This is a genomic window from Comamonas sp. DB36 (assembly GCF_057914905.1).
In genome coordinates, this window is the sequence record NZ_CP196631.1 from 1,547,275 (window position 1) to 2,004,884 (window position 457,610).

Here is a 457,610-nt window from a genome sequence, read left to right on the forward strand (position 1 = left end):
TGCCCGCGCTGTGCGACAGCACCAGGTTGCGCTGCAGCGCGGCCAGATGCTCGTGCGCAATGCGCGTGCTGGCCAGCTTGCCGAAGCCGGTGTTGATGCCGTAGACCATCCGGTCTTCGCCGACGATGCGCTGCACCGTGGCCTGGGCGGCCTGCATCGCGGCGCGCGCCGCAGGGTCCAGCCGCAGGCGCAGGCCGCCCGTATGCACGGCGCCCGCATGCACGGCGCCCGTATGCACGGCGCCCGCATGCACGCGCCGCAGCGTTGCCAGGTCGACCTGGCCGGGGCGCAGCAACCGTTCGCAAGAGGCTGCCGAAGCAGAGGGCGTCATCGCGATGCTCCTTTGATTCGCAGCACGATAACGCCCGCCAACCGGGGGCGGCTGTCAGAGAAAACCGGGCTTACAGGGGCGGCGCGCGCCGGCTGCGCAAGCCGGGATCGATCCGCAATGCCCCTGGCCGGTGGCGCTCAGCGTTGGTACTTGAGCAGCCGGCCCTTGTAGGCGGGCAACTGTTCGCTGGCGGCGCGGTCCAGGCGCATTTCCTCGACGCCAAAGCCCAGCTCGGCCATCTGCCGGCTGAACGCCGAGCGGTTGCCGCGGTCCGGGTCCACAACCCAGATCTGGGCCGCGGGCGTGCAGTGCGATTCGATGTAGTTGGGCAGGGTGGCGCGCGCGTCGCGCTCGTAAAGCAGATCGCTGCCGACGATCAGGTCGAAGCGGCCGTCGACGGCCCAGACTTCGCTTTGCTCGTTGGTCGCCGACTGGTAGTCGAGCGGCAGGGTGCGCACGCCGTTGGCCAGGTCGTCATGGTCGCGGTCGGCAATGTCCATGCGCTCGTAGGCGGTCTGGTCGGTATGCGTCGCACCCCAATGGCCTATGCGGAACTTCATCGGCGGCAGCTGGTTGAGCCGCAGGTTCTCGCGCATGAACGCGCCGGCCAGGGGATGGCAGTCGCTGGCCGTGATGTCTTCGCCGCGGCGGTGGCACATCAGGCTTGTCAGGCCCAGGCCGCAGCCCAGCTCCAGAATGCGTTCGCCGGCAACGCGCGGGCGCGCGGCCATGCAGGCCGCGAGCTGTTCGCCCGAAGGCCACAGCAGCCCGAACAAGGGCCAGAATGCGTCGGAGATGCCCAGTTGCTCGGCCTCGCCCTGGGGGTCGTGGAACTGCTGTTTGTCGAGCAGCGAGCGTATGGTGAGCTGTTCCACGCCGCTGATGGCAATGGATTCCTGCTTGGTGAGATAGCCGGACATGGCTGGGAGACGCGCTTGCGCCGTTGCGGCGAGGCGGTATCGGTGGAGAAGCCGGCAGTATGGGGCTTTTGCCTACAAGCAGCGGGCCGCCGGGGTATAGCGCGCCCGCCTTTGCCGGGCACAATGGCTGCGCGCCAATTGGCGATTCACCAAGGAACCCTTTATGGCCGCAACCGGCTTGCTGATGCTGATCGACGACATCACCACCTTGCTCGACGATATCGCGCTGATGGCCAAGACCGCGGCGCGCCAGTCGACGGGCATGGCCGACGACGTCGTGACCATGACCAAGGTGGCCACGCAGAAGACGGCCGGCGTGCTGGGCGACGACCTCGCGCTCAACGCCGAGCAGGTGTCGGGCGTGCATTCGGACCGCGAGCTGTCCGTGGTCTGGGCCGTGGCCAAGGGCTCGCTGATCAACAAGGTGATCCTGGTGCCCGCGGCGCTGCTGATCAGCGTTTTCCTGCCGGCCGCAATCACGCCGCTGCTGATGGCGGGCGGCGCCTTCCTCTGCTACGAGGGCGTCGAGAAGATCGTGCATTCCTGGCAGAAGATGCAGGCCAGGCGCGCGGGCAAGGTCGCCGAAAAAGCGCTTGCGGCCGCGCCCGCGCCCAGCGCGCAAAGCCTGCAGGCGCTGGAGAAATCCAAGGTCAGCGGCGCGGTGCGCACCGATTTCATCCTGTCGGCGGAAATCATCGCGATTGCGCTGGGCACGGTCTCCTCGGAGCCGCTGATCGAGCAGGCCGCGGTGCTGTCGCTGGTGGCCTTGCTGGTCACGGTCGCGGTCTACGGCCTCGTTGCCTTGATCGTGCGGCTCGACGATGTGGGCATCGCGCTGATGGCGCGCGCCAGCGCCGCGGCCAAGGCGCTGGGCCGCGGCATCCTGCAGGCCACGCCCTGGCTGATGCGCGCGCTGTCCATTGTCGGCACGGCGGCCATGTTCCTGGTCGGCGGCAGCCTGCTGGTGCACGGCATGCCCTTCATCGAGCATGGCCTGGAAACCGCGCTCGCGGCCGTGGCCGGCTGGCCCGCGGCCGGACTGTGGCGCTTCCTGCTGCCGCAGCTGGTGCATGTGCTGGTGGGCGCGCTGGTGGGTTGCGTGGTGCTGGCCGTGGTCGGGCTGGTGGGGCGCATGCGCGGTGGCTCGGCGCAGGCAGCGCCGCACTGAGCGCCTGTCTGGCGATTCCTTGAGCTAAGGCAAAACGCCGCTGCGGGGCGCGGTGTCCAATGGTTTTCACGGGGGTTGTCCCCGGTAGAAGATTGCCACACCATGAAGAAAATCCTCCTCGCCGCCGCCGCTGTCTGTGCCTTGACTTCGGGTGCCGCCATGGCCCAGACCGAAGGCCCCTGGCTGGTGCGCGCGCGCGCCGTGCACCTCGACAGCGCCAACAAGGACAGCACCGGCCTGGGCCTGTCGATCAACAACAAGACCATTCCCGAGCTCGACATCACCTACTTCTTCAGCCCGAATTTCGCGGCCGAACTGGTGCTGACCGTGCCGCAGAAGCAGGATGTGCATTCGAGCGTTGCCGGCTACCTGGGAACGCTCAAGCACCTGCCACCCAGCCTGCTGGCCCAATACCATTTCACGCAGTTCGGCAGCTTCAAGCCGTATGTGGGCGCCGGTATCAACTACACGCGTTTCTCCAGCGTCAAGCTGCTGGGCGGCGCGGCCGATGTGAAGCGCAGCAGCTGGGGCGGCGCGCTGCAGGTCGGCGTCGACGTTCCGCTGAACAAGCAGTGGTCGCTGAACTTCGATGTGAAGAAGGTCTACATCAACACCGATGTGACGCTCAACGGCGCCAATGCCGGCAATTTCAAGATCAATCCCGTGCTGGTGGGCGTGGGCCTGGGCTACCGCTTCTAAGCGCGGGCAGGCAAGTGGGTTGGGGAAAGGCTTACCTCCACCCACCTCCCAGCGCCTTGTACAGCTGCACCCGGTTGTCGAGTTCGGCCTGGTGCAGGCGCACCACTTCAAGCTGCGCCGCATAGAGATTGCGCTGGGCGTCGAGTTCCTCGATATAGCTCGCATAGCCGGCCTGGTAGCGGTCGTGCGCAAACGTGAGGCTTTGCTGCAGCACGTCGCGCCGCTCGATTGCAAACTGCGTCTGGCGCGCGAGGCGGGCGCTGCCGGTGAGCGCGTTCTCGGTGTCGGCGAAGGCCGCGAGCACCGCGCCGCGGTAGGCCAGCGCGGCCTGGTCGCGCTGGGCGCCGACGACATCGGCCTGGGCGCGCAGCCGGCCGGCGTCGAACAGCGGCGCCAGCAGGCTGCCGCCCAGGCTCCACACGGTCAGCGGGTTGTAGTTCAGCGCATTGACCATCAGGCTGCCCACGCTGGCGCTCAGGCTCACCTGGGGCAGGAAGGCCGCGCGCTGGGCCTGCAGCTGGTGGTCGCTGGCGGCCAGCAGCGCCGCGGCGCGCGCGATGTCGGGCCGGCGTTCAAGCAGCTGTGACGGCAGGCTCGCGGGCACGGGCGGCAGCGCCAGTTCCTGCAAAGTAATGCGCGGCGCGTCCAGCGCCACGTCGGCGCCGCCTGCCTGGCCCAGCAGCAGATCAAGCGTGCTGCGCTGCTTGTCGATCTGCCAGTTCAACTGCTCCACCTGCTGCTGCACGGCCGCGAGTTCGGCCTGGGCCTGGGTCTGCTGCAGCTGCGAGATGTAGCCCACGCGCACCTGGTCGCGCGCCAGCTGCAGCGCCTCATCGCGCGCCGCCACGGTGGCTTGGCTGATAGCCTGCTGGGCCTGCAGCGCGCGCAGGCCCACATAGGCCTGCACGGTGGTCGCGGCGACGTTCAGCGCCACCGCGTCGCGGTCGGCTTCGCTGGCCTGCAGACGCGCGCCCGCGGCCTGTTCGAGCTGCGACAGCCGGCCCCAGACATCGAGCTCCCAACTGGCCTGCAGCCCGGGCTGCAGCGAGCGCGTATGCGTCGGGCCGAAGGCCCCCAGGCTGCGCCCTGACTGCGCGCCCAAGGTGGCGTTGAGCTGCGGCGACTGCGCGGCGTCGGCGCTGGCCAGCTGGGCCTGGGCTTCGCGCACCCGGGCCATGGCGGTCTGCAGATCGTTGTTCTGTGCCAGCGCCTGGGCGACCAGGCGCTCGAGCTGGGGGTCACCCAGCTGGCTCCACCAGTCGGCGGCAATGGCGGCCGGTGCGCCGGCGGGCGCGGCCACGCTCCACTGCGCGGGCAGCGCCACGGTGGCCAGCATGTCGGGGGCGTTGGGCTGCGGCGCCGCGCAGCCCGCAAGCAGGGCGACAAGCAAGGGGGATAAAAGGGCCAGGCGCTTCATGGCTGGGCTTTCTGTTCGCGCGTGTCGACATGGGTGACGACGGACATGCCGGGGCGCAGGCGCGCGGCCAGCGGCTGGTCGGCGTCGATCGCGATCTTCACCGGCAGGCGCTGCACGACCTTGGTGAAATTGCCGGTCGCGTTGTCGGCCTTGAGCACGCTGAATTCCGAGCCCGTGGCCGGGGCGATCTCCAGCACCTTGCCGGTCAGCGTGGCGCCGTTGAGCCCATCGACGGTGAAGCGCGCGGGCTGGCCTATGCGCACCTGGGCGGTCTGGGTTTCCTTGAAGTTGGCGATCACCCAGAGCTGGGGCGGCACCACATACAGCAGCTGGCTGCCCGCGGCGACATACTGGCCCTGGCGCACCGAGACTTCGCTGGCCTGGCCGTCGCTGGGCGCGCGCACCGTGGTGTTGTCGAGATTGATCTGGGCCTGGCGCACCTGGGCCTGGGCCATCTGCACCGCGGCTTCGAGGGCATCGCGGTTGACGGTCGTCGCCTTGATGCTCTGCTGGCCGATGGCGATGTCGCCCTGGGCCTTGGCGACATTGGCCGCGGCCAGGCGCGCCGTGGCGCGCACCTTGTCGCGCTCGTTGAGCGAGACCGAGCCGCGCGCGGCCAGCTCCTCGACGCGCTGCAGCTCGGCGCGCGCGCGTTCGGCCTCGGCCTGGGCCGCGGCCAGCGTCGCCTGGCGCACCTGCAGGCCGGCCTGGTTCTGCGACTGGGTCTGGGCCGAGTTGGCGAGCTGCGCGCGTGCATTCGCGAGCTGGGCCTGGGCCTGGGCCAGCGCGGCTTCATAGCTGCGCGTGTCGATATGCACCAGGGGCTGGCCCACGCTCACATGTTCGTAGTCGTGCACCAGCACTTCGGTCACATAGCCGTTGACCTGGGGCGCAAGCACGGTCACCTGGCCGCGCACATAGGCGTTGTCGGTGGAGATGTCGCTGGTCTCGAACGGGCCTACGTTCCAGGCGCGCAGCACCAGCACGATGCCCACGGCGGCCAGCGCGGCCATCAGCAGCGCGCTGCGCAGGCTGGGGCGCTCTTTCTTGGGCGTGGGCGAAGGGCCGGCGGCGGCCGGGGCGGCAGGGGTAGCGGGGGTGGTGGTAGCGCTCATGGGTATTCGGTTGTTGTGGTGGAGCGAAAGGAGGCGGGGCGTCAGGCGGCGGCGGGCGCGGCCCTGGGCCCGGCGCGGGCATTGGCGGGCATGGAGTCGGGCGCATCGTCGTCTTCGGAGTCGGGCGCGACAGCGGCATCGGTGCCCACTTCCGGCGTGGTCTCCGCGGTATGCCGCGCGTTGCGCACGGCTTCGAGGCGGCTGGCGCGGCGCGCGCGCCCGGCCTCGAACAGCGACCAGGCCAGATACGCCAGCGCGACCAGCGCGACGACGCGAAACACATCGTTGAAGGCGCGCACCTGGGCTTCGCGCCGCACGACCTGGCCCAGCTGGGCCGTGGCCTGGGCGGCGCGCAGCGCGGGGTCGGTGATCTGGCTGGCCAGCGCCTGCTGCTGCAGCTGCAGGCGCTGGGCGACCTGGGGCTCGGCCGGGTTGATCTGCTGCGACAGCGCGACCGAATAGGCCTGGGCGCGGTGGATCTGGTAGGTGCCCAGCAGCGCCGAGCCCGCGAGCCCGCCCAGCGACTGGGTGATGGAAATCGTCAGGATGGCGGTGAGCATGTGGTTGGGGCCGTTCTTGAGGCCTTGCACCATGCCCAGCAGCATCAGCGGGCCCATGAAAATGCCCGAGCCCATGGCCAGCAGGAACTGGCTCACGAAGAAGTCCGCGGGCCGGTCCAGGCTGGTGCGGCCGAAGTCCATCCAGGTCGCGGCGCCCAGCAGCACCAGCGCCGCCAGCAACTGCGGGCCCACGCGTTCCAGGCCGAAAGTCAGCGCCGACAGCAGCATGCCCAGCACGGTGCCCACCAGGATCACGCCGAACAGCGGCTGCATCTGGTCGGGCGCCATGCCCAGCGTGCGCAGCATGCCGACCACGCCGTAGCTTTGCTCGGTGGTCAGAAAGCGCAGCACGATGGCGCCGATCACGAAGCGTATCGTCGCGCCCTGGGTGAACCAGCGCGTGTGCAGCAGCGGGTTGCGCCGGTGGTGCTCGAGGTACAGGCCGGTGAGCAGCAGCAGCATCGAGGCAATCAGCATCCACGCCAGTTCAGGCGCGTCGAACCACCAGCGCGTCGTGCCCTGCACCAGCACCGCGACCAGCAGGCCCACGCCGGGCACCAGCAGCGCGATGCTCAGGAAGTCGCGTTTCTCGAACGCCTGGAACTGCACGCCCGCGGGCAGCTTGAGCAGCACCACGGCGGCAAACGACATCAGCGCCAGGCCGGCTTCGAACCAGTAGAGGTTGTGCCACTGGCCGTGGTCCAGCAGGCTGGGCGACAGCAGCCAGGCCAGCGGCGTGGCGAGCTGGCTGATGCCCACGCCCAGCACCAGCATCTTGAGCACATGCACGCGCGGCATGGCCTGCAGCATGTAGAGCGTGGCCAGCGAGGTGCAGGCCGCGGCGGCCAGGCCGCTGGCGCCGCGCAGCCACAGCAGGCTTTGCGCGCTGCCCAGCACCAGGTGCAGCACGCACAGCAGCGCATACAGGCCCAGGCTGATCTCGGTGAAAAGTCGCATGCCGTACTGCTGGCGGAACTTGTAGACCAGCAGGTTGGCGGTGACGCTGAACGTGACATAGGCGCCCGTGAGCCAGGCGGCTTCGCTGGGCGTCATGCCCATCTGGCCCTGGATGGTGGGCAGGTTGACGCTGAACAGCGCATTGCCCAGGCCGCCGGTCAGGCCGACCAGGATGGCGACCAGCGCATAGCACACGCGCTCCCAGGGAGCGTGCGACAGCATGGCCGGTGAGCCGGGCAGGGCCGGCTTCTCGTGCTCCTCCCAATCGGGCGGGCGACGCAGGTAGACGGTTTCGGTCATGCGGCGGCGTCGGGCTGCAGACCGCGGCGGATGATTCCCATGGCCTGGCGTGCCAGGCGCCGGCGCTCGGCGTCGCTGCTGCCGCGCAGCGCTGCGCCCAGCATGCCGATCAGCAGCGACAGGTCGCGCGCCTGCACGTCGGCGCGCACCAGGCCCTGCGCCTGGGCGCGTTCGAGCGCCGGCGCAAACGCATCCCAGGCGCGCTGGCGCACGGCCTTGAAGCGCGGGTCGTTGAGGCTGGCGCTGCGCCAGTAATCTGACAGCGTGGGCGAGCTCACTATGCGTTCGGACAGGTAGGCCATCAGTTCGAAGAACGCATCGGCACTGTCTTCAAGCTTGAGCGCCTGGTCGTGCAGGCGCTGGGTCGAGCGCTCGAGCAGGCCCAGCAGGATGGCATCGCGGTCGGGAAACTGCCGGTACAGCGTGGCGCGGCCCACGCCCGCGTGCTCGACCACGAGTTCCAGCGGTGCATTGACGCCGTGCACGGTGAACACGGCATCGGCCGCGTCAAGCAGCTGCGCACGGCGCAGCGCCGCGTCGGGGCGTTTGGCAATCGGGGAGTTCATGGTTGCAATTATCGGACAATTTTGTCCGTTATTTGGGCGGCGCGATGAATGGCCCTGTGCGGCTGCGGCATTTGCGCCCGGCGCGCACGGCCGGCGGGTTTCAGTTGCGCTGGTCGCGCTCGCGCTGCATGCCGCGGCCTATGGTCGCGGCCAGCATGCCCATTTCCTGGGCCAGGACTTCGAGGATGTCGTCCAGCGCCACCAGGCCGATCAGCACCTGCTGCGCCGTGACCACGGGAATGCGGCGCACGCCGTGGGCGCGCATGCTGCGCAGCACATCGATCAGCGAGGCGTCCTCGGCTGCGGTCACGGGCTTGGCGCTCATGACTTCGCCCACCGTGAGGCTGTCGGGGGCCAGCTCGGGCGCCACCACGGAAATCACGATGTCGCGGTCGGTGAGCACGCCGGCAACGGTGCGCAGGCCCTGGGTGTCATCGACCACGACCAGCGCGCCCACATGGTGTTCGCGCATCAGCCGGGCCGCGGTGACGAGATCGGTATGGCGATAGGCAATGGCGACTTCGCGCGTGCAGATTTCGCCGGCGGTCAAACGTTCGCTCATGGCAGTCTCCCGTAAGGAAAGCGATGTGGGCGCCCGCTGCCGGGCGCCTATGCCTGCTGAAGATGATGGCTCCAACAGCGCGGCGGGTCAATGCGCGCCGGGCGCGCGCGCCCTGCATGCGCTCCTGTCCTACCCAAAGCGCGCGCCTGCATGGCTAGGCTGGAGCCTGGGTCGGTTCCCGGCAGGCAAGCCGCCGCCGGGAGCGACGTTCTTGCTGCTTTTCCGGGAAGGTCCGCGCACATGTTGCTTTCCGTTGCTCCCGCCCATGCCGAGGCACCCCCATCCATGTCCACGCTGCCCGATGTTCCGGCGCCGGAGCCCGAGCGCCAGGCGCTGGAACGCGGCCTGCTGCACACGCCGGCGCACATTTCCGCCAAGTATTTCTACGACCAGCGCGGCTGCGAGCTTTTCGAGGACATCACGCGCCTGCCCGAGTACTACCCGACACGCACCGAAAAAGCGCTGCTGCAGGCGCGCGGCGGCGACATTGCGCGCAGCGTAGGGCCCTGCACCAGCCTGATCGAGCTGGGCGCGGGCAATTGCGAGAAAGTGCGGCTGCTGCTGGCGGCACTCCAGCCGCGGTGCTTTGTCGGCGTCGACATCGCGGGGCCGTTCGTGCAGGCTGCGGTCGATGGCGTAGCGCGCGAATTTCCCGGCCTGGAGGTCTGCGCGGTAGAAGCGGACATCACCGCGCCCGTGACGCTGCCGGCGCGCATTGGCGCGCAGGGCAGGCTGGTGTTCTACCCGGGCTCATCGATAGGCAATTTCGATCCCGACCAGTCAATGACGCTGCTGCGCCAGATGCGCGCGCTGGCAGGCGAGGGCGGCGGCCTGCTGATAGGCATAGACCTGCCCAAGGATCTGCAGGTGCTTGAAGCCGCGTACAACGACGCGGCCGGCGTCACCGCCGAATTCAACCGCAACGCGCTGGCGCATGTGAACCAATGCCTGGGCAGCGACTTCGATGCCGCGCAATGGGAACATGTGGCGTTCTTCAATGCCGCGCATTCGCGCATTGAAATGCACCTGCAGGCGCGCGCCGACCAGCAGGTGCGCTGGCCCGGCGGCGCGCGCGCGTTTGCGCAAGGCGAGCGCATCCATACCGAGAACAGCTACAAGTACCCGCTGCCGCTGTTCCTGCAGATGCTGACCCAGGCCGGCTTCAAGGCCTGCAAGGCCTGGACCGATTCACGCGACTGGTTTGCCGTCATCCATGCAAAGACTTGACCCTCCCCTGAGGCGCTTGCGCGCCTTCCCCCCAGGGGGGCGGCACCTTCGCTGCGGGGCAGCCCTGGCTCGGTGCCCCTGGCCCCGGACATGCCAAGTCTTGCGCAGCGTAATCAATGACCGGGAGGTGCATGATGTCGGCCCCGCGCAATGATTTGGCGGCTGCCTATGCCCGCCAGCGCCAGGCCAGCCTGGCACTGGCCGCGCCGCTGTCGGCCGAAGACTGCTGCGTGCAGTCCATGCCCGATGCCAGCCCGGTCAAATGGCATCTGGCCCATACCACCTGGTTTTTCGAGACCTTTGTGCTTGAGCCGCATGAGCCGGGCTTTGCACCGTTCCACCCGGCGTTTCGCGTGCTGTTCAACTCCTACTACCAGGGCGTGGGCGCGCGCCATCCGCGCGCCCAGCGCGGGCTGATCACGCGCCCCGGGCTGCAGCAGGTGCTGGACTACCGCGCCCAGGTCGATGCGCGCATGCAGGCGCTGCTGGCCGGTGAACGCGACGCGTCGCTGGCGGCGCTGATCGCGCTGGGACTGCAGCATGAGCAGCAGCACCAGGAACTGCTGCTGACCGACATCAAGCACCTGCTGTCGTGCAATCCGCTGGCGCCCGCGTATGCGGACGCTGAAAACCCGCGGGTGTCGGTGGGGCCGGCTGCGCTGCGCTGGCTGCCGCAGGACGCCGGCCTGTACCAGATCGGCCATGCGGGCCAGGGCTTTGCGTTTGACAACGAGGCGCCGCGCCACAGCGTCTATCTGAACGCGTTTGCGCTGGCCTCGCGCCCGGTCAGCAATGCCGAATACCAGGCGTTTGTCGACGGCGGCGGCTATGCCGAGCCCGGCCATTGGCTGTCGGAGGGCTGGGACTGGCTGCAGGCCCAGCGGCGCACGGCTCCTGTGTACTGGCAGCGCCAGGACGCAGGCGGCTGGGCCGAATTCACGCTGCATGGCCTGCGGCCGCTCGAGCCGGCACAGCCCGTTGTGCATCTGAGCTATTACGAGGCCGACGCCTATGCGCGCTGGGCGGGCGCGCGCCTGCCGACCGAAGCCGAATGGGAAGTCGCGGCGCCGCAGCTGGCCAAGCCGGCATCGACAGCGCAGCGCCTGCACCCCGCGGCGCAGGCCGCGCCCGGCGAAGTCTGGGAATGGACCCAGTCGAGCTATGCGCCTTACCCGGGGTTTCGCCCCGCCGCAGGCGCGGTCGGCGAGTACAACGGCAAGTTCATGGTCAACCAGTACGTGCTGCGCGGCGGCTCCTGCGCCTCGCCGCCCGGCCATGTGCGGCCCACCTACCGCAACTTCTTTCCGGCCGGCGCCTGCTGGCAGTTCACCGGGCTGCGCCTGGCGCGCGACCTCTGAAACGCGCTACACCGCCAGCTGCGCAAACACCGTTTCCTCGGGTGCATGCCGCTGCGCCAGCGGTGATTGCGCCATGATTCTTTGCCCGTCCGGCAGTTGCAGGCTGTAGATCAGGTGGCTGCCGCGGAACTTGCATTCCAGCACCGTCGCGGCAATTCCGCTGGCCCCCAGCCGCAGGTGCTCGGGGCGCAGCAGCACCTGCACTTCATTGCCCAGCGCATAGTTCGGCTGCGCGGCGGGCAGGCGGCCCAGCACGGTGTTCCAGCCGCCGGCGGAATCGGCAAATCGCGCGGCCAGCGCCAGCAGCATCGCGGCCAGACTGCCCTTGAGAATGCCCAGCGACTCGATGCCAATACTTCCAGGGCGGGGCATCGATTGCCGGCACCACGCCGCCGGGCCGCACGCTGTGGCTCACGGCCAATGTGAAATTCTGAGCGCGCGCGCCACCATGCCAAGCCAGCCGGGTGCGCACCGGCTGGCTTTTTTATTCGCTATACCATCAACTGGGCATGTGTTTATCCACAGTTTTGGGCATTTATTTTGTGCCTTCTTATCCCCGGGGCGTGTGGACGGAGCTGTGGAAAACTCTCCTGTGAACCCGGCAAAGCCGCGCCAGCATTGGCTTGTGACGCAGTGCTTAAAAAAAAGGCAGCTCGGAAAAAGGCGGCTCGCGGCCGGCCTGGCCGGGCTGCATTACGATCGGGCTACAGCCGCGTTTCGCGGTCAGGTAACCTGAGAAAGTTCATGGAATTGCTGATGGATGACGAGGCCGGCATGCGCGCCGCGCTGGCCCAGGCGCAGGCCGCGGCCCAGGCCGGCGAAGTGCCCGTGGGCGCGGTCGTGGTCAAGAACGGCGTGGTCGTGGGCCTGGGCCGCAACGCGCCCGTGGCTTCGAACGACCCGACGGCCCATGCCGAAATCCAGGCGCTGCGCGACGCCGCGCAGCAGCTGGGCAACTACCGCCTCGACGGCTGCACGCTGTACGTGACGCTCGAGCCCTGCGCGATGTGCAGCGGCGCGGCCCTGCATGCGCGCGTGGCGCGCGTGGTCTATGGCGCGGCCGAACCCAAGACCGGCGCCGCGGGCTCGGTGCTCGACCTTTTCGCCGAGCCGCGCCTGAACCACCACACGCAGATCGTGCGCGGCGTGCTGGCCCAGGAATGCAGCGCGCTGCTGTCGCAGTTCTTCCAGCAGCGCCGCCGCCAGAACCAGTCCGCGGCGCGTGCGGCCCACCCGCTGCGCGACGACGCACTGCGCACGCCCGATGCGGCGTTTGCGCACCTGCCCGACTACCCCTGGGCGCCGCGCCACGCGAGCGACTGGCCCAGCCTGCAGGGGCTGCGCCTGCATTACCTCGATGAAGGCCCGCGTGACGCGCCGCTGACCTGGCTGTGCCTGCACGGCGCGCCCGACTGGAGTTATCTGTACCGCCACATGGCGCCGGTGTTCCTCGCCGCGGGTCACCGCGTGGTCGCGCCCGACCTGATCGGTTTCGGCAAGAGCGACAAGCCCAAGAAGCCCGGCTTTCACACGCTGGACGCGCATCTGCGCATCCTGCAGGATTTGCTGGAGCAGGCCGATCTGCAGCGCTGCGTGCTGGTGGTGCAGCGCAGCGCCGCCGCGCTGGCCGCGCCGCTGGCAATGGCCGCGCGCGAACGTTTCGCGGGCCTGCTGCTGCTCGATAGCGCGCTGGGCGCCGACCCCGCGGACAGCGCGGCGCTGAACGCGCCCTTTGCCGATCGCGGCCATCGCGCGGCGCTGCAGGCGTTCGCGGCCATGGGTTGCGCGCAGGATCAGGCGCCAGCCGAAGAAATGCTGCTGCGCGGCCTGCGCAGCAACCGGGGCACCGCACACAGCGCCGACATGGCCTTGCAGGCTGTGGAATACTTCAGCCCATCTTAGAGCGGCTTCATTCGAAGCCGCCCCAGGGGGCGTCCCCTGGCCCCTGTCTTAACGGAGCAGGCTGCAGCGGCAGCCTGAATGCCTTGTCTTCGAAGTCCACCGAACATCACCATTCTCATTCCCACGACCACCACGAGCATGACGCCGATGGCGCCTGCTGCGGTCATGTCTCCGGCCCGCGCCGCATCTACGTCTATTCGCCGTCGAGCGCAGTCAACGACAAGCCCGCGTTCAAGCGCGGCATCGCGCGCCTGCGCGCGCTGGGCCATGACGTCGAAGTCGATGCCGACGCGCTGTCGCGCTCCACGCGCTTCGCGGGCGACGACGCCACGCGGCTGGCCGCCATCCACCGCGCGGCTGCCAGCGGCGCCGACGTGGCGCTGATTTCGCGCGGCGGCTACGGCCTGGGCCGGCTGCTGCCGCAGATCGACTACCCGGCCGTGGCCAGGGCCGTCGAGGGCGGCACCAAGTTTGTCGGCCTGAGCGACTTCACGGCATTCCAGAGCGCGCTGCTGGCGCGCGTCGGCGCCGTGAGCTGGGCCGGGCCTTCGTTGGGCGCAGATTTCGGCGCGGCCGAAGAGCCCGACGACATCATGCTCGACTGCTTCGACGACCTGCTTGCCGGGCGCGGCGAGGGCAGCGGCTGGCGCATGAACAAGGAAGCGCCGCGCGCCGATGGTTCGCCGGCCGTGCCCGATATCTACCTGCAGGATGCAACCCTGTGGGGCGGCAATCTGGCAATGCTGGCCTCGCTGGTCGGCACGCCTTTTCTGGCCGATGTCCCCGGCGGCATCCTGTTCCTCGAAGACGTGAGCGAGCATCCCTACCGTGTCGAACGCATGCTGAGCCAATTGCTCTACGCGGGCGTGCTGGCCAAGCAGCGCGCCGTGGTGCTGGGCCAGTTCACGGGCTACAAGCTGGCCGCGCATGACAAGGGCTACAAGCTGCAAAGCGTGGTCGACTGGCTGCGCGCGCAGATCAATGCGCCGGTGCTGACCAACCTGCCTTTCGGCCATGTCGAGACCAAGGTGCTGCTGCCCGTGGGCGCCAAGGTTTCGCTCTCCGTCGAAGGGCGTGACGCGTTGATCTACTGGGGTCATACCCACTGAAAGCGGCTGGCAGTCAGGCATCCGGCTGTCCCACGCGCCACGTAGTTTTTGTCCGTCAGACCGGCCGCGGTGCAGACTCTATCTTCATGCCTTCCTACCACTTTCAGGAGAGCAAGATGGACGACAAGGAAAAGACAGCTACCGGCGCGGGCGCCGTGCTCGGCGGCGTGGCCGGTGGTGTCGCAGGTGGTGCAGCCGCAGGCGCTGCCATTGGTGGAATGACAGGCCCCGTCGGCGCTGCCGTCGGTGCGCTGGCCGGTGCCGCTGTCGGTGCGCTGGCCGGCAAGGGGGTGGCGAATGCCGACCCGGTGGAAGAAGACACCTACTGGCGCGACAACTATGCGTCCCGTCCCTATGTCAGCGGTGCCAGCTATGACGAGTTCGGCCCGGCCTACCGCTATGGGGTGGATTCCTATTCCAAGTACCAGGGCCGTTCATTTGACGAAGTCGACGCCGACCTGAGCCGGGACTGGGGCAGCACCCGCGGCAAGTCCTCGCTGGACTGGGAGCGTGCGCGCCCCGCCGCGCGCGATGCCTGGCAACGCCTGAGCGACCGCGTGGAACGCGCCGTTCCCGGCGACTCGGACCGCGACGGCCTCTGAGCCGCGGCGCTTCCTGCCCACAGGGCCGCTACTCGAGGTAGCGGCCCTGTTCCTTTTTGCGCGCGCGCATGCCCTTGCGCAGGAACAGGTGGCTGCCGCCTTGCACCGCCAGCGGCTGGCGCGTGTCGCCCGCAAGATGCGCGTCCACGCGCGCCTCGAGGTTGTCCAGCAGCGACTGCAGCGCCGCACGCTCGGATTCGGGCAGTCCGGGGTGCTGCTGCAAAAAGCCTTGCAGAAAGCTGCGCGCATCATCGAGCAGCACGGCGCGCGTGGGCGCCAGAGAGTGGTAGCTGGCGTCATGCAGGCCCGGCGTTTCCGTGCCCAGCAAATAGCAGCCGATGTAGTCGCCGCGGGTTTCACCGACCTCGGGGTCGCGGCTGAGTTTTTTGAACAGATCGAAGGGCCACATACAGCGTGCGAAGTAGAAACAGGGGCCGCGCCGGTGCGCGGAAAACCTCTGATTGTGGCAGGCTGGGGTAAGCCCGCGCTGCGGCTTGCGCGTACAGCAGTTACAAGAGCGGGGGCAGGGCACACAACAACCGGAGAAAACAATGGAGCGAGGCCGCAGGGCAGCAGGCGTGGTGAAGTGGGGCGCGGTGGCGCTGGTCGGGCTGGCGCTGCTGGGCGGCATGGCGCTCGCGGTCTATGCGCTGCGCACCCAGGCACCGCTGGACGGAAGGCTGGCCGTCGCCGGGCTGGCGCAGCCGGTGCAGGTGCGCCGCGACGCGGCCGATGTCACGCACATCGCGGCCGAGTCACCGCAGGACCTGTGGCGCGCGCTAGGCCTTGTGCATGCGCAGGAGCGCAGCTGGCAGCTTGAATTCAATCGCCGCGTGATGCATGGCACGCTGTCCGAAGTGCTGGGCCCGGCGACGCTGGAAACCGACAAGCTGATGCGCGCGCTCGACATCCGCGGCGCCGCGCAGCGCCAGTACGCGGGCCTGCCGCTGGCTGCGCGTGAAGCCTTGCAGGCCTACAGCGAAGGCATTGCCGCCTTCCATGCGGGCCGTACCCAGGCGCTGACGCCCGAATTCCTGCTGCTGGGCGTGACGCCGGGACGCGAGGGCGGGCGCGACGGCGCGCCCTGGTCGCCCGAAGACAGCGTGGGCTGGGCGCTGATGCTGGCGCTGGACCTGGGCGGCAACTGGGGCAACGAGTTCGCGCGCCTGTCGCTGCTGCGCGGCCTGGACACCGAACGCCTGTGGCAGCTGATGCCGCCGTATCCCGGGGAGGCACCGGCTACGGCCGTGGACCTGGCGGCGCTGTACCGCGGACTGGGCGTGTACGCCACGCAGCAGGCGCCGCCAGCGCCCGTGACCGCCGGTCTGAACGGACTGGCCGGCGCCATCGATCAGGCGCGCGCCGACTGGGCCCGGGCGCTGGTGCAGGAGGCCGGCAGCAACGACGGCAAAGGCAGCAACAACTGGGTGCTGGCGGGCACGCGCAGCACCAGCGGCAAGCCGCTGCTGGCCAACGACCCGCACCTGGGCCTGAGCGCACCCGCCATCTGGTACTACGCCCACCTGCAGGCCCCGGCCGGGCAATCGAGCGATGGCGCGGCCATCGGGGCGATCGACACCATAGGCGCGACGCTGCCGGGCCTGCCGTTCGTGGTGCTGGGCCGCACGGCGCGCGTCGCCTGGGGCTTCACCAATACCAGCCCCGATGTGCAGGACCTGTACCTCGAACAGATAGATGCACAGGATGCGACGCGCTACCGCACGCCCGCCGGCTGGGAGCCGTTCAGCGTGCGCGAGGAAGTCATCCGCATCAAGGGCCAGGCCGATCTGCAGCTGCAGCTGCGCGCCACGCGCCATGGCCCGGTGCTCAGCGATGTGCAGGCCAGCCACGGCCAGCTGCTGGACCTGTCGAAGTATGTGCTGGCGCTGCGCTGGAGCGCGCTGGACGCCGACAACCACACGGTGCTCGCAGGCCTACAGGCCAACCAGGCGCAGTCGGTGGCCGAACTGCAGCAGGCGTTTGCCCACTACCACTCGCCGATGCAAAGCATCGTCATGGCCGATGTCGACGGCGCGATCGCCTTCAAGGCCGCGGGCAAGGTGCCGGTGCGTGGCGCCGACAACGACTTGCGCGGTGTCGCGCCCGCGCCCGGCTGGTTGGCGCGCTACGACTGGCAGGGCTGGCTGAGCGACGCGCAGACGCCGCAGGACGACGGCGCGCAGCGCGGCTGGATAGCGACCGCCAACCAGCGCATCACCGGCCCGGACTACGCGCATTTCCTGACCCAGGACTGGCACCTGCCGTACCGCTACGACCGCATCGCGCAGCTGCTGGAAGCACGCGCGCTGCACGATCTCGACAGCATGGCTGCAATACAGACCGACGTGACTTCGCTGGCCACGCAGCGGCTGCTGCCCGCGCTGCGCACCGCAGCGGCCCAGGCCTATCATCCCCTGGCCGCGCAAACCGCCGAGCTGCTGCGGACATTCGACGGCCGCATGGATGCGCAGCACAGCGCGCCGCTGGTGTTCGCGGCCTGGGCCGACGAAATCGCGCGCGGCCTGATCGTGCCGCGCATAGGCAACGCGCGCTTTGCCGCAACCTATGGCAAGCGCGATTTCCGCGCGGCGCTCGAAGGGATTCTGGCGCGCGACGACGGCTGGTGGTGCGCGCCGCGCAGTTGCGCCGAGCAGTCGGCGCAGGCGCTCGAGCGCGCGCTGGAGCGGCTGCGGTCAGCTTACGGCTCGCGGCCCGCGCAATGGCGCTGGGGGCGCGCCCATCCCGCCGTGAGCAGCCACCGGCCGCTGGGCAGCGTCGCCGCGCTGGCGCGCTTCTTCAACGTGCAGACGCCGTCGTCGGGCGATGGCTACACGGTCAATGTCGGCCAGTACAACGCGGGCGATGTCGCGGGCGGAGCTTTCGCCAACCGGCATGCGGCGTCGCTGCGCGGGCTCTACGATCTCGCCGACCTGGAGCAGTCGCGCTTCATCTTCCAGACGGGGCAAAGCGGCAATGTGTTCTCGCCGCGCTATGCCGACATGCGCGGCGCCTGGGCCGCGGGACAGTACCGGCCGCTGCAGCGCACGCCCGCGCGCTGGACGCACCAGCTGGTGCTGGCGCCGCGCGCCAGCGACTGAGCCTCAGGGCGACAGCCAGGCATTGGCCTGCTCTATGTTCTGCCGCCTGTCCTGTCCCGCGAGGCTTTGCAGCCGCAACTGGGCCAGCAGATACCGGTAGCGTCCCTGGGCCAGGTCGCGCAAGGCGGTGGTGTGCTGCTGCTCGGCCTGGAGCAGGTCCAGCGTGGTGCGGCTGCCCGCCTGCAGCGATTTCTGGTTCGACAGCAGCGCCTGCTGCGCCGAGCGCTCGGCCTGCTCCAGCGCGCGCACGCGCAGCACGCCTTCGGTCATGGCTCGCAACTCCTGGTGCACGCGCACGCCCAGTTCGCGCCTGGCGCTTTCCAGCGCTTCGCGCGCGCGCTGCTCGCCGGCCAGCGCCTGGCGCACCTGCGAGTCGACCGCGCCGCCCGAATACAGCGGAATGCTCAGCTGCAGGCCCACCGACTTCTGGACATGGCGCGCGTTGACGTTGGACACGCTGTCGCTCTGGCTGCGCGACCACTGGGCCACGGCGTCCAGCGTGGGCCGGTGGCCGGCCTGGGCCTTTTGCACTTCCAGGCGCGCGGCTTCGCCCTGGGCGCGCAGCGCCTGCAGTTCGGGGCTCGCGGCTTCGGCGCGCGCGATCCAGTCGTCCAGGCCCAGGGGCTGGGGTGCCCGTGGCACGAAGCGCGGCACATCGAGACCGGCCAGCGTTTCGGCGTTCTGTCCGGTCAGCACTTCGAGGCGGCGCTGGGTGAATTCAACGTTCTGCGCGACTTCGAGCTCCTGGGCCAGCGTCAGGTCCAGCCTGGCCTGGACATCATCGATGTCTGTGCGCGATCCCGTGCCGGCGGCAAAGCTCTTGCGCGCCGCGTCGAGCTGCAAGGCATTGCTGGCCTTCTGCACCTGCAGCAGCGCGACCTGATCGCGCGCCAGCAGCGCGTCGAAGTAGGCTTCGCCGACGCGCACCACCAGCGCCTGTTCGTCGCGCTCCAGCGAAGCGTCGGCTTCATCGACCTGGGCGCGCGCCTGCCCGACCTGGGCGCCAAGGTAAGGGCGGTACAGCGGCTGGCGCAGGCTCAGCGTCTGGTTGCCGCTGTAGTAGTCGTTGCTCGCGCGCCGCGGCTGGCCGAACACATCGAAGCTCTTGCTTTCCAGGTCGTTGTAGTTGCGCGTGGCGTTGAGCGCGACCTGCGGGCGGCGCTGGGCCAGGGCCTGGGGCAGGCGTTCGCGCGCCGCGTCGGTGCCGGCGCGCGCCGCGCGTATCGTCGCGTCATGGGCGAACGCGGCGTCGTAGGCCTGGCGCAGATCCAGCGCCTGGGCGGGCATGGCCAGGCTGCTGGCCAGCAGCGCGCAGAACTGCAGGCGCCGCAGTGTCACAGTGGAAAAAACCATGGCGTCACTCTTCGGTCAGCGAGGCTGCGATGCGCTTGGTCAACGGGTGCAGCAGATAGGTCAACAGGCTGCGTTCGCCGGTCTTGAACACCACTTCCACCGGCATGCCCGGCTGCAGCTGGCGCTTGCCCAGACGCTGCAGGCCTTCGGCCGTGACTTCGATGCGCGCCAGGTAGTAGCTGATCATGGTCTGTGGGTCGGTCAGCAGGTCGGACGAAACCGACTGCACCTTGCCCGGCACCACCAGCTGCGGCGAGTGGGCGAACGACGAGAAACGCACATCGACCGGCAGCTCCGCCCGCACGCGATCGATCAGATGGGGTGCGACCTGGGTTTCGAGCAGCAGCGGGGCGTCGCCCGGAACGATGTCCATGAGCTTCTGGCCGGGCTGGATCACGCCGCCCACGGTCTGCGGCGCCAGGCCCACGACCTGGCCATCGGCCGGCGACCTGATTTCCAGGCGCGCGAGTTCATCGCTCAGGGCCTTGAACTTCTCCTGCTCGGCGAGCACTTCGCGGTCCACTTCGGCAAGCTGGGTCTGGACTTCCTTGCGCTGCTCCTGCTGGCGCGAGAACGCGCGCTGGCGCAGCTCGGCCATGCTGCGCTGGGCGCGCACCGTGTTGCCCTGCAGGTCCGCGATGGCGCTGCCCGAATCGGCCACCATGCGCTCGAGCTCGAGCTGGCGGTTGCGCGGCGCATAGCCTTCGCTGACCAGGCCGCGCAGGTTGCGCAGTTCCTCGCCCAGCGATTCCTGCTGGGCCTGGCGGTTGCCCAGCATGCGCGTGTAGGCCTGCTGCATGCCGCGCTGGCCTTCGATGCTTTCCTCTATCGACTGCAGATCCGAGCGCAGCAGATGCTTGCGCGTGGCGAACAGCTGCTCCTGCGTCTGCATGTGCTGGCGGATCAACGGATCGGCTGCGGCCGCATGCAGGTCTGCGTGAAACACCAGCTGTGCAGCGTCCGCATGTTCGGCCGTGAGCCGCGCCTGCATAGCGCGCAGGCCCAGGTAGCGCTGGCGCGCCGACTCGTGGTTGGCGCGGGCCGTGGCAGTGTCCAGCCGCATCAGCAGCTGGCCTTCGCGCACCTTGTCGCCTTCACGCACCAGCACCTGATTGACGATGCCGCCCGACAGGTGCTGCACGGTCTTGCGCTTGGTGTCTATCGCCACCATGCCGGCGCTGGGAACGCCTTCATCGAGCGGCGCGACCGCGGCCCAGAGCAGGAAGCCTCCGAAACCCAGCGCCAGGGTCCAGAGACCTATGCGCCCTATGCGGCGCGCGTCCTTGGCATTGGGGTCGACGGTGGCGAGGCCGGCATCATCGGCAGCGATGGCCGAGGCGCCAAGGGGAGTGGAAAGAGAGGGGGTCATGGAAAGACTCGTTGAATTTGGAATGGAGGGGCGGGCGCGTCAGAGCGCCAGCAGTCGCGGTGAGGGGGCGCTGGCCGCGGGCGCGGCGCGCATCGAGGCAAGCACCGCATCGCGTGCGCCATCGCGCTCGATCCGGCCCTGGCGCAGCAGCACCACGCGATCGGCGGCCGCGAGAATGCCCTGGCGGTGGGTGACGATCACCACGGTGCAGTCCTGGGTGCGCAGCTCCTGCAGCACATGCACCAGCGCGGCTTCGCCGGCGTCATCGAGGTTGGCGTTGGGCTCGTCTAGCACCACCAGCCGCGGCTTGCCATAGATGGCGCGCGCCAGCGCGATGCGCTGGCGCTGCCCGCCTGAAAGCAGTCCGCCGGCTTCACCGATGGGCGTGTCGTAGCCCTTGGGAAAGCGCAGGACCATCTCGTGCAGTCCGGCGCTGCGCGTGGCGGCAATCACCTTGTCGGGAACGATCTCGCCGAAGCGCGCGATGTTCTCGGCTATCGTTCCTTCGAACAGCTCGATGTCCTGCGGCAGGTAGCCCAGATGGGGGCCGAGCTCGCAGCGGTCCCAGCCGGCCAGTGGCCGGTCGTCGAGCAGCACTTCGCCGTGCAATTGGGGCCATACGCCGATGATGCAGCGCGCCAGCGTCGACTTGCCCGAGCCCGAAGGGCCGAGGATGGCCGTGACCGAACCCGGCTGCAGCGACAGGCTCACGCCTTGCAGGATGGGCGTTTCGCGCCCCTGCGCATGGGCCACGACATCGCGCAGCACCAGCGCGCCGCCGGGCGTGGCGCGCTGCAGGCGCGGGTCGCGCGCGGGATTGTCCTGCAGCAGGCTTTCAAGGCGGGCAAAGGCGGCGCGCGCGCTGATGAAGACACGCCAGGTGCCGACCAGCTGGTCTATGGGCGCAAGGGTGCGCGTCATCAGCACGTTGGCGGCGATCATTTCGCCCGGCGACAGCTGGTTGTTGATGACCAGCAGCGCGCCCGCGCCCAGGCCCAGCGACTGCTGGGCGTAGCGTATGAACTTGCTCCAGGCGGTGATGCGGTGGGTCAGCGACTGGGCCTTGCCCTGCAATTGCAGCGCGTGGCGGTAGCGCTGCGCCCAATGCGGCAGCAGGTGGTGGACCATGCCCATGGGTTCGAGCACTTCGACATTGCGCAGCTTGCCCTGCAGGTAGCTGCGGGCCTCGGCGGAAGCCTCGCTGGCCGCCTGCGCGGGTGCCACCGACTTGCGGTGACCGAACCAGACCAGCGCTGCCTGGGCCAGCGCAAAGCACAGCGCGATGCCTGCCAGCGCAGGATGGAGCAGGAACAGCACGCCCAGATAGATCGGGGTCCAGGGTGCATCGAACAGCGCGAAGATGCCGTTGCCGGTGAGGAACTGGCGCACCTGCAGCAAGTCGCTGAATGCGCGCTTGGCGGCCTCGCCCTGGCGGCTGAGCCGGGCCTCGAAACTGGCTTCGAAGATGCGCGCGCCCAGCAGGTTGTCGAGCCGCATGCCGCTGCGCACCAGCACCTTGGAGCGCATCCATTCGGAAAACGCCATCACGATGAACAGAAACAGCGTGATCAGCGACATCATCAGCAGCGTCAGTTCGTTCTGGCTCGCCATGACGCGGTCGAAGACCTGCAGCATATACATCGTCGGCGACAGCAGCAGCAGGTTGGCGAGCATGCTGAACAGGCCGACCATCGCGAATTCGCGGCGAAACGACCACAGTGCCTGCGTCAGTTCGCTGCGCTGGAAGAAAGCGGGGGATTTCATGAGGGAAATTCCTGGAGATGGGAGGGAGCGCCGCGGCATCAGGCGGGTGTGGCCTGCACGCCTGCGGACGCAGGCTGGGCGGGCACCGGGCGTGCGGCCTGGGCCAGCGCGGCCAGCACTTCGGCGCGCGGGCCGAACGCCTGCTGGCGGCCATCGCGCAGCACCAGCAGCTTGTTGGCGAGCTGCAGTGCGCTGCCCAGATGGGTGATGACCACGAAGGTCGTGCCCTGGGTGCTCGCCTGCCGGATGGCCTGGGCCAGCGCGGCCGTGCCTTCTTCGTCCAGGCTGGAGTTGGGCTCGTCGAGCACCACCAGCACCGGCTGGCCGTAGAGGGCGCGCGCCAGTCCCAGGCGCTGGCGCTGCCCGCCCGAAAGCCGCGCGCCGCCATCGCCGATGGGGCTGTCGTAGCCGTGCGGCAGACCCAGGATGAACTCGTGCATTCCCACGGCGCGCGCCGCCGCCTCGACCTGGGCCGGCTGCACCGGGCCGAAGCGTGCGATGTTCTCGGCCACCGTGCCTTCGAACAGTTCCACCCCCTGGGGCAGGTAGCCCAGATGAGGGCCGAGTTCCTGCTTGTCCCAGCTGTGGATGTCGGCGTCGTCGAGCCGCACCTTGCCGCTTTGCGCCGGCCACAGTCCCACGAGCATGCGCGCCAGCGTGGTCTTGCCGCTGGCCGATGGACCGATCACGGCCAGCACGTCGCCCGGGTTCAGCGCGAAGGCAATGGCGCGCAGGATAGGCGGCTGGCCGCCACCGGGCGCGCCCGCCACCAGCTGCTCGACCTGCAGCCGCCCACGCGGCGCGGGCAGAGGCATGCCCTGGGTGCGCTGGGGCACGGCATGCAGCAACTGCTGCAGCCGGCTCCAGGCGTCACGCACGTTGACCACGGTCTGCCACTGCGCCACGGCCTGCACCAGCGGGGCAAGCATGCGCCCGCCGAGGATGGACGCGATCATCATCATGCCGCCACCGCCGTTGAGCTGGTTGTGCAGCAACAGCCAGCAGCCCAGGCCCAGCAGCAGCGAGCCCAGCGTGTTCTGCAGCAGCTTGCCCAGCGCCTGGAAGCCGCCGGCGCTTTCGGAGGCCTGGGCCTGCAGTGCGAGAAAACGGCGCTGCTTTTCCTGCCAGCGGCGCTGCAGGTTGCGCAGCATGCCCATGGCCTCGATGACTTCGACGTTGCGCAGGCTGGAGTCGGCGTACTGCTGCGCCGCGATCGAGGTACGGTTGGCTTCCATCAGCGGCGGCTTGGTGCGCCGTTCGTTGCACCACGCGACCGTGACCTGCAGCAGCGCAAACACCACGGCCGACCAGCCCAGCACCGGACTGATCATGAACAGCAGCACCATCATCAGCAGCGCTATCGGAGCTTCCATCAAGGCCAGCAGCGCGGGCGAGAATAGAAAATCGCAGACCAGGCGCAGGTCGTTGAGTGGCTGCATGCTGCCGGAGCCGCGTTGCAGCCGGGCGCTGAAGATCGCGTTGAAGATGCGCTCGCGCAACTGGCTATCGAGCGCGACGCTGGCGCTGCGCATGATTTCGCTGCGCGCCCACTCGAGCACTTCCATCAGCACATAGGCGCCGAGCACGGCGATGGTCAGCATCAGCAGCGTGAAGTGGCTGCGGCTGTTCACCACCCGGTCGTAGACCTCGAGCATGTATGCCGATGGAGCGAGCACCAGCAGCGCGGCCAGCAGGCTGAAGCCTGCGGCGCGCACGAAGTAGGGTCTGAGCGCGGCTAGGGCCGTGCGCAGTTCATCGGGTGAAGCAGTGGTTTTCATGGTCTTGTAGTCAGGTTTGCGGGCCCGGCACCGGGCCGGGCGGTGTCGTGCACCGGATTTGCCATTGCGCAACCCGCGCCCTGGGGCCGGAGAAGGGATGGCAAACAGAATGTCGACAGCATTCGCATACTATAGTTTTTGGCTATTAAATAAAGTAGGACAATAGTCAATATGATGTTGTGAACGAAAAATATCGTCTGCGCCGCCGCCTGACGCCGACCACTGAGCGCGGGCCTGACATGAGTGGTCACGGCCCTTGGGAAGTTCCTTGTGCTGGCAGGAGAAGGGGGCGCGGCTGGTGGCGCCCGGGCTGCGGCGCGCGCCGGTGCGGCTCAGGCCTGCGGCGCGAAACGCGTCGTCAGCGGCGCGTATTCGGGAGGATGGGCAAACCAGGGCTCGCTGTCGCGACCAATGCGCTCGGCCAGCTCGCGCAGTACGGGAAGGTATTTGTCCTCTATCGCCTGGGGGGCGACGGAGGCGTTGGGATAGACCATGTTGATGGCCGCTATCAACTGGCCCGCGCTCTTGACCGCCAGACCGATGGCGGAAAAATCCGGTTGGTCGCTCCACTCTCCGCGATTGATCGAGTAGCCGGCCTGGCGCGTCTCGCGCAGCATGCGGTCGATCTCCTTGCGCTGCCTGGCCCGCGCGCCGATTTCGTCCTGGCGCAGGCTCAGCAGCTGCAGTATGTTTTCCAGCTGCTCCTCGCTGCACGCGGCCAGATAGGCGCGGCCGACCGCGGTATCGAGCACCGGCAGCCGGGTGCCGATCATGGAATGGTGCTGCGAGAGCATGCTGAAGCGGTGGGTGCTTTCGCGTATCACCATGAATTCCGACTCCAGCGTGGCCAGGTCGCAAGGCCACATCAGTGGCTTGACATAGGCGCGCAGCAGCGGCGCCGCGACGCGCGCAATCCATTCCTCCTCGATGAAGCCTTCGCTGAGGCTGCGCACTTCAAATGTCAGGCAGTACTGGCCGTCCCTGTCCGTCGGGCGGACCAGACCGCACAGCCTCAGGGTCTCCAATATCCGCTTGACGGAAGGTCGGGGAATGCGCGTGATTCGACTGAGCTCACTGGTCGTACAGATTCCCCCATGCGCCTGGTTCATGCAGCGCAGCAATTCAATGCCGCGCTGAAGGCTGCGAATTTCCTTGTAGGCCGCATTGGGAGGTTCTATGGGGTGGGGCATGGCTGCAGCTCTAGGCGTTTTCCCGGACGATTTTGTTCACCTGATGGACGCAATTTACGTCATATCCCTTTTTTCTGACAATCAGTCATCACCGATTTGAAATGTCGGTGAATCGGTCGATTACGGTGACGAAATCGAACCGCAAGCGGATAGGACGCAATGGGATTTGCACCCGGTGCATATCGCCTCACGGCGCGATCTGCATCCAGCAGTCGATAAATCCTCAAAGATTTGCATGTTATTTGGCCAGTACGCTGGTCGGGGCTGCAGAGATTGGGGGCATCAAGGAGACGCAATTTGTGAAGAGATCATGAAATTTGATTCTCCCGGGTCTGGTGGGGGAAGTAGTGAGTGCTATGTGTTGATGGTTTCGATCCATGTCGGGGCCATTTCTTGTGAAAGGTCATGTTGAGTAATTTTGTTTGCGATATTTCCGGTCAATCGTATGGCAACGAATGACAGTACTGAACAGTGAATTTTTATACTTAAAGGCAAGTAATGAACGTTAACAAGGTCTACACTTCGGCATCTTTGAATTCTGTGAACAGTGTTCTGAACAACTCGAATCGTGGTGGCGATGCAGGTCGCAATTACAAGGCATCCTACGATGTGGATGCCGCCGGAAAACAGATAACGCGCGATAACAAGTCGTGGAATGGTCCAGGCGTGCTCGGCAAGGATGCCGACTTGACCTATTCATTTCCCGAATGGCAATACAACCAATACAACGTGGGGCGCAATACCAAGCTCAGCGCGTTCACGCTCAAGCAGCAGGAACAGGCCGAGCTGTCGCTGCAGTCGTGGGCCGATCTCGCGAACATCACTTTCACCAAGGTCGCCCCGACGGAAAAGGCCAACATCACGTTCGGCAACTACGTGGGCCAGGGCCAGGCCTACGCGATGATGCCGTTCTCTTATGCACCCAGGGACTACCGCGGCCACAGCGCCGACGGGCAAAGCTGGTTCAACATCAACTACTCGCAGGCCAGCCAGCGCGATGGCCTGTACTCGAACCTGCACCCCGAACTGGGCAACTATGGACGCATGACCATCACGCACGAGATCGGTCATACGCTGGGCCTGAACCACCCGGGGAACTACAACGCCGGCCAGGGCAATCCATCGTATCGAAATGCCTCGTATGCGGAAGACACACGCCAATACAGCAGCATGAGCTACTGGAACGAGGCCAATACCGGCGGGGACAACAAGGGCCACTTTGCTTCCGCGCCGCTGATGGATGATATCGCCGCCATTCAGCGACTATATGGCGCCAACATGCAGACACGCACGGGAGATACAGTCTATGGCTTCAACTCGAATTCCGAAAGAGACTTCCTGACGATCAAGAGTGCGGAGCAAAAGGCGGTATTCTCTGTATGGGATGCTGGTGGAATCGATACCTTTGATTTTTCCGGCTATAGAGAAAATCAGAACATCAACCTGAACGAAGCATCGTTTTCCGATGTGGGAGGCTTGAAGAAGAATGTTTCCATCGCCAAGGGCGTGACCATAGAGAATGCAATAGGCGGGTCTGGCAACGATGTCATCGTTGGCAACAGTGCCGGTAATTTCATCGATGGCGGCGACGGGAACGATGTGATTTATGGCGGAGCGGGTCAGGACATGTTGAAGGGTGGCAAGGGAATGGACATATTTGTCTATACAAAGACCTCCGATTCAACGCCTGAATTCTTCGACAAGTTAATTGATTTCGAGACGGGAGTCGATAAAATAAATCTTTCATTCTTCAATCAGGCAGCCGGCAAGCCAGGTTTCCTTCACTTTGTGGATCAATTGACCGGAGTGGCGGGGCAAGTGGTATTGTCCTACGATGCGCAGAACAATACCAGTGATATCCTTGTCAATGTCAATAATGACACCGTGCCCGATATGAAGATTCAGTTGGTCGGGCAGGTTGACGCAGCAACTGATTTCATCTTGTAAATGAATGGACGAAAAGCCATGGAAGTGCTGGCTTTTCGTCCTTCATGTGTCAGCGCTCGCTTCAGGGGTGCTTGGATAAATCGGTTTGGTCAAATTCGGGAAGTCCAATGCCATGAAGTTCATTTCAAAATTCTTGTTTTCAATTATGGTCACAACTACCGCCATGGGCAGTTCGCTGCCCTTGCCCCAGCCCGAAGATCTGGTGGGAGACTGGGTTTTGTCCTATGCCCGGCAATTTTGCGCAATCCATCTCTGGATAGACGAAATGCCGCAGGCCAATGGGTACCGGCTAACCATCGATGCGCGCGCCGGCGCATGCAGTTTCCCCATGGATGCGGTCGCATGGCGTCCTGCGCCGGACGGAATCTCCCTTCTTGACCATGAGGGGACCACGCTGGTCTTCTTTTCGCAGGAAGCAGGCGGCTATCGCAGCAACATCGCCAGCGAAGAGGGCATGCGCCTGCAAAGGAAAAAAACCGGCGAATGAACGGCTGGCGGCACTCGCGGCCTGATGCGCCTTACGGTGCACGCAGAAAATCCTCGATCAGCCTTGCGACGACCTCGGGCTGGTCGTGGTGCAGCATATGGCCGGCATTATCGACGCGCGCCGTGCGGCAGTCGCGCACATGCTGCAGACGCGCGTGGTATTCATCGAGCGTATAGCGCCCCTTGTTCCATTGCGCGAGACTGTCGTCGCTGGCTTCGATGGCCAGCGTGGGCGCGGTGATCGCGCCATACAGCGCGAGCACTTCGTCCACATGGAACAGATGCGGGTTCACGACCTTGTGCGCAGCGTCGCCCAGGATATGCCAGCGGCCATCGGCGTCGGGCGCGGCCCAGTGCTGTGCCAGCCACAGCGCCTTGTCCTGGTCGATGCGGCGGTTGGTCTTGCGCAGCCGCTGGGCCACGCTTTCGAGGCTGTCGTAGCTCTTGAGGTCGAGTTCGCCGCGCGCCAGCGCGCGCGTTTCATCGAGCCATTGCGCATAGCGTGCGGGCGCTTGGCCGGGAGTGGTGGCCGCGAGGCCGAAGCCTTCCAGATTGACCAGACGGCGAATGCGCGCCGGCCGTGCACCGGCATAGAGCATCGAGACATTGCCGCCCATGCTGTGGCCCACGAGGTCGACCGCCTGTCCCGGTGCGTAATGGTCGAGCAGCAGGTCCAGGTCGGCGAGATAGTCGACGAACTGGTAGTGGTCGACGCGCAGGCCTGGCTTGGTCAGGCCGAACCCGCGCCAATCCGGCGCGATGATCGTGCGGCCGGCAAGGAAATCGGCGCTGAACGCATCGACGACAAATTGATACGACGCGGCCACGTCCATCCAGCCATGGGCCAGGAACAGCGGCGCCAGGGCGCCGTCGGCATTTTCCGGCTCCCATAGCCGCACGTGGTATTCGATGCCGCGCAGAGGGAGGTATTCGGAGCGGCTGGGGCGTTGGACGGTGTACATCGCGCAATTATTTCCTGCGGCCGCAGCATCCGCAGTCGTTGCAGGGACAGCCGCGGTTTCTTTGCCGCGCAGGCCCAGGGATTCCGTAAACTGGCGGGTCTCATTCCAAGCCTCCCGGAGATTGCATGCACAAGGTTCAGTTAGGAAAAAGCGACCTGCAGGTCACGCCCATTTGCCTGGGAACGATGACGTTTGGCGAACAGGTGGGCGAGGCCGCGGCCCATGCCATCCTCGACCGCGCGCTCGAGCTGGGCGTCAATTTCCTCGACACGGCCGAAATGTATGCCGTGCCGGCGCGCGCCGCGACCTTTGGCGCGACCGAGACGATTCTGGGCAACTGGTTTGCCAGCCGCCCCGGCGCGCGCGACAAGGTGGTGCTGGCCAGCAAGGTGGCCGGTCCGTCGCGCGGCATGCCCTGGATACGCGAAGGCGCGGGCATGACCGCCGCCGACATCGTCGCCTCGTGCGACGCGAGCCTGCGCCGGCTGCAGACCGATGTCATCGATCTCTACCAGATCCACTGGCCCGAGCGCCATGTGCCGGCCTTCGGCGCACTCTACTACGACCCGGCCAAGGAAACCACGCAGACGCCTATCCACGAGCAGCTCGAAGCGCTGGCCGGCCTGGTGCGTGCCGGCAAGATCCGCCACGTGGGCCTGTCGAACGAAACGCCTTACGGCGTGCATGAGTTCGTGCGCCTGGCCCAAGCCCATGGCCTGCCGCGCGTGGCGAGCATACAGAACCCGTACTGCCTGCTCAACCGCAGCTACGACAACGCGCTCGACGAAACCTGCGACCGCCTCGATGTGTCGCTGCTGGCCTATTCGCCGCTGGGCGTGGGCCTGCTCACGGGCAAGTACGACGCCAGCGGCATAGAAGGTCCCGATGCGCCCCGGGGCACGCGGCTGTCGTATGAATCGGTGCGCAAGCAGCGCTGGGGCCGGCCCGATGCGCTGGTCGCCGCGCGCCGCTACAACCAGCTCGCGCGCGACCATGGCCTGAGCCCCGCGCAGATGGCGCTGGCGTTCTGCTATACCCAGCGCTGCGTGGCCAGCACCATCATCGGCGTGACTTCGCAGGCCCAGCTCGAGGAAGACTGCGCGATCTGGGGAACGCAGCTGCCCGCGACGCTGCTCGCTGAAATCAACCAGGTGCGCTGGGAAATGCGCGACCCCGCGGTATGAGCAAGAAGTCCGCGCATGTGAGCGAGACTCCGGCCACGCAGCTGCTGCGCGCGCACCGGGTCGAATTCACCGAACACCCCTACGAGTACCAGGAGCATGGCGGCACGGCGCACAGCGCGGCCAGCCTGGGCTTCGAGGAGCACAGCGTGGTCAAGACGCTGATCATGCAGGACCAGGATGCGAAGCCGCTGATCGTGCTGATGCATGGCGACCGCAAGGTGTCGACCAAGAATCTTGCGCGCCAGATCGGCGCCAAGTCGGTAGAGCCCTGCAAGCCCGACGTCGCCAACCGGCACAGCGGCTATCTGATAGGCGGCACCTCGCCGTTCGGCACGCGCCGCGCGATGCCGGTGTACATCGAGCAAAGCATACTCGAGCTGCCGCGCATAGCGATCAACGGCGGGCGGCGCGGCTTTCTGGTGCAGATCGATCCCCGGGTATGTCTGGATCTGTTGAAAGCCCAGCCGGTGCAGTGCGCGCTGGCAGAATAGCAGTCCCGCGCGACGGGCATCCGGCGGCGGCGCCGAATGGTTGCCTGCGCGACAGATTTTTTGCCATACCGGCCCGATGCGGGCCAAGGACTTGAATTGAACGCGTTTTATCCTTTCCTCGCGACCCTGGCCGCGTATCTCATAGGCTCGCTGTCGTTTGCGGTGATCGTCAGCCGCGTGATGGGTCTGCACGATCCGCGCACCTACGGCAGCGGCAACCCTGGCGCGACCAATGTGCTGCGCTCGGGCAGCAAGCCCGCGGCGATCGCCACGCTGCTGCTTGACGCGCTCAAAGGTTTCGTTCCGGTGGTGCTGGTGCAGTGGTTCGGCAAGCCCTACGGCCTGGGCGACGGCACGCTGGCCGCGGTCGCGCTCGCGGCCTTTCTCGGCCATCTCTACCCGGTGTTCTTCCGCTTCCAGGGCGGCAAGGGCGTGGCCACGGCGCTGGGCGTGCTGCTGGGCATCAGCGGCTGGCTGGGGCTGGCGACCGCGCTGACCTGGCTGATCATTGCCGTCTTCTTTCGCTATTCGTCGCTGGCTTCGCTGGTGGCGGCGGTGTTCGCCCCGGTCTATTACGTGCTGTTTGGCGGCGTGCTCTGGTACACCGAAGGCCCGGTCACGGCGGCCATCGTCGCCATGGGCCTGCTGCTGATCTGGCGCCACCGCGAGAACATCCAGCGCCTGGTCGCGGGCAAGGAATCGCGCCTGGGCAAGAAGGCCGACGCGGCCAAGGGCGCGCCCAAGTCCAAGCGCTGAGCGCAGCGGCCGCGGAATTCAGCGGCGCTTTTCGAGCACCATCTGATCGCCCTGGCGGGTCATGTGGAAATCGGCCAGGAAGCTGTTGCCCAGCAGCACGAAAGGCATGGCCTGGGGCGTGACCACGGCGTCCACGCCGCGCGCTTCCAGCCCGCCGATGCGCACCGAGTCCAGCCGCAGCCGCCAGCCGCGCACCGCGCCATTGGCCGTTCCCATCTGCACGCTCTGGCCCTGCAGATAGGGCAGGCCCAGCCGGTCGGCTTCGGCCCGGCCTATGGCCACCGTGCTGGCGCCGGTATCGACCAGATAGCGCATGGGCTGGCCGTTGATCTGGCCCTGATCGATGAAATGCCCCTGGCCGTCGGCGTACAGCACCAGCCGCGCGGGCCCGCCCGCCGCGGCGCGCGCGCCCAGCTGCACGGGCGCTTCACCCAGGCGCAGCCGCTGCTGGCGGCCCGCGATGTCGATCAAGGCTTCGTCGGGCCCGACCTTGAGCACGCGCACCGCGCCCAGGCTTTCGCCCGCGGCGAGACTGCGCGGCGCGCCGCCGTCAATCACCAGCAGTGCCTTGCTGCCCAGAATGCCGGTCAGCGCCACCGATTGCGCGCTGGCCAGCGCTGGCAGCAGCGCCAGGATCAGGCTTGCCGACATTGCACGCCGCTGCCGCCAGCCTAGGGCGAGGACCCAGCGAGGGGCACCGAGCAAGGGCCGCCCCGCAGCGACGGTGCCGTCCCCCTCCACCGAAGGATGAGAGGGGGAAGCGACGAAGTCGCTCAGGGGGTGCTTCATTAATCTCGGAAGTTGTTGAACGAGAGCGGCACGTCGTCGATTTCCTTGCGGATCAGTGCCATCGCGGCCTGCAGGTCGTCGCGCTTGGCGCCCGTGATGCGCACTTTCTCGTCCTGGATCGCGGCCTGCACCTTGAGCTTGCTTTCCTTCATCAGCTTTTGCAGCTTCTTGGCGAGCTCGGACTCGATGCCGTTGCGCACCTTGACGACCTGCTTGAGCTTGTCGCCGCCGATCTTCTGCGCTTTCTGGATGTCGAGGAAGCGCACGTCGACGCTGCGCTTGGTCAGCTTGTTGCGCAGCAGGTCTTCGACCTGGGTCAGCTGGAAGTCCGCATCACCGTACATGGTGATTTCCTTGTCCTTGAGCTCGACGGCGGCCGAAGAGCCCTTGAAGTCGAAACGCGTGGCGATTTCCTTGGCGGCGTTCTCGACCGCGTTCTTGACTTCGACGAAATCGGCTTCGCAAACGGTGTCAAAAGATGGCATGGGTATTTCTCTTTCCTGAAAGGGTCTGGGGAGTGCACTGCAGGCCGTTCGCCCTGAGCCTGTCGAAGGGCGTTCTCCGACGCACAGCGTGCCTCTGGTCGCGGTGCGACAATCCAGCCAATGTTAGTCGAGAAAAATGTTCCCTTGCAGCACAGCAATACCTTTGGCATCGCGGCCCGCGCCCATGCCCTGGTGCGCGTGCGTTCCGAAGATGATGTGCGCGCGGTGCTGGCCGACCCGTTCTGGGGCCGGCGACCGCTGCTGGTGCTCGGCGGGGGCAGCAACATCGTTCTGACCGGCGATGTCGAACCCGTGGTGCTGAAGATGGAAATCCAGGGCATGCGCGTGGTCGAGCAAACCCCCACGGCCTGGATTGTCGAAGCCGGCGCGGGCGAGCGTTGGCACGACCTCGTGGCCTGGACGCTGGACCAGGGCCTGCCCGGGCTCGAGAACCTGGCGCTGATTCCCGGCACCGTGGGCGCCTCGCCGGTGCAGAACATCGGCGCCTACGGTGTCGAGCTGCAGGACCGCTTCGCGTCGCTCGATGCGATCGATCTGGTCACGGGCCAGGGCTTCACGCTCGACGCCGCGCAATGCGCGTTCAGCTACCGGGATTCGGTGTTCAAGCATCTGCCGGCCGAACCCGCGGGCCCGCGCGCAGCCAGTCCGCGCGGCATGGGCCTGGCGGGTCGCGCGGTGATCACGCGCGTGCGCTTTGCGCTGCCCAAGGCCTGGAAGCCCGAGATCGGCTACCTGGACATAGAGCGCAAACGCGCCGAAGCCGGCGTGGAGCAGCCCACGGCGCGCCAGATCTTCGACTGGGTCTGCGAGATCCGCCGCGCCAAGCTGCCCGACCCCGAAGTGCTGGGCAATGCGGGCAGTTTCTTCAAGAACCCCACGGTCAGTGCCGAGCAGTGTGCCGACATCATTGCGCGCGAGCCGCGCATCGTGCACTACCCGCTGGCCGACGGCACGATCAAGCTGGCCGCGGGCTGGCTGATAGACGCCTGCGGCTGGAAAGGCAAGACCATGGGCAAGGCCGGTGTCTATGAACGCCAGGCGCTGGTGCTGGTCAACCGCGGCGACCGCCACTCCGATGACGCCAGCGTCACGGGCGGCGAAGTCATGACGCTGGCCCGGGCCATACAGACCAGCGTCTATGAACGCTTCGGCATACGCCTGGAGCCCGAGCCGGTCGTGGTCTGAAGCTGCTGTACGCGCAGCGGCGGGGGCGTTACGATACATGCGAAAATAGGCCGTCTCGGCACGGCGGGATGTCCGGGCTGCATGGTGCCCCCGGACAGCGCTTGAAAATTGCCTTCATAACGACACGTCATAAACAGCGGTTTTCCCCCGACGAGTGCCCCAGCGAGATTCGATCATGTCAAGTTACAACCCACCTTTTGAAATCCACGTCCACGGCCAAGTGGTGCTGACGGCCCAGACCAGCTTCGAGCAGCTGCAGGAGGCGCTCAAGCCGCTGTGGAGCTATGCGGGCGCGCGCTCGCTCGCCGATGGCGCGACCAGCGTCTACGAGGAGGAGCCGGGCATACAGTTCGACGCGCGCGAGCACCGCCTGCAGATCTGCTGGACGGTGCGCGGCGACGAAGACTTCCGCCAGACGCTGGACGAAATGTGCATGAGCCTCAACGAGCTGTCGGAGCAGGGCGCGGCAATCGAAGTCACGTTCTACGACACGGAATTCGACGACGAAGACGAAGAGACCGACGAGGCCGAGTCGCGCGACGACTTCCTGATGCTGTTCGTGGGCCCCACGCCCGCGGCCATCATGCAGGTGCAGCGCGATCTGCTGGTGCAGGACGTGATCAACATGATGGAGCGCCACTTCGACGGCGCCGAACTCGGCGGCGTGGTCGCTGAAATCGACAAGCTGTTCTCGCTGCGCTTCGATGCGCTGGTGAACTCGCTGGAAATCGGCAAGCCGCCGCGCGGCCCCGGCGGTTCGGGCGGCGGCTCTGGCCACGGCAGCGGCGGCAACCGCCGTCCGCGCCACCTGCACTGATGCCAGCGGGCGCGGCGCGATCGCCGCATCTGGGCGGCTCGGCCATGGACCTGCCTTATCTGCGTTCCTATCCTGCACACCTGCAGGAACAGGTGCGCGCGCTGCTGGCCAATGACGGCACGGCGGCGCTGCTGCGCCGCAAGTACCCCCAGGCGCATGCGCTGCGCACCGACAAGGCGCTGTACGACTACACCGCCGAGCTCAAGTCGCGCCACCTGCGCAACGGCGGCACCATCCACAAGGTGATGTACGACAGCAAGATCCATGTGGTGCGCAATGCGCTGGGCCTGCACACCAGCCGCGCGCTGGTGCAGGGCGGTAAGCTGTCGGCGCGCCACGAGATCCGCGTGGCGTCGATGTTCAAGAACACGCCCGAGGAGTTCCTGCGCATGATCGTGGTGCACGAACTCGCCCATCTGCGCGAGAAGGACCATGACAAGGCGTTCTACCAGCTGTGCGCGCACATGGAGCCGTCATACCACCAGTATGAGTTCGATGTACGGCTCTATCTGACGCATCTCGATGCGGGCGGCGGGCGGCTGTGGGGTGAGGCGCCTGCGGTGGCCTGAGGCTGGAATGCCGGCCCTTCGACAGGCTCAGGACGAACGGTTTTTGTCGTTCCTGCCTTGGTCCTTCGACAGGCCCAGGGCTGGGCGTCAACGGTTTTCCGTTCGCCCTGCGTTTATCGAAGGGTGAACGACCCCGCCGCGGATTGCGTCACGCAATCTCTATATGTGCACAATGCGCCGCGGGCAGATCCAGCCAGCGCTGGGCCGCGGCCTGCAGGCTGCTGAGGCCGCCCGTGGCAAACAGCTCGATGGGCGGCGCTGACCGGGATTCGGGCGCGAGCATGCCGGCCTGGGCCAGCAGGCGGCGCACCTGGCGCGCGACGGGCGCGCCGGTGTCTATCAGCTGCACGTCGGGTCCGAGCAGCGCGCGCAGTTCGTCCTTGACGAAAAGATAGTGGGTGCAGCCCAGCACCAGCGTGTCGATCTCGCCGGTCTTCCGGCCGAAGCTGCCCAGGGCCTGCGTATGCCGGGCGCAGCGTTCCCACAGGTCGCTGCCCTGCATGTCGGCGGCCGGCGGCTGCTCGGTGGCCAGCTCGATGGCGCGCGCCAGGCCGTCGCAGGCCTGGACCGCGAAAGTCGTTTTCTGTGAGTGCTCGCTCAGCAGGCGTGCAAAGCGCGCGCTGTTCACGGTGCCGCGCGTGGCCATCACGCCCACATGGTGGGTCTGGCTGCTGAGCGAGGCCGGCTTGAGCGCGGGCTCCACGCCGATCAGCGTGAGATCGGGCATCTCGCGGCGCAGCTGTTCGACGGCTGCGGCCGTGGCCGTGTTGCAGGCAATCACCAGCGCCTTGATGTCGTATTGCGCGCGCAGGTGGCGGGCAATGGCGCTGGTGCGCTGCTGCACGAACGCTTCGTCGCGCTCGCCGTAGGGCGCATGGCCGCTGTCGGCGACATAGACCAGAGGTTCGTGCGGCAGTTCATGGCGCAGCGCCTGCAGGACGCTGAGGCCGCCTATGCCGCTGTCGAAGATGCCGATGGGAGAGGCTGCGTGAGGCATGGAAAAGGACGGGAATGCGGGCCGTAAAAATGCGGGCCGAAACGGCCCGCATCCAAGTATGCCTTGTCCAGGGCCGGCCTGCAGGATGCCGCCCCCGCAAGGGGTGCGGCCCCGGGCTCAGACCGCGCCGACGGAAATTCCCTTGAATTCACCGGTCGCGATGCGTTCCTTCCAGATCGCCGGGCCGGTGATGTGGGCGCTGGTGCCGCCGGCATCGACGGCCACGGTCACCGGCATGTCGACCACGTCGAATTCGTAGATGGCTTCCATGCCCAGATCGGCAAAGCCCACGACCTTGGCGTTCTTGATGGCCTTGGAGACCAGATAGGCGGCGCCGCCCACGGCCATCAGGTAGGCGCTCTTGTGCTGCTTGATCGCCTCGATGGCCACCGGGCCGCGCTCGGCCTTGCCGATCATGGCGATCAGGCCGGTCTGCTCCAGCATCATGTTGGTGAACGAGTCCATGCGCGTGGCCGTGGTCGGGCCGGCCGGGCCCACGGCTTCGTCGCCGACCGGGTCCACGGGGCCTACGTAATAGATCACGCGGTTGGTGAAGTCCACCGGCAGCTTTTCGCCCTTGGACAGCATGTCCTGGATGCGCTTGTGCGCGGCGTCGCGGCCGGTCAGCATCTTGCCGTTGAGCAGCAGCGTGTCGCCGGGCTTCCAGCTCGCGACTTCCTGCTTGGTCAGGTTGTTCAGGTCGACGCGCTTGCTCTTTTGCGTGTCGGGCGCCCATTCGACCTTGGGCCACAGATCCAGCGAAGGCGCGTCGAGGTAGACCGGGCCCGAGCCGTCCATCACGAAGTGGGCGTGGCGCGTGGCCGCGCAGTTGGGGATCATGGCCACGGGCTTGGAAGCCGCATGCGTGGGGTACATCTTGATCTTGACGTCGAGCACGGTCGACAGGCCGCCCAGGCCCTGGGCGCCTATGCCCAGTGCGTTGACCTTCTCGTACAACTCAAGGCGCATTTCCTCGACCTGGTCGAGCTTCTCGCCGCGCTGCGACTTGGCCTGGAGCTCATACATGTCCAGGTCTTCCATCAGGCTTTCCTTGGCCAGCAGCACGGCCTTCTCGGCGGTGCCGCCAATGCCGATGCCGATCATGCCGGGCGGGCACCAGCCCGCACCCATGGTGGGAATGGTCTTGAGCACCCAGTCGACAATGCTGTCGCCAGGGTTCATCATGATCATCTTGGACTTGTTTTCCGAGCCGCCGCCCTTGGCAGCGACGGTGATGTCGACCTTGTCGCCGGGCACGATCTGCGTGAAGATCACGGCCGGGGTGTTGTCCTTGGTGTTCTTGCGAGCGAAGTGGGGGTCTGCCACCACGGAAGCGCGCAGCGTGTTGTCGGGGTGGTTGTAGCCTTGGCGCACGCCTTCGTTGATCGCGTCCTCGATGCCGCCGGTGAAGCCTTCCCAGCGCACGTCCATGCCGATCTTGAGGAACACGTTGACGATGCCGGTGTCCTGGCAGATGGGGCGATGACCGATGGCCGACATCTTGGAGTTCGTCAGGATCTGGGCCATCGCGTCCTTGGCCGCCGGGCTCTGTTCGCGCTCGTAGGCGCGTGCCAGGTGGGCGATGTAGTCGGCGGGGTGGTAGTAGCTGATGTACTGCAGGGCGCCTGCGATCGAATCGATCAGGTCCTGCTGGCGGATCGTGGTGGTCATCGTGGGTTTCTTTGGAAAGGGAGAACAACGAACTGCGAAAGCAACCCGGGATTATCCCGCGCTTCACTGCAAACCGTGGCCATGGCCCAGCAGTCTTCTATAACACTTGCGGCCTGAATTGCGGCTCGTTCGCGTCTATGACGCATTTGTCAGAGTGGATGCAAAACAGAATGTTGAGAATAGGTATCATTCATTGATGGATTTTTTCCATTCAACCCTTATGGAGACTTGTGGATGACGCAACCGGCTACGCGACAGGAACGTGACACTTTCGGCCCCATCGAGGTCCAGGCCGACAGGCTCTGGGGGGCGCAGACCCAGCGTTCGCTGCAGAATTTCGACATATCGGGCGAGCGCCAGCCGCTGGAGCTGATCCGCGCGCTGGCCCTGGTCAAGCGCGCTTCGGCCGTGGTCAACCAGCAGTTGGGCCTGCTGGATGCGAAGAAGGCCCAGGCCATCGTTGCCGCGGCCGATGAAGTGGTCGCGGGCCAGCATGACGAGCAGTTTCCGCTGGTCGTATGGCAGACCGGCTCGGGCACGCAGAGCAACATGAACGTCAACGAGGTGCTGGCCAACCGCGCCAGCGAGCTGCTGGGCGGCGAGCGCGGCGAAGACCGGCTGGTGCATCCCAACGACGACGTCAACAAGAGCCAGTCGAGCAACGACGTGTTTCCCACGGCCATGCATGTGGCCGCGGTGCAGGCGCTGGTCGAGCGCCTGCTGCCCTCGGCGGCAAAGCTGCAGGCCACGCTGGCCGAGAAGTCCGAGGCCTTTGCCGAGATCATCAAGATCGGCCGCACGCACCTGCAGGACGCCACGCCGCTGACGCTGGGCCAGGAGTTTTCCGGCTATGTCGCGCAGCTGCGCCATGGCCAGGCCCATGTGCAGGCCGCGTTGCCGCACCTGTGCGAACTCGCGCTCGGCGGCACGGCCGTGGGCACGGGCCTGAACGCTCCCGCGGGCTATGCGGTCGCGGTCGCGGCCGAACTCGCGCGCCTCACGGGCCTGCCGTTTGTCACCGCACCCAACAAGTTCGAGGCCCTGGCCAGCGTCGATGCCCTGGTGCATGCGCATGGCGCGCTCAAGACCCTGGCCGCAAGCCTGACGAAGATCGCCAACGACGTGCGCTGGCTGGCCAGCGGTCCGCGCAGCGGCATTGGCGAGTTGAGCATCCCCGAGAACGAGCCGGGCTCGTCCATCATGCCGGGCAAGGTCAACCCGACGCAAAGCGAAGCGCTGACCATGCTTGCCGCCCAGGTCATGGGCAACGACGTGGCGATCAACATCGGCGGCGCCTCGGGCAACTTCGAGCTCAATGTGTTCCGCCCCATGGTGGCGCACAACTTCCTGCAGAGCGTGCGCCTGCTGGCCGACGGCATGCGCAGCTTCAACGACCACTGCGCCGTGGGCATCACGCCCAACGAAGACCGCATTGCCGAGCTGGTGCAGCGTTCGCTGATGCTGGTGACCGCGCTGAACCCGCATATCGGCTACGACAAGGCAGCCTATATCGCCAAGAAGGCCCACCGCGAAGGCTCGAGCCTGCGCGAAGCCGCCGTGGCCAGCGGGCATCTCACGGGCGAGCAGTTCGATGCCTGGGTCGTGCCGGCGCAGATGGTCGGCAACCTTTGAGGGCCATCCGCGCCTGAGCCTTGCCGCACGCGGGCGCGGGTGGCGACGTCTGCTAAGGTGCAGCCCTTGTTCCCGCTCCCGAGCGAAAGACTTTTTGATGGATTCTCTGTCCTTGCGCACCGCCACCGTTGTGGCGGCTGTGGCGCTGCTGGCCGGCTGCTCCGGCCTGCGCATGCCTTCTATGCCCTCACTGCCGGGCTGGATGTCCGCAGCCAAGCCTGCGGTGGTCGCGGCATCTCCCGCGGCGCCCGCCGCGGCATCAATCCTCCAGCCCACGGACCGCACCGAGACCTGGCGCGGCGTCTACCGCCAGCAGGCCGACAGCGGACGCTTCACCGAGTGCCGCGCGGGTGTCGAGATGCCCGTGGCCGCAGCGGGCGACAGCGCTCTGCTGGAGTCGGCCTATGCTTCCAGCCGGTCTGCGCCGGGGGCGCCGGTGTTTGTCGAGGTCCAGGGGCGCTGGGTGCAACGCGCGCGCGCCGACATGCCGCCTTCGGCGAACGCCACGGAACTGGCGCTGCTGGTCGAGCGCTTTGTCTCGGTATCGAGCCGAACGTCCTGTGCCGGCTGGTGAGGTGGTCAGCGCCGGCGCGCGCTGCGCTCCAGCCCCGGCAGGCCCATGTCGAAGCGCTGGTTGAGATAGTGGATCGATGACTTGTAGGCGGCATCGGCCCAGCCCGAGCGCTGCGGGTTGTAGCCGTCGCTGACCAGCGCGATGTCTTCGCCCGGCAGCGGCTGCACGGCCCAGCGGTAGATGTCGTGGTTGGTGAACTGGTTGCCCGCGCGCAGGTAATACCAGGCATCGGGCCATTCGCGGAACACGGTCTTGCTTGGCGGGCCTATGGTCACGGGGCGGGTCACGCCGTTGTTCGCGAACAGGTGGTTCAGGCCGATCGCCACTTCCTTTTCGAGCGCTTCGATCGGGCCCTGGGCCAGCCGCGCCCACAGGTTTGCGCAGTCGGACTGGTCGTTGTAGACCACGCGGATCGCGTTCTGCGCCGCCGCATAGGCTTCGAGCGGAATCTCCACCGAATTGATGCAGTGGCCCGTGGTCCAGGCGCGCCATACATGGCGGCCATTGGGCGTGACGATGCCGCGCCACCAAGGCTCGGCATACCACTGGGTGATGGTGGTCACGCGCACGCCGACCAGTGCCTGGAACTCGGGCTGGGCGCAGATTTTCTCTATCACGTCGCCGCGCAGCTGCTGCAGCGCCACCGGCGGCAAGGCCAGCACCAGCGTGCGCGCGGTCAGCGCGCGCCGCGCGGTCTTGATCAGATAGCCGGTCGGCGACTTGTCGACCGACAGCACGGGCTCGGACAGATGGATCTGCACGCCCTGGTCGCGCGCGCGCTGCTCCATGCCGCGCGTATAGGCCGACATGCCGCCCACGGGATACAGGCTCTGGCAATGGCCGCTGGGGCAGATCGCGCCGGCGTCGTTCTCTTCGTCGAGGTAGTCGAGATAGGCCTTGGCGTTGAGGTCGTACTCGTGGTCGGCGCGAAAGCGATAGGTGTCGTGCAGGAAGGCGCAGCCTTCGACGCCAATGACTTTCTCGGCATAGGCGCGCAGGTTGGGGTAGCGGTCCACATGGGCGCGTTCCGGGCCCTTGAGCAGCCGGTCGTAGAGCTGGACTTCATAGCCGCCGCGATCGCGGTCGACATCGAGGCCGGGAAACACGCGGATGAAGTCGTCGTTGTGGGTCGCATACATGCCGCGCGTGTATCCGAGCTCCTCGAGCATTTCGGGTTTCTGCAGAGCGATGCCCAGTTCCTGGGCCAACTCCACCAGCACGCTCTGGCCTTCCATGATGCGGCGCGCGCCCAGCTGTATGAACGGGCCGTCGCTGTGCTCGTCGGACGCGGGAATGTCGGACACGCGCCCGCCCAGGCGTTCGTCCTGCTCGAACAGGCAGATGCGCGGGCCGTGGCGCGCAGCCAGGCGCAGGGCCGTGTGCAGGCCCGCGACGCCGCCGCCGACAATGGCGATATCGCAATGGGCCGTGGTGTCGTCCGCGGCCAGCACAGGCTGCGTCTGGGGGGAATCCTGCGCGCTGGGGAGCGCGGTTTCGGGGCTGGCGACTTCGCCGCCCAACAAAAGATTGCTCATGCCGGACATCCTTTCCCGGGACTGCCTGCGCGCGCGGGCGCAGGGCAATCGTTCGGCTCAGTGTAGGGTGCCGACTGGCGCGGCGCCCGGCATGGCTATGTGCTGCGCGTGGTTATCGCGCAGCGGCGCGCGCCTGGTCCAGCCAGCCGTCGAAAGTCTTCTGGTGGGCCTCTATCCAGCCCGCGACATGGCGTTCGATATCGGCCGGCTTGTTCTCGCCGAGGAACATGCGGTTGTTTTCGGCGTTGATGTCGTTGATCGGCAACTGCATGATCTCGAACAGCTTGCCCGCGGCCGGGTTCTGCAGCGCCCATTGCTTGTTGGCCAGGATGTGCTGGGTGTTGGGCACGAAGCCGTAGTTCCTGCCATTGGGCAGTTGGGTGTCCTCGCTGCCCTGCGCGCCGGGTGTCGCGCTGAACGGCACTTCGAGCCACATCACGTCGGTGCCTGGCTTGAGCTGGGCGCTGACCCAGAACGGCGTCCAGGTGTAGTACAGCACGGGCTTGCCGGCCTGGTAGCGCGAGATGGTGTCGGCGATCAGCGCCGAGTAGGTCCCCTGCTGGTGCGTGACCGTGGCGCGCAGGCCGAAGGCATCGAGCTGGTGCTCGATTGCGGCTTCGCAGCCCCAGCCCGGCGTGCAGCCCGTGAGGTCGGCCTTGCCGTCGCCGTTGGCGTCGAACAGCGCGGCGAGCTTGGGATCCTTGAGCTGGCTGATCCGGGTGATGCCGTACTGGTCGGCGGTCTTCTTGTCTATCAGGTAACCCTGGATCGCGCCTTCGGCAAACGTTCCCTGGCGCGTGAGCTTGCCGTCGCCGCCGGCATTCTTGTAGAAGTCTTCATGCAACGGCACCCAGTGGTTGGCCATGAACGTGGCATCGCCGTTGGCGATCGCCAGATGGGCCGTGGGGTACTCGACTTCCTGTACAGGCTGCACGTCGTAGCCCAGCTTCTGCAGGGCCTTGACCACGACCTGGGTCTGGAAGTTTTCCTCGGCGATCGAGCTCTTGAGCGGAAAGACCTTCACGCCCTTGCCGGGCATTGGGTTGCCCGCGGTGTTCTGGGCGCTGGCCATCAGACCTAGGCTTGCCAGGCCGACCGCAAGCAGTGCGCGGCGCAGGTGGGAGAAAGAATGGGACATATGGGATTTCCTGTGTTCTGGGGAAGGCGCGCGCCGCGCGCCGCTTGCCGCGCGCGTCGGTCTTCAGGCGTTGGCGGTGGTGCCGACGGGAGCGGCTGCAGGCGCAGCGGCCTCGGTCGTGGCCGCAGGCGCGGGTGCGCGGCGGCTGCGCAGCAGCCAGCCCAGCGGGCCGCGCTGCGACCAGCGCACGCCACCGCGCTGGGGCTTGCCCATGGCCTGGGTGATGCGGTCCAGCGCAATCGCCAGCAGCACGATGCCCAGGCCGCCGACCGTTGCCAGGCCCATGTCGAGGCGGCCGATGCCGCGCAGCACCATCTGACCCAGGCCGCCTACCGCGATCATCGAGGCGATGACCACCATCGACAGCGACAGCATCAGCGCCTGGTTGATGCCGGCCATGATGGACGGCATAGCCAGCGGCAGCTGCACCTTGAACAGCATCTGCATGGGCGAGGCGCCATAGGCGCGACTGGCTTCGATCAGGTCGGGACGCACCTGGCGTATGCCGAGGTTGGTCAGGCGGATCAGCGGCGGCAGTGCGAACACGATGGTGACGATCACGCCGGGCACGTTGCCGATGCCGAACAGCATCACCACGGGAACCAGGTAGACGAAGGCCGGCGTGGTCTGCATGGCATCGAGGAAAGGACGGGTCCAGCGCTGGGCGCGGTCGCTGGCGGCCAGCGCAATGCCCACGGGCAGGCCGATCAATATGCAGAATGCCAGCGATGTCAGCACCAGCGACAGCGTGACCATGGCCTCGGGCCAGATGCCCAGCAGCGCGACCACGGCCAGCGAGACCAGCGTGCCGATGGCAATCGCCCGGCCCGCGAACTGCCAGGCCAGCAGCACCATGACGGCGATCATGACCATCGATGGCACGCTGGTCAGCAGGCTCTCAACGCCGGTGAGCGTGGCATCGATGGGCGCGCGCACCTTCTGGAAGAAAGGCCGGAAATGCGTGACCACCCATTCGAGGCCGTGGTTGATGCTGTCCTGCACCTGGGCCGAATCGGCCATCCAGTGCTGCACGTCAAGCAGCTGCGACAGCGTCGCGGGCGTATCGGCCGGCACGCTGGCGAGCGCGTCGTTGGCCAGTCGCGGTCCGTCGAGCCAGTCGGTATTGCCTGCGTCCAGCCCGCCGCTGTTGCCCAGCGTCCAGGGGTCCATGGCCAGCGCGGGATCGGCGAGCTGGGCGGCGCTGTCGACCGGGATGTCGCTCAACGGCTGGGGCATGGCCGACATGTCCATCGTGGTCGAATCGAGCGCGTCGGTGCTGACCTGGGCCAATTGCACGCTGGCGGTGGAGTGCGTTGCGCTGCTGTTCATGCGGCGCTCCCGGCTGTGGCCTGGGGCGGCGCAGGGGGGCTGGGCGGCACGGGCGGCGTGTCGCGGTCCAGGAACTTGAGCAGCATGGTCTTGCTGATCACGCCCGCGAAGCGGCCGTCGCTCTGCACCACAGGCAGCGCGCAGGGCGCGGATGCGACCTGGCCGAACAGGTTGGCGACGGGGGCATCGACCGCGATCGACGACACGTTGTCGAGGTAGGCATGCTGCAGGCCCAGCGTGCCCACATGGCCATGCAGCGCCGCGCGCAGCGAGTCGGCCGACACCGTTCCAAGATAGCGCTGGCGCGGGCTCAGCACATAGGCGAAGTCGCGGTCCGATTCCTCGATGGCGCGCAGCGCCGGGCGGCAGCCGCGGTCGCTGTGTTCATTGACGATGGTCAGCGCGCGGCGCGCGATGTCGCCGGCCTTGAACACCGCCGCCGCATCGACGCCGCGGATGAAGTGGCGCACATAGTCGTTGGCGGGATTGCGCAGGATGTCGTCGGGTGTGCCGACCTGTATCACCTGGCCGTCCTTCATGATCGCGATGCGGTCGCCGATGCGCATGGCTTCGTCGAGGTCGTGCGAAATGAAGATGATGGTGCGGCGCTTGACTTCCTGCAGGCGCAGCAGCTCGGACTGCATCTCCGTGCGGATGATGGGGTCGAGCGCGGAAAAGGCTTCGTCCATCAGTAGGATGGACGGGTCGGAGGCCAGCGCCCGGGCCAGGCCCACGCGCTGCTGCATGCCGCCCGACAGTTCGTCGGGGTAGCTCGCGCCCCAGCCTGCGAGGCCCACCTGCTCCAGCGCGGCCTGGGCCAGCGCCTGGCGCTCGGCGCGGTCCACGCCCGCGAGCTCCAGCCCGAAGGCCGTGTTGTCGAGCACATTCACATGGGGCAGCAGCGCGAACGACTGGAACACCATGGAGATGTCCTTGCGGCGCAGCGCGCGCAAGTCCTTGGGGCTCAATGCGCCGATGTCGGCGCCGTCGACCAGGATGCGGCCGGACGTGGGCTCGATCAGGCGGTTGAGCATGCGCACCAGCGTGGACTTGCCCGAGCCCGACAGGCCCATGATGACGAAGATTTCGCCGGCTTCGATCTGGAAATCGGCGTCGAACACGCCTATCGATTGGCCGGTACGCGCCAGGATGTCCGATTTGCTCAGACCCTGCTGGACCAGCGCCAGCGCTTCCTGCGGCGCATCGCCGAAGACCTTGAAAACATGCTCGATGGTGATCTGTTTGGCCACTGTTTCGCTCTCCCTTTTATTGGATTGAATACAGTCCAGCGCTTGTGAAAGGCTGGCGTGCAAGGCCGAAGGCAGAACCTGATGCAAGGGTCGCCGGGATCCCGCGACGGGACCGGCGGCGACCGGAAATGCGTATGGACAACGCAGGCTCGAATGGTGCCGCGAGGGGCACGCAAGAGCCAGGCAAGACGCCAGCGCGCGACATGGTGGAAAACCTGTCTGCCGGCTGGCGATCCAGGGCGCGGCGAAAGCCGCGCAACTGGGCATCAGGACCGCGATCGGCCCGATGACGGGGCTGCCGAGGCAACGCCGCCTGAAGTGGATCGAAGCGTGAAAACGCTTGGATTACCTGCATGGCAGGTTGTAAATAAGCGTTCAATTCTATTAATTGAGTGCTTTTGTGTCAACAAATGGTTATTTTTGACTGTGTTATCACGCGCGCGTTTTTTGCGCGCCAGGCGAAAAAAAACCCGCGCCGCGGATTGCGGGGCGGGTTCTGCGGGCGCGTGGCGCGCGGCTTTCAGTGGCTGCGTGCGGGGCTGCGCAGCAGGCGGTCGGTGTAGGCGATGGCCAATGCGCTCAGCAGGAAGGCGATATGGATCGCGGTCTGCGCAATCAGCACCTTGGAGTCGTAGTTGGCGGCGTTGATGAAGGTCTTGAGCAGATGGATGGAGCTGATGCCGATGATGGACAGGCCCAGCTTGACCTTGAGCACGGTCGCGTCCACGTGGCTCAGCCATTCGGGCTGATCGGGATGGCCTTCGATGTTGAGCCGGCTGACGAAGGTCTCGTAGCCGCCGATGATCACCATGATCAGCAGGTTGGAGATCATCACCACGTCGATCAGCGCCAGCACGACCAGCATGATGATCGTTTCGTTGAGGCTGGTCAGCGGGGCGTCGGGCTTGTAGCCGATGCTGGTGACCAGCGCCTGCAGCGCGGTCTGGCTGCCGAATGCGGCCTCCACAAGGTGCAACAGCTCGAGCAGGAAATGCCAGACATAGACGCCTTGCGCGAGGATCAAGCCGAGGTACAGCGGAACCTGCAGCCAGCGGCTGGCGAAGATGAAGGTGGCCAGCGGGTTCATTTTGGCAGCCGCTGGCTTGCCGGAGGGTGTGGGGGTGTCCATGGGGTGTGGGGGCGAGAAATAGGGTGCGCGATTGTATCGGTGCGCGATGACGGCGGCATTACTGAGGGGTTGAACGCCATGCTTGACCACGGCGCACGGTTTTGCGCCGACCAGTCAGTGACGTGTAAGACCCGCGGGCGACAGTCGCGGCACAATGCAAAAGTTAGCCAAGGAGACAGAAATATCATGAGTGCGTCGTCATCTGCGATCGAATCCGTGCTGGTTGAAAACCGCGTCTTTCCCCCGCCTGCGGCCTTTGCCCAGTCGGCCCGCATTTCGGGCATGCCCGCCTACGAGGCGCTGTGCGCCGAAGCCGAAGCGGACTACGAAGGCTTCTGGTCGCGGCTGGCGCGCGAGCATCTTGATTGGAGCCGGCCGTTCAGCCAGACGCTCGATACCTCCAATGCGCCGTTCTACCGCTGGTTTGCCGACGGCGAACTCAATGCCAGCGCCAACTGCCTGGACCGCCACATGGGCACGGCCGTCGAGCACAAGACGGCGATCATCTTCGAAGCCGACGACGGCGCTGTGACGCGCGTCAGCTACCGCGAGCTGCTCGAGCGCGTGAGCCAGTTCGCCAATGCGCTCAAGGCCCAGGGCGTGCAAAAGGGCGATCGCGTGCTGATCTACATGCCGATGACCATCGAAGGCGTGGTCGCGATGCAGGCCTGCGCGCGCATAGGCGCGACGCACAGCGTGGTGTTTGGCGGCTTCTCTGCCAAGGCCGTGCAGGAGCGCATCATCGATGCCGGCGCCGTGGTGGTGATCACCGCCAACTACCAGTTGCGCGGCGGCAAGGAGCTGCCGCTCAAGGCCATCGTCGACGACGCACTGGCCTCGGGCGAATGCACCAGCGTGCGCCAGGTGCTGGTCTACGAACGCACGGCCACGCCCTGCGCCATGCAGCCCGGCCGCGACAAGACGTTTGCCGAAGCACTGGCCGGCCAGTCCAAGGAATGCGCTGCCGTGGCAGTCGGCGCCGAACATCCGCTGTTCATCCTCTACACCAGCGGCTCCACGGGCAAGCCCAAGGGCGTGCAGCACAGCACCGGCGGCTATGCGCTGTGGGCCAAGCTGACCATGGACTGGACTTTCGACCTGCGCCCCGACGACGTGTTCTGGTGCACGGCCGACATCGGCTGGATCACGGGTCACACCTATGTCGCCTACGGCCCGCTGGCGGCCGGCGCGACGCAGATCGTGTTCGAAGGCGTGCCCACCTTCCCCGACGCGGGCCGCTTCTGGCAGATGATAGAGCGCCACCGCTGCTCCATCTTCTACACCGCGCCCACGGCCATACGCTCGCTGATCAAGGCCGCCGAAGCCGATGCCGCGGTGCACCCGGATCGCAGCGATCTGTCGAGCCTGCGCCTGCTGGGCAGCGTGGGCGAGCCCATCAACCCCGAAGCCTGGATGTGGTACCACCGCCATGTGGGCGGCGAGCGCTGCCCCATTGTCGACACCTTCTGGCAGACCGAGACCGGCGGCCATGTGATCACGCCGCTGCCGGGCGCCACGCCGCTGGTGCCGGGCTCGTGCACCCTGCCGCTGCCGGGCATCACTGCGGCCATCGTCGACGAACTGGGCAACGACATTCCCGACGGCACGGGCGGCATCCTGGTCATCAAGCGCCCCTGGCCCAGCATGATCCGCAACATCTGGAACGACCCCGAGCGTTTCAAGAAAAGCTATTTCCCCGAGGAGCTCAAGGGCTACTACCTCGCGGGCGACGGCGCGGTGCGCAGCAGCGACCGCGGCTATTTCCGCATCACGGGCCGCATCGACGACGTGCTCAATGTCTCGGGCCACCGCATGGGCACGATGGAAATCGAATCGGCCCTGGTCTCCAAGACCGATCTCGTGGCCGAAGCGGCCGTTGTCGGGCGCCCCGACGATGTGACCGGCGAAGCGATCTGCGCCTTTGTCGTGCTCAAGCGCGGCCGGCCCACGGGCGAGGAGGCCAAGCAGATCGCCAAGGAACTGCGCGACTGGGTGGCGAAGGAAATCGGCCCGATCGCCAAGCCCAAGGAAATCCGCTTCGGCGACAACCTGCCCAAGACGCGCAGCGGCAAGATCATGCGCCGCCTGCTGCGCGCCCTGGCCAAGGGCGAGGCGATCACGCAGGACACCAGCACGCTGGAGAACCCCGCAATCCTCGAGCAGCTGTCCAAGCCCAACTGACGGCGTGTCAGCCGGGCGCGCGCCGAGTGCGCCCGGCTTGGCCGCTCTGGTGTAGGACAGTTTCGTTCTTGTCACGGCGGCTGCGCATGCCGGCTGCGCATGGGGTAAAAACGCGGGGTGCCAGCTGCCCTGTCCTTGGCGGCGCGCTGATCAAGGAGAACAACAACCCATGCATTTCCGAACGCTTTTACTGGCCATCATCGTGCTGGCCATCGCCGCGCTGGCGGCGCTCAACTGGCCCGCGCTGTCGGCCATCTCCACCGTCGAGCTCGGCGTGACCACAGTGCAGGCGCCGCTGGGCGTGATCATGCTGGGGCTCACGGTGCTGCTGGCGATCTTCTTCATCGCCTATGTGCTGTCGCTGCAGACTTCGGTGCTGCTGGAAACGCGCCGCCACACCAAGGAGCTGCAGGCCCAGCGCGAACTCGCCGACAAGGCCGAGGCTTCGCGCTTCACGGAACTGCGTGCCGTGCTTGAAACCCAGCATCTGCAGGGCCAGACCGCGGTGCTCGAGCGCCTGGAAACGCTGGATGCCCGCGCCGAGGCCCGCTCGCGTGAGCTGGAAAACAGCACGGCCGCCTATCTGGGCCAGCTTGAGCAGCAGTTGCGCGACCGCCCGCCGATAGACCGCGGCTTCGTGCCCGCGGCGCGCGAATTTCCATAAGCGCCCGAAGCGCTTGCGCCGCAAAAAAGCCGCCTGCGAGGGCGGCTTTTTGCATGGTTGGCGCAGGTGTCTTACTTCTGCTGCAGTACCCAGGCTGCCAGCGCCTTGGATTCGGCATCGTTGACCGCAGGGTTGGCGGGCATGGGCAGCGGGCCCCAGACGCCGCCGCCGCCCTTGAGGATCTTGGCCGCGAGCTTGTCGGTCGCGTCCTTCTGGCTCGCGTATTTGGCCGCCACATCCTTGAACGAAGGACCGACCAGCTTCTTGTCGACGGCGTGGCAGGCCATGCAGTTCTTCGACTTGGCCAGGGCCAGGTCGGCCATGGCCGGGGCAGCGGCGCTCAGGGCCAGGGCGAGAGTGATCAGTGTGCGCTTCATCGTAAACTTTCGGCTGGTGTTTTGTTCTGCAGGAAATTGTAGTGGTGCGTGCCGGTGCACGCGGACCGCGGGTTTCTTCGGCCTGGAGTCTTCTATGTGGATGCTGTTGATTGCGCTGTTGCTGACCTTGCTCAAATACCTCGAGGTCGGGCCGCTGGCCGAGCTGTCCTGGTGGTGGCTGCTGGTGCCCTATGGTCTCACGGCGGCCTGGTGGAGCTATGCCGATGCGTCCGGCCTGACCAAGCGCCGCGCGGTCGATCAGGAGGAGGCGCGGCGCCTCAAGCGCATAGACAGGCAAAAGCAGGCGCTGGGCACGCGCCGACCGCCGCGCTGAGCTGACCCTGCGGGCAGCAGCATGGGGTCAGGTGCGACATAATTGCCACCATCCCACGAGCTTTCCCGCAACCCTTTCTCATACTCACCATGCCCGCATACCGTTCCAAGACTTCCACTGCCGGCCGCAACATGGCTGGTGCGCGCTCCCTGTGGCGTGCCACCGGCATGAAGGACGAAGATTTCAGCAAGCCCATCATCGCCATTGCCAATTCCTTCACCCAGTTCGTGCCCGGCCACGTGCATCTGAAGGACCTGGGCCAGCTGGTGGCGCGCGAGATCGAGCGGGCGGGCGGCGTCGCCAAGGAATTCAACACCATCGCAGTCGATGACGGCATTGCCATGGGCCACGACGGCATGCTGTATTCGCTGCCCAGCCGCGACATCATTGCCGACTCGGTCGAATACATGGTCAATGCCCACTGCGCCGACGCGCTGGTGTGCATCTCCAACTGCGACAAGATCACCCCCGGCATGCTGATGGCCGCGATGCGGCTGAACATTCCCGTGATCTTCGTGTCGGGCGGTCCGATGGAAGCCGGCAAGGTCAAGCTGGCCAACCCCACGACGCACAAGATCGAATTCAAGAAGCTCGACCTGGTCGACGCCATGGTGATGGCCGCCGACGACCAGTACACCGACGAACAGGTCGCCGAAGTCGAACGCTCGGCCTGTCCCACCTGCGGTTCGTGCTCGGGCATGTTCACCGCCAATTCGATGAACTGCCTGACCGAAGCCCTGGGCCTGTCGCTGCCGGGCAACGGCACGGTGCTGGCCACGCATTCGGACCGCGAACAGCTGTTCCTGCGCGCCGGCCGGACCATCGTGGAACTCGCCAAGCGCTATTACGAAGGCGACGACGAATCGGCGCTGCCGCGCTCGGTGGGCAAGAAGGCCTTCGAGAACGCGATCACGCTGGACATCGCCATGGGCGGCTCGACCAACACCATCCTGCACCTGCTGGCAATTGCCCAGGAAGCCGAGATCGACTTCGGCATGGCCGACATCGACCGCATGTCGCGCACCGTGCCCCAGCTGTGCAAGGTCGCGCCCAACACCAACAAGTACCACATCGAAGACGTGCACCGTGCGGGCGGCATCATGGCCATCCTGGGTGAACTCGACCGCGCGGGCCGGCTGCACACCGATGTGCCCACGGTCTACGGCGGCACGCTCAAGGATGCGCTCGACGAGTGGGACATCGCACGCGCGCCCAGCGAAGCCGTGCAGACGTTCTACAAGGCCGGCCCTGCGGGCATTCCCACGCAGACGGCGTTCAGCCAGAGCACGCGCTGGCCCAGCCTGGACACCGATCGCGCCGAAGGCTGCATCCGTTCGGTGGAACACGCGTTCTCGCTTGAAGGCGGCCTGGCCGTGCTCACGGGCAACATTGCCGTCGACGGCTGCGTGGTCAAGACCGCGGGCGTCGATGACACGCTGCTGGTGTTCGAAGGCCGCGCCCATGTGACCGAGTCGCAGGACGAAGCCGTGGAAAACATCCTGGCCGACAAGGTCCAGGCCGGCGACATCGTGATCGTGCGCTACGAAGGCCCCAAGGGCGGCCCGGGCATGCAGGAAATGCTCTACCCCACGAGCTACATCAAGTCCAAGGGCCTGGGCAAGGCCTGCGCGCTGCTGACCGACGGGCGCTTTTCGGGCGGCACTTCGGGTCTGTCCATAGGCCACTGCTCGCCCGAAGCCGCGGCCGGTGGCGCGATCGGCCTGGTGCAGGACGGCGACCGCATCCTGATCGACATCCCCAACCGCACGATCAACGTGCTGGTCAGCGATGCAGAGCTGGCGCTGCGCCGCGAGGCCCAGAACGCCAAGGGCTGGAAGCCCGCCAAGCCGCGTCCGCGCAAGGTCTCGGCCGCGCTCAAGGCCTATGCCAAGCTGGTGATGTCGGCCGACAAGGGCGCGGTGCGGGATCTGTCCTTGCTGGATTGAACTGTGCAAGACCGTTTGTCCTGAGTCGTCAGGATGAACGGTCTGAGCCTGGATCATGAGGGCTGGGCGTTCGTGGCTCACCACGAACGGCGCTCGCGGGTCTTGGCACTTCGTTCGTCCTGAGCCCGCCTCGTCGGCCGCGTCGAAGGATGAACGGCCTGTGCTCATGGCAACTGGCATGGCGGTGCCATTTGGCGCAAGCCCTGTCACCCCACTTTCACAGCCACCGCCCCGGTCTGCGGCACAATCAGTGAATGCTGATCTACCCCCAAATCGACCCCATCGCGCTGCAGCTCGGCCCGATTGCCGTGCACTGGTACGGCCTTACCTATCTGGCCGCTTTCGGCCTGTTCATGTTGCTGGGCATCAAGCGCCTGCGCCATCCGCCGTTCGCGCGGCTCACGGGCGAGCAGGCCTGGACGCGCAAGGACGTGGAGGACATCCTGTTCCTGGGCGTGGTCGGGGTGGTGATCGGCGGGCGCCTGGGTTACTGCCTGTTCTACAAGCCTTCTTATTACCTGTCGCACCCGCTCGAAGTGTTTGCGGTCTGGCAGGGCGGAATGGCGTTTCACGGCGGCCTGCTGGGCGTGATCGGCGCCATGCTGTGGTTTGCGCATTCGCGTCGCCGCCCCTGGCTGCAGGTCGCCGACTTTGTCGCGCCCTGCGTGCCCACGGGCCTGGCGGCCGGGCGCATAGGCAACTTCATCAACGGCGAGCTCTGGGGCCGGTTCTCCAGCCCTGATCTGCCCTGGGGCATGGTCTTTGCGCAAAGCGGCTCCATGCAGCCGCGCCACCCCTCGCAGATCTACCAGTTCCTGCTGGAAGGCCTGCTGCTGTTCGTGCTGCTGTGGCTTTATGCGCGCAAGGAGCATCGCCAGGGCCAGGTGGCCGCGGCCTTCCTGTTCGGCTACGGCCTGCTGCGTTTCATTGCGGAATATTTCCGCGAGCCCGACGACTACCTGGGCCTGCTGTCCATGGGCTTGAGCATGGGCCAGTGGCTGTGTCTGCCGATGATGGCCGCAGGCGTGGGCCTGTGGCTCTGGGCCCAGCGCCAGCCGCAGCGCAGCGTCGCCTGATTGGGTGTCGCCGATGCGACATGTAAAAACTCTGCGCGGCTGAAGTCACCAGGGCAGGGCAACCCATAATGGTGACAAGGGCATGAGCATGGCATCCTGCCCTGGTTGTCATAAGGACCTGCTGCATGAATCTGGCATCGGAATGGATTACGCGCGGCGTGTCTAAGCTGCGTACGTCGGAGTCGGCCGAAAAGGCGCAAGCGCCGGCCGAAGAAAGCAAGCCCGCGGCCAAGGCGCCGTCGGTGCGCACCACCCATGAGCGCCTCAAGGCGACATTGCGCCGCGGCGCGGAAGCGCTGGCGCCGCGCGTGCTGCGCCGGCTCATGGAAGACCTGCAGGCGGCTTCTGCCGAGCAGGTCAGCGAAGTCGAAGGCGGGCGCCGCGCCAAGGATGTGATCGACTGGTATGCGGCGGCCGCGCCCGCCGAGCGCCAGGATCTGTGGTTGCTGGTCTGCGAGCAGTTCGGCCCCGACGCCGAACGCCTGCAGCGCGCGCGCCAGCACTATGACGAGGCCGATTCCGAAATCGAGCGCGGTCAGGCCGAGATCGCGCTGCGGCGCGCGCTGTCGTCGGCGCGCACGCGGCTGCTGCAGCGCTTTGCCGTGCCCGCGGGCGGAATGCGCTTTCTGCTCGACCTGCGCTCGGAGCTGCTGGCGCTGCCCAAATCCGACAAGCGTTTCGCGGCGCTGGACGCCGAACTCGAGCACCTGTTCTCGACCTGGTTCGATGTGGCGTTTCTCGAACTGCAGCGGCTCAGCTGGGACTCGCCCGCGTCGCTGCTCGAGAAGCTGATCCAGTACGAGGCGGTGCACGACATCCGCAGCTGGACCGATCTGAAGAACCGGCTCGACAGCGACCGCCGCTGCTATGGCTTCTTCCATCCCCGCCTGCCGGGCGAGCCGCTGATCTTCGTCGAGGTCGCGCTGGTCGACGACATCTCGGACAGCATCACGCCGCTGCTCGACGAAAGCGCGGCCACGGCCGACATCAGCCGCGCCAGCACGGCGATCTTCTATTCGATCAGCAACACCCAGACCGGCCTGCGCGGCGTGAGCTTCGGCGACTCGCTGATCAAGCATGTGGCGCAGACGCTGAGCGCCGAATTTCCGCGGCTGCGCACCTTTGCCACGCTGTCGCCGATTCCGGGCTTTCGCAGCTGGCTGGCGAAGAACGGCACGCCGCTGCTGGCGCGCATGAGCGACAAGCCGCGCGGCGAACTCGCGCGCGCGCTGGGCCTGGCGCCCAAGGCCGAGCTCGATGCCGCGCTGCTGCTCGAAGCCGCCGAAAAGGCCGCACAGCTGCCGCAGAACTCGCCCGTGCGGCGCGCGCTGCTGTGGTGCGCCGCGCACTACCTGGGCAAGGAAAGCAACAACGGCAAGCCGCTCGATCCGGTGGCGCGTTTTCACCTGGGCAACGGCGCGCGCGTGGAGCGCCTGAACTGGGGGGGAGACCCTTCTGCCAAGGGAGCCAAGCAGTCGTTCGGGCTCATGGTCAATTACCTCTACGACCTCAAGAAGATCGACAAACATCGAGGCCTGCTGGCGCAGGGCCGGATGCCGGTGTCTCGCGACATCGAAAGCCTGATCAAGGGCTGAGCAGGGGCGGCGCGCAGCGCCACCCCTGCGGGCTGCGGGCAGCAGCGCGCTGAAAACACAAGAAACACAGGAGACAAGCGATGCCGGATATCTCTTTGCAACGCCGCGACGCACTGCGCGCGGCGGCCGCGGCCATGGTCGCGCTCACGGGCAGCAGCTGGGCGCAGAGCCCGGGCTGGCCGACCAAGCCCGTCAACCTGGTCGTGCCCTTTCCCGCGGGCGGCGGCACCGATGCGTTTGCGCGCCCGTTTGCCGCGCAGTTCTCCAAGAGCACGGGCAAGACGCTGATCATCGACAACCGCGGCGGCGCGGGCGGCACGCTGGGCGCAAGCTTCGCGGCCAAGGCGCCGGCCGACGGCTACAACTACTTCATGGGCGGCACCCACCATGTGATTGCGCCTTCGGTCTATGCGCGGCTGGATTACGACCTGGAGCGCGACTTCGTTCCGCTGGCGCTGCTGGCCAGCGTGCCGCAGGTGGTGGTGGTCAATCCGCGCACCGTCACCGCCAAGACGATCCAGGAACTGATTGCCGATCTGCGCCGCAAGCCCGGCAGCTTCAACTACGCTTCGGCCGGCCCGGGCACTTCGCACCATCTGGCGGGCGAACTGTTCAAGCTGCAGACCAATACCTTCGTCACGCACATTCCCTACCGCGGCGCAGGCCCGGCGCTGCAGGATCTGATGGGCGGCAATGTCGACATGATGTTCGACGGCCTGGGCTCCTCGGCGGCGCATATCAAGGGCGGGCGCATCAAGGCGCTGATGGTCTCGGGCAGCAAGCGCAATCCTTCGCTGCCCGACGTACCCTGCGCGGCCGAAGTGGGTCTGCCCGACTACACCGTGACCACCTGGTACGGCCTGTGGGCGCCGAAGAACACGCCGCTGGAGCAGCAGAACCACATGCTCGAGGAAGTTCGCCGTCTGGGCCAGACGCCTGAAATCAAGGCCATCTGGGCGCAAAATGGCGCCGAATACGGCAGTCTGAGCAAGGAGCAGTTCGCGGCCATGGTCTCGGGTGAAGTCAAGCGCTGGGCCCAGGTGGTCAAGGCCTCGGGTGCAAAGGTGGAGTGAACGAATGTCGGGTGAAGTGAAAGTCCTGCCGCAGGATGCGGCCGGCATCGTGCGCGTGCAGCTGTTGCATGCGGGCAAGCGCAATGCGATGTCGGTGGCGATGTGGCGCGCCTTGCGCGCGGCCTTTGTGGCCTTCCAGGCCGATGCCACCGTGCGCTGCGTGCTCATCGAAGGCAGCAGCGACGCCGGCGAGACCGCGTTCTGCGCGGGAGGGGATATCTCCGAGTACCCGGATTTCCGTTTCGATGCCGCGCGCCTGCGCGACTTCCATGAGGGCGCCGTCTGGGGCGGCCTGTCGGCGATGCTGGCCTGCGATGTACCCATCGTGGCTGCGATCTCGGGTGCCTGCATGGGCGCGGGCGTGGAGATCGCGGCCTGCGCTGATCTGCGGCTGGCAGCGGCCTCGGCGCGCTTTGGCGCGCCGATTGCGCGCCTGGGCTTTCCCATGGCGCCGCGCGAGGCCGCGCTCGTGGCTTCGGCCGTGGGCGCGCTGACCGCGCGCCAGATGCTGCTCGAAGCCGCGACCTTCAGCGCCGCGGAAATGGCGGCGCGCGGCTTTGTCGGCAGCGTCGTTGACGATGATCAACTGCAGGCTGCGGCGCTGGCCAGCGCGCAGCGCGTCGCAGCGCTCGCGCCCCAGGCCGCGCGCCACAATAAGCAGATATTGCGCGCGCTGCTGGCCGCGCCGCTGGCTGCCGCGCAGGCGCTCGCAGGGCAGGGCGTGCAGGGCCGGCCCGGCGATGATGTGTATGCCTATGCCGATGGGGCGGAGCATCGGGAGGGCATAGCCGCCTTCCTGGAAAAGCGGGCCCCGGCGTTTTGAATGTCCACGAACTTTTTCGAGATTTCCATGCTTTCTGACGACAACCTGTTTGGCGCGCTGCGCGCGGCCTTTCCTTCGGACCTCGATGCCACGGCCGTCGAGGCCATAGGCGCCGACGGCCACAGCCTGTTCTATACCTGGCGCGACCTCGATCAGGCCAGCGCGCGCATCGCCAATCTGCTCGCTTCGCTGCAACTTCCGGCGCGCAGCCGGATTGCGGTGCAGGTCGAGAAATCGGTCGAGGCACTGATCCTGTACCTGGCCACGCTGCGCGCCGGCCATGTGTTCCTGCCGCTCAACACCGCCTACCAGAGCGCCGAGATCGAATACTTCATCGCCAACGCCGAGCCCGCGGTCGTGGTCTGTTCGCCGGGCAATTTCGGCTGGGTGTCCAAGATCGCGTTCCAGGCCGGCACCCAGTCGGTGTTCACGCTGGGCGACGACCGCAGCGGCAGCCTGCTCGAGCGCGCGGCCCACCACAGCGATCACCATGTGCCCGTGGCCAGCGGCGCCGACGACCTCGCGGCCATCCTCTACACCAGCGGCACCACGGGCCGCAGCAAGGGCGCGATGCTCACGCATGGCAACATGCTGTCCAATGCGCGCGTGCTCAAGGAATACTGGGGCTGGCAGCCCGATGATGTGCTGATCCATGCGCTGCCCATCTTCCACGTGCATGGCCTGTTCGTCGCCATCCACGGCGCCTTGCTCAACGGCAGCAAGATGATCTGGTTCGCGAAGTTCGACCCGGCGGCGGTGATCGCGCGCATGCGCGACGCCACGGTTTTCATGGGCGTGCCCACGCTCTATGTGCGCATGCTCGCCGACGCGCGCCTGACGCCCGCGGCCACGGCCCACATGCGGTTGTTCGTCTCGGGCTCGGCACCCATGCTGACCGAAACCCATGCGGCCTGGCAGCAGCGCACCGGCCACACCATTCTCGAGCGCTACGGCATGAGCGAGACCATCATGCTGACGTCCAACCCCTGGGGCCCTGATGCCGCGCAGGGCGGGCAGTCCGAGCGCCGCCCCGGCACCGTGGGCTTTGCGCTGCCCGGCGTGGGCGTGCGGGTCGTCAACGATGCGGGCGAAGCCGCGGCTGTCGACGAGATCGGCAATATCCAGGTGCGCGGACCCAACGTGTTTCCGGGCTACTGGCGCATGCCGGAAAAGACCGCCGAGGAGTTCACGGCAGATGGCTGGTTCAAGACCGGCGACGTGGGCCGCATCGATGCCCGCGGCTACGTGAGCATCGTCGGGCGCAGCAAGGACCTGATCATTTCGGGCGGCTACAACGTCTATCCCGCGGAAGTCGAAAGCTTCATCAACGACCTGCCGGGCGTGGCCGAAAGCGCGCTCGTGGGCGTGCCGCATCCTGACTTCGGCGAAGTCGGCGTGGCCGTGGTCGTGGCCAAGGCGGGCGCGCAGCTGCAGGCCCAGCCGCTGGTCGACGCATTGAAGGGGCAGCTCGCGAATTTCAAGATTCCCAAGCGCTGCTTCGTGGTCGACGAGCTGCCGCGCAACACCATGGGCAAGGTGCAGAAGAATCTGCTGCGTGCCCAGTATCAGCAGCTGTTCGCGGCCTGAGCGGCGAACGCCGCCCAGGCGGCGTTCAACGCAGCACCAGTACAGGCACGGTCGAATGCGTCAGCACATGCTGGGTTTCGCTGCCCAGCAGCAGGCGCTTGATGCCCTTGCGGCCATGCGAAGCCATGATGATCAGGTCGGCGCCATGCTCCTTGGCGACGTCGATCAGCGTTTCGGCGACCAAGTCCGACTTCATTACGCAGGTTTTCACGGCGACGCCGCGCGCTTCTCCGGTGGCGACGATGCCGTTGAGCAGTTGCTGCGCGCTGTGCACCCACTGGTCCTCGATGCGCTTGACATCATCGATGCTGGTGTAGTCGCCGCCCTCGAGGTAGCTGCGCGAATAGAGCGGAACGACTTTGACGACCACGACGCTGGCCTTGCACAGCGCTGCGAGTGATAGCCCACTTTCGACAGCCTGGTCGGACAGCGGGGAGCCATCGGTGGCGATGAGAATGCGTTGGTACATACGGCCTCCTGAGTTAAACGTGGATGGATCCGATACTCAAGCTTATCTGGCTTTTCGCAATTGATGAAGATCAATACGCGTATGATTCGCCCCAGTTACGCTTGCGCCATGTCCTACAAGATTCCCGAACCGTCCGCAGCGACGGAGACGGTAGCGCTCGATTTCGGCCCCCTGTCCACCGAGGCAAGCGCTTCGCTGCTGGACGACCCACAGGAGTGGAGTGCATTTGGGAGGCCCGTCGGGCCGACTGCCACCCACGAAACCGAACCCCCACCAGATGCTTCCCTCACATGGGATTCCCATGTGGTTTTGCACGGCATGCATTGTGCCGCCTGCGCGCTGACGATCGAGGACGCGCTGCGCAGCGTGCCTGGCGTCGAGCGCGCCGAAGTCAGCGCCGCGACGCAGCGTGCACGCGTGGTCTGGAAGCCTTCCCAGGTGCTGCCCTCCGAATGGATTGCCGCCGTCGAGCGCGCGGGCTACCGGGCGTTTCCGGCGCGCGATGCGTTTGCGCGCGAGATCCGCAAGCGCGAAAGCCGGCGTGCGCTGTGGCGCTGGCTGGTCGCCGGGCTGTGCATGATGCAGGTCATGATGTACGCCTGGCCCGCGTATTCGTCCAAGCCCGGCGATCTCACGCAGGAGATGGAAACGCTGCTGCGCTGGGCCTCGTGGGTGCTGTCGCTGCCTGTTGTGCTGTTTGCCTGCGGGCCGTTCTTCTCGAATGCGTTGCGCGACATCCGCGCGCGCCGCGTGAGCATGGACCTGCCGGTCGCGCTGGGCATGCTGATCACTTTCGTCGTGAGCACCATGGGCACGTTCGACCCTTCAGGCCCGTTCGGCCGCGAAGTGTTCTTCGACTCGCTGACGATGTTCGTCTTTTTCCTGCTCTCGGGCCGGCTGCTTGAGATGCGGCTGCGCGACCGCACCGCGGGTGCGCTCGAAGCCGTGATGAACCGCCTGCCCGACAGCGTCGAGCGGCGCCTGGCCGACGGCAGCTGGGAGCGCGTCGCAACGCGCCGCCTGCAGTCCGGCGACACGGTGCGCGTGCTGCCAGGCGAAGCCTTTCCCGCCGACGGCGAAATCGTCGCCGGCAGTACCCATGCCGACGAAGCGCTGCTCACGGGCGAGTCGACGCCCGTGCTGCGCCATGTGGGCGATGCGGTCGCGGCCGGCAGCTACAACCTTGACGCCGTGGTGCAGGTGCGCGTGCGCGCCGTGGGCGAGGGCACGCAGTTCGCGCAGATCGTCGCGCTGATGGAAAGCGCGTCGCTGCAAAAGCCCCGGCTGGCGCAGCTCGCCGACCGCATCGCGCGCCCGTTCCTGATCGCCGTGCTGCTGGCCGCCGGCCTGGCCGCGGCCTGGTGGTGGCCCACCGACCCCAGCCACGCGATGATGGTCGCGGTGGCGGTGCTGATCGTGACCTGCCCCTGTGCGCTGTCGCTGGCCACGCCCGTGGCCATGCTGACTGCGGCGGGCACGCTGGCGCGCAGTGGCGTGCTGGTGCGCAATCTGCAGGGCCTGGAAGCCCTGGCCGCGGTCGATACGCTGGTGTTCGACAAGACCGGCACGCTCACGCGCGACGGCATGGCCGTGCGCAACCTGCAGGCAGGCGTGGGTGTCGATGCCGACGAGGCCTTGGCGCTGGCGGGCCTGCTCGCGCGCCAGTCTGTGCATCCGGCCTCGCGCGCCGTGGCGCGCGCGGCCGACAATGATGCCGCGGCGCAGGCGCAGGCCGCGCGCTGGCAGATCGTGCAGGTGCAGGAACGTGCGGGTTTCGGCCTGATCGCCGTGGTGCGCGACAGCCTGCAGCCCGAACGGCTGCGCCAGTTCCGCCTGGGCTCGGTGCGCCATACGGGTGCGCTGGAGCAGGGCGCGTCGGCGCTGCAGCAGGTGGTGCTCACCGAAGAAGACGGCCAGGGCCAGCCGCGCGAGCTCATGCGCTTCGGTCTGAGCGAGGACTTGCGCGCCGAGGCGCCGGCCGTCGTGGCGCAGCTGCGCGCCGCGGGCATCCGCGTGCTGCTGCTGTCGGGCGACCGCGATGCGGCCGTGCAGCGCATTGCCGCGCAGACCGGCATCGATGTCGCGGTGGGCGATTGCACGCCCCAGGACAAGCTCTCACGCCTGCAGTCCGAGCAGGCCGCCGGCCGCCATGTGGCCATGTGCGGCGACGGCCTCAACGACGGCCCGGTGCTTGCCGGCGCCCATGTCTCCTTTGCGTTTGGCCGCGCGGTGCCGCTGGCGCAGTCGCGCTCCGATTTCGTGGTGCTGGGCGACCATCTCGAGCTGGTCGCCCAGACGCTGCTGCTGGCGCGGCGCACCTTGCGCATCGTGCGCCAGAACCTGTGCTGGGCCGCTGCCTACAACGCGGTCTCGGTGCCGCTGGCGGTCGTCGGCTGGATGCCGGCCTGGCTGGCCGGCCTGGGAATGGCGCTGAGTTCGCTGCTGGTGGTGCTCAATGCGGCGCGCCTGGCGCGCGCCATGCCGCTGACGATGGTCGATGCGCCGGCTTGTCCTGCCGTGCAGCCGGCCGTGGGCCTGACAGGAGCGATCTGATGGAAATTCTCTATTTGCTGATCCCGTTATCGGTAATCCTGGTACTGGTCATCGTGGCCGCCCTTTGGTGGGCAGTCTACCGAGGCCAGTTCGAGAGTGTGGAGCAAGAGGGGGAGCGGATTCTGAGAAACGATTGACATGTATCAATACACCAGAAGCCCGGTGGATAAACACTTTGCAAGCAATACAAGAGGTGCGCGATGGACGTTCTAAAAAACAGTGCTGTGCATTACGACGATAAGGTCGTAAGACAGTTTTCGATAATGGCCGTGGTCTGGGGGGTGATAGGCATGGCGGTCGGCGTGCTTATCGCCGCCCAGCTCGCCTGGCCAGAACTCAACTTCGGTGTGCCATGGCTGAGCTTTGGCCGCCTGCGGCCGCTGCATACCAATGCGGTGATCTTTGCGTTTGGCGGCAGCGCGCTGTTCGCCACCAGCTACTACGTGGTGCAGCGCACCTGCCAGACCGGGCTGTTCATGCCCAAGCTCGCTAGCCTCACCTTCTGGTGCTGGCAGCTGGTGATCGTCGGCGCCGTGATCAGCCTGCCCCTGGGTTATACCCAGAGCAAGGAATACGCCGAACTCGAATGGCCCATCGATCTGTTGATCCTGGTCACCTGGGTCAGCTACGCGATCGTGTTCTTCGGCACCATAGGCATCCGCAAGGTCAAGCACATCTATGTGGCCAACTGGTTCTTCGGTGCCTACATCATTGCGATCGCGCTGCTGCACATCTTCAACAACATCGCCATTCCCGCGAGCTGGATGAAGAGCTACTCGGCCTATGCGGGCGTGCAGGACGCGATGATCCAGTGGTGGTACGGCCACAACGCCGTGGGCTTCCTGCTCACCGCCGGCTTCCTGGGCATGATGTACTACTTCATCCCCAAGCAGGCCGGTCGTCCGGTCTACAGCTACCGCCTGTCCATCGTCCACTTCTGGGCGCTGATCTTCACCTACATGTGGGCCGGCCCGCATCACCTGCACTACACGGCGCTGCCCGACTGGACGCAATCCGTGGGCATGGTGTTCTCCATCATCCTGCTGGCACCGAGCTGGGGCGGCATGATCAACGGCGTGATGACGCTGTCGGGCGCCTGGCACAAGCTGCGCGATGACCCCATCCTGCGCTTCCTTATCGTGGCGCTGTCGTTCTACGGCATGTCGACCTTCGAAGGCCCGATGATGGCGATCAAGACCGTGAATGCGCTGTCGCATTACACCGACTGGACCATTGGCCACGTGCACTCGGGTGCGCTTGGCTGGGTCGGTCTGATCACCATGGGTTCGCTCTACTACCTGATCCCGCGCCTGTTCGGCAAGGACAAGATGTATTCCGTGCCCGCGATCGAGCTGCACTTCTGGATGGCGACCATTGGCATCGTGCTGTACATCGCCGCGATGTGGATTGCCGGCGTGATGCAGGGCCTGATGTGGCGTGCGGTCAACCCTGACGGTACGCTGACCTACACCTTCGTCGAGAGCGTGAAGGCGACCTATCCGTTCTACGTGATCCGCGTGGTCGGTGGTCTGCTGTACCTGGGCGGCATGCTGGTCATGGCCTGGAACACCTGGAAGACGGTCATCAACGGTCGTTCGGTCAAGGTCGCCATTCCCGCAGTGAACCAGGCCCACGCCTGAGTTCTAGGAGCCTCACATGTCTGATCAAAACAAAAAATCGAGCGGATTCACCCACGAGAAGGTGGAAACCAGCAACTTCTGGATGATCGTGCTGACCTTGCTGGTCGTGGCCGTCGGCGGTCTGGCCGAAATCGTGCCGCTGTTCTACCAGAAGTCGACCACCGAAGCCGTGCAGGGCGTCAAGCCCTACACCGCGGTGCAACTGGTGGGCCGCGACATCTACCAGCGCGAAGGCTGCTACAACTGCCACTCGCAGATGATCCGCCCCTTCTATGCCGAAACGCTGCGCTATGGCCACTACTCGGTCGCCGGCGAGTTCGTCTATGACCACCCATTCCAATGGGGTTCCAAGCGCACCGGTCCCGACCTGCACCGCGTGGGCGGCAAGTACAGCGATGAATGGCATCGCATCCACTTGACCAATCCCCGCGACGTGGTGCCCGAGTCGAACATGCCCGCCTACGCCTGGCTGGCCAAGACACCTGCGGACCATGAGTCGATAGCCACGCACATGACGGCGCTGCGCCGCGTGGGCGTGCCCTACACGGACGACGAGATCAAGGCCGCGACCGACGAGGTCAAGGGCAAGACGGAAATGGAAGCCGTCATCGCCTACCTGCAGGTTCTTGGCACGGCACTGAAGTAAGAGGAAAGCACCATGGACATCATCACCACCATGCGCATCGTGGTCACGCTGGCGTCTTTTGCCTTCTTCGTGGGCATCTGGTGGTGGGCTTACGCCCGCCGCAACCAGGCCCGCTTCGACGAGGCTGCGCAGTTGCCCTTTGAACAGGACTGAAGAGTCCTGTCCGCATAACGAGAACAACCCATGAGCGATTTCGTAAACAATTTCTGGTCGATCTTCGTGATCGTGCTGACACTGGGCGGCATACTTTTTTGCGCGCTGCTGCTGCTTTTCACGGCGCGCAAGAAAGTCATGTCCACCGGGGACAACACCACGGGCCACGTCTGGGACGGCGACCTGCGCGAACTGAACAACCCCTTGCCACGCTGGTGGGTGTGGCTGTTCGTCATCACCGTGATCTTCGGCATCGTCTATCTCGTGGCCTATCCGGGCCTGGGATCGATGTCGGGCAAGCTGGGCTGGTCGCAGGTCGGCGCCTACGAGGCCGAAATGGCCAAGGCCAAGGCGCAGATCGAGCCGCTTTATGCGCGCTTCGCGACGATGACGCACGAGGAGCGTGCCGAAGACCCGCAGGCCATGGCCATAGGCGAGCGCCTGTTCATGAACAACTGCTCGCAATGCCACGGCTCGGACGCGGCGGGCGGCAAGAGCTTTCCCAACCTGACCGACGGCGACTGGCTGTATGGCGGCGATCCCGAAACCATCAAGACCACCATCACCGAAGGCCGTTTCGGCATCATGCCGCCGATGGCCGCGGCCGTGGGCACGCCCGAAGACGTGCGCAATCTGGCGCACTACGTGCTGAGCCTGTCGGGCAGCCCCAACGATTCGCTGCGCGCTTCGCTGGGCAAGTCCAAGTTCGCGGCCTGCGCCGCGTGCCACGGCATGGACGGCAAGGGCAACCACGCTTTGGGCGCGCCCAACCTGACCGACGATATCTGGTTGCATGGCTGGGGTGAAGCCGCGATCATCGACATCATCACCAACGGCAAGCAAAACCAGATGCCGGCGCAAAAGGCCAAGCTGACCGAAGGACAGATCGATGTGCTGACCTCCTACGTCTGGAGCCTCTCGCGCAAGCCTGCCACCGCGCGCTGATAGCGCCGACTCGGGGCGGCGCTGCCGCCCTTTTTTTTCGTCCGCACGCCGTGCAGCGCCGGCGCCCGGACCGCAACCTTGAAAGCCGCACCATGTCGCAAAATCCTGCCAACGCTCCCGCACACGATCCCCGGCCCTGGTGGAAATTCGGTTTTGTCTGGATGGTGATCGGCGGCCCGGCCGTGGTCGTGGTCGCCGGCCTGGTCACGTTCTGGATCGCTGCTGCCCATCCCGATCCGGTGATCGATCCCGACTACTACCGCCACGGCGTGGAGATCAACCAGACGCTGTCCGAGAAACCCGACCTGCGCCTTGCGCCCGCGCTGACCGGCCGCAACCACGCGGCGACGCCGGCCGAACACGTGCCCACCGACCGCTGACGCCGGTACGCGGGTTTTCCGCAGCGCCCGCAGGCGGCTTTGGCTGCAGAATGAATTTCCTGCTGCGAAAGGAGTTCCTGATGTGGGCAAAACGCTTGATGTGGATTCTCTGGCCTGCTTTCCTGGCGGCCTGTGCGATGGAAATGCTGGTGTTCGGCTTCGTCGATCCCAGTGACATCCAGTGGCAGGGCGCGGCGCTCACCTGGAGCCGCCAGACGTTCTATACGCTGTCGTTCTTTGCGTTCTGGCTGGTCATCAGCGGCGCGAGCGCCTTGACCTGTCTGCTGGGCATGGGGCCGGCCGAAGTCAACGGCTGGGAAAAAGACGCGCCACGCCTGCGCGATCCCGCACCGGCGCTGGACTGAAACGCCCGGCGCTCGCAGCCGCCGTTATTCGCAGCCGTGCTGGTTGTTGACGATGCGCTTGAGCGCATCGGTATCGAGAATGCGGATATGGCGTTGCTTGACTTCGACGATGCCTTCGTCGACGAACTTCGAGAACGTGCGGCTCACGGTTTCGAGCTTGAGGCCCAGGTAGCTGCCGATTTCCTCGCGCGTCATGCGCAGCACCAGCTCCGACGCCGAAAAACCGCGCGTGTGCAGCCGCTGCACCAGGTTCAGCACAAACGCCGCCAGGCGTTCCTCGGCGCGCATGCTGCCCAGCAGCAGCATCACGCCATGCTCGCGCACGATCTCCCGGCTCATCACCTTGTGCACGTGGTTCTGCAGCACCGTGACTTCGCGCGACAGCTGCTCGAGCTTGTCGAACGGCATCACGCAGACTTCGGCATCCTCGAGCGCGACCGCATCGCAGGTGTGGTGGTCGTTGACGATGCCGTCCAGCCCGATGATCTCCCCCGCCATCTGGAAGCCCGTGACCTGGTCGCGTCCGTCTTCGGTCGCCACGCTGGTCTTGAAGAAGCCGGTGCGTATCGCGTAGAGCGAAGAGAACGCTTCGCCGTTGTGGAACAGCAGGGCACCCCGCTTGACCTTGCGACGCACCGCGACGATGGTGTCGATGCGTTCCATCTGCTCCTCGTTCAAGCCTATGGGCAGGCACAGTTCGCGCAGATTGCAGGTGGAACAGGAGGCTTTGATCGCTTGTAGATTCATGGGAATGGGACCTCGGGGTTGGCGATGCGAGTCTGACGGGCGGCGCGGCCCCCTTTATCGCATGGAACGCCGCAGCGCGCAGCACATGGCGTCACGGCTGCTGCTGATATGCGTCAAATTGTCGCAGGCCCTGGCTGCGCAAGACTTGATCGACATCAAGGTCGCGGAGATTGGGATGCGGCAAAGTACGCCAAAGCAAGGAAAGATCCCCCATGACCGCAATCACCCCCGAGCTGTTGCAGCGTTTCGACGTGCCGGGCCCGCGCTACACCTCGTTCCCGACGGCCGACCGTTTCGTCGAAGCCTTCGGCCAGGACGACTACACCCTCGCGCTGGCGCAGCGCCGCCAGGGTGCGCCCGGTCAGGCGCGGCCGCTGTCACTGTATGTGCACATCCCGTTTTGCGCCGCGCTGTGCTACTACTGCGCCTGCAACAAGATCATCACCCGCCACCCCGAGCGTGCCCAGACCTACCTCGAGTATCTGGCGCGCGAAGTCGCGCTGCATACCGCGCACTGCGGCACGGGCCAGCCCGTGAGCCAGCTGCATCTGGGCGGGGGCACGCCGACCTTCCTCACCGACGCAGGCCTGACCGAGCTGATGGCGCTGCTGCGCCGCCACTTCGCGTTCCAGCCCGGCGGCGAGTATTCGATCGAAGTCGACCCGCGCACCGTGACGCCCGAACGCCTGGCTTTTCTTGCGCAGTTGGGCTTCAATCGGCTGAGCTTCGGTGTACAGGATTTCGACCCCCAGGTGCAGAAGGCCGTGCACCGCGAACAGCCTGCGAGCCAAGTGTTTTCGCTCGTGCAGGCGGCGCGCGAACTGGGTTTCGAATCGATCAATGTCGACTTGATCTACGGCCTGCCGTGCCAGACCCCCGAATCGTTCGAGCGCACGCTGGCCCAGGTGGGCGAACTGCGGCCCGACCGCATCGCGCTCTATGCCTACGCCCATCTGCCCGAGCGCTTCAAGCCGCAGCGGCGCATCGACAGCGCGGCGCTGCCCGGCGCGGGCGCCAAGCTGGCCATGCTCGCGCGCTCGCTCGAAAGCTTCCAGGAGGCCGGCTATGTGTACGTGGGCATGGACCATTTCGCGCTGCCCACCGACGCGCTGGCCGTCGCCAAGCGCCAGGGCCGGCTGCACCGCAATTTCCAGGGCTACAGCACCCAGCCCGACTGCGACCTGATCGCGCTGGGCGTCTCGGCCATTGGCCGGGTCGGCGCGACCTACAGCCAGAACGCGAAGACGCTCGATGAGTATTACGACCTGCTCAACCAGGGCCGGCTGCCCGTGGTGCGCGGCCTGGCGCTCAGCCGCGATGATTTGATTCGGCGCGCGGTCATCATGGCGCTGATGTGCCAGGGCGAGGTGCTCTTCGAATCGCTGGACCAGGCCTGGCTGATCGATTCGCGGCGCTACTTCGCGGCCGAGCTGGAGATGCTCGAAGACCTGCAGCAGCAGGGCATGGTGGAAATCGACGACGAAAGCCTGCGCGTCACGGCCCTGGGCTGGTATTTCGTGCGCGCAGTAGCCATGACGTTTGACCGCTATTTGCAGGCCGACAGGAACCGCGCGCGGTTTTCACGGATCATCTAGGCTTGTCTGCGGCCAGGCCCGGGCGTTCGCGTCCGACCTCGTTCCCGTTCGCGCCCAGCCTGTCGAAGCGCAACACTCCGTTCGCGCTGAGCCTTTCAAAGCGCGGCACTCCGTTCGCGCTGAGCCTGTCGAAGCGCGCTCTCCACACTTTCTTGCCTGCGTGACCAGGCGCCGGGCTTATGTTGCTTTCGCTGGTTGGGACTGCTGCCGTGATGGGCCTGATGGGCGGCCCGCATTGCCTGGCCATGTGCGCCGCGCCTTGCGCGCTGGTGACTGCGGCGCCGGCCGGCGCAGCATCCGCGAGCGTGGTCCAGGTCCATGGCCGGCGCAGCCGCCTGTGGCAGCGCAGCGCTCTTTTTCATGCGGGACGCATCGCGGGCTATGCGAGCCTGGGCGCGCTGGCCGCGGTCGCTGTCCAAGGCCTGGCCTGGCTCAACATGCGTACCACGGCCATGGGGCCGGTCTGGACTTTCATGCACCTGGCGATCATGGTCTGGGGCATTCTGATGATGGTCCAGGCGCGCCAGCCGGCCTGGATAGAGGAAGCGGGCCGCGCGCTGTGGCGGCGCGTGCAGCCCGTGGTGACGGCGCCCGGCGGCAGCCTGGCGACCGGCTATGTCTGGGCCTTGATGCCTTGCGGCCTGCTGTATTCGGCGCTGCTGGTCGCGGGCCTGAGCGGCGGGGCACTGGCCGGGGCATTGTCCATGGCCGCGTTCGCCGTCGGCAGCGGGCTGTGGCTGGTGGCCGCGCCCTGGCTCTGGGGGCAGCTGCGCGGCCGGCTCAATGGCTGGCGCGTCGATTGGGGCAGCCGCGCCGCCGGGCTGATGCTGTTTGGCGTCGCGGCCTGGGCGCTGTGGATGGACCTGGTCTACAAACCTTCGCTGTGGTGCAGGTAGCGTTGCCAGGGGCCTGAGCGGGCCTTATCCAATTTCAGTGGAGTGGGTTTTGTCCCATGTTAAAAGCGCCTGCCGAGTGGCAAGCTGTTATCGCTACCAAGGCCTGCAAAAAAGCCCAGCGGACCTGGAGAACGCATGCATGGCCTCAAGAAGTGGCGATAATGGCCGAAACAATTGGACAGTTGTGCAACCTTTTGTACTGTATCGCTTTCACCAGTGAATTCCTCTGTCCTGATCAATCCGAATGCCTTGCGTGTAGGCATGTACATCCAGCTGGAAGTCGGCTGGATGCGCCATCCCTTTCCCGTCAACAGCTTTCGCATTGTTTCCGATAGCCAGCTCCAGACCGTCAAGGCGCTGGGGCTTGAGGTTATCCGCTATTTTCCTGCGCGCAGCGAGATCGCTTCCTTCGATACAGAGACGGCGGACGATGACGACGCGGCGTCGGCCCGGGGAGAGCGGTTGGCACTGGGGAGCGAAGGCGCCGAGTCGCAGGACGCGGCGCTTGCGCAGTCGCCGCCCGCCGAGCCGGAGCTGCCCCTGCATGGGCTGCCGCCACTGTGGCAGCGTTGCGATGAGCGCTTTCGCGCCGCGGCACGCGAATACATGCAGGTGTTCAACTGCGCGGCCGCGCAGCCCGAGCAGGCTCTCGCCAAGAGCCACGGCATGGTCCAGGGCTATCTCCAGGACGTGTTGCCCACCGGTGATCTGGTGATACGCCTGCTGTCCGAAAGCTCGGGCCACCGCCAGTCCGAACACCCGGTCAACGTGACGGTGCTGTGCCTCTTGCTGGGCCGCGCGCTGGACATGAACGCGGCGGATCTGTACGAACTGGGCCTTGCGGCGCTGCTGCATGACATAGGCAAGGATTCCAAGCCGGGCGCGGCGCCGCCGCCGCGTGCGCAGTATGAGAATCATGTCGGCGATTCGGTGGCGCTGGCGATGGGCATGGGCGTGTCGAGCGACGTGCTCACGGCCATGGCCCAGCACCATGAGTTTGTCGACGGCAGCGGCTTTCCGCTGCATCTGATAGGCGAAGACCTGAGCGCTGCGGGCAAGGTGCTGTGCCTGGTCAATTCCTACGACCGCCTTTGCAACCCCGAACACGCGCAGGAAGGGCAGACGCCCCATGAAGCCCTGTCCGTGCTCTATGCCCAGCAACGCGAGCGCTTCGATCCGACCATTCTGAAAGCTTTCATCCGCATGATGGGCGTGTACCCGCCGGGCTCGGTGGTGCAGCTCGCGGACGGACGCTTCGCAATGGTCGTTTCGGTCAACAGCTCGCGTCCGCTCAAGCCGCAGGTGCTGGTCTATGACGCGCAGGTGCCGCTGGCGCAGGCGCTGCCGCTGGACCTCGAGATGTTCGAGGAAATCGGCATACGGCGCAGCCTGCGACCGGACCAACTGCCGCGCGAGGCACTGAGCTATCTTTCGCCCAGACAACGCATCTGCTACTTTTTCGAACGCGCCGTGGAGCCTTGCAGCCCGAAGGCAGCGACACCATGAGCCAGTCGTTCGAAGCCCTCTGGCATCAGACGCTCGATGCGCTGTTGGAGGCGGTCTGGCTGATCGACGAAGAAACGCTCAGCATACGTTTCGCCAATCGTGCGGCCGAGAAGCTCACGGCCTATGACCGCGAGACCATGCAGGGCATGCCCGTGCAGGCGCTTGCGGCCACGCCCCAGGATCTGTGTCTTTGGGAAGACGCGAACCAATGGCGTACCGGTTCGCAGACGCTGACCCAGGTGCTGTGCCGCGATGGCGTGCTGCGTCCGGTCGAGCAGCGCGTCGAGCGCATCGCTTTCCCCTCGGGCGGCGCGGCGGGGTGGCTGATGCTCAGCATGCTCGACCGCAGCGAGCAGGCACGCAACGAGAACGAACTCGAAGCGCTGCTGTCCGATCTGCGTGCGACGCTAGATTCGACGGCTGACGGAATGCTGGTCTGCAGCCAGGACGGCGGCATACGCGCTTTCAATCACCGGCTGGCGACCATCTGGGGGTTGCCCCGTGACATGCTGGTGGAGCGCAACGACGCGAGCATTCTCGACTACATGGCCGGCAAGGTGATTGACCGCGAAGGCTATGCGTTGCGTCTGCAGGAGCTGCACCGCCAGCCCCTGCTCGAAAGCACCGATGTGCTGGCGCTCGATGGCGGGCAGATCATCGAGCGGCGCTCCGTGCCCCAGCTCAAGCGGGGCGCGCCGATAGGACGTATCCATACCTTTCGCGACATCACGCGCGAAGTGGAAGTGCAGGCCGGGCTGGAGCTCGCGGCGCGGGTGTTCGACTGCAGCCTGGACGCGATTTTCATTGCCGACGCTGAACACCGCCTGGTGCGCGCCAACCCCGCCTGCCGGCGGCTGATGGGCGAGCGCAATTGCGCGGGGCGCAACGTGCGCGATCTTTTCGGCAGCAGCACGCCCCCCAACTGGTATGCGGCCGCGCAACAGGAGTGGAGCACCGGGGGCTTCTGGCAGGGCAACCTCTGGCTGGAGCAGGGCGCGGGCCAGCGCTGCCCCGTGCGCCTGTCATGGGTGGCACTGCGCGATGCGAGCAACGTGGTCTTCCAGACGATAGGCTTCATGCGCGATCTGACGCAGCAGCAGCAGGCCCAGCAACGCATCGAGGAGCTGGCCTTCAGCGACGCGCTCACCGGCCTGCCCAACCGTCTGAGCCTGGCAGCGCATGTGGGCGAGGCCATAGAGCGCGCCGCGGATACACACGAAGTGTTCGCCATCCTGTTCATCGATCTGGACCATTTCAAGATCATCAATGATTCGCTGGGCCATCAGTTCGGCGACCGCGTGCTCAAGCTGGTCGCCGAGCGTCTGCAGGCCTGCCTGCGCTCGGCCGACATGCTCAGCCGTCTGGGCGGTGACGAGTTCGTGCTCTATCTGCAAGGCTGCGACGAGGCCTTGGCGGCCAGCGTCTCGCAGCGCATCCTGGGTGAAATGCTGCATCCTTTCCTGCTTGATGGACTGGGGTTCTCGGTGCAGTGCAGCATCGGCGTGGCCCAGTACCCCAGCCACGGCCACACGCTGGACGAGTTGATCATGCAGGCGGATACCGCGATGTACCGCGTCAAGGAGCGCGGCCGCGGCCATTACAGCTTCTACCAGCCGCAGATGAACTCGGGCCTGCTGTCGCGCATGAAGCTCGAACACGCGATGCGCCAGGCGCTCGAGCACAACCGTATGGCCGTCTATTTCCAGCCGCAGGTGCATATCGGCAGCAACCGCATCATGGGAGCCGAGGCGCTGCTGCGCTGGACCGACCCCGAATTCGGCGTGGTTTCGCCCGCGGTGTTCATTCCCATGGCCGAAGAGTCGGGCTACATCGTGACGCTAGGCGCCTGGGTGCTCGAGCAGTCGATCCGCGAAGCCGTGCACTGGAGCGACCAGGGTCTGCCGCTCAAGGTGTCGGTCAATGTCTCGGCGCTGGAGTTCCGCCAGACCGATTTCGTCGAGCGGCTGCAGCAGTTGCTGCTGCGCCATGGCTTGCCGTCGCACCTGCTCGAACTCGAGCTCACGGAAAGCATCCTGCTGCAGGATGCGCAGGAAATGGCGGCGCGTGTGCGCGCCATCGCCGACCTGGGCGTGGGCCTGGTGATCGACGATTTCGGCACGGGTTACTCGAGCCTGGGCTATCTTAAGAAGCTGCCTATCGCCAAGATCAAGATCGATCAGTCGTTTGTGCGCGGCCTGCCGCACGATCAAGGCGATCGCGCCATCGTCAGCGCCATCATCAGTCTGGGCAAGGCGCTGGGCACGGAAGTGGTTGCCGAAGGCGTGGAGACCAGCGAGCAGCGCGACTGCCTGCGCGATCTGCATTGCCATTTCTTCCAGGGCTTTCTGTGCTCTCCCGGACTGCCGGCCGAAGCCTTCGGCGCGCGCATGCGCGAGCAGGGCGTGCTGGGCGAGGATGACTGGCATGCGGGCGCGGTCCCGGGCCAGGGGCTGGGCCTGCAAAGCGGAAGTTCGGGCCGCCAGTAGGAGCGGCCGGAAGGAATTTGCTGCGTCGTTGTGCCAGGCGCAGGCAATGCGCCTCGCCGGCCGCGCCTTGCCGGCCGCGCCTCGCCGGCCGCGCCTGACCTCGACCACAAGTCTTGCGGGGGTTGGCCACTCCAGAAGCCGTGCACGGTGCGCCTTGCACCGTCGCCTGCCGCATGGTCCAGCGGGCGCAGGTTGGGGCACAGGCGACCACGCTTTTGCAGCCCGTTCGCAGTGGCGCTGCGGCCTGCTGGCCGGCTTTTCTTGCTGAATTGGTTTCAGAATGAAAATGCGCGCAAGTTAATGATGTGTATCGATACACTTTCTTGCGACGATATTAATTTCGCGTGTACATAAAACGTTGAATTAATAAATGCTATCGCTTTTTATTTTTGATTGCCATGCTTGTTTCGTGTAGGCCTAAGCCGACTGGCATAAAACTTCCTATCCCACAAGTCAGCTCGAGAAGGCGATATACATTAAATACACATTTCGCTTTCTGGTGAATGTGTTTGAAAATCAGCAGGCAGCAATTGCGGCCTGCTTAGATAAAAAAAGGATTTTTTATGAACGAAGATCGAATTGCAGGAAATTGGAAACAATTCAAGGGCAAGATCCGCGAGCAGTGGGGCAAGCTCACTGATGATGATCTTGACGTCATTGCCGGCAAGCGAGATCAGTTCATCGGCAAGATCCAGGAGCGACAAGGCATTCTGAAGGATGAAGCCGAAACGCAACTGAAGGAATGGGAAAAGCGCAATCCCGACTTCCGTTTCGATAAATAACGGTTCTCGCCGTCCACGAGCTTGTCCAATGCAGTCGCGCATGGTTTTCAAGAGTTGATTCCATTGCCCATGACTGCGCGTTAAAAATACAGGGAGATAATCATGAACTTCAAACAAAAACTGACCGCCGTTTGCGCCGTTGCCTGCATGTCGTCGGTGTTCGCCATGACGCCCGCTGAGCACAAGGCGGCCAAGGATCAGATCAGCGCTGATTACAAGGCAGCGAAAGCACAATGCAAATCCCTGATGGGAAATGCCAAGGATGTCTGCGAGAAAGAAGCCAAGGGCCGTGAAAAGGTCGCCGAAGCTGAACTCGACTACCGCGGCGATGCCAGCGAGCGCCATCGCCACAACCTGGCCAAGGCCAAGGCGGATGCCGCCTATGACGTCGCCAAGGAAAAATGCGATGACCTGAAGGGCAACCCCAAGGATGTCTGCGTCAAGGATGCCAAGGCTGAGCATGTGAAGGCGCTGGAAGCCGCCAAGGTTGCGGATGCGCGCGCCGAGACCAACGTAGCCCCCGCCAAGAAGGCTGCCGACGTGTCGGAAGCGCGCAAGGATGCGAACCAGAACGTGCGTGAAGCCGAATACAAGGCAGCGCGTGAGCGTTGCGATGCTCTGAGCGGCGATGCCAAGGACAAGTGCGTGGCCGACGCCAAGCGCGTCCACGGCCAATAACAGGCTCCAGCAGCTCTGCGGGCCCGTATTGCGGGCCCCGGGCTGATGCACGCAAGCCGCAGTTCTCTCACGGGAACTGCGGTTTTTTTGCGCCTGAAATCAATCGCTGGCTTTCAAGAAGTCCGCGAGCCGCATGCTCGAGCGCCTGGCGTCGCGCAGGAAAGGCGGCACGGAGAGTGCGAGCAGCAGTGCCGCCAGCGGAACGACACAGAAGAAGCCGATGTGCTTGAACCCGAGTGCGCCGGCGAGGCTGCCGAGCACGAACATGCCTATGAGCCCGGCGCAGGTGCGCATGCGCGTCCAGTCGTGCCTTACCGCTTGGGCGTCGGCCAGCGCTGTGCCGGCGTGGCGTCGCCAGAAAAGCATCTTGCCCAGTTCCATGCCCAGATCGGTGAAGTTGCCCGTCATATGGGTGGTGCGCGTGCTTCCGCCCGACGTCTTGGAGCCCACGGCATTTTGCAGGCCCATCATGAAGGACAGCAGCAGCACGGTGAGCGGAACGGCAAACGGCGTGTTCCAGGCAAGCGTCGCCGCGCCCATGATGCCGAAAGGCAGCAGCATCAGCGCCTCGAGCATCAAGGGCAGGGCATAGACGCTATAGTGTTGGCGCTGGCGTCCCCAGTTGACCAGCACCGCGCACACGGCGGCGCCTGTCATGAAAGACAAGATGGCGCCCAGCGCATTGAGCAGCAGCTTGCCGTTTTCCAGCACCAGGCCGTCTGCCAATTGCGAGGCAAAACCCGTCATGTGCGAGGTGTACATGTGCAGCACCAGAAATCCGCCTGCATTGACCGCCCCCGCATTGAACGCCAGCAGCCACCCCAGGGCCAGATTGGTGGAACGTGCACGGTGGCGATTGGTGAGATGGCGAAGTCTGCGCATAGGAAGCTCCACGGACCTGTTTTTGCGAAATGCGCCCTGCGCTTGCAGCTGACCGCTTGGCGGGCCTCGACCAGCGGGCCAGCCCGCTGCCGCAACGGGGGCGAAAATGAAAAAGCCCGCATCAGCGGGCAAATTCAATTCAAAACAGCTGTGCAAGTCACTGGCGGCGGCGATGAACGCTCGCAACTTGCACAAGAAATAAGGTGTCTGCGAAACACCGGACCGGCATCCTGAACCGGGGTTCAGGGGGGCAAGGGCAGCTTGACGTTGGGTTCATCTAACGCGAGACGATCACGCTCATCAAGCGATGTACCAAGCCCGGGCTCAATGAGCATTGGTTCAAGGAAATATAAAGCCCGGCAGATTCGCAGACGCTTTCATTGTAGTGCGGATGCGCGGAGCTGGGCGCGGCCGGGCCGATTTTTTACAGTAATTGTGCGTCGGCCTCGAGCGCCTGGTCGAGGCGTTCGAGCAGGGCCACGATGCGCTGCGCGTCGGCCTGCTGCTGGATCATGGCCTGGGCCCAGGCGTCGGCGGCCGCCGGATCTTCTTCGACCTCAGCGGGCTGCTCGACAGGCTCGGGCGCGGGGGCGCGCTCGGCGGTCACGATGTCGAACGCCATGTTGAGCGCTGCCAGCACCGCCACACGCTCGCGCGAGCGCACCTTGCCCGCATCGCGGATGCGGGCCATGGTGTCGTTGACGCGGGACACGGCTTCGAGCAAGCGCTCCTCGTGGCCTTCGGGGCAGGTCAGCAGATAGCTTTGGTGCAGGATCTGGACATCAAGTTGCTTCATATGCCGGCTCCCTCGTTGCTGGGCAGGCGTTCGATCAGCGCATCGACGCGCGCACGCGCGGCGCTCAGGCGCGAGCGCAGCGAATCGCGCTCCTGGGTCAGTGCAGCGACCTGCTCGGCCAGCAGGGCATTGGTGCGCTGAAGCTCCTCGTGGCGCAACAGAAGTCGCTCCACGCGGTCGGAAATAAGGTCGAGGGGTGACTGGGCAGACATAGACTCGCTGATTGTAGAACTTGTAGCCCGGGATATGCGTAAGAAACAGTAGCGAAGGCGCTGGATGGCGCCGCAAATTCTCCGTCGTCCTACAAAACGGCAGGGCCGGCCCATGGAAAGCGGGCGCGGATACAATCACCGCCGTTGGTGCTCGTGCGCTTGGCTCCCGGGCGCGCAGTTCAACGGGAAGCAGGGAGGAGTCGCCGCGATGCGGATGTTCCGTGCCTGCGCTGCCCCCGCAACGGTCAGCGGATGAGTGTTTTTGCGATGCTCGGCTCTTCTTTACTTGCCACTGGCGCTGCGCTGGGAAGGCTTGCAAGAGTGTGCTCCGCCCAGCCCGGATACCGGCCAACGAGGTGTGGTCCGCCGTCGCCCGCGACACGGATTGCTTTGACCCATAGCTGACGGGAAGGTCGGCGCCGGGTGCCTTCACGTTGATACTCATGTTTTACCCTTCTTCCGGCGCTGCCGCGCCCTTGTGCGTGCGCCCCTGCGTTCTGGCCCTGGCCTTGTCGGCTGTTTTCCCCGGCGTGCAGGCCCAGCCGCTGGCCGAAACCCAGAGCACGACGACCGTGGTCACGGCCGCGCGCGCACCCCAGTCCGCGCAGCAGCTGCTGGCCGACATGTCCGTCATCGACCGCGCGACCATAGAGGCCAGCGGCGCGACCGGTCTGGCCGATGTGCTCGCGCGCCTGCCGGGCATCCAGATGGTGCGCAACGGCGGCCTGGGCAATACCACCAGCGTCATGCTGCGCGGCGCCGATACCGCCTATACGGCGGTCTATATCGACGGAATCCGCTTTTCCTCGCAAAGCGGCAGCGGCGGCCCGACCTGGGAAAGCATTCCGCTGGCCATGATCGATCGCATCGAAGTGCTGCGCGGCCCGGCCGCGGCCATCTACGGTTCCGACGCGATCGGCGGCGTGGTGCAGATCTTCACGCGCCGTGCCGAGCAGGCGTTCACGCCGTCGGTGTCGGTGGGCCTGGGCTCGAACGGCACGCGGCGCGCCCAGGCCGGCGTCAGCGGCGTGGGCGGCGAAGACAAGGCCTGGGACTATGCGCTGGACATCGCCGGCGAACGCAGCGACGGCTTCGATGTGCGCCCCAGCCGCAATGCCGACCGCGATGGCTACAAGAGCCTGTCGGGCGCGGCGCGGCTGGGCTGGCGCATCAATGACCAGCACCAACTGCGCGCTTCGCTGCTGGCCAGCGACATCGACGCGGGTTACGACAACAGCACCCGGCCGGGCGTCGATGACCGCAGCCTGCACCGCATGCATGCCGCGGGCATGGAGTGGAGCGCGCAGTGGAGCGAGCGCTGGAGCAGCGTGCTCGCGCTCAATGCGTCCGAGGATCGCTACGAGACCACGCCCACGGCCTATCTGAGCACCACGCAGCTGCGCGGCATGTCCTGGCAGAACCAGTGGCGCCTGGGCGCGCAGACCTTCTCGGCGACGCTGGAGCGCCGCGAAGACGCGCTGCAGAATGCGCCTGTGGATCGCGAGCGCGCGCAGAACGCGCTGGCGCTGGGCTACCAGTGGCATGCGGGCAAGCAGCATCTGCAGGCGCAGCTGCGCCACGACAGCGACAGCGAGTTCGGTGGCAAGCAAACCGGCAGCCTGGCCTACGGCTACGACCTCACGCCGCAATGGCGCGCTACGGCCGCAGCGGCCACGGCGTTTCGCGCGCCCACGCTTTACCAGCGCTTCAGCAATTACGGCACGGCCAGCCTGACGCCCGAAAACGGCCGCAACCTCGAGCTGGGTCTGCGCTACCGCGCGCAGCAAAATGAATTCTCGGCCACGGCCTATCGCAACCGCGTGAGCGACCAGGTGTCGTATCAGGCCGGCGCGCGCGGCTGCGCGAGCGCGCAGGGCTGCTACGTGAGCGTCGCCCAGGCCGAATACCAGGGCCTGACGCTGGCCGCCGCGACCCAGGCGCTGGGCGTGCGCTGGCATGGCGCGCTCGACTTCAATTCGGCCAAGGACGGCGCCACCGGCCTGTACCTCACGCGCCGCGCCAGACAGTTCGGCACGCTGGGCGCAAGCCGCCGGATCGCGGGCTGGCAATGGGGTGCCGATGTGCAGTGGAGCGCGCGCCGCTTCGACGACGCGGCCAACACCAAGGTGCTGGGCGGCTATGCGCTGTGGAATCTCTCGGCGAGCAAGACGCTCGCGCGCGACTGGAAGCTGCTCGCGCGCCTGGACAATGCGTTCGACAAACACTATGAGACCGCCGCCACCTACGCCACCGAAGGCCGGCGCTTCTTCGTGAGCCTGCAATGGACTCCCACACCTTGAATTCCGTGCGCTGCCCCGCGCTGCTGATCACCGCGCCCGCGTCGGGCCAGGGCAAGACCACGCTCACCGCCGCGCTGGCGCGGCTGCACACGCGCCAGGGCCGGCGCGTGCAGGTCTTCAAATGCGGCCCGGACTATCTCGATCCGCACTGGCACCAGCTCGCCAGCGGCGCGCCGGTCCATTCTCTGGACCTGTGGATGACGGGCGAGGCCGATGCGCGCGCGCGCCTGCACGCGGCCGCGTGCAGCGCCGACCTGATCCTGATCGAAGGCGTGATGGGCCTGTTCGACGGCAGCCCCAGCGCGGCCGATCTCGCGCGGCTGCTGGACATTCCCGTGCTCGCGGTGATAGACGCTTCGGGCATGTCGGCCACGCTGGGCGCGCTGGCCCATGGGCTGCAGCATTTCGAGCCGGGGCTGCGCTGGGCTGGCGTGCTCGCCAACCGCGTGGCGAGTGCGCGCCATGCGCAGCTGCTGCAGGCCGGCGTGCGCGCGGACAGCCTGTGGCAGGGCGCGGTGCAGCGCATCAGCGCCGATGCCAAGGCCCAGCCCGCGTCGGGCGCCGCGGCGCTGCTGCCCCAGCGCCATCTGGGCCTGGTCGCGGCGCACGAACTCACTGACGGCATGCAGCGGCTGGACGCCGCGGCCGATGCGCTGGCCGCCACGCCGCTGGGCCAGCGCAGCTGGCAGGACTGGCAGCAATGGGCGGTGGAGTTTGCGCCGCCCGCGCTGCCCGCCGCCGATCAGCCCGAAGCCCTGGGCCCGTGGCTCGCGGGCCGTGTGATTGCGGTGGCGCACGATGCGGCGTTCAGCTTTGTCTACCCCGCGAATCTTGAATGCCTGCGCGCGCTGGGCGCCGAGCTGCGCATGTTCTCGCCGCTGGCCGGTGAGCGCCTGCCCGCATGCGACGCGCTGTGGTTGCCCGGCGGCTACCCCGAGCTGCATGCCGCGCGCCTGGTCGCGAACAGCGCCCTGCAGGCCGACATCCTGGCCCATTGGCGCGCGGGCAAGGCGATCTGGGCCGAGTGCGGCGGCATGCTCGCGCTCAGCGAAGGCATTACCACCGCCGATGGCAGCTGGGCGCCGCTGTGGGGGCTGATGCCGGGCAGGGCGCAGATGCAAAAGCGCCTGGCCGGCCTGGGAATGCAGCAACTGACCACGCCCTGGGGCACGCTGCGCGGCCACACTTTCCACTACGCGCGGCTGGACAGCGCGGCGACGCCGCTGGGCCGCAGCCACCGGCCCGATGAAGCGCCGGGAGCGGACAATGGCGAGTGGCTGTACCGCCATGGCAGCCTGCACGCGAGTTTTTTCCATGCCTGGTTCGCCTCGCACCCGCGCGCCATCGCTGCGCTGCTGGGCGCGCGGGCCGACGGGCAAGACGGGGAGGTGGACGCATGACGACAGCGCGCAGCGAATTGATCCTGGGCGGGCAGAAAAGCGGCAAGTCGCGCCGCGCCGAAAACCTGGCCCAGGAATGGATTGCGCAGTCGCCCGCGCACAGTGCCTGGCTGCTGGCCACGGGCCAGGCCTATGACGCTGAAATGGCGGCGCGCATCGCGCGCCACCAGCACGACCGCGCCGCGCGCGTTCCGGGCCTGGGCACCATCGAAGTGCCGCTGGACCTGGCGTCGGCGCTGCGCGAACGCAGCCGGCCCGACTGCCTGCTGGTCATCGACTGTCTCACCATGTGGCTCACCAACTGGATGATGCCCATGAATGCCCATTTGCCTGGGGCGCAGACCTGGGCCGAGCAGGCCGATGCGTTCGTTGATGCGCTCGCGCACGCTTCCGGGCCCGTGGTGATCGTGGGCAACGAGATCGGCCTGGGCGTGATTCCTTTGGGCCGCGAAGTGCGCGCGTTTGTCGACGCGCTGGGCGTGCTCAACCAGCGCGTGGCCGCGGCCTGCAGCCACGCGACGCTCATGTGCGCCGGACTGCCGCTGGTGCTCAAGGGCGAAAAATGACAGCTCAAACTAGCTTACATGCAGTGAAGAAGATCGCGGCATCGTTCAAATCTGCAATATTGGCTGCCATGCTGCTGAGCGCCTCGCTGCCCGGCATGGCAGCGAATGCCCAGGTGTCGTCTGCGCCCGCCGCAGCGGCGATCACGCTCACCGACGCGCGCGGCAGGGCGGTGCAGCTGGCCGCGCCGCCGCAGCGCATCGTGAGCCTGCTGCCCTCGCTGGCCGAATCGGTCTGCGCGCTGGGCGCGTGCACGCGCATCGTGGGCGTGGACCGCTACACCACCTGGCCGCCCGCGCTGGCCCATCTGCCGCGCCTGGGCGGCAATCTCGAGCCGAACATCGAAGCCGTGCTGGCGCTGCGCCCGGACGTGGTGCTGATTTCGGTTGCTTCGCGCGCCATTGGGCGTCTGGAGGCGCTGGGCCTCAAGGTGATCGCGCTGGAGCCGCGCACCCATGCCGAAGTGCATGGCGTTCTGCGCACGCTCGCGACGATGCTTGCGCTGCCCCAGGGCGCCGAGCCGGTCTGGGCGCGCATGGAGCAGGGCCTGGCCGAAGCCGCGCGCGCCATGCCCGCGCAGGCGCGCGGCCAGCGCGTGTACTTCGAAGCCAGCCGCGGGCCGTTTGCCGCGGGCGAGAATTCCTTCATCGGCGAGACGCTGGCCCGGCTGGGGCTGGTCAACATCGTGCCCGCGGCCTTGGGGCCGTTTCCGCGCCTCAATCCCGAATACGTGGTGCGCGCCGACCCCGATCTGCTGATGGGCGGGGTGCGCAGTCTGGGCGAAAGCCGCGAGCCCTATCCCGGCTGGTCGGCGCTGCGCGCGATGCAGTCGGGTCGCATCTGCCGTTTCGCCGGCGCCGAAGCCGACCTCGTGATACGCCCCGGCCCGCGCATTGCCGAGGCAGCGATGGCCATGGCGCGCTGCGTGCAGAAGGTCTATCCATGAGCGCCAACCCGCTGCGCCCGGCCTGGCTCGCGCTGGCGCTGCTGCTGGCCAGCCTGTTGCTGCTGCTGCTGGGCGCTGGCGTGGGCAGCACCGGCTGGGAAAGCGTCTGGCGCCTGGCTGCGCCCGACGCCGACCCGCTGGCCTGGCAGATCGTGCGCGATATCCGCCTGCCGCGCACCGTGGGCGCCTGGCTCGCGGGCGCCTTGCTGGGCCTTGCGGGCGCGGTCGCCCAGGGCGTGTTCCGCAATCCTCTTGCCGACCCCTATCTTCTGGGCAGCGCTTCGGGCGCCTCGTTGGGCGTGGCGCTGGCCATGGCCGCGCTGGGCGTCTCGCCGTTCGCGTTGCAAGGCCTGCTGCGCCTGGGCATCACCGGCGCGGCGTTCGCCGGCGCCGTGGGCGCGGTGCTGCTGACGCTGCTGCTTGCCAAGGGCGCGCACAACACCATGCGCCTGCTGCTCGCGGGTGTGGTCGTGGGCGTGGTGCTGGGCGCGGCCTCGTCGATGGTGCTGATGTTGTCACCCGAAATCATGCAGGCCATGCAGTCCTTCATGCTGGGCAGCACTTCGTTTGTCGGCTGGGGCGCGTGCGCTCTCATGGCTGCAGTGCTGGCGCTGGTGGTACTGCTCGCCTGGTCGCTGAGCCGTGTGCTCGACGGCCTGGCGCTGGGCGAATCAACGGCGCTGAGCCTGGGGCTGCCGCTGGCGCCGCTGCGCTTGCTGCTGATCGTGGTGATGGCGCTGGCCACGGGCACGGCCGTCGCGCAGACCGGGCTGATTGCTTTCGTCGGCCTGGCCGCGCCGCATCTGGTGCGCTCGCTGGTGCGCGCCATGCACGGCTGGCTGCTGCTGCTGAGCGCGGGCATGGGCGCGGTGCTGCTGCTGGGCGCCGATCTGCTGGCGCGCTGGCTGATCGCGCCGCAGGAGCTGCCCGTGGGCGTGCTCACGGCCGTGCTCGGCGGCACCTATCTGCTGTGGCTGATGCACAGACGCAATGTGCGGGAGCTTTCATGACACAAGCCTGGGCGCTCGAAACCGAAAGCCTCTGCGTGGCGCTGGGCGGCCAGCAGGTGCTGCATGAGCTGGCGCTGCGCCTGCCCGCGGGGCGCTGGACCAGCATCGTCGGGCCCAACGGCGCGGGCAAATCGACGCTGTTGCGCGCGCTCGCGGGCATGGGCCATGAGAAGGGCAGGGTGCTGCTGCAGGGCCGAGAACTGCACGCTTGGAACGGCCGTGCGCGCGCGCGCACCATGGCCTGGCTGGGGCAGAACCAGGCCGCGGCGGGCGATATGTCGGTCTATGACGTCGCGATGCTGGGCCGGCTGCCGCACCAGTCCTGGCTGGGTGCGCCGTCGGCACTCGACCATGCGGCCGTGGAGCAGGCGCTGCGCCGCACGCAGAGCTGGGACTGGCGCGCGCGCAGCCTGGGCCAGCTTTCGGGCGGGGAGCGCCAGCGCGTGCTGCTGGCGCGCGCGCTTGCCGTGCAGGCCCAGGTGCTGCTGATGGACGAGCCCCTGGCCAACCTCGACCCGCCGCACCAGACCGACTGGCTGCAATGCGTGCAGGAACTCGTCGCCCAGGGCACGACGGTGGTCAGCGTGCTGCATGAAGTCTCCATGGCGCTGCAGGCCCAGGAACTGGTGGTGATCGCGCAAGGCCGCGTGCTGCACCAGGGCGGCTGCGCCGACGCCGCGACCCACCGTGCGCTCGAACAGGTGTTCGACGACCGCATACAGGTGCGCGCCATCGACGGCCAATGGGTGGCGCTGCCGCGCCTGCCCGCGCCGCGCTGATGGAATTTTTCTCCCGGGGCCGCGTCCCCGGCCATCCCACTTCGTTGAAAGTATCTTCCATGGAAATCGAACAAGCCCCGACCGAAAAGCCCTATACCAAGCCCGAAGGCGAACGCCGCGGCCTGGTGCTGGTCAATACCGGCAATGGCAAGGGCAAGAGCACGGCGGCGTTCGGCCTGGCGCTGCGCGCCCACGGCCGCGGCAAGTCCGTCAAGATCTTCCAGTTCATGAAAGTGCCCACGGCGCGCTTTGGCGAGCACCGCATGTTCGAGCAGCTGGGCATGCCCATCGAAGGTCTGGGCGACGGCTTCAGCTGGAAAAGCCAGGACCAGGAGCATTCGGCCCAGCTCGCGCGCGAAGGCTGGGAGCGTGCGCGCGCCGCCATCCTGTCGGGCGCGCATTTCATGGTGGTGCTCGACGAGATCACCTACCCGCTGATCTACGGCTGGCTGCCGCTCGAGCCCGTGCTGCAGACGCTGCGCGAGCGGCCGCGCGAAGTGCATGTGGTGCTCACGGGCCGGCGCTGCCCGCCCGAGATCATAGAGATTGCCGACACGGTGACCGAAATGACGCTGGTCAAGCATGCGTTCCAGGCGGGTGTTCCCGCGCAACGCGGCATTGAAGACTGATGGCGCCGAGCGGACAATGGTCTGACCGATTGGCTTGAAGAAACGGCCCCACCATGACCCCCATTCCAGGCCCGGCCAACGCCGCAGATCTGCCCGGCGCCACGCTGGCCGCTGTGCCTTTTGATGCACCCGACCGCGCCGCGGTCTATCGCGCCATCCACGAACGCCGCGACATGCGCCATTTCAGCGGCGGCACGGTGGCCGAGGATGTGCTGCTGCGCCTGCTGCGCGCCGCCCACCATGCGCCCAGCGTCGGTTTCATGCAGCCCTGGCGCTTCATCCGCGTGCGCGAGCGCGCTATGCGCGAGCGCATCCATGCGCTGGTCGAAGCCGAGCGCCAGTGCACGGCCCAGGCGCTGGGCGAACGCGAAAGCGACTTCATGCGGCTCAAGGTCCAGGGCGTGCTCGATGCGGCTGAGGTGCTGGTGCTGGCCATGCCGCCGGGCCGCGAGCAGCATGTGTTCGGCCGGCGCACGCTGCCCGAGATGGACGTCGCCTCGGCGGCCTGCGCGATCCAGAACCTGTGGCTCGCGGCACGCGCCGAAGGCCTGGGAATGGGCTGGGTGTCGCTGTTCGATCCGGTCGCGCTGGCCGCGCTGCTGAATATGCCCGAAGGCAGCCGCCCGCTGGCCGTGCTGTGCCTGGGCCCGGTGCCGGCGTTCTATGCCGAGCCCATGCTGCAGCAGGAAAAATGGGCGCAGCGTGCGGCGCTGGCCGACATGCTGTTCGATGAGACCTGGGGCCGGACGGCTCCGGGCGATCCGTGCTGATGGATGCGGGGCCGTGGTGGCTCATGGTCACGGCGGCGGCGCTGCTGGCGCTGGCCGTAGACCGTGTCCTGGGCGAGCCGCCCGCGCGACTGCACCCGGTGGTGGCCATGGGCCATTTCCTCGCCTGGAGCGGGCGTTGGGTAGCCGCCGACAAGGCCATCGCGCCTGGCGACTGGCACCAGGGCCGCGGCGCCTTTGCGCGCGGAGCGCTGGCCTGGACGCTGGGTGCGCTGCTGGTGAGCGCGCTGTATGCGGCGCTGCAGTCGCTGCTGCTGGCGCTGTCGCCGTGGCTGGCGCTTGCGCTGCTCGCGCTGCTGCTCAAGCCGCTGTTTGCCTGGCGCATGCTGCAGACCGAGGTGCAGGCCGTCGAGACGGCGCTGCAGCAGTCGCTCGCGGCCGGGCGCGAGCGGCTGTCGTGGCTGGTGAGCCGCGATGTCGCGCAGCTGAGCGAAGCGCAAGTGCGTGAAAGCGCGCTCGAGACACTGGCCGAAAACCTCAATGATTCGGTGATTGCGCCGCTGTTCTGGTTTGCCTTGCTGGGCCTGCCCGGCGCGGCGCTGTACCGCTTTGCCAATACCGCCGATGCGATGTGGGGCTACCCCGGATGGCGTGGCGGTCGGCACTGGCAATGGGGCGGAAAATGGGCCGCGCGCGCCGACGATCTGCTGTCGTGGATTCCGGCGCGCATCACCGCGGCGCTGATTGCACTGGCCGCGGGCGGGCTGTCGCCCGTGCGGCTGTGGCGCGAAAGCGGGCGCACGCCTTCGCCCAACGGCGGCTGGCCCATGGCCGCGCTGGCGCTGGCGCTTGATGTACGCCTGGGCAAGCCCGGCTCCTACGTGCTGCATGCCGCGGGCCCGGCGCCCGAAGCGCGACATACGGCCCAGGCCTTGCGGCTCACGCGCCGCGCAGTGCATCTGCTGGGCGGGCTGGCCGTGCTGGCCGCGATCCATGGGTATGCAAATGCTTGAAAACTGCCATGGCGGTACCGATGCGCTGGGCGTGCCGGCGCACGATTTTTCGACAAATCGCAATGCCTGCGGTCCCTGTCCGCAGGCATTGGATGCCTTGCAGTCCGCGCATTCCCAGCAGTATCCCGATCCCGCCTATGGCGCGCTGCGCCAGCGGCTGGGCGATTTCCATGGCGTGACCGCGCAACGTGTCGTGCTCGCGGGCAGCGCCAGCGAGTTCATTTTCCGCATCAGCGCCCATGCGGCGCGCCTGGGACTGCAGCGCGCGGTGCTGCCCGCGCACAGCTATGGCGACTATGCGCAGGCGGCGCGCGTCTGGGGGCTGGCGTGCGAACGCGACAGCGGCGCAATGCAAGCGCGCGCGCTGCACTGGGCCTGCGAACCTTCGAGCCCGCTGGGCCAGGCCGATCCCGCGCTGGCGCGCTGGCAGGCGGATAACGGCACAGGCGCCGATCTGCGCGTGCTCGACTGCGCCTACCAGCCGCTGCGCCTGGACGGGCAGCCAAGCGCCGCAGCCGCCGGTGTCTGGCAGGTCTGGACGCCCAACAAGGTGCTGGGCATGACGGGGGTGCGCGCCGCCTATGCGCTCGCGCCCGAAGGCGCCGAAGCGCACATCGCCGCACTGCAGGCGCTCGCGCCATCGTGGGTCGTGGGCGCGCATGGCGTGGCCCTGCTCGAAGCCTGGACCACGCCCGCCGTGCAGCAGTGGATAGCGCGCAGCCGCATCCAGCTCGCGCAGTGGAAGGCCGCGCAGATCGATCTGTGTGCGGCGCTGGGCTGGCATGTGGAGCCAGGCAGCCTGGCGAATTATTTTGTCGCGCGCTGGCCGCGCGCCGAGCATGCGGGCATGGCCGCGCGCCTGGCCTGGCTGCGCAGCGAACACGGCATCAAACTGCGCGACGCGGCGAGCTTCGGCCTGCGCGCAGCGGTACGGCTGGGGGTGCTGCCTCCGGCGTCGCAGCAGGCGCTGGCCCAGGCCTGGCGCGCTGCGCAATCCATCAGGAACACACCATGAACTCCTCGACAAGCACTTCGCTTCCCCTGCCCACGCCGGGCCAACGTCCCGCGCTGTGCGTGATGGTGCTGGGCACCAGCAGCGGTGCGGGCAAGAGCTGGGTCACCACGGCGCTGTGCCGCTGGTACCGCAACCAGGGCTTCAAGGTCGCGCCGTTCAAGGCGCAGAACATGAGCAATCATGCGCGCGTGGTGCCGGCCGCAGGCGACGCCTGGGGCGAGATGGGCACGGCGCAGTACCTGCAGGCGCTGGCCGCGGGCTGTGCGCCCGACGTGCGCATGAACCCGCTGCTGCTCAAGCCCGAAGCCGACATGCGCAGCCAGGTGGTGATGCTGGGCCAGGTCGACAGCGCGCTCACGCAGCTGCCCTGGCGCGAGCGCAGCGCCCATGTCTGGCCGCGCATCGCCCAGGCGCTGGACGCGCTGCGCAGCGAGAACGATGTGGTGATCATCGAAGGCGCGGGCTCGCCCGCCGAAATCAATCTGCACAGCAGCGATGTGGTCAACATGCGCGTCGCGCGCCATGCGCAGGCGCATTGCCTGCTGGTCAGCGACATCGATCGCGGCGGCGCGTTCGCGCATCTGTACGGCACCTGGGCGCTGTTGCCCGCCGAGGAGCAGGCGCTGATACGCGGCTTCGTGCTCAACAAGTTCCGCGGCGACGCGCGCCTGCTCGCTCCCGGCCCGCAGATGCTGCAGGATCTGACCGGCGTGCCCGTCGTGGCGACCATTCCCAGGCTCGCACGCCATGGCTTGCCCGAGGAAGATGGGGTGTATGACGCGGGCGCCGACGACCTCGACGCCGGCGCCGTGGTGCACACCACGGTGGCCGTGGTCGCCTATCCGCGCGCGAGCAATCTCGACGAGTTCCAGCCCTTGATCAACGTGCCCGGCGTGCGCCTGGTGTGGGCGCGCAGCCCGGCCCAGCTGCAGGGCGCCGACTGGGTGATTCTTCCGGGCTCCAAGGCCACGGCCAGCGACCTGCGCTGGCTGCGCCGCCAGGGGCTGGACGCGGCGCTCACGGCCCATGTCGCGCAGGGCGGGCGGCTCTGGGGCATCTGCGGCGGCCTGCAGATGCTGGGCGAAGCCTTGATCGATCTGCACGGCGTCGACGGCAATGAGGCCGGTCTGGGGCTGCTGCCGCTGGTCACGGTGTTCGACCTCGACAAGCGGCTGCTGCGCGCTGCAGTGCGCATGCCGGCGCTCGATGCGCCCTGGCAGGCGCTGTCGGGCGTGGAAATGCAGGTCTATGAAATCCACCATGGCCGCACGCGCGTGCGCGACGACATGGTGGCCGCTGGCCAGGGCGTGCATGAACTCGTGCCCGGCCTGGTCTGGCAAGGCGCCGAAGGCCGCATTCTGGGCAGCTACTGGCATGGCATGTTTGAAAACGCCGCTGTCGTGCAAGCCCTGCTTGGCGCGAGCGCTCCTACGCTGGACAGCGTGTTCGAGCGGCTCGCTGCCGGCGTGGACCAGTGGTTTTCGCCGCAGCCGGCCTGAAAGCAATCCTGCAGGCTGTAGGTCGGGGCCTGCGCTCGCAGGCGGGATGGACTGATAGGGTTGCAAAATGTACGGCCCCAAGCTGAGGCACGCGTCCAAGAGGTTGCCATTCCGCTTCGGAAACCCTCTCGATCGTGTCCTTTCACTTTGGAGAAAAACACCATGAAATCCACCACCTTGTCCCGCTCGCTGCAAATGACTCTGTGTGCTGCTGCCCTGTGTTCCTTTGGCGCCGCCAACGCCCAGACTCCGCCCCCCGCCGGCGCCAGCGGAATGTCGCAGTCGCAGTCGGAAGTGAGCAAGCCCGCGCAGGCGCCCGCAGTGCAGCCGGGCGCGCGCGACGGCATGCAGCATTCATCGCCCACGCATCGAATGACGCAGTCGGAATCCGAAGCCAAGAAGCCCGCCCAGGCGCCGGCGCCGCGCGCCGGCTCGCGCGACGGCAAGGCACAGTCGTCGCCGGCACCGGCCAGCGGCAAGGGCATGTCCCAGTCGGAGTCTGAAGTGAGCAAGCCCGCTCAGGCGCCTGTCGGTGCCGGCGGCAAGTAACGGCCAGCCCGCGTGGCGGCAACCCGCAAAGGCCCCTTAGGGGGCCTTTTTTTGTCTCCGGTCACTGCCGCGCAGCGCCTGGTTTGCGGGCTTCGCGCCGCGGCCCAGGGCCGCCGTTGTAGGTTCGCGCCTGCAGACGCAGGCGGGCTGGGCTTATAAGCCCGGCGCGCAAACTGCCCCAAGCTGTGAAACGTAGCGAGGAGGCAAGCGCTTAGTTCCTCCTCTTCGATCGATTCACTTTGGAGAAAACCACCATGAAGTCCACCTGGTCCCGCTCCTTGCAAATGACGCTGTGCGCCGCCGCCGTGTGCGCGCTGGGCGTCGTCAATGCCCAGACCCCTGCGCCCATGGCGCCAGGGGCCGCCACGCCGCCCGCCGGCGCCCAGGCACCCGTGCCGCCGCCGCCACCGCTGGGCGCGGCGCAGCATGACGGCAAGAAGCCGCACCACATGAAGCGTGACCACCGCGGTCACAAGGACGAGCGCCATCATGGTCAGCGCGGCAAGTATTCCAACCCGCACGAGCACGAAGCCGCAGCAGTGCGTGCCGAAGAGCGCGCCGGCCGCATGCCGCGCGGCCAGGACATGGACCAGTACCAGCGCAATGCGCTGGCACGCTGCGAAGTGTTCCGCGAAGCCGAAGACCGCCGCTCGTGCGCCGACCGTGTGCGTTCCGCCGAAGTCAGCGGCAGCGTGAAGGACGGCGGCGTGCTGCGCGAGTACACCGAGCAGGTGCCGGTGCGGCCGTAATCGCAACGCACTGCGCATAGAAGGCCCCTCGGGGCCTTTTTTCATGTCCGGGCAAGACCCTGACGGTGGCGCGCGGATGCGCAGTCCCGGCCCATGCCGCGCCCAGGCCGGCGATACTGGCGGTCTTTGGACTTTATGCTGGCCGGTGCGCGATGACTCGTTTTTTGCCTGAAATACCTTCCATCCATGACCCTGTATGGAATGCGCGCGTGCAGACGCTGATCGACCACAAGACCAAACCACTGGGTTCGCTGGGCCTGCTCGAGCGCACCGCGCATAGACTGGCCGGCATCCTGCACTCCGAGGCGCCGCGACTCGAGCAGCCGCAGATGGTGGTGTTTGCCGCCGACCATGGACTTGCGGCGCGCGGCGTCTCGGCCTATCCGGTCGATGTCACCTGGCAGATGGTGGAGAACTTTCTCGCCGGCGGCGCGGCGGTGAGTGTGCTGGCGCAGCAAAACGGCCTGGCGCTGCATGTGATGGATTGCGGCGTGGCGCGTGATTTCGCCGAACGCCCCGTGGTGGCCGGCCGGCCGCGGCTGTGGCATTGCAAGGTGGCGCATGGCACGCAGGACTGCTCGGCAACCGATGCGATGACCGCCGCGCAGTGCGACACCGCGATGCGCCATGGCGCGGCGCTGGTGCAGGCGCTGCCCGGCAATGCCTTGCTGCTGGGCGAAATGGGCATAGGCAATACATCGTGCGCTTCGTTGCTGCTGGCGCGTCTGTGCGCGGTCGACGTCGCCAAGGTCACGGGCGCGGGCACGGGCCTCAATGCCGCGGGCGTGGCGCGCAAGGTGCAGGTGCTGCGCGAAGTGCTCGCCTGGCATGACGGGGTCGAGGAGCCGCTCGACGTGCTAGCCGCCATGGGCGGCTTCGAGATCGCAGCCATGGTCGGCGCGGTGCTGCAGGCCGCGCATGAGCGCCGCGTGATCGTGGTCGACGGCTTCATTACCACCGCCGCGGTGCTGGTTGCGAGCCGCCTGCGCCCCGCCGTGATTGAACGCTGCGTGTTTGCCCACCGTTCGGGCGAGCCTGGCCACACCATCGTGCTGCAGGCACTGGGCGCCGAGCCGCTGCTCGACTGGGGGTTGCGCCTGGGCGAAGGCTCGGGTGCGGCACTGGCCTGGCCGCTGCTCGAATCGGCCTGCGCGATGCTGCGCGACATGGCGAGCTTCGCTTCGGCCGGGGTCGCGGGCCAGCAGACCGAAGCCGTCAGCGCCTGAGTTCGGGCTTCAGGGCGCGGGCGTTTTCGGCTGGTAGTCGCAGTAGGTCGAAACAATGCACTCCCAGCAGCGCGGCTTGCGCGCCTGGCAGACATAGCGCCCCAGCAGTATCAGCCAGTGGTGGGAGTCGACCGCATAGGCGGGCGGAACACGCTTGAGCAGCTGCTTCTCCACGGCCAGCACGTTGGCGCCCGGCGCCAGCCCCGTGCGGTTGCTGACGCGAAAGATATGCGTGTCCACGGCCATGGTCGGCTCGCCGAACGCGACGTTGAGCACCACGTTGGCGGTCTTGCGGCCCACGCCCGGCAGGTCTTCGAGCGCTTCGCGCGTGCGCGGCACCTGGCCGCCATGGCGCTCGACCAGCCGGCGGCAGGTTTCCAGCAGGTGTTTGGCCTTGCTGTGGTACAGCCCTATGGTCTTGATGTACGACTCGAGGCCGTCGAGGCCCAGGTCCAGAATCGCCTGGGGTGTGTTGGCCACGGGAAACAGCTTGCGCGTGGCCTTGTTGACGCCCACATCCGTGGCCTGGGCCGACAGCAGCACGGCCGCGAGCAGCTCGAACACCGTGGTGTATTCGAGCTCGGTGTTGGGCATGGGATTGGCCGCCTTGAGCGTGGCGAAAAAGGGAACGATCTGCGCGGTCTGCATGGGGGTAACCCGGGGCAAAAGGCGATTGTCGGGCAAAGTGTGGACGCGCGCTGGGGCCAGTTCAAAGGTGGCGTCGCGCATTGCGCACGCGCGGCGCAAATTTGATGAAAAATGGGGGGTTGGCGGCCGCGCGCGACCGTCCCCGAATTTTGTTGCTGAAACGGACCCTATCTATGCAATTCGCCGAGCGTCTGAACAATGTGGAGACTTCCGCAATCCGTGAACTTTTCAAGCTGCTGGGCAAGCCCGGCATCATCAGTTTTGCCGGCGGTTTCCCCGACAGCGCGCTGTTTGATGTCGCCGGCATACGCGCGGCCACCGAAGCGGCGCTGACCGAGGAGCCAGGCGCGGCGCTGCAGTACGGCGCCACGGAAGGCTACCAGCCGCTGCGCGAGCAGATCGCGGCCTTCATGGCTGGCAAGGGCGTGAGCGCTGTCGCACCCACCGATTTCGTGGTCACTACCGGCAGCCAGCAGGCGCTCGATCTGCTGGGCAAGACCATGATCAGCCCCGGAGACAAGGTGATCGTCGAAGGCCCGACCTTCCTGGCCACCATCCAGTGCTTTCGCCTCTACGGCGCCGAAGTCATCAGCGCGCCCATCGATGCCCAGGGCGTGGACACCGATGCGCTCGAGAAACTGATCGCCGAGCACCAGCCCAAGATGGTCTATCTGATCCCTACCTTCGGCAACCCCAGCGGTGCGACGCTGAGTCTCGAGCGCCGCAAGAAGGTGCTCGAACTCGCGGTCAAATACCAGACGCTGGTCGTCGAAGACGATCCGTACGGCGATCTGTACTTCGACGCCGCGCCGCCGCCCAGCCTGCTGGCGCTGTCGTCCGAAGTTCCCGGCAGCCGCGACTGGCTGGCCCACTGCGGCAGCCTCAGCAAGGTGCTCAGCCCCGGCCTGCGCATTGGCTGGCTGGTCGCGCCCGACGCGCTGCGCGAGCGCGCGGTGATGTGCAAGCAGTTCAGCGATGCCAATACCAGCACCTTCGCGCAGGCGACGGCGGCGCAATACCTCAAGGCAGGCCACATGCCCGCAACGCTGGCCAAGGTGCGCGCGGTCTATGCCGAACGCGCCCAGGCCATGGGTGCTGCGCTGCGCAAGGAGCTCGGCGATGCGGTGACTTTTGTCGCGCCACAGGGCGGGTTGTTCCTCTGGGTCAAGCTCACGGGAGCGCGCGGCCAGTTGCAGGACGCCAACGTGCTTGCCAAGCGTGCGATCGACAAGGGCGTGGCTTTCGTGCCCGGTGCGCCTTTCTTTGCGCAGAATCCCGATATGTCGAGCTTCCGGCTGTCGTTCGCGACCGCCGATGTGGCCAAGATCCAGGACGGCATGGCCCGGCTGGGTCAGGCGTTGCAGGGTTGAGCATGGCCGATGAACAGGCGCAGCGCGCGCAGGACCGCATCACCGAACTCGAGATCAAGGCCAGCTACGTCGAGGACACGCTGGATCAGCTGAACATGACCATCTACCGTCAGCAGCAGCAGATCGACGCGCTGATCGCCGAAGTGCGCAACCTGCGCCAGCAGGTGCCGGCCGAAGGCGGCGGGGGCGGGCGCAATCTGCGCGACGAATTGCCACCTCACTATTGAGAGGGATTCATCAACGCAAAGGCTTCCGAGGAAGCCTTTTTTGCTGCCTGCCGAAGCGTGCCAGTCTATTCAGGCGCCTTGTTCGCGATGTTCTTCATCTTGCCCAGGAACAGGCGCAGGAAGAAGATGCCCATGCCAATGATCAGCAGAATGGATATCAGGCTCATCAGGCCATAGTCGGTAGAAAACAGGTCGATCCACAATTTCATGCATAGCTCCATTCGGGCCCGGGGTGCTGTTCCAGTGCCATGGCTGGACTATCGCCGCGAACCCGGTGGCACCGCTTGCGCCAGATCAAGCGCCGCGATGAAACGCGCGCGCACGCGTCACTGGTGAATTGCGTCTGGGCCCGCAAGTGGGTCGTCGTTTGGCCTACAAGCGCCGGCGCTTTGTGCAGGCAAGCTCAAGGGGTTGCGGGCGGACAGCGAAAGCGGCCGACCCGCCGCAGCAGGCGCAGCGGCCGCACAGCCGCTCGCCGATGGCCCTTTGTTTTGAGCAGGAGCACATATGACCACACCCGAACAACGCAAGAACCTCAATCTCGACCCGATCACGGACGAGCCCGGAGCCCACCCGGTGGGCACGGGCCTGGGCGCGGGCGGCGGTGCGCTGGCTGGCGCCGCAGCGGGTGCCATGGGCGGTCCGGTGGGCGCTGCCGTGGGTGCCGTGGTCGGCGCTGTGGCCGGCGGGCTCGCAGGCCACAGCGTGGCCGAAGCCATCAACCCCACGGCCGAGGACGCGTATTGGCGCAGCACCTACGACAAGGAAGCGTATTACCGCTCGGATTACACGTATGACGATTACGCGCCAGCCTACCGCGCGGGCTGGGAAGGCCGCGCGGCCGGACGCGACCGTTGGGACGAAGTACGTGACGACTGGTCGCGCCGCTGGCACGGCGAGCCCCATGGCTCGCGCCTGCGCTGGGACGAAGCCGAACCCGCGGCCAAGGCCGCCTGGGAGCGTGCCAACGAACATTACGTGTTCAACAAGCAGGAATGAACACCCTGGTTTCAGCCGCCTGATTTTTTCGGTGCCGCAGCCCCTGACTCTGGGCCATCCGTTGGCAGGGGCTGCAGCCAACCGGCAGCAGCCGTGATCACGCAATGCGTCAATCGCTCCAGCCCGGCCTGTGCATTGCGCGCATGGGCCCAGTAAAGCGGCACATCGACACCCGTATCGGGCAGCACTTCCACCAGCGTGCCTGCGTCGAGGTGGCGCTGGATCAACAGCAGCGGCTGCATTCCCCAGCCCACGCCTGCCTCGCCGGCACGCACGAAAGCATAGGCCGATGGCAGCCAATGCTTGGGCGGTCCGTGGCGCGTGGCCAGTCCCTGGGCGTGCAGCCACTTGTCCTGCAGCGCATCCTTGCGGTCGTAGCTGAGCATGGGCGCGCGCGCAATCGACTCGGGCGTCACGCCGGCGGCGAAATGCTGTGCCATGAATGCCGGGCTCGCCGCCGCGACATAGCGCATCGAGCCCAGCGGCCAGGTATTGCAGCCCGTGATGCTGGTCGATGTCGCGGTCACCGCGGCCATCACTTCGCCTTCCTTGATCCGCTTGGCCGTATGGTCCTGGTCGTCGATGCTGATGTCGAGCAACTCGTTGCCTTCGCGCGTGAACGCCGCCATCGCATCCATGAACCATGAGGACAGCGAGTCGGCATTGACCGCGAGCTTGAGCGTAGGCGGCATGAACTGGCCTTCGGACACCAAGGCAGGATTGGTGCGGCGCAGTTCGTTCTCGAGCAGCGCGACCTGCTCCACATGCAGGCACAGCCGCCGTCCGGCTTCGGTTCCCGTGCAGGGCTGGCCGCGCAGCACCAGCACCTGGCCCACGCGTTCCTCCAGCAGCTTGATGCGCTGCGATACCGCGGAAGGGGTGATATGCAGCTTGCGCGCGGCGCGCTCGAAGCTGCCTTCGCGCACCACCGCGGCCAAGGCTTCCAATCCGGCGTAGTCGAGCATCAGTTCTTCTTAATAGGTTGAAACTAATTTAATTTTACTTAATATCCGGATGAATCGACAATTTCCCTTATGTGGACAACGTTGATTTCTTCTTCCTGGATTGCGGGCTTTACGGTCTGCCTGTCTTTGATCATCTCGATAGGCGCGCAAAACCTCTATGTGCTGCGCCAGGCCGTGCAGGGCCGGCATGTGCGCGCCTGCGTGGCGTGGTGCGTGTTCAGCGACGTGCTGCTGATCGGCATAGGCGTGGCGGGCATGTCGCAGCTGCTCGGGCGTGCGCCCGATCTGGCTTATTACCTCTCGCTGGGCGGCGCGCTGTTCCTGCTGGGGTACGGCCTGTACGCACTGTGGCGGGTGTTCTATGCGGCCGATGTGGCGCTGCAGGGAGCGCAGGCGACGCAGCGCGGACTGCTGAGCGTGGTCGGCACGCTGGCCGTGATCACGCTGCTCAACCCCCATGTCTATCTGGACACGGTGCTGCTGGTGGGCAGCATAGGCGCGCGCCAGGATGGGGCGCTCAAGGCGGTGTTTGTCGCGGGCGCGGCCTGCGCGAGCCTGCTGTGGTTCATGTTGCTGGCCAGCGCGGGTCGGCGCCTGCAGCATTGGTTTGCCCACCCCATGCCCTGGCGCGTGCTGGACGCGCTCACGGGCGTGATGATGCTGGCGCTGTCGTGGTGGGTCTGGAGCGGCATGGCCGCGCCGGCCTGAGCTGGGCGCTCAGCCCAGCTTGGCGAGGACTTCCAGCAGGTTCCACTGATTGCACTGGATCTGGTAGTGGCCTGTCGTGCCATTCTTGTGGCTCTGGGCCTCGACGACGATCACATTGCCCAGCGCGCGCGCGGCCGACAGCGGGCGAATTTTGTCGTACTGATGGGCTTCGGCGATGTCGCCGCGAAACAGCAGCAGCGGCGAGGCGGCATCGGGCTGGCCGTACTTGCGCGCATACAGTTCCAGCGTCTTGGCGCGCGTGACTTCGTTCAGGCCGACAAGCACTGCCTGATCCATGGAAAGGGTGGGGGACAGCGTATCTTCGGACATGGCGGAAATTGGGTGGGTGGATAGTGAGGTGCCGACCGTGCGAAAGCAGCGGCCGGCGTCATGGGCCGGATTTCACCATAACCCGCCCAAATTATGTTGCAGTTTTTACATCTTTATGACGCCCGCATGACCTTGGCGAGTGAAATTCGCGCCGCCGGCTGCAGCCGCAACCCTCCGCCGCTGGCGCTCAGAACGCGGGAACGACCGCGCCCTGGTACTTGTCCTGCAGGAACTTCTTGACGTCTTCGCTGCGCAGCGCCTGGATCAGCTTGGTGATTTCGGGGCTGTTGGCGCGGTCCTTGCGCGCGGCGACGATGTTGGCGTAGGGTGAATCCTTGCCTTCGATGAACAGCGCGTCCTTGGTCGGGTTGAGCTTGGCTTCGATCGCGTAGTTGGTGTTGATCAGCGCCAGGTCGACATCACCGAGCGCGCGCGGCAGCAAAGGCGCTTCGAGTTCCTTGAACTTGAGCTTCTTGGGATTGTTCACCACATCGAGCGGCGTGGGCGTGAGGCTCTTGGGGTCCTTGAGCGTGACCAGGCCCTGCTTGGCCAGCAGCAGCAGCGCGCGGCCGCCGTTGGACGGATCGTTCGGGATGGCCACGGTGGCGCCGTCCTTGAGATCCTTGATGTTCTTGAGCTTCTTCGAATAGGCGCCGAACGGCTCGACATGGATGGTGCCGTTGGGCACGGCGACCAGCGAGCTCTTGCGGTCCTTGTTGTAGCTGTCCAGGTAGGGCTGGTGCTGGAAGAAGTTGGCATCGAGCTGCTTGTCTTCGACGGCCGCATTGGGCTGCACGTAGTCGCTGAATTCGCGCACCTGCAGATCGATGCCCTGTTTCTTCAGCGCGGGCTTGATGTGGTTGAGAATTTCGGCGTGGGGCACGGCCGTGGCTGCAACCTTGAGCACCGCGTCCGCGGCATGGGCGGTCAATGCGAGGGTGGCAAGGGCGATGGCGGACAGGGTTTTCTTCAGCATGACGAACGCTTTCCTGGATGAATTTGTTGAATGAGCGCCAGCGCCGAAACCGGTGGAACTGGGGCGCAGCAGGCCTTAGTTTAGTGCGCTGTGGACGCGATGTGCAGCGAAAAAACGATTTTGGTTATAAGAATGTGGTTTTTTATGCAAATCTATCGTTTTCCAATGCGCCGCGCCTATGCGCACTGATCGTTCCGATGAATCCTCTGGGCGGCGTATTCCATTGATAATGGCGCCCAGGCGGGAATCGGCTGATCCGATCCCGCACAGATGCGAAGGTGCCCCATTCAGGGGTTCAACGACAAGCAGGTGCGCCGCGCTCCAGAGCCCGGCAATTCCTGCGCTGCCCCCGCAACGGTAGGCGAAATCTCAGGTTCTCACGCGGGTCCAACGATGACCCGCAGTCACTGCGCCCGTACAGGGCGTGGGAAGGCGAGGACTGAGCCGGCACACGCCGGCGTTTCGCAAGCCCGGATACCGGCCTTTGCCATCGCTTCGGACGCCGCGGGAGTGCGCATGTCAGGGCAGATGAGGTGGCGGGGCGCGCGCGTTCGGCGGCCTCTTTGCCTGTGCGTGCCCTGCGGTGGGTATTGATCCATGGGCTTCGCGGGTGAGCGAAGCACAGATTTGAAATCATCGCATGCATTCCTCAGGTAGTTCGCGGCCTGCGCCTGGCCGCGCCGTTTTGTCTTCTTCCCCGGTTTCTTGCGGCTTGCGCCTGCAACGCAGGGCCGCGCTGTGCCTGCTGGCCTGGTCAGCCGGTGCGGGCATGGTCCATGCTTCGGCGGAACCCGCGCTCGGCGATGTGTTCGTCACCGCGACGGCGCGTCCCGAAGACCGCGCGCGCATTGCCGCGACCACGCAGACCATTGACCGCGCCGAGATCGAGCGCTCGTCGGCGCGTTCGGTCACCGATCTGCTGGCCGAGCATGCGGTCGGCTTCCTCAGCGAATGGACCGCGGCGCAGACCTCGCTGAACCTGCGCGGCGCGGCCACCGACGGCCAGGGGCGCGACTACCGCGGCCAGGTCGCGGTGCTGCTCAACGGCAGGCGCGCGGGCACGGCCAATCTGTCGAAGCTGAGCCTGTCGGATGTGGAGCGCATAGAAATCGTGCGCGGCCCGGCCTCGGTGGTCTACGGCAGCCAGAACATGGGCGGCGTGATCAACATCATCCTGCGCACGGGCGCCAGCGGCGGCGTCAACCGCGCCTCGGTGGTCGGCGGCAGCGCCGGCCTGTGGCGCGCCGATACGCAGATCAGCGGCGCGAGCGCGCAGTGGGACTGGTACATAGGCGCCAACGCCGGCGGACGCGACGACTACAGCGCGGGCAGCGGCGGCGGCGAACAGCAGAACACCAGCTACAAGCGCCGCGGCGCGAGCGGCGCGCTGGGCTGGCAGATTGCCGACCTGCACCGCATCGAAATGCAGCTGCGCACCGACGGCATCTACAACGCGGGCTTCCGCGGATCGGGCGCAAACATCCACAGCCGCGACAACCGCTACAACCAGTCGGCCGATCTGCGCTACGAAGGCGCCTTGCCCGGCGGCCGCGTGAGCTGGCTGGCCCATCTCTACACCTTCGAGGACGTGGACGAATTCAACTGGGCCTCGCCGGTCATCAAGTCGGGCGTCAATGCCGTGCCGGGAACGGCGCGCGACTACAACATCCGCAAACTGGACGCCAGCGGCCTGCGGCTGCAGCCGCGGCTGCGCCTGTCGGATTCCAACGACCTGCTGCTGGGCTTCGACTACGAGAAGAACCGCCTGCGCTCCGAGCGCGAGCGCAATGCCATGCCCGGCGGCCCCGCGGGCCAGGTCGCGCCCTATGACAACAACCAGACCGAGCACACGCATGCGCTGTATCTGGAAGATGCGCAGAACTTCTTCGGCGATCGCCTGACGCTGCGCGCCGGCGTGCGCAAGACCTGGGGCGAGACGCGCTTCGACCAGACGCCCAACGTGGCGGCCGCACTGACCACGGCGCGCGACTACGACCAGACCACCTGGTCGACCGGCGCGACCTGGAAGGTCGACGACGCCTGGTCGCTGCGCGCGGGCGCGTCCACGGGCTTTCGCGCGCCCACGGCCAGCGAGCTGTCGGCCGATTTCACCGCGGTCGGCGGCGGGCGCAGCTTCGGCAACCCCAATCTGAAGCCCGAAGCCAGCCGCCAGATCGAAGTTGGCAGCACCTGGCGCCGCAGCGCCTGGAAAGTCGATGCCGCGCTGTTCCAGAACACGATCTCGGACCGCATCATCACGGTGTCGCGCGGCCCGACGACCAATACGTCCGACTACGCGAACAACGCCGCCGACATCGTCGCGCGCGGGCTGGAGCTCAGCGCCAACGCCGATCTGAACCAGCTGCTGGGCGTGTCGCTGGGCGGTCCGGTGCTCAGCGTGTTCGGCAATGGCTACTATCACTTCGAGATGAAGGACAAGGGCGCGGCCGCGTCGGCCAACACCGACCGCGTGCAGCGCATGTACCGGTACGAGGCCGCGGGCGGACTGCGGCTGGCGCGCGGCATGGACCGCAATCCCGGCGACTGGAGCGCGCAGCTGACGGCGCTGCTGCGCGGTCCGATGTGGTACGACACCGAAGAGAATCTGCTGATCCCCCAGGGCGAGCCCAGCAGCACTTTCATTCACCGCAAGGGCGCGTTCACGGTCTGGAACCTGCGCGGCGAATACCGCGTGAGCCGCGGCATGAAGCTGTTTGCGGGCATCAACAATATCTTCGACCTGAACCGCCATCCGATCTTCATCGCGCGCGATCAGCGGCCCTGCCTGGCCAATCCCATCTTCCAGAACGGCGGCTGCGGCACCTCGATGCCGGGCCGCGAATGGATGGTCGGCCTGCAGGCGGATTTCTGAGCGTGACGCTGCGCCGGCGGGCTCTCGGTGGGCTGGGGCTGGCCGCGCTGCTGCCTGGCGCAGCGGCGCGCGCTGGCGCTCCCATCCGCCTGCGCGATGCGCTGCGCCGCGACGTGCTGCTGCCCGGCCCGGCGCAGCGCATCGTGACCATCTTCTCTTCGAACACCGAACTCGTCGCGGCCCTGGGCCTGATGCAGCGCATCGTTGGCGTGGAGGAATACACGCGCTTTCCGCCCGAAGTGGCGGGCCTGCCCAAGGTCGGTGGGCGCCTGGGGTTCTCCGTCGATGCCGTGGTCGCGCAGCGTCCCGATCTGGTGATCGTCACGCCCGCGCGCCAGGCCGCGAACCAGCTGGTCGATCCCATGGAGCGCATAGGCGTGCCGGTGATGGTGCTGCTCAGCCGCAGCCTGGACGAAGTGCTGGGCAATGTGCGCCTGGTCGCGCAGGCCGCGGGCGTGGGCGCGCGCGGCGCGGCGCTGGTGCAGTCGCTGCAGCAGCGCTTGCGTGCCGTGGACGAACAGGTGAATGCGCGGGTGGGGGGCCAGCCCGCGCCGCGCGCGCTGATGATCACCGGCCGCCTGGGCAATGGCATGCTGCTGGTCGCGCGGCCCGGCACCTATACCAATGAAGCGATGCTGCGCGCCGGCGCGCGCCATGCGATTCCCGGCGTAGGCGCGCTGGCCCAGGTCTCGCCCGAGGCCGCGCTGGCAGCCGACCCCGATGTGCTGCTGTTCGCGGGCGCGCAGTCCGGACTCGATGATCTTGCGCGCCGCCCCGGCTGGCGCGACATGCGCGCGCTGCGCGCGCAGCGCGCGATCACGGTGGCGCGCGCCGAATTCCTGATTCCCGGTCCGCGCACTTTCGACGGCATTGAAACGCTGGCGCGCTGGATCACGCAGACGCAGCAGAAAGGATGGGGATGAATCCCTCCGGAAAAATGTGGTGCCTGGCCCTTGGGGCGCTGGCGCTGGCCGTGGTGCTGGGCATCTGCGCGGGCCATCAATGGGCCGCACCCGCCGAAATCTGGCAGGCGATCACCGAGCGCGACACGCTGCGCAGCCGCCTGCTGTGGGAGTGGCGCATGCCGCGCGTGCTGGCCGCGGCCTGCGTGGGCGCGCTGCTGGGGCTTTCGGGTGCGGTGTTCCAGGGCGTGTTCCGCAACCCGCTGGCCGAGCCTTATCTGCTGGGCGCTTCGGGCGGCGCGGCGCTGGGCGCGACCATTGCCTTGCTGGTGCCGCTGGGCCTGCCGCAGTCCTGGCTGCTGCCCCTGCTGGCCTTTGCCGGCGCCTGGGGCGCGACGATTCTGGTGCTGGGCGTGGCGCGCGTGGCCGGTGCCCTGGATGCCTCGGGCATGCTGCTGGCGGGCGTGGCGATGGCCGCGATGCTCGGCGCGATCCGTTCGTTCCTGATGCTGGCGCTGTCCGACGAGACCGTGAGCCTGCAGGTGGTGATGAGCTGGGTGCTGGGCGGCATTCAGACGCCGACCTGGAGCGGACTGGGCTGGCTCGCGCTGATCACGCTGGCCTGTCTTCTTGCCACGCAGACGCTGGCGCGCGGACTCGATCTGCTGGGCCTGGGCGACGCCACGGCGCAGTCGTTCGGCCTCGATGTCGCGCGCTTCGTGCCGCGCGCCGTGCTGCTGGGCTCGCTGGTCGTTGCCGCGGCCGTGGCCTATGGCGGGCTGGTGGCCTTTGTCGGCCTGGCCGCGCCGCATATCGCGCGCTGGTGGGTGGGGCCGCGCCACCGCTGGGTGCTGCCCGCGAGCGCGCTCGCCGGCGCGCTGGTCGTGACCGTGGCCGATGCGATTGCGCGCAGCGTGCTGCCGCCGGCCGAAGTGCCGCTGGGCCTGATCACCGCCGTGGCGGGCGGGCCGTTCTTCATCGTGCTGCTGGCTCGCCGGCTGCGCGCCTATGGAGGGCGCGCATGAACGACGCCGCAATGCTGTGCGCCGCCCATCTGCATCTGTCCCGGCAGGGCCGGGCGCTGCTTGACGATGTGTGCCTGGACCTGCCGCAGCGCGGCGCCGTGGCCCTGGTCGGGCCCAATGGCGCGGGCAAGTCCACGCTGCTGCAGGTGCTGGCCGGGCAGCTCGCGCCCGATAGCGGCGGCGTCACTTTGCAGGGCCGGCCGCTCAAGGCCCTCGATGTGCGCGCGCGCGCCCAGCGCCTGGGCTATATGCCGCAGCGCTTCGAGCCGCATTGGGATGTGACGCTGCTGGACCTGGTGCAGATGCGCCTGGCCGATCCCGCGCGGGCCGCGCAGGTGTTGGCCGAGGCCGATCTGCAAGCGCTGGGCGAGCGCCGCTGGAGCACGCTGTCGGGCGGCGAGCGCGCGCGCGGCATGCTGGCCGCAGTGCTGGCCACCGATCCGCCGGTGCTGCTGGCCGACGAGCCCGGCGCGGCGCTCGATGTGCAGCACCGGCTGGCGCTGGTGCAGGCGCTGGCGCGGCGCGGGCGCGAGCGGCTGGTGGTGGTCGTGATGCACGACCTCGATCTGGCTTTCGAGTGCTTCGATCGCGTGGTCGTGCTGCATGCGGGCCGCGTGGCCATGGACGGCGCGCCGGCGCAGTTGCTGCACGCGCCGCAACTTGACGCGGTGTTTGGCGTGCATTTCGAGCGCATCGCGGTGGCGCCAAATACCTTGCTGCGCGCGCGCAGCCTCACTTGGAAGGACAAGCCATGATGCGCATTGATATTGCAGGATGGACACGCGAGGCCATGGCAGGCGACCACCAGGCATTCCGCGCGATTTTCGAAAGCGCCGATCGCTGGGGCTATGACGGCGCCTGGTTCAGCGAATTCCGCGTGCCGCAAAGCGACTGGCAATACCCGTCGCCGCTGCTGCTGGCTGCGGCCCTGCTGGCGCGCACCGAGCGCCTGCGCGTGGGCACGGCGGTGCTGGTGCTGCCCTTGCACCACCCGATGATGCTGGCCGAGGAAATCGCCCAGCTTGACTTCCAGAGCGGCGGGCGCATCGACGTGGGAATCGGCCGCGGCACCGAGCCGGCGTCGCTGGCCGCGCTGGAAATCGACGCCGAGAGTACGCGCCAACGCTTTGAATGCGGCGCGCGCATTCTGCGCAATGCCTTGCGCGGCGACACCGTGGCCGCGGACGGCGGCCCCTGGAATTTCGCGCCGCGCAAATTGGCGCCGCTGCCGCTGCAGCGTCCGCACCCGCCGATCTACGTCGCTGGATCGACCGAGGAAACGCTGGGCTTTGCGCTGGCCGAGGACCTGCCTTTGCTGCTGAGCCTGGAGCCGCCCGAGACCACGCAGCTCGAGCGCCTGGCGCATTGCGCGCAGCGCCAGGTGCGCGACGCCAGGCCGCTGCTGGCGCGTTCGTCGCTGGCGCGCTATGTCTGCATTGGCGCCAATGCCGCCCAGGTACAGCAACAGCTCGAAGGCCTCTGGGAAAAGCTCTACGCGCGCCGCGTCTACTTTGCCGCCAGGCGCGGCGTGGCCGCGGCCGATGTGCCGCCCGTAGACCAGGCCAAGGTGCTGCGCGAGCAGTTCATCCATGGCACGCCAGAGCAATGCCATGCGCAGATCCTGGCGCTGCGCGAACGCTTGGGGCTGCGCAGCCTGCGCTGCATCTTCAATGCCAACGGCCTGTGGAGCAACGACGCGGCGCTGGCCGCGATGCAGTTGTTTGCGCAGGAAGTGCTGCCCGCATTGCATCGGTCGGAGCCCGTGGATGCCTGACAATCCCGGCATGGACTCCGAACAACTCCAGCGCCTTGTGACCGTGCAGATGCCCTATGGCAAATACCAGGGCCGCTGCATTGCCGATCTGCCCGGCAACTACCTGATGTGGATGGCGCGCGAAGGCTTTCCGCGCGGCGATCTGGGGCGCTTGCTGGCGCTGATGTACGAACTCGATCACAACGGCCTGTCGCACCTGCTCGATCCCTTGCGGGGCGCGCGTTCGTCTTGACATGAGGGCAGGCCGTTCATGGTTCGACAGGCTCACCACGAACGGTTTGCATGCATGCGTCCTGAGCCCTGATCTTGTCGCAGCAGCGGCTGGCCCCGCTAGCCCCGCCGCCTGCGCAGGCGCCGCCAGCCGATCACCATCCCGCTGCCACTGAGCAGCAGCCCGCCCAGGCTCAGCGTCAGCAGCGTGATGTCCCACAGCGGCCGGCGCTCGAGCAGCGGCAGCCAGTCCCAGCTGTGCAGCATGGCGAACAGCCAGCGGCTGGCGCGTTTGTGGCTGTCGAGCCGGCCCAGCACATTGCCGGTGTGCGGGTCCAGATGCACCCAGCTGGCATGCGTATCGTCAAAGACAATCCGCCAGATGGGCAGCGGGCGTTCGCTGGCGCCCATCATGCTGTGCGGCGCGCGCGCGTAGTAGTAGAGGTCGTAGTCGGTCAGCGTATCGATGCGCGCCACGGGGGCTGCAATCAACTGCGCGGCCGCGGTCTTCAATGCCGCGGGATCAAGGGCCAGCGGCCGGGCTGTGCCGGCATCGAACAGTTGCGCCGCGCCGCTGGCCGCCTGGGCAAATGCCGTGGGCCGGCCCAGCACCATCTGCCAGCGCAGTTCGCGCACCGGACCGCCGGCCGCGCCAATCAGCGCCTGGGGCGTTGCGTGTTGCGCCGTCAAGACCAGCGGCCCGCCTTGCAGTGCCGTGGTCTGCAGCGGCGCGGCTCCGCTGTCGAAGATGCGCCAGGGGTTCATCGACATCAGGCCGCTGAAGATCCAGGTGATGGTGATCAGTGCGAACAGCAGTCCCAAGACATGGTGCCAGCGCATCATGCGCCCGGGGTAGGGCGAGCGCGCGCCGCTGCGGTAGGGCCGGGTGAAACGCCAGCGCATGATGCCGACCGCGGTGCCCGCCAGCGCCACGCCAATGCCGGCAACCGACAGCCAGTTGACGATGTCGCTCCAGTAGGCATTGAACGCATTGCCGCGAAACGCGTAGAGCCAGTGGATCCACGCACCCGCGTAGTTCCACAGGCGTTCGGTGCGCGTCGCGTCGCGCACCACTTCGCCGGTCTGGCCGGAAACATAAAGCCAGCTATGGTCGGCGTCCGCGAGCTGCACGCGGTGCAGCGGGCGGTGCGCGTCCAGACCGCGCGAATGCGTGAACGCGTCCTCGTCGACGCTGCCCAGATACGCCAGGCCCTGGCTGCTGCCCGCATAGGCGGCCGCGCTGGCCAGCGCCCAGGATGCGTCCACGGGCGGCAGATGTTCGCCGTGCAGCGCGTCTATGACCATGACCTCGCCGCCGCGCGCGCCCGCGGGCGTGGCGAAGTAGACCGGCCGCCCGCCGCTGGCCGCGGCCAGGCGCAGGTCCTTGAGCGCGCTGCCGACGCCGGCGCGCTCCAGTGCCTGCGCGGGTGACAGCAGCGGCGCCGCCGCATCCAGCGCCGGCAGGTGCGCCAGCCGCTCGGCGGGTGTGAGCTTGGGGTAGCCCACATACATCATCACCATGCCCGAGACAAACCACATCGCGAAGAACGCGCACAGTGCAATGCCCAGCCAGCGGTGGGTCAGATAAAGCCAGCGTTTGGGGTGCAGTCGCATGGCCGGCGCTTTCAGTAGCTCACGCGCAGCGTGAGATCGGCGCTGCGCGCCGCGCCCAGGTAGGCCATGGTGCTGCTGACATTGGCCGCGTAGACACGGTCGGTGGCATTGCGCAGGCGCAGCTCCAGTGACATGTTGCGCTGGAGCTGGTAGCTCAGCCCCAGGTCCAGCAGCGTGTAGCCGGCCCAGCTTTGCGTGTTGGCGGCGTTGGCGTAGACCTTGCCCACATGGCGCAGCCCGGCGCTGGCCCGCAGCGCGGGCGTGAACGTATACGAAGTCCAGAGATTGGCGACGACTTCGGGGGTATTGGTCGGCGTGGTGCCGGCCAGCGATACGCCGCCCTGCTGGAAGTTCTCATAGCGCGCGCGCACCAGTCCCACATTGCCCTGGAGGAACCAGGCGCGGCTGGGCTGCAGGCCCAGCGCCAGCTCCAGGCCCTTGGCCGACTGCTCGCCGACCAGCACCGTGAGCGCGCTGTTGTTCGGATCCTGCGAAGCGATGTTCTTGCGCGTGAGGTGATAGGCGGCCAGCGTCGCGCTGCCCTTGCCGTTCCAGAAATCAAGCTTGCTGCCGACTTCCAGCTGGCGGCCCGTGGTCAGCGCGCTGTTGTTGCGCACATCGGCAAAAGAAGCCGTCGACAGCACGCCCGATGGTGGATCGGCGGCCGTGGCGTACTGCGCGTAGAGGTTGGCGCCGGGCGCGACATCCCAGACCACGCCGATGCGACCCGTGGTCGGCTGGTAGCTGCGCGCGAACGACGCGGGGTTGGCGGCCGTGACTTCGCGCCGGTTGGTCAACTCCAGCGCAATGCGTTCGTGGCGCAGCGCCGTGACCAGGTGCAGTGCGGGCGTGAGCGCGGTGCGGTTTTCGGCGTAGAGCGCCGTGGTTTCAATGCGGTTGTCGCGATCGGGCCTGAAACCCGGCGCCATGCCGGGAATGTCGAAGAAGCGCTCGGTGTCAAACGCATAGGGATTCACCGTGCTCACGGTCGCCGACAGGCTGTTGGGAAAGCGCGTCTGGCGGTTGAGGCTCAGTTCCAGGCCGAACGCCCAGTCGCTGCGCCGGCCCGCGATCTGGCCGTTGTAAGTGGCTTCGCTGCGGTTGCCGACCATGCGCTGGTCGTGGCGCTGCAGCAGCGCGGCCGAGCGGATCACGGCGCTGTTGTCGGCGTTGAAACGATAACTTTCGACATTGCGGTAATCGCGCAAGGCGTCATACGCATAGAACGTGTTCTTGAACTGCAGGGCGTCGTTGACGCGCCAGTCGGTGATGGAGCGCAGCCACTGCACGCGCTGGGCATAGAGGCCGTCGGCGCTGTTGTAGTTCTTGAAGCGCGTGCCTTCGTCGATGCGCAAGCTGCCCGTTGCGGGGTTGCGCAGCGGCGTGCCCCAGTAAGGCCGGTCCACGGTTTCGGTCTGGTACTCGTAGGCCAGCGTGTGGCGCAGGCCGCGGCCCAGGTCCGATAGCAGCGAGGTCGCAAGCTGGGTCGCACGGCTGTGCGTGCTGTCGGTCCAGCTGCCGCCGTCCTTGTGGTTCAGGTCCAGGCGCAGGAACTGCCCGTCGGCCAGGCGGCGGTTCAGGCCCAGCGAGGCTTCCTTGAGATCGTCGCTGCCCAGGCGCAGCTGGGCTTCGGAGAAGTCGTGGCGCTCGGGCAGCTTGGTGAGGTAGTTGATCGTGCCGCCTACACCGCCGGCACCATACAGAAAGCTCGACGCTCCGCCAACGGCCTCGACGCGGTCGTAGATCCAGCTGTCGACCGGGCGCGCCGCAATGCTGTACTGCACATGGATGCCGTTGAACAGCTGGCTCAGCGAACTGCCGCCAAAGCCGCGGTAGCTCACGCCAATGTTGCCGGGCGCGTCGTGCGCGGTGATGCCGGCAATGGCCTGCAGGATCTCCTGCGTGTTGCGCGCGCCGCGCGCTTCTATCGTCGAGCGCTCGACCACCGTGACGGCGGCCGGCGTCTCGCGCGGCGTGAGGCCCAGACGGCTGGCGGTTTCGGTGGGCGTATCGAGCGACAGCCGGCCGTTGGCCTGGGGCTGGGCGCTTCGGACTTCCACTGCGGACAGCGAAGGCGTCGCCTCCTGGGCCTGGGCCGTGAACGCGGTGGCGGCGAACAATGCCGCGGCCAGGGGCCGGCGGCGATGGGGCACATGAATATGGGTCATGGAAATCTGGTCTTGACGAACGAGAGCCGTGGCCTGGCGCAGCGACAGGAATCCCTGCGGCCATGGGTCGGTTTTGGAGATGAGGGGATGGCGCTGCGGCGCAGCGTGGGGCGCGCGTGCGAACGCGCCCGGGCCGGGTGTGGCCTCAGTGGGGAGGGCGGCGGCCCGTGCAGGCGCGCCGGTGCGGCATGGCCGCGCAGAGGCTAGAGGGTCAGGCCGGCGGGCCGCGCGGCGGCAAGGGCGCGCCCGCGATCGCGGCAATGCGCGCCGAAACCACGGGCTGCAGCGCCCGGCCCAGCGGCTGGGGCTGGGCAATGAACTGCGCGGCCTGCGGCGGCGGCGGGGCGGTGACGTTCAGGCACAGCGGGCAGTCGAGCCCGTGCTGGCCGTTGGCCGTGACCTGCTGACCGTTGTCGTCGACGACGATCACTTTCATGCTGCCGTTGGCCGAGCACAGCATCTGCAGCGACTGCGGATTCACGATGGGGGAAGCCACGGCACATCCCAGCGTCAGGACGAACCAGACCATGACCAGTCGGGCCAGTGGTATGGAGTTGCGCAGGATTTGCATGACGGCACATTATGGCGTGGTCGCCGGCGGCTTGTGCGAATCCGCCTACAAACAACAACGGAGCCCTGGGGCTCCGTTGTGTGGTGACAAGGGCCGGGACCAGCCCGGACCGCATGCCGATTTACTTGACCGCGGCGCGCGCGGCTTCGGCCTTGGCCTTGGCGGCATCGGCCTTGGCCTGCAGGTCGGCGGCTTCGGCTTCGGCCGCCTTGGCTTCAGCGGCCTTGGCGTCCGCTGCCTTGTCGCCCGAAGGGCCGGCCATGGCGTTGCCGACCACACTGCCGGCGACGGCGCCGACAGCGGCCGCGCCCATCATGCCCATCATGCCGGGGCCGCGTGCGGGGGCTGCAGCAGCGGCGGGAGCCGCAGCGGCGGCAGGCGCTGCTGCAGCGGGCGCTGCCGCTGCTGGCGCTGCTGCGGGCGCTGCCGCAGCGGGCGCTGCGGCGGGCGCTGCCGCAGCGGGCGCTGCGGCGGCGGGAGTCGCCGGGCGCGCGGCCGTGGGGGCTGCCACGGGCGCAGGTGCGGGAGCGGTCTTGCCAATGCTGGCCGGGCGAACGGACTTGGAGCCGCCCATGCGTTTGGCGTGGGCCAGGCTAGGCGCGAGCAGCGCGGCGCAGGTCATGGCAAGCACGGAAACAGTGGCGCGGTAAGAAATGTTCACGGAGATTCCTAAATGAAAAGTCAACAGACAGATGACCCATGCGGAGACCGGCGCCGGCTGCATGCGCAACCAGGCTCTCGGACTCACGGAAAGTACATGGGGGGACTGCGCCGGAATGCAAGCGTTGCCGCGGGAAAGCCGGGTAACGATTGGTCAGCGCAGTGCGCGCGCTTGGAAGAAGTCGTTTTATGCGCGCAGCCGTTGATTCTAGGGCGCTGGCGCCGCGCCGCCGCAAAAATGACGGGGCGCGGCGCGGGCCATTGCCCGGCGCACCCGTTCAGCGGCTCAGCGCAGGATTTCGAGCAGGCGGTCCAGGCCGCCCTGGTTGATCGCGATCTGGGCTTCGGCGCGCACCCGCGGCTTGGCGTGGAAAGCCACCGACAGGCCCGCGGCGGCCATCATCGGCAGGTCGTTGGAGCCATCGCCCACGGCAATGCATTGCTTGGGATCGATGCCCAGCAGCGAGGCCACCTCAAGCAGCGTGCGGCGTTTTTCCGCGCCGTCGCAGATGTCGCCCCAGGGCTGCTCGATCAGCCCGCCGGTCAGCACGCCGTTGTCGCTTTCGAGCATGTTGGCGCGCACGAAGTCGATGTTCAGCAGGCCGCGCACATGTTCGGCGAAAAAGGTGAAGCCGCCCGAGACCAGCAGCACCTTGAGGCCGGCCTTCTGGCAGGCCTGGACCAGCGTCTGCGCGCCCGGCGAGAGCTGCAGGCGCTGGTCGCGCACGCCGGCCATGTCGGCTTCGGTCACGCCCTTGAGCAGGGCCACGCGCTGGCGCAGGCTTTCCTTGAAGTCGGTGATCTCACCGCGCATCGTGGCTTCGGTGATCGCCGCGACTTCGGCTTTCTTGCCCGTGGCATCGGCGATCTCGTCGATGCACTCGATGGTGATCAGCGTCGAGTCCATGTCGAAGGCGATGAGCTTGTAGTCGCTCAGACGCAGGGGCGCAGGGGTGCGCTGGACCATCAGGCCGGGGGCAAATTCGGTAGCGGCGCTCATTGTGGGGCGGTGGAATGCAATAGGTGAAAAAAGTGCCGGCGCGCAAGCACCGGCAGGGGTTGCGTATTATCGCCTCGAGCGCCGGACAAGACCCCGTCCTGGGGCTTACTGGGGCGTGAGTCCCGCGGCCTTGACCAGCTCCGCGTGCAGCTTGATTTCCTCGGCAATCGTCTGCTGCAGCTGCTGCGGCGTGGTGGGCGCGACTTCCATGCCGTTCTCGCCGAGCTTGGTCCGGATGTCGCCGGCCAGAATGCCGTGCACCGCGCGGTTGAGCTTGTCGATCACCGCGGGCGGTGTCTTTGCGGGCGCGAGCAGGCCGACCCAGGCCGACAGATTCAGATCGGCAAAGCCGCTTTCCGCCATGGTGGGCGTGTCCTTGAGCACGGGCGAACGCTGCGGGCTCAGCAGGCCCAGCGCGTGCAGCTTGCCCGACTGGATATGCGGCAAGGCCTCGGGCAGCACCGCAAACAGCATGTCGACATTGCCGGCCAGCGTGTCGTTGACGGCCGGCGCGCCGCCCTTGTAGGGCACATGCAGCATGCTGGCCTTGGTGCGGGTCTCGAACATCAGCGCCGCCAGATGCTGGGGGCTGCCATCGCCCGATGATGCATAGGTCAGTTTGCCCGGCGCGGCCTTGGCGGCCGCCAGCAGCGCCGCGACGCTGGGAAACTTCTGCCTGTCCTTGACGACCAGCACCATGGGCTGGTTGACCAGCTTGGTGATAGGCACGAAGTCGGCCTGCGGGTCGTAGGGCAGGGACTTGAAGATGCTCTTGTTGGTCGTGAGAAACGAGGCCGGCGAGACAGTCAGCGTATAGCCGTCGGCCGGCGCGCGCGCCACGGCGGGCAGGCCGATCTGGCCCGAGGCGCCGGCGCGGTTCTCGACGACGAAAGGCTGGCCCAGTTCGGCCGCGAGCTTCTGGCTCACGACGCGCGCAATCATGTCGGCGCTGCCGCCCGCGGGCAGGGCCACCAGCACCTTGACAGGGCGTTCGGGGTAGCTGCCCTGGGCCAGCGCTGGCAAAGCCAGGCCCCCCGTGGCGAGTGCGCAGGCGAGGGCGGAAATCAGGCGTCGAAGATGCATGGCAAGGCTTTCGCAAAAGAACTGAAAGCAGGCGGTCTGCCTGCAGGAGAGCTTTTGCAAATCTTGTGCCAGCCCGCTTGGTTCGTGGGCTTTTTTTCTTCTAAGCTGTGGTTTGCGCCACAGGCCAAGGAAACACCCGAGGCGCAATGCCTGCGCCTTCGGGTATTACGCCGCCACTGCCTCGCCGGCCTTGAGCGGCTGGCCCAGGCTCCTGAGCACATCGCGCACCAGCTGGGCGCGCGCCATGGGGTCGGGCAGCGCGCGTTCTATGCGCAGCTTCTCGTTGCCCGCGAGCTTGATGTGCTTGTTCTTCTGGATCAGGCCGATGATGTTCATCGGGTCAATCGGCGGCTGGGGCTTGAACGTGATGGTGATCACCCCCGGCGCAGCATCGACCTTGACCACGCCATAGGGCTGGCTCAGCACGCGCAGCCGGTGCACGTCGATCAGCGTCTGCGCCTGCGGCGGCAGCTTGCCGAAGCGGTCGACGATTTCTTCCAGCAGGTTGTCGATCTGTTCGCTGGTCCTGGCTGTCGCCAGCTTCTTGTAGAACGACAGCCGCAGGTGCACATCGCCGCAATAGCTGTCGGGCAGCAGAGCGGGGGCGTGCAGGTTGATGTCCGTGGACACCGACAGCGGCGCCAGCAGATCGGGCTCCTTGCCTTCCTTGAGCGAGCGCACGGCCTCGGACAGCATTTCGTTGTAGAGCTGAAAGCCGACTTCCATCATGTTGCCGCTCTGGTTCTCGCCCAGCACTTCGCCCGCGCCGCGGATCTCGAGGTCGTGCATGGCCAGATAGAAGCCGCTGCCCAGCTCTTCCATCTGCTGGATGGCGTCCAGCCGCTGCTGGGCCTGCTTGGTCAGGCTGTCGATGTCGGGCACCATCAGATAGGCATAGGCCTGGTGGTGGCTGCGGCCCACGCGCCCGCGCAGCTGGTGCAGCTGGGCCAGGCCGAACTTGTCGGCGCGGCTGATCAGAATGGTGTTGGCGCTGGGCACGTCGATGCCGGTCTCGATGATGGTCGAGCACAGCAGGATGTTGTAGCGCTGGGCGACGAAGTCGCGCATCACGCGTTCGAGTTCGCGCTCGGGCATCTGGCCGTGGGCCACGGCAATCCGCGCCTCGGGCAGTATCTCTTCGAGCTTTTGGCGCCGGTTCTCTATGGTCTCGACTTCGTTGTGCAGGAAGTAGCACTGGCCGCCGCGCTTGAGTTCGCGCAGCACGGCCTCGCGGATCACGCCCGTGCCTTCGCTGCGCACGAAGGTCTTGATCGCCAGGCGGCGCTGCGGCGCGGTGGCAATCACGCTCAGGTCGCGCAGGCCTTCGAGCGCCATGCCCATGGTGCGCGGAATGGGCGTGGCGGTGAGCGTGAGCACGTCGACTTCGGCGCGCAGCGCCTTCATCTGCTCCTTGTGGCGCACGCCGAAACGGTGTTCCTCGTCGATGATCAGCAGGCCCAGGTCATGGAACTGCGTGGACTCCGACAGCAGCTTGTGCGTGCCGACGACGATGTCCACCGTGCCGTCGGCAATGCCTTTGACGGCTGCGGTGATCTCCTTGCCCGAGCGAAAGCGCGAGACTTCGGCCACGCGTATCGGCCAGCGCGCGAAGCGGTCGACCAGCGTGCGGTAGTGCTGCTCGGCGAGCAGCGTGGTGGGCGCGAGAAACGCGACCTGCTTGCCGCCGGTGACGGCGACAAACGCCGCGCGCAGCGCGACTTCGGTCTTGCCGAAGCCCACATCGCCGCAGACCAGACGGTCCATGGGCTGGGGGCTGATCATGTCGTGCACCACGGCGTGGATCGCGGCCTTCTGGTCGGCGGTTTCCTCGAAGCCGAAGTCGTTGGCAAAGGTCTCGTAGTCCTGCGGGCTGTAGCGGAACGCATGGCCCTGGCGCGCGGCGCGGCGCGCGTAGATGTTGAGCAGCTCGGCGGCGGAGTCGCGCACCTGCTCGGCGGCCTTGCGCTTGGCTTTTTCCCACTGGTTGCCGCCGAGCTTGTGCAGCGGCGCGTCCTCGGGCGACATGCCGGTGTAGCGGCTGATGAGCTGCAGCTGGCTCACGGGCACGTACAGCACGGCGTCGCCCGCATAGGCCAGGTGCAGGAATTCCTGCTGCGCGGGGCTGCCGTCGGGGTTTTGCTGGCCCACATCCATGTTGACCAGACCCTGGTAGCGGCCAATGCCATGCTGGCTGTGCACCACCGGGTCGCCGATCTGCAGTTCGGACAGGTCCTTGATCAGCGCCTCGACATCGCTGACCTGCTCCTGCTTCTTGCGCCTGCGCGTGGTCGGGCCGGCGGCAAACAGCTCGGTTTCGGTGACGAAATCAATGCCCGCGCTGTCCCAGTGAAAGCCCGTGGCCAGCGGCGCCGTGGCAATGCCTATCTTCTCGCTGCCATCGGCCTCGAACTGCGCCAGCGAATCGAATGCCGGCGGGTTGAGCTGCGAGGCGCGGAAGAAGTCCAGCAGGCTTTCGCGCCGGCCGTCGCTTTCGGCCAGCAGCAGCACGCGCTGCGGGGTCTGCGCGAGGTGAGCGTGCAGGCGCGCGAGCGGGTCGTCGGCGCCGCGCACCACCGACAGGTCGGGCAGGGGCTGGAATTCGCTGCTGGCCAGCTGGTCGGCGGAAACTTCCGCCGCGGGCCCGCCCGCCGCACGCACCGCCAGCTGCGCATAGCTCTTGGCACGCAGATAGAACTGCTCGGCGCTCAGGAACAGCGATTCGGGCGGCAGCGCGGGGCGCTCGGGGTCGCCCTGCACCAGGCGGTAGCGGTCCTTGGTGTCCTGCCAGAAACGCTGGAAAGCGGGCTCGAGATCGCCGTGCAACACCACCGCTGCCTCTTCGCCGAGGTAGTCGAACACCGTGGCCGATTCCTCGAAGAACAGCGGCAGGTAGTACTCGATGCCGGCCGTGGCCACGCCGTTGCCCATGTCCTTGTAGACGCGGCTGCGCGTGGGATCGCCTTCGAGCAGTTCGCGCCAGCGGCTGCGAAACAGCGCGCGCGCGTCGTCGTCCATGGGGAATTCGCGCCCGGGCAGCAGCCGCACTTCGGGCACGGGGTAGAGGCTGCGCTGGGTGTCGGGATCGAAAGTGCGTATCGAGTCGATCTCGTCGTCGAACAGGTCGACGCGGTAGGGCACGGCCGAGCCCATGGGGAACAGGTCGATCAGGCCGCCGCGCACCGCGTACTCGCCATGGCTCACGACCTGCGAGACATGCGAGTAGCCGGCCAGCGTCAGCTGGGCCTTGAGCTTGGCTTCGTCGAGCTTTTGCCGCACCTTGAAATGAAAGGTGTAGCCGGCGAGAAAGCTTGGCGGCGCCAGCCGGTACAGCGCCGTGGTGGCCGGCACCAGCACCACGTCGGCGCCGGTCGCATGGTCGTGCTGGCTGATGCGCCACAGCGTTGCCAGGCGCTCGCTGATCAGGTCCTGGTGCGGCGAGAACGTGTCGTAGGGCAGGGTTTCCCAGTCGGGAAACAGCGCGCAGCGCAGCTCGGGCGCGAAGAACGCCAGCTCCTCCATGAGGCGCTGGGCATCGCTGGCGTCGGCCGTGACGATGGCCGTGACACGGCCCGCGGCCTTTTCGCGGGCTCCCACCTGCGCCAGCAGCAGCGCGTCGGCGCTGCCCACGGGGCGGGGGAGAGTGAATCGTTTGCCGGGAGTGAGTTTGGGCAGTTCCATGCGGTAGGTCGTTGGCGACTGAGGATCGGCCGGGTGGCGGTCGGAAAGCAAGGGTCGATTCTAGAATGGCGCCCATGAACGATTCCCTGCCGCCTTCAATTGACCCATACGACGAAGCTGCTAACCGCAGTCCGGCCCGGCTCTGGGCCTTCGTGCCCTGCGCGGGCGTGGGTGCGCGCGCCATTGCCCCGGGCCAGCGCGCCGATCTGCCCAAGCAATACCAGCCGGTCGCAGGCCGGCCGCTGGTGCTGCACACGCTGGCGGCACTGGCCGGCGTCGCGCGGCTGTCCGGCACGCTGGTGGGGGTCAGCGCGGGCGACGGCTTCTTCGAGACGCTGACCACCGACGCTGCGCCCACCTGGCGCGTGGCGGCCTGCGGCGGCGCGACGCGCGCCGACACCGTGCTGGGCGGCCTGGCCGAGCTCGCGGCGCAGGGCGCGACCGATGCGGACTGGGTGCTGGTGCATGACGCGGCGCGCTGCCTGCTCACGCCGGCCATGGTGGACCGGCTGATCGACGCCTGCCTGGGCGACCCCGTGGGCGGGCTGCTGGCCCATCAGCTGCCCGATACGCTCAAGGAGGCGCGGGTCGAAGGCGGGGTGGCGCGCGTGGCGGCGACGCTGCCGCGCGCCGGAAAATGGCTGGCGCAGACACCGCAGATGTTCCGCCTCGGGCCCTTGCGCGCCGCGCTGCAGGCCATGGGCGCGGCCGCGACCGACGAAGCCAGCGCCATCGAGGCCCAGGGCCTGCGGCCGCTGCTGGTGGCCGGCAGCGCGCAGAATTTCAAGGTCACCTACCCCGAGGACTTTGCGCTGGCCGTGGCCGTGATCGAGTCGCGCGAGCGCGCACGCATCGGATAATCGGCTTTCCAAGAGCTTTGCGAAAGTCGCGTCAACAATGTCTATTCAATTTCGTATCGGTGAAGGCTGGGATGTGCATGCGCTGGTGCCTGGCCGCAAGCTGATCATTGGCGGAATCGAGATTCCCCACAGCATGGGGCTGCTGGGCCATTCCGATGCCGATGTGCTGCTGCATGCAATCACCGATGCGCTGCTGGGCGGCGCGGCGCTGGGCGATATCGGCCGGCATTTTCCCGATACCGACCCTGAATTCAAGGGCGCGGACTCGCTCAAGCTGCTGGTCGAGGCCGCGCGCCGCGTGCGCGCCACGGGCCTGGAAATCGGCAACATCGACAGCACGGTGATTGCCCAGGCGCCCAAGCTCGCTCCCCATATCGGCGCGATGTGCGCCTGCATCGCGCAGGCGCTGGGCCTGGCGCTCGATCAGGTCAATGTCAAGGCCAAGACGGCCGAGAAACTGGGCCCGGTCGGGCAGCTGCAGGCCATGGAGGCGCGCGCCGCCGTGCTGCTGTTCAGGCCTGCTTAGCGCGCGGCGGCAACTGGCGCTTGACCTGGGGCCGTTGCAGGCGCTGCTCGGGGTCCTTGCCGTCGGGCAGGCTGGTGGCGCGCTGCAGCTGGATATGGGCCGCAAGGCCGCCTGAAGCGGTATTCGACAGCGCGAACACCCCGCCCATGCGCTGCACGGTCTTGTCGACGATCGACAGCCCCAGACCCGCGCCCGCGGCGGCGGTGCGCGCGGAGTCGCCGCGGAAGAACGGCTGGGTCAGACGCGCGAGCTGCTCGGGCGGCACGCCCTGGCCGCGGTCGCGAATGCGCATCACGACCCAGTTTTCGCGCGCCTTGGCCGTGACTTCCACCTGGGCGGTGTCGGTGTCCGGGCTCTTGCCGTAGCGGCGCGCATTCTCCAGCAGATTGGAGACCACGCGCGCGAGCTCGACTTCGTCGGCGCGCACATAAAGCCCTTCGGGCACGTCCATGCTGATCTGCAGTTCGCGGTGATCCTGCACCGCATAGACGCAGGACGACACCACGGCGTGCAGGTTCACCGTGGTCAGCGTGACATGGTCGGGGCGCGCGTAATCGAGGAACTTGTCTATGGTCGCGTCGAGCTGCACGATGTCGGCGACCATATGGTCGCGCGCCACGTCATCGGCCACGCTCATCTCGGTTTCCAGCCGCAGCCGCGCCAGCGGCGTGCGCAGGTCGTGCGAGATGCCGGCCAGCATGACGGCGCGGTCCTGCTCGAGTTTGGAGAGCTTCTGCGCCATGCGGTTGAAGCCGATGTTGACTTCGCGGATCTCACTGGTGACCGCCTGCTCGTCGAGCTGGCTGGCTTCGAAATTGCCGTCGCGCACGCGGTTGGCGGCCTCGCTGAGCTGTTTGAGCGGCCGGTTGATGAGGCGTGCGATGACGGCTGCACCGGCCAGCGAAAGAACGCCCGCGGTGATCAGCCACACCAGCCAGGTGCGCCCGCCGGCCGGGCTGAAGCGCGAGCGGTCCATCAGCAGCCAGTTGGGGTCGCCGTTGATGGTGAATCCCACCCAGATGCCGGCTTCGCCATTCACGCTGCGCGCCACGATGGTGCCCGGACCCAGGCGCGCCGTCAGTTCGTCGTGCAGGCGGCTGCCGAGCGCGCTCTGGTCCAGCAGTTCGAACTTGTCGTTGGGTTCGCGCGGAAGAATGCGCACGCCTTCCTGGTCGGCCATGGTCTTGATCAGCGACACGCGGGCGATCGCGTCCGCATGCACCAGGGCCGCGCGGCTCAGATTCACCAGCGACGCCACCTGCTGCGCGGTGTGCAGTGTGCGCGGCTCGAACTCGAAGGCGCGCAGCGTCTGCAGCCAGGCCAGGATGCTGCCGACCAGCAGCAGCGCCAGCAGGCAGAACGTGCGCCAGAACAGGTTCAGATTCAGCCGCGAGCGCGAACGCGCGCCGCCGCGCCCATTGGTGTAGTCCAACGGAACGGGGCTGGTGGCGTCAGGAGCGGGAGCGGTGGATACGGTCATCGGTGGAACACCGCTGGTGGGCGGTAGCCCGGGCGGCAGGGTGGATCTCAGTTATTGCCATCGGGAACGAACACATAGCCCACGCCCCAGACGGTCTGGATATAGCGCGGCGCGGCCGGGTCTTCCTCGATCAGCTTGCGCAGACGCGATACCTGCACGTCGAGGCTGCGGTCGAACGGCTCGAACTCGCGCCCGCGTGCCAGCAGGGCCAGCTTTTCGCGCGACAGCGGCTGGCGCGGGTGGCGCACCAAAGCCTTGAGCATGGCGAATTCGCCCGTGGTCAACGGCAGCTCCTCGCCATTTTTCTGCAGCACGCGCGTGCCCAGATCGAACGCGAACGGGCCGAAATTGACGATCTCGTTGTCGCCCGAAGGCGCGCCGGGCGCCTCTTGCGGAGGGCGGCGGCGCAGCACGGCGTGGATGCGCGCCAGCAGCTCGCGCGGGTTGAAAGGCTTGCCCAGGTAATCGTCGGCGCCGACTTCGAGGCCCACGATTCGGTCCACGTCTTCGCCCTTGGCGGTCAGCATGATGATGGGCGTACGGTCGTTGGCTGCGCGCAGACGGCGGCAGATAGACAGGCCGTCTTCGCCGGGCATCATGAGATCGAGCACGATCAGATCCACGGTTTCGCGCAGAAGAATGCGGTTCAAGGCCTTGCCGTCTTCGGCAATCATGATCTCGAAGCCTTCTTGTGTCAGGTAGCGGCGCAGCAGATCGCGGATGCGCGCGTCGTCATCGACAACCAAAATCTTGTCGGTGCGGTTGGTCTGTGTGCCCATGTTTGCGTCCTCGGTCCAATATGTAACAGAGCCCATTCTGACCAGCTTGTGCGCGGAAATCCGCTTTTTCGGGCAAACCCTGACCAACTGTTACAAGTTTTGCGCGGGTCGCCCAAACGTGTCGCAATGACTTACATGGGTTTGGGCGCTGCGCTGCCAGGGGATGGCGGTGTTTGCCGCTATGCTGGGGCCGCCTTAATCATTCCCAGGAGCATGCATGAAGAAATTGGCCCAATGGATTGCGGTGGGTGCATTGAGCGCGGCCGCCGGCATGGCCTGCGCGCAGACCATGCCCGAACCGTCGAATGTGCTGCAGCTGTCGAGTTCGGGCACCGTGGAAGTCACCCAGGATCTGCTGGTCATGACGCTGGCCGCGACGCGCGAAGGCAGCGATGCCGCCGCCGTGCAGACGCAGTTGCAGCAGGTGCTCGACGCGGCGCTGACCGCTGCCAAGCGCCAGGCCCAGCCCGGACAGCTCGATGTGCGCACCGGCAGCTTTGGCATCTACCCGCGCAACAACAAGGACGGCAAGGTCACGGGTTGGCAGGGGAGGGCGGAGCTGGTTCTGCAGGGCCGCGACTTCGATCGCATCACGCGCACCGCCGCGCAGATCAACGGCATGCCCGTGAGCCAGACCGGTTTTGCGCTGTCGCGCGAAGCGCGCGCCAAGGTCGAGGGCCAGGCACAGTCCGAAGCCATTGCCAATTTCCAGGCCAAGGCCCAGTCGCTGGCCCAGGCGTTCGGCTTCCAGCGCTATACCGTGCGTGAAGTATCGGTCAACAGCAACGACATGGGCTACCCCGCGCCGCGCATGGCCATGATGGCCAAGGCAGGCATGGCCGAGGACGCGCAGATTCCCGTCGAAGCCGGCAAGAGCCAGGTGGTGGTGAATGTGTCGGGTTCGGTGCAGATGGTGAAATAAGGCCCCTACGCTTGCTCGCTTCGCGTAGCCGCTGCCCCCCAAGGGGGCCGTCCGCCGCCTTGGGGCGGCCCGGCGGCGGCGGATACGCGCCTCATTGATCGAATTGCCTCACTGGCACTTCCTCTTTAAGCAGGGCTGGCCGTTCATGGGTGGATGTGCCTGCCAGGGGACTCAGCACGAGCGAATAATTACCGTCGCTTCACTATGCCCGTTCGTCCTGAGGTTCTATGGTTTTCGTCAAGCGTTTACCGCCATCCGTGAACCATCGAAGCAGCTTTTCTGCTTGAACAGCGCGAACGCTACACGCAGCAGTTTTCGAGCAAGCACGATCAGCGCAGCTGTCGTGCTCAATCCCTTTTTGCGCTGAGCCTCATACAACCCGCTCCAAGTCTTGGTTCGCGCAGCTGACATCGCGGCTGCAAACAGCAGGCGCCGGATCTCCGGCCAACCCCGCTTGGACAGCCGCCTTTGGCCCATCTTCTTGCCCGAATCATTCGGGCGTGGGTCCAGTCCGGTGAATGCAACCACTGCATCCGAACTACGTTCTTGCATACGCCCGAACAGCATCACAAGCAGCGATCCGCAGACCAGACCCAGTCCTGGTACAGAGGTAATGTGTTCGAATGCCTGTTGGCTGGGTGGGTCCATCTTGATGGCCGCAGCAAGTTTCGCATCGACGCGCTCGATGGCTTGCTTCAACGCCTGAAGCACCGGGGCATCCAAGCTCTTGAGCATCTTGCTGTGGCTGCCCGCTTGCGTCAGCGCGCTGCGCTGACGCACCAAGGTTGCGCGGTGGCCAATGAGTTCACGCACTTCTTCTTGGGTCTGTGTGGGCGGCTGCCATTGGCGCAGTTGCTCATGCTCACGGCAAACGTAGCGCGCCAGCATAAGGGCATCAATGCGGTCGGTCTTGCCGCGCTGGCCCACAGACTGCGCATAGCGGCGCGCGTCCAGCGGGTTGAGCACATAAACGCTCAGGCCTGCTGCATGTGCAGCCTGTGCCAGCGCCTGGTGATAGCGGCCTGTCGATTCAAGCCCTATCGCGCATCCACAAGGCAGTGCGCGCAGCAACTGGGCTATACCTTTGGCGGTGTTGTCGAATCGCTGCACACGAGTCTGTCCCTGAATGGCGACGTCCAAATGCGCGCTTGCCACATCCACACCAACAAAATTAGTAGCTTGTTGGATCTTCATCGCTCAAAATACGAGTGCCGGGGTGGACCCTGCTGTCGGCGTGAGCTTGCAAGAATTGGCGATCGAGACTGCAAATGCAGGTGACGTCGCCAGGTTCCTTATCGACGCTCGGCGCAGGGATGGGGTAATGACTCAAGAAGTCGGTCCGTTGGGTCTAAAGCAACGGCCGATGCCTGTCGATGTCCCTCCATCCCGGCTCCTCGCCCTTTCTTGAAGTTTGGTTGATGGAGACCAAACCATACAAGCCTGTCGAAGGATGAACGTCCTGTGCACCCAACATGAGGGCAGGCCGTTCATGGTTAGACGCGGCCGGCGGGCTCACCACGAACGGATGAGGGCGCGAACTGCGCCCTTCAGATCACTGCGCCGCCCAGCCCCCGTCCATGTTCCAGGCCACGCCGCGCACATTCGCGCCGGCGGGCGAGCAGAAGAACACGGCCAGCGCGCCCAGCTCCTCGGGCGTGGTGAACTGCAGCGAAGGCTCCTTTTCGGACAGCAGCTGTTTTGTCGCTTCCTCGATGCTGATGCCCTGGTCGGCGGCCTTGGCGTCGACCTGCTTTTGCACCAGCGGCGTCAGCACCCAGCCGGGGCAGATCGCATTGCAGGTGATGCCCGTGGTCGCGTTCTCGAGCGCGCAGACCTTGGTCAGGCCGATCAGGCCGTGCTTGGCCGCGACATAGGCCGACTTGTTGGCCGAGCCCACCAGGCCGTGCACCGAAGCGACGTTGATGATGCGCCCCCAGCCCTTGCCGTTGGCCGCGGCCTGCATGGACGGCAGCACCAGGCGCGTGGCGTGGAAGGCGCTCGACAGATTGATGGCAATGACCGCGTCCCAGCGTTCGGGCGCGAAATCCTCGATGGGCGAGACATGCTGGATGCCGGCGTTGTTCACGAGAATGTCGACCTGGCCGAAATTGCGCACGCTGTAGTCGATCATGTCCTCGATGTCGGCCACGCGCGTCATGTCGGCGCCATGGTAGGCCACCTTGGCGCCGGCCGCGTGTCCCGCGGCCTGCACTTGCGCGCGCGGGCCGTCGACGTCGCCGAAGCCGTTGAGCACGATGTTCGCGCCCTGTTGTGCCAGGGCCGTGGCGATGCCCAGGCCTATGCCGCTGGTGGATCCAGTGACGAGTGCAGTTTTGCCTTTCAGCATGGAAGGTCTCCGAATGAATTACGATGCATTATCGAACCGTGCTGCTGGATTGTGCCCCCATGAATGAACCTACGCTGAACTACGTACTGTGCCCCGGAGCTGCCGCCGTGCCGCAGGGCGTGGGGACCGATGCCGATGTACACCGCATGGCCTACTGGGAATGGAATGCCACCGGCGACCCCCATCACCCGCATGTGGTGGTCTGCGTGCATGGCCTGTCGCGCCAGTCGCGCGATTTCGATGTGCTGGCGCGCGCGCTCAGCCGTCATGTGCGCGTGATCTGCCCCGATGTCGCGGGCCGCGGCCACAGCGACTGGCTCGCCGATCCCATGGACTACGGCCTGCAGCGCTACGCGAGCGACATGCAGGCGCTGATTGCCCAGCTGCAGGCACGCAGCCCGCTGCACACGCTCGACTGGGTCGGCACCAGCATGGGCGGCCTGATAGGCATGCTGCTGGCCAGCGAGTCTCCCTTTGCCTCGCCGGTGCCGATACGGCGCCTGGTGCTCAACGATGTCGGTCCGCGCGTGCAATGGCAGGCGCTGCTGCGCATTGGCGAATACCTGGGCCAGCCGCTGGTCTTCACTTCGCTGGCCCAGGCGGCCGAGGCGCTGCGCCTGATTTCCGCGGGCTTCGGACCACATACCGAACAGCAGTGGCTGGATCTGACCGCGCCCATGCTCAAGCCGCGCCTCGAAGGCGGGCTGCAGCTGCACTACGACCCCGACATCGCCATGCCTTTCCAGGCGATGAACCCCGACATGGCGCTGGCTGGCGAGGCCTTGCTGTGGGCGGCGTATGACAGCATCCGCGCGCAGACGCTGCTGATCCGCGGCGAGCAGTCCGATCTGCTGTCGGTCGAGACCGCGCAGGCCATGGTCGAGCGCGGTCCGCGCGCGCGCTGCGTGACGCTGCCCGGCTTCGGCCATGCACCCACGCTGGTCGCCGCTCCCCAGGTCGCGCTGGTGGCGCAGTTCCTGCTGCCCGGGTGGACAGCAGATCAAGAGGATATGGCGGCCGAACCGGCGCTGGAAAGCGGAGCACGCCCATGAAAAGTGCGTTGACGATTGCACCCGCCGCCGAGAACGCTGCGGCGCACGGCATTCCCGAAGCCGTGCCGCAGCTAATCATGGCGACGGCGACCACCTTGCCCGAGCAGGTCGACGCGCTGGCGCGCGCGCGCGCTTTTGCCGAGCCGCTGCTGGCCAACGAATGCATGGCCTCGGGCGAGAACACGCTGGCCCATGCCGATGCGGTCGCCGCCATCCTGAAAGGTATCGGCGGCTCGGAGACCATGCAGGCCGCCTGCTATCTGGTGCATGCGAGCTTTCACCTGAACAAGCCGCAGGAAGTGATTTCCAAGGCGTTCGGCGAGAACTTCGCGACGCTGGCGGTGGAAACCACCAAGCTGATGCGCGTGCAGCAGCAGGCGCGTGACGCCGAGAACTCGTCCCAGCTGGTCGACGGCGTGGCCGCGCAGACCGAGACCGTGCGCAAGATGCTGCTGGGCTTTTCGCGCGACCTGCGTGTGGTGCTGCTGCGCCTGGCATCGCGCCTGCAGACGCTGCGCTATTACGCGGCCAGCAAGCACCCGGTGTCGCCGGGCATCGCGCGCGAAGCGCTGCATGTTTTCGCGCCGCTGGCCAACCGGCTGGGCATCTGGCAGATCAAGTGGGAGCTCGAAGACCTGTCTTTCCGCTTTCTCGAGCCCGACACCTATCGCGAGATCGCGCGCCTGCTCGACGAGAAGCGCACCGAGCGCGAAGTCTTCATGGAGCAGTTGCGCGGCCGCCTCGAGAGCGATCTGCGCGCCTACAGCATCAGCGCCACCGTGCAGGGCCGACCCAAGCATATCTACAGCATCGTCAAGAAGATGCGCGGCAAGTCGCTGGATTTCGACCAGGTGTTCGACATCCGCGCGCTGCGCGTGGTCGTGCCCACCATCAAGGACTGCTACACCGCACTGTCCTGGGTGCACGAGCGCTTCACGCCCATAGAAGCCGAGTTCGACGACTACATCGCGCGCCCCAAGGCCAACGGCTACCAGTCGCTGCACACCGTGGTGCGCGACGAGAACGGGCGCGCGATTGAAATCCAGATCCGCACCCAGGCGATGCACGACCATGCCGAGAACGGCGTGGCCGCGCACTGGGCGTACAAGGAGGCCGGCTCCAAGGGCTATGCAGGCGTCACGGCGAGCAGCGAGTACGACGCCAAGATCGCGGTGCTGCGCCAGCTGCTGGCCTGGGGCAGCGACCTGGCCGGCACGCCTTCGCACCGCGGACTGTTCGAGGACCGCATCTATGTGCTCACACCGGACGCGGCCGTGATCGAATTGCCCCAGGGTGCGACGCCCGTGGACTTCGCCTATTCGGTGCACACCAGCCTGGGCCACCGCTGCCGCGGTGCGCGTGTCGACGGCGCGATGGTTCCGCTGAACACGCCGCTGCAAAACGGCCAGACCGTGGAGATCACCACGGTCAAGGAAGGCCGGCCGTCACGCGACTGGCTCAATGCCGAACTCGGGTATCTGACCAGCCACCGCGCGCGCGCCAAGGTGCGCGCCTGGTTCAATGCCCAGGCCACGCATGAAACCGTGGCACGTGGCCGCGAAGCCGTCGAAAAGCTGATGCAGCGCGAAGGCAAGACGGCCATGAAGCTCGACGACCTCGCGGTGCAGCTGGGCTTCAAGTCTGCCGACGCCTTGTTCGAAGTCGTCGGCAAGGACGAGTACTCGCTGCGCAACATCGAAGCCGTGCTGCGCCCGCCCGAGCCCGAAGAGGAGGAGGAGGCGTTCTCTCCGGTGCGCAAGGCGCGCGGCAGCGACACCGTGCCCAAGGGCGGGGTGCTGGTGGTCGGCATCGATTCGCTGATGACCCAGCTGGCCAAATGCTGCAAGCCCGCGCCGCCCGACGACATCCGCGGCTTCGTCACGCGCGGCAAGGGCGTGAGCGTGCACCGCCATGACTGCTCGAACTTCCGCGAGATGGCGGCGCGCAACGCCGAGCGCGTGATCGACGTGGCCTGGGGCACGCCCAAGGCGGCTGTCGGCGCGGCGGTCTATCCGGTCGACGTCTCGGTCGAAGCCACCGACCGCCAGGGCCTGCTGCGCGACATCTCCGATGTGTTTGCGCGCGAGAAGACCAATGTGATCGGCGTGCAGACCCAGTCCGTCAAGGGCACGGCCTGGATGACCTTCACCGTCGAGGTCGCCGATTCTGGCCGGCTCAACAAGGTGCTGGGCATCGTGGCCGGGGTGTCGGGCGTGCGTTCGGCGCGCCGGCGCTGAAGAAAATCGGCGCTTTTTGCAAAAAAGTCATGAAGTTGGGAAAAACGCGTTTTTCCCGATGCTATACTTTATGAATCGAACAACAGGCGCGTAGCTCAGCTGGTTAGAGCACCACCTTGACATGGTGGGGGTCGTTGGTTCGAGTCCAATCGCGCCTACCAACTAACCATTGGTACAAAGCCTTCCAGATCATCGGTCTGGAAGGCTTTTTCTTTTGTTGCTTCATTGCGCACCTTAGCTTTCCAGAAATCGTTGCACAGCCTGCGCCGCAGCGGGAAACTCCAAACCCCGGGTGCGGCTGATCACATCGTGCAATCTGGTTTGGTCGGCACTCGATATGCGCGGCAAAAGCTCCTCGACAAGATCCACGGCGCGCAGGTTGCCCGCGAGCAGCAGCATTTTTATCTCGCTCAGATGCGCGACCAGCTGTTCGGGGCTCACGGTTTCTGCTGCAGGCGTTGCGGCTTGCTGCGAAGCGGACTCCGACGCCCACAAGGCGGCGCGCAGCGCTGCATCGCTGGCCGTCAGAAGCTGCTCAAGTCGGGCCAACGTATCCGGGGGGAACACCGACGAGACTTCCGCATGCCTGTTTTTTCGGACTTGCTGCTCCAGGTCCGACGCCACTGCGGCGAGTTTGCGTGCCCCCACCGTGGCGGCCAGCCCCTTCAAGGCATGCATGGTGGCGCCGGCCGCCGCCAACTCTGCGGAGTTCACCTGCGAGGCCAGCTCGTCCAACAAGCGGTCTCCTTCCGGCTTGTAGCCGTTCAAAGCCTTGCGGTAGATCTCCGTCTTCTGTCCGAATCGCTGCATCAAAACGGGCAATGCGTCCACGTCATCCTCGCTGGGTGCCGATGGCGAATCTGCCGGTGCCGGCGAGACCCCTACCGGGCGCCGCCCAGCCAAGGACAAGAGGCGTGGAACCACTTCGTCCATGTCTATCGGTTTGCCCACATGGTCGTTCATTCCTGCGGCCAGACAGTCCATGCGGTCCGACACGGAAGCATTGGCCGTCATGGCCAGAATCGGCAACAGCTGCCCGCGCACATGCGCCCGGATGCGGCGAGCGGCCTCCAGGCCGTCGATGTCGGGCATCTGCACATCCATGATGATCACATCGAAGTCGGCATCTTCCTCCAGCGCCATGGCCACGCCCTGCAGGCCGCCTTCGGCGAGCGCCAACTCGGCGCCTTCTTCCCGCAACAGTTCGAACGCGATCTGCCGGTTCAGCGCGTTGTCCTCGACAAGCAGCAGCCGCAAGCCCGCCAGGCGCCGGGCCGACACATGCTCGAACGCAGCCGGCTTGGTCTGCCCGTTCTTGACGGCCAAGGCCGCGCGAACCGAATCGACCAGTTGCTGCGGGGTCACGGGCTTGCTCAAAAAATCCACGAACGGCGGCTCGCCCTGCTGGGCGACATCGAACAAAGTCTCGCGCCCGAACGCGGTCACCATGATGATCAGCGGACGATCATCCCCTGTCATTTCCTGTGTGATCAACGATGCCGCGCCCAGGCCGTCCAAGCCAGGCATGCGCCAGTCCATCAGAATCACATCGTAGGGCCGACCTTGCTCGAAAGCCCGGCGTGCACGGTCGACGCCCGCTTGGCCGCTCGATTCGCAGTCCACTTCCCAATCGTTGAGTTCCAGCGTTTTGACAAAGATCTCCCCCACCAGGGGATTGTCATCCACCACCAAAATGCGCAGTCCCTGGGGAAGATCGCTTGCGCCGTGGACCATAGGTACAGGGGCGGCGACGGGCAAGGTGAGATCAAAAGAGAAGCTGCTGCCTTTGCCGAAATCGCTGTGCACCGTCAGTTCGCCGCCCATCAAGGTGACCAGGCGTTTGCAGATCACCAGTCCCAGCCCGGTTCCACCAAAGCGGCGCGTCGTCGAGGCCTCGGCTTGCGTGAATCCCTCGAAAATCCGCGCCAACTGTTCCGGGTGGATACCAATGCCCGTGTCGGTCACGGCCACGCGCAAGGTCACTTGCCCCTGTGAGGCCGCTCGCTGAACCAGGCTGATCACCACCTGGCCGTGCTCCGTGAACTTCTGGGCGTTGCCCGCAAGGTTGATCAGTATCTGCTGCAGTCGCATGCGGTCGCCGACCACGGCGGCGGGCAACTGGGGGTCCATTTCAAACACCACCTCTACGTCGCTGTCGTTGCGGCTGCCGCTGAGCATCACCGCCAGATCGCGCATCAGGCCTTCCAGATCGAAGGGGTGGGGGTCCAGCTGCAGCTTGCCGGCCTCCATCTTGGAGAAGTCCAGAATGTCGTTGAGCAGACCCAGCAGCAACTTGGCCGCGCCTTGTGCCTTGTTGACGTAGTCTCTTTGGCGGCTGTTCAACTGCGTCATTCCGGTCAACTGGAGCATTCCCAGCACCGCGTTCAGCGGGGTGCGAATTTCGTGGCTCATATTGGCCAGGAACTGGCCCTTGGCTTGACTGGCTTGTTCGGCATGCCGCTTTGCCTCGATGAGGCTTGCCTCGAACTGCTTGCGTTCCGTAATGTCGGTCGCCATGCCCAGATAACCGACAATGGTTCCCACGTCGTTTCTGATGGTGGTCATGGCCAGCGTGACAGGCAGGTGCCGGCCGTCCTTGCGCACATACGTCCACTCGCGTTTTTCTGCGCCTTCAACTTCCGAAACATGTACCAATGCGCGCGTGCCCTCGATGCGTTCTGCGTGGAGTGCGCTGAGTTGCGCGGCGCGCGCATTCACTTCGTCGCGCAAATGAAACCGCGCCGCAGGGGTGGCCAGTACTTCGTCTTCTGCATAGCCCAGCAGACGTTCGGCGCCGGCGTTGAACAGCGTGATCCTGCCGTCCACGCCGGTGGCGATGATGGCGACCTCCGAGGCGGCTCTGAGCACGCTGCGCAGCAACACATTCAGCCGGTCCACTTCGGCATTCGCAGCCTTTCGACTGGTAATGTCTATGCGCAGTGCAATGAAACGATCCGGCATGCCTTCACCGGTTGCCAGGGGCGCAAAGACGGAGTCGAACCACAACAGGCCGCCATCCTTGGCGCGGTTGCAGACTTCGCCGTGCCATGCATGGCCACCGGTCAGTCGCTCCCATACGGTTTGCCAGAACGCGGGCGAGTGCACTCCTGACGCAAGCAAATCGTGCCTTCGCCCGACCAGTTCGTGCCGGCTGTAGCCATGCACTTCGCAGAAACGGTCATTCACCTCGGTCATGCGCCCATCTCGGTCCGTGACCGAAAACAGCATTTGCTGATTGATGGTGCTGAGCAAGACTTCGTTCTCATGCAAGGCCGCAGTCAACTTCAGGCGGCTTTCCACAAGGTCGGTGACGTTGTGCACCACCACGTAGAAACCTTGGACCTCGCCATCGACAATGTCTGGCAGATAGTGCACCAATGAATGCCGACTGCCTCGGGAAGAGGAAGGAGCGGTGCGTTCGAAAGACTGGGGCTCACCGCGCAAGGCTGCCTCGACATGGACCCGGTTGTGCTCGAACAGCTTGTCTCCCAGCAACTGCCGCATGGATGTGCCGGGCAGGCAGCCGGGCGCGACGCCGAACCCGCTGTGGTAGGCATGGTTGGCAACCCGGTTGATCAGGTTCTTGTCCCAATAACCAATCATCGAGGGCACCGCGTCCAGCACCGTGCGCAAGGCGCGCTGGGCCGACTCCAGCTCGAAAGTTCGCTGGGTGACTTGTTCTTCCAGGTGCTCGTTGAGTTGACGCACCTGGCACTCGGCTTCCTTCTGTCTCGAGATGTCCCGCACGGTCTTGGAGGCCCCCACAATCTTTCCGGCGTCGTTGTAGATGGGGGAAACCGTGACGGACACGTCGATCAAGCTGCCATCCCTGCGTTGGCGCTGTGTTTCAAAATGCTGAACGTGTTCGCCGTTCGAAATGCGTCTGAGGATTTCGGCTTCCTCCGATTTGCGCGTCGCTGGCACAACCAACTCGACCAGCGGCCGTCCAATGGCCTCTTTCGCGTCAAAGCCAAAAATGCGCGTGGCCCCTGCATTCCAACTGGTGACGACGCCGTCAAGTTGCTTGCCGATGATGCCGTCGTCCGAGCTTTCCACAATGGCGCCCAGTTTCGCCTGGGCCCGCAGCAGCTGTTGCTTGCGTTGGCGTACCGTGCCCCAGGCCCACGCCAAGGCCGCCCCCGTCAAAGTGGCAATGCCGCCTATCAACGCCACAGTGCTGGGGGGCGTCAGATTCAATGCGGTGGTGAACGCCGGATAGGCTTGCACAGTCCACTCCCAGCTGCGACCCAAGACCTCCTGTCGGGCGGTGTACACATAGGTGGGAGCCGATTCCCTGGCTTGTTTGGATGACTGATAGAACACGAGCGGCTCGCCCGGCGACGTCACATCGCGCAGCTCTGCGTGCAGTGCGTGCGCGGGAAGGTTCATGTTTCCCAGAACGTCCGCCATGGACAATGCCGCATAGCTCCAGCCGTAGCCGGCAGCGACCCGCTCGGCCTCGGTGGGCGGAGTGACTTCCGTGCGGTATATGGGCAGCAACAAAAGAAAGGACTGGTTGATGGCGCCATCGGCCTGCACAAGAGTGATCGGTGCCGACAACTGGGCTACGCCGGCACGCATCGCGGCGTCTGCGGCTTGGCGCCGCCGGCTTTCGGAAGCGATATCCAGGCCTATCGCCTGCTCGTTGGTTTGTTCCGGCTCGAAATACTGGATCACGTAGCGTTCACCTTCGTGCGGCCGAAAGGCATGCACCACGAAGTTGGGTGCGCCATCGAGCCGCGCTGCCTTCTCGAAGGCGGCCACCTGCGCGGGTGGAACGCGGCGCACAAACCCCATGCCGCGTGCGCCGGGGAATTCCACCGCCAGGTCGCGGCTCAGGCTGTAGCGTTGAAAAGCCCGGCGACTGAGTCCGAATTCACCCGCAGTAATCACGGCTCCACGGATGCCGCGCAGACCATATTGGTAGCGTTGCACACGGTCTTGGAGCTCCGCCGCCGACTTCTCGCCGACCTCAGCCAATGCTTCGCGCGCCGTTCGCTCGTTATCAGCGGCAAGCTCCGAGACCAGAAAGGCGGTGGAGGAAAAGCCGATCAGCAGCACGGCAAGGGGCCAGGCAATGGTGCGCGCCCATGACGCCGGCTTCAGGAGCATGGTTGACCGCGCCGCAGAAACGCGCGCATGTCGGCTTCGGGCATGGGCCTGGCGAACAGAAAGCCCTGCATGACCTCGCAGCCCAACGCCCGCAATGCCTGGTTGTGTCCCTCGGTTTCCACGCCTTCGGCGACCAGCTTCAACTCCATTGCCTGGGCCATCTTGATGATGGCGGAAACAATAGCCAGGCTGCTGTCGTCCAGCAGCAGGCCGCGCACAAAGCTCTGGTCAATCTTCAGCACGTCGATCGGAAATTGCTTCAGATAGGCCAGGCTGGAGTAGCCAGTGCCGAAATCATCTACCGCGATCGACAGGCCCAGTGACTTGAGTTCCGTGATGGTTTTCAGCGTATCTTCGACATTCCTGGCCAACACGCTTTCGGTGATCTCGAGCTCCAGCAGGTGGGCAGGCATGTCGGTCGAACGCAGTATTTCCCGCACCAGCGGGACAAAAGCGCTCTTTTCCAGCTGAACAGCGGACACATTCACCGCCACGCAAATGGAAAAGCCGGCCTCGTGCCATGCCCGTGCATCCAGGCAGGCCTGTCGAAGAACAAGCGCGCCAATAGCGACAATCATGCCCGTTTCTTCGGCCAGGGGAATGAATTCCAAAGGTGGCACCAACTTGTCATCTGGTTTGCGCCAGCGCACAAGTGCCTCGGCACCGGTCGTACGGTTGCTGGCGGCGTCGATCTTGGGTTGATAGTGCACTTCGAATTCGTGGCGTTCCAGCGCCAGGCGCAGGGCCTGTTCCATGTCGAAGCGGGCGCGTGCTCTTTCCTCGATGTCGGCAGAGAAGAAGCAGTATCGGCCGCGGCCCTGTTGCTTGGCACGGTACATCGCGGCATCCGCATGGCGGAACAGCGTCTCGCTGTCGTCGCTTTCGTCGGGAAACACCGCGATACCCACGCTGAGCGACAGGTCGAAGCGCACGCCATCCAGCAGATAGGGTTGCGAGGCCGTTGTGAGCAGCCGATTCGCGAGAACACCCACGTAGTCCACCGACTCCAGTTCTGGCAGCAGCACGATGAATTCGTCCCCACCTTGTCGGCTGAGGGTATCGCTTTCACGCAATATGCCTTGAAGCCTAAGGGCCACCTGCTGCAAAAGCCTGTCCCCCACGGAATGCCCCACCGAATCGTTGATGTGTTTGAAGTGATCCAAATCCAGCACCATCAACGCCACCCCCTTGCCACTGCGGCGTGCCGTTTGAACGGCCTGCGCGGTGCGGTCCAGCAGGCGCATGCGATTGGGTAAGTTGGTCAGTGGATCATGGTTGGCCAGATGCGTCATCTTCACGGCCAGTGCCAGTGTTTCGCTCGCATCGTGGAACACGATGATTGCCCCGGTCATATTGCCGGCCTGGTCAAGAATGGGCGCTGCGGCATCCTCCACCGTGGAGAGTTGACCGTCGCGGCGCTGCAAGATGGTGTTCAACGCCATGCTCACCGTGCGGCGTTCGCGCAATGCCAGGCGAATCGGATTGGGGATGGTGCAGCCATTGCTATCGCGCAGTGGCATGACTTGCTCGACCGCTTCGCCCATGGCTTCGTGGCCGATCCAGCCGGTCATGGTCTCGGCGATGGGGTTCATGAAAGTCACTGAACCATGGAGGTCCGTGGCGATGACTGCGTCGCCTATGGAGTTGAGCGTGATCCGAAAACGCTCTTTTTCGTCACACTCGGCCTGTTCCGCCAGCTTGCGCCGGGTCACGTCGGTGATCAGCATGAGAAAGCCTGCGTTCAGATCCAGATGGGTCCGACTGACCAACGAAACCTGCGCGTAGGCAACGCAACCATCCGGACGTAGAAAGCGCAGTTCGAACGAGACATCGTGCCCCGCCAGCACGTCGCTCAACCCGGGCTGGAGCAGGTCGAAGGTCGATTCGCCAACGATATCGCGAACATGCATCCCGGGCATGTCTGATGCGGCCATGCCAAACCAATGGCCCGACACATCGTTGGCCCAGATGTTGGTGAGCTCACTCGTCCAGTTGGCAATGAAGGCTGGCACGTGATGCACCACCTCCGACAGGTTGCGTTGCGCAATCGACAATTGCCTCGATTTCAGCCGCAACATCAGATGGGTACGCGCGCGCGCCCGGGCCACAGAAATGTTGAATGGCTTGTGCAGAAAGTCCACACCGCCCAGATTCAGCGCCTGCAATTCGTGAACGCTGTCGTCATGGGACGTCACGAAGATGATGGGAATGTCCGACAGCCTTGGATCGGCCTTCATCCGCCGGCAGACTTCGTAACCGTCCATGCCGGGCATTTCGATGTCCAGCAGAACCAGGTCGGGCACATTGTTTTGGGTGAACTCCAGCGCTTCTTGGCCACTCACGGCAAAGTGTATCTCCCCGAGATCACGAAGGGCCTCGCGCAGCAACAGAATGTTGCTTGGCCGGTCATCGACGATGAGGATCGAAACCGATCCTGAGTCGAAGTGCATATCAACTGACACGGGACCACCTTTCAGTTTTGCAGGGACCATTGCAATTGAAGTGTATGCATCACCGTGAAAGCAAGCAACATGGATTGCCCCTTTATTCCGATAAACCACTCCGCCGCCGCATTCACGTTTTGTCGCTCGGTCCGGTGAATGCATGCGTTTTTCCGAATACCGTTTCGCCCCAATCTATGCAGCTGCGCGGCGCGGTAACTGCTGGTAACTCAGCCTGGCGCGCTATTTTCCATAGCCATTGAAGCACTCTGCGCAGCCAGCGTCGCAGCTTGACGGGCATGGCGCGCGAAAAGGAGACGCGCGCACCCAAAGCGGGAGCGTCGATTGCCTAAATATTTTTATCGAAATATCAATGAAATTGGTATTAATGATTAAAGATCAAGAATTGATGAAAACCAAAGAAAATTCGCCAGCGGGCGAAACCCCTCATCCAACCGGCAATCCTTGCCTTTACCCACAGATTCTCCCTGCAAGGGGGAAACTCCACGCGATTCCGGCCAGGCGGCCCAGGGCTTGCCGCAAGACCCTATTTTCCGGCGAAGGACAGCGCGCGCGGGTCAGATAAACGGGTTGGGGCGGAGGACCAGCGGCAAGCCAGCTCATCGAGTCGGCCTACTGGGCGCCGGTATGGATCACGCGGGCGCCGACCTGGAGTCCGGCGACGGGAGTCCGCCAATCGAGGCCTGTGCGCGCGCAATTCCGGCACGCCAACGGTGTCGCTGTCCGTGTTGCGCTGCGCCGACTGGATATGGTGACGTCGCCGCGCAGCGAGAGGGTCTGGCGCTCGTCCCTGGCTTCCATCTCGCCATCGCCATCTCCAAAGACGCCGTTGAAGCGCCGGCCCATGTCGGCATGCTCCTGGAATGCTGCTCGAAGGCGAGGTGGACTTGTCGCATGGCGCGCGCTCGCGATTGCCCAGCAGATCGTGCGGCTGCCGATGCTGGCATCCTTGATGCACAACCGGTCTTTCGAGCGCCGTACGCTGCAGCTGGTGGCGCCAGCCCATGCCGCGCTGCCAGGAATGCAGTCCAGCCTGCCGGGCCGCGCAGAGGGCGCTGCTGCGGGTCTGCGGCTGCACGAGCACCTGCGGCGCTTGGGCATCGCAGCCCAGCTCGCGTGCCTGGCGGGCGTCGGACACCATAGACCCGCGGGTGTCGGCGGTACCGCTATCTGCATATCCGATGGCGCCCGCTGTCGAAGTGGAAGTGGTCGGCATGTGCCTGGTTGTATTCGGGGCCCAGCACGCCGTCGAAGAAGCGGCAGGCGCCCTGGTGCACTTCGCGCAGAAACATGCTGGCGGGCGCGTCGCCACCCCATTGGCGCAGCACGCTGATGCGCCGGCCGTCGGTCAGTACAAAGCCAGCGATGTCTAGCGCGTCGGCGCTTGCGTGCTGGCTGCGGCTGCCGGACTCGCGGCCATAGACGTTGCGGCAGGCATAGCTGCCCAGGTGTTCGAGCCGGCGTACGTCTGCGCCCAGCGTCGCCTGGGCTGCGGGCTGCAGCACATGCCGCTCCCACAGCGCCAGCGATGCGGCGGCCGGGCAGCTCAAGGTGAAGGAAGACCCCACGGCTACCGAAGTCTGCCGCACCGCAATGGCATTGCGCAATCCGCAACCCGGACCGGTTTCTCGGTCGGGCAAGGCCTCGAAACGCCAGGGCGTGCTGGCCATGAAGGCCTGGCAGGCAGCCGGCTCGGACTGGAAGCGAGCGGCCTTGAAGCGCGTGAGCCAGTCGGGCGCGGCCTCGTAGGTCAGCGGCGCCCAGGGATTGAGGTGATCGGCAAGCGTCCAATAGCGTCCATGCGACCAGAAGCCGATCCCCAAAAGTAACACCAGAACAGCAATTAATCTCATTCATCCATCATCTGCGATGCCGCGCACGTTATAGGCAGCATGCGCCCTGGTCCTACAGCTGGCCGCTTGTTCCTTATCAGACCGGCAGTGCCGTTTGCGAAACAAATGTCTCGGTGTATTTACCAGCTTGAAGTAAATGCTTGTAACAGTTGTGCGAAATGAATGAGAATCCATTGCATGTTGGGTCTTTCTTCCAAGAAAAATGCAAAAGCCCGTTGGATCATTCTTTCAAGCATTGGTACGAAACGTTGCCAAACTCGTGCTGGTAGTGAGCCTTGCCTCGCTGGCGTGCACTGCTTGGCTGGCGATCTCCAACACCCAGGAAGATGCGCAGCACGATCTGCTGCAATCGCTGGACCGCTCGGTGGAGCGGCTGCGCATGCTGATCAACGCGACGGAGATGACGGCGGCTTCGGTCGAGCGCATTGCGCGCACCTCCGAGGCTTCCACCGAAGCCGCGGCGCTGCGGCCGGCGCTGGAAAAATCGCTGGCGGCGTTCGAGCAGCGGCCCGAGTTGAGCTACCTGGGACTGGTGCTGGCCCAGTATGGCGAATACGGCAACCTTGAACGCACGGCGGACGGCCGCATCCTGCTGTGGCTGCACCCCGGCTCGCGCCCCGGCAATGCACTCACGCAGAACTTTCTGCTGACAGACAAGGGCTTCGTGCCGAACGCGAAACAGCCCACGGGCGGATATGACGCCAGACGCAGGCCGTTCTACCAGGCGGCGCTCGAAGGGGGCGCAGACGGCACCTGGCTGCCGTCCTATCGGTGGATAGTGCACAACTCCGACAGCGCGCCTCTTTGGGGGCTCAGCTATGTCAAGGCCTTGCATGACCCGCAGGGACGGCTGCTGGGCGTGCTGGATGTGGACTTCGACCTGCCGGCGCTCAACCGGTTCCTGGCCTCTCTTGCCGCCGAATATGGCGTGCAGCTGCAGATTGTCGAGCGCGGCGAAAGCCCTAAGCTGATCGGCGGCGGCGACGTGGGCGCACAGCCGCTGGACGTTCCCGGGGCGTTTGCCGCAGCGTTGAACCAGCAGGGGAGCGCCGAAGTCCGCAAGCTCAATTGGTCCGAGTCGGACCATTGGATGGCAAGCAGGACGATGGAACTCAAGGGCGGACGGCAATGGACCGTGGTGGCGAGCCGGCCGGCCCATCTGATCAACGCGCCGCTGCGTCACCAGCTCTATCAGATGGCCGGCATGGCCGTGGCCATGGCATTGGGCCTGATGCTGGTCGCGGCGCGCATGGCGCGCCAGATCGGCAGCCCCCTGGCCGAGCTCGAACAAAGCGTGGAGCACGCGGGTGCCTCGGGGACGGCGGATGCGCTGGTGCTCGCGCCTTCCGCGGGCCGGTACCGCGAAACCCTGCGCCTGGGCGAGGCGCTGGTACGAATGGCGAACGCGATACGGCTGCGCGAGGCGCAACTGGCGACGCAGACGGTGGAGCTGCTCGAGACCAAGGAACAGCAGGTCGCGGCGCTGGCGCTCAAGGGCGCATTTTTCGAAGCCACCGACACCGCGATCTTCAGCCTCGACGCCGCCCGCCGCGTCATCGAATGGAATGGCGGCGCCGAGCGCCTGTTCGGTTGCCTGCGCCCGCAGGCGCTGCGCCGGCCCATCGAAGAGGTGATAGCCACGCCCGCAGGACAGCCTGCCTGGCACGACATTCTCGGCTCCAAGGAGGACATGTGCCTGCACCCGCTGGAAGGCGCCGGTGGCACGTTCGAGGCCGAGATGCGCAGCGTCATGACCCATCAGCAGGGACGATTGATCCATACCCTGATCGTCAACGATGTCTCGGCGCGCCAGCAGGCCAAGCGCCGCCTGCTGCAGGAGCGCGACTACGGCGATGCGGTGCTCAACAGCCTGCCGGGTGTTTTCTATCATTGCGACGAGAATGCGCGCCTGCAGCGCTGGAACCGCAATTTCGAGCGTATGACGGGCTTGAACGCCCGGCAATTGGCGGGCATCGAACTGACGCGGCTGATGCCTGCGGACGAACAAGCGCGCGCGGCGGCAAAAATTGCCGAGGTCTTGACCAGCGGCATGGCCCATTTCGAAGCCAGCTACGCCATGCCCAATGGCCGGCGCGTGCCCTGTCTGTTCACCGGTGTGCGGTTTGTGCACGAGGGCGTGCGCGGCTTCGTGGGACTGGGCAGCGACATCTCCGAGCGCAAGCGGGCCGAGCGGCTGCTGCGTCATCTGGCAACGCACGATGCGCTCACGGACCTGCCCAACCGCCACCTGCTGCAGGAAAGGCTCAAGCGCCTGATCGCCCAGTCGAAGATTTCCGGCCGGACGATTGCAGTGCTTTTGCTCGATCTGGACCGGTTCAAAGTGGTCAACGATGCCTACGGCCATCCGTTTGGAGACGAAGTCATCAAGGCGGTCAGCGCGCGCCTGTTGGCAACCCTGTCCGGCGGCCATACCGTTGCGCGCCACGGCGGCGATGAGTTCATGGTGCTGCTCGACGATCTGGATGATGTCGGGCAAGCGCATGCGATCGCGGAGGACATCATTGCCTGCATCCGTCCGCCGCTGCTGCTGCAGGGACGCGAGATCCATCTGTCGGTCAGTGTCGGCGTGAGTTCGTTTCCCGAGGATGGCCGGGACTCGGAGACGCTGATCAAGCATGCCGACCAGGCCATGTACCGGGCCAAGCACAGCGGCCGCAACACCTATGCCCACTTCGATCCTGAAATGGACGAGAAGATGCAGGAGCGGGTGAACCTCGAGACGCTGTTGCGCCTGGCGCCGGCGGCGGGACAGCTGCGTCTGGTCTACCAGCCCAAGGTGAACCTGCTCAGCGGCGAGATCATCGGCTGCGAGGCGCTGGTGCGCTGGCACCATCCCCAGCTGGGGATCATTTCTCCGGCCAAGTTCATTCCGGTGGCGGAGGAGTCGGGCTTGATTGCGCCCATCAGCGACTGGGTGCTGCGCACTGCCTGCACGCAGGCCAAATCCTGGTCGGATGCCGGCTTTCCGCGCATTCCCGTCGCGGTGAACATTTCCGCGGGCCAGCTGCTGCAGCAGGACCTGTCGGTCTGGGCGCTCGACATGCTCGAGGAAACCGGGCTGGCTGCCGACCTGCTCGAACTGGAGCTGACGGAAAGCCTGATTGCGCAGGATGTGGAGCGCATGACCGCGAACTTCGACCGGCTCAAGGCCGCGGGCGTGAAGCTCTCCATCGATGATTTCGGCACCGGCTACTCCAACCTCAGCTATCTGAAGAACTTTCGCGTCGACACCTTGAAGATCGATCAGTCCTTCGTGCAGAACATGCTTGACAGGGCGGACGATGAAACCATAGTGCGCGCCGTCATCACGCTGGCGCACAACCTGCGGCTCAAGGTGATCGCGGAAGGCGTGGAAACCGAGGCGCATTGCCGCATGCTGCGCGCGCACCACTGCGACGAGATCCAGGGCTATTACTTCAGCAAGCCGGTGTCCGCGCAGGCGTTCGAGGAGATCATCCGGCAGGGGCGCAGGCTTGGGATTGCGGGCGTAGAGCACGACGGTCCCGAAGTGGCCGATATGGTGGTTTTGTAGGGGCAGTGCGGGCGCGATCCGTCGCTGGTTGTTGCCGCTGCAGGCCGCCGCGGCGCCCGGGTTTTCGCGGCACCATTCATAATGAGAGTTATTTTCATTTGAAGAATACGCAGCCGCCATGCCTTCGGCCGACAGCAGCGCCTCGAGCGACATCCTTCGTCTATATACGGACCACTATGCCTGGCTGGTCGCTTGGCTGCGCCGTCGGCTCGATCGCGGCTGGCTGGCGGCCGATCTTGCGCAGGACACCTTCGTCAGCATCCTGAGCGCCGCAGACGCGCCGCCGGTGCGCGCACCGCGGCCTTTTCTGGCGACCATTGCCCGTCGGCTCGTGGCCAACCATTACCGGCGCCAGGCGCTGGAGCAGGACTATCTTGCAGCCCTGGCGCACCTGCCCGAGCCCTTGCAGCCTTCGCCCGAAGAGCAGTTGCAGGCCGTGCAGGCATTGCAGGCGCTGGACCGCGGACTCGCCGGGCTTTCGGCGCGCGCGCGTGAGGCATTTTTGCTCGCGCATCTCGACGGGCTGGATTACGCCAGCATTGCGCTGCGGCTGGGCGTGACGGTGCACGCGGTCAAGAAGTACATCGTGCGCGCCAACCAGGCGTGCTTCTTTGGCGCGCAACCATGAACACCATTGCGATTCCAGAGCGCACGGCGCGCGAAGCCGCCGAATGGCTGGCCACGCTGATGTCCGGCACGGCCGGCGAAGACGATAGGCTGCGCTGGCGCCTGTGGCGCGAGGCCGACCCGATCAACGAGCAGGCCTGGCGGCGGATAGAAAATCTGTCGGCAGGCCTGCGCCAGCTCCATTCCGGCGCCGCGCGCCAGGCCCTGGGGCCTGCGCCGGTGCACGCGGGGCGGCGGCGCGCGCTGGGCACGCTGCTGTGGGCCGGCGCCGCGGGCACCGTGGGCTGGACCAGCCTGCGCTCGCCCGTGGGCCGCGAATTGCTGGCCGACGAACGCACGGCAACCGGCGAGCGGCGTGAAGTGATGCTGGCCGACGGCACGCGCGTGCTGCTCGATACCGCCAGCGCGCTCGATGTGCGCTACGACAGCGCGCAGCGCCTGCTGCTGCTGCGCGCGGGCCAGATCCTGGTCACCTCCGGCCACCCGCATGGCGAATCGCGGCCGCTGATCGTGCAGACCGCGCAAGGGCGGGCGCGCGCGCTGGGCACGCGTTTCAGCGTGCGCCAGGAAGAGGGCGCGACCACGGTCGCCGTGACCGAAGGCGCTGTGGAGTTCGCGGGCCGGGGCGGCGCCTCGCGGGTACTGGCCGCGGGCGAGTGGGCCAGGCTGGGATCTGCGGGCTTCGATGCCCCGCCGCGCGCGCTCGACGAGGATACCGCGCAGGCCTGGACGCGCGGCCAGATACTGGCCGACGGCATGCGGCTGGACGCCTTTCTTGCCGAACTCGGGCGCTACCGTCCGGGCCTGCTGCAATGCGACCCGGCGGTCGCCGCGCTGCGCATCTCGGGCGTTTTTCCCGTGGCCGACACCGATACCGTGCTTGCCACCTTGCCGCTGTCGCTGCCCGTGCAGGTGCGCACGCGCACGCGCTGGTGGCTGCGCGTGGAGCCGGCCGGCGCGTCGCTGTAACCCGCGCCTGGCACCGGGCAGAAAAATAATTTCACAAAAAGCGTACCCGTTTGCGTTTCTCGCGTGACCTCCCTGTAGAGCCATTTGTCTCCACAGCATCCACCCTTGCACGCCAGGAACATCGCATGCCATCGCTTTGCACTTTTCGCCCGCAGTCGCGGCGCCATCCTCTTGCCCACGCGGCCTTGCTGGCCTGCGCGCTGAGCGCCGCCATGCCAGCGGCCCGGGCGCAGACTTCCACGGCCCAGGCCGCCGAAGCCTCGTCGGCGCGCCACGACTACGACATTCCCGCAGGCCCGCTTGCGCCCGCGCTGCGCCGCGCCGCAAGCCAGGCGGGCGTGGTGCTGGGCTTCACGCCCGCCCAGACCGAAGGCAAGACCACAGCCGGCCTGCGCGGCAGCCATACGGTGGGCCAGGCGCTTTCGGCGCTGCTGGCCGGCAGCGGGCTGGCGCTGGTGCGCACCGACAGCGGCAGCTATGTGCTGCAGGCCGCGCCAGTTATGGCGGCCCCCGCGCAGGCAGGCACGTTGCATGAAGTGACCGTGAAGGCCCAGGCCGATCGCAATGGCCGCACCGAAGGCTCGGGAAGCTATGCGCAGACCGGCGCCAGCACCATGGCCACGGGCCTGGGCTTGACGCTGCGCGAGACGCCGCAGTCGATCAGCGTCGTGACGCGCGAGAAGATGGACGATTACGCGCTGACCAGCCTCAGCGAGGTGCTCGAGCAGATGCCCGGCGTGCACGTGTCTTCGCTGGATTCGGAGCGCACCACCTATTCGGCGCGCGGATTCGGCATCGACAGCTTCCAGTACGACGGTGTCTCGACCACGATCAATACGGCCTTTTCTGCTGGCAATTCTCTGGGCAACACCGCCATCTACGATCGCGTAGAAGTGCTCAAGGGCGCGGCCGGTCTGCTGACCGGCGCGGGCGACCCGGGCGCGGTCATCAATCTCGTGCGCAAGAAGCCCACGGCCGTGCCGCAAAAGCAGATCACGGTCGGTGCGGGCTCCTGGAGCAACTACCGCAGCGAAGTCGATCTCAGCGGACCGCTGAGCGAGGACGGCCGCATCCGCGGCCGTGCGGTCGCGGCCTACCAGGACCAGCATTCGTTTCTCGATGGCCACCAGCGCAGTACCGCGGTGCTCTACGGCATCCTGGAAGCCGACCTGACGCCCGATACGCTGCTCAGCGTCGGACTCGACTACCAGGACACCGACCCGCGGCGCTCGAGCTGGAGCGGAACGCGCCCCATCTACGACCGCTACGGCGGGCGCATTTCGCTGCCGCGCTCGTTCAACAGCGGCGCCGACTGGAGCGGCTGGCAGCAGACCTCGGGGTCGGCGTTTGCATCGCTCACCCAGCGGCTGTCCGACAAGTGGAAGCTGAAAACGGCGTTCAACCGCCAGTACAACGGCTATGACGCCAAGCTCGGTTCCATCCAGAGCGGCCCTTATGTGGACGGCAGCTCCACCATCTTTGCCAACAAGTATGTGGGACGCACCAAGACCGACACTTTTGATTTCGTCGCCGATGGCTCGTTCAGCTGGCTGGGGCGCGAGCACGAACTGGTGCTGGGCGGGCAGTTTTCGCGCGCGCAATGGACTGGCGAAACCTATGCCAACGTCACCTATCCGCAGCGCACGGTGCGTGATTTCTACGGCTGGAACGGCGATATTCCCGAGCCTTTGTGGGGCGCGCGGTCCTCGGCGCAAGACGAGACCACGCGCCAGGAAGCGCTCTATGCGGCCGTGCGCCTGGCCGCCTCGGACAACCTGAAGATCCTGTTGGGCAGCCGGGTGTCCAACTATCGATATGCCGCGCCCCACTCGTCAATCGATCTGAAGAAATCGGGCAACTTCGTGCCGTATGCGGGCCTGGTATACGACCTCGGCAACAACCTGTCCTATTACGCCAGCTACACCTCCATCTTCAAGCCGCAGAATTACCGTGACATCGGCGGCAAGCTGCTTGATCCGCTGGTGGGCAAGAGCTACGAAACCGGCGTGAAGGGCGAGTTCTTCGACGGCCGGCTGAACGCCAGCGCCGCCTATTTCCAGATCAAGCAGGACAACTATCCCGAACAGATCGCCGACGCTTTCGCGCCCGATGGCACGCCGGCCTATCGCGGCATTCAGGGCGTGACCGCCAAGGGCGTGGAGTTCGAAGTTTCCGGCGAGCTCACGCGCACGGTTCAAGTGCAAGGCAGCTTCACCCATGTGAAGGCCAAACGCGCGGGCAGCCTGGTCTCGACGACCGCGCCTGCCAATCAAGTCAAGCTCTACACGAGCTACCGGGCCGATGCGCTGCTGCCGGGACTGAAGCTCGGCGGCGGCATGCGCTGGCAAAGCCGCACCTACCAGACCATCATGAACTATGGACTGGAGCGTGAGGAGGAATACAGCCAGTCGGCCTACGCGGTGTTCGATCTGATGGCGCGCTACGAGATTTCCAAGCAGCTGACGGCCGGCGTGAAGATCAACAATCTGTTCGACAAGTCCTACCGCACGAACATCGGTTTCTACCGCACCACTTCCTATGGTGAACCGCGAAGCGTGAGCGTGAACATGACCTACAGGTTCTGATCGCCTGAGCCTTCCCGTCCAATGGACTGGAAGGCTTTTTTTGCCTGCGGTGATGACGGTATTGCCATTGGCATACGATCGGCGAAAAATCCATGCCTTCCCATCCACAGGAATCTGTTTTCATGAGCATATCGCTACCGTCCCGCATAGCGGAGATCCTCGACGAACGCGTCTTCACCTTCGCCCAGGGCGCGCAGCGGCATTTCAAGACCAATGATCTGGTGGTGTTGCTGGACTTCCGGGAAGCGAAGCCGGCGCTGGAGGCCGTGGACCGCAAGCGCCTGGCCGAAGCCGAGGAGCTGCCGCTCGATGTGCGGCTGCAGCTGTCGCAACCGGCCTCGGCGCTGCAGGAGGAGCTGGGCAGCGCCGCGCAGTCGTTCTGGTTTCTGGTGATCTTCGAGGACGGCGACTTCGAGTACGGCGCGGTCAATGCCGCGATGCTGGACGCGGGCTAGCGATCTGGCGCTGCGGCCGCGGCGCAATCGCCTGCATTCTGTCGGGATTTGGCGGCTTGCCGGTGGAGGCAGGATTGCCTGGCGCTGCCAGCGGTTGCGCCGACGGTGCTGCCTGGCTGCTCTCGAAAGATACCCTGTTTTGGGGAGCCGCTCGCCCGGGCGCGCGAACTCCAGAGTGGCTGCAGTAAATGTGAATTGATATTTTCAATCAACAAAATAGTTTTAATTGCTTTTGTCGTGATGGCTGGTGGTTGATGCGAATCGTCACGCCCATCACTCCCGAAAAGCCTGCAATTGCGGCGCCACAACCACCGTATAGCACCGTAAGAACTGCGCCCTGCAATCCCGGGAAGCTGCGATGTTCGTTAGCGAATGTTAATGAATGTTATGGGCTGTTGTCTCTATGACATGGGCTAGCTTTTGGAAGCAAATATTAACAATGTGTGTGCTACGCTTGCAGATGAAACCATCCGGATGGGGTGGTGTGCGAAGTGGCAACACCATCAGCACGGCGACTTCATGTGCAAGGTTATGCGTAAAGAACACCGGTCGGAAGCCGGCGGCTCCGCCTTGCTCACGTGGAAAGGACATCTCCATATGCGCTGTTTTGTCTAGTCAAAGTCTGTGTCACAGCTGGCCTGTGTCACTGCAGATCAATTTCTGGCGGCTGCCTGTACGGTTGGCTCGCTCGCTGCGTCACCCGACCAGCATCGCCGATGGCAGGGGCGCGCGCAGCGCCGCTGCTGTCGGAATCGCAGGATCTTCCCGTGGATCTTCTGTTTCGACTGGATGCACAGGCTGCGTCCGTCGTGTGTAAAAACGGTTTCCAGCCGGAAGCGCAGCCGCGCGTTCCCGCATGCTCATCGGATCTTTGCGTAGTCACGCAAGCTCTGGCATTGCCCGGTCGGAACCAACCATCAAGGGTATGAAAATGAAGTTCAAGCAGATTGCACAGGCCGTCGCATCTTTGGGTATGGCATCGTGGGCTGTGTCCGGCATGGCGCAGACGGCGCTGACGGCGCAGCAGGTGAATGGGCAGGGCGCAGCGCTGCAGTCGGTCGTGGAAAAGGTGCTGATGACGCATCCCGAGATCCAGGTTCGATTCCAGGATCTGACCTCCACCCTGGAAGGCCAGAATGTGGCGCGTGGCGCGCTGCGTCCGCAGGTCACGGCCCAGGGCTGGGTAGGCCGCGAATGGCGCAGCAACTCCGAAGGCGGCTCCGACACCGACTGGAATCGCCCGGGCTGGAACGTGCAGTTGCGCCAGATGATTTTCGACGGCTTCACCACCAGCAGCGGCGTGCGCCAGCTGGGCTTCGAGAAGCTCTCCAAGTTCTACGACCTGCGTGCGACCACGGAAACCCTGGCCAACGAGGCCGTGGGCGCCTATCTCGATGTGCAGCGCTACCGCGAAATGGAACGCCTGGCACGCGACAATTTCGCCACGCACCAAGTGACCCTGGGCCAGCTGCGCGAGCGCCAGCAATCGGGTGTGGGCCGCGGCGTGGATCTGGAGCAGTCGAGCGGCCGCGTGTCGCTGGCCCAGTCCAACCTGATGACCGAGACCAACAATCTCAATGACGTGATGCAACGCTATCGCCGCGTGGTGGGCGAGTACCCGCCGGCGGAAATGGCACCCGTGCCCGACGTCACCGACCGTCTGATCGTGCCTGCGGTGTCGCGCGATTTTGGCGACGCGCTGCGCGCCAATCCCCAGTTGCTGTCCAAGCAGGCCTTGCTGCAGGCCGCCGAAGCCGGACAGAAGGCCGCCAAGGGCGCGCATCTGCCCAAGGTCGAGTTCGTGGCTTCCACGGGCCGCGATCGCGAGCAGTCGACGCCCGCATTCTGGAATCAGCAGACTTCGCGCGTTCAGGTCATGATGACCTACAACCTGTCGCGCGGCGGCGCCGATGAAGCCCGTCTGCGCCAGACCATTGCCCAAGGCTACGCCGCCCACGATCTGCGCGACTACACCTGCCGCAATCTGCTGCAGGAGATGTCCATCACCTGGAACAACATCGCGCGACTGCGCCAGCAGACGCCGTTCCTGCAGGAGCATGTGCTGTCCACCTCTAAGGTGCGCGTGGCCTACCAGCAGCAGTTCAAGATCGGCCAGCGTTCGCTGCTCGATCTGCTCAACACCGAAAACGAGCTGTTCGATGCCGAGCGCGCGCTGGTGAATGCACAGTACGATCTGAAGAAGGCCGAATACCAGTGGCTTATGCTGTCCAGCGAGATCCTGCCCGTGCTGGGCCTGGCCCAGCCGCATTCGACCAGCCGTCCCGAAGAGCAGCAGGTGCTGGTGCTGCCTGACGACATGCTGCGCAGCTGCAATGCGGCCGTGCCTGATACTTCCAACCTGAGGCCGGTGTCCCAGCAGGTCTCGTTGAATGAGGCACCGGTGCAGACGGCGCAGGCCCAGGCGCAGACACCGGTTTCCCTGCGCATGACGCGCCGCGTCGCAGTTCCTTAGCCTGAAAGAGCGCCGTATGGACAAAAGCAATCTGCCCCCCGTAGATGATTCCTCCAAGAAGGAGTTGTCCGCGCTCGACGCGGACTTCATCCGCGTTCTCGAGGATCTGATCGAGGCCTTGCTGGCCAACGGCACGTTGCGGCTGACCGATCTGCCCCCGCACGCGCTGGAGAAGTTGAGCCAGCGCAAGCGGGTGCGCCAACGCGTGCGCAACTCGCTGGATTTGATCGATGATGATGAAGAGCTTTTGTAGCTGGATGGGCGACGATGTCTAAATCGGAATACGAAACACCGCAGTATCCATTGGGCGCAGCCGCCAGGGCGCAGGCGCTGTTGAATGAGGCGGACGCGGATGCTGCGGCCTCCGGGGCCGGAGATCGCGGCCCGGCCGCGCCCCGGACGGCGGGTGTTCCGCCAGCGCACGAGACGCATTCCGATCCGCTGCTCGACTGCCTCGTGCAGCTGACCCATCTGCACGGCAAGCCCTATACCGCGCAGGCGCTGAGCAACGGCCTGCCGCTGGTCGACCAGCGCCTCACGCCTTCGCTGCTGGCGCGCGCCGCGGCGCGCGCGCATTTCACGACGCGCATCGTGCAACGCGGGCTTGAAGACCTTCCCGATGGCCTGCTGCCCGCGATACTGATCCTCAACGGCAACCGTGCCTGCCTGCTGCTGCGCACGCTGCCCGAAGGCCGCTTTCTGCTGCAGTACCCCGAGAGCAACAGTCCGGTCGAAGTCGACCGCCAGACCTTGCACCGCGACTACGCGGGACTGATGTGCTTCGTGCGCCCGCAGTTCCAGTTCGAGCAGCGTTCGGTGCAGGAGGGCCTGAAGCCGCGCAGCGGCCACTGGTTCTGGGCCGTGGTGCTGGACAACCGGCGCCTGTACCGCGACGCGCTGCTGGCCGCGGTGCTGATCAACATCTTCGCGCTGGCCATGCCCTTGTTCAGCATGAACGTCTATGACCGCGTGGTGCCCAACAACGCGGTGGAGACGCTGTGGGTGCTGGCCATAGGCATCTCGCTGGTGCTGATCTTCAACTTCGTGCTGACCACGGCGCGTGCCTATGTCGTCGATTCGGCGAGCAAGCGCGTCGATGTGCAGCTGTCGGCGCAGATCATGGAGCGCGTGCTGGACCTGCGCATGGAAAGCCGGCCAGCGTCGGTGGGCTCGTTCGCGGCCAACCTGCGCTCGTTCGAGTCGGTGCGCGACTTCATTGCCTCGGCCAGCCTGACCACTCTGGTGGACCTGCCGTTCGTGCTGCTGTTCCTGCTGGCGCTGGTCTGGATTTCGCCCTGGATGCTGCTGCCACCGCTGGTGGCGATCGCCGCGATCCTGCTGGTGTCGTTCTGGGCGCAGGCGCGCATGGAAAGCCTCACGCTCAAGACCTTCCAGGCGGCGTCGCAGCGCAATGCCTTGCTGGTCGAATCGCTGACCAATCTCGAAGCCCTCAAGACGCTCAACGCCCAAAGCGGCGTGCAGCGCCTGTGGGAAGGCTCCACCCAATACCTTGCCTACATGGGCGGCAAGATCAAGTTCATTTCGTCGGGAACGGTGAACTTCGTGCAGACCATGCAGCAGCTGGTGAGCGTCGCCGTGGTGATCATAGGCGTGTACCAGGTGCAGGACTCCGCGCTGTCGATGGGCGGCATCATCGCGGCGTCGATGATTGCGGGGCGCTGCCTGGCACCGTTCGGCCAGGTGGCCGGGCTGATGATGCAGTTCCACAATGCGCGCACGTCGCTGCATTCGATAGACAACTATATGAAGATGCCTGTCGAGCATGCTCCCGACGCCGAGTTCGTCGCGCGGCCCGACCTGCGCGGCGCCATCGAGTTCCGCAATGTCAGCTTCAACTATCCGGGCAGCGCGCAGGCCAGCCTCTCGGGCGTGAGCTTTTCCGTCAAGGCCGGCGAGCGCGTGGGCATCATAGGCCGCATAGGCTCGGGCAAGACCACGTTGGAAAAACTGGTGCTGGGCCTGTACCAGCCCACCGACGGTGCGGTGCTGATCGACGGCGTCGACGCGCGCCAGATCGACCCCGTGGATCTGCGCCGCGCGATCGGCCATGTGCCGCAGGACCCGATGCTGTTCTATGGCAGCTTGAAATACAACCTGCTAGTGGGTGCGCCGCATGCGGGCGAGCGCGAGATGCTGCATGCCGCGCGCATTGCAGGCGTCGACGAGTTTGCCGCCCAGCATCCCAACGGCTACGCGATGAACATCGGCGAGCGCGGCGAGTCGCTTTCGGGCGGCCAGCGCCAGTCGATTGCGGTGGCGCGGGCGCTGATCAACGATCCGCCCATGCTGCTGCTCGACGAGCCCAGCAGCAATCTGGACAACCAGAGCGAAGCCCAGCTCAAGCGCCGCCTGCAGGAAGCCTCCGCAGGCAAGACCATGCTGCTGGTGACGCACCGCACGGCGCTGCTGACGCTGGTGGACCGGCTGATCGTGATTGACGGCGGGCGCATCGTTGCCGACGGCCCCAAGGACCAGGTGATCGAAGCCTTGAAACAGGGCCGCATCGGCGGCACGGGAGGCCGGTCATGAGCGAGAACAAGCCAATGCCAGAGGCAAAACCGCCAAGGAAGCCGGGACCGGTCAAGTCCGCGCTGCAGGCGCGCTGGAGCAAGCTCGAGCGCTGGATGCTCGACGGCAGCGAAGCCGTGGGAACGCACCAGAGCGATGATCTCAAGGCCGATGCGCAGTGGGCTGCGGGCCAGCAGCAGGCGCGCGGTTCGCGGCTGCTGATCTGGGCCGCGCTGCTGTCGGTGCTGGCGCTGCTGGTCTGGGCGACTTTCGGGCGCATAGACGAAGTGGTGCGCGGCCAGGGCAAGGTGGTGCCTTCGCGCCAGGTGCAGGTGGTGCAAAGCCTCGACGGCGGCATCGTGCAGGAGCTGCTGGTGCGCCCGGGCGAGCGCGTCGAAAAGGACCAGGTGCTGCTGCGCATCGATCCGACGCGCTACAGCTCGTCGCTGGGCGAAAACCGCTCCGAACTGCTGTCGCTGCAGGCCAAGGCCGCGCGCCTGCAGGCGCTGGCCTCGGGTGAGACTTTCAAGGTCGCGGCCGAGCTGCAGACCGCGGTGCCGCAGGTCGTGGAGCAGGAGCGCAGGCTGTGGGAGACTCGCACGCAGGAGCTCAACGCCACCGTCAACATCGCGCGCGACCAGTTGCGCCAACGCCAGCAGGAACTGCGCGAGAACCAGGCCAACCGCGACCAGTCGGCGTCGAGCTGCAGCCTGACATCCGAAGAGCTGAACGTGACGCGGCCGCTGCTCAAGAGCGGCGCGGTCTCCGAAGTCGATCTGCTGCGCCTGCAGCGCGATGTCGCGCGCTTTTGCGGCGAGGCGCGTGCCGCGACGGCGCAGATGGGCCGCATCCAGGCCGCGATCCAGGAAGCCGAGCGCAAAATCCAGGAGACCGAACTGACGGCGCGCAACCTGGCGCGCGCCGAATTGTCGGAGACACGCGCCAAGCTCGGCACGCTCGAGCAGGGCCAGGTGGCGCTGGAAAACCGCGTGCGCCTGGCGGAAGTGCGCTCGCCCGTGCGCGGCACCGTCAACACGCTGATGGCCAACACCGTCGGCGGCGTGGTGCAGCCGGGCAAGGACATCCTGGATATCGTGCCGCTGGACGATACGCTGCTCATGGAAGTGCAGGTCAATCCGCGCGACATCGGTTTCCTGCACCCGGGCCAGCAGGCCGAGGTGAAGTTCTCTGCCTATGACTTCGCGATCTATGGCGGCCTGCAGGGCAAGGTCGAGCAGATCGGCGCCAACACCATCACCGACGAGAAGGGCAATTCCTTCTATGTGGTGAAGGTGCGCACCGACCGAGCGGATGTGGGCGACAACTCGCGCCCCATCATTCCCGGAATGCAGGCCGAAGTGCACATTCTCACCGGCAAGCGCACGCTGATGCAGTATCTGCTCAAGCCTATCTTGCGTACCAAATCCAATGCGTTGACCGAGCGGTAGTTCATGTCCAGTTCCTCACCTGAAACCATCCCAATGAATGCACAGCCCGTGCTGATGCTGACCCAGGATGCCACGCTGTGGCAGGGTTGGCGGCAGATCGCGGGGCCCGAATGGATGCCTGCGCGCGGCCAGAGCCTGGCCGATCTGCAGCGCTGGAAACAGCAGGGCCGCCGCCTGGTCGTGCTCGACGCCGCGTTGCCCCAGCTGCCTGCAAGCAACGACGCCGACTGGGGCCGCCTGCTGCAGGGCGTGCAGGTGCTGGTGCTCAGCAACCGGCCCGGCGACGAGGAGGGGCGCCAGTTGCTGGCCAAGGGTGCCTGCGGCTATGCGCATGCGCAGTCCAGTGCCCAATCGCTGTCGCAGATATTGCAAAGCCTGTCGGCCGGCAACATCTGGCTGGGCCGCTCGCTGCTGCAGCGTCTGCTGCGCGACGTGGACGCGCGCCTGCCCGAGCCCGAAAACCATTGGGCCGACGCGCTGTCGCCGCGCGAGCAGGAAGTGGCGCGCTATGCATCGCTGGGTGAAAGCAATGCGGCGATCGCCGAGCGCATGTCGATAGGCGAGCGCACCGTGCGCGCGCATCTGTCGGCCATCTTTGAAAAGCTGCAGGTCGAAGACCGGCTGATGCTGGCCCTCAAAGTCCACGGAATAGGACGCAAGCAGTTGGCTTGAGCGCTGATCTGTCGCCTGTCAAACCCAGATTCCACTGCGGCGGGACCTGGGTTTTTTTATGTCCGGCGCAGCGCGGAACATCGCCCGATTGGCCGCGACGCCAATAGATGTTTTGCCCGCCGGCTCCTACCATCTCTGTAGAAATATCGGAGGAAGACCGTCGGGCGCTTCCTCTCCACCGACTGGAGTCTCAGATCATCATGGCAGCGCAAACCGTTCTCGTTACCCAACTCACCGGCCAGGCTTGGATTCGTAACACCGATGGCACTCTGACCGCCATCCATGAAGGCATGCGCATCGCCGCGGATGCCGTGATCGTGACTTCGTCGGGCGGTTCGGTGCAGTTGCAGGCCGACGGCCAGCCACCGTTGATCGTGGGCGAGAACCAGGAAGTGCTGCTCACGGCCGATCTGGTGGCGCCGCCCCAGCCCCAGGAGGCCGCGATCGCCGCGCCGCCGGCGACCGAAATCGACCAGATCATCGCCGCCATCAACGCCGGTCAGGATCCGTTCGACACCCTGGACCCCACGGCCGCGACGCTCAGCGGCGGCAGTGAAGGCGGCAGCACTTTCGTGCGCCTGGCCAGTGTCGTGGAAGCCACGGCACCGCTGAATCTCGCTTTTGACCGTACCGGTGCGGGTCCGGCCGACACGCTGTTCGCAGCGGATGGCGCGGCTGCGCCGGCCACTCCCGATACCAATCCGGATATCGGCTCGGTGCTTGAAGATGCCTTGCCGCTGACCGGCAATCTGCTGACCAATGACACGCTCGGCGATGGCTCTCTGGCCCAGCACAGCGTGCTGCTCAGAGGCGGCAGCCAGGGCCAGTTCGGTCAGATCACCTTGAATTCGGACGGCAGCTACAGCTACCAGCTCGACAACGCCCTGCCAGCGGTGCAGGCGCTGGCCGCGGGCGAGACGCGCACGGAGACCTTCACCTATGAACTGGTCGATCGCAATGGCGCGAGCTCGATCAACACGCTGACGATCACCATCATCGGCACCAATGACGCGCCCACGCTTTCGGGCGAAGCGACCGTGGCTGTCCAGGAAGACCAGACCACCGCGGTGAGCGGACAACTGGTTGCCGCGGATGTCGATGTCGGCGACACGCAGACCTGGAGCGTGAACAACGGCGGCCAGGGCCAGTACGGCAGCTTCACCGTGGACCAGACCGGCAAGTGGACCTATGTTCCCGGCGCGGGCAATGCACAGGTGCAGGGACTCAAGACAGGCGAGCAGCTCACCGACACCATCACCGTCACCGTCAGCGACGGCAAGGGCGGCAGCGCGACCCAGACCGTCACCGTGGTCATCGAAGGTGCGGACGACGCCGCGATCATCACGCCGGCGGCGCCCGGTTCCGACCTGGGACGGGTGCAGGAAGATGTGACGCTGACCACCAGCGGCAAGCTCGATGTGACCGACCCGGATGCGGGTCAGGCGGTGTTCGTTGCCCAAGTCGCTGCGGCCGGCCAATACGGCAGCTTCAGCGTCGATGCCAGCGGCAACTGGAGCTTTGCGCTGGACAATGGCGGCGAAACGGTACAGGCCCTGGGCGCAGGCGAAACGGTGACCGAGACTTTCACGGTCACTACCGCCGACGGAACCAAGGGCAGCGTGGTCATCACCATTGTTGGCACAAACGACCAACCCGAATTGTCGGGTGCGCTCACGGGCACAGTGACCGAGAACGGTATCCAGACGGCCATAGGCCAGATGATCACCACCGATGTGGATGCCAAAGATACGCACAGCTACAGCGTCATCGGCAACGCCACAGGCACCTATGGCAGTTTCAGCGTGGACGCCAATGGCCAGTGGACGTATCAACTCGACAACGACGCGGCCCAGCCGCTGCGCGCGGGTGAAACCCGCACTGAGACCTATCAGGTCCAGGTCAGCGATGGCCAGGGAGGCGTGGATACCCAGACGGTAACCATCACCATCAATGGCGCTGACGTGAGCGCGATCATTACGCCGGCTGTTCCTGGCGCGGACAGGGGCGCAGTGACCGAAGATGGGCAGTTGAGCGCGGTTGGAAAACTCAATGTGGTCGATCCCGACGAGGGGCAGGCCGTGTTCGTTGCGGTGACGGCAAGTGCCGGCCAGTACGGCAGTTTCAGCATCGATGTCGATGGCAACTGGAACTATGCGCTGAACAACAACAGCCCCCTGGTGCAGTCACTTGGCACGGGCGAGACGCGCACCGAGTCCTTCACGGTCACGACCGCCGACGGGACCACGGGCAGCGTGGTCATCACCATCAATGGAACGAATGACCAGCCAGTGTTGTCGGGTGCCTTGACGGGCACCGTGACCGAGGACGGCACTCAGACCGCGATAGGCCAACTGGCCACCACCGATGTGGATACCCGGGATACACATAGCTATAGCGTGGTGGGCAGTGCCACAGGAACCTACGGCAGCTTCAGCGTCAATGCCAGCGGCCAATGGGCCTACCAGCTCAACAACGCCGCAGCCCAGCCCCTGAACGCGGGCGAAACGCGCACCGAGACCTATCAGGTCCAGGTCAGCGATGGCAAGGGTGGCGTGGATATCAAGGACATCACGATCACCATCAACGGCACCGACGAAGGCGTCGTGGTGGTTCCCGGCATTCCGGGCAACGATGCGGGTGCCGTACAGGAGGACGTCACGCTGCAAGCCGGCGGCAAGCTCGAAGCAACGGATCCGGATGCGCCTGCCGTGGTGTTTGTGCCGCAGACCAATGTGGCAGGCCAGTACGGCAGCTTCAGCGTGGACGCGAGTGGCAACTGGACGTTTGCGCTGAACAACAGTGATGCCAAGGTGCAAGCCCTGGCGGCCAATGAAACGCGCAGCGAGACTTTCACGGTCACTACCGCTGACGGCGCCGCAAGCAGCGTGGTCATCACCATCACCGGCAGCAACGACGCGCCGACGATCACCGGCACGGCGGCGGCCACCATCAGCGACAGCACGGCCAGCATCTCCGGCGATCTGAACCCTTCCGATGTGGATGCGGGCGACACGCACACCTGGAGCGTGGGCACGCCCCAAGGCCAGTACGGCAGCCTGACGGTCGATGCCGACGGCAAGTGGACCTATGAGCTGGACAGCGCCAAGGTCAAGGATCTGCCCGACGGCCAGAAGGTCACCGACACCATCACCGTGACGGTGACGGACAGCCACGGCGCGACGGGCACGAAGGACGTGGTCATCACCATCAATGGCAGCGGCAACAATACGCCGACCATTGGCGGTGCCGCCACGGGCGAAGTCACCGAAGACATCAAGCTGTCGGTGCAAGGCGCGCTGACCATCAGCGACCCGGACGCAGGCCAGTCGACGTTCGTGGCGCAAAGCGCTGTCACCACGACCTATGGCAAGTTCAGCATCGATGCCAGCGGCAACTGGAACTACGAGCTGAACAACACCCTGGCCGCAGTCCAGGCACTGGGCCTGGGCCAGACCTTGACGGAAACCCGTGAAGTGTTCACCGCCGACGGCACCAAGACCAGCGTGGTGATCACCATCACCGGCAGCAACGACGCGCCGACGATCACCGGCACGGCGGCGGCCACCATCAGCGACAGCACGGCCAGCATCTCCGGCGATCTGAACCCTTCCGATGTGGATGCGGGCGACACGCACACCTGGAGCGTGGGCACGCCCCAAGGCCAGTACGGCAGCCTGACGGTCGATGCCGACGGCAAGTGGACCTATGAGCTGGACAGCGCCAAGGTCAAGGATCTGCCCGACGGCCAGAAGGTCACCGACACCATCACCGTGACGGTGACGGACAGCCACGGCGCGACGGGCACGAAGGACGTGGTCATCACCATCAATGGCAGCGGCAACAATACGCCGACCATTGGCGGTGCCGACACGGGCGAAGTCATCGAAGACGACAAGCTGTCGGTGCAAGGCGCGCTGACCATCAGCGACCCGGATGCAGGCCAGTCGACGTTCGTGGCGCAAAGCGCTGTGACCACGACCTATGGCAAGTTCAGCATCGATGCCAGCGGCAACTGGAACTACGAGCTGAACAACACCCTGGCCGCAGTCCAGGCACTGGGCCTGGGCCAGACCTTGACGGAAACCCGTGAAGTGTTCACCGCCGACGGCACCAAGACCAGCGTGGTGATCACCATCACCGGCAGCAACGACGCGCCGACGATCACCGGCACGGCGGCGGCCACCATCAGCGACAGCACGGCCAGCATCTCCGGCGATCTGAACCCTTCCGATGTGGATGCGGGCGACACGCACACCTGGAGCGTGGGCACGCCCCAAGGCCAGTACGGCAGCCTGACGGTCGATGCCGACGGCAAGTGGACCTATGAGCTGGACAGCGCCAAGGTCAAGGATCTGCCCGACGGCCAGAAGGTCACCGACACCATCACCGTGACGGTGACGGACAGCCATGGCGCGACGGGCACGAAGGACGTGGTCATCACCATCAATGGCAGCGGCAACAATACGCCGACCATTGGCGGTGCCGCCACGGGCGAAGTCATCGAAGACGACAAGCTGACCACGGGCGGCAAGCTGGACATCACCGATCCCGACGCGGGCGAAGCGGTGTTCCAGCCGCAGACCGGCACCGCCGGCGATTACGGCAGCTTCAAGGTCGATGCCAACGGCAACTGGACCTACACGCTGACCAACACCAACCCGGCGGTGCAAGCCCTGGGCGTGAACGAGACGCTGAGCGAAGCCTTCACTGTCAAGAGCGCCGATGGCACGACGCATACCGTCAACATCGTGATCAACGGCACGAACGATGTGCCTGAAGTGACGGGCCCGGTGATCGGCGCGGTCACCGAAGACGGCACGACCACGGCCAGCGGCCAGCTCGAAGCCACCGATGTGGACAAGAACGACACCCTGACCTGGGAAGTGACGGGCTCGGCCACGGGCAACTACGGCACGATCGCCATCGACCAGAGCGGCAAGTGGACCTACACCCTGGACGACGACAAGGCTGCGGCCCTGACGTCCAAGGACAAGCCTGTGGAGTCGTTCACGGTCACCGTGAGCGATGGCCATGGCGGCACGGTCACCAAGACCATTGACATCACCGTCAATGGCGCGGACAACGGCGCTACCATCACGCCGCATGTTCCTGGCGACGACCAGGGCACGGTCACCGAAGACACCAAGCTCTCCACGGGCGGCAAGCTGGACATCACTGATCCCGATGCGGGCGAAGCCGTGTTCCAGCCGCAGACCGATGCTGGCGGCACCTACGGCAAGTTCTCCATCGATGCCAACGGCAACTGGACCTATACGCTGACCAACACCAACCCGGCGGTGCAAGCCCTGGGCGTGAACGAGACGCTGGGCGAAGCCTTCACGGTCAAGAGCGCCGATGGCACGACGCATACCGTCAACATCGTGATCAACGGCACGAACGACGTGCCTGAAGTGACGGGCCCGGTGATCGGCGCGGTCACCGAAGACGGCACGACCACGGCCAGCGGCCAGCTCGAAGCCACCGATGTGGACAAGAACGACACCCTGACCTGGGAAGTGACGGGTTCGGCCACGGGCAACTACGGCACGATCGCCATCGACCAGAGCGGCAAGTGGACCTACACCCTGGACGACGACAAGGCTGCGGCCCTGACGTCCAAGGACCATCCCGTTGAAACCTTTACCGTCACCGTCAGCGACGGCCATGGCGGCACGGTCACCAAGACCATTGACATCACCGTCAATGGCGCGGACAACGGCGCGACCATCACGCCGCATCTGCCGGGCGACGACCAGGGCACGGTCACCGAAGACACCAAGCTCTCCACGGGTGGCAAGCTGGACATCACCGATCCCGACGCGGGCGAAGCGGTGTTCCAGCCGCAGACCGATGCCGGCGGCGATTACGGCAGCTTCAAGGTCGATGCCAACGGCAACTGGACCTATACGCTGACCAACACCAACCCGGCGGTGCAAGCCCTGGGCGTGAACGAGACGCTGAGCGAAGCCTTCACGGTCAAGAGCGCCGATGGCACGACGCATACCGTGAACATCGTGATCAACGGCACGAACGATGTGCCTGAAGTGACGGGCCCGGTGATCGGTGCGGTCACCGAAGACGGCACGACCACGGCCAGCGGCCAGCTCGAAGCCACCGATGTGGACAAGAACGACACCCTGACCTGGGAAGTGACGGGTTCGGCCACGGGCAACTACGGCACGATCGCCATCGACCAGAGCGGCAAGTGGACCTACACCCTGGACGACGACAAGGCGCAAGCCCTGACGTCCAAGGACCATCCCGTTGAAACCTTTACCGTCACCGTGAGCGACGGCCATGGCGGCACGGTCACCAAGACCATTGACATCACCGTCAATGGCGCGGACAACGGCGCGACCATCACGCCGCATGTTCCTGGCGACGACCAGGGCACGGTCATCGAAGACACCAAGCTCTCCACGGGCGGCAAGCTCGATGTGACCGATCCCGATGCAGGCCAGGCGGTGTTCGTGGCGCAGAACGATGTCGCCACCACCTACGGCAAGTTCAGCATCGACGCCAACGGCACCTGGACCTACAACCTGACCAACACCAACGCGGCAGTCCAGGCACTGGGCGCCGGTCAGACCCTGACCGAAACCCGTGAAGTGGTGACGGCCGACGGCACCAAGACCAATGTCGTGATCACCATCAACGGCACGAACGATGTTCCCACCTTGGGCGCGGGCGTGAGCGCGGTGACCGAAGATGTGGCGGTGACGAACGGCAAGCTGTCGACTTCGGGCACGGTCTCGATCTCTGACATCGACACCGGCGAAAGCAGCTTCAAGGAAGGTGCAGTGTTCAACGGCAGCGGCACGGCGCTGGGCACGCTGGTGTTCAACACCAACGGCAGCTACAGCTACTCGGTCGACAACAGCAAGGTCCAGTACCTCAAGACCGGTGAGTCGGTGGTGGAGACGTATACCGTCACCAGCAAGGACGGCTCGGCGACCAGCACCATCAAGATCACCATCAATGGTGCGGACAACGGCGCGACCATCACGCCGCATGTTCCTGGCGACGACCAGGGCACGGTCACCGAAGACACCAAGCTCTCCACGGGCGGCAAGCTGGACATCACCGATCCCGACGCGGGCGAAGCGGTGTTCCAGCCGCAGACCGATGCCGGCGGCACCTACGGCAAGTTCTCCATCGATGCCAACGGCAACTGGACCTATACGCTGACCAACACCAACCCGGCGGTGCAAGCCCTGGGCGTGAACGAGACGCTGGGCGAAGCCTTCACGGTCAAGAGCGCCGATGGCACGACGCATACCGTGAACATCGTGATCAACGGCACGAACGATGTGCCTGAAGTGACGGGCCCGGTGATCGGTGCGGTCACCGAAGACGGCACGACCACGGCCAGCGGCCAGCTCGAAGCCACCGATGTGGACAAGAACGACACCCTGACCTGGGAAGTGACGGGTTCGGCCACGGGCAACTACGGCACGATCGCCATCGACCAGAGCGGCAAGTGGACCTACACCCTGGACGACGACAAGGCGCAAGCCCTGACGTCCAAGGACAAGCCTGTGGAGTCGTTCACGGTCACCGTGAGCGACGGCCATGGCGGCACGGTCACCAAGACCATTGACATCACGGTCAATGGCGCGGACAACGGCGCGACCATCACGCCGCATGTTCCTGGCGACGACCAGGGCACGGTCACCGAGGACACCAAGCTCTCCACGGGCGGCAAGCTCGACATCACCGATCCCGATGCGGGCGAAGCCGTGTTCCAGCCGCAGACCGGCACCGCCGGCGATTACGGCAGCTTCAAGGTCGATGCGAACGGCAACTGGACCTACACGCTGGCCAACACCAACCCCGCGGTGCAAGCCCTGGGCGTGAACGAGACGCTGGGCGAAGCCTTCACGGTCAAGAGCGCCGATGGCACGACGCATACCGTCAACATCGTGATCAACGGCACGAACGACGTGCCTGAAGTGACGGGCCCGGTGATCGGCGCGGTCACCGAAGACGGCACGACCACGGCCAGCGGCCAGCTCGAAGCCACCGATGTGGACAAGAACGACACCCTGACCTGGGAAGTGACGGGCTCGGCCACGGGCAACTACGGCACGATCGCCATCGACCAGAGCGGCAAGTGGACCTACACCCTGGACGACGACAAGGCGCAAGCCCTGACGTCCAAGGACAAGCCTGTTGAAACCTTTACCGTCACCGTGAGCGACGGCCATGGCGGCACGGTCACCAAGACCATTGACATCACGGTCAATGGCGCGGACAACGGCGCAACCATCACGCCGCATCTGCCGGGCGACGACCAGGGCACGGTCACCGAAGACACCAAGCTCTCCACGGGCGGCAAGCTGGACATCACCGATCCCGACGCGGGCGAAGCCGTGTTCCAGCCGCAGACCGGCACCGCCGGCGATTACGGCAGCTTCAAGGTCGATGCGAACGGCAACTGGACCTACACGCTGACCAACACCAACCCCGCGGTGCAAGCTCTGGGCGTGAACGAGACGCTGGGCGAAGCCTTCACGGTCAAGAGCGCCGATGGCACGACGCATACCGTGAACATCGTGATCAACGGCACGAACGACGTGCCTGAAGTGACGGGCCCGGTGATCGGCGCGGTCACCGAAGACGGCACGACCACGGCCAGCGGCCAGCTCGAAGCCACCGATGTGGACAAGAACGACACCCTGACCTGGGAAGTGACGGGCTCGGCCACGGGCAACTACGGCACGATCGCCATCGACCAGAGCGGCAAGTGGACCTACACCCTGGACGACGACAAGGCTGCGGCCCTGACGTCCAAGGACAAGCCTGTGGAGTCGTTCACGGTCACCGTGAGCGATGGCCATGGCGGCACGGTCACCAAGACCATTGACATCACGGTCAATGGCGCGGACAACGGCGCGACCATCACGCCGAATGTTCCCGGCGCGGACCAGGGCACGGTCACCGAAGACACCAAGCTCTCCACGGGCGGCAAGCTGGACGTGACCGATCCCGATGCAGGCCAGGCGGTGTTCGTGGCGCAGAACGATGTCGCCACCACCTACGGCAAGTTCAGCATCGACGCCAACGGCACCTGGACCTACACCCTGACCAACACCAATGCGGCAGTCCAGGCACTGGGCGCCGGTCAGACCCTGACCGAAACCCGTGAAGTGGTGACGGCCGACGGCACCAAGACCAATGTCGTGATCACCATCAACGGCACGAACGACGTTCCCACCTTGGGCGCGGGCGTGAGCGCGGTGACCGAAGATGTGGCGGTGACGAACGGCAAGCTGTCGACTTCGGGCACGGTCTCGATCTCTGACATCGACACCGGCGAAAGCAGCTTCAAGGAAGGTGCGGTGTTCAACGGCAGCGGCACGGCTCTGGGCACGCTGGTGTTCAACACCAACGGCAGCTACAGCTACACGGTCGACAACAGCAAGGTCCAGTACCTCAAGACCGGCGAGTCGGTGGTGGAAACCTATACCGTCACCAGCAAGGACGGCTCGGCGACCAGCACCATCAAGATCACCATCAACGGTGCGGACGATGGCGCCGTGATCACGCCGAATGTTCCCGGCGACGACCAGGGCACGGTCACCGAAGACACCAAGCTCTCCACGGGCGGCAAGCTGGACATCACTGATCCCGACGCGGGCGAAGCCGTGTTCCAGCCGCAGACCGGCACCGCCGGCGATTACGGCAGCTTCAAGGTCGATGCCAACGGCAACTGGACCTATACGCTGACCAACACCAACCCGGCGGTGCAAGCCCTGGGCGTGAACGAGACGCTGAGCGAAGCCTTCACGGTCAAGAGCGCCGATGGCACGACGCATACCGTCAACATCGTGATCAACGGCACGAACGACGTGCCTGAAGTGACGGGCCCGGTGATCGGCGCGGTCACCGAAGACGGCACGACCACGGCCAGCGGCCAGCTCGAAGCCACCGATGTGGACAAGAACGACACCCTGACCTGGGAAGTGACGGGTTCGGCCACGGGCAACTATGGCACGATCGCCATCGACCAGAGCGGCAAGTGGACCTACACCCTGGACGACGACAAGGCGCAAGCCCTGACGTCCAAGGACAAGCCTGTGGAGTCGTTCACGGTCACCGTGAGTGACGGCCATGGCGGCACGGTCACCAAGACCATTGACATCACCGTCAATGGCGCGGACAACGGCGCGACCATCACGCCGCATCTGCCGGGCGACGACCAGGGCACGGTCACCGAAGACACCAAGCTCTCCACGGGTGGCAAGCTGGACATCACCGATCCCGACGCGGGCGAAGCGGTGTTCCAGCCGCAGACCGATGCCGGCGGCACCTACGGCAAGTTCTCCATCGATGCCAACGGCAACTGGACCTATACGCTGACCAACACCAACCCGGCGGTGCAAGCCCTGGGCGTGAACGAGACGCTGAGCGAAGCCTTCACGGTCAAGAGCGCCGATGGCACGACGCATACCGTCAACATCGTGATCAACGGCACGAACGATGTGCCTGAAGTGACGGGCCCGGTGATCGGCGCGGTCACCGAAGACGGCACGACCACGGCCAGCGGCCAGCTCGAAGCCACCGATGTGGACAAGAACGACACCCTGACCTGGGAAGTGACGGGCTCGGCCACGGGCAACTACGGCACGATCGCCATCGACCAGAGCGGCAAGTGGACCTACACCCTGGACGACGACAAGGCGCAAGCCCTGACGTCCAAGGACAAGCCTGTGGAGTCGTTCACGGTCACCGTGAGCGACGGCCATGGCGGCACGGTCACCAAGACCATTGACATCACCGTCAATGGCGCGGACAACGGCGCGACCATCACGCCGCATGTTCCTGGCGACGACCAGGGCACGGTCACCGAAGATACCAAGCTCTCCACGGGTGGCAAGCTGGACATCACCGATCCCGACGCGGGCGAAGCCGTGTTCCAGCCGCAGACCGGCACCGCCGGCGATTACGGCAGCTTCAAGGTCGATGCCAACGGCAACTGGACCTACACGCTGACCAACACCAACCCGGCGGTGCAAGCCCTGGGCGTGAACGAGACGCTGGGCGAAGCCTTCACGGTCAAGAGCGCCGATGGCACGACGCATACCGTCAACATCGTGATCAACGGCACGAACGACGTGCCTGAAGTGACGGGCCCGGTGATCGGCGCGGTCACCGAAGACGGCACGACCACGGCCAGCGGCCAGCTCGAAGCCACCGATGTGGACAAGAACGACACCCTGACCTGGGAAGTGACGGGCTCGGCCACGGGCAACTACGGCACGATCGCCATCGACCAGAGCGGCAAGTGGACCTACACCCTGGACGACGACAAGGCTGCGGCCCTGACGTCCAAGGACAAGCCTGTGGAGTCGTTCACGGTCACCGTCAGCGACGGCCATGGCGGCACGGTCACCAAGACCATTGACATCACGGTCAATGGCGCGGACAACGGCGCGACCATCACGCCGCATCTGCCGGGCGACGACCAGGGCACGGTCACCGAAGACACCAAGCTCTCCACGGGTGGCAAGCTGGACATCACCGATCCCGACGCGGGCGAAGCGGTGTTCCAGCCGCAGACCGATGCCGGCGGCGATTACGGCAGCTTCAAGGTCGATGCCAACGGCAACTGGACCTATACGCTGACCAACACCAACCCGGCGGTGCAAGCCCTGGGCGTGAACGAGACGCTGAGCGAAGCCTTCACGGTCAAGAGCGCCGATGGCACGACGCATACCGTGAACATCGTGATCAACGGCACGAACGATGTGCCTGAAGTGACGGGCCCGGTGATCGGTGCGGTCACCGAAGACGGCACGACCACGGCCAGCGGCCAGCTCGAAGCCACCGATGTGGACAAGAACGACACGCTGACCTGGGAAGTGACGGGTTCGGCCACGGGCAACTACGGCACGATCGCCATCGACCAGAGCGGCAAGTGGACCTACACCCTGGACGACGACAAGGCGCAAGCCCTGACGTCCAAGGACCATCCCGTTGAAACCTTTACCGTCACCGTGAGCGACGGCCATGGCGGCACGGTCACCAAGACCATTGACATCACGGTCAATGGCGCGGACAACGGCGCGACCATCACGCCGCATGTTCCTGGCGACGACCAGGGCACGGTCACCGAAGATACCAAGCTCTCCACGGGCGGCAAGCTCGACGTGACCGACCCCGACGCGGGCGAAGCGGTGTTCCAGCCGCAGACCGGCACCGCCGGCGATTACGGCAGCTTCAAGGTCGATGCCAATGGCAACTGGACCTACACGCTGACCAACACCAACCCGGCGGTGCAAGCCCTGGGCGTGAACGAGACGCTGGGCGAAGCCTTCACGGTCAAGAGCGCCGATGGCACGACGCATACCGTCAACATCGTGATCAACGGCACGAACGATGTGCCTGAAGTGACGGGCCCGGTGATCGGCGCGGTCACCGAAGACGGCACGACCACGGCCAGCGGCCAGCTCGAAGCCACCGATGTGGACAAGAACGACACCCTGACCTGGGAAGTGACGGGCTCGGCCACGGGCAACTACGGCACGATCGCCATCGACCAGAGCGGCAAGTGGACCTACACCCTGGACGACGACAAGGCTGCGGCCCTGACGTCCAAGGACCATCCCGTTGAAACCTTTACCGTCACCGTCAGCGACGGCCATGGCGGCACGGTCACCAAGACCATTGACATCACGGTCAATGGCGCGGACAACGGCGCGACCATCACGCCGCATGTTCCTGGCGACGACCAGGGCACGGTCATCGAAGACACCAAGCTCTCCACGGGCGGCAAGCTCGATGTGACCGATCCCGATGCAGGCCAGGCGGTGTTCGTGGCGCAGAACGATGTCGCCACCACCTATGGCAAGTTCAGCATCGGCGCCAACGGCACCTGGACCTACAACCTGACCAACACCAACGCGGCAGTCCAGGCACTGGGCGCCGGTCAGACCCTGACCGAAACCCGTGAAGTGGTGACGGCCGACGGCACCAAGACCAATGTCGTGATCACCATCAACGGCACGAACGACGTTCCCACCCTGGGCGCGGGCGTGAGCGCGGTGACCGAAGATGTGGCGGTGACGAACGGCAAGCTGTCGACTTCGGGCACGGTCTCGATCTCTGACATCGATACCGGCGAAAGCAGCTTCAAGGAAGGTGCGGTGTTCAACGGCAGTGGCACGGCGCTGGGCACGCTGGTGTTCAACACCAACGGCAGCTACAGCTACACGGTCGACAACAGCAAGGTCCAGTACCTCAAGGCCGGTGAGTCGGTGGTGGAAACCTATACCGTCACCAGCAAGGACGGCTCGGCGACCAGCACCATCAAGATCACCATCAATGGTGCGGACGATGGCGCCGTGATCACGCCGAATGTTCCCGGCGCGGACCAGGGCACGGTCATCGAAGACACCAAGCTCTCCACGGGCGGCAAGCTCGATGTGACCGATCCCGATGCAGGCCAGGCGGTGTTCGTGGCGCAGAACGATGTCGCCACCACCTATGGCAAGTTCAGCATCGATGCCAACGGTACCTGGACCTACAACCTGACCAACACCAACGCGGCAGTCCAGGCACTGGGCGCCGGTCAGACCCTGACCGAAACCCGTGAAGTGGTGACGGCCGACGGCACCAAGACCAATGTCGTGATCACCATCAACGGCACGAACGACGTTCCCACCTTGGGCGCGGGCGTGAGCGCGGTGACCGAAGATGTGGCGGTGACGAACGGCAAGCTGTCGACTTCGGGCACGGTCTCGATCAACGATATCGACACCGGCGAAAGCAGCTTCAAGGAAGGTGCAGTGTTCAACGGCAGCGGCACGGCGCTGGGCACGCTGGTGTTCAACACCAACGGCAGCTACAGCTACGCGGTCGACAACAGCAAGGTCCAGTACCTCAAGACCGGTGAGTCGGTGGTGGAGACGTATACCGTCACCAGCAAGGACGGCTCGGCGACCAGCACCATCAAGATCACCATCAACGGTGCGGACGATGGCGCCGTGATCACGCCGAATGTTCCAGGCGCGGACCAGGGCACGGTCATCGAAGACACCAAGCTCTCCACGGGCGGCAAGCTGGACGTGACCGACCCCGATGCAGGCCAGGCGGTGTTCGTGGCGCAGAACGATGTCGCCACCACCTATGGCAAGTTCAGCATCGATGCCAACGGCACCTGGACCTACACGCTGACCAACACCAACGCGGCAGTCCAGGCGCTGGGCGCCGGTCAGACCCTGACCGAGACCCGTGAAGTGGTGACGGCCGACGGCACCAAGACCAATGTCGTGATCACCATCAACGGCACGAACGATGTTCCCACCTTGGGCGCGGGCGTGAGCGCGGTGACCGAAGATGTGGCGGTGACGAACGGCAAGCTGTCGACTTCGGGCACGGTCTCGATCTCTGACATCGACACCGGCGAAAGCAGCTTCAAGGACGGCGCGGTGTTCAACGGCAGCGGCACGGCGCTGGGCACGCTGGTGTTCAACACCAACGGCAGCTACAGCTACACGGTCGACAACAGCAAGGTCCAGTACCTCAAGGCCGGCGAGTCGGTGGTGGAAACCTATACCGTCACCAGCAAGGACGGCTCGGCGACCAGCACCATCAAGATCACCATCAATGGTGCGGACGATGGCGCCGTGATCACGCCGAATGTTCCCGGCGCGGACCAGGGCACGGTCATCGAAGACACCAAGCTCTCCACGGGCGGCAAGCTCGACGTGACCGATCCCGATGCAGGCCAGGCGGTGTTCGTGGCGCAGAACGATGTCGCCACCACCTATGGCAAGTTCAGCATCGATGCCAACGGCACCTGGACCTACACGCTGACCAACACCAACGCGGCAGTCCAGGCACTGGGCGCCGGTCAGACCCTGACCGAAACCCGTGAAGTGGTGACGGCCGACGGCACCAAGACCAATGTCGTGATCACCATCAACGGCACGAACGATGTTCCCACCTTGGGCGCGGGCGTGAGCGCGGTGACCGAAGATGTGGCGGTGACGAACGGCAAGCTGTCGACTTCGGGCACGGTCTCGATCTCTGACATCGACACCGGCGAAAGCAGCTTCAAGGAAGGTGCGGTGTTCAACGGCAGCGGCACGGCGCTGGGCACGCTGGTGTTCAACACCAACGGCAGCTACAGCTACACGGTCGACAACAGCAAGGTCCAGTACCTCAAGGCCGGCGAGTCGGTGGTGGAAACCTATACCGTCACCAGCAAGGACGGCTCGGCGACCAGCACCATCAAGATCACCATCAACGGTGCGGACGATGGCGCCGTGATCACGCCGAATGTTCCCGGCGCGGACCAGGGCGCGGTCACCGAAGATACCAAGCTCTCCACGGGCGGCAAGCTCGACGTGACCGATCCCGATGCAGGCCAGGCGGTGTTCGTGGCGCAGAACGATGTCGCCACCACCTATGGCAAGTTCAGCATCGACGCCAACGGCACCTGGACCTACAACCTGACCAACACCAACGCGGCAGTCCAGGCACTGGGCGCCGGTCAGACCCTGACCGAAACCCGTGAAGTGGTGACGGCCGACGGCACCAAGACCAATGTCGTGATCACCATCAACGGCACGAACGACGTTCCCACCTTGGGCGCGGGCGTGAGCGCGGTGACCGAAGATGTGGCGGTGACGAACGGCAAGCTGTCGACTTCGGGCACGGTCTCGATCAACGATATCGACACCGGCGAAAGCAGCTTCAAGGAAGGTGCAGTGTTCAACGGCAGCGGCACGGCGCTGGGCACGCTGGTGTTCAACACCAACGGCAGCTACAGCTACACGGTCGACAACAGCAAGGTCCAGTACCTCAAGACCGGTGAGTCGGTGGTGGAAACCTATACCGTCACCAGCAAGGACGGCTCGGCGACCAGCACCATCAAGATCACCATCAATGGTGCGGACGATGGTGCCGTGATCACGCCGAATGTTCCCGGCGCGGACAAGGGCACGGTCACCGAAGACACCAAGCTCTCCACGGGCGGCAAGCTCGACGTGACCGATCCCGATGCAGGCCAGACCGTGTTTGTGGCGCAGAACGATGTCGCCACCACCTATGGCAAGTTCAGCATCGACGCCAACGGCACCTGGACCTACAACCTGACCAACACCAACGCGGCAGTCCAGGCACTGGGCGCCGGTCAGACCCTGACCGAAACCCGTGAAGTGGTGACGGCCGACGGCACCAAGACCAATGTCGTGATCACCATCAACGGCACGAACGATGTTCCCACCCTGGGCACGGGCGTGAGCGCGGTGACCGAAGATGTGGCGGTGACGAACGGCAAGCTGTCGACTTCGGGCACGGTCTCGATCAACGATATCGATACCGGCGAAAGCAGCTTCAAGGACGGCGCGGTGTTCAACGGCAGCGGCACGGCGCTGGGCACGCTGGTGTTCAACACCAACGGCAGCTACAGCTACACGGTCGACAACAGCAAGGTGCAGTACCTCAAGGCCGGCGAGTCGGTGGTGGAAACCTATACCGTCACCAGCAAGGACGGCTCGGCCAGCACGACCATCAAGATCACCATCAACGGTGCGGACGATGGCGCCGTGATCACGCCGAATGTGCCTGGCGCGGACAAGGGCACGGTCATCGAAGACACCAAGCTCTCCACGGGCGGCAAGCTCGACGTGACCGATCCCGATGCAGGCCAGGCGGTGTTCGTGGCGCAGAACGATGTCGCCACCACCTACGGCAAGTTCAGCATCGACGCCAACGGCACCTGGACCTACAACCTGACCAACACCAACGCGGCAGTCCAGGCACTGGGCGCCGGTCAGACCCTGACCGAAACCCGTGAAGTGGTGACGGCCGACGGCACCAAGACCAATGTCGTGATCACCATCAACGGCACGAACGACGTTCCCACCTTGGGCACGGGCGTGAGCGCGGTGACCGAAGATGTGGCGGTGACGAACGGCAAGCTGTCGACTTCGGGCACGGTCTCGATCAACGATATCGATACCGGCGAAAGCAGCTTCAAGGAAGGTGCGGTGTTCAACGGCAGCGGCACGGCGCTGGGCACGCTGGTGTTCAACACCAACGGCAGCTACAGCTACACGGTCGACAACAGCAAGGTCCAGTACCTCAAGGCCGGTGAGTCGGTGGTGGAAACCTATACCGTCACCAGCAAGGACGGCTCGGCCAGCACGACCATCAAGATCACCATCAACGGCACCAACGATGTGCCGACGCTGGGCTCGGGCACGGGTTCCGTGACGGAAGATCTGAATGTGGTGGACGGCAAGCTGGTCGCCTCCGGCACTGTGTCGATCTCGGATGCCGACACCGGCGAAAGCAGCTTCAAGGAAGGTGCAGTGTTCAACGGCAGCGGCACGGCGCTGGGCACGCTGGTGTTCAACACCAACGGCAGCTACAGCTACTCGGTCGACAACAGCAAGGTCCAGTATCTCAAGGCCGGAGAATCGCTGGTGGAGACGTATACCGTCACCAGCAAGGACGGCTCGGCCAGCACGACCATCAAGATCACCATCAATGGAACCAACGAAGCTCCGGTGGTGCAAGCCGTTTCAGGCACAGCGCCCGAAGACAACATCGTGACTGTCGTGCTGCGCGGCACGGACGCCGATGGCACGGTGGCGAGCTTCCAGCTTGCCAGCCTGGCGGCCAACGGCACGTTCTACAAGGATGCTGCCGGCACGGATGTGCTGAAGCTGACGGATGTGTTGACCGCGGCCGGCGACGGTACGGCGAAGATCTACTTCAAGCCCGCGGCGGACTGGAGCGGAACGACCACTTTCGACTACAACGCCAAGGACAATCTGGGCCAGGTCTCGACCAGCCCGGCGACGGGCACCGTCACGGTGACTCCGGTGGCTGACACGCCTGTGGTCAATGTCCAGGTGGGCAGCGGCTCGGCACCGGTGACGACATCGATTACCGCCAGCACCGTGGGCACGGCCAGTGCGGGCCATACCGTGACGGCGAAAAATGCCGATGGCGGCAATGCCTCCGTCAGTATCGTCACCGGGACGAACCACGATGGTTTCGGCGTTTCGGGGGCGATCACCACCAACACGGCGGCTGCTTCGGAGGAACTTGCGGGCAACGGCAGCAAGTCCGAATCGCTGACCATCGCCTTCAACGTGCCGGTCACGAAGATCACCGTGCAGTTCGCCTGGCTGGCCAGCGGCGAGCAGGCGCGCTATGTGATGTATGACGAAGCCGGAAATGTGATCAAGACGGCGACGGTGCAAGGCGTGACCGACACCGTCGACGAGCAGTTCTCGCTGACTGCGCCAGTGGGCACGACGATAGGCAAGATCGTGTTCGACGCGCCGCGCAACGGCGACGACTATCTGATCCACAAGGTCACCTACACCACAGCCACCACCTATCCGCTGACCATCACCGCCGATCCGCGCGATGTAGACCATTCGGAGACCATCTCCAAGGTGGTCGTCGAAGTGCCAGCGGGTGTGACGCTGTCTGTGGGCACACAGATCGATGCCACGCACTGGTCCTTGCCATTGACCAGCAATGGCAGCTACGCGGTAAGCGTCGATGCAGCCACCAAGGCGATCACGATCACGGGACTGAAGATGACGGTTCCCGAGAATGTCAGCGTGGGTGAAGTGAAGGTGGTGGCCACGGCCTCGGACGGCTCCAGCACGGCCGAAGGGTCCTATACCTATCACGGTGTGCCGGTGGCGAATGACGATACGGCGACGGCGACGTTGACCTCGAGGAGCGTGACGGCGGCGTCGACGCAGACGACGCTGGCGAATTTTTCGACGGGTGAGACCAATGCATGGAAATATGCCAGCGACACACGGGTGGATAAGGACACCGCCGATTTCTCGACCAATGCGATCCTGAAGTCCGACACGACCAAATGGCTGTCCAGCTCCCTCAACAACTCGACGTTGGACGCCCAGATCAGCTCCAATGCGCTGGTTCTGATGGACAACAACGGCCGTGCCTTGGGCGATGCGCAACTGGCGACTCCGGTCTACACCTCCACGGTGGCTGGAACCACGCTGCAGTTCAAGGTGACGGCGCTTGCCAACATGACGAATTCCAGCGATTGGGCGAGCTGGTCGCTCTACAAGAGCACAGACGGCGGAGTCAACTGGGCCGCGCAGCCGGTGCAAAGCGCGCTGATCACGGGGGCCGCCACCATCACCACGAGCGCGCTCGATGCGAACGCCACCTATCGCATTGTCTTGACCGTGCATGAAGGCAGTAGCAATAACAACGACGCCGCTGTGACGTTCGATGATTTCGTAGCCATCGTCCCCGGCGCGACATCCATCCAATGGACCAGCTCGCCCATCAACGGCTCGGTCACGGCCAATGACACCCTCGGCACGCTGGGCGAAACCTCGACGCTGTCGGTGTTCAATGGTTCGAGCTGGGTCAGTGCCTCGGCTGGCGGCACCACGGTGAACGGCAGCTACGGCACGCTGGTGCTCAAGAGCGATGGTTCCTATACCTACACACCGACGGCCAGCGCCGCGGGTGCGGGCAAGGTCGATCACTTCGAGTACAAGCTGACCCAGGCCGATGGCGACAGCGCGACCGCGAATCTCGACATCAACATCGAGGCAACGGGTCCGGGCGCGCCGAGCACCTTGTCCGCACGCATGGCGCTGACCAGCACCGAGACCAGCGAGCATGAAGTGCACAGCACCTCGTCCAGCGACACGCTGCTGGGTACGGCCGACGACGACCTGTTTGTCTGGCACCAGGGTGATGCCGGCACGGTTGCCAGCCCGGTCACGGATGTGGTCAAGAACTTCGGCGCCGCGGGCAACGACAAGCTGGATCTGGCCGATCTGCTGCAAGGCGAAGAGGCCGCGAACGATCTGAGCAAGTACCTGCATCTCGAGACCCGCACCGAAGCCGATGGCAAGACCATCGATACGGTGATCAATGTCTCGACGGCCGGCACGCTGGATGCGGCAGGCAACGGCTTCAACCAGCAGATTCTGATCGAGGGCGTGAACCTCACCGGTACCAGCCATGATCAGAACACCATGATCAAGGAGCTGATCGAGCAGGGCAAGCTGAAGATCGACCACAGCGGCAGCTGATGACAAGCGCCATGGGACCGACGGCCCCATGGCGCCGCGCGGGCGAGGGCCTTGCGCCCAAGTGTCGATGCGATTGGTTACAGTAGTGCGCTATCCACGCCGCTGTTTGAGCATTCCCGCAGGCGCCCGGGCCACACAACGGCGGGTGCAGGCTTCTGATCATGCCTTTCCATTGAGCCTTTTGCCTTGCCCTTCGCCGCCGCGCCCTTTGCGTCTATCGCGCAGGGCCTGGCTTGGCTATGGCGCCGCGGCCTGTGGCCTCGGTCTGCTGCGCGGCGGCCGGGATGCGATCGCGTTTGATTTCGACGCGGGCCGGCTGCAAACCGGCATGCAGTCGCGCTATGGTGCCAAGGGAGCGCAGGCGCTGCGGCAGTGGTTTGACATGCTGCAGCAGCAGACCGGCAAGCCGCTGCAGCAGCAACTGCCCGCGGTCAACCAGTTCTGGAACCGCGCCGTGGTGCAGACCGAAGACAGCGTGCTCTGGTCGCAGCCCGACTACTGGGCGACGCCCGTGGAAACGCTGGGCCGCGGGGCCGGCGATTGCGAGGACTATGTGATCGGCAAGTATTTCTCGCTGCTGCGCCTGGGCGTGGCCGAGGAGAACCTGCGCCTGATCTATGTGCGCGCGCGCATGGGCGGAGTGGGCAGCACGCAGAGCATTGCGCACATGGTGCTGGGCCACTACGCGACGCCGACGGCCGAGCCCCTGGTGCTCGACAGCATGCTGGACCCCATCCTGCCATCCAGTCAGCGCCGCGATCTGACGCCTGTCTTCAGCTTCAATGCGCAGGGCGTGTATGTGGGCGCAGCGCAGCCGTCACCGGTGGAGCGCATCACGCGCTGGAGCGATCTGCTGGCTCGCATGCGCCAGGAAGGATTTTTGCCATGAATCACATGGTGCAGGTACAGGCCAATGCGTGGCCAGGCACAGAGAGGGCCGCAAGATGTCTTTGTTGAAACAACTTTTGATCAGCGTGACCGTGGCCATCGTGGCCATTCTGATCGGCACGCTGGCCTTCAGCATCGGTGCCGCGCGCGAGTATCTCGACGGGCAACTGCAGTCCGAAGGCGAGAACGCTGCGGCGTCGCTGGCCTTGTCGCTGTCGCAGCCCGCGAACCAGGACCCGGTCACGCGCGAATTGCTGATGATGGCCTTGTTCGACAGCGGGCAGTTCCGGCTGATTCGCCTCACGTCGCCGCAGGGACAGACGCTGTTCGAGCGCAGGCGTGGCCCAGGCGATGGCGCGAAAGCGCAACGCCAGCACGCGCCCCAATGGTTTGCCGCGGCCTTGCCGCTGCACCGCGCCACGGCCGAGCGCGCGATCAGCGACGGCTGGACCCAGGTGGGCCAGCTGACGCTCGAAGTCGACGACAGCTATGCGCGTGCGGCGCTGTGGGGCAGCAGCGTGCGCATGGCAACACTGGTCGTAGGTGCGGGCCTGGCCTGGGCGCTGTTCGTCGTGCTGTTGCTGCAATGGTTTCGCAAGATGCTGCAGCGCGAGATCGCCACGCAGGTGCAGGCGATCGATGCGGGCAGCGCCGCCCAGACCGCGCCCATGGAGCGGTCCATCGTGGCCGAGCTGATGCCCGTGGTGCGCGCCATTGCCGATACGCGCGAGCGCGTGCAGGCGACTTCCATGGAGCAGATCGCGCGCATCGAATCGCTGGAGCTCGAAGTCAACTGCGATCCGGGAACGCAATTGCCCAACCGCAAGTACTTCGTCAACGAACTGCGCCGCGCGCTCAGCGGCGACGCGGGCCGTGAGGCCAATGGCTATGTGATGCTGTTTCGCCAATGGGACCTGTTGGCGCTCAACGCCCAGATGTCGCGCGCCAGCGCCGACGCCTGGCTCGCGTCGGTGCTCGAGCATGTGGGCCAGGTGCTCAAGCAGCAGGCCGATGGCGGCCTCCTGCTGGCGCGGCTCAATGGTTCCGACTTCGTCGTGCTCATGCCCGGCCTGGCCGGGCCGCAGGCGATGTCGCTGGTGCAGCAGATCCGCCAGGTGCTGCTGTCGATGCGCGCACGGCTCGCGGGCGGCCAGTGGTGCCGCTGGAGTTTCGCGCTGACCGATTATTCGCCCTCGAGTTCGGTCACCGGCGTGCTCTCGCGCCTGGACTATGGGTTGATGCGCGCCGAAAGCTCGGGCCAGGCGGAAGTCGAATACGTGGCCTATGGCGACGACGAAGTCGTCTCGAACATGGCCGGCGAAACGCTGTGGCGCCAGATGCTGATCGAGGCGCTCGAAGCGCAGGCAATGCTGTCGCTGGCCGTGCAGCCTTTGGTGCTGAGCGGCGCGGAACGCACGCTGATGCGCAGCGAAGCGTCGCTGACCTTGAACGCCGCGACCGGCGAGGCCATGATGGGTTCGCTCTTCCTGCCGGTTGCGGTGCGGCTGGGCCTGTCGGCCGATTTCGATTTGCGCGCCGTGGCATTGGGCCTGGCCTGGCTGGAGCAGCGCAGCGATGCCGAACTGGTGGTGCGCATCTCCCTGCCTTCGCTGGCCCAGCCCGATTTTCTCGCGCGTCTGCGCGAAGTGCTGCAGACCGCGCCGCGCCTGCAGCGCCTGTGTCTGGAGCTCGATGCGCATGGCCTCGTCGCCTATCCGCAGGAGGTGACCGAGTTCTGCGGCGCGATGGCCGTGGCCGGCGTGGGCGTGGGCCTGCGCCGCCTGGACCAGCAGCCCATGGCGCTGCCGCATCTGCATTCCCTGGCGCTGCGCTATGTGAAGCTCGGTGGCGACTTCGCCGAACAGTCCTGGCAAAGCCCGGGCGCACTGCACCTGCTGCAGGCCATGCTGCAGACCGCAGCCACACTGGGCGTCCAGGTGGTGGTCACCGACTCGGTGAACGCCCAGACATTGCGCATGCTGCTCGCGAATGATGTGCTGACGCCCGCAATTTGAGCTGGCGGGCAAAAAAGTGCGGAGTTTCCTTGGAGCCCTGTTTTATGCTGCTATACTTGCGGCTTCAACGACAGGCGCGTAGCTCAGCTGGTTAGAGCACCACCTTGACATGGTGGGGGTCGTTGGTTCGAGTCCAATCGCGCCTACCAAATAACCATTGGTAAAAAAGCCTTTCAGATCCACGGTCTGAGAGGCTTTTTTCTTTTCGGGCATGTTGTCCGTCAGCCGCGCGGCGGCGTATCGAGATGGCGTGAAAAGCTGTTGATGCTGCCGTCGTAGTGGAGCTTCACGCCGTCCAGGAAGAAGCTGGGCGTTCCCTTGACGCCGAAATCGTTGTAAGCCTGATCGCTCAAGCGCTGCAGCGCCCGCAGCGCATCCGCATTCTTCATCGCACGGTCGCAGGCTGCACTGTCCATGCCCGATTGCGCCGCGATTTCGCGCAGCACTTTTTCCCTGTCCTGGGCCGCCATGATGTCAGCGCGTTTTGCGCGAAAGCGCGCCAGCGTTGCATCCCTGCGCATCAGGCCGCTGGCGTCGGCGATCAACAGGATGGCGCCATCGACGGCATTGTTCACCGTGGGGCGCAGCGCGATCCTGAGCCGGCCGCTGTCGACGTATCTGGACTTGAGCTGCGGCAGCACCTGCTCCTCGAACCGTATGCAGGGTGGGCAGGTCGGCGAGCTGTAGACGATCAGCGTGGAAGGCGCGTTGCCGGCGCCGATGAATCGATCCGCCACGCCGTCAGGCTGCATGAGCGCGGCACCGGCGGCGGCGGGCGTCGCGGCGGAGGCCGTCGCCGTGCCCGCGAGGCCCAGGCACAAGGCCGTGAAAAGAAAAACTCTGGTCTTCATGGGTTCTGGAAAAGCCCGGCTTGCCGCCAACGCCGATGGGCAAATGGCAGCTCGCAAGACTGGGTTGAGTGGGATGGAATAAGCCGACCGCCTGGCTTGAAATCGCTGCTGCATCGGCCGTGGCGCATGCTAGGACGGTCTTGCCGGTGCAGCCATCGGGGGCAACCCTGGGCAGCGGCGCTCCATCATCGGGGCCGATGGGCGCTCTGTTCTCCCGCGCCGTCGCCTGCTGAAAGCAGCAGCGCACCGACGATCAATGCCTGCATGCCGCGCGTGAATTCCACTTCCATCTCGGCTTCTTCCGCGGCCCGGTCCGCGTCGACCACGGGCTCCTGCGCAGCGACCGAGTACACCGTGTCGGCGGCCGCAAAGCAGTGAAATGCCACCGTTGCCAGCAGCCATTGCGCGCGCTCCTGCGCAATGCCGTAGGCCTGGGCGATGTGGCGCTGGTGCGATTGGATCTTCTCGATGACAGCATCGGAGGCCGCCATGCGGCGCAGCATATAGGGCGTGACCCCCGGATGCGCCTTGACGAACGCCTGTATCGAGGCGCTGAACAGCGTGAGGTAGACGTGCAGCCCTTCGGGGTCGTTGCCCAGGGCCTGGGGAATCCGCCAGCGGCGGATGATTTCATCGGCCACCAGCTGCTTGAGTGCTTCCAGGCTGGCCACATGCTTGTACAGGGCCATGTGGCTCACGCCCAGCGCCGCAGCCACGCCGACAAACGTGATGTTGCGCAGCCCCAGCGCGATGCCGGCGTCGGCAATGCGCGCATGGGTGATGGAGGGTGGGCGGCCGCGTCCGCGCGCGGGGGGCAGGGATGTTGTTTCCATGTTCATTTCAGTGGGGCAGAACTACAGCATCTTAATTAGTTTAGTATCATGCAACTAATTCTGATTCTCAATTACGTACCGTGTCTTCGTTGTTTCTTTATTGGCGGCCATTCTGCGCGCTAACGGGTTGCGCCGACCCTTGCATGTTTGTGTCGGTGCCATGAGTACCCGCGCGACCCAGGAACCCGGGCCGATTTCCCGGGTGCTGCGGCCGATCCGCGGCGCGCTGATTGCCGCGGCGTCGCTGTCGGCACTGGGCGCCGTGCTCACGCTGGTGCCGCTGGCCGCCATGGCGCATATCGCGGCCCTGGCGCTGGGCGCGGCCGGCGCGCTGCCCGATACGCTCTGGTCCATTGTCGGCATCAGCGTGGTCTGTGTGCTGGCGGGCATGGCGGCGATCTCGGCCGGCGAACTGGTGGCGCATCTGGCCGACAACCATCTGACGCACGCCTTGCGCCAGAGCGCGGTGCAGCGCCTGGCGCAGCTGCCGCTGGGCTGGTTCACCGACCGGGCGTCGGGCGAAGTCAAGCAGGCCATGCAGGACGACATAGGCACGCTGCACGAACTGACCGCGCATTTCTTCACCACGGCCGGACGCGCCGCGGGCGCGGTGCTGGCCTGCGCGCTCTATCTGCTGGCCATGGACTGGCGCCTGGCCATCGTCGCGCTGCTGCCGTTTCCCGCATTTTTCGCGTTCTTCGGCCGCGCGGTGAAACGCAGCGCGGCCAACATGGGCGAGTTCGCGACGGCCATGGGGCGCATCAACAACGCCGTGGTCGAGTTCACGGGCGGCATGCCGGTGCTCAAGGCCTTTGGCGCGGCCGGCAAGTCCCACGGCGCCTACCGCGAGGCGGTCGATTCCTTTGCGCGCGTGTTCACCGATTTCACGCGCCCGCTGGTGGGCGCGATGGCCCATGCCAACGCAATGATCGCGCCCGTGGCGGTGCTGGGCGTGGTGCTGGTTGCGGGCACCTTGTTCGTTGCCCAGGGCTGGATGGCGCCGGCCGACCTGCTGCCGTTTGTGCTGGTCGCGCCTGGCATGTCGGCGCCACTGTTGCTGCTGCACTATCTGACGCATGACCTCAACGCCGCCGCCGGCGCGGCGCAGCGCGTGCATGCGCTGCTGCAGACGCCTGTACTGGCGCAGCCAGCGCCCGCGCAGCGCGCGATTCCGGCCGGCGCCGAGGTGCGCTTCGAGCAGGTCGGCTACGCCTATGAGGGGCAGGAAAATGTGCTGTCCGATATCAGTTTCACGCTGCGGCCCGGCACGGTGACCGCCGTGGTTGGCGCCTCGGGTTCGGGCAAGTCGACGCTGGCGCGGCTGCTGCTGCGCTTCTTCGATCCCACGCAGGGACGCATCACGCTGGGCGGCGCCGACCTGCGCCAGATGGAAAGCGCCGAACTGTATCGCCGCGTGGGCTTTGTGCTGCAGGAAGTGCGGCTGATCCATGCAAGCGTGGCGGAAAACATCGCGCTGGGCCGGCCCTCGGCCAGCGCCCAGGAGATCGAGCAGGCAGCGCGCGTCGCCAATATCCATGAACGCATACTGCGCCTGCCGCGCGGCTATGACTCGGTGGTGGGCGAGGACGCCGAACTGTCGGGCGGCGAGCGCCAGCGCGTGAGCATTGCGCGCGCGGTGCTGCTCGATGCCCCCGTGCTGGTGCTGGACGAAGCCACGGCCGCGGCCGACGCCGAAAGCGAACTGGCGATCCAGGAAGCGCTGTCGCGCATGGCCCAGGGGCGCAGCCTGCTGGTCATTGCCCATAGGCTAGACACCATTGCCCAGGCGGACCACATCATCGTGCTCGAAGACGGGCGCATCGCCGAGCAGGGCCGCCATGCCAATCTGCTGGCAGCCGGCGGCCGCTATGCGCGGCTGTGGGCGCTGGGCGGCTACGCGCCGTCGCAAGAAGAAGCGGGTGGCGCATGCTGAAGACTTTCATCGCACTGCTGGGCGACGATGCGCGCGTGCTGCGCCGCTATGCCGCGCTGGCTGTCTCCTATGGCCTGGTCAGCGGGCTGACCATCGTCACGCTGGTGCCCATTCTTTCGCGCCTGCTCGCGGGAGATGCGCGCGCCGCGGCGCCCTGGCTGCTGCCGCTTGCCGCCGGCATGGCGGTCTGCTGGGCCTGGCGCCGCCAGGTGGAAAAAGCCGGCGTGGCCGTGGGCGTGGCCATCTTGCGGAGCGCGCGCCAGCGCGTCGGCGACCATGTCGCGCGCCTGCCCGTGGGCTGGTTCACGCCGGGCAACACGGCGCGGCTGTCCCATGTGCTGACCCAGGGAATGATGGCCCTGGCGCAGCTGCCCGCGCATGTGCTCACGCCCGTGATCAGCGGTGCGGTGACGCCGCTGGTGATTGTCGTTGCGCTGTTCATGCTGCATGCGCCGCTTGGGCTGATCGCGCTGCTGGCCCTGCCTCTTCTTGCGGGCATGTCGCTGGCCGCGGCGCGGCTGGGGCGGCGCGCCGAGCAGGCCTATCACCGGCATTTCGCCCAGACCAGCCAGCGCATGGTCGAGTTTGCCCAGGCGCAGTCGGTGTTGCGCGCGTTCAACGGCGATGGCGGCGGCACGCGGCTGCTGGAGCAGGCGATGGCGCGGCAATGCCGGGCGGGCGCGCGGCTGATCTACCTGTCCACGGCATCGGCCGTGCTCAACGCCTGGACGGTGCAGGCGATCTTTGCCGCGCTGCTGGCCGCTGCCATGCTGTGGCTGCAGGCCGCGCCCGACAGCGCGACGCTGGTTGCCGCCGTCGTCGCGCTGCTGCTGGTCAACCGTTTCATCGATCCGCTGCTCGATGTGGCGAGCTATGGCGAAGTGCTGCGCGCAGTGCGCGGCCAGCTGGACGCGGTGGGCGAGATTCTCGCCGCCGAGCCGCTGCCCGCGCCGGTGCAGCCGCAGGCGCCGCGCGATGCGTCGGTGGAACTGCGCGATGTGGCGTTTTGCTATGCGGCCGGCCAGCCGGCGGTGCTGCAGGACGTGACGCTGCGCATTGCGCCGTGGAGCATGACGGCGCTGATCGGCGCCTCGGGCTCGGGCAAGACCACGCTGGCGCGGCTGATCGCGCGCTTCTTCGACGTGCAGCAGGGCAGCGTGCGCGTGGGCGGCGTCGATGTGCGTGACATGACGAGCGAACAACTGGCCGCGCAGATCAGCCAGATCTTCCAGGACAGCGCGCTGTTTGCGGGCAGCATTGCCGACAACATCCGCATGGGCCGGCCCGGCGCCAGCGACTCCGAAGTGCTGCAGGCCGCGCACCAGGCGGGCGTGGCCGAGATCATCGCGCGCCTGCCGCAGGGCATGGATACGCCGGTGGGCGAGGGCGGCGCGCGGCTGTCGGGCGGCGAGCGCCAGCGCGTGGCAATTGCACGCGCGCTGATCAAGCGCGCGCCCATCCTGCTGGTCGACGAAGCCACGGCCGCGCTCGACGCCGAGAACCAGGCGGTGATTGCCCAGGCGCTGGCGCGGCTGCGCGGCCAGTGCACGCTGATCGTCATCGCCCATCAGCTGTCGACCGTGGCCATGGCCGACCATATCGTGGTGCTGGATGGCGGCCGGGTCTGCGAGCAGGGCAGCCCCGAGGAACTCGCGGCCGCAGGCGGGCGCTATGCGCAGTTCCTGGCCCAGCGCCGCGCGGCCAAGGGCTGGCGCATCGCGCCGGCGCGCCGCTGATCCGACGGACTCGCACATGCCCTTGCTGCGTTCCGGCCTGCTGCCGCTGTTTGCCCTGCTGTGCCTGGCTTCACTGCTGACAGGCGCGCGCCAGGTCGCCTGGGTCGACATCCTGTCGCTGTCCGACGACGCCTGGCTCACGCTCACCGCGAGCCGCCTGCCGCGCCTGGCGGCGCTGGTGCTCACGGGCGTGGGCCTGGCTGTCTGCGGCGTGGTGCTGCAGCAGATACTGCGCAACAAGTTCGTCGAGCCGGCCACCACCGGCGGGCTCGATGCCGCCAAGCTGGGCATCCTGGTTGCGCTGACGGCCGCGCCCGGCGCGGGCAGCGGCGTGCGCATGCTGTTCGCGCTGGCCTTCTGCCTGGCCGCCAGCCTGCTGTTCGTCGCCATCATCCGCCGCGTGCGCGCGCGCAGCACGGTGCTGGTGCCGGTCATAGGCCTGATGTACGGCGGGGTGCTCAGCGCCATTGCCGAGTTCTACGCCTACCGCCACAACATCCTGCAAAGCATGCAGGGCTGGCTGCTCGGCGACTTCTCGCGCATCGTGCAGGGCAACTACGAAATTCTCTGGCTGGTGCTGCCCATCGTCGCGCTGACCTATGCCTATGCCCATCGCTTCACGGTGCTCGGCATGGGCGAGGGCCTGGCCACCAGCCTGGGGCTCAACTACCGCGCCACGGTGCTGCTGGGCCTGCTGCTGGTCGCGGTCACGGTGTCGGCCACGGTGATCACGGCCGGAGCGATTCCTTTTGTCGGGCTGGTGATTCCCAATCTGGTGGCGCTGCGCCATGGCGATCACCTGGGCCGCACGCTGCCCGCGGTGGCGCTGGGCGGCGCCTCGCTGCTGCTGTTCTGCGACATTCTCGGGCGGCTCGTGGCCTATCCGTACGAGGTGCCCATAGGGCTGACCGCGGGCGGCGTGGGCGGACTGCTGTTCCTGGGGCTCATTGTCTGGAGGCGGCGATGACGCGCAGGACCCTGTGGGCGGGCGCGGGATTGGCGGCGCTGGCGCTGACCTATGTGTTCCTGTTCTCTGGACTGGACTTCGGCTATGTCATCCCCAAGCGGCTGGTGCGCCTGGGCGCAATGCTGATAGGCGGCGTCTGCATTGGCTGGTCGGCCATCACCTTCCAGACGCTCACCAACAACCGCATTCTCACGCCGGCCGTCATGGGTTATGAAGCCGTCTATCTGCTGGCGCAGTCGCTGCTGGTGCTGCTGCTGGGAACGCAAAGCCTGGTGCTGCTGAGCGCGGGCGGCAACTTCGCGCTGTCGGTGGCGCTGATGCTGGCCTATTCGTGGCTGCTGCACCGCTGGCTGTTCCAGGACGGCCACAGCAATGTGTATGCGCTGCTGCTCGTGGGCCTGGTGCTGACGCTGGTGATGGGCACGTTCACGCAGTTCGTGCAGTTTCGCACCAGCCCGGGCGAGTTTTCCATGCTACTGGGCTTCACCCAGGCGTCCTTCAACCGCGCCCAGCCCGAGCAGCTGCTGTATGCGGGCGCGATCGTGGCCCTGGTCTGCGCGCTGGGACTGCGCACTCTGCCCACGCTCGATGTGCTGGCGCTGGGGCGCGAGACCGCCATCTCGCTGGGCGTGGACTACCGCCGCGCGGTGCGCCTGCAGCTGGTGCTGATTTCGACGCTGGTCGCGGTCTCGACCAGCCTGATCGGGCCGACGGCCTTCATGGGCATCTTCGTGGCCAACACGGCCTATGCGCTGGCGCGCGGCATGCGCCACCGCGTGACGCTGCCCCTGGGCTGCGCCATTGCCGTGGCCATCTTCATTGCGGCGCAGCTGGCGGTGGAGCATCTCTTCAACTACCGCACCACGGTGGGCATCCTGGTCAATCTGGTGTGCGGCGCGTACTTCCTCGCGCTGGTCGTGCGCCACCGGGGCGCGCAATGACATTTTTCATTCAGCCACTTCCCATCTTCAGGAGAAAAACCATGAGTTTCACCTTCCGCGGCGCCGCCTTGCTGCTGGCCGGCATGACCGCGCTGAGCGCCTGCGCCCAGAGCGCCGCTGTGGCTTCCCAGCCGTTCACGCCGATGACGGTGCAGCACCAGCTGGGCAAGACCGTGGTCAGCAAGCAGCCCCAGCGCGTTGCGGCGCTCGACATGAACGAAGTCGACTTTCTCGACCAGCTGGGCGTGCCCGTGATCGGCATGCCCAAGGACTTCATTCCGCATTTCCTCGCCAAATACCAGAATGCGCCGCGCGTGCAGGACCTGGGCTCCATCGTGCAGCCCAACGTGGAACGCGTGCATGCGGCCCGCCCCGATCTGATACTGATCACCTCGCTGCAGGCCGGCCAGTACAAGGAGCTGTCGCAGATTGCGCCCACCATTCAGTTCGATGTCGACTACCGCAACAGCGCCACGCGCCACATCGAGGTCATCAAGGACCATCTGCTGACGCTGGGCCAGTTGTTCGGCCGGCAGGACACGGCGCGCGCCAAGGCCGCGGAACTCGACGCCAAGGTGCAGCAGGCGCGCCAGGCCACCAAGGACAGGCCCGAGAAGGCGCTGATCGTGCTGCACAACAACGGCGCCTTCAGTTCGTTCGGCCCGCAGTCGCGCTACGGTTTTGTCTTCAGCGCGCTGGGCGTCAAGCCCGCGGGCCCGGCCGCCGACACCGGTCTGCACGGCCAGCCGGTCTCCAGCGAATTCATCCAGCAGGCCGATCCCGACATCATCTATGTGGTCGACCGCACGGCGGTGATGGAGCGCCGCGCCGCGCTCGACGCCGAAAGCCTGGGCAATCCGCTGCTGCGCCAGACCAAGGCCTGGAAGAACGGCCGCGTGGTGTTTGTCGACGCCCAGGCCTGGTATGTGACCGCGGCCAGTCCGACTTCCGTGCGCATCGTGATCGATGACGTCCTCAAGGCCTACCGCCCCTGACCCGCATTCCGGCCCCGACCAGGGCCTGATCCCCTGACGTATTCCTGTGCCAGCGACGGCGAACTGCCGCCTGGAAACAGGAGTGCGTCTCATTTCAATCCACCTCAACTTCTAAGCGAGCATCCGATGTCCCGCATCCGCCGCACTTCACACTCCACACCCACCGGCGCGTTCCTGCTGCGCCAGACCGCTGGCGCCGCGCTGGCGTTGATCGCCATCAGCGCGCAGGCCCAGTCGACCGAGACCGCGGCCACGCTGCCCACCGTCACTGTCTCGGGACAGTCCGGCGGCGCCACCGCGCCCTATGCGGGCGGCCAGGTCTCCTCGGGCGGGCGCGTGGGCTTTCTGGGCGACAAGGACTTCATGGAGACGCCGTTCTCCACCATCAGCTACACCGAGAAGTACGTTGCCGATCGCCAGGCCAAGGACATCACGGAAGTGATTTCCGCCACCGACCCGGCGGTGTTCAGCAACGGCGTTTCCGGCGCCTGGAGCGAGAACTATTCGATACGCGGTTTTGCCTCGAGCACCAACGACATGACGTTCGGCGGGCTGGCCGGCATGGCGCCGTACTACCGCACTTCGCCTGAAATGTTCGAGCGCGTCGAAGTGCTCAAGGGTCCGTCGGCGCTGCTCAATGGAATGCCGCCCGGCGGCTCGGTGGGCGGGGCGATCAACCTCGTGCCCAAGCGCGCGGGCGACACGCCGCTCACGCGCTTCACGGCCACCTACCTATCGGACTCACAGTTCGGCGGCCATGTCGATATCGGCCGGCGCTTTGGCGCGCAAAAGGAATTCGGCCTGCGCTTCAACGGCGTCTACCGCGATGGCGCGGGCCCGGTCGACAACCAGGACAAGAAGCTGCAGATGGGCGCGCTGGGCCTCGACTGGCGCCTGCAGCGCGCGCGCCTGTCGGCCGACTTCTACAGCGCCGACGACCACATCAACGGCCAGACGCGCGGCATCAGCCTGGCGCCCAACGTGGCGATTCCGCGCCCGCCCAGCGGCAGTACGCTGATCAACCCCGACTGGGCCTATGTCGACAGCAAGGACAAGGGCGCGATCCTGCGCGGCGAGATCGACATCGGCGACCAGATCACGGCGTATGGCGCGTTCGGCACGGCCAGGACCAACTACCAGTACAACGGCGCGATCTCGGCCCAGGTGCTCAACGCCGCGGGCGACTACCGCACGACCATGGGCCAGCTGGCCTTCGATGTCGACAAGAAGTCGGCCGAAGTGGGCCTCAAGGGCCGGCTGCAGACCGCGGGCATCAAGCATCAGTGGGCTTTGAACGCCACGCGCTACGAGCATGACCAGCACGACTACGGCCGCCGCTCGGTGCCCGGCGCCGACTGGACCACCAACCTCTACCACCCGGTCTGGGGCGCGGCGCCGGCATTCATCGCGCCGCCGGTCTCGCATACCGCGCTGGCGCTGACCAGCATTGGCCTGGTTGACACCATTTCGTTTGCCCAGGACCGCGTGCAACTCACGCTGGGCCTGCGCCGCCAGCAGGTCAAGAGCGACACCTACAGCACCGTGACCGGGCGGCTCGCCACGCGCTACGACCAGGGCGAGACCACGCCCGCGGCCGCGCTGCTGGTCAAGGCCAGCGAGCGCGTGGCGCTCTACGCCAACTACATCGAAGGCCTGAGCCAGGGGCAGAGCGCGCCCCTCACCGCGGCAAATGCCGGCGATGTCTTCCCGCCCTACAAGACCAAGCAAAAGGAAGTGGGCGTCAAGGTCGACATGGGCGAGTTTGCGCATACTTTCGCGCTCTACCAGATCGAGAAGCCCAGCAGCTACACCGACCCGGTGACCAACATCTTCTCGTTTGGCGGCGAGCAGCGCAACCGCGGCCTGGAGTGGAGCTTCTTTGGCGCGGCGACGCGCGGCCTGCGGCTGATGGGCGGCGTGGCCTATGTCGACCCCAAGGTCACGCGCACCACGGTCGCCAGTGCCCAGGGCAAGATGGCCACGGGCGTGGCCAGGCTGCAGGGCAAGCTGGGCGTGGAATGGGATGTGCCCGGCGCCGCGGGACTGACGCTCACGGGCAATGCGACCGCGGTCTCCAAGCAGTACATCAGCGCCGACAACGGCCTGTGGGTAGGCGGGCGCACCACCTACGACCTGGGCGCGCGCTACGCGACCAAGGTCGCGAACCGTCCCGTGACCTTGCGCGCCGGCATCACCAATCTGACCAACAAGGCGTATTGGGGCATGCCGCTGCTGTCCAGCCTGGCGCTGGGCGCGCCGCGCACCTTCCAGCTGTCGGCCAGCATCGATCTTTGATGGGGCAGCGCGAACGGCGTTGGGCCGTTCGCGCTGTGCCTGTCGAACGTAAACGCCGTTCGCTCCGCGCTTGCCGAACTTCACACTCCGTTCGCAGCGAGCTTGTCGATCTAAAAACTCCGCTCGCACTGAGCTTGTCGACGTAAAAACTCCGTGCACTGGGCTTGTCGACCTAAAAACTCCGTTCGCACTGAGCTTGTCGAAGTGCCGATGAACAACTCGGCACTTCCAACTGCGCTTCAGAAGTCGTAGCGCATGCCGACATTCACGCTGCGCGGCGCGCCCCAGGTGTACTGCACCCGACCGAAATCACGCATGCCGGCAAAGTAGCTCTTGTCGAATGCGTTGCGCACGTTGAGGCTCAGGCTCAGATGGGCGTTGAGGCGATAGTGCGCCATCAGATCGACGACCCAGAACGACGGCTGCGTGAGCGGGCCGGCCGTGGTCTTGCTTTGCCAGCGCGTCGCCGCGCCCACGGTCAGGCCGCTCAGCGCCCCGCCCAGCTGGTAGGTGCTGCCCAGCTTGAACTGGTTTTTCGGCAGATAGGTGTAGTTGTTCAGATTGCTGCTGTTTTGCACATAGCTGCCCTGGGCCTGCCAGCCGCGCGCGATTTCGCCGGACAGTTCGAGCTCGTAGCCGCGCTTGGTGACGCCCGACACCGAGCGGTAGAGGCTGATGCCGTCGGGAGTGACTTCACCCGTGGCTTCGGCCACGTTGTCGGTCTTCATCCAGAAATAGGCCAGACTGGCGTTGAGGCGCTTGTCGAAGAACTCGCCCTTGGCGCCGATCTCGCGCGTCTGGCCCTCTTCGGGGTCCAGCGTGCGGCCCTGCGCATCCACCGCACTTTGCGGCTTGAAGATGCTCGCATAGCTGCCATAGAGCGAGACGTTCTCATGCACATCGACCACCAAACCGGCGTACGGGGTGATGACATCGCTTTTCGCGAAGTCGTAGTTCGAATAGTCGTATGGCGTGAGATCGTACTGCTGGTAATTGGTGATGCGCGCGCCCGCGATCAGCTTGACCGGGTCGGCCAGATTGAAGCGGCCCGCGGCATAGACCGAATGGCGGCGCGAGCTGAAATAGCTGTGATTGTTCAGCGGGAGGCTGTCCAGATCAGCGGGACGCACAATGGCGGCGCCGCCGCCCGCGTAGTCGAAAGCGACGTTGCTGTAGCGCCTGTTGCCCGAATAGGTATTGGAGCTGGTGCGCGCGGCATCGACCCCGAACAGCAACTCATGGGTGCGGCCGAACAGCTGCACCGGACCCTGCAGGTCCAGCGCCAGACTGCGGTTCTTGTTGACGTGATCGCGTGCCCAATTGGTATCCACCACGGCCGGAATGCCCGTGAACCAGATGCCGCCTTCGCCGTCGGGCATCTCGGTTCTTTCATCGCTGACACGCAGCTTGGCGGTCCAGCCATTGCCGAAACGATGCTCCAGGTTGGCAAACAGCGTGCGCGAATCTTGCGCAAAGCCAGACCAGGGTGCGCCCACATTGAACGCGCGCGGCTGCAGGCCCATGTACTGGCCGTTGGCCGCATAGGCCTGGATCATGCTGGTGCTGCCCGCGCCGTAGTACTCGCGCTGGCGCTGGGTGAAGCCGACATTGAGCAGCGTGCGCTCGCCCAGATCGATGTCCAGCGTGCCGAACAGCGTCTGGTTGCTGCGCTTGGCATGATCGCGGAATTCCTTGCCGTCGGCGGCCGCGGCCACCAGACGGCCACGGATGCTGCCGCTGTCGTTGAGCGCCCCACCCAGGTCCACATCGGCGCGGTAGTTGTCCCAGCTGCCTGCGCCAGCGCCGACGCTGGCCTTGAACTCGTGCGTGGGCCGCTTGCGAATCATGTTGACCGTGGCGCCGTAATAGCCGTCACCGTTCATCAGGCCCGACGAGCCCTTGAGCACTTCGATGCGGTCCATCTCCACCATGTCGTCCATGGTGTAGAGCATCTGCGTGTTCGCATACCAGCCGCTGGCCATCTGGCGCAGGCCATCGACCTGCAGGTTGACGGCGTTGCCGCGCACCATGATGTTGTTGCCGTCGCCCTGGCGATCGATGGTCACGCCCGGCGTCTGCTCCATCACATCGGTCAGCGTCTCGAGCTTGAAATCATCCATGCGCTGGCGCGTCATCACGCTGACCGACTGCGGCGTTTCGCGCAGCGTCAGGGCCAGGCCGGTGGCGCTGCGCGTCGGGCCGGTCTGCGTGTAGCTGCCCGTGCCTTCTGTCGTGCCGCTGTGGTCTGCGCGCGCCGTGACCGTCACCGTGTCCAGCTGCACGGCGCGAATCAGATAGGTCCCCGGTATCGACTGCACGAACTCCAGGCCGCTGCCGCGCAGCAGCTGGCGCAGACCGTCCGAGACTTCGAGCTGGCCGCGCACCGCAGGCGCCTGCCTGCCCGCGAGCAGCGCGCCATCGGCGGCAATCGTCACACCCGCGCTGCGGGCCAGCGACTTGAGTGCGTCAGCCAGCGGCTGGGCCGGCAGATCGATGGCCAGCGGCGCGGCCCAGGCAACGGACGCGGCCCAGGCGGATGCGCACAGCAGGGAAAGGGTGGCGTGGCGCAGGGGACGGCCGGCGCGGGAAAACTTCGACATGAAAGAGGGCTCCTGAGAGGTCATTGCTCGTCCCACGGACAAGCCTGCATGTATGACGCAGATGCCCGCGCAATCCCTGAGCTCGAAGGCGAAATAAATTTCCTCAGCGTGCCGACAGCACGATTTCGCTGCTGGCGCGCTGCACGCGCACCGCGGCCAGGTGCGGCAGCGCGCGCAGGAAATCATCGAGCTGGCGCAGCTGCACCGCGGCCGTGATGCGCGGCGCGCGCTGGCCCGTGGCGGGCAGGGCGCGTATGGCCAGCGGGTGGTAGCGCGACAGCGTGGCGGCGATTTCCTCCAGCGTCGCGAGTTCGAAGACGATCAGCCCGCGCTCGATGGCAAACGCGTCATCGGCGTTGATGCCTGCAAGGCGCTGCGGCGTGCTGCCGGGCACGGCCGCGTCGTACCAGGCGCCGACCTGGCCGGCGCGCAGCTCCAGCGGGGCCTGCAGCTTGTCGCGCGCAGCCAGGCGCACCACGCCTTCCTGCACGCTCACGCGCACGCTGCCCGGCAGTCGATCGACCGAGAACACGGTACCCACCACGGTGATGCGCGCGCCCGCGCAGTCGACGACAAACGGGCGCGCGGGATCGGGCGCCACATGGAACAGCGCCTGGCCATGGGCCAGCCGCACGGCGCGCTGCGCACGATCGAAGGCGACTTCAATGGAGGTCGATCCGCCCAGCCGCACCTGGCTGCCATCGGGCAGGGACACGGGATCGAACTGACCGATTGCCGTCTCACGCGCCAGCGCGAAGCGCGCGGCGTCATCGGCCGCGCGCCAATGCGCATGCAGCAGCCAGCCCAGGCTGGCAAAACCCGCAAGCCCCAGCAGCCCGCGCGTCACATGGCGGCGCTGGCGGCGCCGCTGGGCCGTGGCCAGTGCCTGGGCGCGGTCGGTGGCGCCGAAGTCCTGCCACAGCAGGTCAAAGCCTGCGTATTCGCGCGCGTGGTCGGGGTGGGCCTTGAGCCAGGCATCGAAGGCGCTGCGCTGCGCCTGCGGCACCGGGGTCTCGCGCATGCGCAGAAACCAGCGCGCCGCATCTTCGCGCGCCGTCGTTTGGGTTGCCATCTTCAGCCGCCGATCTGCTCGCGCAGCGCGCGCAGATCGACCAGGGCGCGGATCAGGTGGCGCTCCACCGCGTTGAGCGTGATGCCCAGCTGGCGCGCGATCTCGGGCTGGGTCAGGCCCTCGATGCGGCACAGCCAGAACACTTCGCGGCAGCGCGGCGGCAGTCCGCTGATCGTGGTCTGCACCGCCTGCAGGCGCTGCTGCAGGTCAAGCAGGAATTCCGCCGAAGGCGCGGTCAGCAGCATCGCGTCCGCGCCTTCGTTCTGCAGCTGCAGCGCATCGTCGGGCAGGGCGCACCAGCGCCTGGCCTCGTTCGCATGGTCGGCCAGCACCGAATGCACCACGCGCCGCAGATAGGCATGGGGACTCGCAAGGCTTGTGTGCCGGCCGCTGAGCGCGTAGCGCAAAAAGGCATCGTGCAGCACGTCCTGGGCCCGGTGCACGCAGCGCGTGCTGCGCCAGATGGTGGGCAGCAGGGCGTGGTAGGCCCAGCCCAGATCCAGGCCCAGCCAAACGGGGGAGGCGGTTTGATTCACGGAAGAAATGGTCAATCGTAATGAGATGAGTTCTCAATACGGATTATCCATCGAATCCTGTGCCCGCCGCTCAGGCATGCGCCAGCGCCTAGAACTTTGGCGTGTACTTCAAGGTGAACATCACATTGCGCGGATCGCCAAAGTCGTTGTTGCCGTTCTGCTCGGCAAAGCCCGGAATCCAGTAGCGCTTGTCAAACACATTGTTGACGTTGAGCGCCAGGCTGACTTCGGGAGTGACCTGGTAGGCCAGGCGCATGTTCCAGACGCTGAAGCCCGGCACCTTGAACGAACGGTCATAGCCCAGCGTATGGCTTTGGGCGTTGAAGCCCGCGCCCACGGTCAGCGCGTTCCAGTCGTTGGGCAGGCGATAGGACGCCCAGACGCGCACCAGGTTGCGCGGCGTCCAGGTGCTGAACACCTTGCCCTGGTTGGTCGGGTCGCTGAGGAACTTGGTGGTGTTGTAGGTATAGCCGGCCATCACCTGCAGATTGCGCAGCACTTCGCCGCTGACCTCGGCTTCCAGGCCCTGGCTGCGCACCTTGCCCGAGGGTGTGGAGCAGTACCAGCCGCTGCAGGCCATGCCCGAGGCGACATCGTTGACGGCGCGGTTCTTGTGGTCGTAGCGGAACAGGGCCAGCGAACTGTTGAGCCGCCCGTCGAACAGCTCGCCCTTGACGCCCAGCTCGTAGTTCGAGCCGATGACAGGGTCCAGCACCTGGCCACCCACGTTGCGCGCCGACTGGGGCTCGAACACGCTGGTGTAGCTGCCATAGGCCGACCATTGGGGCGTCAGCGCATAGACCAGGCCGGCATAGGGCGTGATCTCGCCCGAGGCGGTGTTCACCGTCTGCGTGTTGTACAGCGACTCGTTGTAGATGTAGTCATACCAGCTGCTGCGCGCGCCAAGAATGGCCGTCAGGGGCTCGCTGAGCTTGGCGCGCCAGCTCGAGTAGATGCCTTTTTGCTGCACGTCGTACGTTGCGCGCGTGCGTTGTCCGCCGGCGGCCATGATGGTGGCCTCGTCCTGCCAGGGGCGGTTGTGGTCTATGGCAAAGATGTTGCCGCCGGGCGTGAACGTGCGGGCATACATGTCGTTGGAGGTGTACTTCGAGTAGTTCGCGCCCAGCGTCACTTCGTTGCGCAGGCCCAGCAGTTCGAAGCTGCCGTTGACATAGGCGTCCAGGCCCAGCTTGGTGGAATCGAAGTCCGTGACCCAGTTGGCATAGGTCAGCCCGCTGCCGTCGGCAGCGACATTGCCGTGCATGCGCTGGTGGGTGGAGGTGTTCTTCTCGCTCAGGCGCAGGGCCGAGATCTTGAGCTTCCAATCGGCGTTGAAGCGGTGGTCCAGATCGGCAAACAGCATGGTCTGGTCTATGCTCGCGCGGTTCCACCACGCGCCTACAAACGTCGAGCGGTCCAGCCCCAGGTCGCTGCCGTCCGCAAACCGCGGCAAGCCGCGGATCATGGGGCGGCCGTTGCTGTCCGAATTGCTGATGCCCACGCCCAGCGTCGTGTCCGGGCTGATGTCGTAGTCGAGCGCCGCATACAGCGAACGTGTGCGATCGTTGACGTAGTCGACAAAGGAGTGGCCGCGCGCTTCATCGACGACCACGCGGCCACGCAAGGAGCCTTCGGCATTGAGGGGCCCGCCCGCATCGAGCTGTACGCCGTAGCGGTCCCAGGAGCCGACGCGCGTGGTCAGCGTGACGGTCTTCTCGGCCTGGCCGCGCTTGCGCACCAGATTGACCGCACCGCCCGGGCTGCCCGTGCCCTGCAGCAGGCCCGAGGCACCGCGCAGCACTTCGAGGCGGTCGTAGAACACCATGCCTTCCGTGCCCCAGTTGCCCAGCGCATAGTTGTTGCGCGGAATGGGCACGCCGTCGTATTGCCAGGCGTCGATCTGGAAACCGCGCGCCGACAGCACCATGCCCTGGCCCACGCCCTTGACGCCGACCGCGCCCGTGATGTTGTTGGCCGCGACGCGCAGGTCGGTGATTCCCTGCTCGTCGAGCTGCTTGCGCGTCATCACGCTGATCGACTGGGGAATGTCCTTGAGCGCCTGATTGCCCTTGTTGATGCTCACGGCGCGCGCGGCCAGCGAGTCCGAACCCTCGGTGGTGGGACTGCGCTCGGCCCGGGCCGTGACGGTCACGGCGCCCATCGCCGCCTCGCGTGCGCTGGCCTTGCCCGTCTTTGCCGCCGCCGCGTTCCTGCGCACCACATAGCCTCCGCCTGCGCCCGGCGCGGTCTCCAGCCCATGGTCCGCAAGAACCTCCTTCAAGGCCTGCGGCACGCTGTAGCTGCCCGCCAGCCCCGGGCTGGTCTTGCCGGCCGTGAGCGCGCCGTCGAACGACAGCCAGATGCCGGCGCTGGTCGCGAGCCGGTTGAGCACCTGGTCCAGCGTGCCGGCCGGAATGTCATAGCGCACGCTGGCTTCGGCGCGCGTGGGCGCGGCGCCATCCTGTGCCCAGGCGGGTGCGAAGGCGATGCTGAGGCAGGCGAGCAGCGCCGCGTGGTGCAGCGGTTTCATGCGCAGTGAATGGCCTGCAGCCGAGCGCTTGTCATTTCCCATGGTCATCCGACTTTCCCTCTCATTGTTGAAGCGGTGGACGCGCGCAGAACGCGGTCCTTACCTGTTTCCCGAACGAGATGGAAAAAGTGCTACGGCCAATGCAAAAAAAGCGTCAGCCTGCGGGCCTGACCGTGACCCACCAGCGGGTGGTGGTCGTTATCTGCAGCGGCAGGGCCTGGGCCAGAATGCGCAGCGCGTGGTCGGTGTCGTCGAGCGGATAGACGCCCGAGACGATGAGATCGCGCACGGCCGGATCGCTACGCAGCACGCCGCTGCGGTAGCGGCCCAGCTCCGCGAGAAAGTCTTCCAGCCGCATGCGCTCGGCGACCAGCACGCCCCGGCTCCAGGCCGTGGCATTTGCCGCCAGCGGCCCGATGGCTTGCACGCCGGCCTGGCTGAATCGCGCCTGCTGGCCCGCATCGACGCGCTGCCTTGCGGCCATGCCGCTGGTCGCCGGGCTGATCTCCACCGCGCCTTGCTCCACGCCCACCTCAATCCAGTCGTCGGTCTGGCGCACGCCAAAGCGCGTGCCCAGCGCGCGCACCGTGCCTTGCGCGGTCTGCACGATGAACGGCCGTGCCATCGGATCCGCCGACGTGGTGATGAAAATTTCTCCCTCCAGCAGGCGCACCTGGCGTTCGCTGGCGCCGTAACGCACATCGATGGCGCTGGCGCTGCCCAGCACGATGCGCGTGCCGTCGGGCAGAACGATCTCGCGGCGCTCGCCGCGTGCGCTGCTGTGGTCGGCGAGCATGCGCTGCCATGGCGAGGTTTCGCGCCCGGCATACGCGGCCAGGCCGCCGCCGGCGAGCAGGCCCGCGATGCCCAGCAGCGCGCGGCGGCGCTGCGGCGTGGCGCGGGCGCGCAAGGCCTGCGCTGCGGCCGGGCGGGCGAGAGACTGCAGCTGTGCGTCGGTGCGCTGCACCTGCGCCCAGGCCTGGGCATGCGCGGGCGCTGCGTCAAGCCATTGCGCAAAGCCGTCGCGCTCCTGCTGCGTGACTTCGCCCGACCAGAATGTGACCTGCCATTCCAGCGCCTGATGCAGGGCCGCGGCGCTGCTCATGCGGCCTTCGGGCTCAGCGCCGCATGGCAGGCAAGCGCGGCGCGCAGCATGTATTTGCGCACCGCGCCCACCGAGATATCCAACTGGGCAGCGATGGCCGAGTAGGTCAGTCCATCGAGCTGCGACAGCATGAATGTCTCGCGCACCTTGGCCGGCAGACCGCCCAGCACCGCATCGAGCAGCAGCAGGGCCTCGAGTGCGAGGGCCCGCTCCTCGGGCGAGGGCGCCAGCGTTTCCGGCAGATGGGCCAGTGCTTCGAGATACGCGGCCTCGAGCACGCGGCGGCGGTGCAGATCGATCACCAGGCCCTTGGCGATCTGCGTCAGATGCGCGCGCGATTGCGCGGCGTCGGGCATGCGCCCCGACACGAGAATCCGCACAAATGTGTCCTGGGCCAGATCGGCGGCGTCGAAAGCATTGCCCAGCCGGCGGCGCAGCCAGCCCTGCAGCCAGCCATGGTTGTTGCCGTAAAGGGTCTGAAGGTCTTGGGATGTGTCGCCTGCCGACATGGAAAAAGCCGTCTGTCGCAGACGATTGTTAATGAGAACTGTTCTCATGTTAACAAAACTTGTGCGTCGCCGGTTCCAAGCCGTTGGCGTTTTCATGGATACGGATGCGGCTACGATCGGTTCTCCGTATTTCCTCTCCATGAAAGAACCCCATGCAATTTGCCCTTGTTGCACAAGACTTCAAAGATGACGGCGCACTGGAGCGGCGCCTGGCCTGCCGTGAAGCCCACCTTGAACGCGTCCGCATGCTGGCTGCCCAGGGTGGCTTCATCAGCGGCGGCGGCGTGCTCGACGCCAGCGGCAAGATGGTGGGCTCGAACGCGCATTTTTCCTTTGCCGACCGCGCGGCCTTCGACGCCTGGCTCGAGACTGAACCCTACATCCTGCAGCGCGTGTGGGAGAAGATAGAGATCAGCGAAGTGCGCCTGTTCAATCCCGCGGCGTGATTCCCGCGACGGCTTGATCACATGAGATCAATTCTCATTTCGATCCTATAATCCGCCGAATCCCGTGACACGCCATGGATACGCCGCGGCGACACGGGTCCATTCGTTGGCGGGCTTTGTTCGATTCGTGTTTGAGCGCTATTACCGGGAACTGCTGAATTTTCTTGCCCGCTCCGTGCGCGACCGTGATACCGCGGCGGACCTGGTGCAGGAGAGCTACGCCCGCGTTCTGGCCGCGCAGCAGTCTGGGCAGATGGTGCAGGACCCGCGCGCGCTGCTGTATCGCACGGCGCGCAATCTCGTCATCGACCAGCATCGCCGCGCGGAGATTCGCGCCGAAATCAGCGAAGCCGCCTTGGGGGATGACAAAGACGGCGCTTTTGATGGGCTGGCCGGCCCGCGCTCGCTGGAGCCCGACACCATCCTGGCTTCGCGTGAAGGCCTGGCGGCCGTAGTGGCCGCCATCGACAAGCTGCCCCCGCGCTGCCGCGAGGCCTTTATTCTCTACAAGTTCGACGGCCTGTCATATGCCGAGATCGCCGCGCGGATGGGAATTTCCACGCGCACGGTGGAAATGCAGTTGCGCATCGCCATGGAAGCCTGCTGGCGCTGCCAGGACGAACTCGAGGGTGCTGCGCCGCGCAGCGCCGGCAAGAAGCGCGTTTCCCCATGAGCCGCACAATGAACGATGTCCGATACCGGGTTGCGGCCGGTCCGTGCGTCTACACAGGAACACAGTGAGTTTTTTTCCATGATGCCTGCGCCTCCTTCACCAGCAGACATGTCCGGCTTGCGCCGCGACGTGCTCGACTGGTATGTCCGTCGCCATGGCGATGGCTGGGGCGCGGGCGACGAAACGGCGTTTCAGGCCTGGCTGGCCGCGGACGCGCGCCACGCCCAGGCCTATGCGCAGTGGGCCGCGCATTCGCAGGCGATAGCCGACCTGCCCGCCGATGCGCTGGCGCAGCTGCGCCGCAATCTGCAACGCGACAAGGCGGCGGCCGCGCCGACGCCGCGCCGGCGTTTTCTGCGGCCCGCGTTGGGCATCGCCGCAGGGCTGGCCATCGCCTGCGGCTCGGGTCTGCTCGCGTGGAATCACCACCAGGCGCAGCCCGTGTTCGCCCAGGCGTTCAGCACGCCGCGCGGCCAGCAGACCGAAATCTCTTTGCCCGATGGCAGTCGCCTGCGCCTCGATACGGCCACCCGGCTTGAAGTCACCTATTACCGCGCGCGCCGCGAAGTGCAGTTGCTCGACGGGCAGGCCGTGTTCAGCGTGCAGGCCGATGCGGCCCGGCCGTTCCATGTGCTCGCGGGCCCGGTGGGCGTGACCGTGGTCGGCACGCGCTTCGCGGTGCGGCATACGCCCGGGTTGCCAGGCAACGACGGCGTACGGTTGTCGGTGGAAGAAGGCAAGGTGCGCGTGGTGCGCCGTGAAGGCGCGCCGGGCGAGGCCCTGAGCGACCTTCCCGGCGCAGTCTATCTGCGGGCGGGCGAACAGGTCGCAGCGAATGCACAAGGCCGGTTGACGCCGGTGGCTGCCGTGCCCGGCGAAGGCATTGCACTGTGGCGCGACAGCCGCATCAGTTTCGTCGATACACCGCTGGCGCAGGCGCTGGCCGAACTGGAGCGCTATGGCAGCACGGGCCTTGCGGTGCCCGACCCCGCCGTGGCCGCGCTGCGCCTGAGCGGGACGTTCGACCCGCGCGATGTCCAGACCTTCCGTCTCGCGCTGCCCAGTGCGCTGCCCGTGCAGTTCAAGCAAGTGGGTGCAACGACGCAAGTGGTTTCCGCGCGTTGATGCCGTGTGGGGCGCGCTGAAAAAAGCTCTGCGGGCGTTACCGTATTTTTGCAAGTTCGTGCGTCTTCCTCAATAGCTAAGCATTCGCATTGACTATTCAGAGGACGTTCATGACCCGCCAGTACCTTCGCCCCGCACCCCTTGCCCTGGCCATCGCCCTGGCGTTCGGCGGCGCCGCCGCTCACGCCCAGGACGCGTCAGCCCCCATGGCCTTCGCCATCAAGTCCCAGCCGCTGGCCGAGGCGCTCAATGACTGGGCGCGGCATACGCGCATTCAATTGATCGCCCAGCAGACGCTGGTCGCGGGCAAGTCCGCGCCGGGCGTCTCGGGCACGCTGACCGCGGACCAGGCGCTCGATCAACTGCTCGCGGGCAGCGGCCTGATGGCCACGCGCGCCGGCAAGGTCATCGTCATCAAGCCCATTCCCGCCGCTGGCAATGCCGCGAGCCTGGCCGAAGTCAAGGTCACGGCGGCCGCGGAACGCAGCGCGACCAGTGACGGCACGGGCTCGTACGCCGCGCGCGGCGCGACGCTGTTCAAGGGCGTGCAGTCGCAGCGCGAGATTCCGCAGTCGATCAGCGTGCTCACGCGCCAGCAGATGGACGACCAGAACATCACCTCCGTCGACGCCGCGCTGGAGCAGATGGCCGGGGTGAGCATCACCGGTCTTGCCGGCGAACCCGTGTTCTGGAGCCGCGGTTACCTCATGAGCGCGCAGATCGACGGCATGCAGGGCACGGCCAACGAAGGCCGCTATGCGAACTCGCTGCCCGCGCTCGCCATGTACGACCGCATCGAAGTGCTGCGCGGCGTGGGCGGGCTGCTGCGCGGCAACGGCGAGCCCGGTGGCGTGATCAACTTCGTCAAGAAGCGGCCCGGCCATGAACCTGCCACGTCGGTGCGCCTGCAGGCCGGTTCGTGGAACAGCTACTACACCGAACTGGACGTTTCGCGCCCGCTCAATGCCCAAGGCACGCTGCGCGGCCGCGCCGTGCTGGCCTATCAGAACGAAGACAAGTTCTACGATGTGGCCACCGACGAGGCCAAGCTGGCCTATGGCGTGCTGGAATATGACTTGACGCCGGCCACCACGCTGGGCCTGTCGGCTTCATACAGCCGGCGCAACAACACGCCGTTCTGGGGTCTGCCGTACAACAGCGATGGCAGCCTGCCGGCGCGCTCGGCCTTCGTCGGCTACGACCAGGACATGCACACCGAACAGATCGATGTAGGCCTGTCGCTGGAACACCGTTTCGACAACGACTGGCGCCTCAAGGCGGGCTACAACCAGGTGCATCTGGACCGGGCCTACGTCATTGCCTACGGCACCACGCCCCTTGCCGCCAACGGCCTGGGTGGCTACCAGTCCGGCAACGACCGCTACGATTCGGTCGATCGATCGCTGGACGTCAGTGTGTCGGGCCCGGTGCAGCTGGGCGGGCGCACGCACAAATTGACCGTTGGCTATGACCGCCAGGCGCAGAACTACACCATGGGCGCGCGCTGGGGGGCCGGCACCGGCTGGGACATGCTGAACAACCACGATTTCAGCGCCGTGATTCCGGCCGATGGAAACCTGACGCAGTACCGCACCACGCGTTCTGGCCTGTATGCCAATGCGCACCTCAAGCCGGCCGACGACTGGACCGTGGTGCTGGGCGGCCGCTGGTCCGATTACGCCACCCGCAACCGCGGCATCACCGTGCCCAGCGACTGGCGCGTGAGCAATGCCAAGGCCGACAACAAGTTCACGCCATTCGGCGGCTTGCTCTGGGATGTGAGCCAGCAGGTCACGCTGTACGGCAGCTATGCCGAGATATTCTCGCCGCAGAGCGATACCGACCACGCAGGCCAGGTGCTGAAGCCGCGCATGGGCTGGCAGGCCGAGCTGGGAGCGAAGGGCGCTTTCTTCGATGGGCGGCTCAACGCGTCGTTGGCACTGTTCCGTATCCGCGACGAGAACCGCGCCATCACCGATGTCCGGCACACCCAGTGCGGGGCCTCGGGCACGGGCGCCTGCGTGACGGCGGCCGGACTGTGGCAAAGCCAGGGCTGGGAGGCTGAAGTCTCGGGCAGCCCGGCGCGCGGCTGGGATATGTCGGCAAGCTATACGCAAAGCAAGACCGCAGTGCTGCGCGCCGCCGATGCCGCGGCCGAAGGGGCGGTGGCCAACATCAAGACGCCCGAACACCTGCTCAAGCTCTGGACCCAGTACCGCCCCGGCGCGTCATGGGGCGGCGCGCTGCAGGCCTGGACCTTTGGCGGCGGCATCTACGGAACGAGCCGCTATGGTTTCGCCACGAATGCGCCCTTCCAGGGCGGCTATGCGACGGTGTCGGCCAAGGCCGCCTACCGCATCAACCCCGAATGGGATGTGGCGCTGCTGGTCGGCAACCTTTTCGATCGCAAGTATCTGGAGCGGGTCGGCAACCTGAGCTACGCCAACATCTACGGCAAGCCGCGCAACTTCACGCTGACGCTCAACGGCCGCTTCTGACGGCCAGGGGCCGGCATGCCGGCCCCCGTTTCACAGCTTGGGCGTGTACTTCAGCGTGAGCATCACATTGCGCGGATCGCCATAGGTGGCGCCGGTGTAGCCGACGTAGCCCGGCAGAATGTAGCGCTTGTCGAACACATTGTTGACGTTCACGGCCAGGTTGAGTTCGCGCGTGGCCTGGTACGACAGGCGCAGATTGCCCACGGTGAAGCCCGCGAGCTTGAACGAGCGGTCATAGCCCAGCGTATGGCTTTGCACGTTGAAGCCGCCGGCCACCGTCAGCTGATTCCATTCGCCGGGCAGGCGGTACGACGCCCAGGCGCGCAGCATGTGCTTGGGGGTGATGGTGCTGAACACCTTGCCCTGCTCCTCGGGGTCGCTGAGGAAGCGGGTGGTGTTGAACGTGTAGCCGGCCATCAGCTGCAGATTGCGCAGCACTTCGCCGCTGACTTCGGCTTCGAAGCCCTGGCTGCGCACCTTGCCCGAGTTGCGCGAGCAGTACCAGCCGTCGCAGGCAAAGCCGGCGTCGAGGTCGTTGACGGCGCGCTTGTTGTGGTCGTAGCGGAACACGGCCAGCGAAGTGTTGACGCGGCCGTCCATCAGCTCGCCCTTGACACCCAGTTCATAGTTCTTGCCGATGATGGGCTCGAGCACGGCGCCGGCCGCGGTGCGCTCCGACTGCGGCACGAACACGCCGGTGTAGCTGCCGTAGGCCGACCATTGCGGTGTGAGCGCATACACCAGACCCGCATAGGGCGTGATCTCGCGCGAGGCCGTGGTGAGCGTGCTGGTGCCCGCCTGCTTGTCGTTGTAGATCGAGTCGTACCAGCTCGCGCGTGCGCCGACGATGGCCGTCAGCGGCTCGGTGAGCCGGGTGCGCAGGCTGGCGTAGATGCCTTTTTGCTGCACGTCGTAGCCCGCGCGCGAAGGCTTGACGCCCGCAGCGACCATGCTGGCCAGGGTAGGCTCGGGGCGGTTGTGGTCGATGGCAAACAGGTTGCCGCCCGGAGTGAACGTGCGCGCAAACAGGTCGTCCGAGGTGTACTTCGAGTAGTTGGCGCCCACGGTGGTTTCATGGCGCAGGCCCAGGGCTTCGAAGCGGCCGGTCACATAGGCGTCCAGCCCGACCTTGCTGGAGTCGAAGTCGGTGATCCAGTTGGCATAGGTCATGCCGCTGCCGTCGGCGGCCACGTCGCCGTGCATGCGCTGGTGCTTGGACGTGTTCTTTTCGCTCAGATGGATGGCTGCGACCTTGAGCTTCCAGTCGGCGTTGAAACGGTGGTCCAGATCGGCGTAGAGCATGGTCTGCTCGATGTCGCCGCGGTTCCATGCGGCGCCGGTGTAGGTGGAGCGCGGCAGGCCCACATCGCTGCCGTCGGCGCGCAGCGGCACGCCGTAGATCATGGGCCGCGACTTGCTGTCCGAATGGCTCAGGCCCACGCCCACCGTCGTGTCGGGGCTGATGTCGTAGTCAAGCGCCGCATACAGCGAGCGCGTGCGGTCGTTGACGTGATCGATGAACGAATGGCCACGGGCCTCGTCGACCACCAGGCGGCCGCGCAGCGTGCCTGCGTCGTTGAGCGGGCCGCCGGCGTCGAGCTGCAGGCCATAGCGGTCCCAGGAGCCGGCGCGCGCCGTGACCGAGACGGTCTTCTCCGACTGGCCGCGCTTGCGCACCAGGTTGACCGCGCCGCCCGGGCTGCCCGTGCCCTGCAGCAGTCCCGAGGCGCCGCGCAGCACTTCGAGGCGGTCATAGAACACCATGCCTTCGGTGCCCCAGTTGCCCAGCGCGTAGTTGTTGCGCGGAATGGCCACGCCGTCGTACTGCCAGTCATTGATCTCGAAGCCGCGCGCGAACAACACCATGCCCTGGCCCACGCCTTGCGCACCCACCATGCCGGTGACGTTGTTGATCGCCACGCGCAGATCGGTGATGGCCTGCTCGTCGAGCTGCTTGCGCGTGACCACGCTGACCGACTGGGGAATGTCCTTGAGCGACTGCGTGCCCTTGTTGATGGTCACGGCACGCACCGCCAGCGAGTCCGAACCTTCGGTCGTGGCGCTGCGCTCGGCGCGCGCCGAGACCGTCACCGCGGCCATGGTCACCGCATTGCCTGCGGGAACGGCGGCCGCCGAAGCCGCGGCCTTGCGCAGGACAAACAGGCCGTCGCCGCGCTGTTGCGCCTCCAGGCCGCTGCCCTGCAGCACGCGGCGCAGCGCCTCCTCGTTGCCGTAGCTGCCGCGCAGTCCGGGGCTGCGCAGGCCGTCGACCAGCGAAGGCTCGAACGACAGTCCCATGCCCGCGGCCGTGGACAGGCGCAGCAAGGCTTCATCGAGCGGGCCGGGTTCTATCGCATAGGCGCGCAGCACCGGTGCGGCGCCAGGGCTGGTCTGGGCAAACGCGCCGGGCAGGGCGCTGGTGGCCAGCAGCACGGCAATGGCCAGCGCGGAAGGCTGGAAACGAAGCGAGGGCTTGGAAGACATTTTGTCCTTTCGTCATGTACTGATGAACACGACGAACGAAACGCAAAAAGGTATCACGCCGGCATCAGGTGTCGGCGCGAATCGGCTCCACGGTCACCCAGTACGCGCTGCGCTCGCGCACCTGCACGGGCAAGGACTCGGCCAGCAGCTGCAGACTGCGCGCGCGCGCCAGCGCGGGAAAAGTGCCCGAGATGCGCAGCTCGGCGACATCGGGGTGGCAGCGCAGAAAGCCCGGGTGGTAGCGGTCGAGCTCGGCCACCAGGTCGGCCAGGCGCATGCGGCGCGCCACCACCATGCCCTGGGTCCAGGCTTCATCGGTCAGGCCCGCATGGACCTGGGGCTGGCCCATGCCGCCGGCGCCGAAATCCAGCCGCTGGCCAGCTTTGACGCGATCCTGGCGGCCGCGCGCGTCGACTTCTACCGCGCCTTCGAACACCACCACGCGGCTGTCAGCATCGCCGCTCGCGCGGCGCACCGAAAAACGCGTGCCTATGGGGCGCACGCTGCCGTCCTGTGTCAGCACGCGCAGCGGCCGCGGCAGGGGCGCGGGGTCGGGCGCGCTGGTCACGAGAATCTCGCCGCCCAGCAGATGAATCGTGCGCGCCTGGGCGGTGAAATCCACGGCAATTTCCGTGGCCGTATTGAGCAGCAGCCGCGTGCCGTCGGCCAGCGTCAGCGGCAGCTGCTCGCCGGTCGCGCTGCGCCAGCGTTCCCCGTCGATCCGCATCTGTTGCCAGCCCAGCCAGCCTGCGGTGGGCAGCAGCGGCAGCCACAGCAGGCGCAGCAGATGGCGCCGCCGCGCCGCGGGCTTTTCCAGCGTGGCGCGCAGCGGCCCGCCGGGCAGTCCGCGCAGATCGCCCATCAGGGCTTCGGCGCGCGTCCAGGCCCTGCCATGCGCGGGGCTGGAGGCGCGCCAGCATTCAAGCGCTTCCCATTCCTTGGGACCGGCCTCGCCGCCGTGCAGCTGGGTCAGCCAGTCGGCGGCCTCGCGCAGGATGGCCGGGTCTATGGGGGTGTCGGCGCCTGCCGTGTGCGCGCTGCTCATGCCGCGCTCAGGCAGGCAAGAAAAGCCTGGCTCATATGGCGTTTGACGGTGGGCAGCGACACGTCCATCTGCTCGGCGATGTCGGCATAGACCAGGCCGTCGAGCTGCGAGCTCAGGAAGATGCGGCGCGTGAGCGCGGGCAGGGCGGCGAGGCAGGCGTCTATGCGCAGCAGGGTTTCGACGATCAGCAAATGCGCTTCGGGCGAAGGTGCGAGCGGTTCGGGCTGGGCGGCCAGCGCTTCGAGGTAGGCTCGCTCGAGCTCCTGGCGCCGCCAGTGGTCGGCGACCAGATTGCGCGCGATGGTCGTGAGATAGGCGCGCGGCTCGCGCCAGGCGGTGGTGTCCGCCGCTTGCCGGCTGCTCAGCACGCGCACGAAGGTGTCCTGCGCCAGATCGGCGGCGCGCTCGCCGCAGCCCAGGCGGCGGCGCAGCCAAGCCCGCAACCAACCGTGGTGGTCGCTGTACAGGGTTTGAACATGTTGCTGCAAGGCCGCTGCGGCGTCGGACATGGTGTGATTGCAAATGAGAAGGGTTCTCATTCTATCGGCGCGCAGGAATCGGCGGCAAATTAGATACAGGAACGTTGGTTGCGTCCAACGTTCATTGCGCCGTGCCGGGGAGGTGACCGCTGCCTGCTGGTTGTAGGCCAATTCTTACCAAACCGTCATGTGGAGTTCATCCCATGCGCGTGGACCGCTTCCTATCATCGCCTCAAATCACCCTGGTGCGCATGCCTGCACTGTTTTGAGAAAGCCGAGATATGGTTCCCTCCTCCTTCCCCGCGCTGCCCACCGCCTGGCTGTTGCGCCCCAGCGTTGCCGCGTTGCTCGCCAGTGCGCTGTTCGCGGCACCGGCGTTCAGTCAACAGGTCGCAGCCGTCAAGGTGGCGGCCGTCAAGCTTGCACCCGCGGCCTTGCGCCTGCTGGAGATTGCGCCCGTGCAAGCGCCGCAATCGAACCAGTGGCTGTGGTCGCCCGCACGCCTTGAATATCCTTCGGGCCAGCTCGACAGCGTGGCCTCGCCCGCCGCGGCGCGCATCACCGCCATCCATGTGCAGCCCGGTCAGGCCGTCAAGGCCGGCGCGCCGCTGGCCACTCTGGTGAGCGCCGATGCGCTGCGCATGCGCCATGAAGTCAGCGCGGCCCAGCTGGCCGCCGACACCAGCCGCGCTGAATTGCAGCGCCATCAGGACATGGTCGCGCGCGGTGTGGGCACGGAGACCGAGCTGCGCGTGGCCCAGGCCCGCAGCAAGGAGACCGCCCAGGAACTGGCGCGCGCGCGCGGCACTGCGGCCCTGCTGGGCCCGGACGGCGGCGATCGCATCGTTCTGCGCGCGCCGCACGCGGGCGTCGTCGCCCAGCACCAGGCGACCATGGGCCAGCAGGCCGAAGCCGGCGCCGTGCTGTTTGCCATCGGCAACCCGCAATCGCTGGGCGTCGTGGCCGAAGTGTTCGAAGCCGATCTGCCGCAGATCAAGGCCGGCGTGGCCGCCCAGGTCGAGCTGTCGACGCAGTCGGCACCGGTCGCGGCACGCGTGCAGCAGGTGGGTGCGGTGGTCAACGCCGAATCGCGCCGCGCGCCGGTGCAGCTGGCGCTCACCGACAAGGAACTGCCCCTGGGCCTGCGCGCCGGCATGCAGGCGCGCGTGGGCATCGCCATGGAGCGCTCGCCCGAAATGCGCGTGCCCATAGGCGCGGTGCTGATCCAGGGCGAGAACCGCAGCGTGGTGTTCGTGCAGACCACCGCGCAGACGTTCGAGCCGCGTGTCGTGAAGCTGGGCCAGCCGGTACGCGGCTGGGTGCCGGTGATCTCGGGCCTGCAGAGCGGCGAGCGCATCGTGGTGCGCGGCGCGCTGCTGCTCGATGGCGCCGCAAGCCAGATGCTCTGAGGAACGGACCAGAGCATGTTGCGCGCATTGATTGATTTCGCCGTCCATCGGCGGCTGGTGGTGCTGTGCGCCACCATTTTCATCGCCATCTACGGCGTCTATTCATACCTGAATACGGCGATTGAAGCCTACCCCGACGTGACCAACGTCCAGGTGGGCGTCATTGCCCAGGCCCCGGGTCTCGCGCCCGAGGAAGTCGAACGCCAGATCACGCAGCCGCTCGAGCGCCAGCTCAACGGCACGCCGGGGCTGGTGTCGCTGCGTTCGGAAAGCTACTTCGGTCTGGCCATGGTCAACATGGTCTTCGACGACCATGCGAACAGCTTCACCGCGCGCGCCGAAGTCGCTCAGCGCCTGCCCCAGGCCGACCTGCCCGCGGGCGTGACGCCCGAAATGGCGCCCGACTACACGCCGCTGGGCAAGATCTATTACTACCGCCTCAAGAGCGACCGCCACACGCTGGACCAGCTGCGCACCGAGCAGGAATGGAACATCGTGCGCACGCTCAAGCAGGTGCAGGGCGTGGCCGATGTGGTGAGCATAGGCGGCTTCGTCAAGGAGTACCACATCGAGGTGGACCCGGACAAGCTCTACCGCCTGGGGCTGTCGCTGGCCGACGTGACCGAAGCCATAGAGAAGTCCAACCGCAACGTCGGCGGCGGCCTGCTGCGCCGGGGTGAACAGTCGTTCATCATCCGCGGCATAGGCCTGCTGCGCTCGCCGCAGGAGATCAAGGAAGTGGTGGTGCAGCTGCGCGGCGGCGCGCCCATTACCATCGGCGATGTCGCCAGCGTGATCCAGTCGCACACGCCGCGCCAGGGCTCGGTGGGCATGGACGACGAGAACGACGTGGTGCAGGGCGTGGTGCTGCTCAAGCGCGGCGAGAACCCTTCGCTGGTGCTCGACGGCCTGCATGAGAAGGTCAAGCTGCTCAACGGCGGCCTGCTGCCCGAAGGCATGCAGATGGAAGTCACCTACGACCGCTCCGACCTAGTGGGCCATACGCTGGCCACGGTGCAGCACAACCTGCTGTTCGGCGCCAGCCTGATCGTCGGCGTGCTGTGGCTGGTGCTGCGCAGCCTGCGCGGCTCGCTGATCGTCGCCACGGTGATTCCGCTGTCGCTGCTGGTGGCCTTCATCGGTCTGCACTGGCTGGGCATGCCGGCCAACCTGATCTCCATGGGCGCGATCGACTTCGGCATCATGGTCGACGGGGCGGTGGTGCTCGCGGAGAACATCATCCGCAACGCCCGGCTGCGCAAGCCCGAAAACCAGCGCGAGATGCGCGCCATCATCATCGAATCGACGATTGCCGTCGCCAAGCCCACGCTGTTCGCGATGGCGATCGTGATCGCGGCGCTGATTCCCGTGTTCTCGCTGCAGAGCATCGAAGGCCGGATCTTCCGTCCGCTGGCCATGACCTACAGCTTCGCGCTGCTCGGCGCGCTGGTGTTTGCCCTGGGCCTGGTGCCTGCGCTGTGCGCGCTGCTGCTCAAGCCCAAGCATGTGATGCAGCCCGAGCCTGAAGTGTTCGAGCGCATGGATCACGGCTACCAGCACTGGATAGCGCGCACGCTGGACCGCATCGCGCGCCAGCGCGCCGTGGTGGTGGGCGCGGTGGTGATCCTGGTGGTGGCCGGCCTCTCGGCGACCAAGCTGGGCACCGAGTTCCTGCCGCAGCTCGATGAAGGCGACGCCTACGTGCTGGTGCAGATGCCGCCTTCGATCTCGCTCGAGAAGGGCCAGGAAGTGCTGGCCGAAGTGCGCCACATCCTGCGCAAGTTCCCCGAAGTGACTTCGGTCAGCACCGAGCAGGGCCGTCCCGAGTCGGGCACCGACAACGAAACGCTCAACATGGCCAAGGCGCTGATCCGCCTCAAGCCGCTCAAGGAATGGCGCAAGGACCTGACCAAGCCGGAGCTGATAGAGCAGATGCGCGGCGAGCTGGGCGTGATTCCCGGCGTGGCGTTCAACTTCTCGCAGCCGATACGCGACAGCGTCGAGGAATCGACTTCGGGCGCGCGCGGCCAGGTGGTGCTCAAGGTCTTCGGCCCCGAGATCGATCAGCTGCGCGCCATTCTGACGCAGACCATGGACCAGGTGCGACCCATCGAAGGCGTGGTGGATCTGGACCTGTACCGCGATGCGCCCGCACCGCAGCTGCACGTCGAGTTCGACCGCAACGCGCTGGCGCGCCAGGGCATTGCGATGGAAACCGCGCAGAAGACGCTGGAGATGGCGCTGGCCGGTGAACTCGCGACCACGCTGTGGGAAGGCGAGCACCCGGTGCCGGTGCGCGTGCGCCTGCCGTATGTGAACCGCATGGACGAAGCCACGATGCGCGACATTGCGATTCCCACGCCCCAGGGCGGCTCGGTGCCGCTGCATTCGGTCGGCAGGATCAGCGTGAAGATCGGCAATGCGTCGATCTTCCGCGAGAACAACAGCCGCTACATGGCGCTGAAGTTCAACGTCGAAGGCCGCGATATCGGCTCCGTGGTCAAGGACACGCTGGCCGCGTTCAAGGCCAACGTCCAGGTGCCTGCGGGCTACCAGGCGGTCTGGGGCGGCGAGTGGGAAAACCAGCAGCGCGCCTCGCAGCGTCTGCAGGTGGTCGTGCCGCTGTCGCTGCTGATCGTGTTCGGCCTGCTGTTCGGCGCGCTGGGCCAGGCGCGCAGCTCGGCGGTGATCCTGCTGTGCGCTCCGTTCGCGATGGTCGGCGGCATTGCCGCGCTGCACCTCACGGGCATAGAGCTGTCGATCAGCGCCGCCATCGGCTTCATCGCCTTGCTGGGCCAGGTCGCGCTGGTCGGTCTGCTGGTGGTGTCCGCGGTCGAAACGCTGCGCCGCGAAGGCATGCCGCTCAAGCAGGCCCTGGTGCAGGGCACGGCCGAGCGCATGCGCTCGGTGCTGCTGGTCGCCACGCTGGCGCTGCTGGGCCTGCTGCCCATGGCCATGTCTACCGGCGTGGGCAGCGAAACCCAGCGTCCCTTTGCCTCGGTGATCGTCGGCGGCATGCTGGTGCTGCCCGTCGTCGCGCTCGTACTGCTGCCCGTGCTCTATGCCTGGCTCGGCCCCAAGACCTTGAAGAAACCGGATGAGTTGGATGAAAGCCATTAAATCTATCGCCGCCGCCGCGGCCCTGGTGTGCGCCGGCGCCTGCCTGGCCGCGTCGCCGGCGCAGACCTCCGCATCCGTTGCCGCCGCGCCCAGCGCGGCCGGCGCTTCCCAGCTGCCGGCGTCGCTGGGCCTGGTCGAGTACCTGGCGCTAGTGCGCAGCCTGCACCCCACGCTGCGCGCCATGCCTTTGCGCCAGCGCATGGAGCAGGCCGACGTGCAGACCGCGGGCACCTGGGCCAATCCGACGGCGCACTATGGTCGCAAGCCCGAAGAGAAGGAGTGGGGCGTGGAGCAGTCGCTGCCCATCTTCGGCCAGATCGGCATGCGCACCGAAGCCGCGAAGCTCGCGGCTGCGACCGGCGAAGCCGAGCGCGCCGCGCAGGTGCAGGACATCATGGGCCAGGCGGCGCAGCGCTTTGCGCAGCTGCTGCTGGACCAGGAAAAGCTGGTCGCCAAGCAGCAGGCCATGGCGCAACTGGACCAGGCCGTGAAGATCGTGCAAGGCCAGATCCAGCTGGGCGCGCGCAGCCGCTATGACGGCGCGCGCGTCGAACTGCAGCGCGCCCAGATGCAGGTGCAGCTCGAGCAGCAGCAAGCCCAGACAGTGGCCGCGCGCGCCGCGCTGGCCGAACTGCTGGCGCTGCCGAACTGGACGCCCGAGGCCGTGGGCAGCCTGCTGCCGGCGAAGCTCGCGGCGCCGGAGCCGACATTCGACGCGATGTGGCAGCAGGCGCGCCAGCGGCTCGCGCCGCTGCAGGCCGCGCATGCCAAGGTGGTGCAGGCCGAGCAGTACACGCGCCAGCAGGCGCGTGAAGCCCTGCCCACGCCCACGGTGGGCGTGACGCGGGTGCGCGGGCGGCAGGAGTCGTATGGCTACAATCAGGTCGGCATCTCCATCGAGCTGCCGCTGTTCGATCGCAAGCAGGGCCCGATAGAGCGCGCCCGGCTCGAGCACGCGCAGGCGCTGCTCGAGGAAGACGCCGCGCAGCAGCAGGCACGCCAGCAGCTGCAGCAGGCCTTGCGCCAGCGCGATCTGCTGCGCAAGTCGCTCACCAACTTCGAGTCGCGCGGCCTGACCCAGCTCGCACCGCTGCGCCAGATGGCGCAGGATTCCTACCGCCTGGGCCAGAGCTCCATTCTGGAATGGCTGGACGCGATGGATTCGGTCTCGACCCACCAGCAGGAATATCTGGATCTGACGCTGCAGGTCTGGCAGGCCGAATGGCAGCTCAACGCCGCGCGCGGCCAGTTGCCACTCGCGGATGGGGTTGTGGGCGGCGGCTGCGTGGCCCCAGGCTGTTTATAGTCGGAGGTTTGTTGCTCGAACTTTCCATGCCGCGCTTTCTCATCATCGAAGACGATAGCCAGAATGCCCGCTTTCTTGCCGAAGGCATGCGCGAACTTCAGGCCGAAGTCTGCGTCTGCCCCGACGGGGTGCAGGGGCTGACCCAGGCCGTGACCGGCCACTGGGATGCCATCGTTCTCGACCGCATGCTGCCCGACGGCTTCGACGGCATCAAGATACTGCAGGCGCTGCGCGGCATGGGCAACACCACGCCGGTGCTGGTGCTCAGCGCGCTGTCGGCCACCGACGAGCGCGTGCGCTGCCTCAAGGCCGGCTGTGATGACTACCTGACCAAGCCGTTCGCGTTCTCCGAACTCCAGGCCCGGCTGGAAGCCCTGCTGCGCCGCGTGCAATCGACCGCGCCCGCGCCCGTGCTCGAAGTCGGCGACCTGCGGCTGGACCTGCTCAGCCGCCATGCCGAACGCGGCGGGCGCACGCTGATGCTGCAGCCGCGCGAGTTCCGCCTGCTGGCGTTTCTGGCGCGCCATGTGGACCAGACCGTGACGCGCACCATGCTGCTGGAATCGGTCTGGGATTACCGCTTCGATCCGCAGACCAATGTGATCGACGTGCACATCAGCCGGCTGCGCAACAAGGTCGACAAGGGCTTCGAGCAGCCGCTGATCCACACCGTGCGCGGCGTGGGCTACTGCCTTTCCACCCAGATTCCCGGGCTGTGAGCTTCATGCACGCGGCCAGGCGTCCCTGGAGCTCGATTGCCTTTCGCCTGGCCTTGAGCTACGGCGGCCTGCTGCTGCTGACCATGGTGGTGGTGCTGACCATCTTCTATGTGCAGATGGTCAGCGTGTTCAGCCACCGCATGGACCGCGAAGCCAACATGGATCTGCAGCGCCTGCAGCAGCATGCGCTGAACTATGGCGAAGACGCGCTGCGCAAGGAAATCGAGCGCCTGCTGAGCGACGGCGTCGACAGCCAGACGGAAATCGCCATTCTCACGGACCGCGATGGCGAATTCCTCACCGGCAACGCGCGCGTGCTGCGCCAGCGCCGCATCAACACCTTCGGCCTGCGCGAGCTGCCGCTGGAGCGCAACGGCCTGACAATGACCGGCCGCGTGGCCGTGACCGAGCTGCCCAGCGGCAATCTGCTGATCGTGGGCCGCGACATGGAGGCGCTGCACGACATCGAGCATCGCTTCATGAACGCCAGCCTCACGGCGGCGGTGATCGTCGTGGTGCTGGCCATCTGGGGCAGCGTGGGGTTCGGGCGCCTGGTCGATGCGCGCGCGGCCAGCATACGCCACACCATGCTGCAGGTCGCGAACGGCGATCTGCGCCAGCGCATTCCGCTGTCCGACGACGAAGACGAATTCACGCGGCTGGGGCGCGACATCAACAAGATGCTCGACCAGATCGAGCTGCTGATGGACGGCGTGCGCCATGTCTCCAACACCATCGCCCACAACCTGCGCACGCCGCTCACGCGCGTGCTGCTGCAGCTGCGCAGCGCGCGCCATCTGGGCGGCAACGAGCAGCAGCGCCTGCTCGAACACCTGGAGCAGGAAGTGCAAGCGCTGGGCACGGTGTTCGACAAGCTGCTGCAGATCGCCGAACTCGAGTCGGGCATGCGCCGCCAGGAGTTCGGCGTGGTCGACATGCAGGGCCTGCTGGCCGATATCGCCGACCTGTATGCTCCGGTCGCGGAAGAGACCGGCTCCTATCTCGAAGTCGTGGTCCAGGGCCATCCCTGCGCGCTGGGCGACGCCGATCTGCTGGCCAATGCGCTGGCCAATCTGGTCGAGAACGCGCTCAAGTACGCCTGCCAGCAGGCCGGCGGCCATCTGCGCATCATGGCCGAGCAGCGGGGCGACATGATAGATCTGCGGCTGCAGGACAACGGCCCGGGCGTTCCGCCCGATCTGCTGCCGCACATTACCGACCGCTTCTATCGCGCCCATGAGCGCCAGCCCGGCCATGGTCTGGGACTGTCGAGCGTGCAGGCCATCGTGCAGCTGCACAGCGGCAGCCTGCATTTCGCCAACCTCACACCGGGCTTTGAAGTGCAGCTGCAGTTGCCCGCGGCACCCGGCGTGGAGCGGGCCTAGGCCCGCAGCGCACGCCAGCTGCCCAGCCAGGCAGCGGCGCGCGCGCGCCAGTCGCTGGCCGGCGCGGGGGCGGGCACCACGTCGGCTGCGGGACTGCAGCGCCACCGGGCCTGGCTTTCTAGCGCCGTGATCTGCAGGCGCAGCGCCGCGGGCGCACGCCAGCTCTGGCCCGCCTGCAGCCGCAGTTGCAGCCCGGGCAGGGCCTCGATGCCGGCCAGCGCCGAGGTGTTCAGCTGCAGCGTGCCGCTGGCACAGAACAGTTCATCGCCCGCGGCAAACGCGCGGGTCAGGGTCTGGCCGCGGGCCAGTGGCGCAAGGGCAGGAGCGGGGGCGGGGTGTTGCATACGAGGACTCGCAAGTCGGGCTGTTTCGGTGCTGTAAGCGTAGGTCCGTTGCTGTTTGCATAACAGGCACAGCAGCCGGCCTTGTGCACCGCAGCAGCGCAGCTTGCAGGCATCTGTTCTGGTCCGGCAGCGCTGAATCTGTATCTGTTGCAGAACAGCCGGAACAGGCATGATGCAAGGCCTGAGCACCTTTATTCCACGCCCCATGCTGCTGCCTCTCGCCGAGACCCGATCCGACGCATCACTGCCGCTGTATCAGCGCATCGCGGCCGATTACGCGCATGCGATGGCCATGGGCGCATTGCAGGTCGGCGAACGCATGCCTTCGGTGCGCGAAGTGATGCGCCGCCACACCGTGAGCCTGTCGACCGCGCTGCAGATGCTGCGCCATCTCGAAGCCGCAGGGCATCTGGAGGCGCGCGAGCGCGTGGGCTACTTCGTGCGCAGCGCCCAGGGCGGGGCGCTTGCGCCGAGCAGCGAGCCCGATCTGAGCCAGCCCGTGGTAGGCGTGGATCAGGCGCACTTCATAGGCATCAACGCGCATATTTCGCTGCTGCTGGAGCAGGGGCGCCAGGCGCAGGTGCATACCGATATCGGCGGCTGCACGCCGCCGCCGGGACTGTTCGATCACCACTATCTGAACCGCATCGTCGCCCGGCTGCTGCGCGACGACCCGACGCTGCTGGTGCAGGGCCGCTCGCTGCTTGCCAACCAGGGCAACCACCCCGATTTCCAGCAGGCAATGGCGCGGCGCGCGCTGGCCTCGGGCATACGCGTGGCGCCGGCCGATGTGCTGGCCACCACCGGCAACTCGGAAGCCGTGAGCCTGGCCCTGGCCGCGGTCTGCGCGCCCGGCGACATGGTGGCCGTGGAGTCGCCGACCTATTACGGCCTGCTGCAGGTGGTCGAGTCGCTGCAGCTGCAGACGCTGGAAATTCCCTGCAGCCCGCGCACCGGCATGTCGATAGAGGCGCTGGAACTCGCGTTCCAGACCCAGCCGCGGCTCAAGGCCGTGGTGGTCGTGCCCGAGCTGCAGATGCCGCTGGGCGCGCGCATGCCCGACGCGCACAAGGCGCGCATGGTGGCGTTGTGCGCGGCCCATGGCGCGGCCTTGATAGAAGACGATTCCTATGGTCTGTTCGTCGAAAGCGATCAGGTCGTCAAGCCGCTCAAGGCCTGGGACAACAATTCGGGCCATGTGATCTATTGCCAGGCGTTCAACAAGAGCCTCGCGCCCGGCCTGCGCCAGGGCTGGATGAACGGCGGGCGCTGGCATGGCCGCGTGCAGATGCTCAAGTTCGCCCAGAGCCGCAACACGCAGACGCTGGCCCAGCTGATCGTCGCCGAAGTGCTGGGCTCGCCCACGCACCAGCGCAGCCTGGTCAAGCTCAAGCAGCAGCTGCGCAGCCAGCGCGAAGCCATGGCGCGGCTGGTGGCGCGCCATTTTCCGCTGGGCACGCGGCTGAGCCTGCCGCCCGGCGGGCTGTGCCTGTGGCTGGAAATGCCCGACGGGTTTTCCAGTTCCGCGCTGTTCACCGAAGCGCTTTCCCAGGGCATACGCATTGCACCGGGCAGCATGTTCTCGAACTCGGGGCGCTACGAACACTGTCTGCGCCTGGCATGCACCCACCCGGTGACGCCCGCGATGGAGCAGGTATGCCGCACGCTGGGGGCCATGGCCTGCGCGCAGCTGGGGCAGGGCGCGCGGGGCAGTCCCCCCTGAGCTTGCCTTGCCGGCCGTGTCTGAGGGCAGGCTTGTTCGACGCAGGGCTTCGACAGGCTCAGCCCGAACGCTTGAAAACGTTCGTGGTGAGCTTGTCGAACCATGAACGGCCGCCGCGATAACAGTAGGTGATGGCGCTGGATCGAATACTGGCGCCAGAAAAACCGGTTCCCGATTCCCTCCGGGCAGGCCAGAGCTCTGCGTTGACCTCAACCCCGATTCTTGAGCAACGCCGAGCCGCTGCTGGTCATCGCCAGCTCCTGCGTGGTCTGCAGCAGCGCCGGCCCCAGCGCCTCCATGCGCGCTTCTGTCAGGCGCATCAGCGGGCCGGCAATCGTCACCACGCCTATCACCGGGCCGTTGCCGCGGCGGATCGGCGCGGCCATGGCGCTCATGCCGGGAGCAAACACTTCGACGATGCGGCTGAAGCCATGCAGGCGCGTGGTTTCTAGATGCGCCAGCAAGGCTTTGACCGTGGTCGGGGCGTTCGGGCCGAAGTCCTGCGGCTGGCCAAAGCCCTGGCGCGACACCAGGGCCAGCGCCTGCTCGTCGCTCATGGTCGCAAGCCAGGCGTGGCCCGCGGCGCTGCACGACAGATTGACTGACAGCCCCATGTCGGGGTCATAGCGCAGGCCGCGCAGCGCGCCCTGGGCCTTGGCGACAAAGGTCAGTTCGTCGCCATCGACCACGCCCAGGCGCACCAGCTCGCCCGATTCGCCGGCCAGGCGGTCAAGCAGCGGCTGGGCGATGTCGACGATGCCGCTGGCGCTCAGAAATCCCAAGCCCAGCGAGACCAGCTTGATGGTCAGCATGTAGTTGCCCTGGCTGTGCTCCTGGCGCACATAGCCGCAGCGGCTGAGCTCGGCGAGCAGCCGGTGCGTGGCGCTCAGCGGCATGTCGAGTTCGGTGGACAGGCTCGAGATGGCCTTGCCTTCGGGGTGAACGGCCAGGTGTTCCAGCACTTTGAAACTGCGTTCCAGGATGTTGCTCATGCGATGCGACTTTCAAGCGGGGGGCGGACGGGTGCCATCTGCTGATTTGTACGAGAAATATTGAGCAAATGATAAAGGGTTTCTACTGTGGAATGAGTTTCCACTTTTTAATTACCATCGGTATCAATCGCTGGGCCTGACGGTCCAGTCCGTTGTTTCTTCCCTGGAGGTGTTCCATGCGCATTCCTGCCCGCATCGCCCTGGCCGCTGGCCTGTCCCTGCTTTTTGCCTTGCCTGCGAGCGCGCAGCAAGAGCGCGTGATCCGCTTCGGTCACTTGAACAATGCCGATCATCCGGTGAGCTTCGGCGTCAAGCGCTTCGGCGAAATCCTCGCCACCAAGAGCGGCGGCAAGATGAAGGTCATGGAGTTCCCGGCCTCGCAGCTGGGCAACGAGATGCAGCAGCAATCGGCGCTGCAGGGCGGCGTGCAGCAGATGTCGGCGCCAGCGACCACCTCGCTGGCCGGCATCGTCAAGGAGTTCGGCCTGGTCGACTTCCCTTTCTCGGTCGCCAACTATGCCCAGGCCGACGCGCTGCTCGACGGCCCGCTGGGCCAGGCGCTGATCGCCAAGCTGCCCGAAAAAGGCCTGGTCGCGCTGGGCTACTGGGATCTGGGCTTTCGCAACGTCACCAACAGCAAGCGTGCAATCACCAAGCCCGAGGACTTCGACGGCCTCAAGCTGCGCGTGATTCCCAACCCGGTGTTCCTGGACACGTTCAAGGCGTTCAAGGCCAATCCCGTGCCCATGCCGTTCGCGGAACTGTATGGCGCGCTGGAAGCCAAGGCCGTCGATGGCCAGGAAAACCCGTTTGCCGTGATCCTGTCGAACAAGTTCTACGAAGTGCAGAAGTACGTCAGCGCCACCAACCATGTCTATGCGGCCAACATCGTGCTGGTCAGCAAGAAGTTCTGGGACCAGCTGACGCCGGCCGAGCAGAAGATGATGAACGAGGCCGCGAACGAGTCGCGCGGCTACCAGCGCCAGGTCAGCCGTGCGGCAGCGCAGAAGGCCGTGGGCGAACTGCAGGCCAAGGGACTGCAGTACAACGAAGTGTCGCCCGCCGAGCAGACGCGCATGCAGCAGATCGCCAAGCCCGTGATCGACCGTTTCGCCGCCACCTACGACCCCGCCATCGTCAAGCTCTACAACGACGAACTGGCCCGCATCCGCAAGTGATTCCAGGCAGCGCAACATGAAAATTCTTGTTCTCAACGGTCCCAACCTGAACCTGTTCGGGCGGCGCGAACCGCATATCTACGGCACGACCACGCTGGTGCAGATCAACGAGCGGCTGGAAAAGCTGGCCCAGGAGCTGGGCGTGACGCTGGACATCATGCAGTCCAACCACGAAGGCGCGCTGATCGACTTCCTGCACGCCAACATCGACAGCGCGCAGGGCGCGCTGGTGAACCCCGCCGGGCTCACGCAGCACGGCGTGCCGCTGCACGATGCGATCAAGGCCATGCCGTTCCCGGTGATCGAAGTGCACATGTCGAACATCGCCGCGCGTGAAGCCTGGCGCGTGCATTCGATCATCTCGCCCGCGGTCAAGGCCACGGTGCAGGGGTTCGGCCCGCATTCCTACTTCGCCGGCCTGCGCGCGCTGGTCGAAAGCCTGCGCGAAGCCAAGGCCTGACGCCGCGGCCCCGCAGCGCCCAGACGCGCTGCGGGGCCGTTGCCCAATCAAGCAAGGGGAATGACATGAATCGTTGGATAGACCGCGCCTGCCGCGGCCTCGAAGGGGTGATTGCCGCCATGCTCGCCGCGATGGTGGTGCTGGTGTTCGGCAACGTGGTGTTGCGCTATCTGTTCAATTCCGGCATCACGGTCTCCGAGGAAGTATCGCGCTGGCTCTTCATCTGGATGACGTTTCTCGGCGCCATCGTGGCCTTGCGCGAGCACGGCCACCTGGGCGTCGACATGGTGGTGCAGCGCCTGCCGGCCTGGGCCAAGAAGATCTGCCTGGGCCTGGGCCATCTGCTGATGCTCTACATCCTGTGGCTGCTGCTGCAGGGCAGCATCGCCCAGGCGCGCATCAACTGGGACGTCACTGCGCCCACGACCGGCGCGTCCATGGCCATCGTCTATCTCTCCTGCGTGGTGTTCGCGGTCTGCGCGGGCTTTCTGATGCTGCTCGATTTGCTGCGCCTGGTCACCGGAAAGATCAGCGAGGCGGAACTGGTGATGGTGCAGGAATCGGAGGAAGCGGTGCAGTTGCAGCAGATTTTGGCGGCCCAGGAGGGCGATGCGCCCGCGGCCCGGAAAGGCGAGAAATGACGATCTTCGTATTTGTGGGCGCGCTGCTGCTGGCCATGGCCATGGGCATTCCGATCGCGTTCTCGCTGCTGGCCAGCGGCGTGGCGCTGATGTGGCATCTCGATCTGTTCGATCCGCAGATCCTCGCGCAGAACCTGATCGGCGGCGCCGACAGCTTTCCGCTGCTGGCCGTGCCGTTCTTCATGCTGGCCGGCGAGATCATGAACGTCGGCGGGCTGTCGCGGCGCATCGTCGACTTCGCGCTGGCCCTGGTCGGCCACGTCAAGGGCGGCCTGGGCTATGTGACCATCATGGCCGGCTGCCTGCTGTCGGCGCTGTCGGGCTCGGCCGTGGCCGATGCCGCGGCGCTCACGGCGCTGCTGCTGCCCATGATGACCAAGGCCGGCCACGACAAGGCGCGCGCCGGCGGCCTGATCGCCGCGACCGGCGTGATCGGCCCGGTGATTCCGCCGAGCATAGGCCTGGTGATCTTCGGCGTCGCGGCCAACGTGTCGATTTCCAAGCTGTTCCTCGCGGCCATCGTTCCGGGCCTGCTGATAGGCGGCGCGCTGTGGGTCACCTGGGCCTACCTGGTGCGCAAGGAAAAGCTCGTGCCGCCGCCGCGCAAGTCGGGCGCCGAGATCCTGCTCGCCGCACGCAAGGCGTTCTGGGCGCTGCTGCTGCCGGTGATCATTCTCGTGGGCCTGCGCATGGGCGTGTTCACGCCCACCGAGGCGGCGGTCGTGGCTGCGGTCTATGCACTGTTCGTGGCATCGGTCGTCTACCGCGAGATCACCTGGGCCAAGCTCTACGCGATCTTTGTCGCCGCGGCCAAGACCAGCGCCATCGTGATGTTCCTGATCGCGGCGGCCATGGTCAGCGCCTGGCTGATCACCGTCGCCGACCTGCCGTCCAAGGTCGTGGCGCTGCTGCAGCCGTTCATGGACAGCAAGATCCTGCTGATGATGGCCATCATGGTGCTGGTGATGCTGGTGGGCACGGCGATGGACATGACGCCGACCATCCTGATCCTGACCCCGGTGCTGATGCCGGTGGTGAACGCCGCCGGCATAGACCCGGTGTACTTCGGCGTGATGTTCATCATCAACAACTCGATAGGGCTGGTGACACCGCCCGTGGGCACGGTGCTCAACGTGGTCGCGGGCGTGGGCAAGATGTCGATGGACGATGTCACGCGCGGCGTCATTCCGTTCATGCTCGCGCAGTTCGCGATGATGTTCGCCATGGTGTTGTTTCCCTGGCTTGTCACCGGCCCGGCGAAGTTCTTTTACCGCTGAGTCCAGGCTGGGCCGGCCGCGGCGCCGGCCCAGCTTGTGGGTCAAGATCGGGAACCTCTGTCGACCAAACAGCAGCTTGCAGCGTTATGCACTAAATGGTCTATTCAAAGCGCCTTCCAGGTGCTACAACAGCACCATACGGCAAGCGAATGCCTTGCAACTTAGCGGCACTTTTCGTCTTTGGGTGTTGCCACGGGAGGTCGTATGGATGTCATCAGCAATTCGGCTGCGCGGCACATGAGGCTGCGCGAAGAGGAGATGTCGGTCGACGAATACTTGGCGCTGTGCCTGCGCGATCCGACCGCGTATGAAAGCGCCGCCCAGCGCATGTTGCTGGCCATGGGGGAACCGGTCATGGTCGACACGCGCAACGACCCGCGGCTGTCGCGCCTTTTCGCCAACAAACTGATACGCCGCTACCCCGCGTTTGCCGAGTTCTACGGCATGGAGGACTCCATAGAGCAGGTGGTGAGCTTCTTCCGCCATGCAGGCCAGGGGCTTGAAGAACGCAAGCAGATCCTCTACCTGCTGGGCCCGGTGGGCGGGGGCAAGAGCTCCATTGCCGAGCGCCTCAAGTACCTGATGCAGAAAGTGCCGTTCTACGCGCTCAAGGGCTCGCCCGTCAACGAGTCGCCGCTGGGCCTGTTCGACCCCATCGAGGACGGACCCGTGCTGGAAGAGCAGTTCGGCATTCCGCGGCGCGCGCTGCAGCATGTGCTGTCTCCCTGGGCGGTCAAGCGTCTGGAGGAGCTCGGCGGCGACATCCGCCAGTTCCGTGTGGTCAAGCGCTTCCCCAGCATCCTCAAGCAGGTGGCGATTGCCAAGACCGAGCCCGGCGACGAGAACAACCAGGATATTTCCAGCCTCGTGGGCAAGGTCGACATCCGCAAGCTCGAGAACTTCGCCCAGGACGACACCGATGCCTACAGCTATTCGGGCGGGCTGTGCTTGGCCAACCAGGGCCTGCTCGAATTCGTCGAAATGTTCAAGGCGCCCATCAAGGTGCTGCACCCGCTGCTCACCGCGACACAGGAAGGCAACTACAAGGGCACCGAAGGCTTCGGCGCGATTCCTTTCGACGGCATGGTGCTGGCGCACAGCAATGAAAGCGAGTGGAAGGCGTTCCGCAACAACCGCAACAACGAGGCGTTTCTGGACCGCATCTACATCGTCAAGGTGCCTTACTGCCTGCGCGTGTCCGAGGAAGTGAAGATCTACGAGAAGCTGATCCGCGAGTCTTCGCTGGCCAATGCCGTATGCGCTCCGGGCACGCTCAAGATGATGGCGCAGTTCGCGGTGCTCACGCGCCTGGTCGAGCCCGAGAACTCGAGCATCTTCAGCAAGATGCAGGTCTACGACGGCGAAAGCCTCAAGGACACCGATCCGCGCGCCAAGAGCTACCAGGAATACCGCGACTTCGCGGGCGTGGACGAAGGCATGTCGGGCATCTCCACGCGCTTTGCCTTCAAGATCCTGTCGCGGGTGTTCAACTACGACAGCACCGAAGTCGCGGCCAACCCCGTGCACCTGATGTATGTGCTCGAGCAGCAGATAGAGCGCGAGCAGTTTCCCGCCGAACTCGAGACCAAGTACACCGGCTACATCAAGGAATTCCTGTCGCCGCACTACGCCGAGTTCATAGGCAAGGAGATACAGACCGCGTACCTCGAAAGCTACAGCGAGTACGGCCAGAACATCTTCGACCGCTATGTCACCTACGCCGATTACTGGATACAGGACAACGAGTACCGCGACAACGACACCGGCGAAGCCTTCGACCGCGCCGCGCTCAATGCCGAACTCGAGAAGATAGAGAAGCCCGCGGGCGTGGCCAACCCCAAGGACTTCCGCAACGAGATCGTCAACTTCGTGCTGCGCGCGCGCGCCAACAACCAGGGCAAGAACCCGGCCTGGACCAGCTACGAGAAGCTGCGCCTGGTGATAGAGAAGAAGATGTTCTCCAACACCGAGGAGCTGCTGCCCGTGATCAGCTTCAACGCCAAGGCCAACGCCGAGGACGCGCGCAAGCACGAGGATTTCGTGATGCGCATGGAAGCCAAGGGCTACACGCCCAAGCAGGTGCGCCTGCTGTGCGAGTGGTACCTGCGCGTGCGCAAGAGCAGCTGAGCGCGGCGCGCGCTGCGCGCGCGTCCGACCATGGAGGGGGGCAAAGATGGCATTGCATATCATTGACCGCAGGCTTTCCGGCAAGAACAAGTCGGTGGGCAACCGTGAGCGCTTCGTGCGCCGCTACAAGCAGCAGATTGCCGAGGCGGTGCAGCGCGCCGTGGGCAAACGCGACATCCGCCATATCGAGCAGGCCGAGAGCATCACCATCCCGCGCAAGGACATACGCGAGCCCCTGTTCCGCCACGGCCAGGGCGGCATCTCGGACACCGTGCACCCGGGCAACAGCGACCATGTGCGCGGCGACCGCATTGCGCGCCCCCAGGGCGGCGCGGGCAGCGGCTCGGGCTCGCAGGCCAGCGACAGCGGCGAGGGTGAGGACGACTTCACTTTCACGCTGTCCAAGGAAGAGTTCATGGAACTGTTCTTTGAAGACCTGGCGCTGCCGCGGCTGCTGCGCACCCATATCGCCAGCACCCAGCAGTACCGGCTGCGGCGCGCGGGCTACAGCCACGACGGCACGCCGCAGAACCTCGCATTGCTGCGCACCATGGGCGGGGCGCTGGGCCGGCGCATCGCGCTGACCAAGGCGCCGCAGCGCGAGCTCAAGGCCCTGCAGGCCCAGCTCGAGGCGCTGCTGGCGCAGGACGATGGCACCAGCGAGGTGCTGGCCGAGCTGCAGCAGCGCATCGACGCGCTCAAGGCGCGCATCGGCAAGGTCGCGTTTCTCGATCCCATAGACCTGCGCTTTCGCAGCCGCACGCGCGTTCCCGAGCCCAGCACCCAGGCCGTGATGTTCTGCCTGATGGATGTCTCCGGCTCCATGGACCAGGCGCGCAAGGAGCTAGCCAAGCGTTTCTTCATCCTGCTGTACCTGTTCCTCACGCGCCACTACGAGAAGATAGAGATTGTCTTCATACGCCACCACACCCAGGCCACCGAAGTCAGCGAGGACGAATTCTTCCATTCGCAGGAAACCGGCGGCACGATAGTGAGCAGCGCGCTGGTGCTGCTCGACCAGATCATGCGCGCGCGCTACCCCGCGGCCGACTGGAACATCTACGTGGCCCAGGCCAGCGACGGCGACAACTTCAACGACGACACCGGCAACTGCCGCAGCCTGCTGGTCGAGAAGATCCTGCCGCTGGTGCGCTACTACGCTTATGTGCAGGTGGTGCAGGAAGAGCAGAGCCTGTGGCAGGAATACAGCCAGATTGCGCGCCAGTTCTCGCATTTCGCGCTGCGCAAGGTGTCGGTGCCCGGCGATATCTACCCGGTGTTTCGCGATCTGTTCAAGAAAGAGGGGGTCGCTGTATGAACCTTTCTCAATACCCGGTGCTGGCGCCGCGCGCCGGCCCGCAAGTCTGGCGTCCCACGGCCGCGGCCGAACGCACACAGCGCGGCGTGCCCACGACGCCGCTGCCCGCGGCCCAGCGCCCGGCTCAGCCGTTGCCCGACCCCAGCGACTGGACGTTCGAGCTGATCGAGCGCTACCACGCGGCGATTGCCGATACCGCGCGACGCTTTGGCCTGGACACCTATCCAAACCAGCTCGAAGTGATCTCGGCCGAGCAGATGATGGACGCATATTCCAGCGCCGGCATGCCCGTGGGCTACCGCCACTGGAGCTATGGCAAGGATTTCCTCGCGACCGAGCGCCGCTACCGCCGCGGCCACATGGGCCTGGCCTACGAGATCGTGATCAATTCCAACCCCTGCATCAGCTATCTGATGGAGGAGAACACCACCGCCATGCAGGCGCTGGTGATCGCCCACGCGGCCTACGGGCACAACAGCTTCTTCAAGAACAACTACCTGTTCGGCATGTGGACCGATGCGGGCGGCATCATCGACTATCTGGTCTATGCGCGCGATTTTGTCGCCCAGTGCGAGGAGCGCCATGGCATAGAGACCGTGGAGCAATGGCTCGATTCCTGCCATGCGCTGTCCAATCTGGGCGTGGACCGCTACCGTCGTCCGAGCAAGAAGAGCCTGGCGCGCGAGCGCGCCGAGCGCGAGCAGCGCGAAGCCTATGCCCAGCAGCAGGTGAATGTGCTGTGGCGCACGCTGCCCACGCGCCCGGGGCGGGAAAATGCGGCGCAGGAAAACGAGCGCTTTCCCAAGGAGCCCGAGGAGAACCTGCTGTACTTCGTCGAGAAGAACGCGCCGCTGATGGAGCCCTGGCAGCGCGAAATCGTGCGCATCGTGCGCAAGATCGCCCAATACTTCTACCCGCAGCGCCAGACCCAGGTGATGAACGAAGGCTGGGCCACGTTCTGGCACTACACGCTGCTCAACACCATGTACGACGAAGGCTGGCTCACCGACGGCGTGATGATCGAGTGGTTGGCGTCGCACACCAATGTGATCTACCAGCCGCCGGCCGGCCACCGCGCCTACAGCGGAATCAACCCCTATGCGCTGGGCTTTGCGATGTACCGCGACATACGACGCATCTGCCAGGAGCCGACCGAGGAAGACCGGCGCTGGTTCCCCGACATCGCGGGCACGCCCTGGCTGCCCGCGCTGCACCACGCGATGCAGAACTTCAAGGACGAGAGCTTCGTGGGCCAGTACCTGAGCCCGCAGTTGATGCGCGACATGCGGCTGTTCTCCATCCACGATGATTCGAGTCAGCGCGAGCTGCTGGTCAGCGCCATCCACAACGACGAGGGCTACCGTTCGCTGCGCCAGACGCTGTCGCAGCAATACGACCTGGGTGCGCGCGAGCCCAATATCCAGGTCTGGAACGTGAATCTGCGCGGCGACCGCGGCCTCACGCTGCGCCACACGCGCCACCAGGGCCGGCCGCTGAACGACGATGTGCAGGAGGTGCTCAAGCACGCGGCGCGGCTGTGGGGTTTTGGCGTGCAGCTCGAAAGCGTCAATGCCGACGGCGAGTCGCCCGTGCTGGTGCACTCGGTGCCGCCGCCGCCAGGCTAGCCAAGCGGCCGATCACGGCAGCGCGGCCATGGGCTGCGTCGGGTTTTGCGGGCTTTTGAGCGCTCAGGGTAAGTTCTGCGCAAGCTTCGCATGGCGTATGTCTAAAATCCCTGCTGCAGTGCAAGCCGGGGCGCCATGCCCCAGAGGAGTCAGCCGTGCAAGAGAACCAGACATCGAACGCCCAAGCCAAGCCCCGGCCGCGCGTCATCAAGAAATACCCGAATCGCCGGCTGTACGACACAGACACCTCCACTTACATCACGCTGTCCGAAGTCAAGGCGCTGGTCATGGCCAACGAACAGCTCGTGGTGCGCGACGCGAAGACCGGCGACGACCTCACGCGCAGCATCCTGCTGCAGATCATTCTCGAGGAAGAAGCCGGTGGCGCGCCGATGTTCACCGAAGCCGTGCTGGCCAACATCATCCGTTTCTACGGCCATGCGATGCAGGGCAGCATGGGCGCCAGCCTCGAGAAGAACGTGCAGATGTTCAGCGACTTCCAGGCGCGCATGGTGGAGCAGGGCGCGACGCCTGAAATGTGGAACCAGTTCGTGCGCATGCAGCCGGCGCTGATGCAGGGCATGGTCGGCAATTACCTGGGCCAGTCGCAGAACATGCTCACGCAGATGCAGGAGCAGATGCAAAAGCAGACCGAGCAGATGCTCGAAGCCATGGGCTTGAAGCGCTAGTTCGCGGGCAGCAAGCCCCCCACCGCCGCGCGCAGCGCCTCGCGCAGGCATTGGCCCGGCCCTTCGAGCGGTCTGTCCCTGGGGCTCACCAGCGACAGCGCCGAGTCCTCCATGGTCAGCAGATGCCTGGCGACCAGCCCCATGCGCTGCGCATAGCGCGCGCCCAATGATTCCACCACGGCCACGCCCAGCTGTTCGCCCGCGAGTTCGCAGGCCGTGAACGATTGCGCGACCTCCATCAGCGGGCGGTAGTCTAGGCCGTTGTGTTCGAACGCCTGCTGCGTCGCCCGCCCCGCGGGCAGCGCGGGCGACAGCGCGATCAGGCCCAGCGCCGCGACTTCGGCCAGCGTCAGCACTTCGGCACCGGCCTGCGGGTGCTGCGGGTGCAGGATGGCGAACAGGCTCACCGCGGCCAGCGGCTCCTTGCGCACGCGCTCGTTGGGCGCCGCGGATCCGATCACGATGCCCAGGTCGATGCGGTGGTCCACGGCCATTTCAATGATTTCCAGGCCCGAGCCCGCGCGCACGGTGAACGTGATGCCCGGGTAGGCGCGGCGCACCGTGAGCAGCGCTTGCGGCAGCAGCATCGACGAGGCCACGGCGACCGCGCCCACGCTGAGCCGGTCGGACGCGCCGCGGCGGATATCGCTGGCCAGCCGGTCCACGGACTCCATGCCCGACAGCGCGTTGAGCACTTCGGGAATCAGCGCGCGGCCCTGGCTCGTCAGGTGCAGCCGCCGGTTCTCGCGGCTGAACAGCGCAAAGCCCAGACGGGTCTCCATGTCCTTGAGCAGCGCGCTGGCAGCGGGCTGGGTCATATGGATGGAGTGGGCCGCGGCGGTGACCGTGCCCTGTTGATACATCGCGCGCAGCAGCAGCAGTTCTCGGCGACTCAGCATATGTATTTCATATGAAAACAGTGGTTTTAGCTATTTGACCATAGGCCGCAGCGCGCCAAGAATAGATGGTCTGTCTTCACCGGTTCTGTTCATGCGCGCCAACGCCATTGCCTCGATCACCTGCATTCCCATGCGCCTGCCTTTTCACCATTGGAGCGAGCCGCCGCTGTTCGCGGGCCGGCCGCGCGACAAGCTCGACAGCGCGCTGGTGCGCGTCGAGACCGACGACGGCACGGTGGCCTGGGGCGAGTCGTATTGCGTGGAGCCGCGCGCGCTGCAGGCCATCTTCGAGACCCTGATCGCGCCGCTGGCCTGCGGCAGGCAGGCCGATGACGCAACCCTGCTGCCTTCCATGCAGCGCATGCTGCACAACCTGGGCCGCTCGGGCCCCGTGGTGCATGCGCTCGCCGGGCTGGATATCGCGCTGTGGGATCTGCGCGCCAAGAGGGCCGGGGTGCCGCTGTACGAACTGCTGGGCGGCAAGCGCCGTGACCGCGTGCGCGTCTATGCCTCGCTGCTGCAGTACTACGCCGACGCTGCCTTGCTCGAGCAGGTGAGCCAGCGCGCGCTGGCCGAAGGCTATACCGAGATCAAGCTGCACGAGCGCACCGCGCCCGCGCTGGCCGCGGTGCGCCGCGCCGTGGGCCCCGATGTGCCGGTGATGGTCGACACCAACTGCGCCTGGCTGCCGCACGAGGCCGAAGCCGCGATCGCCGAAATGCTGCCCTATAAGCCGTTCTGGATCGAGGAGCCGATCTGGACGCCCGAAAACGACCAGGCCCTGGCCGCGCTGCGCGAACGCGTTGCCGTGCCGCTGGCCGTGGGCGAGAACGCCAGCTGCGCGCTGGCGCTGCAGCGCATGGTGGAGAACGCCACGGTGCAATACGTTCAGCCCAGCGTCATCAAGCTGGGCCTGACGGCAGCCTGGGAGATCTCGCGTGCCTGCGAAGGCAGCGGCGTGACCTGCGCTCCCCAGGTCGCATTCTTCGGGCCGGGCTTTCTGGCCAGCCTGCACCTGATCGCGGCGCAGACGACCGAAGTGTCGCTGGAGCGCCTGTATGTGGAGCTGGCCCATGTGCCTTATGGCCGCACGCTGCCGATAGAGCAGGGCTGGCTGCAGGTGCCTGATGGCCCCGGCCTGGGCGCCGACCCCGAGCCCGACCTGGCCCAGGGCCGCTACGCGCACTGAGAGCGCAAGAATTCAAAACAGGAGACAAGACATGCAGAACAACCGCCGCAGTTTCATCCACCACTGCACCGGTCTGGCGCTGGCCGGCGCCACGCCCTGGGCCCTGGCCAGCAGCGGCGCCTATCCCGACAAGACCGTGCGCATCATCGTTCCCTATCCCGCGGGCGGCGCGACCGACAACCTGGGCCGGCTCGCGGGCCAGGCGCTGCAGCAGGCGCTGGGCCAGTCGTTCATCGTCGACAACAAGGGCGGCGGCGGCACGACCATAGGCACGCGCGCGCTCGCGCAGTCGGAGCCCGACGGCTATACGCTGGGCATGATGGACAGCACGTTCACCATCAACCCCGGTCTGCTGGGCGCGCGCCTGGCCTACGACACGCAAAAGGACTTCACGCCTATCTGCCAGATCGCCAGCGCGCAGTTCGTGCTGGTCACGCATCCGTCGGTGCCGGTCAAGGACCTCGCGGGCTTTCTGGCCAAGGCCAGGGCCGAGCCCGGCACGCTGGCCTACGGTTCGGCAGGGGTGGGCAGCGGCCCGCACCTCGCGGGCGAGCAGCTCGCCCAGCAGGCCGGGCTCAAGGTCATCCACATTCCCTACAAGGGTGGCGGCACGGTGATTTCCGACCTGCTCGGCGGCCAGGTGCAGTTCGCGTTCGCCACCGTGCCCACGCTGGCCGAACATATCAAGGCCGGCAAGCTGCGCGCGCTGGCCGTCACCGGGCCGCAGCGCGCGCCGCAGCTGCCCGACGTGCCCACGTTCACCGAAGCCAAGCTGCCGGGCGTGGACATCATGCCGCTGTTCGGCCTGATCGCGCCCAAAGGCATTCCCGCGGCCGCGCTCGACAAGATCAGCCGCGCCTTGCGCGCTTCCATTCGCCAGGGCGAGATGCAGGCGCGGCTCAGGTCCATGGGTTTCGAGCCCGTGGGCAGCACGCCCGCGGAGTTTGCGCAGCGCATCCAGGAAGAAGTCGCGAAATGGAGCGAGGTGATACGCAAGGGCGGCATTCGGCCCGAATGAGCGGCTGTGCCTAGGTGCTGTCTCTGACCACGATATGGAAGCCCACGTCGACCACCGGATTCTCTATGGGGCGGCCTTCGGCGCGCGCCATCATGAATTCGGCCGCGATCTCGCCTATGCGCGTGCCGTCAAGCCGCACCGTCGTCAGCGCGGGCTGGGCATCCTGGGCAAAGCTCTGGTCGCCCATGCCGACGATGGCCAGCTGCTGCGGCACGTGCAGCCCCTGGTGCTGGGCTTCGATGGCCGCGCCCAGCGCCAGGCTGTCCGAACTGCAAAACACCGCGGAAATCTCCGGCGTGGCCTGTAGCAGCGATGCCAGGCCTTTGCGTCCGGCGCCCATGGTGCTCGGTGCACGCGTGAAGAAGCACTGCGCGGACTGCGCGCCCAGCGCCCGGGAGCGGTCGATGAACGCCTGGGCGCGCGTGCGCGCGCGCGCGTCGTCGCCGGTGATGATCGCGACATGCCGGTGTCCGCGCGCATGCAGGAATTGCGCCACCGTCTCGCCGATGGCGACATGCGAGAAGCCGACCAGCATGTCGATGGGGTTGTCGCTGAAGTCCCAGGTCTCGACCACCGGAATGCGCGAGGCGAGCAGGGCACGGCGCCCGCCCGCCGATGACGCCGCGCCGACCAGCACGATGCCGTCGGGCCGGCGCTGGATGATGGTCTTGATCAGCGCTTCTTCCTGCGCCGCGTCATAGCCGGCCTGTCCGATCATCAGCTGGTAACCACGGCGCTTGAGCGACTCCGCCAGCGACTCGACCAGCTCCTCGAACACCGGGCCGACCAGCGTGGGCAGCAGCGCCGCGACCATGCGCGCGCGTGCGGTGCGCAGTCCGCTGGCCATCGCGTTGGGCACATAGCCCAGCGCATCGACTGCGTGCCGCACCCGGGCCAACGTGTCGGCCGTGACCTTGTCGGGCGCATTCAGCGCGCGCGAGACCGTCATCGCCGAGACCCCCGCGAGGGTGGCGACATCTTGGACGGTAGCGGGCTTGTTGGACAAATCGATTCCTGTTGACTGCACGGCACGCGCAACGGCTGCATGGGCGGCCGCGCGGTGGCGGCAGGCCGATTGTATGCAGTTAGCAGGGGCGCGCCCTGCGGGCGCAGCCTGCGGAATCTCGAGCCTTCAGGGTAAACACTGATTCGTCCGCGAATGTTCACGTTAACAATCTGTTCTTGCGTAAATGTTAACGTTATCTGGCTATTAATTCATCATCGGGCGAAGGCGCGTGCCCGCCCCGCATATATCGGAGACAACAGATGAGAGCATTGAAATCCGCCACCACCGCCGTTTGCATAGGCCTGGCCGCCATGGGCGCCGCGACCTCGGCATTCGCCTGGCCCGACAAGACCGTCAACGTGATCGTTCCCTTCCCCGCGGGCGGCGCGACCGACACCATCGCGCGCGCGGTCAGCAACCACCTGGGCACGCAGTTCAAGCAGACCTTCGTGGTTGACAACAAGGCCGGCGCGACCGGCAGCATAGGTGCGACCCAGGTCGCACGCGCGCCCGGTGACGGTTATACGCTGCTGGTGGCGTCGCTCGCACCTTTCGTCGTCGCTCCGCACCTGATGAAGAACCTGCCCTACGATCCGCTCAAGGACTTCAGCTACCTCACCGTGGCCGTGCAGACGCCCAACGTGCTGGTCGTGAACCCCACGCTCGCGCCCAAGGTCAACAACATCCAGGACGTGATCGCGCTGCTCAAGGCCAGGCCCGGCGCGGTGAGCTTCGCGACCTCGGGCGCGGGCTCTTCCGACCATCTGACGGCCGAACTGTTCTGGCAGAAGACCGGCACCAATGGCCTGCATGTTCCCTACAAGGGCGGCGCTCCCGCCATCACCGATCTGCTCGGCGGCCAGGTCGACATGTCGTTCCAGAACGTCAACGCCGTCATCCAGCACATCAAGTCGGGCAAGCTCAAGGCCATCGCCGTGACGGGCGACAAGCGCTCGCCCGTGCTGCCCGATGTTCCGACCACGGCCGAAGCCGGCGTTCAGGGCGTAGAAGTCTATGCATGGCAAGGCATTGCCGCGCCCAAGGGCCTGCCCGCGGACGTCAAGGCCAAGCTGCATGCCGGCATTCTCAAGGCGCTCAAGGACCCGGCATTGACCAAGCAGTTCACCGACGCTGGTCTCGAAGTCGTGGGCAACAGCCCCGAGGAGTTCACCCAGTTCCAGGCCAGGGAGTTCGCGCGCTGGAAGCAGGTGATAGACACCGGCGGCATCACCGCCAACTGATTTTTTCCACCTACCATTCCATGGCCTGACCTACGCGCAGGCCGATTCCATTTCTCCCTGCACCTGGTTCCACTATGGCTTCTTCCTCCACTCCTGTCGTCACCCAATTGCGTGTCATTCCGGTCGCCGGCCATGACAGCATGCTTCTCAACCTCAGCGGCGCGCACGCGCCGTTCTTCACGCGCAATCTGCTGGTGCTGACCGACAGCGCGGGCAACACCGGCGTGGGCGAAGTGCCGGGCGGCGAAAAGATCCGCCAGACGCTGGAAGACGCGGCGCAGCTGATCGTGGGCCAGCCCGTGGGCAACTACAACGCCGTGCTCAATGCGATGCGCGCCGCGTTCGAGGGCCGCGACAGCGGCGGGCGCGGACTGCAGACGTTCGACCTGCGCATCGCCATCCATGCGGTCACCGCCGCCGAATCCGCGCTGCTCGATCTGCTGGGCCAGCACCTGGGCGTGCCCGTGGCCGCACTGCTGGGCGAAGGCGTGCAGCGCACTTCGGTGCAGATGCTCGGCTATCTGTTCTATGTCGGCGACCGCACGCTCACCGACCTGCCTTACCAGACCGATCCCGGTGCGGCCAACGACTGGCAGCGCCTGCGCCATGAGAAGGCCATGACGCCCGAAGCCATCGTGCGCCTGGCCGAAGCCGCGCATGAGCGCTATGGCTTCGAGGACTTCAAGCTCAAGGGCGGCGTGCTGCGCGGCGAGGAAGAAGTCGAAGCCATCCGTGCGCTGCACGAGCGCTTTCCCCAGGCCCGCGTCACGCTCGATCCCAACGGCGGCTGGCTGCTCAAGGACGCGATCCGCATCACGCGCGATCTGCATGGCGTGCTCGCCTATGCCGAAGACCCCTGCGGCGCCGAAGGCGGTTTCTCGGGCCGCGAAGTGATGGCCGAATTCCGCCGCGCCACGGGCCTGCCCACGGCCACCAACATGGTCGCCACCGACTGGCGCCAGATGGCGCATTCGATCTCGCTGCAGTCGGTGGACATTCCGCTGGCCGATCCGCATTTCTGGACCATGGCCGGCTCGGTGCGCGTGGCCCAGTTGTGCCAGGCCTTCGGCCTGACCTGGGGCTCGCACTCCAACAACCACTTCGACGTGTCGCTGGCGATGTTCACGCATGTGGGCGCGGCCGCGCCGGGCCGGGTGACGGCGATCGACACCCACTGGATCTGGCAGGACGGCCAGTACCTGACCAAGAACCCGCTGCAGATCAAGAACGGCTACATCGAGCTGCCCCAGCGCGGCGGCCTGGGCATAGAGCTGGACATGGAGGCCGTCGAGCGCGCCCACCAGCTGTACCTGCAGCATGGCCTGGGAGCGCGCGACGACGCCATGGCCATGCAGTTCCTGGTGCCCAACTGGAGCTTTGATAACAAGCGTCCCTGCATGGTGCGATAAAGCGGCTCCAGCCCCCTCGCCGTGGAGACGGCGGGGGGCTCAGTGCACATGAACATGGCCCGGCGCTTTGCCCGGGCCTTTTTCTTGGTCGTCGTGCTCATGGTCTTCGTGCGGCGCAACGCCTTCGCGCGACTTGAGCAGCCATTGTTTTGCCAGCGCGGGATTCGCGCCCACGCCCTGGCCGCGCTGATAGGCCAGGCCCAGCGCCCTTTGTGCCTGCGGGTTGCCCGCGTTGGCTGAGCGCCTGAGCCATTCGATTGCCGTGCGCATGTCCTTCTTCACCCCCAGCCCGGCGGCGTAGCTGGCATACAGCTCATATTGGGATTTCGAGGCGCAGCGCGCGTTGCCGTCGGCGGTCTTGCGGTACCAGCGCAGCGCGGCCGCAGGGTCCTGCGGCGCCCCGCCCAGACCGTCGCGGTAGAAGTCGCCAAGCATGCATTGCGCCAGCTCCATATCGTTTCCTGCCGCGGCATTGAACCACTTGAAGGCCTGGGCGAGGTCCTTGGGCGTGCCCGTGCCGTTGAGGTAGATGAAGCCCAGCTCCACTTGCGCCGGCCCATGGCCGCGCTGCGCCGCATGCAGCAGATGCGCGCGGCTGCGCGCCATGTCGATGGTGTTGCCGGAGCTGCCGTTGAACAGCTTGCTTTGCTGGTATTCGCGCTCGGCGGACGCGAGGTCCGCGGCAAGCGCGGGGGCGGCGGCCCAGCAGAGCGTGGCCGCAAGGCCCAGGCCTTGCACCCATGGATGGAAGTTGAATCGGCGTGGGGTCATCATGGCATGCGAAATGGGAGACGTTCGGGGACTGCAATGCGCACGCGGCCGAGTGCGAGCGGCCGCGTGCGCGCATCAGCGCTTTACTGGAAGGTCTGCGCGACGTTGGCGGGCACCACAATCTCGCTGGCCGGTGTCAGCGACAGCGTCACCGTGCGACCCTTGCTGATCGACTGCAGCACGGTCTGCGCTTCGGCCAGCGAGTTCAGGCGCTGGGTGCGCAGCACTTCCGGCGGATGGAACGTGCCCTTGGCCGCATGCACCGACTCGACGGGACCGCCCTTGTAGGTGATGCTGGCGTTCATTCCGGGGCTGAACTGCGTATAGCCTTCGGGGATATATCCCTTGTAGCCCGCGTCCTGCACGTCGACCGAGACCTGGACGTAGAAGCCCGTGGGGTCGTTGGTGTACTGGTCGGTGGCCGTCACGATGCCGTTGGCCAGCAGCGGAATGTTCGGGTTCTTGTTCTGCGGTCCGACAAATCCCTGAATGATGCGCCCTTCGTCGAGCACCACTGCGCGCACCGCGTTCAGGCCGTTTTCACGTCCCGGCTTGAACGGCCCCGAAGTCTCTATGCTCTTGTAGCTCGCGTTGGCCGCATCGCTGGCGCGGTACGAGGCCACCGAACGGCGCTTTTCCAGCTGGTTGGAGAACTCGCTGGTCACCTTGCTGCCGTTGACGCTGGGCGAGTCGAACACCTTCGACGACATCGCGTCCAGCATGGTCAGCTGCTTGCCCGCGTTGGCCGGGTCGCGGTTGTAGGCCTTGAGCGCCTGGAAGACTTCGACAATCGGGAACTGGTTGGTGTGCTGGGGCGAGACGAAGTCCACGTCCACGGTGTTCTGCAGGTAGCTGAAGCCATGCTGGAAAGACAGGCGCAGCCAGCCGTTGTTCGCTGTGGGCGTGTTCAAGCCGTTGAAGCCATAGCCGCCGTGGTAGCCGAAGGTGTAGAACTTGCCGTCCGTGGGGTTCTTCACGCGAAACAGCATGTTGGTGGTGCCTGGCGTGTGGCCGGGCGACCAGATCACCATGATCTTCACGTTGCCGTAGTCATACCACTTGTCATACTCGTAGAAGTTCGTGGTGCGTTCGCGGATCACGGTTTCCGACGCGGGCAGGGCGCCGGCGATGTTCCAGGTGTTGCCCTGCATGTCCGAGGTCACCGCGACCGCGTCTTCCCTGGAGGCCCACAGCGCGATCTTCTTGCCGGCGTTGTCCATCATCTTCAGCTGCTCGACCACGGTGCCGTAGTGATCGCTGTGCCCGTGGGTCAACCAGATGTCGGTCACGGAACGCGGGTCCACGCCCATCAATTCCATGTTCTTCCAGTACTGGTAGCCGCTGTTGGGCCAGCCCGCGTCGACCTTGATCACCTTGTCGTCCGAGGGATCGTTGGGCGTGCCCATGTCCGCCTTGAGCAGATAGGAAGCGACTTCGTTGTCGCCCACGTAGTACATGGTGTTCTTGACCATCTCGAACGGTTCGGTGCTGCGCGAGTAGGGCGCCGAGGTCGGGCTGGTCGCGTTGATGCTCATGTAGGGCTGACCGGAGACGGGATCATTGCCCTTGTCGGCGAGCATGGGGCTTTGCGACGGCACTTCCCACACGGGCTTGCCATCGGTCTTGGACTGCGGCGTGAAATACCAGATCGCGACGACCTTGGCCGATTCGGCATGCTGGTAGTTCTTGTCGAACAGCACATAGGCGGCCTGGCGCGCGGTGGTGCCGTAGTCGTAGTTGGCGGTCACCGGAATCGAGGCGAAGTCGGCTGCGGCGCTCTTGGCGTAGTCGTCGGTGTTGACGTTGAACACCACGGCGTTCGGCGCGACGGAATAGGTTTCCTGGTAGCGGCGAATCGGCTGCGCGAACGCGCGCCCGGCCTGGTCGGCGGTCACCGTGCTGCCATCGCCGATGGTGATCGACCCCGCGCTCTTCTGGTAGACCCAGCCGGCCGCGATCATGGGGCCGGGCGCATTGTCGTGGCGCGATACCCCGGCACCGTACTTCTGCAGATTGAACTGGGCGGCCGACGACTTGCCCTTGGCCAGGATCACGTTGAATGTCTGCGCCGGGTCGGCGGGCACGCTGGCCTTGTCGGCGCCGTTGGGAATCCAGTCGACCAGATTGCCCGGCACCAGCGCTGCCTTGAGCGCATTGACGCTGGCCGCGGCCAGCGCGTCCGTGGTCACGGTGCGCATGCCGCTTTGCGAAAGAATGGCCACGCTCAGGGTCTGATTGCCTGCGGCATCCGACGCCAGTGTGGGCTCCGCGTAGACCATGCCGGCCGAACGCACGGCAGTGGCGCCGGGCAGTGAGGGCGTGGCGCCGCCATCGCTGCCGCCGCAGCCCAGCAGCGTGGCGGATGAGATGAGCAGACTCAGCGCACGCCAGTCTGTGAATACTGTCTTCATGGTGTCTCCTGTGAATGTATTTCCTGCCATCAACGGCGCCCTGGGCCATGGGCCGATTCCCTGCCTCTTGTGGAGGCGCTGGCGGCAGCCTGGACGCGCGGGTCGCGCTGCCAACGCTGCTGGCGGTGATGCCGCCCATATGGGGCGTGCTTGCAGGGGATGTCCCTGTCGTGCTCCTGGATGTCTTCGCGCGGGGGTAAGGCATAGCCGGTACGGGCAAATATTTGCTTGTTCACGTTAACATCGCGAGCAGGCAGATTGTTATCGTTAACAACTCTGCGGCAATCAGGAATTACCCTGGCAGCGATCTGCCGCGCAGCGCGCCGCCGGGCACAGACTCGCGCCTGTGCCCGCGCGAGCATCAGCGGCCGCTGGAGCCGCTTCTCAAGTGGAAGTTGCGGTTGCGACCAGCGCGCGCAGATCGAGCTGGCCCGCGTGCATCGGCGGGCACCAGAGGTAGGCGCCCGTGACCGGCTGCGAGAAACGGAACATCGCATCGACGATGCCGTCTTCCTGGCCCAGCATGCGGCGCATCTGCGCTTCGAACGCATAGAACGAGCTGCCGAACGCCGCGAACATCAGGCCGGCCTTGTCGCCGCTGGGCGTGTGCAGCGCCCAGGGCATGGAGCGGCGCAGCACGAAAGCTTCGGGCGTGAAGCTTTCCTGGGCCGTGCGCTTGACATGGGCCGATTCGGGGGCGTCGTCGAGTTCCTCGTTGTCGCTGCGCCTGCGGCCCACGCTGTGGTCCTGCTCCAGCTCCGACATGGCGTCGAAAGCGTCGAAGTCGTGCAGCCATTGTTGCAGCGCGAGATAGCTCGAGCCGTCGAGCCCTGCGCCCAGGCCGCTGGCAAAAGCCGCACTCTCGGCGGCCACTTCCTGCGGATTTTCCGTGCCGTCTTCATAGCCGGTCAGGTCCAGGCCATGGCCGGACACGCCCTTGCCGTGGCGGAAGGCTTCGACCACGCGCAGGGCCTTGAGCGCGGGTGCCAGCGCCTTTTCGAGCCGGCGCGTGAGCGCCAGCAGCTCGCCCAGGTCCTGGCCGCGCAGCCACAGGCACAACGCCACGGGCGTGGCCGGCGCCTTCACGCCCGGGCCGCTGAGTTCGGGAAACGCGCGCAGTCCCGGCACTTGTGCGCCCAGCGCCTGCACCAGTTCGTGGCCCAGGGCCGCGACCACGCGCTCGCCATCGACCAGCGCAGCCAGCCGCTGCAGGCCATTGCGCAGCAATGCGGGCTCGTTCAGCGCCGTCGGGGTAATGGAAAAGAAGACATAGCGTCCGATAGCAGGGATGGCCTGCAGAATGCCGGCTTGGAAAGTGGTCATGGGGAGATTCAAGGAGTTCTGTCCGCTATTGTGGCGGGCAAAGCGCGGTGGTTGCGCCGGTCGGGCATGGCGCGCGGCTGCGCAAAACGAAGACAATAGCGGGGCGCTGTGCGGGCCTGTGCACCTGCCCCGCGGGGAAATGCGCGCGGGCGCTGTAGCCGGTTGCAATTTGAGGCATAGTTTAGGGTTAACACCGACTTGGCGCGAGATGCCGGGCGCGGTTGCATTTTTGATCGCGCGCCCGCCACAGATACGGGCGCGTTTCCTTTTCATTTAACGAGCGCAGGCAGGCCGTGGGCCCGCACTGCGCCAAAGCACATTCCATGATCGACATTCGGGGGCTTTCCCAGATATACAAGGGCGCGACGGGCCCGGTCGAGGCCTTGCGCGGCATCGACCTGCACATCGAAGCCGGTGAAGTGTTCGGCATCATCGGCCGCAGCGGCGCGGGCAAGAGCTCGCTGGTGCGCTGCATCAACCTGCTCAACCGTCCCACGCACGGCGAAGTGATAGTCAACGGCCGCGACCTGACCAAGCTGGGTGACGCCGATCTGCGCGCCGCGCGCCGCGACATCGGCATGGTGTTCCAGCATTTCAACCTGCTGTCCTCGCGCACCGTGTTCGACAACGCAGCGCTGCCGCTGGAACTCGTGGGCATGTCCAAGGATGAGATCCGCGCACGCGTCGAACCGCTGCTCGAACTCGTGGGCCTGACGGCGCTGCGCGACCGTTATCCGTCGCAGATCTCGGGCGGCCAGAAGCAGCGCGTGGGCATTGCACGCGCGCTCGCCAGCAATCCCAAGGTGCTGCTCAGCGACGAAGCCACTTCGGCGCTGGACCCCGAGACCACGCGCTCCATTCTCGACCTGCTGCGCAAGGTCAACCGCGAGCTGGGCCTCACGGTGGTGCTGATCACCCACCAGATGCAGGTGATCAAGCAGATCGCCGACCGCGTGGCCGTGATCGACGCCGGCCGCATCGCTGAAATCGGCCCGGTCATCGACGTGTTCACGCGTCCGCAGCAGGCCATCACCAAGAGCCTGATCGACGAAATTCTGCCCCAGGAACTGCCGGCCAGCGTGCTGGCCCGCGTGCGCAAGCTCGCGGCCAACCTCAACGGCGGCACGGGCCAGCTGCTGCGCCTGTCGTATGCGGGCGAGAGCGCCTATGAACCCATCCTGTCGCAGATGATCCGCGACTTTGGCCTGGACCTGAGCATCCTGCACGGCCAGATCGACGAGATCCAGGAGCAGACTTTCGGCTCGCTGGCCGTGTTCGCCAGCGGCGAGGCCGCGCAGATCCTGGCGGCAATAGCGCATTTGCGCGCCGTGGGCGTACAGGTCGAAACCGTGCAGATCGAGGGTTGAGCGATGTTTGAAAATTTTTCTGAAATGATGCTGGAGCTGTTTGCCATCTCGCTGTGGGAAACCCTGGTGATGGTCGGTATCTCCGGACTGGTCGGCGGCCTGCTGGGCATTCCGCTGGGCGTATTCCTGCGCCTCACGGACGACGGCGGCGTGCTCGAAAACGGCCCGCTCAACAAGACCGTGGGCTGGATCGTCAATGCCGTGCGCTCGACGCCGTTCATCATCTTGCTGGTGGCGATCATTCCGTTCACGCGGCTGATCACGGGCTCGTCCATAGGCACGGGCGCGGCCGTGGTGCCGCTGACTCTGGCCGCGGCGCCGTTCATCGCGCGCCTGGTCGAGACCGCCTTGCGCGAAGTCGACAACGGCCTGGTCGAAGCCGCCCAGGCCATGGGCGCGACCACCAGCCAGATCGTCTGGAAAGTGCTGCTGCCCGAAGCCCTGCCGGGCATCGTCGCGGGCCTGACGATCAGCTTCGTGAGCCTGACCGGTTACTCTGCCATGGCCGGCGCCATCGGCGGCGGCGGCCTGGGCGACCTGGGCATCCGTTACGGCTACCAGCGCTTCCTGCCCGACGTGATGCTGGCCGTGGTGATCGTGCTGATCTTCTTCGTGCAGGCCATACAGAGCCTGGGCGACTGGGTGGTGCGGCGGTTGAGCCACCGCTGAGCCCACGGACGGGCGCCGCGGCATGTCCGTCTGCCGCGCGCCGGTTACGATTGAAGAAATTCTTGTGATTTTTATAAAAATCGATAGCCTAATTCAATAGGCTTCATTGCACGGATTTCAATGCATCGCAGTCCCTGATTTCGGCGGACCCGACTTGCCTTGCAGCCCGCATGCCGTCTGGCGTTGCGGGCTTTTTTGTGCCCGCGCTGCGCTGCCATCAGGGGCCCAGGCGCGCGGCTTGAGGCGCCGCCGCCGGCCGCCGGCATGCTTGTGACCGGCAGTTCATGGATGGACAATCCAGGAGCGGAATCGACCGAACGGACACGGGAGAAAAGCCATGCATCGACAGCGATTTTTTCCAGCGATGCGCCTGGTCCTGATGGTGCTGTGGTGCGTGTGCGCGAACCTGGCGCCGGCTGCTGACTGCTTGCCTGGCGCCTGCACGGCGGTCGATAGCGCGGATGGCGGCGTTCCCGACGGCGTCTTTGAAAACCCGGTTGCCGACGTGGCGCCCTCTGCCGTCCAGTCGCCAGCCGCCATCGCTCCCGTGGCCGACGAGCCTGGCGCGGCCATTTTCAATCCCTTTGCGGGTGGGCGTGAGCCGGCGCGCAACGCCCGGATGTCCTTCGCGGCGCGTCTTGCCGCTGGCGATTTCAGCGTCGTACTGGCGCTAGTGCTGATCCTGACCCTGGCGCTGGCGGTCGTCGGCGCCTTCTTTTTCTGGCGTCGCAAGCCGGCCTGATTTCTTTCTTGGCCCAATAAATAGCAATGGGCTATCGAAGTGCAAAATAGTTAAAAATAATTGCATCCATTTGCATGCTCATACAAAATTCACCACGTTAGTTGCAAATCGACCACCGCTTGTCGCTCGCTCATGAAAGCAACGACCTACGGCGTGCCGACCTAGTCACTCCAATTATTCGATGGAGAGTCGTATGAATAGGTCATCAGACGGGCTCCCTGGACGATGCTGGTGGCATCCATGTGCCGGGGTGCAATGCAGCCCTCTTCGCGCCATGAACATTGCGTGTAACGCGCCGCGGCGTTACATGAACAGCCGACGACGACCCTAGCCGTCCGCCAGGGACATGACCCGCCCGGGTCATGCATCTTTCTCCGCCATCCGCGCCCGCCGCAGCACCATCCGCCACGATCGAGACGCCTGCTTACTCAAGCAGGCGTTGGGGACCGCCTGTGCCCGGGTTTGGAGCTGCCTTGACTGTCTTTTGTTTCCAGGAGCATCAAAATGGCCACGCTTATCAGATCGGACCTCGAGTTCATCCTCCAGCAGATCCTCATCGCTGAAGCACAGGCAGCGGGCGCCGCCCCCGCGAGCCTGGTACCCAACACCTTTGCGCCTTTCGGTCTCAGAACGGTGGATGGTTCGTACAACAACCTGATGCCCGGGCAAAGCCACTATGGCGCGGCCGACAACCCGTTCCCGCAGTTGGTCCCGCAAAGCTTCCCCAACGAGCAGGACGACAGCTTCGGTCCGGTCACCAACAACGACTACGGCAGCACCGGCCATGTGGTGGATGCGGACCCGCGGCTGATCAGCAATCTGGTGGCCGACATGACCAGCAACAACCCGGCCGCAGTGACGGCGTTCGTCAACGCCGGTCTGGGCACGCTCGACGCGGCCGGCGTTCTGCGCGACCTCGATGGTGCGGTGATTCCCGCGGGCACGCTGCTGGATATCCCGAACATCGCGCCCGATGAAGGGCTGTCGGCACCTTTCAACTCCTGGTTCACTTTCTTCGGCCAGTTCTTCGACCACGGCCTCGACCTGGTCAACAAGAACAGCACCGAAACCATCTTCATGCCGCTGCAGCCCGACGACCCGCTGTATGTCGAAGGCAGTCCGGCCAATTTCATGGTGCTGTCGCGTGCCACGCGCGACGCCAACGGCGACCAGACCAATCAGACAACGCCTTTTGTCGACCAGAACCAGACGTACACGTCGCATGCCTCGCACCAGGTGTTCCTGCGCGAGTACGCGCTCAACGCCCAAGGCCGTCCGGTGGCGACCGGCAACCTGCTTGACGGTGCGGACGGCGGCCTGAGCACCTGGGCCGATGTCAAGGCCCAGGCCCTGAACATGTTGGGCATAGCGCTGACCGACGCCGACGTGCTCAATGTTCCGTTGCTCGCCACCGACCAGTTCGGCAAGTTCATTCCCCACCCCGTGACCGGCTTCGCCCAGATCGTGATCAGCGCCGGCCCGCCGCCGGTGCTGGCATCGGGCACCCCCGATGCGCCGATCACCACCGCCGGTGCGGTGCGCACCGGCCACGCGTTCCTGGACGACATCGCGCACAACGCCAACCAGGTGAACAGCCAGACCGGTGCGCTGCTCGCGGCCGACGACGACAGCGTCATCAACGACGGGCCCTTGCAGGCCGGCACCTATGACGACGAACTGCTGGACGCGCACTACATCACCGGCGACGGCCGCGGCAACGAGAACATCGCACTGACGGCCGTCCATCATGTCTTTCATTCCGAACACAACCGGCAGGTCGAGGAAATCAAGGCCACGGTGCTGGCCAGCGGCGACGCCGCGTTCATTGCCTCATGGCAACTGCCTGACGGTTCATGGAATGGCGAGCGCATCTTCCAGGCCGCCCGCTTCGCGACAGAAATGCAGTACCAGCATCTGGTGTTCGAAGAGTTCGCGCGCAAGATGCAGCCGCAGATCGATGCTTTCCTGCCCGAAACCAATTACGACACGACCATCAACCCGGCCATCGTCGCCGAGTTCGCGCACGCCGTGTTCCGCGTCGGCCATACCATGCTCAACGAGACGGTAGATCGCCTCGACCCCAACTTTGTATCCAGCGACATGGGGCTGGTTGAAGCCTTTCTGAACCCCGTGGCCTTCACCGACGGCGGCGCCCTGACCTCGGAGGAGGCCGCCGGCGCCATCATCCGCGGCATGACGCGCCAGATCGGCAACGAAATCGATGAGTTCGTCACCGAGGCCGTGCGCAACCAGTTGCTGGGCCTGCCGCTGGACCTGGCGGCCATCAATATCGCGCGCGGCCGGGACACCGGCGTGCCCACGCTCAACGAGGCACGGCGTGAGTTCTTCGGCTCTACCGCCGACCCGCAGCTCAAGCCCTACACCAGCTGGCTCGACCTGACGCAGCACCTCAAGCACGAGGCCTCGGTGATCAACTTCATCGCCGCCTACGGCACGCATTCCGCCCTGGTCGCAGCGGATGTCGACACGCTGGCCGAAAAGCGCGCCGTGGCCACGGCCCTGGTGTTCGGCGGCAGTGCCGTGCTCAATGCCGGCGCCGCCGAGGAGCGCACTTTCACCGCGGTCGACGCCGACCGGCTGGCGTTTCTCAACAGCACCGGCGCCTATGCCAACGATGCGGATGGCGTGACCCACACCGGCGTCGACGACATCGATCTCTGGATCGGCGGCCTGGCCGAAAAGCAGATGCCCTTCGGCGGCCTGCTGGGCTCGACGTTCAATTTCGTCTTCGAAAGCCAGATGGAGGCGCTGCAAAACGGCGACCGCTTCTACTATCTGTCGCGCCTGGCCGGCCTGAACTTCCTCACCGAGATGGAGAACAACACGTTTGCCCAGCTGGTGATGCGCAACACCGACGCGACCCATTTGCCGGCGGACATCTTCTCCACGCCTGGCCTGATTCTCGAAGTCGACCAGAGCCGGCAGTTCACCGGCCTGGGCGCCGACGGCCATGGCGATCCTACCGAAGGCGGGACGGCGCTGACGCCGCTGGTGCTGCGCGACGACCCGACCACCGCCGCGGTGGAAACCAACTACCTGGCCTATACCGGCGATGAGCATGTCGTGCTGGGCGGCACCGCCGGCAACGACACGCTGGTCGCCAGCCTCGGCGACGACACGGTCTATGGCGACGGCGGCAACGACCGCATCGAAGGCGGCGACGGCAACGACCAGGTCGAAGGCGGCGACGGTGACGACATCATCACCGACCGCGGCGGCGACGACGTGCTCAAGGGCAACGACGGCAACGACGTCATCCATGGCGGCAACGGATTCAACCTGATCATCGGCGGCAACGGCAGCGACTTCATCGTCACCGGCGAGGACGTGTCGGAAGTGTTTGCCGGCCAGGGCGACGACTTCATTCTCGGCTCCAAGGGCAACCTGCCCACGCTGGGCAACGAAGGCCATGACTGGATAGAACTGGGCACGCAGGACGGCACCACGGGCGACAGCTCCGACCCGCTGTTCCGCGATGCGGTGATAGGCAACGACGTGCTGATCTCGGGCGGCGGCTTTGACGAGCTGATAGGCGAGGGCGGCGACGACATCTTTGCGGGCTCGGACGGAGAGGACCACTTCGACGGCGGCTCGGGATTCGACTGGGCCAACTACAAGTTCGACAAGTACGGCGTGACCGCCGACATGCTGATCAATGACCTGGTGGTGCCGCCGGTGGTCAACTCCAGCGCCGCGTTGATGGACCGCTTCGCGTTCACCGAAGGCCTGTCGGGCTCGGCCTTCGCCGACTTCCTGCGCGGCGACGATGCCGATGCCACGGAAATCCTGCAGGCCGGCTTCACGGGCAGCGTGCTGACCAATATCGGCCTGATCGACGGCCTGCAGGACCTGCTGCCGGCGGGCATGGCTTCGTTTGGCTCGGGCAACATCCTCCTGGGCGGCGCCGGCAGCGATCTCATCGAGGGGCGCGGCGGCGACGACATCATTGACGGCGACGCCTGGCTCAACATGCGCATCGCGGTCTCGGGAGTGCCCGGCCTGACCAGCGTCGACAGCATCAAGGATCTGGTGCCGCGCATGCTCTCGGGCGAGATCAATCCCAGCCAGCTGAGCATAGTGCGCGAGATCCTGATGTCGGAGTCGCCCGGCTTCGACACCGCGATGTTCTCCGGCGTGCGCGAGAACTACACCGTCACCACTGGCGCCGACGGGCGCACCGTCGTCACCGACAACGTCGGCACGGACGGCACCGACATCCTGCGCAACATCGAGCGGCTGCGGTTTTCCAACGCCGAGGAAATTCTTTCGGGCAGCAACAGCGGCACCGAGGGCGGGGTCACGATCAGCGACGACACGCCGCAGATCAACCAGTTGCTGAGCGTTTCTTCCCTGCTGACCGACGCGGACAATCCCGGCGGCGTGGTGAACGGGCCGATCAGCTACACCTGGCAATACGAGCCCGATCCGGTCAATGGCGCCGGCGTGTTCCGCGACATCGTCGATGCAGGCGGCGGCCAGCCGGCCACGGTCAATGGCACGACCTACCGCGTGACCTCGGACCTCGATGGCCTGGCGCTGCGCGTGCGCGCTGTCTACCAGGACGCCAATGGCGTGCTGGAAACCGTCTACTCGCCACCCACGGCCCCGGTCGCCGGCGTCGCCGTGGTCGTGCCGCCGCCGCCGCCGCCGCCCACCACGCTGGTCGACAGCACGGGCGTGCGCTTCATCCAGGCCGATCTGATGTTCGTTCTCGAGCAGATCAAGATTTCCGAGCGGCACGCGGCCGGCGAGCCGCTGAGCGACATTCTCGACAACCCGCGCACGCCGCTGGGGCTGCGCACCGTCGATGGCAGCTACAACAATCTGGTGCAGGGCCAGTCGGGCTTCGGCGCCGCCGACGAGCTGTTCCCGCGTCTGGTCGGGGCCGAGTACCTGAACGACCAGGACGGGGACTCGATCGCCCTCGGCCCCAACGCGACGCTGACCAACACCGACTACGGCAGCGGCGCCAACGTGGTCGATGCCGATCCGCGCATCATCAGCAACCTGATCGTCGACATGACGAGCAACAACCCGGCCGCGGTCAGCGCCTATGTGGACGCGGGATTCGGCGTGCTTGCCGACGGCACGCAACTGGACTCCGGCGGCCAGCCGATTCCGGTGGGCACCCTGCTGGACCTGGAGGGCGCGCCGATTCCGGCCGGCAGCCTGCTGGTGCTGCCGAACACCGCGCCCGATGAAGGCCTGTCGGCGCCGTTCAACGCCTTCATGACGTTCTTCGGCCAGTTCTTCGACCACGGCCTGGACCTGGTGCAAAAAGGCGGCAATGGCGCGATCTTCGTGCCGCTGCAGCCCGATGATCCGCTCTATGTGCCAGGCGGCAACAGCAACTTCCTGGTGCTCACGCGCGCCACGCAGGTGGCCGGCCCCGGCGTCGACGGCGTGCTGGGCACGGCCGATGACACGCATGAGGCGCGCAACCTCACCACGCCGTTCATCGACCAGAACCAGACCTACAGCTCGCATCCGTCGCACCAGGTGTTCCTGCGCTCCTATGTGCTCAACGCCGAAGGCAAGCCCGTCGCCACCGGCGCCTTGATCACCAACCGCGACCTCGGCACCGACGGCATCTTCGGCAGCGCCGACGATGTCGAGCTCGGCGGCATGGCGACCTGGGCGGTGGTCAAGGCCCAGGCGCGCGACCTGCTGGGCATTGCACTCGATGACAGCGACGCGCTGAACCTGCCGCTGGTCGCTGCCGACGAGTACGGCAACTTCATTCCCCACCCGGTCAGCGGCTTCGCGCAGATCGTCGTCGGAGTCAACACGCTGGCCTCGGGCACGCCGGGCGCGCCCGTCGATGCCAGCCTGGCGCTGCGCACCGGACATCCCTTCCTGGCCGACATCGCGCACAGCGCCAGTCCCGTCAGCAGCCAGGGCGCGGCGCTGCAGGCCGATGCCGACGACGTCGCCGGCGGCACGCCGGCCGCCGGGTTCTACGATGACGAGCTGCTGGACGCCCACTTCATCGCCGGTGACGGCCGCGCCAACGAGAACATCGCGCTGACCGGCATACACCATATCTTCCACTCCGAACACAACCGGCTCGTGGAGCACACCAAGGCCGTGATCCTGGCTTCGGGCGATCAGGCCTTCATCAATGAATGGCACCTGCCCGACGGCTCGTGGAATGGCGAGCGCCTGTTCCAGGCGGCGCGTTTCGGCACCGAGATGCAGTACCAGCATCTGGTGTTCGAGGAATTCGCGCGCAAGGTGCAGCCGCAGATCGACATCTTCTTCGCCGCGACCCAGGTCTACGATACGGAAATCAATCCGGCCATCGTCGCCGAGTTCGCGCACACGGTGTACCGCTTCGGCCATTCGATGCTGACCGAGACCGTGGACCGCTTCGACACCGACTTCAATGTCATCGGCGGCGAGGACGCACCCGACCAGCAGATGGGGCTGATCGAGGCCTTCCTCAATCCGCTGCAGTTCATGCCCGACGACATCAGCGCCGACGAAGCCGCAGGCGCCTTGGCGCGCGGCCTCACGCGCCAGCAGGGCAATGAGATCGACGAGTTCGTGACCGATGCCTTGCGCAACAACCTGCTGGGCCTGCCGCTGGACCTCGCCGCCATCAACATCATGCGCGGGCGCGACACGGGAGTGCCCACGCTCAACGCGGCGCGGCGTGACTTCTACGATGTGACCGGCGATGCCCAGCTCAAGCCGTACGCGAACTGGGTCGACTTCATGCAGCACATCAGGCACGAAGCCTCGGTGGTGAACTTCATCGCCGCCTACGGCACGCATGCTTCGCTGTCGTCCGCCGATACCGTGGCGGAAAAGCGCGCGGCGGCGCTGGCGCTGGTCTACGGCGGCAGCGGTGCGCCGGCCGACAGGCTCGACTTCCTGTACGGGCGCAACGCCTACGCCGACGACGCCGGCATCACCTCCACCGGCGTCGACGACGTCGACCTGTGGATAGGCGGCCTGGCCGAAAAGCAGATGCCTTTCGGCGGCATGCTGGGCTCGACGTTCAACTTCGTCTTCGAAGAGCAGATGGAGAAGCTGCAGGACGCCGACCGCTTCTACTACCTCGAGCGCACCCAGGGCCTGAACTTCCTGACCGAGCTCGAGAACAATTCCTTCGCCAGGATGGTGATGGCCAATACCGACGCCACGCACATGCCGGGCGACATCTTCACTACGCCGGGCTTCACGCTGGAGGTCGACGCGTCACGGCAGTTCACCGGCCTGGGACTGGAGGGCCGCGACGACCCGATGGAGGCCGGCGCACTCACGCCGCTGGTGCTGCGCAACGACCCCGGCAGCGCCACGCCCAACCCCAACTACCTGAAGTACAGCGGCGACGAGCATGTGGTGCTGGGCGGCAGCGCCAACAACGACACCATCATTTCCAGCCTCGGCGACGACACGCTGTGGGGTGACGCGGGCGATGACCGGCTCGAAGGCGGGGATGGCAACGACTTCGTCTTCGGCGGCAACGACGACGACATCATGACGGACCTGGGCGGCGACGACAACATGCAGGGCGGCGACGGCAACGACGCCATCCATGGCGGCAACGGCGCCAACCTGATACTCGGCGGCCATGGCAACGACTTCATCGTCACCGGCGAAGACCCGTCGGAAGCTTTCGGCGGCACCGGCAACGACTTCATCCTGGGGGCGCGCGCCAACGAGTTCGTGTTCGGCAACGAAGGCGACGACTGGATAGAACGCGGCATGGCCGACGGCAGCGCCGGCGAGAACTTCGACGCCTTCGGGCGCGACCAGGTCGTGGGCCACGATGTCTTCATCGGCAACACCATCTCCGACCGCATGGACGGCGAAGGCGGCGACGACATCATGTTCGGCAACGGCGGCCAGGTGGATCGCTACGAAGGCGGCTCGGGCTTTGACTGGGCGGGCTTCAAGGACGACCAGTTCGGCGTCACCGCCGATCTGCTGCTGCGCGCTTTCGACGAGACGCCGGTGCCAGTGTCCAACGCCACGGTGCTGGCGCGCTTCACTTCGGTCGAGGGCGTGTCGGGTTCGGCCCACGCCGACGCTCTTTCGGGCGACAACAACGATGCCAACGCGATGGCGCTGTCGGGCGCCACCGGCAGCGTGCTGAACCACATCGGGCTCATCGACGGCTTGCAGGAGCTGCTCGACGAAGTGCTGGGCGTGGGCATGGGGCTGGTCGATCCGGTGACATCGTTTGCCGGCAACATCCTGATCGGCGGCGCCGGCAGCGACCTGCTCGAGGGCCGCGGCGGCAACGACATCATCGACGGCGACGCCTGGCTCAACGTGCGCATCAGCGTGCGCCAGAACGCCGACGGCACGGGCGAGGAGATCGCCAGCTACGACACCATGACCGATCTCGAGTTGCAGGAGCGGGTGTTCAACGGCAGCTACAACCCGGGCCAGCTGACAATAGCGCGCGAGATCCTGATGGCCGACAGCAGCGATTTCGACACCGCCGTGTTCTCGGATGTGTTTGCCAACTATGAAGTCACCTTCGTCGCCGACGACGTCTGGCAGGTCGCGCATGTCGTGGACGGCGAGGTGGGCTCGGACGGCATCGACGTGGTGCGCAACATCGAGCGGCTGCAGTTCTCGGACGGCGCGGCCTTCATTGCCGAGCAGGGCTTCAACTTCGACCCGCAAGGCCAGTTGACCATCAGCGACGAGACGCCGGCCGTGGGCGAGGCGCTGAGCGTCTCTGCGCTGGGTGTGACCGACGAAGATAACATCAGCACCACGAACCCGACCGGCGCCGTGACTGGCGCGATTGCCTACTACTGGCAGGCCGAAGTCCGCCCCGGCATCTTCGAGGACATCTTGATCGAGAACGCCGGCGGGGAAGTGGCACGCGCCACCGGGCCCAGCTTCACGCCGCGCAGCTTCGAGGCGGGTCTGGCGCTGCGCGTGCGGGCGGTCTACAAGGACGCCAATGACGTGCTCGAGATCGTCTACTCGGCGGCGACCGAACCGGTGGAGATGGTCAACGTCGCGGCGGTCGGTCAGCCCGCGATCAGCGACACCACCCCGACCGAAGGCCAGGAGCTGACGGCGTCGACCTTGGGCATCAGCGACGCCAATGGCCTGGTCAACGTCGTCTTCAGCTACCAGTGGCAGCAGGCCGTCAATACCGGCGTGGGCGGTGCGGCCGCAGGCTTCACCGACATCGCCGGCGCCACGCAGCAGGCGTTCACGCCGGGCACCGGCCAGGTCAACCGCGAGCTGCGGCTGCAGGTGAGCTTCACCGACAACGGCGGCTCGCTGGAAACCCTGACGTCGGCCGTGACCACCGTGACCGGCGATGCGATTCCAGCCGCCGCCGCGGCCCAGGTGCTCAACGGCACGGAAGGCCAGGACATCATTCTCGGCGGTGGCGGCGCGGACACGATCAACGGACTCGGCGAGAACGACATCATTGACGGCGGCGCCGGCGCGGACAACATCCAGGCGGGCAATGGCGACGACACCATCAATCACACGCTGGGCGAGGGCTCGGACACCGTCAATGGCGGCGCCGGGCTGGACACGCTCAACCTCCTTGGCACCGCCGCCGCGAACAACCTGAGCGTGGCGTTCAACGGCACGCTGCTCACGACGACCGCGGCAGTATCGGTGACAGGTGTCGAAGCCATCGCCGCCGACCTGCTGGGCGGGGTCGACACGCTGACCTATACGTCGACGACGGCGGTGACGGTGAACCTCGCTGCTGGCACCGCCTCCGGGTTCAGCAGCATCGCCGGCATAGAGAACGTGACCACGGGCAGTGGCGCGGACACGCTCACCGGAAATGCCCAGGCCAACACGCTCAATGCCGGCGGCGGCAACGATCGTTTCGTGGCCACGGTCAATGACGGCAACGACACCTACTCGGGCGGCGCCGGCATAGACACCTACGACCTGTCGGCGGTCACCGCCGGAGTCACCATCAGCAATACGACGGCCACCGGCGCGCAGACCGGCACCGATGTCCTTCAGGCTATAGAGAACTTCGTCGGCAGCCAGGGCAACGACACGATCACCGTCAACGGCGGTATCAACGTGATCGACGGTCAGGGCGGCAACGACGTCATCGACGCCGGCGCCGGCAACGACAGCGTCAACGGCGGGCTGGGCAATGACACCCTCAACGGCGGCGCCGGCAACGACACGCTGGCCGGCAACGAAGGTGACGACGTCTTCAACTACCTGATCGGCGACGGCAGCGACATCATGGACGGCGGGGAGGGCGACGACCGCGTGAACATCCGCGGCACGGCGGCGGCCAACACGCTGGCCGTGGTGCTCGCGGGCACGGCGATCGCTAGCTTTGCCGGCAGCACGACCACCAATGTCGAGGCGATTGCCCTCGACATGGAAGGCGGCGTCGACACGCTGAGCTACGGTGCGACGACGACGGCGCTGGTGATCGACCTGAGGACGGGAGCGGCAACGGGCCTGGCGTCGGTGACCAACGTCGAGAACGTGATCGGCGGCGCGGCTGCCGACATGATGACCGGCGGCACGGGCGCCAACACGCTCAACGGCGGCGCCGGCAACGACAGCTTCTTCGCGTTCACCGGCGACGGCAATGACAGCTATGTGGGCGGCACGGGCACCGACACCTACGACCTGTCGGCCACCACAGCCGGCGCGCTGGTCACGGCCAATGGCGCGAGCAGCGCGAACATCGGGGTCGACCAGCTCAACGCCATCGAGAACATTGTCGGCAGCCAGGGCAACGACAACATCAGCGGCGGCGCGGGCACCAACGTGATCGACGGCCAGGGCGGCAACGACGTGATCAACGGCGGGGCCGGCAACGACATGCTGTTCGGGGGGGCCGGCAACGACACCGTCAATGGTGATGCCGGCGACGACACCTTGATCGGCGGCGCGGGCAACGACACGGCGACAGGGGGGGCCGGCAACGACACCTTCCGCGCCGAGATCGCTGACGGCAACGACAGCTACAGCGGCGGCGCCAGCGTCGACACGCTCGACCTGTCGGCGACCAACGCGGGCGCGACCGTGACGCCGACGTCGGCCACCAGCGCCGAGATCGGCACCGATGTGATCAACACGATAGAAAACGTGATCGGCAGCCAGGGCAACGACAGCATCGTCTTTGACGCCGCGGCCAATGTCGCCAACGTCGCTGACGGCCAGGCAGGCAACGACAACCTGAGCACCGGCGCCGGAGCCGACCGCCTGATCGGCGGGGCGGGCAACGACACCATGAACGGTGGCACGGGCAATGACATGTTCGTCTTCGCTGCGGGCTTCGGCAACGATGTGATTGCCGGTTTCGACGCCTCGCCGGATCTCGTCAACGGCCAGGACCGGCTGGATATATCGGCGCTGGGAATCAATGCGGCGTCGTTCGGCCTGCGCGTGGAGATCACCGATCTGGGCAATGACTTCAGCATAGAAATCGACGGCCTCAACACCATCCTGCTGCAGAACGTGGACGGCGTCGGCGCCAACACCGTCACCCAGGCCGACTTCCTGCTGGCGGCTTGAGCAGAGCGCGCGCGGTGTCGGGGCCCATGGCCCTGGCACCGCGGATTCTTCCGAACCACAACGAAACCGAGGAGCCAGACATGACCGACCAAGACAAGACCCTCTCCGGCGCCACTGAGACAGGCAACGCCACTGCGCAGGCGGAGCGCCGCACGGTGTCCGACCCGCGCGATGTCGCCACGCTCGTCATGTCGCGCATGAGCATGGTCACTGCGAAGAAGGATGAGCTGACGCTAGCCATCAAGGGCCTGAGCGACGTGACCCAGCAGTTGGCGCATGCCTATGCCGAGCAGATGAAGGCGATAGAAAAGCTGGTCAGGCGCGTCAAGGCGCTCGAGGCGGCCGAAGTGGCCCGCGGCCTGAATGGCAGCGGGCCGAAATAGGCGAACAACAACAGGGAGGGCCGGCACATGAAATCGCTCTTGTCGGAACTGCGTCCGCTGCTGGGTTATATCGCAGCGTTCTCGTTCTTCATCAATCTCCTGTTCCTGGTGCCCGCGTTCTTCACCTTGCAGGTGTTCGACCGGGTCATTTCCACCAACAGCCATGAGACCCTGCTGGTGCTGCTTGCCGGCACCGGCGTGGCGCTGCTGATCCTGTTCGCGCTGGACTACCTGCGCACGCGCCTGCAGAACGTGGTGGGCGTGCTGGTCGACGAGCGGCTCTCGCCGCCCGTGGTCCACGCCATCGTGGAGCGCGTGGCGCGTGCGCCCAACGGCACGCGTACCGAAGGCATCCGAGATGTGGCCGCGCTGCGCGGAGTGTTCTCCGCCAACGGGCTCATCGCGGTGTTCGACGCGCCCTGGGTGTTTGTCTACGTATGCGTCATCTGGCTGTTCCATCCGGCGCTGGGCATTGGCGCGGCATTCTCGGCGCTGCTCATGCTGGCACTGGCATGGCTCAACGACCGCACCAGCCGCGAGTCGCTCGAGACGCTGCAAAGCGAAGGACGGCGCGCGGCCCAGTATGTGGAGAGCTCGCTGCGCAATGCCGAAGTGCTGCAGGCCCTGGGCATGACCCAGCGCCTGCTGGTGCGCTGGCGCGCTCTGCAGGGCCGGATCGCCACGCTGCAGACCAGCGCCAGCCGCAGCACGGTGGCGTTCACGACCGCCACCAAGACCGTGCGCCAGGCCATCCAGATTCTGATGCTGGCGCTGGGTGCGTACCTGGTGCTCAACCAGCAGGCGTCGGCCGGCGTCATGATCGCTACCAGCATCCTGCTCGGACGCGCTGTTCAGCCGGTGGAGCAGGTCGTGGGCAGCTGGCGCACGCTGATCGAGGCGCGCGCGGCCTATCGGCGCCTGCTGGAGCTGTCGCAGGATTTCGAGCGCCCCGAGGCGCGCGTGGTCATGCCGCGCCCCGAAGGGCGGCTCACGGCGGAGAACATCTCCTACCGGCTGCCCGGCTCCGACACGCTGGTGCTGTCGAACATCGTCTTCACGCTAGCGCCCGGCGAAGCCATGGCCATCGTCGGCCCCAGCGCCGCCGGAAAGTCGACGCTTGCGCGGCTGCTCACGGGAGTGCGCGTTCCCAGCGCGGGGCGGGTGCGGCTCGACGGTGCCGATGTGTCGTACTGGCCGCGCGAGCAGCTTGGCCCCTTCATCGGCTACGTCCCGCAGGACATCGAACTGTTCGACGGCACGGTGGCCGACAACATTGCGCGGCTGGACCAGATCGATTCGGAAAAAGTCGTGGCGGCGGCGACCCGGGCCAACGCGCACGAGATGATCCTGTTGCTGCCCAAGGGCTATGACACGCCGGTGGGCGAACACGGCGCGCGTCTGTCTCCCGGCCAGCGCCAGCGCATTGCGCTGGCCCGGGCGCTCTACGGCGACCCGCAGCTGGTGATCCTGGACGAACCCAACTCGAACCTGGATGGCGCCGGGGAAGTCGCGCTGGCGCAAACCATGGGCGGCCTGCGCGCTGCCGGAGTGACTTCGGTCGTGGTCACGCATCGCCCTTCGCTGATCGCCCATGTCGACAAGATCCTGGTGCTCGCGGCGGGACGGGTAAAGCAGTTCGGCCCAGCCAGCGAAGTCATGCGGGACATGCAGCGCCAGGCGCAGGCGGCTGTGGACCAGAAAGCGGCCTGAAGGCCCAAGGAGTACGCCATGAACACCGCCACGCTCTCACTGCCGCCCTCCAGCCAGGAACAAGCCCGCCGGCTGGCGCGCGCCGGCTGCTGGACCATTGCCTTGTCCATCGTGCCCATAGCCCTGTGGATGTCACTGGCACCGCTGATGATGGCGGTGGTCGCGCCGGCCTTCGTCAAGGTCGATCTCAACCGGCGTCCGGTGCAGCACCTCGAAGGCGGCACCGTGCGCGAAGTGCTGGTGCGTGACGGCCAGCATGTGAATGCCGGCGATCCTATCCTGGTGCTCGGTGACGTGCGCATCGATGCCGACCGCAATCGGCTTGGCTATCGCGTGCTCGTGGAACGCGCCACGCTGGCGCGTCTGGAGGCCGAGCATGCGCTGGCCCGGACATTGACATTTCCGCAGGACTTGCTGGCGGCGGCGCAGACCGACGAGCGCATACGCCAGGCGCTGCAAAAGGAAACCGGGCTGTTCCAGGCCCAGCGCCATTCGCTGGACAGCGGCACGGCGCTGATGCTGACCCAGCGCAGCCGGGTGCAGCAGGAGATCGTTGCCGTCAACGCGCAGATCGAACAGGCCCGGGGCTCGCTTGCCTTGCAGCGCCAGGATCTGGAAGTCAACCGCGGACTGGTCACGGACGGCTTCATTTCCGCCAGCCGGGTCTCCCAGATAGACGCCACGGTCATGGAGTACGCGGCGAAAGTCGAGGAGCGGCGCACCGAACTCGCGCGCGCGGCCCAGCGCCTGGTGGACATCGACATGAAGATCCAGTCGATACGCAACGACTACGTCAAGGCCGCAAGCGACCAGCTCAAGGCCACCTCCCAGCGTCTGAGCGAGATCGAGCAGGAACAACGCAAGTCGGACGACGCCGCCCATCGCCAGGTGGTCTCCGCGCCGGCCAGCGGCGAGGTCATCGATCTCAAGTTCACCTCTCCCGGCGCCGTCGTCGGGCCCGGCGAAGCGATTGCGGACATCGTGCCGAGCAACACCCAGCTGCTGATCGAGGCCCATATTCGCCCCGAAGACATCAGCAACGTGCGGCTCGACCAGGTCGCGCGCATCAAGTTCACGGCGTTCAAGTACCGCAACACGTCCATGGTGACGGGAGCGGTCAGCTACGTGTCGGGCGACCGGCTGCTCGAGCGCCAGAGCAATCTGCCCTACTACAGCGTGATGATCCGCGCCGACGCCGAGTCGCTCAAATCGATTGGCGACTTCAAGCTGCAGGCGGGCATGCCCGCGGAGGTCTACATCGAGGGCGTGACGCAGACCGCCCTGCAATACATCGCCGAGCCCATCACCAACACGCTGCGCAAGTCGGGTCGGCAAATGTGAGAAATCTGTTCATCAATGACAGGGAGATGCATCATGCGCAACGATTCCAAACACAGCGAGCCGGTGGCTTCTTCCGTCACCGGTACCCGACGTACATGGCTCAAGGCTTCCCTCGCAGCCAGCGCGGCGCCGCTGGTGCTGACGTCAAGGCAGGCCAGCGCCCAGCCGACGCCGTTGCCGCCCAGCCCGCCGACCACGCCCTGGGTCGAGGAACTGCCGACCCAGATCACGCCGCTGACCCCGCTGGCCGCGCTGAATCCGGCTCCGACCTTGAACGCCAATCTGGCCGGTGGCGAGTGCGGCCGCGGCGCCCACCAGCGCTACGCCGAGCTGACATTGCCAAATGTTGCCAAGGCACCGCTGTTCTATCAACTGACCGCGAAGGAAAACCCGGCCTGGCGCTTCAACGGCAACAATCCCTACTACCCGCCGCAGCCCATCTGGGGCTACGAGGGCCATACGCCGGGGGTGACCTCGCCCGGCCCGACGATACACGCGCGCTACGGCCAGTCGATCATCTGTCGCATCCGCAACGAGCTGCCGCAGAACCACATGGGGTTTGGCTCGCCCGAGATCTCCACGCACCTGCACAACATGCATACGCCGTCGGAAAGCGACGGTTTCGCCAGCGACTTCTACAGCGCGACCCAACGGGGGCTGACGCTGACTACGCCCGGCTCCTACAACGACCATTTCTACCCCAATCTTTACGCCGGATTCGACGAGATGGGGGGCACAGGCGATTCCCGTGAGGCGCTGGGCTCGCTGTTCTATCACGACCACACTGACGGCGTAACGGCGCCTAACGTGCTCAAGGGGCTGTTCGGGCGCTACATGATCTTCGATGATCTCGACACCGGCGATGAAACCACGGGGCTGAGGCTGCCCAGCGGCGCTTTCGACTACCCGCTGAGTTTCTCGGACAAGCGCTTCGACTCGGGCGGGCGGCTGACGTTTGACGAGCTCAACCCGGAAGGTGTGCTGGGCGACAAGATCGTGGTCAACGGCAAGATCGAGCCGGTGCTGCGCGTCGCGGCGCGCAAGTACCGGTTGCGGCTGCTCAATGCCGGGCCTTCGCGGTTCTACGAGTTCGCCTTGCAAAATACCGGCGCCACCACGGTCTATCCCTACACGCAGATCTCCGCCGACGGCAACCTGTTGCCGGCGCCTATCGCGAATGTCCTGCGGCTCAGGCTTGCGCCGGCCGAGCGCGCGGACATCGTCGTGGACTTTTCCCGCTTTCCGCTCAACACCACGCTCTACCTCGTCAATCAACTGACGCAGCTCGACACGCGCCGGCCCGGCGTGCTGCAGGCCCCGGGCACGCGGGTGCTCAAGTTCATTGTCGATCGCCCGGCGCCCGCGCCCGATCTGAGCGTGGTGCAAAGCGTGCTGCGTCCGCTGCGGCCGCTGCCCAGCGCCGCCGAACTCGCGGCGCTGCCGGTGCGCACCTGGGTCTTCGCGCGCAACAGCGGGATGTGGAATGTCAACGGACAGTTTTTCGATCCGCTCACGCCGCGCGCGACGATCGCCCGGGGAAGCACGGAAATCTGGGAATTCGTCAATCCGGACAACGGCTGGCAGCATCCCATCCACGTGCATTTCGAGGAGGGCCGCATCCTCAGCAAGAGCGTCAACGGCGTCAACGTGCCGCTGGCGGTGAACGAGCGTGGACGCAAGGATGTTTTCGTCCTCGGCGAACGCATGACCATGAGGGTGCTGCTGCGCTTTCGCGATTTCACCGGCAAGTACACCATGCACTGCCACAACCTCACGCATGAGGACCACGCCATGATGGTCCGGTTCGACATCGTATGAGGTCGGCGACCGCGTACGGTGAATGTCCACTTTTTCAGGAGACTGTCATGAATGACCGAAGACATGCACTCGCCGCGCTGGGCGCTGCTTCGCTGGGCGCAATGGGCTTGCCTGCAGCTGCCGCCTCGATGACGACCACCCGCACGCGCCGCCGCATGCCGAATGTGCCGCTCAAGACGCACACCGGCGGGACGGTGAACTTCTACGACGATCTGATACGCGGAAAGATCGTCGCCATCAACATGATGTATGCCGACTGCGAAGGTATCTGCCCGGAGATGACCCACAACCTGTCGCGTGTGCAGGAGCGGCTGGCCGAGCGCGTGGGCAAGGATATCTTCATGTACTCGATCACCATCCGCCCGGAGGTGGATACCGTGGAGCACCTTGCCGACTATGCCGAAATGCACGGCGTCAATCCCGGGTGGCTGTTTCTGACCGGTACCCGCGCGGACATCGATCTCGTGCGCTTCGCTCTCGGTTTCTACGACCCTGACCCGAAGATCGATAAGGAGCTCAATCGACATACCGGCATGGTGCGCATAGGCAACGACGCATATGATCGCTGGGCGATGGCGCCGGCCTTGGCCAGACCGGAACAGATCATTGCCGCGATCCTGCATGTGGATCGCAACCGGACTGGTCGATGAACCGCCGCCACCAGTTCCGGCGTCGCACCGAAGCCGGTGTGCCCGAGCGCTGTCTGTCTGCCAGCGTGAAGACAGTCGTCACGGTGTTCCTGGCCTGGTTCGCAATGCTAGCCGCGCTGCCGGCGCATGCGCAGAGCCTGATGGAGCTCTACGAACTCGCGCGCGGCTACGATGCCACGTATCTGGGTGCGGTTGCGCAGCACGACGCGGCGTTGGCGCGCGCGGCCCAGGCCAGGGCCGGGCTGCTGCCCACGGTGGGGCTGTCGGCAGGGGCGGCGCACACCCGCCAGGATGTCTCGGCGGCAAGCGTCAACCCGGCGCGCGCGCTCAATGCGCGCAACGTGGGCATCAACGCTACCCAGCCCATCTACCGACCGGCCAACCGGGCAAGCTTCGAACAGGGCCAGCGCCAGGTCGGCATCGCGCATGCCCTGCTGCATCTCGCCGAGCAGGATCTCGTGGTGCGCGTCGCCCAGGCGTATTTCGACGTGCTTGCCAGCCAGGACAGCGTGGCGCTGGTGCGTGCGCAGAAAAACGCCGTGGCCGAGCAACTGGCTTTCGCCAGGCGAAACTTCCAGGTCGGAACCTCGACCATCACCGATGCGCGTGAAGCGCAGGCCCGCTACGACCTGGTCATTGCCCAGGAGATTGCGGCGGACAACGATTTGCAGGTGCGCAAGCTCATGCTGGACCAGCTGGTGGGTCGCCCCGCAAGCGTGCCTGTGCCGCTGGCCGCCCCCGTGGTGCTTGGGCCGCTGGTGCCGAACGACATGGCGCAGCTGGTGGCGCAGGCCGATGCCGGCCATCCTTCCATCGAGCAGGCCCTGCTCGAACTCGATGTCGCCGCGCTGGAAGTGCGCAAGGCCCAGGCCGGTCACCTGCCCACGCTGGACGCCACCCTCGGCTACAACATCAGCGACAACCCGCAAGGCACGACCAGCACTCCGGAGCGTTCGCGCGTCAAGGCAGTTTCCGTGGGAGTCGTGCTCAACATGCCCTTGTTCGCCGGCTATGCGACCGAGAACCGGGTGCGCGAAAGCCTGGCGCTGCAGGAGCAGTCCCGCGCCCGGCTGGATGCCGCACGCCGCAGCGTGGCCCAGGCCACCCGCGCGGCCTTCCTGGGACTGGTATCCGGCGTCGGCCAGGTCAAGGCGCTGGAGGCGGCCGAAGCTTCCAGTCAGGTCGCGCTCGATGCCAACCGCATCAGCTACCGGGTGGGGGTGCGCATCAACATTGACGTGCTCAACGCGCAGACCCAGCTGTTCCAGACCAAGCGCGATCTGGCGCTGGCGCGTTACGGCGTCCTGGTTGGCTACCTCAAGATGCGCCAGGCCAACGGCATGCTGGCGGCCGAGGACCTGTTTGCCATCAACGCGACACTGGCAACCCAGGGGCGCCCTGCAGTGGACAGCGCGGGGCCGGCACCGCACTGACGGCAATCCGGCGCAACGCGCGCCGGTTGGCTCAAATGCCTATGTCCGTCCAGCGACAAAACGGCGGCGTTGCGCGCGAGAAATGCTACTGAACGTCAGGCCGGTGTACGCCATCCGCGCCGTCTCCATGCGCCCCTCGGGCGCTGTGTGCAAGGGGAGAATCCAAGGTTTGTAAAGTTTTGTTGGTGTGCGCTCACATTCACCTTGTCCGTTGCATCTGTGAACAAATGGCCTTGCCGGACCTGGATACATTCGCGCCCAGGCTTTTGATGCACTCATCGCAGGCCTGCAGCCTGCTCCTTTCGAGCAAGGCTTGACTCACTTCAACGGATAACACCCATGGAACATGAATTTTCACGAATGGCCATCGTCTATGCCCACCTGATTGCCTGCTGCGTGGCAATCGGTCTGATCCTGATGAGCGACATCGCGATGATCAGGCAGCTGATCTCGGGAAATCCCCGCGAGCGCCTGGACCCCAAACACCTGCATGACCTGCAAAACACCGTCGCCCTGGCCCTGATTGCCTTGTGGATCACCGGCGCGGCCATCATTGCGCTGGACGCCTCGTCCAAAGGCTGGAGCTACTTCGCCAACCCCAAGCTGCAGGCCAAGATCACCGTTGTCTGCTTGCTGACGCTCAATGGCTTCCTGCTGCACCACCGTGTGCTGCCGCTGCTGAAGAAGGCCGGCAGCCTGCTGAGCATGTCGCACTCGCAGCGCAGTTTTGCCGTGTTCTGCGGCGCAGTCTCGGCGGTTTCCTGGTTCTACGCCGCCTTGCTGGGTGTTGGCCGCCCATTGAACTGGAAGTATTCGCTGTCCGAGATCCTGGCTGTCTACCCGGTGCTGGTTGCCGGTGGATTCGCCGCGTTGATGCTGCTGCTGGCCTGGGCCCGGCGCCGGCCGGAAGGTATCCCACCGGCGTTTGCCGCTGCCCGGTTCGCCGGCGCCCGATGAAGCGCGTGGCGCGCTTCTGAGCCCAAGGCCACCCCTCAGGGTGGCCTTTTCGCTGCAGCCGGCACAACGCTTTCATGCAATCGTGCAACCGCACGAAGGCGCCTGACATCCTGTCCATGCATAGGCCTACGCCCGCGCGCTGTGGGCCGGGTGAGCATGTATGCCATGGTCCAGGCACTGTGCCGCTGGCGCGCAGTGCCACAGCAGGGAGGCCCCATGGGACATTTGCGTTGCGTGATTGCCGTGCACGGCGGCGCCGGCACGATGTCGCCGAATCCAGACCTCGAGGCGCCTTATCACCGCGCGCTCAAGGCCGCGCTGGCCGCCGGTGCGGCGCTGCTGGAAAGCGGAGGCGCGGCGCTGGACGCGGTCCAGGCCGCCGTGGTGTCGCTCGAGGACTGCCCGCTGTTCAATGCGGGCCGGGGTTCGGTCTATACCGCTGCGGCGCGCCATGAGATGGATGCTGCGGTGATGGACGGCCAGCGCCTGGCCGCGGGCGCCGTGGCCTGCGTGCATGGCGTGCGCAACCCGGTGCTGCTGGCGCGCAGCGTGCTCTCTGATTCGGGCCATGTGCTGATGGTCGGAGAAGGCGCGCAGTGCTTTGCGCAGCAGATGGGCCTGGCCATGGAGCCCGATGCCTGGTTTGACACCGACGAGAGGCTGGACGATCTGCGCCGCGCCCAGCGCCAGCGCCGGGCTATGGGCGTGCCTGCGCCGCTGCGCGACAGCGGCCATTTCGGCACGGTCGGCGCCGTGGCTTTGGACGCCCACGGTCATCTCGCAGCCGCGGTGTCCACCGGCGGTCTCACGGCCAAGCGCCCAGGTCGGGTCGGCGATTCGGCGGTGATAGGCGCGGGCATTTATGCCAACGATCTGAGCTGTGCCGTGGTCGCCACGGGCACGGGCGAGCACTTCATCCGCACGGCGGCCGCGCACGATGTGCATGCGCGCATGCTCTATCGGGGGCAGTCGCTGCAGGAGGCCGCGCCCGACGTGGTGTTCGGCGAGCTGCTGCGCATAGGCGGGCGCGGCGGGCTGATCGCGGTCGATGCCCGGGGCGAGGTCAGCATGCCGTTCAATACGGCAGGCATGTACCGCGGCGTGCAGCGCCAGGGCCAGGCCGCATGCACCGCCATCTTTCAGGACCAGGCGCCCGCAGCGTGATTCAGGCCTTGGCCGGCGCTGCGGCCGTACCCAGCGCTTCGGTACCGGACGGACGGCGCGCATAGCGGCCTGCGACCCAGGCCGCGACCATCAGCTGCATGGGGTGGAAAATCATCAGCGGCAGCACCATGCCGCCCATCACGCTGGGCGCAAACAGCACCTTGGCCATGGGCACGCCGCTGACCAGGCTTTTCTGCGAGCCGCAGAAGATGATGGCGGCTTCGTCTTCGGTGGAGAAACCCAGGCGCCGCGCGAGCCAGACGCTGATGCCCATGGCCAGTGCCAGCAACAGGCCGCAGACCAGCACCAGCACGCCCAGCGCGAGCGGCGGAATGCGCGTCCAGAGTCCGGCGACGACCGAAGCGCTGAACGCCGAGTAGACGACCAGCAGGATGGAAGTCTGGTCCAGGCCCTTGATGCGCGCCGCATGGCGCTGCAGGAACGGCGACACCCAGGGTCGCAGGCCGTGGCCCAGCGCGAACGGCAGCAGCAGCTGCAAGGCGATTCGGCCCATGGCCTGCAGCGGATCGCTGCTGCCTGCGGTCTGCGACAGCAGCAGGCCCACGAGCAGCGGCGTGAGCACGATGCCCATCAGCGTGGAGCCCGAGGCACTGCAGATCGCGGCCGGCATGTTGCCGCGCGCCACGGCCGTGAGCGTCACCGCCGACTGCACGGTGGCGGGCAGCGTGCAGAGGAACAGCACGCCCAGGTACAGGTCGGGCGTCAGCAGCGGCTCGAGCACCGGGCGCAGGCCCCAGCCCAGCAGCGGGAACACGATGAAAGTGATCGCCGTGACCAGCAGGTGCAGCCGCCAGTGGCTGATGCCGGCCCAGATGGCCTGGCGCGAGAGCTTGGCGCCGTGCAGGAAGAACAGCATGAAGATCACGCCCATTGCGGCCCACTCCAGACCGCGCGCGACGCTGCCATAGGCCGGCAGGATGCTGGCGAGCAGCACCGTGGCGATGAGCATCAAGGTGAAGTTGTCGGGAAGGAATCGGGGTCGGGCCATGCCGTGCTTTCAGAAGTTGCAGCGAACGGCGTGCGCGCGTTCGTCGCGCCGATTGGAATGCATGCTGATTCAAAAGTGAAATGCATTTATTTGATTGTTTTATAATTTTTACTCATGAATATCACTTTGCGGCAGCTGCGCGTATTCCTGGCCGTGGCGCAGCAGCAGAACTTCAGCCGCGCGGGGGAGGCGGTGGGGCTTACGCAGCCCGCAGTCAGCCGCAGCATCACCGACCTCGAGCAGCAGCTGGGCGTGCAGTTGCTGCATCGCAGCACGCGCGATGTCGAACTCAGCGATGCGGGCCGCCTGCTCCAGGGCCGGGCCACGCGCGTGCTCGACGAACTCGACGCCGCGCTGCTCGAAGTGCGCGGCCTGGCCACGCAGCGCCACGGCCGCGTGCGCGTCGCCAGCAGCCCCACGCTGTCGGCCCATCTGATGCCCGAGTGCATTGCGCGCTGCGCGCAGCAGCACCCGGGCCTGCAGCTGCAGTTGCTCGATCGCATCCAGCAGGGCGCGCTCGACAGCGTGCGTGCCGGCGAAGTCGATTTCGGCGTGGTCATCGATCCCACCGAACCCGAGGATCTGCACTGCGAAGCGATTCTTTCCGAGCCGTTCTGCCTGGTCTGCCCCGCGGACCACGCGCTCGCGCGGCGGCACGAAGTGCATTGGCGCGATCTCTCGGGCCATCCGCTGGTGCTGCTCGACCATGCGTCCGGCAGCCGCCGCCTGATCGACCGCGAACTCGAACAGCACGCGCCCGACTGCCAGGTGGTGCAGCAGGTTGGCCACACGACCACCATTTTCGCCATGGTGCAGGCGGGTCTGGGCATCGCGGTCGTGCCGCGGCTCGCGGTCGCGGACCAGGGCGTCGAAAGCGCGGGTCTGGTCGATCGCCTGCTGCTGCCCGTGGTCGAGCGGCAAATCATGCTGGTGCACCGGCGCCATCGCCGTCTTGCGCCGGTCGTGCAATTGGTCTGGGATCTGGTGCGTGATGTCGCGCATGCACGCTGGAGCGCACTGCCGGCGCTCAGAGCACCGGCAAAAGAGCGCTGATTGCCGCAAAACAGGCGGTGCGATGCGCCATTTGCTGCGTGGCGTGCGGGCGCGCAGGTATGATATGACCCACTGATATGCGCCGCTGCGCATGTCCAGTGGGCATGCCATTGCGCGCATGCTGCATGTGGTGGCGTTAGCTCAGTTGGATAGAGCAACAGCCTTCTAAGCTGTGGGTCACTGGTTCGATTCCAGTACGCCGCACCACCCCTTCCCATCTCCCCTGCATATATCCGCCGAAATCCGCTGCGCACCTGCCCGACTTACGGTTGGGCGCAGGGGTCGCTCAAGCCCACCATGCCGCCGATCTTCTGCAGCCGGCTGCGGTTTTCAAGACAGGCCTGCTGCTTGTCCTGCACGGCTTTGTTCTGCGCCAGCTGCAAGGCCTGGGCGCGTTCAGCCTGCAGCTGAGCGATGCGCGCCCGGATCTGCGGCATCACCGCAAGTGCGGCTTTCTCGCCTTCGACGATGGCATTCGCGCGCTGGGTGAAGTCGGCCGGTCCAATGTCGAGCACTTTGGGGCGGATGATGATGTCGGCGCGCGCGAGTTCGGCCTGGCCTAGCTTCTGGCCCATGATGGCGATCGACTGGCCCAGGGTGCCGAGCATGTCGGCCGGCGACTGGCCGCGCGGCTTGTTCGAAATATCGACGGCGATCACCAGATCGGCGCCCAGTTGGCGCGCCGCATCGACGGGCACGGGGCTCACGATGCCGCCGTCGACGAAGTGGAACTTGCCTATCGATACCGGCTGGAACACGCCAGGCACGCTGCTCGACGCGCGCACCGCCTGCCCGGTGTTGCCGCGGGCGAACACCGTGCGTTCGCCGTCTTCGAGGCGCGTGGCGACGGCGACGAAGGGCTTGGCCAGCTTTTCCAGCGGACGGCGCTGGACCTGCTCGTTGACATAGTCTTCGAGCTTCTGCCCCTTGACCAGGCCGCCCGACGAGAACTGCAGGTCCCGAATGCTGGTCTCGTCGAGGCCCACGGCCTTCTCCTGCAGCGCGAACGCGTCCATGCCGCTCGCATACAGCGCGCCGACCACGCTGCCCGCGCTGGTGCCGGCGACGACGGCCGGCGTCAGGCCATTGGCTTCGAGCATCTTGATCACACCGATGTGCGCAAAGCCCTTGGCCGCGCCGCCACCCAGCGCCAGGCCTATGGTCAAAGGCGCGGTCGTGGCGCCGGGTGCGCCCGCAGGCGCTACGGCTTTGGGGGTGCTACCGCAGGCGGCCAGGCCGGCCACTGCGAGATACGCCAGCGGGCGTATGAAGGCTTGCAAACGCATTCCAGGCTTTCCAGCTGTCATCAAGGCGGCAGTATATCGGCGCCCGCAAGGCCGAGGCGGGCCCGCGCTGCTTGTCCCCAGGCGCCATGCGCAAGGCGTTTGCAAATGTTTCCTCGCCGGGGCACGCGTGTTCAGCGGATGCTCGCCGCCGGTTTCACAGCGGTCGGTGGCGCTGCGCGCGTGCTGGCAACGCGCATGCGTGCCAGGTTCTCATTGCTGAACACGTGCAGACATTGCGAACAGTGAAAATTGCGGCGCTGATGGAGGCATCAGATGTGCATCTGGAATTTGACCAGCAGGTTCGGCGAACGCTGCTGCGCGCTGGTGGCGGGTCCGCCTGCGCCCACACGCCAGGCGAGCGTCGATTCAAGCGCCCAGCGCGTGCCATGGTGCTTGAGCCCGAACCCTGCGCCGCCAAGATTGCGCTGGTTGCTGTCCTCGCTCCACGGACGCTGCTGGAACCTGACGCGGCCCGCGTCCACAAAACCGCTGAGCTGCCAGGCATTGCCCAGCGTGCAATGCAACTCGAGCGCGCCCAGCAATCCGCTGTCACCCGACGCTTCGCCCTGTGGATAGGCGCGCACTCCGTAGGCGCCGCCCAGGCTCATTTTTTCCGACGAGTCGAGATTCCTGTTGGCCCATTGGCCATTGATGCGCCCATGGAGGCTCCACGGGCCGGTCAAGGCCTGCCAGCGCGCAAGCTGGCCGTTGAACACCTGGAAGTGGCCTGCACTGCCTGTGGTCAGCGCATCTGATTGCCGTTGCGCCTCGCTTCCCAGGCGCAGCTGGCCATGCGTCCAGGACAAGTCCCATTGGCTGATGGCCCGACCGCCCAGGCTGTCCTGCCAGTTGCCGTTCAGGCCCAGCGTGGTGAGGTGCGAACGCTTGCGCGCGTGGCTGTCCTGCGCGCCGATGTGGTCGGCCAGCCGCTTCTGGTCATGGCTTATCCGGGCATTGAGATTCACGCCGCGGCTTCGCACCAGTGGCTGGTTGGCATGGAGGCTCGCCACCTTGGCGCTGCCATAGGCATCGAGTGCCGAAAAATCCCTGCCGGTCTCGTAGTTGAGATGCGCCAGACCGGCGCCTACGAGCGTGTTCCAGGGACCGATCGGCATCTGGTAGCCCAACTGGTAATTGCGCAGATGCTCATTGCTCAGCAACGTATGCAGATGGATCTGCTCGCCAAGGCCCAGCGATCCGTTGAATTGCAGGCTGCCCATGGCGCGCGCGGTACCGGTGAAGCGATTGCCGAAATTGTCCAGGCCCAGCGAGCCGCTGACGACAGGCGCATCCTCGACGCGTACCACCAGGTCGGTCGTGCCTACGTGGATCCCGGGCTGCAGCCTGGACTTGGCGCGAGCGCCGCTCACATCGCCCAGCAGCAGCAGGCTGGAGTTGAGCGCGCGGGCATGGAGCACCTCGCCGACGCGCAGTTGCCTGAGCGGCGTGGTCAGGACCTGCGCGCGCTGGCGCGACTGGTTTTCGAGACGCACTTCACCCAGCCGGCCCTCGAGCACGTTCACGCGCACCAGGCCTGCCTCCACCGTCTGCTCGGGCAAATAGGCATAGGCAAAGGGATAGCCGCGTTCTCGGTAGAGCCCGGTGATGCGCGCTGCGCCGGCTTCGAGCTGGGACAGGGTCAGCGATTGGCCCTCGAGCGGCTGCAGCAGGGCCTGCAGATCCGCCGTGGCGATGGCGCTGTTGCCGTCGATTGCGAAGCGCTGCACGTCGATCTTCGGGCCTTGCATGTCGGCCGCGTCCGCAGCCGCGGGCGGCGCGGGCAGGCCCAGGTCGATGTCCGCCGGCGCGGGCCGCAGGGGGCGCTGCTGCTCAAGGCTTTCAAGCAGTTGGCCGGCATTGGGCAGCGTCTGGGCCTGGGCGCATAGGCCCAGCGCAGCGGTGCTGAGGGCACACCACAGCGGCGTGCGAAGAAACAAAGGCATGGAAATTCCTGATGGATATCAAACTGAAAGAAGCGATGTGCGGCGTATTCAGCGTGCGGGGCGGTGGATGCCGTCGCCGATCACGGTGTAAAGCGGGTCTTCGCCGGCGGCAGGCTGTTCTGGCGCGGAATCGGTGCGGGCCATGCTCCCCACCGTGGCCATCACTGCGGCATAAGCGGGCCGGATTTGAATCCGCATGCCAGGACGCGTTTCGTCAGGCTGCGTTGCGGCCGCCACTTCCTGCGCAGCGCTGCTCGGCTGTGCGTTGGCGGCAGCGATGCCGACGCCCACCACGCCGGGTGGGCCGACTGGCATGCCACGGGCCACGCCGGTCGCAGCAACGTCAACGGCGGCGCAGGTATCGGTGGCGGCGCGGATATCGACGGCCTGGGCGAACATGTCCACCGGCAAGGCCATGGGGCCGGCGTCCACGCCTGGCTGCGTCGGGCCAGCCGCAGTCTGGCTGACAGCGACAGCGACAGCGACATCGGCCCCGGTCACGCTGTCCGATGGCTGGGAGACGCTGGCGACCAATGCCTGCGGGCGGTCCACCGCCGGTGCCGCGGGGGCGATTCGGTGGATCGCCGCTGATTGGCTGGCCAGGGTCTGGGCAAGGGGCGCTGAGCTGGCGCGGCTATGAACAGCCGCATTGACAGCGACCATGACCGGGCTGGCCTGAGGCGAGTGCGCGGGCGTTGCGGGCATTGCCGGTGCCAAGGGTTGAACGGGCGTAGCTGACGTGGCGTGGTTCTGGACGACCGCATTGACAGCGACCATGACCGGGCTGGCCTGAGGCGAGGATGCGGGCGTTGCAGGCATTGCGGGCGCCGAGGGTTGAACGGGCATAGCTGGCGTGGCGTGGTCCTGGACGACCGCATTGACAGCGACCATGACCGGGCTGGCCTGAGGCGAGGATGCGGGCGTTGCAGGCATTGCCGGCGCCAAGGGTTGAACGGGCATAGCTGGCGTGGCGTGGTCCTGGACGGCCGTATTGACAGCGACCATCACCGGGCTGGCCTGAGGCGAGGAAGCGGGCGTTGCGGGCATTGCCGGCGCCAAGGTTTGAACGGGTACCGCTGACGCAGCGTGGTCCTGGACGGCCGTATTGACGGTGACCATGACCGGGCTGGCCTGAGGCGAGGACGCGGGCGTTGCAGGCATTGCCGGCGCCAAGGTTTGAACGGGCGCGGCTGGCATGGCGTGCAGCTTGTCGGCACGGCCGCGCGTTGCGCCGGGGTCGTTTCCCACCAGCGCATGCAGGGAGACCGAAGTGCTGCCGATGGACATGTCGCTCACCGGGCCGGTTGCCGTGATGTTGTTTATCTTTCCTGCGCCTTTCAAGCCGATGGCGCCGCCTGCATAAGATAGCGCCGTGCCCTCGGCATAGGTGGGAGGCACGCTCGAATCGAAGATCGGTGCGCCGCGCGCATCGCGGCTGTACTGGATGCTCCGGGATATGGCGGATGCGGTCACCGGCCCAGCTGCATGGGTGTCGGTGACGCTGCCGCGTTGCAGATGACCCACGGCGCCTCCGGCCCTGGCATAGGTCATGTTGCCCCGCGAGAGCGTCTTGGCGCTGGTGGCGCCCAGCGCATGGGCATTGCTGAGATTTCCGCCGTCGATCCGGCCGATTACGTTGCCGGCAATGGCAATGGCCGTGTGGGTTTGATCGGAATGGGCCTGCACCGAGGCACTTGTGTGTACGTTCGCCACGCTGCCCTGCGCGAGCAGTGTGCCGACAATGCTGCCGGCCACGACTTTACTGTTATCCCCGCCTTTTACGCTACCCTTGTTCAGCGCCAGATTGCGCGTGCTGCCGGCGCTGAGGCCAAACAGTCCCGCATGCGTTTCTGAGCTGCGATCTATGCTCAGATTGGTAATCTGATGGCCCAGGCCTTCGAACTTGCCACTGAAAGGCTCTAATTCGTTGCCGATGGGCTTGAAGTTCTCCGCCGCCGCGGCATCAATGTCCGCAGCCAGCGCGTAGTGGCCGTCGAGCTTGCCATCGATACCTTGGAGGTCCACGCCGGTACGGCTGCCGTTGGCACCGGTCTGTGTCAGCAGGGCATAGTTTTCCCCGTTGATGTAGAGACGTCGGTTCTGAGGGTCACTCTGGTCGAGAACGTCCAAAAAATCCACGCGCCCGGTAAAGCCGCTTTCGGACAAGCCCATGTTCAATCCGCGGTCGGACGGACTCTGCTCATCGCCAGCAGCAGCTTCTCCGTGAACGATGTTAAGCATCGATGTGCCGCTGGCCGTCATGGTGGAATTGATATGAACACTTTGTGCGGCATCCAGCGTCAAATGGTTCTGTCCCCATGCCACGGGGGCATCCACCTGGATGTCGCCTTCATTGGCGTTCAAATAGACATGGTTTCGGCCCAGCGTCGCCGACAGGACGTCAGCGTCTATCCCCCCCTCTTTGCTGACCTGCAGGCGGGGCGCCGTAACCTGAAAGTGGCCGTGTTCCCCCGCATCCGCCTGCGCCGTAATCTGGGTCGTGGAAAAGAGCACCACCTGCTCGCCTCCAAGGGATATGACGCCGCCATTTCCTTGCGGTGCGCTGACGTCCAGCGTACCCCAGTTTCTGACGACGGCGCCAGGGCCGTCTGCGTACAGGTAGATCTTTCCATCGTGCTCGCCCACCGTCCGGGCTTGGATGACGCCGGTGTTTCCGATCACGGACTGAACCAGCTTGTCTGCGGATGTGGCGTTCAGCCACACGGTGCCGCCGTCGGCCTCGATATGGCCGCTGTTGTGGATTACGGCCTTTAACGCAGCACCGTCCACGGCCATCTGCAGACTCCCATCGTCGCCGAAGTCCAGCGTGACCCTGCCGTCCGAAGCCAGCGCGACCAAGCCGCGCTGGGCGCGGATCTGGCCTCCGTTGGCGACGTAGCCTCCAAGCAGTACCACGGCGCCGCCCTCGGCGACTGTGATCTGTCCTTGGTTGATGACGCTGGCGATCTTCTCCTGATTGGGCAGCGCGCTGAAATGGCAGCGTCCCGCAAGGAAATCCTCGTTGGCGACGTTCAGTGTGGAAGCCACCAGGCCGCCCACATCGACGCTTGCCCCTTTGGCAAAAAACACTCCATTGGGGTTGACCAGAAAGACTCGCCCATTGGATTGAATGCGGCCGTAAATGGCCGAGGAATACGGCCCGACCACGCGGTTGAGCACCGTCGAACTCGGGCTCGGCTGCTGAAACTTGACTCGATTTGTCATGCCTACATTGAAGCTTTGCCAGTCGAGAATTGCCTTGGGCGTGGTTTGCGTGATGGTCATTCGTCCATTCGCCGTTTGTACCGTTGCCTGGCCGTGCACCAGTGCGTGGTCTTGAGGCAAAGTCGCCCAGCCTGGACCGGCCCAGGCCATGGCGAGCAGCGCTGCCAGCGCCGTGGGATGCCGTGGTTGAACGCCGGAGCGTTCTGCACGCTCTGTGGTGCTGCGCTTGCGGCCGAGTTCGCTGGCCACGCAAAAGCGTCCCAGCACCGCATTCCAGAGAACGGTGTAGATATGGTTCATGATGATGTTGAAATGAATCTGATATTTCAATAGCTAATAGCTATTGAAAATGGGGCAACAGGTCCTGCCTTCATTGGCGTTGGGTCAACTGCAATGCTGAGAGGTTGCGCAGCGCCGCTCGATGCACGGGCATCGCAGCAGCGACATTGCTTCAAGTCGTCAGCGGCAAGCCCGAAAGAATATCTCAATGATAGTTTTTATACAAACAATTTTATTATTCAATAGCTATTGACTAACAAATGGTGCGGTGTTCGACGCGCTGGCCGTGCCGGATACCGTAAGGTGCACGCAGCCCCGGGCTCCAATGAAAAACGGGCCTGCTCTGTAATGAGCAAGCCCGTTTTCCATTTATCGGCAGGCCCCAAAAGGGCCGCGCATCATTCTTCGAACACCAGCGCCGGTCTGACCATGACGCGTGCCACGTCGTCGAGATTGCCGATTGCGTGATGGGCAAAGAAACTGAACTCGGTGTCGGGTTCAAGAGCGGCCGCCGCGAGATCGGCCGCGGGCTGGTTCATCGGAACGTAAAAGCTGCCCGGCGCGGCATCGACCGCACCGCGCGTGGGTGTGACCTGGGCCAGGCGTACGCTACCGCCCGCAGGTGCCGGCGCGCTGCCGGGCGTTGGCGTGTAGGTGTCGGCGATCAGCGGTGCGCTTTCCGCCACGCGCATTACCTGCACACCGAGCAATTCCAGGCGGTCCACGGCCGCCGTGGCGCTCGCCGAAAGCCAGTAGCCACAAGGGCGCACGCGCGATTTAAGAGGGCGCAGCGTGAGCGACGAATTCCAGTCGACCTTGACCGTGAAATCGGCACCGGTCTCGGGCTGCAGCATGGTGACTTCGCGTTGTTCCGGCGTCTGCGCCGCCTGCACCAGCATCTGCTGGCGGCAGGCCTTGGCGGCGATGTCACGCCGCGCGAAAGACTGGACTTGAGCCAGCTCGGACGCGCGCTCGGCCGTGCTGCGCAGCGCGCTGCTGATCGCCACCACCTGGCTGTGCACGCGGCGTTGCAGGTGGGTGCGGCCTATGCCCGCGCCGCGCGAGCGCACCATGAGGCCCAGCGAATTGCGCAGGGCGCTGGCGTTACGCAGCGTATCGGGGGCAATCGAGCCCATCGACAGAGCCAGCGCCTGCGGATCGGCGGCGGTGCTTGCATACCAGTCGCTGGTCAGCTGCGCATCGGTGAGTGCTGCCGACATCGGCTCCTGCAGCCATTCGCGCGCGGCCTTGGTGATGAACTCGTGGGCGTTGGCCGTGCCCGCATACTGCAACTGCACGTCGGGGCGCTGCAGCGCCTGGTACTTCTGCAGATAAGGTCCGGCGGCGACGAATTCGCCGGCATCGAGCACCACGGTAGGGCGGTAGTCGCGTACCAGCGAGGCCAGCGCCTGGGCTTCGGGGGTGCGCAGCAGCAGGTGGTCGTGGGTCATGTCCACGCCATTGGCCGTGGCGCGCAGGCCCGCCAGTGCGCCATCCGGGTTGGCGCGGGGCACGACGACGACATTGATGCGCGCGAGCAGTGGTTCCAGCAGGCCGCCGGGCGCGAGCTCGCGCGCGATGACCAGCATGGCTTCGGCGGCTGCAGGCTCGTCGCCGCGCTGTTGCGCCACCAGCATCACCGTGGGACGGTCGAGAGCATCGAGCGCGCGCGGCTCTATGCTGCGCGCGCGCGTCGCCACCAGCGCCTGTATCGGCAGGCCGCGCTGCGAGGTGCCGGCGGTCACCAGACCCAGCAGCGCGCCGCTGCCCAGCGATTTGTTGGCGAGCTCGCGCAGCCACTGTTCGATTTCGCGCTGGGTGGTGTAAGTGGTGCGGCCCGCTTCGAGCCCGGGGGTCTCATAGCGCACCGTGGGTTCGGGAAAGCGTGCAGCGACTGCAGCGCTGTAGGGCAGCGATTCGGCGGGGGCCGCGATGGGCGCAGGGGCGGGCGTGGCCAGCGGTGCAGGCACCGCAGACACTACGGGAGCAGGACGCGAGGCCATGCCGGGCGCGGTGCCTGGCCATGGCGGCAAAGGAGTGCTGCTGCAGGCGGCAAGCAGTGCGGCCATGGCAATGGCCGAAAAGCGCACGGTCATGCCCAACTGCGGGACGCAGTTCAGCCGGGCAAAGAGGGCGGGGTGCGTTTGCATGGTGAGGGCCTTTGTATTTCGAAAGCCGGCCATTGGGGGCCGGCGTCGGATGTGCAAAGATGTTACCCGCTCAAACATGCCTGATTGTGTCAGCGCAAACCGTTTTCCATGGGGAATCGGCTTTGAGCGGATAGGTGCCGCCCAGCCCGCAGAGCTGGGGCGGTCTCGCAGGTGATCTGCATGGCTGGCGCAGGTTGCGCCAGCCAGGTTTGCGGGGCGGGCGCGTTGCGCGTCGCGCCCCGGGGTGCAGGGCTTTAGCGGCCGAAACCGCCGCGGCCACCGCCGCCGCCGCTGCGGCCGCCGCCGAAGCCACCACCGCCGCCACCGCTGCGGCCACCGCCGCCGCCGCCGAAGCCGCCACCACCGCCGCCACCGCCGCTGCGGAAGCCGCCGCTGCGACGACCGGCCTGGGCCATGCTGTCGACGCTGGTGCGCATTGGATCGGGCTGGCCACCAGCCGCGCTGCCACGTGGCGTCACCGGGCGGCCCAGCTGGGTGCCCAGGTGCGCATTGGCGCGCGGGGGTTGGTCATCGAAGCGCGAATTGCCGCCTTCGCGCGGCGCGCGCGGTGCACGGTGCTCGTCATTGCGGGAATCGCTCTGACGGTCGCCGCCAAAGCCTTGTCCGCCTTGGCGCGGACCGGCACCGCGGGGACCGGCGCCACGCGCACCTGCGCCGCGCGGGCCATTGGGGTTGCTGCGGCCGCCGCCGCCATTGCCGGGACCACGGGCTTCGCCGTTGCCCTGGGCTGCGCCGCGACCACCGCCCGACTTGCCACCGCCATTGCCCTGGGGCTTGGCGCCGCGCTCGCCCGCTGCGGGCTTGTTGGCGCGGATGCGGTCCATCATTTCGGTGCGGGCGGCCTTGGCGGCGGCCTGCATCACGTCACGGCTTGGCGGCTTGCCCGCACCGCCCCAGATGGTCTGGCGACCCATGGCGATGGGCTCGGCCTTCTCGCCTTCTTCGGGGCCGAAGTCCTGCAGCAGCTGGACGGGAATCTCCTGCTTGGTGAAGCGCTCGATGTCCATCATGAAGCCTTCTTCGTCCATGCAGACCAGGCTCACAGCCTGGCCTTCACGGCCGGCGCGGCCCGTGCGGCCGATGCGGTGCACGTAGTCTTCGGAGACGTTGGGGATTTCGTAGTTGACGACATGGGGCAGTTCATCGATGTCGATGCCGCGGGCCGCGATGTCGGTGGCGACCAGAGCGCGGATGTCGCCGCTCTTGAAGCCGGCCAGCGCCTGGGTGCGCGCGCTCTGGCTCTTGTTGCCGTGCAGCGCCATGGCGTTGACGCCGTTCTTGGTCAGGAAGTCGGCAACGTTGTTGGCGCCGAACTTGGTGCGCGTGAACACCAGCACCTGGCTCCAGTCGTGTTCCTGGATGATATGCAGCAGGGCCTGCTTCTTCTTGCCGCGGCCCACGGGGTGGATCACCTGGGTGATGCGCTGGACGGTGGTGTTGCTGGGCGTGACCTGGATGCTTTGCGGGTTCTTCAGCAGCGTGTTGGCGAGTTCGCGGATCTCGTCGCTGAAGGTTGCCGAGAACAGCAGGCTTTGCTTGTTCTTGGGCACCAGGGCCAAGACCTTCTTCACGTCATGGATAAAGCCCATGTCGAGCATGCGGTCGGCTTCGTCCAGGATCAGGATCTGCACGGTCGACAGATCGAGGAAACCTTGCTGCTGCAGGTCCAGCAGACGGCCGGGAGTGGCCACCAGGATGTCGACACCGCGCTTGATGCGGTCGATCTGGGGGTTCATGCCCACGCCGCCGAAAATCACGGTGGAGCTGATGTTGTCGAGGTACTTGGCATAGCCGCGCACCGATTCTTCAACCTGCGCCGCGAGTTCGCGGGTAGGCGTCAGGATCAGCGCTCGCACGCCCTTGTTGCCGAACTTGCTGGTGGCGGGATCGCCCTCTACCAGTCGGTTGAGCATGGGCAGCGCGAATGCTGCGGTCTTGCCGGTGCCGGTCTGTGCGCCGGCAAGCAGGTCCTGGCCCTGGAGCACGGCCGGAATGGCTTGTGCCTGGATGGGCGTAGGCGTGTCGTAACCCTGTTCGAGCACGGCCTTCAGGATGGCAGGAGCCAGATTCAGTTCTTCAAATGTCATGTGGTCAGGTGCGCCCATCCTGGGCGCGGGGGGTATCAGCCTGTCGTGGCAACCTTTGCGGTTGCCGGCCAGTCCTAGGCAGATGAGGTTCAAAGATGGGAGCCCGGCACTGCGTCCATTGTCCCCAGCTGGAATGCTGATGTTTCGGGCAACTGGAGCCCGTAACTGTGGGTATTGTCGCATGCGCGGATAATCACGGCTGGCGTGCAACCATTTTGTTGCCCAGTTTTTGAAGAATCAACAGACAAATCCATGGCCCAATACGTTTTTTCGATGAACCATGTCACCAAGACCGTGCCGCCCAAGCGGCAGATCTTGAAGGACGTTTCTCTCAGCTTTTTCCCCGGCGCAAAGATTGGCGTGCTGGGCCTTAACGGCTCCGGGAAATCCTCTCTGCTGAAAATCATGGCAGGGGTGGACAAGGAGATCGAAGGCGAAGCCATCCCCATGGCCGGCCTGTCCATCGGCTACCTGCCCCAGGAACCCCAACTCAACCCCGAGCACACCGTGCGCGAGGCAGTGGAGGAAGCGCTGGCGGAAGTCAACAACGCGCGCAAGCGCCTGGACGAAATCTACGCCGCCTACGCGGAAGAAGACGCCGACTTCGACGCGCTGGCGACCGAGCAGGGCGAGATGGAAGCCATCATTGCCGCGGCCGGCACCGACTCCGAGCACCAGCTCGAAATCGCCGCCGACGCGCTGCGCCTGCCCGCATGGGACGCCGTGATCGGCAAGCTGTCGGGCGGTGAAAAGCGCCGCGTTGCGCTGTGCCAGCTGCTGCTGTCCAAGCCCGACATGCTGCTGCTTGACGAGCCCACCAACCACTTGGATGCCGAATCCGTCGACTGGCTCGAGCAGTACCTGCACCGCTTCACCGGCACCGTCGTGGCCATCACCCACGATCGCTACTTCCTCGACAACGCCGCCGAGTGGATCCTGGAACTTGACCGCGGCCACGGCATTCCCTACAAGGGCAACTACTCCGAGTGGCTGCTGCAGAAGGGCAACCGCCTGGAAGCCGAAAACAAGGGCGAGGAAGCCCGCGCCAAGGCCCTGAAGAAGGAGCTGGAATGGGTGCGCCAGAACTCCAAGGGCCGCCAGGCCAAGTCGAAGGCGCGTATCGCTCGCTTCGAGGAACTGAGCGATTACGAATACCAGCAGCGCAACGAAACCCAGGAAATCTTCATTCCTGTGGCCGAACGTCTGGGCAGCAAGGTCATCGAGTTCAACAACGTCACCAAGAGCTTTGGCGACCGCGTGCTGATCGACAACCTCAGCATGAACGTGCCTGCGGGCGCGATCGTCGGCATCATCGGCCCCAACGGCGCGGGCAAGTCCACGCTGTTCAAGCTGATCGCCGGCAAGGAACAGGCCGACAGCGGCACCGTCGACATCGGCTCGACCGTGAAGATGGCGTTTGTCGACCAGTCGCGCGATTCGCTGGCCAACGAGAAGACCGTCTGGGAAGACATTTCCGGTGGCCTGGACATCATCAACGTCGGCAAGTTCCAGATGGCTTCGCGTGCCTACGCCGGCCGCTTCAACTTCAACGGCCAGGACCAGCAAAAGAAGGTCGGCAACCTCTCCGGAGGTGAGCGCGGCCGCCTGCACCTGGCCAAGACGCTGATCCAGGGCGGCAACGTGCTGCTGCTCGATGAACCCTCGAACGATCTGGACGTCGAAACCCTGCGTGCGCTTGAAGACGCGCTGCTCGAATACGCGGGCACCGTGATGGTCATCTCCCATGACCGCTGGTTCCTGGACCGCATTGCCACCCACATCCTGGCCGCCGAAGGCGACTCGCAGTGGGTGTTCTTCGACGGCAACTACCAGGAATACGAAGCCGACAAGAAGCGCCGCCTGGGCGAAGAAGGCGCGAAACCGAAGCGCATGCGCTTCAAGGCATTGAAGTAATTCAAGGGTCTGCGGCGACGCAGACCGTTGGCAGGAAAACAGGCTCCTTTTTGGGGCCTGTTTTCATTGGAATGGGCCTGCCCCTACCGTTCGCCCTGAGCCTGTCGAAGGGTGAACGGCCCGCCCTCGATGTCCCCGGCCGCCGGCAACCAAAGCCCCTCGGCTGTCTTGATGCCGCGCGCGCAAAGCACGGCGCGCAGCGTTGCCTGCGCCGTGACCTCGGCCGCCATGGTCGCCAGCGTCATCATTCCCAGCGTCTTGCCGCTGGCCCCCGTGCCCAGCGCGAACAGCGTGTCGCCGTCCGACATGGTGTGCACCGGGTTGATCGCGCGCGCCAGCCCGTCGTGCGACACCACGGCCAGGCGATGCGCCTGGGCCTTGGTGATGCGCGCGTCGGTGGCGATCACGCCTATCGTCGTGTTGGTGCCGGCAAGCACGGGGCGCGGCGCTTCGCCGCGCAGCAGCGCACGGCGCGTATCGCGCAGCCGCAGGCCGTCCTCGCTGCGTGCGCCTGCGATCACCCGGCCGGTGTCGGGGTCGAGCACATCGCCCAGCGCATTGCAGGCAATCAGCGCGCCCACGGTGACGCCATCGACGGTCACCGACGCCGTGCCTATGCCGCCTTTCATGGCATGCGCCATGCCGAACACCTTGCCCACGCAGGCACCCATGCCCGCGCCCACATTGCCTTCGGCCGGCGGCGCGCTGCTGGCGGCGGCGCAGGCCGCGTAGCCCGCGTCGGCGTCGGGGCGTATGCGCGCATCGCCCACGCCCAGGTCGAACAGCACGGCCGCGGGCACCAGCGGCAGGCGCGCGTAGCGCACGTCCAGCCCGACATCGTGTGCTTCGAGCCAGCGCACCGCGCCGCTGGCTGCGTCCAGCCCCCAGGCGCTGCCGCCCGCGAGCAGCACGGCATGCACTTGCTCGACCAGATTCGTGGGGTGCAGCAGATCGGTCTCGCGCGTGCCCGGTGCCGCGCCGCGCACATCGACGCCGCCCACAGCGCCGGCGCGCGCCATGACCACGGTACAGCCCGTGGGCCGGCGCGTGTCGGTATGGTGGCCGACTTCTATGCCTTGGACGCGCGTGATGCTGCCGGCGTCGCGGAGTTCAGGAAGAATGCTCATGCCGCCATTATGGGCAGGGCCTACACCCAGGGCGATGCAGGAGGTGGAAGGCCGCGCTGCGCGGCGCCACCAGCCCCGGCCGCTGGCGCGTGGCTTCAGCCGGGGCGGCGCGTGACAGCCCGGCGGCGCTGCGGGTCGAACAGCAGATCAATGGCAATCGCGCAGGTCATGCCCACGGCCAGCGTGATCACCAGCAGCGGCAGGTCCATCACGCTGATGACCGTAGGGCTGGTGGGAATGGCCAGCCGGTTGTCAGTGGTGCAGATGAACTCCGCGGCCGACATGCCGGTGTAATGCATCGCGCACACGGCCAGCGCCATCACGGCCGCCGCGCCCATGCGCGCGACGGCGCTGCGCGTATTGAAGGCCAGCCACAGGGCAGCCGTGGCCGCGACAAAGGCAATCAGCACCGAGATGGCCACCACGTCCAGCGACCAGACGAAATAGCCGCCGAAACGCATGCCGTACATGCCCAGATAGTGCATGGTGGCCGCGCCCACGCCAAGCATGGCGCCGGCGGAAATCAGGCGGGCCCAACTGCGCGGATTTTTGGCGACGATGGCCAGGCCCCAGGCGGCCGCGAGGCAGGCGGCAAGCAGCGAAACCACGGTCTCGACCATCGAGTAGCCCAGGCCTATGTCCATCTTGAGCGCAAGCATGCCGACAAAGTGCATGGACCAGACGCCTATGCCGCCGAGCGCGATGCCGGCAATGAGCAGATGCGCAAGATGGCTCCTGCCGGGCTGGGCCTGCATGCGGTGGGTGGCGGACAGGGCCGCATAGGAACCTATGGCCGATATGAGGTAGGCCAGGATCACCAGTGGCGTGCTGTAGGTCGTCTGAATCACTTCGTTCATGGTTGCTCCTTCAAGAATGCGGTAACGCTTTGTCGGGCCATGGGTGCGTGGGGGCACCGGAGTTATCGTCGGGAACGATATCAAGTGATTCACTTTTTTCTTTTAATAACAATTTAGCCGGCATACGTATTGCCCGCAATGTCCGCTTTCGTGATCGTCCAATGTCGGCCCGCCGCGGTCTGTGCAGAGCGCGCCTGGCCTGAAACTCAGGAAAACCCGCTGCATGAACCCGACTGGCTGTGATAAGCAGCGCTGTGTGGATGCGTTACGCCGCCGGCCATGTCATGGCGCGCAATTTCCCTGCAAATGCGTCGCCCGATCGCGGGCCTGAGACAATCGCCGCCATGAGTGACCTGAGCGAAAACAATCCCCCCGCGAATCTCCCCGAATCCACCTCGGAACTGCCGCCCGGCTGGTACGAGGTGCTGTCCATGGACATGGATGCCCAGGGCGTTGCCCGGCAGCCCGATGGCAAGGTCGTGTTCATCGATGGCGCCTTGCCTACGGAGTTGGTGAGCGCCAACATCCATCGCAAGAAAAACAGCTTTGAGCGCGGCAGTCTGACGGTCATCCACCGCGAATCTTCCCAGCGCGTGACCCCCGGCTGCCCGCATTTCGGCCTGCATGCAGGCGCCTGCGGCGGCTGCAAGATGCAGCACATGCATGTCTCGGCACAGGTCGCCGTCAAGCAGCGCGTGCTCGAGGACAACCTCTGGCATCTGGGCAAGGTCAAGACCGAAACGGTTCTGCGCCCCATCGAAGGCCCGGCCTGGGGCTACCGCTACCGCGCGCGTCTGTCGGTGCGCTATGTGATCAAGAAGCAGAAGGTGCTGGTCGGCTTCCACGAGCGCAAGAGCCGCTACATCGCCGACATGGAAGTCTGCCGCGTGCTGCCGCCGCATGTCGACAACATGCTGATGCCGCTGCGCGCGCTGGTCGCGTCGATGGATGCGCGCGAGACCCTGCCGCAGATCGAAGTGGCCTGCGGCGACGATGTCACCGCGCTGGTGCTGCGCCACATGGAGCCGCTGTCCGAGGCCGACCAGGGCCGGCTGCGCGCGTTCGCGGCCGAGCAGAACATCCAGTGGTGGCTGCAGTCCAAGGGGCCCGACACCGTGCAGCTCATGGACCCGCCCATCCAGGATCTGGCCTACAGCCTGCCCGACTTCGGCATCACCATGCCGTTCAAGCCCACGGACTTCACCCAGGTCAATCCGCACATCAACCGCGTGCTGGTGACGCGCGCGCTGCGCCTGCTCGATGTGAAGAAGAGCGAACGCGTGATCGACTGGTTCTGCGGCCTGGGCAATTTCACGCTGCCGCTGGCCACGCAGGCGCGCGAAGTGCTGGGCATCGAGGGCAGCGATGCGCTGGTTGCGCGTTCACGCGACAACTACGCGCGCAACCAGGCCCAGCGCCTTGAAGGCGATGCGCTCGCGCCCACGGATTTCGTTGCCCGCAACCTGTTCAACATGACGCCGGAAATGCTGATCGCCGACGGCGTCGCCGACAAATGGCTGGTCGATCCGCCGCGCGAAGGCGCGTTCGCGCTGGTCCAGGCGCTGGCCGACATCCACCAGGCGCGCCTAGGCGCCGAGGATGCCGTGGTTCTGCCCGAGGGCAGCGACGCCTGGCAGCCGCCGCAGCGCATCGTCTATGTGAGCTGCGCCCCCGCAACCCTCGCGCGCGATGCCGATCTGCTGGTCAACAAGGCGGGCTACCGCTGCGTCAGTGCGGGCGTGATCAATATGTTCCCGCACACGGCGCATGTCGAAAGCATGGCCGTGTTCGAACGCATCTGACGCGCCGGCCGGGCCCGCCTGCGCTGCAGGCAGGGCCCTTGCAGGGCATCAGCTGCGATTGCGCGGCGCCGCGGGACGCAGCTCGGTCTCGATCTCGCTGTCGGGCGTGCGCGCGGGCTTCTCGCGCTGCGTGATCACCGAAGGCGTGCCTTCGATCTTGTTCTCGCGCATGTACTGGTCCATTTCCTTCCAGCCCGCGAAGACCAGCGCCTTGGTGGCCTTGGGATTGAGCGAGTAACAATCTTCGAGGCCGCGCAAGGCATGGCGGCAGGCGCTTCCTACCGCCTTGGCCTCGTTCTCGCGCGCGATGGCCTGGGGCGTGGGCCCGAGGCCGGGAATGTTGCAGCCGGCAAGCAGCAGCAGGGGGAGGGCGAGAAGTGCAGACCGCATGGTGGTAGGGGCGTATTTGGACATGTCCCTTGCATTATCGGCAGCTTGCGTGAAAAGTTAAGGCCTTCTTGCGGCCGCGGAGTCGAGCGGCCCATGAAAAAAGGCCCCGCAGGGCCTTTTCGAGGGGAGCGGGGCCGCCGATTACTCGCGGTCGCCGCCCAGGCCCAGCAGGCTCAGCATGAACTGGAACACATTGAACAGGTCCAGATACAGTGCCAGCGTGGCGCTGATGTAGTTGGTCTCGCCGCCGTCCATGATGCGCTTGAGGTCGTACAGCATGAAGGCGCTGAAGATGCCGATGCCGGCCACGGAGATGACCATCATGCCGACGGTCGAGCCGACCAACATATTGACCAGGATGCCGACAAACAGCACCATCGCACCGACGAACAGCCATTTGCCCATGCCCGACAGGTCGCGCTTGATCACGGAGGCCACGCTGGCCATCACGAAGAACACGCCGGCCGTGCCCGCAAACGCGGTCATGATCAGCTCGGAGCCATTGCTGAAGCCCAGGATCTGACCGATCAGGCGCGAGAGCATCAAGCCCATGAAGAACGTGAAGCCCAGCAGCACAGGCACGCCTGCGGCCGAATGCTTGGTCTTCTCGATGGCATACATGAAGCCGAAAGCGCCCGCCATGAACACGACGAGACCGACCACGCCGCTCAGCGATGCCGTGATGCCCGTGGCAACGCCTACCCAGGCGCCGAGTACCGTTGGCAGCAGGCTCAGCGCGAGCAGCCAGTAGGTATTGCGCAAGACCTTGTTGCGCTGTTGCTGCGAGACACCGTAGCCCGCAGAGCCCAGTGTGGTGACTTGTTCATTCATTCGGACGTTCTCCTTTGTGCATGCACGATTGCATAGTTCATTCTAGGTGGCGACGGCAAGCGGCGTTTGCAATACCCGGTTGCGATCAATTGGTTTTAGTTGTGAATCTTTTGCGCTGGAAGTGCCCAGTTGGCGTCGGTTTGCCCGTTATGCTGTTCCTTTTTCGCCCATACCCGATTACTACACGGAGCCTTTGCATGAAGACCAAGCACGAACTCGAACTCGCCGACGTGAAAGCCATTGCCGCCGCAGCGGAAGCCGAAGCATTGAAGAACAAATGGGCCGTGAGCATTGCCATCGTCGACGACGGTGGTCATCTGCTGTGGCTGCAGCGCCTCGACGGCGCCGGCGCCATCTCGGCACAGATCGCTCCCGCCAAGGCCAACACTTCCGCCCTGGGTCGCCGTGACTCCAAGATCTATGAAGACATCGTCAACGGCGGTCGCACGGCCTTCCTGAGCGCTCCCGGCCTCAGCGGCCTGCTCGAAGGCGGCGTGGCCATCGTCAAGGACGGCCAGGTGATTGGCGCCGTCGGCGTCAGCGGTGTGAAGTCGCATGAAGACGCGCAGATCGCGCGCGCCGGCATCGCCGCCATCGGTCTCTGATCGAGCGCCATCCTCGGGGCCGGCCTGTACGGGCCCATTGAAAAAGCCGGTCGCTGACCGGCTTTTTGCATGCTGCGCGGGAAAAAAGCCTGGCTACGCGGACAAGCTCCGTTGGCTGGCAAAACGGCCCGGATGTACGGGCCGCCCCACGATGAAACAGCGATTATTTGGTGAGGATCAGCTTGCCCAGCTTGGTGGCCTGCAGGCGGTAAGGCATGCCGTTGTGCAGGATGGTGACGGACTTGCGGCCCTGCAGCAGCTCGGTGCTGTTCATGCCCAGCGCGCTTTCGGCGTGCATTGTTTCTTGCAGGGGCTGGGACATCTGAATGGAAATTTGGCTGGCTTGGCCTGTACGGGGCAGGGAAAGGGTAGCGGGCATGTGTTGATCCTCAGGTCGGTGTGTTTGCTAATGATATTGATTCTCAATAACATGTCAATCGTTTGCGACCCGGCTTTGTAAATAAATCATTCAGCCAGCTCTGGGCGCCCTGCGCCATGCAAAAAGCCCTGCCTTCGCGCGCGAAGGGCAGGGCTTTTTGCGGGGTGGCGCAGTTTATTGCGTGGGGTCGGTCACAAAGCCGATCTTGCGCACGCCCGCGCGCTGCGCGGCCGCCATGGCCTGGGCCACGCGCTCGTAGCGCACGTTCTTGTCGCCGCGGATATGCAGGTCCGCCTGCGGGTCCTTGGCACCTTCGGCCTGCAACTGGGTCAGCAGCGCTTCATCGGTGATGGGTTGGGCGTTCCAGTGGTACTTGCCTTCGGCATCGATGCTCAGGTTGACCGTTTCCGGCTTCACGTTCTCGGGCTGGTTGGTTGCCTGCGGCAGATCGACGTTGACCGAATGCTTCATCACCGGAATGGTGATGATGAAGATGATGAGCAGCACCAGCATGACGTCGACCAGCGGCGTCATGTTGATCTCGTTCATCACCTCATCGGAATCGTCCTGGGTTCCGAACGACATGGTCAGGCACCTTTCTTCAGCGGCAGCACCTTGGCTTGCTCGCCTTCATTCTGCACATTCACGCGGGCGCCGGTCACGAAGTAGGCGTGCAGGTCGTGCGCGAAGCTGTTGAGGTTGTTGAGAATGGACTTGTTGCCGCGCACCAGGGCGTTGTAGCCCAGCACGGCGGGAATCGCCACGGCCAGGCCCAGGGCCGTCATGATCAGCGCTTCGCCGATGGGGCCGGCCACCTTGTCGATGGTCGACTGGCCCGTGGAGCCGATCGCGACCAGTGCGTGGTAGATGCCCCAGACGGTGCCGAACAGGCCGATGAACGGCGCCGTGGAGCCCACGGAAGCCAGGATGGCCAGGCCGCCTTGCAGGCGAGCGGTGAATTCGTTGATGGTGTTGCGCAGGCTGCGCGTGACCCAGTCGCTGATGTCCAGCGAGTCATGCAGATGGGCACTGCTCTTGCGGTGGTGGGCCGTGGCTTCACGGCCTTCGAGCGCCAGGTGGCGGAAGGGGTTAGCGGGATCGGTGCCGAGCTTGGCCAGGCCGGTGCCGAAGTCTTCGCTGTGCCAGAAATCAAACGAGGCGCGCGCATGCTTGCGGTACTTGAAGATGTCCAGCGCCTTGATGATGATCACGATCCACGACACGAGAGACATGCCGATGAGGATGACGGCGATGGCGCGGGTGACGAAGTCCCCCTGGGTCCAGACGTTGGCAATGCCGAAATGGGAATCCATGAATACTCCTGAAAATTATTCGAGAACAAAATTGATGGGCACGATGTTCCACATGGCTTCGGGAACACCATTGCGCTTGCCGGGCACGAAGCGCCAGCGCTTGACCGATTCGATGGCCTGCTGGTCCAGGCGGTCAAAGCCGCTGGACTGGCGGATCTCTATGGTCTGCGGCTTGCCTTCGACATCGATGAACACACGCAGCACGACCTTGCCCTGTTCGCCCATGCGCCGGCTGATCGATGGATAGCTGGGCTTGGGGTTGTTGAGGTAGGCGGCATTGCTCGACGGCAGCTGGATCACCGGCGGTGCGGGCGGCGCCGGCGGTGCTGGCGGCGTGGGCGGAGCCGGAGGCGCGGGCGGCGCCGGCGGGGCTTCGGTCACGGGCGCGGGATCGGGTTCGACCACGCCCACCGGCGCGTTGGGGCGCGGCGTCGGGTCGGTGATCGCCTTGGGCATGGGCGCCTTGCGCACCACGGGCTTGGGTTGTGGCTTGGGCGGCGGCGGTGGTGGGGGCGGCGGCGCGACTTCGGGTGCAGGCGGTGCAATGAACTCGGCCAGCACTTCGGCGGGAACCACCAGTTCCACGGCTTTGCGCATCAGGCCGCTTTGCAGTGCCCAGATACCGGCCACGTGCAACAGGACTACGGAGCCGGCAATGACGGCATTGCGGCTCATCCCCCCGGAAGAGGAAAATCGATCAGACTGGGACATATACGAAAGGTGGGTCAGCGCGCACTACACCTGGACCCAGGGGCGGAAAAAGCCAGGTTCATCGGCGGAAAATCCACCAGGTGCATCCAATGACGAGGATCAGGCTGCCGAGCAGAACGGGGAAGAGGGCCATGCGTTGCTTTCCAAGATATTGTTGGCAAGCTGGATCGGCTGGGTTGCGTTCTGAATATGGGCAACCGCTCCCGAAGCACTGCACTGCGCAACCACGTCGCGGGCGCAGTTTTCACAGCGTCCGCATTGGGTGGCTACACCAAGTTCAAACTGGATTTCGTCAAAACTCATACCCGCATGCGCGTGGCGTGCGATTTCGCGGTCAGAAACCCGGCGGCAAACACAGACGATCATGGCAGCAGGCAGTTGTGGCTGGCTATTGAAGGGATGAAAAGAATTATAAATGAGAACTCATCGCATTCGTAATTCGTAATTCAGCCGGCAATTATGAAGGGCTTTCCGTCAACGCGCACTCATCAATCCTGCAGCAGTGCGGGCGTCGCATCGGCCAGAGTGGCGCAGCCGGTCAGCGCCATGGCGATTTCCAGTTCATCGCGCAGCAGGCGTAGCACATGCGCCACACCCGCGGCGCCTGCGTTGGCCAGGCCCCAGACAATGGGCCGGCCCACCATCACCGCGCTCGCGCCCAGGGCCATGGCCTTGAGCACATCGGTGCCGCGGCGAATTCCGCCGTCGACGATCACCGGCAGCTGCGCCGCGTTGCCGGGCCCGGCCTGCAGCGCCTGCACGATGCGCGGCAAGGCGCGCGCCGTTGCCGGGGCGCTGTCGAGCGTACGACCGCCGTGGTTGGAGACAATGATGCCCGCCGCCTGCAGGCGCGCCGCCTGCAGCCCATCCTGGGGATGAAGAATGCCTTTGAGCAGCACCGGCAGGCGGGTCTGGGCCTGCAGCCAGGCAAGGTCTTCCCAGGTGGGCGCATGGCGCAGCATGCCGGCGCACAGCGCGCCGTCGCCCGGCGCCGCGGCGCCCGGCGCAGCGGCGCCCGGCGCGCCCACCGGCGCCAGGCCCTGCAGATTGACCGCGGAAATGCCCGCGGGCAGATGGAAGCCCGCGCGACGCTCGCGGTCGCGCACACCGGACACCGGCGCATCCACGGTCAGGACCAGCGCTTCGTAGCCCGCGCGCTCGACGCGCTGCACCAGTTCGCGCGTGAAGCCGCGGTCATGCTGGAGGTAGAGCTGGAACCACAAGGGTCCGCGTCCCGCGGTGCCGAGCACCGCCTGGGCCGGCAGCTCCAGCGGCAGGCTGGCCTGGGTGCTGAGCGTGAAGCCTGCGCCCAGCGCGGCCGCCGCATAGGCGCTGGCGAGCTCGCCGTCGGCATGGGCCAGGCGCTGGAAGGCCATGGGCGCGACCAGCAGCGGATGGGCGTATACCCGGCCGAGCAACTGAACGCGGGTATGGCCCTGGGCCAGCGGGCGCAGCACGCGCGGCCACAGCGGCAAATCATCCCAGGCCGAGCGGTTGGCCTGCAGGCAGCGTTCGTCTGCCGCCCCGCCGCTGAAATACGCCCAGGCATTGGCATCGAGCACTTCGGCGGCGCGCCGCTCATGGTCGGCAAGGCAGACGATATCGGGGGCGACGCTTTGCAGGGCGGGAAGGGAGGAGGTCATGCGACGGCTGGGCGAGATCGAAGAGGTATTTATGCCACAGCGCGCAAGCGGGCGGACCGGGATCTGCGGCTCAGACGTCGGCCCACAGGCGCAGCAGGTTGTGGTAGGTGCCGGTCAGCTGCACCATGCTCGGGTGCTTTTCGCCGACTTCGGCGCGCAGCTTGAGCAGCGCCATGTCCATGTCGAACAGCATCTGGCGCTGCTCGGTGCTGCGCACCATGCTCTCGATCCAGAAGAAGCTCGCGATGCGCGCGCCGCGCGTGACGGGCGCGACCTGGTGTACGGTGCTGCTGGGGTAGAGGATCAGATCGCCCGCGGGCAGCTTGATGCGCCGCTCGCCCAGCGCTTCCTGGATCAGCAGTTCGCCGCCGTCGTATTCCTCGGGCGCGCTGAGAAACAGCGTGCAGGAAATGTCGCTGCGCACCCACTGCGCCGGGTTGTGCGAATGCAGCACGGCGCCGTCGATATGGGCGCCGTAGAAATTGGAGTCACCGCTGTAGCGGTTGAAAAGGGGGTTGAAGACGCGCTTGGGCAGGGCCGCTGAAAAGAACAGCGGATCCCTGGCCAGCGCGGCGCGCACCTTGGCCTGGAGCTGGTGCGAGACATCGCTGCCCTGCGCCAGTTGCAGATTGTGCTTGAACGACTGGGCCTGGCCGCCCGCGCTGGTCCTGCCATCCACCCAGGGCGCGTCGTCTCCGAGGAGCTGGCGCGCGCTGTGGACTTCGTCCGGAGTGAAAACCTGTTTCAGGTGCAGGAACATGGCGGGCAATGGCAGGATCAGAAGCGGGTCTTGACGGTCAGCTGCACGGTGCGCGCTGCGCCTGCCGTGTAGAAGCCGCGGTACAGCGAATCGGCGTACAGCTTGTCGCTCAGATTGGTGACGTTCAGTTTGAGCGATGTCTTCTGGTCGAAAGTGTACTCAGCCATGGCATCGATGGTGGCAAAGCCGCTGGCCTCCAGGGCGCGCGAACCTTCGGGGCTTTGCTTGCCGCGGTAGGTCAGGCCTGCACCCAGGCGCAGCTTGGGAGTCACGGCATAGGTCGACCAGACGCTGCCGCTGTGCTTGGGCGTCAGGCCGGGACGGTCGCCACGGGCCTGGGCACCGCCGCCGTTGGCTGGGACCACGACCGTGCTGCGATCGATCTCGGCTTCGGGAATCCAGGTGTGGTTGTAGAAGATGTCCCACTTCGGCGTGATGTGGCCGGCCAGGTTGAATTCCATGCCTGCTGCATGGCGCTTGCCCGACAGCAGATAGCCCGGGTTGTCCGGATCGGTGTTGCGCTCGTTGAACTTCTCGCTGTAGAAGGCGGCGACGCCCAGCAGCGCGCGGCGTTCGAACAGCTCCCACTTGCCGCCGATTTCCAAATTGCGGCTCTTTTCGGGCGGGGTGTTGGCCAGCGACTCGGTGGTTGCGCTGACGTTGCTGAATTGATAGGTATCGCCCGACGTGTTGTACGAGGTGCCGAACGACACGTAGTACGAGGTCAGCTCATCGGGCTGGAAGATCGCACCGATGCGCGGGCTCCACAGGCCTTCCGACGTCGAGTCGGTCAGCGCACCCGTGGCATTGCGGTAGCTGGCCTTGAACTGGTCATAGCGCAGGCCGCCGACCAGCTTGACGGTCTCGGTCAGCGACATCGTGTCCTGGAAGTACAGGCCGATGTTCTGGGCCTTGAACGTGTTGAATGGCACGGGAGCGCGCAGGTCGGCTGCCGATGCGCCGTTGTTGGGCGTGCCCACCGAGGTCATCAGGTAGTTCGTCGCGGCGCTCGAATTGCCGTTGCTGTTGGCGTAGTTCGAGTTGCGGTCCGCATCGTCATGGTAGTAATCCAGGCCCGCGATGATCTTGTGCTTGTTGCCGCCCCAGTTGAACTCGTTGGTGTAGTCGCTCTGGATCTGCGTCATCGTGCTCTCGCCGATGCGGCCCTTGGAGGTGCGCGTGATCGGCGTGCTTGACTGGATCTGGTCCAGCGACGTGATGGAGGAGCCGAAGCGGATCACGCTGGCCAGCAGGTCGCGCTCGTACTTGCCGTGGCGCAGGCGGGTCTGCAGCTCGCCGCCGTCGTCGAAGCGGTGGATATGACCCAGCGTCAGGTATTGCGACGAGGTGTTGAGGTGGTCGCTGTTGAGGCCGTAGTAGTTCTTGGCAGGCAGCGTGGGGATGATCTTGCCGTTGCTGGTGATCCAGGGCGAGTTGTAGTTCGGGCGGCCCTTGATGTCGAGGTAGTACAGGCCCACGGAGAATTCGTCGCGCGTGCCGATGCCCCAGGCAAACGTAGGCGCGATGCCGCGCTTTTCCTGCTTGGCGCCGTAGTTGTCGGCGTCGTGGATCATGGCGTTGACGCGCAGCGCCGCGTTCTCACCGGTCTTGAAGTTGAAGTCGCCTTGCGCGCGGTTGAATTTGCCCGTGCCCAGGGTGTACGAAATTTCGTGCTGGTCGATCAGCAGCGGTGCCTTGTTGACCTGATTGACCACGCCGCCCGTGGAGCCCTTGCCGAACAGCATGGAGGCCGAGCCCTTGAGCACTTCGACGCGGTCGTTGTTGAAGGTGTCGCGCTCGTACAGCGGCGCGTCCTTCATGCCGTCGACATAGATGTCGCCGGCCTGGCCCAGCGAGAAGCCGCGCAGGCGCACATCTTCCTCGCCGGTTTCACCAGCCTGGAACGTGACGCCGGCGGTGGTGCGCAGCACTTCGCGGAAGTCGTCCTGGTTGCGGTCGTTCATCAGGCGTTCCGTGAACACCGTGACCGACTGGGGAATGTCCTTGATGTCCTGCTTGCCCTTGCCGACCGTGGTCTGCTTGATGAGCAGCGTGTCCTTGCTCTGCACTTCAGCGGCTTCGCGCACGGTCACCGTGCCCATGGTGGCTTCGGGCGCTGCGGGCGCCTGGGCCCAGCTGCCCACCGAGGCGGCAAGCATCAGCGCGCCCAGCGGCAGCAGTGCTTTGTCGGAGGAGGACGCGGGGAAGGCGACGGGGCCGAGTTCGGCTGCCGTCATGGGCGCTGTTTTCTTCAAGATAATGCTCCGGAAATGATGGTGGACTCTCAGCAAGAGCCGCTTGATTTTTGAACCGGAGAGCAGCGCCTGCGCTACTCTGTCGGCCGGAGCGAATCATAAATAGAAATGGGATTAATTCGCATTGCGTAGTTTGTTTTTTGCAACGCTTTTGCAAATTTCCCTGCCTGCAGACGAAAAAAAGCCGGCTAGCTGCCGGCTTCTTGAGGCGAGACGGAATTACTTCACGTGCTTGCCGATCAAGCCTGCCATTTCGAACATCGAAACTTGGGGCTTGCCGAACACTTCCTTGAGCTTAGCGTCGGCGTTGATCATGCGCTTGTTGGCTTCATCTTGCAGCTTGTTGGCCTTGATGTAGACCCACAGCTTGCTGATGACTTCCGTGCGTGGCAGCGGAGCCGAACCCACGACCGCGGCCAGGGCCGGGCTGGGGGTCAGGGGTTTCATGAAGGCGGCGTTGGGGGTGCGTTTCTTAGCGGGTGTCGCAGAAGCTGCGGCCGGTGCCTTCTTTGCAGTTGCCATGTTGCTTTTCCTAGTTGGTGATAATTCTGGACCAATGCCAAGCATGCGCTTCTTATCGGTTCAACAGATGCTACTGGGAAATTTTCTGCTTTCCAAGTAGCGCAAGCGCTTTTTTGCCTCGAATTGTTGCGCCAGTGCACTGTAAATGCCTCCAAGGCCCCGGGGAAGGCCCTTTGCCTCACGTTTTCCCGGGGCCGGCGCGCGCTTTGGCGGTGCGCGCCGGCGGCCCCATTAGGCGCGCAAAGGCCTGTCGGCGCTCAGAATTTGTGGTTCAACGTGGCCATGACGCTGCGCGGCGCACCCCAGGCACCATGGCTGTAGTAGCCGATCTGGCTGTAATACGTGCGGTCGAAGAGGTTGTTGACATTGACTTGTAACGAAGTGCGTGAATTGAGTTGGTAGCGCGCCATCAGGCTGAAAAGCGCATACGCATCCTGCTGCACGCGCTCGCTGCCTTTCGGACCGCTGGCGATGGTGTAGTTGCTGCTTTGCCAGTTGACGCCGCCGCCCAGCGTCAGACCGCTCAAGCTGCCGTTCAGGCGATAGGTCGTGAACACCCGCAGCAAGGTGCGCGGCTGGTTGGTGTTGACCGCCGCATCCGAAGCATCTTTGGCGGTGTAGTGCGTGAAGCCGCCGGACACATTCCAGCCGGGCTGGACTTCACCCGACACGTCGATGTCGAAACCGGTGCTCCTCACGCCCTTGGCACCATAGTAGGCCTGGTCTAGCCCGCCAGGGATCATGTGGTCGCCATCGGCCTGGGCCAGATTCTCCTGCTGGATGCGAAACAGCGCCAGCGAGGTGTTGAGCTTGCCGCCCTGCAGGCTGTTCTTGATCCCCAGCTCGAAGTTCTTGCCGACGATGGGGTCGAGGTAGCGGCCCGTGCGGTCGCGTGCATCCTGCGGATTGAAGATGCTGGTGTAGCTGGCATAGGCCGTGGTGTGCGGGCCCAGGTCATAGGTCAGGCCCGCATAGGGAATGAACTTGTGGTCTTCGCGCAGGTAGTCCACGTTGCTGTCGCGCCAGGTGCTGTAGCGTCCGCCGACGATCAGGTTCGCTGCGTCGCTCAGCGAAAAACGGGCCGCGCCATAGTAGCCGCGCTGCGTGACCTTGCCCTGGTCAAGCGTGCGGGTGGGGCTCCAGCCAGGCTCGGGGTAGCTGCCGTCCCAGCCGTTGCCAAACACCACGGGTGCGAGGTCCTGCGCCTGCTGGTAGTCGTAGCGGTACTTCTGCGCGCTGCTCAGCAGGCCGAAGGTCAGCTCATGCTTGCGGCCCAGCAGCTCGATCGGGCCGCCCAGCTGGGCATTGATGCTGTCCTGCGCGCGGTAGCCGTTGTAGATGCTGCCGATGGCGCGCATTCCGGCGCCGGTGCTGACATCGGGCCAGCCTATCAGGAAGATCAGTTTGGTATCGAGCGCCTGCTTGCTGTGGGTCAGGCCCAGGTTGGCTTTCCAGTCGTTGTCGAAGCGGTGTTCGAGGTTGGCAAACGCGGTCCTGGTCTGCGTGGCCCAGTAGGCCCAGTCGGCCGCAGGCGTTGCCGAACGGTCCCAGTGGGTGCGCGTGCCATCGGCGTACCACAGCGGGAAGCCGCCCCAGGGCGTGCCCTTGGGGTCGTTGTCCTGGTAGTCGGCGCCCACGCTCAGCCTGGTCGAGGACGTCAGATCGGCATCGATCACGCCGTAGAAGACCTTCTTTTTCACGCTGCTCAGATTCACATAGGAGTCCGAGTCCTGGTAGGCGGCGACGACGCGGCCGCGAATGCGGCCGTCGGCGGTGATGGGCGTGGAGAGATCGACCGAGCCCCGGTAGTTGCTCCATGAGCCCAGGCCCAGCGACAGTTCGCCCGCGAGCTCCTTGCTGTCGGCGCGCTTGCGCACCAGATTGATCGACGCGGCGGGATTGCCGGCGCCGGTCAGCAGCCCGGTCGCGCCGCGCAAGACCTCGACGCGGTCATAGAGCGCGGCGTCGAGTTCGGCCTCGCCCGCATACCAGTTCGACGTGCCCGCGGTGGGGATGCCGTCGTACATGAAGTTGGTTATCGGGAAGCCGCGCGCGTAGTAGGTCATGCGGTTGCCATCGTTGATGCTGGCCGAAATGCCGGTGGTGTTGGCCAGCAGCTCGGTCAGGTTCTGCAGCCGCTGGTCTTCGATGCGCTGCTGGGTCACGATGCTGACCGACTGCGGTGTGTCTTTCAGCGACAGCGCCAGGCCGGTCGCGGCCGATGTGGCGCGCGTGGTGTACGAACGCGTGCCCTCGGTGGTCGCCGATGGCACGGCCTGGGCGACCACGGTGACCGCGGCCATGGTCTGCCCCGCGGCGTCGACGGGCAGGCGCTGAATGGTCAGCGTATTGCCTTCGAGCCGGCCCTGCAGGCCGCTGCCCTGTAGCATTTCGCCGAGTGCGCTGCGCGCATCGCGCACGCCCTGGATGCGCGGCGCCTGCTTGCCCTGCACCTGTTCGGGCGAGAACGCGAGCTGCAGGCCGGACTGGTCGGCCAGCGCCTTGAGCGCGCTGGCCAGCGGCTGGGCCGGAATGTCGAAGCGCCTGTCCTGCGCCATGGCGGACTGCAGGCTCAGCGCGAAACCAAGGGCGGCGACGGCGCAGGCCAGACGGGTGCGGCGTGCGGGGAATTTCTTCTGCATGGATGGGACCTGGTTGGGTTGTTGAAGGCTCTCAACCTGTAAGACCCACAGAACGCAAAAACAGGGCAGACTTTTTTGGCAGGTCGCGCGGCGCGGGCTAGCGGCGATCGATTTCCATGCTGCCGTCGGGGTGCCGGATGACGCGCACCGGCAGCACGTTCGGCAGCGAAGCGATCCAGCCGCGCGCATCCACGATGCGCACCGTGCCGCTGATCGGCAGGTGGGCGACGGCGGGCGTGGCGCGCAGCGGCGCGGGCGAATAGCGCGCGACGCGCGCCAGCGCCTGGTCCAGCCGCACGGCGTCGAAATCGAGCTCGCCCTTGCGCCAGGAAGCGGGGCTGGTGACTTGCGTCGCAATGACGGTGTCGGGTTTCACGCGCAGGCTTTGGCCTGCGCTCAGCTCGGTGGTCTGTCCGTGGGCCACTACCTGCACCAGGCCGGACTCGACCTGCACCGCGATGTTGTCGCCGCCGTCGATTTCCACGCCAAAGCGCGTTCCGAGCACGGTCACCTTGGTGCCCAGCGCGTGCACGACAAAAGGCCGGTCCGCGTCCCTTTGCACCGCGAAGAACGCCGCGCCCGCATGCAGCCGCAGCGCGCGCACGTCGGCCGAGAAATCGATGTCGATGCGGCTGAGCGCATCGAGCGTCAGCTCCGAGCCGTCGGGCAGGCTGCGCTGCAGCATGCGCCCGCGCAGCGTCGCCAGCGTGGTCTGGTAGCGCAAGGCTTCGCGCTGCAGCAACTGCCAGATCGCCGTGCTGCCCAGGCCCACGGTGAAAACGCCCAGCAGCGCCGTGAGCGATTTGCGCCGGCTGCGCGTCTGCGCCGCGCCGGCGGTTTTTTTCGCGCCCGCAGGCGACTGGCGCCAGTGGTGCAGCGCGTCTTCGATGCCGCGCGTGGCCTGGGTGATGTCGCGCTTGACGGTGTCGATGGAGACGCCCAGGCGCCGGGCAATGTCGATTTGCTTTTCATCCTCCAGGCCATGGGCCAGGTAGACCTCGCGCGCGCGCGCCGGCAGACCGGCCAGCGCCCGTTCGACGGCTTCCACGGCCTGGCGGTACATTGCGGAGTCGGCCACGTCGGGCGCCTGGGCTGGCGACACGGCGTCGATCTGCGCGCATTCGGCCAGATGCGTCTGCATCCAGTGGCCGCGGCGCAGATGGTTCATGACCAGGTTGTGCGAGATGGTGAACAGATAGGCGCGCGGATCGGCCAGCGCCGCGTCCTTCCCGGGAGCGCGCTCGGCAATGCGCAGCCAGGTGTCATGCGCGAGCGCGCGCGCCTCATCTGCATTGCCCGTACGGCGCGCGATGTAGCGCACCAGTTCGGCATAGTGCTGGGAGAACGCGCCAAGAAGGGCGTTGTGCAAGGGAGAGGAGGGCGTCATGGGCGCTGGAATCATATCTCATCATGAGAATGATTCTCAATATGGTGACCTGCCCGTGGGCCTCAGGCTCTAGCTGCAGGCGAAATCGTGCGCCGCCGCCAGCAGCCACTCGCGCAGCCCGGCCACCGCGTCGCTGGTTGGACGCGAGTCGGGCGTCACGAAGTAATAGGCGTTGGACGAGCGCAGGAAGTGCCTGACCGGAGAAAGCAGTTCGCCCTTGATCAAATACTGCTCGACCAGAAAGCGCGGCACCAGGCCCAGGCCCAGCCCCGCGCGTACCGCGCTGATGACCATGGTGTGGTGCTCGAAGCGCGCGCCGCTCATGGGGTTGGCCAGGTCCACGCCGGCAGACTCTATCCAATGTTTCCAGTCGAGCGCGCGCGAAGCGAGGTGCAGCCGCGGCGCCATCGCCACTTCCTGCGCCGAAACCTGCGTTCTTCCCGCGAAAAAGTCAGGGCGGCAGACAACGATGGACTCCTCGCCGAACAGCAGATCGGTGCGCGCTCCGGGGTAGACATCGGTGCCGTAGTGGATGGAAGCGTCGTAGGGCGCGCCGTCGAAGAAAAAGAAATCGGTCTTGGCGCTGATGTTGACGACCACTTGCGGGTGCCTGGCATAGAAGTCGGGCAGGCGCGGAATCAGCCACTCGACGGCCAGCGTGGGCACGCAGGCCAGCTCGACGATTCCGCCCGAGCCTTCGTGCGCCATCACGTCGAGCGTGTTGCGTTCGAGCTGCGCGAGCACCTCGCGCACCTGGCGGCTGTAGGCGGCGCCGGCCGCGGTCAGCGTCACGCGCTTGTTGGCGCGGCGGAACAATTCCACGCCCAGGAACTTCTCCAGCGCGATGATTTGCCGCGACACCGCGCTTTCGGTGATGAACAGGTCTTTCGCCGCGCGCCGCAGATTGAGATGCGAGGCCGCGGCCTCGAATGCGCGCAGGCTGCTCAGGCTGGGAATGCGTTGTCTCATGCTTGCCTACTTGATGACTTTTGGTTGTCATTGTAGGTAAATAATTCGCTTTGGAGACTTGGCTTGATGAGTAATGATGCCGGCCATCACCCGTTCAGCGTGAGCGCGTGATGTCGGCCCGGAGCAAGCCGACTCCACACCATAAGGAAAACATCAATGAAGCGTCTCGTCCGTTCTATCGTCCAAGCCAGCGTGGTCGCCGGCTCCCTGGTCTGCGCCGCCGCCAGCGCCGCGCCTTTCCCTGAAAAGCCGGTGCGCATCATCGTTCCGTATCTGGCCGGAGGCACGACCGACATGGTGACGCGCGTGGTCGGCGACCAGCTGTCGCTGCTGTGGAAGCAGCCCGTCGTGGTCGACAACCGCCCCGGTGCCGCGGGCATGGTCGGCACCAGCGGCGCGGCGAATTCGCCCGCGGACGGCTACACGCTGCTGGTCGGCTCGGTCGGCGAGTTCTCGATCAATCCGGCGCTGTACAAGAAGATCGCCTACAACGCCGATACCGACTTCTCGCCGGTGTCGCTGATCGCCCGCGTGCCCAACGTGCTGGTGATCTCGCCGGTGTTCGCCGAGCGCGCGCGCATTCAGACGCTGGCCGACCTGGTCGCCTACGCCAAGGCCCATCCCAAAAGCGTGAACATGGCTTCGGCGGGCGCGGGCACATCGACCCATCTGGTCGGCGAGCTGTTCCAGCGCATGACCAAGATCGAGATGAGCCACATTCCCTACAAGGGCAGCAGCGCCGCGATTGCCGACCTGCTGGGCGGCAGCGTCGACGTGATGTTCGACAACCTGCCTTCGTCGCTGTCGTTCATTCGCTCTGGCAAGCTCAAGGCGCTGGCCGTGACCACCGCGGCGCGCTCGCCCGCGCTGCCTGACGTTCCCACGATTGCCGCGGCCGCCGCGCTGCCCGAGTACGACGCGGGCCCGTGGTTCGGTCTGCTGGCGCCCAGCAAGACGCCCGATGCGGTGACCAAGAAGATCAACGAGGACCTGGTGCGTGTTTTGCAGCTGCCCGTGGTGCAGGCCAAGATGCGCGAAGCCGGTGCCGAGCCCAGCCCGACGACGCGTGCGGAGTTCGCCGAAGTCCTCAAGCGCGATCGCGTGAAGTGGGGCGACATCGTGAAAGCTTCCGGCGCCACGGTGGATTGAATGGGCAATGGCGGGGGCGCTTCATCCGACATCGGCCCCCGCCGATCTTTGGTTACATCATGAGCAATATGAACAGCAATTCGTCCTTCGTCGCCGCAGACGAGATCCGCGCACGTTTCTCGCACGCCATGTCGGCCATGTACCGCCAGGAAGTGCCGCAGTACGGGACGCTGGTGGACCTGGTGGCCGACATCAACACCCGCACCTTGAACGCCGAGCCCGCGCTGCATGCGCAGCTGGCGCGCGCGGATGAGCTCGATCGCCTGGATGTGGAGCGCCATGGCGCGATCCGCGTGGGCACGGCGGCCGAACTGGCAACGTTGCGGCGTCTGTTCGCGGTCATGGGCATGGAGCCCGTGGGCTATTACGACCTGTCCGTGGCCGGCGTCCCCGTACATTCGACGGCTTTCCGTCCGGTCAGCGATGCCGCGCTGCTGCGCAATCCTTTCCGCGTGTTCACTTCGCTGCTGCGCCTGGAGCTGATCACCGACGCCGCGCTGCGCCAGAAGGCCGCCGACATCCTCGCGCGCCGCAACATCTTCACGCCGCGCGCACTCGAGTTGATCTCCCAGTGCGAAGCCGAGGGCGGCCTGTCTGCAGCGCACGCCGACGATTTCGTGCGCGAGGCGCTGGAGACCTTCCGTTGGCACAACACGGCCACGGTCGACGCGCAGACCTACCGCGCGCTGCAGGCGTCGCACCGCCTGGTCGCGGACGTGGTCTGCTTTCGCGGACCGCACATCAATCACCTCACGCCGCGCACGCTGGACATCGACGCCGCCCAGGCCGCGATGCCCGCGCGCGGCATGGATGCCAAGGACGTGGTCGAAGGCCCGCCGCGGCGCGACTGCCCCATTTTGCTGCGCCAGACCAGCTTCAAGGCGCTGCAGGAGACGGTGCGCTTCACCGACGATGAAGGCGCGCATACCGCGCGCTTCGGCGAGATCGAGCAGCGCGGTGTCGCGCTCACGCGCAAGGGCAGAGCGCTCTATGACGCACTGCTGACCGAAGTGCGCGACATGAGCAACGCAGGCAGCGCCGCGCCCGATTACACGCAGCGGCTGGAGCAGGCATTTCGCGCTTTTCCCGACGACCATGGCGCGCTGCAGGCCCAGGGCCTGGCGTTCTATCGCTATAGCCTGACGGCCATCGGCCACGTGCAAGCGCGAGCGGCGGATGCCGAAGTCAGTCTGGAGCCGCTGCTGGCCAAGGGCTGGGTGCAGGCCGATCCGATCACCTACGAAGATTTCCTGCCCGTGAGCGCGGCCGGCATCTTCCAGTCCAACCTGGGCGGCGAAGAGCAAAAGCAGTACCAGGCGAATGCCGCGCAGCAGGCCTTCGAGGCCGCGCTGGGCGCGCAGGTGCATGATGAAATCGCGCTGTACGAGGCCGCGCAGCAGCGCTCCATCGATCAGCTGCGCGCGCAGCTGCGCAGCGCGGCGGCGGCCGCATGAGCGCGCCGCATGCACAGGCCGGCATGCCGGCGTTTGCCGCGATGTTCGCCCAGCCCGCGGGCTCGCCCATCCGGGAGCTGTTTCCTTACCTCAGCCAGCCGGGAATGATCTCGCTGGCGGGCGGCTATCCATCGCCCAGCCTGTTCGATGCCGAGGGGCTGGCGCTGGCCGCGACCCAGGCCATGGCCGGCGGCGCGCAGGCGCTGCAGTATTGCGCGACCGAAGGCCTGCCGCTGCTGCGCGAAGCGCTGGCCGCGCAGACGCGCGCACGCGGCATGCAGGCCGGCGCCGAGCAGCTGCTCGTGACCACGGGCTCGCAGCAGGCGTTCGATCTGCTGGTGCGGGTGCTGATCGAGCCGGGCGATACCGTGCTGGTCGAAGTGCCGGCCTATCCCGCGACGCTGCAGGCCTTGCGCCTGGCGCAGGCGCGCATCGTTCCCGTGCCCATGGACGAGCATGGCCTGCAGACCGAGGTCCTGGCCGAGCTGCTGCGCGACCTGCCCGCAGCGCAGCGCCCCAAGCTGCTCTATACCGTGCCGAACTTCTCCAATCCTCGCGGCACCTTGCTGAGCGCCCAGCGGCGCCAGGCCCTGGTGGAGCTGGCCAGCACCCATGGCTTCTGGGTGGTCGAGGACGACCCGTATGGCGAGCTGTGCTTTGACGCCGCGGACGGCAGCACGCCGCCCATGCCCACGGCGCTGCGCACGCTGGGCGAGCGGCTGGGCGCTGCCGTCAATCCGGTGATCTACCTTTCCAGTCTTTCCAAGACGGTCGCCCCGGCCTTGCGCGTGGGCTGGATGCTGGCCGATGCCGAGCTGCTGCGCCGCTGCACCATCGCCAAGCAAACGGTCGATCTGTGCACCTCGCCGCTGGCGCAGATGGTCGCGGCCGCGTACTTGCAAAGCGGGCGCTATCCGGCCTGCGTGCAGCGCGCGCGCGCCGAGTACCAGCGGCGCATGCAGGCGCTGGTGCAGGGCATCGAGGGCCAGCTCGACGGCCTGGTGCATTGCGCTGCGCCTGCGGGCGGGATGTTCGTCTGGGCGACGTTTGCGCAGTCCATAGACCCGCAGGCGCTGTTCGACGCCGCGGTCGCGCGCCAGGTGCTCTATGTTCCCGGCAAGGCGTTCTATCCCGAGAATGCGCCGGTGCACGCCATGCGCCTGTCGTTTGCCGCGCCCGACGTGGCGCAGATCGAGCAGGCCGTGCAGCGCCTGGCCGCGGCCGTGGCCCAGGTTCGGCGCTGAACACGTGGGGCGCTGCTGCGCCCCACGCCTGGCCGGCCGCAAAGCCCTGCGCGCCGCTATGGCGACCGGCATGGCAGGCAGGCCGGCGAAGTCGGCAATGCCGCGCCGCGCGCGTGCCTTCAATACGCTTGCTGACAAAATCTCTGGCATGTATGCCCAAAAAGCCGCATTGAGTCCGCCACAATGAGGCAATCACGACGGGGAATTCCATGCAATCCAGAAAATTTGCCTTCCTGCCTCTCGTATTCGCGCTCGCCGCGGGCGCGCTGCTGCCCGGCGCGGCGACCGCAGCCAAACCTGCTGCGCAGAAAAAGCCTGCAGTCGAAGCCCCGGCGCCGTTGGCCGGGCAATCCGTGGTCGAAGGCGGCGTGCCGGCCATTCCGGCCAAGGCCTGGCTGCTGATGGACGCCGACTCGGGCGAAGTGCTGGCGTCGGCCAATCCCGATGAGCCGCTGCCGCCCGCGTCGCTCACCAAGATGATGACCAGCTTCCTGGTCGAACAGGCGCTGCGCTCGGGCAAGCTCAAGGAAGGCGATCTGGTCTCGGTCAGCGAGAACGCCTGGTGCCGGGGTTCGAGCACCGAGTCGTGCATGTATCTGCCGCTCAACGGCCAGGCCACGGTGATCGACATCCTGCGCGGCATCGTCATCCAGTCGGGCAATGACGCGTCCAAGGCGATCGCCGAACACATGGCCGGCTCGGAAGAGGGCTTCGCCAAGCTGATGAACGCCGAGGCCAAGCGCCTGGGCATGACGCACACCAATTTCGTCAACGCCACGGGCTTGCCCGATCCGGCGCACAAGTCGTCGGCGCGCGACCTGGCCATCCTCGCGCGGGCCATCATCCGCGACAGCTCCAACTACTATTCGCTCTACGCCGAACGCGAGTTCAAGTACAACAACATCAAGCAGGGCAACCGCAATGCCTTGCTCTACACGGACTCCACGGTGGACGGACTGAAGACCGGCCACACCCAGGAAGCCGGCTACTGCCTGGTCACCTCGTCCAAGCGCAACGACATGCGCCTGATCACGGTCATCCTCAACACGCACAGCGCCAAGGCGCGGGCCGACGAGAGCCGCAAGCTGCTGGGCTGGGGATTCAGCCGCTTCGAGAAGGCCAGCCCGATCCAGCCGGGCGCTGTGGTCACGGATGCCAAGATACGCTTCGGCAAGGCCGACACGGTTGCCGCCGGCCTGGGCGCACCCTGGACGCTGACCGTGCCGCGCGGCCAGAAGCTGCAGACCTCGGTGCAGGTGAAGCCCGACCTGGAGGCGCCGGTGACCAAGGGCGCGGTGATCGGCAAGGTGGTCGCCGAGTCGAACGGCAAGCCGATTGGCGAAGCGCCGCTGGTTGCGCAGGCGGATGTGGAGCGCGCGGGCTTCATGCTGCGCATGTGGCAGTACCTGGTCAAGTAAGGCGCGTGCCGCGCGGCGCTGGCGCGCCGTCGCCGGCCCGGCGAAGCACGCATTGTGGGGTGAGCGTATAAGGGAAATTCCCGGTCTCGCATACAATACTCGCCCCACCCATCCGCCAGGTCGCCCTGCGAAAAACAAATGAGATCAGATACTTTTGACGCAGTCGCGACGTCTGCCAGCGCCCACATTCCGAAGATCGGCTTCGTCAGCCTAGGCTGCCCCAAGGCGCTGACCGACTCCGAACTGATACTCACGCAGCTCAGCGCCGAAGGCTATGCCACGTCCAAGACCTTCGATGGCGCGGATCTGGTGATCGTCAACACCTGCGGCTTCATCGATGACGCCGTGAAGGAAAGCCTGGACACCATCGCCGAGGCGCTGGCGGAAAACGGCAAGGTCATCGTCACCGGCTGCCTGGGAGCGAAGTCCGCGTCCGACGGCAGCAACATGGTGCGCCAGATCCACCCCAGCGTGCTGGCCGTGACCGGCCCGCACGCGACCCAGGAGGTGATGGACGCGGTCCACACCCACCTGCCCAAGCCGCACGATCCGTTCCTCGATCTGATCCCCGGCGCGTTCGGCGAAGCCGGGCTCAAGCTCACGCCCAAGCACTACGCCTATCTGAAGATCAGCGAAGGCTGCAACCACCGCTGCACGTTCTGCATCATCCCGTCGATGCGCGGCGACCTGGTGTCGCGTCCCATCGGCGATGTGCTCAAGGAAGCCAAGGCGCTGTTCGAGGGCGGCGTCAAGGAACTGCTGGTCATCAGCCAGGACACTTCGGCCTATGGCGTCGATGTGAAATACCGCACGGGTTTCTGGGACGGCAAGCCCGTCAAGACCCGCATGCTGGAGCTGGTTCAGGCGCTGGGCGAGCTCGCCGAGCCGCATGGCGCCTGGGTGCGACTGCACTATGTCTACCCATACCCCAGCGTGGACGAGATCATTCCGTTGATGGCTTCGGGCCGCGTTCTGCCTTACCTCGACGTGCCGCTGCAGCACAGCCACCCCGATGTGCTCAAGCGCATGAAGCGTCCGGCCAGCGGCGAGAAGAACCTCGAGCGCATCCAGCGCTGGCGCGAAATGTGCCCCGACCTGATCATCCGCTCGACCTTCATCGCCGGTTTCCCCGGTGAGACCGAAGAAGAGTTCGAGCATCTGCTTGACTTCATCCGCGCCGCGGAAATCGACCGTGCGGGTTGTTTTGCCTACAGCCCGGTCGAAGGCGCGACCGCCAACGACATTCCCGGCATGCTGCCGCTCGAAGTGCGTGAAGCCCGCCGCGCGCGCTTCATGGAAGTCGCCGAGGAAGTCTCGGCCAACCGACTGCGCCGGCGCATTGGCTCGACCATGCAGGTGCTGGTCGATTCCGCCCCCGGCCTGGGCCGCAAGGGCGGCGTGGGCCGCAGCTATGCCGACGCGCCCGAGATCGACGGCGTGGTGCACCTGCTGCCGCCCGAGAAGATCAGCAAGACCATGAAGACCGGCGAGTTCACGCGCGCGCGCATCGTGGGCACGCAAGGCCACGATCTGGTCGGCGTGCCGATCTGATTTTCCTTCCAGGGCGGCACACGTCGCCCTGGCTGCCGCCCTGCGGCATTCCCGCCATCGCCAGCGCAGGCCTTGGCCGGGAAGATCTCTCTGCAATGTCATCAAGTCGCAATCTCTACTTGAAATAATTCAACCGATAAAGTTGCAATTTGCAACATTTCGGCGAATCAATTCTCAGAGATTGGATGTGCAATGAACATCAAGCAGCGCATCGTCATGCTGGTGACGCTCGTGTTTGCCGCGTTGGCCGTCATCGGCGGTTTCGCGGTCATCCAGGCGCGCAGCAACTCCGAACAGGTCAGGCAGGTGACCGAGGGCGTGGTGCCCAGCGCCATTGCGTCGGTCGAACTGATGACGCAACTCAAGGACGTGCAGATCGCCGCGCTGGCGATGATTGCCGCGCCCGATGAAAACCAGGTGCGCCTGGCGCTGGAAGAGCTGAATGCGAAGAAGGAAGCCTTGACGCAGGCCCTCGCGGCCCAGCATGCCCAGGCCGACAGCCAGGCCCAGCGCGGCCTGATCGAGGCCGCTCAGGAGAGCATGCAGAACTACTTCGCATCGATCAACGATACCGCGCAGTTCAAGCTCGCGGGCCAGACGGAGCTGGCCGAAGCCAACATGGGTGCGACTGTCGACCAGTATCTGCGTGAACAAGGCCAGATGATCGATGCGGTGCAGGTGGAAAAGCGCCGCAGCAAGGACGCGGCGATCAATGCCCTCAACGCCGAGCTGTCGCACACCACGGTGGCGCTGATGGCCATCAGCGCCGCGGCCGCGCTGGTGCTGGGCCTGATCGGCCTGCTGCTCTACAAGCAGGTGATACACCCGATCGCGCAGATGGAGGCGAAGATGACGCAGATCGCCACCAGCCAGGATTTCACGCACCGCCTGGATGTCGCCAGCGACGACGAGATCGGGCGTTCGATGCAGGCCTTCAACACCATGGTGGCGAAGATCGAGGAAAGCACCGAACTGGTCAAACAGAAGGCGGCCGACATCCAGGCGATGCTGCGCTATGTGCCCCAGGGCATCCTGACCGTGCAGCCCGATGGCAGCGTGCACCCCGAGTACTCGGAATATCTGGAAAGCATTCTGGAGACGCGCGAGATTGCCGGGCGCAACGCCATGGAGCTGGTGTTCAAGGACACGCCGCTGGGCGAGGATGCGCGCGCGCAGGTGGCGGCCGCGCTGTCGTCCTGCCTGGGCGAGGACGCGATGAATTTCGAATTCAACAGCCATCTGTTCCCCACCGAGCTCCAGCGTGCATTCCCTGACGGCCGCAGCAAGGTGCTCGACCTGAGCTGGGCGCCGATCAGCGCCGAAGACGGCACGGTGCTGCGCCTGCTGCTGTGCCTGCGCGATGTGACCGAGCTGCGCAAGCTGGCGCTGGCCGCCAGCGCGCAGGGGCGCGAACTGGCGATCATCGGCGAGATTCTTGCCATGGACCCGGCGAAGTTCGGGCTGTTCATCGCCAGCAGCCAGCGCTATCTGGCCGAGAACACGCAAGCCGTGGCGCGCACCGATGCGGCGGATGGCGCGGCCGTCACGTCGGCGGTCGATCTGCTGTTTCGCAACATGCACACCATCAAGGGCAATGCCAGAACCTATGGCCTACAGCAGCTGACGGACATCGTGCATCGCGTGGAGCAGGACTACGAGGCCTTGCGCGGCGGCCACAAGGATTGGAATGCCCAGGCGCTGCAAAGCGATCTGCAGCAGGTGGGCCAGGCGCTGCAAGAGTATGCGTCCATCCACACCGACAAGCTGGGGCGCGCTGCGATGGAGCCCGGCCTGGAGTCGGGTCCGCTGCTGCGCCTGGACCGCGCCGAACTCGACGCCGTGCTCGCCCGCCTGCAGGTCAAAGAGAGTGACAGCCGCGACATGCTTGCCGCCGCCGTGCAGCACACGCGCTCGGCGCTCGAGCGCCTTGACGCCCAGCGCCTGGGCGCCATGATCCAGGACGTGCTCGCAGCCATTCCCGCGCTGGCCCTGGAGCTCCACAAGGAGGAGCCGCGCATTGCCATCGCCGACGCAGGCGTGGGCATACGCCGCGCCGCGGCCGCGGCGCTGCAGGACATGTTCATGCATCTGCTGCGCAATGCGCTCGACCATGGCCTGGAGCAGCCGCTGGCACGCATTGCCAAGGGCAAGCCCGCGGCCGGGCAGATTCACATTGAGGTGGTCAACGATGGGCGCGGCCTGCACATCATCACCAGCGACGATGGCTGCGGCCTGGATCTGGATGCTCTGCGTGCCAAGGCGATAGAGAAGCAATTGGTAGACGTCGAGGCCCAGGCGTCGCCGGCCGAGGTCGCAGAGTACATCTTTTTGCCCGGGTTCTCGACGGCCCAGCAGGTCAGCGACATTTCCGGGCGCGGCGTGGGCATGGATGCGGTGCGCAGCCTGGTGCAGTCGCTGGGCGGCAGCATCGCCATACAGCTGCTGGGACGCGAGGGCGATGCGGTGCGCGCCTTCCAGACCGTGGTGAGGCTGCCTGCGGCATTGGCAATCAGCCATACAGAAGAAACGGGGATCGCGGCATGAGCCTGGTTGCAATTTTTGCCGCGGGCATGGCTTGTGCGGGCGCGGTGTTCTCCCTGTGGATCTGGCGCCTCAAAATCCGCCTGCGGGGCTGCGCGCAGCAGCTGCAAGCGCTGCAGTCGGCGCGCGCGAATACGGACGAATGCGATGCGCTGCGGGCCGAGATCGATGGGCTGCGAGCCGCGGGCCAGGCGGCTGCAATGGAGTGGCGCGCGCGCTCTTCGGCGCGCGAGGCGCAGCATGCCCAGGCCTTGCAGTCGGCGATGCAGCAGGCCCATCAGGCCTTCGATGCGTCGCAGGGCAGCTCCCATGAAGTTGCCGGCGCGATACGCGATCTGTACGGCATGGAGATGACGTTCGAGCGCTGGCATGCGGACATGACGGTGCTGCTGGCGCACAACCGCGGCATGCATGCCAAGAACGAGGAGTTCTCGCTGATCGTGCGCCAGATGGTGATGGTGGCGCTCAATGCCTCGATCGAGTCGGCGCGCGCGGGTGCCAGCGGGCGCGGCTTTGGCATCGTCGCCAACGAGATGCGCTCGCTGTCGGCGCGCGCCGAGGCGCTGTCCATGGACTACCGGCGCACGCTCTACGAGAACGATCTGATCACCACCACCACCTTCCAGGACATGCAGGCCGGCGGCCGCATGATCCTGGGCGCGGTGCGCGGCCTGGAGCTGAGCCATCGCAAGGGCACCGAGGCCACGGCGCTGTCGTTGGAATGCGCATGATCTCGGCCAGCGCCTGCGAGAGCCTGGACCGCATGTTCGTGCACAGTCTCCAGAACACGTTTTCCACCCCGGAGGGCGAGCGCGCCGCGGTCACCCAGGTCGCGCAGTCCCTGCCCGATGCTGGCGCGCAGATGGTGGTGCTGATGATTGCTTCCCACACTTTCCGGCTGGTGATGGCGCTGCATTTTCCGCAGGCCGGCGAAGCGCTGCGTTTGCTGGTCCCCGATAGCGATGGGGGCGACGCCGGGCCGCATGCGTTTCGCGACCAGATGTCGGAGCGCGGCAACATGTGCTGCGGCATGGTCAACCGCGAGATGGGGCGCTTCTTCGCGCACACCGGCATGTCGACGCCGCACATCATCGACAGCCGCAGCGGGCCGTTCATGACGGCCTTGCCGCATGCCCATGCGACCCACTGGCGCGTCGCGATCGATGCGCGGCTGCATATCGACGCCAGCCTGTGCATGCACAACCGCGCCCCCATGGACTTCGAATGGCATGCGGATGCGCAGCAGGAAGTCACGGGCGAACTCGAATTCTTCTGAACAAGGCAACTCTCATGGCACAGATTCTCGTGGTCGACGATTCCAGCACCGTTCGCAATGAAGTCGGCGGCTTTCTCCAGCGCAGCGGACTGAGCGTGGCCTATGCCGTGGATGGCAAGGACGGCCTGAGCAAGCTGGCCGCCGATCCGTCGGTGAAGCTGGTGGTGTGCGACGTCAACATGCCCAATATGGACGGCCTGACGATGGCCGAAAAGGTGCGCAGCGAGCTGCGCAACAGCGCCGTCAATATCGTGATGCTGACCACGGAAAATGCGCCCGCGATGAAGGAGCGCGGCAAGGCCGCGGGAATCAAGGGCTGGATCGTCAAGCCGTTCAACGGCCCGGCGGTGCTGGCGACCTTCAAGAAGCTTGCCGGCGCCGTCTGACCATCGTTCGCGGGTGACCGGCGGGGGGCAAAAGTTCCTTCAAACGGGGCGCTTTATTTGCAGCCCAATGCATTGACGTCCTGGCGCCAAGGCCATAGGCTCGACGCCAACCAGCAGCAGGGGGGCGTGGGATGACTGCCATACAAATCAATCAGTTTGTGCATGCCAGCTTTCAGGCGGGCACTGCGGGGCGCGTGGTGCTGAAGCCAGGCGATGACGGTGAAATCGCGCTGGCTGCGCAGCGCCGCTCCTTCAAGGGCATGGTGCTCGAATTTCTCAGCAACGTGCCGTTGTTCAAGAACCTGCATGCGGTGCGCAGCTTCATCAAAGACCAGGACACCAGCAACGCGGAGGTGGTCGCGCTGCTTGCCAGTGCACTGGCCGAGGCCTATGACAGCATGCCGGCCGGCGTGGCCATCGAAATATTTGGCAAAGGCAAGCCGATCAACGAGAGCAGTCTGCGGCAGATCATGAAGAATGCCGCCCTCTACTACGGGGTTGGCGCCGCGACGAAGAATGAAGCGCGCGTAACGATCAATTTATGGCCCTACCAGGACATGAATCATGGCGGCCACGCTTCCATCAGCATTGACGACGGCGAGGGCGGCGGCGAGCACGTCAGCTGGTGGCCGAACAACGAGTATGACAAGGCAGACAATCCGCAGGGAATTGCCAAGTTTGCCAGGGCCGTGGACAAGCTGATCGACTTCAGGCTGGGCAGCAACTTCACCGATAAATTCGGCGGCAGCCTGGACTCGTATGCCAGCGACATGGCGCATGAGATGGGCACGGCAGGCACCAAGCTGGATGCCGGCGAAAAGGCGCGTCGTGCAATGGCTCTGGGCCAGGCCGATTCCGCTGCACTCAAGGATGCAAGCTATTTCCCGCGGGCCACACAGGTGCGCGATGCCGAAACTGGTGAGTGGGGCGTGGTGGCGCAGAAGATCAATTTTCCAATGGCGGGAAAAACCAGTGTGGACGGGGTGGACAAAGTCGTGAGGTTTGGCCTGGACAAGGACGCCATCCTGAAAGATGCGCGCTACGTGAGGGAAAACGCACAGGCCTACCAGGAGCTTGCCGACCTGACTGCCAAGTTCGACGATGCAGACCGTGCAGCAAACCATGCCAGGCTGGGCGTCGAGGTTGCGCAGCTCAAGGCCGAACTAGCGACAACCGTTGCCCCGCGAGGCAAGGAAACCGAGGAAAACCTTTTGCGTGCCAGGAGCAACCTTGCCCGGGGGCAGAACCCGGCACTGCTGGCGCAGGTCAACAGCAAGCTCGAACATATCCGGTTGAGCGCGGACCTTGCAAGCTTGAACGAAGAACTCGAGGAGTGCGAGCCCGTGACCAGCGAACAGCTGGCAAAGGCCAGTGCGCGCGCCCATGCCGCGGGTCCCGAAATCGGCTATCGGTTTGCCAGTGACAGCAACAACTGCGCATCCATGGCCATCCGGGTGCTTGTGGCCGGAGGTGCGCAAGACTATGTGCCGCTGCCCAAGATGACCACCTTGGGCATGAACATGATCAAGCCCGATGAGCAGTTTGCCAACTACGCCTTTGCTGTGCAGACGGAAATGGACAGGCTCAATGGCCTGTCCGACCAGGTGGAAGAATTGACGGCGCGCGGCGACACGCAAGAGATTGGCGCTGCGCTTCAAGCCTTGTTCGGCGGCCGTCAGCTCAATCGGCATGAGCAAGGTTTGCGCGACATCCTGCTGGCGTCCGTCACCGATCGCGAAACCTCTTTCCGCGACTACGCCTGAGAGACATTCACACTAGTCGCTGATCACTTCCAGCACGATGAACTGATTGGCCTGGGTCTGGGCCGTGAAGTTGTTGTCGGCGGCGAGCACCAGCGTGCGGTTGCCGTTGGCCAGCGTCCGGCCCCAGGTGATGGACTCGATGTTGTCGAGCTTGACGCCCTGGTAGGTGATGGGCATTTCCAGCAGCAGCTTGCGGCCCATGGCCGTGTAGCTGGCGCCGGTCAGTGACGGCACGGAAAGCACGTTGGTGGTGCTGGCCGTGATCTCGGTCTCGATCAGCCGGATGGTGTTGCCCACGCCCAGTGCAAACGCCCGCTCCACGGCAATGAAGCGGTTCTTGCCTATGGACAGCATCTCCGAGAGGCCGTTGTCCGGGCCAAACGCCGCGCCCGGGGGCGCGTCGACGGGAATGGGGGGCAGGCGGTAGGCGTATTGCGTCTTGGCGTTGCCCGAAGCGCTGTCCATTGCCGTCACGCGCACCACGCTGCCGGCGGCAACGGTGGTCAGCGGGCCGTCCTGGGCCAGCGCGTCTTCATTGGCGATGTAGACCGTGCCGTCGTCGGCCGCGACCGTGAGCGCCTCGAACACCTTGTTGTTGCGCGCGCCGGTCGTGGCGTTGTCGCGGTACAGATACATCGCGGGCACGGAGAACTCGCGCACGAACTTGCCGTCCGTGGTCATCTCGCGCAGGAAAGGCTGGTGCAGCTGCGCCGCGTCGCTGCTCCAGTTGCCTTCCGACGACCAGTACAGGTTGCCATTGGGCGCGCGGCGTATCGATTCGGGGTCGACGGTCCTGGCCGAGGCCGGGAACTTCGCGCCGTCGGGTCGCAGCATGTGCAGCTGGCGGTTGATCTTCACCTCGACGGGCTTGCCGCTCTCGTAGTCCAGGCTCAGGTTGTAGAAGCGTGGCGTGCCGCGCTCGCCGCCGCGGTCATCCGAAATTGCCCAGTAGCTGCCATCGGCCGCCAGGTCCAGGCCGGAGATTCCGCCGAACTCCACGCCGTCGTACAGCGTGCCCGTGGGCAGCGACGCTGAACCGAGCAGTCGCAGGGCGCGGATCTGCGGTTCGCGCTCGTCGCCGCCGCAGGCGCTGACGGCAAGAGAGGCAATGAGGGCGGCCAGCGTGTGGCGGGTGCTCAGGTGGTTCACGTACGGGCTCCATTTCTTCAAGAAGCCTCGAAGTGTCCGCGGCGCGCGCGTCAGGCTGATGACAGACCGGGCGCCGCAGCGGTTTCAGCAGGCGCTGGCAGCGCAGCGCGCCTGCGCGGCCAGCCGCTGCGTGGCGCGCAGCGTACGCAGCACCAGCAGCAGCGCGAGGATGGAAAAGCCCGCGCCCGCCACGGCCACGGCGGTGTATCCGCCGCCGAGGCTGAGCACCGCGGCGCCGGCCGCCGCGCCTATGGCGTTGCCCAGGTTGAAGGCGCCGATGTTGATCGACGAAGCCAGCCCCGGCGCTTCCACGGCCGCGCGCATCACGCGCATCTGCACCGGCGGCACCAGCGCGAACGCGCCTATGGCCCAGACAAACACGCAGGCCGCTGCGCCCAGCGGGCTCGTGGCCAGCCAGGGGAAGGCCAGCATGCTCACCGTGACCAGGGCCAGGAAGCCGATGATGGTCTTCTCTATCGAGCGGTCGGCAAACCTGCCGCCGATCGCGTTGCCAATGGTGAAGCCCACGCCGGTGAGCGCCAGCATGCCCGTGATGAACGCCGGCGATGCGTCCGTGAAGGTCTTGAGCGCGGGATTGATATAGGTGTAGAGCGTGAACATCGCCGCCGAGCCCAGCACCGTGGTCAGCAGGCCCTGGAGCACGGCCGGGCGCGTCAGCACCTGCCATTCGGCGCGCAGGTCCAGGCGCTGTCCGCCGCCGCCCTGGGGCAGGGCGAACAGCAGCGTGGCCATGGCCAGCAGGCCGAGCGCGCCTATGCCGGCAAACGACTGGCGCCAGCCGAAAGCGTCGCTGATCCAGGTGGCCGCGGGCACGCCGCCGATGTTGGCGACCGTCAGGCCGGTGAACATGAACGCCACCGCGCTGGCCTGCTTCTCGCGCGCCACCAGGCTCGCGGCAACCACCGAGCCGATGCCGAAGAACGCGCCGTGGTTGAGGCTGGTGATCACGCGCGCCACCATGAGGCTTGCATAGCCTGGGGCCAGCGCGGAAAGGATATTGCCGATGGTGAAGATCGCCATCAGCAGTATCAGCGCCTTGCGCGGCGACCAGCGCGCAAGCAGCAGCGTCATGATGGGCGCGCCAATCATCACCCCCAGCGCATAGGCCGACACCAGCAGCCCGGCCGAGGGCACCGACACCTGCAACCCCTCGGCCATCGTGGGCAGCATGCCCATGGGGCCGAACTCGGTCGTGCCTATGCCGAAGGCGCCTACGGCCAGCGCCAGCAATGGAAGGGTGGCGCTGCGGCCACTGCCTGACGGCGCGGCGAGAGTGGAGGGAGTGGATGATGCGTGCATGGAAGACGGGCCTGCGGCTCAGGGTTTTTACTGTATTGCGCATTGTGAATGCGTGGTCTTTCCCGAAAAAGTGTTTAATCACCAAAACACTTTTGCGATTTTTGAGAATATGCGCTTCACTTTGGAAGAATTGACGGTGTTTCTCGCGGTCGTGGACACCGGCTCGCTGACCTCCGCGGCCGAGCATCTGGGGCAGCCAATTTCCACCACCAGCCGGTTGCTTGCGCGGCTCGAAGACAAGGTGGAGACCACCTTGCTGCGCCGCACCACGCGGCGTCTGGACGTGACCGACGAAGGCCATGGCTTTGCGCGCGACGCGCGCGCCATCCTCGAAGCCGTGCATGTCGCCGAGGATGGATTGATGCAGCGGCGCGAGCGCCTCGCGGGCCCGCTGCGCATCGATGCGGCCACGCCCTACATGCTGCATGTGCTGGTGCCGCTGATGCCAGGCTACCGTGAGCGCCATCCCGATGTGGAGCTCACGCTGACCAGCAATGAAGGCTTCATCGACCTGCTCGAGCGTCGCGTGGACCTGGCGATCCGCATAGGCGCGCTCAAGGATTCAACGCTGCACAGCCGGCTGCTCGGGCAGTCGCGGCTGCGCCTGCTCGCGAGCCCGGCCTACCTCAGCAGGCACGGCTGCCCGCATACGCCCAGGGAGCTCGCTCAGCATGAGCGGCTGGGCTTCGCACAGAACGACATACTCAACCTGTGGCCCGTGCGGCAGCACGATGGCAAACAGATGCAGATCGAGCCGACGCTGGCGTCTTCCAGCGGCGAAACGCTGCGCCAGCTGGCCTTGAACGGCATGGGCATCGTGTGCCTGGCGGACTTCATGACCGCGGCCGATCGCGAGGAAGGGCGGCTGGTGGAGGTGCTGGCGGACGCCACCGTGCCGGTCGACCGTCCGGTCCAGGCGGTGTATTACCGGCACTCGGCGGTGTCCGCCAGGATTGCGTCCATGGTCAAGTACCTGGCCGAAGTGCTGCCGGCGCGCCATTGAAGCAAACGGAAGGCGAAAAAAAAGGCTTCCGCAGAAGCCTTTTTTGCATTGCAGCCTTGCGGCAGCCATGACTTACACGCGCTTGCGGTATTCGCCGGTGCGGGTGTCGATTTCGATCTTGTCGCCCTGGGCAACGAACAACGGCACGGCCACTTCGTAGCCGGTGGCGATCTTGGCAGGCTTGAGCACCTTGCCCGATGTGTCGCCCTTGACTGCGGGTTCGGTCCAGGTGATTTCGCGCACGACGCTGGTGGGCAGTTCGACCGAGATGGCCTTGCCGTCATAGAACACCACTTCGACGGTCATGCCGTCTTCGAGGTAGTTCAGGGCGTCGCCCATGTTTTCGGCTTCGACTTCGTACTGGTTGAACTCTTCGTCCATGCAGACATACATGGGATCGGCGAAGTAGGAGTAGGTGCACTCCTTCTTGTCCAGGATCACGTTGTCGATCTTGTCGTCGGCCTTGAACACGTTTTCTGTGCCCATGTTGCCCAGCAGGGCCTTGAGCTTCATGCGCACGGTGGCTGCACCGCGGCCGCCACGGGCGTATTCGGTCTTCAGGACGATCATGGGGTCCTTGCCGTGCATGATCACGTTGCCGGCGCGGATTTCTTGTGCGATTTTCATAGCTAGATTGCTGGGGTTGTGCCGCTCAACGCGTCCAGCTGCACCGCCCTAGGGGCTGCTGCATTGAAACATGTTCCGCGGCGGGGGGAAATAAGGGCGCAGCCTGCTGAGCACGTGCGCGTAAAAACAGAGATTTTAGCTTTTTTCTGCCACAAACTGCTGCAGTTGGCTGACGAGATCGCTGCGGGCCCGTTGGCATGCGCCCGCGGCACGCACGCAATCGCGCCATTCACCCAGCATTTGCGCGGTCAGCAGCGGCAGGCTGTCGGGGCTGGCCATGCCATTCCAGGCATGGTGGAACAGCCGCAGCGACGGTGGGGCTTCTAGCCAGTCGAGAAATGCATCGAGCTTGGCGTGGTGGGCGTTGTCGTGCTGCGGATAGATCTGCCAGACAAAGGCCTGGCCGGCCCACAGCGCGCGCACCAGCGAGTCTTCGCCGCGCACCAGGTTCAGGTCGCAGGCCCAGAGCATTTCGTCGAATTGCGGCTGGGCGCAGGGCGCGAGCCAGGTGCAGGGCAGGGCGGATTGCGGCGCCAGCGCGGCGCGCACGGCGTCGGTGGCGCGCCCCGGCGTGACCAGCAGATGGCTGGGCGCATCGCCGGCCGCGAGCTGTTCGAGCAGCACCGGCAAGGCCGGCGGCTCGTAGCAGAACAGGGACACAAGTCGCGTGGCTTCGTCTATGCCGCGCGCCGCGCGCCAGGCCTGGCGATCGAACGCCGCCTGGCGTTCAGCGAGCGCTGCTTCGCGCAGCAGGCCGCCGGTGCGCGGCGTGAATCCCGGATAGAAGAACCAGCGTGTCAGGCCTGCGGCCGCACCGCTCATCAGCAGCGAAGGCAGGCGGTGGCAGCGTTCCACATAGGACTCGGCGCTCAGGTATTCGAGGTTGATCCAGACCGGACTCTGGGCGGCGCCTGGTGGTTGCGCGGCCTGGCGCCGGGCAATCGCCTGGAGCAAAGGCTCGGGCAGGGTGCAGCCAAATGCCTCGATCACCACATCGCCCACGCCGTCCGCGGGCACCAGGGCTTGCCGGTCGGGCCAGGGGTGAACGCTCAGGCCCGCGGGGTGGGGCGCGGGCGCCATCCAGCCCAGCGCACTGGCGTCGTCGAGAAACAGCCGCACCTGCTGGCCGCGCGCGGCGAGTTCGGCGGCCGCGCGCCAGCAGACGCCGACATCGCCGAAGTTGTCTATCACCTGGCAAAAGATGTCCCAGCGGAGGGAGCGGTTCAGCGGCATGGGGAGGCTTCAAAACGAGGGCAGGGGGCGCCGATCGTACCGCTTTCGGCAGCGCGGCTGAAAGCGCGCACCAGGCCCGCCACAATAGAGGCATGTCTGAAATGCATTCCGATGAACTGCTGGCCCAGGTCGCAGCCCTGCCTTCCCTGCCGGGCGTGTACCGCTACTTCGATGCCGCGGGCGGGCTGCTCTACGTGGGCAAGGCGCGCAATCTAAAGCGCCGCGTGGCCAATTATTTCCAGAAGAGCCATGGCGGCACGCGCATAGGTCACATGATCAGCAAGATCGCGCGCCTCGAGACCACCGTGGTGCGCTCCGAGGCCGAGGCGCTGCTGCTTGAAAACAACCTGATCAAGACCCAGCATCCCAAGTACAACATCCTGTTTCGCGACGACAAGAGCTACCCCTATCTGATGATCTCGGGTGTCGCCGGGCACGACGGCGAAGGGCCGCAGCCCGGCCAGCGCTTTGCGCGCATGGCCTATTACCGCGGCAGCGTGGACAAGCGCAACCGCTATTTCGGGCCGTACCCCAGCGCCTGGGCGGTCAAGGAAACCATACAGCTGCTGCAGAAGGTGTTCCGCCTGCGCACCTGCGAGGACACGGTGTTCGCCAATCGTTCGCGCCCCTGTCTGCTCTATCAGATCAAGCGCTGCACCGGCCCCTGCGTGGACCTGATCTCGCCCGAGGCCTATGCGATTGACGTGCGCAATGCCGAAGCCATGCTGCGCGGCGAGACCCAGGCCCTGCTGCAGCAGCTCGAAGCGCGCATGCTGGTGCATGCCGAAGCGCTGGAGTTCGAGCAGGCGGCCGAAGTGCGCAACCAGATGACGGCGCTGGCGCGCGTGCTGCACCAGCAGTCGATAGAGACCACGTCGGACAAGGACGTCGACATTCTCGCGGTGCGCGTGCAGGGCGGGCGCGCCTGCGTCAACCTGGCCATGGTGCGCGGTGGCCGCCACCTGGGCGACCGGCCGTATTTCCCCTCGCAGCTGGGCGACGCCGCGGCCGTGCATGACGCCGAGAGCGAAGGCGAGGCGCAAGGCGATGCCGCGCCGCAGCAGCCCGTCGAAGTGATGGTGCTCGAAGCTTTTCTGGCCCAGCATTACACCAGCGTGCCCGTGCCTCCCATACTGGTGCTGAGCCATGCGGTCGACAAGGCGCTGGTCAAGGCGCTGTCCGAATCGAGCGGCGTGCGCGTGAGCGCCCTGCACCAGCCGCGCGATGAGCGCCGCGCCTGGCTCGACATGGCGCAGCGCAATGCCGAGCTGCAGCTCGCGCGGCTGCTGGCCGAGGAAGGCTCGCAGCAGGCGCGCACGCGCGCGCTGGCCGAAGCCCTCGATCTGCCCACGCACGACCTCGACAACCTGACCATCGAATGCTTCGATATCTCGCACACTTCGGGCGAGGCGACCAAGGCCTCGTGCGTGGTGTTCCACCACCACAAGATGCAGGGCAGCGAATACCGGCGCTTCAACATCGAAGGCATCACGGGCGGCGACGACTATGCGGCCATGCGCCAGGTGCTGCTGCGCCGCTACAGCCGCGTCGCAGAAGCCCAGCGCGAGGCCGGCGGCGCCGAGCCCACGGCGGGCCAGGCGCGCCTGCCCGACCTGGTGCTGGTCGACGGCGGCGTGGGCCAGGTGAGCATGGCGCGCGAAGTGTTCGAGGCGCTGGGCCTCGATCTGGCGCGCATTGTCGGCGTGGAGAAGGGCGACAAGCGCAAGGTCGGGCTGGAAGAGCTGGTGTTTGCCGACGGCCGCGAAAAAGTCTATCTGGGCAAGGACTCGGCGGCGCTGATGCTGGTCGCGCAGATCCGCGACGAAGCCCATCGTTTCGCCATCACGGGCATGCGCGCGGCGCGCGCCAAGGTGCGCATTGGCGGCGGTCAGCTCGAGGAAATTGCCGGCGTGGGACCTAAGAAGCGCGCGCGCCTGCTGCAGCGCTTCGGCGGCGTGCGCGGCGTGGCCGATGCCAGCGTCGAAGACCTGATGAAGGTCGAAGGCATTTCGCGCGAACTGGCGGACACCATCTATCGCGCATTGCATTGAGCCCGGGCGCGATGCTGTGCGTAAAGGTCTTCGCCGCATGACACAATTGCAGCATGTTTCTGACCATCCCCACCTTGATGACCTGTACGCGCTTCGTCGCGATACCTTTGATCGTGGGAGTGTTCTACACCCCTATGGAGCCGGCGCTGCAGAATCTCATTGCAACGCTGATGTTCATCGTGTTTGCCGCGACCGACTGGCTCGATGGCTATCTGGCGCGCAAGCTCAACCAGACTTCCTCGTTCGGCGCCTTTCTCGATCCCGTGGCCGACAAGTTCCTGGTCTGCGCTTCGCTGCTGGTGCTGGTGCATCTGCAGCGCGCCGATGTGTTCGTGGCGCTGATCATCATCGGCCGCGAAATCGCCATTTCGGCGCTGCGCGAATGGATGGCGCAGATCGGGGCCAGCAAGAGCGTGGCGGTGCACATGCTGGGCAAGCTCAAGACCACGGCGCAGATGGTGGCCATTCCCTTCCTGCTCTATGACGGCATGCTGTTCGGCGTGATGGACACCGGCGTCTGGGGCCATGTGCTGATCTGGATCGCGGCCGTGCTCACGGTCTGGTCCATGGTGTATTACCTGCAAAAGGCCCTGCCCGAGATCCGCGCCCGCGTGGACAGGTGACCGGGCCGCGGCCGGCGCGCGCCAGCCCGGGTTGTCAATCCGTGAAGCCTCTAGCGGCCGCGCGCCACAAAATCGCCCGCCGACGCTGGGCAGCAGGGCAATTGCAGCTAGAATCGCTGCAGCCGCTGGGATTGCAGCGGATAACATTGACACTTGGAAGGTCGATGGCATGGCACTAAGCGCATCCACCTCCGGTGATTGCGGGCTGGTCGGAAGATACAGTTTTCGAACTGCACAGTCTCCGCACAGCAGCGACATTCCATCCACCATTTCTCGAGAGGCTTCTTGTGAATAAGACCGAACTGATTGAGCACATTGCAAACAATGCCGACATCTCCAAGGCCGCCGCCGCGCGCGCACTGGAATCGACGATCGAGGCAGTGAAGAAAACCCTCAAAAAGGGTGGTACAGTATCGCTCGTCGGTTTTGGAACTTTCACCGTGGGTGAGCGTTCCACACGTACCGGCCGCAACCCACGCACTGGCGCCACGATCGAAATCAAGGCCGCCAAGGTGCCGAAATTCCGTCCGGGCAAGGCATTGAAAGATGCGTTGAACTGACAAGCAGTTGCAAGGGGGTGCTTAGCTCAGTCGGTAGAGCGGCTCCTTTACACGGAGTAGGTCGGCGGTTCGATCCCGTCAGCACCCACCACCCATTGCAGATGAAATCAAGGGCCTGGAGCAATCCAGGCCCTTTTTCTTTGCCCGCCTGCTGCGTTGGCACTTCTGGCTGCGTGGGCCTTCAGGCGTAACAGGTAGAATCTGCGCAGTTTCCTTCACCAAGGGTGCGTGGGTCGTTGGCAGGCTTTGTCGTTGATGGATGGATGGGGTCAGTCCCTTGCCTTCCTCAGTCAGGTTCCTTTGGCTGCGCACACCTTACAAAGGCGAACATCGGTTCGCCTTTTTTATTGCTTCCACAGAAAGATCGACTATGTTTGAAGCCATCCGCAAGCACTCCAAGTTCGTGATGATCTTGTTGTTCTTGCTGATCATTCCCTCGTTCATCTTCGTTGGCATCGACCAGAACTATTTCTCGGAATCCAGTCCGACGGTGGCTCGGGTGGATGGTCACGATATCAAGCAGTCGGACTGGGACAACGCCCACCGCATGGAGAGCGATCAACTGCGTGCGGCGAATCCCGAAATGGATACCAAGCTGCTGGACTCGCCCCAGGCGCGCTATGCGACGCTCGAGCGCATGGTGCGTGACCGCGTGCTGGTGGCCGCGGCGCAGAAGATGCATCTCGTGGCCAGCGATGCCCAGCTGGTGCGCAGCCTGCAGCAGATCCCGGCGATCGCCGCGCTCAAGCGTGCCGACGGCACGCTCGATGCCGAAGCCTATCGCGCGCTGGTCGGCGCACAGGGCATGACGCCCGAAGGCTTCGAAGCCAATCTGCGCAGCAACCTGTCGCTGAGCCAGGTGATGGGTTCGGCGATCAACTCCTCGTTCGTGACGGATTCCCAGGTCAAGCTGGCGATGGACGCGCTGTACCAGCGCCGCGAAGTCCAGGTGGCGCAGTTCAAGGCCAGCGATTTCGCGGCCAAGGTCAAGCCCACGCCCGAAGAGCTGCAGGCCTATTACAAGGCCCATCCGGACAAGTTCCAGCAGGCCGAGCAGGCCAGCGTCGAGTACGTGGTGCTTGATTCGGCCAGCGTGCAGGCCTCGATGGTGCTGAGCGAGGATGACCTGCGCACCTACTACCAGGAAAACCTGGCGCGTCTCGCCGGCCAGGAAGAGCGCCGTGCGAGCCATATCCTGATCAACGCCACCAAGGATGCATCGGCCGCCGACCGCACCAAGGCGCGTGAACAGGCCCAGGCCCTGCTCGAACAGGTGCGCAAGGATCCGAAGTCGTTTGCCGCCGTCGCCAAGCAGTCGTCGCAGGACAGCGGCACGGCGCAAAGCGGGGGCGATCTGGGCTTCTTCACGCGTGGCGACATGGTCAAGCCTTTTGCCGACGCGGCCTACGCGCTGAAGAAGGGCGAGATCAGCGACGTGGTCGAAAGCGATTTCGGCTTCCACATCATCCAGCTGACCGACATCAAGACGCCGCCCCAGCCCAGCTTTGCCGAGCTGCGTCCGCGCCTCGAGAAGGACCTGAAGGAGCAGCAGGCCCAGCGCAAGTACGCCGAGGTGGCCGAGCAGTTCGCCAATGGCGTGTACGAGCAGTCGGACAACCTGCAGGGCGTGGCCGACAAGCTCAAGCTGACCGTGCAGAAGGCCGAGCGCGTGAGCCGCGTTCCCGCCCCGGGCGCGCTAGGCCCGCTGGCCAATCCGCGCTTCCTCGAGGCGCTGTTCTCCTCCGAATCGCTGGAGAGCAAGCGCAACACCGAAGCCGTTGAAATCGGCTCCGGCATCATGGCCGCCGGCCGCGTCACCGCCTATTCGCCGGCCCACACCCTGGCCTACGAAGAAGTCGCCGACAAGGTGCAGGCGCTGTACGTGGCGCAGAAGTCGGCGGAACTGGCGCGTGAAGAAGGCCAGGCCAAGCTCAAGGCCTGGAAGGAAACGCCCGCCAGCGCCGCGCTGGGCGCAGCGCTGGTGATAGGCCGCGACCAGCCACAGAACCTGCCGCGCGATGTCATCGATGCCGCGCTGCACGCTTCCGTGGACGGTTTGCCCGCCTGGACAGGTGTGGACCTGGGCAACCTCGGCTACGCCGTGGTCAAGGTCAATGCCGTGGTCGAGCGTCCTGCCCAGGATGCGCAGATCGTGGCCGCACAGAAGCAGCAACTGGCCCAATGGTGGGCGGGCGCCGAAGGCGCGGCCTACTATGAAATGCTCAAGGCGCGTTTCAAGGTGCAGATGAAGGTCGACCGCCCTTGAGAATTAATGCCGCCAAATCGCCAAACTCGCGATAAGGCGGCATTTTTGCGATTACAATAGATGCTTCTACGGTGGCTGTAGCTCAGTTGGTAGAGTCCAGGATTGTGATTCCTGTTGTCGTGGGTTCGAGCCCCATCAGCCACCCCAAATATTGAAAACGCCCTGAACGCAAGTTCAGGGCGTTTTTTCTTGCGCGCTGCACTTTCAGCGCAGCGCGGAGAGATAGGCGGCCATGTCTTGCGCATCGCGCGCCGAGACGCCCAATTGAGGCATGGCCGTGCCCGGCTTGATGTGCTGGGTATGCGTGAGCCAGCGCGCGAGGTTCTGCGGCGTATTGGGCAGCGTGCCCGCGATCAGCGTGCGCTGACCCATGCCGTGGAGCGGCGGGCCGACATGCACACTCGAGCCGGTGACGCCAGGGATGCGGTGGCAGGCACTGCAGGCGTACTGGTGCAGCGCCTGGCGGCCACGCTCTGCATCGGCGGCAAAGGCGGGCACCGAGCTCGTCTGGGCGGGTTCGCTGCGCGGCGCGGTCCGCACCCACTGCGCATATTGCACCGCATCGAGCTGCGGCAGCCGCTGCATGAATGCCACGAGATCCCATATCTCCTCGTCGGCGAGCCGATATTGCCACGCCGGCATGCCGGTCATCTTGATGCCGTGGCGCACCACCCAGTAGAGCTCGCGCGGGCGCCAATGCTTTCTGGCGTCCACCAACGGGCCGGGCAGGGGCTGCATGCCCAGACCTATATCGGACTGCGCCACGCCGGGCGCGCCATGGCATTGCACGCATTTGTCCTGGTAGCTGCCGGCACCGCGCCGCGCCATTTGCACATCGTCGAGCGCCGGCTCCTCAATGGACTTGGCCTGCCGGCGCACCGACTGGCGCATGGCGATCTCCAGCAGGGAATGCGTGGCCTGCCAATGCTGGCGCGTGGCGGAGATGTCGTAGGCGCCCGAATACACCACTGCTACGGCAGCCAGGGCCGCTGTAAGCCCGATTCCCGTGGCTGTGACAGCAATGATTGGCAACAGCTTGTTTTTTATCATCTGCTGTGATTTTGCGTCAGTTGTCCTCATTTGTGCGACAGAATGCGCTAATGAAGCGCAAGTATGCCTTTCCACCTACGCTGCTGCCGGTGTTGCTTGCCGCCTGCGTGTTCGGTGATGCACGGGCCCAGGATCGCCTCACGATAGAACGCGGCAAGGCGCTGATGGGGCAGTACCAGTGCGGTTCCTGTCACCGCATTCCCGATGTGCCGGCGGCGCGCGGCCAGGTGTCGCAGCCGCTGGATGCCTGGAGCCAGCGCAGCTATATCGCGGGGCTGCTGCCCAACCGGGTCGACACGCTGGCGCAATGGATCGCTGCGCCGCAGTCCCTGGTGCCGGGCACGGCCATGCCCAGCATGGGCGTCTCGCCCGCCGATGCCCAGGCCATGGCGGCCTTTCTTTTTTCGCTCGAATGAAGCCCGCAGGCATGCTGCCCGCGGCCGGCGACGCCGCCCAGTCCATAGAGACCGTGACCTGGGTGCTGTTCGGTGGCGGCTTGCTGATTTTCCTGGGAGTGATGCTGCTGCTGGCATGGTCGCTGCGCGCGCGCAAGACGGCGTTGCGTCCCGGGCTGTGGGTGATAGGCGGGGGCGTGGTGTTTCCGGCGCTGGTGCTGGCGGCGCTGTTTGCCTGGGTGCTGCCGCGCATGCCGGCCTGGAAACCGGTGCCGCCTGCGGGCGCGCTGATCGTCACGGTCAAGGCGCACATGTGGTGGTGGGAAGTGCGCTACCGCGATCCCGTGACGGGTGCCGATGTGGTCACGGCCAACGAGATACGTGTTCCCGTGGGCAGGCCGGTGTATTTCGCGCTGACCAGCGCGGACGTGATCCACAGCTTCTGGGTGCCGCAGCTCGCGGGCAAGATGGACATGCTGCCCGGACGCATGCAGCATCTGCTCGTCACTCCCACCGAGACCGGCGTCTGGCGCGGCCAGTGCGCCGAGTTCTGCGGCGCGCAGCACGCGCAGATGGCGCTGCATGTGGTGGGCATGCAAGCCCAGGCCTTTGACGGCTGGCTCGCGGCGCAGGCCAGCCCCGCGTCGGCCCCGGCAACGCCGCGCCAACTGCAGGGCCGCGACGCCTTTCTCGCCAATCGCTGCAACGCCTGCCATACCGTGCGCGGAGTCAGCGAAGAGGGTCGGCTGGGCCCCGATCTCACGCATTTCGGCAGCCGCCTGCACCTGGGGGCCGGAATTCTGGAGAACACGCCCGAAGGCCGGGCGCGCTGGCTCACACATATCCAGCAGATCAAATCCGGAGCGCGCATGCCTTCCTATGACCGACTCGACGCGTCCACGCTCGCAGCCCTGGGCGACTGGCTGGGGGCGCTGCGATGAACGACGCCTTGCCCAACGCGCTGCCGCGTCCCGCGGATGAGCTGGCGGCGCTGCAGCGCGCCTGGGAGCCGCCCAGGGGCTGGCGCCGGCTTTCGGCCGTGAACAACAGCCAGATCGGCGTCTATTACCTCGCCACGGCGCTGGTGTTTTTCGTGCTCGCGGGCATCCTGGCGCTCATCATGCGCGCGCAGCTGGCGTTGCCGGGCAGCACGCTGGTCACTGCCGGCACCTACAACCAGCTGTTCACCATGCACGGCTCGGTGATGATGTTCCTGTTCGCCGTTCCCGTGGTCGAGGCCGTCGCGGTGTGGCTGCTGCCCAATATGCTGGGCGCGCGCGATCTGCCTTTTCCGCGGCTGTCGGCCTATGCGTTCTGGGCCTATGCGATCGGCGGCCTGGCGTTCTTCATCACCATCTTCTTCGGCGCCTCGCCCGATGGCGGCTGGTTCATGTACCCGCCGCTGACCAGCAAGGAGTTCTCTCCGGGCATTGGCGCCGACTGGTGGTTGCTGGGCATAGGCTTCATCGAGATCTCGGCGATTGCGGGCGCGATCGAGCTGATCATCGGCATCCTGTTCACGCGCGCGCCGGGCATGACGCTGATGAAGATGCCGCTGTTTGCCTGGGCGGTGCTGGTCGCGGCGCTGATGGTGATCTTCGCGTTCCCGGCGCTGATCGCCGGCACGCTGCTGCTCGAACTCGAGCGCGCGTTCGACTGGCCGTTCTTCATTGCCGCGCGCGGTGGCGACCCGCTGCTGTGGCAGCACCTGTTCTGGTTCTTCGGCCACCCCGAGGTCTACATCATCTTCCTGCCGGCCGCGGGCATGGTGACCATGATGGTGCCGGTGATGGCCGGCACGCCGCTGGTCGGCTACCGCGCCATTGTCTGGGCGCTGGTGGCCGTCGGCGCGATCAGCTTCCTGCTGTGGATGCACCACATGTTCACCGCGGGCCTGGGGCCGCTGGCGCTGCATGTGACGTCGGTGGCCAGCTTTGCGGTCGCCATTCCCAGCGGCGTGCAGGTGTTCGCCTGGATCGCCACGTTCTGGAAAGGCCGGGTGCGCATGCATGCGCCTGCGCTATTCCTGCTGGGCTTTCATTTCGTCTTCGTGCTCGGCGGTCTCACGGGCGTGATGCTCGCGGTGCTGCCGTTCGACTGGCAGGCGCACGACAGCTATTTCGTCGTCGCCCATCTGCACTACGTGCTCATAGGCGGCCTGGTGTTTCCCTTGTTTGCGGGCATTTATTACTGGGCGCCGCTTTACAACGGTCACCGGTTGTCCGAACGCCTCGCGCGCTGGAGTTTCGCGCTGATGTTCGGCGGCTTCAATCTGGCGTTCTTTCCCATGCACATTGCCGGCCTCGCGGGCATGCCGCGGCGCGTCTACACCTATGCCGATGGCCTGGGCTGGACCTTGTGGAATCTGTTGTCCACGGCGGGAGCGTTCATCTTTGCCGCCGGCGTGCTGCTGTGCCTGGTCGATCTGGTGCGCACGCTGGCGCGTGCCGAACGCGAACACGGCGACCCGTGGCAGGCGGATTCGCTCGAATGGCTGCCCCAGGGCGACTATGGCGTGCGCAGCATTCCGCAGATCGAAGCGCGCGCGCCGCTGTGGCAGCGTCCCACGCTGGCCCAGGAAGTGGAGCAGGGCCGGCATTGGCTGCCGGGCACAGTGTTTGGCGGGCGCGAGACGCTGGTCACGAGTCCGGTCGATGCGCGCATACGCCATCTGCTGCGCCTGCCCGGCGACGGCTGGTCGCCGTTCATTGCGGCCGCCGGCACGGCCGGCTTCTTCCTGCTGCTGACCGTGTACTGGATTGTGCCAGCCGTCATCTCGGGCCTGATTTCGGTGGTCGCGATGCTGGTCTGGCTCTGGGGTTCCGACCTGCCTCCATTGCGCGCCACGGCCACCATTGGCGCGGGCGTGAGCGTGCCCACGGTGGCTGCGGGCCGCGCCTCGCATTCATGGTGGGCGACGCTGATCCTGCTGGCCGTGGACGCCACGATCTTTGCCTCGTTTGCGTTCGCGCATATCCATGTGTCGATGGCGCTGGACGTCTGCCCGCCGCCCGGCGCCAGCCTGCCCATGGGCGGGCTGTGGCCTGCGGGCCTGCTGCTCGCCGCGTCGGCGCTGATGGTCTGGGCCCAGCGCTGTCTGGGGCGCGAGCGCCAGGGCTGGCTGCGCCTGGCCGTGGTGCTGGCAATGGGCGCGGCCGGCGGCGCGATCGGGCTGGATCTGCTGACCCATCTGCAAAACGGCCTGGCGCCGCGCGCCGACGCCTGGAGCGCGACTGTCGCCGCGCTGCTTGCCTGGCAGGGCTTTCACGCGCTGGTGCTGCTGGTCATGGGCGGCTATGTGCTCGCGCGCTCATGGGCCGGGCGGCTGCGCACCAATGCGCGCGCCACGCTCGACAACACCGCGCTGATGTTTCACGGCGTCGTTGCCCAGGGGCTGATCGGCATGGCGCTGGTGCGCTGGCTGCCGGCATGGATGGGCGGCTGATACCGGCAAGCGGGCGGGCTGGAAAGTGTCATAAGGGTTTCACGGGCGCAGAACAGTATTTGCGCTTTGCATCCTGAAAGACAGTCCTTGAAACGCACTCCTTATGCTCTTTCCCTAAGCCTGATTGTGTCCGCCGTGCTGACCGCTTGCGGCGGTGGGGGTGATGGCGGCGGCGACAGCGTCGCCGCGCAACCGATGGATCTGACCATCCTGCACATCAACGACCATCATTCCAATCTCGACAGCAAGAGCAAGACGCTGCAGCTCAAGACCGCGGCGGGTGCGGCCAGCGCCGTGGTCACCGAGGCGGGCGGTTTTCCGCGCGTCACGGCCGCGATCGAGGCGCTCGCGGCCCAGTCGACCAATGTGCTCAAGCTGCACGCGGGCGATGCCCAGACCGGCACGCTTTACTTCAACCGCGCGGGCGCCAGCGGAGAAGCCGACGCAGCGATGATGAACACCGTCTGCTTCGACGCGTTCACGCTGGGCAACCACGAGTTCGACAAGGGCGACACCAGCCTCAAGGGCTTCATCGACCTGCTGCACAAGGGCAGCTGCAAGACGCCGGTGCTCAGCGCCAACGTCAATTTCGGCGCCAACTCCGCACTGCTGCCGGCCAAGGCGCCGGGCTATGTCAACAAATCGGTGGTGCTGCAGCGCAGCGGCCAGTCGATAGGCGTGGTCGGCCTGACCATCGCCGGCAAGACCAAGGCCTCGTCGAGCCCCGACGCCGACACCCTGTTTGAAGACGAGACCCTGGCCGCGCAGCGCGAGATCGATGCGCTGCGCGCCAAGGGCATCAACAAGATCGTGGTCATGAGCCATATCGGCTACGACTACGACAAGGCCGTGATTTCCAGGCTCAGCGGCGTGGATGTGGTGGTGGGCGCGGACTCGCACACCTTGCTGGGCCCCGCAAGCCTCGCCACCTATGGCGTGGGCTCGCCGGCCGGCGCCTATCCCACGCGGCTCAGCAACAAGGACGGCAAGCCGGTCTGTCTGGTGCAGGCCTGGGAGTACAGCCAGGTGGTGGGCGAGCTCAAGGTGTCGTTCGATGCCAACGGCGACGTGACGCGCTGCGCGGGCACGCCGCATGTGCTGATCGGCGACAGCTTCAGCGTGGCCGGCAAGCCCGCGAGCGCCGAGCAGAAGGCCAGCATCCTGGCCGACGTCAACGCCAGCGGTTTCCTGCGCGTCACCGCGCCCAGCGCCGCCGCCACGGCCACGCTCAAGCCGTTCAAGGACAAGGTCGATGTGTTCAGCCGCAGCCTGGTAGCGACCGTGCCCGCCGAGCTTTGCTCGCGACGCGTGCCGGGCGGGATTGGAAGCGCCGACTACAGCCGCTCGAGCGCGGCCTGCAACGCCCAGGGCGATGTGAGCCTGCGCGGCGGCGACATCCAGCAACTGGTGGCCCAGGCCTATCTGGAAGTCGCCAATGCGAGCTATGGCGGTGCCGACATCTCGCTGCAAAGCGGCGGTGGCGTGCGCGTGCCGTTGAACGGCAATGTGACGGCCGCCAACGTGATCGAGGTCCTGCCTTTCGGCAACATGCTGTTCCGTCTTGACGTCACCGGACAGGAAGTCAAGAGCATGCTCGAAGACGGCATGCAGGCGGTCTATGGCGCGGGCGGCACCACCGGCCCTTACCCGTACACCGGCGGCCTGCGCTTCGATGTGAACGCGACGCTGGCGCGCGGCAGCCGCGTGGCCAACATCGAAGTACGCGATGCCAGGACCGGCGTTTGGGGCCTGCTCGACATGGCCAAGACCTACAAGCTGTTCGTGCTGAGCTTCAATGCCACCGGCGGTGATGGCTACACGACCCTGGCGGCCGTGCCGGCCGCGCGCCGCCTCGACATCGGCGTGCTCGATGCCGACGTGTTCCAGGCCTACATCGACAAGCAGCCCAAGGATGCGTCCAGCAATCTGCCGGTGTTGCGCAAGCTAGATACGACGCTCTACAGCACCAAGTCGTACGTTCAGCCCTGACCGGCGCAGGGGCAGGCGCGGCGCAGGCCGTGCCTGCCGGAGCTTGCGGCGCCGGACTACAGGGGGACGCAAAAGCGTCCCCCCATACTTTGCGCATGAACAAGACAACCCCTTCCCAATCTCTGCGCTGGCTGTCGCTGCTGGCCCTGGCCGGCGGCGTCGCCGGCGCCTGGGCACAGCCACTTACCGCCCCCGGGCTGGGGTCAGACCCGCAACTGCCCGCGCCGGCCAAAAAGGGTTTGCTGCCCACCGTCAACATCGCGCCCGCCGTAGGCTGGAGCGAAGGGCAGATGCCGCAGGCGCCCGAAGGCTTCAAGGTCACCGCGCTGGCCGCGGGCCTGGACCATCCGCGCTGGGTGCATGTGCTGCCCAATGGCGATGTGCTGGTGGCCGAAAGCAACAAGCCCGAGCCCGAGCCGGGTACGAAGAATGTGCATGCCGATGGCCTGCGCGGCAAGGCCATGGGAATGGTGATGAAGCGCGCGGGCGCCGGCCCGGCCAGCGCCAACCGTATAACCCTGCTGCGCGACACCGATGGTGACGGCGTGGCCGAAACGCGCAGCATCTTCCTGCAGAACCTGGTGTCGCCTTACGGCATGGCGCTGGTCGGCAACCAGCTTTACATCGCCAATGCCAACGCCATCGTCAAGGTGCCGTACGAGACCGGCCAGACAAGCATCTCCGCGGCGCCGGTCAAGGTCACCGACCTGCCCGCGGGAGCCAACCATCACTGGACCAAGAACATCCTCGCCAGCGCCGATGGCAGCAAGCTGTACGCGACCGTGGGTTCCAACAGCAATATCGGCGACAACGGCATGGCCGCGGAAGAGGGCCGTGCGGCAATCTGGGAAGTCGATGTGGCCAGCGGCAACAAGCGATTGTTCGCCAGCGGACTGCGCAACCCCAATGGCCTGGGCTGGGAGCCCGAGTCAAAGGCGCTGTGGACGGTGGTCAACGAGCGCGATGAACTGGGCAACGACCTCGTTCCCGACTACCTGACTTCGGTCAAGGACGGCGCGTTCTATGGCTGGCCCTGGAGCTACTGGGGCCAGAACGTGGATAGCCGCGTCAAGCCGGCGAATCCGGAGATGGTGGCCAAGGCGGTCGCACCGGACTTTGGCCTGGGCTCGCATGTCGCCCCGCTTGGTCTGGCGTTCTCCGATGCGCGCATGCCAGCGCCTTATGCGAGCGGCGCGTTCATTGGCCAGCACGGGTCGTGGAACCGCAAGGAACTGGTCGGCTACAACGTGGTCTTCGTGCCGTTTGTGTCGGGCCGCCCGTCAGGGGTGCCGGTGCAGTTTCTCGGCGGCTTCCTGAATGACGAAGGCAAGGCCAGGGGCCGCCCCGTGGGCGTGGCCCTCGATGCCAAGGGCGCGCTGCTGGTGGCCGACGATGTCGGCAACACCATCTGGCGCGTCGCGCCGGCGCGGTAAAAGCGCTCAGGCGCTGGCGCGTGCCGCCTGCCAGGCCTGGAATCTGAAGGCCAGCCACAGCGCCGCCAGCATGGCCGCGCCATACACCCAGGCGCTGAGCGCCCCGGCCATGCCGCCCGACAGCAAGGTGCCTATGGTGCAGCCCAGCCCGGTCATCGCGCCCCAGCCCAGCAGCGTGCCGCCCGCAATCCCGCGCAGCGCGTCGCCGCCCGTGGGCCGGCGCGGCGTGAATTGCCGGCTCGCGAGCGCGGCGACGAAAGCGCCCCCCAGCAGGCCTACGAGCACCAGCGCATTGGGCGTGGCCCAGCTTTCCTGGGGCAGCGTGGCGCAGCCTGCAAAGCCGTCCAGGCCGTTGAGGCGTTCGGGCACCCAGCCCCGGCTCTGCAGCGCGCCGCGCACCTGGCTGCCCAGGGTGGCGGTCACGCCCAGCGGCCGCATGCGCACGATGGTGAACACGCTGATCAGCCCGATCAGTGCACCGCCCAGCGCATAGTTCCAGCGGCCGGTCCACAGCGACCGCCAGAGGCTGCGCAGATCGCGCGCCACGGGTGCGGCCGGGGCGCGCGGCTTGCGCGCGTTGCGTTTGACATGGCGCTGCCAGATCCACGCCGCCCACAGACCCAGGCCGCCCAATTGCACGGCCAGCGCGCCGCCATAGCCCAGGTGCTGCGGCAGCCAGACCACAGGTGCATCGGCGACTGCCACGCTGTACAGCGGATTCCAGGTATGAAATCCTATGGCGAACCCCAGTGCCGTGCCCAGCAAGGCAAACGGCGCAACGCTGGAGCCTTCGGCCAACCGATACCAATGGGCGCTGATGCACGAGCCCGAGATCGCCATGCCCGCGCCGAACGCCAGGCCGGCCAGCACCAGCACCCAGCTGACCGGGCCGATGTGCATTTCGGGCGGCAGCTGCCCGGCCTGGGGATTGGCCACCCAGCTGCCCTGCACCACGGTCATGCCGACCAGGCCCACGGCCAGCGCCAGCGCGATCGCAAGAATGCCGCGCGGGTCATCGCGCTGCAGCCAGTCGCGCGCATGGCAGTAAAAGCAAAAGCGCGTGCGCTGCAGCACCACGCCCAGGGCGATGCCGGTTGTCAGGGCGAACACCAGCGTGCGACCGCCGTTCCATGTCTGTGCCTGGCTGGCGAAAACGCCCAGCAGCACGATCAGGGCGGCGGCCGCCCAGGGCTGCCAGGCGGCATGGCGTTGCGGGGACGACGGCAGGTCGGCATTGCTGGCGGTGGACATCATTGTGTTCCTGTCTGATCGCAAAAATGCCCGCGCAGGCGGGCATCCAAGGGTCAAGAGGCGCGGGCCCGCGATTACTTGGCCGCCCAGACCGTGCCGGCGGGGTTGTTGATCGGCACGCCCACGGCGTTGCCGTATTCGGTCCAGGAGCCGTCGTAGTTCTTCACGTCGTAGCCCAGGATCTTGGAGAGCGCAAACCAGGTGTGGCTGGAGCGCTCGCCGATGCGGCAATAAGTGATCACCGGCTTGCTGCCGTCTATGCCGACGCCCGCGTAGAGCTTGCGCAGCTCTTCCTTGGGCTTGAAGGTGCCGTCTTCCTGCACCGCCTGGCCCCAGGGCACGTTCACCGCACCGGGAATATGCCCCGCACGGATCGCCAGCTCGGGCACGCCGGCCGGAGCAAAGATCTTGCCCTGGTACTCGTCGCCCGAGCGGATGTCGATCAGCCGGGCCTGCGACTTGCCTTCGGCCACGGCCAGCGCATCGCTCAGCCGCGCGCGCAGGTCCAGGTTGACCTTGCCCACGCGGTAGGTCGTGGCCGCGTACTCGGGCGCGCGGTTGTTCAGCGGACGGTTTTCGGCCTCCCATTTCTTGCGCCCGCCGTCAAGCAGCTTGACGTTCTTCACGCCGTAGATGTCGAACACCCAGGCGCCCCAGGCCGCAAACCAGTTGTTGGTGTCGCCGTAGAGCACGACGGTGGTGTCGTCCTTCACGCCGGCCCTGGACAGCAGTTTCTCGAAGTCCTGCTTGCCGACGATGTCGCGGCGCAGCTTGTCGTTGAGGTCGTTGTGCCAGGAGAGGTTCACCGCGCCCGGAATATGCGCACGCTCGTAGAGGCCTGGATTGACGCTGACTTCGATCACGCGCACGTCGGGGCGGCTGAGGTTTTGCGCCAGCCATTCGGCCGTGACCAGCGGTCCGGCGCTGCTGGCCGCCGCCGTGTTGGCCAGGGCCGTGCCCGCCAGTGTGGCCAGCAGCACCGTGGCGCCCACTTTGATTGCAAGAGCCCGCGGGCTGCAGGCAGAAACTGTCGTTGTCATGGTGGTCCTTGGGAGTTCGGAAAGGGGATGAAGCTTTCGCGCCAGCTGTTGGATGGGCTTTTGGGCCAGCACTTGCAACTGAATGTAGAAGCACCCATGGGCCTGGACAAGTGAGTTTTGGGAGTATGAATATGCGCTGCTCGAATAGCTCGCGCGCTTGCGGGTGCGACCGGCTGCCGCGCAAAATGCGCCGACTCGATTTGAGCGTCGAAAAACGCGCTATAATTTGAATCTACGGTGGCTGTAGCTCAGTTGGTAGAGTCCAGGATTGTGATTCCTGTTGTCGTGGGTTCGAGCCCCATCAGCCACCCCAGATACAAAATCGATCAAAAGGCCCTTGAAGCATTCAAGGGCCTTTTTTTTCGCACGATGGATACCTGGCTGCGCCAGCGTCGCCTGGCGATCTGCTGCAGGCCATGTGCTGTGCCAGGCTTTCGACGCCGGTGCGCGCCCAATCCGGGCGGCGGGTGCGGGGACGTTACACTTTGCAATGCCCTGATGGGGTTGTCGCTCGTGCACCGCAAGTCCTTCCACCGTCCACTGTGTCGCCTGACTCCTATTTCGCGCTGATTGTCCCGGCTTGCTCGCTGTTGCTAGGCTTGGCGTTGATCGCCTGCTGGAAAGCCATGCCGGCCATGCGCACGCAGCGCTCGGTGCTGTGGATCGCCTCGGGCTACGTTGTGCTGGCTTTCCCCTTGGGAGCACAAAGTCTGATGACCAATGGGCAGCTGGCTCATTGGGCCGTGCTCACCGGCGCGCTCTACATGGCCGGCGTCTGGGTGATTTCGCGCGGCATGGCGCAGCGCTACGGCGGGTCGGCGCATCCCAGGCTGGCCCTGGCGATAGCCGTTGTGGCGCTGGCGCTGCTGTTCTATTTCTCGCAGGTCTCGGATCAACTGTGGCTGCGCATTGTGATCCTGAACGTCGCCATGCTTTTGCTGCGGGCTTTGCCGGTGCGCAGCATTTTCCGGGCGCCCGCTTTCAAAAGCGGCGTGGAGCGCATTCTGTGGGCCTGCTATCTGGCCTTGCTGGTCAACGCGGTGGTGCGCACCGGCGTGGTCATGTATTTGCTGCCGGTGCAAAGTGTCGAAGATCTGACGCAGTCGGGCCTGTGGTTGCTGATGCTGGCGGTCAACATGGTGATAGGGCTGGCGTTCATCCTGAGCCTTCTCGCCTGTTCGCTGCGCGAGATTCTCCAGGCCCTGCGCAGCGAGCGCGACCATGATGCCCTGACCTGCTTGCTCAATCGCCGTTCCTTTCTCGAATCCGCGCAAACGCGCCTGCGCAGCCCGCGCTCGTCAGGCTGGGCGCTGCTGGTGTGCGATGTAGACCATTTCAAGCGCGTCAACGACGCCTGGGGGCACGCTGCCGGCGATGAGGTGCTGCAGATCGTGGGCCAGACGCTGCAGCAGCAGGTGCGCCCGGGCGATCTGGTGGCGCGCTTCGGCGGCGAGGAATTTGTCGTCTTGCTGCATTGCGCCGATATGGCCATCGCTGCCGGCGTTGCTGAACGCATGCGCCGGCAGCTGGCGCAAACCCATTGCAGCGCCATTGCCGGCGCCGTCACGGCGAGTTTCGGTGTGGCCGGCGTGGGGTCTTGCGACGACCTGCCGCGCGCCCTGGAGCGTGCCGATGCCTTGCTCTACCTGGCGAAGAACGCGGGGCGCAACCGGGTGGCCTGGGATGCCGCGCCCGGGATGACCAGCGTCTGACGGCATCTGCGGCGTGCTGTGTCCCATCGCTTCAGCATGCGCCTTACGCCCCGGCCAGCAGCGGTGCGCGTCGCTGGGCGAGTGCGCGTTCGAACAGTGCCATGAAGCGCGGCGCAATCTTCGAGATGTGGTACTTCTGGCCTGTCTCCTGTGCAGCCCTGGCATAGCGCGCGCGCCTGGCCGGATCGGCGCGCAGCGCGCGTATCGCGGCAATCCATGCGTCGTCGTTGTCTGGCAGCAGCAGTCCGTTGACATCGTTTTGCACCAGCTCGGGAAGAAAGCCCCAGTTGGTGCCGATCACGCAGCCGCCGCGCGCCAGGATTTCCATCAGCCCCCAGTTCGCCACGCCATGGCGCAGCGGATAGAGAAACAGGTCCACCTCGGCCAGCAGCGCAGCGAATTCCGCATAGGGCAGGCGTCCAGGAAACTCGACCACCTCGGCGCCGGGGTAGACCTTGAGCAAATGGTCGCGAAAGCTCGCGACCTTGCCGCCATAGCGGCGCTCCACCCACTGCTGCTCGTAGCCATAGGTTGCGGCCTTGTCGTCGCCTATGGCGATGAAGCGCGTGTTCTGGGCGTCGCCTTCGCGCACCATGCGGTCCACCAGCCGCATATAGGTCTCGAAGCCCTTGGCGCTCGACAGGTCGCGCGCCGAAAATGCCAGCGTGAAACGCCGGCCCGGCACTGTATCGGTCGCAGGGTCGCGCAGCGGCGGCTGGATGTCGAAGCCTTCGAACTGCACCGCGATCCGGTCCTGCAGCAGTGGCGGGAACAGGGAGCGCGCATGGGCGCTGGGCACGATGGTCAGGTCGCTGCACAGCACCTGGTGAAAGTGCAGCATCTCGGTGTTGCGGTCGGCCAGGCGCTGGGCTTCGTCGGGTGGATACATGGGGTCGCAGCCGTGCGCGCGGTAGCTGGGAAATTCGATGTAGCTGACCACGGCTGCATCCAGTTCATCGTAAAGCCAGTTCGGCGCGCCCCACAGCGAGTGCGCGACCACCACGTCGATGCGCCGGCCCTGCGCCTTCTCGAAGTCCTTGAGTGCCTTGAGCACGCCGCGGCAGATGCGCGCCGAGCGCTCGACCTTGCTCGAATAGTAGTAGCTTTGCGGGCCGACGATGTTGCCGTCGGGCTGGAAGGACAGCAGGTGGTCGCAGTCCTTTTCGTGGTTGGCCTTGTGGCCCGGCGTGGTCATGAACCAGCTGTCGGCCATGCCGCTGGCGCGCAGATGGCTGCACAGCAGTGTGTATTGACTGGGGTAGACGGCGCCGACGAAAACGATCAGAGGTTTTTGCATGGAATAAAACTTCGCGGATTCAGGGCAGGGGCAGATACGGCGGCGGCGTCACTTCTCGCTGTCGTCTTCGGCATCCGCAGGGATGCCGACGGCCAGCGGAACTTCGGGCTCACCGTTGCTGATCTGGTACTTGCGCATCTTTTCCCACAGCACCTTGCGGCTGATGCCCAGCTGGTCGGCCGTGGGCTGGCGTTTCCAGTCGTTGGCCCCCAGCGCGGCGATGATGCGGTTGCGCTCTTCCTGGTCCCAGTTGGCGCGACTGGCGGGCAACGCTTCGCTGGCGCCGGTCTGCAGCGGAAACGTAACGGCCGACAGGCTTTGCGCCTGGCGCAGGATGCGCTCGGTCGCACCGCCCGCGAGCCAGTCGCCGGTCTGGCGCGCGGCGACGCCTATGCGCTCGGTCAGGTTGCGCAGTTCGCGCACATTGCCCGGAAAGTACATTTGCGCGACCGCGTCGAGAATGAAGAATGGCGGCTCGCCCAGCTTGGTCATCATTTCCTCGCCGACCACCTTGTGCAGGATGCTGGAGAAGATGGCGAGCTTGTCGGCTTCGCCGCGCTCTTCGAGGCTGGGCATCTGCAGCTCGATCACCGCGAGTCGAAAGAACAGATCGGCGCGAAAGCGGCCCGCGTGCACCTGTTCGCGCAAAGGCTTGTTGGTTGCGGCCACCAACCTGAAATCCAGCCGCACCGGCGTGGCCGAGCCCAGCCGCGTGACCGTGCGCTCCTCGAGCACGCGCAGCAGCTTGACCTGCTGGTAGAGCGGCAGATCGGCAATCTCGTCGAGGAACAGCGTGCCGCCGCTGGCCTGCTCGAAAAAGCCCTTGTGCGCGGTCACGGCGCCGGTGAACGAACCCTTCGCATGGCCGAAGAACAGCGATTCGAACAGCCCGTCGGGGATGGCTCCGCAGTTGACGACGACAAACGGCCCCTGGCCGTAATGGGTGTTGCGCACATGCAGGCGTTCGGCGATGCGCTCCTTGCCGGTGCCGGTCTCGCCGCTGATGAGCACGCTGTGCTCGCAATCGGCAAAGGTGTCGGCGTCGTTGAGCAGGCTCAGCATGCACTCGGCGACCGCAATGATGTCGTCTGAGCGCTGGGGCTGGCTGTGCGAACTCTGCAGGCGCTGCAGGATGCGTGCCAGCATCGCGCGCAACTCCGCGCCCGTGAAGTCGAACGGCAGCACATGCGAGTACTCGGTCGCATAGCTGCCCGCGGTCGCGCCGCGCAGATTCGAGCTGACCCACAGCACGGGCATGCCGCCGAACGTGCCCTCGACATGGTTGCGGCTGAAACGCGCGCCTTCGAGCATGGACACGCTCACCACCGCAATCGCGTTCTGGCCGGCGGTCGAGGCCGGAGCCATGTTCAGGCCGTCGGCACGCACGACCTCCACGTCCATGCTGAGCATGCAACGCTCCACCCGCTCCGCGATATCGGCTTGGCCTTCCCAGACGTAGATGACCAATTCTCCCTGATTCACTGTGCGGTTCCTTGATGTTGAATGGTTGGTTGATGAATCGATTCAATTCACCAGTTGCGCCGGATTGCAGTCTGTCCAAAGCAGTTCTACATCGGCGTAGCCGATCTGCAGTCCCAATGTTTTCAACAGGGGGCCCAGCAAAGAATCAAGCAAGATGAAAATCGGATTCAGCAATGTGGAAAGCAGGGATACGACCACGCCGACGATTATGGAAAGACTGTTGACCAGGGCATCAACGATGACCGATAAATAATCGAGATCGATTCCAAGAAGCGTCAGGCCACTCGTGTCCAGTCGAAATTGCAATAGATTATTGCTCAATGCATTTCCGAGCGCAGCGCCCAGTTTTGTTTCCGATCCAACAGTCTTTATCAGATTCTGTTCGGAACGAGGTTCTTCCGTTGAATAACTGAAGTCAAGAGCTGATTTAGGGTTGTCTATGGAAAGATCCAGCTTGGCCATCAATTTCACGGGTGCCACCAGAATTGGCAGCCCAAGCAAAGTCACTCTGACGTTGATGTCAAGGAGGTTGAAATAATCCTTGGACAAGCCTCCCCACGCAGTAGTGGTGTTGGTCATTGCATCAGGTATTTTTCCAAGGAATATATGTGCTACCCCGGGTTTTGCCAGAATGGTGGTTTTGTGGGTGTTGGCAGCGTAAAAGTGGCACGAAATGCTTTCCAGCTCGCCATCGGCGGAAGCCACCTCCACATAAATCGGAAGATTGATCGCGCTGCTGGACGGCAGCGATGCCTGCAGACGCAGCAGGAACAGGAGGTTGAGATCGAGCAGATTACCCGAGGACGTCAGAGCATTGAGGGCTTGTAGATCGATCTTTGTGCGAACCTGGCCAGTATGTGCTCTCGTTATGTATTGCCCGCTGCCATCCTTCCCCGCCGGGCCGGTGGCGATGACGGGCGGTTCTATGATCTTCACCGCCACGGTGGTCTTTGCCAGCACGCCCAGATCAAGCGTGGTCTGCAGTGCAGCCGCAGAGTTCGCATTGGCGATCTGCAATGCCGTGGTCAGGATGCTCAGCGCGCTCACATCGGCATTCAGCGCGGAAGAGGGCAGGTTCTGATAGATCCCCAGGTCCACCAGGCCTTTTTGGCTGCCGTCCTTGAGCAGGTTGATGAATGTATTGTTCAGATTCAGCGTTGCGGGAAGCGCAAGCAGATTGCCCAGGGCATTGATGGCAATGTCGGCGGTTGCCTGATCCTGGATGTTTTCCGCCACCTGGATGCTGGCTTGCAAAAGCTGTTCCAGACTGACCGTGGTGTTGAGCAGTTCCGCATAGTTGCCTGCATTGACCTGCAAGGCATTCATCAGTCCCAGAAGATTGACATTGGTGTTTGCAAGACCGGTGTAGTCGGCAAGGCTCAGATTGACGCTGGTGCCAAGCAGCAGTGTAAGAAGACTGTTAAGCGCGCCGTCGTTCAACCTTGCAACTCCGGAGCCTATGGAGAAAGAGGCGATCGAATCACTGGCGATGGCCGCGGTGGCCGTGGCGCCAACTGTTCTGTTTCCTGTGAATGGAACCAGCTGCAGGCTCTCGCCGGACAGCGTGACGCGGGCGGCGTTGAATGGGCTGACCGAAACGAAACCTGCCGCTTTTGTCCATTGGCCGCATTCGATCTTGTCGAGAGTGTTTCCTGTTGTCGTAATGCCCAGCGGCCATTGGGCATCTATGCTTTGTTTTCCGGAGTTTTTCGCATCGTTGCAGGTGGTCGCGATCTTGATGGCGTTTGCGGACTCGAGGGCGGCCATATCGGCGATGCGTTGCAAATCGCGCTTTGCATAATACATGTAGCCAATCTGAATCGTACCAAGTATCGCGATGAGAACCAGAACCAGCAGAGCGAATTGAACCAGTATGGAACCATTCTGCAGCGGGGGATTGCGGGACATGTGGTACGTCATGCTGCCTGTCCTTCAAGTCGTGGAAGGGAAGTGGACCACGATGTGATCCTTGATGTTCAGGCTGGTCGGCTCTTTCAGAAAACTATTGCTGCCTATGAATGATGGAAGTTGGTAGCTGACGTCGAAGCTGAAACTCTCCGTTCCGGTATTGGAGCATTTCCACAATTTGTTTGAAATGCTGAACTTTTCCGCGGCCAGTCCACTGTGCGTCAGTTGACTTTTGATGATGTTTTCGATGCGCGTTTCAATGCTGGCCTTGTTGGTGGCCGCATTGGTCACGACGCAGGGGGCTGTACCTGTTATGACCAGCGTATGTGCGGCCCGCGCACCGTCGCCTGCCGCTCGCGTCAATATCTGGTTGGCCTGAAAATACTGCCACCACACCATAAGGCCCAGAAGCAAAGTCGTCATGAGAATGGCAAGCAGCGCGAATTCAATGGCTGCAACGCCATGCTGTCTGTGGCGCGCCGCGACCGCATTGGCCAAGCGATGGGGCCGTGGAGTTTTCACAGCAACTCCCTGTCCATCAGGATGCTGGCGTTGGCCTGCAGCCTCGAAGGCAAGACCAGCCCGATGCCGGGAAAGGCAGGGGCAATGGCATGGTCCTGATAGTTGTTGATGGCGTAGGAAACCAGAATCATGCAGGGTGCGGCGGTGCTGCAGGGCAGACTGGCATTGAGCACGCTGTCCTGATTGCAGGCCGCATCGCTGACCAGGCATACGGTGAACTTGACGTTGGCGTCGGTAGGTCTGATGGCAGTCGGCAGCCAGTTCAGGCGGTCCTTGACCGCGGCGACGGTCTGCGTTTTTCTGTCGTTCCAGGTGGACGAGCTCGCGCCCACCGGATATCTCAGCGCGGCCCTGGCCCCTTCCTCCACTGCGTACTGCATGGATTCACGCACCAGGAAAGTCAGGCCGTAGCAGATGATTCCGTACAGCAGCATGAAGAATGCCGGAAAGATGAAAGCCCACTCCAGCGCATAGACACCGCGCTGACGCCTTTGCGGGGCGCCGGTTGGCTCGGAAGTGCGTGGCGGCTGCAGCATGGCGTGACGCGCTTACTTCTTCACGATTTCCAAGCCGGAACTGAAGCGCTCGGGAATGGGGTACTCGAAGCTCTTGAGATAGCGCTGGTAGCTGCGGCTGGCCTGATCGCCATCGATGGGGCGGGGGCGCACGCCGGGCGCCGCGCGCTGCAGGTCCCAGAGCTTCTGCGCGGCGCTGCCGATATCTATGCTTCTGACGCGCAAGGGCTGGGGCGGCACATTCTCCTCGGCCGGCGGCGGCGCCTGCACGGCGGCGACGCTGCGGTCGGTCTGGGCATGAACGCCGCTCGCCATTGCCATTGCCAGGGCCAGCAGCATCAGCGAAATCTGCAGGCGCGGATGGATGGTGAAATGCAAGGTCATACGGGCTCCTTATCGCGTGGGGGCAGGCGTCGGGCGGCGGTCCGCGGTGAGCGTGGCGGCATCGGCGGCGCGCGGCGCATGTTCGAGCACCACGGTCCTGATGCGGTCGGGCGCCTGCGCCACGGGCGGGGCAGTGCTTTGCGCGGCGGCGTGATTGGCCCTGTCCTGCACCGCCTGCGTGACGGCCGCGAGCTGGGCCTGCAAGGTCTGCAGCGAGGTCTCGTCTATCAGCGGCGCGGCGTTCCTGGCCGGCGGCAGGCGCAGGCGCTGCAGCAGCTGGGTGGCCTGGTCCTGGGCGCCGCTCGCGAGCCAGTAGAGCGCGAGGTTCAGTTGCACCCGCGCATTCGAGGGCGCGAGCTGCGCGGCCTGCAGGATGGGCAACGCGGCCGCGGACAGCTGGCCGTCGAGCATATGCGTGTAGGCCAGGTCGCTGAGCAGATCGGCGTCTATGGGGTTGAGCTGGCGCGCGCGCTCGAGTTGTGCAACCGCCTGGGCATAGCGTTTCTGGCCCGCATGCAACAGTCCCAGCCCGCGGTGGGCCCGCGCCTGGGTCGTGCTGTCGGTCTCTCCCAGCAGCGCGCGGTACTCGTTCTCCGCGGGCAATGCCTGACCGGTATTGCGCAGCGCATCGGCGCGCAGCAAGCGCATCTGCACGCTGGCGCCGTACTGGCGCTCGAACGCTTCGGTGTGCGCCAGCGCGGCGTACCACTGGTTGGCCTGCTGCATTTGCGTGATCAGGCCCAGATAGGTTTGCTTGGGGTCGACCTGCGTCATCTGCTCTGCCTTTTCCAACTGCTGCTGTGCCTGCTGCGCCAGGCTGGCTTCGGTGGCAGCGCCATAGCCTTGCGGCGACTTGGCCGCACAGCCCGCGAGCAGCAGCGCCGCGATCGCGCCGGCGAGCCCGGTGAGCGCGCGCTGCCCAGGCGAAAAGCGTGGCTTGTGGTTCATGGCTTATTTCCCTCCCATCGTGGACAGCGAACGGATGACGGCCGTGAAGCCTGGTCCCGCAGTGATGACGATCAGCGCGGGCAACAGCGTCAGCACCATGACGCCGGTCATCTTGACGGTGATGATTCCAATCTTTTCCTTGAAACCCGCCTGGCGCTTCTCGCGCAGCCGCAGGCTGAATTCCTTCAAAGGGTCCTGCACCGCGCCGCCATGCCGGTCGACCTGCACCAGCAGGTTGACGACGGCGCTCAGGTCATCGTCGGCGCCGATATGGGCCAGGCGCTGCAGCGACTGCTCGCGCGTGCGACCGCTCGCATAGAGCCGGTTGGCCAGGGCCAGTTCGGCGCCGATCACGCGCAGCACGCCGGTAAATTCCGTGGCGAGAATCTGCATGCTCTGGTCAATGCTCAAGCCCACGCCTTGCAGCAGCCGCAGCAGATCGACAAACAGCGGCAGTTCCTCGACCACGCATTGGCGCCGGCGGTTGGCCTTGGAGCGCACCAGCCATTTGGGCAGCATCATTCCAAAACCGAAGCCCAGGAAACCATAGAGCAGCGCGTTGTGGCCCTTGGGCTGCAACAGCATGAGCAGGAGCATGGGCAGGCACAGCGCCAGCACCACGCGGCTGATGACATAGACCAGGCCGCCGCGCGCGATCTCCATGCCGGCCAGCTCCATCAGCTTGCGGTCCTCGTCGGCGAACAGCGCCTTGGACAGACCGGACTGCAGCCAGGCCGGTGGCCTGAGGCTGTTGGCGACCGATTGCGCCATCGCGGCTTCGGCCTTTTCATTGCCGGGTGTCGAATGCGCAGGGGTTCCGGGCATGAGAAACGGCTGCAGCGCCGCCGCGCTGGCTTCGCGCGCGTGCAGCACCTCGCCGACCAGCGCCGCCGCGCGCGCCGACCGGCGCAGCTGCCAGACCATTGCCCCGGCGAGCAGCAGCACGGCGAGTGCGGCGAATGCCAGGCTGGCAATCCATAGTTGTTGCGCAGTCATGGCTGCTCCTTGCGCCAGGCGCGCAGCGGTCGTGCAGGGAGATGGGAGGCCCGGTACATGGCGATGGTCCTAGCGCAGCCTTGCGAGGCGGTACAGCAGAAACGAGCCGAAGACCTGCAGCGCCGCGGCAACGAGAATCATCTTCTGGCCCATGGCATCGTTCCACATGCGCATGAAGTAGCCCTGGTTGAGCAGCATGATCATGGTCCCGACCACGATCGGCAGCAGCGCGAGAATCCAGGCCGACATCCGCACTTCGGCGGACATGGAGTGCAATTCCCGTTCGGCCGATTGCCGGTCGCGGATGTAGCTCGAGACGCGCTCGAGCACCATGTCGGCGCGGCCGCCATAGCGCGTGGTCATGCGAAACACCGCGGCCAGCAGGCCGAACTCCGGCACGCCCCAGGTGCGTTCGAGCTGCGCCATGGCCTGGCCCAGGTCGGGCGAGACGTTCAGCGAGGCCGAGGCATGCTGCAGCGCCGTTCCCAGCGGCGGCGGCACATTGCTGCTGGCGAACTGGAAGGCCGCATGCAGCGAGTTGCCGATGGACAGCAGCCGCACCATGTTGTCGAGAAAGCTGGGCAGCTGCGTGAGCATCTTTGCGCGGCGCCGATTCAGGCGCAGCCAGATGCCGAATATGCCCAGCAGCAGGCACAGGCCCAGCACCATCAAGCCGACAATCATCCCTCCTTGCAGCGCAGCGATCACCGCCAGCCCGAGCGCGGCCAGCGCCAGCGTGGCGAGCGCGCGCGGCGCAATGCCCCAGGCCTTGTAGCCCAGATACTCCTTGAGGCGGCGCAGGCTCTCGTGCCGGGAGGGCGCCTGTGCCGGCGCTGGCATTGGCATCGGCGACACCAAAGCGCTGGGCAGATTCAGCGCTTCGCCGGCCTGCAGTTCACGTCGTATGTCGAGACCGCGGCGCAGCGTGCTCTGGATGGACTGCTGCGCCTGCTTGCGGCGCGCGCTCGCGAACAGCCACAGCGCCAGCGCCAGCAGCACGCAGGCCAGCGCGCACAGAACAAGAACGGCGGGGGCCAGGGCCGTCATCGTTCGCTCCCATGTTGCTGCTGCTGCGAGCGCCACCAGCTCAGCAGCTTGGGAGAATGCGGCGAAATGCCCATGGACACCCAGTGATCGAGTTCCTGGCCGTCGGCGCCCATCTGTGGCTCGTAGCGATAAAGCTCCTGCATCGAGATGACGTTGTCCGACATGCCGGTCACTTCGGTCAGCGACAGCAGGCGGCGCCGGCCGTTGGACAGGCGGCCGATCTGCACGATGAAGTCGATCGCGTTCGCGATCTGCCGGCGCAGGCTGCTTTCGCTGCCCTGGAAGCCGGCAAAGCCGGCAAGCATTTCCGCGCGGTAAAGGCACTCGCGCGGCGAGCTCGCGTGTATCGTGCCCATGGAGCCATCGTGGCCGGTGTTCATGGCCTGCAGCAGGTCCAGCACTTCGCCGCTGCGCACTTCGCCGACGATGATGCGGTCCGGCCGCATGCGCAGGCTGTTGACCAGCAGATCGCGGATGCTCACATGGCCTGTGCCGTCAAAGCTGCCGGGCCGGCTTTCGAGCCGCACCACATGGCTGTGGTTCAGCGACAGCTCCGCCGTGTCCTCGATGCTGACGATGCGCTCACGGCCGGGAATGAAGGTGGCCAGCGCGTTGAGCAGCGAAGTCTTGCCCGAGCTGGTGCCGCCGCTGATCAGGATATTGCAGCGCGACTGCACGGCCATTTCCAGAATGCGGCTGATGTCGGCATTGAAGGTGCCGAGCTTGACCAGCTCCTTGGGCGTGAGCGGGTCCTTGCGGAACTTGCGTATCGACACCGACGGCCCGTCGATGGACAGCGGCGCGATGATGACGTTGATGCGGCCGCCGTCGGGCAGCCGCGCGTCGACCATGGGACTGGATTCGTCGAGCCGCCGGCCCAGCGGCGCAAGAATCCGGCGCACGATGCGCAGCACATGTTCGTCGTCCTTGAACTGCGATGTCTCGCGCTTGAGCACGCCGCCGCGCGAGACATAGATGTCCTTGTAGCCGTTGATCAGCACGTCCTCCACGTTCGGGTCGTCGAGCAGTGGCTGCAGCGGCCCCAGGCCCGTGAGCTCGCGCGTCAACGCGCTGGCGACCAGATGGGCCTCCTGCTCGTTCACGGGCACGGCGTGCAGCCGGATGAAGCTGTCGAGCTCCAGCGACACGAACTGCGAAATCGCCGCCGGCGACCAGCGGCCGAACTCCGCGCCCAGCTCCTCGATGCGGCTCAGCAGATGGTCGTAGGCATTGTTCTTGAGATCGGCGAGCAGCGCGCTGTTCTCGAACTCGGCGGGGCTGACAGGCGCATGTGGGGAGTAAGCCGTGTTCATCATGGTGCGTTCAGTGGTGGCTGATGCGGTGCAGCAGCCGGTTGAGCGGGTTCGCAGATGCCGTTTTCGCCGGTGCCATTTCCGGGTGGTGATCCGCCAGCAGGCGATCGACCAGCTTTTCGACCACCTGCACATAGGGTTCGCGCGTTTGCTGGGGCGTGAACAGCTTTCCCTGGTTGACCACCTGGGCCAGCTCACGGCGGCGCTCGGGAAGGTGGGCCAGCAGCGGCAGCTGCAGCTGGCGCGCGATCTGTTCGGCACTCAGTTCCAGGCCCGTGTCATGCCGGCTGATGATCAGTTGGCGGCGGTTGCGCGGGATCTGCAGCACATCGAGCTGCTGCAGCAATTCGGCGGTCCAGACCACGCTGGCCACGCTCTGGTCGCAGACCACCCAGACTTCGCTGGCCGCGGGCAGTACGTCCTTGAGCATCTGCGCGGACTCGGTCGCGCCCATGTCGAGCACGATGTGGCGGAAATAGTGGCCCAGCCGGTTGAGCAGCGCCTGGACTTCGATCGATGGCAAGGCATGGGCCTGGCGCGACAGCGTCAGCAGGCGCAAGCCGCTGGCGTGGCGTGCGAGCGCACTTTGCGCCATGCGCCTGTCCAGGCGGCGCTGCTGGCTGACCGCGTCGGTGAAGCCGAACTCGCCGGGCGTGTTGAGGTAAATGGCGCAGTCGCCGCCGGGAGTGCCGAGTTCTATCAGCAGGCCGGACAGCGATTCCTTGGGCGTTGCATCCGCGGTCGCCTTGTCCGGGGTTACCGGTGCCGGGCTGCCCAGGCGCAGCTGCAGATGCCAGCTCAGGTGGGCTGCGAGCAGGCTGCAGCCCAGGCCCGCGCGCGCCGAGATGATGGCAGTCTGCGGCGCCAGCGATGCATGCAGGCCTGTCGAAGGCGGATGGCTCAGCAGCTTGCGCACCACGAGCTGCGCGGTCTCTATGGACCCGTCGATATCGAGGAAGTCCTGCACGCCGGTGCGCAGCGCCGCGAGCATGCACTGGGCGTGGCGCGCCCGGCCCACGGCCAGTCGGGGAATCTGCGGGTATTGCAGCTGCAGTTGCGCGGATAGCGCGACGGCGGCTTCGATGCAGCAGGGATCGAACTGGATCAGCACTGCATACGGCTGGTGGTCCAGCACGAGGTCGGTCACGCCTTCCTGAAAGCGCGACAGATGCAGGGCCGGGCCTTTCATCACATGCTGCATCCAGGTCTGGATCAGCGCGCCTTCCGAAAACTCGGCATGCACCAGCAGCAGCGGCACTTTCGGGCTGTCCACCGCGGCCGTTGCGTCCACCTGCGGCTCGGCCGGGCGCCTGGCGGGCGGCGGCTGCAGCGGTTCGGGCCGCAGCGCTGCGGGCTCCAGCGGCGCATCGGTCTCGGGCGCGTGCGCGGCCAGCAGATCGGCAAGCGACGGTACCGGGGACTTGTCGCCTGGAGGCAAGGGGCCGAAGGGTTCTTTGCTCATGGCATCAATAGGAGAAGCCCGGCAAGGCCGAGTTGACATAGGGTGCGCCTACCAGATAAGGCGTCCAGACCTGCGCCGCATTGCGGTTCTCCGCGCCGGCCCCGGGCAGCAGCGCCTCGAGATTGGTGTTGGCGGGAAGGGGGTGGACCAGGCGCGGCGTCACGATGATCACCAGCTCGGTCTCTTCCTGCGAATAGTTGAGGTTCTTGAAGAAAGTGCCCAGGATGGGCAGGTCGCCGAGCAGCGGTACCTTGTTGATGTTGGAGATCGTGGCGCGGCTGACCAGGCCGCCGATGACGAAGCTTTCGCCGTCGGCCAGTTCGACCATGGTGTCGGCGCGGCGCGTGCGCACGGCCGGCACCGAGACGCCGCTGATGGTCAGAGCCTGGCTGTAGTCGAGGTCGCTGGCCTCGGGCGCCACTTTCAGCGCAATGCGTTCGTCGGACAGGATCGTCGGGGTGAGCTGCAGCTTGACGCCGAATTCCTTGTATTCGATCGCGATATTGCCATCGCGCGCTGGCACGGGAATGGGAATCTCGCCGCCCGCGAGAAAGCTCGCGCTCTGGCCGCTGTGCGCGACCAGCGTCGGCTTGGCGAGCACGCGCGCCAGGCCGTTGCCTTCGAGAAAGCCCAGCTGCGCGGTGATGCCCTGGCCGCTGAAAGCCTTGCCGAAGCCCAGCACCAGGTTCATCGCGGCGGCCAGCGCGTTCGTGCCGCTGCCGTCGGTGCCTGACGAAGTGCCGCTGTCACTGCCTTTGACCGTCGCGGCTCCAGGAGTGAAGACGCCAAACTGGAAACCGTGGTTGTTGCGGCCGCTGGTCAGGTTCATGCCGGCGCGGCGCAGCGCCGACTTCTTGAACTCCACGACCTGTACATCGACCTGCACGGTATTGCTGGCCACCTTGATCTCGGAGCGGTCGACCAGCAGCGCGTCCTTGGCGCCGGTGGAGCGCAGTTCGGCCAGCGCCTGCGCATGCTGGGGCAGCGCACCCAGGCGGCGCTCGAGCACCAGGCGCTGCATGCCCACGCGCACCTGCCGGGTGTAGGGTGCACCGTTGGCGGGCCAGACAACGAGCGTGGTGGTTCCCGGCGCCTTGGGCGTGAGCAGCAGTTGCGCGGCGCGTGGACCCGCGGCGCGCGCTGCGCCCAGATCGCGCAGCACTTTGACATCCAGCACCGCGGGGTCGCCAACCGCGATGCGCGCCACGGCTGCGTTCTCCTGCAGCAGATGCTGCTGGCCCACGGTCAGATCCAGCGCGGGGCCGGCATCGCCCATGCGTGATTCGTTGGGTGCAGGCGTCGACTGGGCCATGCCGTTCGAGGGGCTTGCGCACAGGGCCAGGCTGCCCAGCAGGCCCAGGACTGTCGATTGCGAAATGGTGGCGGTTTTCATGGTCTTTAACCCTGTGTGCTCGATTAAGGCCGGTGGCGTTCGTCCGCAGGCGCAGGCGGGGTCTCAATAGCTCACGGTCTGTACGGCGCTTCCCTGGTAAAGCTCCACGGACTGCTGGCGTGGCGGCGGGCTGGGGGTGGGACGCCCGGCGGTGGATTGCATGGCGGGCGGTGGGCGGCGGGTGTTTTTCGCATCCGCTCCGCTCGCCAGGTCCTTGAAGCTCAGACCCGCGTACGAGCGGTCCGCGGGCTGCAGCTGTTCGCCTTTGGGCAGGCGACCGGCCACAGGCTGCAGCACCGTGGGCAGGGCCGCGAACAGCGAGGCGTCGGGCACGCTGGCGTCGTCGGGATGGCGCAGGGCCAGGGTCAGCTGGCCGTATTTCTCGGCCAGCGTCAGGCGCTGCACATCGTCGAGCGCCACGGCAAGAACCGCGGTGTTGGCGTTGTCGCCGCGCGTGCCCTGGTTGTCGCGCGCGCCGCGGCGCACGCCGGTGGCGCCCTCTTGCTCCTGCGCCTTGCGCTGATCCGCCGTGGGCGGAGGGTTTTCCACGCTGGCTGCGCCGTAGGCAAGCACCCGGCTGCGCGCGAGCAGCAAGCGCGTCTGGGTGTCCACGGCGGCCTGATCGCTCTTGCCGTCGAGCGTGAAGAACACATCGACAAAATCGCCGGGGCGGATATGGTGGCCCGCGGCCATGGGTTCCTTGACTGCGACCGATACCGCGCGCTGGCCGTTTTCCAGCTGCAGCGCCAGACCCTGGATCAGATGCTGCTCGAACAAGGGCGTCTCGGCCGGCAGGGCCATCACAGTAGTGCGGCCCAGCACGGCGTCGGTGCTGCCGAAACTGCTGGCGACGGCCGCGGGCAGTTGCACCACCTTGACATCTTCTGCGGCCAGGCGCTGGCCCGCGGCAACTGCCTTGGCCGCGACCACTACAGCATGCTGTTCCATTTTTTCCTTGGGCGGCACAGCCGTCGCAACCGCAGCGACTGACCTGTCGGCGGGGCGGCTCAGCATCCAGGCCCCGATGGCCAGGCCAATGGCCAGAACGAGCAGCAGCCCGGCAAGAATCTTGGTGAGGTTCATGGCGTGCGGGCCCTCTTTTGTTATGGTGAAAATGCCGGGTGCACCAGGCGTTGGCGCGGCGCGGAAACTTGGCTTTCGGGGCGTGGCGGCATCAAGCCTTGGCCGGTCTCGAAAGCGAAATTCCCGTGTACGTAGTGGCGCTGCATGGCTACGCCTTCAAGTTCGGCAGCGCGGGCTCGAAGGCCAGCACCAGCCAGATGGCGGTCAGCGCCATATAGCCCGCATAGGGAACGCTGCGTTCGATCGCACGCGGCTGGCCGCTGGCTGCGGCGCGGGGCTCCGGAGCAAACAGCGCCGTCGTGGCCCGCAAAGGCAGATGCGCCTGCAGCCAGCTGCCCGTCGGCGTTGCCGCCAGCCTGCGCCGCGCGAGCACCAGCAGTCCATGAATGCCCGCCAGCAGGCTGCCGCCTATCCAGATGATCAGCAGGGAAGGCGACAAGCCGAACCACAGTCCTGCCACGGCGGCAAACTTGACGTCGCCCGCGCCCATCCAGCGCATTGCGTAGAAAGGCAGCAGCGCGGCAAATGCCACCAGCAGGCCCAGCAGCGCCTTCCAGGCCGTGACCTGGAAGGGCTGTATATCGGTTGCAAGTGCCACCAGGCCCATGCCCAGACCCAGCAAGACCATCCAGTTGCGCACCTTGCGCATGCGCAGGTCCATGACGGCTATGGCTATCAGCCACAGCAGCCAGAGGGGAATCATTAGGGAGGGGGCGAGCATGGACCATTGGTCCTCTTCAGGGGACTGCTGGCAGCTTGTTTCCAATCGCGGTAAAGAGCGTACTCAGATCACCTTCAAGTGCTGTCAACGCGGTGATGAGTCCCACTGCAATCAACCCCGCAATCAGCCCGTACTCAATGGCGGTAGCACCTTCTTCGTCATTCCAGAAGCGTTGGATGAGATTGGTCATCTTGATTCCATTCAAAAGACAGGCCCATGGATTGAAAGCGGGGAGGCGGGCGATGGGCTAGCGCTCGCTGCCGCTGTGGAAACCTATGGCATCACCATCGCAGCGCGTGGTTGATGGGAGCGTGGTCGGGCAGGGCGTGCAGACTGGCGTCGAGCCGGGTCTCGAGGCGCAGTTGCAGGCGCTGGCCCAGCAAGGCGGTGGCGTCGGTCAGTGCCGCGTCGGCATAGGCGGGCAACGGGGCCGGCGGTGTCGGGGTGCCGGGAACGTGGCTGAGCGTGGGCTGATCGAACAGCCGGTCCAGCCAATGCTCGGGCAGTTCGCGCGGCAGCAGCTGGCCGGTGGTGCGCACCAGCCGCAGTCCGTTGATGCGCTGGTCGTAAAGGGCGTCGGCCTCATCGAGCATCAGGCGCTGCATGTCCAGCTGGGCATCGAGCACCTGCGCCAGGCTGCCGCGGCCGACTTCCAGCAGCCGGCGATAGCCTTCGAAGGCCGTGCGCGCTTCGCGCACCGCATCGGTCAACTGGGCTTCGCGCTCGCGCCCGGCCTGCCAGCGGCCCCAGGCGGCCGAGGCCGCTTCCTGCACTTGGCGGCGCACGGCTTCCTGCTGCGCTTCCTGGGTCTGCAATTCGTTGATCGCCTTGAGAATGCGGTCGCGCAGCTCGAAGCCGTTGCCGAAGTTCCAGTTCAGCTCCAGACCGTAGCGCGTGCCTTCGTTGTAGATCACGCCCTTGGGGTCCTTTGTATGGGCGACGACCCCGGCCAGCGTGGGAAAGCGCTGGGCCTTGCTGCGCTCGACTTCGGCGGTCGCGCGCTCGATCAGATGGCGCGATTCGCGCAGCTCCGAGCTATGGGTTTCCGACGCCTGCAGCGCGGCCTGCTCGCTCGCGGGCATCCAGTAGTCGGGCACTGCGAGCTCGGGCAGCGGGGTGCCCGTGGGCGAGTAATTGAAATAGCGCGTGAAGCGCGCCACGGCATCCATGCGCTGCGACTGCAGCTCGTGCTGCTGGGCGAGTGCGCTGGCGCGGCGCGATGCCGCGCGGCGCAGATCGTTGCGGCCGACCGCGCCCAGCTCGGCCCGGCGCTGCTCCACATGCGCGAGCTGGCCTATGGTCTCGGCCGATTCCGCTGCGACCTGGGCCTTGCGCTCGAAGCGGTGCAGCTCAAGCAGGGCCGTCAGCGCTTCGAGCAGCACGTTCTGCCGCGCGCTGTAGAGCACGCTGTCCTGCGCGGCTTCCATTCCTTCGGCCGAGCGTATGCCCGCGCCTATCGCCCCGCCGTCGAGCAGGTTCACGCGGACTTCGGCATTGACGGCCGTATACGTTTCGCGGCGCTGGCCCTGGCCTATCGACGCATTGCCGGACGAGGTGCCGACCTTGAAGCTGGGCCAGCGCGCGTTCTTCGCCGAATTCAGGTCATGTCCCGCGGACTCGAGCGCGGCCCGCGCCTTGAGCACATCGGGGTGGGCGTCGAGCATGCCGTACACGGCTTGCAGCAACTGCTTTTGCGACTGATTGACGGCCAGCGAGCCGGGCGTGAGCTGCTGCGCGAGCTGCAGCGGCGCAGCATTCGACGGCAGGCGCGCAGTCGGTGCGGGCAGGCTGTGCGCCGCCACCAGCACGGACGCGGCCAGGCTGTCAGGCGACGACTGCGCGGCCGCGGGCCAGGCCAGCATGCAGGCGAGCAGCCCCAGCGCCGAAGATCCATGAGCGATGCGGGTGGCAGTCATCATCATGGCTCCCGGAACGCTTCGCTCTGGATATGCAGCACGGGGCGCAGCAGATACCAGATGAACGGCTCATGGCCCACCAGCAGGTCCAGTTCGGCCTGCATGCCGGTGGTGATGCGGTTGTCGGTGCGGCCCACCCAGGGTTGCAGAAGACTGGCCTGGATGCGGAAGTACGAGGGCGAATCGGGGCGGCTGGGGTCGCGGTCCGCATCGGCCGAGACCAGCCGGACTTCGCCTTCGACAAAGCCGTAGCGAAGATAGTCGTAGGCCGTGATCTTGGCCTTGGTGAGCTGTCCGACGCGCACATAACCGCGGTCCGACGGGTTCAGCCGCGCCTCGATCACGACCTCGTCCTTGTCCGGCACGATTTCGAGAATCGGCTCGCCGGGCTTGACCACCCAGCCTGCGCCCGAGCTGCGCAGACCCTTGACGATGCCGTCGGTGGGCGCGAGCACCACGGTGCGCGTGCGTTGGCTCTGGGCGCGCGACAGGTCTTCCGACAGGCTCATCAGCTCGCGTTCGGTCTGCGCCAGCTCGTCGGAAGCGCGCCGGCGAAACGCTCCCTGGGTTTCCATCAGCTTGGCCTGGGCCTGCTCGACCTTGGCGCGGTTGCTCACCAGGCTCTGCCTCGCGGCCGCAAGGTCGGCGCGCACCTGCTCGAGCGCGCGCTGCTTGTCGATGACTTCGAGCTGGCCTATGAGCTGCTCGGCTGCAAGCTGGTTGGCGATCGCGGCTTCCTGTTCGTACAGGCGCAGGCTGTTCTCCAGCCCCTGGATGCGCGCCTGGACCTGGGCCACGTCGCCGCGCGACTGGGCGAGCAAGGCCTGGGACGATGCCAGGCCGCCGCGGAATTCGAGTTCGCGCGCGCTGAATGCACCGAGTTCGGAGCGCACGATGCGCGCGTCGACTTCTGCCGGAAAATGCTTGGCATCGAGCTTGAGGCCCAGGCTCTCCGCGGACAGCCGCGTCCTGACGGCCTGGGCCGTGGCGCTGCGCGCGGTGAGCTGCTCCAGGTTGAGACTGGTGCCGCCCAGGTCGATTTCCAGGATGGGGTCGCCCTTGGCGATGGTCTGGCCTTCCTTCACATGCACCAGGGTCACGATGCCGCCTTCAAGATGCTGCACGGACTGCACGCGGTCCGAGGGAATGACCTGGCCGCTGGCGACCACCACGTTCTCGACCGGATAGAACAGGCCGACCAGAACCAGCAGCGCGAGCGCGGCGATCAGCAGCCGTTGCCGGCTCACGAGCCGCTTGCCGCGCGCAGGAGGGCTCGCGTCTGCCGCGTCTGCCTGCTGCGCGGCGCGCAGCACTTCGGGGAGTTCCTGGGGCGCGTTCATCGTTACACCGCCACCTGGGAAGTTTGCGCCGCCGCGCCGCCTGTGACCGGCGCATCGGCTACGGGGCTGGCGCTGCCAGCGCGCGCGACGCCGAACAGTTCGGGCAGCATTTTCTCGGGCGTGCCATGGTCCACCTGGCCGTCGCCGCGCACATGATAGATATGCTGGGCGAGCGAGGCCACGCGCAGCGAATGGGTCACGACGATGATGGTGTGCTTGACCGCGATCTGCCTGAGCGTCTGCAGCAGCTCGGTCTCGCTTTCGAAGTCGAGGTCGTTGCTGGGCTCGTCCAGAATCAGCACCGAGGGATTGCGCAGGAACAGCTGAGCCAGGCCCAGCTTGCGCAGCTCGCCCGCGGACAGGCCGGCGCCGCCTTCACCCAGCTCGGTCTGGTAGCCGTTGGGCAGGCGGCTGATGAAGTTGTGCGCGCCCGAAAGCCGGCAGGCGACAAAGATCCGGTTGCTGTCGGCGTCCGGGTTGACCATGCGCAGCGTGTCGATGATGGGGCCGCTGAACCAGTAGGACTGCTGGGGCAGGCAGCCCACCCAGCGTCCCAGGTCGTTGCGCGAGAACTGCGCCATGTCGTACTCGTCAATGAACAGGCTGCCTTGCGTCGGTTGGTACAGTCCCGCGAGCAGCTTGGCGAGCGTGGATTTGCCGGCGCCGTTGCGGCCCACGATGACATGGATTCCCCCCGGTCCCATCTGCAGCGAGACCTGCTCGAGCGCGACATGGCCTGAAGGGTAGTGGAAGCTCACGTTGTCGAGCCGGAAGGCGCCGCGCGGGCGCGGCGGCTCTATGGTCTGGGCCTCGGGTTCGAGCGGCTCGCGCAGCACTTCCTGCAGCCGCGCCGTGGCTTCGTTGGCGCGCGCCAGCGAGCGCCAATTGCTCGCGAGCTGGGCGATGGGGCCCAGCGCCTTGCCCGACAGCAGGTTGACAGCCATCAGGCTGCCTATGCTCATCCACTGCGCGTTGATCGCGATCGCACCTACGGTGATGACCGCAACGGAGAAAAAAGTCAGCAGTACATGGCCCGTTTCACGCGCATTTTCGATGTCGCCGTTCTTGCGAAAGCTCTCGCCCAACCAGCGGTCGTAGCCCGATTGCCAGGACTGCTTGGCGGCGGCGTCGTAGCCCAGCACCTTGAGCGTGGAGCGCGCGTTGCAGATCTCGGCCGTTCCGCGGTCGAGCAAACGCGCCTGCTCGATTTCCTCGACCCGGGAAGTGCGCACTTCATCGGCCCACCACCAGGCGAGCACGCCCAGGATCAGCATCGCCACCAGGATCACCGGCAGCACGGGCCAGGCGATGATGCCGATCACGACCAACGCGATCAGCGCCATCGGCAGATCGAGCACGGAAGCCGCGAGGCCGCCCGACACGCAGGAGCGCATGGTGCCGATATCGCGAAACAGCTGCATCCATTGGCTGGCCGAGCGTCGCTCGAGCGTGAGCAGCGGATGGCGCAGCATGCAGTTCATCAACGATTGGGAGACTTCGCGGTCTATGGTTGCCCCCGCTTCACGCAGTGCCAGCGCGCGCCGGCGGCGCAGCCAGAGCTCCAGGCAAAGAAAGCACAGAACGCCGGCGACCATGGCGGTGAGCGTGGCGATGCCGCCGCGCGAGATAACCCGGTTGTAGACCTGCAGGATGAAAATCGAGGGCAATAGGCCCAGCAGACTGATAGGCAACGACAACCATGCCGCCCGACGCAGATGACGGGACGATCTGTCAAATGAATCCCTGATGGCCGAGCTAAACCCTGAGGTCTTGCCTGTCTGCTCATCCTTGTCGGTGGCAGCCAGTAGCTGGCGGGGTAGCAGGTATTGAAGCATGGGCGGCTGGCGGTTTCTATCGGTTAATGGCGCTGGCCGTTATCTGGCTGGGTGCAAACCGGTTTTCTATGATTTTCTTTTGTTGATAGCTTTCGTTTAATTTGCTGTCATGGCGCTTTTGCGATCATCGCGTATTGATGTTAATCATGTTTTGTTTAGTGTAAAACAGTAATTAGTTGTTTTTTCAACCTGTTTTCTGAATGGGGTTTGCCGGTTCAAATCCATTGCGCGCTAAATAGTTTTTCTTTATCAATGGTTTTTTTCATTTAAATATATGCAGCGCAACTATGGCGTTTGTCCTGCATGCATAAAGGATTTGTTGCCTGTATGGCTACGGAGTGCTGGGGCACATGCGCCTGAATTGAAGTGTTTACGCTTGTTTTTTGCGATTTTTGTGCGAATTTTTTTCTTTGTTGCGCGTATAAATTCGTTTTTGATTAAATGACGCGGTGATATTTTTCGCTCCCTCAGGGCGGTTGCCGACGCTGTAGATACGGGAAAACCATGAGGTATACCCACACGATGTCCCAGAGGAATTGAATGCCCACGACGCGCCAGATACTGCGGTCTATGCGGATGCGAGAGAACGAGTAAATGAGGGTTTTTTATCTGCAGGCCGCATCACTGGTTTTGGTTAATGGAAAACCCTTGGAATACCAACATGCATATCCGGGTGGCGCAGCGGTAAATCACTCTATTGGTGCAATGTGGGCCGTCGGTCGCCATGATGGGTATCTCCGTTCGCTGAATTGCCGGAAGAAAGAAGTCTTCAAGATTCCCCATCGGAGTAGGGCAGTTTTTTGATTGCACTCAGGTTCTGCGCAAGACGTTCCATGTGCTGGATGAGATTGTTGAACGCCCCGTCCGTGTTCCGGCTGGAGATATAGCGCGTGAAAATCAACAGGCACATGGTTTGCTCTATGTAGGCAGCATCCTCGTGTGTGCGCAGGCTGTCGATGTTTTTCTCCACGCAGTGGAATGCGCGCTCGATGGCGTGGATCACATCGTCCTGGGCGAGTTCTGTTTGCGCGATATGGTGCTGCGTCAGCAGCAGCGCATGGGTCACGCAGCGGCGATCGCACCCGAAGCTGCGCGCGGCGTCGCCCTCGTGGGGCTGCTGCGCGCAGAACTGGGTCTTTGACTTGAGGGTGAATGTTCCGGGCGGGTGTGCAGGCAATGGCATGTGCTGCGCCGGCGCCACTTCAGGCAGTTGAGTGTGCACACCATCCTCGCCTATGTGCAGGCCTTGAAGGCGCAGCAGCAGATTCACCTCGGCAAGCAGCGGGAAGCTGGGGGCGGCAACGCTCTGATTCAGATGCGTTTGCGGACCGCCCTGACTCCCATTGGATGGTTCCAGCGACGGTATCAGTTCTGCATGCTCCAGATCGTCGTCCGCCACCGCCCATGCCGAGGCCGGACCCCACTGACCCAGCGCAGGCATGCGGCTGCCTATCACCACGATCTCATCGGGCCAATCGATACGAAGTTCGACCGCGCTGAGCTGGCGTGCCCAGGCCCACTGACGCACGCGCGTCGTGCCTTCGCGCCAGGCGGCCTCCAGGGTGCTTCTGCGCACGAAGAAAACGCAGTTCCGCGCGCCTTGCGCGGCCACCGTGAAAAACAGCACGCAGCACGAATAGGGCTCCGGCAGCAGCGTGATGCGCTGCGCTAGGTGCTGCAGGCTGGCGCTCAACTGAAGGGAGAGCGTGGTCCGGGCGGGCCCGGGCCGCAGGGCGCTTTGTGCGGCAAGCGCGGTGGTGGGGGGGCGTTTGGGGATCAAGGCTTTCCTCACACGCAAGCGGTCAAGGTGGCTCGATCAGTTCATCGATACTCGAATTCGACGCGGCGATTGCGCTGGTGTGCGGCATCGCTGGAGCCTGGGTCGGCCAGCTGTTCCTTGCCGTAGCTCACGGCTTCGATCCGGCGCGGCTCCACGCCCAGCAACTGCAGGCTGGAACGCACGGCCTCGGCGCGCTTGTGTCCCAGCGCGAGGTTGTATTCGATGCCGCCACGCGCGTCGGTGTGGCCTTGAAGCACCAGCGACTGCTGCGGATTGCTGCGCAGCCAGCGCGCATGGCTTTCGACAATGGACCTGTCCGTCGGCCTGACCGTGTACGAATCGAAGTCGAAATAGACAATGTGGGCGACGTTGTCCGGGCCTTTTTTCCCCTGGATCGGCTGGGCCGTGACCGGTGCCACGCGCGATTTCTCCACGGGGGCCGCCGGCGGCGGCGGCTTGCCAAAAGCATAGGTGCCTTCAACGCGCTGTGACGATGTGCCGGTGGTGGTGCTGCAAGCGGCAAGGCCCAGGGCCAGCAGCAAGGAGGCGTAGCGCGGATAGTTGTTCAACATATGAGTCCTTGCGTGCCCATGTCGCCGTCGCTTCAGTGGAGCGGCGACATGGGCGTTGGGGTGGAGCGGATCAGGCGAGCAGGTTGTTATGCAGCGACTGGGGCAGGATGGAAGCAAGGCCGCTGCCAGCTTCCGCCTGGCTGCTGATCGCCGTGGCAATCGACTGCTCCACGGAGTCGGCGCTGGCCAGGGCCTGCGAAGCGCTGGTGCCGAGCAGGCCACCGAGCAAGCCGCCGCCACCCAGCAAACCGCCGATCAGACCTTGGCTGCCCGTGAGGCCGGACAGCAATCCGCTGTCGCCGGTCACGCCGGAGAGCAGGCCACCATCGCCGCCCAGCAGGCCGCCGACCAGACCGTCTTCGCCGATCACGCCGGAAAGCAGGCCGCCATCGCCGTCCAGCAGGCCGCCGACCAGACCGTCTTCGCCGATCACGCCGGAAAGCAGGCCGCCATCGCCGCCCAGCAGGCCGCCGACCAGGCCGTCTTCACCGACCAAGCCGGAGAGCAGGCCGCCGTCGCCGCCCAGCAGGCCGCCGACCAGACCGTCTTCGCCGACCACGCCGGAAAGCAGGCCGCCATCGCCGCCCAGCAGGCCGCCGACCAGACCGTCTTCACCGACCACGCCGGAGAGCAGGCCACCATCGCCGCCCAGCAGGCCGCCGACCAGACCGTCTTCGCCGACCACGCCGGAAAGCAGGCCGCCATCGCCGCCCAGCAGGCCGCCGACCAGACCGTCTTCGCCGACCACGCCGGAAAGCAGGCCACCATCGCCGCCCAGCAGGCCGCCGACCAGACCGTCTTCACCGACCACGCCGGAGAGCAGGCCACCGTCGCCGCCCAGCAGGCCGCCGACCAGGCCGTCTTCACCGACCACGCCGGAGAGCAGGCCACCGTCGCCGCCCAGCAGGCCGCCGACCAGACCGTCTTCACCGACCACGCCGGAAAGCAGGCCACCATCGCCGCCCAGCAGGCCGCCGAGCAAGCCGTTGTCACCCAGCACGCCGGCCACGATGTCGGTCAGGCCTTGGCTTGCACCGTTCTCGGAAATGCCGGCAATCAGGTCCTGCAGCACACCGAGCACGGGCTCCAGTCCTTCGCCAGGTACTTGCGTCAGGCCATTGACCAGTTCGGTGAGCACGCCCAGAGGCCCGCCTGCGGTGTTGGTCAGTTCCTCGAGCGCTCCGGTCACGACCGACAGGGTGCCGTCCGTGGGCGACAGCAGCGCGTCGAGCAGATTGGAAACCGGCTCTGCCACCGTACCGCCGAGCAGGTTGTCGATCACATCCTGGGCCGAGGTCACTATGCCGCTGCCTTCTCCCGAGCCACCGCCGGTGCCGCCCGACAGGGTTCCCAAAAGGTCTCCGACGCCGGCCAGCAGGCCGCCTTCGGCAAGCAATCCGCCCAGCGTGCCGTTTTCGCCCAGCAGGCCTTCGACCACGCCGCCCAGCGCACCTTCACCGTTGCCGGCATCGGCGAGTCCGCTCACCAGGCCATTGAGCGTCTCGACCAGAGGGGCCAGTCCTTCACCCGGCAGCGTCGTCAGTCCGGCGACCAGCTCCGTCAACACGCCCAGGGGGCCGCCGTCGGTGTTGGTCAGGCTTTCAAGTGCGTCGGTCACTGTGGCCAGCGTGCCGTCGGTGGGGTGGGTCAGTGCGTTGATGAGGCTGGCGACGGGTTCGGCCACGGTGCCGCCCAGCAGGTTGTCGACGACTTCCTGGGCCGTGGTCACAAGACCGCTGCCTTCTCCCGATCCACCGCCTGTACCTCCCGACAGGCTCCCCAGCAGGTCGCCTACACCGGCCAGCAGGCCGCCTTCGGCGAGCAAGCCACCCAGCGCTGCGCCTTCTCCGAGAACTCCCTCGACCACATCCTGCAGCGTGCCCGCGCCATCTCCGGCGCCTGCCAGTCCACCAATCAGGCCGTTGAGCGTGTCAATGAGAGGCTCAAGGCCTTCGCCCGGCAGCGTCGCGAGCCCATCTACCAGTTCCGTGAGTACACCCAGTGGACCGCCGTCGGCGCTGGTCAGGCTTTCCAGCGCGTTGGTCACTGCCGACAGCGTGCCGTCGGTGGGGTTGATCAAGGCATTGACCAGATCCGCCACGGGCGCGGCCACCGTGCCGCCTGCGAGGCTGTCGACGATGTTCTGCGTCGATGCGATCAGGCCATCGCCGCCGCCATTGCTGCCTCCCGTGAGCAGTCCGCCCAGCAATCCACCGAGGCCGCCGGCGCCCAGCAGGCCGCCGACCACCTGATTCACCACATTCTGCAGTCCACCGCTGCCCGAACTGTCCGCCGCGCCGGCCGCCAGCCCATTGAGCGAGTCGATCAACGGAGCCAGACCTTCACCTTCGACGTTCAACAGGCCGTTTGCGAGTGTTGTCAGCGCCCCCAGTCCGCCCTGAGTGTTTGTCAGATTCTCCAGCAGTCCGGTGATGGTGCTCAGCGTGCTGCCGCCCGGGTCGACCAGCGCGTTGACCAGATCAATCACCGGCTCGGCGACAGTACCGTCCAACAGCGTATCGACAGCGGTTTGAACTTCGGTGATCAAGCCATTGCCGTCAGGGCCGTCGGTCGGATTGGTCGGATCCGTGGGGTTGGTCGGATTCGTAGGGTTGGTAGGGTCCGTCGGATCCGTGGGGTTGGTCGGATTCGTAGGATTGGTCGGGTCCGTCGGATCCGTGGGGTTGGTCGGATTCGTAGGATTGGTAGGGTCCGTTGGATCCGTGGGGTTGGTCGGATTCGTAGGATTGGTAGGGTCCGTCGGATCCGTGGGGTTGGTCGGATTCGTAGGGTTGGTAGGGTCCGTCGGATCCGTGGGGTTGGTCGGATTCGTAGGATTGGTAGGGTCCGTCGGATCCGTGGGGTTGGTCGGATTCGTCGGATTGGTAGGGTCTGTCGGATCCGTGGGGTTGGTCGGATTCGTCGGATTGGTAGGGTCTGTCGGATCCGTGGGGTTGGTCGGATTGGTGGGATCCGTAGGATTGGTTGGATTCGTTGGATCGGTAGGGTTGGTCGAGTCCGTGGGATTTGTGGAATCCGTCGGATTGGTACTATCTGTCGGGCTTGTCGTGTCCGTTGGATTGGTCGGATCGGTAGGGTTTGTCGGTTGGACCGGCGGTGGCTGGTCATCGTCATCGTCATTGTTGGAGGCGATCAGCGCGCCAGCACCCAGGCCGGCCAGGCCTGCGAGCAGAAAGTCGCCGAGCACCCAGCCACCGGCATCGGACGATTCCTTGGTCACCACAAGGCCTACGGCGTCCGACCCCACCGGGGCCACATTGACGTCCCCCGAGGCCAGATCAAGCGCCATCACGCCCGCGCCGTCGTCCGTGGGGCGCAGGCTGAGCGTGGCTTCGGTGCCGCCTGCGAACGTTCCCACCAATTGCTGGCCTTCACTGCCCGAGAACATGGCCTTTGCCGAGCCTTCGGGTGGAACGATGATCTTGTCGCCGATTTGCAGCCTGCTGCCGGCCTGCGCCGCCATGGCTTGCCCGTCGCGGATGATTTGAACGCCCGATGAGGCTTGCGAAATGACGACCGGCCCAGGCGTGGCCGCGGCCGCCACGCCCGTAGCGGGAGCCATACTGAATCCGCCAGGCTGGGAAGTGCTCAGTTGGGCGATGGCGGTGCCGGAGGGTTGTGTTGCAGAGGTCGTCATATGCTCTTTCCAGATAGGGTTGATCGTTCAATCGGTAAGCAACGTCGCGGGCCATAAAGCTCGTCTGCATGGTTTTTCGCAATATGTGTGCCAGTCGCCGCATGTCCTTTTCTGGGCTTTGAGATATTTGTAAGCTGTTGATTTAAATGATATTTTTCTTTTTCTGAACGATGTGCGAGCAAAGCGCGGACGCGTTGTGGCGCGTGTTCCGGTACGTGTTACGGCGTATGTTCCGTAACGTCTGGTGTTTGTGGCGTATCGTTTTCGCGGTCGGCGCTGCGCTCGCGCATCGGTCACACCGCCGGTCCGGCGCTGACACTGACATGCTCCGCGGCGCCCTGCATTGCCGGATAGATGCTTCTCCGGCCATGGAAAGAGAGGGCGCGGTATACAATTGATAGGGTTTGGCTGCATGGTCAGGCAGCTGCGCCGACCCCCGCTTGGGCGACAAGTCCCGCTTCCATTTCCCCCTCCCATTCATTGCGTAAAGAGAAGAGCGCCATATGCAGATTGCATCCCAGGTTATGTTGCGTAAACGCAGTGCTGTGCCCGCGCGTTTTTCAAGGCCTGTGCTGGCCGTGCTGCTGGGCTGCCTGTCCCTGGGCAGCATGCCCGCCCATGCTTCGCGCGCTGTGGATGAAGTGACGAAGTTGCTGGATCAGGGCAATGCCAAGCAGGCAGCAGCGCAGGCCGACAGCTACCTCAAGCAAAATCCTGGTGATGTAGAAATGCGTTTCGTGCGCGGCGTGATTGCGTCGGAGCAAAAACAGAGTGCGCAGGCCATCAAGATTTTTTCTGCATTGGTTCGGGAATACCCGAGCATGCCCGAGCCCTACAACAACCTGGCCGTTCTGTATGCGGCCGAGGGCCAGGAGCGCAAGGCGGCCGAAGCGCTTGAACAGGCGATTCGCACCAATCCCAGCTACACGACCGCCCATGAAAATCTGGGCGACCTGTATGCACGCATGGCCAGCGAAGCCTATTCCAAAGCCCTGCAACTGGACGCCTCACGCCAGACCATTCCTGCCAAGCTGGCGTTGATCACGCAACTGGTCCCCACTTCCCAGAACTCCGCCAAGACCGTCGTGGCGCAGGCCAACACCGCGGCTGCCGCGCCCGCGAAGCCGCCCGTCGCGCCCAAGCCTGAAGTCAAGCCAGAAGTGAAGGCCGAGGCCAAGCCCGTGCCTGTGGTTGAAACCAAGCCCACGCCCAAGGTCGAGGCCAAGGTCGAGCCCAAGGTCGAGCCCAAGGTCGAGCCCAAGGTCGTCGCCAAGCCGCCAGCGCCGCCGGTCGCGCCGGTCGCGCCGGTCGTCGCTGCTGCGGCCGCACCCGTTGTCGCGCCACCGGTGGCCGTCGCTGCGGCGCCCGTCAAGCCGGCTGTGGTTCCCGAACCCAAGGCATCGCCTGCGGCCAAGCCCGAGCCCAAACCCGCAGCCGAGCCCAAGGCTGCCGTGGCCAAGGAAGCCGCCGAAGTCGAGTCAGCCGTCAATGCCTGGGTCACTGCCTGGGAAAAGCAGGACATGCAGGGTTACCTTGATGCCTACAGCGAAAAGTTCACTCCGGCCAACGGCGCCAGCCTTGCCAAGTGGAAAGAAGACCGGCGCGTGCGCATCGTGGGCAAGAGCGGCATCTCGATCTCGCTGCAGAACATCCAGGTGTCCGTCAAGGGTGACGAGGCCACGGCCAAGTTCCGCCAGAAATATGTGGCGGGCAGCCTGAACACCACCACGCGAAAGACGTTGTCGATGCGCCATGAGCGCGGCGCATGGCGCATCGTGCGTGAAAGCACGGGCGGCTGAAGCCGGCCGTTTTCCCCGTCTCCGCGCGCATCGCCTGTAGAAGAGAACTGTCGAGAATATTGATGAGAAGGTCGTTTTGTCGAGCGCTGCTGTTGCTATGCATGATTGGCGGCAGTACGGCCTTTGTTTCGACCGCCCAGGCGCAGGCGAGGCACGAGAAGTCGAAGTCGGTTGCCAAGCCGGCCAAGAACTCCAAGCTGGACACGTCGGTGAAACCCGCCAAACGCGCGGTCGAGCCCAAGCCCGGGACCCGCGCCAAAATTGCCGCCGCAGCCGGTGCCGCGGGAGCGGCCGGCGCGCTAGCCGTTTCCACGTCCGCAACGCCCCTGGTTCCCGATACCGCCGAAGCGCGCCTGCTGGAGATCGTCCAGTTGGTCAAACGCCAGGAACTGGACGCGGCGCTGAAGGGGGCGGCCCAACTCACCGCGGATGTTCCAAACTTTCGCGCTGCTCAACTGGTCTATGCGGATCTGCTGCGCTTCAAGACCGGGCGCATGACCGGATGGGCGAATGCCCCCACGTCCGAAGTCACGCAGCTGCTGGTCAAGCATGTGCCGGCCGACCCCAAGGCGACGCCTGCGCCACCGCAGGAGTTGCAGGAGCAGGCGCATGGCTTGCAAAAGGAACTCCAGCGCCGCGTGCATGGCGCCGGCGTGCTGCCGGCGCCGGCAGGCAGCGTGCCGCGCGAGTTCCAGGCGCTGGGCGCATCGGTGCGCCATGCCGTGGCCATCGATGCGAGCAAGTCCAGGCTCTACCTTTTCCGTCATGAGAAGGGCAGGCTGCGCCTGATCGGCGACTTCTACATCTCGATCGGCAAGTTCGGCATGGGCAAGACGCTCGAAGGCGACCAGCGCACGCCGCAGGGTGTGTACTTCATCGGCCGCCAGATTCCGGGGCCGCGCCTGCCCGAGTTCTATGGCAAGGGGGCGCTGACGCTCAACTACCCCAATGACTGGGACAAGTCCGTGGAACGATCGGGCGACGGCATCTGGTTGCATGGCTCACCGCCCGACCAGTTCGCGCGCCTGCCCGAAGCCAGCGACGGCTGCATCGTGCTGGCCAATCCCGACCTTATCCTGCTGATGAAGACGCTTGATCGGCAGACACCGGTGCTGATACGCGACAAGCTGCAGTGGACCGTGCCGTCCGAACGCGCGAATGCCAAGACCGCCGATACCTTCGTGCATGTATTGGACAACTGGCAACAGGCCTGGAAAAGCGCCGATCCGCTGCTTCTCGCGAAAATGTACGGACAGGAGCCCGGAGCTGAACATGCGCCTAGGGCCCGCCTGCTGGAGTTCTTCCGCATCGCCGACATTGGCGTGCAGGACCTGTCGGTCTATTCCTGGAAGGATACGCAAGGCGAAGTGCGCATCGTCGACATGCAGATCGGCAGCCGCAAGACCGGCAAGACCTTGCCCCTGCGCCAATACTGGCGCCGCGTCGGCGACCGCTGGGAAGTTCTTTCCGAAGAGATCCGCGGCTGAGCGACCAGGCTTTGCGGACGCTGGCGATCTGCACCTGGCACGCCACATGTCGACAACCGGGCGGGGCAAGCCTAGTCATCGCCGCCCAGCGCGCACTGCCTTGACGACCCATTTTCTCGCTGCCCCGGCCACGCGTGTATTCGCCAGGCGCGGGCGGCCCATGCCTGCATTCTATTTTCCGTCTGCGCCTAGCCTGTGGGCGCATCGGCGCTGTCCCGGATCGCGACCAGCCCAAGCAAATTTTGCCTGCTGAAATATCGTTTTCATAATGTGGAAAAGACAAATGCTGCAGCGCACAAAAAAATATCAATACGAGAAATGTTGTTTCGCAATGCGAAAAACGATCGCAAGTCATTGATTTATATACAACTCTTATCTCTTATATAAGACATAAGACTCATGCTATTTTTCTGAAATAAATTTAAAGTAGTCTCCAAGGGCGGCAGAAATGCTCCCGCGAAGTTCATCAACCTTGAGTCCTTGGAGAAACAACATGCCCCAATCGCTGACGCAACAACTGAGCCGTGAACAGCAAATCGCCGCACTGGAAAAGGACTGGGCGCAAAACCCCCGCTGGAAAGGCATCAAGCGCGGCTACTCTGCCGCCGACGTGGTCCGCCTGCGCGGCAGTCTGCAACCCGAGCACACGCTGGCCCAGCGCGGCGCTGAAAAGCTCTGGCAAAAGGTCAACGGCGGCGCCAAGAAGGGCTATGTGAATTCGTTCGGTGCGATCTCCGCCGGCCAGGCGATGCAGCAGGCCAAGGCCGGCCTCGAAGCCGTGTACCTGTCGGGCTGGCAAGTCGCCGCCGACGGCAACAGCTCCGAGACCATGTACCCCGACCAGTCGCTGTACGCCTACGATTCGGTGCCCACCATGGTTCGCCGCATCAACAACACCTTCAAGCGCGCCGATGAAATCCAGTGGGGCCGCGGCCTGAACCCCGGCGACGCCGAGTTCATCGACTACTTCCTGCCCATCGTGGCCGATGCCGAAGCCGGTTTTGGTGGCGTGCTCAATGCGTTCGAGCTGATGAAGAACATGATTGCCGCGGGCGCTGCCGGCGTGCACTTCGAAGACCAGCTCGCTGCAGTGAAGAAGTGCGGCCACATGGGCGGCAAGGTGCTGGTGCCCACGCAGGAAGCGATCGAGAAGCTGAAGTCGGCACGCTTTGCCGCCGACGTGATGGGCGTGCCCACGCTGATCCTGGCGCGCACCGATGCCGAAGCCGCGAACCTGATCACTTCCGACCACGACGCCAATGACAAGCCGTTCCTGACCGGCGAGCGCACCCAGGAAGGTTTCTACCGCGTGCGCAACGGTGTCGAGCAGGCGATCAGCCGCGGCGTGGCCTACGCTCCCTACGCCGATCTGGTGTGGTGCGAAACCGGTACGCCCGATCTGGGCTTTGCCCGCGAATTCGCCCAGGCCGTGCATGCCGCCTGCCCCGGCAAGCTGCTGAGCTACAACTGCTCGCCATCGTTCAACTGGAAGAAGAACCTCGACGACAAGACAATTGCTTCCTTCCAGGAAGAACTCTCGGCCATGGGCTACAAGTACCAGTTCATCACGCTGGCCGGCATCCACATCAACTGGTTCAACACCTTCCAGTTCGCCCACGCCTACGCCAACGGCGAAGGCATGAAGCACTACGTGAACATGGTCCAGGAACCCGAATTCGCCGCGCGTGAAAAGGGCTACACCTTCGTGTCGCACCAGCAGGAAGTCGGCGCGGGCTACTTCGACGATGTGACCACGGTGATCCAGGGCGGTACTTCCAGCGTGAAGGCGCTGACGGGTTCCACCGAAGAAGAGCAGTTCCACTGATCTTTATTGGCTCCTGGCGCTCGCGAGGGCGCTGGGGGAGGGCAGGGGGGAAAAACCACTTGATGCCGTTGGTGTCAGGTGGTTTTTGCGTTGTGTGAATGGATTCTGCGGTATGGAGCTAAGACCGGCATTCTTGTATTCATCCTTTGCAGTCTTTGGAGGTTAGATCGCTCATGCTTTGCATATGGCTCAAACGTTGTTCCTTCTCAGACCTCCGTCGACCAGGAGACGCCATTCCATCGCGAGGCATTTATTTGCGTCTGGTAGACCGTGAGGGATAAGTCTGGCTTTTGATTACTGGAGCGCGCAAATCAGGATCGTTTAAGATTTGCTTCGGAGATGTGCGGCCTAGACACTCGCGCGACCAGATGCGCGCCTGGAAAGAAGACCAGCACGTGCGCAAGAATGCCAATTGGAATGAGGGGCAACACTGGCAGTATTTCGGGATTGAATCCGACGACCAGTCCAAGCGGGAACCACCATAGAGTCAGTCCGTAATATGTGAAAAATGCGATGGCTGGGTGCCGCAAAGTTCTGAAATCAAGGAGCGCTCGCATCACTAGAAGAGTTGGCAGTGATGCCGCGCCAAACGAGATGGCTTGAAACGAGAAATTGACCGCGCCCGCAGTAAGGTCGGATGTGTCTGGTCGTGCCATAAAGCTGACACGAGCCCACTCACCGAGGGGAAGCAGCGCCAGTTGCATAGCATCATGAACGACCGACAGCACCAGCCCTAGAAAAACAGAAACAGCGGTGGCCAGGGACTGTCTGGAGTTAATAAATCTTCGCAGTCGGTGCATAAGTGGGCCGTTAAGAGTTTGCTCTTAGTGTCGCATGAAGCACTACGTGAACATGGTCCAGGAACCCGAATTCGCCGCGCGTGAAAAGGGCTACACCTTTGTGTCGCACCAGCAGGAAGTGGGCGCGGGCTACTTCGACGATGTGACCACGGTGATCCAGGGCGGCACGTCGAGCGTGAAGGCCTTGACCGGTTCCACTGAAGAAGAGCAGTTCCACTGATCTTTGTAGGCTCCTGGCGCTCGGGAGGGCTCTGGGGAGGGCAGGAGGGCAGGGGGAAAACCACTTGATGCCGTTGGTGTCAGGTGGTTTTTTGCATTGGAGACTGAATTCGGCTGCAAGGGCCTGCAACCCTTTCGTGACCGACTGCCTTCGACCCTAAGAGCAGCTAACACAACCCAGAAAATCGTTAGATTTGCGGTTGAGACTAGGTGCTTTGTCTCAGCCAGGACACCCCGTACGACAAGGCGAATTAACGACGTATCAAGGGTAGTGTAGCCGCTCTAAGCCGCGATCCCTACACTTCTGCGCAAGCGATTGCTTAAAGTCTCATTTATACTATTGGTTGCACATGTGTGCGCAAATGATGCGGCAAACATTACGGTGACTCAACTTGGGGACAAGCATGGCTGACTCCAACAAAAAACTTCAGGGAAAATACGCGTCAAAGAATCGTTACTCCAACTTCGGTCATTGCCTTCGAAAAATTCACATTGATGGATTTCGTGGCATAGCTGCAATGGATTTAACTCTTGACCATCCTGTTGCTGCCATCTCCGGGTTAAATGGGGCGGGGAAAAATACGCTTGGTCAACTTGCGATCTGCGCGTACCGAAAGCCATTAACTGCGGTTGACTACAAACGCCAATACATCAAAGATTTCTTTCCAATTTCTGTAGCTGATCCAACGCCAATCACAAACAAGGCAACGGTTATATACACCTATGAAACGGGCGACCACAAGAAGCCGCAAGACGTAACTATTTCACGCGCCAACTCCGCTTGGTCAGGCTACAAAAGGCAACCGGAGCGTCACTGCTACTACATCGGATTTACTGTCTACATTCCCAAGGTTGAACGCAGAGATCTCAGTGTCTATAGTGGTGCCACATTGTCGTTTACTGACAAACGAGATCTTGATCCGGAGGTGGTAAAACATGTGGCAAGAATAATTGGGCACAAGTACGATACAGTCGGATTCCAGGGCGTTTCGCACAAAAATCGAGAGTCGGAGATAGGTGTTGCATCCCGACTCGGTTATTCATATTCAGAGAACAATATGGGGTTCGGAGAGGGGCGCATTCTTTACACCGTAGATGCACTTGAGAGCTCCCCTGAGCAAAGCCTGTTTATTCTTGAGGAACCAGAGACATCGCTGCACGAAAACGCTCAGTACGAGTTCACCAAGTACCTTATTGACGTATGCAACAGGCGTCACCATCAGGTGATACTTTCCACACACTCCAGTGCCATACTTAACGCTCTTCCAAGCGAGTCCAGAAAACTGCTTATTCGAGATACAAAAGGTGTCGAAGTTATAGACCGGATTTCGTCAAATCAAGTTCGCTCTATTCTCTCTTCAGGGCACGTCCGAGCGCTGGACATCTGCGTCGAAGATGTTTTTGCGAAAGTGCTGTTATCCGAAGTCATTCGGAATAGGCGTAGAGAGTTACTGAAGGCTGTTGCTATCCACGACATCGGATCCAAAGACGCTGTGCGAGAAGCAGTGCGTGTACTAAAAAAGACGGGGAAGAATGCAATCGCGGTGCGCGATGCTGATGTCGGCCCCAACTCATCTGAGGGGCTTTTCTCATTCCCCGGAAATCAGCCGCCGGAGGTTCAAGTTTTCAGTAATTCTGCAGTTCAAGCACTAATGAAAAGCAAATATGGAGTCGACGTAGATTGGATTCTTCAGCGTGATAGTGTTGATGATCACCATCAGATTGTGGCTTGCATAGCTAAAGAGGCCGAAGCCGAAGAAGAGGTGATTCGGACTCTCGCAATTGAGCAATACATAAAGGAAATTGGCAGCGAGTTCGACCCACTCATAAAAGGTATTGAACGCGCAATCATTTAAATCGCTCGTCGAGCGGAAGTGTATTCGACACGCTGCTCATTTAGAGCGTCAAGTGTTCGTTTTCTCTAACTGGCACTGGCTGCTCCTAGCTGTAGATTCAACTGGTCAATGCAACACAATGACTGCCTCTGGCGGAAGGAGTGTTGACATGAAGCAAGGACCCCCGAGTCCGCAGAGCGCGAAATGGACGACATCTTCGTGCCACACCAGCAGGAAGTGGGCGCGGGCTACTTCGACGATGTGACTACGGTGATCCAGGGCGGCACGTCGAGCGTCAAGGCGCTGACGGGCTCGACCGAAGAAGAGCAGTTCCACTGATCTTTATGGGCTCCTAGCGCTCGTGAGGGCGCTGGGGGAGGGAAAGGGGGAAAACCACTTGATGCTTCGGCGTCAGATGGTTTTTTTGCGTTTGAGACTGAATTCGGCTGCAAGGGTCTGCAGTGCTATCGTAAGTGGCGGCTTTCGCCCCTTTGCTGCCAGCCCAACCGTCAAAGTTTCTTAGTTAGATACTGTGGAGCCAAGCAGCCGTCCGGTAACGTGCCAAAGTAACTCGTCCGGTTACTGGGTTAATATTATGTCGCCTAGCCCTATTCATAGTCTGTCATGACCTTAAATTCCAGCCGTGATCGGTCCGGCACCCCATCCGCGCCGCGCCTTTCTACGGTAAAACGCCTGTTTGCCGTATCGATGAACCGCTGTGCGTTTCCCGGTTGTTCGACGCCCGTGATAGATCCAGCAACGCAAACCGTCCTTGGGGAGATTTGCCATATCCATGCGCAGAGCGAAGGTGGTCCTCGTTTCAACAATGACCTAACGCAGGAGCAGATACACGGCTTCGAAAACCTGATTCTTATGTGTGGTACTCATCACAAGCTGATCGACGATTCAGGGAATGAGGCGACCTATTCTGCCGGCTATCTTATGGGTCTCAAAGTGGCCGTCGCTAAGAGCTCTAGCAAAATAGGAACCGAACTGTCCAATGAGCAGGCGACAGTATTGATTCAGCAGAGCGTAGTTTACGAAGAGAACGCTGTTCATATGGACTTTCGACACGCCACTTTTCGCGTTGGCGGAGAAGGCGGCCAGTGGGGCGGTGGCGGCGGTGCTGGAGGCACTCTGACGATTGTCGGTAGCCATCGCTTACCATCTGAAACGATCATAGATGCGAATGGTCGCACAGGCGCCGCGCCCGGCGGGGGTGGGGGCGGCGCGGGCTCGATTGTTTTCGTGGGCCGAGCATTAGACGCCCAAGAAATTCGAGCTGGTTTTGAAATTTCGAGCATCTTTGCAGCGGACGCGACGTCAGGTGAGGGACTATTCAATGCTCTCGGCGCCGGATGGGGTCATTGTCGAGTTGGAAGCTTGCCGATCAATGCAACAGTCAGGCTTATTGTTGTCGTAGAGACGGCCGGGATAGAGGAGGACGCATTGATACGGCTTACCATCGATGTGATGTCGCCGAGTGGTGAAATCGTGGGTATTCAGGCGGTCGACATACCGGGTAATCCAACTCATGACTTGACGCCTAGATGCATCGTTCAGTGCGTTGTATCGTTCGAAGTTGTTGAGTTGGGTGTATGGGAGTTCCATGTGCGTTCTGGCGATACGCGCCTTAAGACTCATCGGATCGAATTCCGACAGGGTTGATTCTTCGCTCCCATAAAGGTGGAAATAATAAATATTGGCTGCCTCATCAGTTGAGCATCTGATATTCGGCTACGCGAATTGAATAGCCGAGCAGCAACGCGATGCCGGGCATCCCCCGTACGAGAAGCTCTCTAAATTGCACCGCGAAATCACAACTTGCGACGACTACAATTACCTTAATGCCCTCACCATCACGTCAAAGCACCGACGTATCGTCCGCGCATAACTGAACGAGGTCTTGAAAAATTCCAACCTTTGAAGCAAACGACCCAAGCCATTGAAGCATGATCTTGTAGATGATCATAGTCATTCGATTACAGATGTATCTTCAGAATCGTCAAAAAATCCGGAGTCGGCCGACAATCCTACTGCGTTTGGCATTCTGGATTTTATGTTTTGGCGAAGGCATGAAGCACTACGTGAACATGGTCCAGGAACCCGAATTCGCCGCGCGTGAAAAAGGCTACACCTTCGTGTCGCACCAGCAGGAAGTGGGCGCGGGCTACTTCGACGATGTGACCACGGTGATCCAGGGTGGTACTTCCAGCGTGAAGGCACTGACCGGTTCCACCGAAGAAGAGCAGTTCCACTGATCTTCAGCGGCTCCTGGCGCTCGTGAGGGCGCTGGGGGAGGGCAGGGGGAAAAACCACTTGATGCTTTGGTGTCAGGTGGTTTTTGCTTTGTGGGTCTGGATTCAGCTGTGGAGGCTGCGGTCCTATCGTCACTGACGGCTTTCGACTGTGGATTCAGCCGGCCGATGCAACCCAAAGTAGTCGGTCATCAGGTCACTTCCAGAGCTCCCGAAGAAACCTCGCCTGGCGGTCTAGTACTTGGTCCCGCGCTGATTTATCAAGCACGTGCCCCTGGCCCGCAAGAGCTATGAGTTCGCAATGGCTGGCGACACTCCGCGCTCGGTCGCAGAACGCCCGACTCCTATCAATAGGTGTGGTCTTATCGACGTCTCCCTGCATGATGAGGGTGGGCGCGATGCTCTTGGTTAAGGTGTGCATGGGCGACAAGGACGAGGGTTTGCCGTGTCCTTTCATCAGGTCACGAAATAACCCGTCGGCAACGGCATCCACTACGGGCGAGACTAGAAGCAAGGCGTCAGGGCCGTCATTGCCAGTGCTGCCGTCTACAGAATTGCAACCGACCGTCGCCGCAGAAGCCACAAGTTGACCGCTCGACGAAATTCCCCACAGGGCAATCCGCGATGGAGCGAGACCAAGCCTGTCTGCATTCTTCCTCATGAACGCGAGTGCATGGCACACATCCGAGAATGATTCGACTGGCGAATTCGTTGCGTCTGCCAATCTGTATTCAAGAACTACAGATACGAATCCCTTGTCTGAAAAGTACCTCGCCGACCTGAAGAGTTGCTCAGGGCTGCCACGCGTCCATGCGCCGCCTTGTACAAAAAGAATGGCAGGCTGCGCGCTACCTGAGGCGGCCTGCGGCGGAAACTCGAATACTCGAAGGTCGCGGCCCGCGATGTTTCGGTACACCGTGCCACTAGGTGTCGCAAGCTGTTGCGTAGGCTCTTCGGTAGCTCGCGCGAACGTAATTGCGGCAAAAAAACCAAGCGAGATTGCGCAGATGCGGCGCAGTCCGCACGGTTTCCAAGATCGCTTGCTTTCCTGCATGGAACGTCTCCTAATAGCTCGCCGTCAGCAGACGCTCTCCGAAGACGACTATCGACTGGTTGATGCCGCTCAGCCTATTCCCATACCTGTCATTCGTCTTTTCCCAAAGTCGGGCTGGGGGAATGGCACCGCTTGAAGCCAATAAGATACTGGTAGTAAGGGCGGGCCATGATCTCATCCAAGGATTCAACAGCTGGCCTACCAATGCGTCCGGACAGATGCAGAAATAGGTTGTTCCCCACACAAACCATCACATGCGCGCCCCATGCCTCGGGGCGGTCGTGCACCATCGCGATGTCAAACGTTTGGGGTGGAGCAACTTCGTAGGTGTACTCCGTATCCTCCCACAAATTGCTGGAACGCAAGTTACCAATGGAATACCCGTGCTCACGCAGAAACTCATAGGCGTACAACTGGCAGTTGGCACCACCGGTAAAGCCGCTCACCCCTGGGGCGCCGGGATACCGATCGAAGTTGAAAGGCACATCGTAGAATCGCGCCGGCACTCTAATGGGCGACCTATTTAAGTCAAGTGACTCAGGCGAACAGAATTGAGGAATGCACATGCCGGTCATTGCAAGCTTCAATTAAAAAATAGGCAATGACGTACATGGATCGGGGTGTAACAAGCGGTCTGGAGTGGCGTAGAGCCAGAGGCTTTGGTCATCGGATCTCCTGGGAGGACTATCAAGATGCCCAGGCGATCGGCTCAACGTAGGTCATGCTCCCCGATGGTGCTCCATCATTTCGCCAGTCACATGACACCATCAGAATACGTGATTGCAAATAGCATGACAAGCGGGTCCTCCTGGCTGACATTTGCCGGCAAAAGACTACGCAGTATGGAATTCGAATGCCTGCTACAGCGCAAGTTGAGCAGCGGGGGTGACCGGCCGCTCCTGGCCGATCGCGGCTGTCTTGAAGGGCTCGGCCCGACCCAAAGCCGTCGCCTGCGGGATACATTCAAGGGTCGCAGCTGGCCGGATTGAGCAAGATAAGTGCCCATGCGGAACTGGTCGACCATGGTTACGGCGCATGCTCCCAATCTTTGGGCCTTGTTCGCACAAGAACGAAGATCCCAAGAATGGTGCCGATAGGCACAGCGAAGAGCAGCAAGAAACCAAGAGTGCGAGAGAGCGAGCGTCCCCATGCCTGACCAGTACTAACACCCCGCAAAGCTACAAGATGCAAAGTCGGGAGTGCTGCGAACATAGCAAGAAGAATCAGAATACCTGTGGTATCGGATTGATCGCCAGCTAAATACACGGTGCAGATGAATGTCGCGATAAGCCCATAGAAGATGACCAAGCCAAGATGAATGCGAGCTAAAGACCGATTCATTTTTCCTCCGTTGACGATTTTTTTGATTTTGGCCGATTTCAACGGTGCAGAAGAGTGGTTTGAATCGCACTGGGTGCGATTCACCCGGAGCGTGGCGTCTTCATGCAATTGCCTCCGAGGTCTTGCCGACGGTATCCAGCTGAGTGGGAAGATGTTCGCGAATGACCGGAGCCCACTTACGCCAACTGAAGAAGGCGCTCGGGTGTCGAATGAAGAGTAGCTTGAGCACGCGGCCCTCGTCGACGACAGTAATCAAACGCGGCCGCGTCCTACCAACCTTCGATGGCAGGGGGCTCTGTTTGAGGAATGCTCCGCGCAGCTTGATGGCTTCCACTAGCGCGCCCATCTTCTTCGCTTCAAGTCCATAAACAATGCCTTGGTCAATCGCCATCAAGCGGGACAGGTCAAGAAATTCCTGCCAGCCTTTCAGATATTGGTTATGGCACGGCCGCTTCTTAATGCACTCGAGAGGCTGCAACACCAGGTTGTGGTATGCCACCGATGACCAGAACGCTCGTTTTTGGCCCTCGCTTGGCTGGGACGCACAGTAAATCGCTCGCTCGATATTGCGAACATAGGGGGAGTCGCGCCGATAGTCGAGGGCGTGACGGCGGTGTGTCTCCCGCAGGCCATCGGTTCGCTGGTAGCGCGCAACGAACCCGTCCCCCCAGTTGTAGACGCTCTCGCCGAGCAACATCGTCCGGACCTTAGAGGTTGAGAAATCCTTCCCGACCCAAGGCCACCAAGGTAGATTTGGCCGGCCGGCAAATGTCGTGTCGAAGGAGGCATCCAGCAAATTATCAAGTTCCATTATTCAAAAAGTTGCGAGCGGGTTGACGACTGCTCGGTAACTTGCACTCCTGCCCGCATTTTTTTCGTCGCCTAAGAAATTCGTGGATTGGACATAGATTTTTGGAGGTTTGAGCTACGTAGTGCCACGGCCTCCTCGATCCACAAAATCATATCGTAGCCCGTGCCTCGGCTTTCGTTGCCCAGATCATGATCCAGGCGAATCTCGTTACCGGCACCGGTTTCAAGGAGTCTGATTTCCTCATCGGGCCCAGAATGCACTGGTGCCAACCTTCTGGTTCCAACCGCTCGGCGTGGCGTGATGCTGCAAGGCGTTGATGCGCAAGCTCCTCGCGCGCAGCAATGGAGCAACCCAAGGCCCCCGTGTGTGCGAAGCGCCTCCAGCCGCGAAGGCGCGCCGATGATTAGGATCGGCACCTTGGCTTAGAATCAGCGCTTTCCCGAAAGAACCGTCATGGCCGTGGCCATGAAGGGCTTTCATACTTGCAACCAAATGTGGTGAAGATGAGCAAGCCTTTCATTTCGCTATGTCCGGAGATCACTCGGGCAAATGCGCTGAGTTTGATGGACTGGTTGGATGATGAGAGCGTCATCCGCTATCTGAGTGATTCGCGCAATGTGTCGCGCTTCATCGAGCAGGTCATCGGTCGGGTCCAGTTGCCCATTCTGACGCATCTGTTCAACCAGGGCGGCCGGTTCTTCATGGCCTACGACCGGCATGATGTGCCAGTGGGTTTTGTGCGCCTGGTCAAGACAGGTTCCGACTGCGAAATCGTGCTGGTCATAGGCGACCGCGACAACTGGGGCCGCAAGCTGGGTGCCAGCGCCATTCGCGAAGGCATGAAGCTGGCCTTCTTCGAGATGCGCGCCGAGAAGCTCAAGGCCAAGATCCACGTGGAAAATGCGCGCTCGCTCAAGGCCTTTCTGCGCTGCGGTTTCGAGCTGGAGAGCGAAACGCCTGCGCTGAATTCGTTTTCCATGACTTCGCAGCGCTATCTGCGGCTGTTGCGCGAAAGTGCTGCGCAGGATCCCACCGGGATCTACATCACCGAAATCGACAAGGCCCGCCTGAGCAGTCTGGTCGCGCTCGAGCAGGATGCGGCGGTGTTCGAGCTTGAACATGAGATCGAGCGGGCCATCGTTGTCGAGGCGCAGGAAGTCGCGGGCAATGTGGTCACGATGAACTCCAGGGCTTTGCTGCAGCTGGACGACGAGCCCGTGGAGGTGGCCCTGGTCTACCCGCAGGACGCGGACGACAGCGCAGGCAAACTGTCGGTGTGCTCCGGCATAGGCACGGCGATCCTGGGTTACAAGGAAGGCGACTTCATCGACTGGCGCGTTCCTGACCGCACCCGGCGTATCCGTATCGAAAAAGTGCTCTACCAGCCGGAAGCCGCGGGCGATTTCCACCTGTAGAAGCCCCTGGGAGGTGCAGGGCGCAGGCGGTCAGGCGTCCTGCGCAATCTGGCGCGCATACACGGCCAGCACGATGCGCTCGGAGTGCACCAGATAGTCGTTGAGCGCGGCCGAGGCTTCGGCCATCTGGTCGGCCTCGACCAATTCCATCAGGCGCTGGTTCATGCTCACATAAGGCGCGTGCAGGAACTCCGGATCGTTGAGCAATCCGAAGGCCAGGCGCAGCTCCACCAGCAGGTGGGAAAAGAAGCTGTTGAGGCGTTCGCTGTCGGCCATTTCGACCAGCGCCATGTGGAAATCCATGTTTGCCGTGCCCACGCCCTGCCAGTCGCCGGCGTCGCGGCAGGCGTGCGCCTTGTCGACCGCCTGGCGCATGCGCTTCTTTGCCGGATGGTAGGGGTAGGCCTGGGCCAGCGCCTGGCACTCGATCATGCGGCGCACGCGGTAGATGTCGATGATCGAGGCAATGCTGGGCGTGGCCACGAACACGCCGCGGTTGGGCGCATGCTTGAGCAGCCCTTCCTTGGTCAGCGAGCGAAACACTTCGCGCAGCGTGTTGCGCGAGATGTCCAGGTTCTCGCTCAACGCGGCTTCGGACAGCTTCTGCCCCGGCACGAACTCCCCCTGCACGATCTTCTGCCTGACCATGTCGGCCACGCGTTCGTTGAGGCTGGTGGTGGGGAGGGCGAGTTCGGAAGCGGAAGTCATGCGGGCGATCTGGAAAGTTCTTGCCCTGGCCGTTGCCCGGGCTGCGCGCCATTGTGCTGCCAATCCTGTCGATTGCCCCGGTAAGCAGCATGGCTTGCAAGCGGGAAATGAGGGTAATTACTGATTCTGCAGACCCTCCAATGGCTTGCACAATCGGGTCATTGTTCATTCATTGTTTTATGAATGCTCAACCTTTTAGATTTATTGTTCAACAAAAATGCAAGGGCTGGTTTCCGAAACCGGCCCTTGCGCCGTTCTTCGTCCCATGGGCCAGGCGCGGGGCAAGTGGACCAGCGGGGCAGGGGCCTGCGGTCTGCCTGACCCACCCCGGCCCGGCATGCGGGATACAACGAAAGGTTTTCCTATGATTGCAGACGTCAGCCTTTGGCCCCTCATCGGGGTGGGCGTCATCATCGCGGGCTTCATCCTGCGCTTCAATCCGATGCTGGTGGTGATCGTCACCGCCATCGCCACGGCTTTTGCCGCAGGCTTCGGGCCGGAGAAGATCCTCGCCACCATAGGCACGGGTTTCATCAAGACCCGCAACCTGCCGCTGATCATCCTGCTGCCGCTGGCCGTGATCGGCCTGCTCGAGCGCCATGGTCTGCGCCAGCACGCACAGAACTGGATCAGTTCCATCAAGTCGGCCACCGCCGGCCGCCTGCTGGTCGTGTATCTGGCTGCGCGTGAACTCACGGCCGCGATGGGCCTGACCAGTCTCGGCGGTCATCCCCAGATGGTGCGTCCGCTGCTGGCCCCCATGGCCGAAGGCGCGGCCGAGACCAAGTACGGCACGCTGCCCCAGCGCATACGCCACAAGCTGCGCGCCAATGCAGCGGCCACCGACAACGTGGGCCTGTTCTTCGGTGAAGACATCTTCGTGGCGTTCGGCGCCATCGTGCTGATGGTCACCTTCCTGCGCGAAGCCGGCATCGAAGTCGAACCCATCCATGTCGCGCTGTGGGGCATTCCCACGGCCATCTGTGCCTTCCTGATCCACGGCTGGCGCATGTACCGCCTCGACAAGGTGCTGGACAAGGAACTCGGAGGCGGCCGTGCCGCGCAGGAAGTCGCCGCTGAGCAGGCGGCCGCAGCCAAGAGCGTGGAGGCGCGCTGATCATGATTCTGTCGATTCAACATCTTTACTATCTCGTCGGTGCCATCCTGGCGATCACGGCGCTGATGACGCTGGCCGACAAGGGCCATACGCGCCGCTATACCAGCGCCGCCTTCTGGGGCCTGTATTCGCTGGTCTTCCTGATCGGTGAGAAGCTGCCGCCCGAGTGGGTGGGCGTGGGCGTGATCGTCATGGCGCTGATTGCCGGCTTCGGCGGCGTGGGCGTGGGCAAGCACAAGCCGCGCACCGACGCGGAGTACATGGCCAGCGCCAAGCGCCTGGGCAACAAGCTGTTCGCTCCAGCGCTGGCGATTCCGCTGGTGACCGTGATCGGCACCTTGCTGCTGCACAACATCAAGATCGGCGACGCGCTGCTGCTCGACCCCAAGAACACCACGCTGGTGAGCCTGGGTCTGGGCTGCATCGTGGCGCTGGGCCTGGCCTGCTATCTGACGCGCGAAACGCCGGTGCAGGGCATGCGAGAATCGCGCCGGCTGACCGACGCGCTCGGCTGGGCCGTGGTGCTGCCGCAGCTGCTGGGCATGCTGGGTCTGGTGTTCTCGGATGCCGGCGTGGGCAAGGCCGTGGCCTATGTGACCACAAGCTACATCAACATGGACATCCGTTTTGTCGCGGTCGCGGTCTACGTGCTGGGCATGGCGCTGTTCACCATCATCATGGGCAATGGCTTTGCTGCGTTCCCGGTGATGACCGGCGGCGTGGGCGTGCCCATCCTGATCGGCGTGTACGGTGGCGATCCTGCCGTGATGGCGGCCATCGGCATGTTCTCCGGCTACTGCGGCACCTTGCTGACCCCCATGGCGGCAAACTTCAACATCGTGCCCGCGGCGCTGCTGGAATTGCCCGACAAGAACGCGGTGATCAAGGCGCAGGCGCCGACGGCACTGGCGCTGCTGGTGGTCAATGTCTTCCTGCTGTATTTCCTGATGTTCCGCTGAGTGGCGGGGAGCGAGCGATGACTGAAACACTGAATCCTGCGATGACGGTCCTACTGACGGGCTTCGAGCCTTTCGACAAGGACACGGTCAATCCATCATGGGAAGTGGCGCGCGCGCTCGCGGGCTGGACTTTCGAGGCCCAAGGCCGCACGGCGCGCGTGCACGCGGTGCAGCTGCCTTGCGTGTTCGGCGCCGCGAATGACGTGCTGTTGCGGGCGCTCGCTGAGTGCCGGCCCCAACTTGTGGTGTGCCTGGGGCTGGCCGGAAGCCGCACCGATATCACGCCTGAGCGCGTGGCCATCAACGTGAACGATGCGCGCATTCCAGACAATGCGGGTGCGCAGCCTATAGACACGCCGGTGGCCGCGGAGGGGCCAGTGGCCTATTGGTCCACTCTGCCGATCAAGGCCATTGCACGCGATCTGCGCGCCGCGGGCGTTCCGGCGTCGGTGTCGAACACTGCGGGCAGCTTTGTCTGCAACCATGTTTTCTATGCGCTGATGCATGCGCTCGCGCAGAAGGGCGACCAGGCGCGCGGCGGCTTTGTGCATCTGCCGCTGCTGCCCGAGCAAGCTGCGCGCATTCCGGGAGCGCCGAGCATGGCCCTGTCCACCCAGGTCGAAGGCATTCAGCAATTGCTGCGCACCGCGCTCACGGTGCAGGCCGACGTGCTTGAGACCGGCGGCAAGCTGCATTGAGCGGCACTCAATAAAGGAACATCACGATGTTGAAGATGGATTTGAACAGCGATCTGGGCGAAAGCCTGGGCGCCTGGCGCATGGGCGATGACGCGGCCATGCTGAAGATTGTCAGCAGCGCCAACGTCGCCTGCGGCTTCCATGCGGGCGACACCGCGGGCATTCTCAAGACCCTGCGCCAAGCCCAGGCCAATGGCGTGACCGTGGGCGCGCATGTCGCCTACCGCGATCTCGTGGGCTTTGGCCGGCGCAACATGGATGTCGCCAGCGAAGACCTCGTGGCCGACGTGATCTACCAGATCGGCGCGCTCCAGGGCCTGGCCACGGCTGCCGGCACGCGCGTGCGCTACGTCAAGCCGCATGGCGCGCTCTACAACACGATTGCCCATGACGCCCGCCAGGCGCGCGATGTGATCAATGCGATTCTCGCCATCGATGCGAGCCTGGTGCTGGTGTGCCTCGCGGGCTCGCCGCTGATCGGCTGGGCGCAGGACGCGGGCCTGAGCACCGTTGCCGAAGCGTTTGCCGACCGCGGCTACATGCCCGACGGCAGCCTGGTGTCGCGGCGCGAAAAAGGCGCGGTGCTGCATGACGCCGACGAAGTCGCGGCGCGCATGCTGCGTCTGGTGCGCGAAGGCGTGGTCGCCGATCTCAACGGCAACGACGTGCGCATCCAGGCCGATTCGATCTGCGTGCATGGCGACAGCCCGGGCGCGGTCGAGATGGCGCGCGCCGTGCGCGCGCGCCTGCAGGCCGAAGGCGTGGCGATTTCGCCTTTCGTATCCAGTGATGTGAACTGAGCTGCCCATGCGTTTCCTGCCTGTCAATCTGAATGCGGTGCTGGTCGAACTCGATGACCTGGCCCAGACCCTGGCGCTGCTGCAGTCGCTGCAGACCGAGCCCGTGGCCGGCGTCGAGGAGCTGATTCCCGCGGCGCGCACCATCCTGGTCTATTTCAACCCGGCGCTGACGCAGTTGCCGCAGCTGATCGATGCGATCGGCGCGCGCAGCGTGGCGGCCCAGGTCGAGCGCTCCAGCCACCGCGTGCAGATTCCCGTGCATTACGACGGCGAAGACCTGCGGGAAGTCGCAGATATCCTGGGCGTCGCGCCCGCCGACGTGGTGCGCATGCACACCGGCGGCGAATATTCCGTGGCCTTCACGGGATTCGCGCCGGGCTTTGCCTATCTCTCGGGCGGCGACGCGCGGCTCGACGTGCCGCGGCGCAAGACGCCGCGCACGCGCATTCCCGCGGGCGCGGTGGGCCTGGCCGGCACGTTCAGCGGCGTCTATCCGCAGGCCAGCCCCGGCGGCTGGCAGATCATAGGCACGACCCCCGTGCAGATGTGGGACCTGGAGCGCGTCGCGCCTTCGTTGCTGCGCCCCGGCTACCGCGTGCAGTTCGTCGATATCGCCACCCTGTCGCCCGAAGCGCTGGCCGCGCTGATGACGGCCTGTGCGGGCGAACGCGTGGCTGCGCCGGCAGGCACGGGCGATGCGGCGGGCGCGGCGTTTCGCGTCGAGGCACCTGGCCTGCAGACGCTGTTCCAGGACGGCGGCCGGCTCGGTCATGCCGGGCAGGGCGTGGGCGCATCGGGCGCGATGGACCGTGGCGCGCTGCGCGCGGCCAACCGCGTGGTCGGCAATGTCGCCCATGGCCTGGGTGTCGACACCGCCTGTCTCGAAGTCGCCTATGGCGGCCTCACGCTCGAAGCCCTGCAGCCCGCAGTCCTTGCCGTGACCGGCGCCGACGCGCTGGTCGAAGTGCTGACGGCGCAGGGCCGGCGCTACGCCGTGAACACCTATGCGGCGCTGGCGCTCGATGCCGGCGATCGCCTGATCGTGGGCACGCCTGCGGCTGGCTCGCGCAACTATGTCGCCGTGCGCGGCGGCTGGAGCGTGGCGCCGGTGCTGGGCAGCGCGTCCACCGATACGCTGGCACGCGTAGGCCCTGCCGCGCTGGCCGCGGGCGATGCGCTGCGGGTGGGCAGCACTGCCGGCCTGCCGGCCGTGGCCCTGGCCGAGCAGGCCGCGTTCGCCATGCCGCGCGCCGATGAAGAGATATGTCTCGACGTGGTGCTGGGCCCGCGCACCGACTGGTTTGCCGAGCAGTCGCTGGAGCTGCTCTGCAGCCAGGCCTGGGCGGTCACGCCCCAGTCGAACCGCGTGGGCATACGCCTGCAGGGCGATGTCGCGCTGACGCGCGCCCAGGTTAAGGAGCTGCCCAGCGAAGGCACGGCGCGGGGCGCGATCCAGGTGCCGGCCAGCGGCCAGCCCGTGCTGTTTCTTGCCGACCACCCGCTGACCGGCGGCTATCCCGTGATCGCCAGTGTGGCCAGCTACCACCTCGATCTGGCCGGGCAGATTCCGGTCAATGCGCGCGTGAAGTTCCGCGTGGTGCGCGCATTCGACGTCGCACAGACGGCGCCCGCCTGAGCCGCGGCCCCAAGACCTCACCAGTAAAGAATTGAAATGATGAAAAAAGTCCTGATTGCCAACCGTGGCGAGATCGCCGTGCGCGTGGCGCGCGCCTGCGCCGACTACGGCGTGAAGTCCGTTGCCGTCTATGCCGACGCCGACATCGATGCGCTGCACGCGCGCATGGCCGACGAAGCCTATGGCCTGGGCGGTGATCGCCCGGTCGACACCTATCTGCACATTGCCAAGCTGCTGGAGGTCGCGCGCAAGAGCGGCGCCGATGCCGTGCATCCCGGCTACGGTTTCCTGTCGGAAAGCGCGGCCTTTGCCCAGGCCGTGATCGATGCCGGCCTGATCTGGATAGGCCCCTCGCCGCAGGCCATCAGCCGCCTGGGCGACAAGGTCCAGGCGCGCAAGCTGGCCATCCAGGTCGGCGCGCCGCTGGTCGCCGGCACGGCCGAGCCCGTCAAGGACGCCCAGGAAGTCATTGATTTCGCCCAGCAGCACGGTCTGCCGGTGGCCATCAAGGCGGCGTTTGGCGGCGGTGGCCGCGGCATCAAGGTCGCATGGAAGCTCGAGGAAGTGGCCGAGCTGTACGAGTCGGCGGTGCGCGAGGCCGTGACGGCGTTTGGCCGCGGCGAGTGCTTCCTGGAACAGTTCCTCGACCACCCGCGCCATGTCGAAGCCCAGGTGCTGGCCGACCAGCACGGCAACGTGCTGGTGCTGGGCACGCGCGACTGCTCGCTGCAGCGGCGCAACCAGAAGCTGGTTGAAGAGGCGCCCGCACCGTTTCTCAGCGATGAGCAGCGCGCGCGCATTCACCAGTCGGCCAAGGACATCTGCGCGGCTGCGGGCTACACCGGCGCGGGCACCGTCGAATTCCTGCTGAGCCAGAACGGCGCGATTTCCTTCCTCGAAGTGAACACCCGATTGCAGGTCGAACATCCCGTGACCGAGGAAACCACGGGCATCGACCTGGTGGTCGAGCAGCTGCGCATTGCCGACGGCCTGGCGCTGCGCGTGCTGGAGACCCCCGCGCCGCGCGGCCATGCGCTGGAGTTCCGCATCAACGCCGAAGACGTGGGCCGCGGCTTCGTGCCCACGCCCGGCGCGATCACGCTGTTCGAGGCACCTTCGGGCCCGGGCGTGCGCGTCGACTCGGGCGTGGTCACGGGCTCGGTCATTCCCGGCACCTTCGACTCGCTGATGGCCAAGCTGATCGTCACCGGCGCAACGCGCGAGCAGGCCATCGTGCGCGCGCGCCGCGCGCTCAAGGAGTTTCGCATCGAAGGCGTGGCCTCGGTGCTGCCTTTCCACCGCGCAGTGCTCGAGCAGTCCGATTTCACGGCCGAGACCGCGCAGGATTTCAAGGTGCACACGCGCTGGATTGAAACCGATTTCGCGCAGGATCTCGAAGCGGCCGCGCGCGTGACGCCGGTGGCCGATACCAGCTTGCAGCGCACGGTCATGGAAATCGACGGCCGGCGCGTGACGCTGGGTCTGCCCACGGCCTTGCTCGCGGGCCTGTCGTCGGGCGCGGCGCGCGCCGCCGACGCCCCCGTGGCCGCTGCCGTTGACGCCTCGGCCGTGGCCGCGCCCGTGAGCGGCACCGTGCATGCCTGGAAAGTGGCGGACGGCGACGCCGTGCAGGCCGGCGACCTGATCGCGGTCATGGAAGCCATGAAAATGGAGATGCAGGTCACCGCCCACCGCGCCGGAACGATCACGATACGCGCCGCGGTGGGTGCCTATCAGCAGCAGGGCGCAGCGATAGCGAACATCGTTTAGGCAGTCCGGCAACGCGCCAGCTGTGCGGGACTTGCGCGACAGAGGTAAAATGCGCGCAAGCACATTGTTTCAACGTACAAGGGCGAGAAAGGCAATCTGGTTATGACACCGCGAACTACATCCACGGAGATGTTCTCCGGCCGTTGAGGCCGGCGGTTCGCGCCTGCACGAGATTTTTGCTTTCTCTCCCTCTCAAGCGCGGACCTGTTCCGCGCTTTTTGTTTTTGGCACGGGCGCGCACCCAATCCCCCAGACAAGGTTAGACAAGGAATCCCATGATCCACATCACGCTCCCCGATGGCTCCCAACGCGAGTTTCCCGGCCCGGTCACCGTGGCTGACGTTGCCGCTTCGATAGGTACCGGCCTGGCCAAGGCCGCGCTGGCCGGCAAGATCGGCTCCGGCGACGCCGCCAAGGTCGTCGATACCAGCCACCTGATAGAGCAGGACGCGCAACTGGCCATCATCACGGCCAAGGACGCCGACGGCCTGGACGTCATCCGCCATTCGACCGCCCACTTGCTGGCCTATGCGGTCAAGGAACTGTTTCCCGATGCCCAGGTCACCATCGGCCCGGTGATTGAAAACGGCTTCTTCTACGACTTCGCCTACAAGCGCCCGTTCACGCCCGAAGATCTGGCAGCGATCGAGAAGCGCATGACCGAACTCGCCGCCAAGGACGAGCCCGTGGTGCGCCGCGTGCTGCCGCGCGACGAAGCCGTAGCCTACTTCAAGGGCCTGGGCGAGAACTACAAGGCCGAGATCATTGCCAGCATTCCCAGCAACGAGGATGTGAGCCTGTACCGCGAAGGCAACTTCGAGGACCTGTGCCGCGGCCCCCACGTGCCCAGCACCGGCAAGCTCAAGTTCTTCAAGCTGATGAAGGTCGCGGGCGCCTACTGGCGCGGCGACCACCGCAACGAGATGCTGCAGCGCGTCTACGGCACGGCCTGGGCCACCAAGGACGAATTGCAGCAATACCTGCGCATGCTGGAGGAAGCCGAGAAGCGCGACCACCGCAAGCTCGGCCGCGAACTCGATCTGTTCCATATCGACGAGCATTCGCCCGGCACGGTGTTCTGGCATCCCAAGGGCTGGACGCTGTGGCAGCAGGTCGAGCAGTACATGCGCGCCGTCTACCGCGACAATGGCTACCAGGAAGTCAAGGGTCCGCAGATCCTCGACAAGGGCCTGTGGGAGAAGACCGGCCACTGGGACAAGTATCGCGACGGCATGTTCGTCACCGAAAGCGAAAAGCGCGACTACGCGCTCAAGCCGATGAACTGCCCCGGCCACATCATCATCTTCAACCAGGGCATCAAGAGCTACCGCGACCTGCCGCTGCGCTACGGTGAGTTTGGCCAGTGCCACCGCAACGAGCCCACGGGCGGCCTGCACGGCATCATGCGCGTGCGCGGCTTCACGCAGGACGACGGCCACATCTTCTGTACCGAAGACCAGATCCAGCCCGAAGTGCAGGCCTTCAGCACGCTGCTGCAAAAGGTCTACGCCGACTTCGGTTTCACCGACATCATCTACAAGCTCGCCACGCGCCCCGAAGCGCGCATCGGCTCGGATGAAAGCTGGGACAAGGCCGAGAACGCACTGGCCGAAAGCCTGCGCGCTTCGGGCTGCGAGTTTGAAATCGCCCCTGGCGACGGCGCGTTCTACGGCCCCAAGATCGAGTACACGCTCAAGGACGCACTGGGCCGCCAGTGGCAGTGCGGCACCATCCAGGTCGACTTCTCGATGCCCGAGCGCCTCGACGCGGAATATGTGGGCGAGGACGGCAACCGCCATCGCCCCGTGATGCTGCACCGTGCGATCGTCGGCAGCCTGGAGCGCTTCATCGGTATCCTGATCGAGCAGCATGCTGGCGCATTGCCGGTCTGGCTGGCTCCCGTGCAGGCAGCGGTGCTCAACATCACCGACGCCCAGGGCGACTACTGTCGTGAAATTGCCGAAAAACTGCGAAAAGCCTTGCCGGGTCAAGACCTTCGCGTGGTTACTGACCTGCGCAACGAAAAGATTACGTATAAAATACGCGAGCATTCGTTGCAGAAGCTGCCCTATATCCTCGTCGCTGGCGACAAGGAAAAGGCAGCCGGAGCGGTTGCAGTGCGCGCCCGGGGCAACAAAGACCTCGGCGTGATGTCGGTCGACGCATTCATTGAATTGGTCGCCAGCGACATCGCCTCCAAGATCTGACTGAGATGTCAGCCTTTGGCTTGCGTGCACAGTGCACGCAAGCAGGCTACGCTGTTGTAGCCATTTATATTCAAGGGTGAAAACCATAGCTACTGAATTTCGCGATCGCCGTCACCGTGAGGAGCGCAAGCACCGCCTCAACCGTGAAATCATGGCGCCTGAAGTGCGTCTGTCCGGCCCAGAAAACGAGCCCCTCGGCATTGTTCCCATCATGGAAGCATTGCGTATGGCGGGTGAGTTGGACGTTGACCTGGTGGAAATCGCCGCTACTGCCAATCCGCCGGTCTGCCGGCTGATGGACTACGGCAAGTTCAAATACCAGGAACAAAAGCGCGCCGCCGAGGCCAAGGCCAAGCAAACGGTCATCGAGATCAAGGAAGTCAAATTCCGTCCCGGTACCGACGACGGCGACTACAACATCAAGTTGCGCAACATTCGCCGCTTCCTCGCGGAAGGCGACAAGTGCAAGATCACGCTGCGTTTTCGCGGTCGCGAAATCACGCACCAGAACTTGGGTCTGGCCCTGCTCAATCGCATTCGCGATGACCTGGCCGACACGATTGCCGTCGAGCAGTTTCCCAAGCTCGAAGGTCGTCAGATGATCATGATGATTGCCCCGGCAAAGAAAAAGCCGGCACCGGCGAAGGCACAGGGCGATGCGCCCACAACGCCCGCAGCTTGAGGCATAATCTAGCTCGCAGCGAAAGTGAGCCGTAAAGGCTCACTTTTTCTTTTGCGCCGCATGGTTCACGCCATGCAGCCAAGTGCGGTGGCCGATTCGTCGGTGGCCGCGCAGGCCGGCCTGAAATGGCTGGCAAAGAAGTGGCTCGGGGCCAACAAGTTCGCACTCCTTTGTGCGAACGCCTCACGAGCACAATTAACAGGAGCATTCACATGCCCAAAATGAAGACCAAGAGCAGCGCGAAGAAGCGATTCCGCGTTCGTCCCGGTGGCACCGTCAAGCGCGGTCAAGCCTTCAAGCGTCACATCTTGACGAAGAAGACCACCAAGAACAAGCGTCACCTGCGCGGTGCGGTTGCTGTGCACGAGACCAACATGGCCTCCGTCGCACAAATGCTGCCCGGCTTCGGCTTGTAATTAACTGACGAACAAGGAGTACTTACATGCCTCGCGTCAAACGTGGTGTAACGGCCCGTGCCCGTCACAAAAAAGTTCTGGCCCTCGCTAAGGGTTTTCGCGGTCGCCGCGGTAATGTCTTCCGTATCGCTAAACAAGCGGTAATGAAGGCTGGGCAATATGCCTACCGTGACCGTCGTAACAAGAAGCGCGTGTTCCGTCAGCTGTGGATTGCCCGTATCAACGCCGCTGCGCGTGAACTGGGTCTGACCTACAGCGTGTTCGCAAACGGCCTGAAGAAGGCATCGATTGAAATCGACCGCAAGATGCTGGCCGATATCGCGGTGCACGACAAGGCTGCTTTCGCCAGCATCGTTGAACAAGTCAAGGCCAAGCTGGCTGCTTGAGTTCACGGCCTGTAGCTACATAACCTGTAGCTGCTAATGCACTAACAACAAGGGCTAGAGCTTGAAAAGGCACTAGCCCTTGTTTATTTTCAAGAGTCGATATGAACGAGTTGGATTCTCTGGTCGAAAGCGCGCAACAACTGTTTGCGCAAGCCGTCACCCCTGCTGATCTGGAAAATGCCAAGGCCCAGTTCCTGGGCAAGTCCGGTCGTGTGACCGAACTGATGAAGGGCATGGCGCAGCTTTCCGTCGAGGAGAAGAAGTCGCGCGGCGCTCAGATCAACGTCGCCAAGCAGGCGATCGAAGCCGCGCTCACGGCACGCCGCCAGGCACTGGCCGATGCCGAACTGCAAACCCAACTCAAGGCCGAGGCGCTTGACGTGAGCCTGCCGGGCCGGCGTCGCGGCGCGGGTGGCCTGCACCCGGTGTCGCTGACGCTCGAGCGCATCGAAGGCATTTTTGCGTCCATGGGTTTCGACGTGGCCGACGGCCCCGAAATCGAGTCCGACTGGTTCAACTTCACTGCGCTCAACACGCCCGAAGACCATCCCGCGCGCTCGATGCACGACACCTTCTACGTCGAAGGCGGCACCGAGACCGCGCCCAACCTGCTGCGCACGCACACCAGCCCCATGCAGGTGCGCTATGCGGTGCAGCATGTGAAGAAATACCAGGCCCTGCTCGACGCGGGCCAGAGCATGCCCGAGATCCGCGTGATCGCGCCGGGCCGCACCTACCGCGTGGACAGCGATGCCACGCATTCGCCGATGTTCCACCAGTGCGAAGGCATCTGGATAGGCGAGAACGTCAGCTTCAAGGACTTGAAGGTGGTGTTCACCGATTTCTGCCGCACGTTCTTCGAGAGCGACGATCTGGTGCTGCGTTTCCGCCCCAGTTTCTTCCCGTTCACCGAGCCCAGCGCCGAGATCGACATCCAGTTCCAGACCGGTCCGCTCGCGGGCAAGTGGCTCGAAGTCGCCGGCTCCGGCCAGGTGCACCCGAACGTGGTGCGCAACATGGGGCTGGACCCCGAGAAGTACATAGGCTTTGCCTTTGGCATGGGGCCAGACCGGCTGACCATGCTGCGCTACGGCGTCAACGACCTGCGCCTGTTCTTTGACGGCGACATCCGCTTCCTGTCGCAGTTCCAGTAAACACCGCACCCACTGTTGGCGCCTGCGTCTGGTACGCAGGCCCGTTTGAAGCCAAAGAGTCTGACTATGCAATTCCCTGAATCCTGGTTGCGCGCGTTCTGCAACCCGCCCCTGAGCACTACCGAACTCGCGCACACCCTGACCATGGCCGGTCTGGAAGTCGAGGAGCTCGCTCCCGTCGCGCCGCCGTTCACCGGCATCGTGGTCGGTGAAATCAAGGAGGCCGTACAGCATCCGAATGCCGATCGCCTGCGCGTGTGCCAGGTCGATGTGGGCCAGGCCGAGCTGCTGACCATCGTCTGCGGCGCGCCCAACGCGCGCGTGGGCATTCGCATTCCCTGCGCCATGGTCGGCGCCGAGCTGCCCGCGGGCGACGACGGCAAGCCTTTCCTGATCAAGATCGGCAAGCTGCGCGGCGTCGAAAGCTACGGCATGCTGTGCTCGGCCAAGGAGCTCAAGCTCGCCGACGACAATGGCGGCCTGCTCGAGCTGCCGCTCGACGCACCGCTGGGCCAGGACATCCGCAAGTACCTGGACCTCGACGACACGCTGTTCACGCTCAAGCTCACGCCCAATCTGGCGCATTGCCTGAGCGTCTACGGCATCGCGCGCGAAGTCGCGGCCCTGACCGGCGCGCCCTTGCAGGCACCGACGTTCAAGCCCGCAGCCGTGGCCAGCGACGCCCGCCTGGGCGTGAAGATCAGCGCGCCCGATCTGTGCGGCCGCTTCTCGGGCCGCGTGATCCGCAACGTCAACACCCAGGCCAAGACCCCGGCGTGGATGGTCGACCGCCTGGCGCGCTGCGGCCAGCGCAGCGTCGCGCCGCTGGTCGACATCTCGAACTACGTGATGTTCGAGCTGGGCCGTCCGTCGCACATTTTCGACCTCGACAAGATCCACGGCGGCCTCGACGTGCGCTGGGGCCGTCCCGGCGAGCAGCTCAAGCTGCTCAACGGCAACACAGTCACGGTCGATGGCCAGGTCGGCGTGATTGCCGATGACCAGGCGATCGAATCGCTGGCCGGCATCATGGGCGGCGACGCCACGGCGGTGTCCGACGACACCCGCCATATCTACGTCGAAGCCGCGTTCTGGTGGCCGCGCGCGATTGCCGGGCGCTCGCGCCGCTTCAACTTCTCGACCGACGCCGGCCACCGCTTCGAGCGCGGCGTGGACCCCAGCCTCACGGTGGAGCATATCGAGCGCATCACCGAGCTGGTGCTCGAGATCTGTGGCACGCCCGAGACGCAATGCGGCGCGATCGACGACCAGATCGTCAACGTGCCCACGCCCCAGCCCGTGCAGCTGCGCGTGGCGCGCGCCGCCAAGGTCATAGGCATGCCCGTGAGCCAGCAGCAGTGCTTCGACGCGCTGCAGGGCCTGGGCCTGGGCGTGACACAGGGCGAGGGCGTGCTCACGGTGACGCCGCCGTCGTACCGCTTCGACATCGCGCTGGAAGAAGACCTGATCGAGGAAGTCGCGCGCATGCTGGGCTACGGCCAGCTGCCGACCACGCCGCCGCTGGCGCCGATCACGCCCAAGCTGCGCGCCGAAAACCAGCGCAGCAGCTTCGCCGTGCGCCGCGAACTCGCGGCCCTGGGCTACCAGGAAACCATCAACTTCAGCTTTGTCGAAGAGCGCTGGGAGCACGAGCTTGCCGGCAATGCCAACCCGATCAAGCTGCTCAACCCGATTGCCAGCCATCTGAGCGTGATGCGCAGCTCGCTGCTGGGTTCGCTGCTGCAGGTCGTCAAGTTCAACCTGGACCGCAAGGCCCAGCGGGTGCGCGTGTTCGAGCTCGGCCGCGTGTTCCTGCGCGACGCCAGCGTGCAAAGCACCGACACCACGGTGCAGGGCTTTGACCAGCCGATGCGTGTTGCCGGCATGGCCTGCGGCCCGGCCGACCAGCTGCAATGGGGCCGCAAGGACCAGGCGGTTGATTTCTACGACATCAAGGGTGATGTGGAAGCCTTGCTCGCGCCGCTGCGTCCTAGCTTCGAAGCGGCCGAGCATCCGGCCATGCATCCCGGTCGCTGCGCGCGCGTGCTGCTCGACGGCAAGGCCATTGGTTTCGTCGGCGAGCTGCATCCGCAGTGGCGCCAGGGCTGGGAGCTGCCCCAGGCGCCCGTGATGTTCGAGCTGGAGCTCGACGCCGTGCAGCTGCGCCAGGTTCCCCAGTTCCGCGCCGTCGCCAAGCACCAGTCGGTGGAGCGTGATATTGCCGTGGTCGTCGCCGAATCGGTGACCCATGCCGAGATCATGGCCGCCGTGGAAGCCGCGGCAGCGCATACGGTGCTGCGCTCGGCCGTGCTGTTCGACGTGTTCCGCGCCAAGCCTTTGCGCGCCGGTGAAGTGCCGGCCGCGGGTGCGCTCGCGCCCAATGAAAAGAGCCTGGCCGTGCGCCTGCTGCTGGGCAGCGATACCGCCAGCCTGACCGAAGCCGAGATCGAAGCCGCGATGGCGGCCGTGATCGAGCAGCTGGTGGCGCGCTGCGCTGCGCGCCTGCGCGGATGATGGATTCGGTTGTGTTTTCCCACGACAAGGGGTCTACCATGGAATTGGCCATTGAAAGCCTGGACAGCCCCGCGCTGACCAAGGCCCAGCTAGCGGATTTGCTGTTCGACCAGATTGGCCTGAACAAGCGCGAGTCCAAGGAAATGGTGGATGCGTTCTTCGACCTGGTTTCGCAAAGCCTGGTCGAAGGCGATGACGTCAAGCTCTCGGGCTTTGGCAACTTCCAGATCCGCACCAAGGCGCCGCGCCCGGGGCGCAATCCGCGCACCGGCGAGCTGATTCCCATCCAGGCGCGCCGCGTGGTGACGTTCCATGCGAGCACCAAGCTCAAGGAGCAGATCCAGAGCGGCGAGACGTCCGCCTCGGTCGCATAACCGGCCATTGCCCGCACAGGGCGATTGCGCATGGCGGCATGGCGGTGGCTGCGGTAGCCTTGTCAGGTTGATGATTGGAGATGCTTCCGATGTCCCAGGGAACCCCGCTGCCGCCCATTCCGGCCAAACGCTACTTCACCATTGGCGAAGTGGCGCAATTGTGTTGCGTGAAGCCGCATGTGCTGCGTTATTGGGAGCAGGAATTCACCCACCTGCGTCCCGTCAAGCGCCGCGGCAACCGGCGCTACTATCAGCACCATGAACTGCTGATGATCCGCCGCATACGCGAGCTGCTTTATGACCAGGGCTTCACCATACAAGGCGCGCGTGCGCGCCTGCGCGAAGCGGGTGCGCCGGGTGCCGAGGAGGGCGCCGATGGCGATGGCTTTGAGTTGGTATCGGCTCAATGGCGTGAGCACGAGGCCCGCGATGGCGCATTGGTGGCGCTCGATTCCTGGGCGGTTCGCCAGGAGCTTTTGCAAATTCGCGAGTTGTTGTCGGTGTAAGCGGTTTTTCGGTATATAATTCAATTCTCGTCGGCGTGTAGCGCAGCCTGGTAGCGCACTTGCATGGGGTGCAAGGGGTCGAAGGTTCGAATCCTTTCTCGCCGACCACAATCCCCAAAAAGGGTCAGCAGATTTTTCTGCTGGCCCTTTTTTGTTTTCTGCCGTTTTGGGCGCAGCATGGCTGTGTCTTGAATGCAAAAGGACCGACCATGATGGATGGATTGATTGCCGGGCGGCTTTACGGCACGCCCGAGCAACGCACGAGCAAGACCGGCAAGCCTTTCATGGTGGCGCGCATGCGCGCCGAATGCGGCGACGGCGAGAACCTGTTTGTCAACGTGATTGCCTTTGACGCCGCGCCCTGCGCCGCGCTCGAAGCGCTGCGCGAAGGCGATGCGATCGCGATTGCCGGGCCGATCACGCCCAAGGTCTGGACCGACAAGCAGGGCATCGTCCACCCCGCGCTCGATGCGATTGCCCACCAGGTGCTCACGGCCTACCATGTGGAGCACAAGCAGCGCCAGGTGCTCTCGGGCCAGACCGGCCAGGAAGCCCAGCGCGACGACTGAGGGCTGCTTATTCAATTTTGGAATAAGCAGCTGATTATTTAATCGGAAAATTCGCCAGGGTTTGCGCGTACAGTGCTTTCATTCCGAATTTTTGATTGAAGGCATTCCGTGAACAAGCGCCAACTTTTGCAGTCCACTTTGGCTTTGGGCCTGGCCCTGGCAGCTCCCCTGGCCGCCGTGGCCCAGGACAAGACATCGATCAAGATCGGTGTCACCGCCGGTCCCCACGCCCAGATCTTCGAGCAGGTCAAACAGGTCGCCGAAAAGCAGGGCCTGAAGATCCAGGTGGTCGAGTTCGGTGATTACATCCAGCCCAATGCGGCGCTGGCCGCGGGTGATCTGGATGCCAACAGCTACCAGCATCTGCCTTACCTCGATGCCCAGGTCAAGGACCGCGGCTACAAGCTGGTGCGCGTGGCCGACACGGTCAACTTCCCCATCGGCCTGTATTCGAAGAAGGTCAAGAAGCTTGCCGATCTGCCCCAGGGCGCGAAGTTCGGCATCCCCAACGACCCGACCAACGGCGGCCGCGTGCTGCTGCTGCTGCAGGCCCATGGCCTGATCAAGCTCAAGGAAGGCGCAGGCCTCAAGGCCACGCCGCTGGACGTGGTGTCCAACCCCAAGAAGCTGCGCTTTGTCGAACTCGACGCTGCCCAGCTGCCGCGCTCGCTGGACGACCTCGATGCTTCGGCCATCAACACCAACTTCGCGATCTCGGCTGGCCTGAACCCCAAGACCGATTCGATCGCGCAGGAAAGCGCCAAGAACCCCTACGTCAACATTCTGGTCGTGCGTGACGCCGACAAGAACCAGCCCTGGGTCGCCAAGCTGATCAAGGTCTACCAGTCGCCCGAAGTGCGCCAGTTCATCGAGACCCAGTTCAAGGGTTCGGTCGTGCCCGCGTTCTAAACGACGCTGCTGTGCTCTCATTGAGCACGCCGAAAAAAGCCAGTGCCGCCTTGCGCCGCACTGGCTTTTTTCATGCCGCCGGGAGCGGCGGGTGCTTGGGGTTGACCACGATGCATACCGATTCTTTATTAGTAAAAATGCATAAGCATGCGCTTTTAAATTCGTTGGTGGATTGGGGGGATGGCGTCACACTTCCATCCATTCCCATGTCGGCGAATGGCGTATTGAGAGCGCAGATTCGCGACGCGCAATCTGCGGTTGCCCGCCCCGGCATCGGATCCTTGAAGACAGGCGCAAGCCGCTGATTCCCCGGTTCCGGCGGTTCAGTTTCCAACAACATGATTGCATGAGCCAGAACACCGCAGATCCGGTCCAGAGACCGCCCATCATCCGCTTGCGCGATGTAAAGAAGAAGTTCACCACGGCCGACGGCGGCCTGTTCGAGGCCGTCAAATCGGTCACCCTGGATGTGCGCCAGGGCGAGATATTCGGCCTGATCGGCAAGAGCGGCGCGGGCAAGTCGACGCTGCTGCGCCTGATCAACCTGCTCGAGCGCCCCGACGCGGGCGAAGTCATCGTTGCCGGCCGCGAGCTCACCCAGCTCAGCCGCAAGGAACTGCGCGAAGCGCGCCAGAACATCGGCATGATCTTCCAGCAGTTCAACCTGCTGCAAAACGCCAGCGTGTTCGACAACGTGGCCTTTCCGCTGAAGATACACGGCGGGCTGTCGCGTGCCCAGATCGACGCGCGCGTGCGCGAATGCCTGGCGCTGGTCGGCTTGTCGGAAAAGATGGCCAGCTATCCGGCGCAGCTGTCGGGCGGCCAGAAGCAGCGCGTGGCGATTGCGCGTGCGCTGGCGCCGCGCCCCCAGGTGCTGCTGTGCGACGAGCCGACTTCGGCGCTCGACAGCGAAACCACGCGCTCGCTGCTCGAGACGCTGCGCGACATCCAGCAGAAGACCGGCGTGACCATCGTCATCGTGACGCACGAGCTGTCGGTGGTCGAGGTGCTGTGCAGCGAGGTGGCGATCATCGAAGGCGGCCATCTGGTCGAGCAGTTCTCGCTGCACGGCCCCAGTGCCGCGCGCACCACGCTGCTGGGCCAGGAAATCGAGGCCCTGCGCGAGCGCACGGCGCGCGAAGCGCGCTGGAGCGCGCAATCGTCGGTTTCTTCATCATCCGCTGCGGCCGCGGCCCAGGAGCTGCACCATGTCTGAGAACATCGTCGCCATTCTTCCCGAGCTGTGGCTGGCCATGGCCCAGACCGCCTTGATGCTGGGCATAGGCCTGACGGCCGCGGTGGTTCTCGGCGGACCGCTGGGCGTGCTGCTGTTCCTGCTGGGCCCGGGCCAGTCGCTGGACAACAAGCCGGCGTTCATCGTGCTCAACTGGATCGTGAACACGGTGCGCTCGTTTCCTTTCATCATCCTGCTGGTGGCGCTGGTGCCGTTCACGCGGGTGATTGCCGGCACGTCGATAGGCCCGCTGGCCGCGGCCGTGCCGCTGTCGATTGCTGCCATTCCGTATTTCGCCCGACTGGTCGACCAGTGCCTGCGCGAAGTGCCGCGCGGCGTGATCGAAGCCGCGCATGCGATGGGCGCTTCGGAGCTGCAGATCGTCTGGCGCGTGCTGGTGGTGGAAGCGCGTTCTGGCCTGGTGCTGGCGCTCACGGTGCTGGCGGTGAGCTTCCTGTCGTACTCGGCCATTGCCGGCGTGGTCGGCGGCGGCGGCATTGGCGACCTGGCGATCCGCTATGGCTACTACCGCTTCCAGACCGATGTGATGGTGCTCACGGTCACCATCCTGGTGGTGCTGGTGCAGATCCTGCAGTTTGTCGGCAACACCGCGGCGCGGCGCCTGGACAAGCGCGGCTGAGGCGGCGAATTTTTCCCCGGCCGCGCGGCGGCCGTATTTTTTCTGCGTTGTTTCTCTTTTGGAAAGAGGTTTGAGATGAAGAATTCCGTTGTGCGTCGTTCCCTGCTGGCAGCGGCCGTGGCTGCCGTGACCCTTGTCGGCGTGGCCGCACCCGTGCAGGCCCAGGCCAAGAAGGACCTGGTCATAGGCGGCACCGCCGGCTCGAACATCGACCAGCTCAAGCAAGGCATCGTGCCCATCCTGGAAAAGAAGGGCTACAAGGTCAAGCTGGTCGAATTCAACGATTACGTGCAGCCCAACCTGGCGCTGGCCCAGGGTTCGCTGGACGCGAACTTCTTCCAGCACCGCGTCTACCTGCAGAAGTTCGCCGCCGACCAGAAGCTCGACATCGTCGAGCTGGTGCAAGGCCCGATCGCGCCGCTGGGCGTGTACTCGAACAAGCGCAAGACGCTGGACGAGGCCAAGACCGGCGACCGCGTGACGCTGCCCAACGACCCCAGCAATCTGGCGCGTGCCCTGGTGCTGCTCGAGCAGAACCAGCTGGTGAAGATCAAGCCCGGCATCGACCCGCTGCGCGCCTCGGAAAAGGACCTGGTCGAGAACCCGCGCAAGCTCAAGTTCATTCCGCTCGAAGCCGCGCAACTGCCGCGCTCGATCGGCGACACCGAGTACGCGATCATCAACGGCAACTTCGCGATTTCCTCGGGCCTGAAGCTCACGGAAGCCGTGAAGCTTGAAAAGACGCCCGACCACTACCTGAACGTGGTCGCCGTCAAGCGCGCCGACAAGGACTCGGCCTGGGCCAAGGACCTCGAGGCGGCCTACCGCTCTGGCGAGTACAAGGCCGTCGTGGACAGCAAGTTCCAGGGCTATGCCAAGCCTGCGTTCCTGCAGTAAGCGGCACGCGGCCCGCCGGCATACTGCTGTCTGTAGGACGTAGACCACGGGCCCGGCCAGCTGGGGCTTCCATAATGGGAAGCCCTTTTTTGTTTTTGACGCAAGGAGTTTTCATGAGCCAATACCAGGTCGCTGTCATTGTCGGCAGCTTGCGCAAGGAATCCTTCAACCGCAAGCTGGCGCAGGCGATTGCGCGCATGGCGCCCGAAGGCTTCAGCTTCGAGGAAATCGCCATCGACACCTTGCCGCTCTACAACCAGGACGCCGACGGCAACGAGGTGGAGGCCGTGAAGCGCTTTCGCGCGCAGATCGCCGGCGCCAATGCGCTGCTGTTCCTGACGCCCGAATACAACCGCTCGATTCCCGGCGTGCTGAAGAACGCGCTGGACCAGGGCTCGCGTCCTTACGGCCAGAGCGTGTGGGCCGGCAAGCCCGGCGCGGTGCTGGGGGTCTCGGTCGGTGCCACGGGCACGGCCCTGGCGCAGCAGCACCTGCGCAACGTGCTGGCCTATCTGGATGTGCCGCTGCTGGGCCAGCCCGAGATGTTCATCCAGGCCAAGGACGGGCTGTTCAACGACGACGGCACCATTGGCAAGGCCAGCCATGATTTCTTCCAGGCCTGGCTGCACCGCTATGTGGAATGGGTCAAGCGCAATACACGCAGCACCCCCTGAGCCGCTTTGCGGCGGGACCAAAGGTGCGGGGCGGCCGACTGGCCCATTGCTGGCTCACGCCCTTTGCATGGGTTGTGGGGTGTGACATTGCCGTAGCAGAAAGAGATGTAATGGCGTCTTCGGGTGACAAAGTCAGGCTAAGCTGGGAAGCTGCATTGTGGAGCACCCATGGACTATCTGCCTCAATTGATCACGCTTTCCGGCATCATCCTGCTGGCCTGTGCCAGCCCCGGCCCCGATTTCGTTGCGGTCACCTCGCACGCGCTGCATGACCGCAGCGCGGGAGTGTTTGTGGGCCTTGGCATCGCCTGCGCCGCCACCCTGTGGGCCAGCCTGGCCATTCTCGGCTTCGGTCTGTTGATCCGGGAGATTTTCTGGCTCTATGAGTTCATCCGCCTGGCGGGCGCGGCCTATCTGGTTTACCTGGGCATTCGCATGCTGCTGGCGGCCTGGCGCAAGGCGCCGGAAGACGCCGCCGTCGCCCGGGTGTCTGCTGGCAGCGCGGGCGCCGCCTGGCGGCGCGGGCTGCTGGTGGGGCTGACCAATCCCAAGACGGCGACATTCTTCGCCACCTTGTTCGTGACCCTGTTGCCCGCCCATGCACCGGCGTGGGTGTACATCAGCGTCGTGGCCCTGGTGGCAGCCATCACCGCCCTGTGGCTGGGCCTGCTGGCCACGTTCTTCTCGGTGCAGGGCGTGCGCGGCGCCTACCTGCGAATCCGCCGGCCCGTCGATGCGCTGATGGGTGCGGCGCTGGTGGCGCTGGGCCTGCGGCTGGCAACGAGTCGTTGAGGCTAGCAGCCCGGCGGGGCAGGCATGGCATCGACAACGCCCAGCGGCTGCACGCAGCGCACCAGATAGCCGTCCGGGTCGGCCACAATGCATTGCCTCTGCCCGACTTGCTGGCTATCGCGGCGATACCAGCGTTCTTCCAGCGGCAGAAAAAGCGCGCTGCCGCGCTGCTCGCAGCGCAGCAGCAGCGCGTCGAGATCCGGCACCTGCAATTGAAAATTGAGGCCGCGGCCGAAGGGGCGCTCGAGCACGTCTGCAACCCAGTCGTCGGCGCTTTCACTGCGCTGCTCCAGCATGATTTGGGCCTGGCCCAGGCACAGGAAGGCAAAGCGCTCTTGCGGACGTTCATACCAGATGGCAAAGCCTATGACATCGCACCAGAACGCAAGGCTGGCGCGGATGTCGCTGACTATCAGCTCCGGTACCAGCGCGCAGTACTCGGGAGTCGCGCCGCGGGTCATGCTGCGCTCCCGGCTTCGTCCAGCACCCAGTCCGCGAACGCCTTGACTGCGGGGCGCTCGCGCGCCTGCGGCTGGGTCACCAGATAGTAGGCAAAGCGCGCCGGCCAGGGCTTGTCGAGAACCTGAACCAGCCGGCCCGCGGCAATCTCCTCGCTTGCATGTTCCTGCGGCACCAGCGCAATGCCCTGGCCGGCTTCAGCCGCGCGAATCAGCAGGAAGTCATCCTCGAACGCCGTGCCGCGTTCGGCGCGTGCGTCCTCGGCCACGCCATGGGCGGCAAACCACAGCCGCCAGTCGGCGCGATCGCCATCGTGCAGCAGCGGGTGGTCAAGGCAGTCCGCGGGCGACTGCAGCGGCCCGCTGCGGTCCACCAGGCCGGGGCGGGCCACGGGCACCAGCACGGGTGCCATCAGCCGCGTGACCTCCAGCCCGGGATAGACGCCCAGCCCATGGCGCAAGGCGATGTCGACCCGGCCCTGGCGCATGTCGGCCAGGGCCGAAGTCGCTTCGACGCGCACTTCGATCTCGGGGTGGCGCTGATTGAAGCGCCCCAGGCGCGGCACCAGCCATGAGGCGGCAAAGGTCGCGACCGTGCTGACGGTCAGCGTCTGCCGTGCCTTGGTCTGCTCAAGCCATTGCACCGCCTGAGCGATCTGCGTGAAAGCCTGGGACAGCGCGGGGTGGACGCTGGCGCCGGCTTCGGTCAGCGTCAGGCCCTGGTGCGCGCGCGTGAACAGCGTCACGCCGGTGCGGTCCTCCAGCAGCCGGATCTGCTGGCTGACCGCGCCCGAAGTCACGTGCAGCGCCTGGGCCGCGGCCTTGATGCTGCCGCGCCGGCCGACTTCGACAAAGGCGCGCAGCGCCAGCAACGGCAGGCCGGCATTCATTGAGTGTAGTTTTTCTAAATCCATGGGGAAGAAACAATCGTTTCCGTATTTAAGGATGAAAAACTAACATGAAGTGGCTTTTGCAACAAGTTTTTGATTTAGCTAATCTATATTCATGAGAGCCCCCAGATGAAGCATTTATCGGCCGGATCATTGATCCGGCTCTACACCGACAGCTCGCCCAACGGCTTCAAGATCACCATTGCGCTGGAGGAACTGGGCTTGCCCTATGTCTTGCACCATGTGCGTATCGACGAAGGCGCGCATAGGCAGCCGGAGTTTCTGCGGCTCAACCCGCATGGGCGCATTCCCGTGCTGGTGGACGAGGCCGCGGGCATCACGCTGTTCGAGTCCGCGGCCATCCTGCTGTATCTCGCGGAGAAGACCGGCAAATTGCTGCCCGATGCGCGCACCGCGCCCCAGGCGCGCTGGCAGGCGCTGCAGTGGCTGATCTTTCATGCGGCCAGCGTCGGCCCGCTGATCGGCCAGCGCGTGCATTTCGAGCTGTTCTCCGATACGCGCAACGCCGAGGCCGTAGAGCGCTTTCGCCGGCTGACCAACGAAGCCTTTGCCGCGCTGGACCAGCATCTGGCGAGCCGGCCTTGTCTGGCGGGCGAGGAGTACTCCATCGCCGATATCGCCCACTTCGGCTGGACGCATATCGCGCGCATCATCGATTTCGATTTCAGTCAGCACCGTCACCTGAGCGCCTGGCATGAGCGCGTCGCCGCCCGGCCCGCGGTGTGCAGGGGCGTGACGCTGCCCGCACCGGCCACGGGGGCATGAACACCATGGCTTCCATTTCCACGCCCGCCGGAGCGTCCTGGCCGGCCTTTGGCGCGCATCCCGGCTATCGCCGCATGTTTGCTCCCGACCAGCTGACGCTGGGGATTTTCCTGCCGCTGCGTTTCTACCAGGGCGACATGCAGGCGCTGGCCGGTCAGGCCGACCTGGTGGCGGACATCGACCGCCATGGCTTTGCCGCCGTCTGGGTGCGCGATGTGCCGCTGTTCGATCCGGCGTTCGGCGATGCCGGCCAGGTGTTCGATGCGTTCACCTACCTTGCGTTTCTTGCGGCGCGCACCCGGAATGTGGCGCTGGCGACCGGCAGCGCGATCTTCTCGCTGCGCCATCCCGTCGATCTGGCCAAGGCCTCGGCGACCATAGACCAGCTGTCGGGCGGGCGGCTGGTGCTGGGGATTGCGTCGGGCGACCGTCCCGTCGAGTTCCCCGCCTACGGCATTGAACATGCCGAGCGCGGCGCGCGGTTTGCGCAGTCGGTGGCGTATTTTCGCGCGCTGCTGCGCGCCGACAGTCCCGCCATTGGATCGCCGCTGGGCCGCATGGAAGGCGCCATGCTGCTGCCCAAGCCCGCGACGGGCGCCATTCCGCTGATCGTCACCAGTTCGTCGGGCCAATCGCCGGACTGGATCGCCGCCCAGGCCGACGGCTGGCTGACCTATCCCGAAGCCACGCATGTGCCGCAGGGGCCGCTGCGCCTGGCCCAGAAGATCAAGGCCTGGCGCACGCTGATTCCCGACGGCGGTTTCCGGCCGCACATGACCAACGAATGGCTGGACCTGGTCGAGGACGCCGATCACCCGCGCACGCCGCTGCGCGGCGGCCATGTGCTGCGCACCGGCCGCAAGGGCCTGATTGCCTTGCTCGAGGAATGGCAGCGCGCCGGCGTCAACCATGCGGCGCTGGGCATCCAGTTCTCGCAGCGCCCGGCCGCGGAAGTGATTCAGGAGCTGGCCGAGGAAGTGCTGCCGCATTTTCCTTCGCATGCGGGGCCGCCCGCGCTCGCGACCCGGTGGTGAATGGCCATGCAGAAAGGAATTCTCAATGAATGAAGACACGGTCTGCGTGCGCGCTGTTGCGGTGGGCGACAGGCCTGCATGGGAGCGGCTGTACCGCGGCTATGCCGCGTTCTACCAGGTGCCCATGGAGGAGGCGGTGCTTGACGCCACCTGGCGCTGGCTGATGGGCCCGCAGCGGCGCGTGGAAGGCCTGGTGGCGCTGCAGCGCGGCGAACTGGTGGGCCTGGCCCACTTTCGCGCGTTTCCCGAGCCGCTGCTGGGCCAGGAACTGGGCTTTCTCGACGATCTGTTTGTGCCACCCGCGCATCGGGGCCAGGGCACGGGGCGCAAGCTGATGGAAGCCGTGGCCGCCATTGCGCGCGAACGCGGCTGGCCCGTGCTGCGCTGGATCACCGCCGAAGACAATGCGCACGCCAGGCACTTGTACAACCAGCTGGCGCAGGCCACGCCCTGGGTGACCTACGACCTGGACCCACGGCAACGCTGAACCGGGAAAAAGAAAAGGGCGCCGGCCTTTTGCAAGACCGGCGCCCTAGGTGCGAGAACGCGTTGGCTTAGAACTGGTAAGCCGCACTGACACCCGTCATCCACTGGCGGCCCGGAGCGCCTTCGAAGAAGCGGCTGTTGCCGTCGTTGACGATGACCGAGCCCACGTACTTGCGGTCAAACAGGTTGTCGACGCGCGCAAAGGCGCGCAGCGTCCACGGACCCATGACCTTGCGATAGCCGACGCTGGCCGAAGCCACGGTGTAGCCGGGTGCGGCGGCGCTGTTGGCGTCGTTCACATAGACCTTGCTGGCATGCTCGGCGGCAACGCCCAGGCGCCATTCGGACGTCAGGTCGTAGTCCAGTCCGACGGACAGATGCTGCTTGGACAGACCGGGCAGCATGTTGCCGGCGGCGGCGCTGCCCGAAGCCTGGCGGAACGTGGCGTCGAGGTAGGTGTAGGCGGCTTGCACCTTCCACTGGGGCGTGAGGCGCAGGTCGGCCTGCAGTTCCAGGCCCTGGCGGCGGGTGTCGCCGGCGTTGCGGTAGGTCGTGCGGCCGTTGCTCGCGCCGGCGCTGACGATTTCATCGCTGGTGCGCGAATGGAACACGGCGGCGCTCCAGCCGCCCTTGACGGCGCCGGTCAGGCGTTCGCGAAAGCCGATTTCATACTGGGTGCTGGCGCTGGGCTGCAGGTCCAGGTTCAGCCCGCCTATGCTGCCCGTGCGGTACGACAGTTCGGCAAAGGTCGGCGTCTCGAAGCCGCGGCCGGCGCTCACGTAGACCGTCTTTTCCGGTGTCAGCTGGTGCGACAGCGAAATGACGGGCAGGGCCTGGCTGTGGGTCACGGAGCCGGAGTCGTCGGGGTTGCCGGCGCGGATGTAGCGGTCGTCGGACTCGAACTTCACATGGCTGTAGCGCAGCCCCGTGCCCAGGCTCCAGGTGGGAGCGAGCTGCCAGGTGGCCTGCACATAGGGGTCTATGCTGGTGACCGTGTTGTCTTCGTTGCGGCGCAGCGCGCCCTTGACGCCCAGCTGGCTGCCGATGAAGTTCTCGTAGCCCTGGCGGTCTTCCTTCATGGTGTCGAAGGCCAGGCCGGCGGTCACCGTGACAGGCACGGGCGCGTTGTCGAAGCGGCCGGTCCAGCGCGCGTCCAGGCCGGCGTAGTCGCGCGACATGTCGATCACGCCGCCCGCATGGCCCGCAGGCGCCTGGGTGGCGACGGGCAGCGACTGGTATTGTTCCATCGAGCGGTGGCCCGCATAGGCGGTCAGGGACACGCTTTGCGTGCCGCTCAGGCGGCGCTCGTAGGTGGCGCCGACCTGGGTCTGCTCCAGCGACTTGCGGGTGTTGAATTTCTCGGCCACCGCTTCGCCGTTGTCGGCGCGGTAGGAGGCGCGGCGCGGGTTGGCCTGCCACTGCTCCCAGGTCAGGCCTTGTGCGTCCTGGGCGTTGGACTTCATCGTGTTGGCGACAATCGTCAGGCGTGCGTCGTCGCCGATGGCGGTCGACAGCTTGACGTTGGCCACATTGCGGTCGGCCGCGCTGTGGTCGCGCCAGCCGTCGGTCAGGTAGCGGCTGGCGCTGAGCACATAGCTCAGGCCCTGGGTCTGGCCGCTGGCCTTGCCCGAGATGCGCTTTTGGCCGTTGCTGCCGACCGAGTAGCCGCCTTCGACCGTGGGGCGGCCGGTGGGCGTTTCGGTGTACATGCTGATCACGCCGCCGGCCGAGTTGCCGTACAGCGCCGAGTAGGGGCCGCGCAACACTTCGACGCGCTCCAGGCTGGAGATGTCGATATGCGACAGTGCGCCCTGGCCGTCGGGCATGGTCGCGGGAATGCCGTCCACATACAGGCGCACGCCGCGCAGGCCGAAGGTCGAGCGCGCGCCATAGCCACGGATCGACAGTTGCAGGTCCTGGGCGTAGTTCTGGCGGTTGTTGATCTGCAGGCCGGGCACGCCCGACAGGCTTTCCGACAGGTTCACCTGCAGCTGGCGGTCACGCATCCGGTCGGCGTCGATCACGGATACGGAAGCCGGAGTCTGCTCGAGCGAAGTGCCGCCCAGCGTGCTGTGCACCGTGATTTCAGGCAGGCGGGCTTCGGTGGCGGGCTGGGCGATGGCGACGCCATACATGCCGCCGACCAGTACAGGAAGGCCGGCGACCCAGCGCAGGTGATGCAATGTCATGTCAAAAACCTTTTATGCGGCCGCAAGCCTTGGCCGCGGCTGGCCGCGACAATGCGCAGCGCAGCCACGCAAAGGCCTGCGCGGCATTCATTCAAATGGGGGAGGGTGCCGTCGGGGACCCCTGCGGGCAACGGCAAGGGGCGAAGAATGCCACAGAGCGCTGCGCATTTTTCACGAACCGGTGTAAACACCAGCAGGTCCGTGGTTAATTCTGCCGCCGCTGGTTGGAGTCCCGGGACTCGAGCCGCCGCAAGGGCGGGCCCGGCTTCTTACAGCGCTGGACGCGATCGGCTCTGCGCATTGTCGATCGCGTCGACGATGGCCTTGCCCGTGCTCTGCACGCCGGGCGCGGCAAAAGCCGGGCCGGGCTTGACGGCAGGATTAGCCAGCAGCTGCTCACGCACCTTGAGCCGCTCGGCCATGGCTTCGGGCAAGGGCTTGGGCGCCTCCACCGGGGTGTTGTTCAGGTATTGCTTGTAGACCACGGACTGGGCGCGTGTCATTTCGCGCGCGCTCTTGGATTCCAGATACCAGTTCAACAGATAGCCCAGCACGATGGCGGAGATCAGGCCTACGGCGACGGCGGAGATGACGAACGACTCATCGGTGTACTTGCGCGGGCGCTGCGGAGCGGAAGACATGTAGGCGTAGATGGTTAGGTGGTCACAGAAAAGCGCCAACCCGGCGCGGGCAAGGCCGCATCAGGGTTATCACCGAATTGCTCCAAGCCTAACAAAAAAAACCGCCCTGGCGATGACATTGGGGGCAATGTCCCGGCAGGGCGGTCGGCGGACGGCGTTGGGCGCGTCCGCCTGGTGCAGCGAGCTGCAGGCTCAGGCAGCCAGGGCCAGCTGGCTGTGGATGGCCTGCTCGGCCTGGACCAGGGCCGCGGCCTTGGCGTCGGGGCCCATGGCAATGCCTTCGGCGCGCACGAAGCGCACATCGGTCACGCCCATGAAGCCCAGCACGGTCTGCAGCAGGCTTTCCTGGTGTTCCATGGCGCGGCCGCCTTCGGAAGTCGAGTACACGCCGCCGCGGGTCGACACGACGATCACGGTCTTGCCCTTGGCCAGACCTTCGGGGCCGGCGGCGGTGTAGCGGAACGTGCGGCCGGCCTGGGCGACGCGGTCTATCCAGGCCTTGAGCTGGCTGGGAATGCTGAAGTTGTACAGCGGCGCACCGATCACCACCACGTCAGCCGCCAGAAACTGGCTCACGAGCTTTTCGGAGATCGCATTTTCCGCACGCTCGGCTTCGGTCGTGGCGCTCTGGCCGGTACGAAAGCCCATGGAAACCGCCGACAGGTGGCTGGGAGCGTCCTGGGCCAGGTCGAGGTAGTCGACGTTCAGGCCGGGATGGGCAGCGACCCATGCCTGCACGGTGCGGGCGGTCAGATCGCGGGAAACGGACATGTCGCCGGTGATGGCGGAATCGATGTGCAGCAGTTGCATGGAAGGCTCCTTGAATTCGAAATGTGGATGGTTGCCGGTGAGGGCTTGGTATAGATTGTGCAGCTGTGTTGAATGTTTGATAAGCTGCCTTAAATGCGATAGATTGTTCTATCAGCGAGACAATAAGGCTTGAAATGAACGATCTCAACGACATGCTGTATTTCGCCGAAGTCGTCGAGCGCGGCGGGTTTGCCGCGGCCGGGCGCGCGCTGGGCATCCCCAAGTCCAGGCTGTCGCGGCGCGTCGCCGAGCTCGAGGGCCGGTTGGGCGTGCGCTTGCTGCAGCGCACCACGCGCAAGCTGTCGCTGACCGAAGTCGGCGAAGCCTATCTGCGCCATTGCCAGGTGATGCGCGACGCGGCCCAGGCCGCGGCTGATACCGTGGCCCAGGTGCGCACCGAGCCCTGCGGCACGCTGCGCGTGAGCTGTCCGGTGACGATTGCCCAGACCGTGCTGGGCGAGCTGATGCCGGTCTATCTTGCGCGCCATCCGCTGGTGCGGGTGGAAATGCAGGTCACCAACCGGGCCGTGAATCTGGTCGAGGAAAGCATCGATGTCGCGCTGCGCGTACGCGCCTCGCTCGACGACAGCGGCAGCATGGTGGTCAAGCGGCTGGACATGTCGCGCCAGGTGCTGGTCGCCAGCCCCGATCTGCTGCGCCGCCAGGGCACGCCCGGCCGGCTGCAGGAGCTCGGGCGCCTCGACAGCGTCGCCATGTCGGCGGTCGACGGCCGCTCCAGCCTGCTGCTGGCCGGCCCGCAAGGCCAGGAATACACGCTGCAGCACCAGCCGCGCTATGTCGCCGATGACCTGCTGACCTTGAAGTTCGCGGTGCTGGCCGGCACGGGCATGGGCTGGCTGCCGGACTATATGTGCCATGACGAGATTGCCGATGGCCGTCTGGTGCATCTGCTGCCGGACTGGTCGCCGCCGCCCGGAGTCTTCCATGCGGTGTTTCCTTCGCGCCGCGGACTGTCGCCGGCAGTGCGCAGCTTTCTTGATTTTCTTGCCGAGACCATGCCCGGCAGCAGCATCTCATCGGGGCCTGGCGGCGCTTGATCCTTGTGGCGGCGCGCAGCCGCTGCTGTGCTTCTGGACCATAAGATAACAACCAATGGTTCGTTGGGATTTTGGCGGAAGCTGCAGACAATGTCCGTTCAAGGAGAACTGGCATGGATAAACCCCCCCGCATATTGATCGTGCCCGGCTGGCACGACTCAGGCCCCGGTCACTGGCAAAGCCTCTGGGCCGCGCAATTGCCCGGTGCAGAGCGGGTGGTGCAGGACGACTGGATCACGCCCCACCGCGACGCCTGGGTAGGGCGGCTCGAGGAATGCATTTTTTCGCGTCCCGAGCCGGTGGTGATCGCGGCCCACAGCCTGGGTTGCATCGCGACCACGCAGATCTCGGCCCGGGCTGCCGAGCGCGTGGTCGGTGCCTTGCTGGTCGCGCCCGCCGACCCCGAGCGCCGTGCCCAGTTGATCGACTTTTCTCCGGTACCAGCGGCGCCGCTGCCCTATCGCAGCGTGCTGGTCGCGAGCAGCAACGATCCCTTCTGTCCTATCCGGCTTGCCGGCGCCTATGCGCGGGCCTGGGGCAGCGAGTTGGTGCGGCTGCAGAACGCCGGCCATGTGAATGTCGAATCAGGCCACGGCGCCTGGCCGCTGGGGCTGGCGCTGCTGCAGTCCTTGACCGCCGGCCTGGCCTGGTCTTCCACACCCGCCGATGCGACCGCATTGCAGGCATGAATTTGCGCGCATCGCCTGGCGGCGCATGCCTTTGCAAGTTCTATATGCCAAAAGGTGATTAATTAACAAGAATCTATTCGTTTGAGTTTGAAGGAGAAATTCGGACAATGAAACACTTCTTCACGTTCCAGGCTTTGCAACCATGAAATCTTTGACTCTCAAGACCGTTTTGGCCAGCCTTGCTTTTGCGGCCAGCGGCGCGGCAATGGCACAGAACCAGCTGCTCAACGTGTCGTATGACGTGGCGCGCGAGTTCTACAAGGACTACAACACCGCCTTTGCCGCGCACTACAAGAAGACCACCGGCAAGGACGTGAAGATCGACCAGTCGCATGCGGGCTCCAGCGCCCAGGCGCGCGCGGTCAACGACGGCCTGGACGCCGACGTGGTCACCATGAACACCACCACCGACATCGAATTCCTCGCCAGCACCGGCGTGGTCGCCAAGGACTGGGCCAAGAAGTTCCCCAACGACGCCTCGCCCACTACCTCGACCATGCTGTTCCTGGTGCGCAACGGCAATCCCAAGAACATCAAGGATTGGGACGACCTGCTCAAGCCCGGCGTGCAAGTCGTGGTGGTGAACCCCAAGACCGGCGGCAACGGCCGCTATGCCTACCTGGCCGCCTGGGGCGCGGCGCGCGAAAAGGGCGCCACCGATGCCCAGGCTGCGGAGTTCGTCGGCAAGCTCTACAAGAACGTTCCCGTGCTGGGCAAGGGCGGTCGTGACGCGACCGCGATCTTCCTGCAGCGCAACATCGGCGACGTGCTGATCACGTTCGAGTCGGAAGTGATTTCCATCGACCGCGAGTTCGGCAAGGGCAAGGTCCAGGCGGTGTACCCATCCTCGTCGATCATTGCCGAGAACCCCGTGGCCGTGGTCGAGCGCACCGTCGCCAAGAAGGGCACAGCCACGCTGGCCAAGGAATACCTGGACTATCTGTACTCGGATGAAGCCCAGGAAATCGCTGCCCAGCATGCGCTGCGCCCACGTTCGGAAGCCGTGCTGAAGAAGCACGCCGCAACGTTCAAGCCGCTCAAGCAGTTCACCGTCGCCAAGTACTTCGGTTCGCTGTCTGAAGCCCAGAAGGTGCACTTCAACGACGGCGGCCAGTTCGACAAGCTCTACACGCCTGGCAAGTAAGCCGGCGCGCGCACCCGCACCATGGCATTCGCTGCTAACTCGGCTACGGCCGCATCTCTCTCCGCCTCGCCGGGCGCCGGCGCGCCAGCGCCGCGCGGCCGTGGCGCCAAGCGCGTCCTGCCCGGCTTCGGGCTGACGCTGGGCTATACGCTGTTCTATCTCAGCATCATCGTGCTGATTCCGCTGTCGGCCCTGGTCTTCAAGACCTTCACGATGACCTGGCCGCAGTTCTGGGAAGCCGTGAGCGCGCCGCGCGTGATGGCATCCTACCGGCTGACGTTCGGCGCCTCGCTGATCGCGGCCCTGGTCAACCTGGTGTTCGGTCTGCTGATCGCCTGGGTGCTGGTGCGCTACAAGTTTCCCGGCAAGAAGATCGTCGACGCATTGGTCGACCTGCCGTTCGCGCTGCCCACGGCCGTGGCCGGCATCTCGCTCACTGCGCTGCTGGCCGGCAACGGCTGGATAGGCCAATACCTTGAACCCCTGGGAATCCAGCTGGCGTTCAAGCCCGCGGGCATTGTCATCGCGCTGATCTTCATCGGCCTGCCGTTTGTCGTGCGCACGGTGCAACCCGTGCTCGAGGACGCGGAAAAGGAACTCGAGGAAGCCGCGACCAGCCTGGGCGCGACGCGGCTGCAGATTTTCGTCAAGGTGATACTGCCGAGCATCACGCCCGCGCTGCTCACCGGTTTCGCGATGGCGTTTGCCCGTGCCGTCGGTGAATATGGCTCGGTGATCTTCATTGCCGGCAACATGCCCATGATTTCCGAAATCACGCCGCTGATCATCATCGGCAAGCTCGAACAATATGACTATGCGGGCGCAACCGCCGTGGCGGTGGTGATGCTGGTCATCTCCTTTGTGCTGCTGCTAATCATCAATGCGCTGCAAGCCTGGCAGCGCCGCCACGCAGGAGCACCGGCATGAGTGGAGTCACTTCTTCCCGCAACCCGGTGCGCCGGGCCAAGGCCGGCACGACCGAAGCGCCCTGGGTGCGCTGGACGCTGATCGGCATCGCGATGGCGTTCCTGCTGCTGTTCCTGGTGCTGCCGCTGGCCGCGGTGTTCACCGAGGCGCTGCGCAAGGGCTTCGGCGCCTATATCGACGGCCTGCGCGAGCCCGATGCCTGGTCGGCAATCAAGCTGACGCTGCTGACGGCGGTGATTGCCGTGCCGCTGAACCTGGTGTTCGGCGTGGCCGCGGCCTGGTGCATCGCCAAGTACGAGTTCAAGGGCAAGGCCTTTCTGACGACGCTGGTCGACCTGCCGTTCTCGGTCTCGCCCGTGGTTGCGGGCCTGACCTATGTGCTGATGTTCGGCTCGCACGGCTGGATGGGCTCGTGGCTGCAGGCCAACGACATCAAGGTGATCTTCGCCGTGCCCGGCATCGTGCTGGCGACGATCTTCGTGACCTTCCCGTTCATTGCGCGCGAGCTGATTCCGCTGATGCAGGCCCAGGGCAGCGACGAGGAGCAGGCGGCCATCGTGCTGGGCGCGACCGGCTGGCAGACCTTCTACAAGGTCACGCTGCCCAACATCAAGTGGGGCCTGCTGTATGGCGTGATCCTGTGCAATGCGCGCGCCATGGGCGAGTTCGGCGCGGTGTCGGTGGTGTCTGGCCATATCCGCGGCCAGACCAACACCATTCCGCTGCACGTGGAAATTCTCTACAACGAATACCAGTCGGTCGCGGCCTTTGCCGCCGCCTCGCTGCTGGCGCTGCTGGCGCTCGTGACCCTGGTCATCAAATCGATAGCCGAATGGCGCGCGGAGCGCGAGCAGGCAGCAGCTGCCGACCTGCCTCCAGAGCGGCCCACGCCGCTGACCACGTCTGCCTGAAAGAACAAGCACCATGAGTATCGAAATCCGCAACGTAAGCAAGCAGTTCGGCAGTTTCCAGGCGCTGCGTGATGTGAGCCTGGACATCCAGTCCGGCGAGCTGATCGCGCTGCTTGGCCCTTCGGGCTGCGGCAAGACCACGCTGCTGCGCATCATCGCCGGGCTCGAGTCGCCCGACGTGGGCAGCATCCATTTCAGCGGCGAGGACACGACCGACGTGCATGTGCGCGAGCGCAACGTGGGCTTCGTGTTCCAGCACTATGCGCTGTTCCGCCACATGACCGTGTTCGAGAATGTGGCCTTCGGCCTGCGCATCAAGCCGCGCAAGGAGCGCCCCAGCGAAGCGCAGATCCGCACCAAGGTGATGGACCTGCTCAAGCTGGTGCAGCTGGACTGGCTCGCCGACCGCCATCCCTCGCAGCTGTCGGGCGGCCAGCGCCAGCGCATCGCGCTGGCCCGGGCGCTGGCTGTCGAGCCCAAGGTGCTGCTGCTTGACGAGCCTTTCGGCGCGCTCGACGCCAAGGTGCGCAAGGAACTGCGCCGCTGGCTGCGCCGCCTGCACGACGAACTGCATGTGACCTCGATCTTCGTGACCCACGACCAGGAGGAGGCGCTCGAAGTGGCCGACCGCGTGGTGGTGATCAACCAGGGCAAGATCGAGCAAAGCGGCTCGCCCCAGGAAGTCTGGGAGAACCCCGCGAGTCCTTTCGTCTATGGCTTCCTGGGCGACGTGAACCTTTTCCACGGCCGCGCCAACGAAGGCCTGGTGCACATGAGCGGCATCGAGATCGACGCGCCCGAAGCCGATGATGCGAAGAACGCCAAGGCGTTCGCCTATGTGCGCCCGCACGACCTCGACGTCGAGCGCTATTCGCCGGGCCAGAACATGGATGCCCAGGGCCGTCCGCGCGGCATCGTCGCGCGCCTGGAGCGGGCAATCGTTGTCGGTCCCATCGCACGCCTGGAACTTATTCCCGCCGACGATAATCATTCAACCACCCAGAACGGGGAGGATGCCTTGATCGAAGCGCAGATTCCTGCCCATCAGTTCAAGGAATTGGGATTCAAGGAAGGCGAAACGCTGGTGGTGACACCGCGCAGGACCCGCGTGTTTATTGACCAGGCTGCAGGCATCTGACGGTTCCCAGGGGCCGCGCCGCGGCCTTTGAAGGACAAGAAAAATGGTGTTGTTGAACTGGATGGAAACGGCGCCGCGCCGCGTGCTGGCGCTGATCAGCGCGGCCTGCGTGGCCATGCTGGCATTTGGCATGTATCTGCAATATGGCCAGGGGCTCGAGCCTTGTCCCATGTGCATTGTGCAACGCTATGCGCTGATCGGCGTGGCGGTGTTCACCGGCATCGCGAGCCTGCGCCGCGGCCGCGGCTGGCTGTTGGGCTGGGGCGGCCTGGCGCTGCTGAGCGCGGGCTTTGGCGCCTTTGTCGCCGCGCGCCAGAGCTGGCTGCAATGGAACCCGCCCGAGATCGCGACCTGCGGCCGTGATTTCTACGGCATGGTCGAAAACTACCCCTTGAGCCGCGCGATTCCCATGATCTTCCGCGGCTCGGGCGATTGCACTGCGATCGACTGGACCTTCCTCGGCGGCTCGATCGCCAACTGGTCGTTCATCTGCTTCGTGGTGATGGCGCTGGCCCTGGTCGCACTGTTCGTGCGCCAGCGCGCAGCGCGTTAACTGCCCCTTGCCGGCTGCGCCGCCGGTGGCGCACCGTATCATGGCCGAATGAGTCTGAGCCATTCCACGTTGGATATCGCCGCGCGCATCTGGGACGGCGCGTGCGAGACCGCGTCGGCCTGGTGGCGCAGCGTCTATCTGGGCGCGGTGATTCTCGTGCTGCTGCTCTCGCCGTCGAGCTACCGCGGGCAGTCGCGCGCGCGCATGGCCTACCAGCTGTATGTGCAGACCGGGCCGGTGTTGATAGGCTTCACGGCTCTCGCGGCGCTGCTGTGTGCGGTGATCACGCGCATCGTGATCGTCACCGCGCTGAGCTACGGGCTCTCGCGTTACGCGCTGGAAATGGTGGTGCGCGTGCTGGTGCTCGAGTTGATTCCGCTGACCGCCTGTCTTTTCGTCGCCATGCGCTGCACCATTCCCAATGGCACGCAGCTGGTGCAGCTGCGCCTGCGCGGGCGCGCCCAGGCGCTGCAGCGCCTCGGGCTGGACCCGGTGCGCAGCGAGCTGCTGCCGCGCGCCGTGGGCGGGCTGTTCGCCTGCCTCACGCTGGCTGCGCTCAGTTGCGTGGTGGCGCTGGTCACGGTCTATCTGAGCGTCTACGGTTTCAATCTCGCGGGACTGCCCGCCTACACGCGGCTGTTCGGCCATGTGTTCTCGCCCGTGGTGACGCTGGTGTTCACGCTCAAGACGCTCTTTTTCAGCCTGGCCGTGGCGCTGATTCCGCTGGCCTCGGGCTGGTATTCGCCGCTGCCGCGGCTGCGCCAGGAAGGGCGCGAGCTCGGCGGGCTGACGCGCATGTTCGCGGTGTTGCTGCTGATCGAGGTGCTTTCGCTTATGGGCAATTACTATTGATGTTTTGGAGCTTGGCTATGTTCGGGAATCACCATGGACCCCACTGAATCGGGCGCCGAGGCGGCGGGGCTGCATTCGCCGGCCGAGCTGCGCCCCGTGGCCCATCTGCGCGCCAAGGCCGCGGCGCTGCTGCTGTTCACGCTGGCGCTGGTCTTCGGCTCGGCGCTGTACCTGCTGTATTCGCGCGGCGTGTTCGAGCCCACGCAGCAGCTGGTGCTGACCACCGACGACTCCGAAGGCGTGGTGGTCGGCATGGACATGACGTTCTCGGGTTTTCCGATAGGGCGCGTGCGCCGCATCGAGCTGTCCGAGGATGGCAATGTGCGCATCGTCGTCGACGTGCCGCGCAAGGACGCGCACTGGCTGCGCGAGTCCAGCATCTTCACGCTGGTGCGCGGTCTGGTGGGTGGCACGACCATCAAGGCCTACAGCGGCATTCTCACCGACCCACCGCTGGCCGAGAACTCCGTGCGGCCCGTGCTGCGCGGCGATGCCACGGCCGAGATTCCGCAGATCATGGCCTCGGCCAAGGAGCTGCTGGCCAATCTGGGCGCGATGACGGCCCAGGATTCTGCGCTGGGCGGGGCGCTGGGCCAGGTCCAGTCGCTGGCCGAGCGCCTGCAGGGGCCGGGCGGGGCGCTGGGCGTGCTCATGGGCAACGAGGCCGATGCGCGCAAGGTCGTGCTCACGCTGGAGCGCGCGAATGCGCTGATCGCGCGCATGGAGCAGCTGGTGGTGCGCGCCGACCGCCAGGTGTTCGATGCCGACGGCGTGATGCCCGAAGTGCGCGCCACCGTGGCGCAGCTCAACGGCTTGCTGGCGGACACGCGCCAGAGCCTGCGCAAGGTCGATGCGGTGCTGGTCGAAGCCCAGGCCGTGGGCGCCAATGCACGCGAGGCGACGACTGACCTGGGCGCGCTGCGTGGCGAAGTCGAAAGCAATCTGCGCCGCCTCGAGGATATTCTTGCCGACCTCCAGCGCAAGTGGCCGCTGGCGCGCAAGCCGGAGCTTGAACTGCCATGACCGTGATACGCCGCTTTTCCCCTCCCTGGATCCGCTGGTGCGCGATCGCACTGCTCGGCGGCACGCTGGCCGCCTGCAGCCAGAAGCCTCCAGCAGCGGACTGGGCGCTCAACGCCGAATCGGCGTCCGACCGCGCGACCCAGGCCTATCTGCGCGCCGATCAGCGCGTGCAGGCGCTCGAGTGGGACAAGGCGCGCGCCGAGGTGCGGCGCACCGCGAGCCCGCAGCTGCTCGCGCGACTGGCGCTCATGCGCTGCGCGGTCGAGCACGCGAGTCTGCAGTGGAATGAATGCGGCGAGTACCAGTTGCTGGCCATCGATGCCGACCCGCAGGAACAGGCCTATGCGCGTTATCTGCAGGCGCAGCCGCTGTCGGCGCAGCAGATTGCCTTGCTGCCCGAAACGCAACAGCCCGTGGCCCGGGCTTTGGCGAATGGTGAGGGCGCTGCGCTGGCCGCGGTGAAGGCAGTGCCCGCACCGCTGTCACGGCTTCTTGCGGCATCGGTGGTGCTGCGCGCCCAGGGGCCGTCGCCGGCCTTGCTGGTGGCGGCGGTGGATACCGCCGCTGCGCAAGGATGGCGACGCCCGTTGCTAGCCTGGTTGCTGCTGGCTGCCAGCCAGGCCCGGCAGGCCGGAGACATGGAAAACGCGCAGCGGCTGGAACGCCGCGTGCGTGTGCTCGAAGGCCAGGCGCCAAGCGCACCCGCGTCCGATCTGGCAGCCGCAGGGCGCTAGAACTGGACTTTATTCGTCCAGCAGCGAGAACAGGTCGACCACCTGGACGCTGTCCGCGGCCTGGGCCGCGTTGTCAATCCACAGCATCAGGGTCATCGAAGCGACGGCCAGCACGACGGTGATGGCGAAGGCCACCAGGGGGTGGCGAGAGATCGAAGGATAGGCTTGCATGGGACCTCCTTGAAGAGGTGAATGGCGACAGGGAAGGGGCGAAACGTCGCACCGATTGAAAGCTATGCCATTCATCCTGCGACCCCTCGATTGCAGCTCGGATCCAGCGTTTTCCTTGTGGGACAAATGCGCGTGCCGCTGACGCCCGCGATGCCGCGATGTGCGGGCGAAAAAAAAGCGAAGCACAAGGCTTCGCTTTTCGCAGGGCGTGCAGGCCCGCAGGCATGCACGCGAATGGGGATCATCAGAAACGGTGGCGCACGCCCAGCACCAGGCTGGTGCCCGATTTCAGGCTGGTGATCTTGTCGTGCATGACCACGCTGTACAGATCGGTGCGCTTGGACAGGAAGTGGTCGTAACCGACGCTGGCGGTGGTGCGCGTGGCATTGACCGGGCCTTCCACCTTGGTGCGGGCGACAGCGGCCTTCACGGTGCCGGCCTTGCCCAGCACTGGAACGTCCAGGCCCAGCGAAATGGTGCGGGCTTCGAAGTTGGTGGCGTCGACTTCGGCCTGGCCGTAGGTGGCATAGGCCTTGACCACGCTGAAGTCATAGGTGCCGCCGAGCATCCAGTCGGTCTTGGTGTTGGCCAGAGGCGTCAGCGCCACCGGGTTGTTGACCTTCACGTTCTCGTAGAAACCCAGCAGCGTCAGCGGGCCGCCGAAATACATCACGTTCAGGCCCACGTTGCGCTTGCCCGAGTCGCCGGCTTGCTCGCCGAACTGGTAGTGCAGATTGGCGCTCAGACCACCGAAGCTGGGCGTGGAGTAGGTCACCTGGTTGCTCCAGCCGGTGTCGGCGGGCGTGGTCAGGTTGCCAAAACCCCAGGCGGGCAGGCTGGCCATGTTGGCGTGCAGCACCAGCGGCGAGACGGTGAACGAGTCGCCGTAGGGGTTGGCCAGAATGGTCGGCAGGAAGTTGGGCGCCTTGGAGCGGCCCAGACGCAGCGCGCCGAAGCCACCCGACAGACCGACGTAGGCATCACGCGAGAATGCCGGGTCGCCATCGTAGCGGCCCAGGTTGCCGACGTCGGCGCGCAGGAAGGAGTTCACCATGAACTCGGCCTTGAGGCCGCCGCCCAGATCTTCCTTGCCCGAGAAGCCAATCCACGAGGTCGTCATGCCGCCCGAACCCACGGTGCTGGTGCGCCCGACGCTGCCCGACTGGCGCATCGAGCCAGCGTAGACATCGACCAGACCGGAGATTTGCACCGTGCTTTGGGCATGTGCCGCTCCAGCGCATGCAAGGGCTGCAACCAGGGCGAGCAGGGACTTCTTCATAGGGACTCCTGTAATAAAAGGTTAGGAAATGTGAATATAGCAAGACCTGTGCCAGCTTTGGCCGTAGGACCCGTCCTGCGTGAATATATGCTTGTGTCGAACAAATGACTGTTGCATGTCGCCAACAATCGTCTGTCTGCGGCCCGCGCGTCATCCGGGTTGCCGCTGCGCCCCGGTGACCGCACAATGGGCTTCCCGATATGCACAAGGAGACCGGTATGCAGTCCGAAGCACCCGAAGAAAATGTCTTTGGCGAGAACGATGGCAGCAGCTACAGCGCCACGCTGCGCCATGCGGATGGCGTCTGGTATTGCACCAGTTTCGTCGTGGATGAGCACAACATCCTGCTCAACGGGGAGACCTGGCCGTCGCGCGAGGCAGCGCTTGACGCGCTGCGGCGCATCGCCTCGGGCGACAGGGCGCCGCTGTGAGCCCGCAATTCAACACTTTGCAAACATAGGGTATCGGATAATTGTTTTAATAGTCCATGGCTATTAAATTTCCAGCCTTTGATTACATTGAAGGAAGGGCGGCCATGCGCAGAGTTCTCGTCGTCTGCATAGGAGCGCTTGCTTTGGGCAGCGTGAGCGCCGCGCCCGAGCACCTGATCCCCGAGGAGTTCGTCGGCAGCTATCTGGCGAACCGGTCTTCGGAAGCCTGCCTGCGCCAGGAGCGTGCGGGCCTGGCGTCTCCTTCCTACCTCGTGGTGCAGCCGCGGTTCTTTCGCTATGGTTTCATGAATCCCCAGCAGGGCAACAGCCTGGATGCCATGGTCTGCAGGGCGAGCGAGCCTGTCGTTGTGGTGAGCGATGGCGTGGAAGTGCGCAGCGAGTGCTTCCTGACCGATCAGCTGGTCAAGCGCCATTTCAAGTTCTCCAAGCGCGCAGGCGTGCTGCGCATGCGCGACCTGGAGCGTCAGACCGAGGAAGAATTCGAAGCCTGTTATTGAACGGGCCCGGGCTTCAGCGGTGGCGCCATAGCCAGGGCGCGACCGGATGGGGGTCAGCCCACAGTCCCCGGCGCGCCGTGCGCGCACGTGCCTGCAGCTCCCGCAGATCAGGGCGTGTGCGCGCATAGGGCATAGAGACCCAGGCCAGACCCGCGTCCACCTGATGGCTGGCGGCATCCTCCCCGCGGCATTCGACCTGGGCGACGGTGCGTGCGTAGCCATCGGTGTCGATAGGCCGTATGCGCGCCTGCATGTTCAGGCACAGCGCGGACAAATGGCGGCGCGCCGCGTCGCTGAACGACTGGTAGCGCTCGGGCGCGTCTATCGCATGGATGCGCACTTGGCGCTGCGGTTCGGCCGCCGCGCAGCGCACGGTCAGGGAGTCGCCGTCGCTGATGCCGACGACCAGACAGACGAGGGCCACGGAGATCATGCGCACATGATGCCGCCTGGATAGCACTCGATATGCCGAGGCAGGCATTGCGTGCCGCCTGCGCGACCTTCGGCACATGGGCCTGGTGTCCGGCATCGATTGCCAGGCATGGGGGGCTACCGTGGAGTCTTCAAATTGGAGGGCTGCAGCCATGATCCTGATACGTAGTGCGCGGGCGTGCGATGCGCTGGCGCTGGGCGACCTGCACGCCGCAAGCTGGCGCCATGCCTATCGCAACGCACTGAGTGACACCTTCCTGGCGGGCGACATCGTCACCGCGCGACGGGCACTGTGGATTTCGCGCCTGGGCGAGCCCGCACCCCATCAGCATGTGTTGATTGCCCAGCGCGGGTCCGAAATGCTGGGCTTCGCCTGCGTCTACGGGGATGCGGATGCGCTGTGGGGAACGTTTCTGAACAATCTTCATGTGGGGCCAGCGCACCAGCGCCTGGGGGTGGGCACAGCGCTCTTGCGCGCCTGTGCGCGCCTGTGCGCTAAGCGCTGCGCGCACCGCGGCCTGCATCTTATGGTGCTTCGATCCAATGCCGACGCTCGGCGTTTCTACCTGCGCCACGGCGCGCAAAAGCACGGGGAAAGCGCCTGGCATGCACCCGACGGCGGAGTACAGCCTCTCGATCATCTGGCCTGGAAGGACGTGGGCCAGCTCTGCGCGCGACTTTCCTGACTGCCGGCGCAGCATGCGCTTCGCATGGAACTGCCGCCTGCAGGCTTCGCTGCTTCATCCGCGTGTAAGCGAACTTCTATTTATAGTGTTTTGCTATTAAATTTTCAATGCAATAGAAATAACATGATTGCGCGTGTCGGGCTCTGGGTGTTTCGGCTTCGATGCGCAGCGGAAAGTCCGTTCCGGCAGCCCAGAGTCTTGCCGGTCAGCGGGTTTCCATTTTGTTTGCCTGCCAGTTTCCTGGCATGCAGCCTTGACCAGCATCTTTCAGGAGAACCGATGAGCCGACTGCATATGGACCACAGCAAGCCATTTCGTGACCGCACGGGCATGGGCGTCATCGAACGCTATTACGACCTGATAGCGAGCCAGGCCGGCCGTTTCGAGTCCGCCTCCTCGGACGACGACTTCGAGCCTGCCATGCAGCTGCCGTTTCTTGACTCGCGCATGAGCGAATTCCTCGATGCTTCCAGCGTCGACAGCGTGGAACTGGGCGTCTATGCCGGCAAGTCTCTGCGGCTGCTCGATCTGCGCCTGCATCCGCAGACGCAGACGACCAAGACGTTTGCATCGCTGATCATCGTGGCGCGCGCCATTCGGCACATACAGGACACGGGTGAGTCCATCCTGCTGTTTTCCCCGTCGTCAGGCAACAAGGCGGTTGCGCTGCGTGACGCCGTGGCGCGGGCGCTGCGCATAGGACTGGCCACTCCCGAGCAATTGCGCGTGGCGACGCTCACGCCCATGCAGACCGCCGAAAAACTGCGCTGCTCGGAGCTGTCGGAGGATGCGCGTCTGCGGGCGCTGAACCCGGTGTTCGTGCTCGAGCATCCCATGCCGGAGCAGGTCAAGGCGGTGGGCCAGGCTTTCAAGAAGCTCTACCGTCAAGCCGGGCCGCGTCACTTGCGCCTGTGGCATTCGCTGCGGCTGGAGAACTACCGTTTCGCCGATCAGGCGCGTGCGTTCTACGATTTTGAATTCGGCACGGCCGGCCAGGCGCAGGCGCGCGTCGCGCATGTTCACGCGGTATCGAGCGCCTACGGGCTGCTGGGCTATCACAGCGGCCTGCAGGCGCTGCGCGGCCTGGGCTACGAGGTGGCCAGCCCCGCCTACCTGCTGGTCCAGCACATGGCCACCAGCGACATGGTGCGCCATCTGCTGCAAGGCTCATTCGACAAGCGCGTCGTGCCGGCCTATAGGCAGGGGGATGACGGGGTATGGGCACAGGACAGCTCGCCGCACTTTCCCGCCCGCAGCTGGGCGCTGGAAGAGCCGCTCGAACACACGTTCTACACCCATCAACCCGCGACCGCCGAGGAAATGAGCGCACTGATTGCCGCGGGCGGTGGCTCGGGCATCGTGGTGTCGCTTCTCGAGTGCATGGAACGCTATGCGCAGTGCCGCCAGCTTTTGGCGCCGAGCCAGGTACGGTTGCCCGACGATCCGCGGCGCCTGCGCGAGTGGTCGATCGCCATGGCATTGACGGGGACGCTGAACGCCATCGATCGCGGCCTGCTTGCCGATGTCGACAGCTTCACCATCCATGGCTCGGGTTCATACGCCGAGGGCGACTACCAGCCCATGCCCGCGCGCTGGACCACACCCGTCAGCGACGAGCGGCAAATGCTGGACCGGCTTGTCGACGCAGCCGTGACCGCCTGAGGCCAGTCCCCATGGCCGCCGGCCTACCCCATTTCCTGCGCCTGGCGCAGGGCATCAGCCGCTCGGGCGAGCCGGCCTGCGTTGCCTATGTCGGCGTGGCCGAAGGCTTGACCTACCTCGCGCCTTTTGTGGAAGAGCGCCTGTTCGCGCGCCACACGGTGACGCTGGCGCAGATTGCCGGCGATGAGGCGCAAGCGACGGCGCAGCGCTGCGCGGCAGATCTCGTGGTGCTGGTGTCGCCTCCCGAGATGCTGACCGGGCTGCGCAGCGCGCGCGACATCGCGGCCGTCCCGCGCATCCACCAGGTGGTGGACACCTGCGCCGAACTGGCATCGGTGCAACGCCACATGTCTGCGCGCGAAATCAAGCGCTGGGGCGCGGCGAAGGCCGCAGGCTTTCGCTACGACATCACGCACGAAGACCGCCATTTCTTCGCGTTCTACGACAGCATGCACCGACCCACGATGCAGGCGCGCTACGGCGACCAGGCGCGCAGCGTCGAGCGCGGGCTGGCGCATGAGTCGCTCTTTCGCCACGGAATGCTGTTGCGGGTGTTTCGCGGCGACGCCTGGGTGGCCGGCAGCACAGGGCAGATCGATGCGCGCCAGCGCACGCTGAACGCGCGTTTGATCGGCGTCGCCGCGGGGGATCCGGCGCTGCGCGCGGCGGGGGCGCAGAATTTTGTCTACCACTCCCTGCTGGATTGGGCCTGTTCCACCGAGGGCATAGACCGCGTGGACTTCCAGGGCTGCGAGCCATTTCTGACCAAAGGGACGTTCCAATACAAAAAGCGCTTTGGCAGCCGCGCGGTCATTCCAGACAACGTCTTCGGCACGCTGCGCATGGTGTTGCGCGCGAACCGCCTTACGCGCAGCGTGCGGGATTTTCTTGTGGGCAATCCGGTGCTGGATGCGGACGGGGGCGGCGGGCTCACGGCAAAGTACTTCCATGACCGACAACGCCCGCTGCGGCGGGACATTCCCTGCATTTCAGCGGGCATCACGGGCATGGTGGCTGTAGACCTCGACGCGCTGGGCATGGGCGCCGAGGAGCGGGCATGAAAAGCCAGGTGGCAGCGCTGGGTCGCAACAATGTCCGCCTGCTGTGGGTGATGCTGGTCGCTGCGCTCGCCGCTTTCTGCTACTTCCCTTATGTCACCACCGCGCTGGCCGAATATCTCGGCCTGCGCAGCCCCGACATGGCAACGCTCGCCGGCCTGGGCATGGTCGCGGGCAACGTGTTGGCCTATGTGGCTTCCCTGAGGATCGCTTGCGGGGCGGCGTTTCGCCTGCTGCGCGCAGGCTATGCCATGCTGCTGGGTGCACTGGTGGTGATGGCATGCGCGAAGGCCGGCACCGGGGCCGCGACGCTGCTGATGGCGGGCGCTTCGCTGGTGCTTTACCGCTTTGCCATGGCGCTGACGTCCAACCTCGTGCGCACGGCCCAGATGCAGCTCCTGCCCGATCGCAGCGCAAAGCCTTCGCTGTTCTCGTACATCAAGCTCGTCACCAGCATAGGCGGCGCCTGCGGGCCGGTGCTGGGATCGCTGGCCTTCGCGGCAGCGGGCATGCCGGCCGTGCTCATGCTGTCCGGCGCGCTGTTCGCCTGCGCGCTGGGCCTGCTCTGCCGGGTGCGCGCTCCGCTGCAGGCGCAAGCGCCCATGGCGCGTCCTGCAACAAGCCTAGGCACACGTGTGCGCGCGCAGCCGCGCCGGGTGATTCTGCTGAGCAGTGCCGGCATGCTCCATTACGTCTTCGAAGCGCAGATTTACACGGCCATCGCCATTACCCTCCAGCGCAACGTCGCCGACTTCACGCCGCTCGTCGCATTGCTTTTCACGGGCAATGCGTTGCTGCTGGTGGTTCTGGTGGTGCCGGTGCTGCGCGTGTGCAGCGCATGGGGGGCGCGCCATGCGCTGCTGGCCGGCGCAACGCTGCTCTCGTGCCTGGCTGCGGTGCTTGCGCCTTTCATCGCGGGTCCCTGGTCGGTGCTGGGCGTGTGTCTGCTGTTCACGCTGGGCGAGATCGTCACGCCGCAGCTGCTGGTGGACATGGTCACGGACGTGGCTACCGATGACATGGCGGCCGATGCGCTCGCGACCTACAACCTGTTCACCTCGGGCGCGGGCCTGGGGCTGGGCTACTGGATCGGGGGATGGATCGCTGCCGCCGACAGCGCGCTGCTGGGCGCGGTGGTCTGGGGCGTGATCTATCTCGCCTATGTGGCGACCTTGTTGGCCTGCCGTGCCGGGGAAAGGGCGCGGCGTGCGAACTCCATGCCAAGAGACTCTCACTCGCAGCAACCACCATGAACCACGGACCACATCTGCTCCTGATCGGCGGCTGGACGCAAACGCTGCAGAAAGCGCTGGACAACGGCTTTCGCGTGTCGTACTTCGGCCCGGTACAGTCCAGCCCCACGTTCGACGCCGCCATTCTGGCCTGCTGCGCCCATGTGCGCGCGGTCGAGGTGGACAGGATTGGAATCTGCCTCGCGCTGGCACAGGATCTGCACGCCGCCGATCCCTTCATCGCCTGTCTTTCCCATACCGAGCGCGGCCTGGAGACCGCTGCCGTGATCGCTGCGGCGCTGGGCGTGCGTGGAATGGCGCTGTGGCCTGTCGCCGCGACCCGCTACAAGGACTGGATGCGCCAGCTGCTGGACGGCTGCCCGGGGCTGGCTCTGCCTTGGCGCCGTGTGGCCACGCCCGAGGCGCTGCGCGCATTCCATCGCGAACATGGCCCCGACATCATCGTCAAGCCGCTGAGCGGCGCGGGCGGCGCCGGCGTGCAACGCCTGCACTCGGTGGCGGAACTCGATGCCTTCGCCGAGGCCCATGCCGCCTGCTGGCCCGCAGATCTGCTCGCCGAAGAGTTTGTCGCCAGCGACGACCTCTACAGCGTCGAGACCCTCACGCTTGACGGCCAGCATCATGTGCTGGGAATGTCGTTTTCCAAGATGACCGGCTATCCCTACGCCTGTCAAAGTTTCGTGATGGTGCCGCCGCCCGACATGCCTGCGGCTTTGCGCGAAGCGGTGGCGGAATGCACCAGGCGCTTTCTCGGTGCGATGCGGCTCGACTGGGGTGTAGCGCATACCGAAGTGAAGATCCGCCAGGACGGCAGGCCGGCGATCATCGAATCGCAGACGCGCGTGGGCGGTGATCGGATCTGGCGCATGCTGGAGCTGACCACCGGCTTTCGCCAGATTGATGCGATGCTGCGCTCGCTCATCGAGCCCGTGGCCTGCCGCAGTCTGCCCGAAACGACGCGTGCGGCGGCATTTCTGGGCTTGTATCCTCCTGCCGGGCGCATCCAATCGGCCTGTGCACCCGATTTTCCGGCGGACCTGGCCGGAGTGCTGGAATGGCGGCTGGAGGTGCGCGCCGGCGACATGATTCTTGCCGCGACGGACAGTCTGTCCAAACGCGGCTTCGTGCTGCTGCAGGCAGACAATCACGCGAGCCTGCTGGAGCGCATCGCTGCCGTGTGCGCACGCTGCCGGTTGATTTATGAAGACGGCCGCTGCTGGCAACCGAGCTTCGAGCTGCAGGCGAGCCCGTTGCGATATGCCGTCGATCAACTTGCACATGAGAAAAACCGGATTGCCAGGAACCCCGCTGCAGGTCCAGACTGAGAGGCTTCCCGTTCACTCCGTCTCTTCAAGGTTCCGCACATGACACTTTCCCTGGACCATCTGGTGATCGCCGTTGCCGATCTGCCGCGCACCGTTGCCGACTATGGCGCGCTGGGCTTTCATGTCATCGAGGGCGGCCGCCATCCGGGCCGGCCCACGCACAACGCCCTGGTGGTGTTCGAAGACGGCAGCTACCTGGAACTGATTGCCTGGCATGGCCAGGGCCTGGCCGACGACCGCTGGTGGCAGTGGCTGCAGTCGCAGGGCGAAGGCCTGGTCGATTTCGCGCTGCACCCCGGCGATGTCAGGGCCCAGGTCGAGCGCGCGCGTGCTGGCGGTCTCGCGCTCGAAGGCCCGCTCGATGGCGGCCGCGCCCGGCCCGATGGCGAACTGCTGAAGTGGCAGATCGCCAGGGCCGCGACGCCTGACCTGCCTTTTCTGTGCGGCGACATCACGCCGCGCGCGCTGCGCGTGCAGCACGGTGTGCTGCGCGAGCATTCCAATGGCGTACGCGGCGTGGCCAGCGTCACGCTGGTCGTCGATCATCTGGAAACCACGCTGGCCGGCTACCAGGCCTTGCTGGGCAAGGATGCGCTGCGCACCGCGCCGCTGCGCCTGGCCGGCACCGGACTGCGCCTGGCAAGCCTGGATCTGCCCGCGCATGCGAGCGAGCATGGCGTGGCGCAGGGCGGTACGAGCTTGGTGCTGCTCGAGCCCGACCGCGACAGCCAGGCCGAGGCGGCGCAGGCCTTGAGTGCGCTCTTGCGCCAGCGCGGCCAGGGCCTGCTGGGCTTTGCGCTGCGCGGCCGCCTGGGCGCCGAGGCGCTGCCCTGGGGCCGTGCGGCTGAACTGCCCAGGGGACTGACCCATGGCGCGCTGATCGAGTACCAGCGCCAGGCCGGCCTCTGATCGACGCGGCTCAGCCGGCGGGCGTGGGTTCGCCCAGCGACAGCATCAGCCGGTTGGCCCAGTTGAAGAAGGCCGCGCCATGGATGGCGTCCGAGATCGCCGCGTCGTCCAGGCCCGCGGCGCGCAGGCGCAGCACATGGCTTTGGTCGAACGACGAAGGGGTGTTGCTCAGCGCCACGCTGGCCGCGGCGATCGCGTTCCAGCGTTCGTCGCCCAGATCGGCCTCGGTGCCCTGGTCCAGCAGGCGCTGCACATCGTCGCTGCGCTTGGAGAAATGGCTCGCAAAGCGCGCGTGCACCGAAGCGCAGTAGATGCAGCCGTTGTGGCGCGAGGTCGCGGCCGCGGCCAGCTCGCGCTCGGCGCGCGGCAGACCGGCTTCGGGGTTGTAGAAGATGTCCTTGTCGGTCCTGGTGCGCGCGGCCAGCGTGTCGGGGTCGCGCGCCAGCAGGCGGAAGTAGGGTGACTTGATGCGCGCGGCATCGACCAGGCCGGCCTGGTGGCGCGCGCTGAAATCTTGCTCGGGCAAGGGCGCGATCCAGGGCAGCCAGTCGAGCTGGGCCTGGGTGAATGCCACCGGCGGCTGATTGTGGGGGTGGGCGATGGGCGCGTTTTCGGGATAGGTCATGCGGTTTCCAGGCGGGGGGAGGCGGTGGCGGGATGGGCTTGCAGCGTGCGCAGGCCATGCACGACGCGGATCTGGAAGCTCAGGAAAGCGATGAGTTGGGACAGGATCACGATGTCGGTGTTGTCCCAGCCCGCATCGAGCAGGGCCTGCAGTCCCGCGGGACTCGCGTCGCGCGGATGGAAGACCAGCAGATGCGCCTGCTCGAATGCGGCCGCGAGTTTTTCGCCCAGTACGGCGCGCAGACGGCTGTCTAGCGCATACACGGGGCCGTCCTGGTTTTCGACGCTCAGCGGGCCTGCTGGATAGCGGCCATAAGGGCCCTGGCCGCGCGCGCAGTCGGCGGCCTGCTCCAGTGCGCCCAGCAGGGACTGTCCGGCGCCCGCGGCCTGCAGGCCCTGGGCGTAGAAGCCGGCGACATGGGGCGCGGCGTGCAGCGTGGCGACCCACCAGGCCAGCGCATGGCGTTCGAGCGCCGTGACGTTGCCGACCACGGGCGCGGCGGGATGGAACAGCGCCAGATAGCTTTGCTGGGCATGGATGCGCGCCTGCGGACGCTGGGCGCGAATCCGGTCCAGCGGGTCGCCGGGAAGAATGTGCAGCAGCTGGTCGATCACATCGGGCAGGTCTGGCTGGTGGTCGGGAAGGGTGTGGCTTGGTGCGGTCATGCAAAGGCTTCCAGGGGTGAATCGGTGGTCGTGGAGGTGGCGGCGCGCGCGCGCCAGCCCAGCGCCGGCGCGACTTCGGTGGCGATCAGTTCGATGGAGCGCAGGATCTGCGCCTGCGGCGGGTCTATGGAGTGCACCTGGAACACGATGTCGCTCACGCGCTCGAGCGTGGTGTCGGCGCGCAGCGAGGCGACCACATCGGCGACCGTGCCCACATGCACGTCATAGGCGGCGATGATCTGCGCCAGCGGCGCGTCGGCGGGAACCAGCGACTTGCCCAGGGTGGCGGAGCGCGCAATGCTGCGGCGCAGGCCGAGCTCTGCCAGCCGCAGCGCTTCCGTGCGGTCGTCGGCGACGAACAGGCTGCGCGAGGCGACGATGCGCGGCGCCCGGCCCGCGGGCAGCGCCGCGAGATAGGCGTCGATGATGGGATGCTGGATCTCGGCCAGTGTGGCCTGCGGGGCCTGGGCGCTGCGCGGCTGGGTGCGCGACAGCATCAGGCCGTCGCCGGCCGCGCCGGCCAGGGCCGCGCCCTGGGCCGAGAACGTGGCCTGCCACAGCCGTCCCAGCAACTGCGCGCCAGCGGGGTAGAGGCGGTCGCCGCCGGCGAGCGCTTCGCCGGCCCAGGCGCTGCGCAGCGTGGCGAGCTGGCCCGCGAAGATCTCGCGGCGCTGTTCGCTGTCGAGGCCGAACGCGGTGAACGAAGCGGGCGTGCCGCCCGTGCCCACGCCGACTTCGAGCCGGCCGTTGGCCAGCAGGTCGAGAACGGCCGCGTCCTCGGCCACGCGCAGCGCGTTTTCCAGCGGCAAGGTGATGATGCCCGTGCCCAGGCGTATGGTCCGGGTCTGGGCCGCGAGGTAGGCGAGAAACACCAGCGGCGCGGGCAGTCCGCCTTCGTGCTCGTGGAAGTGGTGCTGGGCGACCCAGGCCGAATCGAAGCCATGGGCTTCGGCATGGCGGATCTGCGCGGCGACCAGCTGGTAGCGCTCGGCGGCGCCGGCCTCGTCAAGCAGCCTGCTGAAAAAGCCCAGGCGTTTGGGCTGCGCTGCGGTGTGCGAAGGAGTGGAAATCTGCGGTTGCGTCATGTGGGATGCGGGGGGAAGAAGGCCAATGCTTTTGGCCGGGAATGGCGGCAATCAGCGCGCGCGTGTAGTCGCTGCCGGGGCGCTCGAAGACGTCCTCGATGGGGCCGGCGTCGACCTGGCGGCCGTTGTGCAGCACGCTCACGGTGTCGGCGATCTGCCGCACCACGGCCAGGTCGTGGGAGATGAACAGATAGGTCAGGCCCAGCTCGCGCTGCAGCTTCTCCAGCAGTGCGAGGATCTGCGCCTGCACGGTCACGTCGAGCGCGGAGACCGCTTCGTCGAACACCACCACCTGGGGCCGGAGCACCAGCGCGCGCGCAATCGCCACGCGCTGGCGCTGGCCGCCCGACAGCGCGTGCGGCCGGCGCGCGAGCAGCGTGGGCCCCAGGCCCACGCGCTCGAGCATTTCGCGCACGCGCGCCTCGCGCTCGGCGCGCGCCAGGCGCTCGTAGTTGCGCAGCGGCTCCTCGATGATCTCGAAGATGGTCTGGCGCGGATCGAGCGACGAGAACGGGTTCTGGTGCACCAGCTGTATGCGCCGGCGCGCCAGGCGCAGCGCTTCGCCGCGCAGCGCCGTGAGGTCCTGGCCTTCGATCAGGATGCGGCCTGAAGTCGGCTGGCGAAAGCCCACGACATCGCGCGCCGTAGTGGTCTTGCCCGAGCCCGATTCGCCGACGATCGCATGCGTGGTGCCGCGCGCCACGCTGAACGAGACCTTGTCGACGGCGACGAACGGCGCGCTGCGCCCGGGCAGGTCGAACTGGTGGACCAGGTCTTCGACGACCACGGCCGGCGCTTCGTTGCGCGCGCTGCGTTCGGTGGCCGGGCGCTGCCGGCCCTGGGCCAGCGACGGCGCGTCGGCCAGCAGCTTGCGCGTATACGCGCTGCGCGGGGTGGCCAGCACCTCGTGCGTGCTGCCTTGTTCCTGGATACGCCCGCCCTGCAGCACGACCAGGCGGTTGGCGCGGTCGGCGGCCACGCCCAGGTCATGCGTGACCAGCAGCACGGCCGTGCCCGATTCGCGACGCAATTCGTCGATCAGGTCGAGAATGCGCTTTTGCACCGTCACATCGAGCGCGCTGGTCGGCTCGTCGGCGATGATCAGCGCGGGCTTGAGCGCGATCGCGATCGCGATCAGCACGCGCTGCTTCATTCCGCCCGACAGCTCGTGCGGATACTGGCGCGCGCGCAGTTCGGGCTGCGACAGGCCCACATGGCCCAGCAGTTCGATCACGCGTTGCTGGCGCGCGCGCCGTGCCGCGGCGCCGCGCGCGCCGTCGTGCAGCCGCAGTATCTCGGCCAACTGCCGGCCCACGGTCTGCACGGGATTGAGCGAGCTGGTCGGGTCCTGGGGAATGAGGCTGACCACCGCGCCGCGCAGGCCATCCATCTGGCGCGGGCTCCAGCGCGTGATGTCGCGGCCTCCCAGCTGAATGCGGCCCGAGACCAGGCGACCGTTCTCGGCGAGCAGGCCGATCACCGCCTGGGCGGTCGTGGTCTTGCCCGAGCCCGACTCGCCCACCAGCGCGACGACTTCGCCGGGCAGCACATCGAAGCTCACGCCATGGACCACGTTCTGGGCCGGCTGCTGGCCTTCCTGATAGGCGATGACCAGGTCGCTGAGCGACAGCACCGGCACGGCGGCGGAGGCGGTGGCTTGAATGGGCGCGGTGGGCAGCGCGGCCGCGGGCCGTATGCGGCGCAGGAGTTGTTGCAGGCGGTTCATGCGTTGGCCTTGTGCAGTGCGGCGCTGATGCGGTTGGCGGACAGCACCACCAGCACCACGACCAGACCGGGAACGGTGGTCAGCCACCAGGCGGTGGAAATGTAGTTGCGGCCTTCGGCGATCAGCAGGCCCCATTCAGGCGTGGGCGGCGGCGCGCCATAGCCCAGAAAGCCCAGCGTGGAGATGGCCAGGATGGCCGAGCCGAACTGCAGCGCCGCGAGCGCGATCACCGAGGTCAGCGAGTTGGGCAGCACATGGCGCCACAGCACGGGCCAGAAGCGCCCGCCGCTGCCGAATGCGGCTTCCACATAGTCGGAGCGGCGCACGCGCACCACCTCTGAGCGCAGCAGCCGCGCAAAGCCCGCGATCGACGCCACACCCACCGCGATCGCGGCGTTGATGGTGCCGAAGCCCAGAATGATGATGATGGCCAGCGACAGCAGCAGCGCGGGCACCGACAGCAGCACATCGACCAGGCGCATGATGGCGTCGTCGACCAGGCTGCCGCTCGCGCCGGCAATCAGACCCAGCAGCGTGCCCAGCACCAGCCCCATGGCGACGGCGACAAACGCGCCCGACAGCGAGTGCACGGCGCCGTAGACCACGCGCGTATAGACATCGCGGCCCAGCGCGTCGGTGCCCAGCCAGTGCGCGGCGCCCGGGGCCTGCAGCTGCTGGCCCGCAATGCCTTGCACCGGGCTGTAATGCGTCAACAGGCCAGGCGCGAGCGCGAACAGGGTCACCGTGGCGATCACCAGCCAGGCCAGCCACAGGCTCAGCGGGCCGCGGCGCGCGCGCCGCCAGACGGAGTGCGCGCGCGCGGCGAGCGTGGACGACGCAGGCGTCGACAGGGAAGGGAATGTATCAGGTAATGCGCTCATGGCTTCAGCCCTCCAGGCGGGTGCGCAGCCGTGGGTCCAGCACTGGATAGAGCAGGTCCACAAGCAGATTGATCAAGACAAAAGAGGTCGCGGAAATCACCACGATGGCCTGCAGCACGGCGGTGTCCTGATTGGCCACGGCCTGCTGGGTCAGGCTGCCCAGGCCGTTCAGTCCGAACACCGCTTCGGTGACCACGGCGCCGGCGAGCAGCTCGCCGAACAGGATGCCGGCCATGGTCAGCGTGGGCAGCAGCGCATTGCGCGCCACATGGCGCCACAGCACCCAGGTGCGGCTCGCGCCCTTGGCCCGGGCCACGGCGACGAAAGGCTGGGTCAGCACGGCGTCGATATTGCGTATCAGGATCTGCGCCAGCGGCGCGGAAATCGGCACGGCCAGCGTGAGCGTGGGCAGCACCAGGCCTTCCCAGGGGCCGGGGTTGATCACCGGCACCCAGCCCAGGCGAAACGAGAACACCTGGATCAGCATGATGCCCAGCCAGAACACCGGCACCGAGACAAACAGCGAGGGCAGCGACTGCAGCGCCGCGCGCAGCCAGCCAAAGCCCAGCTGGCTCGACAGAAAGGACAGCGCCACGGCCAGCAGCAGCGCGGCGCTGAAGCCCGAGGCCGCGAGCTTGAGCGTGGGCGGCAGGCTGGTCGCGAGGCTGTCGCTGACCGGCACGCCGGCCTGCATGGAGTAGCCGAAATCGCCGCGCAGGAAGTTCAGCAGGCTGTGGCCGTACTGTTGCCACAGGGGCGCATCGGCGCCATAGGCCAGCCGGATTTCTGCCAGCTGCTCGGGGCTCAGCCCCAGCTCGGGGTTGAGGAACTTGATCAGCACCGCATCGCCGGGCAGGAACTGCAGCAGCACGAAAGAGGCGGTGAACGCCGCCCAGAGCACCAGCAGGGTCTGGGCGATGCGACTCGTCAGATAGCGGGACATGGTCGTTGGCCTTGAAGAAAATGCCGGGTGCCGTCAGTGGGGCGCGATCCAGGCGGCGTAGAGGCTGGGCCGGCCCACGGCCTCGAAGTCCACGCCATGCAGCCAGGGCGCGCCCGCATAGACCTGGGGCTCCTCGAACAGCGGAATCACATAGGCCTGCGCGAGCAGATAGCGCTGCACCTGGCGCGTGAGTTCCAGCCGGCGCGCGGTGTCGGGCTCGGCCGCAATCGCCTCGAACAGGCCGTTGAGCTTGCGGTCCTCGAACGACTGGACCTTCTGGCTGATGCCGCCCTTTTGCAGCAGCAGGTTGCGGTTGGTCGGGTAGTAGTTGCTCTTGATCACGTCGGGGTCGGCGCGCCCGACCATGGCCGGCAGCAGGGCGATCTTTTCGGGATCGAGGCTGTCTATGGTCTTGCTGCCCAGGTCGCCCGAAAGCACGTTGAGCTGGACACCCACCTTGGCCCATTGCTGGGCCACGAGCTGCAGCACTTCGCGGTTCTGCACATAGTTCAGCGACTCGTAGGTCGACAGCGCCAGCGGCCGGCCGTCCTTGGCGCGCATGCCGTCGGCCTGCAGCTTCCAGCCGGCTGCGTCAAGCAGCGCGCGTGCGCGCTCGGCGTCGTATGCGAGTTCTGCGCTCTGGTCCACAAAGCCCGCGGCGCTGGCCGCGAGCACGCCCCTGGCCTGGGGGTAGTTGGCGCTGAACAGCGTCTGCACGATCTCCTTGGCATGGGTCGCATGCAGCAAGGCCTGGCGCACCTTGAGGTCGGCGAGCAGTGCGTTGTCCGGGCGCAAGGCCAGGCTGTCGTTGACGCCGCGCGTGGACGCCGCATAGAGCGGGAACTTGCCCTCGTTCACGCGCTTTTCGTCATAGGCCTGGACCTGGCGTATCAGCCCGGCCTGGCCCGACAGCAGTGCGCCTATGCGCACGCCGTCTTCGGGCGTGACGATGATCTTGATCGCGTCCAGCCGCGCGCGGCCCTGGTGGGCCAGCTTGACCGGACCCCAGTTGTACTTGTCGCGCGCCTGCAGGTTGACTTCCTTGCCCAGCACTTCGCCGCTGACCACGAACGGGCCCGAGCCGATGATGCGCGTGGCATCGCCGAGCTGATCGAGCGACAGCGCCAGCGTGGCCTTGGACACCAGGCCCGAGCCGATCACCGAGGTGGCCTGCAGGAAGCCCGGCGAAGGCTGCCTGAAATGGAACTTCACCGTGAGCGGATCGAGCACTTCGCTGCGCGCGTAGTTGTTGATCACCTCCGAGACCGAGTGCTTGAGCGCCTTGTCGCCCAGGCCGAAGCGGTCGAAGTTCGCGGCCACGGCGTCGGCGTCCAGCGGCGTGCCATCTGAGAACGTGACGCCGGGGCGCAGCTGGAAGGTGTATTCGGTGGCGTCGGCGTTGATGCTCCAGGAGGCGGCGATCCAGGGCTCGATCTCCAGCGTCCTGGGGTTCTGGTAGGTCAGCTTGTCGGTGATCTGGTTGAGGATGCCGCCATTCGGATAGAAGCCGCCATTGGGCGGATACAGCGCGTTGTGCGCCTGCTGCTCCAGATAGACCAGGGTGCCGCCGTTTTGCGGCGTAGCCGACGTGCTGGCCGCGGTGTCCGGGGCCTTGTTGCAGCCCGCAAGGGCCAGCGCCAGCGCGACGGCGGCCAGCGGGCGGGCCAGCGCGCTGGCGCAAGGAATGATTGCTTTTGAAGTCATGACAACGCGGGAAGGCGGGCATGGCGCGGCGCGCCAGCCGGGGACAGGAGGGAAAAGCGGATGCGGGCGGCGGCTTCAGTGCGGCGCTATCCAGCTGGCGTAAAAGCTCGGCCGGCCCACGGCCTCGAAGCCCACGTCACGCAACCAGGGCGCGCCGGCGAACGCCTGCGGCTCCTCGAAGATGGGAATCACATAGGCCTGATCGAGCAGATGGTTCTGCGCCTCGCCCACCAGTGCCAGGCGCTGGGCGGGCTGGGTTTCGGCCGCAATGCGCTCGAGCAACTGGTTGAGCTGCGCGTCCTCGAACGACTGCACCAGCTGGCTGACCCCGCCTTTTTGCAGCAGCACATTGCGGTTGCTCGGATAGAACTGGCTCTTGAGCACATCGGGGTCGGCGCGGCCGACCATGGTGGCCATCACGGGCGTCTTCTTGGGGTCGAGGTTGTCGACGGCCGAGCTGCCGTTGTCGCCGGTCAGCACATTGAAGCGCACGCCCACCTTGGCCCACTGCTGGGCCACGAGCTGCAGCGTTTCCTTGTTCTGCGGCTGGGGCAGGGCGACATAGGCGGCCAGCTCCAGCGGCTTGCCGTCCTTGTGGCGTATGCCGCCTTCGCCCGGCACCCAGCCGGCCGCGTCGAGCAGGTTCGCGGCCTTGGCCGGGTCATGGGCCAGCTTGCTCGACAGATCGACATAGCCCTGGGCGTTGGCCGCGATCACCGAGGTGGCGCGCGGGTAATGGCGGGAGAACAGCGTGTCGACGATGGCCTGGGTGTCGGTCGCGTGCAGCAGCGCCTGGCGCACCTTGAGGTCGGCGACCAGCGGGTTGTCAGGGCGGAAATACAGGCCGTTGTTGACGCCGCGCGTCGACGGCGCGTAGATGCTGAACTGCTTGTCGGTGACGCGCTTTTCGTCATAGGCCTGGACCTGGCGGATGAAGCCTGCCTGGCCCGACAGCAGCGCGCCTATGCGCACGCCGTCTTCGTTGTTGACGATGAACTTGATCTCGTCGAGCCGCGCGCGCCCCTGGTGCGCGTGTTTGGCCGGGCCCCACTGGTAGTCGGCGCGCGCCTTGAGCACCAGCTCCTTGCCCAGCACTTCGCTGGCGACGACAAACGGGCCCGAGCCGATGATGCGCGTCGCATCGCCCAGTTCCTCGAACGGCCGCGCGAGCGTGGCTGGCGACACCAGGCCCGAGCCTATGACCGACGTCCCCTGCAGGAAGCCGGGCGAAGGCTGCCTGAAGTAGAACTTCGCCGTGAGCGGGTCCACCACTTCGCCGCGCTCGTAGTTGTTGATCGCCTCGGACACCGGCAGCTTGAGCTCGCGGTTGCCCAGGCCGAAAGTATCGAAGTTCTTCACCACGGCCGCGGCGTCCAGCGGCGTGCCGTCGGAAAAGCTCACGCCGGGGCGCAGCTTGAAGGTGTACTCGGTGGCTTTGTCGTTGACGGTCCAGGACTCGGCGATCCAGGGCTCGATCTCCAGCGTCTCGGGATTCTGGTAGGTCAGCTTGTCGGTGATCTGGTTGAGCACGCCGCCATTCGGATAGAAGCCGCCCGCGGGAGGGTAGAGGTTGGTGTGGGCCTGCTGCTCCAGATAGACCAGCACGCCGCCGCTGACTGGCGTGAGGGCCGCGGCCGGGGTCTGGGCCGACGGCTGCTGCCTGGAGCAGGCGGTCAGCAGCGCGCTGCCCAGAACAACGGACAAGCTGGCCGAGGCCAGAAGGGAACGGCGGGAAATGAACGGCAAGGCAGGCTCCATAAGGGACGATGCTGGCCGGCGCGCAAGAGGCGGGCACGGCGTGAAAGTCCTTGAATGGTGCGTTTGCCTGCTTAGGTTGTGAACGTATAAATCGTCACTTCCTTATTTGATTTCCGCATAGTCACGCGGCCTGGCCGCGCAACTGGTGCTTGAGCAGCTTGCCCGTGGCCGTGCGCGGCAGCGCGTCGCGCAGGTCGAAGACGCGTGGAATCTTGTAGCGCGCGAGCCGGGTCTCCAGGAAAGCGCTCAATTCGTCGGGCGCGAGCGTGCGGCCCGGCCGCGCGACCAGCACGGCGACCACGGTCTCGCCCCACTCGGCATGCGGTCGGCCGATCACGGCCACGTCCTGCACATCGGGGTGGGCGCCCAGCGCATCCTCGACTTCCTTGGAATAGACATTCTCGCCGCCCGTGATGATCATGTCGCGCAGGCGGTCGACGATGAACAGGAAGCCGTCCTCGTCCACGCGCGCCAGGTCGCCGCTGCGGTACCAGCCGCGCGCGTCGAAGGCCGCGGCCGTGGCCTGGGGGTTGTCCAGATAGCCTTGCATCATTGCCGGCGAGCGCATGTGGATCTCGCCGACTTCGCCCGCTTCGCAGCGCCGGCCGTCGGGCCGGCGCACTTCGATGGCCACGCCGGGAACGCCCACGCGGCCTATGGAGCCGGCCTTGGCGATCGCTTCTTCGGGGTGGAGCACGGTGCCCAGCGGCCCGCTTTCGGTCATGCCATAGACCTGGACGAAACGGTCGCTGCGGTAGCTTTGCGCGAGCTTGCGCGCCATGTCGGCGCCCAGCGGCCCGCCGCCGTAGGCCCACAGGCGCATGGCGCTGAAATCGTAGCTGGCGATATCGGGCACGACCGCCAGCGGCGCGAGAAACGCAATCGGCGCGCCGAACGTGAAGCTGATGCGCTCGTCGACCAGTGTGTCGAGAAACGCCTGGGGTGCGTATTCGCGCAGCAGCACGGCCGTGCCGCCCATCAGCAGCGTGCCCAGCAGCCAGTTGTTGAGCGGCGACGAATGCCAGATGGGCATGGCAATCAGGGTGCGGTCGCGGTGGCTCAGCGCGGTGCTGGCCGCGGCGCACAAGGCGGCGTGAAACACGTTGGCGTGGCTGTGCAGGCAGCCCTTGGGCTGGCCCGTGGTGCCCGAGGTGTAGAGCACTTCGGCCAGGGTGTCGGTCGCAGGCGAGTCGTCACCGGCGAGCGGCGCGGCGGCCTCCAGCAGCGCGTCGAAATCGGCCAGCGCCGGCGCCGCGCTGTCGGTCGCGAGCCAGGTGACGGGAGCGACCACGCGCTGCGCCAGCGGCGCCAGAGCGCCGTCCACCAGGCACAAGCGCGCGCCGGAATGCGCGAGCACGTAGTCGACCTCGGGCGCCTGAAGCTTGTGGTTGACCGGCACCACGGCCGCGCCCAGGCGCCAGGCGCCGAACAGCGCGAAGACAAAGCCCGGCGTGTTGAAGCACAGCAGCGCGACCTTGTCGCCGGCCTGCACCCCCTGGGCGCGCAGCACCGTGGCCGCACGCCGGCTGGCCTGGGCCAGCTCCTCATAGGTCCAGGAACGGCCCGCGCCGCGCAAGGCCTGCTTGTGCGGCTGGCTGCGTGCCTGCTGATCGAGCAGCGAAACGAAATCCATCATCTGGTGACTCCTCAAGCCCAGGCCGCGCGCAGCAGCGCGGCCGTATCATGGCTGCCCGATGTGATGCCCATGACCGGGCCCCAGTCGGGATCGAAACGGCTGCCGATGAAGGCCGACGCGGCCGCGGTGCTCGCGTGCTGCAGCATCAGGCAGCCCTGGGCGGTGAGCGCCAGCCGCTGGGCGAAGCGCCTGGCCTGGGGTTCGAGCGTCTCGGGCGGCAGCTGCAGCGCGGCGCGCAGCTGCTGCACCTGGGCCAGCAGCGGCGGCGCCTGCGTGGCGATGTCCTGCAGATGGTCTAGCAGCAGATGGGCGTCGTCGGGATTGCGCGACACCGCGCGCAGCACGTCCAGGCACATCACGTTGCCCGAGCCTTCCCAGATCGAGTTGACCGGCGCTTCGCGAAACAGCCGGCCCATGGGGCCGGTCTCCACATAGCCGTTGCCGCCGAACACTTCCATGGCTTCGCCCGTGAGGCCTACGGCGCGCTTGCAGTTCCAGAACTTGGCGACCGGCGTCATCACGCGGCGCCAGGCGGTGTCCAGCGGCGCCGTCGCGCCGAAGTGGCTGGCCAGCTCCATGGCCAGCAGCGTCGCGCCTTCGGACTCGAGCGCGATGTCGGCCAGCAATTCGGTCATCAGCGGCTGGTCTATCAGCGCCTTGCCGAACGCATGGCGGTGGCGCGTGTAGTGCAGTGTTTGGGCCAGGGCCTGGCGGATGAAGCCGGCGCTGGCCAGCGCGCAGTCCAGCCGGGTGAACGTGGCCATCTCGATGATGGTCGAGATGCCGCGGCCTTCCTCGCCTATGAGCACGCCGAAAGCGTCCTTGAACTCCACTTCGCTGCTGCTGTTGGAGCGGTTGCCGACCTTGTCCTTGAGGCGCTGGATGTGGATCGGATTCCTGCTGCCGTCGGGCCGCCAGCGCGGCACGAAAAAGCAGGTCGAGCCGCGCTCGCGCGTCTTGGCCAGCACCAGGTGGCCATCGCACATGGGCGCGGAAAAGAACCATTTGTGGCCGGTGAGCAGGAACTCCTCGCCCCAGGGGCCCTGGCCCGCAGGCACAGCCTGCGTGGTGTTGGTGCGCACATCGCTGCCGCCCTGTTTCTCGGTCATTCCCATGCCCACGGTCATCGAGCTTTTCTGCGCCAGCGGAATGTCGCGCGCATCGTGTTCGAGCGAGGCGAGCAAAGGCGCGGTCAGGGCGTCGAGCGGCGCGTTCAGCCGCATCAGCGGAATGCAGGCCTTGGTCATGGTGGTCGGGCAGGTGGAGCCCGACTCGATCTGGCTGTGCATGTACAGTGAGGCCGCGTAGGCCGACCAGGCCGAGGGCCGCGCGTCCACGAAAGGCAGGTTGGCAATGCCATTGCGCCTGGCCATGGCCATCATGGTGTGCCAGGACGGGTGGAACTTCACCTGGTCTATGCGCTCGCCGCGCGGCGACAGCGCTTGCAGTTCGGGTGCGTAACGGTTGGCGTCCTCGGCGGCGCGCAAGGTCGCTTCGGCGCCATATTCCTCGCCCTGGCGCACCAGCTCGGCGTCGCGCCACTGGGCTGCGCCGCGTGCGACCGCGCGGCGCAGCACGGGGTCGCTGGTGTAGAGGTTGTAGTCCTTGAGTTCGGGCGCCTGGTTGTCGCGATGGATGCCTGTCATGGTGACTCTCCTTGAAAATGGGATGGGCTTCAGCCGGGACGTTTCATCTCGCAGCCCGTGGGCTGGGTCGCGGCAGCGGCGGTGATGGTGGCCACCGGCTTCCAGCCCAGGCCGGTGCTTTCCTGGTCATGGACCACGGCCTTGCCGTCGACCTTTTCCCAGCTCTGCACATAGATGGCCTGTTGCGCCTGGTGGTCGCTTTTGCGCATTTCGACCGGGCCATTGAGACCTTCGAAGCGCAGGCCCTCGAGTTGGGCCGCCACCTTGCGCGGTTCGGTCGACTGGGCCTGGCGCATGGCCTGGGCCAGCATGCGCAGCGCGTTGTGGCCCAGGCCATTGATGAAGTCCTCGTTGAACTGGCGCTTGAAGCCGGCCAGCAAGGGCAGGGCGGCCAGGCGGGGATCGTTGGGGCTGAATGCCGAGATCAGCTTGACCCGGCCCTCGCCCGCGCTGCCCATGGCGCTGGGAACGCCGAAGTTGTTGGCGTTGAGCGTGTAGAAGTCCACGTCCAGTCCTGCGTCGCGTGCCGCGCGGATGATCAGCGCCAGGTCGGCGCCGAAGTCTGCGGTGATCACCGCCTGCGCTCCCGACTGCTTGATCTTGGCGATGTAGGGCGAATAGTCCTTGACCTGGCCCAGCGGGTGGAAGTCTTCGCCCACGATCTTCAGTTCGGGGCGCTTGCTGGCCAGCATGTCGCGTGCCGCGCGTGCGACCTCCTGGCCGTAGGCATAGTTCGGGTTCAGCAGGTGGATGCGCTGGATGTGTTCCTGCCCGGCCAGGTAGCTGGTCATGGCCTGCATTTTCATGTCCGAATGGGCATCGGTGCGAAAGTGCCAGTAGCTGCACTTGGCGTTGGTCATCTGCGGGGCCTGGGCCGCGTAGTTGAGATAGATGATTTCCTTGCCCGGATTGCGGCTGTTGTGCTTTTCTATGCCTTCCTGCAGCGCTATGCCCACGGCCGAAGAGCTCGCTCCCTGCACCACGTAGCGGATGTTCTGGCCGATGATGGAGTTGAGCTGGCTCAGCGCCTCCTGCGCCGACAGTCGGTTGTCGAAAGGCACGATCTCGAACTTCACCGGCCCGGCCCAGGCTTGGTCGTTGGCCATCTTGGCGCTGTACTGGAAGCTCTTGAGCACATTCAGGCCCAGGCCGGCCATGGGCCCCGACATCGCGTCCAGCGAGGCAATCCTGACGGTCTGTGCCGACGCGCCCGCAGCCAATGCCAGCGCCGCGGCGGCCAAAGGAGCCACAATCGCAAGTCTCATGTTCTGTCTCCGTTTCTGGGTATGCGTCCCGCCTGGTGCGCGGCCTGGAAAATGCGACGGGATCGTTCAAAAAATTCTAGGCAAAACAAGGCCTTGAGGTGTTCGGATTCCACCGCCATGCCACCCAGAAGCACGTCCCATCCTCTTGCCCCCCGCAGAAAGCCGCGCCAGTCGCGCGCGCTGCACACTTCGCTGGCGCTGCAGCAGGCCTTTGTTCGGCTTTTGGTGGAGCAAGGGTATGCGAGCATGACGATCCGCGAGATCGTGGCCTTGGCCGGAACGGGCCTGGGAAGCTTCTACGAATACTTCGCGAGCAAGGAGGACCTGGCGCGGGTCTGCCTGCATCTGCGCACCAAGACCTTGCTCGTGGCCTTGCGGGATGCGCGCACGGCCGCGGCCGGGCGCCCGCTGCGCGAGATGGTGGACGCGGTCATCGACTCCCAACTGGCGGCCCACACGGGCGCGGCCCAGGAATGGAGCGCGCATTACCTGCTGGAGCGCCACTTTTCGAGCGCCGAGGCCTACCGCACGATGTATGACCGTTTCGTGGGCGAATGGGGGAGTGCGTTCGACGCGGCATCGGACCTGCCTGCGGCCTTTCCCGTGCGCGAGGCCGCACGCGTGGCGCAGACCATTCTCTACGGCCTGTGCGCCCACACCTATATCCGCACGCCTGAGCGCCCCGATGTGCCGGCACTGGAGCGCCAGGCGCGGCAGGCCATACATTCCTACCTCTCAGCCCTGCTGCCGGGGTGAAGCCCGGTCTGCGGCACAACGGATCTCCCGGCTCGATTGCAGCTTACATGCAGTTGAAAGGAATCGGCATTGTTTGCTGGAGTTCGGCTGAGGACTGCGGTTTGGCCTGACCTGACCAGATCCTGCAAGCGGGCCTTTTGTGGATTGCCCGGAGCCAGACGGACAAAAGGCCTTGGCTATTTCTAGCCAAGGCCTTGAATCACTGGTCGGAGCGGCGGGATTCGAACTCGCGACCCTCTGCTCCCAAAGCAGATGCGCTACCAGGCTGCGCTACGCTCCGACAGCTTGTATTGTAAGGGTTTTTTCGGGGTCCAAAGACTTGGCGGCAACAAATTTGTCTAACTGTTAATCCTGCATGGGCCCGCGCCTTGCCTCTGAGCGCGCAATACAAGTGAGACAGTTCAGCGGGTTGCTCCAACGCGTATTGCGAGTTTGTGGCGGACGTAACCAGCGGTCTCTGATGGAGTAGAGTGGGCACCCATTCGCTGCGCATCCATGATGCCACGACCCTTGTCGACGTCCGTGAGTGCCTTGCTTCGAAGGTCATGGAAGTGGCAGTTTTTCATACCTGCTCGTTTCACAGCGCGCTGCCATGCGGTGCACGCACCAGAGTAGCTATACGGCTTGCCTTGCAGCGTGCAGAACACAAATTGAGCATTGTTGTTGGGCAATGCCTTGATGCAAGCTATCAGTTCCGTCATGCGTGCCACGTAGTCGCGTTTAAAGGTGTTCACGAAGCTCAGGCCATGACTGCCACGTTCGCCAAGGACTGCTGCGACCGGGAGGTAATGGCTTGGCGTGCTTGGGAGGGAAAGGGGCTGCCAGGCGAGCCGGTGCGTGAGATGCTCATCGAAGCCGTGGAGCGCCGCTTCGGGGCCGTGGAGGCTGTTCCTGCGGACCTTGCGCTGGAGTTCCTCTCGGACAATGGAGGCGCCTACATCGCGGCCGAAACACGGGCTCTGGCACGCGCGCTGGGCCTCAAACCCATCAATACCCCCGTCTGCAGCCCGCAGAGCAATCCCATCGTCCAGCAGACCGTCTTCACTGGTCTTCCCCGGGCAACAAGGGCGAGCGCGCAAGCCACTTTTTTTCTGCGGCGTACTCTACGGCTTCTTTGAGAATTTCGTTCTCCAGGGTTTTCTTGCCGAGTACGCGCTGAAGCTTGGCGATTTCTGCGCGGGCCGCCGCCAGCTCGGACGCCGGCACGACTGCTTCACCAGTGGAGACAGCGGTCAAAGCACCCTGGTGCTCGAGATTGCGCCATTGGAACAGTAGCCCAGCGGAGACGCCTTCCTGGCGAGCGACCAGCGAGACGCTCATGCCTGGTTCGTATGTGCGGCGCACTAACGCCGCCTTCTCAGTCACGGACCACCTCTACTGAATCCGTATGTCGAGTCATATGCACAGTCCGATTCCTATCTCTAAAGATAAGCGACAGGACGGGGCTGGGGAATCAAGGGGCTATCTCACGGCATCAAGACCCCATAGCCTCCGCAATAGAAGAACTATCGCTCTGTGGAAGAAAACGGTATAAATAGTATGTGCAGTTTTTAGGAAATCATCATCATGACGGTTCGTAAACCCAGAACTTCCACGCCCAAGGCGCCTGCAGCATCCAAGGCTGCAAGCGCCGCAGTAGTGCCGACTGCCGCACCCGCACCCGCACCCGTACCCGTACCCGTACCCGCAGTAGCGCCTACGCCGGCAGCTATCGACAATAAGCCTAAAAAAGCCAAGCTGGTGCGCGACAGTTTCACCATTCCTAAGGATGAATATGAGGCGATTGATGCGCTGAAGCTGCGGGCTGCTCAGCAGGGTGAGGTGGTCAAGAAGAGCGAGCTGCTGCGTGCAGGGCTCAAGCTGCTGTCCGGTTTGGATGACAAGCAGCTGCTGACGGCTCTACATGCGGTGCCTTCGCTCAAGACAGGACGTCCTGCCAAGGCAGAAGAGGATTCCTCCAGTCCTCCCAAAGCCGCTCGACGCTCTTCGGCCAAATCCAAAAAGTAGCCAAGACGTTTTGACACCGTTGGCGTGAAAGGCGGCTGGGACTGCTGTCGCATCACGTACAAGAAATCACTTGCCGCCATCAGTGCAGGTGATACGGAATCCAACCGCACAGTAGCTGGTGGAATTTTGCATGGGGTGTGTCGTGCCACGGTGCGGCGACGGTCAACTCTTCTAGCTGCTGCTGCGCAATGGCGCGATTGATGCGCAGTTGTTGCGGTAACTCCGTGCCGCCAGCCTCCAGCTTGCTGGCCTCCAGTCTGTCGTGCTCACGCAGCTGATGAGAAATCTCCTCCAACCATCGCAGACAGAGATCGCTCTTGTTCCAGCCATTCTGGACCATGTCTTGTATCGTGCGGCACAGCTCGAGCAGTTCGATGTGCTGAGCATCCAGTACAGGGTCGCGCACGCTCATGCTGGGCGACCATCGAGGAATGGCTTTCATAGGCAAACTCCTTCTTGCTCTGAACATGGCTTGGGCACTGCGCGCTCAGTGGTCAGTTCTTATGCAGCTTTTCGGAGGTATGCCATGCTTGCATGACGTTTTCGAGAAGTTTTACGTGGGCTTACTCCAGCACTGTCAAATCCCGTACGAAAGCATGTAGGCGACACATCCGTGTTGCAGGGGCGCAAGAGTGGTTGAACACGGGGGGTGCTCAATGCTTCGGCAATTCCATGGTGAAGCGAACGCGTCGATCCGAGCAATTGCCGGTTACGTCGCCGCCATGTGCTCTTGCGACCTGTCGCACAATGAAAAGACCTAGGCCAAGGTGCGTGTGGTCTGACTTGGCGGAGCCGCTTTTTCCTTGGCGGAGAGGTTCGAACAGCTTTTCAGTGTCGTCGGATGGGAGCTCGCCCTGATTCTCCACGACTATCCTGACGCAAGCTGCATCGCCTTCTAGCCTCACGCAGACGGATTCGCTACTATCCCCATGCTTGATCGCATTGGATACCAGATTTCCAAGGGCTTCCCGCACCCATGACGCATCGAATGTTCCCTCGGTAGAGCCCTGGGTAGCATAGTCAATCCTTGAATCAGGATTGGCAGCCCGCTGGAGTTCCAGTTCATCAGAGCAGGCCACCGCAAGATCGACCGGTTCAAGTTTCAATGCCATGCCCACGCCTAGGCTGGATCTGCTGTACTCGAGCAACGTGTCAAGGAGCGACTTCATTCGCGCAACAGCCCGGGTAAGCATAGCGGTCTGATTCACAGGTGCGATCCCTTGCTGGCGCAAAATAGCCGCCGTCAAGGAGATGGTGTTGAGCGGGCCGCGCAGATCGTGCCCAAGTACGCCGAGGAAAATTTCGCGCCATCGCTCACGCGCCTCGGCGTAAAACTTGACCGACTCAGCCACAGCCTGGTCAATCGCCTCATTGAACCGGATGATGTCCTCGATGGCATTCGGCTGTGCCGGGTGAGTGTCCGTCCATAGTCGAAGAATGCTGGAGCGTAGGGCTCTGAACTCTGCAACCAATTGCTCTATGTCGATGCCGTCTTGTGCACGCATCAATCCATGCGTTTCCGCCGGGGTCTGGGATGACGTATGAGGGGCGTCTCCATGGGACTTGGCAATGGCTTCAGTCCTACTTTGAGAGGTTCTCAGGTCGGTTGAAATGGCTTTAAGCACCTCGGGCAGGTGATCGCGCAGAGCCTGTTCGCTGGTGTGCGCCAAAGCGGGGATGGTTCGCGCAAAAGTGACTGCCTCGTCCAGTATTTCGGCGTGAGCAGATTCTAAAAATGTGGCGAGTCGCATGGCGTTGATCCTCTTTGCGGCCTAGTTATACAGGCACACGGCGAAACCCGCGAATTTATGACCAAAACGATGATATTGATTGCGGATGACGACGCGGATTCCGCGGACGCTCTTGGGCTTGTTGTCGGAATGCGATTTCCTGAGTCAGCTGTGGTTGTGAGCTATGGAGGTCCCGAAGCCCTCGACATCGCGTCTCGGGAACGTCCTGATGTCGCGCTGCTTGACATGGAAATGCCTCAAGGCGGCGGCGAAGCGCTCGCCCGCGCTTTGCGAGCCATGTACCCTGGCCAAGCACCCCTATTGATCGCGATTTCCGCTAACACCGTTCTCCTGGATCTAGTCAGCCGCAATGGCATCTTTGACCATTTCATCATCAAGCCCATCGATGTTCCTGCCTTGATGCGCATGGTGGAAAAGCGGCTTGCAGTGATTGAAGACGGCTCTTCTATGGCTCCTTAAGTCGGCTGGCAGCTGTGCATGTACGCGTCCGCAGCTTTGGCCGGTGCAGGGGCGTTTGGCAGGAATTGTGCCCCTGTTGAATGTTTACAAAACATGCCGAAAGGGAGAGACAGGTGATGATGTGAGGTGGGGGCCTAAGACGAAAAGAAAAAAGGCACTGCGAGGTTTTATCCTTGCAGTGCCTTCTTCGTCTGGCTCAAAAGTTAGACAGTGCCCGAAAGGGTTAGACATTTTGCGTTGGTGTAGAACCTCAGCTATTTGCCTAAGTCATTGTCATAACTTAGAAATAATGGTCGGAGCGGCGGGATTCGAACTCGCGACCCTCTGCTCCCAAAGCAGATGCGCTACCAGGCTGCGCTACGCTCCGACAAAAAGAATTCTAAGGGGGTTTATGGTGCTCTTTTTTGAATTTTCAAAAATATTTCAAAAATGGAGCGCCGTACGCCTTCTTAACGGGGCGAAGGGCCAGGGCCACGGCCGGCCAGATGGCGGAACGTGATGCGGCCCTTGGTCAGATCGTAGGGCGACATTTCAAGCGACACTTTATCGCCAGCCAGGATACGGATGTGATGCTTGCGCATCTTGCCGCCGGTATAGGCGATCAACTGGTGTCCGTTTTCCAGCGTCACGCGAAAGCGCGAGTCGGGCAAGACTTCCGTCACGGAGCCTTGCATTTCAATCAATTCTTCTTTGGCCATATTCTCAATCTCTCATATAAATCTGGGTCACTGCGCCTGTGAGCGGAGGGCACAGCAGCATGCACCGACCCGTGGGGGCCACTGAGTTACTGTGCATGGCAGGCGGTGTAAGCCGCTGCGCTCAAGGCGCACAGCGGTCAGAAGGCCGGAAAACGGCTTCATTCGCACAGGCGGGGCGCTGTACGGAATCTCCCAGATTGTAACCCGTGGGCGGCGCGGCTGCTAGGGTGTGGGCGTGATTGCCGATGCCAGCGCGCGTACCAAATCGGTTTGCGTGATCACGCCGACCAGCCGCTGCTGGGCATCGACGATGGGCAAATGGTGGTGGCCGCCCGCGGAAAACAGCGGAATCAGGTCCATTACGGGCTGGTCCGCGGACGCCGTCTGCGCCGGACCGCTCATCAGCTCGTTCACGGTCTGTGGCTTTTTGGCACCGATGGCGACCAGCTTGCGCAGGCGCTGGCCCCAGCCTTCGGGAGATTCGAGCGCCGTGGTGCGCATGAAGTCGGACTGCGACAGCATGCCCTGCACCTGGTGGTGGCCGTCGACGACCGGCAAGGCCTTGATGTTCTTTTGCCGCATCAAGGCCCAGGCCTCGCGCAGAGAGACATCGGCTTCGACGGCCAGCGGCGGGGTCGACATGATGTCGGCGCAGCGCAGATCGCCCAGCGTACGCTGGAAGGCCGCGCGGCCCGCGAGGTGCAGCAGGCCTTCAAGGTCGGCGCGGCTGATGTCCAGCACCTGGTTGTATTGTTCGAGCGCGGTGTCGAGGTCGGACTTCTGGAAGTGCTGGCCGCTGGTGGCCTTGCGGCGCAGCGGATAGGACTTGCCGGTCGCATGGTTGTAGGCGATGGCGCAAAGCAGCAGCACCACGATGTTGAACAGCACCGGAAACACCAGCAGGTCCAGGCCGTTGCTGTGCTCGAGCACCACGAACGCCGCCATGCCCACGCCCGGCGGGTGAAAGCAGCGCAGCAGCAGCATGCCGGCCAGCGTCACGCCCACGGCCAGCGCCGCGGCCCACACAATGTCGGGCACCAGCACCCGGAACAGCGTGGACACCAGCGCCGCGAGCACGGTGCCGCCCAGCACCGGCCAGGGCTGGGCCAGCGGGCTCGCAGGCATGCCGAACAGCAGCACGGCGCTGGCGCTGAGCGAGGCAATCATCCACGAATCGTTGCCTGCGCCCGCCCACCAGCGGCTCAGAAAGCCGGTGACCAGCAGGCCCAGGATGACGCCGACCACCATGCGCAAGGCTTCCTTGGCGTCGATGCCGACCGAGTGGGGCACCAGGCGCTGCAGCAGCTGGCGAAGTTTGGACGGGCGATTGGAAGGATAGGGCGAGACAGGAGACTGTGGTGCTGGCACGGGCAGGACGGAAAGTGCAGTGGCCCTTCAGGATAGCAAAGCGGTAAGGATGGTGCGCGCCAGCGCGCAGGGGTGGGCCAATCCGTATGGGCAATGGCCCGAATGCGTCGCTAGAATGCCCAGCTTGCCTTGAATCATCTGGAAACCAATCTGTGTCTGATCGCCTTGCCGTGCTTCCCCAATATCTGTTGCCCAAGCAGGCGCTCACGGCCCTCATGGGGCGACTGGCGAATGCCAGGGCCGGCTGGCTGACCACCTGGGTGATAGAGCGTTTCATCGCCCGCTACAAGGTCGACATGGCCGAGGCCGCGAACCCCGATCCCGCAAGCTATGAGACCTTCAACGCATTTTTCACGCGCAGCCTGCGTGCAGGCGTGCGTCCTCAGGTGCAGGCGCCATGGGTCTGCCCGGTCGACGGCGCGGTGAGCCAACTGGGCCCCATCGCAGGTGACCAGATCTTCCAGGCCAAGGGCCACCATTATTCGACCCAGGCCCTGGTCGGCGGCGATTCCAAGCTCGCCGCCGAGTTCGACGACGGCCACTTCGCGACGATCTACCTGAGCCCGCGCGACTACCACCGCATCCACATGCCCTGCGACGGCAAGCTGCGTGAAATGGTCTATGTGCCCGGTGACCTGTTCTCGGTCAATCCGGTGACCGCGCGCGGCGTGCCCGGCCTGTTCGCGCGCAACGAGCGCGTGGTCTGCGTGTTCGATTCCGCTGCCGGGCCGTTCGTGATGGTGCTGGTGGGCGCGACCATCGTCGGCAGCATGGCCACCGTCTGGCATGGACAGGTCAACCCCCCGCGCAGCGCCGAAATCCGGCGCTGGCAGTATGGGCAGGACGGGCAGGACGGCCCGCTGCTGCGCCAGGGCGAGGAAATGGGCCGCTTCCTGCTGGGCTCGACCGTGGTCCTGCTGTTTCCCAAGCAGCCGCTGCAGTTCAACGTGCTGTGGCAGGCAGGCAGCCCCGTGCGCCTGGGCGAGGCCATGGCGCAACGCAGCTGAAAATCGCGCCCCTGGGCGGCATGCGCCGCCCGGGAACGTTCACAGGAACCAGTTCAGACCTTCGGCACGGCGTGCGGTGGTGAACTTGGAAGGCTGCAGTCGCAGCCGGTCCGGGCGCACCGGATCTTCGCGGCCCACGAGGTAGACCACCATTTCTCGCCGGCGCAGCACCACATGGCTGACGGTTTCGTTGCGTCCGCCCTCCTGGACTTGCACTCCGGGGCGAAACAGCGGCATCTCGAATGTGAAGCTGCGCGCCTGCACGGGGTGCGTGGCTCCTGGCGCGTTGCTGCCCGACGCAGCGGCGCTCGACGCCGCGGCGCCCGGCATGTCGAAGTCTGGCGCAGTGGCGCCCGACCCATCGGCTGCATAGGCAGCGGTTTCCGGTGAGATAGTGAGGGATTGCATAGGCGCAGTCTGGGGAAATAAGCTAGTTATCGGCAGGCGGCGGGGAAAGTTGAGGAGCTATCTCACTTTATCGTCAGGCGCGCGCTTGTCCAGTGCAAGGCCGGGCAGAGGGGCTTGAGCGCGGCGCCAGCCGGTAAGATAGGCCGCATTCGTGGATTCCTTCCTTTTTCCTGGCCACAGACCTGCCGTCTGTACGCGCACGGGATGTCGCCTAGTCGTTTTACCCCATGCCCCAAATTTCCATTGAGCAGCTCAGTCACGATTGGCATGCGCTGCAAGGCTGCGCATCCCCCGCCGCGCGGGAATGCATAGAGCAGCTTGCTTTCACGCACCAGAAGAATCTGGCCAGCCATTTTTACACCGAAATGCTCAAGGATGAAGCGGCTTCGGCGCTGCTGACGCACGAGCAGGTGCGGGTGCGGCTGCACCACTCCATGTCCCAATGGGTCGCCGAGGTTTTCAGCACGGCCACGCAGGAGCAGCTCGCGCAGCGCGTGGCGCGCCAGATCAAGATCGGCGAAGTGCACGCGCGCATCGATGTGCCCGTGCACCTGGTGCTGCGCGGCGCGCGCAGCCTCAAGCGCGGTCTGGGCGCATTGCTGGACCAGGCGCTGGTCGACGACCATGCGCTGCAGCTGCAGGCCTATGCCTACGGCCAGGCCGTGATCGATATCGCCATGGAAATCATGAGCCAGGCCTATTCACGCTCCCATGACCGCAGCGCGCGCGCCCAGGAGGCCTACCGGCTGCATGCGGTGGCCCAGGACATGAGCGCCGAGCGCGAGCGCCAGCGCGCGGCCGTGCTCGACTGGGAGAACCGCCTGATGTTCGAACTCGCCATGGGCTTGCCGGCGCCGCATCTGCCGCGCATGGGAGCTTCCGAGTTCGGCCTGTGGTTCCGCCACAAGGGCGCGCATGCGTTTCGCGGCACGAGTGAAACCAGCTTGATTCTCGAGACCATGGACTTGATCGACGAGCGGCTGCTGCCTTCGCTCGACGAGGATGCCGATGCGCCGACACGCCTGCAGCAGTTGCGCGCGCTGCATGAGCATACGCAGACGATTGCCTTCCACCTCGATGCGCTGTTCGAGCAGAACCGCGAGCTCGACGCGGGCCGCGATGTGCTCACGCGGCTGCTCAACCGCAAGTTCCTGCCCGTGGTGCTGCGCCGCGAGATCGACTACTGCCGCGAACGCCACGCGAATTTCGCGCTGCTGTCGCTGGACGTGGACCATTTCAAGCAGATCAACGACCGCTTCGGCCACGAAGGCGGCGATCTGGTGCTGCAGCAACTGGCCGTCATTCTGTCGAGCGCCTGCCGCGCGGGCGACTACACCTTCCGTCTGGGTGGCGAGGAGTTTCTGCTGCTGCTGGTGGACATCGACCTGCAGCGCGCGCTGGCGCTGGCCGAGCGGCTGCGCGCGCAGGTCGAGAAGGAGGCTTTCCGACTGCCCGGCGACGGCCGCGTGCCTGTCACGGTGAGCATAGGCGTGGCGATGCACAACGGCCACCCGGACTACGAGTACACCGTGCGCCAGTCGGACCAGGCGCTGTACGCGGCCAAGAATGGCGGCCGCAACCGCGTGGAGCGGGCTGCGGGCTAGTACTGCGAGGCCGGGCCTGCGGTCGTGCCCGGCCTGGCGTCAGGACTTTGCCGGCGCCATGGGCAGGGGCGAAAGGCAGGCAATGGCGTGGTCGGCAAAGGCCTGGGCGATCTGTTCGCCCGACTGGGCACCGCCTTCGGTGAACCAGCGGTTGATGTTGTTGATCGCCCCCATCAGGAAGAACACCGCCAGCTTGGCATCGCAGGGCGCGATCAGACGCTGGTCGACGGCTTGCGTGACCAGCATGCGCAACGCGGTATCGATGACACGCCGCCGGCGCTGGATTAGCGCAGTGTGCTCCGGCGTCATCGAGTAGTACTCGGTCAGCACCACGCAGGTGCCCAGCTCGCTGGTGATCTTGCGGATGTACAGCGCAACGAAGGCATGGAGCTGCTGCAGCGGCGCGGCGCTGCCCTGCATGGCCTGGGCCAGGGCTTCCTCGGCCATCGCCACGGCCATCTGATGGCATTCGAACAGGATCTGGTGCTTGTTCTCCACATAGCGGTAGAGCGCGGGCTTGGTCACCGACAGGGCGCTGGCAATGTCGTCCAGCGTGGTGTTGTGAAAACCCTTGGTGCCGAAGACGCGGCCGGCCGCGACGATCAGCGCACGCTTGCGGATCTCGCGCGGATCGGGCGCCTGGGCCAGGGCATTGTTCCAGCGCGCTGGTTTGGCGGGCACTTGGGTTTGCTTTGTCATGTCTATGGAGATACCGGCGATGTCGCCGATGTGTCAATTTCGTGGTTGACCCTGGACAGGGCGACTCATAAGATTCACATCAAGTTACCGCAGAGTAACTATTGGTTTATCCATCATAAACAACCTGCGCAAGGCGGGTGAGCAACTGGAGACAAGTTCATGGGAATCTTTCGTTCAACATGCGTTGCCGCCGTCTTCGCCACCGGCGCGGCCTGGTCGCTGGCGCAGCCCGGACAGCCCATCCGGATTGCCCACATCGACACATTTTCCGGTCCCACGGCGTCGACCGGAACGACCGTGGCAAAGACCATGCAGTATGCTGTGCATTTGATCAACGAGCGCGGCGGCGTGCTCGGCCGCAAGCTCGAAGTGGTGCAGATGGACAATGCCGGCGACTCGAACAAGGCCGTGGCAATGCTCACCAGCACCATCGACCAGAAGATCAACTTCATGGTGCAGGCCGGCAACTCGGGCATTGCAGGCGCGCTGCTGACGGCCGTGGAAAAGCACAACCAGCGCAACCCCGCGGCGCGCGTGCTCTTTCTCAACTACGGCTCGGCCTTGCCCGATCTGACCGAGTCCAAATGCAGCTTCTGGTTCTTCCGTTTCGAAGCCCACCAGAAGATGAAGATGCGCGCCGTGGCCGACCATGTGGCCAGGTCGCCTGAGATCAAGAAGATCTATCTGATCAACCAGGACTACAGCTTCGGCCACGAGGTCAGTGCGGATGCCAAGGCGCTGATCGGCAAGGTGCGTCCCGACATCCAGTTCGTGGGCGACGAATTCCACCCGTTCGGCAAGATCAAGGACTTCTCGCCCTATGTGCTGAAGATCAAGCAGTCGGGCGCCGACACGGTGCTCACCGGCAACTGGGGCAATGACCTGGCGCTGATGGTGCGCGCCAGCAAGGAGTCGGGGCTTAACGCCAAATACATCACCTACTACGGCGGGCTGTTCGGCGTGCCGACCTCGATTGGCGCTGCCGGCGAGAACACCGTTTTCCAGATTGCGTCCTGGCACCCGAACGTTCCGGTGGAAGACCGCCAGCCCGAGCTGGAGAAATACCAGCGCGACTTCAAGGCCAGGTTCGGCGAAGACCTCTACTACACCTCCATCCTGGTGCAGATGGACATGCTGGCCAAGGCCATAGAGAAGACCGGCAACACCCAGGATCTGGTCAAGATCGCCACGGCACTCGAAGGCATGGAGCATGACTCGCCGTTCGGCAGGATCAAGATGCGCGCCCAGGACCACCAGGCCAGCCACCCGATCTACATCAACCAGCTGGTCAAGGGCGTCAAATATGACGCCGAAGGCCTGGGCATGGGATGGAAGACCGTGGCCAAGGTTGCCGGCGACGACACGCAGCTGCCTTCGCCCTGCAAGATGGAGCGTCCGCGGTGATCGAGCTGCATGGCCGGATTGCGGTCGTGACCGGAGGCGGCTCTGGCCTGGGCCGGGCAAGCGCGAGCGCGCTGCAGGCAGCGGGCGCGCGCGTGGTGCTGCTGGACCGCGATGCGCACGCAGTGGCGGCGGCCGCCGACACCCCGGGCCTGCGGGGCTATGTGTGCGACATCACCCAGGACCTGGAAACCGAACAGCTCTTCGAACGCATCCGGGACGAGGTCGGCCCGGTCTCCATCCTGGTGAACTGCGCCGGCATTGCCGACCCGGGCAGCGTTGTCCGGCAGGGCCAGGCCATGCCGCTGAGCAGGTTCGAGCAGGTGATTGCCGTGAATCTGCTGGGCACGCTCAACTGCATACGCTGCGCAGTGCCGCAGATGATAGAACAGGGCGCATTGCCGGCGCAGGCCGGGGGCGAGGCCGGCGTGATCATCAACACCGCCTCGATTGCCGCTTTCGACGGGCAGATGGGGCAGGCCGCTTATGCAGCCTCCAAGGGCGGCGTGGCCGGCATGGTGCTGCCGCTGGCGCGCGAGCTCGGTGAATACGGCATACGCGTCATGGGCATTGCGCCCGGCGTGTTCGAGACGCCGATGACGATGGGGCTTTCGGCCGCATCGCGGGACGTCGTTTTCGCGGCCGTGCCGCCCTATCCCCAGCGCCCCGGCCAGCCGCACGAATTTGCGCAGCTGGTCATGGCGATACTGGCCAATCCCATGCTCAACGGCGAGGTGGTGCGCCTGGACGGCGCGCTGCGCATGCCGGCGCGCGTGTAGCGCAGATGAGGGTTCTATGAAACTGCACGGAAGCATTGCGGTGGTCACCGGCGCCGCCTCTGGCCTGGGACTGGCCTGCGTGGAGATGCTGCGGGCGCAAGGCTGCAGCGTTGCCGCCATCGATCTGGCGCCGGCGGCGCCCGGCGACGCGGGCGCTGGCCCGGGCCTGCTGCCGCTGAGCGGCGATGTGGCCAGTGCGCACGACATGGAGCAGGCCTTTGCCAGCACCCGGCGCCTGCTGGGAACGCCCAACATCCTGATCAACTGCGCGGGCGTGCTCGGGCCCGCGCGGGTCTTCACCCGAGACAAGGCGACGGGGCGGGTGCTGCCCCGGTCCATGGATGCCTTCCGGCGCGTGATCGCCATCAATCTGGTGGGCACGTTCAATACCATACGCCTGTTTGCCCAGGGCCTGAGCCAGGCCGGCGCGGTGCATGACGACGAGGATCGCGGCGTGATCGTCAACACCGCGTCCGTCGCCGCCTATGAGGCCTTGTCGGCGCAAGCCGCCTATGGCGCCTCGAAGGCCGGCGTGGCCAGCATGACGCTGCCCCTGGCGCGCGAACTCGCACGCTACGGCATACGCGTGGTGGCGATCGCGCCGGGCACGTTCGAGACCGGCATGTACGAGGTGGTGCCCGACCATACGCGCCGCACCCTGATCGACGACGTGCCGTTTCCCCGGCGGCCCGGACGCCCGCAGGAGTTCGCGCACATGGCCAAGGCACTGATAGAGAACGCCATGATGAACGGCAGCGTGGTGCGGCTCGACGGCGCGGTGCGCATGCGCGAGCCCGCGCGGCGCTGACGCGCGTCGCTGAACGCGCGTCACTAACGCGCGTCGCTAAACGCGCGTCGCTAAACGCGCGTCACTGAACGCAGCCCCAAATCCTCCCTTTTTTCACATTGCCATGACCGAGTCCTCTTTCACTGATGACCATGCCACGCGCATCGAGGCGCTCTACCAGGACCGCCTCGTGCCCTGCTATGCCTACAGGCCTGCCCATCTGGATGCCATGTTCCGCGCCACGGTGCAGCGCCGCCCCGAGGCGCAGGCGCTGGAGGAGGGCGAGCGCCGCCTGAGCTATGCCGAGCTGGATCGCGAGGTCGGCCTGGTGGCCGCCGGCCTGGCGGCGCTGGGCACGGCCCGGTCGGACCGGGTCGCGCTGCTGCTGGAAAACCGGCTGGAATTCGTCCTCACGCTGCTGGCCATCTGGCGGCTTGGGGCCATTGCCGTGCCCGTAGGCACCCGGCAAAGCGCGGCCGAGCTGGCGTACATGCTCAACCAGTGCGGTGCCAGCGGCCTGGTGTTCGAGAGCACGCTGGCCGAACGCCTGCCTGCGCCGGCAAGCACCCCGGGCCTGCGCTGGAAGGTGGACTGCCACGACCGCGGGCAGGCCGATGCGCGGGCGCAGGCCGCAGCGGCCGCGAGCCTGCCCTACGAAAGCCTGGCGCGCGCGCCCGGTGTCCAGGCGCTGGCCGCCGACTTCAGCGATCAGTCCGCGGCCTGCATCATGTACACCTCGGGCACGACCGGCCACCCCAAGGGCGCGGTGCTGTCGCATCTGGCCTTCTTTCACACGGCGCGGCATTACGTGCACCGCTTTGGCTATCGCGCCGACGACCGCATGCTGCTGGTGATTCCCGCCAGCCATATTTCGGGCCTGCTGGCCGCGGTGGTCGTGACGCTGCAGGCGGGCGGCTGTCTAGTGTGCCTGCGGCATTTCAATGCCGAAAAGGTGCTGGCCGAAATGGAGGCCAGGCGCATCACGGCCACGGTCATGGTGCCGGCAATGTACAACCTGTGCCTGCTGCAGCCGGAGATCGCGAGCCGCGATCTCTCGGCCTGGCGCATAGGGCATTTTGGCGGCGCGGCCATGCCCGAGGTCAGCATCGAGCGGCTTGCCCGGGTGCTTCCGGGGCTGGCGCTGTACAACGGCTTTGGCGCGACCGAAACCACGTCGGCCGTGGCCCTGACCGAGCGCGGCGACGCCGCGCGCTTTCCGGACTCCGTCGGGACGCTGATGCCTTGCGTCGACATCCGCGTGCTCGATGCCGACGGCCATGAAGTGCCGCCCGGTGCCGCGGGCGAGCTGTGGATACGCAGTCCCGGCAATGCCATTGGCTACTGGGACCAGCCCGAAGCGACGCGCAAGGCCTTTGTGGCCGGCTACTGGCGCTCGGGCGATATCGGCAGCGTGGACGCTGGCGGCTACCTGCGCGTTTTCGATCGCATCAAGGACATGATCAATCGCGGCGGCTACAAGGTCTATTGCGTGGAGCTCGAGAACTGCATCCAGCGCCATGAAGGGGTGGTGGAAGTCGCCGCCGTTGCCAGCCCCTGCGAGGTGTTGGGCGAGCGCATCCATGTCTTCCTGCATGCGCAGGGCGCCATCGATGCGGACAGCGTGCGCCAGCTGTGCCGCAGCCAGCTGGCGGACTACAAGACGCCCGACTTCATCACCGTCAGCGCGACGCCGCTGCCGCGCAACCTCAATGGCAAGCTGGTGAAGGCCCCGCTGCGCGAAGCCGCGCGCGCCGCCGCCGCCGCCCGCCTCCTGCCACGCTAAACCAAGGACCAGCCATGCGACACAACCCCATCTATATCCTCGGCGGCGCGCAGACCGACTTCGCGCTCAATGCCGCCCGCCAGGGGCAAGGCCTGTTCGAGCTGCTGCAGTCCGCGGTGCAGGGGGCCCTGCAGGACGCGGGCGTGGATGCCAGCGAGGTCCAGGCCGGGCATGTGGGCAATTTCGTCGGCGAGCTGTTTGCCGGCCAGGGCCAGCTCGGCGGCATGTTTGCCGCCATCGATCCGGCGTTCTACGGCATGCCCGCGGGCCGGCACGAAGCGGCCTGCGCATCGGGCAGCATTGCCATGCTTGCGGCCACGGCCGAGCTCGAGGCCAGTCGCTATGACTGCGTGATCGTTGCCGGTGTCGAGCTCGAGCGCAATGTTCCCGGCGCGCTCGCTGCCCAGCATCTGGGCGCTGCGACCTGGGTGGGCGAGGAAGCGCAGGACGCGAAATACGCCTGGCCTCACATGTTCGACCTGGTGGGCCAGGAATATGCGCGCCGCTATGGGCTCAAGTACGAACACCTGGGGCGCATCGCGCAGATCAACATCGAGAATGCGCGGCGCAATCCCAACGCCCAGACGCGCGATTGGGAATACGGTCCGCGCAGCTTCCTGGCCGACGACGTCGCCAACCCGGTGATCGAAGGCATGATTCGGCGCCAGGACTGCGGGCAGGTCACCGACGGCGCGGCGGCCGTGGTGCTGGCGAACGAGCGCTTTGCCGGCGCCTGGGCCGCGCGCCACAACCGTTCGCTGGATTCGATTGCGCGTCTCACCGGCTGGGGGCACAGCACGGCGCACCTGAAGCTCGATGCCAAGCTGCGCGCCAGCGTCCAGTCGTCCTATGTGTTCCCGCATGTGCGCGCTGCCATCCAGGATGCTTTGCGGCGCGCCGGCGTCGCCGATGTTTTCCAGCTCGACGGCATAGAAACCCACGACTGCTTCACCACCACCGAATACATGGCCATAGATCATTTCGGCATCACGGCGCCGGGGCAAAGCTGGCGCGCCATCGAGGACGGCACGATTGCCGCGGGCGGGCGGCTGCCGATCAATGCCAGCGGCGGCCTGATAGGCCTGGGCCACCCCGTGGGCGCGACGGGAGTGCGCATGGTGCTGGACACGGCGCGCCAGGTCACGGGCCGGGCCGGAGCCTGTCAGATCGAGGGCGCGCGCCGCTGTGCCACGCTCAACATCGGCGGCAGCGCGACCACGGTGGTGAGTTTTGTGGTCGAGCGCTGAGCAGGCGCGGGCGCGCTATTCGCTGGCCGGATGTTCCACGCCCAGGATGGCGTGCAGCCGCGCGCTGGTGGTCGTGTATTGCAGCAAGACCTTGGCGCCGCTGAGCAGCTCGGCCGCGGCAAACGCGGCCAGCGTGGCTTCATGGAAGGCGCAGAGGATCAGCCGGCGCTTGCCCGCGTAGTGGTTGATGTCGCCCACGGCATAGATGCCGGGTTGGCTGGTAGAGAACGTTGCGGCATCGACCAGCAATTGCTTGCGCTCCATCGCCAGACCCCAGTCGGAGATGGGCCCCAGGCGCGGTGAAATGCCCAGATAGACCCAGAGCTGGTCCAGCGCCAGGCGCTGCGCCGCGCCCTGCGGGTCGGTGAGCTGCAGCGCGGCGAGGCTGCCGTTCTGCTCTTCCATGCCATTGATCTGCGCCGCGATGACGGTGATGCGCCCGCTGTCGCGCAGCGCCTGCAGGCGGGCCAGCAGATCGGGCGCGGCATTGAAGACATCGCGGCGATGCAGCAGCGTGACATGCGCCTCCGGATGGATCTCGGCGCAGCGCAGCGCCGCGGCCACCGCATCTTCGTCGCCGCCATGGACCACGATCTTCTGGCCGGCGGCAACTTCGACATCGGCCGGGTGGTAGTGCAGCTGGCGACCGAGATGCGCCTCGATGCCGGCAATCTTGAGCATGCGCGGCACAAACGCGCCCACGCCCGCGGCAATGAACACGCAGCGCGCGCGCAGCTGGGCACCCGATGTGGTGCTCAGCAGGAAACGGCCGTCGGCCAGGGTTTCAAGCGCCTGCACCTGGGCGGCCAGATGCCATTGCGGCTGGATGGGCGCGAGCTGCTTGAGCAGCAGGGCCACGAGTTCGCGGCCCGTGCAGACCGGAATGCCCGGAACGTCATAGATGGGCTTGTCGCCGTACAGCTCGGCGCACTGGCCGCCCGCATGGGGCAGGGCGTCGATGATATGCACGCCCAGGCCTTGCAGGCCCAGCTGGAAGGCCTGGAACAGGCCGGCCGGACCGGCGCCTATCACCACCGCATCGGTGTCAATGGGATCGTGGGAAGCGGGGGGCAGGGCGCGGTCTGTCATCAGGGGTGCATCAACCGATCAGCGCTGCAGCGCGGCAATCTTGCCGGGCTGGCCGTTGAATTCGTCGGCGTCGGGCAGCGCGTTCTTGCGCTTGGTGATGCTCTTCCAGCCCGCGGCCAGCGACAGCTCGGCGTTGAGCTTGATGAATGCCAGCTGATCGGGCGGCACGTCTTCTTCGGCAAAGATGGCGTTGGCCGGGCACTCGGGGATGCAAACTGCGCAGTCAATGCATTCATCCGGGTCGATGACCAGCATGTTCGGGCCTTCGCGGAAGCAGTCCACGGGGCATACGTCCACGCAGTCGGTGTATTTGCACTGGATGCAGTTTTCGGAAACGACGTGAGTCATGAGGAACTTTGGAGTTATAGGGTCAGTACTGAGCTGATTTTATTTCACTGGGCCGATTCGTGGGCGCAGTGTGTATCGAGGAGGGCGCCGCGCCGGGGTTATCACCCCCGGCGCGCGGCGCGAACTCAATGCGCAAGGGCTGCAGCGGCGGTCTTGTGGCTGGCAGTATCGACCAGAATCAGCGCACCCTGGATACGCGCTTCGGTGAACGGACGCAGCGGCAGCGGTTCCTGCAGCGCGAGTTCGACCACGCCAATGGCATTGGCCTGCAGGTTGGCGGCGGGCTCTTCGGCCAGCGTATGGATGTCGAGATGATGCACCACGCGGCGCACCTTGGCCTTGACCCAGCGGTGGCCGTGCAGCGCAAGATACACGCGCCCGGGCACCAGCGGTTCGTCGTCCATCCAGGCGACGGTGGCCGTGAGATCGCGCCGGCCCACGGGCGCGGCCTCCTCGGCGTCGAAATCATCGTCGGCCACGGGCGCTGCCGTGCTGGCGGCCAGGATCCAGTCGCCGCGCGAGACATCGACTTCGCGGTCCAGCACCACGCCAGCGCTGTGGCCGGCGCTCACGTCGCCGGGGCGGCGCGCGTGGTCGAGCACCTGGGCGACGACGGCGGTCTGGCCGCTGGGGAAGATCTGCACGCTCTGGCCGGCCTGCAGCTGGCCCGCGCCCAGACGGCCCCAGAACACGCGCCGACCCTGCGAGGTATCGGCCGACGCGGAGAATTTCTCCACCCATTGCACCGGCAAGGCCGTGGGCAGCGCGGTATCGGCGGGCGTGCTGGGCAGGCCTTCGAGCCATTGCAGCAGGCTGGGGCCGCTGTAGCCGCACCAGCCTTCATGCGAGGTAACCACATTCCAGCCCTTGAGCGCCGAGACCGGCACCGTGGCGGCAACGCGAATGCCGGCCGCCGCGGCAAAACGTTCGAGCGCTGCCTTGATATGGACAAAGGCCAGTTCGGGCTCGGCGACGGCGTCGAGCTTGTTGACCGCGAACACCAGCGAAGGCACGCGCAGCAGATGCACCAGCAGGCTGTGGCGGCGGGTCTGGGGCAGCAGCGCCAGATCGGGCGAGCGCCAGTCGAGCTTGGTTGCATCGACCAGCACCACGGCGGCGTCGGCGCTGCTCGCGGCCGTGACCATGTTGCGCGTGTACTGCTCGTGGCCGGGAGCGTCGCCGATGATGAACTTGCGTGTGGGCGTGGCGAAGTAGCGGTAGGCGACGTCGATGGTGATGCCTTGCTCGCGCTCGGCCGACAGGCCGTCGGTCAGCAGCGCGAGATCGGTCTCGCCGCTGCGCTGAACGCCCGCGAGCTGGTCCTGCAGCACCGACTTGCTGTCGACCAGCAGACGGCCGATCAGCGTGCTCTTGCCGTCATCGACGGAGCCGCAGGTGATGAAGCGCAGCGCCGAGGCTGTGCCTTCGGCCGGGGAAGTGAATGCAGTGCTTGTCATTAGAAGTAACCTTCCTTCTTGCGCTTTTCCATGGATGCGTCGCTGGTCTTGTCGTCCATGCGCGTGGCGCCGCGTTCGCTGACGTCGGCGGCCAGGGTTTCAATCACGATGTCGGCGGCGCTGGCGGCCGTGCTTTCCACCGGGCAGGTGCAGGTGATGTCGCCCACGGTGCGAAAACGCACGTCACGCAGCACGACTTCCTCGCCTTCGCGTGGCGGGGTCAGCTCCGTCACGGGCACCAGCAGACCGCGGCGCTCCACCACTTCACGCTGGTGCGTGTAGTAGATCGAAGGCAGGGCGATCTGCTCGCGTTCTATGTATTGCCAGACGTCAAGCTCGGTCCAGTTGCTGATCGGGAACACGCGGAAATGCTCGCCCGGCGCGATGCGGGTGTTGAACAGCGTCCACAGCTCGGGGCGCTGGGCCTTGGGCTGCCACTGGCCGAAGCTGTCGCGGTGCGAGAAGATGCGCTCCTTGGCGCGGGCCTTCTCCTCATCGCGGCGCGCGCCGCCGATCAGCGCGTCGAAGCGGAATTCCTCTATGGCTTCGAGCAGCGTCACCGACTGGTGCACGTTGCGCGATTCGCCGGGATGGGCCAGGCGCACGGTGCCGCGCGCCATCGAGTCCTCGACATTGCGCACGATCAGCTCGGCGCCCAGTTCCTTGGCGCGCTGGTCGCGAAAGGCCGTGACTTCAGGGAAGTTGTGGCCGGTATCTATCATCAGCAGCGGATAGGGCAGGCGGCCGGCGCCGAACGCCTTTTCGGCGCAGCGCAGCATCACCAGCGAATCCTTGCCGCCGGAAAACAGCAGCGTCGGGCGCTCGAAAGTGGCGGCCACTTCGCGCAGGATGAAGATGGTTTCTTCTTCCAGGGCGTCGAGATGGTGGTTGCTGAGCTGGGTCAGCACATGGGGAGCGATGGGAGCGTTCATGCAAAACCTTGGGGGCAATATCGGGAGAGGGCAGGACTTCAAGAGGCCTTGACGTGCAGGCCGCATTCCTTGGCGGTCTCGTCCTCCCACCACCAGCGGCCGGCGCGGAAGTCTTCGCCCAGGCTGATGGCACGGGTGCAGGGCGCGCAGCCGACCGAGGGGTAGAACTGGTCGTGCAAGGGGTTGTAGTCGACGTCATTGAGCGCGATGTAATGCCACACATCGCCCCAGGTCCAGTCGGCCAGCGGGTTGAACTTGGTCAAGCCCTTGGTCTCTACTTCGCTGGTGTCGATCGCGGGCACATCGGCGCGCGCATTTGACTGCTCGCGGCGCAGGCCCGTGATCCAGCCGGTGCGGCCGGCCAGCGCGCGCGCCAGCGGCTCCATCTTGCGTATGCCGCAGCATTGCTTGCGCAATTCGAGGCTGCGGTACATCGCGTCCTGTCCCTGGGTGCGCACGAACTGGATCACCTGTTCGTGGCGCGGGCGATAGACCTCGATATCGGCACGCGACGTCGCTTCGGTGCGTTCCAGCAGCGCCAGCGTCTCGGTGTGCAGCGCGCCGGTGTCGAGCACGAACACCGGGATGTCGAGCGCCAGCGCGTTGATCAGATGGGTGATGACCACGTCTTCGGCGCCCAGGCTGGACGCCTGGGTCACGTCGCCGTGGCGCCCGCCATGGGCCGCAGCCTGGCGCAGCAGCTGCTCGGTCTGGGCGAGCTTGGCCGCGAAATCGCTGCTGGGCCGCGCGTTGCTGCGCACGGCCTGGCGGGTCTGGCCTGCGCCGGAGCCGGACGCGGGCAGCAGTGAGCTGGTGATGCCGGACATCAGTCCTCCTGCGACGCGAAGATGGGCGCGGTGTGCACCGCATCGCCCTGGTAGAAGCGCGCAAAGCGTTCGAACTGGCGCTGGGCGGCCGACGCATCGACGTCGGCGCGCAGCACGGCGCTGCTGAAACCGGTGCGCTGCATCTGCACCAGCTGGTCGATCAGCACATCGCCGGTGGCGCGCAGATCGCCCGTGAAGCCGCGGCGGCGGCGCAGCAGGTAGGCCTGGCTGAACGCGCGGCCGTCGGTGAACTGCGGAAAGTGCAGGTCGATGCGCGTCACGCCTTCAAGCGGCAGCGCCAGCGCATCGGCATCGTTGGCCAGCGCCACCTGGCTGGCGTCGCCCTCGGCGGGCGCCTGGTGTTCGTGGGAAGCTAGGATTTTCATCGTCTCGAGCGGATTTTGGGTGGACCGGGAACTCAGGCCGTGGCTTCGGCTTCGACGGGAGCAGGATGGCGCGCGGACTTGCCGGCTTCCTTGAACGGATCGAGGCCCAGGCGGCGCACGGTGTCCTGGAAGCGCTCGCCGGCTTCGCGCTGGTCGCGGTAGGTGGCCAGCACGGCTTCGATCACATCGGGCACTTCGGCCGCCGAGAACGACGGGCCTATGACCTTGCCCGCGACCGAGGCGCCCGACAGCAGCGAGCCGTCCGAGCCGCCCAGCGTGACCTGATACCACTCCTTGCCGTCCTTGTCGACGCCCAGGATGCCGATATGGCCGCTGTGGTGGTGGCCGCAGCTGTTGATGCAGCCGCTGATGTGCAGGTCGATGGGGCCGATGTCGTCGAGCTCGTCGAGGTCCTGGTAGCGCTGGGTGATGGCTTCGGCAATCGGCAGCGAGCGCGCATTGGCCAGCGCGCAGAAGTCGCCGCCGGGGCAGGCGATCATGTCGGTCAGCAATTGCACGTTGGCGCTGGCCAGGCCCAGCGCGCGCGCTTCCTGCCACAGCGTGAACAGCTCGCTCACGGGCACCCAGGGCAGCAGCACGTTCTGGTCATGGGTGACGCGGGCTTCGCCCGACGAGAAGCGGTCCATCAGCGCGGCCAGGGCGTCGAGCTGGTCGCCCGTGGCGTCGCCCGGCGACTGGCCGGGGCGCTTGAACGACAGCGTGACGGCGCGCAGCTGCGGATTGCGGTGCGGGTGCACGTTGCGCGCCAGCCAGCGGGCAAAGCCGGGCTCGGCGGCCGAGTGGGCCGCAAGCGACTGCGCGATTTCCTCGGCCGACAGCGGCTTGAGCGCCGGCAGCTGCGGATCGACAAAGCAGGCCTTGACGCGGTCGAGCTCGGCCTGGGGAATGGTGTGCGGGCCGCCGTCGATCTCGACGATCTGGCGATATTCCTCTTCGACATCGTCGATGTACTGCTGGCCTTCGGCCTTGACCAGGATCTTGATCCGCGCCTTGTACTTGTTGTCGCGCCGGCCGTGCTCGTTGTACACGCGCACGATGGCCTCGATGTAGTTCATCACCTGGTTCCAGGGCAGGAACTCGCGGATCTGCGTGGAGATCACCGGGGTGCGGCCCATGCCGCCGCCGACAAACACCTTGAAGCCGACTTCGCCGGCGGCGTTCTTCACCACATGCAGGCCCACATCGTGCCAACCCGTGGCGGCACGGTCTTCCGCGGCGCCGCTGATGGCGATCTTGAACTTGCGCGGCAGGAAGGCGAACTCGGGGTGCAGCGTGGTCCACTGGCGCAGGATTTCAGCGTAGGGGCGCGGATCGACGATCTCGTCGACGGCCACGCCGGCCAGGGCGTCGGTGGTGGTGTTGCGAATGCAGTTGCCGCTGGTCTGGATGCCGTGCAGATCGACGCTGGCCAGCAGGTCCATCACATCGGCGGCCTTGGCCAGCGGAATCCAGTTGAACTGCACGTTGGTGCGGGTCGTGAAGTGGGCGCAGTGCGTGGGCAGGAACGTGGTGCCCAGCAGGCCCTGGCCTTCCATCGCGGCCTTGAAGACTTCGGCTTCGGGTTCGTCATATTCGCGCGCGATGCGCGCCAGCACGCGGATCTGCCGGCTGGCGATTTCGCCGTAGGGCACGGCCACGCGCAGCATGGGCGCGTAGCGCTGCACATACCAGCCGTTTTGCAGGCGCAGCGGGCGGAAGTCGTCTTCCGGCAGCTTGCCGGCCTGCCAGCGTTCGAGTTGGTCACGGAACTGATCGGCGCGCAGCTTCACGAATTCCTGGTCAAAGGGGGTGTATTGGTACATGGCGGTTCAGTGCGAAAACCGGTGAAGCCCTGCCGGGCCGCGGAGAGCCTGCGGCAGGCGGGCGCAAATGCAGGAAAGTCGCGCGAGCGCCCGGCGCCTTCGTGGGGCATGTGGGGGGAGGGTGCTCGAAGCATGCATGCTGGGAAATGTAGGCCGGGACAGCCGCCGGGCAAACTATTGTTTTGTGCTTCCTTTATGCGAATAAGCTTATGCGCAAGCACTGGCGCGGCCTGGCGGCCTGCCGAGAGGCGTTTTCGGCCGGTTTTCTGAACCGGTGCAAAACCCTCTGTCAGGCCCCGGTCAGGCGCCGATGCGCTGGGTCGACAGCGCCTGCGCGAGCTTGGCGTCAAGCGGCAGCGGCTCGTCGTGCAGGCGCGCGGCCAGCAGTTCGGCGCACAGCAGCGCCAGCGTAATGCCGCGCGCGCCCATGGCCGTGCAGGTCCACAGGCCCGGTTGGTGCACCGGGTCCACCGGACCGACCAGCGGCAGGCGGTCGGGCGCGGCCAGGCGCACGCCAGCCCACAGCTGCGGCGTGGCGGCAAACGCCGGCGCCAGTGCCGCCGCCTTGCCTGGCAGCAAGGCCTGCAGTCGCAGCGCGTTGGCCGCATGCGCTGCGGCCTGGTCCGCGGGGGATGGCGGCAGCGTATCGCTGTCGCGCTCGAAAGTCGAGCCCATGAACCAGCCGCGGCCCGCATCAAGGCCGCCCAGCGGAATATGGGGCACCAGGCTGCCCTTGCCGTTGACCGGGAAGGGCGGCAGCGCATCGGCCGCCAGGTCCTTGTGCTCGCCCCAGGAGACCTGGCCGCGCATGCGCTGCAGCGGCCAGCCGGCAGGCAGCAGCTGGTCGCTGCCATGGCCGCCGGCAATCACCACCAGCGGTGCCTGGCCCAGTACCTGGCCCTGGGCATCGAGCAACTGCCAGTCGCTGCCTTGGCGCTGCAATTGCGCGACGCGGCGCCGGCCTTGCCACTGGATGCCGGGCTGGGCCAGCAGCGCGCGCACCAGCTGCGCCGGCCGTATCCAGCCGGCCTGCGCATGCCAGCAGGCGGCGTCGGCGCCATCCAGCCCGGCCAGCGCGCGCTGCGCGGCGTCGGCGGGGTGGCTCCAGTGATGGCCCGGGTGCGGGCGCGAACCCGGGGGCGCGGCATGCGCGCCTTCGAGCTGCCATTCGCGCGGCAGGCCTATGAGCCCGTCGCTGCTTTCCACGCGGTGTTCGAGTACGCCGCAGTGCTGCCAATCCTGGCCGGGTTGCAGCAAGGCATGGGCCCGCTGCAGCGTGGCGCGCACGCCGCTGCGCGACAGCCGCGACAGCAGGCTGTCGTCGGGCGAGACATGGGGGGCAAACAGGCCTGCGGGCAGGCCCGAGGCGCCGCCCGCGGGTTGATCGGCCTGGTCCAGCACCTCGACCTGCCAGCCGCGGCGCGCGAGCTCGAAGGCGACGGACGCGCCCGCAATGCCGCCGCCAATGACGATGGCGCGGCGCGCGTCGGCGGGCGGCAGCTGCGGCGGCTGGCTCCAGGCATCGGCGCGCCGGCGCGGCTCCCAGCGCGGATTGAACAGCGCCTGCAGGTTGTCGCGCTTCGGGGGAACGCCCGGCACCTTCTGCACTTCGAAGCCGTTCTCGGCCAGCGCATCGCGCACCGCGCGCGCAATCGTCCAGCTTGCCAGCCGCGTGCCGCGGCGGCAGCAGCGCGCCACGGCCTTGAGCGTCTGCGCATCCCATATCTCGGGATTGCGCGCGGGGCTGAAACCGTCGAGGTAGACCGAGTCCGCGGTAGGCATCTGCTGGCGCAGCTGGGCCTGGGCATCGCCGATGTAGAGCGTCAGCTGCACCTGGCCGTCCTCGAACGACAGCCGGTGCACGCCCGGCAGCAGGCCCCAGAACTGCGCGGCGAGCTGTTCGGCCAGCGGGTGCAGTGCGGGGTCCTGCGGCATGGCGCGGCGCATGTCGTCCTGCGTGACTGGGTAAGCCTCGATCGAGACGAAATGCAGCTGGCGCGGACGCGCCGGGTCGGCTTTCCAGGCGGCCCAGGTGACGAGAAAGTTGAGTCCGAAGCCGAAACCGGTCTCGAGAATGCGCCACTGCGCGGCATAGGCCCAGGCCGCGGGCAGGCCGCAGCCGGCGAAAAACACCTGGCGCGCCTGGTCCAGGCCGCCGTTTTCACTGTGGTAGCGGTCGGAAAAACGCGGGCTGTAGGGCGTGCCGTCGGGCAGCCAGTCAATTGCTTCGGACATAGGGAGAAATCAGGCCGCGGCGTTCATTCCCAGCGCTGCTGGTAGGAGAACGTCGGCAGCCGCCATTTGAAACGGATGGCCAGCAGGCGCAGCGCCAGGCCGCCCGCAAAGCAGATGGCGGTGCTGATGCCCGTGGACACCGCGAAATGCTGCAGCAGCAGGAACAGCACGCAGACCGCGAGCGACACGCTGGCATAGAGCTCGCGCCGGAACACCACCGGCACCTGGTTGCACAGCACGTCGCGCAGAATGCCGCCGCTGATGCCGGTGAGCATGCCCGAGATGATGACGACCACCAGCGGGTAGTTGAGCTTGAGCGCCACGTTGCAGCCTATCAGCGAGAACGCGATCAGCCCCATGGCGTCGAGCAGCAGGAACAGCTGCTTGAGGCGCAGCAGATGGCGCGCGACCAGCGTTGTCAGAAGGCCCGCGGAAATCACCAGGTAGACGTATTCGGGGTGCTGGGTCCAGCCTATGGGGAAATGGCCGAGCACCATGTCGCGTATGGTGCCGCCGCCCAGGGCGGTGACGAAGGCAATCACGGCGACGCCGAAGATGTCCATGTTGCGCCGGCCCGCGGCCAGTGCGCCGGACATGGCTTCGGCGGTGATCGCCACGAGGTAGATCACCAGCATGGTGTCGATAGGGGAGGACGCCTGCAGAGGCTGGATGGCGGAGAGGGAAGAGGACACGCAAAAAGTCTCGGTGGAAACCGGCCCGTCGCCTGACGGTGCCGATACGCCTCTCCCGCTGTCCTTTGTACCTGAGAGTTTGCGCGCTCCAGGCGGCAAGCCAGGAGCGCTTGCCCCTTCGGTGAGTCGGCGGCGCGGCAAGCCGCGCCCTGACTGCTCTCCAGTTGGCGAACGATTCCTGCGGTTCCGGGTGCCTGAGCGATTATGGGAGTTTGCGCCTTCGGCGAAAGCGCATGCAGCGCCTTAGCTCTCCCGCAGAAAGACGGGATTATCCCGTCCTGCACCGGGGCCGTCAATGGATGCGGCCCGGCTGGCGTTTTATGCGTCGGTCGGGGGCACGTAGCCCACGGCGGCGTCGGCGCCGCCGCCGAAGAAATGGTTTTCCATCTGGCGTGCCAGGTACTGGCGGGCGCGCGCATCGGCGAGGTTGAGGCGGTTTTCGTTGACCAGCATGGTCTGGTGCTTGAGCCATCCGGCCCAGGCTTCCTTGCTCACGCTTTCCCAGATGCGCTTGCCCAGTTCACCGGGATAGGGCGGGAAATCGAGGCCTTCGGCTTCCTTGTCGAGCTTGATGCAGTGAACGGTACGTGCCATGGGGAAAAGATCCTTGTGCTGACTTCAGATGTTTTGGATATAACGAACTGAAATCTTATTGGTTTAAGTTTTGATGGGTCGGTTCCAGAATGCGTTCAGCAGCGTTCAAGCGCTCACCGCAACCTATTCGAGACCCAAATGACAATTCGCCGTCACTTTATCAAGTTTCCAGCCCTGCTCGCGCTGACTGCCAGCGTTGCACTCACGGCGGGTCCGGCCATGGCCCAGCCCTTGACACTGCTCAATGTTTCCTACGATCCCACGCGTGAGCTGTACGTCGAGTACAACCAGGCGTTTGCCAAGCACTGGCAGGCCAAGACCGGCCAGGCGGTCTCTGTCAAGCAGTCGCACGGCGGTTCGGGCAAGCAGGCGCGCTCCATCATCGACGGCATCGACGCCGATGTGGCGACACTGGCCCTGGCCGGCGACATCGACGCCGTCGCCAAGAACGGCGGCCAGATCAACGCCGATTGGCAAAAGCGCCTGCCGCACAACTCGGCGCCCTACAGCTCGACCATCGTGTTCCTGGTGAAGAAGGGCAATCCCAAGGGCATCAAGGATTGGGACGATCTGATCAAGCCCGGCGTGCAGGTGATCACTCCCAACCCCAAGACTTCGGGCGGCGCGCGCTGGAACTACCTCGCGGCCTGGGAATTCGCCAAGCGCAAATATGGCGGCGACCCCAAGGCCAAGGAATTCGTCGGCAAGCTGTTCCAGAACGTTCCCGTGCTGGACACCGGCGCGCGCGGCTCGACCATGACCTTCGTGCAGCGCGGCGTGGGCGATGTGCTGCTGGCCTGGGAAAACGAAGCTTTCCTTGCGCTCAAGGAATTCGGCCGCGACAAGTTCGACATCGTCGTGCCTTCGATCTCCATCCTGGCCGAGCCTTCGGTGGCCGTGGTCGACAAGGTGGTCGACAAGCGCGGCACGCGTGCCGTCGCCGAGGAATACCTCAAGTTCCTGTACTCCGAAGAGGCGCAGCAGATTGCCGGGCGCAACTTCTACCGTCCGACTTCGGAAAAGGCCAAGGCGCAGTTCGCCAGCACCTTTCCCAAGCTGACGCTGGTGACCATCGATCAGGCGTTTGGCGGCTGGGCCAAGGCCGACAAGGAGCATTTCGCCGACGGCGGCAGCTTCGACCAGATCTACACCCGCAAGTAAGCGCATACGGCGCCGGCCCCGGTCGGCGCCGCAAGGAGAGCCCCATGAAAACCTGCCTCAAGCCTGCCGCCCGCGGCCTGGCGCCATTGACGCCCACATTGCAGCTGATAGCCATCACGGCCGCCAGCTGGAACCTGATTGCGCCAGTGCGCTCGCGCAAGCGGGCGCCGCGCATTGCGCTGCGCGGCCTGGCGCGATCCGGCGGCTGCGCGGCGGCGGTGGGGGCAGCATGAGCATTCGCGGCGTCCATCATCTGCAGCTCGCATTCCGCGCCGGCAATGCGCCGGCCATGCGGCATTTCTACCGCGACCTGCTGGGCCTGAGCGAATTGCCGGGCGAGCAGGTCGAAGGCGCGGCCCTGCATTTCGTCGCCGGCGGCCAGCGCATCGATCTTGTCGGTGTGGCGCAATGGCAGCCGCTGCCCGCGGTCTCGCACCTGGCGTTCGAAGTGCAGGATCTGCCCGCGCTGCGCCAGCGCCTGCTGGCCGCGCAGCTGCCGCTGGTCGAAAACCAGGGCCTCGCGGGCTTTGCGCGTTTCTATCTTAAGGACCCGGCAGGCAATCAGCTCGAGTTTCTCGAAGCCGAGCCGCAGGACGTCGAGCCTCTCGTGCGCTGGGAAAACGCCTTGGTCGCGGCGTGAGCCGGCCGCGATTTCTTTCGAAGATGCGCGCAGGCGGCGCGCACGCCGCAATTCCTGCGGCCCGCATACGCCAGAAGAAAAACAGGTCAGTGGCATGAATTTCCAGCAATTGCGTTCGGTGCGTGAAACCGTGCGCCGGGGCTTCAACCTCACCGAGGTCGCGCAGGCGCTCTATACCTCCCAGCCCGGCGTGAGCCGGCAGATCCGCGAGCTCGAGGAAGAACTCGGTGTGCAGATCTTCGTGCGCGCGGGCAAGCGGCTCACGGGCCTGACGCCGCCGGGCGAAAGCCTGATGCCCATCGTCGAGAAGCTGCTGTTCGAAGCCGACAACCTGCGCCGCGCAGGCCTGGACTTCAGCACCAGCGACCAGGGCCGGCTGTCGATTGCCGCCACGCACTCGCAGGCGCGCTATGCGCTGCCGCAGGTGGTACGCGATTTCCGCAGCCGCTTTCCCCAGGTCGTGCTGCACCTGCACCAGGGCTCGCCCCAGCAGGTGGCGCAGATGCTGCTCAGCGGCGAAGCCGACATCGGCGTGGCCACCGAGGCCCTGAGCACCCATGATGAACTGGTCACGCTGCCGTGCTACCGCTGGACGCACAGCATCGTCGTGCCGCCAGGCCATGCGCTGCTGGACATCGAGGGGCCGCTGACGCTGGCGCAACTGGTGCAGCACCCCATCATCACCTACGAGCAGGGCTATACCGGCCGGGCCCACATCGACGAAGCCTTTGCGCGCGAAGGCCTGGCGCCCGATGTGGTGCTCTCGGCGATGGATGCCGACGTGATCAAGACCTATGTGGAGCTGGGCATGGGCGTGGGCATAGTCGCCTCGATTGCGGTGGACGCCGAGCGCGACCGCCATCTGCGCCTGCTCGATGCGGGTCACCTGTTTGAAGTCAACCTGACGCGCCTGGGCCTGCGCCGCGGCGCCTGGCTGCGCGGCTATGCCTTCCACTTCATAGAGAGCTTTGTGCCAACGCTCACGCGCGATGTCGTGGCCAAGGCGCTGGAAGTCACGCGCAGCGTCGACTGACACGGCAGGAAACATGGGCGAGAATTGCCGTCCTGCTTTCTGACGGAGCGCCGCCTGGTGCTCCAGTGCTGCCGATGCCCCGTTATTTTCTCTTTCACAAGCCCTACGGCGTGCTGTCCCAGTTCACTCCCGATGATGGCGCACGTTCGCTGGCCGAGTTCGGCCTGCCCAAGGGCGTGTATCCCGCGGGCCGGCTCGACAAGGACTCCGAAGGCCTGCTGCTGCTGACCGATGATGGCCCGCTGATCGAGCGCCTGCTCAACCCGCGCAATGAAAAGCCCAAGACCTACTGGGCGCTGGTCGAGCGCGTGCCCAGCGAAGAAGCATTGCAGCGCATGCGCGCGGGACTGCGCATAGAGGATTACCAGACCAAGCCCTGCGCGGCCGTGCTGCTCGATCCCCAGCCAGACGTGCCGCCGCGCGAGCCGCCCGTGCGCCTACGCAAGTCGGTGCAGGATGTGTGGCTTGAAGTGAGCATCGTCGAAGGCAAGAATCGCCAGCTGCGCAAGATGACCGCGGCCATAGGCCATCCCACGCTGCGCCTGGTGCGCCAAAGCATCGCGAATCTGCGCCTGGACGGGCTCGCGCCCGGCGAATGGCGCGAGATAGTCCGCGCCGACATCCAGTTCTGAGGCTTATTGCGCGCCCGACACCTGGGCCATGAAGGTCGGGCCGGTCTCGCCGTCGCGCCAGCCGGGGTAGGTTTCCATCACTTCGGCAAACAGCGCGGAATCTATCCAGCGCTGCAGCCAGGCCTGCAGCGCGGGCCAGGGCTGCTCGGCCCACTGGGCCTCGTCGATGCGCGCGAACTGGCGCACGAAAGGGCGCAGCGCCATGTCGGCAAGACTCGGGTGCAGACCGAACAGATAGCCGGTGTCGGTCAGCTGCTCGTCCAGCGCCGCGAGCCAGGTCAGGGCTTCGGCCTGGGCGTCGTTGACTTCGGCGGCGCTGTAGCGCTCGGGGTACTTGCAGCGGTCGAGCGCGGGCTTGAAGCGCGTATCCAGGTCATTGATCAGCGCCAGCATCTCGGCTTCGCTGCCTTCGGTCGGGGCCAGCCAGCCGTCGGGGTCGTTCTGGCGCAGCGCCCAGAGCATGATTTCCAGGCTTTGCTCGATCACGCCGTCCGCGGTGACCAGCACCGGCACCGTGCCCTT

The 457,610-nt window shown here is 65.5% G+C and carries 375 protein-coding genes, 9 tRNA genes, 3 pseudogenes and 4 riboswitches (2 of these 391 only partly in view); of the genes and pseudogenes, 222 read left to right on the top strand and 165 right to left on the bottom strand.

Annotation, left to right across the window (positions count from 1 at the left end):
• Both hutH and ACSVDO_RS07375 read right to left on the bottom strand, forming a co-directional pair.
• Positions 1-331, bottom strand: the 5' portion of a protein-coding gene (gene hutH, locus ACSVDO_RS07370; RefSeq protein ID WP_489595625.1) for a histidine ammonia-lyase. It extends 1,286 nt beyond the left edge of the window; only the first 331 of its 1,617 coding nucleotides appear in the window; the start codon lies at positions 329-331; its stop codon lies off the left edge, out of view.
• 137 nt (positions 332-468) lie between these two features.
• Positions 469-1,251 (bottom strand): class I SAM-dependent methyltransferase, encoded by a 783-nt coding sequence (locus ACSVDO_RS07375; protein ID WP_332537971.1) that lies wholly within the window; start codon positions 1,249-1,251, stop codon positions 469-471.
• A 163-nt stretch (positions 1,252-1,414) separates the two neighbouring features.
• On the opposite strand from ACSVDO_RS07375, the gene ACSVDO_RS07380 reads away from it, so the two are divergent.
• Together ACSVDO_RS07380 and ACSVDO_RS07385 are read left to right on the top strand one after the other, a co-directional pair.
• The gene (locus tag ACSVDO_RS07380; RefSeq protein ID WP_489595627.1) at positions 1,415-2,419 is read left to right on the top strand and encodes a DUF808 domain-containing protein; all 1,005 of its coding nucleotides are present in this window, start codon (positions 1,415-1,417) and stop codon (positions 2,417-2,419) included.
• A gap of 102 nt (positions 2,420-2,521) precedes the next feature.
• Entirely contained in the window at positions 2,522-3,118 is a 597-nt protein-coding gene (locus ACSVDO_RS07385) for an OmpW/AlkL family protein (protein WP_332537969.1), read from the top strand.
• Positions 3,119-3,149: 31 nt separating this feature from the next.
• Here ACSVDO_RS07385 and ACSVDO_RS07390 read toward each other — a convergent pair whose 3' ends face one another.
• From ACSVDO_RS07390 to ACSVDO_RS07410, 5 genes are all read right to left on the bottom strand, one after another.
• Positions 3,150-4,535 (bottom strand): efflux transporter outer membrane subunit, encoded by a 1,386-nt coding sequence (locus ACSVDO_RS07390; protein ID WP_489595628.1) that lies wholly within the window; start codon positions 4,533-4,535, stop codon positions 3,150-3,152.
• Complete coding sequence (locus tag ACSVDO_RS07395) at positions 4,532-5,650, bottom strand: HlyD family secretion protein (RefSeq protein ID WP_489595630.1); 1,119 nt, start codon at positions 5,648-5,650, stop codon at positions 4,532-4,534. Before ACSVDO_RS07395 ends, ACSVDO_RS07390 begins: the two co-directional genes overlap by 4 nt.
• Before the next feature lie 41 nt (positions 5,651-5,691).
• A complete protein-coding gene (locus tag ACSVDO_RS07400) occupies positions 5,692-7,467 on the bottom strand; it encodes an MFS transporter (protein ID WP_489595632.1) in 1,776 nt (591 codons plus the stop codon).
• Positions 7,464-8,033 (bottom strand): TetR/AcrR family transcriptional regulator, encoded by a 570-nt coding sequence (locus tag ACSVDO_RS07405; RefSeq protein WP_489595634.1) that lies wholly within the window; start codon positions 8,031-8,033, stop codon positions 7,464-7,466. The genes ACSVDO_RS07400 and ACSVDO_RS07405 overlap by 4 nt, the downstream gene beginning before the upstream one ends.
• Positions 8,034-8,133: 100 nt before the next feature.
• Positions 8,134-8,595 (bottom strand): CBS domain-containing protein, encoded by a 462-nt coding sequence (locus ACSVDO_RS07410; protein WP_489595635.1) that lies wholly within the window; start codon positions 8,593-8,595, stop codon positions 8,134-8,136.
• A 285-nt stretch (positions 8,596-8,880) separates the two neighbouring features.
• On the opposite strand from ACSVDO_RS07410, the gene egtD reads away from it, so the two are divergent.
• Together egtD and egtB are read left to right on the top strand one after the other, a co-directional pair.
• On the top strand, positions 8,881-9,822 hold the full coding sequence (egtD, locus tag ACSVDO_RS07415) for an L-histidine N(alpha)-methyltransferase (RefSeq protein WP_489596356.1): 942 nt from the start codon (positions 8,881-8,883) through the stop codon (positions 9,820-9,822).
• Between the two features lie 131 nt (positions 9,823-9,953).
• Positions 9,954-11,180 (top strand): ergothioneine biosynthesis protein EgtB, encoded by a 1,227-nt coding sequence (egtB, locus tag ACSVDO_RS07420; protein WP_489595637.1) that lies wholly within the window; start codon positions 9,954-9,956, stop codon positions 11,178-11,180.
• 6 nt (positions 11,181-11,186) lie between these two features.
• Here the strand turns inward: egtB and ACSVDO_RS07425 are convergent, their stop codons facing one another.
• The gene (locus ACSVDO_RS07425; protein WP_489595639.1) at positions 11,187-11,552 is read right to left on the bottom strand and encodes a TOBE domain-containing protein; all 366 of its coding nucleotides are present in this window, start codon (positions 11,550-11,552) and stop codon (positions 11,187-11,189) included.
• Between the two features lie 372 nt (positions 11,553-11,924).
• Between ACSVDO_RS07425 and tadA the strand changes: the two genes are divergently transcribed.
• From tadA to ACSVDO_RS07440, 3 genes are all read left to right on the top strand, one after another.
• On the top strand, positions 11,925-13,082 hold the full coding sequence (tadA, locus tag ACSVDO_RS07430; protein ID WP_489595640.1) for a tRNA adenosine(34) deaminase TadA: 1,158 nt from the start codon (positions 11,925-11,927) through the stop codon (positions 13,080-13,082).
• 83 nt (positions 13,083-13,165) lie between these two features.
• Entirely contained in the window at positions 13,166-14,191 is a 1,026-nt protein-coding gene (locus tag ACSVDO_RS07435) for an LD-carboxypeptidase (RefSeq protein ID WP_489595642.1), read from the top strand.
• Positions 14,192-14,307: 116 nt separating this feature from the next.
• Positions 14,308-14,793, top strand: a complete 486-nt coding sequence (locus tag ACSVDO_RS07440; protein ID WP_332534449.1) for a hypothetical protein — start codon at positions 14,308-14,310, stop codon at positions 14,791-14,793.
• 28 nt (positions 14,794-14,821) lie between these two features.
• On the opposite strand, the gene ACSVDO_RS07445 is transcribed toward ACSVDO_RS07440, so the two are convergent.
• On the bottom strand, positions 14,822-15,202 hold the full coding sequence (locus tag ACSVDO_RS07445; RefSeq protein WP_332534447.1) for a ubiquitin carboxyl-terminal hydrolase: 381 nt from the start codon (positions 15,200-15,202) through the stop codon (positions 14,822-14,824).
• A gap of 142 nt (positions 15,203-15,344) precedes the next feature.
• Between ACSVDO_RS07445 and ACSVDO_RS07450 the strand changes: the two genes are divergently transcribed.
• Positions 15,345-17,891, top strand: a complete 2,547-nt coding sequence (locus ACSVDO_RS07450; protein ID WP_489595643.1) for a penicillin acylase family protein — start codon at positions 15,345-15,347, stop codon at positions 17,889-17,891.
• Between the two features lie 3 nt (positions 17,892-17,894).
• Here the strand turns inward: ACSVDO_RS07450 and ACSVDO_RS07455 are convergent, their stop codons facing one another.
• The 5 genes from ACSVDO_RS07455 to ACSVDO_RS07475 form a co-directional block, all read right to left on the bottom strand.
• Positions 17,895-19,244, bottom strand: a complete 1,350-nt coding sequence (locus ACSVDO_RS07455) for a TolC family outer membrane protein (protein WP_489595644.1) — start codon at positions 19,242-19,244, stop codon at positions 17,895-17,897.
• A 4-nt stretch (positions 19,245-19,248) separates the two neighbouring features.
• The gene (locus ACSVDO_RS07460; RefSeq protein WP_489595646.1) at positions 19,249-20,613 is read right to left on the bottom strand and encodes an HlyD family type I secretion periplasmic adaptor subunit; all 1,365 of its coding nucleotides are present in this window, start codon (positions 20,611-20,613) and stop codon (positions 19,249-19,251) included.
• Positions 20,614-20,652: 39 nt separating this feature from the next.
• The gene (locus ACSVDO_RS07465; protein WP_489595647.1) at positions 20,653-22,377 is read right to left on the bottom strand and encodes a type I secretion system permease/ATPase; all 1,725 of its coding nucleotides are present in this window, start codon (positions 22,375-22,377) and stop codon (positions 20,653-20,655) included.
• A gap of 38 nt (positions 22,378-22,415) precedes the next feature.
• Entirely contained in the window at positions 22,416-24,155 is a 1,740-nt protein-coding gene (locus tag ACSVDO_RS07470) for a type I secretion system permease/ATPase (RefSeq protein WP_489595649.1), read from the bottom strand.
• Between the two features lie 332 nt (positions 24,156-24,487).
• A complete protein-coding gene (locus tag ACSVDO_RS07475) occupies positions 24,488-25,345 on the bottom strand; it encodes an IclR family transcriptional regulator domain-containing protein (RefSeq protein WP_332534437.1) in 858 nt (285 codons plus the stop codon).
• 498 nt (positions 25,346-25,843) lie between these two features.
• Here ACSVDO_RS07475 and ACSVDO_RS07480 point away from each other — a divergent pair, with 498 nt between their 5' ends.
• Both ACSVDO_RS07480 and ACSVDO_RS07485 read left to right on the top strand, forming a co-directional pair.
• On the top strand, positions 25,844-27,292 hold the full coding sequence (locus ACSVDO_RS07480; protein WP_489595651.1) for a serralysin family metalloprotease: 1,449 nt from the start codon (positions 25,844-25,846) through the stop codon (positions 27,290-27,292).
• 112 nt (positions 27,293-27,404) lie between these two features.
• Positions 27,405-27,779: an AprI/Inh family metalloprotease inhibitor gene (locus tag ACSVDO_RS07485; RefSeq protein WP_332534433.1), complete on the top strand. Its 375-nt coding sequence runs from the start codon at positions 27,405-27,407 to the stop codon at positions 27,777-27,779.
• Between the two features lie 31 nt (positions 27,780-27,810).
• Here the strand turns inward: ACSVDO_RS07485 and ACSVDO_RS07490 are convergent, their stop codons facing one another.
• Positions 27,811-28,740 (bottom strand): alpha/beta fold hydrolase, encoded by a 930-nt coding sequence (locus ACSVDO_RS07490; protein WP_489595653.1) that lies wholly within the window; start codon positions 28,738-28,740, stop codon positions 27,811-27,813.
• Between the two features lie 125 nt (positions 28,741-28,865).
• Here ACSVDO_RS07490 and ACSVDO_RS07495 point away from each other — a divergent pair, with 125 nt between their 5' ends.
• The 3 genes from ACSVDO_RS07495 to plsY all read left to right on the top strand — a co-directional run bounded on the left by ACSVDO_RS07495 (position 28,866) and on the right by plsY (position 31,171).
• Positions 28,866-29,924 (top strand): aldo/keto reductase, encoded by a 1,059-nt coding sequence (locus tag ACSVDO_RS07495; protein ID WP_489595655.1) that lies wholly within the window; start codon positions 28,866-28,868, stop codon positions 29,922-29,924.
• Positions 29,921-30,415, top strand: coding sequence for a Cys-tRNA(Pro) deacylase (gene ybaK, locus ACSVDO_RS07500; RefSeq protein ID WP_332534427.1), 495 nt, complete (start codon positions 29,921-29,923; stop codon positions 30,413-30,415). Before ACSVDO_RS07495 ends, ybaK begins: the two co-directional genes overlap by 4 nt.
• Positions 30,416-30,511: 96 nt before the next feature.
• Entirely contained in the window at positions 30,512-31,171 is a 660-nt protein-coding gene (plsY, locus tag ACSVDO_RS07505) for a glycerol-3-phosphate 1-O-acyltransferase PlsY (protein WP_332534426.1), read from the top strand.
• Positions 31,172-31,189: 18 nt separating this feature from the next.
• Here plsY and ACSVDO_RS07510 read toward each other — a convergent pair whose 3' ends face one another.
• Both ACSVDO_RS07510 and ACSVDO_RS07515 read right to left on the bottom strand, forming a co-directional pair.
• Positions 31,190-31,822 (bottom strand): retropepsin-like aspartic protease family protein, encoded by a 633-nt coding sequence (locus ACSVDO_RS07510; RefSeq protein ID WP_489595658.1) that lies wholly within the window; start codon positions 31,820-31,822, stop codon positions 31,190-31,192.
• 137 nt (positions 31,823-31,959) lie between these two features.
• Positions 31,960-32,445, bottom strand: a complete 486-nt coding sequence (locus ACSVDO_RS07515) for a YajQ family cyclic di-GMP-binding protein (protein WP_261497966.1) — start codon at positions 32,443-32,445, stop codon at positions 31,960-31,962.
• A 120-nt stretch (positions 32,446-32,565) separates the two neighbouring features.
• Here ACSVDO_RS07515 and murB point away from each other — a divergent pair, with 120 nt between their 5' ends.
• The 3 genes from murB (at position 32,566) to ACSVDO_RS07530 (ending at position 35,037) form a co-directional block, all read left to right on the top strand.
• The gene (murB, locus tag ACSVDO_RS07520; protein ID WP_332549361.1) at positions 32,566-33,651 is read left to right on the top strand and encodes a UDP-N-acetylmuramate dehydrogenase; all 1,086 of its coding nucleotides are present in this window, start codon (positions 32,566-32,568) and stop codon (positions 33,649-33,651) included.
• 175 nt (positions 33,652-33,826) lie between these two features.
• On the top strand, positions 33,827-34,468 hold the full coding sequence (locus ACSVDO_RS07525; protein WP_332682832.1) for a DUF6806 family protein: 642 nt from the start codon (positions 33,827-33,829) through the stop codon (positions 34,466-34,468).
• Entirely contained in the window at positions 34,468-35,037 is a 570-nt protein-coding gene (locus tag ACSVDO_RS07530; protein ID WP_332534419.1) for a M48 metallopeptidase family protein, read from the top strand. Before ACSVDO_RS07525 ends, ACSVDO_RS07530 begins: the two co-directional genes overlap by 1 nt.
• A 148-nt stretch (positions 35,038-35,185) precedes the next feature.
• Here ACSVDO_RS07530 and murI read toward each other — a convergent pair whose 3' ends face one another.
• Positions 35,186-36,034, bottom strand: a complete 849-nt coding sequence (gene murI / locus ACSVDO_RS07535) for a glutamate racemase (RefSeq protein WP_489595661.1) — start codon at positions 36,032-36,034, stop codon at positions 35,186-35,188.
• Positions 36,035-36,151: 117 nt separating this feature from the next.
• Positions 36,152-37,705: a fumarate hydratase gene (locus tag ACSVDO_RS07540; protein WP_332534416.1), complete on the bottom strand. Its 1,554-nt coding sequence runs from the start codon at positions 37,703-37,705 to the stop codon at positions 36,152-36,154.
• 234 nt (positions 37,706-37,939) lie between these two features.
• On the opposite strand from ACSVDO_RS07540, the gene fumC reads away from it, so the two are divergent.
• Together fumC and ACSVDO_RS07550 are read left to right on the top strand one after the other, a co-directional pair.
• Positions 37,940-39,337 (top strand): class II fumarate hydratase, encoded by a 1,398-nt coding sequence (gene fumC, locus ACSVDO_RS07545; protein ID WP_332534414.1) that lies wholly within the window; start codon positions 37,940-37,942, stop codon positions 39,335-39,337.
• Positions 39,338-39,434: 97 nt separating this feature from the next.
• A complete protein-coding gene (locus ACSVDO_RS07550; protein WP_489595664.1) occupies positions 39,435-39,911 on the top strand; it encodes a hypothetical protein in 477 nt (158 codons plus the stop codon).
• 5 nt (positions 39,912-39,916) lie between these two features.
• On the opposite strand, the gene ACSVDO_RS07555 is transcribed toward ACSVDO_RS07550, so the two are convergent.
• From ACSVDO_RS07555 to ACSVDO_RS07575, 5 genes are all read right to left on the bottom strand, one after another.
• Entirely contained in the window at positions 39,917-41,446 is a 1,530-nt protein-coding gene (locus ACSVDO_RS07555) for an FAD-dependent oxidoreductase (RefSeq protein ID WP_489595665.1), read from the bottom strand.
• Between the two features lie 112 nt (positions 41,447-41,558).
• Positions 41,559-42,584: a glycine betaine/L-proline ABC transporter substrate-binding protein ProX gene (gene proX / locus ACSVDO_RS07560; protein WP_489595667.1), complete on the bottom strand. Its 1,026-nt coding sequence runs from the start codon at positions 42,582-42,584 to the stop codon at positions 41,559-41,561.
• A 63-nt stretch (positions 42,585-42,647) separates the two neighbouring features.
• Positions 42,648-43,913, bottom strand: a complete 1,266-nt coding sequence (proW, locus tag ACSVDO_RS07565; protein ID WP_489595669.1) for a glycine betaine/L-proline ABC transporter permease ProW — start codon at positions 43,911-43,913, stop codon at positions 42,648-42,650.
• Complete coding sequence (gene proV / locus ACSVDO_RS07570; protein ID WP_489595671.1) at positions 43,910-45,163, bottom strand: glycine betaine/L-proline ABC transporter ATP-binding protein ProV; 1,254 nt, start codon at positions 45,161-45,163, stop codon at positions 43,910-43,912. Before proV ends, proW begins: the two co-directional genes overlap by 4 nt.
• Before the next feature lie 520 nt (positions 45,164-45,683).
• Positions 45,684-46,292 carry a TIGR00645 family protein gene (locus tag ACSVDO_RS07575; RefSeq protein ID WP_489595672.1) on the bottom strand — a complete coding sequence of 203 codons (609 nt, stop codon included), beginning with the start codon at positions 46,290-46,292 and terminating at the stop codon, positions 45,684-45,686.
• A gap of 186 nt (positions 46,293-46,478) precedes the next feature.
• On the opposite strand from ACSVDO_RS07575, the gene acs reads away from it, so the two are divergent.
• On the top strand, positions 46,479-48,473 hold the full coding sequence (acs, locus tag ACSVDO_RS07580; RefSeq protein ID WP_332549364.1) for an acetate--CoA ligase: 1,995 nt from the start codon (positions 46,479-46,481) through the stop codon (positions 48,471-48,473).
• A 169-nt stretch (positions 48,474-48,642) separates the two neighbouring features.
• Entirely contained in the window at positions 48,643-49,137 is a 495-nt protein-coding gene (locus tag ACSVDO_RS07585) for a LapA family protein (protein WP_332534403.1), read from the top strand.
• A 71-nt stretch (positions 49,138-49,208) separates the two neighbouring features.
• Here ACSVDO_RS07585 and ACSVDO_RS07590 read toward each other — a convergent pair whose 3' ends face one another.
• On the bottom strand, positions 49,209-49,514 hold the full coding sequence (locus ACSVDO_RS07590) for a c-type cytochrome (protein ID WP_332534402.1): 306 nt from the start codon (positions 49,512-49,514) through the stop codon (positions 49,209-49,211).
• A gap of 94 nt (positions 49,515-49,608) precedes the next feature.
• Between ACSVDO_RS07590 and ACSVDO_RS07595 the strand changes: the two genes are divergently transcribed.
• From ACSVDO_RS07595 to ACSVDO_RS07625, 7 genes are all read left to right on the top strand, one after another.
• Positions 49,609-49,848: a TIGR04438 family Trp-rich protein gene (locus tag ACSVDO_RS07595; protein ID WP_332534400.1), complete on the top strand. Its 240-nt coding sequence runs from the start codon at positions 49,609-49,611 to the stop codon at positions 49,846-49,848.
• Positions 49,849-49,937: 89 nt separating this feature from the next.
• Positions 49,938-51,794, top strand: coding sequence for a dihydroxy-acid dehydratase (gene ilvD, locus ACSVDO_RS07600; RefSeq protein WP_489595674.1), 1,857 nt, complete (start codon positions 49,938-49,940; stop codon positions 51,792-51,794).
• Positions 51,795-52,048: 254 nt separating this feature from the next.
• Positions 52,049-52,870 (top strand): prolipoprotein diacylglyceryl transferase, encoded by an 822-nt coding sequence (gene lgt / locus ACSVDO_RS07605; protein WP_332534397.1) that lies wholly within the window; start codon positions 52,049-52,051, stop codon positions 52,868-52,870.
• 125 nt (positions 52,871-52,995) lie between these two features.
• The gene (locus tag ACSVDO_RS07610; protein ID WP_332534395.1) at positions 52,996-54,465 is read left to right on the top strand and encodes a malonyl-CoA decarboxylase; all 1,470 of its coding nucleotides are present in this window, start codon (positions 52,996-52,998) and stop codon (positions 54,463-54,465) included.
• Between the two features lie 80 nt (positions 54,466-54,545).
• A complete protein-coding gene (locus ACSVDO_RS07615; RefSeq protein WP_332534393.1) occupies positions 54,546-55,538 on the top strand; it encodes a Bug family tripartite tricarboxylate transporter substrate binding protein in 993 nt (330 codons plus the stop codon).
• A gap of 4 nt (positions 55,539-55,542) precedes the next feature.
• On the top strand, positions 55,543-56,361 hold the full coding sequence (locus tag ACSVDO_RS07620) for an enoyl-CoA hydratase/isomerase family protein (RefSeq protein ID WP_489595676.1): 819 nt from the start codon (positions 55,543-55,545) through the stop codon (positions 56,359-56,361).
• Between the two features lie 27 nt (positions 56,362-56,388).
• Positions 56,389-57,948 carry a malonate--CoA ligase gene (locus tag ACSVDO_RS07625; RefSeq protein WP_332549764.1) on the top strand — a complete coding sequence of 520 codons (1,560 nt, stop codon included), beginning with the start codon at positions 56,389-56,391 and terminating at the stop codon, positions 57,946-57,948.
• Between the two features lie 25 nt (positions 57,949-57,973).
• Here ACSVDO_RS07625 and ACSVDO_RS07630 read toward each other — a convergent pair whose 3' ends face one another.
• A complete protein-coding gene (locus ACSVDO_RS07630; RefSeq protein ID WP_332534389.1) occupies positions 57,974-58,417 on the bottom strand; it encodes a universal stress protein in 444 nt (147 codons plus the stop codon).
• Between the two features lie 108 nt (positions 58,418-58,525).
• Between ACSVDO_RS07630 and ACSVDO_RS07635 the strand changes: the two genes are divergently transcribed.
• The 8 genes from ACSVDO_RS07635 (at position 58,526) to ACSVDO_RS07670 (ending at position 65,099) form a co-directional block, all read left to right on the top strand.
• Positions 58,526-60,970, top strand: coding sequence for a heavy metal translocating P-type ATPase (locus tag ACSVDO_RS07635; protein ID WP_489595678.1), 2,445 nt, complete (start codon positions 58,526-58,528; stop codon positions 60,968-60,970).
• Positions 60,970-61,107: a cbb3-type cytochrome oxidase assembly protein CcoS gene (ccoS, locus tag ACSVDO_RS07640; RefSeq protein ID WP_332534385.1), complete on the top strand. Its 138-nt coding sequence runs from the start codon at positions 60,970-60,972 to the stop codon at positions 61,105-61,107. Before ACSVDO_RS07635 ends, ccoS begins: the two co-directional genes overlap by 1 nt.
• A 63-nt stretch (positions 61,108-61,170) precedes the next feature.
• A complete protein-coding gene (gene ccoN, locus ACSVDO_RS07645; RefSeq protein WP_332534384.1) occupies positions 61,171-62,610 on the top strand; it encodes a cytochrome-c oxidase, cbb3-type subunit I in 1,440 nt (479 codons plus the stop codon).
• 16 nt (positions 62,611-62,626) lie between these two features.
• Positions 62,627-63,256: a cytochrome-c oxidase, cbb3-type subunit II gene (gene ccoO / locus ACSVDO_RS07650; protein WP_332534382.1), complete on the top strand. Its 630-nt coding sequence runs from the start codon at positions 62,627-62,629 to the stop codon at positions 63,254-63,256.
• Between the two features lie 12 nt (positions 63,257-63,268).
• The gene (locus ACSVDO_RS07655) at positions 63,269-63,409 is read left to right on the top strand and encodes a cbb3-type cytochrome oxidase subunit 3 (protein WP_184275988.1); all 141 of its coding nucleotides are present in this window, start codon (positions 63,269-63,271) and stop codon (positions 63,407-63,409) included.
• A 30-nt stretch (positions 63,410-63,439) separates the two neighbouring features.
• Complete coding sequence (gene ccoP / locus ACSVDO_RS07660; RefSeq protein WP_489595680.1) at positions 63,440-64,354, top strand: cytochrome-c oxidase, cbb3-type subunit III; 915 nt, start codon at positions 63,440-63,442, stop codon at positions 64,352-64,354.
• A 92-nt stretch (positions 64,355-64,446) separates the two neighbouring features.
• The gene (locus ACSVDO_RS07665; RefSeq protein WP_332534378.1) at positions 64,447-64,734 is read left to right on the top strand and encodes a FixH family protein; all 288 of its coding nucleotides are present in this window, start codon (positions 64,447-64,449) and stop codon (positions 64,732-64,734) included.
• A gap of 80 nt (positions 64,735-64,814) precedes the next feature.
• Positions 64,815-65,099 carry a hypothetical protein gene (locus ACSVDO_RS07670; RefSeq protein WP_332534377.1) on the top strand — a complete coding sequence of 95 codons (285 nt, stop codon included), beginning with the start codon at positions 64,815-64,817 and terminating at the stop codon, positions 65,097-65,099.
• Positions 65,100-65,123: 24 nt separating this feature from the next.
• On the opposite strand, the gene fnr is transcribed toward ACSVDO_RS07670, so the two are convergent.
• A complete protein-coding gene (gene fnr / locus ACSVDO_RS07675) occupies positions 65,124-65,846 on the bottom strand; it encodes a fumarate/nitrate reduction transcriptional regulator Fnr (RefSeq protein ID WP_332534375.1) in 723 nt (240 codons plus the stop codon).
• 212 nt (positions 65,847-66,058) lie between these two features.
• Here fnr and hemN point away from each other — a divergent pair, with 212 nt between their 5' ends.
• The 6 genes from hemN to ACSVDO_RS07705 all read left to right on the top strand — a co-directional run bounded on the left by hemN (position 66,059) and on the right by ACSVDO_RS07705 (position 73,789).
• Complete coding sequence (hemN, locus tag ACSVDO_RS07680) at positions 66,059-67,441, top strand: oxygen-independent coproporphyrinogen III oxidase (protein WP_332534373.1); 1,383 nt, start codon at positions 66,059-66,061, stop codon at positions 67,439-67,441.
• 179 nt (positions 67,442-67,620) lie between these two features.
• A complete protein-coding gene (locus ACSVDO_RS07685; RefSeq protein WP_489595683.1) occupies positions 67,621-68,337 on the top strand; it encodes a sulfite exporter TauE/SafE family protein in 717 nt (238 codons plus the stop codon).
• A gap of 216 nt (positions 68,338-68,553) precedes the next feature.
• Complete coding sequence (locus tag ACSVDO_RS07690; protein ID WP_489595685.1) at positions 68,554-69,843, top strand: cyclic di-GMP phosphodiesterase; 1,290 nt, start codon at positions 68,554-68,556, stop codon at positions 69,841-69,843.
• Positions 69,840-72,329, top strand: coding sequence for a putative bifunctional diguanylate cyclase/phosphodiesterase (locus ACSVDO_RS07695; protein WP_489595686.1), 2,490 nt, complete (start codon positions 69,840-69,842; stop codon positions 72,327-72,329). The genes ACSVDO_RS07690 and ACSVDO_RS07695 overlap by 4 nt, the downstream gene beginning before the upstream one ends.
• A gap of 563 nt (positions 72,330-72,892) precedes the next feature.
• Positions 72,893-73,111: a CsbD family protein gene (locus ACSVDO_RS07700; protein ID WP_332534366.1), complete on the top strand. Its 219-nt coding sequence runs from the start codon at positions 72,893-72,895 to the stop codon at positions 73,109-73,111.
• Between the two features lie 102 nt (positions 73,112-73,213).
• Positions 73,214-73,789, top strand: a complete 576-nt coding sequence (locus tag ACSVDO_RS07705; RefSeq protein ID WP_489595688.1) for a hypothetical protein — start codon at positions 73,214-73,216, stop codon at positions 73,787-73,789.
• A 99-nt stretch (positions 73,790-73,888) separates the two neighbouring features.
• On the opposite strand, the gene ACSVDO_RS07710 is transcribed toward ACSVDO_RS07705, so the two are convergent.
• From ACSVDO_RS07710 to ACSVDO_RS07720, 3 genes are all read right to left on the bottom strand, one after another.
• Positions 73,889-74,671: a YoaK family protein gene (locus ACSVDO_RS07710; RefSeq protein WP_332534458.1), complete on the bottom strand. Its 783-nt coding sequence runs from the start codon at positions 74,669-74,671 to the stop codon at positions 73,889-73,891.
• A gap of 424 nt (positions 74,672-75,095) precedes the next feature.
• The gene (locus tag ACSVDO_RS07715; RefSeq protein WP_489595690.1) at positions 75,096-75,467 is read right to left on the bottom strand and encodes a cell division protein ZapA; all 372 of its coding nucleotides are present in this window, start codon (positions 75,465-75,467) and stop codon (positions 75,096-75,098) included.
• Positions 75,464-75,679 (bottom strand): DUF904 domain-containing protein, encoded by a 216-nt coding sequence (locus tag ACSVDO_RS07720; RefSeq protein WP_213301761.1) that lies wholly within the window; start codon positions 75,677-75,679, stop codon positions 75,464-75,466. The genes ACSVDO_RS07715 and ACSVDO_RS07720 overlap by 4 nt, the downstream gene beginning before the upstream one ends.
• Before the next feature lie 128 nt (positions 75,680-75,807).
• Positions 75,808-76,045, top strand: a riboswitch (cobalamin riboswitch).
• Positions 76,046-76,122: 77 nt separating this feature from the next.
• On the opposite strand from ACSVDO_RS07720, the gene ACSVDO_RS07725 reads away from it, so the two are divergent.
• The 14 genes from ACSVDO_RS07725 to cobT all read left to right on the top strand — a co-directional run bounded on the left by ACSVDO_RS07725 (position 76,123) and on the right by cobT (position 90,086).
• A complete protein-coding gene (locus ACSVDO_RS07725) occupies positions 76,123-77,979 on the top strand; it encodes a TonB-dependent receptor domain-containing protein (RefSeq protein ID WP_489595692.1) in 1,857 nt (618 codons plus the stop codon).
• Entirely contained in the window at positions 77,961-79,379 is a 1,419-nt protein-coding gene (locus tag ACSVDO_RS07730) for a cobyrinic acid a,c-diamide synthase CobB (protein WP_489595694.1), read from the top strand. Before ACSVDO_RS07725 ends, ACSVDO_RS07730 begins: the two co-directional genes overlap by 19 nt.
• On the top strand, positions 79,376-79,945 hold the full coding sequence (locus tag ACSVDO_RS07735) for a bifunctional adenosylcobinamide kinase/adenosylcobinamide-phosphate guanylyltransferase (RefSeq protein WP_489595696.1): 570 nt from the start codon (positions 79,376-79,378) through the stop codon (positions 79,943-79,945). The genes ACSVDO_RS07730 and ACSVDO_RS07735 overlap by 4 nt, the downstream gene beginning before the upstream one ends.
• Before the next feature lie 68 nt (positions 79,946-80,013).
• Positions 80,014-80,889, top strand: coding sequence for an ABC transporter substrate-binding protein (locus ACSVDO_RS07740; RefSeq protein ID WP_332534356.1), 876 nt, complete (start codon positions 80,014-80,016; stop codon positions 80,887-80,889).
• Positions 80,886-81,899, top strand: a complete 1,014-nt coding sequence (locus ACSVDO_RS07745; protein ID WP_489595698.1) for a FecCD family ABC transporter permease — start codon at positions 80,886-80,888, stop codon at positions 81,897-81,899. The genes ACSVDO_RS07740 and ACSVDO_RS07745 overlap by 4 nt, the downstream gene beginning before the upstream one ends.
• A complete protein-coding gene (locus ACSVDO_RS07750; RefSeq protein WP_489595699.1) occupies positions 81,896-82,678 on the top strand; it encodes an ABC transporter ATP-binding protein in 783 nt (260 codons plus the stop codon). The genes ACSVDO_RS07745 and ACSVDO_RS07750 overlap by 4 nt, the downstream gene beginning before the upstream one ends.
• 59 nt (positions 82,679-82,737) lie before the next feature.
• Entirely contained in the window at positions 82,738-83,307 is a 570-nt protein-coding gene (gene cobO / locus ACSVDO_RS07755) for a cob(I)yrinic acid a,c-diamide adenosyltransferase (protein ID WP_489595701.1), read from the top strand.
• 53 nt (positions 83,308-83,360) lie between these two features.
• Positions 83,361-84,077, top strand: a complete 717-nt coding sequence (gene bluB / locus ACSVDO_RS07760) for a 5,6-dimethylbenzimidazole synthase (protein WP_489595703.1) — start codon at positions 83,361-83,363, stop codon at positions 84,075-84,077.
• Positions 84,077-85,048, top strand: coding sequence for an adenosylcobinamide-phosphate synthase CbiB (gene cbiB / locus ACSVDO_RS07765; protein WP_489596357.1), 972 nt, complete (start codon positions 84,077-84,079; stop codon positions 85,046-85,048). The genes bluB and cbiB overlap by 1 nt, the downstream gene beginning before the upstream one ends.
• On the top strand, positions 85,035-86,063 hold the full coding sequence (locus ACSVDO_RS07770) for an aminotransferase class I/II-fold pyridoxal phosphate-dependent enzyme (RefSeq protein ID WP_489595705.1): 1,029 nt from the start codon (positions 85,035-85,037) through the stop codon (positions 86,061-86,063). Before cbiB ends, ACSVDO_RS07770 begins: the two co-directional genes overlap by 14 nt.
• Positions 86,060-87,562, top strand: a complete 1,503-nt coding sequence (locus ACSVDO_RS07775; RefSeq protein WP_489595706.1) for a cobyric acid synthase — start codon at positions 86,060-86,062, stop codon at positions 87,560-87,562. The genes ACSVDO_RS07770 and ACSVDO_RS07775 overlap by 4 nt, the downstream gene beginning before the upstream one ends.
• Positions 87,563-87,724: 162 nt before the next feature.
• Positions 87,725-88,111 (top strand): hypothetical protein, encoded by a 387-nt coding sequence (locus ACSVDO_RS07780; RefSeq protein WP_489595708.1) that lies wholly within the window; start codon positions 87,725-87,727, stop codon positions 88,109-88,111.
• A gap of 254 nt (positions 88,112-88,365) precedes the next feature.
• Positions 88,366-88,860, top strand: a complete 495-nt coding sequence (locus ACSVDO_RS07785; RefSeq protein WP_332534342.1) for a hypothetical protein — start codon at positions 88,366-88,368, stop codon at positions 88,858-88,860.
• 152 nt (positions 88,861-89,012) lie between these two features.
• Positions 89,013-90,086 (top strand): nicotinate-nucleotide--dimethylbenzimidazole phosphoribosyltransferase, encoded by a 1,074-nt coding sequence (gene cobT / locus ACSVDO_RS07790; protein ID WP_332534341.1) that lies wholly within the window; start codon positions 89,013-89,015, stop codon positions 90,084-90,086.
• A gap of 9 nt (positions 90,087-90,095) precedes the next feature.
• On the opposite strand, the gene nth is transcribed toward cobT, so the two are convergent.
• The gene (gene nth / locus ACSVDO_RS07795; protein ID WP_489596359.1) at positions 90,096-90,734 is read right to left on the bottom strand and encodes an endonuclease III; all 639 of its coding nucleotides are present in this window, start codon (positions 90,732-90,734) and stop codon (positions 90,096-90,098) included.
• A 173-nt stretch (positions 90,735-90,907) separates the two neighbouring features.
• Between nth and ACSVDO_RS07800 the strand changes: the two genes are divergently transcribed.
• Together ACSVDO_RS07800 and ACSVDO_RS07805 are read left to right on the top strand one after the other, a co-directional pair.
• Positions 90,908-92,104 (top strand): aminotransferase-like domain-containing protein, encoded by a 1,197-nt coding sequence (locus ACSVDO_RS07800; RefSeq protein WP_489595711.1) that lies wholly within the window; start codon positions 90,908-90,910, stop codon positions 92,102-92,104.
• Between the two features lie 2 nt (positions 92,105-92,106).
• Positions 92,107-92,331 carry a SlyX family protein gene (locus ACSVDO_RS07805; protein WP_332534338.1) on the top strand — a complete coding sequence of 75 codons (225 nt, stop codon included), beginning with the start codon at positions 92,107-92,109 and terminating at the stop codon, positions 92,329-92,331.
• 65 nt (positions 92,332-92,396) lie between these two features.
• On the opposite strand, the gene ACSVDO_RS07810 is transcribed toward ACSVDO_RS07805, so the two are convergent.
• Positions 92,397-92,540 carry a DUF3149 domain-containing protein gene (locus tag ACSVDO_RS07810; protein WP_332534337.1) on the bottom strand — a complete coding sequence of 48 codons (144 nt, stop codon included), beginning with the start codon at positions 92,538-92,540 and terminating at the stop codon, positions 92,397-92,399.
• Positions 92,541-92,838: 298 nt separating this feature from the next.
• Here ACSVDO_RS07810 and ACSVDO_RS07815 point away from each other — a divergent pair, with 298 nt between their 5' ends.
• Entirely contained in the window at positions 92,839-93,330 is a 492-nt protein-coding gene (locus tag ACSVDO_RS07815; RefSeq protein WP_332534335.1) for a hypothetical protein, read from the top strand.
• Positions 93,331-93,341: 11 nt separating this feature from the next.
• Here the strand turns inward: ACSVDO_RS07815 and ACSVDO_RS07820 are convergent, their stop codons facing one another.
• Positions 93,342-94,295, bottom strand: a complete 954-nt coding sequence (locus ACSVDO_RS07820; protein ID WP_489595714.1) for an HTH-type transcriptional regulator ArgP — start codon at positions 94,293-94,295, stop codon at positions 93,342-93,344.
• Between the two features lie 69 nt (positions 94,296-94,364).
• On the opposite strand from ACSVDO_RS07820, the gene ACSVDO_RS07825 reads away from it, so the two are divergent.
• Positions 94,365-95,003 (top strand): LysE/ArgO family amino acid transporter, encoded by a 639-nt coding sequence (locus ACSVDO_RS07825; protein WP_332534332.1) that lies wholly within the window; start codon positions 94,365-94,367, stop codon positions 95,001-95,003.
• Positions 95,004-95,012: 9 nt separating this feature from the next.
• Here ACSVDO_RS07825 and ACSVDO_RS07830 read toward each other — a convergent pair whose 3' ends face one another.
• Both ACSVDO_RS07830 and ACSVDO_RS07835 read right to left on the bottom strand, forming a co-directional pair.
• Positions 95,013-95,333, bottom strand: a complete 321-nt coding sequence (locus tag ACSVDO_RS07830; protein WP_332534330.1) for a hypothetical protein — start codon at positions 95,331-95,333, stop codon at positions 95,013-95,015.
• Positions 95,334-95,520: 187 nt separating this feature from the next.
• Positions 95,521-96,309, bottom strand: coding sequence for a MetQ/NlpA family ABC transporter substrate-binding protein (locus ACSVDO_RS07835; protein WP_332534328.1), 789 nt, complete (start codon positions 96,307-96,309; stop codon positions 95,521-95,523).
• 17 nt (positions 96,310-96,326) lie between these two features.
• Here ACSVDO_RS07835 and ACSVDO_RS07840 point away from each other — a divergent pair, with 17 nt between their 5' ends.
• The 7 genes from ACSVDO_RS07840 to ACSVDO_RS07870 all read left to right on the top strand — a co-directional run bounded on the left by ACSVDO_RS07840 (position 96,327) and on the right by ACSVDO_RS07870 (position 103,114).
• Positions 96,327-96,536: a hypothetical protein gene (locus ACSVDO_RS07840; RefSeq protein ID WP_489595716.1), complete on the top strand. Its 210-nt coding sequence runs from the start codon at positions 96,327-96,329 to the stop codon at positions 96,534-96,536.
• 32 nt (positions 96,537-96,568) lie between these two features.
• Positions 96,569-96,809, top strand: a riboswitch (cobalamin riboswitch).
• 212 nt (positions 96,810-97,021) lie between these two features.
• A complete protein-coding gene (locus ACSVDO_RS07845; RefSeq protein WP_489595718.1) occupies positions 97,022-99,181 on the top strand; it encodes a TonB-dependent receptor in 2,160 nt (719 codons plus the stop codon).
• A 2-nt stretch (positions 99,182-99,183) separates the two neighbouring features.
• Complete coding sequence (locus ACSVDO_RS07850; RefSeq protein WP_489595720.1) at positions 99,184-100,104, top strand: ABC transporter substrate-binding protein; 921 nt, start codon at positions 99,184-99,186, stop codon at positions 100,102-100,104.
• Positions 100,101-101,108, top strand: coding sequence for a FecCD family ABC transporter permease (locus tag ACSVDO_RS07855; protein ID WP_489595722.1), 1,008 nt, complete (start codon positions 100,101-100,103; stop codon positions 101,106-101,108). Before ACSVDO_RS07850 ends, ACSVDO_RS07855 begins: the two co-directional genes overlap by 4 nt.
• A complete protein-coding gene (locus tag ACSVDO_RS07860; RefSeq protein ID WP_489595724.1) occupies positions 101,105-101,863 on the top strand; it encodes an ABC transporter ATP-binding protein in 759 nt (252 codons plus the stop codon). The genes ACSVDO_RS07855 and ACSVDO_RS07860 overlap by 4 nt, the downstream gene beginning before the upstream one ends.
• Positions 101,860-102,882 (top strand): LLM class flavin-dependent oxidoreductase, encoded by a 1,023-nt coding sequence (locus tag ACSVDO_RS07865; protein ID WP_489595726.1) that lies wholly within the window; start codon positions 101,860-101,862, stop codon positions 102,880-102,882. Before ACSVDO_RS07860 ends, ACSVDO_RS07865 begins: the two co-directional genes overlap by 4 nt.
• 10 nt (positions 102,883-102,892) lie before the next feature.
• On the top strand, positions 102,893-103,114 hold the full coding sequence (locus ACSVDO_RS07870) for a DUF3820 family protein (protein ID WP_332534452.1): 222 nt from the start codon (positions 102,893-102,895) through the stop codon (positions 103,112-103,114).
• 98 nt (positions 103,115-103,212) lie between these two features.
• On the opposite strand, the gene ACSVDO_RS07875 is transcribed toward ACSVDO_RS07870, so the two are convergent.
• The 7 genes from ACSVDO_RS07875 to mfd all read right to left on the bottom strand — a co-directional run bounded on the left by ACSVDO_RS07875 (position 103,213) and on the right by mfd (position 113,866).
• Positions 103,213-104,706: a PepSY domain-containing protein gene (locus ACSVDO_RS07875; protein WP_489595728.1), complete on the bottom strand. Its 1,494-nt coding sequence runs from the start codon at positions 104,704-104,706 to the stop codon at positions 103,213-103,215.
• A gap of 11 nt (positions 104,707-104,717) precedes the next feature.
• Entirely contained in the window at positions 104,718-106,874 is a 2,157-nt protein-coding gene (locus ACSVDO_RS07880; protein ID WP_489595730.1) for a TonB-dependent receptor, read from the bottom strand.
• Positions 106,875-107,085: 211 nt separating this feature from the next.
• Positions 107,086-107,445: a DUF2946 family protein gene (locus tag ACSVDO_RS07885; RefSeq protein ID WP_489595732.1), complete on the bottom strand. Its 360-nt coding sequence runs from the start codon at positions 107,443-107,445 to the stop codon at positions 107,086-107,088.
• Positions 107,446-107,566: 121 nt separating this feature from the next.
• Entirely contained in the window at positions 107,567-108,067 is a 501-nt protein-coding gene (locus ACSVDO_RS07890) for an ABC transporter substrate-binding protein (RefSeq protein WP_489596361.1), read from the bottom strand.
• A 324-nt stretch (positions 108,068-108,391) separates the two neighbouring features.
• Entirely contained in the window at positions 108,392-109,105 is a 714-nt protein-coding gene (gene serB / locus ACSVDO_RS07895; RefSeq protein WP_332534313.1) for a phosphoserine phosphatase SerB, read from the bottom strand.
• A 105-nt stretch (positions 109,106-109,210) separates the two neighbouring features.
• Positions 109,211-110,188: a Bug family tripartite tricarboxylate transporter substrate binding protein gene (locus tag ACSVDO_RS07900; protein WP_489595734.1), complete on the bottom strand. Its 978-nt coding sequence runs from the start codon at positions 110,186-110,188 to the stop codon at positions 109,211-109,213.
• A 165-nt stretch (positions 110,189-110,353) separates the two neighbouring features.
• The gene (gene mfd, locus ACSVDO_RS07905) at positions 110,354-113,866 is read right to left on the bottom strand and encodes a transcription-repair coupling factor (RefSeq protein ID WP_489596362.1); all 3,513 of its coding nucleotides are present in this window, start codon (positions 113,864-113,866) and stop codon (positions 110,354-110,356) included.
• A 74-nt stretch (positions 113,867-113,940) separates the two neighbouring features.
• Between mfd and ACSVDO_RS07910 the strand changes: the two genes are divergently transcribed.
• Both ACSVDO_RS07910 and ispF read left to right on the top strand, forming a co-directional pair.
• Positions 113,941-114,726: an IspD/TarI family cytidylyltransferase gene (locus tag ACSVDO_RS07910; protein WP_489595736.1), complete on the top strand. Its 786-nt coding sequence runs from the start codon at positions 113,941-113,943 to the stop codon at positions 114,724-114,726.
• Between the two features lie 43 nt (positions 114,727-114,769).
• Positions 114,770-115,252, top strand: a complete 483-nt coding sequence (ispF, locus tag ACSVDO_RS07915; protein WP_332537205.1) for a 2-C-methyl-D-erythritol 2,4-cyclodiphosphate synthase — start codon at positions 114,770-114,772, stop codon at positions 115,250-115,252.
• On the opposite strand, the gene ACSVDO_RS07920 is transcribed toward ispF, so the two are convergent.
• Both ACSVDO_RS07920 and ompR read right to left on the bottom strand, forming a co-directional pair.
• Positions 115,239-116,732: an ATP-binding protein gene (locus tag ACSVDO_RS07920; RefSeq protein WP_332537197.1), complete on the bottom strand. Its 1,494-nt coding sequence runs from the start codon at positions 116,730-116,732 to the stop codon at positions 115,239-115,241. The genes ispF and ACSVDO_RS07920 overlap by 14 nt on opposite strands.
• A gap of 47 nt (positions 116,733-116,779) precedes the next feature.
• Positions 116,780-117,511: an osmolarity response regulator transcription factor OmpR gene (ompR, locus tag ACSVDO_RS07925; protein WP_159916808.1), complete on the bottom strand. Its 732-nt coding sequence runs from the start codon at positions 117,509-117,511 to the stop codon at positions 116,780-116,782.
• Positions 117,512-117,728: 217 nt separating this feature from the next.
• On the opposite strand from ompR, the gene ACSVDO_RS07930 reads away from it, so the two are divergent.
• Positions 117,729-118,433: an SIMPL domain-containing protein gene (locus ACSVDO_RS07930; protein WP_332537195.1), complete on the top strand. Its 705-nt coding sequence runs from the start codon at positions 117,729-117,731 to the stop codon at positions 118,431-118,433.
• Positions 118,434-118,670: 237 nt separating this feature from the next.
• Here ACSVDO_RS07930 and ACSVDO_RS07935 read toward each other — a convergent pair whose 3' ends face one another.
• Positions 118,671-119,627: an IS110 family RNA-guided transposase gene (locus ACSVDO_RS07935; protein ID WP_489593684.1), complete on the bottom strand. Its 957-nt coding sequence runs from the start codon at positions 119,625-119,627 to the stop codon at positions 118,671-118,673.
• Positions 119,628-119,985: 358 nt separating this feature from the next.
• On the bottom strand, positions 119,986-120,780 hold the full coding sequence (locus tag ACSVDO_RS07940) for a 3-hydroxybutyrate dehydrogenase (RefSeq protein WP_332537193.1): 795 nt from the start codon (positions 120,778-120,780) through the stop codon (positions 119,986-119,988).
• Between the two features lie 59 nt (positions 120,781-120,839).
• Between ACSVDO_RS07940 and ACSVDO_RS07945 the strand changes: the two genes are divergently transcribed.
• The 3 genes from ACSVDO_RS07945 (at position 120,840) to ACSVDO_RS07955 (ending at position 124,230) form a co-directional block, all read left to right on the top strand.
• Positions 120,840-121,832, top strand: a complete 993-nt coding sequence (locus tag ACSVDO_RS07945; RefSeq protein WP_489595739.1) for an alpha/beta fold hydrolase — start codon at positions 120,840-120,842, stop codon at positions 121,830-121,832.
• Entirely contained in the window at positions 121,829-124,069 is a 2,241-nt protein-coding gene (locus tag ACSVDO_RS07950; RefSeq protein ID WP_489595740.1) for a RelA/SpoT family protein, read from the top strand. Before ACSVDO_RS07945 ends, ACSVDO_RS07950 begins: the two co-directional genes overlap by 4 nt.
• Before the next feature lie 84 nt (positions 124,070-124,153).
• Positions 124,154-124,230 (top strand) — tRNA-Val (locus ACSVDO_RS07955).
• A gap of 73 nt (positions 124,231-124,303) precedes the next feature.
• Here ACSVDO_RS07955 and ACSVDO_RS07960 read toward each other — a convergent pair.
• The 3 genes from ACSVDO_RS07960 to ACSVDO_RS07970 form a co-directional block, all read right to left on the bottom strand.
• Positions 124,304-129,181, bottom strand: a complete 4,878-nt coding sequence (locus ACSVDO_RS07960; protein ID WP_489595742.1) for a CHASE domain-containing hybrid sensor histidine kinase/response regulator — start codon at positions 129,179-129,181, stop codon at positions 124,304-124,306.
• Complete coding sequence (locus tag ACSVDO_RS07965; RefSeq protein ID WP_489595743.1) at positions 129,172-131,643, bottom strand: two-component system response regulator; 2,472 nt, start codon at positions 131,641-131,643, stop codon at positions 129,172-129,174. The genes ACSVDO_RS07960 and ACSVDO_RS07965 overlap by 10 nt, the downstream gene beginning before the upstream one ends.
• Before the next feature lie 1,166 nt (positions 131,644-132,809).
• Positions 132,810-133,496: an extensin-like domain-containing protein gene (locus ACSVDO_RS07970; protein ID WP_489595745.1), complete on the bottom strand. Its 687-nt coding sequence runs from the start codon at positions 133,494-133,496 to the stop codon at positions 132,810-132,812.
• 268 nt (positions 133,497-133,764) lie between these two features.
• On the opposite strand from ACSVDO_RS07970, the gene ACSVDO_RS07975 reads away from it, so the two are divergent.
• The 14 genes from ACSVDO_RS07975 to ACSVDO_RS08040 all read left to right on the top strand — a co-directional run bounded on the left by ACSVDO_RS07975 (position 133,765) and on the right by ACSVDO_RS08040 (position 171,922).
• Positions 133,765-137,049, top strand: coding sequence for a bifunctional diguanylate cyclase/phosphodiesterase (locus ACSVDO_RS07975; RefSeq protein ID WP_489595747.1), 3,285 nt, complete (start codon positions 133,765-133,767; stop codon positions 137,047-137,049).
• Between the two features lie 118 nt (positions 137,050-137,167).
• Positions 137,168-137,677, top strand: coding sequence for a sigma-70 family RNA polymerase sigma factor (locus tag ACSVDO_RS07980; RefSeq protein WP_489595749.1), 510 nt, complete (start codon positions 137,168-137,170; stop codon positions 137,675-137,677).
• Entirely contained in the window at positions 137,674-138,645 is a 972-nt protein-coding gene (locus tag ACSVDO_RS07985) for a FecR domain-containing protein (RefSeq protein ID WP_489595751.1), read from the top strand. Before ACSVDO_RS07980 ends, ACSVDO_RS07985 begins: the two co-directional genes overlap by 4 nt.
• A gap of 125 nt (positions 138,646-138,770) precedes the next feature.
• On the top strand, positions 138,771-141,230 hold the full coding sequence (locus tag ACSVDO_RS07990) for a TonB-dependent siderophore receptor (protein ID WP_489595752.1): 2,460 nt from the start codon (positions 138,771-138,773) through the stop codon (positions 141,228-141,230).
• A gap of 122 nt (positions 141,231-141,352) precedes the next feature.
• On the top strand, positions 141,353-141,685 hold the full coding sequence (locus ACSVDO_RS07995) for a hypothetical protein (RefSeq protein WP_489595754.1): 333 nt from the start codon (positions 141,353-141,355) through the stop codon (positions 141,683-141,685).
• Positions 141,686-142,616: 931 nt separating this feature from the next.
• Positions 142,617-144,158, top strand: coding sequence for a TolC family outer membrane protein (locus tag ACSVDO_RS08000; protein ID WP_332537174.1), 1,542 nt, complete (start codon positions 142,617-142,619; stop codon positions 144,156-144,158).
• A gap of 16 nt (positions 144,159-144,174) precedes the next feature.
• Positions 144,175-144,411, top strand: coding sequence for a hypothetical protein (locus tag ACSVDO_RS08005; RefSeq protein ID WP_332537173.1), 237 nt, complete (start codon positions 144,175-144,177; stop codon positions 144,409-144,411).
• Positions 144,412-144,425: 14 nt separating this feature from the next.
• Positions 144,426-146,708 (top strand): type I secretion system permease/ATPase, encoded by a 2,283-nt coding sequence (locus ACSVDO_RS08010; protein ID WP_489595756.1) that lies wholly within the window; start codon positions 144,426-144,428, stop codon positions 146,706-146,708.
• A 14-nt stretch (positions 146,709-146,722) separates the two neighbouring features.
• Entirely contained in the window at positions 146,723-148,135 is a 1,413-nt protein-coding gene (locus tag ACSVDO_RS08015; RefSeq protein ID WP_489595758.1) for an HlyD family type I secretion periplasmic adaptor subunit, read from the top strand.
• A gap of 33 nt (positions 148,136-148,168) precedes the next feature.
• A complete protein-coding gene (locus ACSVDO_RS08020; protein ID WP_489595760.1) occupies positions 148,169-148,807 on the top strand; it encodes a response regulator transcription factor in 639 nt (212 codons plus the stop codon).
• Positions 148,808-149,007: 200 nt separating this feature from the next.
• The gene (locus ACSVDO_RS08025) at positions 149,008-168,870 is read left to right on the top strand and encodes a VCBS domain-containing protein (protein WP_489595762.1); all 19,863 of its coding nucleotides are present in this window, start codon (positions 149,008-149,010) and stop codon (positions 168,868-168,870) included.
• A gap of 208 nt (positions 168,871-169,078) precedes the next feature.
• Positions 169,079-169,759 carry a transglutaminase-like cysteine peptidase gene (locus tag ACSVDO_RS08030; RefSeq protein ID WP_332539622.1) on the top strand — a complete coding sequence of 227 codons (681 nt, stop codon included), beginning with the start codon at positions 169,079-169,081 and terminating at the stop codon, positions 169,757-169,759.
• Between the two features lie 55 nt (positions 169,760-169,814).
• Positions 169,815-171,773, top strand: a complete 1,959-nt coding sequence (locus ACSVDO_RS08035; RefSeq protein ID WP_489595764.1) for a bifunctional diguanylate cyclase/phosphodiesterase — start codon at positions 169,815-169,817, stop codon at positions 171,771-171,773.
• A gap of 72 nt (positions 171,774-171,845) precedes the next feature.
• Positions 171,846-171,922: transfer RNA gene (locus ACSVDO_RS08040), tRNA-Val, on the top strand.
• Between the two features lie 72 nt (positions 171,923-171,994).
• On the opposite strand, the gene ACSVDO_RS08045 is transcribed toward ACSVDO_RS08040, so the two are convergent.
• Both ACSVDO_RS08045 and ACSVDO_RS08050 read right to left on the bottom strand, forming a co-directional pair.
• Entirely contained in the window at positions 171,995-172,624 is a 630-nt protein-coding gene (locus ACSVDO_RS08045) for a thioredoxin domain-containing protein (RefSeq protein WP_489595766.1), read from the bottom strand.
• Positions 172,625-172,809: 185 nt separating this feature from the next.
• Positions 172,810-173,457: a TetR/AcrR family transcriptional regulator gene (locus tag ACSVDO_RS08050; protein ID WP_332684250.1), complete on the bottom strand. Its 648-nt coding sequence runs from the start codon at positions 173,455-173,457 to the stop codon at positions 172,810-172,812.
• 160 nt (positions 173,458-173,617) lie between these two features.
• Here ACSVDO_RS08050 and ACSVDO_RS08055 point away from each other — a divergent pair, with 160 nt between their 5' ends.
• The 6 genes from ACSVDO_RS08055 to ACSVDO_RS08080 all read left to right on the top strand — a co-directional run bounded on the left by ACSVDO_RS08055 (position 173,618) and on the right by ACSVDO_RS08080 (position 182,324).
• A complete protein-coding gene (locus ACSVDO_RS08055) occupies positions 173,618-175,390 on the top strand; it encodes an ABC transporter ATP-binding protein (RefSeq protein ID WP_489595768.1) in 1,773 nt (590 codons plus the stop codon).
• Complete coding sequence (locus tag ACSVDO_RS08060) at positions 175,384-177,126, top strand: ABC transporter ATP-binding protein (RefSeq protein ID WP_489595769.1); 1,743 nt, start codon at positions 175,384-175,386, stop codon at positions 177,124-177,126. The genes ACSVDO_RS08055 and ACSVDO_RS08060 overlap by 7 nt, the downstream gene beginning before the upstream one ends.
• 16 nt (positions 177,127-177,142) lie before the next feature.
• Entirely contained in the window at positions 177,143-178,093 is a 951-nt protein-coding gene (locus tag ACSVDO_RS08065) for an ABC transporter permease (RefSeq protein ID WP_489595771.1), read from the top strand.
• Complete coding sequence (locus ACSVDO_RS08070) at positions 178,090-179,034, top strand: iron chelate uptake ABC transporter family permease subunit (protein ID WP_489595772.1); 945 nt, start codon at positions 178,090-178,092, stop codon at positions 179,032-179,034. The genes ACSVDO_RS08065 and ACSVDO_RS08070 overlap by 4 nt, the downstream gene beginning before the upstream one ends.
• A 41-nt stretch (positions 179,035-179,075) precedes the next feature.
• A complete protein-coding gene (locus ACSVDO_RS08075) occupies positions 179,076-180,029 on the top strand; it encodes a siderophore ABC transporter substrate-binding protein (protein ID WP_489595774.1) in 954 nt (317 codons plus the stop codon).
• A gap of 126 nt (positions 180,030-180,155) precedes the next feature.
• Entirely contained in the window at positions 180,156-182,324 is a 2,169-nt protein-coding gene (locus ACSVDO_RS08080; protein ID WP_489595776.1) for a TonB-dependent receptor, read from the top strand.
• A 239-nt stretch (positions 182,325-182,563) separates the two neighbouring features.
• Here ACSVDO_RS08080 and ACSVDO_RS08085 read toward each other — a convergent pair whose 3' ends face one another.
• The 6 genes from ACSVDO_RS08085 to ACSVDO_RS08110 all read right to left on the bottom strand — a co-directional run bounded on the left by ACSVDO_RS08085 (position 182,564) and on the right by ACSVDO_RS08110 (position 190,676).
• Positions 182,564-184,924 carry a TonB-dependent siderophore receptor gene (locus ACSVDO_RS08085; protein ID WP_489595778.1) on the bottom strand — a complete coding sequence of 787 codons (2,361 nt, stop codon included), beginning with the start codon at positions 184,922-184,924 and terminating at the stop codon, positions 182,564-182,566.
• Positions 184,925-185,027: 103 nt separating this feature from the next.
• Positions 185,028-185,996 carry a FecR family protein gene (locus ACSVDO_RS08090; RefSeq protein ID WP_489595780.1) on the bottom strand — a complete coding sequence of 323 codons (969 nt, stop codon included), beginning with the start codon at positions 185,994-185,996 and terminating at the stop codon, positions 185,028-185,030.
• Between the two features lie 2 nt (positions 185,997-185,998).
• Positions 185,999-186,532 (bottom strand): RNA polymerase sigma factor, encoded by a 534-nt coding sequence (locus tag ACSVDO_RS08095; RefSeq protein ID WP_489595781.1) that lies wholly within the window; start codon positions 186,530-186,532, stop codon positions 185,999-186,001.
• An 88-nt stretch (positions 186,533-186,620) separates the two neighbouring features.
• A complete protein-coding gene (locus ACSVDO_RS08100; protein ID WP_489595783.1) occupies positions 186,621-189,110 on the bottom strand; it encodes a TonB-dependent siderophore receptor in 2,490 nt (829 codons plus the stop codon).
• Positions 189,111-189,216: 106 nt separating this feature from the next.
• Positions 189,217-190,167, bottom strand: a complete 951-nt coding sequence (locus ACSVDO_RS08105; RefSeq protein ID WP_489595785.1) for a FecR family protein — start codon at positions 190,165-190,167, stop codon at positions 189,217-189,219.
• Positions 190,164-190,676, bottom strand: a complete 513-nt coding sequence (locus ACSVDO_RS08110; RefSeq protein WP_489595786.1) for a sigma-70 family RNA polymerase sigma factor — start codon at positions 190,674-190,676, stop codon at positions 190,164-190,166. The genes ACSVDO_RS08105 and ACSVDO_RS08110 overlap by 4 nt, the downstream gene beginning before the upstream one ends.
• A 152-nt stretch (positions 190,677-190,828) precedes the next feature.
• On the opposite strand from ACSVDO_RS08110, the gene ACSVDO_RS08115 reads away from it, so the two are divergent.
• From ACSVDO_RS08115 to ACSVDO_RS08130, 4 genes are all read left to right on the top strand, one after another.
• A complete protein-coding gene (locus ACSVDO_RS08115; RefSeq protein WP_489595788.1) occupies positions 190,829-191,122 on the top strand; it encodes a YciI family protein in 294 nt (97 codons plus the stop codon).
• Positions 191,123-191,228: 106 nt separating this feature from the next.
• Positions 191,229-191,795, top strand: coding sequence for an RNA polymerase sigma factor (locus ACSVDO_RS08120; protein WP_489595790.1), 567 nt, complete (start codon positions 191,229-191,231; stop codon positions 191,793-191,795).
• Positions 191,796-191,903: 108 nt separating this feature from the next.
• On the top strand, positions 191,904-192,920 hold the full coding sequence (locus tag ACSVDO_RS08125) for a FecR family protein (RefSeq protein ID WP_489595792.1): 1,017 nt from the start codon (positions 191,904-191,906) through the stop codon (positions 192,918-192,920).
• A 110-nt stretch (positions 192,921-193,030) separates the two neighbouring features.
• On the top strand, positions 193,031-195,418 hold the full coding sequence (locus ACSVDO_RS08130) for a TonB-dependent siderophore receptor (RefSeq protein WP_489595795.1): 2,388 nt from the start codon (positions 193,031-193,033) through the stop codon (positions 195,416-195,418).
• A gap of 30 nt (positions 195,419-195,448) precedes the next feature.
• Here the strand turns inward: ACSVDO_RS08130 and ACSVDO_RS08135 are convergent, their stop codons facing one another.
• The 3 genes from ACSVDO_RS08135 to ACSVDO_RS08145 form a co-directional block, all read right to left on the bottom strand.
• Positions 195,449-197,902, bottom strand: a complete 2,454-nt coding sequence (locus tag ACSVDO_RS08135) for a TonB-dependent siderophore receptor (RefSeq protein WP_489595797.1) — start codon at positions 197,900-197,902, stop codon at positions 195,449-195,451.
• Between the two features lie 64 nt (positions 197,903-197,966).
• Positions 197,967-198,947, bottom strand: coding sequence for a FecR domain-containing protein (locus ACSVDO_RS08140; protein WP_332538016.1), 981 nt, complete (start codon positions 198,945-198,947; stop codon positions 197,967-197,969).
• Positions 198,944-199,456 (bottom strand): sigma-70 family RNA polymerase sigma factor, encoded by a 513-nt coding sequence (locus tag ACSVDO_RS08145; protein WP_332538017.1) that lies wholly within the window; start codon positions 199,454-199,456, stop codon positions 198,944-198,946. Before ACSVDO_RS08145 ends, ACSVDO_RS08140 begins: the two co-directional genes overlap by 4 nt.
• 251 nt (positions 199,457-199,707) lie before the next feature.
• On the opposite strand from ACSVDO_RS08145, the gene ACSVDO_RS08150 reads away from it, so the two are divergent.
• From ACSVDO_RS08150 to ACSVDO_RS08170, 5 genes are read left to right on the top strand one after another with little or no spacing between them, the layout of a single operon-like run.
• Positions 199,708-200,835 (top strand): efflux RND transporter periplasmic adaptor subunit, encoded by a 1,128-nt coding sequence (locus tag ACSVDO_RS08150; protein WP_489595800.1) that lies wholly within the window; start codon positions 199,708-199,710, stop codon positions 200,833-200,835.
• A gap of 15 nt (positions 200,836-200,850) precedes the next feature.
• Complete coding sequence (locus tag ACSVDO_RS08155) at positions 200,851-203,955, top strand: efflux RND transporter permease subunit (protein ID WP_332538019.1); 3,105 nt, start codon at positions 200,851-200,853, stop codon at positions 203,953-203,955.
• Positions 203,942-205,261: a TolC family protein gene (locus ACSVDO_RS08160; RefSeq protein WP_489595802.1), complete on the top strand. Its 1,320-nt coding sequence runs from the start codon at positions 203,942-203,944 to the stop codon at positions 205,259-205,261. Before ACSVDO_RS08155 ends, ACSVDO_RS08160 begins: the two co-directional genes overlap by 14 nt.
• 26 nt (positions 205,262-205,287) lie before the next feature.
• Positions 205,288-205,980 carry a response regulator transcription factor gene (locus ACSVDO_RS08165; RefSeq protein ID WP_332538021.1) on the top strand — a complete coding sequence of 231 codons (693 nt, stop codon included), beginning with the start codon at positions 205,288-205,290 and terminating at the stop codon, positions 205,978-205,980.
• A gap of 5 nt (positions 205,981-205,985) precedes the next feature.
• Complete coding sequence (locus ACSVDO_RS08170; RefSeq protein WP_332538039.1) at positions 205,986-207,365, top strand: sensor histidine kinase; 1,380 nt, start codon at positions 205,986-205,988, stop codon at positions 207,363-207,365.
• Here ACSVDO_RS08170 and ACSVDO_RS08175 read toward each other — a convergent pair.
• Positions 207,362-207,709, bottom strand: a complete 348-nt coding sequence (locus ACSVDO_RS08175; RefSeq protein ID WP_332538022.1) for a hypothetical protein — start codon at positions 207,707-207,709, stop codon at positions 207,362-207,364. The two genes, ACSVDO_RS08170 and ACSVDO_RS08175, sit on opposite strands and share 4 nt — an antisense overlap.
• A gap of 205 nt (positions 207,710-207,914) precedes the next feature.
• On the opposite strand from ACSVDO_RS08175, the gene ACSVDO_RS08180 reads away from it, so the two are divergent.
• On the top strand, positions 207,915-209,432 hold the full coding sequence (locus tag ACSVDO_RS08180; protein ID WP_332538023.1) for an aminotransferase-like domain-containing protein: 1,518 nt from the start codon (positions 207,915-207,917) through the stop codon (positions 209,430-209,432).
• A 209-nt stretch (positions 209,433-209,641) separates the two neighbouring features.
• Here ACSVDO_RS08180 and ACSVDO_RS08185 read toward each other — a convergent pair whose 3' ends face one another.
• Positions 209,642-210,424, bottom strand: a complete 783-nt coding sequence (locus tag ACSVDO_RS08185; RefSeq protein WP_332538024.1) for an IclR family transcriptional regulator — start codon at positions 210,422-210,424, stop codon at positions 209,642-209,644.
• Between the two features lie 176 nt (positions 210,425-210,600).
• Here ACSVDO_RS08185 and ACSVDO_RS08190 point away from each other — a divergent pair, with 176 nt between their 5' ends.
• The 8 genes from ACSVDO_RS08190 (at position 210,601) to phaR (ending at position 219,739) form a co-directional block, all read left to right on the top strand.
• The gene (locus tag ACSVDO_RS08190; RefSeq protein WP_332548204.1) at positions 210,601-211,602 is read left to right on the top strand and encodes a TRAP transporter substrate-binding protein; all 1,002 of its coding nucleotides are present in this window, start codon (positions 210,601-210,603) and stop codon (positions 211,600-211,602) included.
• Positions 211,603-211,618: 16 nt separating this feature from the next.
• Entirely contained in the window at positions 211,619-212,062 is a 444-nt protein-coding gene (locus ACSVDO_RS08195; protein WP_332538026.1) for a type II 3-dehydroquinate dehydratase, read from the top strand.
• Between the two features lie 65 nt (positions 212,063-212,127).
• Positions 212,128-212,703 (top strand): TRAP transporter small permease, encoded by a 576-nt coding sequence (locus tag ACSVDO_RS08200; protein WP_332538027.1) that lies wholly within the window; start codon positions 212,128-212,130, stop codon positions 212,701-212,703.
• A complete protein-coding gene (locus tag ACSVDO_RS08205; protein ID WP_332548203.1) occupies positions 212,700-213,980 on the top strand; it encodes a TRAP transporter large permease in 1,281 nt (426 codons plus the stop codon). The genes ACSVDO_RS08200 and ACSVDO_RS08205 overlap by 4 nt, the downstream gene beginning before the upstream one ends.
• 204 nt (positions 213,981-214,184) lie before the next feature.
• Positions 214,185-216,107, top strand: coding sequence for a PrkA family serine protein kinase (locus ACSVDO_RS08210; protein WP_332538029.1), 1,923 nt, complete (start codon positions 214,185-214,187; stop codon positions 216,105-216,107).
• A gap of 46 nt (positions 216,108-216,153) precedes the next feature.
• A complete protein-coding gene (locus ACSVDO_RS08215; protein ID WP_332538030.1) occupies positions 216,154-217,425 on the top strand; it encodes a YeaH/YhbH family protein in 1,272 nt (423 codons plus the stop codon).
• Complete coding sequence (locus tag ACSVDO_RS08220; RefSeq protein WP_332538031.1) at positions 217,422-219,050, top strand: SpoVR family protein; 1,629 nt, start codon at positions 217,422-217,424, stop codon at positions 219,048-219,050. Before ACSVDO_RS08215 ends, ACSVDO_RS08220 begins: the two co-directional genes overlap by 4 nt.
• A gap of 155 nt (positions 219,051-219,205) precedes the next feature.
• On the top strand, positions 219,206-219,739 hold the full coding sequence (gene phaR, locus ACSVDO_RS08225; RefSeq protein ID WP_332538032.1) for a polyhydroxyalkanoate synthesis repressor PhaR: 534 nt from the start codon (positions 219,206-219,208) through the stop codon (positions 219,737-219,739).
• Here phaR and ACSVDO_RS08230 read toward each other — a convergent pair.
• A complete protein-coding gene (locus ACSVDO_RS08230; protein ID WP_332548200.1) occupies positions 219,736-220,638 on the bottom strand; it encodes a LysR family transcriptional regulator in 903 nt (300 codons plus the stop codon). The two genes, phaR and ACSVDO_RS08230, sit on opposite strands and share 4 nt — an antisense overlap.
• A 91-nt stretch (positions 220,639-220,729) precedes the next feature.
• Between ACSVDO_RS08230 and ACSVDO_RS08235 the strand changes: the two genes are divergently transcribed.
• On the top strand, positions 220,730-221,827 hold the full coding sequence (locus ACSVDO_RS08235) for a mandelate racemase/muconate lactonizing enzyme family protein (protein ID WP_489595807.1): 1,098 nt from the start codon (positions 220,730-220,732) through the stop codon (positions 221,825-221,827).
• Between the two features lie 31 nt (positions 221,828-221,858).
• Entirely contained in the window at positions 221,859-222,845 is a 987-nt protein-coding gene (locus ACSVDO_RS08240) for a Bug family tripartite tricarboxylate transporter substrate binding protein (protein ID WP_489595809.1), read from the top strand.
• A gap of 10 nt (positions 222,846-222,855) precedes the next feature.
• Here ACSVDO_RS08240 and ACSVDO_RS08245 read toward each other — a convergent pair whose 3' ends face one another.
• Positions 222,856-223,851: a LacI family DNA-binding transcriptional regulator gene (locus ACSVDO_RS08245; protein ID WP_332538036.1), complete on the bottom strand. Its 996-nt coding sequence runs from the start codon at positions 223,849-223,851 to the stop codon at positions 222,856-222,858.
• 260 nt (positions 223,852-224,111) lie between these two features.
• On the opposite strand from ACSVDO_RS08245, the gene ACSVDO_RS08250 reads away from it, so the two are divergent.
• The gene (locus ACSVDO_RS08250; protein ID WP_489595811.1) at positions 224,112-225,092 is read left to right on the top strand and encodes a Bug family tripartite tricarboxylate transporter substrate binding protein; all 981 of its coding nucleotides are present in this window, start codon (positions 224,112-224,114) and stop codon (positions 225,090-225,092) included.
• 74 nt (positions 225,093-225,166) lie between these two features.
• Positions 225,167-226,501 carry a glucarate dehydratase gene (gene gudD, locus ACSVDO_RS08255; protein WP_332538038.1) on the top strand — a complete coding sequence of 445 codons (1,335 nt, stop codon included), beginning with the start codon at positions 225,167-225,169 and terminating at the stop codon, positions 226,499-226,501.
• A gap of 39 nt (positions 226,502-226,540) precedes the next feature.
• Here the strand turns inward: gudD and ACSVDO_RS08260 are convergent, their stop codons facing one another.
• The 3 genes from ACSVDO_RS08260 to ACSVDO_RS08270 all read right to left on the bottom strand — a co-directional run bounded on the left by ACSVDO_RS08260 (position 226,541) and on the right by ACSVDO_RS08270 (position 231,006).
• Positions 226,541-227,275 carry a tetratricopeptide repeat protein gene (locus tag ACSVDO_RS08260; protein ID WP_489595813.1) on the bottom strand — a complete coding sequence of 245 codons (735 nt, stop codon included), beginning with the start codon at positions 227,273-227,275 and terminating at the stop codon, positions 226,541-226,543.
• A gap of 80 nt (positions 227,276-227,355) precedes the next feature.
• Positions 227,356-229,683, bottom strand: coding sequence for an MBL fold metallo-hydrolase (locus tag ACSVDO_RS08265; RefSeq protein ID WP_489595815.1), 2,328 nt, complete (start codon positions 229,681-229,683; stop codon positions 227,356-227,358).
• Between the two features lie 384 nt (positions 229,684-230,067).
• A complete protein-coding gene (locus tag ACSVDO_RS08270; protein ID WP_489595817.1) occupies positions 230,068-231,006 on the bottom strand; it encodes a Dyp-type peroxidase in 939 nt (312 codons plus the stop codon).
• 323 nt (positions 231,007-231,329) lie between these two features.
• Here ACSVDO_RS08270 and ACSVDO_RS08275 point away from each other — a divergent pair, with 323 nt between their 5' ends.
• From ACSVDO_RS08275 to ACSVDO_RS08330, 12 genes are all read left to right on the top strand, one after another.
• On the top strand, positions 231,330-232,373 hold the full coding sequence (locus ACSVDO_RS08275) for a methionine ABC transporter ATP-binding protein (RefSeq protein ID WP_332549839.1): 1,044 nt from the start codon (positions 231,330-231,332) through the stop codon (positions 232,371-232,373).
• Between the two features lie 3 nt (positions 232,374-232,376).
• Entirely contained in the window at positions 232,377-233,042 is a 666-nt protein-coding gene (locus ACSVDO_RS08280) for a methionine ABC transporter permease (protein WP_213298897.1), read from the top strand.
• A 337-nt stretch (positions 233,043-233,379) separates the two neighbouring features.
• Complete coding sequence (locus ACSVDO_RS08285) at positions 233,380-233,784, top strand: hypothetical protein (RefSeq protein WP_489595819.1); 405 nt, start codon at positions 233,380-233,382, stop codon at positions 233,782-233,784.
• A gap of 504 nt (positions 233,785-234,288) precedes the next feature.
• On the top strand, positions 234,289-245,301 hold the full coding sequence (locus ACSVDO_RS08290; protein WP_489595820.1) for a peroxidase family protein: 11,013 nt from the start codon (positions 234,289-234,291) through the stop codon (positions 245,299-245,301).
• 80 nt (positions 245,302-245,381) lie between these two features.
• Entirely contained in the window at positions 245,382-245,684 is a 303-nt protein-coding gene (locus tag ACSVDO_RS08295; protein ID WP_489595822.1) for a hypothetical protein, read from the top strand.
• A gap of 27 nt (positions 245,685-245,711) precedes the next feature.
• Positions 245,712-247,394 carry a type I secretion system permease/ATPase gene (locus ACSVDO_RS08300; RefSeq protein ID WP_489595824.1) on the top strand — a complete coding sequence of 561 codons (1,683 nt, stop codon included), beginning with the start codon at positions 245,712-245,714 and terminating at the stop codon, positions 247,392-247,394.
• 18 nt (positions 247,395-247,412) lie between these two features.
• Complete coding sequence (locus ACSVDO_RS08305) at positions 247,413-248,735, top strand: HlyD family type I secretion periplasmic adaptor subunit (RefSeq protein ID WP_489595826.1); 1,323 nt, start codon at positions 247,413-247,415, stop codon at positions 248,733-248,735.
• A gap of 33 nt (positions 248,736-248,768) precedes the next feature.
• A complete protein-coding gene (locus ACSVDO_RS08310; protein ID WP_489595828.1) occupies positions 248,769-250,553 on the top strand; it encodes a multicopper oxidase family protein in 1,785 nt (594 codons plus the stop codon).
• A gap of 47 nt (positions 250,554-250,600) precedes the next feature.
• Positions 250,601-251,203, top strand: a complete 603-nt coding sequence (locus ACSVDO_RS08315) for an SCO family protein (RefSeq protein ID WP_489595830.1) — start codon at positions 250,601-250,603, stop codon at positions 251,201-251,203.
• 104 nt (positions 251,204-251,307) lie between these two features.
• Positions 251,308-252,636 (top strand): TolC family outer membrane protein, encoded by a 1,329-nt coding sequence (locus ACSVDO_RS08320; RefSeq protein ID WP_489596364.1) that lies wholly within the window; start codon positions 251,308-251,310, stop codon positions 252,634-252,636.
• Positions 252,637-252,975: 339 nt separating this feature from the next.
• Complete coding sequence (locus ACSVDO_RS08325) at positions 252,976-253,593, top strand: hypothetical protein (protein ID WP_489595832.1); 618 nt, start codon at positions 252,976-252,978, stop codon at positions 253,591-253,593.
• 216 nt (positions 253,594-253,809) lie between these two features.
• Entirely contained in the window at positions 253,810-254,757 is a 948-nt protein-coding gene (locus ACSVDO_RS08330) for an isoaspartyl peptidase/L-asparaginase family protein (protein ID WP_489595834.1), read from the top strand.
• A 1-nt stretch (position 254,758) separates the two neighbouring features.
• On the opposite strand, the gene ACSVDO_RS08335 is transcribed toward ACSVDO_RS08330, so the two are convergent.
• A complete protein-coding gene (locus ACSVDO_RS08335; RefSeq protein WP_489595835.1) occupies positions 254,759-255,766 on the bottom strand; it encodes a bile acid:sodium symporter family protein in 1,008 nt (335 codons plus the stop codon).
• Positions 255,767-255,880: 114 nt separating this feature from the next.
• On the opposite strand from ACSVDO_RS08335, the gene ACSVDO_RS08340 reads away from it, so the two are divergent.
• Both ACSVDO_RS08340 and ACSVDO_RS08345 read left to right on the top strand, forming a co-directional pair.
• A complete protein-coding gene (locus ACSVDO_RS08340) occupies positions 255,881-256,819 on the top strand; it encodes a LysR family transcriptional regulator (RefSeq protein WP_489595837.1) in 939 nt (312 codons plus the stop codon).
• Between the two features lie 130 nt (positions 256,820-256,949).
• Positions 256,950-257,026 (top strand) — tRNA-Arg (locus ACSVDO_RS08345).
• Positions 257,027-257,082: 56 nt separating this feature from the next.
• Here the strand turns inward: ACSVDO_RS08345 and ACSVDO_RS08350 are convergent.
• From ACSVDO_RS08350 to ACSVDO_RS08375, 6 genes are all read right to left on the bottom strand, one after another.
• Positions 257,083-258,105, bottom strand: coding sequence for a patatin-like phospholipase family protein (locus ACSVDO_RS08350; RefSeq protein WP_489595838.1), 1,023 nt, complete (start codon positions 258,103-258,105; stop codon positions 257,083-257,085).
• A 269-nt stretch (positions 258,106-258,374) separates the two neighbouring features.
• Positions 258,375-260,048, bottom strand: coding sequence for a ShlB/FhaC/HecB family hemolysin secretion/activation protein (locus ACSVDO_RS08355; protein WP_489595840.1), 1,674 nt, complete (start codon positions 260,046-260,048; stop codon positions 258,375-258,377).
• A 48-nt stretch (positions 260,049-260,096) separates the two neighbouring features.
• On the bottom strand, positions 260,097-263,573 hold the full coding sequence (locus ACSVDO_RS08360; RefSeq protein ID WP_489595842.1) for a two-partner secretion domain-containing protein: 3,477 nt from the start codon (positions 263,571-263,573) through the stop codon (positions 260,097-260,099).
• Positions 263,574-263,950: 377 nt separating this feature from the next.
• Positions 263,951-265,702 (bottom strand): M14 family metallopeptidase, encoded by a 1,752-nt coding sequence (locus ACSVDO_RS08365; protein WP_332540194.1) that lies wholly within the window; start codon positions 265,700-265,702, stop codon positions 263,951-263,953.
• A 254-nt stretch (positions 265,703-265,956) separates the two neighbouring features.
• A complete protein-coding gene (locus ACSVDO_RS08370; RefSeq protein WP_489595844.1) occupies positions 265,957-267,810 on the bottom strand; it encodes a DEAD/DEAH box helicase in 1,854 nt (617 codons plus the stop codon).
• 89 nt (positions 267,811-267,899) lie between these two features.
• Complete coding sequence (locus ACSVDO_RS08375) at positions 267,900-268,217, bottom strand: hypothetical protein (RefSeq protein WP_332540386.1); 318 nt, start codon at positions 268,215-268,217, stop codon at positions 267,900-267,902.
• Here ACSVDO_RS08375 and ettA point away from each other — a divergent pair.
• On the top strand, positions 268,105-269,724 hold the full coding sequence (ettA, locus tag ACSVDO_RS08380; protein ID WP_489596366.1) for an energy-dependent translational throttle protein EttA: 1,620 nt from the start codon (positions 268,105-268,107) through the stop codon (positions 269,722-269,724). The genes ACSVDO_RS08375 and ettA overlap by 113 nt on opposite strands.
• Before the next feature lie 83 nt (positions 269,725-269,807).
• Here ettA and ACSVDO_RS08385 read toward each other — a convergent pair whose 3' ends face one another.
• Together ACSVDO_RS08385 and ACSVDO_RS08390 are read right to left on the bottom strand one after the other, a co-directional pair.
• Positions 269,808-270,851: a P1 family peptidase gene (locus ACSVDO_RS08385; protein ID WP_489595846.1), complete on the bottom strand. Its 1,044-nt coding sequence runs from the start codon at positions 270,849-270,851 to the stop codon at positions 269,808-269,810.
• A gap of 95 nt (positions 270,852-270,946) precedes the next feature.
• Positions 270,947-271,708: an MHYT domain-containing protein gene (locus ACSVDO_RS08390; protein WP_332548071.1), complete on the bottom strand. Its 762-nt coding sequence runs from the start codon at positions 271,706-271,708 to the stop codon at positions 270,947-270,949.
• A gap of 344 nt (positions 271,709-272,052) precedes the next feature.
• On the opposite strand from ACSVDO_RS08390, the gene rlmD reads away from it, so the two are divergent.
• The gene (gene rlmD, locus ACSVDO_RS08395; RefSeq protein WP_489595848.1) at positions 272,053-273,510 is read left to right on the top strand and encodes a 23S rRNA (uracil(1939)-C(5))-methyltransferase RlmD; all 1,458 of its coding nucleotides are present in this window, start codon (positions 272,053-272,055) and stop codon (positions 273,508-273,510) included.
• A 48-nt stretch (positions 273,511-273,558) separates the two neighbouring features.
• Here the strand turns inward: rlmD and ACSVDO_RS08400 are convergent, their stop codons facing one another.
• Positions 273,559-273,924 carry a hypothetical protein gene (locus ACSVDO_RS08400; protein WP_442881499.1) on the bottom strand — a complete coding sequence of 122 codons (366 nt, stop codon included), beginning with the start codon at positions 273,922-273,924 and terminating at the stop codon, positions 273,559-273,561.
• Positions 273,925-274,041: 117 nt separating this feature from the next.
• The gene (locus ACSVDO_RS08405; RefSeq protein WP_489595850.1) at positions 274,042-274,731 is read right to left on the bottom strand and encodes a Bax inhibitor-1 family protein; all 690 of its coding nucleotides are present in this window, start codon (positions 274,729-274,731) and stop codon (positions 274,042-274,044) included.
• A 197-nt stretch (positions 274,732-274,928) separates the two neighbouring features.
• Between ACSVDO_RS08405 and ACSVDO_RS08410 the strand changes: the two genes are divergently transcribed.
• Entirely contained in the window at positions 274,929-275,336 is a 408-nt protein-coding gene (locus ACSVDO_RS08410; protein ID WP_332537863.1) for a GlcG/HbpS family heme-binding protein, read from the top strand.
• Between the two features lie 163 nt (positions 275,337-275,499).
• Here ACSVDO_RS08410 and hemP read toward each other — a convergent pair whose 3' ends face one another.
• The 12 genes from hemP to ACSVDO_RS08470 all read right to left on the bottom strand — a co-directional run bounded on the left by hemP (position 275,500) and on the right by ACSVDO_RS08470 (position 287,917).
• Positions 275,500-275,658, bottom strand: coding sequence for a hemin uptake protein HemP (gene hemP, locus ACSVDO_RS08415; RefSeq protein WP_442881498.1), 159 nt, complete (start codon positions 275,656-275,658; stop codon positions 275,500-275,502).
• Positions 275,659-275,889: 231 nt separating this feature from the next.
• Positions 275,890-276,300, bottom strand: coding sequence for an ExbD/TolR family protein (locus ACSVDO_RS08420; RefSeq protein WP_332537862.1), 411 nt, complete (start codon positions 276,298-276,300; stop codon positions 275,890-275,892).
• 2 nt (positions 276,301-276,302) lie between these two features.
• Entirely contained in the window at positions 276,303-277,028 is a 726-nt protein-coding gene (locus tag ACSVDO_RS08425) for a MotA/TolQ/ExbB proton channel family protein (RefSeq protein WP_489595853.1), read from the bottom strand.
• A 15-nt stretch (positions 277,029-277,043) separates the two neighbouring features.
• Positions 277,044-277,739: an energy transducer TonB gene (locus ACSVDO_RS08430; protein WP_332537860.1), complete on the bottom strand. Its 696-nt coding sequence runs from the start codon at positions 277,737-277,739 to the stop codon at positions 277,044-277,046.
• Between the two features lie 99 nt (positions 277,740-277,838).
• Entirely contained in the window at positions 277,839-278,105 is a 267-nt protein-coding gene (locus ACSVDO_RS08435) for a (2Fe-2S)-binding protein (protein WP_213301175.1), read from the bottom strand.
• A gap of 122 nt (positions 278,106-278,227) precedes the next feature.
• Positions 278,228-279,382 carry an alpha-hydroxy acid oxidase gene (locus ACSVDO_RS08440; protein ID WP_489595855.1) on the bottom strand — a complete coding sequence of 385 codons (1,155 nt, stop codon included), beginning with the start codon at positions 279,380-279,382 and terminating at the stop codon, positions 278,228-278,230.
• Between the two features lie 70 nt (positions 279,383-279,452).
• Complete coding sequence (locus tag ACSVDO_RS08445; RefSeq protein WP_332537858.1) at positions 279,453-280,142, bottom strand: Fe2+-dependent dioxygenase; 690 nt, start codon at positions 280,140-280,142, stop codon at positions 279,453-279,455.
• A gap of 17 nt (positions 280,143-280,159) precedes the next feature.
• Positions 280,160-282,379 (bottom strand): TonB-dependent receptor, encoded by a 2,220-nt coding sequence (locus ACSVDO_RS08450; RefSeq protein ID WP_489595857.1) that lies wholly within the window; start codon positions 282,377-282,379, stop codon positions 280,160-280,162.
• Positions 282,380-282,616: 237 nt separating this feature from the next.
• The gene (locus ACSVDO_RS08455; protein WP_159918033.1) at positions 282,617-282,919 is read right to left on the bottom strand and encodes an SWIB/MDM2 domain-containing protein; all 303 of its coding nucleotides are present in this window, start codon (positions 282,917-282,919) and stop codon (positions 282,617-282,619) included.
• Between the two features lie 257 nt (positions 282,920-283,176).
• Positions 283,177-285,561, bottom strand: coding sequence for a ferric-rhodotorulic acid/ferric-coprogen receptor FhuE (gene fhuE, locus ACSVDO_RS08460; RefSeq protein ID WP_489595858.1), 2,385 nt, complete (start codon positions 285,559-285,561; stop codon positions 283,177-283,179).
• Positions 285,562-285,658: 97 nt separating this feature from the next.
• Positions 285,659-286,948: a sigma-70 family RNA polymerase sigma factor gene (locus ACSVDO_RS08465; RefSeq protein ID WP_489595860.1), complete on the bottom strand. Its 1,290-nt coding sequence runs from the start codon at positions 286,946-286,948 to the stop codon at positions 285,659-285,661.
• Between the two features lie 69 nt (positions 286,949-287,017).
• Complete coding sequence (locus tag ACSVDO_RS08470) at positions 287,018-287,917, bottom strand: LysR substrate-binding domain-containing protein (protein WP_332537855.1); 900 nt, start codon at positions 287,915-287,917, stop codon at positions 287,018-287,020.
• Between the two features lie 156 nt (positions 287,918-288,073).
• Here ACSVDO_RS08470 and ACSVDO_RS08475 point away from each other — a divergent pair, with 156 nt between their 5' ends.
• The 10 genes from ACSVDO_RS08475 (at position 288,074) to ACSVDO_RS08520 (ending at position 300,699) form a co-directional block, all read left to right on the top strand.
• A complete protein-coding gene (locus tag ACSVDO_RS08475; RefSeq protein WP_332548067.1) occupies positions 288,074-289,066 on the top strand; it encodes a Bug family tripartite tricarboxylate transporter substrate binding protein in 993 nt (330 codons plus the stop codon).
• 59 nt (positions 289,067-289,125) lie between these two features.
• The gene (gene hglS / locus ACSVDO_RS08480; RefSeq protein WP_489595863.1) at positions 289,126-290,520 is read left to right on the top strand and encodes a 2-oxoadipate dioxygenase/decarboxylase HglS; all 1,395 of its coding nucleotides are present in this window, start codon (positions 289,126-289,128) and stop codon (positions 290,518-290,520) included.
• Positions 290,517-291,764: an aminotransferase-like domain-containing protein gene (locus ACSVDO_RS08485; protein ID WP_489595865.1), complete on the top strand. Its 1,248-nt coding sequence runs from the start codon at positions 290,517-290,519 to the stop codon at positions 291,762-291,764. Before hglS ends, ACSVDO_RS08485 begins: the two co-directional genes overlap by 4 nt.
• Before the next feature lie 209 nt (positions 291,765-291,973).
• A complete protein-coding gene (locus ACSVDO_RS08490) occupies positions 291,974-293,182 on the top strand; it encodes a D-alanyl-D-alanine carboxypeptidase family protein (protein ID WP_332537851.1) in 1,209 nt (402 codons plus the stop codon).
• 138 nt (positions 293,183-293,320) lie between these two features.
• Positions 293,321-294,733, top strand: coding sequence for a 30S ribosomal protein S12 methylthiotransferase RimO (rimO, locus tag ACSVDO_RS08495; RefSeq protein ID WP_332548066.1), 1,413 nt, complete (start codon positions 293,321-293,323; stop codon positions 294,731-294,733).
• 192 nt (positions 294,734-294,925) lie between these two features.
• A complete protein-coding gene (locus ACSVDO_RS08500; protein ID WP_489595868.1) occupies positions 294,926-297,277 on the top strand; it encodes an ATP-binding protein in 2,352 nt (783 codons plus the stop codon).
• Positions 297,274-298,005, top strand: a complete 732-nt coding sequence (locus tag ACSVDO_RS08505; protein ID WP_489595869.1) for a methyl-accepting chemotaxis protein — start codon at positions 297,274-297,276, stop codon at positions 298,003-298,005. The genes ACSVDO_RS08500 and ACSVDO_RS08505 overlap by 4 nt, the downstream gene beginning before the upstream one ends.
• Positions 298,002-298,550, top strand: coding sequence for a hypothetical protein (locus ACSVDO_RS08510; RefSeq protein ID WP_489595871.1), 549 nt, complete (start codon positions 298,002-298,004; stop codon positions 298,548-298,550). The genes ACSVDO_RS08505 and ACSVDO_RS08510 overlap by 4 nt, the downstream gene beginning before the upstream one ends.
• Before the next feature lie 14 nt (positions 298,551-298,564).
• Positions 298,565-298,936 carry a response regulator gene (locus ACSVDO_RS08515; RefSeq protein ID WP_332537846.1) on the top strand — a complete coding sequence of 124 codons (372 nt, stop codon included), beginning with the start codon at positions 298,565-298,567 and terminating at the stop codon, positions 298,934-298,936.
• A gap of 131 nt (positions 298,937-299,067) precedes the next feature.
• On the top strand, positions 299,068-300,699 hold the full coding sequence (locus ACSVDO_RS08520) for a hypothetical protein (RefSeq protein ID WP_489595872.1): 1,632 nt from the start codon (positions 299,068-299,070) through the stop codon (positions 300,697-300,699).
• A 12-nt stretch (positions 300,700-300,711) separates the two neighbouring features.
• Here ACSVDO_RS08520 and ACSVDO_RS08525 read toward each other — a convergent pair whose 3' ends face one another.
• Together ACSVDO_RS08525 and ACSVDO_RS08530 are read right to left on the bottom strand one after the other, a co-directional pair.
• Positions 300,712-301,848 (bottom strand): esterase-like activity of phytase family protein, encoded by a 1,137-nt coding sequence (locus ACSVDO_RS08525; RefSeq protein ID WP_489595874.1) that lies wholly within the window; start codon positions 301,846-301,848, stop codon positions 300,712-300,714.
• A gap of 84 nt (positions 301,849-301,932) precedes the next feature.
• Positions 301,933-303,168, bottom strand: a complete 1,236-nt coding sequence (locus ACSVDO_RS08530; protein ID WP_489595875.1) for an MFS transporter — start codon at positions 303,166-303,168, stop codon at positions 301,933-301,935.
• A gap of 109 nt (positions 303,169-303,277) precedes the next feature.
• On the opposite strand from ACSVDO_RS08530, the gene ACSVDO_RS08535 reads away from it, so the two are divergent.
• Positions 303,278-304,171, top strand: coding sequence for a LysR substrate-binding domain-containing protein (locus ACSVDO_RS08535; protein WP_489595877.1), 894 nt, complete (start codon positions 303,278-303,280; stop codon positions 304,169-304,171).
• 72 nt (positions 304,172-304,243) lie between these two features.
• Here ACSVDO_RS08535 and efp read toward each other — a convergent pair whose 3' ends face one another.
• Together efp and earP are read right to left on the bottom strand one after the other, a co-directional pair.
• Positions 304,244-304,798: an elongation factor P gene (efp, locus tag ACSVDO_RS08540; RefSeq protein ID WP_489595879.1), complete on the bottom strand. Its 555-nt coding sequence runs from the start codon at positions 304,796-304,798 to the stop codon at positions 304,244-304,246.
• 135 nt (positions 304,799-304,933) lie between these two features.
• A complete protein-coding gene (earP, locus tag ACSVDO_RS08545) occupies positions 304,934-306,031 on the bottom strand; it encodes an elongation factor P maturation arginine rhamnosyltransferase EarP (RefSeq protein ID WP_489595881.1) in 1,098 nt (365 codons plus the stop codon).
• A 92-nt stretch (positions 306,032-306,123) separates the two neighbouring features.
• Between earP and uvrC the strand changes: the two genes are divergently transcribed.
• The 6 genes from uvrC to ACSVDO_RS08575 all read left to right on the top strand — a co-directional run bounded on the left by uvrC (position 306,124) and on the right by ACSVDO_RS08575 (position 311,678).
• Positions 306,124-308,082 carry an excinuclease ABC subunit UvrC gene (gene uvrC / locus ACSVDO_RS08550; protein ID WP_489595882.1) on the top strand — a complete coding sequence of 653 codons (1,959 nt, stop codon included), beginning with the start codon at positions 306,124-306,126 and terminating at the stop codon, positions 308,080-308,082.
• A 53-nt stretch (positions 308,083-308,135) separates the two neighbouring features.
• The gene (pgsA, locus tag ACSVDO_RS08555) at positions 308,136-308,705 is read left to right on the top strand and encodes a CDP-diacylglycerol--glycerol-3-phosphate 3-phosphatidyltransferase (RefSeq protein ID WP_332538422.1); all 570 of its coding nucleotides are present in this window, start codon (positions 308,136-308,138) and stop codon (positions 308,703-308,705) included.
• Between the two features lie 287 nt (positions 308,706-308,992).
• Positions 308,993-309,265 carry an HU family DNA-binding protein gene (locus ACSVDO_RS08560; RefSeq protein WP_235033837.1) on the top strand — a complete coding sequence of 91 codons (273 nt, stop codon included), beginning with the start codon at positions 308,993-308,995 and terminating at the stop codon, positions 309,263-309,265.
• Positions 309,266-309,280: 15 nt separating this feature from the next.
• Positions 309,281-309,356: transfer RNA gene (locus ACSVDO_RS08565), tRNA-Val, on the top strand.
• 279 nt (positions 309,357-309,635) lie between these two features.
• Entirely contained in the window at positions 309,636-311,531 is a 1,896-nt protein-coding gene (locus ACSVDO_RS08570; protein ID WP_489595884.1) for a SurA N-terminal domain-containing protein, read from the top strand.
• A 71-nt stretch (positions 311,532-311,602) separates the two neighbouring features.
• Positions 311,603-311,678, top strand: a tRNA-His gene (locus tag ACSVDO_RS08575).
• Positions 311,679-311,735: 57 nt separating this feature from the next.
• Here the strand turns inward: ACSVDO_RS08575 and ACSVDO_RS08580 are convergent.
• Positions 311,736-312,563: a c-type cytochrome gene (locus ACSVDO_RS08580; RefSeq protein WP_489595886.1), complete on the bottom strand. Its 828-nt coding sequence runs from the start codon at positions 312,561-312,563 to the stop codon at positions 311,736-311,738.
• 68 nt (positions 312,564-312,631) lie between these two features.
• On the opposite strand from ACSVDO_RS08580, the gene ACSVDO_RS08585 reads away from it, so the two are divergent.
• From ACSVDO_RS08585 to ACSVDO_RS08605, 5 genes are all read left to right on the top strand, one after another.
• On the top strand, positions 312,632-312,997 hold the full coding sequence (locus tag ACSVDO_RS08585; protein ID WP_489595888.1) for a c-type cytochrome: 366 nt from the start codon (positions 312,632-312,634) through the stop codon (positions 312,995-312,997).
• Complete coding sequence (locus ACSVDO_RS08590; RefSeq protein ID WP_489595890.1) at positions 312,994-313,917, top strand: cytochrome c oxidase subunit II; 924 nt, start codon at positions 312,994-312,996, stop codon at positions 313,915-313,917. Before ACSVDO_RS08585 ends, ACSVDO_RS08590 begins: the two co-directional genes overlap by 4 nt.
• Entirely contained in the window at positions 313,914-316,421 is a 2,508-nt protein-coding gene (gene ctaD / locus ACSVDO_RS08595; RefSeq protein WP_489595892.1) for a cytochrome c oxidase subunit I, read from the top strand. Before ACSVDO_RS08590 ends, ctaD begins: the two co-directional genes overlap by 4 nt.
• Positions 316,422-316,508: 87 nt before the next feature.
• Positions 316,509-318,410, top strand: coding sequence for a bifunctional metallophosphatase/5'-nucleotidase (locus ACSVDO_RS08600; protein ID WP_489595894.1), 1,902 nt, complete (start codon positions 316,509-316,511; stop codon positions 318,408-318,410).
• A gap of 95 nt (positions 318,411-318,505) precedes the next feature.
• Positions 318,506-319,843, top strand: a complete 1,338-nt coding sequence (locus tag ACSVDO_RS08605) for a PQQ-dependent sugar dehydrogenase (protein ID WP_489595896.1) — start codon at positions 318,506-318,508, stop codon at positions 319,841-319,843.
• A gap of 6 nt (positions 319,844-319,849) precedes the next feature.
• Here ACSVDO_RS08605 and ACSVDO_RS08610 read toward each other — a convergent pair whose 3' ends face one another.
• Positions 319,850-321,094 (bottom strand): YeeE/YedE family protein, encoded by a 1,245-nt coding sequence (locus ACSVDO_RS08610; RefSeq protein ID WP_489595898.1) that lies wholly within the window; start codon positions 321,092-321,094, stop codon positions 319,850-319,852.
• A gap of 74 nt (positions 321,095-321,168) precedes the next feature.
• Positions 321,169-322,134 carry a sulfurtransferase gene (locus tag ACSVDO_RS08615; protein WP_489595900.1) on the bottom strand — a complete coding sequence of 322 codons (966 nt, stop codon included), beginning with the start codon at positions 322,132-322,134 and terminating at the stop codon, positions 321,169-321,171.
• A 237-nt stretch (positions 322,135-322,371) separates the two neighbouring features.
• On the opposite strand from ACSVDO_RS08615, the gene ACSVDO_RS08620 reads away from it, so the two are divergent.
• Both ACSVDO_RS08620 and ACSVDO_RS08625 read left to right on the top strand, forming a co-directional pair.
• Positions 322,372-322,447 (top strand) — tRNA-His (locus tag ACSVDO_RS08620).
• Positions 322,448-322,760: 313 nt separating this feature from the next.
• Complete coding sequence (locus ACSVDO_RS08625; RefSeq protein WP_489595902.1) at positions 322,761-323,846, top strand: GGDEF domain-containing protein; 1,086 nt, start codon at positions 322,761-322,763, stop codon at positions 323,844-323,846.
• A 43-nt stretch (positions 323,847-323,889) separates the two neighbouring features.
• Here the strand turns inward: ACSVDO_RS08625 and ACSVDO_RS08630 are convergent, their stop codons facing one another.
• The 21 genes from ACSVDO_RS08630 to ACSVDO_RS08730 form a co-directional block, all read right to left on the bottom strand.
• Positions 323,890-325,143, bottom strand: coding sequence for a glycosyltransferase (locus ACSVDO_RS08630; protein WP_489595904.1), 1,254 nt, complete (start codon positions 325,141-325,143; stop codon positions 323,890-323,892).
• Between the two features lie 48 nt (positions 325,144-325,191).
• Positions 325,192-326,625: a sigma-54 dependent transcriptional regulator gene (locus ACSVDO_RS08635; RefSeq protein WP_332538409.1), complete on the bottom strand. Its 1,434-nt coding sequence runs from the start codon at positions 326,623-326,625 to the stop codon at positions 325,192-325,194.
• 42 nt (positions 326,626-326,667) lie between these two features.
• The gene (locus ACSVDO_RS08640; RefSeq protein ID WP_489595906.1) at positions 326,668-328,533 is read right to left on the bottom strand and encodes a TadE/TadG family type IV pilus assembly protein; all 1,866 of its coding nucleotides are present in this window, start codon (positions 328,531-328,533) and stop codon (positions 326,668-326,670) included.
• Between the two features lie 24 nt (positions 328,534-328,557).
• Positions 328,558-329,055, bottom strand: a complete 498-nt coding sequence (locus ACSVDO_RS08645; protein ID WP_489595908.1) for a TadE/TadG family type IV pilus assembly protein — start codon at positions 329,053-329,055, stop codon at positions 328,558-328,560.
• The gene (locus ACSVDO_RS08650; protein WP_489595910.1) at positions 329,052-329,489 is read right to left on the bottom strand and encodes a TadE/TadG family type IV pilus assembly protein; all 438 of its coding nucleotides are present in this window, start codon (positions 329,487-329,489) and stop codon (positions 329,052-329,054) included. Before ACSVDO_RS08650 ends, ACSVDO_RS08645 begins: the two co-directional genes overlap by 4 nt.
• Positions 329,490-329,603: 114 nt before the next feature.
• Positions 329,604-329,954: a DUF3613 domain-containing protein gene (locus ACSVDO_RS08655; RefSeq protein ID WP_489595911.1), complete on the bottom strand. Its 351-nt coding sequence runs from the start codon at positions 329,952-329,954 to the stop codon at positions 329,604-329,606.
• Between the two features lie 9 nt (positions 329,955-329,963).
• Complete coding sequence (locus ACSVDO_RS08660) at positions 329,964-330,902, bottom strand: tetratricopeptide repeat protein (protein WP_489595913.1); 939 nt, start codon at positions 330,900-330,902, stop codon at positions 329,964-329,966.
• Positions 330,903-330,905: 3 nt separating this feature from the next.
• Positions 330,906-331,898 (bottom strand): type II secretion system F family protein, encoded by a 993-nt coding sequence (locus ACSVDO_RS08665; RefSeq protein WP_489595914.1) that lies wholly within the window; start codon positions 331,896-331,898, stop codon positions 330,906-330,908.
• A gap of 69 nt (positions 331,899-331,967) precedes the next feature.
• The gene (locus ACSVDO_RS08670; protein ID WP_489595915.1) at positions 331,968-332,945 is read right to left on the bottom strand and encodes a type II secretion system F family protein; all 978 of its coding nucleotides are present in this window, start codon (positions 332,943-332,945) and stop codon (positions 331,968-331,970) included.
• Complete coding sequence (locus tag ACSVDO_RS08675; protein ID WP_489595917.1) at positions 332,942-334,261, bottom strand: TadA family conjugal transfer-associated ATPase; 1,320 nt, start codon at positions 334,259-334,261, stop codon at positions 332,942-332,944. Before ACSVDO_RS08675 ends, ACSVDO_RS08670 begins: the two co-directional genes overlap by 4 nt.
• A gap of 7 nt (positions 334,262-334,268) precedes the next feature.
• Positions 334,269-335,720, bottom strand: a complete 1,452-nt coding sequence (locus ACSVDO_RS08680) for a CpaE/TadZ family protein (protein ID WP_489595919.1) — start codon at positions 335,718-335,720, stop codon at positions 334,269-334,271.
• A gap of 4 nt (positions 335,721-335,724) precedes the next feature.
• On the bottom strand, positions 335,725-337,113 hold the full coding sequence (locus ACSVDO_RS08685; RefSeq protein ID WP_332538961.1) for a type II and III secretion system protein family protein: 1,389 nt from the start codon (positions 337,111-337,113) through the stop codon (positions 335,725-335,727).
• A 63-nt stretch (positions 337,114-337,176) separates the two neighbouring features.
• Positions 337,177-338,196: a Flp pilus assembly protein CpaB gene (gene cpaB, locus ACSVDO_RS08690; protein ID WP_489595921.1), complete on the bottom strand. Its 1,020-nt coding sequence runs from the start codon at positions 338,194-338,196 to the stop codon at positions 337,177-337,179.
• A gap of 148 nt (positions 338,197-338,344) precedes the next feature.
• Positions 338,345-338,917 (bottom strand): A24 family peptidase, encoded by a 573-nt coding sequence (locus ACSVDO_RS08695; protein ID WP_489595922.1) that lies wholly within the window; start codon positions 338,915-338,917, stop codon positions 338,345-338,347.
• 16 nt (positions 338,918-338,933) lie between these two features.
• Positions 338,934-339,107, bottom strand: a complete 174-nt coding sequence (locus tag ACSVDO_RS08700; protein ID WP_332538956.1) for a Flp family type IVb pilin — start codon at positions 339,105-339,107, stop codon at positions 338,934-338,936.
• 91 nt (positions 339,108-339,198) lie between these two features.
• The gene (locus ACSVDO_RS08705) at positions 339,199-340,836 is read right to left on the bottom strand and encodes a TolC family protein (RefSeq protein WP_489595924.1); all 1,638 of its coding nucleotides are present in this window, start codon (positions 340,834-340,836) and stop codon (positions 339,199-339,201) included.
• Positions 340,836-342,173 carry an HlyD family type I secretion periplasmic adaptor subunit gene (locus ACSVDO_RS08710; RefSeq protein WP_489595926.1) on the bottom strand — a complete coding sequence of 446 codons (1,338 nt, stop codon included), beginning with the start codon at positions 342,171-342,173 and terminating at the stop codon, positions 340,836-340,838. Before ACSVDO_RS08710 ends, ACSVDO_RS08705 begins: the two co-directional genes overlap by 1 nt.
• A 2-nt stretch (positions 342,174-342,175) precedes the next feature.
• On the bottom strand, positions 342,176-344,008 hold the full coding sequence (locus ACSVDO_RS08715) for a peptidase domain-containing ABC transporter (RefSeq protein ID WP_442881527.1): 1,833 nt from the start codon (positions 344,006-344,008) through the stop codon (positions 342,176-342,178).
• A gap of 769 nt (positions 344,009-344,777) precedes the next feature.
• Positions 344,778-345,788 carry a hypothetical protein gene (locus ACSVDO_RS08720; RefSeq protein WP_489595928.1) on the bottom strand — a complete coding sequence of 337 codons (1,011 nt, stop codon included), beginning with the start codon at positions 345,786-345,788 and terminating at the stop codon, positions 344,778-344,780.
• A 41-nt stretch (positions 345,789-345,829) separates the two neighbouring features.
• The gene (locus ACSVDO_RS08725; RefSeq protein WP_332538950.1) at positions 345,830-346,360 is read right to left on the bottom strand and encodes an OmpA family protein; all 531 of its coding nucleotides are present in this window, start codon (positions 346,358-346,360) and stop codon (positions 345,830-345,832) included.
• Positions 346,361-346,430: 70 nt separating this feature from the next.
• Positions 346,431-349,943, bottom strand: a complete 3,513-nt coding sequence (locus ACSVDO_RS08730) for a hypothetical protein (protein WP_489595930.1) — start codon at positions 349,941-349,943, stop codon at positions 346,431-346,433.
• 599 nt (positions 349,944-350,542) lie between these two features.
• Here ACSVDO_RS08730 and ACSVDO_RS08735 point away from each other — a divergent pair.
• The 3 genes from ACSVDO_RS08735 (at position 350,543) to aceA (ending at position 355,129) form a co-directional block, all read left to right on the top strand.
• Complete coding sequence (locus ACSVDO_RS08735; protein WP_489595932.1) at positions 350,543-351,817, top strand: L,D-transpeptidase Cds6 family protein; 1,275 nt, start codon at positions 350,543-350,545, stop codon at positions 351,815-351,817.
• Positions 351,818-351,918: 101 nt separating this feature from the next.
• Positions 351,919-353,304 carry a L,D-transpeptidase family protein gene (locus ACSVDO_RS08740; protein WP_489595933.1) on the top strand — a complete coding sequence of 462 codons (1,386 nt, stop codon included), beginning with the start codon at positions 351,919-351,921 and terminating at the stop codon, positions 353,302-353,304.
• 493 nt (positions 353,305-353,797) lie between these two features.
• The gene (aceA, locus tag ACSVDO_RS08745; RefSeq protein ID WP_489595935.1) at positions 353,798-355,129 is read left to right on the top strand and encodes an isocitrate lyase; all 1,332 of its coding nucleotides are present in this window, start codon (positions 353,798-353,800) and stop codon (positions 355,127-355,129) included.
• A gap of 311 nt (positions 355,130-355,440) precedes the next feature.
• Here aceA and ACSVDO_RS08750 read toward each other — a convergent pair whose 3' ends face one another.
• Complete coding sequence (locus ACSVDO_RS08750) at positions 355,441-355,929, bottom strand: hypothetical protein (protein WP_489595937.1); 489 nt, start codon at positions 355,927-355,929, stop codon at positions 355,441-355,443.
• Positions 355,930-355,963: 34 nt separating this feature from the next.
• Between ACSVDO_RS08750 and ACSVDO_RS08755 the strand changes: the two are divergent.
• The 5 genes and pseudogenes from ACSVDO_RS08755 to ACSVDO_RS08775 form a co-directional block, all read left to right on the top strand.
• Positions 355,964-356,149 (top strand): annotated as a pseudogene (locus ACSVDO_RS08755) (isocitrate lyase); the annotation flags it as partial.
• 403 nt (positions 356,150-356,552) lie between these two features.
• Positions 356,553-358,004 (top strand): ATP-dependent nuclease, encoded by a 1,452-nt coding sequence (locus ACSVDO_RS08760; RefSeq protein ID WP_489595939.1) that lies wholly within the window; start codon positions 356,553-356,555, stop codon positions 358,002-358,004.
• 183 nt (positions 358,005-358,187) lie between these two features.
• Positions 358,188-358,322, top strand: a complete 135-nt coding sequence (locus tag ACSVDO_RS08765) for a hypothetical protein (RefSeq protein WP_489596463.1) — start codon at positions 358,188-358,190, stop codon at positions 358,320-358,322.
• A 285-nt stretch (positions 358,323-358,607) separates the two neighbouring features.
• Complete coding sequence (locus tag ACSVDO_RS08770) at positions 358,608-359,651, top strand: HNH endonuclease (protein WP_489595940.1); 1,044 nt, start codon at positions 358,608-358,610, stop codon at positions 359,649-359,651.
• A gap of 398 nt (positions 359,652-360,049) precedes the next feature.
• A pseudogene (locus ACSVDO_RS08775) lies at positions 360,050-360,244 on the top strand (isocitrate lyase); the annotation flags it as partial.
• 193 nt (positions 360,245-360,437) lie between these two features.
• Here ACSVDO_RS08775 and ACSVDO_RS08780 read toward each other — a convergent pair.
• From ACSVDO_RS08780 to ACSVDO_RS08800, 5 genes are all read right to left on the bottom strand, one after another.
• Positions 360,438-361,295, bottom strand: a complete 858-nt coding sequence (locus ACSVDO_RS08780; RefSeq protein ID WP_489595941.1) for an alpha/beta hydrolase — start codon at positions 361,293-361,295, stop codon at positions 360,438-360,440.
• Positions 361,296-361,384: 89 nt separating this feature from the next.
• Positions 361,385-361,780, bottom strand: a complete 396-nt coding sequence (locus ACSVDO_RS08785) for a hypothetical protein (RefSeq protein WP_489595942.1) — start codon at positions 361,778-361,780, stop codon at positions 361,385-361,387.
• A gap of 202 nt (positions 361,781-361,982) precedes the next feature.
• Positions 361,983-362,063, bottom strand: a riboswitch (ZMP/ZTP riboswitch).
• A gap of 258 nt (positions 362,064-362,321) precedes the next feature.
• Positions 362,322-362,744 (bottom strand): hypothetical protein, encoded by a 423-nt coding sequence (locus tag ACSVDO_RS08790; protein WP_489595944.1) that lies wholly within the window; start codon positions 362,742-362,744, stop codon positions 362,322-362,324.
• The gene (locus ACSVDO_RS08795; RefSeq protein ID WP_489595945.1) at positions 362,737-363,447 is read right to left on the bottom strand and encodes a hypothetical protein; all 711 of its coding nucleotides are present in this window, start codon (positions 363,445-363,447) and stop codon (positions 362,737-362,739) included. Before ACSVDO_RS08795 ends, ACSVDO_RS08790 begins: the two co-directional genes overlap by 8 nt.
• 71 nt (positions 363,448-363,518) lie before the next feature.
• Positions 363,519-363,863 carry a cyclic-phosphate processing receiver domain-containing protein gene (locus ACSVDO_RS08800; RefSeq protein WP_489595947.1) on the bottom strand — a complete coding sequence of 115 codons (345 nt, stop codon included), beginning with the start codon at positions 363,861-363,863 and terminating at the stop codon, positions 363,519-363,521.
• Between the two features lie 87 nt (positions 363,864-363,950).
• Here ACSVDO_RS08800 and ACSVDO_RS08805 point away from each other — a divergent pair, with 87 nt between their 5' ends.
• Entirely contained in the window at positions 363,951-364,862 is a 912-nt protein-coding gene (locus ACSVDO_RS08805) for a bifunctional GNAT family N-acetyltransferase/nucleoside diphosphate kinase regulator (RefSeq protein WP_332538645.1), read from the top strand.
• A 30-nt stretch (positions 364,863-364,892) separates the two neighbouring features.
• On the opposite strand, the gene ACSVDO_RS08810 is transcribed toward ACSVDO_RS08805, so the two are convergent.
• The gene (locus ACSVDO_RS08810; RefSeq protein ID WP_332538647.1) at positions 364,893-365,570 is read right to left on the bottom strand and encodes a GntR family transcriptional regulator; all 678 of its coding nucleotides are present in this window, start codon (positions 365,568-365,570) and stop codon (positions 364,893-364,895) included.
• A gap of 364 nt (positions 365,571-365,934) precedes the next feature.
• On the opposite strand from ACSVDO_RS08810, the gene ACSVDO_RS08815 reads away from it, so the two are divergent.
• The 22 genes from ACSVDO_RS08815 to ACSVDO_RS08920 all read left to right on the top strand — a co-directional run bounded on the left by ACSVDO_RS08815 (position 365,935) and on the right by ACSVDO_RS08920 (position 386,504).
• Positions 365,935-366,687, top strand: a complete 753-nt coding sequence (locus ACSVDO_RS08815) for a DUF969 domain-containing protein (protein WP_332538648.1) — start codon at positions 365,935-365,937, stop codon at positions 366,685-366,687.
• A gap of 2 nt (positions 366,688-366,689) precedes the next feature.
• Positions 366,690-367,646: a DUF979 domain-containing protein gene (locus tag ACSVDO_RS08820; protein WP_332549184.1), complete on the top strand. Its 957-nt coding sequence runs from the start codon at positions 366,690-366,692 to the stop codon at positions 367,644-367,646.
• Positions 367,647-367,663: 17 nt separating this feature from the next.
• Entirely contained in the window at positions 367,664-368,344 is a 681-nt protein-coding gene (gene pcp / locus ACSVDO_RS08825) for a pyroglutamyl-peptidase I (RefSeq protein ID WP_489595949.1), read from the top strand.
• Positions 368,345-368,373: 29 nt separating this feature from the next.
• Entirely contained in the window at positions 368,374-369,144 is a 771-nt protein-coding gene (locus ACSVDO_RS08830; protein WP_489596367.1) for a LamB/YcsF family protein, read from the top strand.
• A 7-nt stretch (positions 369,145-369,151) separates the two neighbouring features.
• A complete protein-coding gene (locus tag ACSVDO_RS08835) occupies positions 369,152-370,780 on the top strand; it encodes a 5-oxoprolinase subunit B/C family protein (RefSeq protein ID WP_489595951.1) in 1,629 nt (542 codons plus the stop codon).
• Positions 370,781-370,819: 39 nt separating this feature from the next.
• Positions 370,820-372,550 carry an acetyl/propionyl/methylcrotonyl-CoA carboxylase subunit alpha gene (locus tag ACSVDO_RS08840; protein ID WP_489596369.1) on the top strand — a complete coding sequence of 577 codons (1,731 nt, stop codon included), beginning with the start codon at positions 370,820-370,822 and terminating at the stop codon, positions 372,548-372,550.
• 275 nt (positions 372,551-372,825) lie between these two features.
• Positions 372,826-374,757 (top strand): threonine--tRNA ligase, encoded by a 1,932-nt coding sequence (gene thrS / locus ACSVDO_RS08845; protein WP_332538653.1) that lies wholly within the window; start codon positions 372,826-372,828, stop codon positions 374,755-374,757.
• A gap of 76 nt (positions 374,758-374,833) precedes the next feature.
• Positions 374,834-375,439 carry a translation initiation factor IF-3 gene (infC, locus tag ACSVDO_RS08850; protein ID WP_213299876.1) on the top strand — a complete coding sequence of 202 codons (606 nt, stop codon included), beginning with the start codon at positions 374,834-374,836 and terminating at the stop codon, positions 375,437-375,439.
• A 212-nt stretch (positions 375,440-375,651) separates the two neighbouring features.
• Entirely contained in the window at positions 375,652-375,855 is a 204-nt protein-coding gene (gene rpmI / locus ACSVDO_RS08855) for a 50S ribosomal protein L35 (protein ID WP_159912882.1), read from the top strand.
• A 26-nt stretch (positions 375,856-375,881) separates the two neighbouring features.
• On the top strand, positions 375,882-376,241 hold the full coding sequence (gene rplT / locus ACSVDO_RS08860; protein ID WP_213299879.1) for a 50S ribosomal protein L20: 360 nt from the start codon (positions 375,882-375,884) through the stop codon (positions 376,239-376,241).
• A gap of 101 nt (positions 376,242-376,342) precedes the next feature.
• A complete protein-coding gene (gene pheS, locus ACSVDO_RS08865) occupies positions 376,343-377,395 on the top strand; it encodes a phenylalanine--tRNA ligase subunit alpha (RefSeq protein ID WP_332538654.1) in 1,053 nt (350 codons plus the stop codon).
• Positions 377,396-377,461: 66 nt separating this feature from the next.
• On the top strand, positions 377,462-379,909 hold the full coding sequence (gene pheT / locus ACSVDO_RS08870; RefSeq protein ID WP_489595953.1) for a phenylalanine--tRNA ligase subunit beta: 2,448 nt from the start codon (positions 377,462-377,464) through the stop codon (positions 379,907-379,909).
• Positions 379,910-379,947: 38 nt separating this feature from the next.
• Positions 379,948-380,283 carry an integration host factor subunit alpha gene (locus ACSVDO_RS08875; protein ID WP_213299886.1) on the top strand — a complete coding sequence of 112 codons (336 nt, stop codon included), beginning with the start codon at positions 379,948-379,950 and terminating at the stop codon, positions 380,281-380,283.
• An 80-nt stretch (positions 380,284-380,363) separates the two neighbouring features.
• Positions 380,364-380,789: a MerR family transcriptional regulator gene (locus ACSVDO_RS08880; protein ID WP_489595954.1), complete on the top strand. Its 426-nt coding sequence runs from the start codon at positions 380,364-380,366 to the stop codon at positions 380,787-380,789.
• A 31-nt stretch (positions 380,790-380,820) separates the two neighbouring features.
• Positions 380,821-380,897, top strand: a tRNA-Pro gene (locus ACSVDO_RS08885).
• Positions 380,898-380,998: 101 nt separating this feature from the next.
• Positions 380,999-381,358 (top strand): single-stranded DNA-binding protein, encoded by a 360-nt coding sequence (locus ACSVDO_RS08890; protein WP_332538656.1) that lies wholly within the window; start codon positions 380,999-381,001, stop codon positions 381,356-381,358.
• A gap of 108 nt (positions 381,359-381,466) precedes the next feature.
• Entirely contained in the window at positions 381,467-382,267 is an 801-nt protein-coding gene (locus ACSVDO_RS08895; protein ID WP_489595956.1) for a MetQ/NlpA family ABC transporter substrate-binding protein, read from the top strand.
• Between the two features lie 346 nt (positions 382,268-382,613).
• Complete coding sequence (locus ACSVDO_RS08900; protein ID WP_489595958.1) at positions 382,614-383,483, top strand: methionine ABC transporter ATP-binding protein; 870 nt, start codon at positions 382,614-382,616, stop codon at positions 383,481-383,483.
• Positions 383,476-384,141 (top strand): methionine ABC transporter permease, encoded by a 666-nt coding sequence (locus ACSVDO_RS08905; RefSeq protein ID WP_489595960.1) that lies wholly within the window; start codon positions 383,476-383,478, stop codon positions 384,139-384,141. Before ACSVDO_RS08900 ends, ACSVDO_RS08905 begins: the two co-directional genes overlap by 8 nt.
• A gap of 75 nt (positions 384,142-384,216) precedes the next feature.
• Positions 384,217-385,038, top strand: a complete 822-nt coding sequence (locus tag ACSVDO_RS08910; RefSeq protein ID WP_332538661.1) for a MetQ/NlpA family ABC transporter substrate-binding protein — start codon at positions 384,217-384,219, stop codon at positions 385,036-385,038.
• A gap of 113 nt (positions 385,039-385,151) precedes the next feature.
• Positions 385,152-385,712 carry an NADPH-dependent FMN reductase gene (locus tag ACSVDO_RS08915; RefSeq protein ID WP_489595963.1) on the top strand — a complete coding sequence of 187 codons (561 nt, stop codon included), beginning with the start codon at positions 385,152-385,154 and terminating at the stop codon, positions 385,710-385,712.
• A 168-nt stretch (positions 385,713-385,880) separates the two neighbouring features.
• Positions 385,881-386,504, top strand: a complete 624-nt coding sequence (locus ACSVDO_RS08920) for a LysE family transporter (RefSeq protein ID WP_489595964.1) — start codon at positions 385,881-385,883, stop codon at positions 386,502-386,504.
• A gap of 2 nt (positions 386,505-386,506) precedes the next feature.
• Here the strand turns inward: ACSVDO_RS08920 and ACSVDO_RS08925 are convergent, their stop codons facing one another.
• Together ACSVDO_RS08925 and gcvA are read right to left on the bottom strand one after the other, a co-directional pair.
• Positions 386,507-386,965, bottom strand: coding sequence for a bleomycin resistance protein (locus ACSVDO_RS08925; protein WP_489595966.1), 459 nt, complete (start codon positions 386,963-386,965; stop codon positions 386,507-386,509).
• The gene (gene gcvA, locus ACSVDO_RS08930; protein ID WP_489595967.1) at positions 386,962-387,852 is read right to left on the bottom strand and encodes a transcriptional regulator GcvA; all 891 of its coding nucleotides are present in this window, start codon (positions 387,850-387,852) and stop codon (positions 386,962-386,964) included. Before gcvA ends, ACSVDO_RS08925 begins: the two co-directional genes overlap by 4 nt.
• Positions 387,853-388,005: 153 nt before the next feature.
• Here gcvA and ACSVDO_RS08935 point away from each other — a divergent pair, with 153 nt between their 5' ends.
• From ACSVDO_RS08935 to ACSVDO_RS08945, 3 genes are read left to right on the top strand one after another with little or no spacing between them, the layout of a single operon-like run.
• Positions 388,006-388,638 carry a glutathione S-transferase family protein gene (locus ACSVDO_RS08935; RefSeq protein WP_489596371.1) on the top strand — a complete coding sequence of 211 codons (633 nt, stop codon included), beginning with the start codon at positions 388,006-388,008 and terminating at the stop codon, positions 388,636-388,638.
• The gene (locus ACSVDO_RS08940) at positions 388,635-389,672 is read left to right on the top strand and encodes an LLM class oxidoreductase (protein ID WP_489595969.1); all 1,038 of its coding nucleotides are present in this window, start codon (positions 388,635-388,637) and stop codon (positions 389,670-389,672) included. The genes ACSVDO_RS08935 and ACSVDO_RS08940 overlap by 4 nt, the downstream gene beginning before the upstream one ends.
• A 25-nt stretch (positions 389,673-389,697) precedes the next feature.
• Positions 389,698-390,159 (top strand): GNAT family N-acetyltransferase, encoded by a 462-nt coding sequence (locus tag ACSVDO_RS08945; protein WP_489595971.1) that lies wholly within the window; start codon positions 389,698-389,700, stop codon positions 390,157-390,159.
• Between the two features lie 67 nt (positions 390,160-390,226).
• On the opposite strand, the gene ACSVDO_RS08950 is transcribed toward ACSVDO_RS08945, so the two are convergent.
• The 3 genes from ACSVDO_RS08950 to ACSVDO_RS08960 form a co-directional block, all read right to left on the bottom strand.
• Complete coding sequence (locus tag ACSVDO_RS08950) at positions 390,227-392,347, bottom strand: TonB-dependent siderophore receptor (protein WP_489595972.1); 2,121 nt, start codon at positions 392,345-392,347, stop codon at positions 390,227-390,229.
• A gap of 269 nt (positions 392,348-392,616) precedes the next feature.
• Positions 392,617-392,988 carry a hypothetical protein gene (locus ACSVDO_RS08955; RefSeq protein WP_332540155.1) on the bottom strand — a complete coding sequence of 124 codons (372 nt, stop codon included), beginning with the start codon at positions 392,986-392,988 and terminating at the stop codon, positions 392,617-392,619.
• Between the two features lie 192 nt (positions 392,989-393,180).
• Positions 393,181-393,798, bottom strand: a complete 618-nt coding sequence (locus ACSVDO_RS08960) for an FMN-dependent NADH-azoreductase (RefSeq protein ID WP_332540154.1) — start codon at positions 393,796-393,798, stop codon at positions 393,181-393,183.
• Positions 393,799-393,932: 134 nt separating this feature from the next.
• Here ACSVDO_RS08960 and ACSVDO_RS08965 point away from each other — a divergent pair, with 134 nt between their 5' ends.
• From ACSVDO_RS08965 to ACSVDO_RS09010, 10 genes are all read left to right on the top strand, one after another.
• Positions 393,933-394,856: a LysR family transcriptional regulator gene (locus ACSVDO_RS08965; protein WP_332540153.1), complete on the top strand. Its 924-nt coding sequence runs from the start codon at positions 393,933-393,935 to the stop codon at positions 394,854-394,856.
• Positions 394,857-394,969: 113 nt separating this feature from the next.
• Positions 394,970-395,545: an RBBP9/YdeN family alpha/beta hydrolase gene (locus tag ACSVDO_RS08970; protein ID WP_489595975.1), complete on the top strand. Its 576-nt coding sequence runs from the start codon at positions 394,970-394,972 to the stop codon at positions 395,543-395,545.
• Between the two features lie 142 nt (positions 395,546-395,687).
• Positions 395,688-396,689, top strand: coding sequence for a sulfate ABC transporter substrate-binding protein (locus ACSVDO_RS08975; RefSeq protein ID WP_332540151.1), 1,002 nt, complete (start codon positions 395,688-395,690; stop codon positions 396,687-396,689).
• A gap of 21 nt (positions 396,690-396,710) precedes the next feature.
• Entirely contained in the window at positions 396,711-397,616 is a 906-nt protein-coding gene (cysT, locus tag ACSVDO_RS08980; RefSeq protein ID WP_332548597.1) for a sulfate ABC transporter permease subunit CysT, read from the top strand.
• On the top strand, positions 397,613-398,527 hold the full coding sequence (gene cysW, locus ACSVDO_RS08985; protein ID WP_332538466.1) for a sulfate ABC transporter permease subunit CysW: 915 nt from the start codon (positions 397,613-397,615) through the stop codon (positions 398,525-398,527). Before cysT ends, cysW begins: the two co-directional genes overlap by 4 nt.
• Before the next feature lie 13 nt (positions 398,528-398,540).
• A complete protein-coding gene (locus ACSVDO_RS08990) occupies positions 398,541-399,665 on the top strand; it encodes a sulfate/molybdate ABC transporter ATP-binding protein (RefSeq protein ID WP_332548595.1) in 1,125 nt (374 codons plus the stop codon).
• A 43-nt stretch (positions 399,666-399,708) separates the two neighbouring features.
• A complete protein-coding gene (locus ACSVDO_RS08995; protein ID WP_442881516.1) occupies positions 399,709-400,218 on the top strand; it encodes a disulfide bond formation protein B in 510 nt (169 codons plus the stop codon).
• A 48-nt stretch (positions 400,219-400,266) separates the two neighbouring features.
• Positions 400,267-401,070 (top strand): MlaE family ABC transporter permease, encoded by an 804-nt coding sequence (locus ACSVDO_RS09000; RefSeq protein ID WP_332538469.1) that lies wholly within the window; start codon positions 400,267-400,269, stop codon positions 401,068-401,070.
• A gap of 33 nt (positions 401,071-401,103) precedes the next feature.
• On the top strand, positions 401,104-402,093 hold the full coding sequence (locus ACSVDO_RS09005; RefSeq protein ID WP_332548594.1) for an MlaD family protein: 990 nt from the start codon (positions 401,104-401,106) through the stop codon (positions 402,091-402,093).
• Positions 402,090-402,827 (top strand): hypothetical protein, encoded by a 738-nt coding sequence (locus ACSVDO_RS09010; protein WP_489595978.1) that lies wholly within the window; start codon positions 402,090-402,092, stop codon positions 402,825-402,827. The genes ACSVDO_RS09005 and ACSVDO_RS09010 overlap by 4 nt, the downstream gene beginning before the upstream one ends.
• A 9-nt stretch (positions 402,828-402,836) precedes the next feature.
• Here the strand turns inward: ACSVDO_RS09010 and ACSVDO_RS09015 are convergent, their stop codons facing one another.
• Both ACSVDO_RS09015 and ACSVDO_RS09020 read right to left on the bottom strand, forming a co-directional pair.
• Positions 402,837-402,998, bottom strand: coding sequence for a hypothetical protein (locus ACSVDO_RS09015; protein ID WP_332538474.1), 162 nt, complete (start codon positions 402,996-402,998; stop codon positions 402,837-402,839).
• Between the two features lie 244 nt (positions 402,999-403,242).
• Positions 403,243-404,277 (bottom strand): porin, encoded by a 1,035-nt coding sequence (locus ACSVDO_RS09020; protein ID WP_332538475.1) that lies wholly within the window; start codon positions 404,275-404,277, stop codon positions 403,243-403,245.
• 218 nt (positions 404,278-404,495) lie between these two features.
• Between ACSVDO_RS09020 and ACSVDO_RS09025 the strand changes: the two genes are divergently transcribed.
• A complete protein-coding gene (locus ACSVDO_RS09025; protein ID WP_332538477.1) occupies positions 404,496-404,708 on the top strand; it encodes a hypothetical protein in 213 nt (70 codons plus the stop codon).
• A gap of 104 nt (positions 404,709-404,812) precedes the next feature.
• Positions 404,813-405,226 (top strand): hypothetical protein, encoded by a 414-nt coding sequence (locus tag ACSVDO_RS09030; protein ID WP_489595981.1) that lies wholly within the window; start codon positions 404,813-404,815, stop codon positions 405,224-405,226.
• Positions 405,227-405,239: 13 nt separating this feature from the next.
• Here ACSVDO_RS09030 and ACSVDO_RS09035 read toward each other — a convergent pair whose 3' ends face one another.
• Positions 405,240-405,659, bottom strand: a complete 420-nt coding sequence (locus ACSVDO_RS09035) for a thermonuclease family protein (RefSeq protein ID WP_489595983.1) — start codon at positions 405,657-405,659, stop codon at positions 405,240-405,242.
• 76 nt (positions 405,660-405,735) lie between these two features.
• Here ACSVDO_RS09035 and ACSVDO_RS09040 point away from each other — a divergent pair, with 76 nt between their 5' ends.
• From ACSVDO_RS09040 to ACSVDO_RS09065, 6 genes are all read left to right on the top strand, one after another.
• Entirely contained in the window at positions 405,736-406,344 is a 609-nt protein-coding gene (locus ACSVDO_RS09040) for a GNAT family N-acetyltransferase (protein ID WP_489595985.1), read from the top strand.
• Positions 406,345-406,623: 279 nt separating this feature from the next.
• On the top strand, positions 406,624-408,006 hold the full coding sequence (locus tag ACSVDO_RS09045) for a DUF6002 family protein (RefSeq protein WP_489595987.1): 1,383 nt from the start codon (positions 406,624-406,626) through the stop codon (positions 408,004-408,006).
• Positions 408,007-408,017: 11 nt separating this feature from the next.
• A complete protein-coding gene (locus ACSVDO_RS09050) occupies positions 408,018-409,067 on the top strand; it encodes a hypothetical protein (RefSeq protein ID WP_489595989.1) in 1,050 nt (349 codons plus the stop codon).
• Positions 409,064-410,317 (top strand): MFS transporter, encoded by a 1,254-nt coding sequence (locus ACSVDO_RS09055; protein ID WP_489595990.1) that lies wholly within the window; start codon positions 409,064-409,066, stop codon positions 410,315-410,317. The genes ACSVDO_RS09050 and ACSVDO_RS09055 overlap by 4 nt, the downstream gene beginning before the upstream one ends.
• Positions 410,314-411,642, top strand: coding sequence for an ATP-grasp domain-containing protein (locus ACSVDO_RS09060; protein ID WP_489595992.1), 1,329 nt, complete (start codon positions 410,314-410,316; stop codon positions 411,640-411,642). Before ACSVDO_RS09055 ends, ACSVDO_RS09060 begins: the two co-directional genes overlap by 4 nt.
• 39 nt (positions 411,643-411,681) lie before the next feature.
• A complete protein-coding gene (locus ACSVDO_RS09065; protein WP_489595994.1) occupies positions 411,682-412,551 on the top strand; it encodes a VOC family protein in 870 nt (289 codons plus the stop codon).
• Positions 412,552-412,561: 10 nt separating this feature from the next.
• On the opposite strand, the gene ACSVDO_RS09070 is transcribed toward ACSVDO_RS09065, so the two are convergent.
• The 11 genes from ACSVDO_RS09070 to ACSVDO_RS09120 all read right to left on the bottom strand — a co-directional run bounded on the left by ACSVDO_RS09070 (position 412,562) and on the right by ACSVDO_RS09120 (position 426,485).
• Complete coding sequence (locus ACSVDO_RS09070) at positions 412,562-413,176, bottom strand: alkylhydroperoxidase domain protein (RefSeq protein ID WP_489595996.1); 615 nt, start codon at positions 413,174-413,176, stop codon at positions 412,562-412,564.
• Positions 413,173-413,841, bottom strand: coding sequence for a CMD domain protein (locus ACSVDO_RS09075; RefSeq protein ID WP_489595998.1), 669 nt, complete (start codon positions 413,839-413,841; stop codon positions 413,173-413,175). The genes ACSVDO_RS09070 and ACSVDO_RS09075 overlap by 4 nt, the downstream gene beginning before the upstream one ends.
• Positions 413,838-414,926 (bottom strand): putative FMN-dependent luciferase-like monooxygenase, encoded by a 1,089-nt coding sequence (locus ACSVDO_RS09080; RefSeq protein ID WP_489596000.1) that lies wholly within the window; start codon positions 414,924-414,926, stop codon positions 413,838-413,840. Before ACSVDO_RS09080 ends, ACSVDO_RS09075 begins: the two co-directional genes overlap by 4 nt.
• Positions 414,847-416,652, bottom strand: coding sequence for a dipeptide ABC transporter ATP-binding protein (locus tag ACSVDO_RS09085; protein ID WP_489596002.1), 1,806 nt, complete (start codon positions 416,650-416,652; stop codon positions 414,847-414,849). Before ACSVDO_RS09085 ends, ACSVDO_RS09080 begins: the two co-directional genes overlap by 80 nt.
• Positions 416,649-417,533, bottom strand: a complete 885-nt coding sequence (locus tag ACSVDO_RS09090) for an ABC transporter permease (RefSeq protein WP_489596004.1) — start codon at positions 417,531-417,533, stop codon at positions 416,649-416,651. The genes ACSVDO_RS09085 and ACSVDO_RS09090 overlap by 4 nt, the downstream gene beginning before the upstream one ends.
• A 4-nt stretch (positions 417,534-417,537) precedes the next feature.
• Entirely contained in the window at positions 417,538-418,476 is a 939-nt protein-coding gene (locus ACSVDO_RS09095; protein ID WP_489596006.1) for an ABC transporter permease, read from the bottom strand.
• 33 nt (positions 418,477-418,509) lie between these two features.
• Positions 418,510-420,180: a TIGR04028 family ABC transporter substrate-binding protein gene (locus tag ACSVDO_RS09100; protein ID WP_489596008.1), complete on the bottom strand. Its 1,671-nt coding sequence runs from the start codon at positions 420,178-420,180 to the stop codon at positions 418,510-418,512.
• A gap of 75 nt (positions 420,181-420,255) precedes the next feature.
• The gene (locus tag ACSVDO_RS09105) at positions 420,256-421,938 is read right to left on the bottom strand and encodes a TIGR04028 family ABC transporter substrate-binding protein (protein ID WP_442881617.1); all 1,683 of its coding nucleotides are present in this window, start codon (positions 421,936-421,938) and stop codon (positions 420,256-420,258) included.
• A 121-nt stretch (positions 421,939-422,059) separates the two neighbouring features.
• Positions 422,060-423,571, bottom strand: a complete 1,512-nt coding sequence (locus tag ACSVDO_RS09110) for a class I adenylate-forming enzyme family protein (protein ID WP_489596372.1) — start codon at positions 423,569-423,571, stop codon at positions 422,060-422,062.
• 14 nt (positions 423,572-423,585) lie between these two features.
• Positions 423,586-425,220: an acyl-CoA dehydrogenase family protein gene (locus ACSVDO_RS09115; RefSeq protein WP_489596011.1), complete on the bottom strand. Its 1,635-nt coding sequence runs from the start codon at positions 425,218-425,220 to the stop codon at positions 423,586-423,588.
• Positions 425,221-425,249: 29 nt separating this feature from the next.
• Positions 425,250-426,485, bottom strand: coding sequence for a branched-chain amino acid ABC transporter substrate-binding protein (locus tag ACSVDO_RS09120; protein WP_489596012.1), 1,236 nt, complete (start codon positions 426,483-426,485; stop codon positions 425,250-425,252).
• 117 nt (positions 426,486-426,602) lie between these two features.
• On the opposite strand from ACSVDO_RS09120, the gene ACSVDO_RS09125 reads away from it, so the two are divergent.
• The gene (locus ACSVDO_RS09125; protein WP_489596014.1) at positions 426,603-427,241 is read left to right on the top strand and encodes a TetR/AcrR family transcriptional regulator; all 639 of its coding nucleotides are present in this window, start codon (positions 426,603-426,605) and stop codon (positions 427,239-427,241) included.
• 203 nt (positions 427,242-427,444) lie between these two features.
• On the opposite strand, the gene ACSVDO_RS09130 is transcribed toward ACSVDO_RS09125, so the two are convergent.
• The 3 genes and pseudogenes from ACSVDO_RS09130 to ACSVDO_RS09140 all read right to left on the bottom strand — a co-directional run.
• Positions 427,445-427,521, bottom strand: a tRNA-Pro gene (locus tag ACSVDO_RS09130).
• 121 nt (positions 427,522-427,642) lie between these two features.
• Complete coding sequence (locus ACSVDO_RS09135; protein ID WP_489596015.1) at positions 427,643-427,975, bottom strand: tyrosine-type recombinase/integrase; 333 nt, start codon at positions 427,973-427,975, stop codon at positions 427,643-427,645.
• A 281-nt stretch (positions 427,976-428,256) separates the two neighbouring features.
• A pseudogene (locus tag ACSVDO_RS09140) lies at positions 428,257-428,606 on the bottom strand (transposase); the annotation flags it as partial.
• Between the two features lie 201 nt (positions 428,607-428,807).
• On the opposite strand from ACSVDO_RS09140, the gene ACSVDO_RS09145 reads away from it, so the two are divergent.
• Positions 428,808-429,248: a hypothetical protein gene (locus tag ACSVDO_RS09145; RefSeq protein WP_489596017.1), complete on the top strand. Its 441-nt coding sequence runs from the start codon at positions 428,808-428,810 to the stop codon at positions 429,246-429,248.
• A gap of 79 nt (positions 429,249-429,327) precedes the next feature.
• Here the strand turns inward: ACSVDO_RS09145 and ACSVDO_RS09150 are convergent, their stop codons facing one another.
• Together ACSVDO_RS09150 and ACSVDO_RS09155 are read right to left on the bottom strand one after the other, a co-directional pair.
• Positions 429,328-429,690 carry a hypothetical protein gene (locus ACSVDO_RS09150; protein ID WP_489596019.1) on the bottom strand — a complete coding sequence of 121 codons (363 nt, stop codon included), beginning with the start codon at positions 429,688-429,690 and terminating at the stop codon, positions 429,328-429,330.
• 211 nt (positions 429,691-429,901) lie between these two features.
• Positions 429,902-430,999 (bottom strand): ATP-binding protein, encoded by a 1,098-nt coding sequence (locus tag ACSVDO_RS09155; RefSeq protein ID WP_489596020.1) that lies wholly within the window; start codon positions 430,997-430,999, stop codon positions 429,902-429,904.
• 57 nt (positions 431,000-431,056) lie between these two features.
• Here ACSVDO_RS09155 and ACSVDO_RS09160 point away from each other — a divergent pair, with 57 nt between their 5' ends.
• Positions 431,057-431,458, top strand: coding sequence for a response regulator (locus ACSVDO_RS09160; protein WP_489596022.1), 402 nt, complete (start codon positions 431,057-431,059; stop codon positions 431,456-431,458).
• Positions 431,459-431,748: 290 nt separating this feature from the next.
• Here ACSVDO_RS09160 and ACSVDO_RS09165 read toward each other — a convergent pair.
• The 3 genes from ACSVDO_RS09165 to ACSVDO_RS09175 form a co-directional block, all read right to left on the bottom strand.
• Positions 431,749-431,825: transfer RNA gene (locus ACSVDO_RS09165), tRNA-Pro, on the bottom strand.
• Between the two features lie 82 nt (positions 431,826-431,907).
• Positions 431,908-432,156, bottom strand: a complete 249-nt coding sequence (gene infA / locus ACSVDO_RS09170; RefSeq protein ID WP_159918070.1) for a translation initiation factor IF-1 — start codon at positions 432,154-432,156, stop codon at positions 431,908-431,910.
• Between the two features lie 222 nt (positions 432,157-432,378).
• Entirely contained in the window at positions 432,379-433,524 is a 1,146-nt protein-coding gene (locus ACSVDO_RS09175; protein WP_489596024.1) for an HPP family protein, read from the bottom strand.
• 152 nt (positions 433,525-433,676) lie between these two features.
• Here ACSVDO_RS09175 and asd point away from each other — a divergent pair, with 152 nt between their 5' ends.
• A complete protein-coding gene (gene asd, locus ACSVDO_RS09180; protein ID WP_332538509.1) occupies positions 433,677-434,531 on the top strand; it encodes an archaetidylserine decarboxylase in 855 nt (284 codons plus the stop codon).
• A 39-nt stretch (positions 434,532-434,570) separates the two neighbouring features.
• On the opposite strand, the gene ACSVDO_RS09185 is transcribed toward asd, so the two are convergent.
• Positions 434,571-434,939: a hypothetical protein gene (locus ACSVDO_RS09185; RefSeq protein ID WP_332538510.1), complete on the bottom strand. Its 369-nt coding sequence runs from the start codon at positions 434,937-434,939 to the stop codon at positions 434,571-434,573.
• Between the two features lie 227 nt (positions 434,940-435,166).
• Here ACSVDO_RS09185 and ACSVDO_RS09190 point away from each other — a divergent pair, with 227 nt between their 5' ends.
• The gene (locus ACSVDO_RS09190; protein ID WP_489596026.1) at positions 435,167-436,543 is read left to right on the top strand and encodes a GGDEF domain-containing protein; all 1,377 of its coding nucleotides are present in this window, start codon (positions 435,167-435,169) and stop codon (positions 436,541-436,543) included.
• Positions 436,544-436,582: 39 nt separating this feature from the next.
• On the opposite strand, the gene ACSVDO_RS09195 is transcribed toward ACSVDO_RS09190, so the two are convergent.
• Entirely contained in the window at positions 436,583-437,242 is a 660-nt protein-coding gene (locus tag ACSVDO_RS09195) for a TetR/AcrR family transcriptional regulator (RefSeq protein ID WP_489596028.1), read from the bottom strand.
• 159 nt (positions 437,243-437,401) lie between these two features.
• Here ACSVDO_RS09195 and ACSVDO_RS09200 point away from each other — a divergent pair, with 159 nt between their 5' ends.
• The 5 genes from ACSVDO_RS09200 (at position 437,402) to ACSVDO_RS09220 (ending at position 443,239) form a co-directional block, all read left to right on the top strand.
• Positions 437,402-438,646, top strand: a complete 1,245-nt coding sequence (locus tag ACSVDO_RS09200) for a branched-chain amino acid ABC transporter substrate-binding protein (RefSeq protein ID WP_489596030.1) — start codon at positions 437,402-437,404, stop codon at positions 438,644-438,646.
• Positions 438,643-439,422, top strand: coding sequence for an SDR family NAD(P)-dependent oxidoreductase (locus tag ACSVDO_RS09205; RefSeq protein WP_489596032.1), 780 nt, complete (start codon positions 438,643-438,645; stop codon positions 439,420-439,422). Before ACSVDO_RS09200 ends, ACSVDO_RS09205 begins: the two co-directional genes overlap by 4 nt.
• A gap of 16 nt (positions 439,423-439,438) precedes the next feature.
• The gene (locus ACSVDO_RS09210; protein WP_489596033.1) at positions 439,439-440,230 is read left to right on the top strand and encodes an SDR family NAD(P)-dependent oxidoreductase; all 792 of its coding nucleotides are present in this window, start codon (positions 439,439-439,441) and stop codon (positions 440,228-440,230) included.
• Between the two features lie 103 nt (positions 440,231-440,333).
• Positions 440,334-441,992 (top strand): class I adenylate-forming enzyme family protein, encoded by a 1,659-nt coding sequence (locus ACSVDO_RS09215; protein WP_489596035.1) that lies wholly within the window; start codon positions 440,334-440,336, stop codon positions 441,990-441,992.
• Between the two features lie 14 nt (positions 441,993-442,006).
• Positions 442,007-443,239 carry an acetyl-CoA acetyltransferase gene (locus ACSVDO_RS09220; RefSeq protein WP_489596036.1) on the top strand — a complete coding sequence of 411 codons (1,233 nt, stop codon included), beginning with the start codon at positions 442,007-442,009 and terminating at the stop codon, positions 443,237-443,239.
• A gap of 15 nt (positions 443,240-443,254) precedes the next feature.
• On the opposite strand, the gene ACSVDO_RS09225 is transcribed toward ACSVDO_RS09220, so the two are convergent.
• From ACSVDO_RS09225 to ACSVDO_RS09270, 10 genes are all read right to left on the bottom strand, one after another.
• A complete protein-coding gene (locus tag ACSVDO_RS09225; protein WP_489596038.1) occupies positions 443,255-444,328 on the bottom strand; it encodes an NAD(P)/FAD-dependent oxidoreductase in 1,074 nt (357 codons plus the stop codon).
• Positions 444,329-444,346: 18 nt separating this feature from the next.
• Positions 444,347-444,676, bottom strand: a complete 330-nt coding sequence (gene fdxA, locus ACSVDO_RS09230) for a ferredoxin FdxA (protein WP_332538521.1) — start codon at positions 444,674-444,676, stop codon at positions 444,347-444,349.
• 125 nt (positions 444,677-444,801) lie between these two features.
• Positions 444,802-446,133, bottom strand: coding sequence for a sulfate adenylyltransferase subunit 1 (locus tag ACSVDO_RS09235; protein WP_332549314.1), 1,332 nt, complete (start codon positions 446,131-446,133; stop codon positions 444,802-444,804).
• The gene (gene cysD, locus ACSVDO_RS09240; RefSeq protein WP_489596041.1) at positions 446,133-447,065 is read right to left on the bottom strand and encodes a sulfate adenylyltransferase subunit CysD; all 933 of its coding nucleotides are present in this window, start codon (positions 447,063-447,065) and stop codon (positions 446,133-446,135) included. Before cysD ends, ACSVDO_RS09235 begins: the two co-directional genes overlap by 1 nt.
• 38 nt (positions 447,066-447,103) lie before the next feature.
• Complete coding sequence (locus ACSVDO_RS09245; RefSeq protein WP_332549312.1) at positions 447,104-447,892, bottom strand: phosphoadenylyl-sulfate reductase; 789 nt, start codon at positions 447,890-447,892, stop codon at positions 447,104-447,106.
• Entirely contained in the window at positions 447,892-448,278 is a 387-nt protein-coding gene (locus ACSVDO_RS09250) for a DUF934 domain-containing protein (protein ID WP_332538528.1), read from the bottom strand. Before ACSVDO_RS09250 ends, ACSVDO_RS09245 begins: the two co-directional genes overlap by 1 nt.
• A 32-nt stretch (positions 448,279-448,310) precedes the next feature.
• Entirely contained in the window at positions 448,311-450,101 is a 1,791-nt protein-coding gene (locus ACSVDO_RS09255; protein WP_489596043.1) for a nitrite/sulfite reductase, read from the bottom strand.
• Positions 450,102-450,401: 300 nt separating this feature from the next.
• Positions 450,402-452,336, bottom strand: coding sequence for a bifunctional tRNA (5-methylaminomethyl-2-thiouridine)(34)-methyltransferase MnmC2/FAD-dependent 5-carboxymethylaminomethyl-2-thiouridine(34) oxidoreductase MnmC1 (gene mnmC, locus ACSVDO_RS09260; RefSeq protein WP_489596045.1), 1,935 nt, complete (start codon positions 452,334-452,336; stop codon positions 450,402-450,404).
• A 23-nt stretch (positions 452,337-452,359) separates the two neighbouring features.
• The gene (locus ACSVDO_RS09265; protein ID WP_332538532.1) at positions 452,360-452,971 is read right to left on the bottom strand and encodes a trimeric intracellular cation channel family protein; all 612 of its coding nucleotides are present in this window, start codon (positions 452,969-452,971) and stop codon (positions 452,360-452,362) included.
• Positions 452,972-453,199: 228 nt separating this feature from the next.
• Positions 453,200-453,293, bottom strand: a riboswitch (glycine riboswitch).
• 53 nt (positions 453,294-453,346) lie between these two features.
• Positions 453,347-453,622, bottom strand: coding sequence for an oxidative damage protection protein (locus ACSVDO_RS09270; protein ID WP_159918080.1), 276 nt, complete (start codon positions 453,620-453,622; stop codon positions 453,347-453,349).
• Between the two features lie 138 nt (positions 453,623-453,760).
• On the opposite strand from ACSVDO_RS09270, the gene ACSVDO_RS09275 reads away from it, so the two are divergent.
• From ACSVDO_RS09275 to ACSVDO_RS09295, 5 genes are all read left to right on the top strand, one after another.
• On the top strand, positions 453,761-454,783 hold the full coding sequence (locus tag ACSVDO_RS09275; RefSeq protein ID WP_332549310.1) for a sulfate ABC transporter substrate-binding protein: 1,023 nt from the start codon (positions 453,761-453,763) through the stop codon (positions 454,781-454,783).
• A 44-nt stretch (positions 454,784-454,827) separates the two neighbouring features.
• On the top strand, positions 454,828-455,016 hold the full coding sequence (locus ACSVDO_RS09280) for a hypothetical protein (RefSeq protein WP_332540172.1): 189 nt from the start codon (positions 454,828-454,830) through the stop codon (positions 455,014-455,016).
• Positions 455,013-455,423, top strand: coding sequence for a VOC family protein (locus ACSVDO_RS09285; RefSeq protein ID WP_332540174.1), 411 nt, complete (start codon positions 455,013-455,015; stop codon positions 455,421-455,423). Before ACSVDO_RS09280 ends, ACSVDO_RS09285 begins: the two co-directional genes overlap by 4 nt.
• Positions 455,424-455,517: 94 nt before the next feature.
• Positions 455,518-456,456 (top strand): CysB family HTH-type transcriptional regulator, encoded by a 939-nt coding sequence (locus ACSVDO_RS09290; protein ID WP_332540175.1) that lies wholly within the window; start codon positions 455,518-455,520, stop codon positions 456,454-456,456.
• Between the two features lie 74 nt (positions 456,457-456,530).
• On the top strand, positions 456,531-457,088 hold the full coding sequence (locus ACSVDO_RS09295) for a pseudouridine synthase (protein ID WP_489596048.1): 558 nt from the start codon (positions 456,531-456,533) through the stop codon (positions 457,086-457,088).
• Between the two features lie 3 nt (positions 457,089-457,091).
• Here the strand turns inward: ACSVDO_RS09295 and ACSVDO_RS09300 are convergent, their stop codons facing one another.
• Positions 457,092-457,610, bottom strand: partial view of a glutathione S-transferase gene (locus ACSVDO_RS09300; RefSeq protein WP_489596049.1) — the 3' portion only. The gene runs 144 nt beyond the window's last position; the window shows 519 of its 663 coding nt (coding positions 145-663); its start codon lies off the right edge, out of view — the gene reads right to left on this strand; it ends in the stop codon at positions 457,092-457,094.

Excerpts from the sequence above, each read along its gene's own strand:
- ACSVDO_RS07375 (WP_332537971.1), bottom strand. The coding sequence starts at position 1,251 with ATGTCCGGCTATCTCACCAAGCAGGAATCCATTGCCATCAGCGGCGTG.
- ACSVDO_RS07380 (WP_489595627.1), top strand. The coding sequence starts at position 1,415 with ATGGCCGCAACCGGCTTGCTGATGCTGATCGACGACATCACCACCTTG.
- ACSVDO_RS07385 (WP_332537969.1), top strand. The coding sequence starts at position 2,522 with ATGAAGAAAATCCTCCTCGCCGCCGCCGCTGTCTGTGCCTTGACTTCG.
- ACSVDO_RS07390 (WP_489595628.1), bottom strand. The coding sequence starts at position 4,535 with ATGAAGCGCCTGGCCCTTTTATCCCCCTTGCTTGTCGCCCTGCTTGCG.
- ACSVDO_RS07395 (WP_489595630.1), bottom strand. The coding sequence starts at position 5,650 with ATGAGCGCTACCACCACCCCCGCTACCCCTGCCGCCCCGGCCGCCGCC.
- ACSVDO_RS07400 (WP_489595632.1), bottom strand. The coding sequence starts at position 7,467 with ATGACCGAAACCGTCTACCTGCGTCGCCCGCCCGATTGGGAGGAGCAC.
- ACSVDO_RS07405 (WP_489595634.1), bottom strand. The coding sequence starts at position 8,033 with ATGAACTCCCCGATTGCCAAACGCCCCGACGCGGCGCTGCGCCGTGCG.
- ACSVDO_RS07410 (WP_489595635.1), bottom strand. The coding sequence starts at position 8,595 with ATGAGCGAACGTTTGACCGCCGGCGAAATCTGCACGCGCGAAGTCGCC.
- egtD (WP_489596356.1), top strand. The coding sequence starts at position 8,881 with ATGTCCACGCTGCCCGATGTTCCGGCGCCGGAGCCCGAGCGCCAGGCG.
- egtB (WP_489595637.1), top strand. The coding sequence starts at position 9,954 with ATGATGTCGGCCCCGCGCAATGATTTGGCGGCTGCCTATGCCCGCCAG.
- ACSVDO_RS07425 (WP_489595639.1), bottom strand. The coding sequence starts at position 11,552 with ATGCCCCGCCCTGGAAGTATTGGCATCGAGTCGCTGGGCATTCTCAAG.
- tadA (WP_489595640.1), top strand. The coding sequence starts at position 11,925 with ATGGAATTGCTGATGGATGACGAGGCCGGCATGCGCGCCGCGCTGGCC.
- ACSVDO_RS07440 (WP_332534449.1), top strand. The coding sequence starts at position 14,308 with ATGGACGACAAGGAAAAGACAGCTACCGGCGCGGGCGCCGTGCTCGGC.
- ACSVDO_RS07445 (WP_332534447.1), bottom strand. The coding sequence starts at position 15,202 with ATGTGGCCCTTCGATCTGTTCAAAAAACTCAGCCGCGACCCCGAGGTC.
- ACSVDO_RS07450 (WP_489595643.1), top strand. The coding sequence starts at position 15,345 with ATGGAGCGAGGCCGCAGGGCAGCAGGCGTGGTGAAGTGGGGCGCGGTG.
- ACSVDO_RS07455 (WP_489595644.1), bottom strand. The coding sequence starts at position 19,244 with ATGGTTTTTTCCACTGTGACACTGCGGCGCCTGCAGTTCTGCGCGCTG.
- ACSVDO_RS07460 (WP_489595646.1), bottom strand. The coding sequence starts at position 20,613 with ATGACCCCCTCTCTTTCCACTCCCCTTGGCGCCTCGGCCATCGCTGCC.
- ACSVDO_RS07465 (WP_489595647.1), bottom strand. The coding sequence starts at position 22,377 with ATGAAATCCCCCGCTTTCTTCCAGCGCAGCGAACTGACGCAGGCACTG.
- ACSVDO_RS07470 (WP_489595649.1), bottom strand. The coding sequence starts at position 24,155 with ATGAAAACCACTGCTTCACCCGATGAACTGCGCACGGCCCTAGCCGCG.
- ACSVDO_RS07475 (WP_332534437.1), bottom strand. The coding sequence starts at position 25,345 with ATGCCCCACCCCATAGAACCTCCCAATGCGGCCTACAAGGAAATTCGC.
- ACSVDO_RS07480 (WP_489595651.1), top strand. The coding sequence starts at position 25,844 with ATGAACGTTAACAAGGTCTACACTTCGGCATCTTTGAATTCTGTGAAC.
- ACSVDO_RS07485 (WP_332534433.1), top strand. The coding sequence starts at position 27,405 with ATGAAGTTCATTTCAAAATTCTTGTTTTCAATTATGGTCACAACTACC.
- ACSVDO_RS07490 (WP_489595653.1), bottom strand. The coding sequence starts at position 28,740 with ATGTACACCGTCCAACGCCCCAGCCGCTCCGAATACCTCCCTCTGCGC.
- ACSVDO_RS07495 (WP_489595655.1), top strand. The coding sequence starts at position 28,866 with ATGCACAAGGTTCAGTTAGGAAAAAGCGACCTGCAGGTCACGCCCATT.
- ybaK (WP_332534427.1), top strand. The coding sequence starts at position 29,921 with ATGAGCAAGAAGTCCGCGCATGTGAGCGAGACTCCGGCCACGCAGCTG.
- ACSVDO_RS07510 (WP_489595658.1), bottom strand. The coding sequence starts at position 31,822 with ATGTCGGCAAGCCTGATCCTGGCGCTGCTGCCAGCGCTGGCCAGCGCG.
- ACSVDO_RS07515 (WP_261497966.1), bottom strand. The coding sequence starts at position 32,445 with ATGCCATCTTTTGACACCGTTTGCGAAGCCGATTTCGTCGAAGTCAAG.
- murB (WP_332549361.1), top strand. The coding sequence starts at position 32,566 with ATGTTAGTCGAGAAAAATGTTCCCTTGCAGCACAGCAATACCTTTGGC.
- ACSVDO_RS07525 (WP_332682832.1), top strand. The coding sequence starts at position 33,827 with ATGTCAAGTTACAACCCACCTTTTGAAATCCACGTCCACGGCCAAGTG.
- ACSVDO_RS07530 (WP_332534419.1), top strand. The coding sequence starts at position 34,468 with ATGCCAGCGGGCGCGGCGCGATCGCCGCATCTGGGCGGCTCGGCCATG.
- murI (WP_489595661.1), bottom strand. The coding sequence starts at position 36,034 with ATGCCTCACGCAGCCTCTCCCATCGGCATCTTCGACAGCGGCATAGGC.
- ACSVDO_RS07540 (WP_332534416.1), bottom strand. The coding sequence starts at position 37,705 with ATGACCACCACGATCCGCCAGCAGGACCTGATCGATTCGATCGCAGGC.
- fumC (WP_332534414.1), top strand. The coding sequence starts at position 37,940 with ATGACGCAACCGGCTACGCGACAGGAACGTGACACTTTCGGCCCCATC.
- ACSVDO_RS07550 (WP_489595664.1), top strand. The coding sequence starts at position 39,435 with ATGGATTCTCTGTCCTTGCGCACCGCCACCGTTGTGGCGGCTGTGGCG.
- ACSVDO_RS07555 (WP_489595665.1), bottom strand. The coding sequence starts at position 41,446 with ATGAGCAATCTTTTGTTGGGCGGCGAAGTCGCCAGCCCCGAAACCGCG.
- proX (WP_489595667.1), bottom strand. The coding sequence starts at position 42,584 with ATGTCCCATTCTTTCTCCCACCTGCGCCGCGCACTGCTTGCGGTCGGC.
- proW (WP_489595669.1), bottom strand. The coding sequence starts at position 43,913 with ATGAACAGCAGCGCAACGCACTCCACCGCCAGCGTGCAATTGGCCCAG.
- ACSVDO_RS07575 (WP_489595672.1), bottom strand. The coding sequence starts at position 46,292 with ATGGACACCCCCACACCCTCCGGCAAGCCAGCGGCTGCCAAAATGAAC.
- acs (WP_332549364.1), top strand. The coding sequence starts at position 46,479 with ATGAGTGCGTCGTCATCTGCGATCGAATCCGTGCTGGTTGAAAACCGC.
- ACSVDO_RS07585 (WP_332534403.1), top strand. The coding sequence starts at position 48,643 with ATGCATTTCCGAACGCTTTTACTGGCCATCATCGTGCTGGCCATCGCC.
- ACSVDO_RS07590 (WP_332534402.1), bottom strand. The coding sequence starts at position 49,514 with ATGAAGCGCACACTGATCACTCTCGCCCTGGCCCTGAGCGCCGCTGCC.
- ACSVDO_RS07595 (WP_332534400.1), top strand. The coding sequence starts at position 49,609 with ATGTGGATGCTGTTGATTGCGCTGTTGCTGACCTTGCTCAAATACCTC.
- ilvD (WP_489595674.1), top strand. The coding sequence starts at position 49,938 with ATGCCCGCATACCGTTCCAAGACTTCCACTGCCGGCCGCAACATGGCT.
- lgt (WP_332534397.1), top strand. The coding sequence starts at position 52,049 with ATGCTGATCTACCCCCAAATCGACCCCATCGCGCTGCAGCTCGGCCCG.
- ACSVDO_RS07610 (WP_332534395.1), top strand. The coding sequence starts at position 52,996 with ATGAATCTGGCATCGGAATGGATTACGCGCGGCGTGTCTAAGCTGCGT.
- ACSVDO_RS07615 (WP_332534393.1), top strand. The coding sequence starts at position 54,546 with ATGCCGGATATCTCTTTGCAACGCCGCGACGCACTGCGCGCGGCGGCC.
- ACSVDO_RS07620 (WP_489595676.1), top strand. The coding sequence starts at position 55,543 with ATGTCGGGTGAAGTGAAAGTCCTGCCGCAGGATGCGGCCGGCATCGTG.
- ACSVDO_RS07625 (WP_332549764.1), top strand. The coding sequence starts at position 56,389 with ATGCTTTCTGACGACAACCTGTTTGGCGCGCTGCGCGCGGCCTTTCCT.
- ACSVDO_RS07630 (WP_332534389.1), bottom strand. The coding sequence starts at position 58,417 with ATGTACCAACGCATTCTCATCGCCACCGATGGCTCCCCGCTGTCCGAC.
- ACSVDO_RS07635 (WP_489595678.1), top strand. The coding sequence starts at position 58,526 with ATGTCCTACAAGATTCCCGAACCGTCCGCAGCGACGGAGACGGTAGCG.
- ccoS (WP_332534385.1), top strand. The coding sequence starts at position 60,970 with ATGGAAATTCTCTATTTGCTGATCCCGTTATCGGTAATCCTGGTACTG.
- ccoN (WP_332534384.1), top strand. The coding sequence starts at position 61,171 with ATGGACGTTCTAAAAAACAGTGCTGTGCATTACGACGATAAGGTCGTA.
- ccoO (WP_332534382.1), top strand. The coding sequence starts at position 62,627 with ATGTCTGATCAAAACAAAAAATCGAGCGGATTCACCCACGAGAAGGTG.
- ACSVDO_RS07655 (WP_184275988.1), top strand. The coding sequence starts at position 63,269 with ATGGACATCATCACCACCATGCGCATCGTGGTCACGCTGGCGTCTTTT.
- ccoP (WP_489595680.1), top strand. The coding sequence starts at position 63,440 with ATGAGCGATTTCGTAAACAATTTCTGGTCGATCTTCGTGATCGTGCTG.
- ACSVDO_RS07665 (WP_332534378.1), top strand. The coding sequence starts at position 64,447 with ATGTCGCAAAATCCTGCCAACGCTCCCGCACACGATCCCCGGCCCTGG.
- ACSVDO_RS07670 (WP_332534377.1), top strand. The coding sequence starts at position 64,815 with ATGTGGGCAAAACGCTTGATGTGGATTCTCTGGCCTGCTTTCCTGGCG.
- fnr (WP_332534375.1), bottom strand. The coding sequence starts at position 65,846 with ATGAATCTACAAGCGATCAAAGCCTCCTGTTCCACCTGCAATCTGCGC.
- hemN (WP_332534373.1), top strand. The coding sequence starts at position 66,059 with ATGACCGCAATCACCCCCGAGCTGTTGCAGCGTTTCGACGTGCCGGGC.
- ACSVDO_RS07685 (WP_489595683.1), top strand. The coding sequence starts at position 67,621 with ATGTTGCTTTCGCTGGTTGGGACTGCTGCCGTGATGGGCCTGATGGGC.
- ACSVDO_RS07695 (WP_489595686.1), top strand. The coding sequence starts at position 69,840 with ATGAGCCAGTCGTTCGAAGCCCTCTGGCATCAGACGCTCGATGCGCTG.
- ACSVDO_RS07700 (WP_332534366.1), top strand. The coding sequence starts at position 72,893 with ATGAACGAAGATCGAATTGCAGGAAATTGGAAACAATTCAAGGGCAAG.
- ACSVDO_RS07705 (WP_489595688.1), top strand. The coding sequence starts at position 73,214 with ATGAACTTCAAACAAAAACTGACCGCCGTTTGCGCCGTTGCCTGCATG.
- ACSVDO_RS07710 (WP_332534458.1), bottom strand. The coding sequence starts at position 74,671 with ATGCGCAGACTTCGCCATCTCACCAATCGCCACCGTGCACGTTCCACC.
- ACSVDO_RS07715 (WP_489595690.1), bottom strand. The coding sequence starts at position 75,467 with ATGAAGCAACTTGATGTCCAGATCCTGCACCAAAGCTATCTGCTGACC.
- ACSVDO_RS07720 (WP_213301761.1), bottom strand. The coding sequence starts at position 75,679 with ATGTCTGCCCAGTCACCCCTCGACCTTATTTCCGACCGCGTGGAGCGA.
- ACSVDO_RS07725 (WP_489595692.1), top strand. The coding sequence starts at position 76,123 with ATGTTTTACCCTTCTTCCGGCGCTGCCGCGCCCTTGTGCGTGCGCCCC.
- ACSVDO_RS07730 (WP_489595694.1), top strand. The coding sequence starts at position 77,961 with ATGGACTCCCACACCTTGAATTCCGTGCGCTGCCCCGCGCTGCTGATC.
- ACSVDO_RS07735 (WP_489595696.1), top strand. The coding sequence starts at position 79,376 with ATGACGACAGCGCGCAGCGAATTGATCCTGGGCGGGCAGAAAAGCGGC.
- ACSVDO_RS07740 (WP_332534356.1), top strand. The coding sequence starts at position 80,014 with ATGCTGCTGAGCGCCTCGCTGCCCGGCATGGCAGCGAATGCCCAGGTG.
- ACSVDO_RS07745 (WP_489595698.1), top strand. The coding sequence starts at position 80,886 with ATGAGCGCCAACCCGCTGCGCCCGGCCTGGCTCGCGCTGGCGCTGCTG.
- ACSVDO_RS07750 (WP_489595699.1), top strand. The coding sequence starts at position 81,896 with ATGACACAAGCCTGGGCGCTCGAAACCGAAAGCCTCTGCGTGGCGCTG.
- cobO (WP_489595701.1), top strand. The coding sequence starts at position 82,738 with ATGGAAATCGAACAAGCCCCGACCGAAAAGCCCTATACCAAGCCCGAA.
- bluB (WP_489595703.1), top strand. The coding sequence starts at position 83,361 with ATGACCCCCATTCCAGGCCCGGCCAACGCCGCAGATCTGCCCGGCGCC.
- cbiB (WP_489596357.1), top strand. The coding sequence starts at position 84,077 with ATGGATGCGGGGCCGTGGTGGCTCATGGTCACGGCGGCGGCGCTGCTG.
- ACSVDO_RS07770 (WP_489595705.1), top strand. The coding sequence starts at position 85,035 with ATGCAAATGCTTGAAAACTGCCATGGCGGTACCGATGCGCTGGGCGTG.
- ACSVDO_RS07775 (WP_489595706.1), top strand. The coding sequence starts at position 86,060 with ATGAACTCCTCGACAAGCACTTCGCTTCCCCTGCCCACGCCGGGCCAA.
- ACSVDO_RS07780 (WP_489595708.1), top strand. The coding sequence starts at position 87,725 with ATGAAATCCACCACCTTGTCCCGCTCGCTGCAAATGACTCTGTGTGCT.
- ACSVDO_RS07785 (WP_332534342.1), top strand. The coding sequence starts at position 88,366 with ATGAAGTCCACCTGGTCCCGCTCCTTGCAAATGACGCTGTGCGCCGCC.
- cobT (WP_332534341.1), top strand. The coding sequence starts at position 89,013 with ATGACTCGTTTTTTGCCTGAAATACCTTCCATCCATGACCCTGTATGG.
- nth (WP_489596359.1), bottom strand. The coding sequence starts at position 90,734 with ATGCAGACCGCGCAGATCGTTCCCTTTTTCGCCACGCTCAAGGCGGCC.
- ACSVDO_RS07800 (WP_489595711.1), top strand. The coding sequence starts at position 90,908 with ATGCAATTCGCCGAGCGTCTGAACAATGTGGAGACTTCCGCAATCCGT.
- ACSVDO_RS07805 (WP_332534338.1), top strand. The coding sequence starts at position 92,107 with ATGGCCGATGAACAGGCGCAGCGCGCGCAGGACCGCATCACCGAACTC.
- ACSVDO_RS07810 (WP_332534337.1), bottom strand. The coding sequence starts at position 92,540 with ATGAAATTGTGGATCGACCTGTTTTCTACCGACTATGGCCTGATGAGC.
- ACSVDO_RS07815 (WP_332534335.1), top strand. The coding sequence starts at position 92,839 with ATGACCACACCCGAACAACGCAAGAACCTCAATCTCGACCCGATCACG.
- ACSVDO_RS07820 (WP_489595714.1), bottom strand. The coding sequence starts at position 94,295 with ATGCTCGACTACGCCGGATTGGAAGCCTTGGCCGCGGTGGTGCGCGAA.
- ACSVDO_RS07825 (WP_332534332.1), top strand. The coding sequence starts at position 94,365 with ATGTGGACAACGTTGATTTCTTCTTCCTGGATTGCGGGCTTTACGGTC.
- ACSVDO_RS07830 (WP_332534330.1), bottom strand. The coding sequence starts at position 95,333 with ATGTCCGAAGATACGCTGTCCCCCACCCTTTCCATGGATCAGGCAGTG.
- ACSVDO_RS07835 (WP_332534328.1), bottom strand. The coding sequence starts at position 96,309 with ATGCTGAAGAAAACCCTGTCCGCCATCGCCCTTGCCACCCTCGCATTG.
- ACSVDO_RS07840 (WP_489595716.1), top strand. The coding sequence starts at position 96,327 with ATGAATTTGTTGAATGAGCGCCAGCGCCGAAACCGGTGGAACTGGGGC.
- ACSVDO_RS07855 (WP_489595722.1), top strand. The coding sequence starts at position 100,101 with ATGAATCCCTCCGGAAAAATGTGGTGCCTGGCCCTTGGGGCGCTGGCG.
- ACSVDO_RS07860 (WP_489595724.1), top strand. The coding sequence starts at position 101,105 with ATGAACGACGCCGCAATGCTGTGCGCCGCCCATCTGCATCTGTCCCGG.
- ACSVDO_RS07865 (WP_489595726.1), top strand. The coding sequence starts at position 101,860 with ATGATGCGCATTGATATTGCAGGATGGACACGCGAGGCCATGGCAGGC.
- ACSVDO_RS07870 (WP_332534452.1), top strand. The coding sequence starts at position 102,893 with ATGGACTCCGAACAACTCCAGCGCCTTGTGACCGTGCAGATGCCCTAT.
- ACSVDO_RS07875 (WP_489595728.1), bottom strand. The coding sequence starts at position 104,706 with ATGCGACTGCACCCCAAACGCTGGCTTTATCTGACCCACCGCTGGCTG.
- ACSVDO_RS07880 (WP_489595730.1), bottom strand. The coding sequence starts at position 106,874 with ATGACCCATATTCATGTGCCCCATCGCCGCCGGCCCCTGGCCGCGGCA.
- ACSVDO_RS07885 (WP_489595732.1), bottom strand. The coding sequence starts at position 107,445 with ATGCAAATCCTGCGCAACTCCATACCACTGGCCCGACTGGTCATGGTC.
- ACSVDO_RS07890 (WP_489596361.1), bottom strand. The coding sequence starts at position 108,067 with ATGACCTGCGCCGCGCTGCTCGCGCCTAGCCTGGCCCACGCCAAACGC.
- serB (WP_332534313.1), bottom strand. The coding sequence starts at position 109,105 with ATGAGCGCCGCTACCGAATTTGCCCCCGGCCTGATGGTCCAGCGCACC.
- ACSVDO_RS07900 (WP_489595734.1), bottom strand. The coding sequence starts at position 110,188 with ATGCATCTTCGACGCCTGATTTCCGCCCTCGCCTGCGCACTCGCCACG.
- mfd (WP_489596362.1), bottom strand. The coding sequence starts at position 113,866 with ATGGAACTGCCCAAACTCACTCCCGGCAAACGATTCACTCTCCCCCGC.
- ACSVDO_RS07910 (WP_489595736.1), top strand. The coding sequence starts at position 113,941 with ATGAACGATTCCCTGCCGCCTTCAATTGACCCATACGACGAAGCTGCT.
- ACSVDO_RS07920 (WP_332537197.1), bottom strand. The coding sequence starts at position 116,732 with ATGACCGTATCCACCGCTCCCGCTCCTGACGCCACCAGCCCCGTTCCG.
- ompR (WP_159916808.1), bottom strand. The coding sequence starts at position 117,511 with ATGGGCACACAGACCAACCGCACCGACAAGATTTTGGTTGTCGATGAC.
- ACSVDO_RS07930 (WP_332537195.1), top strand. The coding sequence starts at position 117,729 with ATGAAGAAATTGGCCCAATGGATTGCGGTGGGTGCATTGAGCGCGGCC.
- ACSVDO_RS07935 (WP_489593684.1), bottom strand. The coding sequence starts at position 119,627 with ATGAAGATCCAACAAGCTACTAATTTTGTTGGTGTGGATGTGGCAAGC.
- ACSVDO_RS07940 (WP_332537193.1), bottom strand. The coding sequence starts at position 120,780 with ATGCTGAAAGGCAAAACTGCACTCGTCACTGGATCCACCAGCGGCATA.
- ACSVDO_RS07945 (WP_489595739.1), top strand. The coding sequence starts at position 120,840 with ATGAATGAACCTACGCTGAACTACGTACTGTGCCCCGGAGCTGCCGCC.
- ACSVDO_RS07950 (WP_489595740.1), top strand. The coding sequence starts at position 121,829 with ATGAAAAGTGCGTTGACGATTGCACCCGCCGCCGAGAACGCTGCGGCG.
- ACSVDO_RS07960 (WP_489595742.1), bottom strand. The coding sequence starts at position 129,181 with ATGCTCCTGAAGCCGGCGTCATGGGCGCGCACCATTGCCTGGCCCCTT.
- ACSVDO_RS07970 (WP_489595745.1), bottom strand. The coding sequence starts at position 133,496 with ATGAGATTAATTGCTGTTCTGGTGTTACTTTTGGGGATCGGCTTCTGG.
- ACSVDO_RS07980 (WP_489595749.1), top strand. The coding sequence starts at position 137,168 with ATGCCTTCGGCCGACAGCAGCGCCTCGAGCGACATCCTTCGTCTATAT.
- ACSVDO_RS07985 (WP_489595751.1), top strand. The coding sequence starts at position 137,674 with ATGAACACCATTGCGATTCCAGAGCGCACGGCGCGCGAAGCCGCCGAA.
- ACSVDO_RS07990 (WP_489595752.1), top strand. The coding sequence starts at position 138,771 with ATGCCATCGCTTTGCACTTTTCGCCCGCAGTCGCGGCGCCATCCTCTT.
- ACSVDO_RS07995 (WP_489595754.1), top strand. The coding sequence starts at position 141,353 with ATGAGCATATCGCTACCGTCCCGCATAGCGGAGATCCTCGACGAACGC.
- ACSVDO_RS08000 (WP_332537174.1), top strand. The coding sequence starts at position 142,617 with ATGAAGTTCAAGCAGATTGCACAGGCCGTCGCATCTTTGGGTATGGCA.
- ACSVDO_RS08005 (WP_332537173.1), top strand. The coding sequence starts at position 144,175 with ATGGACAAAAGCAATCTGCCCCCCGTAGATGATTCCTCCAAGAAGGAG.
- ACSVDO_RS08010 (WP_489595756.1), top strand. The coding sequence starts at position 144,426 with ATGTCTAAATCGGAATACGAAACACCGCAGTATCCATTGGGCGCAGCC.
- ACSVDO_RS08015 (WP_489595758.1), top strand. The coding sequence starts at position 146,723 with ATGCCAGAGGCAAAACCGCCAAGGAAGCCGGGACCGGTCAAGTCCGCG.
- ACSVDO_RS08020 (WP_489595760.1), top strand. The coding sequence starts at position 148,169 with ATGAATGCACAGCCCGTGCTGATGCTGACCCAGGATGCCACGCTGTGG.
- ACSVDO_RS08025 (WP_489595762.1), top strand. The coding sequence starts at position 149,008 with ATGGCAGCGCAAACCGTTCTCGTTACCCAACTCACCGGCCAGGCTTGG.
- ACSVDO_RS08035 (WP_489595764.1), top strand. The coding sequence starts at position 169,815 with ATGTCTTTGTTGAAACAACTTTTGATCAGCGTGACCGTGGCCATCGTG.
- ACSVDO_RS08045 (WP_489595766.1), bottom strand. The coding sequence starts at position 172,624 with ATGAAGACCAGAGTTTTTCTTTTCACGGCCTTGTGCCTGGGCCTCGCG.
- ACSVDO_RS08050 (WP_332684250.1), bottom strand. The coding sequence starts at position 173,457 with ATGGAAACAACATCCCTGCCCCCCGCGCGCGGACGCGGCCGCCCACCC.
- ACSVDO_RS08055 (WP_489595768.1), top strand. The coding sequence starts at position 173,618 with ATGAGTACCCGCGCGACCCAGGAACCCGGGCCGATTTCCCGGGTGCTG.
- ACSVDO_RS08060 (WP_489595769.1), top strand. The coding sequence starts at position 175,384 with ATGCTGAAGACTTTCATCGCACTGCTGGGCGACGATGCGCGCGTGCTG.
- ACSVDO_RS08065 (WP_489595771.1), top strand. The coding sequence starts at position 177,143 with ATGCCCTTGCTGCGTTCCGGCCTGCTGCCGCTGTTTGCCCTGCTGTGC.
- ACSVDO_RS08070 (WP_489595772.1), top strand. The coding sequence starts at position 178,090 with ATGACGCGCAGGACCCTGTGGGCGGGCGCGGGATTGGCGGCGCTGGCG.
- ACSVDO_RS08075 (WP_489595774.1), top strand. The coding sequence starts at position 179,076 with ATGAGTTTCACCTTCCGCGGCGCCGCCTTGCTGCTGGCCGGCATGACC.
- ACSVDO_RS08080 (WP_489595776.1), top strand. The coding sequence starts at position 180,156 with ATGTCCCGCATCCGCCGCACTTCACACTCCACACCCACCGGCGCGTTC.
- ACSVDO_RS08085 (WP_489595778.1), bottom strand. The coding sequence starts at position 184,924 with ATGTCGAAGTTTTCCCGCGCCGGCCGTCCCCTGCGCCACGCCACCCTT.
- ACSVDO_RS08090 (WP_489595780.1), bottom strand. The coding sequence starts at position 185,996 with ATGGCAACCCAAACGACGGCGCGCGAAGATGCGGCGCGCTGGTTTCTG.
- ACSVDO_RS08100 (WP_489595783.1), bottom strand. The coding sequence starts at position 189,110 with ATGACCATGGGAAATGACAAGCGCTCGGCTGCAGGCCATTCACTGCGC.
- ACSVDO_RS08105 (WP_489595785.1), bottom strand. The coding sequence starts at position 190,167 with ATGAGCAGCGCCGCGGCCCTGCATCAGGCGCTGGAATGGCAGGTCACA.
- ACSVDO_RS08110 (WP_489595786.1), bottom strand. The coding sequence starts at position 190,676 with ATGTCGGCAGGCGACACATCCCAAGACCTTCAGACCCTTTACGGCAAC.
- ACSVDO_RS08115 (WP_489595788.1), top strand. The coding sequence starts at position 190,829 with ATGCAATTTGCCCTTGTTGCACAAGACTTCAAAGATGACGGCGCACTG.
- ACSVDO_RS08125 (WP_489595792.1), top strand. The coding sequence starts at position 191,904 with ATGTCCGGCTTGCGCCGCGACGTGCTCGACTGGTATGTCCGTCGCCAT.
- ACSVDO_RS08130 (WP_489595795.1), top strand. The coding sequence starts at position 193,031 with ATGACCCGCCAGTACCTTCGCCCCGCACCCCTTGCCCTGGCCATCGCC.
- ACSVDO_RS08135 (WP_489595797.1), bottom strand. The coding sequence starts at position 197,902 with ATGTCTTCCAAGCCCTCGCTTCGTTTCCAGCCTTCCGCGCTGGCCATT.
- ACSVDO_RS08140 (WP_332538016.1), bottom strand. The coding sequence starts at position 198,947 with ATGAGCAGCGCGCACACGGCAGGCGCCGACACCCCCATAGACCCGGCC.
- ACSVDO_RS08145 (WP_332538017.1), bottom strand. The coding sequence starts at position 199,456 with ATGTCCGACGCCGCAGCGGCCTTGCAGCAACATGTTCAAACCCTGTAC.
- ACSVDO_RS08150 (WP_489595800.1), top strand. The coding sequence starts at position 199,708 with ATGGTTCCCTCCTCCTTCCCCGCGCTGCCCACCGCCTGGCTGTTGCGC.
- ACSVDO_RS08155 (WP_332538019.1), top strand. The coding sequence starts at position 200,851 with ATGTTGCGCGCATTGATTGATTTCGCCGTCCATCGGCGGCTGGTGGTG.
- ACSVDO_RS08160 (WP_489595802.1), top strand. The coding sequence starts at position 203,942 with ATGAAAGCCATTAAATCTATCGCCGCCGCCGCGGCCCTGGTGTGCGCC.
- ACSVDO_RS08165 (WP_332538021.1), top strand. The coding sequence starts at position 205,288 with ATGCCGCGCTTTCTCATCATCGAAGACGATAGCCAGAATGCCCGCTTT.
- ACSVDO_RS08170 (WP_332538039.1), top strand. The coding sequence starts at position 205,986 with ATGCACGCGGCCAGGCGTCCCTGGAGCTCGATTGCCTTTCGCCTGGCC.
- ACSVDO_RS08175 (WP_332538022.1), bottom strand. The coding sequence starts at position 207,709 with ATGCAACACCCCGCCCCCGCTCCTGCCCTTGCGCCACTGGCCCGCGGC.
- ACSVDO_RS08180 (WP_332538023.1), top strand. The coding sequence starts at position 207,915 with ATGCTGCTGCCTCTCGCCGAGACCCGATCCGACGCATCACTGCCGCTG.
- ACSVDO_RS08185 (WP_332538024.1), bottom strand. The coding sequence starts at position 210,424 with ATGAGCAACATCCTGGAACGCAGTTTCAAAGTGCTGGAACACCTGGCC.
- ACSVDO_RS08190 (WP_332548204.1), top strand. The coding sequence starts at position 210,601 with ATGCGCATTCCTGCCCGCATCGCCCTGGCCGCTGGCCTGTCCCTGCTT.
- ACSVDO_RS08195 (WP_332538026.1), top strand. The coding sequence starts at position 211,619 with ATGAAAATTCTTGTTCTCAACGGTCCCAACCTGAACCTGTTCGGGCGG.
- ACSVDO_RS08200 (WP_332538027.1), top strand. The coding sequence starts at position 212,128 with ATGAATCGTTGGATAGACCGCGCCTGCCGCGGCCTCGAAGGGGTGATT.
- ACSVDO_RS08205 (WP_332548203.1), top strand. The coding sequence starts at position 212,700 with ATGACGATCTTCGTATTTGTGGGCGCGCTGCTGCTGGCCATGGCCATG.
- ACSVDO_RS08210 (WP_332538029.1), top strand. The coding sequence starts at position 214,185 with ATGGATGTCATCAGCAATTCGGCTGCGCGGCACATGAGGCTGCGCGAA.
- ACSVDO_RS08215 (WP_332538030.1), top strand. The coding sequence starts at position 216,154 with ATGGCATTGCATATCATTGACCGCAGGCTTTCCGGCAAGAACAAGTCG.
- ACSVDO_RS08220 (WP_332538031.1), top strand. The coding sequence starts at position 217,422 with ATGAACCTTTCTCAATACCCGGTGCTGGCGCCGCGCGCCGGCCCGCAA.
- ACSVDO_RS08230 (WP_332548200.1), bottom strand. The coding sequence starts at position 220,638 with ATGCTGAGTCGCCGAGAACTGCTGCTGCTGCGCGCGATGTATCAACAG.
- ACSVDO_RS08235 (WP_489595807.1), top strand. The coding sequence starts at position 220,730 with ATGCGCGCCAACGCCATTGCCTCGATCACCTGCATTCCCATGCGCCTG.
- ACSVDO_RS08240 (WP_489595809.1), top strand. The coding sequence starts at position 221,859 with ATGCAGAACAACCGCCGCAGTTTCATCCACCACTGCACCGGTCTGGCG.
- ACSVDO_RS08250 (WP_489595811.1), top strand. The coding sequence starts at position 224,112 with ATGAGAGCATTGAAATCCGCCACCACCGCCGTTTGCATAGGCCTGGCC.
- gudD (WP_332538038.1), top strand. The coding sequence starts at position 225,167 with ATGGCTTCTTCCTCCACTCCTGTCGTCACCCAATTGCGTGTCATTCCG.
- ACSVDO_RS08260 (WP_489595813.1), bottom strand. The coding sequence starts at position 227,275 with ATGATGACCCCACGCCGATTCAACTTCCATCCATGGGTGCAAGGCCTG.
- ACSVDO_RS08265 (WP_489595815.1), bottom strand. The coding sequence starts at position 229,683 with ATGAAGACAGTATTCACAGACTGGCGTGCGCTGAGTCTGCTCATCTCA.
- ACSVDO_RS08270 (WP_489595817.1), bottom strand. The coding sequence starts at position 231,006 with ATGACCACTTTCCAAGCCGGCATTCTGCAGGCCATCCCTGCTATCGGA.
- ACSVDO_RS08275 (WP_332549839.1), top strand. The coding sequence starts at position 231,330 with ATGATCGACATTCGGGGGCTTTCCCAGATATACAAGGGCGCGACGGGC.
- ACSVDO_RS08280 (WP_213298897.1), top strand. The coding sequence starts at position 232,377 with ATGTTTGAAAATTTTTCTGAAATGATGCTGGAGCTGTTTGCCATCTCG.
- ACSVDO_RS08285 (WP_489595819.1), top strand. The coding sequence starts at position 233,380 with ATGCATCGACAGCGATTTTTTCCAGCGATGCGCCTGGTCCTGATGGTG.
- ACSVDO_RS08290 (WP_489595820.1), top strand. The coding sequence starts at position 234,289 with ATGGCCACGCTTATCAGATCGGACCTCGAGTTCATCCTCCAGCAGATC.
- ACSVDO_RS08295 (WP_489595822.1), top strand. The coding sequence starts at position 245,382 with ATGACCGACCAAGACAAGACCCTCTCCGGCGCCACTGAGACAGGCAAC.
- ACSVDO_RS08300 (WP_489595824.1), top strand. The coding sequence starts at position 245,712 with ATGAAATCGCTCTTGTCGGAACTGCGTCCGCTGCTGGGTTATATCGCA.
- ACSVDO_RS08305 (WP_489595826.1), top strand. The coding sequence starts at position 247,413 with ATGAACACCGCCACGCTCTCACTGCCGCCCTCCAGCCAGGAACAAGCC.
- ACSVDO_RS08310 (WP_489595828.1), top strand. The coding sequence starts at position 248,769 with ATGCGCAACGATTCCAAACACAGCGAGCCGGTGGCTTCTTCCGTCACC.
- ACSVDO_RS08315 (WP_489595830.1), top strand. The coding sequence starts at position 250,601 with ATGAATGACCGAAGACATGCACTCGCCGCGCTGGGCGCTGCTTCGCTG.
- ACSVDO_RS08320 (WP_489596364.1), top strand. The coding sequence starts at position 251,308 with ATGCTAGCCGCGCTGCCGGCGCATGCGCAGAGCCTGATGGAGCTCTAC.
- ACSVDO_RS08325 (WP_489595832.1), top strand. The coding sequence starts at position 252,976 with ATGGAACATGAATTTTCACGAATGGCCATCGTCTATGCCCACCTGATT.
- ACSVDO_RS08330 (WP_489595834.1), top strand. The coding sequence starts at position 253,810 with ATGGGACATTTGCGTTGCGTGATTGCCGTGCACGGCGGCGCCGGCACG.
- ACSVDO_RS08335 (WP_489595835.1), bottom strand. The coding sequence starts at position 255,766 with ATGGCCCGACCCCGATTCCTTCCCGACAACTTCACCTTGATGCTCATC.
- ACSVDO_RS08340 (WP_489595837.1), top strand. The coding sequence starts at position 255,881 with ATGAATATCACTTTGCGGCAGCTGCGCGTATTCCTGGCCGTGGCGCAG.
- ACSVDO_RS08350 (WP_489595838.1), bottom strand. The coding sequence starts at position 258,105 with ATGCGTTTGCAAGCCTTCATACGCCCGCTGGCGTATCTCGCAGTGGCC.
- ACSVDO_RS08355 (WP_489595840.1), bottom strand. The coding sequence starts at position 260,048 with ATGCCTTTGTTTCTTCGCACGCCGCTGTGGTGTGCCCTCAGCACCGCT.
- ACSVDO_RS08360 (WP_489595842.1), bottom strand. The coding sequence starts at position 263,573 with ATGAACCATATCTACACCGTTCTCTGGAATGCGGTGCTGGGACGCTTT.
- ACSVDO_RS08365 (WP_332540194.1), bottom strand. The coding sequence starts at position 265,702 with ATGCAAACGCACCCCGCCCTCTTTGCCCGGCTGAACTGCGTCCCGCAG.
- ACSVDO_RS08370 (WP_489595844.1), bottom strand. The coding sequence starts at position 267,810 with ATGACATTTGAAGAACTGAATCTGGCTCCTGCCATCCTGAAGGCCGTG.
- ACSVDO_RS08375 (WP_332540386.1), bottom strand. The coding sequence starts at position 268,217 with ATGATTTTCAGCAGAGAGGATTTCCCGGAGCCGTTAAGGCCCAGCACG.
- ACSVDO_RS08385 (WP_489595846.1), bottom strand. The coding sequence starts at position 270,851 with ATGAGCATTCTTCCTGAACTCCGCGACGCCGGCAGCATCACGCGCGTC.
- ACSVDO_RS08390 (WP_332548071.1), bottom strand. The coding sequence starts at position 271,708 with ATGAACGAAGTGATTCAGACGACCTACAGCACGCCACTGGTGATCCTG.
- rlmD (WP_489595848.1), top strand. The coding sequence starts at position 272,053 with ATGAGTGACCTGAGCGAAAACAATCCCCCCGCGAATCTCCCCGAATCC.
- ACSVDO_RS08400 (WP_442881499.1), bottom strand. The coding sequence starts at position 273,924 with ATGTCCAAATACGCCCCTACCACCATGCGGTCTGCACTTCTCGCCCTC.
- ACSVDO_RS08405 (WP_489595850.1), bottom strand. The coding sequence starts at position 274,731 with ATGAATGAACAAGTCACCACACTGGGCTCTGCGGGCTACGGTGTCTCG.
- ACSVDO_RS08410 (WP_332537863.1), top strand. The coding sequence starts at position 274,929 with ATGAAGACCAAGCACGAACTCGAACTCGCCGACGTGAAAGCCATTGCC.
- hemP (WP_442881498.1), bottom strand. The coding sequence starts at position 275,658 with ATGTCCCAGCCCCTGCAAGAAACAATGCACGCCGAAAGCGCGCTGGGC.
- ACSVDO_RS08420 (WP_332537862.1), bottom strand. The coding sequence starts at position 276,300 with ATGTCGTTCGGAACCCAGGACGATTCCGATGAGGTGATGAACGAGATC.
- ACSVDO_RS08425 (WP_489595853.1), bottom strand. The coding sequence starts at position 277,028 with ATGGATTCCCATTTCGGCATTGCCAACGTCTGGACCCAGGGGGACTTC.
- ACSVDO_RS08430 (WP_332537860.1), bottom strand. The coding sequence starts at position 277,739 with ATGTCCCAGTCTGATCGATTTTCCTCTTCCGGGGGGATGAGCCGCAAT.
- ACSVDO_RS08435 (WP_213301175.1), bottom strand. The coding sequence starts at position 278,105 with ATGATCGTCTGTGTTTGCCGCCGGGTTTCTGACCGCGAAATCGCACGC.
- ACSVDO_RS08440 (WP_489595855.1), bottom strand. The coding sequence starts at position 279,382 with ATGACCTCCTCCCTTCCCGCCCTGCAAAGCGTCGCCCCCGATATCGTC.
- ACSVDO_RS08445 (WP_332537858.1), bottom strand. The coding sequence starts at position 280,142 with ATGTTCCTGCACCTGAAACAGGTTTTCACTCCGGACGAAGTCCACAGC.
- ACSVDO_RS08450 (WP_489595857.1), bottom strand. The coding sequence starts at position 282,379 with ATGACGGCAGCCGAACTCGGCCCCGTCGCCTTCCCCGCGTCCTCCTCC.
- ACSVDO_RS08455 (WP_159918033.1), bottom strand. The coding sequence starts at position 282,919 with ATGGCAACTGCAAAGAAGGCACCGGCCGCAGCTTCTGCGACACCCGCT.
- fhuE (WP_489595858.1), bottom strand. The coding sequence starts at position 285,561 with ATGCAGAAGAAATTCCCCGCACGCCGCACCCGTCTGGCCTGCGCCGTC.
- ACSVDO_RS08465 (WP_489595860.1), bottom strand. The coding sequence starts at position 286,948 with ATGACGCCCTCCTCTCCCTTGCACAACGCCCTTCTTGGCGCGTTCTCC.
- ACSVDO_RS08470 (WP_332537855.1), bottom strand. The coding sequence starts at position 287,917 with ATGAGACAACGCATTCCCAGCCTGAGCAGCCTGCGCGCATTCGAGGCC.
- ACSVDO_RS08475 (WP_332548067.1), top strand. The coding sequence starts at position 288,074 with ATGAAGCGTCTCGTCCGTTCTATCGTCCAAGCCAGCGTGGTCGCCGGC.
- hglS (WP_489595863.1), top strand. The coding sequence starts at position 289,126 with ATGAGCAATATGAACAGCAATTCGTCCTTCGTCGCCGCAGACGAGATC.
- ACSVDO_RS08485 (WP_489595865.1), top strand. The coding sequence starts at position 290,517 with ATGAGCGCGCCGCATGCACAGGCCGGCATGCCGGCGTTTGCCGCGATG.
- ACSVDO_RS08490 (WP_332537851.1), top strand. The coding sequence starts at position 291,974 with ATGCAATCCAGAAAATTTGCCTTCCTGCCTCTCGTATTCGCGCTCGCC.
- rimO (WP_332548066.1), top strand. The coding sequence starts at position 293,321 with ATGAGATCAGATACTTTTGACGCAGTCGCGACGTCTGCCAGCGCCCAC.
- ACSVDO_RS08500 (WP_489595868.1), top strand. The coding sequence starts at position 294,926 with ATGAACATCAAGCAGCGCATCGTCATGCTGGTGACGCTCGTGTTTGCC.
- ACSVDO_RS08505 (WP_489595869.1), top strand. The coding sequence starts at position 297,274 with ATGAGCCTGGTTGCAATTTTTGCCGCGGGCATGGCTTGTGCGGGCGCG.
- ACSVDO_RS08510 (WP_489595871.1), top strand. The coding sequence starts at position 298,002 with ATGATCTCGGCCAGCGCCTGCGAGAGCCTGGACCGCATGTTCGTGCAC.
- ACSVDO_RS08515 (WP_332537846.1), top strand. The coding sequence starts at position 298,565 with ATGGCACAGATTCTCGTGGTCGACGATTCCAGCACCGTTCGCAATGAA.
- ACSVDO_RS08520 (WP_489595872.1), top strand. The coding sequence starts at position 299,068 with ATGACTGCCATACAAATCAATCAGTTTGTGCATGCCAGCTTTCAGGCG.
- ACSVDO_RS08530 (WP_489595875.1), bottom strand. The coding sequence starts at position 303,168 with ATGCACGCATCATCCACTCCCTCCACTCTCGCCGCGCCGTCAGGCAGT.
- ACSVDO_RS08535 (WP_489595877.1), top strand. The coding sequence starts at position 303,278 with ATGCGCTTCACTTTGGAAGAATTGACGGTGTTTCTCGCGGTCGTGGAC.
- efp (WP_489595879.1), bottom strand. The coding sequence starts at position 304,798 with ATGAAAATCGCACAAGAAATCCGCGCCGGCAACGTGATCATGCACGGC.
- earP (WP_489595881.1), bottom strand. The coding sequence starts at position 306,031 with ATGCCGCTGAACCGCTCCCTCCGCTGGGACATCTTTTGCCAGGTGATA.
- uvrC (WP_489595882.1), top strand. The coding sequence starts at position 306,124 with ATGTCTGAAATGCATTCCGATGAACTGCTGGCCCAGGTCGCAGCCCTG.
- pgsA (WP_332538422.1), top strand. The coding sequence starts at position 308,136 with ATGTTTCTGACCATCCCCACCTTGATGACCTGTACGCGCTTCGTCGCG.
- ACSVDO_RS08570 (WP_489595884.1), top strand. The coding sequence starts at position 309,636 with ATGTTTGAAGCCATCCGCAAGCACTCCAAGTTCGTGATGATCTTGTTG.
- ACSVDO_RS08585 (WP_489595888.1), top strand. The coding sequence starts at position 312,632 with ATGAAGCGCAAGTATGCCTTTCCACCTACGCTGCTGCCGGTGTTGCTT.
- ACSVDO_RS08590 (WP_489595890.1), top strand. The coding sequence starts at position 312,994 with ATGAAGCCCGCAGGCATGCTGCCCGCGGCCGGCGACGCCGCCCAGTCC.
- ctaD (WP_489595892.1), top strand. The coding sequence starts at position 313,914 with ATGAACGACGCCTTGCCCAACGCGCTGCCGCGTCCCGCGGATGAGCTG.
- ACSVDO_RS08605 (WP_489595896.1), top strand. The coding sequence starts at position 318,506 with ATGAACAAGACAACCCCTTCCCAATCTCTGCGCTGGCTGTCGCTGCTG.
- ACSVDO_RS08610 (WP_489595898.1), bottom strand. The coding sequence starts at position 321,094 with ATGTCCACCGCCAGCAATGCCGACCTGCCGTCGTCCCCGCAACGCCAT.
- ACSVDO_RS08615 (WP_489595900.1), bottom strand. The coding sequence starts at position 322,134 with ATGACAACGACAGTTTCTGCCTGCAGCCCGCGGGCTCTTGCAATCAAA.
- ACSVDO_RS08625 (WP_489595902.1), top strand. The coding sequence starts at position 322,761 with ATGCCGGCCATGCGCACGCAGCGCTCGGTGCTGTGGATCGCCTCGGGC.
- ACSVDO_RS08630 (WP_489595904.1), bottom strand. The coding sequence starts at position 325,143 with ATGCAAAAACCTCTGATCGTTTTCGTCGGCGCCGTCTACCCCAGTCAA.
- ACSVDO_RS08640 (WP_489595906.1), bottom strand. The coding sequence starts at position 328,533 with ATGTCCCGCAATCCCCCGCTGCAGAATGGTTCCATACTGGTTCAATTC.
- ACSVDO_RS08650 (WP_489595910.1), bottom strand. The coding sequence starts at position 329,489 with ATGCTGCTGTACGGAATCATCTGCTACGGCCTGACTTTCCTGGTGCGT.
- ACSVDO_RS08655 (WP_489595911.1), bottom strand. The coding sequence starts at position 329,954 with ATGACCTTGCATTTCACCATCCATCCGCGCCTGCAGATTTCGCTGATG.
- ACSVDO_RS08660 (WP_489595913.1), bottom strand. The coding sequence starts at position 330,902 with ATGAACCACAAGCCACGCTTTTCGCCTGGGCAGCGCGCGCTCACCGGG.
- ACSVDO_RS08665 (WP_489595914.1), bottom strand. The coding sequence starts at position 331,898 with ATGACTGCGCAACAACTATGGATTGCCAGCCTGGCATTCGCCGCACTC.
- ACSVDO_RS08670 (WP_489595915.1), bottom strand. The coding sequence starts at position 332,945 with ATGACGGCCCTGGCCCCCGCCGTTCTTGTTCTGTGCGCGCTGGCCTGC.
- ACSVDO_RS08675 (WP_489595917.1), bottom strand. The coding sequence starts at position 334,261 with ATGATGAACACGGCTTACTCCCCACATGCGCCTGTCAGCCCCGCCGAG.
- ACSVDO_RS08680 (WP_489595919.1), bottom strand. The coding sequence starts at position 335,720 with ATGAGCAAAGAACCCTTCGGCCCCTTGCCTCCAGGCGACAAGTCCCCG.
- ACSVDO_RS08685 (WP_332538961.1), bottom strand. The coding sequence starts at position 337,113 with ATGAAAACCGCCACCATTTCGCAATCGACAGTCCTGGGCCTGCTGGGC.
- cpaB (WP_489595921.1), bottom strand. The coding sequence starts at position 338,196 with ATGAACCTCACCAAGATTCTTGCCGGGCTGCTGCTCGTTCTGGCCATT.
- ACSVDO_RS08695 (WP_489595922.1), bottom strand. The coding sequence starts at position 338,917 with ATGCTCGCCCCCTCCCTAATGATTCCCCTCTGGCTGCTGTGGCTGATA.
- ACSVDO_RS08700 (WP_332538956.1), bottom strand. The coding sequence starts at position 339,107 with ATGACCAATCTCATCCAACGCTTCTGGAATGACGAAGAAGGTGCTACC.
- ACSVDO_RS08705 (WP_489595924.1), bottom strand. The coding sequence starts at position 340,836 with ATGATGACTGCCACCCGCATCGCTCATGGATCTTCGGCGCTGGGGCTG.
- ACSVDO_RS08710 (WP_489595926.1), bottom strand. The coding sequence starts at position 342,173 with ATGAACGCGCCCCAGGAACTCCCCGAAGTGCTGCGCGCCGCGCAGCAG.
- ACSVDO_RS08715 (WP_442881527.1), bottom strand. The coding sequence starts at position 344,008 with ATGCTTCAATACCTGCTACCCCGCCAGCTACTGGCTGCCACCGACAAG.
- ACSVDO_RS08725 (WP_332538950.1), bottom strand. The coding sequence starts at position 346,360 with ATGTTGAACAACTATCCGCGCTACGCCTCCTTGCTGCTGGCCCTGGGC.
- ACSVDO_RS08730 (WP_489595930.1), bottom strand. The coding sequence starts at position 349,943 with ATGGCTCCCGCTACGGGCGTGGCGGCCGCGGCCACGCCTGGGCCGGTC.
- ACSVDO_RS08735 (WP_489595932.1), top strand. The coding sequence starts at position 350,543 with ATGTTGCGTAAACGCAGTGCTGTGCCCGCGCGTTTTTCAAGGCCTGTG.
- ACSVDO_RS08740 (WP_489595933.1), top strand. The coding sequence starts at position 351,919 with ATGATTGGCGGCAGTACGGCCTTTGTTTCGACCGCCCAGGCGCAGGCG.
- aceA (WP_489595935.1), top strand. The coding sequence starts at position 353,798 with ATGCCCCAATCGCTGACGCAACAACTGAGCCGTGAACAGCAAATCGCC.
- ACSVDO_RS08750 (WP_489595937.1), bottom strand. The coding sequence starts at position 355,929 with ATGCACCGACTGCGAAGATTTATTAACTCCAGACAGTCCCTGGCCACC.
- ACSVDO_RS08760 (WP_489595939.1), top strand. The coding sequence starts at position 356,553 with ATGGCTGACTCCAACAAAAAACTTCAGGGAAAATACGCGTCAAAGAAT.
- ACSVDO_RS08765 (WP_489596463.1), top strand. The coding sequence starts at position 358,188 with ATGGACGACATCTTCGTGCCACACCAGCAGGAAGTGGGCGCGGGCTAC.
- ACSVDO_RS08770 (WP_489595940.1), top strand. The coding sequence starts at position 358,608 with ATGACCTTAAATTCCAGCCGTGATCGGTCCGGCACCCCATCCGCGCCG.
- ACSVDO_RS08780 (WP_489595941.1), bottom strand. The coding sequence starts at position 361,295 with ATGCAGGAAAGCAAGCGATCTTGGAAACCGTGCGGACTGCGCCGCATC.
- ACSVDO_RS08795 (WP_489595945.1), bottom strand. The coding sequence starts at position 363,447 with ATGGAACTTGATAATTTGCTGGATGCCTCCTTCGACACGACATTTGCC.
- ACSVDO_RS08805 (WP_332538645.1), top strand. The coding sequence starts at position 363,951 with ATGAGCAAGCCTTTCATTTCGCTATGTCCGGAGATCACTCGGGCAAAT.
- ACSVDO_RS08810 (WP_332538647.1), bottom strand. The coding sequence starts at position 365,570 with ATGACTTCCGCTTCCGAACTCGCCCTCCCCACCACCAGCCTCAACGAA.
- ACSVDO_RS08815 (WP_332538648.1), top strand. The coding sequence starts at position 365,935 with ATGATTGCAGACGTCAGCCTTTGGCCCCTCATCGGGGTGGGCGTCATC.
- ACSVDO_RS08820 (WP_332549184.1), top strand. The coding sequence starts at position 366,690 with ATGATTCTGTCGATTCAACATCTTTACTATCTCGTCGGTGCCATCCTG.
- pcp (WP_489595949.1), top strand. The coding sequence starts at position 367,664 with ATGACTGAAACACTGAATCCTGCGATGACGGTCCTACTGACGGGCTTC.
- ACSVDO_RS08835 (WP_489595951.1), top strand. The coding sequence starts at position 369,152 with ATGCGTTTCCTGCCTGTCAATCTGAATGCGGTGCTGGTCGAACTCGAT.
- ACSVDO_RS08840 (WP_489596369.1), top strand. The coding sequence starts at position 370,820 with ATGAAAAAAGTCCTGATTGCCAACCGTGGCGAGATCGCCGTGCGCGTG.
- thrS (WP_332538653.1), top strand. The coding sequence starts at position 372,826 with ATGATCCACATCACGCTCCCCGATGGCTCCCAACGCGAGTTTCCCGGC.
- rpmI (WP_159912882.1), top strand. The coding sequence starts at position 375,652 with ATGCCCAAAATGAAGACCAAGAGCAGCGCGAAGAAGCGATTCCGCGTT.
- rplT (WP_213299879.1), top strand. The coding sequence starts at position 375,882 with ATGCCTCGCGTCAAACGTGGTGTAACGGCCCGTGCCCGTCACAAAAAA.
- pheS (WP_332538654.1), top strand. The coding sequence starts at position 376,343 with ATGAACGAGTTGGATTCTCTGGTCGAAAGCGCGCAACAACTGTTTGCG.
- pheT (WP_489595953.1), top strand. The coding sequence starts at position 377,462 with ATGCAATTCCCTGAATCCTGGTTGCGCGCGTTCTGCAACCCGCCCCTG.
- ACSVDO_RS08875 (WP_213299886.1), top strand. The coding sequence starts at position 379,948 with ATGGAATTGGCCATTGAAAGCCTGGACAGCCCCGCGCTGACCAAGGCC.
- ACSVDO_RS08880 (WP_489595954.1), top strand. The coding sequence starts at position 380,364 with ATGCTTCCGATGTCCCAGGGAACCCCGCTGCCGCCCATTCCGGCCAAA.
- ACSVDO_RS08890 (WP_332538656.1), top strand. The coding sequence starts at position 380,999 with ATGATGGATGGATTGATTGCCGGGCGGCTTTACGGCACGCCCGAGCAA.
- ACSVDO_RS08900 (WP_489595958.1), top strand. The coding sequence starts at position 382,614 with ATGAGCCAGAACACCGCAGATCCGGTCCAGAGACCGCCCATCATCCGC.
- ACSVDO_RS08905 (WP_489595960.1), top strand. The coding sequence starts at position 383,476 with ATGTCTGAGAACATCGTCGCCATTCTTCCCGAGCTGTGGCTGGCCATG.
- ACSVDO_RS08910 (WP_332538661.1), top strand. The coding sequence starts at position 384,217 with ATGAAGAATTCCGTTGTGCGTCGTTCCCTGCTGGCAGCGGCCGTGGCT.
- ACSVDO_RS08915 (WP_489595963.1), top strand. The coding sequence starts at position 385,152 with ATGAGCCAATACCAGGTCGCTGTCATTGTCGGCAGCTTGCGCAAGGAA.
- ACSVDO_RS08920 (WP_489595964.1), top strand. The coding sequence starts at position 385,881 with ATGGACTATCTGCCTCAATTGATCACGCTTTCCGGCATCATCCTGCTG.
- ACSVDO_RS08925 (WP_489595966.1), bottom strand. The coding sequence starts at position 386,965 with ATGACCCGCGGCGCGACTCCCGAGTACTGCGCGCTGGTACCGGAGCTG.
- gcvA (WP_489595967.1), bottom strand. The coding sequence starts at position 387,852 with ATGAATGCCGGCCTGCCGTTGCTGGCGCTGCGCGCCTTTGTCGAAGTC.
- ACSVDO_RS08940 (WP_489595969.1), top strand. The coding sequence starts at position 388,635 with ATGAACACCATGGCTTCCATTTCCACGCCCGCCGGAGCGTCCTGGCCG.
- ACSVDO_RS08945 (WP_489595971.1), top strand. The coding sequence starts at position 389,698 with ATGAATGAAGACACGGTCTGCGTGCGCGCTGTTGCGGTGGGCGACAGG.
- ACSVDO_RS08950 (WP_489595972.1), bottom strand. The coding sequence starts at position 392,347 with ATGACATTGCATCACCTGCGCTGGGTCGCCGGCCTTCCTGTACTGGTC.
- ACSVDO_RS08955 (WP_332540155.1), bottom strand. The coding sequence starts at position 392,988 with ATGTCTTCCGCTCCGCAGCGCCCGCGCAAGTACACCGATGAGTCGTTC.
- ACSVDO_RS08960 (WP_332540154.1), bottom strand. The coding sequence starts at position 393,798 with ATGCAACTGCTGCACATCGATTCCGCCATCACCGGCGACATGTCCGTT.
- ACSVDO_RS08965 (WP_332540153.1), top strand. The coding sequence starts at position 393,933 with ATGAACGATCTCAACGACATGCTGTATTTCGCCGAAGTCGTCGAGCGC.
- ACSVDO_RS08970 (WP_489595975.1), top strand. The coding sequence starts at position 394,970 with ATGGATAAACCCCCCCGCATATTGATCGTGCCCGGCTGGCACGACTCA.
- ACSVDO_RS08975 (WP_332540151.1), top strand. The coding sequence starts at position 395,688 with ATGAAATCTTTGACTCTCAAGACCGTTTTGGCCAGCCTTGCTTTTGCG.
- cysT (WP_332548597.1), top strand. The coding sequence starts at position 396,711 with ATGGCATTCGCTGCTAACTCGGCTACGGCCGCATCTCTCTCCGCCTCG.
- cysW (WP_332538466.1), top strand. The coding sequence starts at position 397,613 with ATGAGTGGAGTCACTTCTTCCCGCAACCCGGTGCGCCGGGCCAAGGCC.
- ACSVDO_RS08990 (WP_332548595.1), top strand. The coding sequence starts at position 398,541 with ATGAGTATCGAAATCCGCAACGTAAGCAAGCAGTTCGGCAGTTTCCAG.
- ACSVDO_RS08995 (WP_442881516.1), top strand. The coding sequence starts at position 399,709 with ATGGTGTTGTTGAACTGGATGGAAACGGCGCCGCGCCGCGTGCTGGCG.
- ACSVDO_RS09000 (WP_332538469.1), top strand. The coding sequence starts at position 400,267 with ATGAGTCTGAGCCATTCCACGTTGGATATCGCCGCGCGCATCTGGGAC.
- ACSVDO_RS09005 (WP_332548594.1), top strand. The coding sequence starts at position 401,104 with ATGGACCCCACTGAATCGGGCGCCGAGGCGGCGGGGCTGCATTCGCCG.
- ACSVDO_RS09010 (WP_489595978.1), top strand. The coding sequence starts at position 402,090 with ATGACCGTGATACGCCGCTTTTCCCCTCCCTGGATCCGCTGGTGCGCG.
- ACSVDO_RS09015 (WP_332538474.1), bottom strand. The coding sequence starts at position 402,998 with ATGCAAGCCTATCCTTCGATCTCTCGCCACCCCCTGGTGGCCTTCGCC.
- ACSVDO_RS09020 (WP_332538475.1), bottom strand. The coding sequence starts at position 404,277 with ATGAAGAAGTCCCTGCTCGCCCTGGTTGCAGCCCTTGCATGCGCTGGA.
- ACSVDO_RS09025 (WP_332538477.1), top strand. The coding sequence starts at position 404,496 with ATGCAGTCCGAAGCACCCGAAGAAAATGTCTTTGGCGAGAACGATGGC.
- ACSVDO_RS09030 (WP_489595981.1), top strand. The coding sequence starts at position 404,813 with ATGCGCAGAGTTCTCGTCGTCTGCATAGGAGCGCTTGCTTTGGGCAGC.
- ACSVDO_RS09035 (WP_489595983.1), bottom strand. The coding sequence starts at position 405,659 with ATGATCTCCGTGGCCCTCGTCTGTCTGGTCGTCGGCATCAGCGACGGC.
- ACSVDO_RS09040 (WP_489595985.1), top strand. The coding sequence starts at position 405,736 with ATGGGCCTGGTGTCCGGCATCGATTGCCAGGCATGGGGGGCTACCGTG.
- ACSVDO_RS09045 (WP_489595987.1), top strand. The coding sequence starts at position 406,624 with ATGAGCCGACTGCATATGGACCACAGCAAGCCATTTCGTGACCGCACG.
- ACSVDO_RS09050 (WP_489595989.1), top strand. The coding sequence starts at position 408,018 with ATGGCCGCCGGCCTACCCCATTTCCTGCGCCTGGCGCAGGGCATCAGC.
- ACSVDO_RS09055 (WP_489595990.1), top strand. The coding sequence starts at position 409,064 with ATGAAAAGCCAGGTGGCAGCGCTGGGTCGCAACAATGTCCGCCTGCTG.
- ACSVDO_RS09060 (WP_489595992.1), top strand. The coding sequence starts at position 410,314 with ATGAACCACGGACCACATCTGCTCCTGATCGGCGGCTGGACGCAAACG.
- ACSVDO_RS09065 (WP_489595994.1), top strand. The coding sequence starts at position 411,682 with ATGACACTTTCCCTGGACCATCTGGTGATCGCCGTTGCCGATCTGCCG.
- ACSVDO_RS09070 (WP_489595996.1), bottom strand. The coding sequence starts at position 413,176 with ATGACCTATCCCGAAAACGCGCCCATCGCCCACCCCCACAATCAGCCG.
- ACSVDO_RS09075 (WP_489595998.1), bottom strand. The coding sequence starts at position 413,841 with ATGACCGCACCAAGCCACACCCTTCCCGACCACCAGCCAGACCTGCCC.
- ACSVDO_RS09080 (WP_489596000.1), bottom strand. The coding sequence starts at position 414,926 with ATGACGCAACCGCAGATTTCCACTCCTTCGCACACCGCAGCGCAGCCC.
- ACSVDO_RS09085 (WP_489596002.1), bottom strand. The coding sequence starts at position 416,652 with ATGAACCGCCTGCAACAACTCCTGCGCCGCATACGGCCCGCGGCCGCG.
- ACSVDO_RS09090 (WP_489596004.1), bottom strand. The coding sequence starts at position 417,533 with ATGAGCGCATTACCTGATACATTCCCTTCCCTGTCGACGCCTGCGTCG.
- ACSVDO_RS09095 (WP_489596006.1), bottom strand. The coding sequence starts at position 418,476 with ATGTCCCGCTATCTGACGAGTCGCATCGCCCAGACCCTGCTGGTGCTC.
- ACSVDO_RS09100 (WP_489596008.1), bottom strand. The coding sequence starts at position 420,180 with ATGACTTCAAAAGCAATCATTCCTTGCGCCAGCGCGCTGGCCCGCCCG.
- ACSVDO_RS09105 (WP_442881617.1), bottom strand. The coding sequence starts at position 421,938 with ATGGAGCCTGCCTTGCCGTTCATTTCCCGCCGTTCCCTTCTGGCCTCG.
- ACSVDO_RS09110 (WP_489596372.1), bottom strand. The coding sequence starts at position 423,571 with ATGGATTTCGTTTCGCTGCTCGATCAGCAGGCACGCAGCCAGCCGCAC.
- ACSVDO_RS09115 (WP_489596011.1), bottom strand. The coding sequence starts at position 425,220 with ATGACAGGCATCCATCGCGACAACCAGGCGCCCGAACTCAAGGACTAC.
- ACSVDO_RS09120 (WP_489596012.1), bottom strand. The coding sequence starts at position 426,485 with ATGAGACTTGCGATTGTGGCTCCTTTGGCCGCCGCGGCGCTGGCATTG.
- ACSVDO_RS09125 (WP_489596014.1), top strand. The coding sequence starts at position 426,603 with ATGCCACCCAGAAGCACGTCCCATCCTCTTGCCCCCCGCAGAAAGCCG.
- ACSVDO_RS09145 (WP_489596017.1), top strand. The coding sequence starts at position 428,808 with ATGACGGTTCGTAAACCCAGAACTTCCACGCCCAAGGCGCCTGCAGCA.
- ACSVDO_RS09150 (WP_489596019.1), bottom strand. The coding sequence starts at position 429,690 with ATGAAAGCCATTCCTCGATGGTCGCCCAGCATGAGCGTGCGCGACCCT.
- ACSVDO_RS09155 (WP_489596020.1), bottom strand. The coding sequence starts at position 430,999 with ATGCGACTCGCCACATTTTTAGAATCTGCTCACGCCGAAATACTGGAC.
- ACSVDO_RS09160 (WP_489596022.1), top strand. The coding sequence starts at position 431,057 with ATGACCAAAACGATGATATTGATTGCGGATGACGACGCGGATTCCGCG.
- infA (WP_159918070.1), bottom strand. The coding sequence starts at position 432,156 with ATGGCCAAAGAAGAATTGATTGAAATGCAAGGCTCCGTGACGGAAGTC.
- ACSVDO_RS09185 (WP_332538510.1), bottom strand. The coding sequence starts at position 434,939 with ATGCAATCCCTCACTATCTCACCGGAAACCGCTGCCTATGCAGCCGAT.
- ACSVDO_RS09190 (WP_489596026.1), top strand. The coding sequence starts at position 435,167 with ATGCCCCAAATTTCCATTGAGCAGCTCAGTCACGATTGGCATGCGCTG.
- ACSVDO_RS09195 (WP_489596028.1), bottom strand. The coding sequence starts at position 437,242 with ATGACAAAGCAAACCCAAGTGCCCGCCAAACCAGCGCGCTGGAACAAT.
- ACSVDO_RS09200 (WP_489596030.1), top strand. The coding sequence starts at position 437,402 with ATGGGAATCTTTCGTTCAACATGCGTTGCCGCCGTCTTCGCCACCGGC.
- ACSVDO_RS09210 (WP_489596033.1), top strand. The coding sequence starts at position 439,439 with ATGAAACTGCACGGAAGCATTGCGGTGGTCACCGGCGCCGCCTCTGGC.
- ACSVDO_RS09215 (WP_489596035.1), top strand. The coding sequence starts at position 440,334 with ATGACCGAGTCCTCTTTCACTGATGACCATGCCACGCGCATCGAGGCG.
- ACSVDO_RS09220 (WP_489596036.1), top strand. The coding sequence starts at position 442,007 with ATGCGACACAACCCCATCTATATCCTCGGCGGCGCGCAGACCGACTTC.
- ACSVDO_RS09225 (WP_489596038.1), bottom strand. The coding sequence starts at position 444,328 with ATGACAGACCGCGCCCTGCCCCCCGCTTCCCACGATCCCATTGACACC.
- fdxA (WP_332538521.1), bottom strand. The coding sequence starts at position 444,676 with ATGACTCACGTCGTTTCCGAAAACTGCATCCAGTGCAAATACACCGAC.
- ACSVDO_RS09235 (WP_332549314.1), bottom strand. The coding sequence starts at position 446,133 with ATGACAAGCACTGCATTCACTTCCCCGGCCGAAGGCACAGCCTCGGCG.
- cysD (WP_489596041.1), bottom strand. The coding sequence starts at position 447,065 with ATGAACGCTCCCATCGCTCCCCATGTGCTGACCCAGCTCAGCAACCAC.
- ACSVDO_RS09245 (WP_332549312.1), bottom strand. The coding sequence starts at position 447,892 with ATGTCCGGCATCACCAGCTCACTGCTGCCCGCGTCCGGCTCCGGCGCA.
- ACSVDO_RS09250 (WP_332538528.1), bottom strand. The coding sequence starts at position 448,278 with ATGAAAATCCTAGCTTCCCACGAACACCAGGCGCCCGCCGAGGGCGAC.
- ACSVDO_RS09255 (WP_489596043.1), bottom strand. The coding sequence starts at position 450,101 with ATGTACCAATACACCCCCTTTGACCAGGAATTCGTGAAGCTGCGCGCC.
- mnmC (WP_489596045.1), bottom strand. The coding sequence starts at position 452,336 with ATGTCCGAAGCAATTGACTGGCTGCCCGACGGCACGCCCTACAGCCCG.
- ACSVDO_RS09265 (WP_332538532.1), bottom strand. The coding sequence starts at position 452,971 with ATGCTGGTGATCTACCTCGTGGCGATCACCGCCGAAGCCATGTCCGGC.
- ACSVDO_RS09270 (WP_159918080.1), bottom strand. The coding sequence starts at position 453,622 with ATGGCACGTACCGTTCACTGCATCAAGCTCGACAAGGAAGCCGAAGGC.
- ACSVDO_RS09275 (WP_332549310.1), top strand. The coding sequence starts at position 453,761 with ATGACAATTCGCCGTCACTTTATCAAGTTTCCAGCCCTGCTCGCGCTG.
- ACSVDO_RS09280 (WP_332540172.1), top strand. The coding sequence starts at position 454,828 with ATGAAAACCTGCCTCAAGCCTGCCGCCCGCGGCCTGGCGCCATTGACG.
- ACSVDO_RS09285 (WP_332540174.1), top strand. The coding sequence starts at position 455,013 with ATGAGCATTCGCGGCGTCCATCATCTGCAGCTCGCATTCCGCGCCGGC.
- ACSVDO_RS09290 (WP_332540175.1), top strand. The coding sequence starts at position 455,518 with ATGAATTTCCAGCAATTGCGTTCGGTGCGTGAAACCGTGCGCCGGGGC.
- ACSVDO_RS09295 (WP_489596048.1), top strand. The coding sequence starts at position 456,531 with ATGCCCCGTTATTTTCTCTTTCACAAGCCCTACGGCGTGCTGTCCCAG.